This is a genomic window from Gordonia sp. GONU, assembly GCF_024733855.1.
In the GTDB taxonomy this organism is placed as follows: domain Bacteria; phylum Actinomycetota; class Actinomycetes; order Mycobacteriales; family Mycobacteriaceae; genus Gordonia; species Gordonia amicalis.
In genome coordinates this window covers 1-373,377 of sequence record NZ_JANRHB010000002.1, presented here as the reverse complement: position 1 = coordinate 373,377, position 373,377 = coordinate 1, and the positions used below count along the sequence as shown (strand labels likewise).

General features: G+C 67.7%; 320 protein-coding genes, 1 tRNA gene, 1 pseudogene and 1 riboswitch. Of the genes and pseudogenes, 195 read left to right on the top strand and 127 right to left on the bottom strand.

Features of this window, described 5'->3' with window-relative positions:
• Window positions 1-443: 443 nt before the first annotated feature.
• Genes NWF34_RS03635 through NWF34_RS03625 form a run of 3 tightly spaced genes read right to left on the bottom strand, consistent with a single transcriptional unit; the run spans window position 444 to window position 3,469 of the window.
• Window positions 444-1,583, bottom strand: a complete 1,140-nt coding sequence (locus tag NWF34_RS03635) for a CoA transferase (protein WP_024499677.1) — start codon at window positions 1,581-1,583, stop codon at window positions 444-446.
• A gap of 31 nt (window positions 1,584-1,614) precedes the next feature.
• Window positions 1,615-2,634: a MaoC family dehydratase gene (locus NWF34_RS03630; RefSeq protein ID WP_024499678.1), complete on the bottom strand. Its 1,020-nt coding sequence runs from the start codon at window positions 2,632-2,634 to the stop codon at window positions 1,615-1,617.
• Window positions 2,627-3,469: a CoA ester lyase gene (locus NWF34_RS03625; RefSeq protein WP_035760770.1), complete on the bottom strand. Its 843-nt coding sequence runs from the start codon at window positions 3,467-3,469 to the stop codon at window positions 2,627-2,629. Before NWF34_RS03625 ends, NWF34_RS03630 begins: the two co-directional genes overlap by 8 nt.
• A gap of 173 nt (window positions 3,470-3,642) precedes the next feature.
• Between NWF34_RS03625 and NWF34_RS03620 the strand changes: the two genes are divergently transcribed.
• Both NWF34_RS03620 and NWF34_RS03615 read left to right on the top strand, forming a co-directional pair.
• Window positions 3,643-4,794, top strand: coding sequence for an acyl-CoA dehydrogenase family protein (locus NWF34_RS03620; protein WP_024499680.1), 1,152 nt, complete (start codon window positions 3,643-3,645; stop codon window positions 4,792-4,794).
• Window positions 4,795-4,840: 46 nt separating this feature from the next.
• Window positions 4,841-5,584 (top strand): GntR family transcriptional regulator, encoded by a 744-nt coding sequence (locus NWF34_RS03615; RefSeq protein WP_024499681.1) that lies wholly within the window; start codon window positions 4,841-4,843, stop codon window positions 5,582-5,584.
• A gap of 63 nt (window positions 5,585-5,647) precedes the next feature.
• Here the strand turns inward: NWF34_RS03615 and NWF34_RS03610 are convergent, their stop codons facing one another.
• Window positions 5,648-7,111: an MFS transporter gene (locus tag NWF34_RS03610; protein WP_024499682.1), complete on the bottom strand. Its 1,464-nt coding sequence runs from the start codon at window positions 7,109-7,111 to the stop codon at window positions 5,648-5,650.
• A 95-nt stretch (window positions 7,112-7,206) separates the two neighbouring features.
• On the opposite strand from NWF34_RS03610, the gene NWF34_RS03605 reads away from it, so the two are divergent.
• Together NWF34_RS03605 and NWF34_RS03600 are read left to right on the top strand one after the other, a co-directional pair.
• On the top strand, window positions 7,207-7,710 hold the full coding sequence (locus NWF34_RS03605) for a MarR family winged helix-turn-helix transcriptional regulator (RefSeq protein WP_024499683.1): 504 nt from the start codon (window positions 7,207-7,209) through the stop codon (window positions 7,708-7,710).
• Complete coding sequence (locus NWF34_RS03600; protein WP_024499684.1) at window positions 7,707-8,579, top strand: SDR family oxidoreductase; 873 nt, start codon at window positions 7,707-7,709, stop codon at window positions 8,577-8,579. The genes NWF34_RS03605 and NWF34_RS03600 overlap by 4 nt, the downstream gene beginning before the upstream one ends.
• Before the next feature lie 22 nt (window positions 8,580-8,601).
• Here the strand turns inward: NWF34_RS03600 and NWF34_RS03595 are convergent, their stop codons facing one another.
• Window positions 8,602-10,023, bottom strand: coding sequence for an FUSC family protein (locus NWF34_RS03595; RefSeq protein WP_024499685.1), 1,422 nt, complete (start codon window positions 10,021-10,023; stop codon window positions 8,602-8,604).
• A gap of 71 nt (window positions 10,024-10,094) precedes the next feature.
• On the opposite strand from NWF34_RS03595, the gene NWF34_RS03590 reads away from it, so the two are divergent.
• A complete protein-coding gene (locus NWF34_RS03590; RefSeq protein WP_024499686.1) occupies window positions 10,095-10,646 on the top strand; it encodes a MarR family winged helix-turn-helix transcriptional regulator in 552 nt (183 codons plus the stop codon).
• 31 nt (window positions 10,647-10,677) lie between these two features.
• Here the strand turns inward: NWF34_RS03590 and NWF34_RS03585 are convergent, their stop codons facing one another.
• Window positions 10,678-11,559 (bottom strand): siderophore-interacting protein, encoded by an 882-nt coding sequence (locus NWF34_RS03585; RefSeq protein ID WP_024499687.1) that lies wholly within the window; start codon window positions 11,557-11,559, stop codon window positions 10,678-10,680.
• 106 nt (window positions 11,560-11,665) lie between these two features.
• Here NWF34_RS03585 and NWF34_RS03580 point away from each other — a divergent pair, with 106 nt between their 5' ends.
• Together NWF34_RS03580 and NWF34_RS03575 are read left to right on the top strand one after the other, a co-directional pair.
• Complete coding sequence (locus tag NWF34_RS03580; protein WP_024499688.1) at window positions 11,666-12,739, top strand: enoyl-CoA hydratase/isomerase family protein; 1,074 nt, start codon at window positions 11,666-11,668, stop codon at window positions 12,737-12,739.
• Window positions 12,740-12,782: 43 nt separating this feature from the next.
• Window positions 12,783-13,559 (top strand): enoyl-CoA hydratase, encoded by a 777-nt coding sequence (locus NWF34_RS03575; RefSeq protein ID WP_006438037.1) that lies wholly within the window; start codon window positions 12,783-12,785, stop codon window positions 13,557-13,559.
• Window positions 13,560-13,966: 407 nt separating this feature from the next.
• Here the strand turns inward: NWF34_RS03575 and NWF34_RS03570 are convergent, their stop codons facing one another.
• Window positions 13,967-14,857, bottom strand: coding sequence for a LysR substrate-binding domain-containing protein (locus NWF34_RS03570; protein ID WP_096274696.1), 891 nt, complete (start codon window positions 14,855-14,857; stop codon window positions 13,967-13,969).
• 91 nt (window positions 14,858-14,948) lie between these two features.
• Here NWF34_RS03570 and NWF34_RS03565 point away from each other — a divergent pair, with 91 nt between their 5' ends.
• Genes NWF34_RS03565 through NWF34_RS03550 form a run of 4 tightly spaced genes read left to right on the top strand, consistent with a single transcriptional unit; the run spans window position 14,949 to window position 18,439 of the window.
• On the top strand, window positions 14,949-16,184 hold the full coding sequence (locus NWF34_RS03565) for an acetyl-CoA C-acetyltransferase (protein ID WP_096274695.1): 1,236 nt from the start codon (window positions 14,949-14,951) through the stop codon (window positions 16,182-16,184).
• Window positions 16,181-16,966, top strand: coding sequence for a 3-oxoadipate enol-lactonase (gene pcaD, locus NWF34_RS03560; protein ID WP_096274694.1), 786 nt, complete (start codon window positions 16,181-16,183; stop codon window positions 16,964-16,966). The genes NWF34_RS03565 and pcaD overlap by 4 nt, the downstream gene beginning before the upstream one ends.
• A complete protein-coding gene (locus NWF34_RS03555; RefSeq protein WP_096274693.1) occupies window positions 16,963-17,769 on the top strand; it encodes a CoA transferase subunit A in 807 nt (268 codons plus the stop codon). Before pcaD ends, NWF34_RS03555 begins: the two co-directional genes overlap by 4 nt.
• Window positions 17,770-17,785: 16 nt before the next feature.
• Window positions 17,786-18,439 (top strand): 3-oxoacid CoA-transferase subunit B, encoded by a 654-nt coding sequence (locus tag NWF34_RS03550; RefSeq protein WP_096274692.1) that lies wholly within the window; start codon window positions 17,786-17,788, stop codon window positions 18,437-18,439.
• A gap of 12 nt (window positions 18,440-18,451) precedes the next feature.
• Here the strand turns inward: NWF34_RS03550 and NWF34_RS03545 are convergent, their stop codons facing one another.
• The 4 genes from NWF34_RS03545 to benA form a co-directional block, all read right to left on the bottom strand.
• On the bottom strand, window positions 18,452-21,157 hold the full coding sequence (locus NWF34_RS03545; RefSeq protein ID WP_258324235.1) for a LuxR family transcriptional regulator: 2,706 nt from the start codon (window positions 21,155-21,157) through the stop codon (window positions 18,452-18,454).
• 72 nt (window positions 21,158-21,229) lie between these two features.
• A complete protein-coding gene (gene benC / locus NWF34_RS03540) occupies window positions 21,230-24,049 on the bottom strand; it encodes a benzoate 1,2-dioxygenase electron transfer component BenC (RefSeq protein WP_096274690.1) in 2,820 nt (939 codons plus the stop codon).
• Between the two features lie 44 nt (window positions 24,050-24,093).
• The gene (benB, locus tag NWF34_RS03535) at window positions 24,094-24,651 is read right to left on the bottom strand and encodes a benzoate 1,2-dioxygenase small subunit (protein WP_096274689.1); all 558 of its coding nucleotides are present in this window, start codon (window positions 24,649-24,651) and stop codon (window positions 24,094-24,096) included.
• A 31-nt stretch (window positions 24,652-24,682) separates the two neighbouring features.
• The gene (gene benA / locus NWF34_RS03530; RefSeq protein WP_096274688.1) at window positions 24,683-26,074 is read right to left on the bottom strand and encodes a benzoate 1,2-dioxygenase large subunit; all 1,392 of its coding nucleotides are present in this window, start codon (window positions 26,072-26,074) and stop codon (window positions 24,683-24,685) included.
• A gap of 226 nt (window positions 26,075-26,300) precedes the next feature.
• Here benA and NWF34_RS03525 point away from each other — a divergent pair, with 226 nt between their 5' ends.
• The 4 genes from NWF34_RS03525 to catC all read left to right on the top strand — a co-directional run bounded on the left by NWF34_RS03525 (window position 26,301) and on the right by catC (window position 29,543).
• On the top strand, window positions 26,301-27,233 hold the full coding sequence (locus NWF34_RS03525) for a LysR family transcriptional regulator (protein ID WP_096274687.1): 933 nt from the start codon (window positions 26,301-26,303) through the stop codon (window positions 27,231-27,233).
• Entirely contained in the window at window positions 27,230-28,333 is a 1,104-nt protein-coding gene (locus tag NWF34_RS03520) for a mandelate racemase/muconate lactonizing enzyme family protein (protein WP_096274686.1), read from the top strand. The genes NWF34_RS03525 and NWF34_RS03520 overlap by 4 nt, the downstream gene beginning before the upstream one ends.
• 62 nt (window positions 28,334-28,395) lie before the next feature.
• A complete protein-coding gene (catA, locus tag NWF34_RS03515; protein ID WP_096274685.1) occupies window positions 28,396-29,262 on the top strand; it encodes a catechol 1,2-dioxygenase in 867 nt (288 codons plus the stop codon).
• On the top strand, window positions 29,262-29,543 hold the full coding sequence (gene catC / locus NWF34_RS03510) for a muconolactone Delta-isomerase (protein ID WP_096274684.1): 282 nt from the start codon (window positions 29,262-29,264) through the stop codon (window positions 29,541-29,543). Before catA ends, catC begins: the two co-directional genes overlap by 1 nt.
• 68 nt (window positions 29,544-29,611) lie before the next feature.
• On the opposite strand, the gene NWF34_RS03505 is transcribed toward catC, so the two are convergent.
• Complete coding sequence (locus tag NWF34_RS03505; RefSeq protein WP_096274683.1) at window positions 29,612-30,487, bottom strand: alpha/beta fold hydrolase; 876 nt, start codon at window positions 30,485-30,487, stop codon at window positions 29,612-29,614.
• 23 nt (window positions 30,488-30,510) lie between these two features.
• Window positions 30,511-31,671 (bottom strand): metallophosphoesterase, encoded by a 1,161-nt coding sequence (locus NWF34_RS03500; RefSeq protein ID WP_258324234.1) that lies wholly within the window; start codon window positions 31,669-31,671, stop codon window positions 30,511-30,513.
• 32 nt (window positions 31,672-31,703) lie between these two features.
• Between NWF34_RS03500 and NWF34_RS03495 the strand changes: the two genes are divergently transcribed.
• Window positions 31,704-32,546 (top strand): sulfurtransferase, encoded by an 843-nt coding sequence (locus NWF34_RS03495; RefSeq protein WP_258324233.1) that lies wholly within the window; start codon window positions 31,704-31,706, stop codon window positions 32,544-32,546.
• 26 nt (window positions 32,547-32,572) lie between these two features.
• Here the strand turns inward: NWF34_RS03495 and NWF34_RS03490 are convergent, their stop codons facing one another.
• Genes NWF34_RS03490 through NWF34_RS03480 form a run of 3 tightly spaced genes read right to left on the bottom strand, consistent with a single transcriptional unit; the run spans window position 32,573 to window position 35,321 of the window.
• A complete protein-coding gene (locus NWF34_RS03490; RefSeq protein WP_096274680.1) occupies window positions 32,573-33,616 on the bottom strand; it encodes a spirocyclase AveC family protein in 1,044 nt (347 codons plus the stop codon).
• A 35-nt stretch (window positions 33,617-33,651) separates the two neighbouring features.
• A complete protein-coding gene (locus tag NWF34_RS03485; protein WP_096275019.1) occupies window positions 33,652-33,840 on the bottom strand; it encodes a ferredoxin in 189 nt (62 codons plus the stop codon).
• The gene (locus NWF34_RS03480) at window positions 33,837-35,321 is read right to left on the bottom strand and encodes an aldehyde dehydrogenase family protein (RefSeq protein WP_096275020.1); all 1,485 of its coding nucleotides are present in this window, start codon (window positions 35,319-35,321) and stop codon (window positions 33,837-33,839) included. Before NWF34_RS03480 ends, NWF34_RS03485 begins: the two co-directional genes overlap by 4 nt.
• A gap of 164 nt (window positions 35,322-35,485) precedes the next feature.
• On the opposite strand from NWF34_RS03480, the gene NWF34_RS03475 reads away from it, so the two are divergent.
• The 7 genes from NWF34_RS03475 (at window position 35,486) to NWF34_RS03445 (ending at window position 42,202) form a co-directional block, all read left to right on the top strand.
• Window positions 35,486-36,292, top strand: a complete 807-nt coding sequence (locus tag NWF34_RS03475; RefSeq protein ID WP_198362475.1) for a FadR/GntR family transcriptional regulator — start codon at window positions 35,486-35,488, stop codon at window positions 36,290-36,292.
• Window positions 36,293-36,425: 133 nt separating this feature from the next.
• Window positions 36,426-37,925, top strand: a complete 1,500-nt coding sequence (locus tag NWF34_RS03470) for a class I adenylate-forming enzyme family protein (protein ID WP_024499695.1) — start codon at window positions 36,426-36,428, stop codon at window positions 37,923-37,925.
• Complete coding sequence (locus NWF34_RS03465; RefSeq protein WP_024499696.1) at window positions 37,922-38,230, top strand: hypothetical protein; 309 nt, start codon at window positions 37,922-37,924, stop codon at window positions 38,228-38,230. The genes NWF34_RS03470 and NWF34_RS03465 overlap by 4 nt, the downstream gene beginning before the upstream one ends.
• A gap of 11 nt (window positions 38,231-38,241) precedes the next feature.
• Window positions 38,242-39,411 carry a thiolase family protein gene (locus NWF34_RS03460; protein ID WP_258324232.1) on the top strand — a complete coding sequence of 390 codons (1,170 nt, stop codon included), beginning with the start codon at window positions 38,242-38,244 and terminating at the stop codon, window positions 39,409-39,411.
• Between the two features lie 51 nt (window positions 39,412-39,462).
• Entirely contained in the window at window positions 39,463-40,641 is a 1,179-nt protein-coding gene (locus NWF34_RS03455) for an acyl-CoA dehydrogenase family protein (RefSeq protein ID WP_024499698.1), read from the top strand.
• The gene (locus NWF34_RS03450; protein ID WP_258324231.1) at window positions 40,638-41,414 is read left to right on the top strand and encodes an SDR family oxidoreductase; all 777 of its coding nucleotides are present in this window, start codon (window positions 40,638-40,640) and stop codon (window positions 41,412-41,414) included. The genes NWF34_RS03455 and NWF34_RS03450 overlap by 4 nt, the downstream gene beginning before the upstream one ends.
• Complete coding sequence (locus NWF34_RS03445) at window positions 41,411-42,202, top strand: crotonase/enoyl-CoA hydratase family protein (RefSeq protein WP_024499700.1); 792 nt, start codon at window positions 41,411-41,413, stop codon at window positions 42,200-42,202. Before NWF34_RS03450 ends, NWF34_RS03445 begins: the two co-directional genes overlap by 4 nt.
• Window positions 42,203-42,204: 2 nt before the next feature.
• Here the strand turns inward: NWF34_RS03445 and NWF34_RS03440 are convergent, their stop codons facing one another.
• Window positions 42,205-43,434, bottom strand: coding sequence for a CaiB/BaiF CoA-transferase family protein (locus NWF34_RS03440; RefSeq protein WP_024499701.1), 1,230 nt, complete (start codon window positions 43,432-43,434; stop codon window positions 42,205-42,207).
• 2 nt (window positions 43,435-43,436) lie between these two features.
• Entirely contained in the window at window positions 43,437-44,534 is a 1,098-nt protein-coding gene (locus NWF34_RS03435) for a hypothetical protein (RefSeq protein WP_024499702.1), read from the bottom strand.
• A gap of 193 nt (window positions 44,535-44,727) precedes the next feature.
• On the opposite strand from NWF34_RS03435, the gene NWF34_RS03430 reads away from it, so the two are divergent.
• From NWF34_RS03430 to NWF34_RS03420, 3 genes are read left to right on the top strand one after another with little or no spacing between them, the layout of a single operon-like run.
• The gene (locus tag NWF34_RS03430; protein ID WP_024499703.1) at window positions 44,728-45,882 is read left to right on the top strand and encodes an amidohydrolase family protein; all 1,155 of its coding nucleotides are present in this window, start codon (window positions 44,728-44,730) and stop codon (window positions 45,880-45,882) included.
• 4 nt (window positions 45,883-45,886) lie between these two features.
• Window positions 45,887-46,126, top strand: a complete 240-nt coding sequence (locus tag NWF34_RS03425) for a hypothetical protein (protein WP_024499704.1) — start codon at window positions 45,887-45,889, stop codon at window positions 46,124-46,126.
• Window positions 46,123-47,367: a MaoC family dehydratase N-terminal domain-containing protein gene (locus NWF34_RS03420; RefSeq protein WP_024499705.1), complete on the top strand. Its 1,245-nt coding sequence runs from the start codon at window positions 46,123-46,125 to the stop codon at window positions 47,365-47,367. Before NWF34_RS03425 ends, NWF34_RS03420 begins: the two co-directional genes overlap by 4 nt.
• A 69-nt stretch (window positions 47,368-47,436) precedes the next feature.
• Here NWF34_RS03420 and NWF34_RS03415 read toward each other — a convergent pair whose 3' ends face one another.
• From NWF34_RS03415 to NWF34_RS03390, 6 genes are all read right to left on the bottom strand, one after another.
• On the bottom strand, window positions 47,437-48,363 hold the full coding sequence (locus NWF34_RS03415) for an acyl-CoA thioesterase II (RefSeq protein ID WP_024499706.1): 927 nt from the start codon (window positions 48,361-48,363) through the stop codon (window positions 47,437-47,439).
• Window positions 48,364-48,414: 51 nt separating this feature from the next.
• On the bottom strand, window positions 48,415-49,266 hold the full coding sequence (locus NWF34_RS03410) for a mycofactocin-coupled SDR family oxidoreductase (protein ID WP_024499707.1): 852 nt from the start codon (window positions 49,264-49,266) through the stop codon (window positions 48,415-48,417).
• 112 nt (window positions 49,267-49,378) lie between these two features.
• Window positions 49,379-50,584: a thiolase family protein gene (locus tag NWF34_RS03405; protein WP_024499708.1), complete on the bottom strand. Its 1,206-nt coding sequence runs from the start codon at window positions 50,582-50,584 to the stop codon at window positions 49,379-49,381.
• The gene (locus tag NWF34_RS03400; RefSeq protein WP_024499709.1) at window positions 50,584-51,051 is read right to left on the bottom strand and encodes a Zn-ribbon domain-containing OB-fold protein; all 468 of its coding nucleotides are present in this window, start codon (window positions 51,049-51,051) and stop codon (window positions 50,584-50,586) included. The genes NWF34_RS03405 and NWF34_RS03400 overlap by 1 nt, the downstream gene beginning before the upstream one ends.
• Before the next feature lie 36 nt (window positions 51,052-51,087).
• Window positions 51,088-52,650, bottom strand: coding sequence for an AMP-binding protein (locus NWF34_RS03395; protein ID WP_024499710.1), 1,563 nt, complete (start codon window positions 52,648-52,650; stop codon window positions 51,088-51,090).
• A 74-nt stretch (window positions 52,651-52,724) separates the two neighbouring features.
• Window positions 52,725-53,519, bottom strand: coding sequence for an enoyl-CoA hydratase/isomerase family protein (locus tag NWF34_RS03390; protein WP_024499711.1), 795 nt, complete (start codon window positions 53,517-53,519; stop codon window positions 52,725-52,727).
• 166 nt (window positions 53,520-53,685) lie between these two features.
• On the opposite strand from NWF34_RS03390, the gene NWF34_RS03385 reads away from it, so the two are divergent.
• From NWF34_RS03385 to NWF34_RS03335, 11 genes are read left to right on the top strand one after another with little or no spacing between them, the layout of a single operon-like run.
• Window positions 53,686-54,588 carry an SDR family oxidoreductase gene (locus NWF34_RS03385; protein ID WP_024499712.1) on the top strand — a complete coding sequence of 301 codons (903 nt, stop codon included), beginning with the start codon at window positions 53,686-53,688 and terminating at the stop codon, window positions 54,586-54,588.
• Window position 54,589: 1 nt separating this feature from the next.
• Entirely contained in the window at window positions 54,590-55,120 is a 531-nt protein-coding gene (locus tag NWF34_RS03380) for a MaoC family dehydratase N-terminal domain-containing protein (RefSeq protein ID WP_024499713.1), read from the top strand.
• Window positions 55,117-55,593, top strand: coding sequence for a MaoC/PaaZ C-terminal domain-containing protein (locus tag NWF34_RS03375; RefSeq protein ID WP_024499714.1), 477 nt, complete (start codon window positions 55,117-55,119; stop codon window positions 55,591-55,593). The genes NWF34_RS03380 and NWF34_RS03375 overlap by 4 nt, the downstream gene beginning before the upstream one ends.
• 7 nt (window positions 55,594-55,600) lie before the next feature.
• Window positions 55,601-56,839, top strand: a complete 1,239-nt coding sequence (locus NWF34_RS03370) for a cytochrome P450 (protein WP_024499715.1) — start codon at window positions 55,601-55,603, stop codon at window positions 56,837-56,839.
• 7 nt (window positions 56,840-56,846) lie between these two features.
• A complete protein-coding gene (locus NWF34_RS03365; RefSeq protein WP_024499716.1) occupies window positions 56,847-58,154 on the top strand; it encodes a MaoC family dehydratase N-terminal domain-containing protein in 1,308 nt (435 codons plus the stop codon).
• Window positions 58,151-59,026 (top strand): enoyl-CoA hydratase/isomerase family protein, encoded by an 876-nt coding sequence (locus tag NWF34_RS03360; protein WP_193748687.1) that lies wholly within the window; start codon window positions 58,151-58,153, stop codon window positions 59,024-59,026. Before NWF34_RS03365 ends, NWF34_RS03360 begins: the two co-directional genes overlap by 4 nt.
• Window positions 59,023-60,492 carry a phosphotransferase family protein gene (locus tag NWF34_RS03355; RefSeq protein ID WP_051349654.1) on the top strand — a complete coding sequence of 490 codons (1,470 nt, stop codon included), beginning with the start codon at window positions 59,023-59,025 and terminating at the stop codon, window positions 60,490-60,492. Before NWF34_RS03360 ends, NWF34_RS03355 begins: the two co-directional genes overlap by 4 nt.
• On the top strand, window positions 60,489-62,645 hold the full coding sequence (locus NWF34_RS03350) for an acyl-CoA dehydrogenase (protein WP_024499719.1): 2,157 nt from the start codon (window positions 60,489-60,491) through the stop codon (window positions 62,643-62,645). The genes NWF34_RS03355 and NWF34_RS03350 overlap by 4 nt, the downstream gene beginning before the upstream one ends.
• A gap of 26 nt (window positions 62,646-62,671) precedes the next feature.
• Window positions 62,672-63,124 (top strand): Zn-ribbon domain-containing OB-fold protein, encoded by a 453-nt coding sequence (locus NWF34_RS03345; RefSeq protein WP_024499720.1) that lies wholly within the window; start codon window positions 62,672-62,674, stop codon window positions 63,122-63,124.
• Window positions 63,121-64,284, top strand: a complete 1,164-nt coding sequence (locus NWF34_RS03340; protein ID WP_024499721.1) for a thiolase family protein — start codon at window positions 63,121-63,123, stop codon at window positions 64,282-64,284. The genes NWF34_RS03345 and NWF34_RS03340 overlap by 4 nt, the downstream gene beginning before the upstream one ends.
• Window positions 64,285-64,316: 32 nt before the next feature.
• Window positions 64,317-65,882, top strand: coding sequence for an AMP-binding protein (locus NWF34_RS03335; protein ID WP_081712467.1), 1,566 nt, complete (start codon window positions 64,317-64,319; stop codon window positions 65,880-65,882).
• 15 nt (window positions 65,883-65,897) lie between these two features.
• Here the strand turns inward: NWF34_RS03335 and NWF34_RS03330 are convergent, their stop codons facing one another.
• Entirely contained in the window at window positions 65,898-67,424 is a 1,527-nt protein-coding gene (locus NWF34_RS03330) for an acyl-CoA synthetase (protein WP_258324230.1), read from the bottom strand.
• Window positions 67,421-68,542 carry an acyl-CoA dehydrogenase family protein gene (locus tag NWF34_RS03325; protein WP_258324229.1) on the bottom strand — a complete coding sequence of 374 codons (1,122 nt, stop codon included), beginning with the start codon at window positions 68,540-68,542 and terminating at the stop codon, window positions 67,421-67,423. The genes NWF34_RS03330 and NWF34_RS03325 overlap by 4 nt, the downstream gene beginning before the upstream one ends.
• A 97-nt stretch (window positions 68,543-68,639) precedes the next feature.
• Here NWF34_RS03325 and NWF34_RS03320 point away from each other — a divergent pair, with 97 nt between their 5' ends.
• The 10 genes from NWF34_RS03320 (at window position 68,640) to NWF34_RS03275 (ending at window position 79,491) form a co-directional block, all read left to right on the top strand.
• Entirely contained in the window at window positions 68,640-69,815 is a 1,176-nt protein-coding gene (locus NWF34_RS03320) for an acyl-CoA dehydrogenase family protein (protein WP_258324228.1), read from the top strand.
• Between the two features lie 269 nt (window positions 69,816-70,084).
• A complete protein-coding gene (locus NWF34_RS03315; RefSeq protein ID WP_258324227.1) occupies window positions 70,085-70,930 on the top strand; it encodes an ABC transporter permease in 846 nt (281 codons plus the stop codon).
• Window positions 70,930-71,799, top strand: coding sequence for an ABC transporter permease (locus tag NWF34_RS03310; RefSeq protein ID WP_035760773.1), 870 nt, complete (start codon window positions 70,930-70,932; stop codon window positions 71,797-71,799). The genes NWF34_RS03315 and NWF34_RS03310 overlap by 1 nt, the downstream gene beginning before the upstream one ends.
• Window positions 71,796-73,166 (top strand): MlaD family protein, encoded by a 1,371-nt coding sequence (locus tag NWF34_RS03305; RefSeq protein WP_258324226.1) that lies wholly within the window; start codon window positions 71,796-71,798, stop codon window positions 73,164-73,166. Before NWF34_RS03310 ends, NWF34_RS03305 begins: the two co-directional genes overlap by 4 nt.
• Window positions 73,163-74,206, top strand: a complete 1,044-nt coding sequence (locus NWF34_RS03300) for an MlaD family protein (RefSeq protein ID WP_024499728.1) — start codon at window positions 73,163-73,165, stop codon at window positions 74,204-74,206. Before NWF34_RS03305 ends, NWF34_RS03300 begins: the two co-directional genes overlap by 4 nt.
• A 20-nt stretch (window positions 74,207-74,226) precedes the next feature.
• Window positions 74,227-75,258, top strand: a complete 1,032-nt coding sequence (locus NWF34_RS03295) for an MCE family protein (RefSeq protein WP_258324225.1) — start codon at window positions 74,227-74,229, stop codon at window positions 75,256-75,258.
• Window positions 75,255-76,361 (top strand): MCE family protein, encoded by a 1,107-nt coding sequence (locus NWF34_RS03290; protein ID WP_258324224.1) that lies wholly within the window; start codon window positions 75,255-75,257, stop codon window positions 76,359-76,361. Before NWF34_RS03295 ends, NWF34_RS03290 begins: the two co-directional genes overlap by 4 nt.
• Window positions 76,358-77,476, top strand: coding sequence for an MlaD family protein (locus NWF34_RS03285; RefSeq protein ID WP_258324223.1), 1,119 nt, complete (start codon window positions 76,358-76,360; stop codon window positions 77,474-77,476). Before NWF34_RS03290 ends, NWF34_RS03285 begins: the two co-directional genes overlap by 4 nt.
• Window positions 77,473-78,732 carry an MlaD family protein gene (locus NWF34_RS03280; protein ID WP_024499732.1) on the top strand — a complete coding sequence of 420 codons (1,260 nt, stop codon included), beginning with the start codon at window positions 77,473-77,475 and terminating at the stop codon, window positions 78,730-78,732. The genes NWF34_RS03285 and NWF34_RS03280 overlap by 4 nt, the downstream gene beginning before the upstream one ends.
• A gap of 30 nt (window positions 78,733-78,762) precedes the next feature.
• The gene (locus NWF34_RS03275) at window positions 78,763-79,491 is read left to right on the top strand and encodes a hypothetical protein (RefSeq protein ID WP_024499733.1); all 729 of its coding nucleotides are present in this window, start codon (window positions 78,763-78,765) and stop codon (window positions 79,489-79,491) included.
• Between the two features lie 18 nt (window positions 79,492-79,509).
• Here NWF34_RS03275 and NWF34_RS03270 read toward each other — a convergent pair whose 3' ends face one another.
• Both NWF34_RS03270 and NWF34_RS03265 read right to left on the bottom strand, forming a co-directional pair.
• On the bottom strand, window positions 79,510-79,827 hold the full coding sequence (locus NWF34_RS03270) for a hypothetical protein (protein ID WP_024499734.1): 318 nt from the start codon (window positions 79,825-79,827) through the stop codon (window positions 79,510-79,512).
• A gap of 289 nt (window positions 79,828-80,116) precedes the next feature.
• A complete protein-coding gene (locus NWF34_RS03265; protein WP_024499735.1) occupies window positions 80,117-81,364 on the bottom strand; it encodes a DUF222 domain-containing protein in 1,248 nt (415 codons plus the stop codon).
• A gap of 264 nt (window positions 81,365-81,628) precedes the next feature.
• Between NWF34_RS03265 and NWF34_RS03260 the strand changes: the two genes are divergently transcribed.
• Entirely contained in the window at window positions 81,629-82,702 is a 1,074-nt protein-coding gene (locus NWF34_RS03260) for an ADP-ribosylglycohydrolase family protein (RefSeq protein WP_024499736.1), read from the top strand.
• On the opposite strand, the gene NWF34_RS03255 is transcribed toward NWF34_RS03260, so the two are convergent.
• A complete protein-coding gene (locus NWF34_RS03255; protein WP_238064021.1) occupies window positions 82,687-83,394 on the bottom strand; it encodes a type 1 glutamine amidotransferase in 708 nt (235 codons plus the stop codon). The genes NWF34_RS03260 and NWF34_RS03255 overlap by 16 nt on opposite strands.
• Window positions 83,395-83,668: 274 nt before the next feature.
• On the opposite strand from NWF34_RS03255, the gene NWF34_RS03250 reads away from it, so the two are divergent.
• The 3 genes from NWF34_RS03250 (at window position 83,669) to NWF34_RS03240 (ending at window position 86,419) form a co-directional block, all read left to right on the top strand.
• On the top strand, window positions 83,669-84,964 hold the full coding sequence (locus tag NWF34_RS03250) for a hypothetical protein (protein ID WP_024499738.1): 1,296 nt from the start codon (window positions 83,669-83,671) through the stop codon (window positions 84,962-84,964).
• A 79-nt stretch (window positions 84,965-85,043) separates the two neighbouring features.
• Window positions 85,044-85,823 carry a hypothetical protein gene (locus NWF34_RS03245; protein WP_024499739.1) on the top strand — a complete coding sequence of 260 codons (780 nt, stop codon included), beginning with the start codon at window positions 85,044-85,046 and terminating at the stop codon, window positions 85,821-85,823.
• A gap of 98 nt (window positions 85,824-85,921) precedes the next feature.
• A complete protein-coding gene (locus NWF34_RS03240) occupies window positions 85,922-86,419 on the top strand; it encodes an NADPH-dependent FMN reductase (RefSeq protein ID WP_024499740.1) in 498 nt (165 codons plus the stop codon).
• A gap of 78 nt (window positions 86,420-86,497) precedes the next feature.
• On the opposite strand, the gene NWF34_RS03235 is transcribed toward NWF34_RS03240, so the two are convergent.
• From NWF34_RS03235 to NWF34_RS03200, 8 genes are all read right to left on the bottom strand, one after another.
• The gene (locus tag NWF34_RS03235) at window positions 86,498-87,937 is read right to left on the bottom strand and encodes a CHAD domain-containing protein (RefSeq protein ID WP_024499741.1); all 1,440 of its coding nucleotides are present in this window, start codon (window positions 87,935-87,937) and stop codon (window positions 86,498-86,500) included.
• A gap of 159 nt (window positions 87,938-88,096) precedes the next feature.
• Entirely contained in the window at window positions 88,097-88,825 is a 729-nt protein-coding gene (locus tag NWF34_RS03230; protein ID WP_096274677.1) for a hypothetical protein, read from the bottom strand.
• A gap of 97 nt (window positions 88,826-88,922) precedes the next feature.
• Entirely contained in the window at window positions 88,923-91,163 is a 2,241-nt protein-coding gene (locus tag NWF34_RS03225) for an NADP-dependent isocitrate dehydrogenase (RefSeq protein WP_096274676.1), read from the bottom strand.
• A gap of 221 nt (window positions 91,164-91,384) precedes the next feature.
• Window positions 91,385-93,046: a SulP family inorganic anion transporter gene (locus tag NWF34_RS03220; RefSeq protein ID WP_024499744.1), complete on the bottom strand. Its 1,662-nt coding sequence runs from the start codon at window positions 93,044-93,046 to the stop codon at window positions 91,385-91,387.
• On the bottom strand, window positions 93,043-93,408 hold the full coding sequence (locus NWF34_RS03215) for a metalloregulator ArsR/SmtB family transcription factor (protein ID WP_024499745.1): 366 nt from the start codon (window positions 93,406-93,408) through the stop codon (window positions 93,043-93,045). Before NWF34_RS03215 ends, NWF34_RS03220 begins: the two co-directional genes overlap by 4 nt.
• 136 nt (window positions 93,409-93,544) lie before the next feature.
• Window positions 93,545-95,770 (bottom strand): catalase/peroxidase HPI, encoded by a 2,226-nt coding sequence (gene katG, locus NWF34_RS03210; protein WP_024499746.1) that lies wholly within the window; start codon window positions 95,768-95,770, stop codon window positions 93,545-93,547.
• 49 nt (window positions 95,771-95,819) lie between these two features.
• Window positions 95,820-96,251: a Fur family transcriptional regulator gene (locus NWF34_RS03205; protein ID WP_191834533.1), complete on the bottom strand. Its 432-nt coding sequence runs from the start codon at window positions 96,249-96,251 to the stop codon at window positions 95,820-95,822.
• Window positions 96,252-96,338: 87 nt separating this feature from the next.
• Window positions 96,339-97,400 carry an MBL fold metallo-hydrolase gene (locus NWF34_RS03200; protein WP_024499748.1) on the bottom strand — a complete coding sequence of 354 codons (1,062 nt, stop codon included), beginning with the start codon at window positions 97,398-97,400 and terminating at the stop codon, window positions 96,339-96,341.
• 154 nt (window positions 97,401-97,554) lie between these two features.
• Here NWF34_RS03200 and NWF34_RS03195 point away from each other — a divergent pair, with 154 nt between their 5' ends.
• Window positions 97,555-98,298 (top strand): alpha/beta fold hydrolase, encoded by a 744-nt coding sequence (locus NWF34_RS03195; RefSeq protein ID WP_024499749.1) that lies wholly within the window; start codon window positions 97,555-97,557, stop codon window positions 98,296-98,298.
• Window positions 98,299-98,318: 20 nt separating this feature from the next.
• Here the strand turns inward: NWF34_RS03195 and NWF34_RS03190 are convergent, their stop codons facing one another.
• A complete protein-coding gene (locus NWF34_RS03190; RefSeq protein WP_024499750.1) occupies window positions 98,319-98,783 on the bottom strand; it encodes a cupin domain-containing protein in 465 nt (154 codons plus the stop codon).
• Between the two features lie 320 nt (window positions 98,784-99,103).
• Between NWF34_RS03190 and NWF34_RS03185 the strand changes: the two genes are divergently transcribed.
• Window positions 99,104-100,180: an IS110 family transposase gene (locus NWF34_RS03185; RefSeq protein ID WP_309148623.1), complete on the top strand. Its 1,077-nt coding sequence runs from the start codon at window positions 99,104-99,106 to the stop codon at window positions 100,178-100,180.
• A gap of 213 nt (window positions 100,181-100,393) precedes the next feature.
• Here the strand turns inward: NWF34_RS03185 and NWF34_RS03180 are convergent, their stop codons facing one another.
• From NWF34_RS03180 to NWF34_RS03170, 3 genes are all read right to left on the bottom strand, one after another.
• Entirely contained in the window at window positions 100,394-101,227 is an 834-nt protein-coding gene (locus NWF34_RS03180; protein ID WP_375295615.1) for an oxygenase MpaB family protein, read from the bottom strand.
• A gap of 186 nt (window positions 101,228-101,413) precedes the next feature.
• A complete protein-coding gene (locus NWF34_RS03175) occupies window positions 101,414-102,430 on the bottom strand; it encodes a hypothetical protein (protein ID WP_024498100.1) in 1,017 nt (338 codons plus the stop codon).
• 255 nt (window positions 102,431-102,685) lie between these two features.
• Window positions 102,686-103,531 (bottom strand): 3-hydroxybutyryl-CoA dehydrogenase, encoded by an 846-nt coding sequence (locus tag NWF34_RS03170; protein WP_024498101.1) that lies wholly within the window; start codon window positions 103,529-103,531, stop codon window positions 102,686-102,688.
• Window positions 103,532-103,747: 216 nt separating this feature from the next.
• Between NWF34_RS03170 and NWF34_RS03165 the strand changes: the two genes are divergently transcribed.
• The 3 genes from NWF34_RS03165 to NWF34_RS03155 all read left to right on the top strand — a co-directional run bounded on the left by NWF34_RS03165 (window position 103,748) and on the right by NWF34_RS03155 (window position 110,718).
• A complete protein-coding gene (locus tag NWF34_RS03165) occupies window positions 103,748-104,836 on the top strand; it encodes an alpha/beta hydrolase family protein (RefSeq protein ID WP_024498102.1) in 1,089 nt (362 codons plus the stop codon).
• 148 nt (window positions 104,837-104,984) lie between these two features.
• Window positions 104,985-109,286 (top strand): non-ribosomal peptide synthetase, encoded by a 4,302-nt coding sequence (locus NWF34_RS03160; RefSeq protein ID WP_024498103.1) that lies wholly within the window; start codon window positions 104,985-104,987, stop codon window positions 109,284-109,286.
• Between the two features lies 1 nt (window position 109,287).
• The gene (locus NWF34_RS03155; protein ID WP_051349574.1) at window positions 109,288-110,718 is read left to right on the top strand and encodes a HAMP domain-containing sensor histidine kinase; all 1,431 of its coding nucleotides are present in this window, start codon (window positions 109,288-109,290) and stop codon (window positions 110,716-110,718) included.
• On the opposite strand, the gene NWF34_RS03150 is transcribed toward NWF34_RS03155, so the two are convergent.
• Genes NWF34_RS03150 through NWF34_RS03135 form a run of 4 tightly spaced genes read right to left on the bottom strand, consistent with a single transcriptional unit; the run spans window position 110,679 to window position 113,453 of the window.
• Complete coding sequence (locus NWF34_RS03150) at window positions 110,679-111,368, bottom strand: response regulator transcription factor (protein WP_024498105.1); 690 nt, start codon at window positions 111,366-111,368, stop codon at window positions 110,679-110,681. The two genes, NWF34_RS03155 and NWF34_RS03150, sit on opposite strands and share 40 nt — an antisense overlap.
• Before the next feature lie 58 nt (window positions 111,369-111,426).
• On the bottom strand, window positions 111,427-111,906 hold the full coding sequence (locus NWF34_RS03145) for a DUF2231 domain-containing protein (RefSeq protein ID WP_024498106.1): 480 nt from the start codon (window positions 111,904-111,906) through the stop codon (window positions 111,427-111,429).
• Window positions 111,907-111,957: 51 nt separating this feature from the next.
• Window positions 111,958-112,854, bottom strand: a complete 897-nt coding sequence (locus NWF34_RS03140; protein ID WP_024498107.1) for an MBL fold metallo-hydrolase — start codon at window positions 112,852-112,854, stop codon at window positions 111,958-111,960.
• Window positions 112,855-112,886: 32 nt separating this feature from the next.
• Window positions 112,887-113,453 (bottom strand): DUF6328 family protein, encoded by a 567-nt coding sequence (locus tag NWF34_RS03135; RefSeq protein WP_024498108.1) that lies wholly within the window; start codon window positions 113,451-113,453, stop codon window positions 112,887-112,889.
• Between the two features lie 109 nt (window positions 113,454-113,562).
• Between NWF34_RS03135 and NWF34_RS03130 the strand changes: the two genes are divergently transcribed.
• On the top strand, window positions 113,563-114,336 hold the full coding sequence (locus NWF34_RS03130; protein ID WP_024498109.1) for a DUF427 domain-containing protein: 774 nt from the start codon (window positions 113,563-113,565) through the stop codon (window positions 114,334-114,336).
• Window position 114,337: 1 nt separating this feature from the next.
• Here NWF34_RS03130 and NWF34_RS03125 read toward each other — a convergent pair whose 3' ends face one another.
• Entirely contained in the window at window positions 114,338-114,937 is a 600-nt protein-coding gene (locus NWF34_RS03125; RefSeq protein ID WP_024498110.1) for a hypothetical protein, read from the bottom strand.
• Window positions 114,938-114,980: 43 nt separating this feature from the next.
• Window positions 114,981-116,219, bottom strand: a complete 1,239-nt coding sequence (locus tag NWF34_RS03120; protein ID WP_191835031.1) for a cytochrome P450 — start codon at window positions 116,217-116,219, stop codon at window positions 114,981-114,983.
• Between the two features lie 116 nt (window positions 116,220-116,335).
• Here NWF34_RS03120 and NWF34_RS03115 point away from each other — a divergent pair, with 116 nt between their 5' ends.
• A complete protein-coding gene (locus NWF34_RS03115) occupies window positions 116,336-116,722 on the top strand; it encodes a DUF2784 domain-containing protein (protein WP_024498112.1) in 387 nt (128 codons plus the stop codon).
• A gap of 15 nt (window positions 116,723-116,737) precedes the next feature.
• On the opposite strand, the gene NWF34_RS03110 is transcribed toward NWF34_RS03115, so the two are convergent.
• A complete protein-coding gene (locus tag NWF34_RS03110) occupies window positions 116,738-118,018 on the bottom strand; it encodes a hypothetical protein (protein ID WP_024498113.1) in 1,281 nt (426 codons plus the stop codon).
• A gap of 178 nt (window positions 118,019-118,196) precedes the next feature.
• Between NWF34_RS03110 and NWF34_RS03105 the strand changes: the two genes are divergently transcribed.
• Together NWF34_RS03105 and clpB are read left to right on the top strand one after the other, a co-directional pair.
• Window positions 118,197-119,606 carry a wax ester/triacylglycerol synthase family O-acyltransferase gene (locus NWF34_RS03105; protein ID WP_024498114.1) on the top strand — a complete coding sequence of 470 codons (1,410 nt, stop codon included), beginning with the start codon at window positions 118,197-118,199 and terminating at the stop codon, window positions 119,604-119,606.
• Window positions 119,607-119,852: 246 nt separating this feature from the next.
• Complete coding sequence (gene clpB / locus NWF34_RS03100; RefSeq protein WP_024498116.1) at window positions 119,853-122,405, top strand: ATP-dependent chaperone ClpB; 2,553 nt, start codon at window positions 119,853-119,855, stop codon at window positions 122,403-122,405.
• A gap of 267 nt (window positions 122,406-122,672) precedes the next feature.
• On the opposite strand, the gene selB is transcribed toward clpB, so the two are convergent.
• The 4 genes from selB to NWF34_RS03080 all read right to left on the bottom strand — a co-directional run bounded on the left by selB (window position 122,673) and on the right by NWF34_RS03080 (window position 126,375).
• On the bottom strand, window positions 122,673-124,490 hold the full coding sequence (gene selB, locus NWF34_RS03095; RefSeq protein WP_035760321.1) for a selenocysteine-specific translation elongation factor: 1,818 nt from the start codon (window positions 124,488-124,490) through the stop codon (window positions 122,673-122,675).
• Window positions 124,487-125,806 carry an L-seryl-tRNA(Sec) selenium transferase gene (gene selA, locus NWF34_RS03090; protein ID WP_024498118.1) on the bottom strand — a complete coding sequence of 440 codons (1,320 nt, stop codon included), beginning with the start codon at window positions 125,804-125,806 and terminating at the stop codon, window positions 124,487-124,489. Before selA ends, selB begins: the two co-directional genes overlap by 4 nt.
• A gap of 143 nt (window positions 125,807-125,949) precedes the next feature.
• Window positions 125,950-126,044 (bottom strand) — tRNA-Sec (locus tag NWF34_RS03085).
• 40 nt (window positions 126,045-126,084) lie between these two features.
• A complete protein-coding gene (locus NWF34_RS03080) occupies window positions 126,085-126,375 on the bottom strand; it encodes a hypothetical protein (RefSeq protein WP_024498119.1) in 291 nt (96 codons plus the stop codon).
• A 66-nt stretch (window positions 126,376-126,441) separates the two neighbouring features.
• On the opposite strand from NWF34_RS03080, the gene selD reads away from it, so the two are divergent.
• Window positions 126,442-127,437 carry a selenide, water dikinase SelD gene (gene selD / locus NWF34_RS03075; protein ID WP_024498120.1) on the top strand — a complete coding sequence of 332 codons (996 nt, stop codon included), beginning with the start codon at window positions 126,442-126,444 and terminating at the stop codon, window positions 127,435-127,437.
• Here the strand turns inward: selD and nrfD are convergent.
• From nrfD to fdh, 3 genes are read right to left on the bottom strand one after another with little or no spacing between them, the layout of a single operon-like run.
• Entirely contained in the window at window positions 127,424-128,542 is a 1,119-nt protein-coding gene (nrfD, locus tag NWF34_RS03070) for an NrfD/PsrC family molybdoenzyme membrane anchor subunit (protein WP_024498121.1), read from the bottom strand. The genes selD and nrfD overlap by 14 nt on opposite strands.
• Window positions 128,539-129,858 carry a 4Fe-4S dicluster domain-containing protein gene (locus tag NWF34_RS03065; RefSeq protein WP_096274673.1) on the bottom strand — a complete coding sequence of 440 codons (1,320 nt, stop codon included), beginning with the start codon at window positions 129,856-129,858 and terminating at the stop codon, window positions 128,539-128,541. Before NWF34_RS03065 ends, nrfD begins: the two co-directional genes overlap by 4 nt.
• Window positions 129,859-133,152, bottom strand: coding sequence for a formate dehydrogenase (fdh, locus tag NWF34_RS03060; protein ID WP_258324221.1), 3,294 nt, complete (start codon window positions 133,150-133,152; stop codon window positions 129,859-129,861). It lies immediately after the preceding gene.
• A 104-nt stretch (window positions 133,153-133,256) separates the two neighbouring features.
• On the opposite strand from fdh, the gene NWF34_RS03055 reads away from it, so the two are divergent.
• Window positions 133,257-134,348, top strand: coding sequence for a GIY-YIG nuclease family protein (locus NWF34_RS03055; RefSeq protein WP_258324248.1), 1,092 nt, complete (start codon window positions 133,257-133,259; stop codon window positions 134,346-134,348).
• 3 nt (window positions 134,349-134,351) lie between these two features.
• Here NWF34_RS03055 and sigK read toward each other — a convergent pair whose 3' ends face one another.
• Window positions 134,352-134,912 (bottom strand): ECF RNA polymerase sigma factor SigK, encoded by a 561-nt coding sequence (gene sigK / locus NWF34_RS03050; RefSeq protein ID WP_258324220.1) that lies wholly within the window; start codon window positions 134,910-134,912, stop codon window positions 134,352-134,354.
• Window positions 134,913-135,137: 225 nt separating this feature from the next.
• On the opposite strand from sigK, the gene NWF34_RS03045 reads away from it, so the two are divergent.
• From NWF34_RS03045 to NWF34_RS03000, 10 genes and pseudogenes are all read left to right on the top strand, one after another.
• Window positions 135,138-135,731, top strand: a complete 594-nt coding sequence (locus NWF34_RS03045; RefSeq protein WP_096274672.1) for a DNA-3-methyladenine glycosylase I — start codon at window positions 135,138-135,140, stop codon at window positions 135,729-135,731.
• A gap of 29 nt (window positions 135,732-135,760) precedes the next feature.
• Window positions 135,761-136,506 (top strand): annotated as a pseudogene (locus NWF34_RS03040) (Asp/Glu/hydantoin racemase).
• Window positions 136,503-136,898: a PPOX class F420-dependent oxidoreductase gene (locus tag NWF34_RS03035; RefSeq protein ID WP_096274670.1), complete on the top strand. Its 396-nt coding sequence runs from the start codon at window positions 136,503-136,505 to the stop codon at window positions 136,896-136,898. The pseudogene NWF34_RS03040 and the gene NWF34_RS03035 overlap by 4 nt, the downstream one beginning before the upstream one ends.
• Before the next feature lie 243 nt (window positions 136,899-137,141).
• Complete coding sequence (locus NWF34_RS03030; protein ID WP_096274669.1) at window positions 137,142-137,240, top strand: potassium-transporting ATPase subunit F; 99 nt, start codon at window positions 137,142-137,144, stop codon at window positions 137,238-137,240.
• Window positions 137,241-137,246: 6 nt separating this feature from the next.
• Window positions 137,247-139,055, top strand: coding sequence for a potassium-transporting ATPase subunit KdpA (kdpA, locus tag NWF34_RS03025; protein WP_096274668.1), 1,809 nt, complete (start codon window positions 137,247-137,249; stop codon window positions 139,053-139,055).
• Window positions 139,052-141,193, top strand: coding sequence for a potassium-transporting ATPase subunit KdpB (gene kdpB / locus NWF34_RS03020; protein ID WP_096274667.1), 2,142 nt, complete (start codon window positions 139,052-139,054; stop codon window positions 141,191-141,193). Before kdpA ends, kdpB begins: the two co-directional genes overlap by 4 nt.
• 5 nt (window positions 141,194-141,198) lie before the next feature.
• A complete protein-coding gene (locus tag NWF34_RS03015) occupies window positions 141,199-141,834 on the top strand; it encodes a potassium-transporting ATPase subunit C (protein ID WP_096275018.1) in 636 nt (211 codons plus the stop codon).
• A gap of 19 nt (window positions 141,835-141,853) precedes the next feature.
• A complete protein-coding gene (locus NWF34_RS03010; RefSeq protein WP_232513025.1) occupies window positions 141,854-144,439 on the top strand; it encodes a sensor histidine kinase KdpD in 2,586 nt (861 codons plus the stop codon).
• On the top strand, window positions 144,436-145,134 hold the full coding sequence (locus NWF34_RS03005; RefSeq protein WP_096274666.1) for a response regulator: 699 nt from the start codon (window positions 144,436-144,438) through the stop codon (window positions 145,132-145,134). Before NWF34_RS03010 ends, NWF34_RS03005 begins: the two co-directional genes overlap by 4 nt.
• A gap of 13 nt (window positions 145,135-145,147) precedes the next feature.
• Window positions 145,148-146,083 (top strand): aminoglycoside phosphotransferase family protein, encoded by a 936-nt coding sequence (locus tag NWF34_RS03000; protein WP_096274665.1) that lies wholly within the window; start codon window positions 145,148-145,150, stop codon window positions 146,081-146,083.
• A 3-nt stretch (window positions 146,084-146,086) separates the two neighbouring features.
• On the opposite strand, the gene NWF34_RS02995 is transcribed toward NWF34_RS03000, so the two are convergent.
• Entirely contained in the window at window positions 146,087-146,812 is a 726-nt protein-coding gene (locus tag NWF34_RS02995; RefSeq protein ID WP_006438126.1) for a hypothetical protein, read from the bottom strand.
• Window positions 146,813-146,871: 59 nt separating this feature from the next.
• Here NWF34_RS02995 and NWF34_RS02990 point away from each other — a divergent pair, with 59 nt between their 5' ends.
• From NWF34_RS02990 to NWF34_RS02975, 4 genes are all read left to right on the top strand, one after another.
• Window positions 146,872-148,278, top strand: coding sequence for an amidase (locus NWF34_RS02990; RefSeq protein ID WP_006438125.1), 1,407 nt, complete (start codon window positions 146,872-146,874; stop codon window positions 148,276-148,278).
• Window positions 148,275-148,787, top strand: coding sequence for a DUF3830 family protein (locus NWF34_RS02985; RefSeq protein ID WP_006438124.1), 513 nt, complete (start codon window positions 148,275-148,277; stop codon window positions 148,785-148,787). Before NWF34_RS02990 ends, NWF34_RS02985 begins: the two co-directional genes overlap by 4 nt.
• Before the next feature lie 10 nt (window positions 148,788-148,797).
• Complete coding sequence (locus NWF34_RS02980) at window positions 148,798-149,586, top strand: GntR family transcriptional regulator (RefSeq protein WP_096274664.1); 789 nt, start codon at window positions 148,798-148,800, stop codon at window positions 149,584-149,586.
• 122 nt (window positions 149,587-149,708) lie between these two features.
• Window positions 149,709-151,094: an MFS transporter gene (locus NWF34_RS02975; RefSeq protein WP_258324219.1), complete on the top strand. Its 1,386-nt coding sequence runs from the start codon at window positions 149,709-149,711 to the stop codon at window positions 151,092-151,094.
• Between the two features lie 151 nt (window positions 151,095-151,245).
• Here the strand turns inward: NWF34_RS02975 and NWF34_RS02970 are convergent, their stop codons facing one another.
• The 6 genes from NWF34_RS02970 to NWF34_RS02945 all read right to left on the bottom strand — a co-directional run bounded on the left by NWF34_RS02970 (window position 151,246) and on the right by NWF34_RS02945 (window position 160,939).
• A complete protein-coding gene (locus tag NWF34_RS02970; RefSeq protein ID WP_258324218.1) occupies window positions 151,246-152,457 on the bottom strand; it encodes a M20 family metallopeptidase in 1,212 nt (403 codons plus the stop codon).
• On the bottom strand, window positions 152,454-153,695 hold the full coding sequence (locus tag NWF34_RS02965) for a PLP-dependent aminotransferase family protein (RefSeq protein WP_006438120.1): 1,242 nt from the start codon (window positions 153,693-153,695) through the stop codon (window positions 152,454-152,456). Before NWF34_RS02965 ends, NWF34_RS02970 begins: the two co-directional genes overlap by 4 nt.
• A gap of 107 nt (window positions 153,696-153,802) precedes the next feature.
• Complete coding sequence (locus tag NWF34_RS02960; protein ID WP_006438119.1) at window positions 153,803-154,996, bottom strand: M24 family metallopeptidase; 1,194 nt, start codon at window positions 154,994-154,996, stop codon at window positions 153,803-153,805.
• A gap of 72 nt (window positions 154,997-155,068) precedes the next feature.
• Window positions 155,069-156,574 (bottom strand): NAD-dependent succinate-semialdehyde dehydrogenase, encoded by a 1,506-nt coding sequence (locus NWF34_RS02955; RefSeq protein WP_258324217.1) that lies wholly within the window; start codon window positions 156,572-156,574, stop codon window positions 155,069-155,071.
• On the bottom strand, window positions 156,571-159,648 hold the full coding sequence (locus tag NWF34_RS02950) for an FAD-binding and (Fe-S)-binding domain-containing protein (RefSeq protein WP_258324216.1): 3,078 nt from the start codon (window positions 159,646-159,648) through the stop codon (window positions 156,571-156,573). Before NWF34_RS02950 ends, NWF34_RS02955 begins: the two co-directional genes overlap by 4 nt.
• On the bottom strand, window positions 159,632-160,939 hold the full coding sequence (locus NWF34_RS02945; protein WP_159405264.1) for an aspartate aminotransferase family protein: 1,308 nt from the start codon (window positions 160,937-160,939) through the stop codon (window positions 159,632-159,634). Before NWF34_RS02945 ends, NWF34_RS02950 begins: the two co-directional genes overlap by 17 nt.
• Before the next feature lie 616 nt (window positions 160,940-161,555).
• On the opposite strand from NWF34_RS02945, the gene NWF34_RS02940 reads away from it, so the two are divergent.
• The 4 genes from NWF34_RS02940 (at window position 161,556) to NWF34_RS02925 (ending at window position 164,896) form a co-directional block, all read left to right on the top strand.
• Window positions 161,556-162,581, top strand: a complete 1,026-nt coding sequence (locus NWF34_RS02940; protein ID WP_238064009.1) for a D-2-hydroxyacid dehydrogenase — start codon at window positions 161,556-161,558, stop codon at window positions 162,579-162,581.
• Window positions 162,582-162,618: 37 nt separating this feature from the next.
• Window positions 162,619-163,536, top strand: a complete 918-nt coding sequence (locus NWF34_RS02935; protein WP_159405262.1) for a hypothetical protein — start codon at window positions 162,619-162,621, stop codon at window positions 163,534-163,536.
• Between the two features lie 99 nt (window positions 163,537-163,635).
• Window positions 163,636-164,217, top strand: a complete 582-nt coding sequence (gene pyrE / locus NWF34_RS02930; RefSeq protein WP_238064008.1) for an orotate phosphoribosyltransferase — start codon at window positions 163,636-163,638, stop codon at window positions 164,215-164,217.
• The gene (locus tag NWF34_RS02925; RefSeq protein ID WP_238064007.1) at window positions 164,210-164,896 is read left to right on the top strand and encodes an RNA methyltransferase; all 687 of its coding nucleotides are present in this window, start codon (window positions 164,210-164,212) and stop codon (window positions 164,894-164,896) included. Before pyrE ends, NWF34_RS02925 begins: the two co-directional genes overlap by 8 nt.
• A 39-nt stretch (window positions 164,897-164,935) precedes the next feature.
• On the opposite strand, the gene NWF34_RS02920 is transcribed toward NWF34_RS02925, so the two are convergent.
• Window positions 164,936-165,667 (bottom strand): VTT domain-containing protein, encoded by a 732-nt coding sequence (locus NWF34_RS02920; RefSeq protein WP_006438111.1) that lies wholly within the window; start codon window positions 165,665-165,667, stop codon window positions 164,936-164,938.
• 169 nt (window positions 165,668-165,836) lie between these two features.
• Here NWF34_RS02920 and NWF34_RS02915 point away from each other — a divergent pair, with 169 nt between their 5' ends.
• The 3 genes from NWF34_RS02915 (at window position 165,837) to fbaA (ending at window position 169,144) form a co-directional block, all read left to right on the top strand.
• The gene (locus NWF34_RS02915; protein WP_238064006.1) at window positions 165,837-167,486 is read left to right on the top strand and encodes a GMC oxidoreductase; all 1,650 of its coding nucleotides are present in this window, start codon (window positions 165,837-165,839) and stop codon (window positions 167,484-167,486) included.
• Entirely contained in the window at window positions 167,483-167,935 is a 453-nt protein-coding gene (locus NWF34_RS02910) for a hypothetical protein (protein WP_238064005.1), read from the top strand. The genes NWF34_RS02915 and NWF34_RS02910 overlap by 4 nt, the downstream gene beginning before the upstream one ends.
• Before the next feature lie 171 nt (window positions 167,936-168,106).
• Complete coding sequence (gene fbaA / locus NWF34_RS02905; protein WP_006360991.1) at window positions 168,107-169,144, top strand: class II fructose-bisphosphate aldolase; 1,038 nt, start codon at window positions 168,107-168,109, stop codon at window positions 169,142-169,144.
• A gap of 93 nt (window positions 169,145-169,237) precedes the next feature.
• Here fbaA and NWF34_RS02900 read toward each other — a convergent pair whose 3' ends face one another.
• On the bottom strand, window positions 169,238-169,558 hold the full coding sequence (locus NWF34_RS02900) for a hypothetical protein (RefSeq protein WP_159405257.1): 321 nt from the start codon (window positions 169,556-169,558) through the stop codon (window positions 169,238-169,240).
• A complete protein-coding gene (locus tag NWF34_RS02895; protein ID WP_309148622.1) occupies window positions 169,555-171,279 on the bottom strand; it encodes a hypothetical protein in 1,725 nt (574 codons plus the stop codon). Before NWF34_RS02895 ends, NWF34_RS02900 begins: the two co-directional genes overlap by 4 nt.
• A 424-nt stretch (window positions 171,280-171,703) precedes the next feature.
• Here NWF34_RS02895 and NWF34_RS02890 point away from each other — a divergent pair, with 424 nt between their 5' ends.
• The 5 genes from NWF34_RS02890 (at window position 171,704) to NWF34_RS02870 (ending at window position 176,654) form a co-directional block, all read left to right on the top strand.
• Window positions 171,704-172,150 (top strand): DUF3151 domain-containing protein, encoded by a 447-nt coding sequence (locus NWF34_RS02890; protein ID WP_006438105.1) that lies wholly within the window; start codon window positions 171,704-171,706, stop codon window positions 172,148-172,150.
• A 19-nt stretch (window positions 172,151-172,169) separates the two neighbouring features.
• A complete protein-coding gene (locus NWF34_RS02885; protein ID WP_258324214.1) occupies window positions 172,170-173,291 on the top strand; it encodes an aromatic acid exporter family protein in 1,122 nt (373 codons plus the stop codon).
• Window positions 173,292-173,357: 66 nt separating this feature from the next.
• Entirely contained in the window at window positions 173,358-174,272 is a 915-nt protein-coding gene (locus NWF34_RS02880) for a cation diffusion facilitator family transporter (RefSeq protein WP_258324213.1), read from the top strand.
• Between the two features lie 48 nt (window positions 174,273-174,320).
• Window positions 174,321-175,148, top strand: a complete 828-nt coding sequence (locus tag NWF34_RS02875) for a polysaccharide deacetylase family protein (protein ID WP_258324212.1) — start codon at window positions 174,321-174,323, stop codon at window positions 175,146-175,148.
• Window positions 175,149-175,253: 105 nt separating this feature from the next.
• Entirely contained in the window at window positions 175,254-176,654 is a 1,401-nt protein-coding gene (locus tag NWF34_RS02870; RefSeq protein WP_258324211.1) for an MFS transporter, read from the top strand.
• A gap of 9 nt (window positions 176,655-176,663) precedes the next feature.
• Here NWF34_RS02870 and NWF34_RS02865 read toward each other — a convergent pair whose 3' ends face one another.
• Window positions 176,664-177,320, bottom strand: a complete 657-nt coding sequence (locus NWF34_RS02865) for a hypothetical protein (RefSeq protein WP_159405251.1) — start codon at window positions 177,318-177,320, stop codon at window positions 176,664-176,666.
• A 91-nt stretch (window positions 177,321-177,411) separates the two neighbouring features.
• Between NWF34_RS02865 and NWF34_RS02860 the strand changes: the two genes are divergently transcribed.
• Window positions 177,412-178,698 (top strand): adenylosuccinate synthase, encoded by a 1,287-nt coding sequence (locus NWF34_RS02860; RefSeq protein ID WP_006438099.1) that lies wholly within the window; start codon window positions 177,412-177,414, stop codon window positions 178,696-178,698.
• Window positions 178,699-178,970: 272 nt separating this feature from the next.
• Here the strand turns inward: NWF34_RS02860 and NWF34_RS02855 are convergent, their stop codons facing one another.
• Window positions 178,971-180,389, bottom strand: coding sequence for a carotenoid oxygenase family protein (locus tag NWF34_RS02855; RefSeq protein ID WP_258324210.1), 1,419 nt, complete (start codon window positions 180,387-180,389; stop codon window positions 178,971-178,973).
• A 145-nt stretch (window positions 180,390-180,534) separates the two neighbouring features.
• Between NWF34_RS02855 and NWF34_RS02850 the strand changes: the two genes are divergently transcribed.
• A complete protein-coding gene (locus tag NWF34_RS02850; RefSeq protein WP_258324209.1) occupies window positions 180,535-182,130 on the top strand; it encodes an adenylate/guanylate cyclase domain-containing protein in 1,596 nt (531 codons plus the stop codon).
• 4 nt (window positions 182,131-182,134) lie between these two features.
• Here NWF34_RS02850 and NWF34_RS02845 read toward each other — a convergent pair whose 3' ends face one another.
• The 3 genes from NWF34_RS02845 to NWF34_RS02835 all read right to left on the bottom strand — a co-directional run bounded on the left by NWF34_RS02845 (window position 182,135) and on the right by NWF34_RS02835 (window position 184,211).
• Entirely contained in the window at window positions 182,135-182,320 is a 186-nt protein-coding gene (locus NWF34_RS02845; RefSeq protein WP_258324208.1) for a hypothetical protein, read from the bottom strand.
• 9 nt (window positions 182,321-182,329) lie between these two features.
• Window positions 182,330-182,527 carry a hypothetical protein gene (locus NWF34_RS02840; protein ID WP_258324207.1) on the bottom strand — a complete coding sequence of 66 codons (198 nt, stop codon included), beginning with the start codon at window positions 182,525-182,527 and terminating at the stop codon, window positions 182,330-182,332.
• A 91-nt stretch (window positions 182,528-182,618) separates the two neighbouring features.
• Window positions 182,619-184,211, bottom strand: coding sequence for a Na+/H+ antiporter (locus tag NWF34_RS02835; RefSeq protein ID WP_258324206.1), 1,593 nt, complete (start codon window positions 184,209-184,211; stop codon window positions 182,619-182,621).
• 44 nt (window positions 184,212-184,255) lie between these two features.
• Between NWF34_RS02835 and NWF34_RS02830 the strand changes: the two genes are divergently transcribed.
• From NWF34_RS02830 to NWF34_RS02805, 6 genes are all read left to right on the top strand, one after another.
• Window positions 184,256-184,618 (top strand): UBP-type zinc finger domain-containing protein, encoded by a 363-nt coding sequence (locus tag NWF34_RS02830; protein WP_159405246.1) that lies wholly within the window; start codon window positions 184,256-184,258, stop codon window positions 184,616-184,618.
• A gap of 74 nt (window positions 184,619-184,692) precedes the next feature.
• Window positions 184,693-186,381, top strand: a complete 1,689-nt coding sequence (gene purT, locus NWF34_RS02825; RefSeq protein ID WP_258324205.1) for a formate-dependent phosphoribosylglycinamide formyltransferase — start codon at window positions 184,693-184,695, stop codon at window positions 186,379-186,381.
• A gap of 15 nt (window positions 186,382-186,396) precedes the next feature.
• Window positions 186,397-186,876 (top strand): DUF456 domain-containing protein, encoded by a 480-nt coding sequence (locus NWF34_RS02820; protein ID WP_258324204.1) that lies wholly within the window; start codon window positions 186,397-186,399, stop codon window positions 186,874-186,876.
• Between the two features lie 126 nt (window positions 186,877-187,002).
• Complete coding sequence (locus NWF34_RS02815) at window positions 187,003-188,118, top strand: ferredoxin reductase (RefSeq protein WP_258324203.1); 1,116 nt, start codon at window positions 187,003-187,005, stop codon at window positions 188,116-188,118.
• Window positions 188,119-188,126: 8 nt separating this feature from the next.
• Window positions 188,127-189,389, top strand: a complete 1,263-nt coding sequence (locus tag NWF34_RS02810; protein WP_258324202.1) for a fatty acid desaturase — start codon at window positions 188,127-188,129, stop codon at window positions 189,387-189,389.
• A 131-nt stretch (window positions 189,390-189,520) separates the two neighbouring features.
• A complete protein-coding gene (locus NWF34_RS02805) occupies window positions 189,521-190,402 on the top strand; it encodes an LLM class flavin-dependent oxidoreductase (protein ID WP_159405294.1) in 882 nt (293 codons plus the stop codon).
• Here NWF34_RS02805 and NWF34_RS02800 read toward each other — a convergent pair whose 3' ends face one another.
• A complete protein-coding gene (locus NWF34_RS02800; RefSeq protein WP_258324200.1) occupies window positions 190,403-191,950 on the bottom strand; it encodes an MFS transporter in 1,548 nt (515 codons plus the stop codon).
• A gap of 213 nt (window positions 191,951-192,163) precedes the next feature.
• Here NWF34_RS02800 and NWF34_RS02795 point away from each other — a divergent pair, with 213 nt between their 5' ends.
• Together NWF34_RS02795 and NWF34_RS02790 are read left to right on the top strand one after the other, a co-directional pair.
• Window positions 192,164-193,204 (top strand): Lrp/AsnC family transcriptional regulator, encoded by a 1,041-nt coding sequence (locus tag NWF34_RS02795; RefSeq protein ID WP_258324199.1) that lies wholly within the window; start codon window positions 192,164-192,166, stop codon window positions 193,202-193,204.
• 79 nt (window positions 193,205-193,283) lie between these two features.
• Window positions 193,284-194,600, top strand: a complete 1,317-nt coding sequence (locus NWF34_RS02790) for a ClC family H(+)/Cl(-) exchange transporter (RefSeq protein ID WP_258324198.1) — start codon at window positions 193,284-193,286, stop codon at window positions 194,598-194,600.
• Here NWF34_RS02790 and NWF34_RS02785 read toward each other — a convergent pair.
• From NWF34_RS02785 to NWF34_RS02775, 3 genes are read right to left on the bottom strand one after another with little or no spacing between them, the layout of a single operon-like run.
• The gene (locus NWF34_RS02785; protein WP_258324197.1) at window positions 194,597-195,427 is read right to left on the bottom strand and encodes an ABC transporter ATP-binding protein; all 831 of its coding nucleotides are present in this window, start codon (window positions 195,425-195,427) and stop codon (window positions 194,597-194,599) included. The two genes, NWF34_RS02790 and NWF34_RS02785, sit on opposite strands and share 4 nt — an antisense overlap.
• Window positions 195,424-196,548 carry an iron chelate uptake ABC transporter family permease subunit gene (locus NWF34_RS02780; protein WP_258324196.1) on the bottom strand — a complete coding sequence of 375 codons (1,125 nt, stop codon included), beginning with the start codon at window positions 196,546-196,548 and terminating at the stop codon, window positions 195,424-195,426. The genes NWF34_RS02785 and NWF34_RS02780 overlap by 4 nt, the downstream gene beginning before the upstream one ends.
• Window positions 196,545-197,588, bottom strand: coding sequence for an iron ABC transporter permease (locus NWF34_RS02775; protein ID WP_258324195.1), 1,044 nt, complete (start codon window positions 197,586-197,588; stop codon window positions 196,545-196,547). Before NWF34_RS02775 ends, NWF34_RS02780 begins: the two co-directional genes overlap by 4 nt.
• A 173-nt stretch (window positions 197,589-197,761) precedes the next feature.
• Between NWF34_RS02775 and NWF34_RS02770 the strand changes: the two genes are divergently transcribed.
• Window positions 197,762-198,265, top strand: coding sequence for a hypothetical protein (locus tag NWF34_RS02770; RefSeq protein WP_006437787.1), 504 nt, complete (start codon window positions 197,762-197,764; stop codon window positions 198,263-198,265).
• A 77-nt stretch (window positions 198,266-198,342) separates the two neighbouring features.
• On the opposite strand, the gene NWF34_RS02765 is transcribed toward NWF34_RS02770, so the two are convergent.
• A complete protein-coding gene (locus NWF34_RS02765; RefSeq protein WP_258324193.1) occupies window positions 198,343-199,740 on the bottom strand; it encodes an FAD-dependent oxidoreductase in 1,398 nt (465 codons plus the stop codon).
• A gap of 315 nt (window positions 199,741-200,055) precedes the next feature.
• Here NWF34_RS02765 and NWF34_RS02760 point away from each other — a divergent pair, with 315 nt between their 5' ends.
• Genes NWF34_RS02760 through NWF34_RS02750 form a run of 3 tightly spaced genes read left to right on the top strand, consistent with a single transcriptional unit; the run spans window position 200,056 to window position 202,273 of the window.
• Entirely contained in the window at window positions 200,056-200,649 is a 594-nt protein-coding gene (locus tag NWF34_RS02760; protein WP_258324192.1) for a DUF4878 domain-containing protein, read from the top strand.
• Window positions 200,646-201,059, top strand: a complete 414-nt coding sequence (locus NWF34_RS02755; protein ID WP_006437783.1) for a rhodanese-like domain-containing protein — start codon at window positions 200,646-200,648, stop codon at window positions 201,057-201,059. The genes NWF34_RS02760 and NWF34_RS02755 overlap by 4 nt, the downstream gene beginning before the upstream one ends.
• Complete coding sequence (locus tag NWF34_RS02750) at window positions 201,056-202,273, top strand: O-succinylhomoserine sulfhydrylase (RefSeq protein WP_258324191.1); 1,218 nt, start codon at window positions 201,056-201,058, stop codon at window positions 202,271-202,273. The genes NWF34_RS02755 and NWF34_RS02750 overlap by 4 nt, the downstream gene beginning before the upstream one ends.
• Window positions 202,274-202,300: 27 nt before the next feature.
• On the opposite strand, the gene NWF34_RS02745 is transcribed toward NWF34_RS02750, so the two are convergent.
• Together NWF34_RS02745 and NWF34_RS02740 are read right to left on the bottom strand one after the other, a co-directional pair.
• Window positions 202,301-203,854, bottom strand: a complete 1,554-nt coding sequence (locus NWF34_RS02745) for an MFS transporter (protein ID WP_258324190.1) — start codon at window positions 203,852-203,854, stop codon at window positions 202,301-202,303.
• Between the two features lie 100 nt (window positions 203,855-203,954).
• The gene (locus NWF34_RS02740; RefSeq protein ID WP_258324247.1) at window positions 203,955-205,034 is read right to left on the bottom strand and encodes an isochorismate synthase MenF; all 1,080 of its coding nucleotides are present in this window, start codon (window positions 205,032-205,034) and stop codon (window positions 203,955-203,957) included.
• Between the two features lie 112 nt (window positions 205,035-205,146).
• A riboswitch (SAM riboswitch) is annotated at window positions 205,147-205,261 on the top strand.
• A 17-nt stretch (window positions 205,262-205,278) separates the two neighbouring features.
• Between NWF34_RS02740 and NWF34_RS02735 the strand changes: the two genes are divergently transcribed.
• The gene (locus NWF34_RS02735) at window positions 205,279-206,622 is read left to right on the top strand and encodes an aminotransferase class V-fold PLP-dependent enzyme (protein ID WP_258324189.1); all 1,344 of its coding nucleotides are present in this window, start codon (window positions 205,279-205,281) and stop codon (window positions 206,620-206,622) included.
• Complete coding sequence (locus NWF34_RS02730) at window positions 206,619-207,071, top strand: hypothetical protein (RefSeq protein WP_258324188.1); 453 nt, start codon at window positions 206,619-206,621, stop codon at window positions 207,069-207,071. Before NWF34_RS02735 ends, NWF34_RS02730 begins: the two co-directional genes overlap by 4 nt.
• Window positions 207,072-207,149: 78 nt before the next feature.
• Here NWF34_RS02730 and NWF34_RS02725 read toward each other — a convergent pair whose 3' ends face one another.
• A complete protein-coding gene (locus NWF34_RS02725) occupies window positions 207,150-207,662 on the bottom strand; it encodes an inorganic diphosphatase (RefSeq protein WP_258324186.1) in 513 nt (170 codons plus the stop codon).
• 307 nt (window positions 207,663-207,969) lie between these two features.
• Here NWF34_RS02725 and dacB point away from each other — a divergent pair, with 307 nt between their 5' ends.
• From dacB to tilS, 3 genes are read left to right on the top strand one after another with little or no spacing between them, the layout of a single operon-like run.
• Window positions 207,970-209,295, top strand: a complete 1,326-nt coding sequence (gene dacB / locus NWF34_RS02720) for a D-alanyl-D-alanine carboxypeptidase/D-alanyl-D-alanine-endopeptidase (protein WP_258324246.1) — start codon at window positions 207,970-207,972, stop codon at window positions 209,293-209,295.
• Complete coding sequence (locus NWF34_RS02715) at window positions 209,292-210,389, top strand: zinc-dependent metalloprotease (protein WP_024499386.1); 1,098 nt, start codon at window positions 209,292-209,294, stop codon at window positions 210,387-210,389. Before dacB ends, NWF34_RS02715 begins: the two co-directional genes overlap by 4 nt.
• Window positions 210,368-211,324, top strand: coding sequence for a tRNA lysidine(34) synthetase TilS (tilS, locus tag NWF34_RS02710; protein ID WP_258324185.1), 957 nt, complete (start codon window positions 210,368-210,370; stop codon window positions 211,322-211,324). Before NWF34_RS02715 ends, tilS begins: the two co-directional genes overlap by 22 nt.
• A gap of 44 nt (window positions 211,325-211,368) precedes the next feature.
• Here tilS and NWF34_RS02705 read toward each other — a convergent pair whose 3' ends face one another.
• A complete protein-coding gene (locus tag NWF34_RS02705) occupies window positions 211,369-212,094 on the bottom strand; it encodes a glycine zipper family protein (RefSeq protein ID WP_258324245.1) in 726 nt (241 codons plus the stop codon).
• 321 nt (window positions 212,095-212,415) lie between these two features.
• On the opposite strand from NWF34_RS02705, the gene hpt reads away from it, so the two are divergent.
• From hpt to NWF34_RS02660, 9 genes are all read left to right on the top strand, one after another.
• On the top strand, window positions 212,416-212,979 hold the full coding sequence (gene hpt, locus NWF34_RS02700) for a hypoxanthine phosphoribosyltransferase (RefSeq protein ID WP_024499383.1): 564 nt from the start codon (window positions 212,416-212,418) through the stop codon (window positions 212,977-212,979).
• A 176-nt stretch (window positions 212,980-213,155) separates the two neighbouring features.
• Window positions 213,156-215,567, top strand: coding sequence for an ATP-dependent zinc metalloprotease FtsH (ftsH, locus tag NWF34_RS02695; protein WP_258324184.1), 2,412 nt, complete (start codon window positions 213,156-213,158; stop codon window positions 215,565-215,567).
• Window positions 215,568-215,577: 10 nt separating this feature from the next.
• Window positions 215,578-216,189: a GTP cyclohydrolase I FolE gene (folE, locus tag NWF34_RS02690; RefSeq protein ID WP_024499381.1), complete on the top strand. Its 612-nt coding sequence runs from the start codon at window positions 215,578-215,580 to the stop codon at window positions 216,187-216,189.
• 38 nt (window positions 216,190-216,227) lie between these two features.
• Window positions 216,228-217,136, top strand: coding sequence for a dihydropteroate synthase (gene folP, locus NWF34_RS02685; protein ID WP_006437769.1), 909 nt, complete (start codon window positions 216,228-216,230; stop codon window positions 217,134-217,136).
• Window positions 217,129-217,500 carry a dihydroneopterin aldolase gene (gene folB / locus NWF34_RS02680; RefSeq protein WP_006437768.1) on the top strand — a complete coding sequence of 124 codons (372 nt, stop codon included), beginning with the start codon at window positions 217,129-217,131 and terminating at the stop codon, window positions 217,498-217,500. Before folP ends, folB begins: the two co-directional genes overlap by 8 nt.
• Entirely contained in the window at window positions 217,497-218,030 is a 534-nt protein-coding gene (gene folK / locus NWF34_RS02675) for a 2-amino-4-hydroxy-6-hydroxymethyldihydropteridine diphosphokinase (protein ID WP_258324183.1), read from the top strand. Before folB ends, folK begins: the two co-directional genes overlap by 4 nt.
• A complete protein-coding gene (locus NWF34_RS02670) occupies window positions 218,027-218,542 on the top strand; it encodes a DUF3180 domain-containing protein (protein WP_258324182.1) in 516 nt (171 codons plus the stop codon). Before folK ends, NWF34_RS02670 begins: the two co-directional genes overlap by 4 nt.
• A gap of 142 nt (window positions 218,543-218,684) precedes the next feature.
• Window positions 218,685-219,851 (top strand): DUF6779 domain-containing protein, encoded by a 1,167-nt coding sequence (locus NWF34_RS02665; RefSeq protein WP_258324181.1) that lies wholly within the window; start codon window positions 218,685-218,687, stop codon window positions 219,849-219,851.
• Window positions 219,852-220,012: 161 nt separating this feature from the next.
• A complete protein-coding gene (locus NWF34_RS02660; protein WP_258324180.1) occupies window positions 220,013-220,789 on the top strand; it encodes a hypothetical protein in 777 nt (258 codons plus the stop codon).
• A gap of 24 nt (window positions 220,790-220,813) precedes the next feature.
• Here the strand turns inward: NWF34_RS02660 and NWF34_RS02655 are convergent, their stop codons facing one another.
• The gene (locus NWF34_RS02655; RefSeq protein ID WP_258324179.1) at window positions 220,814-222,256 is read right to left on the bottom strand and encodes a serine/threonine-protein kinase; all 1,443 of its coding nucleotides are present in this window, start codon (window positions 222,254-222,256) and stop codon (window positions 220,814-220,816) included.
• Between the two features lie 303 nt (window positions 222,257-222,559).
• On the opposite strand from NWF34_RS02655, the gene NWF34_RS02650 reads away from it, so the two are divergent.
• The 7 genes from NWF34_RS02650 (at window position 222,560) to lysS (ending at window position 229,703) form a co-directional block, all read left to right on the top strand.
• On the top strand, window positions 222,560-223,636 hold the full coding sequence (locus NWF34_RS02650) for a Rossmann-like and DUF2520 domain-containing protein (RefSeq protein WP_258324178.1): 1,077 nt from the start codon (window positions 222,560-222,562) through the stop codon (window positions 223,634-223,636).
• Between the two features lie 92 nt (window positions 223,637-223,728).
• Complete coding sequence (gene panC, locus NWF34_RS02645; RefSeq protein ID WP_375295616.1) at window positions 223,729-224,634, top strand: pantoate--beta-alanine ligase; 906 nt, start codon at window positions 223,729-223,731, stop codon at window positions 224,632-224,634.
• Between the two features lie 3 nt (window positions 224,635-224,637).
• A complete protein-coding gene (gene panD / locus NWF34_RS02640; RefSeq protein ID WP_006437760.1) occupies window positions 224,638-225,078 on the top strand; it encodes an aspartate 1-decarboxylase in 441 nt (146 codons plus the stop codon).
• Between the two features lie 26 nt (window positions 225,079-225,104).
• Complete coding sequence (locus tag NWF34_RS02635) at window positions 225,105-225,908, top strand: type III pantothenate kinase (protein ID WP_258324176.1); 804 nt, start codon at window positions 225,105-225,107, stop codon at window positions 225,906-225,908.
• A 423-nt stretch (window positions 225,909-226,331) separates the two neighbouring features.
• The gene (locus NWF34_RS02630; protein ID WP_258324175.1) at window positions 226,332-227,453 is read left to right on the top strand and encodes an FAD-dependent oxidoreductase; all 1,122 of its coding nucleotides are present in this window, start codon (window positions 226,332-226,334) and stop codon (window positions 227,451-227,453) included.
• A gap of 153 nt (window positions 227,454-227,606) precedes the next feature.
• A complete protein-coding gene (locus NWF34_RS02625; RefSeq protein ID WP_258324174.1) occupies window positions 227,607-228,062 on the top strand; it encodes a rhodanese-like domain-containing protein in 456 nt (151 codons plus the stop codon).
• A gap of 78 nt (window positions 228,063-228,140) precedes the next feature.
• Entirely contained in the window at window positions 228,141-229,703 is a 1,563-nt protein-coding gene (lysS, locus tag NWF34_RS02620; protein ID WP_258324173.1) for a lysine--tRNA ligase, read from the top strand.
• 7 nt (window positions 229,704-229,710) lie between these two features.
• On the opposite strand, the gene NWF34_RS02615 is transcribed toward lysS, so the two are convergent.
• The 6 genes from NWF34_RS02615 to NWF34_RS02590 form a co-directional block, all read right to left on the bottom strand.
• Window positions 229,711-231,198 carry an AAA family ATPase gene (locus tag NWF34_RS02615; protein ID WP_258324172.1) on the bottom strand — a complete coding sequence of 496 codons (1,488 nt, stop codon included), beginning with the start codon at window positions 231,196-231,198 and terminating at the stop codon, window positions 229,711-229,713.
• A gap of 141 nt (window positions 231,199-231,339) precedes the next feature.
• Complete coding sequence (locus NWF34_RS02610) at window positions 231,340-232,617, bottom strand: CdaR family transcriptional regulator (protein WP_006437754.1); 1,278 nt, start codon at window positions 232,615-232,617, stop codon at window positions 231,340-231,342.
• On the bottom strand, window positions 232,617-234,086 hold the full coding sequence (locus NWF34_RS02605) for an NAD(P)/FAD-dependent oxidoreductase (RefSeq protein WP_258324171.1): 1,470 nt from the start codon (window positions 234,084-234,086) through the stop codon (window positions 232,617-232,619). Before NWF34_RS02605 ends, NWF34_RS02610 begins: the two co-directional genes overlap by 1 nt.
• Window positions 234,083-235,888, bottom strand: coding sequence for a DUF3556 domain-containing protein (locus NWF34_RS02600; protein ID WP_258324170.1), 1,806 nt, complete (start codon window positions 235,886-235,888; stop codon window positions 234,083-234,085). Before NWF34_RS02600 ends, NWF34_RS02605 begins: the two co-directional genes overlap by 4 nt.
• A gap of 133 nt (window positions 235,889-236,021) precedes the next feature.
• A complete protein-coding gene (locus NWF34_RS02595; RefSeq protein ID WP_258324169.1) occupies window positions 236,022-237,491 on the bottom strand; it encodes a class I adenylate-forming enzyme family protein in 1,470 nt (489 codons plus the stop codon).
• 180 nt (window positions 237,492-237,671) lie between these two features.
• Window positions 237,672-239,255, bottom strand: coding sequence for a FadD3 family acyl-CoA ligase (locus NWF34_RS02590; RefSeq protein ID WP_258324168.1), 1,584 nt, complete (start codon window positions 239,253-239,255; stop codon window positions 237,672-237,674).
• A 42-nt stretch (window positions 239,256-239,297) separates the two neighbouring features.
• Between NWF34_RS02590 and NWF34_RS02585 the strand changes: the two genes are divergently transcribed.
• The 7 genes from NWF34_RS02585 (at window position 239,298) to NWF34_RS02555 (ending at window position 248,917) form a co-directional block, all read left to right on the top strand.
• The gene (locus tag NWF34_RS02585; RefSeq protein WP_258324167.1) at window positions 239,298-240,557 is read left to right on the top strand and encodes an acyl-CoA dehydrogenase family protein; all 1,260 of its coding nucleotides are present in this window, start codon (window positions 239,298-239,300) and stop codon (window positions 240,555-240,557) included.
• Between the two features lies 1 nt (window position 240,558).
• Window positions 240,559-241,392: an SDR family oxidoreductase gene (locus tag NWF34_RS02580; RefSeq protein ID WP_258324166.1), complete on the top strand. Its 834-nt coding sequence runs from the start codon at window positions 240,559-240,561 to the stop codon at window positions 241,390-241,392.
• A gap of 43 nt (window positions 241,393-241,435) precedes the next feature.
• Window positions 241,436-242,593 (top strand): acetyl-CoA C-acetyltransferase, encoded by a 1,158-nt coding sequence (locus NWF34_RS02575; protein ID WP_258324164.1) that lies wholly within the window; start codon window positions 241,436-241,438, stop codon window positions 242,591-242,593.
• Between the two features lie 344 nt (window positions 242,594-242,937).
• On the top strand, window positions 242,938-244,467 hold the full coding sequence (locus NWF34_RS02570; RefSeq protein ID WP_258324163.1) for an aldehyde dehydrogenase family protein: 1,530 nt from the start codon (window positions 242,938-242,940) through the stop codon (window positions 244,465-244,467).
• 102 nt (window positions 244,468-244,569) lie between these two features.
• On the top strand, window positions 244,570-245,220 hold the full coding sequence (locus NWF34_RS02565) for a TetR/AcrR family transcriptional regulator (RefSeq protein WP_309148621.1): 651 nt from the start codon (window positions 244,570-244,572) through the stop codon (window positions 245,218-245,220).
• A 59-nt stretch (window positions 245,221-245,279) separates the two neighbouring features.
• Window positions 245,280-247,184 (top strand): ABC transporter ATP-binding protein, encoded by a 1,905-nt coding sequence (locus tag NWF34_RS02560; RefSeq protein WP_258324162.1) that lies wholly within the window; start codon window positions 245,280-245,282, stop codon window positions 247,182-247,184.
• Window positions 247,181-248,917, top strand: a complete 1,737-nt coding sequence (locus NWF34_RS02555; protein ID WP_258324161.1) for an ABC transporter ATP-binding protein — start codon at window positions 247,181-247,183, stop codon at window positions 248,915-248,917. Before NWF34_RS02560 ends, NWF34_RS02555 begins: the two co-directional genes overlap by 4 nt.
• An 83-nt stretch (window positions 248,918-249,000) precedes the next feature.
• Here the strand turns inward: NWF34_RS02555 and NWF34_RS02550 are convergent, their stop codons facing one another.
• Genes NWF34_RS02550 through echA20 form a run of 4 tightly spaced genes read right to left on the bottom strand, consistent with a single transcriptional unit; the run spans window position 249,001 to window position 252,575 of the window.
• Window positions 249,001-250,089, bottom strand: coding sequence for a nitronate monooxygenase family protein (locus tag NWF34_RS02550; RefSeq protein WP_006437741.1), 1,089 nt, complete (start codon window positions 250,087-250,089; stop codon window positions 249,001-249,003).
• A complete protein-coding gene (locus NWF34_RS02545; RefSeq protein ID WP_258324160.1) occupies window positions 250,086-250,898 on the bottom strand; it encodes a CoA-transferase subunit beta in 813 nt (270 codons plus the stop codon). Before NWF34_RS02545 ends, NWF34_RS02550 begins: the two co-directional genes overlap by 4 nt.
• Complete coding sequence (locus NWF34_RS02540; protein WP_258324159.1) at window positions 250,895-251,788, bottom strand: CoA transferase subunit A; 894 nt, start codon at window positions 251,786-251,788, stop codon at window positions 250,895-250,897. Before NWF34_RS02540 ends, NWF34_RS02545 begins: the two co-directional genes overlap by 4 nt.
• A 1-nt stretch (window position 251,789) precedes the next feature.
• Window positions 251,790-252,575, bottom strand: a complete 786-nt coding sequence (gene echA20, locus NWF34_RS02535) for a (7aS)-7a-methyl-1,5-dioxo-2,3,5,6,7,7a-hexahydro-1H-indene-carboxyl-CoA hydrolase (protein ID WP_258324158.1) — start codon at window positions 252,573-252,575, stop codon at window positions 251,790-251,792.
• Between the two features lie 90 nt (window positions 252,576-252,665).
• On the opposite strand from echA20, the gene NWF34_RS02530 reads away from it, so the two are divergent.
• The 3 genes from NWF34_RS02530 to NWF34_RS02520 are packed head-to-tail and all read left to right on the top strand — an operon-like array spanning window position 252,666 to window position 254,769.
• Window positions 252,666-253,454 (top strand): SDR family oxidoreductase, encoded by a 789-nt coding sequence (locus NWF34_RS02530; protein ID WP_006437737.1) that lies wholly within the window; start codon window positions 252,666-252,668, stop codon window positions 253,452-253,454.
• Between the two features lie 44 nt (window positions 253,455-253,498).
• Window positions 253,499-254,395 (top strand): SDR family oxidoreductase, encoded by an 897-nt coding sequence (locus NWF34_RS02525; RefSeq protein ID WP_258324157.1) that lies wholly within the window; start codon window positions 253,499-253,501, stop codon window positions 254,393-254,395.
• The gene (locus tag NWF34_RS02520) at window positions 254,392-254,769 is read left to right on the top strand and encodes a hypothetical protein (protein ID WP_024499350.1); all 378 of its coding nucleotides are present in this window, start codon (window positions 254,392-254,394) and stop codon (window positions 254,767-254,769) included. The genes NWF34_RS02525 and NWF34_RS02520 overlap by 4 nt, the downstream gene beginning before the upstream one ends.
• Window positions 254,770-254,846: 77 nt before the next feature.
• Here the strand turns inward: NWF34_RS02520 and NWF34_RS02515 are convergent, their stop codons facing one another.
• Window positions 254,847-255,503: a GNAT family N-acetyltransferase gene (locus NWF34_RS02515; RefSeq protein ID WP_024499349.1), complete on the bottom strand. Its 657-nt coding sequence runs from the start codon at window positions 255,501-255,503 to the stop codon at window positions 254,847-254,849.
• A 156-nt stretch (window positions 255,504-255,659) separates the two neighbouring features.
• On the opposite strand from NWF34_RS02515, the gene fadD8 reads away from it, so the two are divergent.
• Entirely contained in the window at window positions 255,660-257,306 is a 1,647-nt protein-coding gene (gene fadD8 / locus NWF34_RS02510; RefSeq protein ID WP_024499348.1) for a fatty-acid--CoA ligase FadD8, read from the top strand.
• Window positions 257,307-257,423: 117 nt separating this feature from the next.
• Here fadD8 and NWF34_RS02505 read toward each other — a convergent pair whose 3' ends face one another.
• A complete protein-coding gene (locus NWF34_RS02505; protein ID WP_024499347.1) occupies window positions 257,424-258,365 on the bottom strand; it encodes a YafY family protein in 942 nt (313 codons plus the stop codon).
• An 88-nt stretch (window positions 258,366-258,453) separates the two neighbouring features.
• Here NWF34_RS02505 and NWF34_RS02500 point away from each other — a divergent pair, with 88 nt between their 5' ends.
• Complete coding sequence (locus NWF34_RS02500; protein WP_024499346.1) at window positions 258,454-259,059, top strand: TIGR03086 family metal-binding protein; 606 nt, start codon at window positions 258,454-258,456, stop codon at window positions 259,057-259,059.
• A gap of 15 nt (window positions 259,060-259,074) precedes the next feature.
• On the opposite strand, the gene NWF34_RS02495 is transcribed toward NWF34_RS02500, so the two are convergent.
• Entirely contained in the window at window positions 259,075-260,319 is a 1,245-nt protein-coding gene (locus NWF34_RS02495) for a cytochrome P450 (RefSeq protein ID WP_024499345.1), read from the bottom strand.
• Window positions 260,320-260,452: 133 nt separating this feature from the next.
• Here NWF34_RS02495 and NWF34_RS02490 point away from each other — a divergent pair, with 133 nt between their 5' ends.
• Window positions 260,453-261,073, top strand: a complete 621-nt coding sequence (locus NWF34_RS02490) for a TetR/AcrR family transcriptional regulator (RefSeq protein WP_024499344.1) — start codon at window positions 260,453-260,455, stop codon at window positions 261,071-261,073.
• A gap of 141 nt (window positions 261,074-261,214) precedes the next feature.
• Here the strand turns inward: NWF34_RS02490 and NWF34_RS02485 are convergent, their stop codons facing one another.
• Window positions 261,215-261,646, bottom strand: coding sequence for a MarR family winged helix-turn-helix transcriptional regulator (locus tag NWF34_RS02485; protein ID WP_024499343.1), 432 nt, complete (start codon window positions 261,644-261,646; stop codon window positions 261,215-261,217).
• Between the two features lie 144 nt (window positions 261,647-261,790).
• On the opposite strand from NWF34_RS02485, the gene NWF34_RS02480 reads away from it, so the two are divergent.
• Window positions 261,791-262,420 (top strand): carbonic anhydrase, encoded by a 630-nt coding sequence (locus NWF34_RS02480; protein ID WP_081712460.1) that lies wholly within the window; start codon window positions 261,791-261,793, stop codon window positions 262,418-262,420.
• The gene (locus tag NWF34_RS02475) at window positions 262,420-262,851 is read left to right on the top strand and encodes a hypothetical protein (protein WP_024499341.1); all 432 of its coding nucleotides are present in this window, start codon (window positions 262,420-262,422) and stop codon (window positions 262,849-262,851) included. The genes NWF34_RS02480 and NWF34_RS02475 overlap by 1 nt, the downstream gene beginning before the upstream one ends.
• Window positions 262,852-262,958: 107 nt before the next feature.
• On the opposite strand, the gene NWF34_RS02470 is transcribed toward NWF34_RS02475, so the two are convergent.
• A complete protein-coding gene (locus NWF34_RS02470) occupies window positions 262,959-263,681 on the bottom strand; it encodes a metalloregulator ArsR/SmtB family transcription factor (RefSeq protein ID WP_024499340.1) in 723 nt (240 codons plus the stop codon).
• Window positions 263,682-263,761: 80 nt separating this feature from the next.
• On the opposite strand from NWF34_RS02470, the gene NWF34_RS02465 reads away from it, so the two are divergent.
• Both NWF34_RS02465 and folE (NWF34_RS02460) read left to right on the top strand, forming a co-directional pair.
• Complete coding sequence (locus NWF34_RS02465; protein WP_024499339.1) at window positions 263,762-264,199, top strand: DoxX family membrane protein; 438 nt, start codon at window positions 263,762-263,764, stop codon at window positions 264,197-264,199.
• 53 nt (window positions 264,200-264,252) lie between these two features.
• On the top strand, window positions 264,253-264,828 hold the full coding sequence (folE, locus tag NWF34_RS02460; protein WP_035760632.1) for a GTP cyclohydrolase I FolE: 576 nt from the start codon (window positions 264,253-264,255) through the stop codon (window positions 264,826-264,828).
• Window positions 264,829-265,421: 593 nt separating this feature from the next.
• Here folE (NWF34_RS02460) and NWF34_RS02455 read toward each other — a convergent pair.
• Window positions 265,422-265,919, bottom strand: coding sequence for a nitroreductase family deazaflavin-dependent oxidoreductase (locus NWF34_RS02455; protein WP_258324156.1), 498 nt, complete (start codon window positions 265,917-265,919; stop codon window positions 265,422-265,424).
• Window positions 265,920-265,927: 8 nt separating this feature from the next.
• Entirely contained in the window at window positions 265,928-267,091 is a 1,164-nt protein-coding gene (locus tag NWF34_RS02450) for a steroid 3-ketoacyl-CoA thiolase (protein ID WP_024499336.1), read from the bottom strand.
• A gap of 344 nt (window positions 267,092-267,435) precedes the next feature.
• On the opposite strand from NWF34_RS02450, the gene NWF34_RS02445 reads away from it, so the two are divergent.
• From NWF34_RS02445 to NWF34_RS02425, 5 genes are all read left to right on the top strand, one after another.
• Window positions 267,436-268,755, top strand: coding sequence for a cytochrome P450 (locus NWF34_RS02445; RefSeq protein WP_309148620.1), 1,320 nt, complete (start codon window positions 267,436-267,438; stop codon window positions 268,753-268,755).
• A complete protein-coding gene (locus NWF34_RS02440; RefSeq protein WP_024499334.1) occupies window positions 268,752-269,201 on the top strand; it encodes a nuclear transport factor 2 family protein in 450 nt (149 codons plus the stop codon). Before NWF34_RS02445 ends, NWF34_RS02440 begins: the two co-directional genes overlap by 4 nt.
• Before the next feature lie 180 nt (window positions 269,202-269,381).
• Entirely contained in the window at window positions 269,382-269,861 is a 480-nt protein-coding gene (locus NWF34_RS02435; protein WP_024499333.1) for an RNA polymerase sigma factor, read from the top strand.
• Window positions 269,858-270,499 carry a hypothetical protein gene (locus NWF34_RS02430; protein WP_024499332.1) on the top strand — a complete coding sequence of 214 codons (642 nt, stop codon included), beginning with the start codon at window positions 269,858-269,860 and terminating at the stop codon, window positions 270,497-270,499. The genes NWF34_RS02435 and NWF34_RS02430 overlap by 4 nt, the downstream gene beginning before the upstream one ends.
• Window positions 270,496-271,044 carry a carboxymuconolactone decarboxylase family protein gene (locus NWF34_RS02425; RefSeq protein ID WP_024499331.1) on the top strand — a complete coding sequence of 183 codons (549 nt, stop codon included), beginning with the start codon at window positions 270,496-270,498 and terminating at the stop codon, window positions 271,042-271,044. Before NWF34_RS02430 ends, NWF34_RS02425 begins: the two co-directional genes overlap by 4 nt.
• Window positions 271,045-271,087: 43 nt before the next feature.
• Here NWF34_RS02425 and NWF34_RS02420 read toward each other — a convergent pair whose 3' ends face one another.
• Genes NWF34_RS02420 through NWF34_RS02410 form a run of 3 tightly spaced genes read right to left on the bottom strand, consistent with a single transcriptional unit; the run spans window position 271,088 to window position 274,346 of the window.
• On the bottom strand, window positions 271,088-272,266 hold the full coding sequence (locus NWF34_RS02420; protein ID WP_024499330.1) for a thiolase domain-containing protein: 1,179 nt from the start codon (window positions 272,264-272,266) through the stop codon (window positions 271,088-271,090).
• Window positions 272,266-273,315 carry a thiolase domain-containing protein gene (locus tag NWF34_RS02415; RefSeq protein ID WP_024499329.1) on the bottom strand — a complete coding sequence of 350 codons (1,050 nt, stop codon included), beginning with the start codon at window positions 273,313-273,315 and terminating at the stop codon, window positions 272,266-272,268. Before NWF34_RS02415 ends, NWF34_RS02420 begins: the two co-directional genes overlap by 1 nt.
• Window positions 273,315-274,346 carry a Zn-ribbon domain-containing OB-fold protein gene (locus tag NWF34_RS02410; RefSeq protein ID WP_258324153.1) on the bottom strand — a complete coding sequence of 344 codons (1,032 nt, stop codon included), beginning with the start codon at window positions 274,344-274,346 and terminating at the stop codon, window positions 273,315-273,317. Before NWF34_RS02410 ends, NWF34_RS02415 begins: the two co-directional genes overlap by 1 nt.
• 92 nt (window positions 274,347-274,438) lie before the next feature.
• Between NWF34_RS02410 and NWF34_RS02405 the strand changes: the two genes are divergently transcribed.
• On the top strand, window positions 274,439-275,476 hold the full coding sequence (locus tag NWF34_RS02405; RefSeq protein ID WP_024499327.1) for an LLM class F420-dependent oxidoreductase: 1,038 nt from the start codon (window positions 274,439-274,441) through the stop codon (window positions 275,474-275,476).
• 27 nt (window positions 275,477-275,503) lie between these two features.
• Here NWF34_RS02405 and NWF34_RS02400 read toward each other — a convergent pair whose 3' ends face one another.
• Together NWF34_RS02400 and NWF34_RS02395 are read right to left on the bottom strand one after the other, a co-directional pair.
• Complete coding sequence (locus NWF34_RS02400) at window positions 275,504-276,499, bottom strand: TIGR03617 family F420-dependent LLM class oxidoreductase (protein WP_024499326.1); 996 nt, start codon at window positions 276,497-276,499, stop codon at window positions 275,504-275,506.
• 16 nt (window positions 276,500-276,515) lie between these two features.
• On the bottom strand, window positions 276,516-277,337 hold the full coding sequence (locus NWF34_RS02395) for a crotonase/enoyl-CoA hydratase family protein (protein WP_024499325.1): 822 nt from the start codon (window positions 277,335-277,337) through the stop codon (window positions 276,516-276,518).
• A 62-nt stretch (window positions 277,338-277,399) separates the two neighbouring features.
• Here NWF34_RS02395 and NWF34_RS02390 point away from each other — a divergent pair, with 62 nt between their 5' ends.
• Together NWF34_RS02390 and NWF34_RS02385 are read left to right on the top strand one after the other, a co-directional pair.
• On the top strand, window positions 277,400-279,025 hold the full coding sequence (locus NWF34_RS02390) for an acyl-CoA synthetase (RefSeq protein WP_258324152.1): 1,626 nt from the start codon (window positions 277,400-277,402) through the stop codon (window positions 279,023-279,025).
• Window positions 279,026-279,076: 51 nt separating this feature from the next.
• Complete coding sequence (locus NWF34_RS02385) at window positions 279,077-280,216, top strand: nitronate monooxygenase family protein (RefSeq protein WP_258324151.1); 1,140 nt, start codon at window positions 279,077-279,079, stop codon at window positions 280,214-280,216.
• Window positions 280,217-280,297: 81 nt separating this feature from the next.
• Here NWF34_RS02385 and NWF34_RS02380 read toward each other — a convergent pair whose 3' ends face one another.
• The 3 genes from NWF34_RS02380 to NWF34_RS02370 form a co-directional block, all read right to left on the bottom strand.
• A complete protein-coding gene (locus NWF34_RS02380) occupies window positions 280,298-281,836 on the bottom strand; it encodes a long-chain-fatty-acid--CoA ligase (RefSeq protein WP_258324150.1) in 1,539 nt (512 codons plus the stop codon).
• Window positions 281,833-282,954, bottom strand: a complete 1,122-nt coding sequence (locus tag NWF34_RS02375) for an acyl-CoA dehydrogenase family protein (protein ID WP_258324149.1) — start codon at window positions 282,952-282,954, stop codon at window positions 281,833-281,835. Before NWF34_RS02375 ends, NWF34_RS02380 begins: the two co-directional genes overlap by 4 nt.
• Before the next feature lie 175 nt (window positions 282,955-283,129).
• Window positions 283,130-284,332 carry an acyl-CoA dehydrogenase family protein gene (locus tag NWF34_RS02370; RefSeq protein WP_258324148.1) on the bottom strand — a complete coding sequence of 401 codons (1,203 nt, stop codon included), beginning with the start codon at window positions 284,330-284,332 and terminating at the stop codon, window positions 283,130-283,132.
• Between the two features lie 144 nt (window positions 284,333-284,476).
• On the opposite strand from NWF34_RS02370, the gene NWF34_RS02365 reads away from it, so the two are divergent.
• The 13 genes from NWF34_RS02365 to NWF34_RS02305 all read left to right on the top strand — a co-directional run bounded on the left by NWF34_RS02365 (window position 284,477) and on the right by NWF34_RS02305 (window position 297,730).
• Window positions 284,477-284,671 (top strand): ferredoxin, encoded by a 195-nt coding sequence (locus NWF34_RS02365; RefSeq protein ID WP_005201561.1) that lies wholly within the window; start codon window positions 284,477-284,479, stop codon window positions 284,669-284,671.
• Between the two features lie 82 nt (window positions 284,672-284,753).
• Window positions 284,754-285,644 carry a 3-oxoacyl-ACP reductase gene (locus NWF34_RS02360; RefSeq protein WP_006436989.1) on the top strand — a complete coding sequence of 297 codons (891 nt, stop codon included), beginning with the start codon at window positions 284,754-284,756 and terminating at the stop codon, window positions 285,642-285,644.
• A 63-nt stretch (window positions 285,645-285,707) separates the two neighbouring features.
• Window positions 285,708-286,472 (top strand): ABC transporter permease, encoded by a 765-nt coding sequence (locus tag NWF34_RS02355; RefSeq protein WP_006436988.1) that lies wholly within the window; start codon window positions 285,708-285,710, stop codon window positions 286,470-286,472.
• 3 nt (window positions 286,473-286,475) lie between these two features.
• Window positions 286,476-287,327 carry an ABC transporter permease gene (locus NWF34_RS02350; protein ID WP_006436987.1) on the top strand — a complete coding sequence of 284 codons (852 nt, stop codon included), beginning with the start codon at window positions 286,476-286,478 and terminating at the stop codon, window positions 287,325-287,327.
• A 57-nt stretch (window positions 287,328-287,384) separates the two neighbouring features.
• Window positions 287,385-288,506: an MCE family protein gene (locus NWF34_RS02345; protein WP_040004809.1), complete on the top strand. Its 1,122-nt coding sequence runs from the start codon at window positions 287,385-287,387 to the stop codon at window positions 288,504-288,506.
• The gene (locus NWF34_RS02340; protein WP_006436985.1) at window positions 288,499-289,557 is read left to right on the top strand and encodes an MCE family protein; all 1,059 of its coding nucleotides are present in this window, start codon (window positions 288,499-288,501) and stop codon (window positions 289,555-289,557) included. Before NWF34_RS02345 ends, NWF34_RS02340 begins: the two co-directional genes overlap by 8 nt.
• The gene (locus NWF34_RS02335) at window positions 289,554-290,774 is read left to right on the top strand and encodes an MCE family protein (RefSeq protein WP_006436984.1); all 1,221 of its coding nucleotides are present in this window, start codon (window positions 289,554-289,556) and stop codon (window positions 290,772-290,774) included. Before NWF34_RS02340 ends, NWF34_RS02335 begins: the two co-directional genes overlap by 4 nt.
• A 2-nt stretch (window positions 290,775-290,776) precedes the next feature.
• The gene (locus NWF34_RS02330; RefSeq protein WP_006436983.1) at window positions 290,777-292,036 is read left to right on the top strand and encodes an MCE family protein; all 1,260 of its coding nucleotides are present in this window, start codon (window positions 290,777-290,779) and stop codon (window positions 292,034-292,036) included.
• Complete coding sequence (locus tag NWF34_RS02325; RefSeq protein WP_006436982.1) at window positions 292,033-293,328, top strand: MCE family protein; 1,296 nt, start codon at window positions 292,033-292,035, stop codon at window positions 293,326-293,328. Before NWF34_RS02330 ends, NWF34_RS02325 begins: the two co-directional genes overlap by 4 nt.
• Window positions 293,328-294,767 (top strand): MCE family protein, encoded by a 1,440-nt coding sequence (locus NWF34_RS02320; protein ID WP_006436981.1) that lies wholly within the window; start codon window positions 293,328-293,330, stop codon window positions 294,765-294,767. The genes NWF34_RS02325 and NWF34_RS02320 overlap by 1 nt, the downstream gene beginning before the upstream one ends.
• Window positions 294,764-295,654 (top strand): hypothetical protein, encoded by an 891-nt coding sequence (locus NWF34_RS02315; RefSeq protein WP_006436980.1) that lies wholly within the window; start codon window positions 294,764-294,766, stop codon window positions 295,652-295,654. The genes NWF34_RS02320 and NWF34_RS02315 overlap by 4 nt, the downstream gene beginning before the upstream one ends.
• The gene (locus NWF34_RS02310) at window positions 295,654-296,307 is read left to right on the top strand and encodes a hypothetical protein (RefSeq protein WP_258324147.1); all 654 of its coding nucleotides are present in this window, start codon (window positions 295,654-295,656) and stop codon (window positions 296,305-296,307) included. Before NWF34_RS02315 ends, NWF34_RS02310 begins: the two co-directional genes overlap by 1 nt.
• A 502-nt stretch (window positions 296,308-296,809) precedes the next feature.
• Window positions 296,810-297,730 (top strand): hypothetical protein, encoded by a 921-nt coding sequence (locus NWF34_RS02305; RefSeq protein ID WP_258324146.1) that lies wholly within the window; start codon window positions 296,810-296,812, stop codon window positions 297,728-297,730.
• 25 nt (window positions 297,731-297,755) lie between these two features.
• On the opposite strand, the gene NWF34_RS02300 is transcribed toward NWF34_RS02305, so the two are convergent.
• The 4 genes from NWF34_RS02300 to NWF34_RS02285 all read right to left on the bottom strand — a co-directional run bounded on the left by NWF34_RS02300 (window position 297,756) and on the right by NWF34_RS02285 (window position 301,469).
• Window positions 297,756-298,451 (bottom strand): FABP family protein, encoded by a 696-nt coding sequence (locus tag NWF34_RS02300; RefSeq protein ID WP_375295613.1) that lies wholly within the window; start codon window positions 298,449-298,451, stop codon window positions 297,756-297,758.
• A gap of 601 nt (window positions 298,452-299,052) precedes the next feature.
• Entirely contained in the window at window positions 299,053-299,358 is a 306-nt protein-coding gene (locus tag NWF34_RS02295) for a DUF1416 domain-containing protein (protein ID WP_006436976.1), read from the bottom strand.
• Window positions 299,359-299,363: 5 nt separating this feature from the next.
• Window positions 299,364-300,203, bottom strand: a complete 840-nt coding sequence (locus NWF34_RS02290) for a sulfurtransferase (protein WP_006436975.1) — start codon at window positions 300,201-300,203, stop codon at window positions 299,364-299,366.
• A 408-nt stretch (window positions 300,204-300,611) separates the two neighbouring features.
• On the bottom strand, window positions 300,612-301,469 hold the full coding sequence (locus NWF34_RS02285) for a DUF2993 domain-containing protein (protein WP_258324145.1): 858 nt from the start codon (window positions 301,467-301,469) through the stop codon (window positions 300,612-300,614).
• 211 nt (window positions 301,470-301,680) lie between these two features.
• Between NWF34_RS02285 and NWF34_RS02280 the strand changes: the two genes are divergently transcribed.
• The 6 genes from NWF34_RS02280 to pstB all read left to right on the top strand — a co-directional run bounded on the left by NWF34_RS02280 (window position 301,681) and on the right by pstB (window position 307,646).
• A complete protein-coding gene (locus NWF34_RS02280) occupies window positions 301,681-302,484 on the top strand; it encodes a response regulator transcription factor (RefSeq protein WP_258324144.1) in 804 nt (267 codons plus the stop codon).
• Window positions 302,453-303,370 (top strand): mycothiol synthase, encoded by a 918-nt coding sequence (gene mshD / locus NWF34_RS02275; protein ID WP_375295612.1) that lies wholly within the window; start codon window positions 302,453-302,455, stop codon window positions 303,368-303,370. The genes NWF34_RS02280 and mshD overlap by 32 nt, the downstream gene beginning before the upstream one ends.
• A gap of 268 nt (window positions 303,371-303,638) precedes the next feature.
• The gene (pstS, locus tag NWF34_RS02270; RefSeq protein WP_258324142.1) at window positions 303,639-304,712 is read left to right on the top strand and encodes a phosphate ABC transporter substrate-binding protein PstS; all 1,074 of its coding nucleotides are present in this window, start codon (window positions 303,639-303,641) and stop codon (window positions 304,710-304,712) included.
• Window positions 304,713-304,868: 156 nt separating this feature from the next.
• Entirely contained in the window at window positions 304,869-305,900 is a 1,032-nt protein-coding gene (pstC, locus tag NWF34_RS02265) for a phosphate ABC transporter permease subunit PstC (protein WP_258324242.1), read from the top strand.
• A 2-nt stretch (window positions 305,901-305,902) separates the two neighbouring features.
• A complete protein-coding gene (gene pstA / locus NWF34_RS02260; protein ID WP_258324141.1) occupies window positions 305,903-306,802 on the top strand; it encodes a phosphate ABC transporter permease PstA in 900 nt (299 codons plus the stop codon).
• 67 nt (window positions 306,803-306,869) lie between these two features.
• The gene (gene pstB, locus NWF34_RS02255) at window positions 306,870-307,646 is read left to right on the top strand and encodes a phosphate ABC transporter ATP-binding protein PstB (RefSeq protein WP_096274626.1); all 777 of its coding nucleotides are present in this window, start codon (window positions 306,870-306,872) and stop codon (window positions 307,644-307,646) included.
• 65 nt (window positions 307,647-307,711) lie between these two features.
• On the opposite strand, the gene NWF34_RS02250 is transcribed toward pstB, so the two are convergent.
• The 6 genes from NWF34_RS02250 to NWF34_RS02225 form a co-directional block, all read right to left on the bottom strand.
• Window positions 307,712-307,861 (bottom strand): hypothetical protein, encoded by a 150-nt coding sequence (locus tag NWF34_RS02250; protein WP_227026271.1) that lies wholly within the window; start codon window positions 307,859-307,861, stop codon window positions 307,712-307,714.
• A 166-nt stretch (window positions 307,862-308,027) separates the two neighbouring features.
• A complete protein-coding gene (gene phoU / locus NWF34_RS02245) occupies window positions 308,028-308,690 on the bottom strand; it encodes a phosphate signaling complex protein PhoU (protein WP_006436966.1) in 663 nt (220 codons plus the stop codon).
• A gap of 105 nt (window positions 308,691-308,795) precedes the next feature.
• A complete protein-coding gene (locus tag NWF34_RS02240) occupies window positions 308,796-311,060 on the bottom strand; it encodes an LCP family protein (protein ID WP_258324241.1) in 2,265 nt (754 codons plus the stop codon).
• Between the two features lie 176 nt (window positions 311,061-311,236).
• A complete protein-coding gene (gene dusB, locus NWF34_RS02235; RefSeq protein WP_258324240.1) occupies window positions 311,237-312,364 on the bottom strand; it encodes a tRNA dihydrouridine synthase DusB in 1,128 nt (375 codons plus the stop codon).
• 74 nt (window positions 312,365-312,438) lie between these two features.
• Entirely contained in the window at window positions 312,439-313,431 is a 993-nt protein-coding gene (locus tag NWF34_RS02230) for an acyl-ACP desaturase (protein WP_006436963.1), read from the bottom strand.
• A gap of 335 nt (window positions 313,432-313,766) precedes the next feature.
• Window positions 313,767-314,321: a nuclear transport factor 2 family protein gene (locus NWF34_RS02225; RefSeq protein ID WP_006436962.1), complete on the bottom strand. Its 555-nt coding sequence runs from the start codon at window positions 314,319-314,321 to the stop codon at window positions 313,767-313,769.
• A 119-nt stretch (window positions 314,322-314,440) separates the two neighbouring features.
• Between NWF34_RS02225 and NWF34_RS02220 the strand changes: the two genes are divergently transcribed.
• From NWF34_RS02220 to NWF34_RS02210, 3 genes are all read left to right on the top strand, one after another.
• Window positions 314,441-316,333, top strand: coding sequence for a serine/threonine-protein kinase (locus NWF34_RS02220; protein WP_096275013.1), 1,893 nt, complete (start codon window positions 314,441-314,443; stop codon window positions 316,331-316,333).
• On the top strand, window positions 316,333-317,169 hold the full coding sequence (locus tag NWF34_RS02215; RefSeq protein ID WP_096274622.1) for a fibronectin type III domain-containing protein: 837 nt from the start codon (window positions 316,333-316,335) through the stop codon (window positions 317,167-317,169). Before NWF34_RS02220 ends, NWF34_RS02215 begins: the two co-directional genes overlap by 1 nt.
• A gap of 124 nt (window positions 317,170-317,293) precedes the next feature.
• A complete protein-coding gene (locus NWF34_RS02210; RefSeq protein WP_258324140.1) occupies window positions 317,294-318,694 on the top strand; it encodes a wax ester/triacylglycerol synthase family O-acyltransferase in 1,401 nt (466 codons plus the stop codon).
• 31 nt (window positions 318,695-318,725) lie between these two features.
• Here NWF34_RS02210 and NWF34_RS02205 read toward each other — a convergent pair whose 3' ends face one another.
• From NWF34_RS02205 to NWF34_RS02190, 4 genes are read right to left on the bottom strand one after another with little or no spacing between them, the layout of a single operon-like run.
• Window positions 318,726-320,762, bottom strand: coding sequence for an NAD(+) synthase (locus NWF34_RS02205; protein WP_258324139.1), 2,037 nt, complete (start codon window positions 320,760-320,762; stop codon window positions 318,726-318,728).
• Between the two features lie 48 nt (window positions 320,763-320,810).
• On the bottom strand, window positions 320,811-321,635 hold the full coding sequence (gene nadE / locus NWF34_RS02200; protein ID WP_258324137.1) for an ammonia-dependent NAD(+) synthetase: 825 nt from the start codon (window positions 321,633-321,635) through the stop codon (window positions 320,811-320,813).
• A 43-nt stretch (window positions 321,636-321,678) separates the two neighbouring features.
• Window positions 321,679-322,173, bottom strand: a complete 495-nt coding sequence (locus tag NWF34_RS02195; RefSeq protein WP_258324136.1) for a histidine phosphatase family protein — start codon at window positions 322,171-322,173, stop codon at window positions 321,679-321,681.
• Window positions 322,170-322,457: a hypothetical protein gene (locus tag NWF34_RS02190; protein ID WP_258324134.1), complete on the bottom strand. Its 288-nt coding sequence runs from the start codon at window positions 322,455-322,457 to the stop codon at window positions 322,170-322,172. Before NWF34_RS02190 ends, NWF34_RS02195 begins: the two co-directional genes overlap by 4 nt.
• Before the next feature lie 115 nt (window positions 322,458-322,572).
• Between NWF34_RS02190 and NWF34_RS02185 the strand changes: the two genes are divergently transcribed.
• Window positions 322,573-323,445, top strand: coding sequence for a DMT family transporter (locus NWF34_RS02185; RefSeq protein WP_258324133.1), 873 nt, complete (start codon window positions 322,573-322,575; stop codon window positions 323,443-323,445).
• Window positions 323,446-323,474: 29 nt separating this feature from the next.
• Here NWF34_RS02185 and NWF34_RS02180 read toward each other — a convergent pair whose 3' ends face one another.
• Entirely contained in the window at window positions 323,475-323,918 is a 444-nt protein-coding gene (locus NWF34_RS02180; RefSeq protein WP_006436953.1) for a flavodoxin domain-containing protein, read from the bottom strand.
• Window positions 323,919-324,188: 270 nt separating this feature from the next.
• Between NWF34_RS02180 and NWF34_RS02175 the strand changes: the two genes are divergently transcribed.
• Genes NWF34_RS02175 through mmsB form a run of 3 tightly spaced genes read left to right on the top strand, consistent with a single transcriptional unit; the run spans window position 324,189 to window position 327,836 of the window.
• Window positions 324,189-325,721: a CoA-acylating methylmalonate-semialdehyde dehydrogenase gene (locus tag NWF34_RS02175; protein WP_258324132.1), complete on the top strand. Its 1,533-nt coding sequence runs from the start codon at window positions 324,189-324,191 to the stop codon at window positions 325,719-325,721.
• Between the two features lie 11 nt (window positions 325,722-325,732).
• Window positions 325,733-326,908: an acyl-CoA dehydrogenase family protein gene (locus NWF34_RS02170; protein WP_258324131.1), complete on the top strand. Its 1,176-nt coding sequence runs from the start codon at window positions 325,733-325,735 to the stop codon at window positions 326,906-326,908.
• Between the two features lie 58 nt (window positions 326,909-326,966).
• Window positions 326,967-327,836 carry a 3-hydroxyisobutyrate dehydrogenase gene (mmsB, locus tag NWF34_RS02165; protein ID WP_006436950.1) on the top strand — a complete coding sequence of 290 codons (870 nt, stop codon included), beginning with the start codon at window positions 326,967-326,969 and terminating at the stop codon, window positions 327,834-327,836.
• 66 nt (window positions 327,837-327,902) lie between these two features.
• On the opposite strand, the gene NWF34_RS02160 is transcribed toward mmsB, so the two are convergent.
• Together NWF34_RS02160 and NWF34_RS02155 are read right to left on the bottom strand one after the other, a co-directional pair.
• The gene (locus NWF34_RS02160) at window positions 327,903-328,772 is read right to left on the bottom strand and encodes a type IV toxin-antitoxin system AbiEi family antitoxin domain-containing protein (RefSeq protein WP_258324239.1); all 870 of its coding nucleotides are present in this window, start codon (window positions 328,770-328,772) and stop codon (window positions 327,903-327,905) included.
• Between the two features lie 112 nt (window positions 328,773-328,884).
• Window positions 328,885-329,388: a MarR family transcriptional regulator gene (locus NWF34_RS02155; protein WP_258324130.1), complete on the bottom strand. Its 504-nt coding sequence runs from the start codon at window positions 329,386-329,388 to the stop codon at window positions 328,885-328,887.
• Window positions 329,389-330,332: 944 nt separating this feature from the next.
• Here NWF34_RS02155 and NWF34_RS02145 point away from each other — a divergent pair.
• Together NWF34_RS02145 and NWF34_RS02140 are read left to right on the top strand one after the other, a co-directional pair.
• Window positions 330,333-348,701, top strand: coding sequence for an amino acid adenylation domain-containing protein (locus NWF34_RS02145; RefSeq protein WP_258324129.1), 18,369 nt, complete (start codon window positions 330,333-330,335; stop codon window positions 348,699-348,701).
• 96 nt (window positions 348,702-348,797) lie between these two features.
• A complete protein-coding gene (locus NWF34_RS02140) occupies window positions 348,798-349,781 on the top strand; it encodes a hypothetical protein (RefSeq protein ID WP_024499773.1) in 984 nt (327 codons plus the stop codon).
• Window positions 349,782-349,822: 41 nt separating this feature from the next.
• On the opposite strand, the gene NWF34_RS02135 is transcribed toward NWF34_RS02140, so the two are convergent.
• Window positions 349,823-350,464: a TetR/AcrR family transcriptional regulator gene (locus NWF34_RS02135; RefSeq protein WP_258324128.1), complete on the bottom strand. Its 642-nt coding sequence runs from the start codon at window positions 350,462-350,464 to the stop codon at window positions 349,823-349,825.
• Window positions 350,465-350,683: 219 nt separating this feature from the next.
• Here NWF34_RS02135 and NWF34_RS02130 point away from each other — a divergent pair, with 219 nt between their 5' ends.
• From NWF34_RS02130 to NWF34_RS02090, 9 genes are all read left to right on the top strand, one after another.
• A complete protein-coding gene (locus NWF34_RS02130) occupies window positions 350,684-352,231 on the top strand; it encodes an amino acid permease (protein WP_258324127.1) in 1,548 nt (515 codons plus the stop codon).
• A 22-nt stretch (window positions 352,232-352,253) separates the two neighbouring features.
• Window positions 352,254-353,105 (top strand): urea amidolyase associated protein UAAP1, encoded by an 852-nt coding sequence (locus NWF34_RS02125; protein WP_258324126.1) that lies wholly within the window; start codon window positions 352,254-352,256, stop codon window positions 353,103-353,105.
• A 28-nt stretch (window positions 353,106-353,133) separates the two neighbouring features.
• Entirely contained in the window at window positions 353,134-353,802 is a 669-nt protein-coding gene (locus NWF34_RS02120; protein ID WP_258324125.1) for an urea amidolyase associated protein UAAP2, read from the top strand.
• 54 nt (window positions 353,803-353,856) lie between these two features.
• The gene (locus NWF34_RS02115) at window positions 353,857-355,926 is read left to right on the top strand and encodes a 5-oxoprolinase/urea amidolyase family protein (RefSeq protein ID WP_258324124.1); all 2,070 of its coding nucleotides are present in this window, start codon (window positions 353,857-353,859) and stop codon (window positions 355,924-355,926) included.
• Window positions 355,923-357,593, top strand: a complete 1,671-nt coding sequence (gene atzF / locus NWF34_RS02110; RefSeq protein ID WP_258324123.1) for an allophanate hydrolase — start codon at window positions 355,923-355,925, stop codon at window positions 357,591-357,593. The genes NWF34_RS02115 and atzF overlap by 4 nt, the downstream gene beginning before the upstream one ends.
• A gap of 174 nt (window positions 357,594-357,767) precedes the next feature.
• Window positions 357,768-359,534 carry a hypothetical protein gene (locus NWF34_RS02105; RefSeq protein WP_258324238.1) on the top strand — a complete coding sequence of 589 codons (1,767 nt, stop codon included), beginning with the start codon at window positions 357,768-357,770 and terminating at the stop codon, window positions 359,532-359,534.
• Between the two features lie 171 nt (window positions 359,535-359,705).
• A complete protein-coding gene (locus NWF34_RS02100; RefSeq protein ID WP_258324122.1) occupies window positions 359,706-359,900 on the top strand; it encodes a hypothetical protein in 195 nt (64 codons plus the stop codon).
• A gap of 185 nt (window positions 359,901-360,085) precedes the next feature.
• Window positions 360,086-360,970: a DUF3558 family protein gene (locus NWF34_RS02095; protein ID WP_258324237.1), complete on the top strand. Its 885-nt coding sequence runs from the start codon at window positions 360,086-360,088 to the stop codon at window positions 360,968-360,970.
• Window positions 360,967-361,518 carry a DUF3558 domain-containing protein gene (locus NWF34_RS02090; RefSeq protein WP_006436935.1) on the top strand — a complete coding sequence of 184 codons (552 nt, stop codon included), beginning with the start codon at window positions 360,967-360,969 and terminating at the stop codon, window positions 361,516-361,518. Before NWF34_RS02095 ends, NWF34_RS02090 begins: the two co-directional genes overlap by 4 nt.
• A 54-nt stretch (window positions 361,519-361,572) precedes the next feature.
• Here the strand turns inward: NWF34_RS02090 and NWF34_RS02085 are convergent, their stop codons facing one another.
• Window positions 361,573-362,400: an acyl-[acyl-carrier-protein] thioesterase gene (locus tag NWF34_RS02085; protein ID WP_258324121.1), complete on the bottom strand. Its 828-nt coding sequence runs from the start codon at window positions 362,398-362,400 to the stop codon at window positions 361,573-361,575.
• Between the two features lie 100 nt (window positions 362,401-362,500).
• Between NWF34_RS02085 and NWF34_RS02080 the strand changes: the two genes are divergently transcribed.
• The 5 genes from NWF34_RS02080 (at window position 362,501) to NWF34_RS02060 (ending at window position 368,200) form a co-directional block, all read left to right on the top strand.
• Window positions 362,501-364,177 (top strand): FAD-dependent oxidoreductase, encoded by a 1,677-nt coding sequence (locus NWF34_RS02080; protein WP_258324120.1) that lies wholly within the window; start codon window positions 362,501-362,503, stop codon window positions 364,175-364,177.
• A 2-nt stretch (window positions 364,178-364,179) separates the two neighbouring features.
• Window positions 364,180-365,457 carry a glycosyltransferase family 4 protein gene (locus NWF34_RS02075; RefSeq protein ID WP_258324119.1) on the top strand — a complete coding sequence of 426 codons (1,278 nt, stop codon included), beginning with the start codon at window positions 364,180-364,182 and terminating at the stop codon, window positions 365,455-365,457.
• On the top strand, window positions 365,444-366,172 hold the full coding sequence (locus NWF34_RS02070) for a class I SAM-dependent methyltransferase (RefSeq protein ID WP_258324118.1): 729 nt from the start codon (window positions 365,444-365,446) through the stop codon (window positions 366,170-366,172). The genes NWF34_RS02075 and NWF34_RS02070 overlap by 14 nt, the downstream gene beginning before the upstream one ends.
• Window positions 366,169-367,221: a prenyltransferase gene (locus NWF34_RS02065; RefSeq protein ID WP_258324117.1), complete on the top strand. Its 1,053-nt coding sequence runs from the start codon at window positions 366,169-366,171 to the stop codon at window positions 367,219-367,221. Before NWF34_RS02070 ends, NWF34_RS02065 begins: the two co-directional genes overlap by 4 nt.
• A gap of 121 nt (window positions 367,222-367,342) precedes the next feature.
• Complete coding sequence (locus NWF34_RS02060) at window positions 367,343-368,200, top strand: LLM class F420-dependent oxidoreductase (protein WP_258324116.1); 858 nt, start codon at window positions 367,343-367,345, stop codon at window positions 368,198-368,200.
• A gap of 7 nt (window positions 368,201-368,207) precedes the next feature.
• On the opposite strand, the gene NWF34_RS02055 is transcribed toward NWF34_RS02060, so the two are convergent.
• A complete protein-coding gene (locus NWF34_RS02055) occupies window positions 368,208-368,810 on the bottom strand; it encodes a TetR/AcrR family transcriptional regulator (RefSeq protein WP_258324115.1) in 603 nt (200 codons plus the stop codon).
• A gap of 188 nt (window positions 368,811-368,998) precedes the next feature.
• On the opposite strand from NWF34_RS02055, the gene NWF34_RS02050 reads away from it, so the two are divergent.
• The 4 genes from NWF34_RS02050 (at window position 368,999) to NWF34_RS02035 (ending at window position 372,472) form a co-directional block, all read left to right on the top strand.
• Window positions 368,999-370,390: an NAD(P)/FAD-dependent oxidoreductase gene (locus tag NWF34_RS02050; RefSeq protein ID WP_258324114.1), complete on the top strand. Its 1,392-nt coding sequence runs from the start codon at window positions 368,999-369,001 to the stop codon at window positions 370,388-370,390.
• On the top strand, window positions 370,387-371,328 hold the full coding sequence (locus tag NWF34_RS02045) for an alpha/beta hydrolase (RefSeq protein ID WP_258324113.1): 942 nt from the start codon (window positions 370,387-370,389) through the stop codon (window positions 371,326-371,328). Before NWF34_RS02050 ends, NWF34_RS02045 begins: the two co-directional genes overlap by 4 nt.
• Entirely contained in the window at window positions 371,325-372,101 is a 777-nt protein-coding gene (locus tag NWF34_RS02040; RefSeq protein ID WP_258324112.1) for an SDR family NAD(P)-dependent oxidoreductase, read from the top strand. The genes NWF34_RS02045 and NWF34_RS02040 overlap by 4 nt, the downstream gene beginning before the upstream one ends.
• 167 nt (window positions 372,102-372,268) lie before the next feature.
• Window positions 372,269-372,472: a hypothetical protein gene (locus NWF34_RS02035; protein ID WP_258324249.1), complete on the top strand. Its 204-nt coding sequence runs from the start codon at window positions 372,269-372,271 to the stop codon at window positions 372,470-372,472.
• A 1-nt stretch (window position 372,473) separates the two neighbouring features.
• Here the strand turns inward: NWF34_RS02035 and NWF34_RS02030 are convergent, their stop codons facing one another.
• On the bottom strand, window positions 372,474-372,635 hold the full coding sequence (locus NWF34_RS02030) for a hypothetical protein (protein WP_258324111.1): 162 nt from the start codon (window positions 372,633-372,635) through the stop codon (window positions 372,474-372,476).
• 177 nt (window positions 372,636-372,812) lie between these two features.
• On the opposite strand from NWF34_RS02030, the gene NWF34_RS02025 reads away from it, so the two are divergent.
• A partial coding sequence (locus NWF34_RS02025) for a 13E12 repeat family protein (protein WP_258324110.1) occupies window positions 372,813-373,377 on the top strand: 565 nt, incomplete at its 3' end.

The window sequence follows — 373,377 nt, the reverse complement described above, 5'->3', positions numbered from 1 at the left end:
TTTCTTCGTGCCTGAATGTGTTCCTTAGACAAGTCCCATTCTTGCACTGCAGCAAGGCATCTCGCTTCTCAACACCCCATCAAACACCAGAAACCTCACCCCAAATCGGTGCATCCAGGCTGAGGTGTGAGGAGCCGCCTATCGCTGCCTGAGGTGTGAGGAGCGTAAGCGACGAGCCTCGAAGGCCTGGTGAGTGAATCTCGCTGAGGGCCTTCGTGGCTCGCTTCGCTCGCACCTCAGGCAGCGGAAGGGATGCTCGCTCGCACCTCAGGCAGCGGAAGGGATGCTCGCTCGCACCTCAGGCAGCGAGATTTCTCCGCTCCCTGAGTAGGCCCGGAGCTTGCGGAGGGATGTTTCCGCTCCCTGAGTAGGCCCGGAGCTTGCGGAGGGATGTTTCCGCTCCCTGAGTAGGCCCGGAGCTTGCGGAGGGCCGTATCGAAGGGTCAGAAACCCGTCGAGGATCCCAACTCCGGGGCGGGGCCGGTGAAGTAGTGCTCACCGTCGAACCGGGCCGGGAGACCGCCCGCGAGGTATCTGCCGATACCCGGCTGGTCCAGTTCCGTGAACAGCGGATTCTTCTGTAGAACGCCGGATTCCACCACCTCGTCGAAGGTGCGGTAGCGCTCCGACAGCACCGAACTCTTCGCCAGGGCGGCCTCCACCTCGGCGGTGGAGTGGCGGGCGAACCACGCGGCGAACAGCGGGGTGAGGATTCCGCGGTGGGTGTAGCGGTCTGCTTCCGCGGTGAAGTCCGCACCGAGCGCCTTCTCGACCGCTGCCACCGCATCCCCGGTCTCGGTCATCGCGACCAGGTCCCGGAAGTGGCGCGGGGTGAGGGCGACGAGCATGAAGCGGCCACCGTCGGAGGCGACGAAATCCGTTCCGTACGTGCCGTAGACGTCGTTGCCGGTCGCGGGCCGGCTACCGCCGCCGAGTTGCGGCTCGGTGAGGTAACCGAGCGTTCCCGCGATCGCCAGGGCGGTGTCCTCCAGCGGCAACGTGATCTGAGCGCCGGCACCGGTCTGGTCGCGGCGTCGTACCGCCGCGGTGATCGCGAGGGCGGCGTACAGACCACAGGCCACGTCCCACGCGGGCAGGGCGTGGTTGACCACACCGGCGTAGTCGGTTGGGCCGGTGATCGCCGGGAAACCCAGTGCCGCATTGACGGTGTAGTCGACACCGGGTGTCCCGTCCGTGCGTCCGAGCAGTTCTAGGGTGATGACGTCGGAGCGCTTCGCGGACAGGGTCTCGTGACTCATCCATGCACGACCGCCGGCGTTGGTGACGAGGATGCCGCCACCGGGCCCGCTCTCGGTGACGAGATCCTGGATCAGCTTCTGGCCCTCGGGTTCCCGGAAGTTCGCGGTCACCGACTTCTTGCCGCGGTTGAGGCCGGTCCAGTAGATGGAGTTGCCGTCGGCGGTGACCGGCCACCGGTTGGTGTCGGCGGCGCCGCCGAGGGGGTCGACGCGGATCACCTCGGCGCCGAGCTGGGACAGCGTCAGACCGCACAACGGTGACGCGACGAAGCTCGACACCTCCACGATGCGCAGGCCCTCGAGCGGGCGGGGTGTGGTGCTCATGCGAAAGATCCTCCGAGAAAGGGTGTTCGGGTCAGGCCATCAGGACGTGGTAGCGCCAGTCGAGGACATCGCGGTCCTCCCCTGCTTGGTCGTCACGGTCGCCGTGGGCGACGACCTTCGATCGGAGGCGCAGGATTCCACCCCCGCCGTCGAGCGGGGTGGCGTCCTCGACGTGGATCTCCGAGCTGAGCGTGTCGCCCTCGCGGACGGGCCCGGTGTGGTCGCACGAGTCCCACGCCACCACGGTGACGAGGTTCGGCAGGGCCCGATTGGCTTGCGACAGAGCGAGTCCGATGGTGTGTCCGCCGTAGACGAGCCGTCCGCCGGCCGCCTTGCCGGCCACTCGCTCGTCGTGGTGGGTGGCGGCGATGTTCAGCGACAGACGCGCGAGTTCCGGTGCGCTGGAGACCACATCGGCGCTCGAGCGGTAGACGCGTCCGGCCAGCTCGGGGGAGAAATGTTGTCCGCGGACCGATGACCGGTAGGTGGCCAGGTCCCAGTCGGGCAGTGCCGGTTCGGCATCCGCGCCGGGGCCGATGGTGCTCAGGTCGTCGGCGTGCACGGTGCGTCCCGGGTCGGGGGCCGGGGACAGCGGCAGCATCGCGCAGCGGTAGAAGTCGAGAACCGTGGCGCCGTTCTGGTCGGTGGTGACCATGTGCAGGGCGGCCAGACCGGTCGGGGCGCGACCGGGCTTGGACTTGTTCTCCCGCAGCCCGACCACCTCGGTCACGGTGGTGAGGGTGTCGCCGATCTTCGGACAGCTGAGGAAACGCAGCCCACGGTAGAAGAGGTTGGCCTTCACGTGGTGGGTGGCCAGCGTCGACTGCCCGATCGCGACGTCGGTCACCAGTCCGGGATGGGCGAGCGTGCCCTCGCCCAGCACGCGGCCCGCCAGATGTGCATCCAGGGACAGGCGTAGCCGGTCACCCAGGATCGTCTGATGCGACGCGGCGAGCCCGGAGGTCAGCGTCAGCGACGGTGCGTCGTCGAACACCTGCCCGTGCGTCAGCTCGTCGAAGTACGGCCCGCCGACCGCGATCGGCTCACTCATCGACCGCTCCCTTCGCGAGGACTCGGCGCGCGGAGACGGCGAGGGCCTCGTCGAGCATCCGGCCGTCGAGCTCGGCGGCACCGGCGCCTGCGGCGGCTGCTTTCTCCAGTGCCTCGAGTACGCGTCGCGCGTCCTCGATGGCATCCGCGTCCGGAGTGAATATCTCGATCGCACTTGCCAATTGGGCCGGGTGGATCACCCAGGTACCGTCGAAGCCGAGGTCGCGGACCCAGCGCTTGGCGTCACGGAACGCGTCGTCGTCGGCGATGGTGAGGTGGGGGCCGTCGATCACGTCCACCCCGGCGGCGCGTGCGGCGAGCAGGACCGAGTCCTGTACGACGTGCCAGGTCCGCATCGGCAGTCCTGACGCCCGGCCGAGCGACGCGCCGAGATCGGCATAACCGATCAGAACGGCGTCGAGACGGTCGGTGGCCGCGCAGATCGTTCCGGCGTCGCGAATCCCACGAGGGGTCTCGAGCAGTGCCTGGAGACGAACGGCGGAATCGCCGAGCTGCTTGTCGGCCTCCTGGAGATCACCGGGGGTGTCGGCCTTGGGGAGCACCACCGACGTCAGGTTCGGCATCTGGGCGCAGGCGGCCAGATCGTCCGATGCCCACGGGGTGTCGATGGCGTTGATGCGCAGGGAGACAGCGCGATCAGCCCCGAACTCGGCGACGAGTTCGGCGGCGGCGGTGCGCGCCGAGTCCTTGTTGGCCGGGGTGACCGCGTCCTCGAGGTCGAGGACCACCTCGTCGGCGATGGAGGCCAGCGCCTTGCGTGCCTTGCGGTCGTCGGAGGCCGGCGCCACCAGGACGCCTCGTCTTCTCTGCACCATTGCTCCCAGTGATCGTGTCAACCCGGATGTCGGGTTCAAATGTGCGGCCAAAGTCGTGCCTTCACGGTTCTATCAGACCTCGATGTCCGATGGGAAGGTTGACATAGGTACGGCCTATCGACAAAATGGCCGTACAAATCAGCCCTCCTCGAAGAACACAGGTGAGCCCCTTCATGAGCACGCTGTCAGCGGAAGAATCCTTTCTCGTCGAGACCGTCCGGTCGTTCATCGACCGCGAGGTCAAGCCGACCGTGCAGGAGGTCGAGCACGCCAACGAATATCCCGAGAAGTGGATCGAGCAGATGAAGCAGATCGGCATCTACGGTCTGGCCGTGCCCGAGGAGTACGGCGGCTCGCCGGTCTCGATGCCCTGCTACGCGCAGGTCACCCAGGAACTCGCACGCGGCTGGATGAGCCTGGCCGGCGCGATGGGCGGTCACACCGTCGTCGCCAAGCTGCTCACCCTGTTCGGCACCGAGGAGCAGAAGCAGAACTACCTGCCGCGGATGGCCACCGGCGAGATGCGCGCAACCATGGCGCTGACCGAGCCGGGCGGTGGTTCCGACCTGCAGGCGATGTCGACCGTGGCCAAGGAAGACGGCGACGAGCTGGTCATCAGCGGGGCGAAGACCTGGATCAGCAATGCCCGACGCTCCGGGCTGATCGCCCTGCTGTGCAAGACCGACCCGGCCGCACAGCCGCGGCACAGGGGCATCTCGATCGTCCTCGTCGAACACGGTCCCGGACTGACCGTCTCGCGCGACCTGCCCAAGCTCGGTTACAAGGGAGTCGAGAGCTGCGAGCTCTCCTTCGACGGGTACCGCGCACCGAAGTCGGCGATCCTCGGCGCCGTACCCGGCAAGGGCTTCGGCCAGATGATGAAGGGGCTGGAAACCGGCCGCATCCAGGTTGCCTGTCGCGCACTGGGTGTCGCGACCGCAGCACTCGAGGACTCGCTGGCCTATGCGCAGCAGCGCGAGTCCTTCGGGCAGCCCATCTGGAAGCACCAGTCGATCGGCAACTACCTGGCCGACATGGCGACCAAGCTGACCGCGGCCCGGCAGCTCACCTGGCACGCCGCCGAGCAGTACGACCGGGGCGAGCGGTGCGACATGGAAGCCGGCATGGCCAAGCTCTACGCCTCCGAGGTCGCGATGGAGATCGCCCTCAATGCCGTCCGCATCCACGGCGGCTACGGTTACTCCACCGAGTTCGACGTCGAACGGTACTTCCGCGACGCACCGCTGATGATCGTCGGTGAGGGCACCAACGAGATCCAGCGCAACGTGATCGCCGCGCAGCTCGTGGCACGGGGCGGTATCTGACGGCGTCGACTCGTCAGGAGCAGCCGTACTCGAACAGGGGAGTGGGATGAGCGAGGTCGGGCAGTCCGAGCCGGCGTACAAGGTGCTGGCCGCCGAACTGCGATCGCACATCGCCCAAGGCCGCTACAAGGGGGGTGTACGGCTCCCCACCGAGTCCGAACTGTCACAGGAGTACGGCCTGAGCAGGCAGACGGTACGCCGCGCCTTTCTCGAGCTGGTCACCGAGGGCTCGGTGTATCGCGTACCCGGCCGTGGGACCTTCGCGACCGAGAACGCCGGTCAGTACCTGCGGCAACTGGGCTCGATCGACGACCTGATGAACCTCTCGACCGACACCGAGATGCAGGTCCTCGAATCACCCTCGCGCCGAGTCGATCTCGAGGCTGCCGGACGCCTGCGGCTCGACACCGACGTCGTCTACCGGATCGTGTTCCAGCGATTCCACGACGGGGTGCCGTTCGTGGTCACGACCGTGTCATGGCCGGAGTCGGTGGCTCGGCTCGTGATCGGTGCGCCCGAGGTGAAGGCCGGTGCGACGAGCGAGCACACGATGATCGGTCTGCTCGAACCGCACCTGCAGTATCCGATCGAGGAATGCGCGCAATCGATCACGGCCACCACCGCCGATGCCGAGACCGCAAGGCGGCTCGGCTGTCCGGTGGGTCACGCCGTGTTGCGCGTCGACCGGCTCTACACCGATTCACGCGGGCGGGCCGTCGAACTCGCGATCAGCTACTTCCTGCCCGAGCACTACACGTACCGCGTGACGCTGCGACGTAGCGGCATGTGAAGCAGACGCGAAGCGGCCCGGTGATCACGAGGACCACCGGGCCGCTTGGCATCTCGGGGAGGGTCAGTGACGGGCGCGTACCGGTTGCTCCTCGACGATGCCCGATGTTCTTCCCTTGGAGGGGATGAGCAGGGTGATCGCCACGCCGACGAAGGCGGCGGCGGCCGCGATCAGGAAGCACCAGGTGAACGTCGACTCGTCGGGGACCTCGGTGCCGCCCAGCGAGATGGTCGCGCTGGCCAGGATGAGGGCCATGACGGCGGAGGCGACGGTGGTGCCCAGCGAGCGCATCAGGCCGTTCAGTCCGACCGCGGCGCCGGCTTCGGTGGCCGGCACCGAACCCATGATCAGGGTCGGCATGGCGGCGTATCCGACGCCCACGCCGATGGCGCAGATGATCGAGGCCAGCATCAGCTTCCACGCCGCGTCCATGAGGAAGAAGGCGAAGAGGTAGCCGCAGCCGAGGATGCCGGCGCCGATGGCGAGGGTGTACTTCGCGCCGATCTTGTTGATCAGCAGGCCCGACAGCGGTGCGAAGAACATCATCATCAGACCGCCGGGCGCCATCCACAGACCCGCAGCCAAAATCGACTGGCCCAGGCCGTAACCGGTCGCCTCGGGCAGCCGCAGCAGCATCGGCAGGATGATCGACTGCGCCATCATGCCGAAACCGATGGCGGCCGCGGCGATGTTCGTCAGCAGGACGGCCGGCCGGGCCGTCGTCCGAAGATCGACCAGGGGCTCCTTCTGGCGGAGCTCGAAGATTCCCCAGACGACGAGGACGGCGATGCCGCCGAGGCCCAGGCCGAGGGTCTTGCCCGAGGTCCAGCCCCAGTCATTGGCCTTCGACACCGCGATCAGGAAGGCCGAGAGGCCGATGGCCAAACCGACGGCACCGGGGATGTCGAGGCGGCCGCCGGCGGAGGTGTTGACCCGCGGGACGAGGAGCAGGACCGCGGCGATGATGAGCACACCGAGGCCGGTCGCGACGTAGAACAGGGCATGCCAGTCCCACGTCTCGACGATCCACGCCGACAGGGGCAGACCGATCGCACCGCCGACGCCGAGCGTCGCACTCATCGCGGCGACGGCCATCGACGTGATGTGGGGCGGGGTGATCTCGCGGATCAAGCTCATGCCGACCGGAATGAAACCCATCGCGAGGCCCTGGACGCCACGACCGATGATCAGCGGAACGAGTGAGTCGCCCACTGCGCACAGCAGCGATCCGAGGGTCAGCAGGACGGCGCTGGCGAGTAGGACGCGCTGCTTGCCGAACATGTCGCCGAGGCGGCCGGCGATGGGCATGGCGACCGCCGCGGCGAGCAGGGTGGCGGTGATGATCCACGACGCATTGCCGATCGAGGTTCCGAGCAGACGCGGAAGATCCGGCTGGATCGGGATGATCAAGGTCTGCATCAGTGACGCGACGAGTCCGCCGAAGCAGAGCGCCACGACGCTGCCGACGGCGCCGGCGGGGGCCTGTTCGGTTCCCTCCTGGGGTAACTGGCCTTGTGTTTCGCTCATATGCGAGACCTCCTTCGAGGTATGCAGCATACATATGTAACGTACATAGGCAAACCGGACAGTAGATTTGTCCTGGTCGATGCGATGGAGGGGCAATGTCCGAGGACCACGAGCCGTGGCAATCGCCGGTACACCGAGACCTGGTGGCCGAGTTGCTGCGTATGTCCCGGCGCAAGGGGCTGCTCCCGCCGTCGGTCGGGCTGGAGAAGTCCGCCTTCGCCATCCTGTGGGTTCTGTCCGACGGTCGGCCGCGCACGCTTCGCCAGCTGACCGAAGAACTCGAACTCGAGCAGTCGACCGTCAATCGGCAGGTCAATGCCGCGATCAAACACGGTTACCTCGAGCGTTTCGAGGTCGAGGACTCGCTCTCCAAGCTGATCCGTCCCACCGATGCGGGACGCGAGGCCTTCCGGCGGGACGGATTGCTTCGTGCCGAGCGACTCGAGCAGGTCTTTGCCGATCTCGCACCGGGCAGCCCGGAGGCGTTGCTCCACGAGTTGCGGGCGTTCAACGACGCCTATGAACGGACGCAGGACCGGCACGGCGCCGGCCAGCGTGACAGCAAGAGCGATCAGAGATTCAAGAGAGGGATGGTATGACCACTGGAGGCGGCACGTACGCGGTGACCGGGTCGGCGTCGGGGATGGGCGCGGCTGTGGCCGAATCCCTACGCGCGGAAGGGCACACGGTGATCGGCGTCGATCTGCGCGATGCCGACGTCGTCGCCGACCTGTCGACCGCGCACGGTCGGCAGAAGGCCGCCGAGGAGGTCCTCGCCAAGGCCGGCGGCACGCTCGACGGGGCGGTCCTCGCCGCCGGGATGGGGCCGAGCAAGGGGCGCGAGCGGATGATCACCGAGGTCAACGTCCTCGGCGTCACCGATCTGCTGACTGCCTGGCGCCCGGCCCTCGCTGCTGCGGACAAGGCGAAAGTGGTTGTCTTCGGCTCCAATTCGACGACCGTGACACCGCTGGTGCCGCGCGGTGCCATCCGGCGGCTCATCAACGGCGACACCGCCGGGGCGACCCGGCAGATCCTGCGACGTCGCGGCGTCACCGCGCCGGTCGCGTACGCGGCATCGAAGATCGCGGTCACCCAGTGGTCACGCTGGCAGGGCACCAAGCCGGAGTGGGCCGGGGAGGGCATCCGGATCAACGTGATCGCGCCCGGCCCGGTGATGACGCCCCTGCTGCGATCCCAGCTCGACAGCCCGCAGGCCAAGAGCGTGAAGTCGTTCCCGGTTCCGGTGCGCGAGTACGGAACCCCGGAGCAGCTCGCCGCGTGGGTGATGATCATGCTGTCGCCGGCCGCCGACTTCATGGCCGGCGCCGTCATCACCGTCGACGGCGGGACCGAGGCTCTGATGCGCACGCGGGACTGGCCGAAGCCGCTGCCGGTACGCGGGATTCCGAAGCTGGTGTGGAAGATGTACCGCGCACCCAAGGACGGGCAGGTCGCACGGTACTAGACCCGCAGTTGTCCGGGGAGCATCACGTGGTGTCGAGGTGGTGCCGGTCGTCGAGGCGGATCGTGACGGCCGCGACCACGACACCGATCATCACGCCCAGGAGGGTGTCGAACACCCGGGTCGCGCCGATGTCGGCACCCACCGGGTTGCCGATGCTGGTGACCAGCAACGCCATTGCCGTGATGGGAACCGAGGCGAGGGCGTAATTGCGGGTCACGACCATCTCGGCGGCACCCTGGCATACGACGATCACCACGACGAGCGGCCAGTATCCGAGTCCGGCGGCGATGATGATCGCCGCGAGTACCGCGCCACCGACATTGCCGACGAGGCGCTGGATGGCTCGCTGAACCGTGTGTCGATAGTTGACTCCCTGCAGCGCGGCGAGCGCACCGATCGACGCCCAAAGCGGGTGGGTGAGACCGGCCGCGGTGGCGAGCCCACCGGCCAGCAGGGACGCGGTGGTCACCCGGGCGACGTTCACTCCGATCTCCCGGTCGGACAATCCCCGGAGTGATTCGCGCAGAGTGTTCTTCGGCGCGGTTCCGGGCATGGTCACGTCGGTGCGCTCGCGCGGGGGAGTGAGGTTCGGCCGCACCTTGCGCAGTTCCGCTTCGAGGTGGGAGAAGTCCTCGCGCCGAGCGGTCAGGGAGTCGTGAGAACCGCTGTCGAGCACCGACTCCGCGGCGTCGAGGAATGAGATCAATTCGGCGACATGGGCGTCGACGCGTCGTGCCGGGGTCCGGGCGATCACCTCGCGTGCCTGCCCGATCGACGCTCGAGCCGCGGCCACCGAGCCCGGACCGTAGTGCTCGATCCCCGACACGGCGGCGAGTGCCCGGGCGACGGCCACCCGCGACGGGCCGTGCGGATGGGACAGTGCGGGCGCCATGGCCACGAGCCAGCCCACGAGCCCGCCGAATGCCGCCGCGACCGTGGCCGTCACGGCGTCGGCTGCGGTGTGGGCGAATCCGGCGGCGCCGGCGGCGGCGAAGATCATGATGGCCGGGCCCGGTCCGGTGATGCGGAACGCCGCGCACAACCAGAAGGCGAGTCCGGCGCCCCCGGAGACGAGCAGGATCTGCGCCCAGATCGACACGCCCAGCACGCCCAGGAGGGCACCCAGAGCGGTGTAGGCGACTATCAGCGACGCCACCCCGGCCAGCCTGCCCGCCATGCGCGGATACGGCTCGTAACGGAGATAGGCCGACGACAGGGTCCCCAGAGCGGCGAAGCCCGCGACCTCGGTATGGCCGATGAGTCCTCCGACGACGAGCGCGATGGCACCGGCGAGGCCGACGCGGAAGCCGATCGCGATCGTCGGGTCCGCCCGCCGGATCTCGAGCGTGCTGCGCCATGCGGACGGCGACACCGAATGGGCGAGCGCCCTCCTCGAGTGCTGCAGGCGACTGCGGCGGGTGGTGCCGCTGAAGGTGGATGGCATTCGACCACCATAATAGTTCTCAAGTAAAATATCTATAAAACAGTTGGAAATGATCGAGTACGATGTGTCACGTGCCAACTCCTTCCGCTGCATCCGGACCCGGTGACCAAGTCCTCCCGGACGCCGTCGACCGGGCCCGCACGGAGTGGGAGGCCCGGTATCCCGAGGTCGACGGCAGGCCCATCGACGTCATCGGTCGCATCACGCGGATCAGTGCCCTCGCGCTGGCGCGTTTCGAGCGCGAACTCGACCCGCGTGGGGTCACCCGCGTCGAATACGACGTCCTGAGTGCGATCGCGCGCGCCGATCACCCGTTGCGCGCCAGCGAGGTCACCTCGGTCACCGGGATCTCCGGGGCGTCGACGACGAAGAACGTGGAGCGCCTGGTCAAGATGGGTTTGGTCGAACGCGAGCGGCTCGAACGTGACGGGCGGGTGGTCCTGCTGTCACTCACCCCCGAAGGACGGGAGCTGGTGGAAGAGCAGTTCCCGCGTCGTCTCGAGTCGGAACGGCAGATGCTCGACGGCCTCGACGACGAGGAGATCGAAACCCTCATCGAGCTGTTGCGGCGGATCACCCGCAACGTGGAGCGCGGTCCCCGAACTCGGGCAGACCGGACCTGAGCAGTGCCGGTTGCGCGGTCCGGATCGTCGGTTACAGGCCGACGCGCTCGAGCGCCTCGTCGAACTCCTCGGACGCCTCTTTCTCGGTCTTGCCGTCGGCGAGCGCCTGCCGGTACACCGCGAACAGTTCGGTGCTGCGCTCGGTATAGCGTCGGGTCCAGCGTTCGCTGTCCGCTCGCCAGTAGCCGATCACGTCGTAGGAATCACGGCCCCATCGCAGCTCGCTGCGCAGATGCTTACGGACGGAACGTGACTCGGCGGCCTCGCCGGCGAACCAGCAGTACGCGGAGGTGTCAGTTGGTGCCGGAAGGTCGAGTTCGGCGACCGTCTGCGCGAGCCGGCTCGGCGTCCGTCCATTGCCGCCGACCAGCGTGATCGTCTCGACCTCCCGCTCGGGTAGGTAGGCGAGGTCGGTCGGCGCCGGCACCTCGACCACCACCGTCACGCCGACGGTCGACGAGAGTTCCTCGAGAATCCGGGCGAGGGCGGGGAGTCCGGCGAGGTCGGCGGCCAGGACGAGTCGGCTCGTACCGGCCGGTGGCGTGAACCAACTACGCGCGTGCGTCAGAACCACCTCATGACCCGGCTCGGCCCGCTGGGCCCACGTGGTCGCCGGTCCCGCGGCGTGGATGACGAAATCGACGACGACGGTGCCGGCCGTGGGGTCGGCTGCGCGGATCGAGTAGTTGCGCCCGGCCGGCGCGGGGTCGGTGTCGTAGTAGGCCCAGGTCCCGTCCCGGCACTCCATGTCCGGGGTCGAGCGGTGCGACTCGAAGGGGAAGTAGATGCCCACCGCCTCGTCGGCGACGCCGGGCAGTCCCAGGCCGGTCAGGTCATCGACGTCGAACGTCAGGCGGCGCAGGTTGGGCGTCAGGTCGTCGACCCCGCGGACGCGTGCTCTCGAGTAGCCCATGAGGCCACCCTAACCTCGTAATGGAGGGGCACCCGGGGTCTGGCCTCTGTTACTAGGATATGCAACCATCTGTGGAGGCCTGTCGGTGTGGAGAGGAGTTTCGGTCGTGTCGGAACAATCAGTGCTGGTCCCGTCTGTCCTGACGGAGGAGAACGGGTCGGCGCGGTCGCTGATCCTCAACCGTCCGAAGTCGATCAACGCGATCGACCACGAGATGGTCACCGAGATCGCGGAACGCCTCGACGCCTGGTCCGGTGACGACGCCGTCGAGGCCGTCGTTCTCTACGGTGCCGGCGAGCGCGGCCTGTGTGCGGGTGGCGACATCGTCGCGATCCATCGCGACGCCTCCGCTCTCAGCGGGAACCCGGACTCGACCGATGTCGACGCGGAGAACTCGCCGTCGGCGAAGTTCTGGTTCGACGAGTACCGGCTCAACGCCGCGATCTCCCGCTACCCGAAGAGCTACGTCGCGATCATGGACGGCATCGTCATGGGCGGCGGCGTCGGCGTCTCCGCACACGGCAACATCCGCATCGTGACCGACCGCACCCGCCTCGCCATGCCCGAGGTCGGCATCGGATTCGTCCCCGATGTCGGTGGCACACACCTGCTCTCGCGTGTTCCCGACGGGCTCGGCCTCTACGCCGGCCTCACCGCGGCTCACCTCCGCGGCGCCGACGCGCTGGCCATGGGTCTCGCCGACCACTTCGTCCCCTCGGACTCGCTGCCCGCGTTCATCGAGGCCATCGGGACCTCCGGGGTCGACGCGGCGATCGAGCAGTACGCCACCGACGCTCCCGCGTCGGAGCTCGCCGCGCAGCGTGACTGGATCGCCGAAGCCTTTGCTGCCGAAACGATCTCGGAGATCATCGACCGTTGCCGCGCAGTCGGCACCGAGGCGGCGGCCAAGACTGCCGACACCATCGCGGCCAAGAGCCCCACCGCACTCGCGGTCACGCTGCGCTCGCTGCGCGAGGCCGCGGCCGACGCGACCCTGGAGGACACATTGGTGCGCGAATACCGCGTATCCCTCCGGTGCCTCCTGCATCCCGACATGGCCGAGGGCATCCGCGCACAGGTCATCGACAAGGACCGCAACCCGAGTTGGGCAGAATTCTCGGAGGCGGGCGTCGACGCGTTCTTCGCGCCGCTGCCGCACGACCTGACGTTCCCTGCCTGACGTCACTGCCTGACCGACCACCACAACCGGAAGAAGGAATCACGTGACCGAATACCAGACCATCCTCGTCGAACGCCGCGGCCGCGTCGGCATCATCACCCTCAACCGCCCGAAGGCGCTCAACGCCCTCAACTCCGAGCTCATGAACGAAGTCGTCGGCGTCGTGAAGGAACTCGACGTCGACCAGGGCATCGGTGCCATCGTGATCACCGGCTCGGAGAAGGCCTTCGCTGCCGGCGCCGACATCAAGGAGATGTCCTCCAAGACCTACGCCGACGTCGTCAACGAGCAGTTCTTCGGCGCCTGGGACGAGCTGGCGCGTGCGCGCACCCCGATCATCGCCGCGGTCACCGGCTACGCGCTCGGCGGCGGCTGTGAGCTCGCGATGCTGTGCGACACCATCATCGCCGGCGACAACGCCGTCTTCGGTCAGCCGGAGATCAACCTCGGTGTCATCCCCGGCATCGGCGGCTCGCAGCGCCTGACCCGCGCCGTCGGCAAGGCCAAGGCGATGGACATGGTCCTGACCGGTCGTCAGATGAAGGTCGACGAGGCCGAGCGTGCGGGCCTGGTCTCGCGTGTCGTGCCCAAGGAGGACGCCCTGGCCACCGCGATCGAGGTGGCCGAGGTCATCGCCTCCAAGTCGCTCATCGCCTCCGCGCTCGCCAAGGACGCGGTCAACCGCGCCTTCGAGTCGAGCCTGGCCGAGGGTGTCCACGCAGAGCGGGTCCTGTTCTACTCGACCTTCGCCACGGACGATCAGACCGAGGGCATGGCCGCCTTCGTCGAGAAGCGGGACCCGAACTTCACGCACCGCTGATAGTTCGCGAACATCGCTGCGTCGCAACCGATCTCTCGCTCCCTGAGGTGCGAGGAGCGATAGCGACGAGCCTCGAAGGGCATGGTGAGAGATTCTCGCCAGGCCCTTCGAGACGCTCGCAAGCTCGCTCCTCAGGGAGCGGGGGTTGCGCTCGCAAGCTCGCTCCTCAGGGAGCACGGGGCGGACGCTCGCAAGCTCGCTCCTCAGGGAGCGCGGGGCGGACGCTCGCAAGCTCGCTCCTCAGGGAGCACGGGGCGGACGCTCGCAAGCTCGCTCCTCAGGGAGCACGGGGCGGACGCTCGCAAGCTCGCTCCTCAGGGAGCACGGGGCGGACGCTCGCAAGCTCGCTCCTCAGGGAGTGGGGGTTGCGCTGCGCTGGCTCGCTCGGCAGCGGCTAGGTGCGGCGTTCAGGAGAGGCTGCGCAGGACCGCCACGGCCCGGTCGACCAGCGGGGTGCGCCGCGCGGCCGCATATGCCGCCACCAGGTCGACGTGGGCGATCGGTGCGGCCAACGGCCGGTAGACGACGCCGGCCACCCCGAGTGCGGAGGTCGGCTCGGGCACGATGGCCACTCCGAGCCCGGCCGCGACCAGCGTCACCAGCGTCGACGTCTCCTCGACCTCGTGACGGATTCGCGGCACGAAGCCGGCGCGCTCCGCTGCAGCGGCGAGAACCGCGCTGAGGACCGATCTTCCGCCGCCCACATGGGAGATGAAGTCCTCGCTGCGAAGTGCGGCGAGTTCCACGAACTGCTCCTCGGGGGTATCGGCGAGCGGATGATCGGCGGGGAGTGCGACGATCAGCCGGTCCTTCCGGATCGATTCGACGATGAGACCGCGTGTCTCCACGGGCATGCGCAGCAACGCCAGATCGATGTCGCCCGACGCCAGCGCGCCGATCTGTTCGGGTGCCAGCATCTCGCCGCGGACGCTCACGTCCACGTCGGGCAACTCGTCGCGCAGCGCGCGCACGAAACGGGGCAGCAGTGAGTAGGTCGCCGACCCCACGCAGCCGATCGCCAGGTTGCCCTGCCGGCCGTCGGCGATGCGCTGTGCACGACGGGCCGCGGCGTCCACGGAGTCGAGGATCGCCTCGACCTGACGCAGATAGTCCTCACCCGCGGCGGTCAGCTCGACGCGCCGCGTCGACCGGACCAGCAGGGGGACCCCGAGTTCGTCCTCGAGTTGCCGGATCTGCTGGGACAGCGGCGGCTGGGCGATGTGGAGCCGTTGGGCCGCACGGCCGAAGTGCAGTTCCTCGGCGACCGCGCGGAAGTACCGCAGGTGGCGCAGTTCCATGCACCCCACTCTACCGATTGATATGTGTGACATATCAAAAGCCAGCAAATGGATACTTCTCCATATCGCTGCAGCTCACTACCCTTGTGGCATGGCATCCTCTGGCACCTCGGACTCCGACATCGTGATCTGTTCGCCGCTGCGTACGCCCGTCGGCCGCATGGGCGGGGCGCTGTCCACCGTGCCGGTGACCCGATTGGCGACCGATCTGCTGCGGGAACTGACCGCGCGCACCGGGCTGGGTGAGGGAGACATCGACGACGTGATCCTCGGGCAGGGTTACGCGAGCGGGGAGTCGCCGGCGATCGGCCGGATCGCCGCTCTCGACGCCGGGCTCGGTGTCGGCGTCCCGGGCATGCAGGTCGACCGCCGGTGCGGATCGGGTCTGCAGGCCGTCCTCACCGCCGCGTCCTCGGTGGCGACCGGCGGAGCGCGACTCGTGGTCGCCGGCGGCGCCGAATCGATGTCGACGGTCGAACACTACGCACTCGGACTCCGCTCGGGGATCAAGCAGGGCGGCGTCGAGTTGATGGACCGGCTCGACCGCGGTCGTCTCACCGCCGGTGGGGAATCCCACCCCGTCCCCGGCGGGATGATCGAGACCGCCGAGAACCTGCGCGCGAAGTACGGAATCTCCCGTGCCGACCAGGACGAATACGCCGCACGGTCGCACCACCGTGCCGTCGCCGCCCATGAGGAAGGCCGCTTCGCCGACGAACTCGTCGCGGTCACGATTCCCGGACGCCGCGGAAAGCCTGACACCGTCGTCGACCGCGACGAGCATCCGCGCGCCGATGCCACCGCGGACTCGCTCGGGAAGCTGCGTCCCATCCGGCTCAAGGTCGACGCGGAGTCCACGGTCACCGCCGGCAATGCCTCCGGCCAGAACGACGGCGCGGCCATGTGCGTGGTGACCACCCGCTCCCAGGCGCGTCGCCGTGGACTGGAACCCCTTCTCGCACTGCGCTCCTGGGCGGTCACCGGGTGCGCGCCGGAGACCATGGGTCTCGGCCCGGTCGGCGCCACGGCCGCCGCACTCGGCCGCGCCGGGCTCACCCTCGACGAGATCGACCTGATCGAACTCAACGAGGCCTTTGCCGCGCAGGTCCTCGCCTGCCTGGACGAGTGGAAGATCGACGCGAGCGATGAACGCGTGAACCCCAACGGTTCCGGCATCTCCCTGGGTCATCCGATCGGCGCGACTGGCGGCCGCATTCTCGCCACGGCTGCGTACGAGGCCCGACGCCGGGAGGCGCGCTACGTCCTCGAGACCATGTGCATCGGCGGCGGCCAGGGACTCGCCGCGATCTTCGAGGCGACCCGATGAGCGGGCGCGAGACCGGGGCGGTCGAGGTGCACGCCGTCGTCACCGGTCGCGAGAACGGCCCCGCGGTGATCCTCTCGAATTCGCTGGGTTCGACGTACCGGATGTGGGACGCGCAGCTCGCCGCACTCGAGGAACGTTTCCGCGTCGTCCGGTACGACACCCGCGGGCACGGCGAATCCCCGGTTCCCCAGGGGCCGTACACGATCGACGATCTGGCCGACGACGTGATCGCCCTCCTCGATCGACTCGAGATAACGCAGGCACATCTCGTCGGCCTCTCGCTCGGCGGAATGACCATGATGCGGGTCGCCGCACGCAATCCCGAACGGGTACGGCGTCTCGCCGTCCTCTGCACCGGCGCGCAACTCCCCCCGGCCCAGGCCTGGATCGACCGGGCCGCGACGGTCCGGGCACAAGGCACCGGGGCAGTTGCCGAAGCCGTCGTGCAGCGCTGGTTCACCGACGAGTACCGGAGCACATACGAGGCGTCGAGGAAGTATCACGAGGACATGGTGGCCTCGACCCCCGCCGAGGGATACGCCGCGTGCTGCGAGGTGATCGCGGCCATGGATCTGCGGGGTGACCTGCCGTCCATCGTCGCGCCGACTCTTGCCATCGCCGGCGCCGACGACCCGGCCACCCCACCGGCGAAACTCGAGGAGATCGCCGACAACGTGCAGCAGGGCCGTCTGCTCGTGGTGCCGGCCTCGGCGCACCTGGCCAACGCTCAGCGGCCCGACATCATCAACCCCGCACTGATCGAACACCTGGAGCAGCCATGACCATCGACAAGACCGCCGCCACCGGTGCGGTGAGCAAACTGGCCGCGTCGCCGGCGGATGCGGTCGCCGACATCCCCGATGGCGCGAGCCTCGCAGTCGGCGGTTTCGGCCTGGCCGGCATCCCCGGGTTCCTGATCGACGCCCTCCTCGAGCAGGGTGCGAAGAACCTGACGATCGTCTCCAACAACTGCGGTGTCGACGGCGCCGGCCTCGGTCTGCTGCTCGAGGCCCGGCGGATCGACAAGGTGATCGCCTCCTACATCGGCGAGAACAAGGAATTCGGCCGCCAGTTCCTCGCGGGCGAGGTCACCGTGGAACTCACCCCGCAGGGCACTCTGGCCGAGCGTATGCGCGCCGGCGGCAGCGGAATCGGTGCGTTCTTCACCCCGACCGGGGTGGGCACCCTCGTCGAAGAGGGTGGTCTGCCGTGGCGGTACAACCCCGACGGTTCGGTGGCCGAAGCGTCCCCGCCCAAGGAGGTCCGCACCTTCAACGGGGTGGATATGGTCCTCGAGGAGGCCATCGTCACCGACTACGCCCTGATCCGCGCGGCGGTCGTCGACACCGCCGGCAACTGCCGATTCCACGCGGCCGCACGCAACTTCAACCCGCCCGCGGCGATGTCGGGCCGGATCACGATCGTCGAGGCGGAACGGGTCGTCGAGGTCGGCGAGCTCGGTCCCGACGAGATCCACCTGCCGGGGATCTTCGTGAAGCGGATCGTCGAGCTGACCCCCGAACAGGCCGCTCGCAAGGGCATCGAGAAGCGCACCGTCCGCGAGCGTCCCGTCGCGGCGCACTGAGCCAGGAGAATTTCAGATGACTTGGACCCGTACCGAGATGGCCGCCCGCGCGGCCCGGGAACTGACCCGCGGTGACTACGTCAACCTGGGGATCGGTCTGCCGACGATGATCCCCGACCAGATGCCGGACGACTCGGGGATCTACCTGCACGCCGAGAACGGCATCCTCGGCGTCGGGCCTTTCCCGTACGACGACGAGGTCGATCCCGATCTGATCAACGCGGGCAAGCAGACCGTGTCGGTGTTGCCGGGGGCGTCGTACTTCGACTCGGCGACCAGCTTCGCGATGATCCGCGGCGGGCACGTGGACGTCGCCGTCCTCGGCGGCATGCAGGTTGCGATGAACGGCGACCTCGCGAACTGGATGGTTCCCGGCGCACTCGTCAAGGGGATCGGCGGTGCCATGGACCTCGTCAACGGCGCGGGCAAGGTCATCGTCCTGATGGAGCACGTCACCAAGAAGGGTGAGCCCAAGCTCCTCGAGGCGTGCTCGTTACCTCTCACCGGTCGTGGCGTGGTGAGCCGGGTGATCACCGATCTCGGTGTATTCGATGTCGCGGGAACAGGTTTCGAGGTCGTGGAGTTTGCTCCCGGTGTCGATCTCTCGATCGTCGAGGCCAAGACCGGTGCGCCGGTCACCGATCGCACCGCGGTGCACGCCGCGGTCTGAGACGGCGGCCTCTCAACGGCGCGAGGCCGCCAGCTCCGACCGCGACCGCAGTCCGAGTTTCGCGTAGATCCGGGTCAGGTGGTACTGCACGGTCTTCGGCGAGATGAACAGCTCCGCCGCCACCTCGCGGTTGGACAGCCCGCGCGCCACCAGTGCGGTGACGGCCTCCTCCTGCGGGGTGAGTTCGCCGGCGTCTCTCGACGAGCCCCGGTTCTCGGTTCGCGTCCCGGCCAGTCCGCCTGCCTTGAGTTCACGGTCGCAACGGTCGACGTAACTGGCCGCTCCGAGCGAGAGGTAAAGGTCCCGCGCGGTACCGATGACGGCATCGGCGGCGCGGCGTTTACCCGCGCGTCGGAGTGTCTGTCCGTAGGCGAAGTTCACCCGTGCCTGGTCGTAACGCAACCCCAGTCCGTCGAGGAGTTCGAGTCCTTCCTCGAACGTCCTCTTGGCCCCGTGGATGTCTCCGGTGGCACCGAGATGGCGGCCCCGCGCGTACTTCATCCGGGCGACCGACGACCGGTGGCCGCGTTCGGCGGAACGGGATTCGTAGGTGCGCAGCAACCGGTCGGCATCGTCGAACTGACCCTCGAGAACCTGGGCGTTGGCCAGGACGTCGACCCACGGCCACAGTCCGGGTTCGGAGAGGGCGGGGACGGATTCGGCCATCGTCACCAGCGGTGTGAGAATTCGACGCACCTTGCCGTAATCGGCTGCGGCCTCGGCGAGTTGCGCACGCGCCAGTAAGTCCGGTATCCGCATGATCTCGTAGTCACCGATCGACGTGGCCGATGCGGCGATGCTGCGGTGCGCCTCCTCCCAGTCGCCGCGAAGCGAATGAATCTGCGTCGCAGTCCAGTTCAGCAGCGGTGTGGTGAGTGCGATTCCGCTGCTACGGGCGAGCGCCCGGCCGGCCTCGACGCTGCGCATCGCATCGTCCCAGTCCCCGGTGAGGAACTGCACGCGCGCCAGCCAGGCCAGCGCCCACAACGAGATCCGCGTCGAACCGCCCAGCTGCGCCATCGAGACCGCGGCCTCGAGATTCGTACGCGCGGCGTCGATCTCGTCGAGCCCGAGCTGTAACCAGCCGCGACCCATGACGGCTCGCTGTGCCTGCGCGCCGTAGCGGATGGTCGCCGAGACCGACTCGTACTCGGCGCGTGCGGCCTCCGGCTGACCCGACCACGCCAGGCCGAGACCACGGATGACGGCCGCCTCGACCCGTGCCGCCGATTGGCTCCCGGCCATCTCCATCGCACGATCTGCCCAGGCGACGAGCTCGGATCCCTGGCAGCGCACCAGATTGTGCAGCACGTGGCGTTGCGCGATGAGGGCCGCGACGTCGGGTTCTCGTTCGACGTTGACGATTCCCCAGGCACGGTCGAGGCGGAGCTGTGCCTCCGCGGAACGCCCGCGCAGGATCGCCAGGTAGGCGAGGGTTGCGTTGCGCAGCGGTGTCTCCCGCAGGCTCTCGACGGTCGGGACCAGTGCACCGGCGCCTGTGCAATCGCCTGCGGCCAGAAGCGAATCCACCGCGAGTGTCACCCGCGTGTCGCGTTCGAGCGGGTCGGGGGTCAGCCGACCGGACTGGCGGTAGAGGCCGGCCGCCTCGGCCCAGGCCCCGTCGGCGCCGCGGGCGCGCGCGAGTTCGGCGAGGTCGTCGGCGAGTGCGGCATCGGCGGTCGGCGTCGCGGCAACTCGATGGTGGAGTCGTCGGGCGGGGTCGGCGACGATCTGCGCGGCACGACGATGGGCCTCGCCGACCGCTCCCATCCCGAGGACCTCGAGCACTGCCGCACGGACGAGGGGCGTGACGATCCGAGGTCGTGCCTCGGCCGGTGTCAGCGCCCCGTCACAGGTGACGAGTCCGGTGCGTCGCGCCTCGTCGATGGCGTCGAGCGGGTCGGTGATCCCGGCGAGTTCCACTGCGGTGGAGAGCGGTTCGGCGTCGTCGAGGATGGCGAGCGCCTCGATGAGCGAGCGCGCGGGTACGCCGATGTCGGGCAACCGGTCGCGGACCTGCGCGACGACGTATCGGGGGGCCGGTAGCTGGGCGCCGCTGCGCGACCACGTCCCGGCGGGCACCTCGTCGAGGAGAGCGACGATGTCGCGCGGCTTGCCCGCGGTGTGGCGGGTCAGCTCCTCCCGCATCGCGGGGTGCAGCACGATGCCCCGCCGGCCCGCGATCTCGGCGGTGCCCTGTGGGTCGATGCTCTCGAGCCGCAACTCGTCGAGGGGTTGACCCACCAGACGCGCCCCGGGCCGGGATGTCGTGGCGACGACGAGGACCCGGCAGGCGCGATGGTCGCGGGTGAGCGTGAGCAATGCCTGTAGCGACACCTCGTCCGCGAGATCGGCGTCGTCGATGGCGATGAGCGACGGGGTGTCCGCGGACGGGCCGAGTGCGGCGAGCAGGCCGCCGACCAGAGTTTCGACATCGGTTGTGCCATCGGGTGAGTGATCCTGCAGCAGTTGCCGGACCAGGGCACCCGGCGTCGACGCCTGCCACGGTGACACGCGCGCCCACAGGGTCGCCCCGGTGTCGTCGGTACCGTGCGACTCGGCGCGATGTCGCGCGACCAGATGGGCGAGCAGGGTCGACTTCCCGCTCCCGGGGTCACCGGAGACGGCGAGGAACTCCGCGCCCGTCACGTGCCGCAGCCGCGACCACAGCGCATCGACCTCACGGTCCCGCCCGACGCACACGGCAGTGACCATCATCGCTCCATACTAGGACCCAGGTCACAGACCCCGGGTCGTACCGACTCGCCCTCGTCTTCCCGGCGTGGGTGGTCAGCCCTGGTCGCCGCCGGCGACCGGCAGGACGCTGCCCGTGATGTAGGCCGCCTCCTCCGAGGCGAGGAAGCAGATCGCCGCGGCCTGTTCGTCGAGCGTCCCGTACCGGTTCAGCAGCGACGACGACAACGTCTGATCGATGTGGGCCCGGAACCACCCGGCCTCCACCTCGTTGCGGGGTTCGGGGGTACCGCGGGAGATCCGACGCGGCGGGGCCTCCGTCCCACCCGGGGCGGTCGCGACCACGCGGATGCCGTCCTCGGCGTACTCCATGGCCAGCGAGGCGGTCATCGCGTTGACGGCGCCCTTGGCCGCCGAGTACGGGATGCGGTGGATGCCACGAGTCGCCGCGGAGGAGACGTTGACGATGACCCCGCCGCCGCGTTCGACCATCGACGGAAGCACCGCGCGGCACGAGTAGAGCGCCGTCATCAGTGAGCGGTCGATCTCGGCCCGGATCTGTTCGTGGGTGAACTCGATGAACGGTTTGAAGTTGATCGCCCCGCCGACGTTGTTGATGAGCACGTCCACCCGGCCGTAGGTGCCGATCGCGCGCCGGATCACCGATTCGGCGCCGTCGTAGGTCTCGAGGTCGGCGATCGCCGCCACCGCACCGGGACCGGCGGTCTCGAGGTCGCGGACGACCTCCTCCACCAGTTCCGAACGATCGGCGAGGACGACCCGACCGCCTTCCGCACTGATCCGTCGAGCCGTCTGCTCGCCGATCCCCTGTGCGGCACCGGTGATCACGACGACCTTGTTCGCGAAGCGGCCCGGGGTGACGAAACGCGGCCGGCGCGAGGCCATCTCGTCGGCCATCGCCCGGCGCATCGTCTGCTTGGACCGGTCGGCGTGAGCCGAGATGAGCGCGCGGGCGGCGTCGTGGTCGCCGGACTCGAAGGCCGAGACGATGTCGAGGTGGTCCTGCGCGCACAGCGGGTGGCACCATGTCGCGTTGCGCAGCACCTCGGTCATGCGGCCCTTCACGCCGAGGGCCTTGTAGGCCTCGAGGAGATGGTCGTTGCCGGTCTGGCTGAACAGATAGTCATGGAAGGCCGCGTTTGTCTCGGTGTACTGCGCGGCGTCGACGAAGCGGTCGCCGTCCACGTAGGGGACCGTGGCCTCGGCGAGCAGCCGATAGCCGGTGAGCTGCTGATGGGTCATCCGGCCGAAGGTGAGCTCCAGAGCGCCGAGCTCGAGCGCGGCGCGTGCCTCGAAAAGTGCGTCGGACTCGTGGATCTCGGGGTGTTCCTCGCCGATCTGATAACCCTGTGAGCCGACGACGGTGGGCAGGGGCGGTGCCTCGACGGAGTCGGGTTCGGGTGTGCTGGGCGCGCTCTCGTGGAGTTGTGAGGTGTCGCCGGGCGCGAACAGTTCCTGCCCGGCGATCGACCGTGCGGTCCCGGCGGGACGCAGGGCACCCGCGTCGACGTCGAGTCCGGCATCGCCGGTCTGTCCGTCCCACATCCGTTGCCCACCGATGCGGGCCAGCGAGTCATCTTCGCGCGGTGCGGGTCTCGAGCCGGACCAGGTGTCCAGACCGGTCGGCGGGAAGGCGATCCGGCCGGCGATGGCGCGGGCGTCGGCGACCTCGAGGATGGGGTCGTCACCGTCTCGACCGACCGGGGTCGGGGCAGCAGGAGCGGCGGCCTCGTCGCTGATCGCCTCGGTTTCGGTGACGCTGCCCGCCTCCGGTTCGGGCTCGACCGCCGGCTTCGCCGTGCGATCACGGTCAGTCGCCGGCTTCGCGGCGAGCGCGAACTTCTCGTAGTAGAAGCCGGTGGGTTCGATCCCGACCTCTGCCACGTGCTTGCGCACGGCCTCGACCATGGGCGGCGGGCCGCAGAGGTAGATGGCGACGTCGCCGTCGTAGAGGTGTTCGGGCCGGATCAGGCTCATCACATAGCCCTTGTTCGCCGCGGTGCTGGCCGGATCGGAGACGCAATGGTCCCAGGTGAAGCCCGGCAGCTTGTCGGCGAAGTACTCGATCTCGTCGGTGGCGACCAGGTCGGTATCGCTGGACACGCCGTAGATCAGGTGGACCTTGCGAAGGCTCTTGTCGGCGTGCATCTTCCGCAACATCGACAGGATCGGCGCCAGCCCGGTGCCACCGGCGAGCAGCAGTACCGGACGGGTGGCCTCCCGCAGGAAGAACGACCCGTGCGGACCGGTGAAGGAGATCTCTTCACCGCGTGTCGCACGGTCGGTGAGATAGGTCGACATCGCGCCGCCGGGGGTGAGCTTGATCAGGAAGATCAGGCGGTCCTCGTGAGGGCCGTTGGCGAACGAGTACGAGCGGCTGACCGGTTCACCGTCGCCACGATCGCTGCCGGGGATCTCGATGTTCACATACTGGCCCGGCAGGAACGCCAGCTCGCCGCGGTTCTCGATGCGGATCTCCAGGCGCATCGTCGACTCGGAGAGCCGGTCGAGCCCGACGACCGTCCCGGTGAACCTCGCCGCCTGGGTCTTCGCCACATCCGACGTGGACGCGATCTGCAGCACGAGGTCGGATTTCGGCTTCATGCAGCAGGGGAGTGCATAACCCTCCGACGACTCGGCGTCGGACAGCGCGTCCTCGATGTAGATGCCACCGTCGTAATCTCCGGACTCGCAGAACGCCTTACACGTTCCGCATGCACCATCGCGGCAGTCGAGAGGGATGTTGATGCGCTGCCGGTACGACGCGTCGGCGACGGTCTGGTCCTCGCGGCAGGTGATGAAGCGCGTGACCCCGTCCTCGAAGGACAGCGCCACCTGGTGGCTGGTGGCGGTGCCGGTGGCAGTGCCGGTGTCCGCGTCGGTGGTGACAGTCATGGAGAGGTTCCTCGAAGTGGGGTCGGGTCAGAAGTGGGCTCGGGTCAGAAGTGATACACGTCGACCACGTGGTGGATGTAGTCGTTCTTCAGCACGATCGTCTTGCGCCGGATGAGCGGCTGTCCCCCGGAGAAGTCGATCGTGTAGAACGAGGTCCCGTAGTACGGATCGACGGTGTTGTACCGGAAATACATCGTGTGCCAGTTGAACCGGACGTCCACGAGGTCGCCGCGCCGTTCGATGACCTCGACGTTGGAGATGTTGTGACTGGTCCGCGGTTCGGGTAGCGACGTCGCCGACGAGCGTTCGGTCCGGATCCGGAAGACCCGGTCCTCCAGGCCGCCCTTGTTGGCGTAGTAGATCAGCGAGATCTCTCGTTGCGGGTCCTCGGTGAGCCGGTCGGCGTCGTCCCACGACGGCATCCAGTAGACGACGTCGTCGGCATAGCAGCCGAGCCATTTCTCGAACTCGCGGTCGTCGAGGTAGCGCGCCTCGCGATAGAGGAACTGTTCGATCATGTTCTGGGTGATCAGTTTTCCGCCGTCCGCCCGGCTGCTCGCGGGTGTGCCGGTGGCGCCGGATGTGGTCTCTGAGGTGGTCATCGTGTGTTCCCCGTAATCGCTTGTGGCCGGTTCACCGTCGGCCGTTGGTCCGGGCGGCTGCTGCCTCTTCGGCGGCGACTGCGGCGCGCATGGTCTCGAGCCAGTAGCCGTGCTGGACGGGGTAGAGACCCTCGTCCTCGTTCTTCACGCCGGCCGAGATGACGCCGGTCATGCCGAGTGATTCGGCGACCTCGTCGGGACCCGTCAGCCAGTGCTGCGCACCGCGACTCATGTCGTTCCACGGTGCGGCCTGGGCCCGGAAGGTGAGCTGGCAGCTGCGGAACTCCTCGAGGTCGTCCGGCGTCGCCATCCCGGATGCGTTGAAGAAGTCCTCGTACTGGCGGATGCGGTGCGCGCGTGCGGCATCGCTCTCACCCTTGGGGGCGATGCAGTAGATGGTCACCTCGGTCTTGTCCGGGGCGATCGGCCGGAAGTGGCGGATCTGCGTCGAGAACTGGTCCATGAGATAGACATTCGGGTACAGGCAGAGGTTGCGCGAACCCTTCACCATGAACTCGCCCTTGGCGTCGCCGTGGGTCTTCTTCAGGTCGTCCATCTTGTCCCACAGCGGGCGGTCCTGCGGATTGGCCGCCCAGGTCCAGAGGCACAGGTGGCCGTTGGGGTAGGACCAGTAGCCGCCCCCGGACTTGCCCCAGCCGCCGGCGTCGAGCGCCTTGGTGTCGTTCTTGGACTCGCCGGTGCCGCGGCGGGAAGTGGTTGCGGCATAGTTCCAGTGCGTCGCGGTGACGTGGTAGCCGTCGGCACCGTTCTCGGCCTGGACCTTCCAGTTGCCGTCGTAGGTGTAGGTCGACGCACCGCGAAGGACCTCGAGGCCGTCGGGGGACTGGTCGACGAGCATGTCGATGACCAGGCGCGTGTCGCCGAGGTGATCGTCGAGCGAGGCCACGTCGTCGTTGAGGCTGCCGAACAGGAATCCGCGGTAGGAGTCGAAACGTGCGACTTTGGTCAGGTTGTGGGAACCGTCGACGTCGAAGGTGTCCGGGTATCCGGCGCCCTCGGGATCCTTGACCTTGAGCAGGGTGCCGTCGTTGCGGAACGTCCACCCGTGGAACGGGCACGTGAGCGTCATCCGGTTGTCGGTCTTGCGGCGGCAGATCATCGCGCCGCGGTGGGCGCAGGCGTTGATCAGGCAGTGCAGCTCACCGCTCTTGTCTCGGGTGATCACGACCGGCTGACGTCCGATGTAGGTGGTGAAGTAGTCACCGGGGTTCGCCACCTGGCTCTCGTGGGCGAGGTAGATCCAGTTGCCCTCGAAGATGTGCTTCATCTCCAGTTCGAAGATGTCCTCGTCGGTGAAGATCCGCCGGTTGGCCCGGTAGATGCCGGCCTCGCGGTCGTCGACGACCGCGTCGCCGAGAACCGAGTTCACGTGGTGCAGGTGTTCCGTTACGGACGCGGTCATATCGTGTTCCTCCAGATGTGGGCTGTATGTGCACTGTGGCACCACGTGGTGCCGATCACACTGGGGTAATGACCAGTCCTGACCTAGGCCCAGAGTGATAAAGAGAAGGCATTAATAGACGGAAAATGGGTCATTGTCTGTATCTATGCGAAGCCCTACCGTGGAGACGTGTTCCCGGTCACAGCACCGGGGCCGACATCCACCGAGATCGAGATAAGGCCAGGTCATGGAGCTACGGCACTTGCGCTACTTCGCCGCCGTGGCCGACACCTGTCACTTCGGTCAGGCCGCTGCGTCGCTGCACGTCGCGCAGCCGGCCCTCTCCTACGCCATCCGTCAGCTCGAGAACGAACTCGACGTCACGCTCTTCACCAGGACCACCCGCCAGGTGGCGCTGACCCCGGCCGGGGCCTACCTGAAGGGTCAGGCAGAGCGAATCCTCGCGGGCGTGGACGATGCGGTCGACGGCGTGCGTCGGATCGCTGCCGGGCGGAGCGGTCTGGTTCGGGTGGGACTGACCGGTATCGCCGCGTTCTCGCATCTGCCACGGATCGCGCGGGTGGTCAAGCGTGAGCTGCCAGACGTCGACCTGCACATCCAGTCGGACATGCTCACCCCGAGCCAGTGCGACGCGTTACGTGCCGGCGCACTCGACCTCGGCGTCCTGCGACCGCCGGCGGTCGGCGAGGACATCGAGACACGGGTCATCGACGTCGAGCCGATGGTGCTCGCCGTGTCGATCGACCACCGCCTGGCGGTCGAGCCGGTCGTCTCGGTCACCGACCTGCGCAACGAACCCTTCGTGATGTACGACAGCCGCGACTCCGCCGTCAACGACGCGGCGATGAGGACCTGCCGCGCAGCCGGTTTCGTGCCCCATCGCGCCCATTCGGCGCCGGGAACCGCGGTACTCCTCGCGCTCGTCGCGGCCGGTCTGGGTGTCTCGGTGCTGCCGGCGTCCGTGCGCTCGCTGCCGCTCGACGGACTCGTCGTCCGGGACCTGGTCGACGCCGACACCGTCGAGGTCGCACTGGCCTGGCGCGCCGGCAACGACGACCCCGTCACGGCCGCGGTGGCCGACGTCATCGCCGCCGCCTTCGCCGTCGAACCAACCCAAGCCGGCGCTCACGCGAGCGCTCGATACGGAGATGAACCATGAAGATCACTCGGGTGGAAGCGATTCCATTCGCGATTCCCTACGTGAAGCCGCTGAAGTTCGCGTCGGGTGAGGTGCAGGTCGCCAATCACGTGCTCGTGCGCGTGCACACCGACGCCGGAGCCATCGGGGTGGCCGAGGCCCCACCACGCCCGTTCACCTACGGTGAGACGCAGGACGGCATCATCGCCGTGATCAACACGATCTTCGCGCCGGCGGTCGTCGGTCTCACCTTGCTCGAACGTGAGGTCGTGGCGGCGCGCCTGGCCAAGACGATCGGCAACCCGGCCGCCAAATCCGCAGTGGACATGGCGATCTGGGATGCCTTGGGAAAGATCCAGGGACTTCCCGTCGGCGACATGCTCGGCGGCTTCACCGACCGTATGCGGGTCAGCCACATGCTCGGTTTCGCCGAACCGGCGGCGATGGTCGCCGAGGCCGAGAAGATGGTCGACACGTACGGCATCCGGACCTTCAAGGTGAAGGTCGGCCGCCATCCGGTGACCCTCGACACGGCGGTCGTGCGTGCCTTGCGGGAGCGGTTCGGCGACGAGATCGAACTGTATGTCGACGGCAACCGCGGCTGGACCGCCGCCGAGTCGGCGCGGGCCATGAAGGAGATGGCCGATCTCGATCTGCTGTTCGCCGAAGAGCTCTGCGACGCAGCGGATGTGCTCGGTCGCCGATGGCTCGTCGAGCAGCTCGACGTACCGTTCATCGCCGACGAGTCGGTGCCCACTCCCGCCGACGTGACCCGGGAGATCCTCGGCCGTTCGGCCACCGCGATCAGTATCAAGACCGCCCGAACCGGCTTCACCACCTCACGCCGGACACATCACCTCGCCGAGGGACTCGGCGTCCCGGTGGTCATGGGCAACCAGATCGACGGCCAGGTCGGCACCGCCTGCGCGCTCGCCTTCGGCAGTGCCTTCGAGCTGACGTCGCGGTACGCGGGCGAACTGTCGAACTTCCTCGACATGAGCGACGACCTGCTCGCCGAACCGCTCCAGATCCGCGACGGCCATCTGCATCGGTCGACCGCACCCGGCATCGGCTTCGAGATCGATCCGGCCAAACTCGACCGCTACCGCACCGACAACTGAAAAGGCTTTCCCGCAAAGCGTTTCGTGGCAGCCCCACGAGCAGTGAGTACAAGGAGAAAATCATGACCACCACCGAGCACCCGAACGAGGTCGCGACCGCAGCAGCCTCCGGAGCCTCCGCAACCGAACGATTCCACGCCGACAAGTCGCCCTTCGAGGCCGTCAAGGACACCCCGCCGGAGCGCGTGGCCACGCTGATCAACGAGGTCCTCGCGGGCGTGCACGCGACGATCCGCAAGCACAAGGTCACCTACGACGAGTACAACGCCCTCAAGGCGTGGCTCATCAACGTCGGTGAAGACGGTGAGTGGCCGCTGTTCCTCGACGTCTGGGTCGAGCACGTCGTCGAAGATGTGGCCACCGAGCACCGCGAGGGCAACAAGGGCAGCATCGAGGGCCCGTACTACGTGCCGAATGCGCCGGACCAGGGCTCCAAGGGTGCGGTGCCCATGCGCGAGGACGAGAAGGGCGATCCGCTGCTGTGGAACGGTCAGGTCCGTTCGTGCGACGGCACCCCGCTCGCCGGTGCCAAGGTCGAGCTGTGGCACGCCGACGACGACGGCTTCTACTCGCAGTTCGCGCCCGGTATCCCGGAGTGGAACCTGCGCGCCACCTTCACCACCGACGACGAGGGTCGCTTCGAGATCACCACGATCCGCCCGGCGCCGTACATGATTCCGACGGACGGTTCATGCGGGAAGATGATCGCCGCCGCCGGCTGGCACCCGTGGCGTCCCGCGCACCTGCACCTCAAGGTGTCGGCGCCCGGTCACGAGCAGCTGACCGCGCAACTCTACTTCCCTGGTGACCCGCACAACGACGACGACGTCGCCAGCGCGGTCAAGCCCGAGCTCGTGCTCGACCCGAAGGAAGACGGCAAGGGCGGCTTCACGGTGGCCTACGACTTCGTGCTCGATCCGGAGAAGTGATGCTGTTCCACGTTCGGATGGACGTCAACATCCCCGACGATCTCGACCCGGACGTCCGGGCCGAGACCGTCGCCCGGGAGAAGGCGTACTCGCAGGATCTCCAGCGATCCGGCAAATGGCCGCACATCTGGCGGATCGTCGGCGAATACTCCAACTACTCGATCTTCGACGTCGACTCGAACGATGAGCTGCACACGCTGCTGTCGGGTCTGCCACTGTTCCCGTACATGGACATCAAGGTGACCCCGCTCGCGACGCATCCGTCGGACGTCAACGCCTGACAACACCGCACGCCGCCCCGGAGACCGTCGTCGCCGGGGCGGTGTCGTGTCGCGTTCCCGGGTGCGGATCACCCGTCGATCAACGTGGACAGCATCGCGTCCCAGTGCCGGAACGGGAGCAGGTGCCCCTCACCGGGTAAGACGGTGAGCTCCGCGTCGGGGAGATGTCCGGCGAGCCACTCACCGGTGGCGGGTACGGCCATCGCATCGTCGGCGCCGTACCAGAGATGCACCGGTGCGGACACCGCGTCGAGCCGGAAGTCCCAGGGGCCGACGAATGCGACGTTGTCCCACGCGATCGCGTCCGGGCCCTGTCTCAGCGCCTCGGCAAAGGATTCGTGGAGGGCACGACGGACGGAGGGGTCGGTGATGACCGCGGGGTCGCTGGCACCCCACATCCACTCGATCCAGGGCGCCTCGGGATCGGCTCGCACGGACATCATGGCGTCGAGCAGCTCCCGGTTGCCGGCGAGGAAGATCTCGGCAGCCCGCGCCGGGTCTTCCGGTAGATGTGACAGCGCCTGGAGGTCGTTGTCTGTGAGTTGTTCACGCGCGCCGGGGACTTCGAGGGCGGGTCCGGCACCGCCGGACACTCCGACGCGGCGCACCCGATCGGGTAGCGCAGCCGCGGTTGCCAGTGCGAACGGTCCGCCGCCTGACCAGCCGAAGACCGCGAACCGATCCAGCCGGAGGCGATCGGCCAGTGCCTCGACATCGGCGGCGACCGCGGTGAGACCGATGGGTGCCGGATCGGACAGCCCGTAGCCGGGACGATCGAAGCTGACCACTCGGACGCCCGACCGTAGGGCGATCTCATCTCCGAACGCGAGCTCGAGTCGTGAGCCGGGTGTTCCGTGGAAGTGCACGATTGTCGGCGCGGACTCCTCGCCCACAGCCCGTGCACGGACCCGTCGTCCGCCGACATCCACCGTGAACTCGGTCATCGTGGGTGAGCCTACCCGCATGGTCACGGGGTCGTCCGCAACGTGAACATCGTGATCTCCGGCGGAGCGAGCACACGAACGGGCGGCCCCCAGGCGCCGGCGCCTTGCGTCGTGTAGAGCACGGTGTCTCCGACCCGATCCAGCCCGACGACCGACGGCTGTTGCAGCGGAACGAGATATCGGATCGGCCACATCTGCCCACCATGGGTGTGGCCCGAGAACTGCAGTTCGACGCCGAGTTCGGAGGCCTCGACGGCCTGCTTGGGTTGATGGGCGAGGAGCAGCACGAAATCGTCGGACGACGAACCCTGCAAAGCAGCAGCGAGATCCGGCTCGTACGGTTCGGGGGCGGTGGCATCGTGGACGCCCGCAAGCTGGATCGTGCCGCCGTCGACCGTCAGCGGGACCCGCGAATTCCGCAGCGTCCGCACGCCGTACTCCTCCCAGACGTCCAGCCAGCGCCCCCCGTCGTCGGAGTAGTATTCGTGATTGCCGCTGGAGCCGTACACCCCGAGCGGCGCCCGCAGATCGGCGAGCGGTTCCAGGGTGTCGCGGACATAGGGGATCGTGCCGTCGGTGAGGTCTCCGACGAGAAGCACCAGTTCGGGATTCTGCGCATTGATCTCGTCGACGATGCGACGGGTGAACGAGGCGTCCCGAGCGGGTCCGACGTGGAGGTCGGAGACCACGGCGATCCGGAGTCCGTCGAACTGCGGGGGCAGGTTGTCGAAGGTGGCGCTGACCTCGGTCACCTGTGGCCGGGACGCCTCGAACACGCCGTACCCGGTGACCCCGAGCGCCACCACGACCACGGTTGCCGTCGCGATCCGCATCCGGCGCAACCGGCGCGCGGCCGACTGCGGGGTGTCCGGTGCACCCGCGAGACGGCGTCGCGCCCACCGGATGACGCGCGCCCCGAACGAGAGCAGGCCGATGATCGTCAGGCCGAGGAACAGGTAGAAGAAGGTCGCGAGCCAGATCAGCCCGATCGTGCCGATGGGACGCGCCCACGAGGGGTCCAGTGATCGTCCGCTCTCGAACCCGACGACCGCCAGCGCCCACAGCACCACCAGCGCACCATCGGCGACGATCGACCAGGGCCGGGCAAGTGCGGTCGCGCGGACGATCCGGCGGTGTAGCCAGAAGGTGAGCAGGCCGAACAAGACCGCGGGGATGAGCGCCACCGGACCATTCTGCCGATCGGTATCCTCGCGCCATGCACGAGTACCTCATCACCCCGCTCGACCTGGCCGAACATCTTCTGAGCACGCCCCCGGTCGTCCTCGACGTGCGCTGGCGGCTCGGCGATCCCGACGGTCGCGAACACTACCGGCAGGGCCACATTCCGGGCGCGGTGTACGTCGACCTCGACACCGAGTTGGCCGCCCCGCCGTCCGGGCCGGTCGGCGGCCGGCATCCGTTCCCCGCGATCGAGGATCTGCAGGCAGCCGCTCGTCGGTGGGGGATCAACGACGGCGTGCCCGTGGTCGTCTACGACGATTCGGGCAACCTCGCGGCCGCGCGGGCATGGTGGTTGCTCCGCTGGGCGGGGCACGCCGACGTCCGCCTGCTCGACGGTGGTCTCGCCGCCTGGCGTGCCGAGGGTCTGCGCACGACGACGGGAGAGGGCGGGCGACCGCGCGCCGGCACGGTCACGCTGACCGCCGGGAACCTCCCGGTCGCCACGATCGACGACGTAGCGGACGGTGACGCGCTGCTCGTCGATGCTCGTGCGGGAGAACGGTATCGCGGTGACGTCGAGCCGGTCGATCCACGGGCCGGACACATCCCGGGCGCGGTCAACGCCCCGACGGTCGACAACATCGACGAGACGGGGCGCTTCCGTTCGGCCGACGAACTGCGGCGCCGATTCGCCGAGGTCGGCATCGTACCGGGTGACGAGCGCGAGGTGGTGGTCTACTGCGGCTCCGGGGTCAACGCGGCCCACGGGATCGCCGCCCTGGCGGTCGCCGGCATCGACGCGACCCTGTTTCCCGGGTCGTTCTCGCAGTGGTCGTCGGACCCGGATCGTCCGGTCGCGCCGGGCGTGCAGCGCTGACGGTCATCCCGTGATTCGGCGTTCGGCTACTCGAGGTGCGGACAGGGCGGGTTCTCGGCCAGTCCGCACATGTTCTGGTGCAGGTAGCTCGGTACGTCGGTGGGCGCGACGTCGGCGTGCATGTTGACCAGGTTGAAGCCGAGGAAGAAGACCGCGAGGATCACGTTCATCACCGCCGAGAACGCGAGGATGCGCACGACGGCGACGCCGCGGGTGATCTTGAGCCGTTCGATGCCGGCGTCGGTGATCAGCCGGTCACCGTCGCGGCGGAACAGGTAGAAGCACATCGACGCCACCATGACGACCGAACCGAAGACGATGCCCTCGTACAGCGGGAACTGGTTGAGCGTGCCGGTGAAGATGGACCAGGTCTCGTTCACCCGCAGGTACGACCACAGCCCTTGGCGCTGCAGGATCTGCTCGCTCATGGTGTCCAGCACGAGGAAGATCAGCAGCAGGGCCGCGATGATGCCGGCCTTGTTGAGCCGCGGCCATCGCGCACGCGCGGACGTCACAAGCTTGTCGATGCCGACAACGGCCAGCGGGAGGAACAGCATGTAGTCGGCCAGCTCGTACAGGATCGGCGCGGGGGTCTCGGGTCCCTTGCTGACCCAACCCGGGACGAACTCGCCCCATGTGCCCATGTTGAGGAAGGCCGAGTTGTAGGAGAAGACGGGTACCACCGCGTTGACGCCGACGTCCTGCCAGCAGGTGAGCAGCCAGCCCATCATGAAGACACCGATGGTCGGGAACTGTCCGTCGCGTCGTGTCCGGCGCACCAGCCAGATGATCGAGGCGATCACGCCGACGACGCAGATGACCTCCGACGCCCGGATGATGACGAGTGTGTGGGTCGGTACATCGTCGGGGCCGGTCGGAATGGGCGTGAAGGAGTCGGAGAAGATCCACCGGATGTAGACGTAGGCCTGGATGGCGACGAAGACCGCCCCCAGCCGGGCGAGCCACACGATCGGCGGTGACTCCTTGGCCACCGGTGCGGCGACCGGGTCATCCGGTGAGGTCTGCCCGACCGGACCCGAATCGGGTTTCTCCCCAAGTGAACTCGACATTGCTTATTCAGTCCTCCCGATGACCGGCAAAGGTCTCATTCGATGCGGATCGCGCTCTGCGGACAGTTGGCGACGGCCTCCTTGGCCGCTGCTTCCTGATCGGTCCCGATCACTTCGGTGATCGGAAAACTCACTCCGTCGTCGTCGAGGTCGAAGAGATCAGGTGCGACGGCGATGCAGCGACCGTGGCCGCCGCACTTGTCCTGGTCGACGACGACCCTCACCGTGCCGCCGCCCACTGGATCGTCTTGTGCTGCAGGTATTCGGACAGCCCGTGTGCGCCGAACTCGCGTCCGATGCCGCTGTGTTTGTATCCGCCGAACGGTCCGTCGGGCATCAATCCGCCGCCACCGCCGTTGACGACGACCATGCCGGTGCGGAGTTTGCGCGCAATGCCATGTGCGCGTACGGGGTCGGCCGACCAGACGCCGCCGGAGAGTCCGTAGGGACTGTCGTTGGCGATCCGGACGGCCTCGGCATCGTCCGAGAAGGGGATGACCACTCCGACTGGTCCGAAGATCTCGCTCTGGGCGATCTTCATACCGTTGTCCACACCCACGAAGAGGGTGGGCTCGACGAAGAACCCCTTGTCGAGTCCGGCGGGTCGGCCACCGCCGTAGGCGATCTGGGCGCCTTCCTGCTGGCCGACCCGGATCAGTTCCTCCACCCGGGCGCGCTGGGCCTCACGGATGAGCGGACCCATCACCACGTTGGGATCGGCCGGATCGCCCACCGGGACGTAGTCGAGCGCCATCTTGACGCGGCCGACGAGCTCGTCGTGCAGCGATTCGTGCACGAGGATGCGGGTCATCAGCGCGCATCCCTGTCCGGCATGGGTGATGAAGCCCCCGAGCACGCTCTGCATCACCTTGTCCAGATCGGTGTCCTCGAGGAGGATGTTTGCCGACTTGCCGCCGAGCTCGAGCACCACCTTCTTCAGCGACTGTGCCCCCTGCCCATACACTTTCGTGCCCACCGTGTCGCTGCCGGTGAAGCTGATGAGGTCGACGCCGGGGTGGGTGGTCAGCGCTTCGCCCGCCTCGACGTCGCCGGTGATGACGTTCAGGACGCCCGGCGGCAGTCCCGCGGCCTCGGCGATCTCGCCGACCACGAGGGCCTCGAACGGCGTGTACGGCGAGCATTTGAGAACAACCGTGCAGCCCGCGGCCAGTGCCGGCGCGACCTTGCAGAGGTTCAGGAACAGCGGGAAGTTGAACGGCGTGATCAGGGCGGCGACACCGAAGGGCTCGCGGACCACCACCCCCTGACCGATGCCGTTGCCGATCATCGGCGGCAGCGGGGTCTCGAACTCGAAGCTGGGGAGTACGCGGTCGACGAGGTCGAAGAAGTGGTCGATCGGGGTGCCGACCTGCAGGAACTCCGCCAGCGCACGGGTGGATCCCGCCTCGGCGACGGAGAGGTCCACCAGCTCGGCGCGGCGGTCGGCGAAACCCTCGGCCATCCGGCGTAACACCGCGCCACGTTCGCGCACCGACATCTGCGGCCACGGGCCCTCGTCGAATGCGGAGCGTGCTGCGGCGACCGCATCGTCGACGTCGGCGACGGTCGCCTGCGGGACCGTTCCGATCACCGCCTCGGTGGCGGGATTGATCACGGTGATCGTCTCATCGCCCCGACCGTCGACCCACTTGCCGTTGATGAAGAGTTGACCAGTACGCGTGCTCTGAGTTGATGCATCCGACATCGCGTCGGCTCCTCCCTTGCGCCCCACGGCGGATCACTAGATGAGTTATATGATTCAACCGTACAATGGGTGTGTTCATTTTCATATCGGTTTCGCCAAAACGAGGGGCCGATCAGTTCGGGTGTTAGGCTGAACCCCGCTCGGCGGTCGCCGGCGTTCGGAAGGTGTGGGAATTGGCCAACAACTCGTTCGACGAGAACGGACTGCCCCAGCGGATTCAGGTCCCGAAGACCGCTGAACTCATCGCTCAACAACTCCGCGGTCAGATCGTGCGCGGAGTGTTGAAGCCGGGTGACATGTTGCCGCCGGAAACGGTACTGGGACAACGATTCGACGTCTCGCGGCCCACGCTGCGCGAGGCGTTCCGCATCCTGGAGAACGAGTCCCTCATCGTCGTCCGCCGCGGTTCGCGCGGCGGCGTGCAGGTGGTCTCGCCCGATGTCTCGGTCGCCGCGCGCTACTTCGGCCTGTTGCTGCAGATCCAGAACACGACGCTGTCCGACCTGTACGAGGCTCGGATGGTCCTCGAACCCGCTGCGGTGCGGATGTTGGCCGCACGTCGGACCGATGACGACATCAAGGCCCTCGTCGCAGTGATCGACGAGCTCGCCGACCGCGTCGACGCCGGTGCCGAGTCCGCGGATCTCGACACCTGGTCGACGACGGCGTTCCGCTTCCACGACCTCATCCTCGAGCGCGCTGGCAACCAGACGATCGGCCTGCTTGGACATGTCCTCGCCGACGTCGTCGCCACGCACATGTCGCGTGTGGTCTCCCGGACGACGGACATCGACGAGGTCGCCACCCAGTTCAAGAAGTCGATCCGGGCGTATCGCAAACTGGTCGGCCTGGTGGAGGCCGGTGACGCCGACGCTGCCGAGGCGCATTGGCGCCGGCACATGAATCTGGTCGCGAAGAAGATGTTGTGGGGGCGGTTCGCCACCGAATCCGTGGTGGATCTCTTCAACTGAGATGCAGATGGTCGCCGTGAGCGCAACCACTTGTCCCGAATAGTGTAACTGATTGCACTGAATCATCTACGATGAGCGGTGTGCGGCTCTACGCTGCGTACCAACTGTGACCTCACGTGGATTGGCGGGAAACATGGGCGTCGGCCTTCTCCTGGACATGGTGGAATCCGGGCTCGGTGATCGTGTTGCGCTCGGTGACCGCGCATCGGGCCTCACTCATGCCGACGTGGTCGCCACCGCGCGCGGGGGGGCCTCGGTCATCTCCGGGTTCGGACCCTCCGAAGTGATCTATCTCGGCCGTAACGGTCCCGGCTATCCCCAGGTCTTCTTCGCGGCCGCGCTGGCCGGGGTGCCCTTCGTCCCGATCAACTACCGGCTGGGCGACGAGGTGCTCGGCGAACTGATCGACGACTTCGAGCGTCCGCTGATCGTCGTGGAAGAGCGGTACCGCGACCGGGTCGCCGGACGTGCGCAGGTGATCGGTCTCGACGACTTCCTCGCGGCCGCTCGGGAGTCGGAACCGTTGCCGCCCAACGATGTTCCCGATCACGCTCCTGCCGTTCTACTGCACACGAGCGGTACGACGTCGAAACCCAAGGTCGTCCCGCTCCGGCACGAGAACCTCCAGGCCTATGTCTTCGCCACCGTCGACTTCGCCGGGGCCGGCGAGGACGAGGCGGCCCTCATCACGGTGCCGCCCTATCACGTGGCGGCAGTGGGGGCGACGCTCACCAACTTTTACGGCGGGCGTCGCGTCGTGCACCTACCCGACTTCGACGCCCATGACTGGCTGGAACTCGTTGCCCGCGAATCGATCTCTTCGGCAACCGTGGTCCCCACCATGCTCGCCCGCATCGTCGATGCGCTCGGCGGTGGCCTCGCCGAGGCGCCGGCACTGCGTCTGATGTCCTACGGCGGTGCGCGACTGCCGCTCCCGGTTCTCGAACGTGCGATGCGTGCCTTCCCCGACGCCGGTTTCTGCAACGCCTACGGACTGACGGAGACGAGCTCGACGCTCGCACTGTTGGGTCCGGATGATCACGCTGCCGCCATGACCTCCGACGACCCGAGGATCCGACGACGACTCGAGAGCGTCGGTCGGCCGGTGCCCGGCATGGAGATCGAGATCCGCGACGCCGACGGGCAACCCGTCGGGCCGGGCGAGACCGGCTCGCTGTTCGTCCGCGGCGCCCAGGTCTCGGGTTCCTATCTGGGCAAGGGTTCGGTGCTCGACGACGCCGGCTGGTTCCCCACCAACGACCAGGCCTGGACCGACGACGACGGCTACCTCTTCATCGCGGGACGCGCCGACGACACAATCATCCGCGGCGGCGAGAACATCGGGCCCGCCGAGATCGAGGATGTGCTGCTGACCCACCCGGCCGTGCGCGAGACGGCGGTGATCGGTCTGCCCGACGAGGAGTGGGGCCAGCGGCTGGTGGCGGTCATCGTGCCCGATCCGGAGGCCGACCTCTCCGAGGAGGACGTGCGATCCCATGTCCGCGCCCGGCTTCGGGGCTCCCGGACACCCGACGAGGTGATCTGGGTCGATGAACTGCCACAGACCGCCACCGGGAAGGTGTTGCGCCGCAAACTGGTGGCGCAATTCGAACGAGTACAGGAGAAGTCATGACGCTGAAGCCAGGAGCCCGACTCCGCAGCCAGGTCTGCGACACCGAGATCATCGTCGTGAGCCCGCCGGCGGGCGACGTGGACCTCACGTGCGGTGGCGCACCGGTGGTCCCGATCGGATCGGACATCGAGAACTACTCGGTCACAGCGGGTCTCGACGAGGGAAACCAACTGGGGAAGCGGTACACCGCCGAGGACGCGCCGGGCCTGGAGGTGCTGGTCACCAAGGCCGGCGCGGGAACCCTCGCCATCGGTACCGTTCCCCTCGTCCTCAAGGACGCCAAGCCGCTGCCGGCCAGCGACTAGGGGAGCACGGGATGAGGTACGGCGAGACGAGTTCTCCCCGCGATGCGGTGATCGTCGAGGCGGTTCGGACACCGATCGGCAAGCGCAACGGCTCGCTCGCCGGCGTGCACGCCGCCGATCTGTCTGCGGTGGTGCTGAACGAACTGGTGTCCCGCGCCGGGATCGACCCGGCGATCGTCGACGACGTCATGTGGGGTTGCGTGACGCAGCTCGGCGATCAGTCCAGCAACATCGGCCGGTTCGCGGTGCTCGCGGCGGGCTGGCCCGATTCGGTGCCGGCGGTGACGGTCAACCGCGCGTGCGGGTCCGGGCAGCAGGCAATCGAATCGGCGGCACATGCGGTGATCGCGGGAGCACATGAGATCGTCGTGGCCGGCGGGGTCGAGACCATGTCGCGGGTGCCGCTCGGTGCGGCACGGCAGACCGGCTTCCCCTATGGGCAAACGGTTCTCGACCGCTACGAAACCGATGAACTGAATCAGGGCAAGGGTGCCGAACTGATCGCCGAGAAGTGGGGCCTTTCGCGGCAGGCGCTCGACGAATACGCGTCGCGCTCCCACGAACTCGCCGCCGCCGCGATCGACAGCGGCGCCTTCGACACCCAGGTCGTTCCGGTGCAGACCTCCGACGGGACGTTCTCCGTCGACGAAGGTCTGCGCCGCGGGACGACACCGGAGAAGCTCGCCGCGCTCAAGCCGTCGTTCCGTGAGGACGGGGTCATCCACGCGGGCAACGCCTCCCAGATCTCCGACGGTGCTGCCGGTGTGATCATCATGACGTCGGCGAAGGCAGCGGAACTCGGACTCACCCCGCTCGCCCGGATCGCGGCGGGATCGGTGGTGGGCGACGACCCGGTCCTGATGCTGACCGGACCCATCCCGGCGACGCAGAAACTGCTCAGCCGCACCGGACTGTCGATCGACGACATCGGCGCGGTCGAGATCAACGAGGCCTTCGCCCCGGTGCCCCTCGCGTGGCAGGCCGAACTCGGCGCCGACCTCGACCGGCTCAATCCACTGGGCGGGGCCATAGCGGTGGGTCATCCACTCGGCGCGTCCGGGGCCATCCTGACGACCCGCCTCATCCACCACATGCGCGACAACGGAATCCGCTACGGCCTGCAGGCGATCTGTGAGGGCGGCGGTACCGCCAACGCCACCCTCTACGAACTCGTCGACTGACACCGACCTGGCTACACCGATCTGCTGCATCGACTATTGGGGGACACCGCTGTGCCGACACACTTCTATGAGCCCGACCACGAGGCGTTCCGGGAGGTCGTGCGCGACTTCGTGGCCCGCGACGTCACCCCGAACCTCGACGATTGGGAAGAAGCGCGCGCCACCGGTCGTGAGGTGTGGAAAACCGCCGGGTCCCTCGGCATCCTGGGACTCCGTTTCCCCGAGGAATTCGGCGGCGGCGGTGTCACCGACTACCGGTTCCGGTGCGTCGTCCACGAAGAGCTAGCGAAAGTCGGTGCGGCAGCACTCGGTTCCGGATTGTCGATCAACGAGGACATCGTCGGGTCGTACCTCACCGAACTGGGTACGGAAAACCAGAAGCGCCGCTGGCTGCCGGCGATGGCGCAAGGCGAGGTCGTCGCATCGATAGCGATGTCCGAACCGGCCATCGGCAGCGATCTCCGGGGAATGAAGACCACGGCGGTCCGGGACGGTGACGAGTGGGTCATCAACGGAGCCAAGACCTTCATCACCAGCGGGTTCTCGTCCGACGTGGTACTGACCGCCGCCCGGACGGGAACCAAGGACGGACGACCGCAGCTCTCGCTGATCCTCGTACCCACCGACGTCCCGGGATTCGAGCGCGGCCGCAAACTGCGCAAACTGGGCTTGCATGCGCAGGACACCGCGGAGATCTCGTTCACCGACGTGCGGGTGCCGGCAACGAATCTGGTGGGCGAGGAGGGCAGGGGCTTCGCCCATCTCACCGCCCAGCTTCCGTTGGAGCGGTTGTCCATCGCCTGGCGGGCGCTGAGCGCCGCCGAGGCCGCACTCGAATGGACGGTGCGCTACACCAAGGAACGCAAGGCCTTCGGCCAGCGTGTCATCGACTTCCAGAACACCCGGTTCCGGCTCGCCGAGATGACCACCGAGGTCGAGATCACCCGAGCCTTCCTCGAGCAGGGGATCTTCGCGCTGAACGCCGGAGAGTTCGACGCGACACTCGGCGCCAAGGCGAAGTGGTGGACCACCGAGCTGCAGAACCGGATCATCAACAGCTGCCTGCAAATGCACGGCGGATATGGCTACATGGACGAATACCCGATCTCTCGGGCCTACGCCGACGCACGGGTGCAGACGATCGTCGGTGGCACCACCGAGATCATGAAGGAGATCATCGGCCGGGACATCGCCGGGCCGGTGCCGAGCGCTGGAGGAGCGAAACAGTGAGACTGTCCGACAACGTATTTCTCGTCACGGGCGGCGCTTCGGGGCTGGGGGAGGCGACGGCGACGGCCATCGTCGGGGCCGGTGGACGAGTCGTCATCGCCGATCTACCGTCCTCGGACGGCAAGATCGTGGCCGAACGACTCGGCAGTGCAGCCGCTTTCGTCCCGGCCGACATCACCGACGAGGACAGTCTGCGTGAGGCGTTCACGCTGAGCGCATCCCATGGACAGCTGCGCGGAGTGGTGCATTGCGCCGGCCGTGGGGGCGATCGCCTTCGCATCCTCGACAGGCAGGGCGCGGCCGCGCCGTTGCAGAGCTTCCGGGATGTCCTGGAGATCAACCTCATCGGTACCTACAACGTGCTTCGTCTCGGCGCCGAGCAGATCGCGCAGGCCGAGCCCGTGGACACGGAGTCCGGCGAGCGGGGCGCGATCGTGCTCACCGCGTCCGTGGCGGCCTTCGACGGACAGATCGGCCAGACGTCGTACACGGCGTCGAAGGCGGCGATCCACGGCATCACCCTCGTCGCCGCGCGCGACCTCGCGAGTGTCGGCATCCGGGTGAACACCATCGCCCCCGGCACCTTCGACACCCCGATGCTGGCCCGGCTGCGTTCGGACATCCGCGATGGCCTCGCCGCGTCGGTGCCCTTCCCCAAGCGTCTCGGAAACCCCGATGACTACGCCCAGATGGCGTTCACCCTGCTGCAGAACCCGTACGTGAACGGCGAGACGATCCGGCTCGACGGTGCGATCAGGATGGCACCGAGATGACCGCCGAACTCGAGGTGGCCGGACCGGCCGAGGTGCTGACCGACATCCGCGGAGGTGTCCTCGTCATCACGATCAACCGTCCGGAGCAGCGCAATGCGATGTCGAAGTCCGCGGCCGAGGCGATCGCCGCGGCACTCACCCGGCTGGATGCCGACCCCGACCTCGCGGTCGGCATCCTCACCGGCGGCACCGAGACGTTCTGCGCGGGCATGGACCTCAAGCGGTTTCAGCAACTCGGTGAGCGGCCGGTCGTGGACGGACGCGGATTCGGTGGACTTGTGGAGTCGCCACCGGCCAAGCCACTCATCGCCGCAGTCGAGGGCTGGGCTCTGGGCGGCGGTTTCGAGATGGTTCTCGCCGCCGACCTCGTGGTGGCCGGCGAGGGCGCGAAGTTCGGACTGCCCGAGGTCAAGCGAGGTCTCATCGCCCGGGCCGGCGGTGCCATCCGGATACCTCGCGTGCTGCCGCGTGCGGTTGCCCTCGAACTGCTGCTCACGGGTGAGCCGATGGCGGCGGCAACCGCGAAGCACTTCGGCCTGGTCAACCGGGTCACCGCCGACGGCGCCGCCCTGCAGGCCGCACTCGAACTCGCGTCGGTCGTCGCGGGAAACGCACCCCTCGCGGTCCGCGCGAGCAAGGCACTCGCGGACCGGTCCCGGCTGTGGCCCGACGGCGAGGCCTTCACGCGACAGGTGGAATTCACCGACCCGGTGTTCGCCTCGCAGGACGCGAAAGAGGGGCCCGCGGCCTTCGCCGAACGACGCACGCCCCGCTGGACGGGGCGCTGAGGTCAGCCCAGCACGCCCCGTTCACGGTGGTCGCTGATCTGCTGCGGATCGAGTCCGGCCTCGAGCAGGATCTCCTCGGTGTGCTGGCCGAGCCTCGGAGCCCGCCGTCGCGGCGTCGTGGGCTGGTCGTCGAAGTGATATGGAGGAGCGACCACGCGGAAACCCGCGCCGTCCTCGGTCGGTACCTCGGGCAGGAAACCGTTGTCGAGCACCTGCTTGTCGTCGTGGAGTTCGGCGACGGTCGCGGCGGCCGCCCACACACCGGAGAACTCGGCGAGGATGTGACGCCACTCGTCGAGGGTCTTCTCGGCGAACGCCTTGTCGAGTTCGGCGATGCACTCGTGACGGTTGGTGTAGCGGCCCATGTCGTCGGCGAACCGTTCGTCGACGATCAGGTCCACGCGGTCGACGAGGGCGCACAGCTCACCCCAGAAGCGTTGCGCCTGCAGGCAGACCAGGTTGATCCAGCGGTCGTCCTTGGTGCGGTACGCGTTGACGATGGGGTTGGGGGCGTCGGTGCGATCCTGGCGCGGGATCTCCCCGATGTAAGGGGCCGCGGTCAGATCGGGGCTCAGCGGCCACATGCCGGTGTTGAGTAGCGAGACGTCCACGACGCCGCCCTTGCCGGTGCGTTCGCGGCGGAACAGCGCCATCCCGACGGCACCGGCGATCGCACTGGAGCCCTGGAGGTCGTAGTAGGCCGCCGGTTGCATCGTCGGGCGGTCGGCTCCCGGCGGGGTGAGCTTGTGCATCGTGCCGCCGGCCGACCACGCTGCTGCCGCGTCGAATCCGCCGACATCGACCTTGTCGCCCTTGGAACCCCAGCCCGTTCCCCGGACATAGACCAGCTTCGGGTTGACCGCGAGGAGGTCGTCGACGTCGACGCGGAGCTTGGTCCGCTGCGCCGGGAGGTAACTGGTGAGAACGACGTCGGCCTTTTCCACCAGTTTGAGGAGGAGGTCGTGGCCGTCGTCGGTGGTGAGATCGAGTGTGATGCTCCGCTTTCCGCGGTTGGGGACCTCGAGGAAGGGGTTCGGGGCACCCTCTTTGCGGTTGAGGGCGTTCTGCAGATTGCGCTGGGGATCGCCGGACGGCGGTTCGACCTTGATCACGTCGGCACCGAGATCGGCCAGGATGGCGCCCGCCCCGGGGACGAAGGTCCAGGCGGCGATCTCGACGACCCGCACACCGTCGAAAGGAGCTGCTGCCGCTGAATTCTCGGTGGGTGTCATGCTCACGCCTCCTCCTTGTGGTTGCCGGTGGCGCGCAGGGCGTTCATCATCTTGATCCAGTGTGAACGCTTCCAGCCGTCCTGGTCCTCACCCCAGCCGATCTCACCGTCGAACTCCCAGCGCATCAGCGCATTACTGCCGAGTCCGCCCTCGCACATGTGACTCACCGAGAAACCCTCGGCGGACATGGTCCGGCCGGTGAGGTCGGTCAGGTCGACCTGCATGTGGGCGCTCCACCCGGTCTGCGGGTCGCGGAAGTTGCGCATCCGGGACTGCGTCTTGTCGAGGCGCTCGAACTTCCCGTCCCGGAGCAGCCATCCGTGATTGAGGGGTGACCAGCCCTCGGCGTCGCCGTCCTGGGGACGCACGAAGCCGAGGAATCCGGTCTCCGGACCGGAATGACCGAAGATGTACTGGATACGGCCGCGGCCGCGTTCACGTTCGATCTCGCGCCACCGCGGCCCACCGGGATGGAGCACCTTGTGTTCGCCGCGGAGGTACTCGGGCTTCTTGGACTGCATGTGGTGCCCACCGCGGGGGCCCCAGGTGCGGTCGCGGATGGAGTACGAATCGATCGGGATCGACTCGCCGCGCAGCACGAGCTCGCCCACTTGGTGACCGAGCTGGTCGAGGTGGGGGCTGTACATCGCCGGCGGCTCGCCGGGTGTGAAGCGGCGTGGAGGATGGACTGCGGTGTGTTCGAACGAGATCGAGAAGTCGTTGGCCGGGTCGGAGTAGGCGATCTGGTAGCGCGTGAGCGGCTCGATCATCTTCACCGAGAAACCGCCGTGCGGGAAGGTGATGTCGCGCAGGTCGGGGTTCTCGGGCATCGGCTTGTCGGTCGCGTTGCGGTAGTAGGCGATGCGACCGAGGTCGGCGCCGCTGGGATCCCACACGAAGACCCGCCAGGTCACCGTGCCGCGATTGACGTCGTAGCGGGCATGAAGCCAGCCGCCTATGTGCCGTGCGGGGATGTTGAACGACCACCAGTTGGTCTCCACCCAGTACGGGTCGTCGGTGGGTGGTACGTGGTACGTGTCATCCGCCGGCGCGAACGGGGTGTCGGCGGTGATCTCGCCGGCATTGTCCTCAACAGTCACACCCCGGACGCTAGCATAGAGTTAACTCATTTAGTGAGGATTCGGGAAGGAAAAGCAGATAACTCATTGATCTGATTCTCTTGTGGAGCGACGTTTCGACGTGCCACGATGGATTCGTGGCCCAGTGCGTCGTCACGCGCTGCCGGCAGTCCGATCTGCCCGGACGAACACGGGCGAAACGCGAGGAGATGCAATGCCACTGCAGGACTACATGCAACTGATCTCGACCGACGACCACTTGATCGAACACCCGAAGCTGTGGACCGATCGCCTTCCGCGGAAGTATCTGGAGGCGGGGCCGAACATCATCGAGAAGGAGCTGCGGCCGGGCCGGCCGCCGGCGCAGGTCTGGCGCTATGAGGATCGGATCTACCCCTATATCGGGCTCAACGCGGTGGCCGGGAAGAAGCCGCAGGAGTACGGCGCCGAACCCGTCCGCTACGACGACATGCTGCCCGGCTGCTACGACCCGAAGGCTCGCCTGGCGGATATGGATGTCGACGGCGTCCATGCGGCGCTGTGCTTTCCGTCGTTCCCTCGGTTCGCCGGCACGGTGTTCCTCGAGGGCGAGGACAAGGAGTTGGCGCACGCGTGTGTGCAGGCATGGAACGACTACCTGCTCGACGAGTGGTGTCCGACCGCGCCGGACCGTTACATCCCGATGGTGATCCTGCCGCTGTGGGACACCGAACTGGCGATCGCCGAGATCCATCGGACCGCCCAGAAGGGTTCGCGCGCCATCGCTTTCGTGGAGAACCCGGTGCCACTCGGGTTGCCGTCGTTCCACACCGATCACTGGGACGGGGTCTTCTCGGCCTGTGAGGAGACGGGACAGGTTCTGTCGATCCACTTCGGCACGTCGGGCAAGCCGCCGATCACAGCACCCGAGGCACCGATGGCGGTGATGATCGCACTGTTCGGCTGCAACTCGATGTATGCGACGGCGGATCTGCTCTTCTCGCCGGTGTTCCACAAGCATCCGAAGCTCAAGTTCGCGCTGTCCGAGGGCGGCATCGGCTGGGTGCCCTACATGCTCGAGCGGATCGACCTGACCTGGGAGAAGCATCGCTACTACCAGAACATCAATCAGACGGTCCGACCGTCGGATCTGTTCCGCGAGCACATCTTCGGATGCTTCATCGAAGACCAGCACGGCATCGACAACCGGCATGCGGTCGGCATCGACAACATCACCTGGGAATGCGACTACCCGCATTCCGACTCCAACTGGCCGAACAGCCGCAAGGTGGTGGCCGAGTCGATGCGCAACGTGCCCGACGAGGAGGTCCACAAGATGGTGGAACTCAACGCCCGCAAGCTGTTCGACTTCCCGCGGGCCGAGGGCTGAGGCCGTGGGAGACCGGCAGAGCCCGGAACCCGTCGAGCAGATCCCGGCGGCGGACTGGACCGACCAGGACCTCCTCACCCGCGACGGTGCCGGCCTGCTCCTCGACGAGGAGATCGAGGCCGAGCGTGCGCGCGTCGAGTCGGCGAAGGATGCCGGCGACGACGCCGCGACCACCGAGGGCGAACGAAGGCTCAACCGGCTCATCGAGATCCGGCGATCGTTGACAGAGCGGAGTGATTCATGACGGTGACCGACAGCGGTTTCGGTGTGCTGACCGACGAGAAGATCGAACGCAGCCGACTGCGAAACGGTGTGCCCGAACGTATTCCGCATGCGCCGCACAACTATGAAGTGACCTGGGACGGAGTGCGACACTTCGCCCAGGCCTACGGCGACGACAACCCGCTGTTCTGCGACCGCGAGTACGGCGCGACGACCCGCTGGGGCGGATTGATCGCTCCGCCGGCCTTCCACTACACGATGGGTGAGGATGCCGCGCCGAAGCCGGATGCGGAGACCAAGGCGTTGTTCCGCGGCGATCCCTTCGCTGGCCTTGGGTCGTATCAGGCGGTCATGGAATTCGAGTGGTGGCGACCGCTCCACATCGGGGACCGGTTGAACTGCCTGCGTTCCCAGGTCGGTGTGGTCCCCAAGACGAGCAGCTTCGGCGGCCGGTCGGCGCACGTGACCCGGGCTTTCATCTACGACAACGCACGCGGTGAGCCCTGCGTGATCCGACGCGGAACCTGGATCAACGCCGAGCGTACGGCGTCGAAGAAGCGTAAGAAGGAGACCCTCGAACCGGAGCCGTACACGCCCGAACAGCTCGCCGAGATCGACGCGGCGTACGAGGCCGAGGAGCGTCGGGGTGCGGTGCCGCGGTACTGGGAGGACGTCGAGGTCGGTGATCCGCTGCCGACGAAGGTCAAGGGCCCGCTGGTCACGACGGACGTCGTCGTGTGGCACGTCGGCTGGGGTATGCAGCTGACCCCGAACGGAGCGTTCGGGCACGCGTACAAGATCCGGAAGAAGGCTCCCGGTCTGTATCCCCCGAACTCGCTGAACATCCCGGACACTGTGCAACGCCTGCACTGGGAACCCGAACGCGCACGCGAACTGGGGATCCCGACGTCGTATGACTACGGCGCCATGCGCGAGACCTGGCTGACGCACCTGCTGAGTGACTGGGTCGGCGACGACGGCTGGTTGTGGAAGCTGTCGGTGCAGCACCGGGGTTTCAACTACATGGGCGACACCACGTGGCTCAAGGGGCAGGTCGTCGACAAGCGTCAGGTCGACGGTCGCAACGAGGTCGACATCGAGCTCTGGTGCGAGAACCAGCGCGGTGCCATCACCTCGCCGGCAACCGCGACCGTCCTGTTGCCCACCCGGTCGGCGCCGGTCGAGCTGCCCGACCCGCCCGCCGACACTCGCGACGGCATCCTGCGGTACGAGATGGACCGGATCGCCGCCTCCGCTCCCTGAGCAGCTTCTACACAAAGTGCGGGATGAGTGTCGGAAATCGGCACTCATCCCGCACTCTGTTGTGATGCTCTAGCTGGCGTGGCCGTTGCGGCCGGCGGTGTGAGAACCGTTGCGCTTCTCGCGGTTACGGAACAGCGACTCCTGCGCGAGGCTTGCGAGCAATACTTCGTCCTCGTTGTAGATGCGGCCGGTGTACATGCCGCGGCCGCTCGAGGTCGACTCAGGTGCGAGGTCCATCAGCATCCACTGGTTGGGGTCGCACGGACGGTGGACCCAGACGGTGTGGTCGATACTGGGCAGGATGCCGACGTGCTTGACCATGGGCGCCTTGGAGAGTCCGGTGCACATGTCGGAGATGAAGACCAGGCCGCACGCCCGGAGGTTCGGGTCCGGGTTGTTCGGGTCCGTGTCGAGGGGTTCGGTGATGCGGATCCACAGACGCGTCGGCCACCGGTGGTATTGGTCGCCGTCGTCGGGGATGCGGACGTCGAGGTCGAGCATCCGGGGGTCCTGGGGGACCGAGGTCAGCTCAGTGGGAGCAACCGTGGCCGGCATGTCCTGCGCCTGGTAGTCGGCGCCCGGTTGCTCCCGCTGGAAGGAAGCGGCGAGATGGAGGATGTCCACGCCGTCCTGGCTGGCGACGACGCGCCGCACCGAGTACCGGCCGCCGTCACGTTCGCGGGTGACGGTGAAGGTGATCGGTTTGGTCGCATCACCCGGGACCAGGAAGTAGCAGTGCATCGAGTGGGCGAGCCGGTTGTCCGGCAGGGTGAGTGAGGCGGCGCGCAGGGATTGGGCGGTCAGACGACCCCCGTAGAGGCCACGCGGATCGTCGGCACTGGCGGGCCCTGCGATGAACACGTCGTTACCGACGTCGGCGAGCGAGAGGGCCCCGGAGACGGTCGAGGCGACCTCCCCGTTGTGGAATCCCGGTGGTGTCCCGTTGACCGAATCGACGGCCACGTCGTCGGCCTCGCTCGTGTTGCGTGCTGTCATGTTCCCTCGCTCCCGTGCTTCCCCACCTCACTGTTCCCGCGCTGCGGGAGGTCAGAGGGGAACCGCCTTGGCGATCGCGCCGGCGTCCACCTTCAGTTGCGAGCCGGTGACGTATCGGGACTCATCCGACGCCAGGTACACGACGGCGTTACTGACGTCGAGCGGGTCGACCCACGGCACCGGGATCGCGTTCATCACCGGGAAGGACAGGGACGCATCGTCCTTCGTCGGGGATTCGAGGTCGGGCCGGAACATCCGGTACATAGCGTCGTTCTGCAACATGTCGGTGTCGCAGTTGCCGGGATGGACGGCGTTCACGCGGATGCCACGCGGTGCGACGAGGATCGAGAAGTCGTGCACGAGTTGGGCGATGGCCCGCTTGGAGTAGCCGTAACCGGCGCCGCCGGGGCCGGTGGCCGGGTTGTCGACGGCGCCCGGGGTGAGTCCGGCGACCGAGCCGATGCCGATCAGTGACGCCCCATCGCCCAGATGGGGGTACGCGGCGTTGAAGGTGTTGATCAGGCCCACCAGGTTGACGTCGATGACGTCGAGGAAGGTGTTCGGCGGTGTCTGGCCCAGGGGGCAGACACCGGCGTTGGCGACGACGATGTCGAGATGACCGAAGGCCTCGACGCCGGCGGCGACCGCCTCGTCGAGGGCGCTGCGATCGCGGACATCCGCCGCCCGCGTGATGATCGACCGTCCGGTCTTCTCGACCAGCCGCACGGTCTCGTCGAGGTCTTCCTGCGACGCCAGCGGATAGGTCATGTTCTCCACCGGACGGGGGAGATCGACGCCGATGATGTCGGCTCCCTCCTCGGCGAGGCGCAGTGCATGGCTTCGGCCCTGGCCTCGTGCCACGCCGGTGACGAACGCTACTTTTCCTGCTAGTCGAGCTGACATGGTGGCTCCTTGCGTAAACAGACAAACAAGTTAACTCTTTTAGTTATTAGACACCATGCCAGCCGACCGCAGTGGTGTTTCGGCCCGCAGGGGTTCTTCGACGATGTCCGACTCAGGCGACGGACCGCTCCAGGACGTGGATCCCGCAGGCCGAACCGAGCCCGATGACGTGGGCCAAACCGACTCGCGCACCCTCGATCTGGCGATCACCGGCCTCACCGCGAAGGTGGTGGCAGACCTCCCAGACGTTGGCGATACCGGTGGCCGAGATCGGGTGTCCCTTTGATTCCAGGCCGCCGGAGACATTGACCGGCGTCGTGCCGGTGCGCCACGTGGCACCGCTCTCGAAGAAGTCGACCGCATTGCCGGGCTCGCACAGACCGAGGTTGTCGTAGTGGACGAGTTCGGCGGTGGCGAAACAGTCGTGCAGTTCGACCAGATCCAGATCCGACGGTCCGATGCCGGCCAGCTCGTAGGCCTTCTGCGCCGCGTTGCGGGTGAGGGTGTTGACGTCGGGCAGCACCTGGCAGGCTTCCTGCCACGGGTCGGAGGTGAGGACCGAGGCCGAGATCTTGACCGCGCGTCGACGCTGCTCGAGCGAGAGCTTCGACAGTTCGCTGTCGCTGACCAGGACCGCCGCAGCCGCGCCGTCGCAGTTCGCCGAACACATGGACCGGGTGTTCGGGTAGGCGATCATGACGTCGTTCTTGATCTGCTCGGCCGACATGGATTTCGTGTAGGCCGCAAGCGGATTGAGCGTCGAATGCTCGTGGTTCTTCTCGGCGATGCGGGCGAACAGGTCGAGCGGGACGCCGGAGTAGTCGGCCTCGTGGAGGTATTCCATGCCGACCTGGGCGAACACGCCCGGCATCGCCTCGGTGCCGACGCGTCCGTCGAGTCCGGTCACGGCACCGAACCGGCCCTGCGGTGTCCACTCGTTGCCGGCCGAGGGCTTCGCCCGCCCGCCCAGGAGTCCGGCGCCGGCCAGCTTTTCGACGCCGACGGCGAGAGCGTAGCGGGCCTCACCGGCCTTGATGGCCATCACCGCGGTGCGCAGCGCGGTGGCGCCGGTGGCGCACGCGTTGCTCACGTTGTAGACGGGAATGCCGGTCTGGCCGATCTGCTTCTGCAGGGCCTGACCGAATCCCGGCGGTGCCATGATGTTCCCGGCGGCCAGCACGTCGATGTCCGACATGGTGATCCCGGCGTCGGCGATCGCGGCCAGAGAGGCCTCGGCGCCCAGGTCGACCACGTCGCGATCGAGGTGCTTGCCGAACTTGGTCATGTAGATACCCAGAATCCACACGTTCTCCGACATCAGACTGCCTCCCCATTTCCGGATGTATCCGGTTCGAATCCGAAACCGATTGCCTCGACGCCGTTGTCATCGGTCCCGACCACATAGGTCGCCAGGCGCAGCGGCATGCCCAGGGTGATGTTCTCGGGAGTCGGGTCGGTGTTGATGACGTTCCCGCGGACATGGGTTCCGTCGCAATCGATCACGCCGGCGACGAAGGGTACCGGGACGCCGGGGGCCGCGAAGGACACGATCGTGTAGGTGCGTAACGTCCCGGTGGTCGGGACGTCGACATCGGTGAACTCGGTACCGAAGCACGATGCGCACGCGTTCCGGTGGTCGAAGTACCGCGCCGAACACTTGGTGCACTCGTGCGCGATGAGGTGAGGTTGATCGCCGAGGACGAGGTAGTCGACGATGGGCACCGCACCGGGCTGGGTGTCCGCCGAATCCGGCGGTGCCGCGGTGGATGTGGACGTGTCGGTCATGTGGAGTCGTTCCCTTTCGTGTGCGGGTATGTGCCGTCAGACGTGCCGGCCGCTGGCGGTCCAGAACTCGTCGCGAAGAGTGCGTTTCAGGAGCTTCCCGGTCTCGGTGCGCGGCAGCGTCTCCCGGAACTCGACGCTGCGCGGGCACTTGTAGCGGGCGAGCCGTTCTTTGCTCCAGGCGATGAGCTCGTCGGCGAGGCCGTCGGTGTCGGTCGCCGAATCTGCGGTCACCACCAGGGCTTTGACCTGTTCGCCCCATTCGGGATCGGGGATTCCGATGACCGCGACGTCGGCGACGGCGGGATGCGCCGACAGGACACCCTCGATCTCCGCCGGGTATATGTTCACGCCGCCGCTGATGATCATGTCCTTGGCGCGGTCGCAGATGAACAGATAACCGTCGTCGTCGAGGTATCCGATGTCGCCGATGGTGAACGACCGTCCGCGGAAAGCCGACCTGGTGGTCTCGGGGTCGCCGCGGTACTCGAAGGTCGAGGTCGCCGACTCCAGGTAGACATTGCCGATCTCGCCGGCCGGCAGTTCGTTACCGTCGTCATCGAGGATGCGCACCGCCATACCCGCAACAGCACGGCCGACGGTGCCCGGCTTCTCCAGCCAGCGGTGGGGTTTCGCGATCGTCGCGGCCCCCTCCATCCCGCCGTAGGTCTCCCAGATCACCGGACCCCACCAGTCGAACATCTGCTTCTTGACCTCGAGCGGGCACGGCGCCGCAGAGTGGGCGACGACCTTCAGGCTCGAGTGGTCGTAGCGGTTGCGGACCTCCTCGGGGAGTCGGAGCAGGCGGACGAACTGGGTCGGCACCATGTAGGCGGTCGTCACCCGATGCTCGTCGATCATCCGCAGCGTGTCCTCGGGGTCGAACTTCCCGCCGATGGCGAGTGCCTGGCCGACGTTCAGGGCGCCGAGGTAGAAGCCTTGACAGCCACCATGATTCATTCCTGTCGAAACGAGGTGGACGCCGTCGAAGGGCAGGAACTGGAAGGCGCGACCGAAGGTGGACATGGCATTTGCCGCAGCCGACGGTTCGAGCGCGGGGAGCGGACGCATGACGCCCTTCGGCTTGCCGGTGGTGCCCGACGAGTAGGAGATCGCACCGCCGAGGACCCGATTCTCCGGAAGGGTGTCGGGATGCGAGGCGATCAGTTCCTCGTACGGCAGGAAGCCCGGGATGTCACCGCCGACGGCCACCGCGAGTTTCAGCGTGTCCGTGTTGCCGACGTCGCTCATCCGGTCGGCGAAGTCGGGGTGGACCGCCACGGCCACCGCACCCGAGTGTTCGAGGATGTCGATGAACTCGGCCGCTGACAGCGCGGGATTCAATGCGAGATAACGGATTCCCATCTCCGCGCAGGCGAGCTGCCAGATCACCGGATAGACGTCGTTGGGCAGCGCGTAGGCGACGATGTCGCCGGCACCGAGGCCCTGTGCGCGCAATGCGTGTACAAGTCGATGCGCGCTGCCGGTCAGCTCGTCGTACGTCATCGTGCGTCCGCTCGGGGAGGCGACGATCGCCGGTCGGTCGGGATGATCCTCGGCGATCCACCAGACGCCGAGTCGACGGTCCCAGGGGTGTTTCACGTCTACCTCCGTCAGTCTCCGCCGCACGGCGGAGGCCAAATAGTTGTATCAGTTATCTGTTTCCCGAGCCAGGGTCATCGGTAGGTGGGCGGATCGTTCCGTCGCGGCTGCGCCCGCCGGACCTCGGCGGGCTGGTTGCCGATGTGGGTGTAGGCCATGCCGTTCTGCAGCGCGGCGCTGCGGGTCATGTCGAGGGATTCCCAGATGGCGCGCACTGTGCCCTGCACCGCGACCGGGTTGCGGGCGGCGATCGACGCGGCGATCTCGTGGGCACGCGACCGCAGGTTCTCGCGCTCCACCACCTCGGTGACCAGGCCCAGGCGCAGTGCGGTGTCGGCGGTGATCCGCTCCTCGGTGCCCATCAGTGCCCAGCGCAGGACGTCACCCAGGGGCACGCCGCGGTTGAGCATCCCGATCGGTTCGAGGGCCGAGACGATGCCGCCGTTGGCGTGCGGGTCGAAGAACTCCGCATCGGCCGAGGCGATGATGATGTCGGATTCGTTGAGGAAGTACTGGGCGCCGCCGGCGGCCATGCCGTGCACGGCGGCGACCACCGGCTTCCACACGCGGTGATGGATCTTCGGCGACAGCGTGACGCCGGGATCGAAGGTGTTCCAGACGTTGTCCTTGGCGAACCAGGACGTACCACCCTTGATGTCGGCGCCGGTGGAGAAGGCTCGGTCGCCGTTCGCCTGGATGACCACGGCGTGGACGTCGGCGTCCTCGCGGATGGTCGTCCATGCCCACTCCATCTCCGCCGCCATCGTGTCGTCGAAGGAGTTCAGGGCCTCCGGACGGTCGAGCGTGATGGTCGCGACGTGGTCGTCGGAGACCTCGTATTCGATGGTCGTGAGGGTGTCGGCGGTGATCGAGGAGGGGGCCTCGGAGTGCTTCTCGTCAGTGAGTTCCGTAGTCACAGAACAACTCCCGGGGTGTCGACGGCGCTCTTGGCCGAAACTGTGAATGTGGTGACAATCATGCAAATCAGTGTACTATTACAACCTGGATCGAGAAGCCGATTACTGGGAGCGATGCATGGGGAGTCTGGACGGCCGCGTGGCCATCATCACCGGGGCTGGGCGCGGAATCGGACGGGAGCATGCGCTGCTGTTCGCCCGCGAGGGAGCGGAGGTCGTGGTCAACGATCTCGGGGGCTCGCGTGACGGCAGCGGTGCCGACGCCTCTGCCGCGGAGCAGGTGGTCGAGGAGATCAAGGCCCTCGGCGGCAAGGCCGTCGCCAACCACGACGACGTCGCCTCCTGGGAGGGGGCGCAGTCGCTGATCAACACCGCGGTCGAGTCCTTCGGGGACCTTCACGTGCTGGTCAACAATGCCGGCATCCTTCGCGACCGGACCGTCGTCAACATGTCCGAGGACGAATGGGACGCGGTCATCAAGGTTCATCTCAAGGGGCACTTCGCGCCGCTGCAGAACGCTGCGGCGTACTGGCGCGAACGGTCCAAGATCGAGCCCGGCGTCAAGCGCGCGGTCATCAACACCAGCTCCACCTCGGGTCTCTTCGGCCAGCCCGGTCAGGTCAACTACGGTGCGGCCAAGATGGGCATCGCCGCGATGACCATGATCGCCGCCGGCGAGCTGGCCCGGTACGACGTCCGGGTCAACGCCATCGCGCCCGCTGCGTTGACACGCCTGACCGCCGGGCTGCCCGGCGTGCCGGACCCGGAGAAGGGTGAGCAGGCCGGGCCGATGGACCCGGCGAACGTCTCCCCGTTCGTCGGTTACCTGGGGACGGAGAACTGCCCGATCACCGGTCGGGTCTTCTTCGTCATGGGCAACAAGGTCAAGCTGTTCCAGCCGTGGGCGATCATCGACTCCATCGAGAAGCCCGGCGACGAGCGCTGGACGATCGCCGAGCTCGAGACCGAGGCCGCACGTCTGGCAACCGTTCCCTTCGACCTCGGCAACTGGCGGGACTGACATGGCCGTTCGGCGATTCCCGATCGAGTCCGGCCACGTTCAGCAGTTCGCTCGTGCGATCGGGGACACCGCCGAGGTGTACTCCGATGCGACCGCCGACGCCGGCGGGCTCGACGGCGCGGTCATCCCGCCGACGTTTCTGCAGGCGAGTGCCCAGTTCGATGCGGACTATCAGCTGCGCCCGAAACCAGGGAAGGCGTGGATCGGGTCCGGGGCCGACCCCACCGGCGCCGGAGCACCGCGGACAGGAGCACAGAACGCGACGCCTCGCGACGCCGCATCGCCCGACGCGAAGCACACCAGCAATGTGCTGCACGCCGAACAACGCTTTCACTTCGTTCGACCGGTGCGGGTGGGTGAGATCCTGCGCACGTCGGTGCGGACCGGTGACACCTGGGAGAAGAAGGGGCGCAAAGGGGGAGCGATGGTCTTCACCGAATCCGTCACCGACTACCTCGACGAGTCCGGCGAGGTGGTGGCGACCGCCACCGCCGTCGCCGTGAGCACCGCCCCCGCGGAGAAGACGTCATGAGCGTGGACACGTCCACGCCGACCGCCCAGCCCGTCGTCGGCGACACCCGCGAGGCCATCCTCGTCGAGGACCTCTCCCGGACCCAGATCGTGCAGTACGCGGGTGCGTCCGGCGACTACAACCCGCTGCACACCGACGAGCTGTTCGCGCGCGAGGTCGCGGGGGTACCAACGGTTTTCGCGCACGGGATGTTGACGATGGGGATGACCGGCCGGCTGGTGACCGACTGGTTCGGTGCCGCCGCGGTCGAGGACTACTCGGCGCGGTTCGTCGCGCAGGTGTGGCCCGGCGACACCCTCGTGGGACGCGCCACCGTCACCGAGGTCGAGGCGATCGAGCGAACCGAGACCACGCGGGTGCAACTGGTGCTCGAGACAACCAATCAGCGCGACGAGACCGTCCTGAAGGGCACGGCGACCGTGTTGCTCGACCGTGAGGTCGATCTGATGCCAACCGATGGCAACGAAAGGTGAACCTCCCATGACCAGCGTCGCAACCCCGACCATGTCGGTGACCAACCTGGCCGATCCGGTGATGTACTACAACCCGTATCCGCGGTACGCCTACCTCCGCGAGAATGAACCCGTCTCCCGCCTGAAGGCCCCGATGATGGTGCGCGGCACCGGATATATGGTGACCCGGCACGCCGATGTCCAGGCACTGCACACCGACGAACGCTTCTCCACCGACTCCATGCGCTACGGCGGTGCGGCGCGATTCAACTGGATGCTCCCGCAGACCATCAAGCTGCTCAGCGAGACGATGGTGTTCAAAGACGACCCGGAACACAAGCGTCTTCGTACCCTGGTGCACAAGGCGTTCACCCCGAAACTGATTGCGGGGATGAGCGATCAGGTCACCGACATCGCCAACGAACTGGTCGACGAGTTGGCCCGCAAGAAGGACGTCGACCTGGTCAACGACTACGCGGTCGAGCTCCCGCTCCGGGTGATCTCCTCGATGCTCGGCGTCAACGACGCCGACCGCGCGGAGTTCCACCACCTGGTCAACAAGATGACCGAGGACTCCGGCGCCGGTCCGATCGGCATGGTCCGCCGGATGCCCGTCGCGAACAAACTGCTCAAGTTCATCCAGCATCTCGCCGACGAGGCCCGCGCGCATCCGGACGAGAACCTGATCTCGGCGATCGTCGAGGCCCGCGAGGACGGCGACCGTCTGACCGATCGCGAAGTGCTCGGCATGATCTTTCTGTTGCTGCTCGCCGGCCACGACACGACGTCGAACCTGATCGGCAGCAGCACATTGGCTTTGGTGCGCAACCCCGAACAACTGCAGGCGCTCCGCGAGGACGAGGCGCTGTGGCCCACCGCCATCGAGGAGTTGCTGCGGTACACGACCCCGGTGGCGTGTGCGGCCCCGCGTATCGCCATCGAGGATGTCGAGTTCGCCGGCACCCACATCCCGCAGGGCAGCCAGGTGGTCGGCATGATCATCTCCGCCAACCGCGACAAGGAGGTGTACGACGATCCGGAGTCACTGGACCTGGCGCGCTTCCCGAACAAGCACATGTCCTTCGCGTTCGGCGCGCACTACTGCCTCGGCCATCACCTGGCCCGCCTCGAAGGCCGTGTCGCGTTGCGCACCCTGATCGAGCGGTTCCCCTCCCTCGAGGTGAGAGTGCCCGACACCGACCTGCGATACAAGGCGACCCTGTCGCTGCGCGGTCTGAAGTCGTTGCCGATGCGCGTCGGTGGGTGACACGACCATGAGCCAGACCTCCACGAAGAACGACTCTTCGGCAGATGCCGACTTCGATCACCCGATCAGAGATGAGGACATCGAGAAGGCCAAACTCCTCCTCGGCCTCGAGGCGCCCAAGAGCATCGACGAGTTCTATTCCGTCGCAACACCTGACGCGCTGCGAAACTTCACCCGCGCCTATGGTGACGACAACCCGCTGTTCACCGATCCCGCGTACGGCGCACGGACACGGTGGGGAAGCCAGATCGCGCCGCCGATGATGCCGATCGCGCTGTCGCGCAAGATGCTCGGCGACCCGATCCCCGAGGACATCCGCCAGGCCACCAAACGTCTCTTCTCCGGCGTACACCTGTTCGTGTCCGGGCAGACCAGCGAGTGGTTTCGTCCGGTGCTGCCGGGTGACGAGCTCTACGGCTTCGGCGGACTCGAGTCGATCGAGGAGAAGACCAGCGAGTTCGCCGGTCGCTCGGTGATCCGTGTGCTCCGGACGGTTCGGGTCAACCAACGGGCCGAGGTCGTCTCCATCGACCGTGTCATCCTCATCGCCACCGAACGCAAGAAGTCACGCGAGCGCGGCAAGAACATGAGCATCGAAGCCGCGTCGTACACCGACGATCAGATCGCCGAGATCGACGAGATCTACGCGGCGGAGGGTCCTCGCGGTGCGCAGAAGCGCTGGTTCGAGGACGTCGAGATCGGGGAGAAGCTGCGGCCGATGGCCAAGGGTCCGCTCACTCTGACCGACATCATCTGTTTCCACTCGGGCGGTTACGGTTTCGCGCCCTACGGGATCGCCCACGGGCGTCTCGGTTACGAGAACCGGCAACGAAAGCCCAAGTTCTACATCAAGAACCAGGCCGGTATCCCCGATGTGGCGCAGCGTCTGCACTGGGAGAACGAGTGGTCGCAGTCCATCGGCAACCCGATGGCCTACGACTACGGCGTGACCCGCGAATGCTGGCTGACCCACTTCGTCACCGACTGGATGGGCGACGACGCCTGGCTCGTCCGCCAGCACGACGAGATGCGCAAGTTCAACTACATCGGCGACACCCAGATCATCACCGGCGAGGTCGTCGGCAAGCGGGTCGTCGACGGTGTCGGCCACGTCGACCTCGAGTTCCGCGCCACCAACCAGCGGGGTGAGGTCACCGCGCCGGCGACCGCGACCGTCGCGCTGCCGAGCCGCGAACACGGACCGGTGCTGCTGCCGAAACCCGCGGAGGAGTTGGAGCGCACCGCGATCGAGATGATGGGGCGCCATCGGGAACTCCTCTACAGCGCCGGTTCGGAGCGGAAGGCAGGCAGGTGACCGCATCGGTGAACGGCACCGTGGGGATCGCCGAACTCGCCGCACGACGCGGCGGCTCGGTGATCGACACCGGCACCGACGTCGTCGCGGCCTCGGTCGTCGACCGCGTGGGCCTCGTGGTCCTCAACCGTCCGGAGCGGCGAAACGCGCTGCACCCGGGTATGTACGAGGCGGTACCGCGTCTGCTGATGGAGTTCGCCGCAGATCCCGAGATCGGGTCCGTGCTGATCACCGGGGCCGGCACCACGTTCTGCGCCGGCGGGGACGTGCGCCGCAAGGTGGAGAACGCCGGCGGCAGCATCGAGGAGCGGGCCGCCGGCCTCACCCACAACGCACGGATCTCCACGCTCCTGCACGACATGCCCAAGGTGACGATCGCGGCTCTTCCCGGCGCCGCTGTGGGTGCGGGTCTGTCCATTGCGCTCGCGACGGATCTGCGGATCGCCGCGTCGTCGGCGAAGCTGGTCGCCGGCTGGGGCGACCTCGGATTCTCCGGTGACTTCGGCGGGACCTGGTTCCTCACCCGGCTGCTCGGTCCGTCGCGGGCGATGGAGTTCCTGGTGTCCGGCGAGCCGATGTCGGCGCCGCAGGCCCAGGACTGGGGTCTGGTCAACCGGGTGGTCTCCGACGCAGAGCTCGCCGAGGCAGCCCTCGACTGGGCCACCGCCGTCGCGGCCGGTCCGCGCCAGGCCTGGGCGGCGACGAAGGGCAACGTGCTGCGCGCTGCCGAGATGAGTTTGTCCGAAGCGCTCCCGCTGGAGAGCGAACAGATGGTGAGATCGGGTATGACCGACGAGCACAAGGCTGCCGTCCGCGCCTGGATGGAACGCGCGCAGATGGACCGGGCGGCGCGCAGCCGGGAGGGCCGATGACGGCAGCCGAGGTGACCGACAAGAAGTCCACCGGTCCGGCGAGGCGGGCTCCGAAGGGCCTGCCCGACGAATTGCGGTCCTGGATCGTCGACGTGACCGGTGCAGAGGACGTCACGGCTCGGCAGGTGCCGGGTGGTGCGAGCCGTCAGGCATGGTTCGTCGACGCCCACGGTGGCCGGGCCGGCAGCGGCGAGCTGTTCCTCCGCTATGATCCGCGGGAACCGAAGCCGGGCAGTGCGTTTCATCCGCTGTCGGTGGAGGCCGAGATCATGGCGGCGCTCAACCGGGCCGGTGCCTGCATACCACGCGTCGTCGCCGCTCACCCGACGCTGCAGGCGGTGCTGCTCGAGCGCGTCGGCGGCGAGACGTGGTTCTACCTCATCAAGGACCCGGACGAGCAGGTCACCGTCGCCCGCGACTTCATCGGCAAACTGGCCGCGATCCACCGCATCGACCCACGTGAACTCGACATCGCCTCACTCGGCCCGGTGAAGACGGTGCCGGAACACCTCGACGACGAACTCGCCGGCATCCGTGCACGAATGGGACGGAAGTCGGCGCCGGCGCCGCTGCTCGCGTTCTGCGTCGACTGGCTCGAACGCAACAAGCCCGACTACGACGGTCCGCCGGTCCTCGTCCAGGGCGACACCGGTCCCGGCAACTTCATGTACGCCGACGGTGAGGTCACCGCGATCGTCGACTGGGAACTGGCACACCTCGGGGACCCGATGGACGACATCGCGTGGCTCTCCCTACGCAGTGCGCAGGACCCGTTCACGCACTTCCCCGATCGTCTCGCCGACTACGAGCAGCTCACCGGGAACCGCATCGACGTCCAGCGAGTCTGGTACTACCGGCTTCTCGCCGAAGCGAAGATGTCGACGTTCCACGATGGCGTCGATGACCGACGCGGCGCCCTCGTCGTCGGTTCTCCCGACGCCGGGAACAGCATGATCTACGGGATGCTGCACCGCAGGCTACAGATCGAGGCGCTCGGACATGCTGCGGGACTGGACATGTCACGACTCGACTTCGCACCCGAACCAGGAGATGACGCGAATCAGCATGTCTTCGAGGCCACGCTCGAGGTGTTGCGCGCCGCCGCCCGCACGGCCGGTGACCCACTCGCTGCACGCTGGACCAAGGGGGCGGCGAGACTGGTGAAGTACCTCAAGGAATGCGACCGGGTCGGCGACGACCTCGACGCCGACGAACGTGCCGAACTCGCCGCGCTCCTCGGGGAGGAGCCATCGAGTATCGAGACCGGTCGCGCCGAACTCGCGCGTCGCACCATCGAGGGGACGATCGACGTCGGTGACTACGTCGCGCAGATGTGGCGATCGGTCCAGCGCGACGACTACCTGATGCGGACCGCCTCCGGTGCGCTCTACGAACGCACCTGGCCTCCGCTCACCGACGACCATCCACATCCAGACCCCCAGAAGACCTCCCGGGAGCAGCAATGAGCATCGCCCTGACCGAAGACCACGTCGAACTGGGTTCGGTGGTCCGAGACTTCACCATCGAGCGCAAGGTGCGCGCCGAGGCCCGTGCACTTCTCGACGCCTCCGAGGAGCAGCGGCCCACGTTCTGGAAAGAACTGGCCGAGGTCGGTTGGCTCGGACTGCACGTCGCCGACGAGTACGGCGGTTCGGGATACGGCATCGCCGAACTCGTCGTCGTCGTGGAGGAACTGGGCCGCGCCGTCGCTCCGGGTCCGTTCCTGCCCACCGTCATCGCCTCATCTGTCCTCGGTCACGCCGACGAGGAGCTGCGCGGTCGATGGCTCCCCGAATTGGTCGACGGATCGCTCACCGCCGGTGTCGGACTCGCGTCGTCTCTGGAGGCCTCCGGCGATGCCGTCTCCGGCAAGGTCGGCGCGGTGCTCGGTGCGCCTCTCGCCGACATCCTGATGCTCATCGACGGCGATGACGTGCTGATCGTCGAGTCCTCCGCGAACGGGCTGAGCGTCGAGACGAAGGCCGATCTCGACCCGACCCGCCGTTCCGGCAAGGTCACGCTGACCGACACGCCGGTCACCCGGATCTCCGGGATCGGCTCGACCGCATTGGCTCTCACGAGAACACTGGTCGCCGCGGAAGCCGTGGGTGGTGCGCAGGACACGCTCGAGTCGGCCGTGGCGTATGCGAAGGTGCGCGAACAGTTCGGCCGGACCATCGGATCGTTCCAGGCGGTCAAACATCATTGTGCGAACATGCTCGTCGGTGCCGAGGCCGCGACCGCGGCCGTGTGGGATGCCGCCCGCGCCGCCGACGAAGGGGTCGAGGCCTTCGGTCTCACCGCCGCCTCGGCCGCCACGCTGGCGCTGCCCGCGTATTCGACCAACGCGGAACTGAACATCCAGGTCCACGGCGGAATCGGCTTCACCTGGGAACACGATGCGCACCTCCACCTGCGCCGGGCGACGGTGCTCAAGGGATTGTTCGGCGGGCAGGAACCGGCCCGGGACGTGTTCACGTTCGCGGCGTCGGGGATCGCCCGCGCCAACAGCCTCGATCTGCCGCCCGAGGCGGAGGAACTACGGGTCCGCGTGCGGGCCGACATCGCCGACATCGCCGCTGCCGAAGGTGAGGCGGCGCAACGCGAGAAGCTCATCGAGACCGGGTACGTGATGCCGCACTGGCCCAAGCCGTGGGGCCGTGCCGCCGACGCCGTCGAGCAGCTCGTGATCGAGGAGGAGTTGGCCGCGGCGGGTGTGAAGCGTCCCGAGTACAGCATCACCGGCTGGGTCATCCTCACCCTCATCCAGCACGGAACCCAGGATCAGATCGACCGGTTCGTGAAGCCGGCCCTGCTCGGCGACGAGATCTGGTGCCAGCTGTTCTCCGAGCCCGACGCCGGCTCTGACGCGGCCGCGGTGAAGACCCGGGCGACGCGCGTCGACGGTGGCTGGCGGATCAACGGACAGAAGGTGTGGACCAGCGGGGCGCATCTCTGTAAACGGGGCCTGGCCACGGTCCGGACCGATCCGGAAGCACCGAAGCACAAGGGCATCACCGCCGTGCTCATCGACATGTCCGCGCGGGGCGTCGAGGTGCGGCCGCTGCGTCAGATCACCGGTGGCGCCGAGTTCAACGAGGTGTTCTTCACCGACGTCTTCGTGCCCGACGCCGACGTCGTGGGTGAACCCAACGACGGGTGGACGGTGGCCCGGGCGACACTGGGCAACGAACGCGTGAGCATCGGCGGCGGCACCGCCGGCAGCGAGGGTGCCGCGACCTACATGCTCAAGCTCGCCGAGCGCTATGCCGACGGGCTCGAGGGATCGAGGGTGAAGATCGGCGAGTTCCTCGCGGTCGAGGATGCGCTCCGCCTCCTCAACCTGCGTCGTGTTGCCCGTTCGGTCGCGGACGCGGGGCCGGGGCCGGAGGGCAATGTCACCAAATTGCTTCTCGCCGAGCACATCAGCGACCGCGCACGGCTGTCGGCCGAACTCATCGGCCCCGACGTCGCGTTCCTCTCGGGAGCGGGCAAGATGGCCGGTCTGCTGGTGCTCGCGGCGCGCGGTATGTCGATCGCCGGCGGTACCTCGGAGATCACCCGGAATCAGATCGCCGAGCGGATCCTCGGCCTGCCCCGCGATCCGCTCAACCGGTGACGGCGGACTTGGGGGATGGTCGGAGAGTGCGCAACATCCCGTCGGTCGTCGACAACGACTACACGTATTGGACCTCGGGTTGGGACGACGTATTGCGCCTTCCGTTCTGCGAGGCATGTGACCGATGGTTCTTCCCGCCGGCCGACACGTGTCCGCAGTGTTCCGGTCTGGTCGGATTCCGGGACACCACCGGGACCGGAACGGTGTTCACCTACACGGTGAACGTCCAGCGCTACAACCCCGATCTGCCGACGCCGTATGTGATTGCCCTGATCGAGCTCGACGACCAGGCCGGCCTCCGGATTCCCGGGAACGTCGTCGGCTGCGAACCCGACGACGTGAAGATCGGCATGCGCGTGGGGGTGGCGTTCGAACCGGCGACGTCGCGCGACGAACCGAATGGTGAGCTGTTCGTCCCGGTGTTCTTCCCGACCGACAGCGGGACCGGTGCGGACCCGGACGGAGGTGATCGTCGATGAGCTCCTACCCGGAACAGGACGCCATCATCTCGGGCATCGGTATCTCCGACATCGGTCGCAAGACCGGCACGCCGGGAATCGATCTGACGATGCAGAGCGTGAGAGCGGCGATCGCCGATGCCGGGCTCGAGCCCACGGACATCGACGCGATCCTCACCCTCGGTGACACTCCGGCCGACGAGACCGCGCAGCAGCTGGGCATCGAACCCGGGAAACTCGGCGGCCCGTACGGCGATGCGGGGCTGTTGGCTCCCGTGCAACAGGCAGCGGTGGCCGTCGGGGAGAAGCGTGCCCGCCACGTCCTGGTGTATCGAACGGTCCAGATGATGGGCGGTACCGTCGACCGGCCGAAGCGGCCGGGGGAGAAGCCCCGGCCGCGGCGCGATCCCCGGCCGGTGATGAGTGATGTTCCGTACCTCCTGGCGGCCGACGCGTATTCGGCGGCCAACTGGCTGGCAATGCACTGTCGTCGGCATATGTACGAATACGGCACCACGCGTGAGCAACTGGGTGCGATCGCGCTCAACGCCCGCGCGAACGCGGCGCTCAACCCCGCGGCCGTCTTCCGCGACGCGATGACGATGGACGACTATCTGGGCGCCCGCACGGTGTCGACGCCCTTCGGTCTGTTGGATTGCGATGTCCCGGTGGATGGTTCGATCGCGGTCGTGGTCTCTCACCGTGACCACGAGTCGTCGGCGCCGAATCCGGCGATACGATTCGCCGCCATCGGCGGCGCGAGCGGGGTCGGAGGCTGGACGCAGCGTCCCGACTATCCGAAGATGGCTGCGACCGAGGCTGCGTCGACGCTGTGGAGCCGGACCGATCTGACCCCGGCGGACGTCGACATCGCCGAACTCTACGACGGTTTCACGTTCCTCACGCTCGCCTGGCTGGAAGCGCTGGGCTTCTGCGGTGATGGTGAGGGCGGGCCGTTCGTCGAAGGCGGCATCCGGATCGGACGTGACGGCGAGTTGCCGCTCAACACCTATGGCGGACAACTGTCGGCAGGACGGATGCACGGCTACTGGGTGCTGCACGAAGCGTGCCTCCAGTTGCGGCGGGAGGCCGGTGATCGTCAGGTCGCGAAACCGCTCGATGTCGCCGCGGTGTCCGTCGGAGGCGGACCCATCGCCGGCTGTCTGCTGTTGACCCGCTGACTTCTTGTGAGCGCTGACCAGAGATGAGGGACATGTCCACGCTGCCCGAGGAGATCCGTACGACCGCCCGCGATCACGGCGCCACCGAGGTCGTGTTCCACAGTGCGGTGCGGCCGGTCGAGACGGCGACCCTGGCCGACCTCTACGAGCAGGCCGCCGCGGTGGCCGCAGGGCTGCGTGCCCGCGGTGTCGGCGCCGGGGATGTGGTGGCGATCCAGCTGCCGAACTGGCGCGAGTGCGTGGTCGCGCATTCGGCGGCCTGGCTTCTCGGCACCACGGTGCTGCCGATCGTGTCGATCTACGGGCCGTCCGAACTGTCGTTCATCCTGCGCCAGTCCGCGGCCAAGATCTACATCGGACCGCGCACCTGGCGCGGACGCGATTGTTTGCCGCTGTTCGACGCGGCGTCGGAGATCCCGACGATGCAGCATCTGTTCGTGGTCGATGCGTCGGGCGAGGCTTCGGCGGATCAGCGGACGGAGTTTCGTGAACTCCTCGACCACGACGCCGCGGGATTCGAGCCGTACACACCGGCCTCGCCCGCCGAACGCGCACTGCTGGTGTACACCTCGGGTACCACCGCCGACCCGAAAGGCGTGCAGCACAGCCACACCACCCTGATCGCCGAGGTGCGCTCGATGGAGGAGCATCGCGGCACCGGGGACGAGGTCAGCAGCCTGGCGGCGTTCCCGTCCGGGCACATCGCCGGCGTGCTGGGCATCCTGCGCCTGTTGGGCCGCGGCGCGACCACCGTCCTCATGGACGCCTGGGATCCCGCGGTGGCGGCAGAACTGGTCTCCTCCTATCGCATCGAATCGTCGGCCGGAGCACCGATCCATCTCGCCGGAATCCTGGAGGCCGCGGACCGCGCCGGCCTCGATGTGTCCTCCCTGACCGAGTACACGACGGGCGCGGCCAACGTCGCCGCCGAGTTGATCCGGCGTGCAGACGGATTCGGGGTCCACGCCTTTCGCTGTTACGGCTCCACCGAGCATCCGACGATCTCGTCGGGGTCGACCGACGATCCGCTCGACAAGCGCGCCAACACCGACGGTCGCATCACCCCGGGCACCGAGGTGCTGATCGTCGATGACAACGACCGCCCCGTCGAACCCGGTGTGGACGGTGAGATCCTCTGCCGCGGACCCGAACAGTTCCTCGGCTACACCGACGCGACGCTGGACACCACGAGCTTCGCCGGCGGATGGTTCCGTACCGGCGACGTCGGAAACCTCGACGCCGACGGCTATCTCACGATCACCGACCGCAAGAAGGACATCATCGTCCGCGGCGGCGAGAACATCTCGTCGAAAGAGGTCGAGGACACTCTGCTGTCGCATCCGGCCGTCGCCGAAGCCGCCGCGGTCGGCATGCCCGACGAAAGGTACGGCGAGAAGGTGTGCGTGTTCGTCGTTCTTCGGAACGGAGGGCACCTCGACCTGGACGGCATCCGCGACCACTTCACCGGCGCCGGGCTGGCGCGGCAGAAGATGCCGGAGCGGCTCGAGGTGGTGGACGTCCTGCCCCGGACGGCGAGTGGCAAGGTCCGCAAACCCGAACTGCGGGCGCAGATCCGGGAGTTGCTCGCGCAGGCGTGACCCTTCGGGGGCGTCTCAGTGCGCGGTCGGCTGCGCCTCGCGGAGTCTGCGCCGCAACAGTTTTCCCGATGGCGTCCGCGGCACCTCGTCGACGAACGCCATCGACCGCGGCTGTTTGAAGCCGGCGAGGTGGATTCGGCAGTGCGCCACCAGTTCGTCGGTGACCGCGTCGCCGGGCTCCACGCCTTGGGCGAGTTCGATCACCGCGTGGACCCGTTCTCCCATCTCGTCGTCGGGGACGCCGATGACGGCGACGTCGGCGACCGCGGGATGGATGACGAGTGCGGACTCGATCTCTTGTGGGTAGATGTTGACGCCGCCGGAGAGGATGAGGTCGCTGCGCCGGTCGGACAGGTAGAGGTAGCCGTCGGCGTCGAGATGACCGAGGTCGCCGATGGTCTGCCAACCGCGCGCGTTGCGGGCATCCTGGGTCTTGGCGGGATCGTTGAGGTAGCGGAACTCTCGTGTCCCGGCGAAGTACACCGAACCGATCTCGCCGGTGGGGAGTTCGTCGCCCGCGTCGTCGACGATGTGGATCTCGCCGTACACGGCACGGCCCACCGAGCCGGGATGCTCCAACCACTCGGGCGAGGTGATCGCAGTCATGCCGTTGCCCTCGCTGCCGGAGTAGTACTCGAACAACACCGGACCGAACCACTCGATCATCTGCTGCTTCACCGGGACCGGGCACGGCGCGCCCGCATGGACCACCAGGCGCAAAGACGACACGTCGAAGGACGAACGGACCTCGGGGTCGAGTTTCAGCATCCGGACGAACATCGTCGGCACGAACTGGGCGTGCGTGACGTGGTGTGTCTCGATCGCACTGAGGCATTCGCGGGCGTCGAACGACGGCATGAGCACCACGGTGGCGCCCTGCCGCTGCATTGCGAGCGACCAGCCCAGTGGCGCAGCGTGATACAGCGGAGCCGGACACAGGTAGACCGTCGACGAGCTGACCCCGTACGCCGGCATCATCGAGTCGAGCGGGAGGCCGGTGCCGAACGGAGGGAAGTCGTGGGTGGGCTCGATTCCTTTGGGGCGTCCGGTGGTTCCCGACGAATAGAAGAAGTAGTAGCCCTCGATGGGCTCGTGCGTAATGGTCGAGGTGGGGGTGCCGGCGACGATGGATTCGTAGTCGAGGTGCCCGTCGATCGGACCACCCACGCCGATCGCCGTCTCGACGCCCGCGGCACCCGTGAGGATCTCGGCGGCCAGCTCACCGGCCCCGACGCCGGAGATGAGTATCCGTGCACCGCAGTCGTTCACGACATACTCGGCCTCGGCGGCGGTGAGGTGCCAGTTGACCGGGGTGTACATCAGGCCGCAGCGCTGGGCGGCCCACGCGACCTCGAGGAACTCGGGCCGGTTCTCCATCACGATGGCGATGTGATCGCCCTTCGACAGTCCCTGTGCGGCGAAGAAGTCGGCCAGACGTCGCGAACGACGATCGAGGTCGGCGAAGGTGACGCGAGCCGAACCGTCGGCGAGGACGATCGCATCGTTGTCCGGACGGGCTGCGGCGATCTCGCTGAGGTTCATCGCGCCTCCAGGAGAGCGCACAGCGCTTCGTGATGATGGTCGGCATCGCCGTACAGTGCGGCGTTCGCGCGAGCCCGGCGGATGTAGAGGTGCAGATCGTGTTCCCAGGTGAAGCCGATACCGCCATGCACCTGGAGTGCCTCGCCGGCGGTCTTGCAGATCGAGTCGGACACAAAGGCCTTCGCGACACTGACCGCTCTCGCGGTCTCGAGCGATGAGCCCGCTTCGTCGGCGTCGAGTGACATCGCCGCGTGCAACGTGGCGGCGCGGGAGGCCTGCACCCACATGCGCATGTCGGCGCACTTGTGCTTGACCGCCTGGAAACTGCCGATCGGCACGCCGAACTGTTCCCGGGCCTTCGCGTAGTCGACCGAGGTCTCCAGCAGGTACTCGCCGACACCGACGAGTTCGGCGCAGGCCAGGACGGTCATCAGGCGCAGGGTCCGCTCGATGGCCGCGCGGGCGGTGTCCGGGGAGCCGAGTAGCGCCTCCTGACCCACGTGGACGGCGTCGAGCGTGATGTCGTCGAGTTCGCGGGTGATGTCGAGCGATTCGATCCGGCGGATCTTCACCCCCGAGGCGTCGCGGGGGACGAGGAAACGGGCGGGGTTGCCTTCGAGGACGGCGTCGACCAGCAGGACATCGGCCGTCGACGCATCGGCGACGGTCACCTTCTCGCCGGTGATCCGATACCCGGAATCGGCGGCCACGGCGGTGGTCTGCAGCGCGTCGACGGTCGGTGACCGATGGGGTTCGGTGAACGCCCAGGCGGCCGAGGACTCGCCGCTGGCGAGAGCGTCGATCAGCGCGGCGTGGTCGTCGCCGGCCCGCAGCAGAGCGTCGAGTACCGCGACCGTCGGCATGAACGGCGAGGCCGTGACGAACCGGCCGTGTTCGACGGCGACGACGGCCAGGTCGACCACGCCTTGCCCGAGGCCGCCGACGTCTTCCGGTGCGGCCAGTGCAGACCAGCCGAGTTCTGTTCCCTGGCGCCATAATCCGGCGTCGAATCCGGACGGTGAATCCGCGACGGCGCGCGCAGCACCGGGATGACTCTGCAACAGCGATCGCGTCGAATCCCGGATCGCACGTTGTTCGTCTGTCAGCTCGAAATCCATCAATCCTCCGTGCCAGGTGGCAACGTACCGATACAGTTCACTGATTGAGACACGTCACAGTGTAGACAGAACAACATCTCCCCGGGAAGGTTTCACCGTGAGACTCGGTCAGGATCCCGAACTCGACGATCTCCGCCGGCGCGTACGCGAGCTGTGCACCGACAGCGCGCCCCGACGGCCGCACAAAGCAGGGGTGAGGGCGCCCGAGGCGTCGGAGATCCCGGCGCTGCGGAAGTGGACGGCCGAACTCTACGGCCGCCAACTGCTGGGGGTGAACTGGCCGGTCGAGTACGGCGGACTGCCCGATCCGCACCCGCGTCATGAGGCGGTGGTCTCCGAGGAGTTGGCGAAGGCGGGTGCGCCGATGCCGGTGGGTGGCGGACTCCTGGCGGCCTCCGCGATCATCGACTTCGGTACCGAGGAGCAGAAGACTTTCTATCTGCCGCGGATTCGGTCCGGCGAACACATCTGGTGCCAGCTGTTCAGCGAACCCGGCGCGGGCAGTGACCTTGCCGGTCTGCACACACGCGCCCGTCGGGAGGGCGACCACTACGTCGTCGACGGTCAGAAGGTGTGGACGACGAACGGGCACCACGCCGACTGGGGCTACCTGCTGGCCCGGACCGATGCCGACGCCCCGAAACACAAGGGAATCACGGCATTCGCCATCGACATGAAGAGTCCGGGAGTGCAGGTGAGGCCGCTGCGCGAGATCACCGGGACCGCGGACTTCAACGAGATCTTCCTCGACGGCGTGAAGGTGCCGGTGGAGAACGTGATCGGCGAGGAGAACAAGGGCTGGATGGTGACCACGTCCAGCCTCGCGAGGGAACGGTCGAGTGCCGGCGGCGGCGTCACCTTGTTCCGCGCGCTCGACGACCTCGTCGACCTCGTCTCGTCGACGACGCGCGACGACGCACGGCTCATCGACCGAGGCGAGGTACGCCGCGAGGTCGGTCGGCTGACGGCTGCCGTACAGGTCAACGCCCTGCTGTCGGCGTATGGCGAGTCGCGGGCGGTCGCCGGGACGGGTGACGCCGCGGATGCCGCGCTGTCCAAGATCTTCTTCGGCGAGATCAATCTGGCTCTCGCCGAATACGGCATGTCGGTCCAAGCGGGCGATTCGATCCGCGTCGAAGGCGATCCCGCCGCCCATGCCGACGGGTGGTGGCAGGACGCGTTCCTGTACGCCCGTGCCTTCACGATCGCGGGCGGGACCAACGAGGTGCTGCGCAATCTGGTGGCCGAGCGGGGTCTGGGACTGCCCCGTTGACCTCGATACCGCCCTCGGGCAGCCCCTCGGGCCTACTCGGCCGGCGGAGTGGCGGTCTGTGACGGGCGGATCGAACGGTCGACCGAGCCGATTCGCCAATGTGACTTGCCTCTCACGGCAGAGCTGATACCGTGCAATGAGTTAGATGGATTACCCGATTGAGATAGCTAATCGGGTGACCACGGGTCATGATCGGAGCTGAGTTGACCGGGGGAGACGACAGCATCGCGACAGGCCGGGCCGCACCGCGGCCCGGGGCGCCGCCACCCATGGCGGATGTTCAAACAGAAAGTGCTGCAACGGAAATAGCCGAGTGGTCGACGGGTTACGTGCGCCGTCACCCCGGCCAGTCGTTCATCACGGTCGGTGAGCAGATCAAGCTCGGGATCGAGTCGTTCCGCTATCTCTTCTCCGACCTCGTTCGCGGCAAGTTCCCGCTCGAGGCGTTCATCCGCGAGGCGGTGTTCATGGCGAACACCGCACTGGTGCCGACCTTCTTCGTCGCGATTCCGATCGGCGTGACGCTTGCGATCCAGTTCAGTCTCCTCGCCGGCCAGGTCGGCGCAACCTCACTGGCCGGTGCGGCCAGCGGACTCGCGGTGATCCGCCAGGGTGCCCCGCTCGTCACGGCGCTGATGATGGCCGCGGCGGTCGGATCGGCGATCTGTGCCGACCTCGGTTCCCGCACGATCCGCGAGGAGATCGACGCGATGCGCGTGATGGGTGTGTCCCCCATCCGGCGACTCGTTGTGCCGCGCCTGGCCGCGGCGATGCTCGTCGGCACCGCTCTCACCGGCATCGTCACGTTCGTCGGATTCCTCGCCGGCTATCTGTTCAACGTCTACGTCCAGGAAGGGGCGCCGGGCAGCTTCGTCGCGACCTTCGCGTCCTTCGCCACGGTCGGCGACATGGTCCTCACGCTCGTCAAGGCGCTGGTGTTCGGCATGATCGTGGCCATCGTCGCCTGCCAGAAGGGGTTGGCCACCAGTGGTGGTCCAGCGGCCGTCGCCAACTCGGTCAACTCCACCGTGGTCGGGTCGATCATGCTGCTGATGCTGGTCAACGTGCTCTTCACCCAGATGTACGTGATGGTGTTCCCGAGGGCGTCCTTCTGATGAGCGCGTTGAAGGCGGCCGCCCCGTACTACCCGCCCGGCGTGCGGCCTCTGGCCTCCGTCTATGCCTCGGTGACGAGACCGATCCGTCTCCTCGGGCACATGCTGTCGTTCCTCGCACGCGCCATCGTGGGAATTCCGGCCATGTTCCGGCACTACACGAAAGAGTTCCTGCGCATCCTCTCCGACGTGACGTGGGGTAACGGCTCGCTGGTCGTCGGCGGCGGCACGGCGGGCGTCATCCTCGTCCTCGGGGCCAGCGCCGGCGCCATCGTCGGGATCGAGGGGTACAACGCGCTGCGCATGCTCGGTCTCGGTCAGGCGACGGGACTGATCTCGGCCTCGGCGTCGACCCGGGAACTCGCGCCGATCATGGCGGCCCTGGCGTTCGCCTCGCAGGCGGGATGCCGCTTCACCGCCCAACTCGGCGCCATGCGGATCACCGAGGAGATCGACGCGATGGAGACCCTCGCCATCCGCTCGATCCCCTACCTGGTCACCACGCGACTGGTCGCGTCGGTGATCGCCGTCATCCCGCTGTTCGTGATGTGCCTCGTCCTGAGCTATGTGGTGGTCCAGGGGGTCGTCGCACTCGCCGGAGGCGTGTCGATCGGCACCTACCAGCACTACTTCCATCTCGTCATGGCCGGACCCGACATCATCTACTCGGTGATCAAAGCCGTTGTCTTCGTGTCCATCACGACGACGATCCAGTGTTACTACGGCTACTACGCGCGCGGCGGACCCCAGGGCGTCGGCGTCGCGGTGGGACGCGCGATGCGCCTGGGTATCAGCTCCATGATCGTCGTCAATCTCCTTCTGACACTCGCATTCTGGGGAGTCAGTTCCGGATCGAGGCTCGGAGGGTGAGCGTGCGGACGATCTCCCTCGAATCCGAGGCGGGGGGGCCCACGGACCGGATGTTGCTGGTCCGCGGGCTGATCGGTATCGCGGTGATCGCCGCCGTCGTCGCCGCACTGCTCCTCAAGTCGACCGGGGCGCTCGACGACCGGGTGACCATCACCGCTCTGCTGACCGACGTCGGCGACGGCATCCCCGCCAAGTCCGACGTGAAGTTCCGCGGCAGTCTCGTCGGCATCGTCACCGGCGTCGAACCCGGCTCCGACGGTGAACCGAATCGGGTGGCGATCTCACTCGATCCCGCCAGCGCACAGGGCATCCCGGACACCGTGACCGCTCGCGTGGTCCCCAGCAACGTGTTCGCGGTGTCGTCGGTGCAGCTGCTCGACCATCCCGATCAGGCGGGTCGCCCGGTGCAGGACGGGGACACCGTCGAGGCCGACACGAGTCGGGAGACCATCGAACTCCAGACCGTGCTGACCAAGTTGCGTGACATCGTCGACGCCATGGGCCGCGACCGGCGCGACGACACCGTCGGCGTGCTCGCCGCACTCGCCACCGCCACCCGCAGTCAGGGCTCCGAGATCCGCACCGCCGGTGGGCAGCTCGTCACCATCATGACCGAGCTGAACCGCGCCATCGACGACGGTGAGACCCGCTCCCGCCTGAGTGAGCTGGCCACCGCGATGGGGGGACTGCAGCGATCGGCGCCGGATCTGCTCGACGCCGTCCACCACGCCATCGTGCCGATGCAGACCGTCGCCGAGAAACAGGCTGCGCTCACCGATCTGCTGAGCGCCGGGCAGCACACGCTCGGTACCTCGGAAACCGCGCTCGGCAACAACACCGACCGGATGATCACCATCACGAGTTCGTTCGCACCCGTCCTCGACGTCTTCGCCGACGGCGGTCCCGCCCTGGCGCCGATCACCGTCAAGATCGCGAACCTGTCCGAGACGTTCATGACGGAGTTCTGGGATCCGAAGAAGCAGCGCGGGACCGGCCACTTCGTGTGGGCACTAACGCCGCACCGGATGTACTCGCGCGCGGACTGCCCGCGGTACGGCGACCTGGTGGGCAACTCGTGTCAGTGGGCACCGGCCACGGTCGGGCGCCCGACACTGCCTCAGGTGTTGCAACCCAAGAACTACAGGCCTCCTGCCGGACTCATGGGCGGCAACGTCGGACCGGTGGGCAGTCGGGCGGAGATCGAGGCGCTCCGAAAGCTGTTGGGCCCGGGTGCCAACGAGGTGACCGCGCTCCTCCTGGGGCCACTGCTGCGCGGGAGTGACATCAAGGTCGAGAAGCCGGGACAGAAGCCCGATCAGAAGCCGGGGCGCGCACCGGGCGAGCGGGCGACGGAGGGAGGGCGATGAGTTACCGCAGGTCGATCATCTGGCTGTCGTTGTTCCTCGTCGTCGCGATCATGCTGACGTGGACGATCATCAACACCCTGCGTCGCGATGTCTCCGGCCCGACGTCGGCGTACTCGGCCGTGTTCACCGATGTGTCCGGGCTCCGCACCGGCGACGACGTCCGGATGGCCGGTGTGCGCGTGGGGCGTATCGACTCGATCGAGCTCGACGGCAACCTCGCCCGCGTCCACTTCCGCGTCGACGCCCGGCAGGATCTCAGCGGCAACACCAAGGCCGCGGTCACGTACCAGAACATCATCGGCCAGCGGTATCTCGGATTGTCGTTGGGGCAGTTCGATTCTCCTGCCCCACTGGAGCCCGGCGGCGAGATCCCGGTGGATCACACCGAGCCGTCGTTCGACATCTCCGCGCTGCTGAACGGATTCGAGCCGTTGTTCAGTGTTCTCGATCCGGATAAGGTGAACGATCTGTCGAGTTCGCTCGTCGGCGCGCTGCAGGGTGAGACCGGAGCGATCACCCGTTTGCTGGCGCAGACCTCGTCGCTGGCCGAATCCTTCGCGGGCCCGGACGCCTTGCTCGGCGACGTCATCACCGACCTCGGCAAGGTGCTGGCCGGACTGTCCCGGCAGACCGGTGGCATCCAGGAGGTCATCGGACGCGCCCAGGAGATCTTCGAGGCGTTCGCGGCGCACCGTGAGGATCTCGTCGGAACCGCCGACGTCATGACAGAAGTCGGTGGACGCCTCGCGGAGATCGCCTCCGACACCGCACCGTCGTTCGACGCCTTCCTCACCCGTCAGCCGGGCTTCCTCGCGCACTTCGCCGAGAAGAAATCCGAGTTCGAGTACCTGGGAGCCAACGTCCCGCTGCTACTGAAGGGCATGGCCCGCGTGAGTCAGGAGGGCAGTTTCCTCAGCGCCTACGTCTGTGACCTCAACCCCGCCGACTTCGTCCCCTTCCTCACGCCGCTGACCCCGGCGATCGTCGCTGCGGCGACGCCCGGCGGGAAGCCGAAGTACTCACCGATCTGCCAGCCATGAAGACGTCAGGGAACCGCCGCATGACCGAACGATCGCCCCGGAAGCCGATCGCCGAACGGAACTCGCTCTACCTCGGCCTCGGAGGTGTGGGCGCACTCGTCCTCGTCGTGGCGCTCGTCGTCGGCATCAGTGCGATCGACGTCGGGCGCAAGAACATCGAGGCCGAGTTCGCGCAGGCCGGGGAAATCCGGAACGGCGATCAGGTGACCCTCGCCGGCGTGCCGGTGGGGGAGGTCAAGGGTTCGCGTCTCGACGGGAACCGGGTCATCATCTCGATGAACATCGACCGCGGAGTGCGTCTCGGCAACGACACCAAGGCAGCGATCAAACTGACCACCATCCTCGGGTCGCGCTACATCGCGATCACCCCGCAGGGATCGGGATCGCTGGAAGGCGACCGGATTCCGTTGGGAAACACGCAGGTTCCCTACGACCTGCAGGACACGATCGAGGACGCCACCACCAACTTCGAGAAGGTCGACGCCGGTGGACTCGCCGACGCCATGACCACGCTGTCGACGCAGCTGGAGGGCGCGCCGGACGTGGTCCCGGAGGCCATCTCCACCGCGCACACCCTCTCGGAGATCATCGCGACCCGGCGTACTCAGCTCGGCGAGCTGATCACCGGCGCCGAACGTGTCACCACGGTCATCCGGAACCAGGAGAGCAACATCGGGTCGCTGATGGTGCAGAGCCGAAACCTGATGGTCGAGTTGACCCGCCGCCGTGACGCCGTCACCGGGATGTTCAACGCCACCACCGCTCTCGTCGCACAGTTGCACCGCATCACCGTCGTGAACCGTCCGGCGATCGATGCTCTGATCGAGGACCTGAACGGGATGCTCGGCGCGCTCGCCCGCCACGACGACCTGCTGCGCAACACCCTGCAGGCTCTGCCGCTGCCGGTGCGCAACTTCACCAACGCGACCGGCGCCGGCAACTATGTCGACTTCACCGGACCCGCAGGCTTTCTCATCGACTCGTGGATGTGCGCGCTGAGTGGTCGAGCCGAACAGGTCGGACGCGCACCGTATTTCGAGGACTGCCGATGAGACGACCACGTATGCGCACGCTGGTGGTGGTGACGGCGATCGCCGTCGCGGTTGCGGCCACGGTCGCCGCGATCTGGAACCCGTCCACCGGTGCCCACCGGATCGTCGCTCAGTTCGACAGTGCCGCAGGTCTGTACGAGGGCAACAAGGTGTCGGTGCTGGGGATCACCGTCGGCCACATCGCCGACATCAGCCCACGGGGCACCGTCGTCGACGTCACCATGGAGGTCGACGATGAGATCGCACTGCCCATCGACGTGGAGGCGGTGGCGGTGTCGTCGTCGGTGCTCACCGACCGGCACATCGAACTCACGCCCGCCTACTCGGGCGGACCGAAGCTGTTGGGTGATGCATTCCTGCCCCTCGACCGAACCCACACACCGATCGAATTCGACCGGTTGCTGACGATGACCGACAACCTGGCCGGCGAACTCGGTGGAGACGGCAGGGGTGGGGGACCGATCGCGGACATGCTGTCGGTGACCTCGGAGTCCCTGGACGGCAACGGTCCGGCGCTACGCGACGCACTCGGGCAGCTGTCGAAGGCCCTGCGCACCGGAGCCGATCCGAGTGCCACCCGGGAGGCGATCGTGAAACTCGTCGACAACCTCGACGTCCTCACCGAGGCCGCGGCGAACAACGACAAGACGATCCGCGAGTTCGGCGGAAGCCTCCGTGCGATGAGTCAGGTCATCGCGGATCAGCAACTGGGCCAAGGCAACACCGGCGCGAAACTCAATGAGATCCTCGCCAGGACCTCGGAACTGCTCAAGGAGAACCGGATTCCGCTGCGGAACGCGGCACGCGATGCGACGACCGTCACGCGGACGCTGTCCGACTACGAACGCGAGCTTTCCGAGTTCCTGAATCTGACGCCGATGCTGATGAACAACGCGTACAACGCGATCGACCAGCCGAACGGCACCATTCGGGTGCACACCTTCGCCGACCGGATCCTCTTCGACCAGCAGGTCCTCAAGGAGGTCTGCAATCTGGCGAACCTGAAGGACCTCGGGTGCAACACCGGTAAGCCGCAGGATTTCGGGCCGGACTTCGGGGTGACGGCCATGCTGGCAGCGATGGCGGGGGTCGGGCAGAAATGAGCGTCGTACAGCGAATCCGCACCGGGGCCGTCCCTGCCGTGGTGTTCCTGCTGGCCTGCGTCCTCACCGGGTGTTCGGTGGGCCTGGGACAGATCCCGCTTCCGTCCCCGGGCACGAGCGGGGACGGCTTCGAGCTGAAGGCGCAGTTCGACAACGCGCTGAACCTGCCCGCCAAGGCGAAGGTCCGGCTCCTTGGCGCCGACGTGGGATTCGTGGAGTCGATGGAGGTCGACGACTATCTCGCCGACGTCGGCATGCGAATCGCCGACGGTACCCGTCTACCGGACGGAACCCGTGCCGAATTGCGTTCGGCCACGCCTCTCGGCGACGTGTTCGTCGCCCTCGAACCGCCCGCCGAACCGGAGCCGGGCGCCGCCCTCCTCGGTGACGGCGACGTCATCCCGCAGGATCACACCTCGGCGGGTGCGACGGTCGAGGAAGTGCTGTCGACGGCCGCCATGCTGGTCAACGGCGGTGCCATCCGCAACCTCACCGACATCGTCAACGGTCTGGGCGAATCGCTCGGCGACGACGGGCACCAACTCGGCACGCTCGTCCGCCAGTCCACGGTGCTCGTCTCCTCGCTGTCGGAGCGCACCGGCGAGATCGAGGCCGTCCTCGGCGCGGCCGGCCGGTTGGCGTCGACGGTGTCGGCGCGGCAGCAGACCATCGACTCCGCCCTCGCGGCTGCCGGACCCGCACTGTGGACCGTGGCCGACAACACGCAGTCGATCCTGGCGACCGTCGAACAGGTCGACCGGATCATCCGGCAACTCGGCGCGTTCCCCTCGGTGAAGGGGACCGCAGCAGGCGGAATGATGGACGACATCAACCGGATCGCCGCGTCGCTGAACGCCGCGGCGACGGTTCCCGGGGCGAGTCTCGACGCGGTCAACCGCATCCTCGGCCCGATCGTCAAACTGACCAACGCGACTTCGGGGCACACGGATGTGGCGATCTCCCAGTTCGCGATCGGTGCCTTCGACGATCCGAATCACCGAGGTGATCCGGGGTCGCGACTTCCGGACATGCGTGACTGGGAGCAGTTCGTCGGATCGCTGTCGCTCACGCTGATGCGATTGCGTCAGCACGTGGAGCCGGGGGCGCCGCGATGAGCGCGCGGCCCGACCTCGTGGAAACCGGCGCCCGCGGCATCGTCGCCGCGGTGCGATGGGGGCGTCGTCGTCGAAACTGGTTGTCGGTGTTGGGTCTACTGACGATTCTTGTCGTCGGTGTGGCGTACCTGATGCTCGACACCCTGCAGCGCGATCCGACCGCGTCGAACATCCGCGTCGAGGTCGAACTCGCGCAATCCGGTGGGCTGCTTCCGAATCAGGATGTGACACTGCGCGGCGTGCCGGTCGGTCGTGTCGACGCGGTACGGATCGACGGCGAGGGTGTGCGTGTGGTCGCCACCATCGACGCCGGCATCAGGATCCCGGCCGACGGAGAAGTCCGGGTGTCGAGTCTGTCGCCGGCCGGTGAACAGTTCCTCGACTTCCAGCCGGCCAGCGATTCGGCGCCGTTCCTCACCGACGGGACCGTCGTCGAGGAGAAGCGCACCACCACTCCGGTGCCGATGGCCACCCTGTTGGAGAGCATGGATCCGGCTCTCGCCCAGATCGACACGGAACAGCTGAAGCTCATCATGAACGAGCTCGGTACCGGCGACGAGGGTGCGCAGAAGCTCCGCGACATCGTGCGGGGTGGTACGTTCCTGGTGTCGACTCTGGATTCGGTGCTGCCGCAGACCGTGAACGTCATCCGGACCAGCAAGGTCGTGCTCACCACACTCGCGGACACGGCTCCGGGGTTGCGGGCGACTGCGGGCAACCTCGAATCCTCGCTTGCCGGTGTGGGTTCCATGGACGCCGGATTACGCCGGATGCTCGATCAGACGCCGGCCACACTGCGCGACGTCGATCAGCTGTTCACCGACAACTCGCCGACGATGGTGCAGCTGCTCGGCAACCTGGTCACGGTGTCGCAGATGGCATACCTGCGCGTCCCGGCGCTGCGGGAGTTCTTCTTCCCGACGCAGCGCTCGGGGTCGACACTCGACGCGATCAGCACGGCCTTCCGCGACGGCGGGCTGTGGGGCAGTGTCGACGTCTTCCCGCGCGTCCCATGTGATTACGGACTGCCCCGGGCGGCGCCGTCGCGCCCGGACTTCCCGGAACCGTTCCTCAACACGCACTGCAAGAACACCGAACTCCTTCCGCGCGGCGCGGGTGCGGCGCCACGACCGCCGGGGGACGACACGAACCTGCCGAGGCCGGGCAGCGATCCCCATGCCCGGACCGACCCGACTCCACGTGGCCCGCAGACCATTCCGACACCGTTCGGCGGGCCGGACATCCACTTCAACTAGACCACCCGCATCCGATCGAGAGGTGACACCGTGAGCACTGCCACGACGAACAAGACGACCGGCACCAAGGCGCCACGGGGCAAGGACGTCGTCAAGAAGTCGCCCGTGCGCGGGGGCAAGTCCCGACGACCCCGTGAAGAAACGGTCGTCGACGACGTCTCGACCGAGACCGCCGCCGAGACCACCGAGATCGAGGTCGGCGACGCCGAGGCGTCGGACACACCCGAGGTCGCCGGAAAGGGGACGCGTCGTCGTCCCGTGATCCGGGCGGGACGGCTGGCCGGTCTCCTGCGGCCGCGCCGTGTCGTTGCGGTCCTCGCGATCCTCGCGCTGCTCGCCGGTGGGGGATATGCGGGTTGGAAGCTCTACGAGAACCATGCGGTCGACCACGCCGAGCAGCAGGCGGTGGCCACCGCCAAGGACTACGCGGTGACGTTGACCAGCATCGACTCCGGCAGCATCGACCAGAACTTCACCGAGGTCCTCGGCGGCGCGACCGGCGAGTTCAAGGACATGTACTCGCGGTCCAGCAACCAGCTCAAGCAGATGCTCGTCGACAACAAAGCCACCAGCAAGGGTGTCGTCATCGACGCGGGCGTGAAGTCGGCGACGACCGATCGCGTCGTGGTGATGCTGTTCGTCGACCAGTCGATCACCAACACCGCGAGCCCGGAACCGCGCGTCGACCGTAGCCGTGTGCTGATGACCATGGACAAGATCGACGGTCGCTGGCTGGCGAGCAAGGTGGATCTGCCCTGACCATCGGATGCGGACGACTCAGCGTCGCGGCGCCGGCGGGTCCCCAGCCGGGCGCAGCGCCCAGGACGGCACCCAGTGCGTCACCTTCTCCTGCCGGTCCTTGGCGGTGATCGTGTAGGTCACCTTGCCGTACCAGGCGCCCCATTCGTCACGTCCCCACTCGGTCAGAACGCCCAGGTGGACGGACCGTATCTGCAGGCCGTCGGGGTTGTATTCGCCGGTGAAGTGGGGTGCGTTGGGGTAGAGGGCACCCAGGTCGATGAGCACCGCCTTGTGGCCGACCCGCACGAATGCCGGCCGGTGTGGTTGGCCGTTGTCCCCGCCAATCCACTTCATGCTCACGACAGAAGTATCGCACGTGTGTTCGAATCATGGCAGCGGTGGTGGCTGGTCATCTCGCGGGCTACGCGGGCGCAGGGCGGCCCGGCGGAAAGGTGTGTGTGTTGGTTCGCTCCCACCCGTTCCTGCTCACGCCGGATGCGTGAGCAGGAACGAGCGGCTGCGCCGGCGATCGATCAACACTGTGGAGTTGTCAAGTATCAAATGCGGTCCCGCAGGGCCGCGAGTTGGTCGGGGCAGATTGATCCGATGTGTGGCGCAAACTGCCCCAGATCTGGGTGGTCGGTCAGGCGGCGTCGTCGAGTCGCATGGTGCGCCGGTTGTAGGCCGGTTGCGGGCGGCGTTGGGGGTCGATGTGGGCGGGCGGGATGAGCCAGGGGTGGCGGTCGAAGCCGATCATGATGGCCCAGCCGTGGTGGTGAACCTGGGAGTGGCAGCGCTGGCAGAGCAGGCAGCCGTTGTCGAGTTCTGTTTCACCGTCGTCGGACCAGTGCTCGATGTGGTGCACCTGAGTATGTGACGGTGGCGCACCGCATTTGATGCACGACTGGTCTCGGAGGACGATCGCCTTGCGTAGGTGCGGTGGGAACAGTCGTCGTTCGCGACCCATCTGCAGCGGCACGGTTTCGCCGTCGATGATGACCTCGGTCAGGGTGCCGTCGCAGGACAACCGTTTCGCGGTCGCCTGGGTGACCGGTCCGGTCCAGGGCAGGAACGCGGGATCGCCGCCGTCGGCGGGAATGGTCAGCACCACTTGGGTTCGTGGTGTGCCGATCGTGTCGAGGGCGGCTCCGATCGCAGCCTGATCCAACAACAACTCGAGAGCATCGACGCGCCGCCGGCCGACCGAGCGTCGGTCCTCGGCGCCGTCGGGTTCGGGACGCGGCACGGACCGTTCGTCGATCATGGCGATGAACTTCTCACCCACACTCTGGGTCACGTCGGCGTGGATCTCCACCCGATTGTCGTCGGTCATGTGGTGCGACAACGTGTCCAGGGCGCGGTCGTCGCACGCGGGAATGCCGCCCTCCTCGTCGGCGATGGTGTTGCCGATGGACGAAGCGTGCTTGCCGATCTCGGCGGGTGTCGCGCCAGACAAAGCCTGAGCGAGGAGATCGATCTCGTATGCGTCCCGATCGTCGTCGGAAAGCATTGTGGGTGAGCGCTTCTCGATAGCGGCGATGCCGCGCACGATGGCGTCGACGACCTCGCCCGAGAGGCGGCCGTCGGCGGCGCAGGCCTCGACCTTGCTCAAGGTGCCCATCGCTTCGGCGATGCGGGTGGCGCGCGTCGACACCGCGGGTGCGAATCCCATCTCGATCAGTAGCTTCTTAGTGGTCGAGCCCGCCTTCTCTGCGACGCGCAGAGCGTCGAGTGCCGCTGCGTGAGAAACGATCTGGTGATCTACGGTGTTGCGGATCAGGCGCAGGAGATTGAGCTGTTCGAACGTTGCTCGACCGGTGGGGTCATCGGCGGGCGGGGTGATCTCGCCGAGTCGGTCGAGGACGGCGCCGAGCGAAGTGGTGTCGATCATGACGGCAGCTTCCCCTCATGGGAGTGTCGATGCGGTTGGTGAGGCCCGTCGGTGACTGCTGCTCCGTCGTCAATTTCTGTGTCTTCGGTTCTACCTCGGGGGTCTGACAAGAACTGCGGACCGGCTGCCCCGGCCGATGTGATCGACGAAGCGGTCACACTCACAGCACGACGAGGCGTAGGCCTCGATCGAACTGTCGTCGTGCGAATGTCGTCCCTGCATGTGAACATGGTTGGAACACCGTGGAAAGTGCAGGTGACACCGATGAAGGATCAGTTTGTTGGTTGCCTGATCGGGGGTGCGGTCGGGGACGCGCTCGGGGGATCGGTCGAGTTCATGTCACGATCGGCGATCGTCGATCGATTCGGTCCGGCCGGGATCACCTCCTATGCCCCCGCGTACGGCGGGATCGGCACCATCACCGACGACACCCAGATGACGCTGTTCACTGCCGAGGGACTGCTGCGCGCGTGGGTGCGGGACTGCGACGGCGGCATCTCGTGCTTCGCCGCGACGACGGCCCTCGCCTACCTTCGCTGGTTCATCACGCAGGGTGAACACCCGCGTCACGGCGTGCTGCCGATGACCGAACGAGCCACCTGGTTGATGAGCCACCGGGAACTCCATGACCAGCGCGCACCCGGCACCACTTGCCTGAGTGCTCTGCGCGCGACGACACGACCGGGTGCGCCGGCATCCAACAACAGCAAGGGCTGCGGCGGCGTCATGCGAGTCGCCCCCGTCGGGTTGTTCGCATCGCGCGCCGAATGGTCGGCGGTCGGAACCTTCGACCTCGCAACCTCGCTCGCGGCACTGACGCACGGTCATCCGTCGGGCTCATTGAGCGGAGGCGTACTCGCAGTGATGATCCGTGACCTCGTCGAAGGTGCGACGCTCGATGAGTCGCTCGCCGGCGCGAAGGACATCCTGCGAACCAAACCGGAGCACGACGAGACCCTCGCCGCCGTCGAACTCGCCGAGCAGGTCGCTGCCGAGAACGTTGCGCCGGAGGAAGCCATCGCCCGTCTCGGCGAGGGGTGGGTGGCCGAAGAGGCGCTCGCGATCTCGATCTACTGCGCGCTCGTCGCGCGCGACTTCGAACACGGGGTGATGATCGCGGTCAATCACGACGGCGACTCGGATTCGACCGGGGCGATCACCGGGAACCTTCTCGGCGCGCGTGACGGCATCGGGGTGATCGGCGAGCAGTGGCTCGAACCGCTCGAACTCCGCGACGTCATCACCGAGATGGCAACGGACCTCTACGAATTCACCGACTGGGAACTCGACGCCCCGGGCGTCGCCGAGAAGTACGTCGGACTTCAGCCGACGGGATGACCGATCCCGGCGTGCTCGAGGAAGCCTTCGACGAGCCGGTCGCAGCGGGCCGCGGCGTCGACTGCGGCAGCGTCGATCTCAGCGGCGAGTGCCCGGGTGTCGACCTTTCCGTCGTCGCTGCCGGATCGTGCGCTCGTGAAACCCTCGCGCCAGCCGGAGAAGCAGTCCGACGTGATCTCCGGGTGGAACTGCACGCCCAGGTGAGGTCCGGAGACGTACGCCTGCACACCCGCATCGTTGACCGCGATCACCTCGGCGACGTCGGTCACGGTGATGGTGTCGCGGTGGAACTGCATCCAGGGACCCGCTTCGACCAGATCGGGGCGGGTGGTGCTGACGGTGGTGAAGCCGTGCTCGGGACGCGTGCTCGGTGCCACCGAACCACCGAGAGCCCTCGCGAGGATCTGGGCGCCGAAGCAGACACCGAGGACCGGCACCTGCTGGGTGATCGTCGCCGAGAGGTACTCCAGTTCAGGGCCGATCCACGGCAGCGTCGTGTCGAAAGCCGAATCCGGGGAGCCGGTCACGCACACCAGGTCGAACCCGCTCGCGTCGGGCAGTGATCCGTCTACGACGTCACGGATGACGGCATCGAAGCCGCGGTCGGTGAAGGCGGGGAGCAACGAACCGAGTACCGATTCGCGCCACTCCGGCCGCACTCCGTGAACAAGTGCGAGAACACTGCCGCCCACCCGAACTCCTCTCGATCCGCTGTGACCAGCCAGGGTAGTCGTCGGTGGGTCTCCCAACCGGGTCAGGGCATGGCGACAATCGGCGTGGTTCGGGTCACGTCCGCCATCCGGGCAGGTCAGGGTGTTGCCGGTGAAGGGCCGAGGTGCGCAATACGGGCGCCACGGTCAGGTTGCCGATCGGTTACAGCCGTCGGATTGAGTACTCCTGCACGGTGATGCCGACGGTGCCGTCCGGCGCCTTCACGGCCACCGGTGGCATGAGGAGGCACGACATATGACAGTGAAGGTCGCGGCGGGCACAGGTGACGCCGGAACCCGGTTGCTCGCAGGAGCATCGGGTGTGGGTTTCATCCTCGCGGTCTGCGGCTCGAACGCGATGACGCCGCTGCTGCCCGGCTACATGGACCGCCACGGTTTCGGTCCGGCCGCGGCCGCGGTGTTGTTCGCCACCTACTTCGTCGCGCTCATCGTCATCCTGCTGATCTCCGCACGCGGCCCGCTCATCCGGCACACGCGCAAGGTGCTGCCGATTGCGTTCCTCACGGCCATCGTCGGCGACCTGGTGGAGATCGTCGGCGCCTGGTATCCGCTGGTGCTGTTCCCCGGGCGGTTGATGACAGGCGCGTCGGTGGCGCTCAGCACCGGTGCGGCGGCGGCGATGATGGTGGCGGCCCGCGGCGAGAAGGGTCGTGCGTTCATGGCGACGGGTTCTCTCATCGGTGCCGGGTCCGGACTCATCGCCGCGATCCTGATCGCGGTGTACCTGCCCTGGCAGCTGGTGACGGTCTACGCCATCCACGCGGTCGCGATGACGATCTGTCTCGGCTTCCTGTTCGCGGGACTCCGGGCCGCCCCGGATCTCCTTGCGCCAGGACGTGATCCGGTGCCGGTCGGTGAGCCGGAGATCGCGGACGTACCCTCGGCGCACACCGGAGATCTCGACGTGGTGGTCGACTCGTCCCGGTCCCGCGACCCGGGTGCGTTCCTCGTCGGGGCGCTGGCCTGGGCGATCGGCGCGCTCGCGGTGGGAGCCATGCCGAATGCGATTCTCGCGACGGGCATCAGCGAGTCGTTGCTCGTCGCGCAGTGTGTCGGCGGCGCATGCCTGATCGTCTCGATGCTGGCGAACTTCGCCGGCGTGGGTCTCCGCGTCGTCACCACGCTGCCGTCGGTGGGATTGCTCCTGGCGTTCGGCTGGTCGATCGCGATCGCGGGTCTCGCGGTGGGCCGACTTGAGGTGATCCTGTTGGGTACCGTCATCGGCGGCATCGGCCAAGCCGGTGGCTACCGGGTCGCGCTGGCGTACATCACCGTCGGGCTCACGCCCATCCAACAGGGCCGGGTGGCGGCCACGTTCTCGGCCTTCGCCTACAGCGGGGCCGGGGTGATGGTGGTGCTCGACGGCATCGCCGGGCAGCTGGCCGGGACAATCGGTGGGGCCGTCGCGATCGGTGTGATCTATGCGGTCATCTCGGCGATCGCGATCGCGCTGGTGCTCCGGCGTACACGGGTGGCGACACCGACCGTTCCCCGGGCGGTGGATCGCCAGACGGCGGACACGACTTCGTGACTGCTGCCGGCCGTCGGTGATGTTGCAGTTCAGCGGTTTCCACATGGTCGGAGTCGAACCTGTGCCTACGGTGGGAGCCATGGCATCTGTCGCACGCGTCTCCGGTCCGATCACCTGGCTCGCGGTGATTCTCGCAGTGGCGCAGGTGGTGGCGCCCGTTGTGCCGTTCTCGGGGATCGGTGCCTCACCCGATGAGTCGACGACCGATCTGCTCATCACGCCGGCCGGCTGGACGTTCTCCATCTGGAGCCTGATCTACCTGCTGTCGCTCGTCGTCGCACTCGCGGTGGTCTGGAAGGGATCGACAGGGACCGCCGATCCACGTCGCCTGCTCATCGACCTCGAGATCGCGTTCGCCGGTGCGGCCGTCTGGATTCTGGTGTCCGCCGCGGAATGGACGTGGATCACCCCGATCGTGCTGACCGTCATGGCGGTGGTGCTGCTCGACGCAGCACGGATCGCAGCGCGCCCCGCCGACGACGCGGCACCCGGCTGGTTGCGAGTGCTCACCCGCGTCCTGGTCGGCATCTACGCCGCCTGGGCCACGGCCGCGGTCTTCCAGAACTGGGCGGCCGCCATCGGCGCCGACCTCGCCGACCCGCAGTCCCTCGGCTGGCAGCTGACGGTCCTGATCCTGTGCGCCCTGTTCGGGCTCGCCGTGACCGCGGTGGTCGGCTCCGTGCTGGTCGCCTATCCGCTCACTCTGGTCTGGGCCTTCCTCGGAATCCTGGCCACGGCGCAGGGCGAGACGACCGCCGTCGTCGGAGTCGCGATCGGCACGATCGTCGCCCTGGTGGTCACGACGGGCGTCGTGTTCGTGGTGCGGCGTCGTGGTGGTGCGGTTCTGGCGTCGGGGTGACGTCAGAACCGGCGTGATCGGTATCCCCGTTGGGTGGTGCGCCCGCGACGGCGCCCGGATAGCATCCAGCACGGTTCATTCCGACGAGAGGCACCGCCATGACCACCACCGTCGTCGCAGGCAACCCGAAACCCGGCTCGCGGACGCTCGACGCGGCCAACCGGCTCGCCGAGGCGCTGACCGGATCTGCACCCGACCACGTGGTCGACGTCATCGAACTCGGCCCTGGTCTCCTCGGCTGGGGCGACGAGAAGGTCAAGGCGGCCGTCGAGACCGTTGCGTCGTCGGATCTCGTCATCGTCGCGAGCCCGACGTTCAAGTCGACCTACACCGGTGTGCTGAAGCTCTTCCTCGACCAGTTCGCGACCGGTGACGGTCTGCGTGGCGTCACCGCGGTGCCGCTCATGTTGGGGGCGGGTCCGGCGCACGCCATGGCACCCGACCTGCTGCTCAAGCCGGTGCTCGTGGAACTCGGCGCCGTGTGCCCGTTGCCCGGTCTCTACCTGATCGACTCCACCTACACCACCGACACCCGCATCGCCGACTACACCGATCGGTGGGCATCGGCGTTGCAGCCCAAGGTTTCCGACGCCTGATCCGACAGGGGACCGTGTGTCCGACAGGTCATCACGTTCTTGCGGGTCACGTCCGACCGGAGAGAGGCCGTCACGGCCTCACTTCCCGCGGTTGAACGCTCTTGTCCTCGCGGACGCCGCGGCGTCGAGTTCCCGCTGGTACAGGATGCCGTAGGTGAATCCGTTCTCCCCGTCGCGGGTGCCTGCGCTCGCGCCCAGTTCGCGAAGGGTCCGAGCTGCCACGACGGCATCCTGATGCTCGCCGAGAATGGTCTGGATCTTCTTGTAGCGCTTGGCCTGACCGCGACCCACGCTCTTGTCCACGGCGGGTGCCGCGAGTTCGCCTGCGTAGCGGGCGCGTTTCGCGGCTTTGCGTGCACGATGAAGATCCTCGTCGTGCCCGGTCGACATGGCGCGGGCCAGGCGTCTGTCGGCCTTCCGGGACGAGCGTGTGGCGATGCGTCGAAGTTGTTGTCGTCGAATTCGGCTGTCGGCCAGCGGGATCGATGCAGTCCACGCCGACAGGGTCGTCAGTAGCTGTCGGTACCGGTCAGATGTCATCGTCTCGGTGACGCCCTGGCGGTGACGTCGTTGCCGTGCCGAGAGCTCTTCCTCGATGCGGGCGGCCACCGGGCCGAGGACCAGCTCATCGGGTAGGTCCGCCACGGCTGCGGCGAACCGCGCCCGGAGAACCTCGAGATCGCGGACCTCTCCGAGTATGCCTGCAAGCCAGCGGAGCTCGTCATCGAAGGTCGACAACCCAGGTGCGTCGAACAGTGCGGCACAGGTGCGCAACGTGCTGCGGAGGCGGCGGATCGCCACGCGCACGGGATGGACGGGGTTCTCCCCGCGACGCAGCGCCACGTCACCGGCGAAGATCGCCCGAATCTGTTCGTGCACATAGCCGACGACGGCTGAGGTTGCCGGCGACGCCGAGTCGTTCCGGCGCGGCGCGGCGTATCCGACGGCGCGTTCGAAGGTCGACGACGCCGAAGCGGGTCGCGCGCCCGCACCGACGAGTCGTTTGCGCACGTCCTTGGGGACTCTGGATGAGCGGGGGCCAGGTGTCACGCCGACCTCGCGCCACCTCGTGGCCGTCGCGACCGGTCCGGTGACCGTCGCCGACACGGAATCGTCGATGACCTCGTACATGAGTTCGCGTGCGGAATCGTGATACCGATGGCGGGTACGCCGGGTGTGGATGATGGCCGCCACGGTCAGGTCGTTGCCGAGACGCAGTCCCCACAGCGTGTCGGCCACCTCGGTGGGTACCGATGTCGACGGTGCGTCGATCTCTCGCGTCGCGTGTCCCTCGGGCAGTGGCACCGTCACATGCCACGCGGATCGGCGGTCATCGCTTTTGGCGTAGACCACGGTCGCGTGATGGGACAGCAGGTCACGGTTCTCGGTGTCGTAGTACGTATCGGTGAACTCGGTCGACGTCACCTCGACGAACTCGGCGGCATCGCCACCGAGCTCGGGGATCGCGGTATCCAGTTCGAAGTCCCAGGTGTTCTCGCCTGTGGTGTCGGTGTGCACGGCGACTCCTCTGGTCGGTTCGGCATGACGGACGCCGACGTCTCCGGCGTCGACGGCCGCATATTGACCTCTGGAGGGTGTCCGGATCGCAGATCGGATAAACGTTGCTGTCGACGTGAACGAGTGACCGGTGCTATTCGAAAGCTGTCTGCCGGCCGATCACTTCTGGGTCCGGCGGCTGCCGCCGTGCCAGTCCTCCTGCTCACCCGCCTCGGCGTCGGTCACGCCGAAGGCCCGGAGCTGTGGCTTCTCGCGCAGGCTGCGCTTGAGTTCGGCGAAACCGGGGAAACTCGCCAGCCCGATCACGTGATCCCACAACGTGAGCGCGTCCTCGTCACTCGGCAAGCGACTGATGACGGGGCCGAAGAACGCCACGCCCTCCGGCGGCCGGAAGTGGATGATCGGTGTCCCGACGTCGCGGCCGGTCAGCACGAGCGCCTCGTCGGTCTCGGCCTGGATCTCCGCGTCGATATCGGTGTTCTCCAGCGCGTCGACGTGGTGGGCGGGAAGTCCGAGTTCTTCCAGTACCGGCTCGAGGAAGCCGACGGTACCTCGATAGTCGGTGTTGTCGACCGTGTAGGTGCCGGTGTGTTCCTCGAAGATCCGGGTGCCGAGAGCGGTGTAGAGCGGAGCGATCGCGTCGCGGCCGTGTTCCCGACGGACGCTCGCGGCCACGCGCAGCAGCCGGAGTCCGGCGGTGTGTCCGGCCTCGTACTCGGGTGGGAAGTGCGCGGCGTAGTCGATGTGCGCGTTCAACAGGCGCAGCGAGATGAACCGCCAGTCGACGCGGTAGTCGCGCTGCGCCTGGACCTTTCGCACCCATTTGCTCGTCATCCAGGCGAACGGGCACACGGGATCGAAGTAGAAGTCGATGTCGACGTCGGCCATGACGTCGACGGTAGTCCCCAGCGCGCGATACCTGCGAGCACGAAAAACGCCCCGGGTGATCAGATCACCCGGGGCGCCTCGATCCGTGACGCGTGGATCAGAACTCGACGGAAGCGAGAGCCTCGTTGAAGGTCTTGCTCGGACGCATCACCGCAGCGGTCCGGTCCCAGTCCGGGTAGTAGTAGCCGCCGAGGTCGACCTGCTGACCCTGAGCCGAGTTCAGCTCCTCGACGATCTTCTCCTCGTTCTCGGCGAGGGTCTCGGCCAGCGGCGCGAACTGCTTGGCCAGGTCGGTGTCCTCGGTCTGACCGGCCAGTTCCTGGGCCCAGTACAGGGCGAGGTAGAACTGGCTGCCGCGGTTGTCGAGCTCGCCGGTCTTGCGCGACGGACCCTTGTCGTTCTCGAGCAGCTTGCCGGTCGCCGCGTCGAGTGCCTTGGCCAGGATCACCGCGCGCTGGTCGTCGAACTTCTTGCCCACGTCCTCGAGGCTGGCCCCGAGGGCCAGGAACTCACCCAGCGAATCCCAGCGGAGATGGTTCTCCTCGATGAGCTGCTTGACGTGCTTGGGCGCCGAACCGCCGGCACCCGTCTCGTACAGGCCGCCACCGGCCATCAGCGGCACGATCGACAGCATCTTCGCGCTGGTGCCGAGCTCCAGGATGGGGAAGAGGTCGGTGAGGTAGTCGCGCAGGATATTGCCGGTCGCCGAGATGGTGTCGAGACCGCGGACGACGCGTTCGAGGGTGTACCGCATGGCACGGACCTGCGACATGATCTGGATGTCCAGACCCTCGGTGTCGTGCTCGGGAAGGTACTTGTGGACCTTCTTGATCAGCTCGTTCTCGTGCGGACGGTACGGGTCGAGCCAGAAGAGAACGGGCATACCCGAGTCGCGGCAGCGGTTCACGGCCAGCTTGATCCAGTCCTGGATCGGGGCGTCCTTGACGATGCACAGACGCCAGATGTCGCCCTCTTCGACGGTCTGGGTCAGCAGGACCTCACCGGTCTCGATGTCGGTGATGTTGGCGGTGCCGCCGACCGGGACCTCGAAGGTCTTGTCGTGCGAGCCGTACTCCTCGGCCTTCTGCGCCATCAGGCCGACGTTGGGGACGGTGCCCATCGTGGTGGGATCGAACTGCCCGTTGGTCTTACAGAAGTTGATCATCTCCTGGTAGATGCGGGAGAAGGTCGACTCCGGGTTGACCGCCTTGGTGTCCTTGAGGCGTCCGTCGGCGCCGTACATCTTGCCGCCGGCACGGATCATCGCGGGCATCGAGGCGTCGACGATGACGTCGCTGGGGGAGTGGAAGTTGGTGATGCCGCGGGCCGAGTCGACCATGGCCAGCTCGGGACGGTGCTCGTGGCACTTGTGCAGGTCGTCGACGATCTCCTCACGCTGGGCGCTCGGCAGCGACTCGATCTTGCTGTAGAGATCCGACAGGCCGTTGTTCACGTTGACGCCGAGCTCGTCGAACAGGTCGCCGTGCTTCTCGAAGGCGTCGCGGTAGAAGACCTTGACGGCGTGGCCGAAGACGATCGGATGCGAGACGCGCATCATCGTCGCCTTGACGTGGAGCGAGAACATGACGCCGGTCTTGTAGGCGTCCTCGATCTGCTCTTCGTAGAACTTGATGAGCGCCTTCTTGCTCATGAACATGCTGTCGATGACGTCGCCGTCGGTGAGCTCGATCTCGGGCTTGAGGACCAGGGTCTCGCTGCCGTCGTCGGGGATGAGTTCCATCTTGACCTTGCGGTCGCCGTCGACGGTCATCGACTTCTCGCCGTGGTAGAAGTCGCCTTCGCGCATGTGCGCGACGTGGGTGCGCGATGCCATCGACCACTCGCCCATGCTGTGCGGGTGCTTGCGCGCGTACTCTTTGACGGCCTTCGGGGCACGACGATCGGAGTTGCCCTCACGCAGGATCGGGTTGACCGCGCTGCCGAGGCACTTGGTGTACCGGTCGCGGATCGCCTGCTCTTCCTCGTTCTTCGGACTGCCCGGGAAATCGGGAAGGTCGTAGCCCTTCTCCTGGAGTTCCTTGATGGCGGCGTGGAGCTGCGGGACCGACGCGCTGATGTTGGGCAGCTTGATGATGTTGGTGTCGGGCTCCTGGGTGAGCTTGCCCAGTTCGCCGAGGTTGTCCGGAACCTTCTGGTCTTCGGGCAGGAGATCGGAGAACTCGGCGAGGATTCGCGCCGCGACCGAGATGTCGCTGGTTTCGACTTCGATGCCGGCCGCGCCGGCGAACGTACGCACCACCGGCAGAAACGCGTGGGTGGCGAGCATGGGAGCTTCGTCGGTCAACGTGTAGATGATGGTCGGCTTTTGGGTGCTCATGCCTGATGTTCTCGATTCTGTCTGTATTAACCGGTGTCGCCGGCGACCTTGTGAGTCAGGCTTCACCGATACCACGCTTGCGGTGTGCTCGTGTGACAACTACCCCCCGATTCTGCCCCCTGTGATCAGCCTCGCGTTCAGGGGCCTCGGGTCTTGTGGTTCGATGCCGCCGGAGGCGGGGCGGCGCGATACCTCGGGGGGTCGGCGTCGATGCAGGTAGTTCATATTCTCTCGCGTTCGACGTGACTCCGCGCGTGGGCGATGGCCTCGTCGAGGGTGTCGACGAGGTGGTTGTCATGACGCAGGGAGTCGAAGACCCCGACGCCCTCGAGGAGTTCGAGGTGGTCGGGCTGCACGCCCTTGATGATGACGGTGATCCCGCGGTTCTCGAGTTCGGTGACGATCTCGGCCAGCGAGTGCGCGCCCGTCGCGTCGAGCATGCCGAGCCGCGACATCCGGATGATGACGACCGACACCGATTCGTCGGGGTGGTCGGCGATCGTGGTCGAGATCCGCTCGGCCGCGCCGAAGAACATCGCACCGTCGAGGCGGAGCAGCGCGATCCGCTCGTCGCCGGGTCGAGGGTCGCCGGGCAGCGGCTCGCGGGTCACGCTGGACCGTTGCGCCACCTGGCGCAGGGCGAAGAACGCGGCCACGACGATGCCGATCTGGACGGCCTCGATGAGGTCCAGCGTGACGGTGATGATCGCGGTGACGACGAAGATCAGCGCGTCCGACCGGGTGGATTTGAGGATCGCGCGGACGGTACCGACGGACACCATGCGGAACGAGGTCACCATCAGTACCCCGGCCAGCGCGGCAAGGGGGATCGCCGAGACCGGACCGGTCGCCAGGTAGACGACCCCGAGCAGCAGTAGTGAGTGCACTATCGCGGCGACGCGTGTACGTGCGCCGGAACGCACGTTGACCGCGGTACGGGCGATGGCCCCGGTCGCCGGCATACCGCCGAACATTCCCGACGCGACCGAGGCCAGACCCTGACCGGCGAGCTCGCGGTCGGGGTCATAGGGGCCCGTCGGCGACATGGTGGCCGCGACGCGCGCCGACAGCAGCGACTCGATCGCGGCGAGGGCCGCGATGGCGACCGCGGCGCCGAGAACCGACTTCACCATCGCCGGGTCTACGTGCGGGATCGACGGGGCGGGCAGCGAGGACGGCAGCTCACCGATGCTGGCGACGTCGAAGAGGCCGGTGAAGTGGACGATCAGGGTGACGACGATGACGGCGGTGAGTGACTCGGGAATGCTGCGGTGGATGCGCGGTAACACGAGCATGATCACGGCGACCATCGCGACGACGGCCAGCGCGGGCCAGGCGGTCGACCAGTCGGCGTTCACGACGACGTCGACGGCTGCGTTGAGGGTGCGTGCGCCGGACGGTGCGACGGTGCCGAACGCGGCCGGCACCTGCTGCAGGAAGATGATCGCCGCGATGCCGAGGGTGAAACCCTCGATGACCGGCCAGGGGATGAAGGTGACGGCGCGGCCGAGACCGAGGACACCGGCCACCAGCACCAGGACGCCGGCCAGGACGGTGACGACCGCGATGCTGCTCAGACCATGCTCGGCGACGATCGGCGCGAGGATGACGGCCATCGCGCCGGTGGGCCCGGACACCTGGACGTGTGAGCCACCGAAGATCGCGGCGACGAGCCCGGCGACGACGGCGGTGATCAGGCCGGCGGCGGCGCCGACACCCGAGCTGATGCCGAACGCCAGCGCCAACGGAAGCGCGACGACGCCGACGGTGATGCCTGCGACGACATCGGCGCGCCAGCTGCGTCGGAGCCCCGCGTAGTCGCTGCGGCGGGGGACGAATCTGGCCGTTCGAGAGAGGACACCGGTGAGGACGTTGGTGCTCATCGGGGTGTCACCGGTGGTAGCGACGAGATGGCATCGAACTGTTCGCGCTGTGCGCCGAGGGTGTCGATCAAGAAGGTCCGGGCGATGACCAAGAGGTCGGAGATCTTCGGGTGCGCGAGTTCGTAGAATACGGCGTTGCCGGTGCGGTTGCCGGTGACGACATGGTGACGCTTGAGTACGCCGAGATGCTGGGACAGCAGCGTCGGCTCGAGTTCGGTCGCCGTTAGCAGCTCGCTCACCGCAGTCGGTTCACCGTTGGCGCTCAGGATCTCGAGGACGCGGATGCGCGCCGGGTGGGCGAGCGCCTTGAACAGGTTGGCCTTGATCTCGTACAGCGGCTGCTCGGGGCTGGGATCGGGCACGGGTCACTCCAGGGGAAAGCACTAGTTGACGGATTGATGGATTGAAGGATTGCTCAATCCATACTATAGCGCGTGCCGACACGAAAGCACCCCGCGGCCCTGGTCCGCGGGGTGCCTCCCGATCGACGAGCCGAAATCAGCTCACATCGAAACGATCATTGTTCGACACCTTCACCCACGCCTTGACGAAGTCGTTGACGAATCGCTCGGCCGAATCATCCTGGGCATAGACCTCGGAGAGTGCGCGGAGCTGCGAGTGCGAGCCGAACACCAGGTCGGCCGTGGTCGCCGTCCACTTGGTCTCGCCGGACGCACGGTCGACGACCTCGTAGGCGTTCTCCTCCGAACCCGACTTCCACTCGAAGCCCATGTCGACCACGTTGCGGAAGAAGTCGGTCGACAGGACTCCCGGACGGTCGGTGAACACGCCGTGCTTCGAGCCGCCGTGGTTGACGTCGAGGACGCGGAGACCGCCGACCAGCACCGTCAACTCAGGAGCGGTGAGATCGAGCATGTAAGCGCGCTCGAGGAGCAGCTCCTCCAGTGGCGCCTTCTCTCCGCCGCGGCTGTAGTTGCGGAAACCGTCCGCGCGGGGTTCGAGCACCTCGAACGAGTCGACGTCGGTGCTCTCCTGCGAGGCATCGGTGCGTCCCGGTGTGAACGGCACGGTGACCGGGAATCCCGCTGCCTCCGCGGCCTTTTCCACCGCGGCGGCACCGCCGAGGATGATGAGGTCCGCCAAGGACACCTTCTTGCCGCCGGACGCCGAGTCGTTGAAGTCCTTCTGGACCTGCTCGTACACCGGCAGCACCTTGGCGAGCTCACCGGGCTCGTTGATCTCCCAGTTCTTCTGGGGCTCGAGACGGATGCGTGCGCCGTTGGCACCACCGCGCTTGTCGGTGCTGCGGAAGCTGGCCGCCGACGCCCACGAGGTCTTGATCAGCTGCGTCGGCGAAAGTGCTTCGAGCAGTTTGCCCTTCAGAGACGCGATGTCGGCGTCGTCGATCAGCTCGTGGTCAACGGCGGGCACCGGGTCCTGCCAGATCTGCGGCTCGGGAACCCACGGGCCGAGGTAGCGGCTGACCGGACCGAGGTCGCGGTGGAGCAGCTTGTACCAGGCCTTGGCGAAGGCCTCCTCGAGCTCCTCGGGATGGTCGAGCCAGCGGCGGGTGATGTCGGCATAGATCGGCGACTCCCGCATCGAGACGTCGGTGACCAGCATGGTGGGCGCGCGTCCCGGGCCGCCGAAGGGATCGGGAATGGTGCCTGCGCCCGCACCGTCCTTGGCGACGTACTGCCACGCACCGGCGGGGCTCTTCTGCAGCTCCCACTCGTAGCCGTAGAGGATCTCGAGGAAGCTGTTGTCCCACTGCGTCGGCGTGTTGGTCCAGACCACCTCGAGGCCGGAGGTGATGGCGTCCTCTGCCTTGCCGCTGCCGTAGCTGGACTTCCAGCCCAGGCCCTGCTGCTCGATCGGTGCAGCCTCGGGCTCGGGACCGACGAGGCCCGCGTCCCCGGCGCCGTGGGTCTTGCCGAAGGTGTGGCCACCGATGATGAGGGCCGCGGTCTCCTCGTCGTTCATGGCCATCCGGGCGAAGGTCTCTTGGATGTCGTAGGCCGCGGCGACCGGATCCGGCTTGCCCTCGGGGCCTTCCGGATTGACGTAGATGAGACCCATCGTGGTGGCGCCCAGCGGCTTGGCGAGGTCACGCTCACCGGAGTACCGCTTGTCGGTGCCGCCCCACGTGTCCTCGGGACCCCAGTACACCTCTTCGGGCTCCCAGATGTCCTCGCGACCGAAACCGAAGCCAAACGTCTTGAATCCCATGGACTCCAGGGCGACGTTGCCGGCGAAGACCAGCAGGTCGGCCCAGGACAGCTTGGTGCCGTACTTCTGCTTCACCGGCCACAGCAGACGACGTGCCTTGTCCAGGTTTGCGTTGTCGGGCCAGCTGTTCAGCGGGGCGAAGCGCTGTGCGCCCTGCCCGCCGCCGCCGCGGCCGTCGTAGATGCGGTAGGTGCCGGCCGCGTGCCAGCTCATGCGGATGAACAGGCCTCCGTAGTGGCCGTAGTCGGCGGGCCACCAGTCCTGTGACTGGGTCATGATCGAGACGAGGTCGGCCTTGAGTGCCTCGACGTCGAGTTTCGCGAATTCCTTCTTGTAGTCGAAGTCCTCGCCGAGCGGGTTGGACAGCGAAGAATGCGCGTGCAGCCTGGACAGGTCGATCTGCTCGGGCCACCAGTCCTTGTTGGTCAGCGGCGCATGCGCTTTCGGCTCCGGCGAGGGGATGGCCGGATTCTCGCTCTCGCTGGTGCTGCGAGTCTCTTCGGCGGGATTGGGTGGGCGGCTGTCGGAGGTCACGACATTCCTTTCGATGGTGGAACCGGTTGGGCTGCGATCACGGATGTGATCAGGTCGGGGTTGGGCTGACGCAGTCCGGGCAGAGTCCCCAGTAGATGACCTCGGCCTCGTCGAGAACGAAACCGTGGTCGTGGGATGCGGTGAGGCACGGTGCCTCGCCGATTGCGCAATCGACGTCCGCCACGGTTCCGCACGCGCGGCAGACGACGTGGTGATGGTTGTCGCCGGTGCGGAATTCGTAGAGCGACACCGAACCCGACGGCTGGAACCGCCGGATGAGACCGGTTTCGGTCAGTGCCCGGAGGACGTCGTAGACGGCTTGACGGGACACATTCGGCAGCATCTGTCGGACGATGCCGTAGATGGTGTCGGTGTCGGTGTGGGGGTGTTCGTCGACGGCACGCATGACCGCCACCCGTGGTTGGGTGACTCTGAGGTCTGCGGCCCGGAGTTGCTGGGCATAGTCAGATGTCGATGCCACGTGACCCACCATAGGCACGTTCCCTACGGTTGCACGGCGTTTTTCTGGATCTGATCAAAACTCCGCGAGAACACCGGGTTGGGCGTATCAGCGCAGCTCGAGCGTCACGCGGTCGGGGCGCAGGTAGTCCTGCGGGTCGCGGAGATAGCGCACCTCGGGCCGGGCGTCGATGGTTGCCAGCGCGTCGAAGAACGCTCGTTCGCGGTTGACGGCGGGGGTTGCGATCACCGGGAACCAGTCGTCGTGATGGTTGGGCACAAAGACTTTCGGACGGAGTGCGTCGATGTAGCGCAGCGGATCGCCCAGGCCGTTGGTGATCTCGTTGAAGCCCTGGATGGACCCGACGTGGAGGTCGACCGGGCCGAGGTCGCGAAGCGTCGCGAGGATGGCCCGCCCGCCGGGTACCTGGCTCACCGGGCCGACCGAGTCGTTCCACACGATTCGCCGTCCACCGACCTCGAACGCATAGAGGACGGCGCCGCCCTCCGGATCGTCGAGGTGCCCGGCGAGCCGGCCGAGTTCGTCCGCGTGCGGCGGGTTGGTGACCAGGCGGTCGCTCGGCGGAATGGGCAGCAGCGGAGGATGTTCGCCCTCAGGTGCTTTCAGCGTCGAATGGATGTTGCTCATCGCGGTGACCGCGATCCCGGGAATGCCCCGGTAGGGCCGGGTGCTACCCGGACGGGCACCGGCGGCAGCCACCACGTCGCAGGCGACGCGCGGCGCGGACCGGTGGAAGAACGCGCAGTGGCTCGCCGAGCCGACGAGGCGCGCACCGGAGGCGCGGGCGATGTCGACGGCGTCGGCCGCGTGGTCGAAATGCCCGTGCCCGATCAGGATGTGCGAGGGTTTGATCGCGGCGATCTGAGCCCGGGTCGTCGGGACGTGGCCGCGGTAGGCGTTGGGCACCCAGGCGTCGGTGAGAAAGACCTTGCCCGCCATGGCGACCGCGAAGCTCGAGACGCCGAACCAGGAGAAGAGAACGCGGTCGTCGCGCACCGCGCCCGTGGTCTGGTCGACGTTGTCGGCGCCGAACACCGCGGAACGGGCCGCGACGAGCGCGGAATCCGCTCGAGCAGTACTGGCTTGGGGCACGGCGAGACCCGCGACCACAAGCAGCACGGACAGGGTCAGCACGACGCGGCGGCACATGAACCGGCAGTCTACGACCGAACGCGTCAGGGATGGTCGAGGTGTACCGACCGCGGAACGTCCGGGCGTCGTGCCGGGGTGCTCCACACGGGAGACGCAGGATCGTGTCCAAATGGGGACAGGGGCTGTCCTAGAGGCCTGACAGCATCGAGACGTGACGACGAACGCGAACAACTCACCCATCATCCTGATCGCCGGGCATTGGCTGGGGGCGTGGGCATGGGACGAGGTGTGCGAACACCTGACCGCCGACGGCCGGCGGGCCATTCCGATGACGCTTCCCGGCCTCGATGAACGGGACTCCGGGCGTGCCTCCAGGACGCTCGACGACCAGGCGACGGCGATCAGACAGACCATCATCGGAGCTGGGGCTTCCGAGGCCGAGCCGGTGGTCATCGTGGCGCACAGCGGGGCCAACGCGCCGGTGAGTCTGGTGCTCGACCAGCGACCCGAACTCGTTCGCCACGTGGTGTGGGTCGACAGCGGGCCCGTCGCGTCCGGGAGTGTCTTCGCCCCGGATGCACCCGAGGATCTGGACGAGCTCCCTCTGCCGCCCTTCGACGTACTCGGGGAGCAGGCCAGTCTCGAGAGCCTGAACACCGAGACGCTCCAGCGTTTTCGGGCCAGGGCCGTTCCGGAACCCGGTCCCGTGCTCCGGCAGCGGGTGGAGCTCACGAACGATGCGCGACGTGCCGTCCCGACCACTCTGGTGTGCTGCTCGATTCCGAGTGCGCAGATAACCGAGCTGGCCGACGCGGGTCACCCCATGTTCGCCGAGGTGTCACGCCTCGACCATGTCGACCTCGTCGACCTCCCGACCGGGCATTGGCCGATGTGGAGCCGCCCCGGCGACCTAGCGCACATCATCGACGAAGCGGCCACGACGCCGGTCGGCTGAAAGCCGGAGCGCCGGTACATCTACGACTGCGCACAGGCTGGTGCGACGGCATCCTCCGACAACGGCTTGCCGGGCGGCATCAGGTAGAGGACGTCGAGGATCACCGGGACGGTGCCGAGATTGGTGCCCTCGTGGGTGTTGACCTTCCCGGCGGGTTCCTCGATGACCTCGCCGGCCCGGTAGACGACCGGTTTGCAGTCCGCGCCCGGGTGGGTGAGCGTGCCCTGCCGGACGAAGGCGTAGATCTGGGCGTCGTGGAAGTGCCAGCCGGTGGTGCCGCCGGGTGCGATGGTGATCTCGCGGACCTCCACGTGCACGCCCTGCGGAACGAACGGCAGCAGTCCGGCGGGGATGTCGGTCTCGGCGAGGGTCACTGCCGAGACCCCTGAGGAGGGAGTCGCATTCGCGGTGACCGGGCCCAGGAGAGCGGGCGTGAGGAGTGCGGCTGCGGCGATGGCGGTGATGGCCGTGGTGCGGAAGGTCATCGGGCGACATTACGTCGGCACGACGCCGGAGAGCTGCGGTTTCGGCGATCCGGTTACGGGCCCTTCGAGGCAGTGAGAATGGGTTGGGTGGTCGACCGGGTCTGGGTCTGACTTACTTCGAGGCTGACGGTTGCTGTCATGAGCGAGATGTGTCGGCCCGGAACCTCCGGTCGGCTACCCGCGCCATGAGACCTGAGGGCCGGGGCGGGTGTGACTTGATTAGGACCCTGTCTGGCTGGTGGGCCGTGACTCTTCACTGTCCTGTCCACCCGCCCCGGTGAGGTCATCCAGCACACGAGTGTGAAGGAGACATCACCACGATGACCCCAACCATGATCGATACGCAAGTGGTGGTGCTGGGCGTGGATACCCATCAACGCACCCACCATGCCGCCATTGTCGCCGCCGACGGCCGTCCGCTGGCCGATCGGGAGTTCCCGACCACCGCTGCCGGCTACACCGAGATGTGGCAGTGGGCCTGTGGTTTCGGCCGGATCGAGTACGCCGCGGTGGAGTCGAGCGCCTCCTACGGAGCCGGATTGACCCGCATGCTCACCGATCAGGGGGTCGCGGTGATCGAGGTCAACGCCCCCGACCTACCGCGCCGTTACGCCCACGGGAAGACCGATCAACTCGACGCTTATGCCGCGGCGATGGCGGTCATCACCGGCCGCGCCACCGCGGTCGCCAAAGACACCCGCGGCACGGTCGAATCGGTCCGAATGCTCACCGTGACACGGACTTCGGCGGTGGAAGAGGCCACCCGGATCGGTAACCAGATCCGCGACCTGTGCACCACCGCACCAGTGGAGTTCGCCGACCAGGCCCGCCAGGCACGCACCATCACTGCGCGGGCAGCGTTCATCGCGGGTCTACCGGTGCCGGCTGACCAGGATGATCTGTCCGGGCCGGCCGCGGCGTTCGTGCGTGCCGCGCGTTCACTGCTCGAGCGTCACCGACTCGCCCAACGCGAGGTCTGTTCGTTGACCCGCGAACTCGAGAGGCTGTTGGCCACGGTGGTGCCGACCCTGTTGTCCCGACCGCAGATCGGACCGGTCACCGCCGCACGACTGGTGATCACCGCTGGTGACAACGTTGAGCGGATGCGCACCGAGGCGACGTTTGCCAAACTCGTCGGTGCCGCACCGCTACCGGCATCCTCGGGCAAGACCAGCCGTCACCGACTCAATCGGGGTGGAGACAGGCAAGCCAACAGTGCTCTGCACATGATCGCGGTCGGCCGGATGAAATCCCACGCACCCACCCGCGCCTACGTCGAGCGGCGTTCCGCGGAACACAAAACGAAAAAAGACATCATCCGCTGTCTCAAGCGCTACATCGCCCGCGAAGTGTTCCGCGACCTCACCACCGACCTCGGAACCCTTGACAAGCTATAGGACCGTCTCGTCGCTTTCGCTCCTCGCACCTCAGGGAGCGAGGAGGTTCGTCGCTTTCGCTCCTCGCACCTCAGGGAGCGAGGAGGCTCGTCGCTATCGCTCCTCGCACCTCAGGGAGCCAGGAGGCTCGTCGCTATCGCTCCTCACACCTCAGGGAGCGAGGAGGCTCGTCGCTATCGCTCCTCGCACACCGCACGCGTGTGTCGGACGGCGTCAGACGAGCGGACGGCCGAGCCGGCAACGCAGGCGGACGTCGCGCAGGAGAATGTGAAAAGCGATCTGCGACAACCAGAGTGGCTTTTTGCGCTCGGCCTCGACCAGTTTGCCGACGTACTCGTCGAACCACTTCTGGTCCTCGTCGGTCCAGTCCACCCGAAGGGCCTTCCGGAACGGTTCGGGGAGGTAGCCGATCGTCCGCCGGAGCTTGACCGGACCGTAACGGTCCTGGATCGCCTTGGGTGCGTAGCCGAAGTTGGCGATGTCGAGGAGGAAGTCCCGGATCTCGTCGCTGATCTCGATGCGGGCGACCTGCGAGTCCCAGTACTCGTCGAAGGCATCGCGGCTCTCCGGCCAGGCCTCGGCGGGCATCTGCAACGTTGTACCGCACACCTTGCCCTGCTGGTAGAACTCCTCACGTTCGGCGCCGTGCAGTGGGCCGTGCACGCGCTCGTAGATGTCCTCCCACCCGAAGTAGAGGCAGGCGGCGACCCAGAGCTGGAGGTCGGGGTTCATCGCGTTGTACTCCACCGGGCTGTCGGCGTCCGAGCGCACCTGGGCGTGCTGTCCGTTGACCGCCTGTCGGTAGCGCCGTCGGTCGTCGGCGTTGCCCATCGCGGCGACCGCCAGGTACGACGCGGTGGTGCGGGCACGTTTCACCGGATGCTTGTCGAGGCGCCCGTTCTCGACCTTGCTGCGTGCGACGCCGTAGCCTACGGCGGGGTTGGCGAGCTGCATGATCACGTTTGTCGTACTCATGGTCTGCCCCATCGACAACAGTGATCGCGCGAAGAAACTGCTGTCGATGTTGTCCATCTCGACTCGCGTCATCGTGCGTTTCTGCTGAGACATCTGACCCCCGGATCGGCTCGGCCCGCGTCCTGATGTGACAACGGGTGTGATCAAAAATGTCAGAACCGTGGGTTCGTGTCAACGGCCCCGGCGTACCGGTGACAGCATGCGACGACGGCCGCCATCCGCTGGGATGGCGGCCGTCGTGTTGGCCGGTAGGGCCGATCAGCTGTCGATGCCGACCAGTTCCTTGGCGAGTTCGGCGAATCGGATCTCGATGGCCGAGACGACCCGCTGACGGTTCTTGTGGGTCTCCTCGTAGGCGAGGGTCACGCGGAGTTCGGCCGGTGCCGTCAGTTCCTTGACGGCGGCGACGGCATCGCCGACGTTGAGGTCGGCGTAACCATCGATCGGCAGATCCGCGGAGTCGACGGTGCCGGTGAACTCGCGGAGCTGGTGGAGCGCGTCCGCTGCGCCGACGGCGCCGCTGTCGCGCGCACTGTCCTCGACTGCCTCCAGGGCTGCGTCGCGGCCGGCGGCCACCGTCTTCGAGACCGCGGTACCGGCGTTCTCGATCGCGTCACCGGCACGCGAGGCGGCGTCGGCCGCGTCATCGACGGCGCTCGCGAAACGGCTGCGCACCACGGCGATCGGGTCCGGGATCTGGCGCGCGAAGTCAGCGGTCCGGTCAATGGCCCACGATGCGCCGTTCGCCGGTGCGGTGAGCGCGCGTGCCGCGAGTCCGCTCGCCCACTGGGTCGGTCCCCGGCGCAGTGCCGTAGGTCCGCCCAGCGCCTCTTCGGCGAGGACCGTGGTCAGCCAGTTGACCGTCGCGGTGTGGGCCACGACCAGCCGTTCGGCCAGGTCGACGAGCTCCGTGTCCTCCTGGCCGGTCGCGAGGGCCTTGAGATACGTCGAGCGTGCGAGGAGTCGCTGCTCCAGGGCGAGGTCGTCGAGGAGTGCCTCGTCGAGCGGTTGGGCCTGCTCCACAAGGGTCTTGGCCATCGCGCCGACGCGACCGAGAACGGGTCGGACGACATCGACGAGTCCGCCGCGGTCGCGAAGAGCGGCCTCGATCGCCTCGGCACGCTTTCGCGCCTTCTCGGCGTTCTCGGAGAGTTCCTTGCGGATCGCGTCGGTCCGGGCCTGGGCCTGGCGCGTCTCGGCGATCTGGATCTCGGTGTGGGTCATCGCGAGGATTGCACGAAGTTGCTGGTGGATGGTGGTGGTGGAAACTGTCATTGGTCTCGCTCCCTTCTCATCCGCTATGGGATGCGTACACCCCGAGTGTTGCCACCGGGTCCTCGTCTGTAACCCGTGATCGTGAATCGACGGTCGCCGGGCTCACGGATTCGTTGCGCGACAACAGGTCTCGGGCCAAGTGAGGTGAGTCACACCCCTGGTTCACGATCCGGCGAACCTCGTCATGACGACAAAACGCCCCCGGTGACGCGGTGGCGTCGTCGGGGGCGTTCAGCCGGATTCGTCGGAAAGGGTTCAGTAGTTGTAGAAGCCACGTCCGGACTTGCGTCCCAGGTGACCGGCGTCGACCATGCGCCGCAGCAGTGCCGGAGGCGCGAAGTGCGGTTCGGCGAACTCGTCGTACAACGACTCGGCGGCCGCGAGGGTGATGTCGAGGCCGATGGTGTCGACGAGCGTCAGCGGTCCCATCGGATAGCCGCAGCCGCCCTTCATGGCGGTGTCGATGTCCTCGGCCGAGGCGTAGCCGGAGTCGTACATCCGGATCGCCTGGCAGAGGTAGGGGATGAGCAGGGCGTTGACGATGAAGCCCGAACGGTCACCGGCATTGACCGGATTCTTGCCGAGGACGTCCTTGACGTAGGCGCTGACGGCGTCGGCGGTCTCCGGGGTGGTGACCAGGGTCGAGATGATCTCGACCAGTGGCATCACCGGCACCGGGTTGAAGAAGTGGACGCCCACGACGCGCTCGGGACGCTTGGTGGCGGTCGCGACCTTGATGATCGGGATCGACGACGTGTTGGTGGCGAGGATGGTGTTCTCGCCGACGGCCTCGTCGAGGCGTGCGAAGATGTCGCGCTTGAGCTGCTCGTTCTCGGGTGCGGCCTCGATGACCAGATCGCGGTCGGCGAGGTCGGCGTAGTCGAGGCTGACGCGCAGCCGGCCGAGAGCGGCGTCGGCATCTTCCTGGCTGAGCTTGCTCTTGCTGACGGCGCGGGCCAGGGACTTCTCGACACGCGCACGTGCGGCGTCGGCGAATTCCTGCTTGACCTCGATGATCACGACATCGCTGCCGGACTTCGCGCACACCTCCGCGATGCCCGCTCCCATGGTGCCGCCGCCGATGACGCCGATGTTCTTCACAGTGAAACCTCCGAGTCCGAATATCACCACACACGGTAGTACGCGGTCCGATCCCCGGTGACGGGGCGGGTGTGGAGCGGCGACGCATCGTCGACCGCGTGAGCAGGGCGAACCGGGACGACTGACCAACATGTCCCCGGGGTCCGGTCCGGGGGTGGCTACGATGGCGAAGCACGGAGCTCGCGCTCCGGCACACGCCGACACGGGAGCATTCGCATGAACCGCAGGTCACCGGCCGGATTCGCCGGCATCGTCTCGATCTCCGCAGTGATCGCACTGGTCGTCGGACTACTCGCCTCCGGCGCCGGTGCGGCGGACGCCCGAACACTGGACGGGGTGCGGTACGCGCATGCGTCCCCGGGGGCGCCCTACCGTCAGACCTGGACATCACCACGCAACTTCGTGGCGTCGGTGTGGTCGCCCTCCATGCAGACCCAGGTCCCGCTCCTCGTGCAGACGCCGGCCAACCGCAACCAGAGCGCGCCGGTGATGTACCTGCTCAACGGATCGTCTGGCGGGGAGGAGAACGACGACTGGACGCATGCCACCGATGCGAACGCCTTCTACGCGAACAAGAACGTCTGGACCGTCACTCCGATCGGCGGCGCCGCCAGCTACTACGCCAACTGGCGACGCGTGGATCCGGCGGCCAACTTCCGGTACCAGGTGAAGACGTCTCGACCGTTGCGCTGGGAGACGTTCCTGACCTCGGAACTGCCCTCCACCTTCGAAGGGGCACACGGCGGGTACAGCCGCGGGCGGGCCCGCGGTATCGCCGGGATCTCGATGTCGGGAAACTCGGTGATCCGTCTCGCGGAGAACCATCCCGGTCTGTACCGCGCGGTCGGCGCCCACTCGGGCTGTGCCGACACCGTGACGCCGACGGGGCAGCTCATGCTGAGGAATGTCGCATTCGTCCCGTACGGGGCCGATGCGACGAACATGTACGGGCTGCCCGGGGATCCTGAATGGGCTGCGCAGGACCCGGTCGTCAACGCGTACAAGCTCGCTCGTCGTACGCCGGCGCTGTGGATCAGCGCGGCCACCGGTGTGCCGGGCGGGCATGACAACCCGGCCGACCGTTCCGTCCGCGGGGACGTGGGCAGACTCGCCGCCCAGGTGACCGTCGGCGGGATCAGCGAGGCAGCGGCCCGGACCTGTACGGTCACCCTGGCCCAGCGTCTCGCGGCTCTCCGCATCCCCGCCAACGTGCGTTTCCCGGCGGTGGGCACCCACTCCTGGGGTTACTGGCAGGACCAGATGCACGAGTCCTGGCCCATGTTCGCCAGAGCACTCGGGGCGTGATCGGTTCGTCGCAGCCTTGCCGGAAATGTCGGTGTACCTGGTACTTCAGCCGACCTTCAACTCGGCGCGGCTACGTTCGGAGTGTGGACTCGGTTGAGAAACGCTGCCGACGATCGCCCGACGGGAACCCGTTCGAGGACGATCGTCGATGACGGCGACGCGCCGCGCGCTGTGGATGTCCCAGATGTTGCAGCCGGGCGTTTCGCACGTCGTCGCATTCGGGCTCACCCTCCGTGGTCCCCTCGATGGTCCGCGTCTGCTGGATGCGACGCGTGGGGTGCTCGATCACGTCGGGTGGAATGACGTACACATTCCGGCCGGACACTCGCCGGCCGAGCTGACACCATCGGATGGTGTCGCTGCAGAACCGATCCGGCGTGCCGGCTCCTCGATCGAGCCCGTTGTCCGAGTCGATCTCTCGCGATTCCCCGATCCGGAAGCCGAGAGTGACCACCGCGCGCAGCAGTTCGTCGATGCTGGCGACGGTGCAGACCTCACCATGCCGCTGTTTCGCAGCGAGTTGCACCGTCTGGCCGGCGATCATCACCGGTGGGTGGTGCGTGTGCACCACGTCCTGACCGACGGCGCCGGGGTCTTGCGTGTCATGGGACATGTCGCCGACGTGTACGGCGGCATCGCCGCTCCGGACGATCTGCCCGTCGCGGGCGCCGATCAACTGGCGGCCGACGAGAAGCGGTACGCCGACTCGCCCCGTCGGGAATCCGATGCGCGGCACTGGAAAACCGTTCTCGACGAGCACGAACCGTCACTGCTGTCGGGTGCGGCCCCGCGGATGACGTCGGAGATCACCCGGGTGACACGACGATTGACGAGCCCGCGGACCGCCGGGTCGGAGGAGCTCGTCGCCGCGTTGGCGGGTCTGTGCGCTCGCCTGCTCGACACTCCCGACGTGGGACTCGCGCTGCCGGTCGCCGCCCGCACCTCGGCGGTGCGTCGACGCGCCGTGCAACCGTTGTCGAACGTCGTGCCGCTGACGCTGAACGGGATCGGAGACCTCGCGGCGGCGGGAGCGGTCGAGTCCGTGTCGTCGGCGGTGATCGACGCGTTGCGACACCAGCTCTACCCGCGCGAGGACATGTTGCGTGGTCGCCGGGGAACCACCGCCTTCGGTGTGGTGGTCAACCTGTTGCCCACCTTCTCGCCGCCGGTCGTCGACGGTCTCCACTGGTGCCTGGAGGTGATGCGCACCGGCCCCGTCGGCGATGTCGCAGTGACGATGCACCCTGCCGATCAGTTCGGTGAGCGGGCGGTCACCTGGGAGGCACCGGCGGCGGCCTTCGACGCCGGCGCGCTGGATACGCTGGCCGCGCGATACGACACCTACCTGACGGCGTTTGTTCGCGAGATCGACGACGGGGTGGCCATCCCGGACGATGCGGTCTTCGTGGAAGGCGAGTGGGACCGCTTCCGGCGACGCAGCGGCCCGCCCGCGCCACCGTTCGTCCCCACCGTCGGCCTGTTCGCCGAGTACTGCACGGCGGATCCGTCGGCCGCCGCGCTCGTCGACGGCGAGGTCGAGTGGTCCCGTGCAAAGCTCGCGGAGCGGGTGAGTCATTGTGTGAGGCGGCTCCAGGCCGAGGGTGTGCAGGCCGGTGATCCGGTGGCGGTGGCCGTCGGGAGATCGGCGGCGTCGGTGGTGGCGTTCTGGTCGGTACTCATGGTCGGCGGCGTCTGGGTGCCTCTGGGCGACCCGGCCGCTCCTGAGGCGAGAACGCAAGCGCTCCTTGCCCGTTGCGGTGCGCGGATCGGACTGTGTGGTCCGGGCGCCGCCGTCGAGGACGGCATCCGCTGGCTGGTGCTCGACGATGGAAATGATTGCGCCGCAACAACGTTCGACGAGGTGGCCCAACGGCGGCCGGCGGGATACGACCGCGGCCCCGACGACGCTGCATACATCCTCTTCACCTCGGGTTCCACCGGCCGTCCGAAGGGTGTGGTGATACCGCACCGCGGGTTCCCCGCGCTCGTTGCCGAGATCCGGGCGTCGTATGCGCTGACGTCTCGGTCACGCCTGCTGCATGTCTCGTCCCCGACCTTCGACACCGGGATCGTCGAGATGCTGTCCGCCGTGGCGACCGGGGCGACGCTGGTCATCGCGCCCGCATCCACCCAGGGAGGTGACCCGCTCGCCGATCTCATCCGCAGGCACGGCGTCACCCACATCATCATGACGCCGTCGGTGCTCGAGACCTTACCGGTCGACCTCGCGGACGGGTTCACCCAGGTGATCGTCGGCGGTGAGCCGCCGCAGGCTTGTCTCGTGGACAAGTGGAGCGCACGTGTACCGGTGCGAAATGCATATGGGCCCACCGAAACCCGATGCAGCATCAACATCTCCGGACCTCTCTCGACGCACGGGGAGATCACCGTGGGTCCGCCGATGGTCGGGGTGACCGAGTCCGTATTGGACCGGCGCGGCCGTCCCCAGCCACCAGGCGCCCTCGGTACCGTGCATTGTGCGGGACCGCAAGTGGCGGACGGTTATCTCGACGACCCCGAACAGACCGATGAGGCCTTCGTCGACTGCACCATCTCCGACGATCCGGTCATGTACCGGACCGGTGACGTCGCCACGTGGACCGAAAGCGGGGATCTGCGGATACTCGGCCGGCGGGACGGGCAGGTCAAGTTGCGCGGCCTGCGCATCGAACTCGGTGAGATCGATGCCGCACTGATGCGGTGTGACGGGGTCCGGCGCTGCGCGACGACACTCCGTGACCTGCAGTCAGGGCGCGCCGGGATCGTGTCCTTCGTGGTCCCCGAAGACATCTCCCGTCCACCCGGCCGACGAGCGATTCGTCGGGAACTGGCTCGGATGCTGCCGTCGTACATGGTGCCGGCGCTGGTCGTCATCCTCGACGAGATGCCGCGTGCCGTCAGCGGGAAACTGAGTCTCGCTGCATTGCAGCATCTTCCGTTGCCGGTGAACGATCCGACCCGCGGGGCGGTCGGCCCCCACGAGGCACTGCTGCTACGCGTGGTCGGCGAGGTCCTGGGTGTCGAATCGATCGATCCGATGATGGGGTTCGTGGAGCAGGGCGGCGACTCGCTGGCGGTCATGCGGGTCGCTCAGGGACTCGCCGAGGCAGGTTATCCGGAGATCGGACCGAACGACGTGCTGACCTCGCCCGACCTCGCGTCTCTCGCCGAGCAGATGGCGCAGCGGACACCGCGGGTGCGTGACGAGCGAGACGAGCCTGCCGGAGACGGCGACGCCGCCGAACGCCCCCTGACGCCTGCTGAGCGAACTGTGGTGCGCGAGCCGGGCCACCCTGTCGCGCAATTGATCTGCGTCGCCTGGGTCCCCTCGTCGTGGGACCGCCCGGGGGTGGCGGAGACATCGGCGCTCATCGGTGCCCTCCTCGAACGGCACCGGTCACTTCGGTCCACGTTCCCCGACACCCCGACGGGGCCGATCCGGCGAACAGCGCGCGACGTACCGCTCGATGCGGTCGTGTCCCGGATCGAGGTGGTGGACATCCCGGATCGGGAACGCCTACGAGCGGAAGCGAAGGAGATGGCGGCAACCCTGGACGTGCGGGTGGCGCCACCGCTGGCAGTGCGTCTCCTCGAGGGGCCGGACGGCCTCGTCATGGGTGCGGTCGCGGTGATGCACCACATCGCGGTGGACGGGCGTTCGCTGGGGGTGCTCGCCCGCGACGCCGAAGCGCTGATGACGGGCGGGGCCCTGACTCCGGAGGGGCCGTCTGCGGAGTTGGATCCGGCGAGTACGGCAGGCGACGACGAAGGCTTCGAACTGCACAACTTCTGGAAAGAGTTGCTCGTACAGCAGAGCGATTCGGCTTTCGAACTGGGCGGCGTCGACCCGGCGACGTGGCCGATCGATGGCGCGATCCGTCGTCGCGGGTTGGTCGATGCGGACACCTACATGCGTTTCCGAAGCCGAGCGGCAGCGGAACACATGACGCCGTTCGAGGCCTTCGGAGACGTGGTGGCCAGGGCGCTGGCGGACATGACCGGACAACCCGGTGTCCTGGCCGCCACGACGGTGTCCAAGCGTCCCCCGGGTGCGGAGGGCGTCGTCGAAAACCACGTGCTCGCGGTGATCACCCCGCTGTCGGTGGGCGAGGATCGAGATACTTCGGTCGCCTTGCGTCGCAGGTGCATTCGCGCCGCATCGGCGCCCATGGAGGAAGTGCTCGACCTCGCGGGCCGGACCGTCGACGACGACCATCTGTTCCCCGTACCCGTCTTGCTCGGCTGGTCGCCGGTGATCTCACCGCCGTCATCCGGTGGAATCCTCTACGCGTTCCCGCCGCGTCGCACACGCTGGCTGCTTCAGGTCGAGGGGTGTCCGACGCCGACGGGTGAACTCGAGGTCGGTGTCACGGGTGCGACCCAGGCGCTGGGGATCGAGCGGACCGAGCGCGTTCTGGCGGAGGTGAGCCGGTGCCTGCGTCGGTGGTGAGATGAGTTCTGTCAGAGCACCACACATCTGGTCCGGCAGATTCGGATGGCGGAGTGTCCGCGTCCGGCTGACGGTCATCGGTGTGGCGACCCTGTTCGCGGCCCTGGCAATCGCCGGCGGGCTGGTGCTGATCGTGGTCTACCGTTCGCTCACCGACGCCGCCGACACGGCGACGTCGACACGGAGTCAAGACATCGCCGACGCCCTGGCGCAGGGTGGGCTCGCGGCGGTGGCGACGACCGAGCTGGAGCCGACCGACTCGATCGGCATCGTGCAGATCGTCGGCCGAGATGGGTCCGTGCTCGCGGCGAGCCACGAGCGGCAACGGGTCCGGCCACTGGTGGCCCCGGTGGATGCCGGGGTACGGCATACCGCGGTGGACGCGACATTCCCCGGAGAGGACGACGAGTTCCGCGTCGTGGTTCGGGGCGTGACGGCGCCGGACGGGCAGGTGTTCAGCGTTGTCGTCGGAGCCGGTGAAGCACACATCCACGCGACCGTGCTGACGGTTTTCGGCGTCCTCTGCGTGGTGTTCCCGATCATCCTCATCGTCGCGGCGGCGACGACCTATGAGCTCGTCGGCCGAACACTGCGACCAGTGGAGGCCATCCGAACCGAGGTTGCGGAGATTTCGAGATCCGGTGTGGCGCGACGGGTTCCGGTCGCCGACACGGACGACGAGATCGCCACGCTCGCGGTGACGATGAACGAGATGCTCGATGCGCTGGCCTTCGCCCGCGAACAGCAGATCAGGTTCGTCGGCGATTCCTCACACGAACTGCGAAGCCCGCTCGTCACCATCCTGGGATTGCTGGAGCTCGCCGTCCGGACAGGTGAACCGATCGATTCCGCGACGGTGTCCACACTCCTGCTGCCCGAGGCCCACCGCTTGCGCGACCTCGTCGACGACCTTCTTCTCCTGGCCCGTGCCGACGAGTACGGACTGCGGCCCTCATTCGAGGAAGTGGATCTCGACGACATCGTCAACGACGAGGTCACCCGGCTCGATCTCACCACCGACCTCGAGATCTCGGCGACCGTGCTGCCGGTTCGTGCACTCGGCGACCGCGACCAGCTCGGCCGCGTGGTACGGAATCTGTGCGACAACGCCGTTCGGCATGCCCGTTCCGCAGTGACGGTGACCATGGCCGTCGACCCGGAATGGGTGACGATCAGTGTGGCCGATGACGGGCCGGGTATTCCTGTCGACGATCGTGCACGCGTCTTCGACCGCTTTGTGCGGCTCGACGATTCGCGAGATCGCCGGGGCGGCACCGGACTCGGCCTCTCGATCGTCGACGAGATCGTTCGTGCACATCACGGCACCGTCACCGTGCTCGACACCGACGGCGGAGGCTGCACCATCGGGGTGTCGTTACCGCTGCGGGCCGATCAGGTCGAGGGGTCACCGCCATTGTCGGCGAGCCGATAGCCGGCGCCGCGGACGGTTTCGATCGCGCGAACCCCGAAAGGGGTGTCGATGTGTCGGCGGAGGTAGCCGACGTACACCTCGACGATGTTGTCGTCGCCACGGTAGTGCTCGTCCCACACCGCCCGCAGGATGTCGGTCTTGCTGACCACGTTGCCCTTGTGACGTATCAGGTATTCGAGAACCGCGAATTCTCGGGCGGTGAGGCGGATCGGTGTCTCCCCACGCCGGACCTCTCGTCGCGCCGGGTCCAGCGAGAGCGATCCGGCCTGCAGGATGGTCGGTCGTTCCGGGGCGCCGCGCCGTGCGAGTGCGCGTAATCGCGCGGACAGCACGACCAAGGAAAACGGTTTGACCATGTAGTCGTCGGCGCCGAGATCGAATGCGTCCGCCTCGTCGTACTCCCCGTCCTTGGCGGTGAGCATGAGTACCGGGGTCCACACACCGCGGTGCCGCAGCTCTCGGACGAGTTCGTAGCCGTTGAGTCGCGGCATCATGATGTCGCTGACGATGACGTCGTAACTTCTGGCACAGGCGGATTCGACACCCGCGACGCCGTCGGCGGCGGTGTCGACGGCCCAGCCCTCGGCCCGCAGGGTCCGCCGCAGGGTCTCGGTGGCCCGCGGATCGTCCTCGACGACCAGTACGCGCATGTGCTCCAGTATCTGCCCGGACTCGGTCTGCCCGACGTGATTCACGTGTTCGTGCGTGTCATGACCAGGCGGCGCGGGAGCCGGAATCGCCGGTTCGGTAGACGATGTACAGCGACCCCACGGCCACCACGATCAGCGCGACCCCCAGGACGAGTGCAGTCACCCGCTGCGAGAGTTTCGCCGATGCCGGGATTCTCGTGTGGATGGTGGCCATCACCCGCTCGTCGTGAACCGCCCACCAGAGGACGGCGAGTGCGAACAGCGGACCGACCCAGTAAATGACCTGTTCCCCGAACCCGGCGTGGTGTTCGATCGCGGGATTCGGACCCACGCGCTCTTCCAGCGATTCTCCGGCAGTCGTGGTGAGTGGAACGGAGATCAACGCGGCCAGAGCGACCAGGGGAGTGAGGATTCCGAGGCGGGCCCGTGCCGCCGGCCAGCACACCCCGATGATCGCCATCAGGGCGGTGAGTGGGACCAGCACCACGACGACGTGTACGAGGAGCGGGTGAATGGGCAGGCCGTTGATTGTGTTCACGCTGCGACGGTAGCCCGGCGATGTTGAAGGGTAGCTGAAATGCCGAACATGTCACATCCGGTGATACGACCCGTCGTTCGTGCGTGCGACCTGCCCGTGTCGGATGAGCCGTTCGAGGTGCAGTCCGGCCGTGCGGCGCTCGACGGCATCGACGAAGGGCATCTGTACGTGAGGTCGGTATACGAGCCGGTGCCCGACGATCTCGTCGAGTCGCCGGGGCCGGTCCAGGAATTCCAGCAACCGTTCCTCGCGCCGGTGGATGACGCCCTCGTACGCTTTCAGGTGTTCTCGAAAAACTCTCGCGCCCTCCACGACTCCCTTCTGGTGGAAGGTGCCGTACCACCGGGCCTCGACCTCGCGGACGCGCGCGATGGAGGCGAGGTAGTCGTCGACGCTGCTGCCGACGTCGCCGTACATCGGGCCGAAGCGAGTGAGGTCGATGTCGGCGATGTAGAAGAAACCGGTCGGTTCGACGAGGACGCCGCAGTGTCCACGGGTGTGGCCGGGGAGGTGGACGACCGTCGCGGTGATGTCCCCGAGATCGAAGACGTGCCCGTCGCCGACGCCGCGCGCGTCCGGAAAGCCGGGCGTGAGTGCGAAGGTGTCACCGATCTGGGCGTCGACCGCGGCGCGTTCCTCGGGCGTGAGTCCGTAGCCGTCGAGAAGGACCTGGAGTGAACGAACTCCGCCGACTTCGTCGTGATGCGCATACTTCGCGGTGTCGAAGTGGCGCAGGCCGGCGATGTGGTCCTCGTGCGCGTGGCTGATCATGACGGCATCGGCACCGACGGGGTCGTGGTCGACGTCGAGGGAGGGATCGAGGACCAGCGTCGCCTCGGAACCGTGCACGACGACGGTGTTTCCGTACGGGAACGTTCCACCGTGCGTGGATGCGAGCACGGTCACCTGGTCGAAGCGGGTTTCGGTGAAGCGCGACGCCGTGGTCATCTGGTCTGCCTACCCGCGCGGAGAGCGAGATGTCAATGACCGCGCTCGCGCGGGGTCGCATCGTCGTCGGGAGGGTCGGTCATGCCACGTGCGGTCAGAGGCAGGACGATCCACGCCATCGAGAACACGACGAACGTGCAGCACCCCGCCACGACTGCCGGTACCGGACCGGCGGTCGCACCGAACACCACGGTGATCGCGCCGGACAGCGCCAGCCCGAGGAGTGTCAGCCCGGCGAAGGCCATGTAATGCGCGAGGGCGACGATGAGCGCGAGTTGGTGCCGGCGGAACAGCGCGCGGTGCAGTGCGACCGGTGCGGCGAGCAGGATGGCGGCGCCGACCGCGAAGGACACGGTGATCAGGTAGACGACGCGCAGGCCACCACCGAGGTCCTCGAAGCGGCTCTGGAACGGCATGGTCAGCAGAAACCCGGTCAGGATCTGCACGCCGGTCTGCACGACGCGCAGCTCTTGTAGCAGGGAATTCCAGTTGCGGTCGAGGCGCTGGGTCTCGGTTTCGTCGCGTTCAGCGCGGTTCCACGCGGCATCGTCGGCGCCGGGATGTCCGGTGGGAGGTTCGGTGTCCGTTGGATGGGCCACTGTCTCATCCTCGCATCAGCGGGGACGAGAACCGAGTCGGTTGAGCTGCAGTGCCGATTACTTGCCGTGATCCCTGGCAAAAGGCCACGAGGCGGAGGACCATCGGTCCATGGCCACGTCCCTGGATGAAGTCACGAAGTCTCAGGTGGGTTTGCTGCGGTGGACCGACATGCACCGACGGGTCCGCGCGTTTGTCGACGGTCAGGTGGTCGTCGACTCGGCCGAACCGATCCAGGTCTGGGAGCCGTATCGGGTGGTCGGGTGCTACGCGGTGGGAACCGCGGACATCGCCGTCCCACTCGAGCATCACGTACCGACGATGCCGGGCGCTGATCACCCCCCGATCCTGACGCCGGCGCATCCGTTTTCGATGCACACCGCGCCCGGCGCGGCCTACGACATCGGGGCCGACACGCGGACGCTGGTCGGAGCTGGGTTTCGGCTCGACGACCCTGATCTCGCCGACTATGTACTCCTTGACTGGGACGCGTTCGACGAATGGCGCGAGGAAGAACAGATCGCGATGGGTCATGCGCACGACCCGTACAAACGAATCGACTGCCTCGCCACCAGCAGGCACATCGTCGTGCGCATCGGGGACACCGTGCTGGCGGAGAGTCACAACCCGACGCTCCTGCTGGAAACACACCTCCCGGCGCGGCACTACATCCCGCGCGAGGACGTCCGGATGGATGTCCTGCAACGCTCCGACACCGTCACCGTGTGTGCGTACAAAGGTCAGGCGACGTACTGGTCGGCGGTGGTCGGCGACGAGGTCGTTCCCGACGTCGCCTGGACCTACACCGATCCGCTGCCCGACGCCGAACCGGTGCGGGATCTGATCTGCTTCTACGACGAGCGGGTCGACGTGCAGATCGACTGACTCACGCGGTGAAGGTCGGCGGATCGGCCGGCCGTTTCATCTGCGCGAACGTCGTGCCGGCGATGGCGACGAGCGAGGTGTACAGGGTCTCGGCCTCATCGCCGGTCGGGATGTCGGCGAGCACCGGTCCGAAGAAGTAGGTGCCGTCGATGCCGAGGATGGGGCTGCCGCCGTCCTCGCCGAGCGATTCTTGGCTGCGTTCGTGGGACGCGCGCACCGCGTCGTCGAAGGTGGCGTCGTCCATGGCGTCGGCCAGCTCGGCCGGGAGTCCTGCCTCGGCCAGCGCCTCGGCGACGACCGTCGTGGTCACCTCGTCGCCCGCGAAGTGGATACGTCTGCCGAGCGCGGAGTAGAGCGGCTCGATGACGTCGGCGCCGGCCTTGTCGGTGGCGGCCGCGACGACGCGTCCCAGCCGGAGTGCCGTGTCGAGCCGGCGGCGCTGTTCGTCGGAATCCGGCTCCTCGTCCTCGTTCAGGATCGCGAGACTCATGAGGTGCCAGTCGACATCCGCATCGTGGGCGTTTGCGCGGTCGAGGAGCCAACGCGACGCGGCCCAGGCGAAGGGGCATACCGGATCGAAGTAGAAGTCGAAGTGGGTCATGGGGGCGGCGTACCCAATTCGGCCGGGTTCGATACGTGAGGTGTCAGCGGATCGAGTACCGGATCGGCAGGTGCTTGAGCCCGCCGACGAACACCGTCGCGGCCAGTTCGGGTTCGCCGGCCAGCTCGATCGAATCCAGTCGCGGGATCAGTGCGCTGAACAGACTTCGCATCTCCATCCGCGCCAGCGCTGCGCCCAGGCAGAAGTGCACGCCGTAACCGAACGCGAGGTGCTTGTTCGGGAAGCGTCCGACGTCGAAGGTGAACGGGTCGTCGAAGATCTCTTCGTCCCGGTTTCCGGAAGTGTAAGCGAGATAGACGGATTCGCCCTTGGCGATCGGTACGCCACGCACCGAGGTGTCCGCGGCGGCCGTGCGCATGAATTCCTTGACCGGCGTGGTCCAGCGGATCATCTCCTCCACCGCGGTGTCGATGAGTTCGGGGTCGTGGCGGAGGCGGTCGAGTTCGTGGGGGTTCTCGATGAGTGCGCGCAGGCCTCCGGAGATCGCGTCCTTGGTGGTGTCGTGGCCGGCGCTGGCGACGATCACGTAGTAGGAGGCGGTGTCGACGTCGGAGAGGGGCTCGCCGTCGATCCGGCCGTTGGCGATTGCCGATGCCAGGTCGCCGGTGGGATTCGCGCGCCGGGAGGCGGTCAGTTTGCTGAAGTAGTCGAAGAAGTCCAACAGCGTCGCCATCCGCTCCTCGAGCGTGGTGCCGCGCTGGTACTCCTCGTCGTCGGCGCCGAACATCTCCTGGGTCAGCTGGTGCATCCGGGGGAAGTCCTCTTCGGGTAACCCCAGTAACGACAGGATGACGTACAGCGGGAAGTGGATGGCGATGTCCTCGACGAAGTCGCATTCCGGACCGATCTCGGCCATCTTGTCGACGTAGCGTTTCGCCAGTGCGTCCACCTGGACTTGTAGCTCGCGCAACGCCTTCGGCCGGAACCAGTCCTGGCCGATCGCCCGCACCTTCTTGTGGTGGGGGTCGTCCATGTGGATCAGGGTGCGCAACCCCGCTCCGGACTCGAGCTGCGACTTGGCGAAGTCGTCGGCCACTGCGGTCACCAGCACCGGGCGGGGCTCGCTGAGCCAGAGGTTGTTGTCGCGCTCGATGTCCATGATGTCGGCGTGTCTGGTGATCGCGTAGAACGGCCGGTAGGGGGCTTTGTCGACGTAGGCGACCGGGTTGTGCGCCCGGAGGTGGGCCATCGCCGCGTGGAGTCGCGGCTCGTCGGCGTAGGCCGTCGGATCGGCGAATACGTTGGCGGCCTCGTCGGTCATGCTCGTGCTCACCGATCGCGTCCTTCCGTCGAACGGGTGCTTCTCGCTTCGAGTGTCCGATATCGCCGTGTTCCAGATCGGCAGATTGGTGAACCCGACCGATTTACGCTGGACACATGCCCTATCGGGTTCTGGCCGACGGCATAGCGGTCCTGCATCTGCTGTTCCTGCTGTATCTGACGTTCGGCGGGTTCATCGCCTGGCGGTGGCCACGCACCGTCGTGCTCCACCTCGCGGCCGTGGGGTGGGGACTCGCCTCGGTGGGCTTGGGGCTGTGGTGCCCGCTCACCGATGCCGAGAACTGGGCGCGGCATCGTGCCGGCGAAGCGGGGCTGCCCTCGACCGGGTTCATAGACCACTACCTGACCGGGGTGATCTACCCCGATTCTGCCCTCGGCCTGGTGCGCGGGTTGGTCGCTGCCGTGGTCGTTGCGTCGTGGGTGGGGCTGTGGTGGCGGGTCCGGACCCGTCCGCGCCGCCGCAGAGTCGCTGGTTCGCGGTAGAGGAGCCACCTGCAGCTAGCGCGTGTTCGGGCGAGGTGGCGATTCCGGGGGACTCGAGCCCGGCGGTAGCGCACGGCGAGGTCTCAGCAGGGGGAGCATCCACTCGTAGACGGTGTCGTCGTTGAGCAAGGTGAAGTGGTGGGCGCCGCCGATGTGGAACCCGTCGTCGACCTCGAATCCGAGGTGCCGCTTCCGATCTCGGCCACCGCCGCTGTTCGTCATCACCAATCCGTCGCCGACGATACAGCCGAATGGGTGATCGGGTCGTCGGGTCACGGTCGCCGTGACGTAGAGATGCCGCGCGCCCTTCATGAGCGGTGGGTAATCGACCGCGGGCTGTAGAAAGGCCTCCGGGTCGGTGTCGCGCCACTGCTCTTCGGTGACCGTCCCGTGGAACAGGTCGCGGACTCCGGCACTGCGCCGAGCGAGCAGCGCGCCGAATGGACGGCTGGTCGGCCACAGGCGCAGGGCCGCCGTCGCCCAGTGAACCCCTCGTGCCAGGGGCGCGCCGAGGTGCGGCGTACCGAGGCACACCGTCTGTCGAACCAGGTGGGGCCAATACGTATCGACGGCGGCGGCCTGATGGCACGCACTCCGGATCACCAGTCCGCCCATCGAGTGGCCGATGAGGGTCAGGTCGGTGACCGGCACCGGCCACGACAACAGCAGGTCGGCGAGCAACTGTGCGAGATCGCGGCCGTTGTCACTGATGTGTCGTCCCGAGTTGTACCGGATCATGACCTCGGTGCTGCCGAGGTCATCGGCCAGGCGTGCGCCGTAGGTGGGTCTGCCGCCGAGCTCCCACGCGAACTCGGTCTCCATGAGGCCGTGCAGGAACACCGTCAGGTGCCCGGTGGCCCGGGGGAAGGCGCCCGCCAGGTCCTCCGGGGTGATCGGAACGATCGCGCCGTCGACACGGACGGCGGTCTCCGGAGCCAGGGGTGACTGCTCGGCGGTCAGCTGATCCCCGATCAAACCGTCGAGGATGCCGATCGCCACGGCGCCGCGCTTGGTCTCGGACGGCACCCCACCGTGGCGGTCGGCGAGCGACTCGGCCAGGTCGCCGACCACATCGACGGACGAGACGATAGCGGAATAGGTGGACGTGCTGATGGCGTCGTGCATCATCTGGGCGGGACGGACCCGGGGACCCCAAGCGGCGCGCAGGCCGCCGAAGACGGTGTCGGCAATGGATGCGTGCACGGTTGCGATTCCTGTGACAGCTCTGCCCAGCTCGGTTCGGCCCAGGGCCGCGAGTGCGGGCATCTCGCGATCGCGAGGGTGATCTGCCGACATGAGTTCAGTGTACGTTTGTAAACTGATTCCGGGTGCAACGCGTACAGACGGAAGACGCAGTGGACGAAACCGGTTCGTTTCTCGGGGATCGTGCCTATCATCAGCGGGACGATCGACGGTCACGGCCCGGCGTGGCGCCGTTTCCTCGGTGTCGCCTGGCCACGGCGGGAGCACCGGTATGCAGTTGATGGACCCGATGGAGGCGGCCTTGATGAGCGCCGAGACGCTCGTCAACCCGATCCACGTCGCTGCGCTGATGATCTTCTCTCCGCCCGATGATGCGGGGCCGGGCTTTGTCGACGATCTCTATACGCAGGGACTCATCGCCACCGACGCGGTTGATCCGCGGCTGGCACGCCGCCCGCACATCGGCGTCGACACGCTGGGGCTGTGGACGTGGGAACAGGTCGAGGTCAATGTTGTCGATCATGTTCGGCGCCTACACCTCCCGCCTGGAGGCGACGATGCCGAACTGTGGCGTCTGATCGGCGATCTGCACGCGCAGGGGTTGTCACGATCCCGGCCGCTGTGGCAGGCGTACTTGATCGGTGGCCTGTCCGGCGGGCGGTTCGCGTTCTACATCAAGATCCATCACGCGCTGGTCGACGGGGTGGCCGGCATGCAGATGATCGCCGACTCCTTGAGTGGGGACCCGGACAGGCGCGACCTGAAACCCTTCTACGCCGCCAGCGTCCATTCTCCGCGGGTCGCGTCGCCGGCGAAACCGTCATCCGGGCCGCACCCGCTCACGGCCGTCCGGTCGGCCGCGGGTCTCGCGAAGTCGTCGCTGGGGTTTGCCCGAAGCGTCGTCGGTGGGCAGCGCGATCTGCTGGTCGGGGCGCTGCAAGGTAGGGTCGGCCTGCCGTTGAGTGCACCGTTCGTCCGGTTCAACGGCCGAGTGGGCCCGGACCGGGCGGTCGTCGGCGCCACCTTCGAGCTCAGTCGGGTACGGGCGATCCGCGTGGCAGCCGACGTCACCGTCAACGATGTGCTGACCGCGGTCATCTCCGGGGTGTTACGCGATTTGCTCGCCGAGCGGGGCGAACTCCCGAGGCGCTCGCTCGTCGGTCTGTGCCCGATCTCGGTGCGGGTGCTCGACGATCCGGGACAAACCGCGCGCAGCAACGCCTTCGGATTGGAAACATGCTCCCTGGCAACCGATGTCGACGATCCGGTGGAGCGGCTCGCGACGATCCACCGGGCCATGGACTTTGCGAAGAAACAGGTCGCAGCCCACGGCGGGGCTGCATCGCTGGCCTTGGTGGTGCCGAATGTCGCGCAGAGCGTCGTGACCGCGTTGCTGCCTTTCGGTCCCAAGCGGCGCACCGGATACAACCTGCCGATATCCACCCTCCGAGGTCCCGCTGAAGAGATGTACTACAACGGCGCCCGCCTGGACTCGCTGTTCCCGATCTCGACGGTGTTCGCCGGTCTGGGTCTCAACATCACCGTCTACTCGCACGGGGACAAGGTGTCGTTCGGCTGTGTCGCCGGCCGCGAGATGCTGCCAGACGTAGAACCGCTCATCCCGCTGGCGGAGCGTGTGCTGGCCGAACTCGAGACCGCTTACGGGCTCGCGTCGGGCTAGGTGCGGAATCGCGCGATGGTCCATTCCGTGATGGTGGCGCGGGCTTCGCCGCTTCTCGCGATCTTCGCAGGATCCCTGGCCGAAGACCCGGAAGCCGCCTACCAGGCTGCGCAGAGAGCGGGTCCCGATATGACGCAGTTCACATCTATATCGAAGCTGAGCGGAATGTACTCAACTTTGTTGGCGTTGCATCCTCCGTATGGCTCATACTTGAGCCTGTTGGACTAAAGAGAAAGGTGCACGCGAGTGGACAGCTTCACCCCCACCACGAAGACACAGCAGGCATTGAGCGCTGCTGTGCAGGCGGCGGCCAGTGCTGGCAACCCCGATGTGCGACCGGCCCACATCCTGGTGGCGTTGCTCGATCAGTCCGACGGCATCGCGTCGCCACTGCTCAAGGCAGTGGGCGTGGACCCGTCGAGCGTTCGTGCGCAGGCCCAGGGACTGGTCGATCGCATGCCGACGGTGGCCCAGGCCAGTGCGACGCCCCAGCTTTCCCGCGAATCGATCGCGGCCATCAGTGCAGCTCAGCAGCTGGCCGGTGAACTCGACGACGAGTACGTCTCGACCGAGCACGTCGTCGTCGGTCTGGCGACCGGTGACTCCGACGTCGCCAAGTTGCTGCACAACGCCGGCGCGACCCCGCAGGAGTTGCGGGACGCGTTCGTCGCCGTACGCGGCAGCGCCCGGGTCACCTCCGAGGACCCGGAGTCGACCTACCAGGCACTCGAGAAGTACTCGACCGACCTGACCGCGGCGGCCCGCGAAGGCAAGCTCGACCCGGTCATCGGGCGCGACACCGAGATCCGGCGTGTCGTGCAGGTGCTCAGCCGGCGGACCAAGAACAACCCGGTCCTCATCGGTGAGCCCGGCGTCGGCAAGACGGCGATCGTCGAGGGCCTGGCCCAGCGCATCGTCGCCGGCGACGTGCCGGAATCGCTGCGCGGCAAGACCGTCATCTCCCTCGACATGGGTTCGATGGTCGCCGGTGCCAAGTACCGCGGCGAATTCGAGGAGCGGCTCAAGGCCGTGCTCGACGAGATCAAGGGATCGGCCGGACAGGTCATCACCTTCATCGACGAGCTGCACACCATCGTCGGGGCCGGTGCGACCGGCGATTCCGCGATGGACGCCGGCAACATGATCAAGCCGATGCTCGCCCGTGGTGAGCTGCGGCTGGTCGGTGCCACGACCCTCGAGGAGTACCGCAAGTACATCGAGAAGGACGCCGCACTCGAGCGTCGCTTCCAGCAGGTGTACGTCGGCGAACCGTCGGTCGAGGACGCCATCGGTATCCTCCGCGGCCTCAAGGACCGGTATGAGGTGCACCACGGCGTGCGCATCACCGACTCCGCATTGGTCGCTGCGGCAACACTTTCCGACCGCTACATCACCTCGCGATTCCTCCCCGACAAGGCCATCGACCTCGTCGACGAGGCGGCGTCGCGGTTACGGATGGAGATCGACTCGCGCCCCGTCGAGATCGACGAGGTCGAGCGCATCGTCCGCCGGCTGGAGGTCGAAGAGGTTGCGCTGCAGAAGGAAACCGACGCGGCGTCGAAGGAGCGGCTCGAGAAGCTACGCGCCGAACTGGCCGACCAGAAGGAGAAGCTCAACGAGCTCTCCGCGCGGTGGCAGTCGGAGAAGACCGCGATCGACGCGGTACGCGACCTCAAGGAGGAGCTGGATCGTCTTCGCGGCGAGGCCGATCGCGCCGAGCGCGACGGTGACCTCGGGCGCGCGGCCGAGCTGCGGTACGGCCGAATCCCGGGCCTGGAGAAGGAACTCGAGGCCGCACTGGAGAAGACCGGCACCGATCCCGGCCAGGACGTGATGCTGCAGGAGGAGGTCGGACCCGACGACGTGGCGCAGGTCGTGTCGTCGTGGACCGGAATCCCGGCCGGACGCATGCTCGAAGGTGAGACCGCCAAGCTGCTGCGCATGGAAGACGAACTGGGGCAACGCGTCATCGGTCAGAAGGCCGCTGTCGAAGCCGTCTCCGACGCGGTGCGTCGTGCACGCGCCGGTGTCGCCGACCCGAACCGGCCGCTCGGCTCGTTCATGTTCCTCGGCCCCACCGGTGTCGGCAAGACCGAGCTGGCCAAGGCGCTCGCGGAGTTCCTGTTCGACGACGAGCGGGCGATGGTCCGCATCGACATGAGCGAGTACGGCGAGAAGCACAGCGTCGCAAGGCTCGTCGGTGCTCCCCCCGGCTATGTCGGGTACGAGGCCGGAGGTCAGCTGACCGAGGCCGTGCGTCGTCGCCCGTACACGGTGGTCCTGTTCGACGAGATCGAGAAGGCCCACCCGGACGTGTTCGACGTGCTGCTGCAGGTGCTCGACGAAGGCCGACTCACCGACGGCCAGGGACGGACGGTGGACTTCCGCAACACCATCCTGATCCTGACCTCGAACCTCGGCGCGGGTGGCGACAAGGATCAGGTCATGGCGGCGGTGCGCTCGGCGTTCAAGCCCGAGTTCATCAACCGGCTCGACGACGTGGTGATCTTCGATGCTCTCAGCCCCGAGGAGCTGGTGGCGATCGTCGACATCCAACTCGGACAGCTCAAGAAGCGGCTGGCCCAGCGTCGCCTCGACCTCGAGGTGTCGCCGAAGGCCAAGGAATGGCTCGGCGCACGTGGATTCGATCCGCTGTACGGTGCTCGTCCGCTGCGCCGGCTGGTGCAGCAGGCCATCGGTGACCAGCTCGCCAGGCAGTTGCTGAAGGGAGACATCCGCGACGGCGACATCGTTCCGGTGAACGTCAGTGCCGACGGGGAGTCGTTGGTGCTCGGCTGAGTTCAGATCTAGAGAGGGACCCACCCTTCGGGGTGGGTCCCTTTGTCGTGGTTCCAGTCGACGACTCCGATTACCTGGGCTTCGACGCGGCGCCTCGCTGCGCTCGGTGCCGGCTCAGCCGGCGGTGGGGCGCACGACCGCTCGGTGCCGGCTCAGCCGGCGGTGTGGGCGCACGACCGCTCGGTGCCGGCTCAGCCGGCGGTGGGGGGCACGACCGCTCGGTGCCGGCTCAGCCGGCGGTGTGGCGCACGACCGCTCGGTGCCGGCTCAGCCGGCGGTGGGGCGCACGACCTCTCGGTGCCCGGCGTCGAGGCGGCGGGTCCAACCCCGGGCGTCGAGGTGTTCGAGCAGTGGGATCATCACGCGTCTCGTCGTGGAGAGCGCCTGGCGGGCCTCGCTGGTCGTGAACGGCTGGTCGAGTGCGGCGAGGGTCCGCATGGCCAGCGCCGGCGCGGTCGGCAACAGCACCACGCCGTCGCGCAAGCGGAGGATGCGGCCGGTGCGCTCGGCAGCCGCGAGCTCCCTGGTCCCCAGGCCGAGCGCGGAGAGATCGTCCGCCTCGGGAGCGCGGAACGGCTGCTCGGCCAGACGGCGCTCGAGAGCGTTCATCGCTTCGTCGGCGTCACCGAGATCCGGGACATGGCCCGGGATCGAGAGATGGCCGTCGGACGACGTGAGTCCGGCGTCGGCGATCACCGTCGGCAACAGTGCTCCGTCAGGGAGATTCAGCAACGAAGGAACCCCTGACGTCGACAGGCCGGCGGACATGGGCTCACGCTCATGAACTCCGACGACCGCGTCGTGCAGGCGCCGGGCCCATGCCGCGCAGGTGGATTCGTCGACCCACCACTCGTCGATGACACGAACCCCCGGCGGTGGCGTCTCACCGTCGTGGACGAGGCCGAGCCGATGCAGATCCGGAACGCGCACGGCGCCACGTCGGGCAACCTCTTCCGCGGCGCCGCCGTCTTCACTCATCCCGGCCAGGACGGCGGTCCGGCGAGCTGAGTCGCCGCGGCGACGGAGCCCGGGCGGATCGGGGTGCAGGACGATCCCGCCACCGACGATGCGCTGACCGGGATTTCGCAACACGAGACGATCATCCCGGGACAGTGGCACGGCACGTGCGAATGTCAGGCGTGCGTGGTCGGAGTCGAAGCGGCGCAGGCGGGCTGTCAGTGCAGCGGTTCCGATGTGGACGACGAGGTGCTCGGGAGCATCGTCGAACGGGACGCCACCGACGCGGCGGATGTCTGCCTCGACCGACGAATGCCAGGCTCCCGGAGTGACGAGAGCGTCTCCACGCGCGAGGGTCTCGACGCCGACACCACGGAGATTGACGGCGACTCGGCTGACCGGCGCCGCGGTCGTGAGAGATGTTCCCTCGCTCTGCAATCCGCGGACATCGACCGACCGGTGCCCGTCGGGGCCCACCAGCTCCATGGTGTCACCGACCCCGATCGTGCCCGAAGGCAGCGTGCCGGTGACCACCGTGCCCGCCCCGGTGCGGGTGAAAACGCGGTCGATCCAGAGGCGGACGCGCCCCGACGTCGAAGGAGATGGCGTCTGCGCGAGGACCGTGTCGAGGGTGCGGCGCAGTTCATCGAGGCCACGCCCGGTGGGAGCGGAGGTCACGACCGCCGGCGCCTCGGCCAGTCCGGTCCGGGCCAACTCGGCACGGGCGGTGGCGATCACGTCATCGATGTGATTCTCCTCCGCGCGATCCGCACGCGAGATCACCAACAGCCCGTAGTCGACACCGAGCGCGGCGAGCGCGTCCCGGTGATCGTCGGACTGGGCACTCCAGCCCTCGTCGGCGGCGACGACGAACAGTACGACCGGCGCGGGACCGAGTCCGGCCAGCATGTTGGGGATGAACCGCTCGTGACCGGGGACATCGACGAAGGCGACATCTGCGCCCGATGGCAGTGTCGTCCAGGCGAATCCGAGGTCGATCGTCAGACCGCGGCGTCGTTCCTCCTCCCAGCGGTCCGGCTCGATACCGGTGAGTGCACGCACCAGCGTCGACTTGCCGTGGTCGACGTGCCCCGCGGTGGCCACCACGTACTTCGCGTGAGACCTCACTGATCGGCCAGCGCCTGCTTGATCGCGGCGAGGACCCTCGCATCGTCGGCCTCGGGGATGCAACGCAGGTCGACGAGGCAGGCGGACTCGTGTACGCGCGGCAGGACGGCGGGGTCGCCGAGCCGCAGCCGCTGCGCGGCGCCCACCGGAAGACGCACCGCCCACCCGGGTAGAGGTACACCCGGCGCGCCCCCGCCGCCGACCCGTCCGTCGTGTTCGACGACCGGGAAACCGGTTGCGGCGCCCAGACTCTCTGCTCGAACGCGGAGGCGGTCGGCGTCGGCATGGAGATACTCGTGGACCGGCGGCCGCGGACCGCCGACCGTCGCCTCCATCGCCGCAAGTGCCAGCTTGTCGGCGCGCACAGCGCGAGCCAGCGGGTGTTTGGCCAACCGCTGCACGAGTGCGGCGTCGCCGAGCAGGAGACCGGCCTGCGGTCCGCCGAGGAGTTTGTCGCCGCTGGCGATGACCAGGTCGGCGCCGGCGGTCAGCGCGGTGGTGGCATCCGGCTCGTCGGGGAGGAGGGGATCGGGCTGCAGGAGTCCGCTACCGATGTCGGCGATCACCGGCACGTCGTGGGCCCGGCCCAGGTCGCGCAGTTCGGTCAGCGAGGTCTCGCTGGTGAAACCCTCGACGCGGAAGTTGCTCGGATGCACCTTCAGGATGGCGCCGACGTCGTCCCCGGCAACCGCCTCGGCATAGTCGCGGAGATGGGTGCGATTGGTGGTGCCGACCTCGTGCAGGCGCGCGCCGGTGGACGCGATGAGCTCCGTGAGCCGGAATCCCGCGCCGATCTCGATCATCTCGCCACGACTGATGACCACTGCGCGTCCGGCGGCCAGCGCCGTCGTGGCGAGGACCAGAGCTGCCGCACCGTTGTTGACCATCAGGGCGTCGCCGGCCGCGGGACAGGCCTGCCACAGCGCGGCGCGGGTGGCCGCACCACGTTTGGATCGTTGACCGGTGTGCAGGTCGAGTTCCACGTCGACGTAGCCCGATGCGGCGACGACCGCTTCGAGTGCCGCTGCCGACAACGGGGCACGGCCGAGGTTGGTGTGAACCACCACGCCGGTGGCGTTGAGGACCGGCCGAGCCGACGAGACCCGGTGGGCGGTCAGTGCCTCGACGACGCGTCGCTCGACGTCGTTGGGCGGGATCACGCCCCGGCGTGCCGCCTCCTGCGCATCCCGGACGACCTCACGAACAGCTGTGTCACCCAGACGCTTTCGTGCCTCGGATACCGCCGGGAGGGCCAGCAGCGCGTCGGTGCGCGGGATGTGTCGGCGTGGGTCGGCGGCTTCGGGGGGCTTCGACACGGCTCCTCGCTACGCTCGGTGCCGGCTCAGCCGGCGGGTTTTCGCTTCGCTCGTTCGGTGCCGGCTCGGCCGGCGGGTTTCGCTTCGCTCGTTCGGTGCCGGCTCGGCCGGCGGTTTTTCACTACGGCCCGGTCGGCGGTTTCTGGCGGAGGCGGACGGGAATCGAACCCGCCAGGCCGAGATACTCGACCTCCTCGGTTTTGAAGACCGGGGGGCCCACCAGGACCCGTACGCCTCCGTGCGTCTTACAACCTATCGTGTGGGGTGTCCGGGCGCTGTCAGTCCTGCTGGTGCGGCCAGTTGCCCTCGGTGATCAGCTCTTCGAAATGACGGATGAGCTTCGGATTGAGATCGTCTTCGACGGCGCGTCGGAAGTTGTTGTCCCACTTGGCCAGCCATTCCTCATCGCGTTTCATCAGGAAGATCGGCCAGCCGTGGGTGATGTCGAGCTCGTCGAGGTACAGATCGGTCGACCCGTCCTCCCGCATGTACCAGTAGTCGTGGCCCGATTCCCAGAACGCCTGCAGCTCGCCGGCCGTGACGTAGTACTCGCCGTCTGCTTGCCTCATGTGCCCGATGGTAGCGACCGTCGGGCCCGGCACACGGAGAATCGGATCGGCGCTAGTGTCGGCAGGGTGACTGTCAGCAACGATGCCCCTGTCCGACTGACCGGTTACGCCCACGGTGGCGGTTGTGCGTGCAAGATCCCGCCGGGTGAACTCGAGGAGGCGGTCGCCGGGCTGACCGGCCAGGTCGGTGACGACATCATCGTCGGGCTCGACGACGGTGACGACGCCGCGGCGGTCCGTATCCGCGACGACCTCGCCGTGCTGTCCACCGCCGACTTCTTCACCCCGGTCGTCGACGACCCCTTCGAATGGGGCCGTATCGCCGCGGCCAACGCCCTCTCGGACATCTACGCGATGGGCGGGACGCCGGTGGTCGCGATCAACCTCGTCGGCTGGCCACGCGGTGTGCTGCCGATGGACCTGATGACCGAGGTGCTGAGGGGTGGTCTCGCCATCGGCGCCGAGGCCGGGTGCCCGGTCATCGGCGGGCACACCATCGACGACCCCGAACCCAAGTACGGCATGGCCGTCACCGGCGTCGCGGCACCGGAGAAGCTGCTGCGCAACGACGCCGCCGAACCCGGACTGCCCATCACCCTCACCAAACCGATCGGCGTCGGGCTCCTCAACAACCGGCACAAGCAGACCGGAGAGGTGTTCGACGAGGCGATCACGCTCATGACCACGCTGAACCGGAAGGCATCGGCAGCTGCCGTCGACGCCGGGGTCCGCGCGGCCACCGACGTCACCGGCTTCGGTTTGCTCGGTCATCTGCACAAGATGTGCCGTGCGTCGGGTGTCGGCGCGGTGCTCGACCGCAGCGCGGTCCCGGCGGTGAGCGGTGCCCGCGAGGCGCTCCGCGACGGCTACGTCTCGGGCGGCACCCGCCGGAACCTCGACTGGGTGCAGCCGTATCTGAGCGCCGACGACGGCGTCTCCGAGGACGACCTGCTGTTCCTCGCCGACGCGCAGACCTCCGGAGGGCTGCTGGTCGTCGGGGAGGTGCCGGGATATCCCGTGATCGGGGAGACCGTCGCCGGGTCGGGGATCAGGATTCGGTGACGGGTGGACCGGTGGTGATCGAGTCGCCGGTGATGCCGGCCGCGCGTCGTGCGGCAAGCCGACGCTTCTGGGGTTCGATGGTGTAGCGCGGGTTCTTCGCGGACTCGATGCCCGCGTCGAAGATGCCGAACCTCGTACACGCCGATGCGGCGAGCAACGCGAGGCCCGATGCGACGGCGACCGGTCGGGAACGTCCGCCGGCCAGGGCGCCGATGCCGCCCGCGAGGGCGAGCCGTTCGCTCCACCGCAGGAGCTTGCCCGCTGTCCCGTCGTGCAGGGGTTCGGCGGTCACCGGGTCCATCCGGTGCTCCATGATCCGCATCGCGGTGAGGTCTCCGACGACCCCGAGTGCGGCCAGCGTGCGGGCGGGTCCGGCCTCCGATGTCCGGGTGGTGACCAGTGCCAGACCGCTCGCCGCCAGACTCGCGGAGCTGACGAAGACGAACGGCAGGTCGCGGTGCATGGCGTTCCAGGTCGGCACCGCGGTGTCGGACAGCAGCACCGCGGTGTACACGGCGAGCGGTGGCCCGGCGACGGCGGCGGCCAGCCCGGCCGGTGCCTCGACCGCGCGCAACACCGGGCGCAGCACGCCGAGCGGTAGGCGGGAACGGGTCATCCGGTCGATCTCGCCGACCGCGGCCACACCGAGGGCGCCGCTGAACGCCGAGAGAATCCAGGAGCCGACGCTCATCGGCGAGGTCACCTTGAAGGTGCGCAGCATGTTGTAGAAGCGGTCGGGACGCCCGAGATCGGCCACGAGGGCGATCGCACCGAGGCCCACCGCGCCGAGTCCGCCGAGCCTCGCGTTCCGGCGCAACTCGTCCCGGCCGGTGAGTTGGGCGCCGGCCGCCAGCACCCCCGAACCGCCGGCGACGCCGCCGAGGAACAGGTAGGCGGCCACCTTCTCGTCCCACGGTGGCGGCTTGACGACGGGATGGCCGTAGTACGAGGAGAATTCGGCGTCGGGCACCATCGACATCTCGCGGTTGCCCTCACCCTGGCCGAAGCCGCTGCGCTGCTTGCGCTTTCCGCCACGTCCACGTCCGCGTCCGCGGCGCCGCGGCGGCTCCGGAGGCCGGAAGGAATCGAACTCCGACGACGTCACCGGCCACCTCTCAGGAACGACACCGCGGCCGCGGCCAGCATGCCCACCGCGGCGACGCCGGCCCGTTTGTACATCGACGGGAGATCGGCGGTGCACACGCGCGGATCCGGTGGCAGGCCGTAGACCTCGGGTTCGTCGAGGAGCAGGAACACCGAACCGGTGCCGCCGACACCGTCGTTGGGGTTGGCGCCGTAGAGACGCGCCTCGGTCATGCCCTGCTCGTGGAGTTGGGCGACGCGGCGGTGAGCGTCGGCGACGAGGTCGTCGTGGTCGCCGTATTTGATCGAGGTGGTCGGGCAGGTCTGCGCACAGGCGGGTGTCTCGTCGTCGAGGAGCCGGTCGTAACAGAGCGTGCACTTCTGCGCGACACCACGTTTCGGCACCTCGGGTTGCTCACCCTTGCGTTCGCCGGAACGGGTCGTCGGCGCGGCGGTGCCGTCGGCGCGACGCTCGACGACCCCGAAAGGGCAACCGGCGACACATGTTCCGCACCCGTTGCAGACGTCGTCCTGGATGACCACGGTCCCGAACTCGGTGCGGAACAGTGCTCCGGTGGGGCACACGTCGAGGCAGCCGGCGTGGGTGCAGTGTTTGCAGACGTCCGAGGACATGAGCCAGCGGAACTCGGGGGTGTCCGGTGGCGTGGCTTCGACGGGGCGCCTCGCTGCGCTCGGTGCCGGCTCAGCCGGCAGAGGTGGCGGTGGCGTGGCTTCGACGCGGCGCCTCGCTGCGCTCGGTGCCGGCTCAGCCGGCAGAGGTGGCGGTGGGGTGGCTTCGACGCGGCGCCTCGCTGCGCTCGGTGCCGGCTCAGCCGGCAGAGGTGGCGGTGGGGTGGCTTCGACGCGGCGCCTCGCTGCGCTCGGTGCCGGCTCAGCCGGCGGAGGTGGCGGTGGGGTGGCTTCGACGCGGCGCCTCGCTGCGCTCGGTGCCGGCTCAGCCGGCGGTAGGGAGTGCGGGTCGGCCGGCAGAGATGGCGGTGGGGAGTGCGGCTCGGCCGGCGGGAGCGGCATGGACGGCATGCCGAGTCCGACGAGAGCACGCCCCGACTCACGGGCCTCGGCGATGCGGTCGGCGCTCTGTTCGATGAACGCGACGTGGCGCCATGTGCTGGCGCCCAGCGCGACGGTGTTGTCATACGACATGCCGGTCAGTTCGAGGTCGCCGTCGCGGGGATTGGAATTCCATTCCTTGCACGCGACCTCACAGGCCTTGCAGCCGATGCAGATCGAGGTGTCGGTGAAGAACCCTTTGCGGGTCTCGTGCGTGTGCCACCCCACGTCGGAGGTCGGATCGGTCGGTCCGGACAGCTGCCCCATCTACTCCTCCGCCTTTCCGGTGATGTGCTGGTTGTCGGTCTCGATGGTCACCCCGGCACGCTCCTGGTACGCACGTACCAGGTCGATCAGGGCGGCCCCCTGGGGCCGGCGGCCGGCGATCACGTCGCACGAACCGACCTTCGACTCCTGGATCTGCACGTTGGGGTCCAGTGTGACCCCGATGAGGTCGTTGGCGGCGTCGCCGCTGACCACGGCGTCGGAGCCGACGCCCCAGTGGTACGGAAGGCCCACCTGGTGCACCTGGCGGCCGTTGATGGTCAACGGTCTCATCCGGTCGGTCACCAGGACCCGGGCCTCGATGGCGCCGCGCGGTGAGATGATCGTGGCCCATCCCTCGTTGCTCAGTCCGCGTTCGGCGGCGAGTTGCGGGGAGATCTCGCAGAACATCTCCGGTTGCAGCTCCGACAGATACGGCGTCCATCGACTCATGCCGCCGGCGGTGTGGTGTTCGGTCAGCCGGTAGGTGGTGAACACGAACGGGTACACGTCGGCGCCGGGCATCTCTCCACTCGGGGCGTCGAGGTTGTCCGCACGCGGGAAGAGCACGCGCGCCGGCGACTGCTGCTGCGGATACAGCGCGTTGACGACCGGGGATTCCTGCGGTTCGTAATGGGTCGGCAGCGGGCCGTCGACGAGTCCGCGCGGCGCGAAGAGCCAGCCCTTGCCGTCGGCCTGCATGATGAACGGGTCGTCGCCGCACAGCGCGTCGACACCCCCGAGTGTCGGGTCGGGTTGTGCGTCGGGCGGGAGATCGACCGGGAAGTCCGGCACGTCGGGGCCCACCCAGCGGCCCATGTCGGCGTCCCATTCCATGTATCGCTTGCGTTCGCTCCACGGTCTGCCGTCGGGATCGGCGGACGCGCGGTTGTAGAGGATTCGACGATCCGCGGGCCACACCCAGCCCCACTCGTGCTGGGTGATGCCGCCGCCGCCCTGGGGTACGCGTCGGGCCGCCATGTTGTGGGCATCCGCGTACACGCCGGTGTAGATCCAGCAACCGCCGGCGGTCGAGCCGTCACGCGCCATCTCGGTGTACGACGTCAGGTTCTTGCCGGCATCGGGTCCGGAAACGTGGTAGCCGTTGATCTCCGACAGGACCGCCTCGGGTTCGGGATTGCCGTGTTCGTCGAGCGGATAGTCCCAGGTGAGATCGAGCAGTGGACGGTCGCGTTCGTCGGTCGAGCCGGCGAGGCGTTCCCGGATGCGTCTTCCGAGCTCGAAGAAGAAGTCCATCTCGCTCTGGCACTGGCCGGGCGGCTCGACGGCCTGGTGGCGCCACTGCACCATTCGCTGGGTCTGGGTGAACGAGCCGGCCTTCTCCACGTGGGTGGCGGCGGGCAGGAAGAACACCTCGGTGGCGATGTCCTCGGTGCGCAACTCACCCGAGTCGATCTCCGGCCCCTCTTTCCACCACGTTGCCGACTCGATCATGTTGAGGTCGCGGACGACGAGCCACTTCAGGTGGGACATCGCCATCCGTGCCTGACGGCCGTTGGCCGAGCCGACGGCTGGGTTCTGGCCCAGGACGAAGTAGCCGTCGACCTTGTCGGCGAGCATGTCGACCGTCGTCTGGTAGGTGCCGGCGGGACCCGTCAGGCGAGGCAGATGGTCGTAGCACCAGTCGTTCTCCGGGGTCGCGGCGTCGCCGAACCACGCTTTGAGGAGACTCACCATGTAGTCCTCGGCGTTGGCCCAGTAGCCCTTCTCGTTCTTCGACGTGATCGCCGCGATGTAGTCGTCGAAGGTGTCGTGTTTGCCCGCCGACGGCATCGGGAGATAGCCGGGCAGCAGGTTGAACAAGGTGGGGATGTCGGTCGAGCCCTGGATGCTGGCGTGACCGCGCAGTGCCATGATGCCGCCACCCGGACGCCCGACGTTGCCGAGCAGGAGCTGTAACACCGAGGCGGCGCGGATGAACTGGGCGCCGAAGGTGTGCTGGGTCCAGCCGGTCGCGTAGCCGAAGCACGTCGTGCGGTCGCGCCCGGAGTTGTCGGTGACCGACCGCGCGAGGTACTCGAAGTCGGCGAGGGAGATGCCGCACATGTCGCGCACCATCTCCGGGGTGTAGCGCGAGTAGTGCCGTTTGACGATCTGGAACACGCTACGCGGATGTTCCAGCGACTGGTCGCGAACAGTGGCGCCGTGTTCGAGGGGCGGCCCGCCGGAGCCGTGTTCGTGGCCGACCGCGCGGTCCTTGGTGCGCGGACCCTCGTCCGCTCCACCGGGCGAGTCCACCGTGCTGTCCTCGGAGCTCGGCTGCGGTTCCTCGTACGCCCACGAACTGGCGTCGTATTGCCCTGTCTCCGAGTCGAACCCGGAGAACAGGCCGGCGAGGTCCTCGGTGTCGCGGAAGTCCGCCGAGACCAGCGTCGCGGCGTTGGTGTAGGCGACGACGTACTCGCGGAAGTACTTCTCGTGGGTGATCGCGTAGTTGATCAGCGCACCGAGCAGGACGACGTCGGAGCCGGCGCGAATGGAGATGTGCCGGTCGGCCACCGCCGAGGTCCGCGTGAACCGGGGGTCGACATGGATGACCCGCGCACCCCTGGCCTTGGCCTCAGAGACCCACTGGAAACCCACCGGGTGTGCCTCGGCCATGTTGCCACCCATGAGGATGATGCAATCGGCGTTGGCCATGTCCTGCAGTGATTGCGTTGCGCCGCCGCGTCCGAACGAGGTCCCCAGACCGGGAACCGTTGCGGAGTGTCATATGCGTGCCTGGTTCTCGATCTGTATCGCGCCCGCTGCGGTGAAGAGCTTCTTGATCAGGTAGTTCTCTTCGTTGTCGAGCGTGGCGCCACCGAGCGAGGCGATACCCATCGTGCGTCGCAGCGGACGACCCTCGTCGTCGTGATCCTGCCAGCCGCGACGCCTCGCCTCCAGGAAACGATCGGCGATCATGTCGATGGCCGTGTCGCGGTCGAGGTCCTGCCATTCGGTCGCGTACGGGGCCCGGTAACGAATCGTGGTCTGGCGCAGCGGGTTGTTGACGAGTTGTTCGCTCGACGCGCCCTTGGGGCACAATCGTCCGCGCGAGATGGGGGAGTCCGGGTCGCCTTCGATCTGGACGACGCGCTCGTCCTTCACGTACACCTTCTGGCCGCACCCGACGGCGCAGAACGGGCACACACTCTGCACCACACGGTCGGCAGTGGCCGTACGCGGCTCGATGGCGCGTGTCTTCGCCGACGTGACGGCGGGCCCGCGTCCGAAGACGTCACCCGACCGCAGCTGGCGGAACACCGGCCATTCGAGGGGACTGAAGGCTGGCACGGAACCGAGTCTAACCACCCCACGGGTGAGCGTGCTGGCATCATCGCCACCATGAACCGAAAGCCACCCACTCTCCATGTCGTAGGCGGCGTGCGATGAGCAGGATGGACGCCGTCGAACTGCCGGTCGGCGCGCTCGGCGAGTTCCTGGAGTCGACGGCCTTCGCCGAGATGCTCGACCCGGAGGACGAGCTCTCCGCGTCACGCGACACGCGGGCGCGCAGGGCCGAGGTCGTCGACGTCGTGTGCGCGATCGATGCCAACGCTGGTCGACGTTTCGTCGACCGGGAGCGGGCCGGAGAAGTGATCATCGGTGGCCTGCGCGGCGGCGGACTCGGGGTGCGGCCCACGGTGGTCGACGCGGTTCTGAATCTCCTGCGGCCGGTCGGAGTGGCTGCGCCGGGCGCGCCGGAACCCGTTCCCCTCGAGGTGCAGTCGGTGCTCGGCGTGTACGTCTTCGCGCTGGTCGACCCCCGTGACGCATCGGTGTTCTATGTGGGGGCGGGACGAGGAAATCGGGTGCACCACCACGCTCGTGCGGCGCTCGCCGGCGTCACGCCGGACGCGGGGGAGGTGGTGGGGGACGCCGATTCACCGGCCGTCCGGTCCGCGGCCGAGGAGCGTATCCGAGACATCGACGCCGACGGATTCGGTGTCGAGCACTGGATTCTCCGGCACGGCGACGACGTCGTCGACTCGCCCGAGGAGCTGGCGTCGTACGTGCAGCAGTTCACGGTCGAGTTCGCCGACCTGGCGCGACTCCCGCTGACGAACAGTGCGCCGAGCGGCGCGATCTCGCTGGAAGAGATGGTGTTACGCCATGCGGCGCCGCTCGCACCGCCGCTGCCCGAGCCGTGTGTGCTGGTGAAGGTCGACGATTCGGCTCGTCCCGGTGCGGGCGCCGAACAGATCTACGAGTGGGCGCGGAGCGGATGGCGTGCCGGGCCCCATCGCACGGTGCCCGACCTCCCGGTGCTCGTCTTCGCCGACGACATCGTCCGCGCGGTGCATCGCGTCGACTACTGGGAGGCCAACCGGGACGCCGACGGCAACCTTGACCCGAAGCGGTGGGTGTACACCGGCGCACCGGACCCCGAGTTGGAAGAGCGGTATGTGGGTACGAGCCTGCGGGAAGTGCGGGAGCGCCGAGGCGGCAAGTGGAACCACAACGGCTGGCACCCCTACGGCCAGGTGTGAGCGTCAGCCGACGGCGGCCAGGCCCGGCACCGCCTGGCGCAGACGGATGAGACCGTCGCGGATGCGGGACTTGACCGTGGGCAGCGCGACCCCGAGATGCTCGGACACCTCGCGGTAGGTGAGTCCGTGGAAGTAGGCCAGCTCGATGGCCTGCCGCTGCAGAGGCGTGAGGTTCTCGAGACCGGTGTGGATCAGGCGAGCGATCTCCCGACGCTCCACCGACTCGCTGACCTCGTCGATCTCGCGGCCGGTGTCGGCGATGCCGTAGGCGACGGTGCGCCGGGTCGCGGCAGACTCCGACCGCACCCGGTCGACGGCCCGACGATGCGCCAGCGTCAGAATCCAGGACAGTGCCGAACCCGACCGGGGATCGTAGCTGTCGGCGTTACGCCACACGGCCAGATACGTCTCCTGGGTAGCTTCCTCGCTGTAACCGGGATCGCGCAGTACCCGCAGTGTCATGCCGTACACACGGTCACACGTCGCGTCGTAGAACTGGGCGAAGGCGTCTGAGTCCCCGGTTGCCACGCGGGCAAGGAGACTGTTCAGGTCGGATTCATGCATCACGAGACTCCTTGCCGCAGATGTATTTTCGCGCTTCCGGAGCGGGGATCTACGACGGTGTCGGAGCGCTCTCGGTGTGCGATGTGTACAACGCTAGGCGGGCGGCGGCGAGAAGTGACTATCGCGAGACACAACGGGATGCTTTCGCAACCTTTGGTAACGGAATGATAACGGCGGCAATCTGTCGTGACCGTGCCGTAGCCTGCTCGCCACGAGAGGAGACTCATGTCCGAGGACACAATAGAAGGCCCAGACGGTCGGCGGCGCTGCTTGTGGGCGGGCCGGGAGCCGGAGACCACCTATCACGACACCGAGTGGGGATTCCCGACCACCGACGATACGTCGCTGTTCGAGCGTGTCTGTCTCGAGGGTTTCCAGTCCGGCCTCAGCTGGCGCACGATCCTCCTCAAACGCGAGAACTTCCGGGCCGCGTTCGCCGGCTTCGAGGTCGAGAAGGTGGCGCGCTACACCGATGCCGAAGTCACGCGACTGCTCGGCGATGCGGGAATCATCCGGCATCGCGGCAAGATCGAGGCGGCGATCAACAACGCGCAGCGGGCGGCCGACCTCATCGACGAACACGGTTCGCTCGAGTCGTACTTCTGGGGATACGCCCCGTCGGGCGAGCACGTCCCGGGGTCGATGACGACCTCGCCGGAATCGATCGCGATGTCGAAGGACCTCAAGAAGCGGGGCTGGCGTTTCGTCGGTCCGACCACGATGTTCGCGCTCATGCAGGCCACCGGGATCGTCAACGACCACGCCTACGAGTGCGTCATTCGGGACGAGGTGGATGCCGCCCTGCGGCAGCGATTGTAGACAATCCAACAATGTGCCATCATCCCTGCATGGACGCCCAGATCGGCATCGGGATGGTGTGCCCGTTCGACATGGCCTCGACCGCGAGCTGTGGCGCTGGATGCCGGAATCGGTCTCGCTCTACTTCACGCGGACCGGCTACATCGACGCGCCCGTCGACGTCGAGCTGTGCCGCGATCTCAACAATCACGCGGAGATCTCGGCGGCGGTGAGAGCCGTCTCGTCGGTCGCGCCCCGGGCGTTCGGATACGCGTGCGCCTCCGGCAGCTTCGTCTACGGGATGGCGGGCGCGATGGAGATCTCCAACTGCATGCTCGCCGCCGGAGCCGAGCGGGCGGTCACGACCTCGGAGGCGCTGATCCGGGCGCTGAACACCATGAACGTCGGGACATTGGCGGTCGCGACGCCGTATACCGCGGCGCTCACCGGACTGCTGTGCGACTTCCTCGCCGAATCCGGGAGAAACGTCGTCGCCCAGGCGGGTCTCGGCCGCGATCACGAGATCTGGGCCATCCCGTACCACGTGACGGCGGACCTCATCCGCGCCGCGAACCATCCCGACGCCGACGCCGTCTTCGTCTCCTGTACCAACCTGTGGACCTATGACATCCTCGCCGACCTGGAGTCCGAGCTCGGCAAGCCGGTCCTCTCCGCCAACCAGGTGACCGCCTGGGCGACGCTCTGCGACGCAGGTGTGCTCGGCGGTGAGACCACCCCCGCCGACTGGCCGACAACCCATGCACAATCGCTGTTCGCCCGTAGCATTGCCGCATGACATCACAGGATTCGACGGCGTTCGGCGAAGCGGGTACCGCGAAGTACGTGCAGCTGACCACCTATCGCAAGGACGGCACACCGGTGTCGTCGCCGGTCTGGGCGGTTCTCGACGGCGATCGGCTGCTCGTATGGTCGGAAACCGAAGCGTGGAAGGTCAAGCGTCTCAAGCGGAATCCGAAGGTAGTGGTCCAGGCGACCGATGCGCGCGGAAAGAAACTCTCCGGCGAACCGGTGTCCGGCACCGGGGTGGTGCTCGACGCCGAGGGCACCAGGCACGTCCGCAAGAAGCTCGCCGAGAAGTACGGACTCCTGGCGCGGGTGCTGCTGTTCAGCAGCAAGATCCGGCGGGGAGAGAGCGGGACCATCGGGATTGCGATCACCGCGGCGTAGCGGGGCGGGTCCGACCGGCGACAACGAGCCGTCAATAACGGCCGGCCTTCCGTAAGAAAGGCGTTAAGAACTCTCCGGTGCCGCTCGCGGCGCGTGATCCTTCGGTGTGCCCACCACACGGTGGGCCATCGGTGCGATCAGAGAGTGAGTCATCGTGGCGGATCTGCTGTTCCTGCTGCTTGCCATCTCCGGGTTCGGCTTGTGCATACTGGCCGTTCGCGGCCTCGACCTGCGGATCAAGTCGTGACCGCCGACGGGGTGATCAACGTCGCGCTGCTGGCGCTCGCGGCGATCACGGTGCTGCTCCTTCTCCTGGCTCTCGTGTACCCGGAGAGGTTCTGAGAAGCGATGAGCACAACTGTTGCCGGGCTCCTGCAGGTCGGGACGCTCGTCGTGATCCTGGCCGCCGTCTACGTGCCGCTGGGCGATCACATGGCGCGCGTGTACACCGGCGAACGAGACCTCGGCGTCGAGCGTCTCCTCTATCGACTTGCCCGCGTCGATCCGCGTAAGCAACAGTCCTGGGTGGGCTATGTCCTTGCCGTACTGGGATTCTCGGCGGTCTGCTTCGTGGTCCTCTACGCGATCCAGAGGATGCAGGGAGCGCTTCCGCTGTCCGACGGCAAGTCCGGTGTGTCTCCGGCGATGGCGTTCAACACTGCGATCTCCTTCGTCACCAACACCAACTGGCAGTCGTACTCACCCGAGATCGTGATGACCAACCTGACCCAGATGGCGGGACTGGCGGTACAGAACTTCGTCTCCGCCGCGGTCGGGATGGCCGTTGCCGTCGCGCTCGTCCGCGGGATCGTCAACCGCCGGGCCACCGGTGAGATCGGGAACTTCTGGGTGGATCTCGTACGCGGGGTGATCCGGATCCTGTTGCCGCTGAGCATCATCGTGGCGACGTTGCTGCTGAGTCAGGGGGTTGTGCAGTCCTGGCACAGCGGATTCGTGTGGACGACGACGGATGGTGCAGAGGTGCGCAGTGTCATCGGCCCGTTCGCTTCCCAGGAGGCGATCAAAGAACTCGGTACCAACGGCGGCGGGACATTGTCGGCGAACTCGGCGCACCCGTTCTCCAATCCCACGCCGTTCTCGAATCTGGTCGAGATCTTCGCGCTGCTGGTGATCCCGGTCTGTCTCACCCGGACCTACGGAACCCTCGTCCGGGACCGGCGCCAGGGACTGACCCTTCTCGGTGTGATGGCAGGGATCTGGACGATCATGCTCACCGCCGTATGGATCTTCGAGAGTCACCCGTCCGGGGCGGCGTCCCACGCGGCGGGCGCCATGATGGAAGGCAAAGAGGTGCGCTTCGGGATTCCGGGTTCGGCGCTGTTCGCGGTGTCGACGACCGGGACCTCGACCGGTGCCGTCAACTCCGCGCACGACAGTTTCTCCGCGGGCGGTGGAGGCGCGGTCCTGTGGAACATGCTCCTCGGCGAGGTCGCGCCCGGTGGGGTCGGATCGGGACTGTACGGAATCCTGGTGATGGCGATGATCACCGTCTTCATCGGTGGACTTCTGGTCGGCCGGTCGCCGACGTTCCTCGGAAAGCGGATCGGTCAGCCCGAGATGACAACGACGGCGCTCTATGTCCTCGTCATGCCGGCACTCGTGCTCGCGGGTACGGCGATCTCGGTGATCCTGACGGCGACGGGGGAGGCGCAAGGGAACAGCGGCGAGCCGGGAACACCCGGTGCGATCCACGGTTTCAGCGAGGTTCTCTACGCCTACGCGTCGGCGGCCAACAACAACGGCAGTGCCTTCGGCGGGCTCACGGTGACCGATGACTGGTTCCAGGCCTCCCTGGGCGTGACGATGCTGCTGGGTCGGTTCGTGCCGATCGTGCTCGTGCTCGCCCTCGCGGGCCTTCTCGCCCGGCAGCGTCCGCGCGGCCCAGTCGACGAGAGCGCAGCCGAGAGCACCGGTGTCACCGGAACCGGCCCCACCGGCGTCGCGGGACCCGGTCGCGGGCGCGCCGTGCTGGAGGCCACGTCGGCCGAACCGGTCGCACGTCCGGAGGCGCTCTCCGCCCTGCCCACGCACGGTTTCCTCTACGGGTCCCTACTCATGGCGACCATCGTGCTGGTCGCCGGACTCACCTTCTTCCCGGCCATGGCGCTGGGACCGATCGCGGAGGCGCTGCTGTGACCACACGACTGATCGACACCGACCGAGGCGCCTCCCGCGCCGAACGCGACCCGCGCCACGAACCGGAACTGGTGTCCCGCGGCGCTTTCGACCTCCGCTCACTCGTGACGTCGATGCCCCTGGCCCTGCGGAAACTGAACCCTCGTGATCAGGCACGTAACCCGGTGATGTTCGTGGTGTTCCTCGGCGCTGCCGTGACCACCGTCCTGGCGATCCTGCGCCCGTCCTGGTTCAGCTGGACCGTTGCGGCCTGGTTGTGGTTCACCGTCGTCTTCGCCGCGCTCGCCGAGGCCGTGGCCGAGGGGAGAGGGCGGGCGCAGGCCGAGAGCCTGCGAAAGATCAAGCGTGACACCGTGGCCCGTCGGTTACGAGATGGTCGGTTGGGAGACGGGGGCGTCATCGACGAGGTGCTCGGTGGTGCGTTGCGCGTCGGCGACCTCATCGTGGTGGAGGCCGGAGAGGTCATCGCCGGCGACGGGGATGTGGTCGACGGCATCGCGACCGTCGACGAATCGGCGATCACGGGTGAGTCGGCTCCCGTCGTCCGGGAGTCCGGAGGAGACCGGTCCGCGGTCACCGGCGGCACCGTCGTGCTCTCCGACCGGATCATCGTCAAGATCACGACGGCACCGGGCGAGACCTTCGTCGACCGCATGATCGCGCTGGTCGAAGGTGCGGACCGCAAGAAGACGCCCAACGAGATCGCACTCGACATTCTGCTGACGAGCCTGACGATCATCTTCCTGCTGGCGGTGGTGGCGGTCGGACCCATGCAGCAGTACGCGGGTCGGTCGCCGGACCCGGTCGGACTGATCGCGCTGCTGGTCTGCCTAATCCCGACCACCATCGGCGCGCTGCTCAGCTCGATCGGCATCGCGGGGATGGATCGGCTCGTCCAGCGCAACGTGCTCGCGATGTCGGGCCGGGCGGTCGAGGCCGCCGGGGACATCGACACCTTGCTGATGGACAAGACGGGGACCATCACCTACGGCAACCGCCGAGCCACCGCGCTGCACCCGGCCCCGGGCGTGCCCGTCGACGAACTGGCGCGGGTGGCCTCGGAGTGCAGTCTTGCCGACGACACTCCCGAGGGGCGGAGCATCGTCGAGTTGTGCCGGACCTCGTACGGGGTGGAACCGGTCGCGGAGGCCCCGACCGTCGGCGCGACGCGCCGCGAGGTGGTCGCCTTCACCGCCCAGACCCGCATGAGCGGCGTGGACCTGCACGACGCCGAGGCGACGGTGGTGTACCGCAAGGGAGCGGCCGACGCACTCGGACGCTGGGTCGCCGACTCGGCGGGAACAGTGGAACCGGCGGTCCTCGCGGACGTGGAGCGCATCTCCACCGACGGCGGTACTCCGCTCCTGGTCGGGGTGCACGAGGCGGGCCACCCCGCCCGCGTGCTCGGAGTGATCGCGTTGTCCGACGTGGTGAAGCCGGGGATGACCGCGCGATTCGCCCAGTTGCGCTCGATGGGCATCCGTACGGTCATGGTCACCGGCGACAACCCGCTCACCGCGCGCGCCATCGCGGCCGTGGCCGGGGTCGACGACTTCGTCGCCGAGGCCACCCCCGAGGACAAACTCGCCCTCATCCGTTCCGAGCAGCAGGCCGGACGCCTCGTCGCGATGACCGGAGACGGAACCAATGACGCACCCGCGCTCGCACAGGCCGACGTCGGGCTGGCGATGAACACGGGAACCTCGGCTGCAAAGGAGGCCGGCAACATGGTCGACCTCGACTCCGACCCCACCAAGCTCATCGAGGTGGTCGCGATCGGCAAGCAACTGCTCATCACCCGCGGGGCTCTCACCACCTTCTCGCTCGCCAACGACCTCGCGAAATACTTCGCGATCCTCCCGGCGATGTTCACCGCCGTCCACCCGCAGCTCGACGCCCTCAACATCATGCGTCTGCACTCGGCGGAGTCGGCGATGGTCTCGGCGGTGATCTTCAATGCGCTGATCATCGTCGCGCTCATCCCCCTCTCGTTACGGGGAGTGCGATATCGCCCGTCGTCGGCCTCGAAGCTGCTGGGGCGCAATCTGCTCGTGTACGGCCTGGGTGGCGTGCTCGCCCCCTTCGTCGGCATCTGGCTGATAGATCACGTAGTCCGTTTCCTTCCCGGGATGGGGTGAGCAAGATGAAGATGATCGTGACCGGTCTGCTCCGGCAAAGCGTCGCAGCACTGGGGATGCTCCTCGGGCTCACACTCATCCTCGGATTCGCCTATCCCGCCGCGGTGTGGGCGATCTCGCGGGTCGACTCGTCGAGTGCCGAGGGTTCCCGTCTCGTCGATGCCTCCGGATGTGTGGTGGGCTCGTCGCTCATCGGACTCGATCCACAGGTGCCGGCGGGCGGGCCGGACCCATATCTCCACGCGCGTGTCCTCGGTGCCGAGGGCGCGCCGATGGTCACCGGGGATCCCTCCGCGTCGGCGGCGAGCAATCAGGGTCCGAACAGCGTGATCCTCCTCGACAACATCGAGGATCGACGGGCGTTCATCGCCGACCGGGAGGGGGTGGCGCCGCAGGCGGTTCCGGCCGACGCCGTCACCGGATCGGGGTCAGGGCTCGACCCCCACATCAGTCCGGCATATGCCGAACTACAGGTGCCGCGACTGGCACGCGAGAATCGCCTCTCGCCGGAGGTGATCCGCTCGCTCATCGCCGCCCACACACAGGGCAGACAGTGGGGGTTCCTCGGGGAGCCCAGTGTCGACGTCCCGTCGGTGAATCTGGCGCTCGGTCACGGGCCGGCCACGTGTCACACCCGTTGACCGGCGATAGAATCGGCAGATGACCTCAGCGGCGGGACCGGTGACTTCGCCGGTCACGACACCGCAGGCGGCTTCGCGCCGGCGCTCGGACGGGCGAGGCAAACTGCAGGTCTTCCTCGGATGCGCGCCTGGTGTCGGGAAGACCTACGAGATGCTCGCGCAGGCCCGGAACCTTAGGGACGAAGGTGCCGACGTGGTGATCGCGGTCGTCGAATCACATGGGCGGCCGGCGACCGCGGCCCTCGTGGAGGGCCTGGAGGTGATCCCCAGGATCGCCCGCCCCTATCGGGGGTCGACATTCGACGAGATGGACCTCGACGCCGTCCTGGCGCGCCATCCGCAAGTGGCGCTGGTCGACGAACTCGCCCACACCAACACTCCGGGATCTCGAAATGCCAAGCGTTGGCAGGACATCGAGGAGCTCCGTGACGCCGGTATCGACGTCTGCTCGACCGTCAACATCCAGCACCTCGCCAGCCTGAACGACGTCATCGCCCAGATCACCGGCGTCGTGCAGAGGGAGACGGTGCCCGACGACGTCGTTCGCGGCGCCGACCAGATCGAGCTCGTCGACATCGACCCGCAGGCGCTACGGCAGCGCCTGTCCGCGGGCAAGGTCTACCCGAGCAGCCGGGTCGACGGGGCACTGGGCAACTACTTCCGACAGGGAAATCTCACCGCGCTGCGCGAGCTGGCGTTGCTGTGGCTGGCCGACCAGGTCGACGACAAACTCGCCGATTATCGTGCGGCGCACTCGATCACCGACACCTGGGAAGCCCGCGAGCGAGTCGTGGTGGCGATCACCGGCGGGCCGGAGTCGCCCACCCTGCTGCGTCGTGCGAGTCGTATCGCGTCGCGATCGAGCGCGGAATTACTGGCCGTGCATGTGGTCCGGGGAGACGGCCTGAGTGATCACGGCGTCGATCTCACCGCACTCAGAGAGCTCGCCGCCGGGTTCGGTGCGCGGATCCACACGGTGGTCGGTGACGACATCCCGGCCACCCTGCTGGAGTTCGCACGCGGGGTCAACGCAACGCAATTGGTCCTGGGTACGTCCCGACGGCCGCGCTGGCAGCGGATCTTCGACGAAGGTGTCGGGGCAACGGTCGTGAGCGGCAGCGGGCGCATCGACGTGCACATGGTCACGCACGACGAGACGCCACGACGACATCGACTCGACGTCCGCGACACCAGGTTCCATCGGCCGCTGAGCTGGATCCTCGCGGTGCTCGTGCCGCTGCTGGCGACCGGTGTGTTGCGGCTGCTCGATCCGTGGCTCGGGTTCACCAGCCAGTCGGCGCTGTTCTTCGTGTCGGTCCTCGCGGTGTCGATGCTCGGAGGTATCGCGCCCGCGGCATTGTCGGCGGTGGTCTCCGGTCTGCTGTTGAACTACTTCTTCACCGATCCCCGATTCACGTTCACCATCGATCAACCGGACAACCTGATCACCATCCTGGTGATGCTGCTGATCGCGACCGCCGTGGCCGCCCTGGTCGATTCGGCGACCGTACGGCGCGCCCAGGCGCGGGACGCCACGCGCGAGGCGGAACTGCTCGCGATGTTCTCCAGCGTCGTGCTCGGCGGTGCCGATGTCCCCGGTCTGCTGGAACGGCTACGCGAGACCTACGACCAGTCGGCCGTCGCCCTGGTCCGTCGTACATCGAAAACCTCTCGGACAGTGGAGGCCTGGGTCGGCGACCGCCCGCTGAACGGTCCGGACGAGGCGGACACGACGTGTTCGGTACCGGGTGAACAGTTCGAGCTGCTGCTCCGCGGGCCGAGACTCGGCGCGCGGGACCGGCGGGTGCTGGCCGCGGTCGCCGGGCAGGCGGCAGGTGCGGTCGAGCGGCACGCGCTGGAGGTCGAGGCGGCCTCCGCCGAGGCCCTGGCCCGGACCGACGAACTCAGGCGTGCGTTGCTGTCCGCGGTCGGCCACGACCTCCGCACACCGCTCGCGGCGGCCAAGGCCGCGGTGTCCAGTCTGCGCAGCGATGACGTCACCTTCAGTCCCGACGACACCGCGGAACTGCTGGCGACGGTGGACGAGTCGGTCGACCACCTGGCGGGACTCGTCGGCAATCTGCTCGACTCCTCCCGTCTCGCCGCGGGCGCCGTACGCCCCCAGATGCAGCACACGTTCCTGCCCGAGGTCGTGCACCGCGCCGCCGCCGGGGTGCAACGGCTCAACCCGGACCTCGTACTGACGATCGACCTCGGCCAGGCATGGGCATACACCGACCCGGGTCTGCTGGAACGTGCCCTCGCAAATCTCATCGACAACGCCCACCGGCACGGCGGGCCCGACGTCGAGATCACCGTCAGCGGAACCGGTGACGACCCGCCGCGCTGCGTGATCCGCGTCGTCGATCACGGGCCGGGACTGCCCACCACCGACCGCGAGCAGGTGTTCGCGGCGTTCCACCAGGGCGGCGACACCGCGGGCGCATCGTCCGGCGTGGGGCTGGGGTTGCCCGTGGCGCACGGGTTCATCACGGCGATCGGAGGAGAGTTGTCCACCGCGGACACTCCCGGCGGCGGGGCCACACTGGTCGTGAATCTGCCTACCGTGGCGGACATTCCCAGGTCGGAGGAGGGCGCCCGGTGAACGCCGACAAGAGCCGCGTCCTCGTGGTCGACGACGAGCCGCAACTGCTGCGCGCGTTGCGGATCAATCTGAATGCGCGCGGTTTCGCGGTCTCCACGGCGGCGACCGGGGCGGCGGCCCTGTCCGCGGCTGCGCGGTTCAACCCGGACGTCGTCGTCCTGGACCTCGGTCTTCCCGACATCGACGGGTTGACGGTTCTCGAGGGTCTGCGCGGGTGGACGACCGTTCCGGTCATCGTGCTCTCGGCGCGGACCGACGCGGCGGACAAGGTGGTGGCGCTCGACTCGGGGGCCGATGACTACGTCACGAAACCCTTCGGGATGGAGGAGTTCCTGGCCCGGCTGCGTGCCGCGCTGCGTCGGGGCGCGGTATCGGGGGCGACGACGGAATCGCCGGTGGTGGACGCCGGCGCGTTTGTCGTCGACCTCGGTGCGAAACAGGTGATCCGAGAGCAGGAGCCGGTCCATCTGACACCGACGGAGTGGGGAATCCTGGAGATGCTGGTCCGCCACGAAGGAAAGCTGGTGTCCCAGAGCGACATCCTGAACTCGGTCTGGGGTCCCGGATACCTCGGGCAGAGCAACTATCTACGCGTCTACCTGGCGAGTCTCCGACGGAAACTCGAAGTGGACCCGGCACATCCGCGTCACCTGATCACCGAGGCGGGAATGGGCTACCGCTTCCTGCGTTCATGATCTGCGTGCGCTCATGATCGGTGCGGCCGACATTCCGCCGGGCCTCGCGGCGCAAGCGGCGCTGGGGCCCGCCTGGGAAGACTGGCTTCGCCGGTTGCCCGCAACGGCATCGGCGCTTCTCGACGACTGGGAACTCTGTCGTGACGGCGCCGAGCTGTGGCACGGGTCCGAGTCGCTCGTGATCCCGGTGACCGACCGGGACGGCCGTCGATCCGTTCTGAAGATCGCCTTCGACGGCGACGACGAGGGTGCCCAGGAAGCACTGGGACTGCAGCACTGGGCGGGACGGGGTGCGGTGCGCATGCTGCGTGCCGACCCGCGGCTTCGGGCGCTGCTCCTCGAACGGCTCGAGCGGACGGACCTCACCTCGATCGGCGACGACGAGGCGTGTCGCGTGGTGGCAGGGCTGTACGGCGTCCTGCACATACCGGCACCCGGTCGGATGGCGCGTCTCACCACGCGCCTGGAGCGTTCGCTCGCCGGGTTGCAGTCCATGCCGCGTGACGCGCCGGTTCCGAGACAGTTTGTGGAACAGGCGCTTTCGCTCGGAAAGGACTTTCTCTCCGACGATTCCACGGTCGGTGTCGTCGTGCACGGCGACCTTCACCACGAGAACGTGCTGGCGGCTCCGTCCGGCGCGCGCCGCTGGCTGGTGATCGATCCCAAGCCGATGTCGGGGGATCCGCACTACGAACCCGCCCCGATGCTGTGGAATCGTCTCGACCTCCGAAAAGGCGATCCGCGGTACGTGATCCGGTCGCGCTTCTACACGGTCGTCGACGTCGCCGGCCTCGACCCGGACCGGGCGCGCGACTGGGTGATCATCCGGATGATCCTGAACGCGCACTGGGCGATCGAGGACGCGGAGAAGGCGGCGCGTGCCCTCACCGCCGACGACCGCGAGTGGATCACCACCTGCATCACGGTGGCCAAGGCCGTCCTCGACTGACCCTCACCGAGCGAACAGTGTTCCCAGATCCGGTATGGCGGCGGTCATCCCGGCGAGCCGGAGGCCTTGCCAGGCGGTGACCTGGTTGGCCGTCAGGACCGGCTTCCCGAATTTCTCCTCGAGTCCGGTGATCCACATCGCGGTGTGCAGTGCGGTATCCGGGATCAGGATCGCCTCGGCGTCCGGGTGATCCGCGGCCGCGATCATGTCGAAGAGGCCGTCGCCGTCGAGGATGCCGGCCTCGGCGGCGGTCTCGATGTCGTTGGCGCGCAGGCAGACGACCTCGATGCCGCCGTCGGCGAGGAATCCGATGAAGCGTGACGCCAGGGGATCGGGATAGGTGGCGGCGATCGCAACCCGCGACAGTCCGAGGTGACGGCACGCATCGACGAAGGCCAGGGAGGTCGACGACGCGGGCCGGTCGGCAAGCGCGGCGATGTCGGCGACCTGGCGTCGGGCGCCGTCGAGACCGAAGACGAAGCTTCCGGACGTGCACGCCCACATCACCGACGCCGGCTGATCCGCCTGGGCCCGACGCACGCCCTCGGCGAGACGGTCCTGTTCGCCGACGGCGGCCATCGCGTCGACGGTGTGGTCGTCGGATTCGATCTCGGTGATGGTCACCGGCAGTCGGACCGCCACACCCGCGGCCACGAGCACCGATTCGATCAACTCGTAGTCGTCCTCGGCGGCGTGGCCGGGATACAGCATCGCGACGGTGGTTGTCACTCGCACACCTCCCAGGTAGATTGTCAACAATCTACCAATCGCGACCGACGAGGGGGCGCATGTCGGACACGGCACGCTGGCTCAGCGCGATCGAACTGGCCGAGGCCTACCGTACGGGTGAGCTGACGCCCGAGGCGGTGGCGGTCGAGTTGCTCGACGCCGTCGACGAGGTCGACCCGTCCGTCAACGCATTCTGCCTCGTCGATCGGGACTCGACCCTCGCCGCAGCTCGGGCGAGCACCGCGCGGTTTCGTGCGGGAACGCCTCTGGGGCCGCTCGACGGTGTGCCCGTCACCATCAAGGACCTGTTGCTCACCAGCGGCTGGCCGACGCTGCGCGGCTCGCTGATGATCGAGCCGGATCAGATGGTCTGGGACACCGATGCCCCCGCGGTGGCGCGACTTCGCGAGGCCGGCGCGGTGATGCTGGGCAAGGTCACCACGCCGGAGTTCGGCTGGAAGGGTGTCACCGACAGCCCACGCACCGGGATCACCCGTAACCCGTGGAACGCATCGCGGACATCCGGTGGGTCGAGCGGCGGTAGTGCCGCGGCGCTGGCGGCCGGACTGGGTCCGCTGTCGGTGGGCACCGACGGTGGGGGATCGATCCGCATACCGGCGGCCTACTGCGGGGTGGTCGGATTCAAGGCGACGCTCGGACGGGTGCCGATGTATCCGCCGAGCCCGTTCGCCCCGGTCGCACACGTCGGTCCGATGACGAGGACGGTCGGGGACTGTGCGCTGCTCCTCGACGTCCTGAGCGGGCACGATCCGCGGGACTGGTCGGCACTGGCGACCCCGACCGATAGCGCCGCCGCCGCGATCGCCGACGTCCGGGATCTCTCCGATGTGCGAATCGGTTACAGTGCCGATCTCGGCTTCGGATCGAATGACCCTGGCGTGCAGGCAAATACGGACCGCGTCGTATCGGTGCTCGAACAGCTCGGCGCGACGGTGGAGAAGGTCGATCTGGAGTGGGACGATCCCGCGTGGGCATATCACATCATCTGGTACGCGGGTGCCGAGGTGGTGGTGCGGGCACTCGGGCCGGCCGCGGAGGAGAAGGTCGATCCGCTGCTACTCGAGGCGCTCGAACGTCATCGGGACCTCACGGCCGGCGACCTCGTGAGCGCGAACGCCCTGCGCATGGAGATGGGGACCAGCATGGGCCTGTTCCACGAGGAGTTCGATGTCCTTGTCGCACCGTCGATGCCCGGGGTCGCCTTCGAGGCGGGACGAACCGTGCCCGAGGGGTCGGCGTCGCCGGACTGGACGTCGTGGACGCCGTACACCTATCCGTTCAACCTCACCGGGCAGCCGGCCGTCACCGTGCCCAGTGGATTCGTCGACGGTCTGCCGACCGGAGCGCAGTTCGTCGCTGCGCGACACCGTGATACGACCGTGCTGCGGGTCGCCGCCGCCTACGAGGCGGCCGCCGGCTTCACGATGTTGGGGGATCGTCCGTGACCGAACGCGCCGACCGATTCATCACCGTGACACTCGAGAAGCGCGGAGTGACGGCGGTGGCGCGGATGCTCGACGCCGAGGCGCCGCGGACGGCAGCGGCGGTGTGGAACGCGCTACCGCTGGGTGGCCAGGTCTTCCACGGCAAGTTCGCGCGCAATGAGATCTACACGCTGCTACCGGCATTCGCGCCGGTGGAACCGGGTGCCGAGAACACTACCATCACGCCGATTCCCGGTGACCTGTGCTACTTCACGTTCGACGGTGTGCTCGACAATCCGGCCTATGGCTACGACCTCGACACCGCTCCCTCCGAACACCGGTTGCTGATCGACCTGGCCGTGTTCTACGGCCGGAACAATCTGCTGGTCAACGGCGACGTCGGGTGGGTCCCCGGCAACGTCTTCGCCACGATCACCGAAGGGCTGAGAGAATTCGCGGCTGCGTGCAACGACGTCTGGATGGGCGGCGCGCGGGGTGAAACGCTGACCTATTCGCGCCTTTCGCGGTAAGAAAGAAGGAATGACGGTGACGATCAAGGTGGATGGGGACAACCCGGGCACGGACGGCCCGGGAGGTCGACGAACCGTGTCTCACCAGGGAAAACAGCCAGGTTCGACGCGCCGTCGTGTCCTCACCCCGTTGGTACAGGAGTCGACACCGGCGATCATCGCGCGTAAGTTGCACAATGCCATTGCGAACGGTGACTTCCCGCCCGGGTCGCAGTTGACGGAGTCGGGTCTCGCCGCAGACCTGGGCGTCAGCCGCGGCCCGTTGCGTGAGGCGATGCAACGTCTCACCGCGGAGGGTCTGCTGGTCAGCCATCGCAACCGAGGCCTGTTCGTCGTCTCGATGGAGGACGACGACATCCGCGACATGTACGTCGCGCGTACGGCGGTGGAACGTGCTGCCGTGCAACAGGTCATCGCGCACCGCGAATCGGAGGCGGTGGCCGGGTTGAACGAGGCGGTGGAGGCCATGCGCGCGTTCGTAGACGAACCGAACGGCGCCGGGATGGCAGAGGCGGACATGGGATTTCACCAGACACTGGTGGAACTTGCGGAAAGCCGGCGGCTTTCGCGTCTCCACGAGACGATTCTCGTGGAGACACGAATGTGTCTGCGAGCCATGCGAGGAACATATTCATCGGGAAAGGAACGGATCGACGAACATCAGGCGTTGGTGGACGCCATCGCTGCGGGGGATTCTGCGAAGGCAGATGCACTGATGATCGAGCACATGGCCGACGGGCTGTGCCGATTGATCGGTGACGGCGACCACGCCGACGATCTCACCGCGTCCGGGAGCTGAGCGCTCGCGGTTCGAATGTCCACGGGTGGTGAAAGAGCCGCCACCGTGCACAGGGTCCACCGACACGGAGATGGCCTATCGAGGGGCGGCAGTACGGTCCCGACGACATTCAGGAAGCGCAGATGAGCGACACGACACCAGCGGATACTTATGAGCGGCTCGCCCCGGACCCGGAGTCACCCGAGGGCCGGAAACTACTCCACAAGGCCATCGGTGCCTCGGCCATCGGAAACGCCACCGAGTGGTACGACTACGGCGTCTATGCCGCGGCCTCGGTGTATCTGACCCAGGCGTTCTTCCCCGGTGATTTCGGAACCATCGGCACCATGCTGGGTTTCGCGGTCTCGTTCGTGCTGCGCCCGCTGGGCGGCATGATCTGGGGACCGATCGGCGACCGTATCGGCCGCAAATCGGTCCTCGCCATGACGATCCTGCTCATCTCGGGCGCGACTGCGCTCATCGGCCTGTTACCCACGCATGCGTCGATCGGTGCGTGGGCGCCCATCCTGTTGATCCTGCTCCGCGTGATCCAGGGCTTCTCGACCGGTGGTGAATACGGCGGGGCCGCAACATTCATGGCCGAGTATGCGCCGGACAACAAGCGCGGCAAGTACGGCTCCTTCCTCGAGTTCGGCACCCTCGCCGGTTTCTGTGGCGGCACCGCATTCGTCCTGCTTCTGCAGCTGGGGCTCACCGAGTCGCAGATGGACCAATGGGGCTGGCGCATCCCGTTCCTGTTCGCCCTGCCGATGGGCCTGATCGGCCTGTACCTGCGGTCGCAGATGGACGACACCCCGGTGTTCCAGGAACTGGAGCAGGAGAACGAGATCACGGGTACGGCGTGGACGCGCTTCAAGGATCTGATCGTCAACTATCGGCGACCGATCCTGACGATGTTCGGCATGGTCATCGCGCTCAACGTCGCCAACTACACGCTGCTGGCGTATCAGCCGACCTATCTCCAGAACACGATCAACCTGTCCGAGACCTCGGCGAGCGTCGTCAACCTGATCGGGCAGCTCGTGATGATGTTGCTCATCCCGTTCTTCGGCTGGTGGTCGGATTCGACCGGACGCAAGCCCATGTGGTGGGGATCGCTCACCGGACTGTTCGTCCTCGCCTTACCGCTGTACTGGCTCATGGGCCAGGGATTCGCCTGGGCCATAGTCGCATTCGTCATCCTGGGGGTGCTCTACATCCCACAGCTGGCCACCATCTCGGCGACCTTCCCGGCGATGTTCCCGACGCAGGTCCGGTATGCGGGCTTCGCGATCTCCTACAACGTCGCGACCGCCGCCTTCGGTGGTACGGCACCGCTGGTCAACGACGCCGTCGTCGAGAACACCGACTGGAACCTCTTCCCGGCTGCGTACATGATGGGTGCCTGCGCCATCGGCATGATCGCTCTCCTGTTCCTGAAGGAGACCGCGGGGTGCTCGATCCGCGGGACCGAGATCCCCAGCAAGGAGAACGACTTCCACGAGTTGCAGAAGTCGCCGGTGGGTTGATCGGTGATCGGGGGGCTTCGACGCGGCGCCTCGCTGCGCTCGGTGCCGGCTCAGCCGGCGGTGGTCGGCGCCTCGCTGCGCTCGGTGCCGGCTCAGCCGGCGGTGGTCGGTGCCTCGCTGCGCTCGGTGCCGGCTCAGCCGGCGGTGGGCCCTAGCCCAGCAACCTCAGCCCGGCGAGCGTGTACGCCTTTGCCGCAGTGACCAGATCTGCGATGGCGACCGACTCGTCGGGCTGATGTGCGTCGGTGTTGATGTTGCCCGGTCCCAGCACGATCGTCGGGATGCCGAGGTCGCGGCTGACGAAGCCGCCGTCGCAGGCGGCGCTCCATCCGCCGACGGAGGTCGCGGCCCCGGCATCGGTGACCGAGCCGACGGCCACGCTGACGAGCGGATGGTCGGCGGCGGTTGCGAAACCCGGCATCTCCATGGTGACGCGGACATCGACGGTGATGCCGTCGGTGTCGATCTTGCTGTCGCGGATGGTCCTTCGGAGATTCTCGGCGATGGCGAGCGGGTCCTCGTCGGGCATCAGGCGACGGTCGATGCCGAGTGAGCAGGTCGGCGCGACGACCGAGATGCCCTGGCCGCCGTGGATGGTGCCGACATTCCAGGTGCCGCAGCCGAGGAGATCGTCGAGGGTTTCGGCGAGGTGGTCGTGATCGGTGCGGATGATCTCGACGATCGCCGCCGCTGCGTCGATGGCATTGCGTCCGTCGGCCGGCCGGCCGGAGTGCGCGGCGCGCCCGGTCACCTCGATCTCGATGTACGACGCCCCCCGGCACCCGCGGACGATCTGCATGTCCGTCGGCTCGGCGACGATGCAACCGAGGAAGTCGTGATCGGCGGGTCGGCCGACGAAGTCACGCACGCCGATACCGTGCTCCTCCTCGTCGACCGTGCAGACCAGGCGTACGGGACCGGAGAGTTCGATGCCGAATTCCCGTGCCCGCGAGAGCACGGTCATGGCCGCCACGACGGATGCGATCCCGCCCTTCATGTCGGTGGTGCCGCGTCCGACGAGGCGTCCGTCACGAGTCCGCACGGTATACGGGTCGGCGGTCCAGTTGGGGCCGGCGGGCACGACGTCGGAGTGGCCGAGGAACATCAGTCCCGGTCCGTCGCCGCCGGGGAGGGTGGCGACCAGGTTGGGCCGCCCGACCGCGACCTCGTGGGTGTCGACGGCGAGCCCGAGGGCACGACACGCCTTTTCCAGGACCTCGACGGCCAAAGCCTCGGTGCCGCCCGGATTCTCACTCGGCGCCTCCACCAGCGCGGTGGTGAGCGCGGTGATCGCGGCCTCGTCGATCAGATCGACGAGCGACTGCTCGGCCGGACTCAGCTCAGGTTCGTGTTCACCGCTCACCGGGCCATCTTCTCAAGACTCGACGTGAGGCGTCGAATGCCTTCGTCGATCCGTTCCGGCGTGCTCGACGCGAAGCACAGGCGCATCGAGTTCCGGAACCGGCCGCCCGGCGACAGTGCCGGGCCCGGGATGAACGCGACACCGTCGGCCAGGGCGATCTCGAACAGCTCGCGGGTGTCGATCTCGGCGAACTCCTCGCGCAGCGTGACCCACAGGAAGAAGCCACCCTCCGGGGCGGTGGTGACCACGCGGTCGCCGAGGTGACGCTCGATGGAGTCGAGCATGGCGTCCTTGCGTTCGCGATACAGCGAGCGAATGCCGGCGAGGTGGTCCTCGAGACCGCCGCGCGCGATGTATTCGGCGACGATGTGCTGGTTGGGCACGTTGGTGCAGGTGTCCATGGCCTGCTTGCCGTTGATGAGCAGCTGCCGCAGTGACGGGTCGGCGTCGACCCAGCCGACGCGCCACCCCGGCGCCAGGATCTTGGAGAAGGTCCGGACCGAGAAGATCAGGGGATCGCCGGGGCTCAGCGTCTGGAAGGTCGGGATGTCGGTGCCGGCGAAACGCAGCAGCCCGTACGGGTCGTCGTCGATGATCACCGCACCCCAGGTGTGCGCCAGGCGCAGCAGTTCGCGGCGTCGTTCCTCCGACATCGTGACGCCAGAGGGGTTCTGGAACGTGGGGATCGTGTAGATCGCCTTGGGGGTCTTGTGGGTGTGCGCGACCAGATCTGCGAGCTGATCGACCTGCATGCCGTCGTCGTCGACGGGCACCTCGAGGAGCTGGGCTCCGTAGGAGAGGGCGGTCGCGCTGCCGTTGGTGTAGGTCGGGGATTCGACGACGACCAGGTCGCCGGGATCGACGAAGAGCTTGCAGGCCAGGTCGAGGCCCTGCATGCCGCCGGTGGTGATCACCAGACGATCGTGTGTCGACGGGTCGGGTGTGGTCGCGAGGTAGTCGACGAGCAGCTGCAGCAGCCGAGGCTCGCCCTCGGTGGCGCCATAGGTGAACGACGTGTGATCCAGGATCTCGCCGGCGATCTGCCGGAACTCGTCGGCGGGAACGGCCTCATCGGCCGGGGACCCCATCGCGAAGCGCACGATGTCGTGGGACTGTGCGGCCAGCAGTGAGGTCGACGAGTCGATCATCGACCCGACCAGATCCTTCGTCCGCCCGGCAAGAGGGAGCGTGGGACCGGAATGACGCACGTCGTTCACGGTTTCGGTCGTTGTGGTCATGTCATGCACCTCGTCTCACCAGGCCTTCGTGGCTCGTCGCTTGCGCTTCTCGCACCTCAGGCAGCGGTTGGGTTGTCGTGTGTTCCTTGTTCGTCAGGTGGCGGTGGTCATTTCTGGATCAGTTCCCGCGGGAACGACGTGAAGCACTCGACGCCGGTGGGGCTGACCCGGACCGACTCGGAGAGCTCGAAACCGTAGTTGTCCATCCACATTCCGCAGACGATGTGGAAGGTCATGTTGGTCTCGAGGACGGTCTCGTCCTCGGTGCGGATGCTGATGGTGCGCTCACCCCAGTCCGGCGGATACCCGATGCCGATCGAATAGCCCAGACGTGAGGGCTTCTCGAGGCCGTACTTGGCGAGGGTCCAGTTCCAGGTGGAGGCGAGTTCGCGGGTCGCCACTCCCGGCCTGATCGCCTCGAGGACGTTGTTCAGGCCTTCGGCGGTCGCCTTTGCGACGTAGTCGAGTTCCTTGTGCGGCTTACCCAGCGACACGGTCCGCGCGAGCGGGCAGTGGTATCGGTTGTGCGCGCCGGTCAGTTCGATGACCACCGCTTCGTCCTCGACGAAGGTGCCCTGATGCCAGGTCAGATGGGGGGTGTCGGCTGCTGCACCGGTCGGCATCATCGGCACGATCGCCGGATAGTCACCACCATAATCCGGTGTCCCGGTGATCTGTGCCTGCGAGATCGCCGCGGCCGCATCGCATTGCCGCACACCGATCTCGATGGTGTCGATGGCCGCACGCATGGCCTCCGAACACACCATCCCGGCCTGTCGCATCAACTGGACCTCGGCTTCGGACTTCACCGATCGCACCCAGTTGACGAGTTCGAAGTTGTCGACGAGCTTCCACTCCGGGATCGCGTTGTGCAGCGCCCGATATGCCTTGGGGGAGAAGAAGTGCGAATCCATCTCCAGGCCGACCGAACCCCCGCGCGACGCAGGGGCGATGGCGTGGCGTTGCCGGAGCGACCACGCCACCCAGTCGAAGGGATGAACGTGCGGGCGGTGCACGTAGCTCTCCGGGTACCCGACGATCTGGTCGTCCGCCAACCACGTCGTGCGGTGTGCGCCACGGGCATCCATCTCCCGGGCGTAGAAGACCATCTCGCCCTCGATCGGGACGAACAGCATCTGCGGGGTGTAGAACGACCACGCGTTGTACCCGATCAGATAGAAGATATTGGCCGGATCGGTGACGATGATCGCCGACAACCCCTGACGGTCCATGAGTTCGCGGACCCGTGTCAGGCGCTGGTCGTACTCGCTGTCGGTGAACAGCTGAGTCCCGAGGTACATGGGCTTGCTGCTCCTTGCTCACACGTCGGTGGTCGGGTGCCGGACGGTCGTTCCGGGCAATGGATCTCCGGATCAGCGACGGATCGGGGTCGCCGTGTACTTCATGTCGAGGAACTCCTCGATGCCCACGCGGCCACCCTCACGGCCGAGGCCGGATTCCTTGACACCACCGAACGGAGCGGCCGGATTCGACACGATGCCGGTGTTCACCCCGACCATACCGGCTTCGAGCGCAGCCGACAGCCGAGCGCAGCGGTCGACGTCCTGGCTGAAGAAGTACGCGACGAGGCCCCACGCGGTATCGTTGGCGAGTGAGATCACCTCGTCGTCCGCGGCCGGGTCGAGGGGATTGTCGGCGTCGCCGAACGGGATGATCGCCGCGACCGGGCCGAAGATCTCGTTGCGCACCAGGTCGGCGTCGAGTCCGACCCCGGTCAGCACCGTGGGCGGGTAGAAGTAGCCGGGACCTTCGATGGCCTGCCCACCGCACGCGACCGTGGCGCCCTTGGACACCGCGTCGTCGACCAGCGAGGAGACCTTCGCAACGGCCTTCGGCTCGACGAGAGGCCCGACCTGCGTGCCCTCGGCTGCGCCGTCGCCGACCTTCAGGGCGGCCATCTTCGCCGTGAACGCCTCGGTGAACTCGTCGATCACGCTGCGATGCACGAAGACCCGGTTCGCCGCGGTGCACGCCTGACCGGTGTTGCGCATCTTGGCCAGCATGAGACCGTCGACGGCACGGGCGATGTCGGCGTCGGCGCACACGATGAACGGGGCATTGCCGCCGAGCTCCATCGAGGTGCGCATGACGGTCCCGGCGGCCTGCCGCAGCAACGTCTTCCCGACCTCGGTCGATCCGGTGAAGCTGACCTTGCGGGCGACTCCGCTGTCCATCCATTCGGTGACCACCGTCGACGGATTCGTGGTGGTCACGACGTTGAGCACGCCAGCGGGCAGACCCGCCTCGACGAGGATGTCCGCCAGCAGGAGGGTGGTCAGCGGGGTGAGCTCGGCGGGCTTGAGGACCATCGTGCAGCCGGCGGCGACGGCAGGCCCGATCTTGCGGGTCCCCATGGCCAGCGGGAAGTTCCACGGTGTGATCAGGATGCACGGACCGACGGGCTGCCTGCTCACCACGATGCGGTGGCCGCCGTCGCCGGTGGTGGTGTGGTCGCCGCCGATCCGGACGGCCTCCTCGGCGAACCACCGGAAGAACTCGGCGCCGTAGGCGACCTCGCCCTTGGCCTCCGCCAGCGGCTTGCCCATCTCGGCGGTCATCACGGAGGCGATCTCGTCTGCCCGGTCCATGATGAGTTGGTATGCACGGTAGAGGATCTCGCTGCGACCGCGCGGTGAGGTGGCCGCCCACTCGGCCTGATGCGCGGCTGCGGTCTCGAGTGCGCGGCGGGCGTCGGAGGCGTCGGCGTCGGCGACCCGGGCGAGCACCTCGCCGGTCGCCGGGTTGAGCACGTCGAACCGGTCGCCCGCGGCGGCCGGAATCCATTCACCGTCGATGAACAGGTCGGTGTGGATGGACGAGATGGCGTCGGGGACCTGGTGGGTGGCGATGGCCGTCATGGTCGGGCTCTCCTCGGTTCTCGGGTGGTCTGTCGGGGTTCTGATGCGGCGGTGAGAAGTTCGGCGAGGTGGACACCGCGGACCTCCCGTGCGCCGGCGAGTCCGTCGTCGACCGTGGCGAGGTGTTCCACCGCCATCGCGCAACTGAATCCGTCGGTGATGACGGGCCGGTGCGGGTCGTCGCGCAGCGCCGGGGCGAGCCCGTTCTCCGCGACGGCCATGCTGACCTCGTAGTGACCCTTCTCGAAACCGAAGTTACCTGCCACACCACAGCATCCGTCGGCGGAGTGCACGGCGACACCGAGCGCTTCGAGAGCGGCGGTGCCGGTGCGGGCGCCGAAGACCGCGTACTCGTGGCAGTGCGTCTGGAGGGTGACCTCCTCGGGTAGCGCCGGCGGTCGCCATCCCGCGTCGAGCAGGGTCGGCAGGTATGCGGCGAAACTCCGGACCCGCGCCGCCACGCGACGAGCGCTGTCGGTGGGGACGAGTTCGGGCAGGTCCTTGGCCAGTGCGGCAGCACAACTCGGTTCCGGCACCACGATGGGACGGTCGGTGCCGTCGTCGAGAGTCGCAGCGGTGCGTCGAAGTGTCCGGCGGGCCTTGTCCAGCTGGCCGGTGGAGATCCAGGTGAGCCCGCAGCAGTTGTCGGCCGAACACCCCACCCGGTCACCCGTCGCGCCGAGAACCTCGGTGACCGCCGAAGCGACCTGGGGGCGGAAGGCGCGGGTGAAGGAGTCGACGAACAGGATGACCTGCGAGGTCGGGGACACCGGCGCGAGTGCGTCGAGATGGGTCCTGCGGGCGCGTCGGGTCGAGAACGACGGCATCGTCCGGCGCGGATCGATGCCGCCCGCGCGTGCGGCGAGACGGCTGATCTTGGACGACAGCGCGCGATTGACCAGTGGTGCCGCGATCCCCGCCGCCGACAGCCAGGCCGGCATCCAGCCCAGCGAGTAATGCGACAGCGGGCGGATGCGGCGACGGTAGTGATGGTGGAGGAACTCCGACTTGTAGGTCGCCATGTCGACGCCGGTCGGGCAGTCCGTCGAACATGCCTTGCAGGACAGGCACAATTCGAGGGCTTCGGCGACCTCGGGGAATCGCCATCCGTCGTCGACCGACGGCGCGGTGCGCACCATGTCCTGCAGGACACGGGCGCGACCCCGCGTGGAGTCCTTCTCGTCCCGGGTCGCGCGATAGCTCGGGCACATGACACCGGTGGTGTCGGCCCGGCACCGGCCGACGCCGATACAGCCCTGAACTGCATGGACGAAGGGGTCCAGTAGCGGCAGCTCGGTAGAACCACCCCGGAGATGCGCCCCTGAGGGAGTCGTCGAGGACGTGGTGTCGTCGACGCCGCTGCTGAGGGCGAATTTCGGGGGCGTATCTCGGGAACCGTGGCCGAGGTGGAACGCGGTGGGCCAGGCCCGGCGCGGGACATCGGCGAGAGCGAGGTCGGCGGTGATCGACGGTGGGTCGATGATGCTGCCCGGGTTGAGGGTCCCGGCCGGGTCCCAGATCGACTTGAACCGCGCGAAGGCCGCCATCATCGCGGGTGAGTACATGATCGGGAGCAGCGCCGAGCGGGCGCGTCCGTCGCCGTGCTCCCCGGACAGCGAACCGCCATGACGGACAACCAGTTCGGCGGCCGCGGTGCAGAAGTGCTCCATCACGGCGCGTCCCTCGGGCGTGCGCAGGTCGAACGTGATGCGCACGTGCATGCACCCGGCGCCGAAGTGGCCGTACATCACGCCGGTCAGGCGGTGATGGTCGAGCAGTTCGGCGAAGTCGTCGAGGTAGTCGGCCAGGCGCTCGGGGGCGACCGCCGCGTCCTCCCAGCCGGGCCAGGATTCGTAGTTCCCGCCGATGCTCTCGTCGTCGGGGTCGGCCAGTCGGGACGACAGTCCGGCGCCGTCCTCACGGACGCGCCACAGGGCCTTGCGCCGCACCGGGTCGTCGACGACGGTGGCGCCGATCATCCGGCCCTGCCCACGCAGGTGGTCGAGGAGGCGCTTCGCGGTCGCGGGGACGTCGTCTTCCCCCTGCGCCGCAGCGCTTTCGGAGTCGACGTCGATGAACAACCAGGCCGAACCCTCGGGGAGTCCGGCGACGGTGTCCCGGCCGCGGCGCGCGGCCATCGTCGCGACGATCTTCCGGTCGATGCCCTCGATGGCCGATGGCGAGAACGGGAGGATCGCGGGTACGTCGCGAGCGGCGTCCGACGGGGAGTCATAGCCGACGCAGAGCAGGAGCTGGGAGGTCGCGACCGGAACGAGCCGCACCTTGGCCGACACCACGATCGCGCATGTCCCCTCGCTGCCGACGAGTGCACGCGCGACGTCGAAACCGTTCTCCGGCAACAGTCGTGCGAGGTGGTAACCCGAGACCTGACGCGGGATGGTCCCGAGTTCCGTGCGCAGGATCGCCAGATTGGCGGCGGCGAGATCACCGAGGGAGGCACTGATCTCGGTTGCGCGGGCGACCGCGGCGGCGTCGCCGGGGTCGGTGGCGTACAACCCGTCCCGGGTCGCGGTGAGCAGGACACCGTCCGCGGTAACGAGGTGGAGCTCGATGACGTGGTCACTGGTACGTCCGTACCGGACTGAGTGGTTACCGCAGGCGTCGTTCCCGATCGCGCCGCCGAGTGTCGCCCGCGACGCCGACGAGGGGTCGGGCGCGAAGGTGAGCCGGCCGCCGGTCGCTGCACGGGCACGTGCCGCCAGCGTGGTCAGCACGATGCCCGAACCGGCCACCGCGCTGGAGGTCTCGGCGTCGATCGACAGCACACGGTCGAGGTGACGGGACAGGTCGATGACGACGCCATCGCCGATGGCGTTGCCCGCCATCGATGTACCGCCACCGCGCACGACGACCGGGACTCCCAGATCGTGACAGCGGGCCACGATGATGGCGACCTCACGCGCGGACCGCGGGAATGTCACGGCCAGCGGCGGGATGCGGTAATTCGAGGCGTCGTAGGAGTATTCGGCCAGGCGCCGGGGCGACGCGTCGGCATCGATGCCGAGGTCGGTGAGTTCGACCGCGATGTCCACCGGCCTAACCCAGTGCGGCATGCAACGCTGCGCCGAACCGTGCGACGCCGAGGTCGATCTCGTCGGCGGTCACGACGAGTGCCGGGATGAGTCGGACGACGTTGGCCGAGGGGCCGCAGGTCAGCGTCAACAGACCCTGGGCCGTGGTGGCCTGCTGCACCGCGACGGCGGCAGCGGCGTCGGGCACGGTGTTGCCGGCCGCGTCGGTGGTGATGAACTCGATGCCGGCCATCAGACCGAGGCCGCGGACGTCGCCGACGCCCGGGAATCGTGCACACACCTCACGCAGGCCGGCGAGCATCTGCTCGCCGCGCACGCGGGCGTTCTCCACGAGTCCCTCGGCCTCGATGACCTCGAGGGTCGCGATGGCAGCCGCCGCGGCCACGGCATTGCCGCCGTATGTACCGCCCTGCGAGCCCGGCCACGCCTTGCTCATCAGCTCGGTCGGCGCGGCGATCGCCGAGATCGGGAAACCGGAGGCCAGGCCCTTTGCGGTGATGATGATGTCGGGAGTCAATCCCTCGGCGTGCTGGTGGCCCCAGAACCTGCCCGTGCGACCGAAGCCGGCCTGCACCTCGTCGAGGATGAGCAGGATGCCGTGCCGGTCGGCGCGTTCGCGCAGCCCCTGGAGGAAGCGAGGCGGAGTCGGCAGGTAACCGCCGTCGCCGAGGACGGGTTCGATGAGGAACGCGGCGGTGTCGTTGGGGGCGACGCGCGACTGCAGGAGGTAGTCGAGCTCGCGCAGCGCGAAGTCGACGGCGGTGTCGGTGTCCCAGCCGTAGCGGAAGGCATAGGGGAACGGCGCCATGTGGACGCCGCTCATCAACGGGGAGAAGCCGGCCGAGAATCGCGTCCCCGCCGTGGTCAGGCTCGCCGCGGCCACCGTGCGGCCGTGGAATCCGCCCTGGAAGACGATGATGTTCGGCTTGGCGGTCGCCATCCGGGCGAGACGAATCGCGGCTTCGACAGCTTCCGAACCGGAGTTGGCGTAGAAGACAGAGTCCAGGCCTGCCGGGAGGACCGCACCCAGACGTTCGGTCAGCTCCAGCAGCGGCGGATGCAGAACCGTCGTGTACTGGGCGTGGATCACCTTGGCGCACTGGGCCTGTGCGGCCGCGACCACATGCGGGTGGCAGTGACCGGTGCTGGTGACCCCGATGCCGGTGGTGAAGTCGAGGTAGTCGCGGCCGTCGGTGCCGTGAATCCAGGACCCCAGGGCATGGTCGACGACGACGGGCGTCGCCTGTTTGAGCGCAGGACTGAGCGAGGCGGTCTGATGGGTGCGGGTGGGGGAGTCAACGCCGGCAGTCATGGGTACACCGTGACGGGAGATCGTACGATTGTCAACAATGTGACAGTCAGCGGTGGTGGGGGTCCTTTCGATACGGCTCCTCGCTGCGCTCGTCGCCTACTCAAGGAGCGGGAGGGCTCCGTTGTCAACCGGAGGTCCGGCTTGGAGGTTGAGCCGGTAGCGAGCGGAGCGAGCCACCGCGTCGAAACCTCGCGCCACGCTGGTTGAGCCGGTAGCGAGCGGAGCGAGCCACCGCGTCGAAACCTCGCGCCACGTTGGTTGAGCCGGTAGCGAGCGGAGCGAGCCACCGCGTCGAAACCTTGAGCCGGTCGGTGGGGTGTGGTGGCGGGCGGGTTTCGACGCGACGCCTCGCTTCGCTCGGTGTCGGCTCAACCGGCATTGGGGTTGCTCGGTGTGTAAGTTTCGGCGCGTCGCCTCGCTTCGCTCGGTGTCGGCTCAACCGGCATTGGGGTTGATCGGTGTGTAAGTTTCGACGCCTCGCTTCGCTCGGTGTCGGCTCAACCGGCGGGGGGTTGCTCGGTGTGGCAGTTTGGTGTCTCGGCTCGTGCCTACTCAAGGAGCGGGGAGTGCGTCGTCCACTCGACGAGTGCAGGGGGATCGGGGTTACGGTGGCCGTATGAGCACCCGACGACCGGTCCTCGCGCTCCTCGGTGCCCCAGGTGTCGCGCCGCCGCCGAACCTCGACCAACTCGCCGACCTCGCCGAGATACGCCATTGCGTCGCAGACGATCTCGCGCAAGTCCTACCTGGTGCGGACGTGTTGGTGTTGTGGGACTTCTTCTCTCGCGCGCTCGCCGACAACTGGGGTGACGCGACGTCGGCGCTGCGCTGGGTGCACGTCTGCGCGGCCGGGGTCGACTCGTTGCTCTTCGACGAGTTGACCGCCTCTGACGTGGTGGTGACCAACGCGCACGGGGTCTTCGACCGTCCCATCGCGGAGTTCGTTCTTGCCTCGATCCTCGCGCGCGACAAGCGTTTACACGAGTCGATGGCCCTGCAGCGCGATCATGTCTGGAAGCATCGCGAGACCGTCGGCACGTCTCGGGGTTCGGTCCTCGTGATCGGCACCGGCGGGATCGGTCGTGCCACCGCGCAACTACTCCGTGCGGTGGGGATGCGGGTCGTCGGTGGAGGGCGGACCGCGCGGGAGTCCGACCCCGACTTCGGTCGGGTCATCCCCACCGCCGAGCTCGCCGATCACGTCGGCGACTTCGACAACGTCGTCACCATCGCGCCGCTGACCTCGCAGACCGCTGGGATGATCGACGCTCGAGTGCTCGCGGCGATGAAGCCGGGAGCGCACCTGATCAACGTCGGACGCGGGGAGCTCGTCGACGAGCCGGCGCTCGTCGAGGCGTTGCGCGCGGGGCACCTCGGGGCGGCCTCGCTCGACGTGTTCGCCACCGAACCGTTGCCCGCCGACAGTGAGCTGTGGGATCTTCCCGGTGTCGCGATCTCGGCGCACATGAGCGGCGATGCCCTCGGCTGGCGCGAGGCGCTGGCCGAACAGATCCTCGACAACCTGCGCAGATATGTCGGCCTGGAGGCTCCTGCGGACGGTGCCGCGCTCGCCGAGACGCTGGTCAACGTCGTCGACAAAGAACGCGGCTACGTAACGGCCACACTTCGACAGGGCGGATGACGTCGCCGCGGCCCTGCCGATAGTAGGCTGTAGCGCGATGACCACCGTCTATTTCCTGATCGCCGCCGTGGCACTCGCGGGTGCGGGCGTCCTGTTGTGGCTCGACCGGCAGCGGTCGAGCGTCGCGCGACACCAGCGTGCGGTCTGGGGGGACGAGCACGAGTTCAAGTTCCGCGAGACGGACACCAAGCTGCGCAAGGTGTTTCGCAGGGCGACGATGAATGTCCCCGATCATGTCGAGGTCCGCGACGTCGCGTATGGCCGCTACGGCGGCGTGGAGACCGTCGTCTTCGATCTCGCCGAGACCGCGACCGTGATCGCGGTCCGCCGCTCGTCGCCCTCGCCCGTCGTCGTGGACCTGCGTCACGAGGATGTGCTGGCGCCGGCCGAGGAGGACGTCGAACTCCTCGGTGCGATGGGGCCGCGAGTCATGTTCTCCAACAACCTCGACGTCGCGCGCCGTGTCTGCGACCGGCGGATGGTCGCGCTGGCCAACAAAGCCCCGGCGTTCGTCGAGGTGCTGTGGAACGAGGGCAACTGGGCGCTCGGTTCGCTGCCGTTGACCAACGACCCCGCGACACTCAACACCGGCCTCGAGGTGGTTCGTCGTTTCGCCGACCTGCTGCGTGTTCTCCCGCCGGTGCGCGAACCCGAGGACTCGCCGGACCCTCGCGATCCACACGGACCCACGCGCGCCGAACTCGCCGACGAGAAGACCGAGTCGATGCGCGACAAGCGTCGTCGCCAGGCTGCGGCGGCTCCCGCTACGGAGGCTTCTGCGGCAGCCAGGCCGAGCGCGCCGCCGGTCCGCAAACCGCCGGCGACAGGTGCAGCGCAGACGACGACCGGCCGGGGCATGGCCCCTATGCCCGTCCGCGGTTCCGGCTCGCGGAAGCCGGAGGATTCGCGTCGCCCAGACGACACGGGCGATCGCTCCAACCGTCACCGCAGCTGATCCGACAGGGCTGATCTGACGGTGTCGCGGACACCGTAGGGTAATCGTCATCCAGTGCACACCGGCCCACGGCCGGCGAGTTCGAGAGTGAGTAGTCGCATGTCCTCGTCAATCCCGGTTTCCGACGACACGCCACCCCAGGTCGACTCGGCGGGCCGGGCACGACTCGCCGAACTGGTCCGCGAACTCGCCGTCGTGCACGGCAAGGTGACGCTCTCCTCCGGTAAGGAGGCCGACTACTACGTCGACCTGCGCCGCGCCACCCTGCATCACGAGGCCTCTCGGCTGATCGGCCGGCTGATGCGCGAGCTCACGGCCGACTGGGATTACGTCGCCGTGGGTGGATTGACGCTCGGCGCCGACCCGGTCGCGACCTCGATCATGCACACCGACGGCCGCGACATCGACGCCTTCGTCGTGCGCAAGGCCGCCAAGGCCCACGGTATGCAGCGTCGGATCGAAGGACCCGACATCGTCGGCCGCAACGTGCTCGTCGTCGAAGACACCAGCACCACGGGTGCCTCACCGTCGACCGCGGTGGAGGCCGTGCGCGAGATCGGCGGCAACGTCGTCGGTGTCGCCACCGTCGTCGACCGTGCGACCGGTGCGGACGCCGTCATCACCGGGCTGGGCGTGCCCTACCGCTCGCTGCTCGGGCTGAGCGATCTCGGCCTTGCCTGACGCGCTCGACCCAGACACCAGCGTCGCCGGTCCCACCGAGTGGGTCACCGGACCGCCGGTGGGTGTGGGCGCGTGGTCCGTCGAACATCCCGACGAGCCTATCCCGGACGACGAGCGCCTCGACCCCGAACTGCTGGCGAACGGGGACACCCGCAACGTCGTCGACGCGTACCGGTACTGGAAGCGCGAGGCGATCGTCGCCGACATCGACTCGCGTCGCCACCCACTACACGTGGCGATCGAGAACTTCGCCCACGACGCCAACATCGGCACTGTGGTGCGCACCGCGAACGCCTTCGCCGTCGCAGCGGTCCACATCGTCGGGCGTCGTCGATGGAACCGTCGTGGTGCGATGGTCACCGACCGCTACCAGCACCTCATGCACCACGACACGGTCGGGGACCTGATCGACTGGGCTCGGCGCGAGGGGCTGGCCGTGGTGGCGGTGGACAACACCCCTGGATCACGGCCGCTGGAGACCGTGGAACTCCCGCGCGAGTGTGTGCTGCTGTTCGGCCAGGAAGGTCCGGGCGTGAGCGACGACGCGCAGCGGCAGGCGGACATGACGGTGTCGATCGCCCAGTTCGGATCGACCCGCAGCATCAATGCGGGTGTCGCGGCCGGGATCGCGATGCATGCGTGGGTACGCCAGCACGCCGACCTCGGTGACGCCTGGTAGCGGACCTCGATACCGGTTCGCGCCTCCGCGGTTCGGGGCCTACTCGGCCGGCGGGGTGGTGGCCGGGTCCTTCGACGGGGCCAGCGGCTCCTCCTCGACGACACCCTTGCGCGACCGCAGGATGCGCTTGACGATCTCCGAGATGATCGGCAGCACCGACACCAGCACGATGATGATGAAGATGTAGTCGACGTTGTCGCGGATGAACTCGATCTGCCCGAGGAAGTATCCGAGCAGTGTCACACCCACGCCCCAGGCCACCGCGCCGACGATGTTGTAGGTCAGGAAGACGGCGTACCGCATGCGGGCAGCGCCGGCGACCAGCGGTGCATAGGTCCGGACGATCGGGACGAAGCGGGCCAGGATGATCGTGACCGGGCCGTGCTTCTCGAAGAACTCGTGGGCCTCGTCGATGTAGGCCTGTTTGAGGACCTTCGCGTTCGGTGTGAACAAGGTGTAGCCGAGTTTCTTGCCGATCCAATACCCCACCTGGTCGCCCAGGAACGCAGCGATCGGGATGGTGACCAGCAGCACCCACAGCGGCGCGAAGGGCTCGATCTCCGCCGACTTCGCCGCGACGATCAGGCCTGCGGTGAAGAGCAGGGAATCGCCCGGGAGCAGCGGGAACAGGAGCCCCGACTCGATGAACACCACCAGCAGCAGACCCGCCAGCATCCAGGTGCCGAACGAGTTGAGCAGGTTGACCGGATCCAGGAATCCCGGCAGAAGAGCCAGGTTGGTGGTCGTGGTGGCAAGTGCTGAGTCGATCACGGGATCCCAGAGTACCCACGAATGCGACCTGGGCAGAATCTCGCGAAATCGACGACGACGAATCGCGCCGGGATCGGGAGCGGGGCGTGCGACCGGTTCGGCGGCACGAGACGACTTCACCGGATGGTCCCGCCCCGCCATCCCGACCGGTCCGAACTAAGCTCCTCGCATGATGTCCGGTTCGTCGAACGACCCCTCCCAGCACCCCTCCGCAGACCCCGACGACACCGCGGACGTGATCGTGGTGGGCAGCGGGTTCGGTGGCGCCGTCTCGGCATTGCGGCTGGCCGAGCAGGGTCGGCGCGTGCTGGTGCTCGAACAGGGTCGTCGGCACTCGCCCGAGGATCTCCTCGCCGCCCGCACCGACCCGCGCAAGTACCTGTGGATGCCGGAGCTGGGGCTGAAGGGCTTCTTCTGGCAGCGGGTGCTGCGACACGTCGGCATCATCGGCGGCGCCGGTGTGGGAGGCGGCAGCATCGTGTGGGCCGGCGTACTCCTGGAACCCAAAGAGGAGTTCTTCACCGACCCCGCCTGGCCCGAGGTGGTCGACGGATGGCGCGCCCAGCTGACCGCGCACTACCGCACCGCCGCCCGCATGCTCGGACGCGAGACGACGCGGTTCGTCGGCGAGATGGACCGCCACCTCGAGACCACCGCGGAGAAGATGGGCGCAGGACAGACATACGGCCCCACGCCCATGGCGATCTGGTTCGGTGCGCCCGGTGAGGAGGGCGTCACCGTCCCCGACCCGTTCTTCGACGGCGAAGGCCCGGATCGCACCGGGTGCCGGCTCTGCGGAGCCTGCCTGATCGGCTGCCCGTACGGCAGCAAGAACACCCTGGACCTGAACTATCTGTGGCTCGCCGAGCGCCGGGGAGTCCGGATCAGCCCGGACACCCGCGTCGAGACCGTGGCCGCGATGCCGGAGGGCGGATACGAGGTCCGCACCGCCGACGGTGAGGTCCTGCGCGCGGCCGAGGTGGTGCTGGCCGCGGGCGTGCTGGGCACGGTCGAGTTGCTGTTCCGCTCCCGCGAGCAGGGGCTGCTGCCGCACGTCTCGCCCCGATTGGGTCACGGGGTGCGCACCAACTCGGAGGCCATCACCGCGGTTCTCGCCGACGATCCGGACGCCGATCTCACCCGAGGCCCGACCATCTCCAGCGAGTTCTATCCGGACGAGGCCACGCACGTCACCCAGAACCGGTACGTCGGCGGTTGGCACATGCGTCTGCAGCTCGGCCCGCTGATCGACGGTGAGGTCCCTTCCCGGCGACGGCGCGCGGCGCTGGCGGAGCTCGGCCGCCACCCGTTCCGGCAGCTCCGGCTGATGACCGCGCGCAACTTCATCGAGCGCCTGAGCGTGTTCACGGTGATGCAGAACGTGGAGAACGAGATCCGCCTGGTGATGGACCGCTCCCCGGTCACCCCGTGGCGCCGCGTCCTGCGGTCTCGAACCGGTGGGGCCGCCCCGGCCCCGAGCTACCTGCCGCAGGCCAATGAGGTGGCCCGGAGATTCGCCGAATCGGTGGGCGGCCGGCCGCTCAACCTGCTGCTGGAGAGCGTGGGCGGCAAGTCCATCACCGCACACGTCCTCGGCGGGGCCGCGATGGGGACCGACGCCTCCGACGGCGTGATCGACACCGACCACCAGGTGTTCGGCCATCCCGGCCTGTACGTGGTGGACGGCTCGTCGATCCCGGCGAACGTAGGTGTCAACCCCAGCCTGACCATCACCGCCATGGCCGAGCGGTTCGCCGCCCGCTACCGTGCCCGCCGGACCTCGTCACCCGACCACACCTCGAGCATCGGAGCACAGTGACCACCACCCTGCCCACGTCCCTGGGGCGCCTACGCACCCTGTTCTCGGAGACGTCGCCCCCGACCACGCTGCCCGCCCCCGGCGACTACCTCATCACCTTCGTGGGACCGGCCCCTCTGAAGGCGATGGCGCCGCGGGCGATCGCGCTCGGCGGGATGCGGGGCTGGCGCGGGAAGCGGTTCGCCGCCGATGGTGACGCCGTCAACCTGGTCGACGACGCCGACGGCTCCCTCCGCGAGCTGATGCCCATGCAGGTGACGCTCGAGCCCTCATGGCTCGACGGCCGGCCGGTCATCGTGTGTTCATACGGGCAGGACGGACCGATGCCGTGGCGGTGGGTCCGTGACGAGTTCCGGGCACTCGACGACCGCCGGCTGCTCGGGCTGACCTTCGCCGGCGGCCGGTGGTCCGCACCGCTGGCCGCGCCGTTGTTGCTCACCCGCTCCTGAGCCGAGGACGGTGCAGGTCCGGGGCCTCAATGGTGGGCGCACCCGCCGGTGTGGCACCTGCCATACTGAGGGAAGTCCGGCCGCGGGAAGTCCGGCTGCTCGCCACGGAGAACAACCGACGGCGAGAGAACCCGAACACCAGAGCACATCAACACCCTGGAGGATTCGTCGATGCCCATTGCAACCCCGGAGCAGTACGCCGAGATGTTCGACAAGGCGAAGAAGGGTGGTTACGCATTCCCCGCGATCAACTGCACCTCGTCGTCGACCATCAACGCCGCGATCAAGGGCTTCGCCGACGCCGGCAGTGACGGCATCATCCAGTTCTCGACCGGCGGTGCCGAGTTCGGTTCGGGCCAGGGCGTCAAGGACATGGTGACCGGCGCCGTCGCACTGGCCGAGTTCGCGCACGTCGTCGCCGCCAAGTACGACGTCCTCATCGGCCTGCACACCGACCACTGCCCCAAGGACAAGCTGGACACCTACGTGCGCCCGCTGCTCCAGATCTCGCAGGAGCGCGTCGACGCCGGCCGCAACCCGCTGTTCCAGTCGCACATGTGGGACGGCAGCGCCGTGCCGCTCGACGAGAACCTCGAGATCGCCAAGGAACTCCTCGCCAAGGCGGGCGCCGCCAACATCATCCTGGAGATCGAGATCGGCGTGGTCGGCGGTGAAGAGGACGGCGTCGAGAACGAGATCAACGACAAGCTGTTCACCACCCCCGAGGACTTCGAGAAGACCATCGAGGCCCTCGGTGCCAGCGACTCGGGCAACCGCTACCTGCTCGCCGCGACCTTCGGCAACGTTCACGGCGTCTACAAGCCGGGCAACGTCAAGCTGCGTCCCGACGTGCTGAACACCGGCCAGGAGGTCGCCGCCAAGAAGCTGGGTCTGGCCGACGGCGCGAAGCCCTTCGACTTCGTCTTCCACGGCGGCTCGGGCTCGCTGAAGAGCGAGATCGACGAGGCGCTGAGCTACGGCGTGGTGAAGATGAACGTCGACACCGACACCCAGTACGCCTACACCCGTCCGGTCGCCGGCCACATGTTCGGCAACTACGACGGCGTCCTCAAGGTCGACGGCGACGTGGGCAACAAGAAGGTCTACGACCCGCGCAGCTGGTCCAAGAAGGCCGAGGCGAGCATGAGCGAGCGCGTCGTCGAGGCCTGCAACGACCTCAAGTCGAACGGCAAGTCGCTGACTGCCTGATCGTCTGACACACGATTCTGCCCGCACCCGGAAGGGTGCGGGCAGAACTGTTCTCCGGGGTCGAGGGGAGAGGTGAGGCGGCCGCAACCGGCGTCAGGAGGTCAGCAACCCGACCATCACCGCAACCGCCAGTGCGATCATCACGAGCGCGGCGACGACGACCGCCGGATCGGTGCGCGAACCTGACCCGGTGCGGGAACGCGCATCGGTGTCCCCGAGATGTGCCGGCCGGATACGCCGCGACGGGCCGCCCGAAACCGGCGGCGGCGTGGGTCGTCGAGGAGTGAAGTAGGCCGGGACGTCCGAGGACTGCTCCCCGGACTCCGGCCGGCCTTCCTGCCGGTCCGATCGCGGGGCGTGGGGCGGCGGAGGGGATGTGGTCGACGGGGGACCCCACCCCTGACCGCCGGTCACGTGGGGTTACACACCTTCCAGGCATCACCGTCGCGCTGCAGGTTCAGCGTCACCGTCTCGGGGCTGTCCGGCGCACTCGTGTGCACTGCGACGACTTCGACGACGGCCAGGTCGCCACCCTCGACCACCCGCACCGCGTTGATCGCCTGGGTCTGGACGAGCTCGTTGCGAGCCTTCTGCGCGTCGTAGGTCTTCTGATAGGCCGCGTCGTCGAAGTCCGTGTAGAAGGCGTGGAGCTCGCCACAGGTGACTGAACGCAGGGTCGCGAGGTCGCCCTCGTACAGCGCCGTCGTGTAGTCGAGCGCCACCTCGGCGGCTTCGTCGGCCGGCGGGGTCGCCGTCATGTTCTGGTAGGCGAAGATGCCGCCGATGGCCGCCACGATCACCACGAGGAGCGCGACGACGGCGATCAGCGGACCCTTGCCGCGTTTCTTGGTGGTCTTCGACGGCTTGCTGCCGGGGATGACCTGAGGCTGGTGGGTCGTGGTCGTCCACTCGCCGGTCGACGACGGGGCGACCGCGGGCTCCGGGACGGTGTCGGTGCGCTCATCCGTCGCCGGCGACTTCGTGCCCGCAGCGGTCGCACCGGCAGCCGCGGCCCCGGCGGCTGCCGCCGGGATGACCTTCGTGGCGGCGTCCGAGTCGGATTCGTCTTCGGGCACGTCCTCCGACGCGGCGCTCAACTCGTCGGTGTCCTCGGCAGTCGGCGGCAGCACGATCGCCTCGGTGGGTGCCTCGCCGGACGGCGCCTCTTCGTCGGTCTCGGTGTCGTCGGTCTCGGTGTCCTCGGCTCCGGTGCCCTCGGTTCCGGTGGCCTCGACCTCGACGGGCTCGTCCGACGCGGCCTCGTCCTGGACCTCCGTCTCGGTGGCTTCGGCGGTCTCGGTGGGCTCCGCGGTCTCGGCGGCAGCGTCTCCGGCGGGCTCGGTGGCGGCCTCGTCGGATTTGGTGTCCTCTTCTTCGATTGCCGCAGTGGAGGTTTCGGCTTCCCCGTCCGCGGCTGCGTCCACCGCTTCGGGTTCGCCGGTCTCATCCTCGACGGAGGTGTCCTCGTCGGACTCGCCGGTGCTCGCCACGGCAGCACCGGCGGCTGCTGAGCCCGCTGCGACGGCGGCGACGGTGGCGCCAGACTCACCGGCGTCGTCGGCGTCCTCTGCTTCCCGGGTCTCCGATGCACCGGACTCAGCCGACTTCTCGGTGCCCGACTCCTCTGCGCCCGACACCTCTGCGCCCGGCACGGCGGACTCGTCGTCGTCCGCTGTCGTGGCCTCCGCCTCCGCCTCCGCCGTAGACGCGCTCGCCGGGTTTTCGACTGCTTCGGTTTCGGTCTCGGGCGCCGCAGTCGCGTCGATGTCGTCGAGATCCTCGAGTTCGCTCGGGTCGGGAAGGTCCTCGCGGCGGATCACGGTGGTCTTCGAATCGCTCGGACCCAGACGGGCGGGCTTGCTCGTCGGCGCGGCCGGGGTCTCTTCACCGCTGGTGCCCGCATCATCGGCCCCGAGCGGATCGATCGTGTCCAGATCCTCGAGATCCTCGGGTGACGGGAGATTGTCCCGACTGATCACCTGGGTGGCGCCGTCGATCCCGCGTCCGCCCTTCGGCTTCGGTGCCTTCGCAGGGCGGGGCGCGTCAGTAGCGTCGGTGCCGGTGGCCGCCGCCCCGTCGGCCTTGTTTCCGTCGGCCTGGTTCTCGGCGGTGTCGTTCTGGGTGGGATCGTCCACGGTTGGCTCGTGGCCCTCTCTGCTGGTGCTCCGGTTCCCGGCGTCCTCGCCGGTCGGAACATTATCCGGGGTGGTGTCTGCGATGTCCGTGTGAGACCCGGAATCCTGGCCGGACTCCCTCTTCGGCCCGGGAGGACTCAACGGGTCGGTGCCCGGTGTGTGGCCGGTCCGCCGCGCGCGACGTTCGTCCCGGACCTGGCGCAGCGTCGAGAGTGCTTTGGTGACAGCAGTTCTCGGCCCCTCTGATCGAGCCATCGACTGATCACCCCGCATTCTTGCCCATCGCATGGTTTCGGTCCGGCCGCCGAGTGACTCGGTGACAGGACCGATTGCGTCATTCACCCTAGCGAATCGCCGGCCGGTCGAGCACTAGGGCGTTCGGTCGATACGGTCGCCTCCGCGGTCACGATGCTTGAATGGGTACATGACGTCATTCGGAGATCTCCTCGGCCCGCAACCGGTTCTGCTCACCGGCGACGACGACGCCGAGTCGGACCTGCTCAACGGGGCTGTCCCCGCCGAGGTCGCGGCCGCCCATCCCACGGCCTCCATCGCGTGGGCATACCTCGCCGAGGCGGCGCTCGAGACCTCGACGGCTGCCGGTGAGGCGGGTGACACCAGCGCGGTGATCGCGGCCTACGCCTACGCCCGGACCGGCTACCACCGCGGCCTCGACCAGCTGCGCCGTCACGGATGGAAGGGCTTCGGTCCCGTCCCGTGGAGCCACGAACCCAACCGCGGCTTCCTGCGGTGCGTCGGCGCGCTCGCGCGCGCCGCCGAATTGATCGGCGAGGAGGACGAGCATCTGCGTTGCCTCGACCTCCTCAACGACAGCGACCCCCGGGCGGCCGCCGAGCTCGGCCTGGTCTGAGCGACCCGCGACCCGTCGAATGCCGGCAGCCGCGAGCGGTTCGTATCCGCGCCGGGTCTACGACTCCCTGCCCGGGACCCTCAGACGACGCCTTCGGCGTCTGAAGATATCTCTCGTCCCGATCGTCCAGTGCGCGCTGGCCGCCGGGGTGGCGTGGTGGATCGCCATCCACGTCTTCGCACATCCGGACCCGTTCTTCGCACCCATCGCGGCTGTCATCTCGCTGGGACTCGGTCTCGGACGCCGATGGCGACGATCGGTCGAGCTCGTCGGCGGTGTCGCGATCGGCATCCTCGTCGGCGACCTGTTCATCGGGGTGGTCGGTGAGGGCGCCTGGCAGATCATGGTCGTCGTCGTCCTGGCGATGTCGCTGGCTGTCGTGCTCGACGACGGCCTGCTGATCCCCATGCAGGCGGCGTCGTCGGCCGTCCTGGTCGCGACCCTGCTGCCACCCGGCGGTGTCGCCGGGTTCCACCGCGCGATCGACGCGCTGATCGGCGGGGTTGTCGGGATAGTGGTGGCCGCGTTGTTCCCGGTCAACCCGGCCAATCGGGCGCGGGAGGACGCAGCGGGGGTATTGCTCACCATCCGAAACGCGGCGCGGTCGGTCGCCGAGGGTCTGCGCGAAGGGGATGCGGAGACGATAGCCGCGGCGCTCGAGGCCGCACGCGGGACGCAGGCGGCCATCAACAACATGCGCACCGACATGACCGGCGGCCGGGAGGTCACCCGGATCTCGCCGCTGTACTGGGGTTCGCGCGACCGTCTCGACCGGCTCGTGAGAACCGCGGACCCGATCGACAACGCGGTCCGCAACTTCCGGATCATCGCCCGTCGGTCCCTGGCCGTCACCCAGCGCGGTGAACGGGTCCAGCCGGCGATCATCGAGATCATCGAGGACGTGGGCGGAGCGTTCGAGGTTCTCCGGGAGATGATGCTGGCCGACCCCGGTGAGGACCCCGACCCGGTGGAGGCCGCGCGCGTCATCCGCTCGATCGTGCGCAAGGCGCCCACCGATCTGGCCGTGAACAGCCATCTCTCCGAAGCCGCGCTGCTCGCGGAGATCCGCTCGTTGCTCGTCGACCTGCTGATGATCGCGGGGTTGCGCCGGTCGTCGGCGCTGGCGACCCTGCGGAGCTGAGGCCGTCCGCCGGACACGGCGCACTGTTGCCACATATGCGAACTTGTGCATATATTGACCGCCATCATGGGTCATTCACATTCGCATTCCCACACCCCCGGGACCGGTGCCGCGGGGGAGCGGCGTCTGTGGCCGATGGCGCTGGCGGTGGCTCTCATCGGCGGGTTCTTCGTGGTGGAACTCGTCACCGGCATCGTGGTGAACTCCCTCGCCCTGATCGCCGACGCCGGGCACATGCTCACCGACGTGGTCGCGCTGATCATGGGGCTGATCGCGTTGCTGCTGGGCCGGCACGGCCGTACCACGGACACCCGCAGCTTCGGGTGGCATCGTGCCGAGGTGTTCACGGCCGTCGCCAATGCGGTCCTGCTCATCGGGGTCGCGGCCTTCGTCCTGTTCGAGGCCATCGAGCGCATCGGCAACGATCCCCAGGTTCCCGGCCTCACGCTGATCGTCGTGGCACTGCTGGGTCTGGCGGTGAACCTCGTCGTCATGCTCCTGCTCCGCGCAGATGCGCAGGAGTCCATTGCCGTCCGCGGCGCCTACCTCGAGGTCCTGGCCGATGCGGTCGGCAGCGTCGGGGTGCTGATCGCCGGCATCGTCGCGCTGACCACCGGGTGGGGCTACGCCGACATCGTGGTCGCGGTCCTCATCGCCCTGTGGGTGGTGCCGCGGGCACTCCGGCTCGCCATCGACGCGCTGCGCATCCTCAATCAGCAGGCGCCCGCGCACGTCGACGTGGAGGCGCTGCGTGCCGACCTGGCCGGTATCCCCATCGTCGACGACGTCCACGACCTGCATGTCTGGACCCTGACCACCGGGATGGACGTGGCCACGGTGCATCTCGGCAGCAGCCGCCCGAACGCCGAGGTGCTCCCGGCGGCGCAGGCCGTCCTGGCCCGTCACGGACTCGAACACGCCACCGTCCAGGTGGACCCGAACGACGATCAGCGACGATGTCGTGACGAGATGACGTGGTGAGCTCGCGTCGCTGAACCCAAAATGTCGGTTATGCCTTAAATTCCCGGCATGGAACGACGCGACTTCCTCGCGGTCCTCGCGGCCGGCACGGTGGGGGCCCTGACCGCGAGCACCGTGACGGGGTGCGCCTCGCCGGTCCCGGCCGCCGAGATCACCCCGTCCGGCACTCCGCTTACGCTGCCCACCTCGCCGGCCGGCCCGCCCACGCCGGCCTTGTCCCGTGCCGGACTGCTCCCGCCGGCCGTGGGAACCCGTCGCCCGCTGCCCGCCGAGCCGATCACGCGACTGCCGGGCAAGGGCAGGCACATCGCCCTCACGGTCGACGACGGCGCCAGCTCCGAGGTCATCGGGGCCTACGTGGAGTTCGCCCGTGACACCGGTGCGCGGTTCACGTTCTTCGTGACCGGATCGTTCGACGGGTGGACCGATCACCGCGCCGAGCTGGCCCCGCTCGTCGAATCCGGGCAGATCCAGCTCGGCAACCACACCTGGACCCATCCCGCTCTCACCGAACTCTCGGCCAAGGGGATCGCCGACGAACTCGGACGGACGAAGCGGTTCCTGAAGAAGAACTTCGGCGTCGACGGCACGCCGTATTACCGGCCCCCCTTCGGCTACCACAACGCGGCGGTCGACGCGGTGGCCGCCGACCTCGGCTACACCATGCCGACGCTCTGGTACGGCTCTCTCTCGGACTCCGGCCTGATCACCGAGAGGTACCTCGTGCAGTGCGCACGCAAGTACTTCCGGCCGCAGACCGTCGTGATCGGCCACGCGAACCACGACCCTGTCACCAAGGTCTATCCGGAGCTGGTCGAGATCATCCGCCACCGGAAGCTGCGCATGGTGACGCTCGACGACTATTTCGCGTCCTGACCGCCACGACAGAGGACCTCGTCGATGCAAGCCGGGCGGGGATTTGCGCTCACCCTGATTCGTAGTCGTCGACGCGAGGCGCCTCGCCGCTACCGTGAGCCGGTCATGGCCTCATCTCTGCGGACTTCCGCCTCCCCCACGGTTCACGAGACCGACGCCGAGCGCCGCAAGCGACTCCGTACGGTCGTGGCCGCGAGTCTCCTCGGCACGACGGTCGAGTGGTACGACTTCTTCCTCTACGCGACCGCCGCGAGTCTGGTGTTCAACACGCTGTTCTTTCCCGACCAGAGTTCTTTCGTCGGGACGCTGCTGTCGTTCGCGACATTCGCGGTCGGATTCGTCGTGCGACCGATCGGCGGAGTGATCTTCGGGCACATCGGCGACCGGATCGGACGCAAACGCACCCTCGCGATCACGATGGTCATGATGGGCGTCGCCACCGCGCTGATGGGTGTGCTGCCCACGGCCGCGTCGGTCGGCGTGATCGCCCCGATCCTGCTGTTGCTGCTGCGCATCGTGCAGGGTTTCGCGCTGGGCGGGGAGTGGGCCGGCGCCGTCCTGCTGTCGGTGGAGCACAGCCCGAACGGCAGAAGAGGTCTCTTCGGCAGCATCCCGCAGATCGGGCTCGCCCTCGGTCTCGCGCTGGGGACGGGCGTGTTCGCACTGCTCCAGGTGGCGCTCGACGACGACGCGTTCCTGACCTACGGCTGGCGAATCGCCTTCCTCGTGAGCATCGTGCTCGTCGTCATCGGATTCGTGGTGCGGCTGAAGGTCGACGAGACCCCGGCGTTCGCCGAGGTGGCCGAACTCGCCCAGAAGTCGACGGCACCGATCCGCGAGGTCGTGCTCCCGCCGAACACCCGCAACACCGTGCTCGGACTGCTCGCCCGCTGGGGTGAGGGGTCGGCGTTCAACACCTGGGGCGTGTTCGCTATCGCGTACGCGACGAGCGAACTCGACATGGAGAAGGTTTCGGTCCTGGTGGCCGTGACCATCGCCTCGCTGGTGATGGCCGTGCTGCTCCCGGTGTCCGGGCTCCTCACCGACCGGTACGGCGCCAAACCGGTCTACCTCGCCGGTATGACCGCCTACGGACTGTCCGTCTATCCCGTGTTCGCGCTCTTCGGCACCGAGAACCTCGTCTGGTTCACCGTCGCCCTGGTGATCGTGTTCGGCGTGGTCCACGCACTCTTCTACGGTGCCCAGGGCACGCTGTTCGCGAGTCTGTATCCGACGCAGGTCCGCTACACGGGTCTGTCGGTGGTCTACCAGTTCTCCGGTATCTACGCCTCCGGGCTGACCCCGCTGATCCTGACCGCACTCATCGGTGCGGCCTCCGGGTCGCCGTGGGCGGCCGCCGGCTACCTGGTGCTGACCGCGGTGATCAGCGTCGTGGCCTCCTCGCTGATCCGCCGCGAGGACCTGCACCTGACCACCGGGAAGGACGCCGTCGCCGAGTCCGCCGGAGATCCCACGGAGGCACCGGCCCCGGTCCCGGTCGGCTGAGCCGGCCTGTCAGGGGCGTACGAGCAGCAGATCGGTGACGTGGCGGTAGAACGTCGACCGCTTCAGTACGCGCTCGTTCACGACGCCCTCGCGTTCCACCACGATGTTGGTGCCGCCCGTCTGCACCGCCCGGCCGGCGACCCACCGTCCCGGCAGCAGCCAACGCTCGACCTGGGCGCGCAGGCCGGGAGCCTCGAGGGTGGGTTCGATGAGGACCGAACGCACCTCGCCGTCGAAGAGTCGTTCGCTGTCGACGTAGGACTCGCCGTGCAGTTTGGCGCCCTCGGCGCCGAGATGACGGGCACTGCCGAAGATGACCGTCGCGGCGTCGTCGCGGATGAGCGGCACCGGGCTCGCGGTGCCGTTCTCGGCCAGCTGACGGGCGGCCGGACCGTGTGGGAGGCGGTACCGGCGCGTCGCCGGGGTGCCTTCTGCCGAGACGTATGCGACTTCCACGTCGAGACGTTCGGTGGCCATGAGGGCGGCCACGACCTGCCCGAGGAAGGTGTCGTTCTCCTCGGCGACGGTGGGTGCGAACCGTTCGGCGACACGGGGTTCGACGATGAGGCGGGTGACGGCCGCATCGGACAGGGCGTCGGTCACGGCGGCACGGATCGTCTTCTTGTCGTCGGCGCGACCGGCTTGGGTGATCAGGGCGAAAGGCACGCGGATAGGGTATCGGGGGCCTCGACACAGTAGTGTTGGTGAGGTTTGTTCTGATCAGTTCAAGCGCGCCACACGAAGGAGTACCTGAATCATGGCCGCGATCGTGCTTATCGGCGCCCAGTGGGGCGACGAGGGCAAAGGGAAGGCCACCGACCTGCTCGGCGGCCAGATCAACTGGGTTGTCCGGTATCAGGGCGGCAACAACGCCGGCCACACCGTCGTACTCCCGTCAGGTGAGACCTTCGCCTTGCACCTCATCCCGTCGGGCATCCTGACCCCCGGCGTGCAGAACGTGATCGGCAACGGCGTCGTCGTCGACCCGGGTGTGTTGCTCACCGAGCTGGGCGGACTCGAGGACCGCGATGTCGACACCTCCGGCCTGCTGATCTCGGCCGACGCGCACCTGTTGATGCCGTATCACGTGGCCATCGACAAGGTCACCGAGCGATTCCTCGGCAACAAGAAGATCGGCACCACCGGCCGCGGCATCGGTCCCTGCTATCAGGACAAGATCGCCCGCGTGGGTGTCCGGGTCGCCGACGTCCTCGACGAGAAGATCCTCGCCCAGAAGGTCGAGGCCGCGCTCGAACTGAAGAACCAGATCCTGGTCAAGATCTACAACCGCAAGGCCCTCGATCCGGCGCAGGTCGTCGACGAGGTCCTCGGTCAGGCCGAAGGATTCAAGCACCGGATCGCCGACACCCGGCTGCTGCTCAACCAGGCGCTCGAACGCAACGAGACGGTGCTCCTCGAAGGATCGCAGGGCACGCTGCTCGACGTCGATCACGGCACCTATCCGTATGTGACCTCGTCGAATCCGACTGCGGGCGGCGCCGCCGTCGGTGCGGGTATCGGCCCCAACAAGATCACCACCGTCCTGGGCATCCTGAAGGCGTACACCACGCGCGTCGGCTCGGGCCCGTTCCCGACCGAACTGTTCGACGAGCACGGTGCCTACCTGGCCAAGACCGGTGGCGAGGTGGGCGTGACCACCGGCCGCGCCCGACGCTGCGGCTGGTTCGACGCCGTGATCGCGCGATATGCGACCCGAGTCAACGGCATCACCGACTACTTCCTCACCAAGCTCGATGTGCTGTCGAGCCTGGACACCGTGCCGATCTGTGTGGCCTACGAGGTCGACGGCGAGCGCGTCGAGGACATGCCGATGACGCAGACCGGATTCCACCACGCCAAGCCGATCTACGAAGAGATGCCCGGCTGGTGGGAGGACATCTCCCAGTGCAAGACCTTCGAGGATCTGCCCCAGAACGCGCAGAACTACATCCTGCGGCTCGAAGAGCTGTCCGGTGCGCACGTGTCGTGCATCGGTGTCGGACCGGGCCGCGACCAGACGATCGTTCGTCGCGCCATCGTCTGACCGGGAGCGAGCGTCCGCATCGAAACCACGCGCCACGCTGGTTGAGCCGGTAGCGAGCGGAGCGAGCCACCGTGAGGTTCTGCCGGTTGAGCCGGTAGCGAGCGGAGCGAGCCACCGTGTCGAAACCTCGCGCCATGCTGGTTGGGTCGGTCGGTGGGTGTGGCAACCGGGTTTCGACGCGACGCCTCGCGTTGCTCGGTGTCGGCTCAACCGGCGTGGGGTTGTTTGGCGACCGGGTTTCGACGCGACGCCTCGCGTTGCTCGGTGTCGGCTCAACCGGCGTGGGGCGAAGGATCTGCCAGCCACGCCCCGTGAAGTCCGGCGGGAACGCGGATCGGTAAGTCCACAATGGCGATCGGGCCGTCCTCGGGCGCGTCCACGGTGAGCAGGTAGAACCGAGACGTCATGTCGGTGGGGTCCGTGCCGATCGCACCCCAGTAGTCGCGTTCGGCACCCGGGATGTAGATCGGTTCGCCGATCGCGGCACCCGGCGTCCAGACCTTTTCGGTCCCGGCGACGAGGTCGTGGAACCACAGGCTGTCGAGGTCGCCGCTGTCCCTCGGTCCCTTGGCGACGCTGGCGATGCGGTGATGCTCCCGCGTCAGCATCCGGTCGTCCACGCGGGGGAACTCCATGTCCGGCTCGGTGCTGTTCAGGACGGTCTTGGTGATCCCGGCATCGGGTCGGATGACCGCGCGCGTCAGCGACGACGACGCTCGTGTCGGCTGGTCGGCGAAGCCACCCGGATAGGTCCATTCCACATAGTCGACGGTCACCGATCCATCGGGATTGTCGAAGGCGTTGGCGAAATGCCAGACCCAGAACGGGTCGGCGTCGACCCAGCGCACCGCGGTGCCGTCCCGCGGGATCAACGCGATGCGCGTGCCCCGCTGCGGTTGCCAGGACAACAATGACCCGCCGCTCATCACGGATTCGATGTCGAAGACGAGTGGGCACACGAACAAGACGATGTACCGGCTGGTCAACGCCATGTCGTGGATCATGATCGGCGCATCGAGGCCGTCGACCGGCGTTGGCTCGCGGGTTGCCCGCCCGTCCGGACCGACCACCGCCCAGGTCAGGTAGGGCGCCTCGAGGACGTAGTTGAACAACACCAGTTCACCGGTGGACGGATCGATCTTGGGGTGAGCGGTGCTGCCGACGAACATCGCGCCGTCGCAGTCGGTGCGGGCCAGGGTGGCGAGATCCGCGGGTGCGAGCTGATACGGCCGGTCCGCCTCGGCCATCGCCAGCAACCGCCCACCGTGCCGCACGATGTTGATGTCGGGGAGTTCGCGCACGGTCCCGGCCAGCTTGTCCCCGACCTCGGCTGCAGACGGGGTGTAGCCGTCGGTGATACCCGACCAGATAGCATGTCCCGCAGCCTCTTCCGCCAGCACCATCGGGGTGCGGACGAACCGGTTGCGATACGACGCCCGTCCGCCGTCGAAGCCGATGCGGTGCACCATCGCGTCGCCGTCGATCGGGTAGACGTACGAGCCGATCGGGTCGAAGCGCAGGTTGGGTCCGTTGCGCAGGTAGCTGCCCCGCAGGTCGGCCGGGATCTCACCGCTGACCGGCAGGTCGGTGGCGTCCATCTCGTCGCGCTGGGGGGCGAACACGCCGGTGAGGAACGGGTTGCGGGACATGTCGACCGGCGCGGGGCGGGTCGGGACATCGGATGCGGTCATGGCGCTGCTTTCGGCGAGCCGAGGGAGACGATGATGCGTCCAGGTTAGGGTGTTCACCCAGGTCGTGGCGGCCAGTTCCCCTGCTCGTCCCGAATCCGAGGGCCGCACACGGGCGATGACGGCGGTCGTCGTGATTAGCTTGGGCATGCTTGCGAGACGGGGGAGCCGCGACTACGGGTCGATCCTGCTCGGCTCTGCCGACGAGAGCGGTTTCGCGCAGCGGGTCCGGATCCAGACGTTGCTGACCACCTCGATCGTCGTGGCGAACCTGGTCGGCGCGATCGTTGCGGCCGCGCTCGCCGCGGTCGGCATCCCGGAGCCGACCGTCTTCACCGCCGAACTGTGGTGGGTGAACTTCATCGTGGTCCCGGTGTACATCCTCGCCGCGTTCGTGATCGGCATCGGATGGGGAACGGTTCTCGGCGTTCATGTTCTGCGGTGGGTCATCCGCGACGAGGTTCCGACCAAACGAGACGCGCGCCGGACGATGCGGCTGCCGTGGCGGCTGTCGCTCGTGCAGGGTCTCCTCTGGTCGGGTGCCGCGGTGATGTTGACGATCATGTACGGCATCGTCGATCCGCAGCTGATCCCCAAGACACTGTTCGTCGTCGGACTGAGCGGTGTCGTCGTGGTGGCGATCTCCTACCTGTTCATCGATTTCACCCTGCGGCCCGTTGTGGCCGACCTGATCTCGGCCGGATTCCACCGCCGGAAGCGAACGGGCGTGAAGTCCCGCGCGGTGGTGTCGTGGATGGTCGGCTCGGCGATCCCGATCATCGGCATCCTGCTGGTCGTGGCGTTCGGGGTTGCACGCGACGAGACGTCCAAACTCGATCTCTTCGTCGGGGTGACGGTCCTGGGACTCACCGCTCTGTTCACCGGTCTGCTGCTGACCCTGTTGTCGTCGATGAGCATCACCGGGCCGATCCGTAGCGTACGGGCCGGGATGAACCGCGTTCGCGCGGGCGATCTGGACAACGCGGACCTCGTGGTCTACGACGGCACCGAACTCGGTGACCTCCAGGTGGGCTTCAACTCGATGGTCACGGGTCTGCGGGAACGGGAGCGAATGCGCGACCTGTTCGGCCGGCACGTGGGCCACGAGGTCGCCGAGGCGGCGTTGTCGTCGGACCCCGAGCTCGGCGGTACGGAACGCGTGGCCGCCGCGCTGTTCGTCGACGTGATCGGGTCGACGACCCTTGCGGCGCAACGCCGTCCGACCGAGGTCGTGGAGATCCTCAACAAGTTCTTCGCGGTCATCGTCCGGGCTGTCGAGGACAAGCACGGCCTGGTCAACAAGTTCGAGGGGGACGCGGTCCTCGCGATCTTCGGCGCGCCCATCGAACTCGACGACCCGGCCGGTGCGGCGCTGGCGGCTGCGCGACGCATCGTCGCCGACCTCGCGGTCGAGGTCCCGGAACTGTCCGCGGGCGTGGGGGTGAGTTACGGGTCGGTCGTCGCCGGAAACGTCGGTGCCATCGAACGTTTCGAGTACACGGTGATCGGCGACCCGGTGAACGAGAGTGCCCGGCTGTCCGAACTCGCCAAGCGGGATCCGGCGAGTCCGCTCGCCGCGGGCCGTGCGGTCGACGCCGCGGACCCGGCGGAGGCCCGGCGCTGGCGGCGGCAGGAGACCCTGTCACTGCGCGGCCGGACCGCCGAGACGATCGTGTACGCGGCCGCCGTCGGGGCGGAGACGACGACCGCGCACACGACGCCGGGGGAGACGGCGGCCGGGTGAGAACTCAGATGGCGTCTTCGGAACTGATCAGGATGCCGTCCGGCCCGACGATGCTGAGGCCGAGCCCCTCGAACACGGAGTACTTGTACCCGTTGTTGTAGGCGACGAAGTAGTAACGGCCGCTGCCGTTCTCCTGCTCGTGAACCTCCGCCACCGGAATGCACAGGGTGTTACCGGTGCTGCGTGCCACGCCCCGGTATTAGAGGCTGCCGTCGCCCCACTCGCAGATGGTTGCGGCCGACTTCGCGGTGACGACCGAGGTGACGGTGTGCTGGCCGGCGTCGCACGACGGCGCGATCGGGGTCGCGGCGGCCGACGAGGTGCCGGTGACCAGAGCGCCGGCGGCCAGGACGAAGGAGGCGCCGGCGGTGGCCAGGCGGATGTGGGTTGTCTTCATGAGAACCGAAGCTAGAGCAGAATTGTCGCCTGCGACATGGGCAGAACTCCCCGCCATCGGTCGGATGGATGACCCTTCGATACGCCTGGGGTCACGCGTCGCGGTCGTCCTGTCCCTCGGCGAAATCCAGGCGGCGGAGCGCGACCCGGAGGACCTCGTCGTCGATGCGCCCGGCGTTGCGTTCCTCGATGAAAACCTTGCGCTGCAGGTGCAGGAGTTCGGTGCGTATCCGGGAGCCCGCAGCGGTGGGGCTCTCGCCGATCGCCTCCGGGCCGCGGCCGAGTTCCTCCCATGCCACGTTGCGCTGCGAGGTGATCCACTTGTGCATCAGGACCACCTGCATGCGTCGGGGGTCGTCGTCGGCCAGGCCGGCCGCGATCTCCTCGAGTCGCTGCTCGGCCTCGCGCGCGGCACGGTCCTGAGCGGCGGCGTAGGCGAGACGGTCCTGTGCGCGTTCGTCGCCGGTGACGCCGAGCGCCCGCACCACCCAGGGCAGCGTGGTGCCCTGGATCAGGAGCGTGCCGACCACGACGACGAACGTCAGGAGCAGGATCTCGGCACGTGCCGGGAACGGCTCGTCGGCCTCGGTCATCAGCGGGATACCGAACGCGGCGGCGAGCGAGACGACCCCGCGCATACCGGCCCACGACACGATGAACACCGAGGACGGGGGTGGGAAGGGTTCGCGTTCGCGGATACGGCGGACGAACACGCGCGGCAGGTACGCGGCCGGATAGATCCAGATGAACCGGATCAGGATCGTGGCGGTGAGGACCGCTGCGGCGTCGATGCCCACCTGGACCCAGGACTCGCCTTCGACGCCCTCGATGATGAACGGCATCTGCAGACCGATGAGGAAGAAGACGAAGGCCTCCAGGATGACGTCGATCGACTTGCGGACCGCCTCGTCCTGCAAGCGGGTCGCGTAGCCGACGCGCACCGAGCGCTGACCGAGGAACAACCCTGCCGTGACCACGCCGATGACGCCGGAACAGTGCAGTTGCTCGGCGACGAAGTACGTGGCGAACGGGACCAGCATCCCGATCGCGGTCTCCATCGGCGGATCGGTCAGCCAGATACGCACCCACGACACCGCGATACCGACGACGAGGCCGACCACGAGACCGCCGAGCGCCGCGACGGCGAACGTCAGAAGACCCTCACCCAGCGAGGTCGTGACACCTATCGCGGCGGCCAGCGCGATTCGGAACGCGGTGAGGGCCGTGGCGTCGTTGAGCAGACTCTCGCCGCCGAGGAGCGTCATGACGCGGCGGGGCAGGCCGAGGCGCCGGCCGATCGCCTGCGCGGACACCGCATCCGGCGGGGCGACGACGGCGCCGAGGACGAGCGCCGCGGAGAGCGGCAGGTTGGGCACGGTGAGGTGGGCGACGACCCCGACCACGAAGGTCGTGGCCAGCGGCAGACCGACCGCGAGCATCCCGATCGCACGCCAGTTGGCGCGGATCGCCTGATAGGAGCTCTCCTGCGCGGCCGAGTAGAGCAGGGGAGGCAGGATCAGGAAGAGCACGAGTTCCGGGTCTAGCTCGGGTGCCGGCATGTTCGGAATCCAGCCGGCCGCCAGGCCGAGGGTCACCAGGACCAGAGGCGAGGACAGCCCGTAGCGACGGCACAGTGCAGCAACCGCCACCGCGACGACCGCGACGAGCAGAAGCGATGCACTCATCCGAGCGACTGTAATCGCCGGATGCGCCGTTGATAATGGTGAACATGCAGATCTTTCGCCGGTCCTCGACCCGCGGCGGCCATCGGTCGGGTCCGGCATCCGACGCCGACGACTCGTCGAACCCGTCGGCGCGCTGCCCCGAGCTCGCCGCGGTCGCGGACGGGTCGATCCCGGTGCCGGAGCCTGCTTCGGGTGAAAAGCTCTGCTGCGAGGGATGTGTGGCGATCGGCGAGGACCACTGGGCGCATCTGCGAATGTGCCTGCGGTGCGGGTACATCGGCTGCTGCGACTCCAGTCCGCGGCGGCACGCGACCGCACACTTCCACGAGACCGGCCATCCGGTCATGCGGTCCGCCGAACCCGGCGAGAGCTGGCGGTGGTGTTACGTACACGAGGTCATCGGCTGAGAGCCGCACCACGACACCGCCCGACCAGGTGTCACCGTGGAAGAAGATGTACTGACGACAAGTAGGATTTGGGAATGACGTCGAACAGCGAGAGCGCGACCAGCGCGGATCAGCCGGCGCCGACGATCGGTCCGCCGGACGTTATCGGCACGCCGCTGAGTCCGACGGCGACCAAGGTGATGGTGCTCGGTGCGGGCGAACTCGGCAAAGAGGTCGTGATCGCGTTCCAGCGTCTCGGCGTCGAGGTCGTTGCCGTGGACCGGTACGCCAACGCGCCCGGCCAGCAGGTCGCCCATCATGCCGAGGTCATCGACATGACCGACCCGGACGCGCTGCTCGCCGTCATCGACAAGCACCGGCCCGCCTACGTGGTGCCGGAGATCGAGGCCATCGCCACCGCGGCGCTCGTCGACGTCGCCGAACGTGGCATCGCCGAGGTCATCCCGACCGCGAGTGCCGTGGTCGCGACGATGAACCGCGAAGGCATCCGCCGCCTCGCCGACGAGGAGCTGGGTCTGCCGACGTCGCCGTACCTCTTCGCCGACACCCTCGAGGAACTGACGGTCGCCGCCCGGCAGATCGGATTCCCGTGCGTCGTGAAGCCGGTGATGTCCTCCTCCGGCAAGGGACAGTCGGTGCTGCGCGGACCCGACGACGTCGCGTCGGCGTGGGAGACCGCGAACACCGCCGGCCGCGTGCAGGGCAGCCGGGTCATCGTCGAGGGATTCATCGAATTCGACTACGAGATCACACTTCTCACAGTTCGTGCCATCGATCCCCGGACCGGCGTCCTCACCTCGCACTTCTGCGCGCCGATCGGTCACCGCCAGATCAACGGCGACTACGTGGAGAGCTGGCAGCCGCATGAGATGAGTGCGGACGCGCACGCCTCGGCGACATCGATCGCGGCGCGCATCGCCACCGCTCTGGGCGACGGAAAGCTCGCCGGCCGTGGCGTTTTCGGAGTCGAGCTGTTCGTCAAGGGGGACGACGTCTACTTCTCCGAGGTCAGTCCACGTCCACACGACACCGGTCTGGTCACCATGGCGACCCAGCGGTTGTCGGAGTTCGAGATGCACGCCCGCGCGATCCTCGGCCTGCCCGTCGACGTCACGCTGGCGTCGCCCGGCGCTTCGGCCGTCATCTACGGGCAACTCGACGAGCCCGCCATCGGATTCGAGAACGTCGCGGCGGCACTCGCGGTGCCCGAGACCGACATCCGCCTGTTCGGCAAGCCCGAGAGCTTCCATCGCCGGCGTATGGGTGTGGTCACGGCGACCGCCGACGACGTCCCGGCCGCCCGGGAGCGCGCCGTGCGTGCGGCGTCGCTCGTCTCGCCGGTTCCCGGTCGGGCCGCCGTCCGGAAGGCGACGGTCCTGCCGCCGCCTCCGCCCGCGCCGCCGCGTCGTCCGGGTCCTCCGCCCGGACACTCGGGACCTCCGCCGGGACCCTCGGCACCGCCGCCGGGAGCCGCGGGACCTCCGCCCGGGCCGATCGGTCCGCCGCCCGGCCGCCCCGTCCCGCCGCCCGGCCGCCCCGTCCCGCCGCCCGGCCGTCCCGTTCCGCCACCCGGACCGCGTCCGGCGCCTCGTCCTCTCGGCGGTCCCGGTGGCCAGCGTCCGATTGCTCCCCCCGGGGCGCCCCGTCCGGCCGGTCCGCCGCGCTCGGCATCCCCGGGTCAGTCCCCGGTCATGACGTCCCTGGTGAAGACCGGGGATTCCGCCGACGGGGCGGCCCCCGGGTCGTCCGTCGCCGGCGAGTGACCGGGCGACGGACAGGTGCCGCTCTGGGGTGAGCTGCTCGTTGCGGCCGTCATCGTCGTCGGTCTGATCGGGATCGTCGTCCCGATTCTGCCGGGAACGCTGCTGATCGTGTGCGCGCTGTTCGTCTGGGCGCTCGTCGTGGGCGGCTGGGCCTGGTCCGTGTTCGCCGCGGCGATCCTGGTGGTTGCGGTCGGCGAGGCCATCAAGTATCTCGTCGCGGGAAAGTCGTTGCGCACCGACGGAATCCCGAACCGAACCGTCGTCATCGGCGGACTCGTCGGGATCGTCGGATTCTTCGTCGTGCCGGTGATCGGGCTGTTGCTCGGATTCGTGGTGGGCGCGGTGGTCTCCGAACTCGTGCGGACCCGAGGCCTCGAGCAGGCCTGGCGGGGTGCGCTCGCGGCTCTCAAGGCGGCGGCCAAGACGATCGGTATCGAACTCCTCTTCGCGCTCGTCGCAACCAGCATCTGGACGGGCGGCGCCTTCGTCTGGTGAGGGCGCCCCTTCCGCGTGACCTCTACATACGATCGCCGGCACACCCGCGTGTGTACATTCGCGCTCGGATGGGTATGTCCGCCGATGGCACGATGCCACGTTTTGAGTCCGAGGGGAGGAGTGCGCGTGGGCCTACTCAAATGGAGCAAGCGCCCGGCGGCAGGAGTCGAGGCGCGCGCACCCGGGGTGAATGTTCTTCGCGGACTGGTCGCTCGGGCGACCACGCCGCTGCTCCCCGATGACTACCTGCATCTGATCAACCCGCTGTGGAGTGCGCGTGAGCTGCGCGGCAAGGTCCTCGACGTCACCAAGGAGACCGACGACACCGCGACGGTGACGATCCGCACGGGCTGGGGATTCCCCGAGAACTACAAGCCGGGCCAGTACGTCGGGATCGGCCTGCAGATCGACGGCCGGTGGCACTGGCGCTCGTATTCACTGACCTCGATCGGGTCGTCCGAGCAGGACAAGACCATCTCCGTCACGGTGAAGGCGAACCCCGACGGTTTCCTGTCCTCCCACCTGGTCGACGGGGTGAGTCCCGGGACCATCATCCGGCTGCAATCGCCACAAGGCGATTTTCACCTGCCGGAGCCGGTACCGGGCAAGATCCTCTTCGTCACCGCGGGCAGCGGGATCACCCCGGTCATCGCGATGCTGCGCCAGCTGAGTTCGCACGGGCAGACGCCGGACATCGTCCACATACACTCCGCCCCCACTCGCGAGGACGTGATCTTCCTCGACGAGATGGAGCAGCTCGCCGACGAGGCCGAGAAGTATGAACTCAACCTCCAATTGACAAGGGAGATGGGTAAATTCGACGTCTCGCGGATGGACGAGTGGGCGCCGGACTGGCGTGAGCGGGAATGCTGGGCCTGCGGTCCGGTGGCGTTGCTCGACGCCATGGAGGCGCACTACGAGGACGGCGGCCTGCGTGAACGGTTGCACATCGAACGGTTCACCATCGCCCGCACCGATCACGGCGGCGAGGGCGGTACCGTCCGATTCGCGATCTCCGACAAGGAGGTCGAGGTCGACGGCGCCACCACACTTCTCGAGGCCGGCGAGGATCTCGGCATCCAGATGCCCTTCGGGTGCCGGATGGGGATCTGCCAGACCTGCGTCGTCCCGCTGGCGGGTGGGTACGTGCGTGACCTGCGCACCGGCGAAGAACGTCGCGAAGGAGAACGAATCCAGACCTGCATCAGTGCAGTGTCCGGTGAATGCACCCTCGATCTGTAGGAGGCTTCATGGCCATCACCGACATCGACCAGTACGCCCACCTCACCGAGGGTGACATCGAGACCCTCGGTGCCGAACTCGACGCGATCAGGCGAGACATCGAGGACTCTCGCGGTGAACGCGACGCGCGCTACATACGACGCGCCATCACCCTCCAGCGCGGTCTCGCGGCCGGCGGGAGACTCGCACTGATGTTCAGCAACAGGAAGATCGCCTGGGCGGCGGGCACGGCCATGCTCTCGCTGGCCAAGATCATCGAGAACATGGAACTCGGGCACAACGTGATGCACGGGCAGTGGGACTGGATGAACGATCCGGAGGTCCACTCGTCGTCGTGGGAGTGGGACACCACCTGCCCGAGCGTGCAGTGGAAGCACTCCCACAACTTCGTCCACCACAAGTACACGAACGTGGTCGGGATGGATGACGATGTGGGCTACGGAATCCTGCGCGTCACCCGTGATCAGCCGTGGGAGTGGTGGAACCTGGGCAACCCGATCTACAACCTGACCCTCGGCACATTCTTCGAATACGGTGTGGCGCTGCATCATCTGGAAACGGAGAAACTCCGCAACGGTGAGAAGACCTACCGTCAGGCCGCGAAGGACCTGCGGGTGATCGGCACGAAGGTCGGCAAGCAGGCCGCCAAGGACTACCTGATCTACCCGGCCCTGGCGGGACCCAACTGGAAGACGACGATCACCGCGAACTTCACCGCCAACATCATCCGAAACTACTGGGCGTACATGGTCATCTTCTGCGGCCACTTCCCCGACGGGGCGGAGAAGTTCACCGTCGAGGAGTTCGAGAACGAGGACCAGCCGCGCTGGTACCTGCGTCAGATGCTGGGGTCGGCGAACTTCAAGGCCGGTCCGCTGATGCGGTTCATGAGCGGAAATCTCAGTCACCAGATCGAGCACCACCTCTTCCCGGATCTGCCGAGCAGTCGGTACGAGGAGATCGGGGTGCGGGTGCGGGAACTGTGCGACAAGTACGACCTGCCCTACACGACGGGTTCGATCCTGGACCAGTACGCACAGTCCTTCCGCACGATCGCCAAACTGGCACTGCCGAATTCGCTGCTGAAGGCGACCGCCGACGACGCGCCGGAGACCGCCTCGGAGCTTCGGTTCGCGATCCGCGAGGGTTTGAGCGACCACTTCGGTGCCGACCCGGCGACGGGAAAGCGTCGCGGTCTCCGAACGGCGTTGCGGGAGTTGCGGAACTCGCCGGTGCGGTCGGCGAACGTGGGTCGGGCCGCAACTGCGTAGTGTTCGAACGGAAACCGTTGCGCCACCTCGGATGTCGCGCATCGTAGCGAACCGCACGACGATACGCGACATCTGCGAAAGCGTCTCCGGGTGCGCGGAGTCCATGCCAGAATGGCGCCGTGCGCATCGGGATGACGATGCCCGTGATGGAGCCGGACCTCGACGCAGGCACGCTTCATTCGTGGGCCACCACCACCGACGACGGCCCGTTCAGCTCCCTGTGCTGGGGTGAACGCATCGCGTTCGACAACCCCGAGTGCCTGACGTTCCTGGGCGCGGCAGCCGCCTGGACCCGGCGGGTCCCGCTGGTGATGACCGTCGTCGTGCCGCAGCTCCACGACCCGGTGATGCTGGCGAAGTCACTGGCCACCGGCGACCTGCTGTCGGAGGGGCGGCTGACGGTGGCACTCGGGGTCGGTGGCCGGCATGAGGACTACCGGGCCGTCGGCGCGGACCCGTCCACCCAGACCATGCGGCAACTCGCCGACCGAGCCGCGACCATGAAGCGGGTGTGGGCCCGCGAGAAGCTCACCGAATCGGTGCTGCCGGTCGGTCCGCCGCCCCATCGCACGGGCGGCCCGACGCTGCATGTCGGCACCACCGGACCCAAGACGATCCGCAGCGCCGTCGACTGGGCCGACGGCATCGCCGGGGTCACCCTCGACCTCGACACGGAGAAACAGAACGCACTCTTCGACGTCGCACGCTCCGCGTGGGCCGAGGCCGGAAAGCCGGCACCGCATCTCGCGACGTCGTTCTGGTTCGCGATCGGCGACGGTGACGGTCCGCGTGCACAGGTGACACGGCATCTGCACCACTACATGAACTGGATTCCGTCGGAGTTCGTCGACGCCATCGCTCCCACGACGGGCTGGGCAGGTACCGAGGCCGAGCTCGCGGACATCCTCCGGCGATTCGCCGACATCGGAACCGACGAGGTGCAACTCATCCCGACGAGTTCGGACCTCGACCAGCTCCGGCGCGCCGCGGATGTGGCCGCGGCGTTCGCCTGACTAGTGGTCGGCGTCCCGGCCGGGGCGCAGCGAGAGGACGCACAGCAGGGCGGCTGCGGCCGAGAGAAGGCCCGAGAAGATCAGGCACAGGTGCATGCCGTCGAGGAACGCGTCGCCGAGGGCGTTCATGACCGTGGGCGTGTCGGCGCCGAGGTCGAGACCGGCGACCGCGCCGAGACCCTCGCCGTCCACGGCGGCGACGACGCTGTCACGCATCTCGTCGCCGATGCCGGCGTCGGTGAGCCTGCCCGGGAGCGAGTCGACGGCACCCGCCGTCAGCAACGCGCCGAGAACGGCCGGTCCGAGTGCGCCACCCACCTGCCGGAACGCATTGTTTCCGGCCGCCGCCATACCCGCGAGCCGGTAGGGCACCGCGGAGACCGCGGTCGCGGTCATCGGGGCCATCACCAGGCCCATGCCCAGGCCGAGCACGATCAGGCGCCAGCCGATCGAGACGAACGTGGTGTCGGCGTCGATGGTGAGCAGCGCGAACTGCGCGACCGCGACCATGGCGAGGCCGCCGCCGATCATGACGCGCGCCTGGACCCGGTGCATCATCTTGCCCGCGAGCGCACCCACGACCATGGAGGCGCCGTTCATCAGCGCGAGTCGCCAGCCGGCCTCGACGGTGCCGAGCTGCTGGACCATCCCGAAGTACATGCTGAGCACGAAGATGAAGCCGATCAGAGCCAGGAAGCTGATCATCGCGATAAGGGTGGTGACGGTGAAGGCGCGGCTGCGAAAGAGCGCGAGGTCGAGCATCGGGCTGTCCGAGCGGAGTTCGACGGCGACAAAGGCTGCACCCGCGACGACGGCGATCACCAGGGCGACGATCACACGGGCATCGGCGAGCCCGTTGACGCCGGCCTCGATCACGCCGAAGACCAGTGCGGTGACCGCGACGGCGGCCGTCACCTGACCGGCCCAGTCGAGGCGTCGGGTGTGCGGGGCGCGGGATTCCGGCAGGACGGCGAGTGCCACCGCGAACGCGGCGACGGCAAACGGGATGGGCAGCACGTAGATCCAGCGCCAGCCCATGCCCTCGACCACCGGGCCCGCGATCAGCGGGCCGACGGTCAGCGCCAGCATCAGCGACGACGCCCAGATGCCGATGAACTTGCCGCGTTCACGGAAGTCGGGGACCGCGTGGCTGATGAGCGCGAGGGTGGTCGGCAACAGTGCGGCGGCACCGGTGCCGGCCAGAGCCTGACCGGCCCACACGAGCTGGATGGATTGCGCCGACAGTGCGACGACGGCGCCCAGTGCGGACAGTGCGAGACCGGTGAGATAGACCTTGCGGCGGCCGTGGACGTCGCCGAACACTCCTGCCGTGAGGATGAACGCCGCCATCGGCAGAACGAAGGCGTCCTGGACCCAGGACAACTGCGCGGTCGAGGCGCCGAACGCGTTCCCGATCGCCGGCAGGCTGACGGCGACGCTCGTGATCGGAAGATAGGCCACGAAGACGCCGATGCAGGCCATCACGACGGTGGCGGTCCGGCGCTCCGGCGGAGCGGGCAGGGCGGTGGAGGTGGACGTGGTGGTCACGCACTCTCGCTTTCGATCTCGGGTGGGACTGGGCAGCGCCCGGTGGCCGGACGTGACCGCAGGTCGTCGTCTCGGGAGGACAAGGCGATGGATGCCGCGCGAAGAGGCGCAGACATCCATTGTCCGGCGGCTCGGCAGGGAAACCGCAACCAGCGCGGCGTACACGGAACATTGCGTCGACCAGACCGGTTCGACGAGTAATATTCCTCCATCATGGACGACGTCGACGGCACAATCCTCCGTGCCCTCCAGGTGTATCCGCGGGCGTCGTTCCGCCAACTCGGCGAGGTCGCGGGCATCTCGGAACAGACCGCGGCGAGGCGCTACCAGGCGCTGCGTCGTGCCGGGGTGATGCGGGTCGTGGGGATCGTGCGGCCGGCGGTGCGTGGCCATTCCGAATGGGTGGCGCGGGTGCGGTGCCGGCCGGACCGCATGGAACCGCTCGCCGCGTCGCTCGCGCGTCGTCGTGACGTCGGCTTCGCCTACGTGGTCTCCGGAGGCGCCGAGATCATCTGCATCATCCGCGCGCCGATCGGTGCGGGCGGCGACGACGTGCTGCTCAATGCACTCCCGACGCGGGCCTCGGTCATCGACGTCCGTATCGACCTCGTCCTGCACGCCTTCGACGTCGGACTCCCCGCGTCGAGATGGACCGGCTTCGGTGGTGAGCTCTCGGAGTCCGCCCGGGCACTGTTGATCTCGGGCGCAACCGCGAGCCCTCTCTCCGGCGACGACGAGGCCGGGACCGGCGGTGAGGACGTACCGGACGAACCCCGCGAGAATGTGCGCCTCGGCGACGACGACGCACCCCTCATCGACGCGCTGACCCAGGACGGCCGACTTCCACATCGCGAGCTGGCGCGCATCTGTGGCTGGACGGTCGGGCGCGTCCGGCGCCGTCTGCGCACGCTCGAACACAGCGGCGCGTTGCACTACGACGTCGAGATCCTGCCCGAGCGTCTCGGTTTCGGTCTCAGCGCGACGCTGTGGCTCACCGTGACGCCGTCGGCGATCGACGAGGTGGGTGCAGCGCTCGCCGCGCACGACGAGGTGGCGTTCGCCGCGGCGATCAGCGGCGAACACAACCTCATGGTCGCGGTGATCTGCCGGGACACCGACGACTTCTATCGATACCTGCGCACCAGGGTCGCGGCCGTGGCCGGAATTCTGGGCTACTCGGTGAGCATCCGCGTCCGGCGCCTGAAGCAGAATGCGTCACTCGTGGTGCAGGGACGCCTGATTCAGCCCGTGTGACCCCGAATCACCGGTGGACGACACGAACCTGCCGTTCGGAAGCGCCGGTCGAAGGCGGCGTGCGCGGTAACTTGCACGTGTGACCTCGCCGACGGCCGACAACCAGGGACTGGTGAGGTTGTGCGTGCTCGCCGTCTTCGCCGGGTGTGTGACCGGTGTCCTCGGCGGCGCGTTCCGGTGGTGCCTCGACCATCTGAACCGGTGGCGGTTCGAGATGCTGCAGTGGGCCGACGGACTCGGCGCACCGGGATGGTTCATCCCGGTGGCGGTGACGGCGGCCGGCGCGGCCTTCGGCGCGCTCGTCTCCCACCTCGTACCGACCGCGGCGGGCAGCGGAATCCAGCATGTGGAGGCCGTCGAACGAGGAGAAGCGGGGCCTGCGCCGCTGCGGGTGATCCCGGCGCGGTTCTTCGGTGGTCTCGCCGCGATCGGATCCGGTCTGATCCTCGGCCGTGAGGGGCCGACGGTGCACATGGGTGCGGCCGTCGGATCGGAGACCGGACGACGTGCCGGACTCGGCGAGTACGACGTCCGCATCATGCAGACCTCGCTCAGCGGAGCGGGTCTCGCGGTGGCGTTCACGGCGCCGGTGGGCGGTGCGCTCTTCGCGCTCGAGGAGGTGACCCACTCGTTCCGGATTCGAGTGGTGGTACCGACCATTCTCGCGGTCGCCGCCGCGGTGGCCTGCGGACACGTGATCCTCGGCGACCGGCCCGACTTCCGGGTCGGCGTGGTGGCCGCGCCCCCGATCACCCTGCTGCCGGTCTTCGTGGTGTTCGGCCTCCTCAGCGGTCTCGTCGGAATCGCCTACGGGCGCGCGGTTCTCGGGGCGATCAATGCGGTTCGCGGGATCACGCGCGTCCCGCCGATCGCGAAGGCCGCGGTCATCGGTGCGATCGTCGGCGGCCTGATGGCCATCGACACCGATGCGGCCGGTGGGGGAGACAATCTCGCGCAACAGATCTTCGACGGTTCGGTCGTGCTCCCGGTGGTGGCCGCGCTGTTCCTGGTCCGGTTCGTCGCCGGTCCGCTGTCGTACGCCGCGGGAACCCCGGGCGGACTGTTCGCACCGATGCTGGCGCTCGGCGCACTGTGGGGTGTCCTGTTCGCCGCGGGGCTCGACGCCGTGCTCCCGCAATCGGATTCGACGCTGCGCGACGCCATGGTGCTCGCCGGCATGGCCGCACTGTTCGGCGCGGTGGTGCGGGCGCCGCTCACCGGCATGGTCGTGGTGATGGAGATGAGCGCGACGACCACTGTGGCGGTGCCCATGCTCGCCGCGACCGCGGCGGCCGTGCTCGTCGCACACCTCTCCGGGACGCCGCCGGTCTACGACTCGCTGCGTGAGCAGATGCTCGCCAACGATGCCGCACGACAACGGGACCCGGGGTCCTAGAACGCGCGGGTGTGCGCTCCGAGCGGCACGATCAGTGGCCCACCCGAGATCGGGTCGGTCATGACATGAGCGCGCAACCCGAAGGCCTCGTCGAGCATCTCCGCGTCGATGACCTCGGCCGGTGCGCCGGTGGCGACGATGGCGCCGTTCTTCATGACGACGAGTGAATCGCTGTAGCGTGCCGCGAGATTGAGGTCGTGCAATACCATGACCACGGTTTTGCCGTGCTCGTCGCGGAGGCGTCGGACGAGGTCGAGGACGTCGATCGAGTGGGCGAGGTCGAGGTAGGTGGTCGGCTCGTCGAGCAGGATGAGGTCGGTGCCCTGCGCGAGGGTGAGCGCGATCCAGACCCGCTGGCGCTGACCGCCGGAGAGCGCGTCGAGGGTGCGGTCGGCGAGTTCGAGGGTGTCGGTCATCTCCATCGCCTCGGCCACCGCGGCCTCGTCGGCGGCCGTCGCCTGCTGATACCACCGCTGGTGCGGATGCCGGCCCCGGCCGACGAGATCGGCGACGGTCAGACCCTCGGGCGCAACGGGGTTCTGGGGCAGGATCGCCAGGGTCCGCGCGACCTGCCTGGGGCGGACATGCGAGATGTCGTCGCCGTCGAGGTAGACCGTCCCGGCCTTCGGCGGCAGCAGGCGCGCGAGGCATCGGAGCAGCGTCGACTTGCCGCAGCCGTTGGAGCCGATGATGGTCGTGACCTGGCCGTCGGGGACGTCGATGTCCAGGCCGTCGATGACCACCCGCTGGTCGTAGCCGACGGTCAGTCCGGTAGCGCGCAGGCGGGACGTCGCCGGCGATGTGTGATCGACGGGGGAGATGGTCATACGGTCGCCTTCCGGGACATCGCGATCATCAGGTAGATGAGGAACGGTCCGCCGATCGCGGCGGTCACGATTCCGACGGGCAGCCCGCCGGGTAGCACCGTGCGGCACAACAGATCTCCGCCGAGCACGAGCGCGGCGCCGATCAGGCCGGACAGCAACGGCGTCGGTACCGCTGTGCGGGCCAGCCGCAGCGCGATCTGCGGGGCCAGCAGTGCGACGAACGCGATCGGTCCGGCGGCGGACACACACAGCGCACTGACCAGGACCGCCGTCAGCAACAGGGAGGTGGACACCGCGCCGGTCCGGACGCCGAGGCCGCGCGCCAGGTCCGGACCGAGGCTGAGCATTCCGATCTGCCGGGACAGCACCACGATCACGACGACCCCGACCGCGACCCCGCCGACCACCGGCCAGACATTGGACCAGCCCACGTTGGCGACCGATCCGACCAGCCACACCTGGGCACGCCCGACGTCGTGGATGTCGGCGCGGGTGAGCAGGAAGTTGGTGAGCGCCTGCAGCATCCACGTCATGCCGACGCCGATCAGCACGAGGCGGAACGGGTTGATGCCGCTGTTGGCCTTGCGGCCGGGCCAGGCCAGCACGTAAATCACCGCGGACGTCAGGAGCGCACCGATCATCGCCGAGGCCGGGACCCCGAGGTCGCCGAACCAGCTGCCCCAGCTCGTCGTCGAGAAGGCGATGGCCGCGACCGCCGCCGCGCTCGCTCCTGCGGTGATGCCGAGGATGTCGGGGGTGGCGAGGGGGTTCTGGGAGATCAGCTGGGTGATGGACCCGGAGAACCCGAGACCCATGCCCACCAGCAGGCCGACGAGGGCTCGGGGGAGCGCGACGTCGAAGACGACGACGTTCTCGATGCGGGTGCCGCCGCCGAGCAGGATTCGCGCGACGTCGATCGGGGTGAGCGGGAAGTCGCTGACGCCGACGCCGGTCAGGAACAACACCACGGCGAGCGCCGCCGAGACGAACGCGACGATCAGCATGCGCGGACGCACGACGACCGAGACCGGCTCGATCGCGAGGCGGTAACCGCCGGGATGCGGCGCGATGCTCCGTGCACGTGTCCCGGGCGTCGGCGTCTTCACGTCGGACGTGTTCATACGGATGCCAACCTCTGCCGACGGACCATGACGATCAGGAACGGGGCGCCGACCAGCGCCAGCATGACGCCCACCTGGACCTCACCGGGGCGTGCGACAACGCGGCCGAGGATGTCACAGCCGACGAGGAGGATCCCGCCGAACAGCGCCGAGTACGGGATGATCCAGCGGTAGTCGGCGCCCACTATCCCACGAGCGATGTGCGGCACGACCAGACCGAGGAACACGATGGGCCCGCAGGCGGCGGTCGCGGCGCCGATCAAGAGCGTGATCGTCAGGATGCCGAGCGCGCGGATGAGCACCACCCGGGAGCCGAGGGCCTTGGTCATGTCGTCGCCCAGGCTCAGCACGTTGAGGAAGAAGCCGCTCGCCAGCGCGAACACCAGCCCGACGGCGATGAAGGGCAGACTCGCCCAAAAAACGTCGATCCCGCGGCCGGCGGTCGAACCGACGCTCCAGAACCGCCACTGGTCGAGCGAGTTGGTGTCGACGAGCACGATCGAGGACGTGATCGCGGTGAGCATCGCCGTGAGGCCGGTGCCGGCGAGCACCAGGGTCAGCGGACTCGAGCCGCTCAGCGCCGACAGACCGAAGACGACGGTCGCGGCGATGATCGCGCCCAGCAATCCGAAGAACATGAACGCGACGGGGCTGGTGATCCCGAGCAGGTAGATCCCGCCCACGACCGCACAGGCCGCGCCGGCGTTGACGCCGAGCATGCCGGGATCGGCGATGGGGTTGCGGGTGTGTCCCTGGGTGATGGCGCCGGCCGCGCCCACGGCCAGTCCGGCCAACAGCCCGAGCAGGGTCCGCGGGACACGGAGGTCCCAGACGATGCCGTCGACGTCGGTGTCCTTGGTGATCTGCGGAATCCGGAGGTCGACGAGGGCCGACCAGATCTCGGAGATCCCCGCGGCGAAACTCGTCCAGACCTCGTCGAGCGGGACCGGGCGGGCGCCGAAGAGCACCGAGGCGATGACCAGCCCCACCAGGGCCGCGACCAGCACCGGAATGCCGAGGACACGGAGGGAGCGGCGCACGAAGGGTTACCTTACCAATGCAGCTCGAGGGGCCTGACGGCGCGGCGCGGTGGATGTCGTTCGGATAACGAAAGACCCGCGGAACCCGAACGGAGGCCGTGTCTTCGGTAACACTGCTTTGAGTTCGAATCGATATGTTCAGTGTTTCCAGGGTTGTGAAAACAGGAGGATCGATGAAGTCACTCAAACGTGCCGTTGTCGGGGTGCTGGCTGCGGGGAGCATCGCAGCAGGCACGCTGGTGGGTGCTGCGCCCGCCCAGGCAGCCGTCCCCAACCTTCAGATGACGGGTGGGGTCTATTGCCAGTTCGGAGCACCGGGTACGCCGTGGAACCAGGCGTGGAGCATGACCCGGTTCATGCGGGTAACCGCGCGTGACGGCGAGTTCCGCAATGTCACGCTGCAGGAGATCAACGGCGCGACCAAGTTCAAGTCGCAGCTGAAGAAGAACGAATCCCTGACCATCAAGACCACCTGGTTCGGCTGCTTCCCGTCGTCGATCGCCGGTTACGCGATCTCCGACTACGCCGAGAACCTGACGGACAACGCCGGCTTCTGGTGGAACATGCGGCGCATCGACAACCCGTTCGACAGGTTCGGTGCCGGCTCGTCGGCATCGGCGGCGCTGTCCGGCGGCGGCACCGACGTCAAGGGAGTTCCCGCGATCCCCGGTCGGTAGACGGGAACCGCTGAACGAACGACGAGGGGCGACCGGTGAGAACCGGTCGCCCCTCTCGTGTGGTCTGGCGGTGTCGATCAGGCCGACGGGCGCGCCACCTTGTGGGGCTCCGACGCGGCGAGCATGTCCTCACGCTCGACGACCTTCACGCGCTCACGGCCTTCGGCGGCACCCAGGGCGCGCTCGTGCTCGTCGAGGCGGTACCAGCCGTCCCACGTGGTGAACGGGATGCTCTTCGACTCGAGCAGCTCGATGATCGCGTCCTCGCCGGGCGCGGCGGGCTCGAGCAGCTTCTCGGCCTCCATGTCCTTGAGGATGCAGTCGACGGTCTCGTTGGCGTCGCCCTTGGTGTGGCCGATGAGGCCGACCGGACCACGCTTGACCCAGCCGGTGGTGTAGACGCCGGTGAGCTGCTCACCCTCGTCGAACACACGTCCGGCCTCGTTGGGGATGACTCCCGCCTGCGAGTCGAAGGGGATCTCGGGCAGGTTGTCCGACAGGTAGCCGACCGCCCGGTACACCGCGCCGACCTCCCAGTCGGTGATCTTCCCGGTGGGCTTCACGTTGCCGGTGCCGTCGAGCTGGGTGCGCTCGGTGCGCAGGCCCACGACCTTGCCGTCCTCGCCGAGGATCTCGACCGGGCTCTCGAAGAAGTGCAGGAACAGCTTGTGGATCGCACCCTGCTTCGGTTCCCGGATCGCGTAGTTCTCGATGATCGTCGCGACCTGGTCGGTGATCTTCGAACCACGACGGGCGACGGCCGAGCCCTCGTCGTAGTCGATGTCCTCGGGGTTGACGATGACCTCGATGTTCGGCGAGTGGTCGAGTTCCTTGAGCTCGAGCGGCGTGAACTTGGCCTGTGCCGGTCCGCGGCGACCGAAGACGTGCACCTCGATGGCCTTGTTGGCCTTCAGGCCCTCGTAGACATTGGCCGGGATCTCGGTCGGCAGCAGCTCGTCGCCGGTCTTGGCGAGCACGCGCGCCACGTCGAGGGCGACGTTGCCGACACCGATGACGGCGACCTTCTCCTGCTCCAGCGGCCAGGTGCGCGGGAAGTCCGGATGACCGTCGTACCAGGCGACGAACTGCGCGGCGCCGTAGCTGCCGTCGAGGTCGATGCCCGGGATGTCGAGCGCACGGTCGTCGGTGGCGCCGGTGGAGAAGATGATCGCGTCGTAGTGCTGCTTCAGCTCGGCCAGCGTGATGTCGGTGCCGTAGTCGACGTTGCCGAGCAGACGGACCTGCGGTTTGTCGAGCACCTTGTGCAGCGCGGTGATGATGCCCTTGATGCGCGGGTGATCAGGCGCGACGCCGTAACGGATCAGACCGAACGGAGCCGGCATACGCTCGTAGAGGTCGATGCTGACGCCGCGCTCTTTGGCGGTGTCGGACTTCATCAACGCGTCGGCGGCGTAGATCCCGGCGGGACCCGCACCGACGATCGCAACCCGCAGCGGGCGGCTGTTGTCGCTCATGGAGTAGGTGTCTTCCGTTGCTCGGCGCGCCCCGACGCAGGTGCTGGATGCGAAACCCCTGATCCTACTGTCGACACGCTTGGATATGGCCTATCCCTTCTACGGTAGGCGCTCGGTGTCCCCGGCCAAAATCTCCTGTGAGGTAATCCTCACTTCTCGACGTCATCGTGACGACGCCCCCGGCCGGAGCGTTCCCGGGTGCCGGGCGGTTGCCACACGGTCGCGGGCATCGCATTCGCCTCGGGCGACGGGACGTGCGGGAGCCTGCAGAAGCCGGGCGGAGGTCACACCCGGCCGGTCTATACACTTCGCGCCATGGCCAAAGCTGCAGGCGGGGGCCCCGACAAGCCCTCCGGTAAGGGCGCCGCATCCCGGAACACCTCCCGGGGCGCCGCGTCCTCGAAGAAGCCTGCGTCCGGTGAGGCCGGATCGTCGGACGCCGACGTGAACGCCGCCGTCGTCGACGAGGCACCACCGAACTGGAAGAACGCGTGGCCGTTCTTCGTCGCCGCGGGTGTCGTCGCGCTCGTCGTGCTCGGGATCGTGCTCTCCAACATCTCCCGGCCGCCCGAGGAACGCGTCAGCGACGACGCGCTGGTCCAGTACGCCATCAACGACCTCTACACGGCCAAGAACGGCCCCGACTACGCCGAGTACCGCGCGAACACGTGCGATGCCGATCTGGACAAGCCCGGTTTCCCCGCCGAGGCGCAGTTCGTCGCGGAGAACCAGGCGTCGCTGGACCAGAACGGCCGCATCGAGATCCCCGAGATCACCGACCTGGTGGTCGACGGTGACCGGGCGACCGCGAAGGTCCATTGGCACTATAAGAACAAGTCCGAAGACAAGCAGGTCGTGGAGACGACCGTGGTGCGCGAGAACGGCGAATGGAAGGTGTGCTCCTCATGACCTATGCCGGCGACCTGACCCCGCGGGAAGCGTGGGAGAAGCTCGAGAACAATCCCGACGCGGTTCTCGTCGACTGTCGGACGCAGGCCGAGTGGTCGTTCGTCGGTGTTCCCGACCTCGAGGTGCTGGGCAAGCGGACGATCTTCGCCGAGTGGACGACGTTCCCCGAGGGTCGACGCAACGAGCAGTTCGTCGAGCAGCTGCGCAGTGCCGGGGTGACCGATGACCACGAGGTCATCTTCCTCTGCCGCTCGGGGCACCGATCGATCGGTGCGGCCGAGGCGGCGACCGCCGACGGAATCGGCAAGGCCTACAACGTGGTCGACGGGTTCGAGGGTGCCCTCGACGGGAACGACCATCGCGGCGCGTCTGGATGGCGAGCCGAAAATCTGCCGTGGAGGCAATCGTGAGTGCTGATCTGTCCGTGAGTCGTGAACTGCCGGAAGGTCTTTCGCCCGACACCATCGCCGTGCGCGGCGGCCTCGCGCGATCCGGGTTCCACGAGACCGCCGAGGCGCTGTACCTGACCAGCGGATACGTCTACGACTCCGCCGAGGCTGCCGAGCGTGCCTTCACCGGCGAGGACCAGCGGTTCGTCTACTCCCGGTACGGCAACCCGACCGTCCACATGTTCCAGGAGCGCCTGCGTCAGCTCGAAGGTGCCGAAGCCTGCTTCGCGACCGCCAGCGGAATGGCCGCGGTGTTCGTGGCCCTCGGCGCCCTGCTCAAGGCGGGCGACCGGCTCGTGGCGGCCCGCAGCCTGTTCGGCTCCTGCTTCGTCGTGTGCAACGAGATCCTGCCGCGCTGGGGCGTGGAGACCGAGTTCGTCGACGGTGAAGACCTCGAACAGTGGGAACGCGCACTGTCGAAGCCGACCGACGCCGTCTTCTTCGAGACCCCGTCCAATCCGATGCAGATGCTCGTCGACGTCGTCAAGGTGTCCGAGCTCGCGCACGCTGCGGGCGCGAAGGTGGTGCTGGACAACGTCTTCGCCACCCCGCTGCTGCAGCGCGGTCTCGATCTCGGCGCCGACGTCATCGTCTACTCGGGCACCAAGCACATCGACGGTCAGGGTCGCGTGATGGGTGGTGCCGTCCTCGGCACCAAGGACTACATCGACGGTCCGGTGCAGCAGCTGATGCGCCACACCGGTCCGGCGTTGAGCCCGTTCAACGCGTGGACGCTGGTCAAAGGCCTCGAAACGATGCGCCTGCGGGTCGACGCCTCGGTGGCCTCGGCACTGCGGATCGCCGAGTTCCTGGAAGCCGACCCACGGGTCCGCTGGGTGAAATATCCGTTCCTGCAGTCGCATCCGCAGTATGAGCTGGCCAAGAGTCAGATGACCGGCGGCGGCACCGTGGTGACCTTCGAGCTCAACGACCACGACGGCATCGACGGCAAGAAGCGCGCCTTCGAGGTCCTCAACGCGCTGCGGGTCGTGGACATCTCCAACAACCTCGGCGACTCCAAGTCGCTGATCACCCATCCGGCCACCACCACGCACCGCGCGATGGGGCCCGAGGGACGTGCCGCGATCGGTCTCAGCGACTCGGTGGTTCGCCTGTCGGTCGGGCTCGAGGGCATCGACGACCTGCTCGCCGACCTGGATCGGGCGCTCGGCTGAGCCCTCGCACGTTGGCTCTCCTGCCGGTCAGGCGTCGCGGCGGCCGTCGGCCGCCCGAGCCGGGCGCTCATGACGGAACCTGAGTACGGCGAGCGCAACCGCGATGGGCAGGACACTGACGGTCAGCATGGTGAGTCGCACGGCGTCGGAGAAGTCCGCTCCGAGGTCGAGGCCGCCCACCTGCTGCAGCAGGTTCGGGTCGTATCCGACGCCACCCGGACTCCGCGCCACCGCGCTGCGCGCGGCGTCCACGGCCTCTTGTCCCTGTGTCACCGTCAGACCCCGTTGTTCGGTGTCGGCGAGCCATTCACGATTGAAGAACGCATTCAGGAGGAGCAGGTACACGGTGGGCCCGAACGCGTAGCCCGTCATCCCGAAGGCCGTCTGCACCGAGGCCACTGTTCCGGACTGCCCACTCGGCGCATGCGAGAGCACCGTCTCCGACACGGATGTGGAACTCACCATCGACCCGAGGTTGTACAGCCATACGGCCATCACGAGCAGCCACAACGCCATGGTCGGGCTGACCGTGCCGGCCATGAGCAGCCCGGCGGCCGCCATGGTCGCGAGACCGGCGACCATCACCGGTCTCGGCGAGAACTTCTCCATCAGACTCCCGGACATGATCAGCGCGCCGGCGATCAGCAGTGAGCCGGGAAGGAACAACAGTCCGACCGTCCGCGGTGACAGCGCGAGCACCTTGCTGCCGTACTGCCCCAGGACGATGCTGAGTCCCGCGATCAGGAAGTTGAGTGTGAAGGTCGCTGCGAGCGCGACCGTGAACGTCCGGTTGCCGAACAGTGACAGATCCAGTGCCGGTTCGGGGGTGCGGCGTTCGTGGCGGACGAAGAGCACCGCGCCGAGCACACTGACGAGCAGCGGCAGCCAGGTCTGGGGCCGGAGCATACCGTTCTGCGCGGCCGCGAGTCCGATGACGAGGGTCAGGAGTGCCATCCCGATCAGGACGATGCCGATCACGTCCAGCTTCGCACGCTCCTGACGAGGCGACTCCGGGACGAACCTTGCCGTGAGCAGCATCGAGACCACGGCAAGCAGTGGTGCGACCAGGAACACGAGCCGCCAGCCGAGACCCGTCACGGCCCAGCCCGTCAGAGCGGGGAGCACCCCGCAGAGAACCATCTCGATGGCGACGAAGATGCCGATGGCCTTCGGTCGCTGCTCTTCGGTCACCGACGTCTTGAGGAGGGCCAGCGATACCCCGAGCAGCGCCGCCATGCCCAGGCCAGCCGCGACGCGCATCGCCAGGAGAAAGCCATACCCGGGCGAGAGCATGGCGAGCACATCGGCGACGGCGACCACGGCCAGACCCGACATCAGGAGTCGTCGGAGTCCGATCGAGTCGCCGAGATTTCCCGCGCCGAGGACGGACGCGGCCATGACCAGCGTCGACATTCCACCCAGCAATCCGACACCAGTGGGTGGGACGTCGAGTTCCCGGCTCACCTGCGGCAGATTCAGGCTCAGCACCAGTGGATCGATGGCCGTGATCGTGAAGGCCAGGGACAGCGCGAAGATGATCGGCAGAATGCTCGTCTGGGTTGTCGACCGCTCCGCAGGCACCCGCTACGCCTCCCTGCCCCTTCGCCCCGACGCTCATCGACTTTAGCGCCGACGTTCATGGTCGGAGGCGAGATTGCGGGAGGACGTGCTCACCGGAGGGTCAGTTCACGATGTCCGCGAGGGGGATACCGAGCGCGTTGAACACGGTCCGTAGTTTGAACTGCGTCTCGTCGAGTTCCGCCTGCGGGTCGGAGTGTTCGACGATGCCGCCGCCGGCCCATGTGCGCAGACTCCGGCCGTCGGCCGCGAGCTCGGCGCACCGGATGGCGACCATCCATTCGCCGTCGCCGGCGGCGTCGCACCAGCCGACCGTGCCCGCGTAGAAGCCACGATCGCCCTCGACCTCGCGGATGATCTGCGCGGCAACGTCACTCGGGGTTCCGCACACTGCGGGTGTGGGTCCGAGGAGTAGTGCGAGGTCGAGTGCGGTGACCGCCGGATCGCGCAGCGTCGCGCGGATCGGGGTGGCCAGATGCCACATCTCGCCGGTCGACTCGAGCTGTGGTGTCGACGGTGCGTCGACCTCGTCGCAGAGGTGCCCCAGGCGTTCGCGCAGATGGTCGACGACGAACGCGTGCTCGGCGAGATCCTTTGTCGACGCGGCCAACTCGTCGGCGGTTGCCCGGTCGACGGCCGGGTCGGCGGACCGTGGTGCCGAACCCGCGTAGGGATGGCAGGTCACGGTCGAACCCGACTTGCGCAGCAGCGCTTCGGGACTGGCGCCGAGCAGCCACGAACCCGAACCCGTCGCGGCGCCGAGGTCGACGCCGAAGGCGTTGTGCCCCGCGTTGCCGCCGGCGAGTGCGTCGAGCAACTCCACCGGCCGGATCCGCTCGTCGAGCACCAGGTCGACGCTGCGTGCGAGCACGACCTTCCCGACGTCGCCGGCGACGATGCGCTTGACCGCATGCGCGATGCGTTCGCGGTGCTCATCCCTGTCCGGGTGGCTCACGGTCGACACCGCTCGGCGCGACAGCGGCGCTCTCCCGGACAGGGGTGCCTCGCCGGTGCGGAGCCGCGCGGGAGCCACCAGCGCCGCGGGGTCGCGGACATCGAACGGGATCGCCCCGGTCAACGACCCGACCTCACCCGCCCGCAGCGCGGCGGACGCCTCGTCGACGTCGGTGAACGACCGGACCACCCCTTCGCCCCGCACGGTGCCGTGGGGGCGCGACAGCACGAAGACCTCACTCGATGACACAACAGCCAGGGTACAGGTAAGCCTGTCCTAACTTCGAATCACGGTGATCCTAAATTGACACCCTCGGGCGGGATCCGCGAACCTTGTCGCAGGTCATGAGTGCCAGTGACAAGCCCCGGCTCGCTGGTCGGCAACCCTCCTCCACGGTGGGGTGCTCCGGGTGACGACCTGGCTGCGTTCGATCCCGAACGCGGCAAGTGTGGATTCTCGAGGAGTTCTCGTCATGACTGCTGTGCTGTCGGCACCCGTCACACCCGCCCGTCCTGTCCGCGATGTACCGGTGTTCGCCGACCGCGGGCCGTTCATCCCCGCGCTCGCACCGGTCGTCGGCTCGGATGCACAGGTCCCCGTCGCCGGGCGCAGCGTCGGTTACGCCAATCTCGACTACGCAGCGAGCGCGCCGGCGCTGGCGTCGGTCGCCGCGCAGGTCGCCGGAGCCCTCGGCGAGTACGCGAGCGTGCACCGCGGTGCGGGCCACCTGTCGCAGATCACCACCCGCCGATACGAGGCCGCGCGTGAGACCGTCCGCGAGTTCGTCCGCGGCCGCGTCGACGACACGGTCGTGTTCACCCGCAACACCACCGACGCGATCAATCTCGCCGCCCACATCACTCCCGGCGACGTCGTGGTCCTCGACATCGAGCACCACGCCAACCTGCTGCCGTGGTGCGCACCGAAGAACGGCCGCAACCGGGCCCGCGTGGTCACCGCCTGCGACACGATCGAGGACACCCTCGTGGCGATCGACGCCGAACTCGCCTCGCAGCCGGCCTCGCTGCTCGCGGTGACCGCCGCGTCGAACGTCACCGGTGAGGTCCTCCCGATCGGCCGGCTGGCCTCCATCGCCCACCGCCGTGGCGCGCGCATCCTGGTCGACGCGGCGCAGCTCGTCGCGCACCGTCCCCTCTCGGTCGTCAGTCACGGCATCGACTACCTGGCCTTCTCCGGCCACAAGGCGTATGCGCCGTTCGGTGCCGGGGTCCTCATCGGCCGTTCCGACTGGTTCGACGCTGCCGACCCCTACCTCGCCGGCGGGTGCGCGACCGCCGACGTCGACCTCCCTCGCGGCGGCAACACCGCCGGCGCCACCTGGCACACCGGCGCTGCTCGTCACGAAGCCGGTTCGCCGAACGTGCTCGGTGCGGTGTCGATCGCCGAGGCGTGCACCGCGCTGGCCGAGCTGGGACCCGAGGCCATCGGCTTCCACGAACTCCGGCTCTGCGAACGGCTCGACACCAGACTGGCGCGCATCGACGGTGTGCGACCGCTGCAGATCTTCACCGACTCCACCGACCGCGTCGGCATCGCAGGGTTCACCGTCGACGGCGTCGCGCCGCGGGCCGTGGCGGAGTACCTGAGCGACGAGCACGGAATCGGCGTGCGCGACGGCAAGTTCTGTGCTCACCCGCTGCTCAAGCGGCTCGGTCATCCCGAGGGTGCCGTCCGTGCGAGCTTCGGAGCGGGCACCACCTCCGACGACATCGACCGCCTGCTCGACGCACTCGCTTCGCGCCGCGTCACCACGACCACCACCCGACCCGAACTCGACGAGGGGTACCCGGCATGACCATCGAATTCTCCACACCGCCCACCGCCGTCACCATCGGACGTCCGGGCTTCCAGGTCGCGGGCGCGGGAGATGCGGTGGCACTGACCTTCCCGATCGTCGTGCGTCGTGAGACGCTGCGGGACGCCCAGCGTGCACGCGCGCTGCTGCGGGCGGGCACCCACGACCAGGCGAACTTCGCGGTCGCCCTCGAGGTCGAGGTGGCCATCGCGCCGCACGCGGCGTCGGCTCGCGCCGCCGTCGAGCACGCCGGTACCTCCACCGACGACTCGGAGACCATCCGCTACGTCGGCACCACCCACGGTCTGATCACGCTGCTACGCGACATCTACGTCGCCGAGGTCGCCGACGCCGTGATCCTGGTCCCGATCGACGGTTCGGCCACCGACCGTCGAATCCGCGAGCAGGTGCTGCCGGTCTTCGCCGACGTTCGTCACCGCGTCGCCTGACGACGCCGGAGCGAAACGCAACGACCGCCGACGACAGCATGTGTCGTCGGCGGTCGGTGTACGACTCGTGAGGTGGCGTCAGCCTCGCGAGGGCTCGTTGGCCTCGTGGGGCTGTTCCGCGAGACGGGCGATGGCCTCCTGGGCGACCTTCTCGGCGGCCTCCCGGCCGACCCAACCGCCCGGCTGGACCTCCTTGCCGGGCTCGAGGTCCTTGTAGTGCTCGAAGAAGTGCGAGATCGGGCCCAGCTCGTACTCCGACACGTCGGAGATGTCCTTGATGTGGTCCCAGCGCACGTCACCGGCGGGCACGCACAGCAGCTTGTCGTCGCCGCCGGCCTCGTCGGTCATCGTGTACATGCCGACGATGCGGGCGCGCACGATGATGCCGGGGAACACCGACTCGGGCAGCAGGACCATCGCGTCGAGCGGGTCGCCGTCCTCGCCGAGGGTGCCGTCGATGTACCCGTAGTCGGCCGGGTAGCCCATCGAGGTGTACAGGTAGCGGTCGAGGTAGACCTTGCCCGTCTCGTGGTCGACCTCGTACTTGTTACGGCCACCTTTGGGGATCTCGATGGTCACATCGAATTCCACTGTTCCTCCTGGCAGTTGCGGATCGGGGGTGTGCTCGCCGGGCGGCCCAGATGGCCGCGCGTCGCAACAACGATACTGTTAGTCCGACGACCTCGGACTTCGTACCCCCGCAGTTCGCGGGTGCGGCGGATGTCCGGGTCGCTTACATCCGACATTTCGGCCGGGTGGTGCGCCGACCAGTGGCGTCGTCACCGTCGGTGTGCAGTTCGAGAGATCCGGAGGCTTCGTGGGCGCATCCACCAGACCCGCAGGTCGCGATGGCAGACCCCGCAGTCGCAAACTCCTCTGGTGGACGATCGCCGCAGTCGTGATCCTCGCGCTGGCGTCGACCGCGGCAGTGGTCGTTGCACTCCGGCTCGACAAGGAGGCCGAGCTGCCGCCGGGAATCCCGCCGCAGCCCGCCGCGATCTCCGTCGACCCGCGGATCGACCCGGTCGTCGCCTCCGCCCCGTCGCCGACGCCGGCCGGGGTGTCCCGAGCCATCGCACCTGCACTGCAGAATCCGGCGCTCGGCGTCCTGAGCGGCATGATCTCCGACTCGCTGACCGGCGAGATCCTGTGGTCGCGCAATCCCGACCGTCCGCGTATCCCCGCGTCGAACGACAAGGTGCTCTCGGCCGCCGCCTTCCTGGAGGCCATGCCGCACGACGCGCGGGTGACCACCACCGTCGTCGCCGGGTCCGACGGACAGGTGATCCTCAGGGGTGCCGGCGACCCCACGTTGTCGGCGCAGCCGGCCCGCGCGGACACCTTCTACAGCGAGCCCGGCCGCATCGCCGACCTCGCCGACCAGATCAAACAGGCCGGGATTCCGGTCACCTCGGTCGCGGTTGATCTCAGCGCCTTCTCGGGTCCGACGATGGACCGCACGTGGGACCGTCGAGACATCCAGGGCGGCGACATCGCCCCGATCGAGTCGCTGATGGTCGACGGCGCCCGACTCGAGCCGCTCGACGAGTACTCACCCCGCTCGGCGACGCCCGGAATCATGGCCGGGGAGGCGTTGGCCGCGGCGCTGGGTGTGGACGCACCGGTGACCGAGGCAACCGCACCCGCACCCGCCGGCGACCGCGTCATCGCGAAGGTCGAGTCCGCGCCCCTGGTGACGCGGGTCAACGACATGCTCCGCCACAGCGACAACGTGCTGGCCGAGACGCTGTCGATCGAACTCGCGGTGCATCGCGGTGGACCGGCGACCCTGGCCGCCGGAGTCGACGCCGTCGAGCAGGTCCTCTCCACCACGTTCCCCGACCAGTGGAAGGGCACCACGCTGGCCGACGCGTCGGGCATCTCTTACGCCAACCGCACCACCCCCGCGCTGCTCGACGCGGTGATGACAGCGGCCAGCGGACCCTCGCGGCCGGCGCTGCGACCAATGCTCGACGGACTGCCGATCGCCGCCGGCGCCGGCACCCTCACCGACCGTTTCCCGATCGCCACCACTCCGGGTGCCGGATGGGTGCGCGCGAAGACCGGAACACTCACCGGGGTCAGTTCGTTGACGGGCATAGTGCAAACGATCGACGGCCGCGTGCTGTCGTTCGCCCTGATGTCCGGCGGCACCTCGCCGGCGGACGCGAGACCCGCCCTCGACGCCGTGGTGGGCCAACTCAGAGAGTGCGGGTGCCGATGAGCATGCCTGGAACCGACAGCAAGACCGAGGTCGAGCCGGTGAGTGAGGACACTCGCCTGAGCATCGGGTCGCAGATCGACTGGCCGCTCGCCGCCTCGACCGCGAAGCGGCTCGTGCGGCCCGGCCCCAAGACCACGGCCTACACCTACGAGGCCGCGCAGGCCGAACTCGGCGACGCGGCGACTCGGGCGGAGGCACCGGTTCGCGAGGTCACCGGTCTCGCCGACGGACTCCGCATCCCGACGACCCGCATCCTCGACCGGCCGGGCTGGATCGACGCGGCCTCCGACTCGATGCGATCGATGCTGGGGGCCGACGCCGCCGGCACCGACGTGGGTTCGCACGGCTTCGCCGCCAAGTTCGGCGGTGTCCAGGCCGGGGGTCTGCTGGCCTTTCTCTCCACGGCCATCCTCGGCCAGTACGACCCGTTCACGCCCGATCCGGAGACCGGTGAACCCGGCGTGCTGATGGTCGTGACACCCAACATCATCAACGTCGAACGACAGCTCAAGGTCGTGCCGTCCGACTTCCGGCTGTGGGTCTGCCTCCACGAGGTGACCCACCGCGTGCAGTTCTCCGCCAATCCGTGGCTGCGTGACTACATGCAGGACAACGTCGCCGTGCTCACCTCCGAGACCGGTGAGTCGACCACCGAGATCGTCACGCGGATGACCAAGGCACTGAGGGGGTCCGAACCCCGTGAGAAGGGCATCATCGGCGCGATGCAGCTGCTGCAGAGCCCCGAGCAGTTCGAAGCCTTCCAGCGGATGATGGTCCTGGGCACGCTGCTCGAGGGTCACGCCGATCACGTGATGGACGCCGTCGGCCCGGCGCACGTCCCGTCCGTCGCCCGTATTCGCACCGCATTCGACAAGCGCCGTAAGGCCCCGCAGAACCCGGTTCAGCGCATCATCCGCGCTCTCATCGGCATGGATGCCAAGATCGCGCAGTACATCCGCGGCAAGGCCTTCGTCGACGAGGTGGTGGAAACCGTCGGCATGGACCGGTTCAACACGGTGTGGACCTCACCCGACACGATGCCGCTCCCGGACGAGATCGACACCCCGCAGGCATGGATTCGACGCGTGCTGTGACGCGGGTGGTCGCGGAATTCGCGACCACCTGGCTCGACGGGCCGCGCCCATCGGTCTGTGTCGGGCTGTCCGGCGGCGCGGACTCGCTCGCCCTGACGGCGACGGCCGTCGGCGCGGGACTCGACGTCACCGCGCTGGTCGTCGACCACGGTCTCCAGAAGGGTTCCGCCGGCGTCGCCGCCCGCGCCGCCGAGACCGCACGCGGACTCGGTGCGGACGCGCGCGTGCTCGAGGTCAGGGTCGGGACCCGCGGGGGACTCGAGGCCGCTGCCCGGGACGCACGGTACGCGGCGCTCGACGCCGCCCGAGAAGGTCGTCCGGTACTTCTCGCGCACACCGCCGACGACCAGGCCGAGACCGTACTGCTCGGACTCGCACGCGGTTCCGGGGCACGATCGATCGCCGGCATGCGGGCGTGGAAGGCGCCATGGGGGCGGCCGCTGCTGCAGGTGCGCCGGATGCAGACGCTGGCCGTGTGCACCGAACTCGGGCTGGCGATGCACCACGACCCACACAACCGCGACCCGCGGTTCACCCGGGTGCGGTTGCGGGCCGAGGTGATCCCGTTGCTCGACGACGTGCTCCGGGGCGGCGTCGTCGACGCGCTGGTCCGAACCGCGGACGGTCTGCAGGACGACAACGACGCCCTCGACGGCTGGGCGGACGCGGTGTGGGAGAAGGCCGGCACTCCCGCTGGTCTGGAGATCGCGCCGCTGCACGACCTGCCGAGGGCCGTGCGCACCAGGGTCATCCGACGCTGGCTGATCGACATCGGGGCGACCGAGCCGACGCACCGGGTCATCGGCGCGGTGGATCGGCTCGTCGTCGGGCCCGCAGCCGGGAGCGCGCAGGTGGCGATCGGCGGCGACCCGGGCGTCCGGACCGTCGTGGAACGTGTCGGCGAAACGCTGACGGTCCGCCTCACCAAGAGGTGAGACGGACCGTCGTGTCGTCGAATCAGTGCCGTCGATTCAGCGCATCACCGCTTCTTGGGCGGCGTGAACGGCGAGTTGATCGTGTTGAAGTAGTGGATCGCTGCACCGATCAGCGTGCCGCCGCCGCCGATGGCGAGACCGACGAGGCCGCCGACGGCGGCGGCCGGCGCGACTCCGGCGAGACAACCCACGACTGGCGCAGCGAGCTGCAAGACTGTGCAAGCGAATACTCCGCCGACGATCGCGCCGATGATCGTGCCGACCAATGACGAGACGCTCGTGCCCGCACTGAGCTGCTGCTGGAAGCGCGTCAGCGCCTGGTCGTCCCGCTCCTGACGGGTCTGAGGTGCGGCGACCTGGTGCCGGGCGATGCCGCGGACCTGCTCCACCTCGACGGGATTGACCGGAACCGAACGAGCCGCATCGCGCGACGGAATCAGCGTGACCCGGTTTCCGGCCTTATGTGCGTCGATCGGGAACTGGCGGTACTCCTTGCGATATGTAAGAGGCATACGGAACAGTTCCGCACCCGACAGGTTTCGAATCGACAGAACCCCGTTTTCGGTGCTCGCCGATGCATTGTGCAGTGCGAGAGTCAGTGAAGACGCATTCCACGATGCATCGTATGTGGGTGCGCCGCCCGGCTTCGGTGCGGCTTGGGCGGTCCCGGCGAGGGCTGTGATCGCAACCGTGGCAAGGGAAATGACAACGGCGACCAATGTGCGCGTGCGTGTGCGCGACAAGGCCCCGTCCTGTCGATCAGTTGACATGAAGGAAATCTTTCCGTGGAGGGGAGGTCCCCGAGTGGATGTCGGGCAACCGGGATCGATCCTATTCGCAGGGGCTGGATTACCCTGCATTACCCGGCGGTGACACACGGGCTGTTTTCACGTTCACAAACCGAGCACCGTAATAGTTCGGAAATGTTTCCGGAGTGGCCACTGTTACTGTTCGTTATCCCACTGTAATCGGATAACCCGGTGACCTGGCCCGCGATTAGTGTGAACAACTGACACTCGCGTCAGCCCGATGTCGGCCCGCAGTTCGCACCCGTCGTCCATGTGACCCGGGAAACATGACAAGCTGTGAAGGTGCAGTCCGCAGACCCCTATGCCGCTGACATCGATGCTGTTCTGATCACCGAGGAACAGATCCGGCAGCGCACCGTCGAACTCGCCCGGTCCGTCGCCTCCCGTTACGCCGAGATCGAGGACGACCTGGTCCTGATCGGTGTGCTCAAGGGTGCGGTCATGTTCATGACCGATTTCGCCCGTGCCCTGCCGATCCCGTCCCAGCTCGAGTTCATGGCGGTGTCGAGTTACGGGTCGTCGACCTCCTCGTCGGGCGTCGTGCGAATTCTCAAGGACCTCGACCGCGACATCGAGGGACGCGACGTGCTGATCGTCGAGGACATCATCGACTCCGGCCTCACGCTGTCGTGGCTGATGAAGAACCTCGCCACGCGTTCGCCCCGCAGCATCGAGGTGTGCACGTTGCTCCGCAAGCCCGAGGCCGTGCGGTCGCCGGTGCGCGTCGCCGACGTGGGCTTCGACATCCCGAACGAGTTCGTCGTCGGATACGGACTCGACTACGCCGAGCGGTACCGGGACCTGCCGTACATCGGGCGCCTCAAGCCCGCGGTCTACAGCAGCTGACCCGTCGGCGTCCACGCGACACCCGCGCGTCATGGCGGTGGATCTGCCGCGGGAACGGTTTCACCAGCGTGATCGTTGACCGGTAGCCTCAATGTGTACGTCGATGGGAAGGACATGGGAACGGAGTGGGCGCCGGGACTCGATCCCGCGCGCCGGTCGGACCCCCACCAACTGGCATGAACCGTAAGACAGTCTTCCGCAACCTCGCCATCCTGGCGCTCGTCCTGCTCGCCCTGTGGGGCTGGAGCGTGATGAGCAACTCCGACCGCGAGTACCGGGGCGTCGACACCTCCGTCGCGCTGGAGCAGCTGAACAAGAAGAACACCAAGTTCATCAGCATCGACGACCGCGAGCAGCAGCTGCGCATCGAGCTCAACTCCCCGATCAAGGTCAACGACGCCGACGCGGACAAGATCAGCACCAAGTACCCCGCGCAGGCCGGTGACCAGATCTTCGACGCGGTCCAGAAGACCGGCACGAAGTACACCACCAATGTGAACGAGCAGTCGGTGCTCTGGCAGATCCTCATCTTCGTGCTGCCGATGATCCTGCTGTTCGGTCTGTTCTTCTTCGTGATGAGCCGCATGCAGGGCGGTGGCCGCGGTGGCGTCATGGGCTTCGGCAAATCGAAGGCCAAGCAGCTGAGCAAGGACATGCCGAAGACGACCTTCGCCGATGTCGCCGGCGCCGACGAGGCCGTCGAGGAGCTCTACGAGATCAAGGACTTCCTCCAGAATCCGGCGCGCTATCAGGCGCTGGGCGCGAAGATCCCGAGGGGCGTGCTGCTGTTCGGCCCGCCCGGAACCGGCAAGACCCTGCTGGCGCGCGCGGTTGCCGGTGAGGCCGGTGTCCCGTTCTTCACGATCTCCGGTTCGGACTTCGTCGAGATGTTCGTCGGTGTCGGTGCCTCACGTGTGCGGGACCTGTTCGAGCAGGCCAAGAACAACAGTCCCTGCATCATCTTCGTCGACGAGATCGACGCCGTCGGACGCCAGCGCGGTGCAGGGCTCGGTGGTGGCCACGACGAACGCGAGCAGACACTCAACCAGCTCCTCGTGGAGATGGACGGCTTCGGTGACCGGTCCGGCGTCATCCTGATCGCGGCGACCAACCGGCCCGACATCCTCGACCCCGCGCTGCTGCGCCCCGGGCGTTTCGACCGTCAGATCCCGGTCGGCAACCCCGACATGGCCGGGCGTCGCGCGATCCTCAGGGTCCACGCCAAGGGCAAGCCCATCGATTCCGACGCCGACCTCGACGGTCTCGCCAAGCGCACGCCGGGCATGTCCGGCGCCGACCTGGCGAACGTCGTCAACGAGGCCGCGCTGCTCACCGCACGTGAGAACAAGCAGACGATCACCGCCGAGGCGCTCGAGGAAGCCGTTGACCGCGTGATCGGCGGGCCGCGTCGTAAGGGCCGGATCATCAGCGAACACGAGCGCAAGGTCGTGGCGTACCACGAGGGCGGCCACACCCTGGCGGCATGGGCGATGCCCGACCTCGACCCGATCTACAAGGTCACGATCCTCGCGCGAGGCCGCACCGGCGGCCACGCCCTGGCTGTCCCCGAGCAGGACAAGGACCTGATGACGCGGTCGGAGATGATCGCCCGCCTGGTGATGGCGATGGGTGGTCGTGCCGCCGAGGAACTCGTCTTCCACGAGCCGACCACCGGCGCGTCATCGGACATCGACCAGGCCACCAAGATCGCACGGGCGATGGTCACCGAGTACGGCATGAGCGCGAAGCTGGGTGCCGTGCGGTACGGCCAGGACCAGGGCGATCCGTTCCTGGGTCGTTCGATGGGAGCGCAGTCGGCCTACTCGGCCGAGATCGCCAGCGAGATCGACGACGAGGTCCGCCGTCTCATCGAGGCGGCGCACACCGAGGCGTGGGCCATCCTCACCGAGTACCGCGACACCCTCGACGTGCTCGCCACCGAGCTGCTCGAGAAGGAAACGCTGACCCGCAAGGATCTGGAGAAGATCTTCTCCGATGTCGTCAAGCGTCCGCGGATCACCGCCTTCAACGACTTCGGTGAGCGGACCCCGAGCGACAAGCCGCCGGTGAAGACGCCGGGCGAGCTCGCCATCGAGCGCGGCGAGCCGTGGCCTCCGCCGGAGGAGGCGAAGGTCCCCGAGCCCGTGGGTGCAGGTTATCCCGGTGGTGCGCAGGCGCCCGGTCAGGTGCCGAACTACCCGCCGCTCTATCCGGAGCCGGGTGCCCAGGGCGGGCCGGTTCCGCCGGCGCCGGGGAACCCGAACCCCCACTACCCGAATCCCCAGTACCCGAATCCCCAGTATCCGGGTCCGCAGAACCCGGGTCCCCAATATCCGAATCCGCAGTACCCGAACCCGCAGTACCCGAACCCGGGTCAGTCCACGCCCCCTCCGGGTGGCCCGTACACCGGTGGCACGCGGCCGGACTACGGTGCCCCGCGGGACTGGTCGGCGCCGGGGTGGCCACCGGAACAGTCCTCGACCGAGCGTCCCGGCTCCAACGGGACCAACGGCTGGGACCGGCGCGGCGAGAACGGGACCACCCGACCGGACAGTGCCGGTGAGGGTGAAAACGGGCGAAGCTCGTAAGGTTTGACGCATGACGATCAGCAAGGGGCACGACGCCGTGGTGGATGGGCACCGATCGGAGTTCGATCAGGCACGTGCCGAGGCCGCGGTCCGAGAGCTGCTGCTGGCCGTCGGCGAGGATCCCGACCGTGAAGGTCTGATCCGCACGCCGACGCGCGTGGCCAACGCGTACCGCGAGATGTTCGCGGGTCTGTACACCGATCCCGACGACGTTCTCGCCACCACGTTCGACGAGGACCACGACGAACTCGTGCTGGTGAAGGACATCCCGATGTACTCCACCTGTGAGCATCACCTGGTGTCCTTTCACGGCGTCGCGCACGTCGGCTACATCCCGGGTGAGTCCGGCCGGGTCACCGGCCTGTCGAAGCTCGCGCGGCTCGTCGACCTGTACGCCAAGAGGCCGCAGGTCCAGGAGCGGCTGACGAGTCAGATCGCCGACGCCGTCATGCGCAAGCTCGGGCCCCGCGGCGTCATCGTGGTGATCGAGGCAGAGCACCTGTGCATGGCGATGCGCGGCATTCGCAAGCCCGGAGCGACCACCACGACCTCGGCCGTCCGCGGAATCTTCAAGACCAGTGCGGTATCCCGCGGCGAAGCCCTCGACCTGATCACCCGGTGAGTCCGGCTGATCTCCCGATGACCCCGTCGGAAAATCGGATGACTTCGTCAAGCGCGGTCCCGGTCGGCGGTGGGAACCACCGCACGCTGGTGATGGGCGTCCTGAACGTCACGGCCGATTCCTTCTCCGACGGCGGCCGCTATCTCGACACCGATGCGGCGGTCGCGCACGGGCTCCAACTGATCGAGCAGGGTGCCGACCTCATCGACGTCGGCGGCGAATCCACGCGTCCGGGCGCCGTGCGCGTCGAACCCGCTCTCGAGGCGCAACGTGTCGCCCCGGTCATCGCCGCCCTCGCGTCGCACGGCGCCACGGTCTCGGTCGACACCATGCGGGCCGACGTCGCGTCCGCCGCCATCGAGGCCGGCGCCGCGATCATCAACGACGTCTCGGGCGGACGCGCCGACGCCGACATGGCACGGGTGGTCGCCGACGCCGGGCTGCCATGGGTCCTGATGCACTGGCGGCCCGCGGGCGAGAGTTCGGATCGCCGGTTCACCCATCGCAGCGGTGACGTCGGCGGATACCGCGACGTGGTCGCCGAGGTGAGCGGCGAGCTGCTGGCGCAGGTCGACGCCGCGGTCTCGGCGGGTGTCGACCCGGACCGCCTCATCCTCGATCCCGGACTCGGGTTCGCCAAGACCGCCGAGCACAACTGGGCGCTGCTGCATGCGCTGCCGACTTTCGTCGGACTGGGCTTCCCGGTCCTCGTCGGCGCCTCCCGTAAGCGGTTCCTCGGCACCCTGCTCGGTCGCGACGGCGTCGACCGACCGCCCGCGGGACGCGACGTCGCGACCGCGTCGATCTCGGCGCTGACCGCGGCGGCGGGGGCCTGGGGTGTCCGCGTCCACGATGTGGCGAGCAGCTACGACGCCGTCACCGTCGCCGAGGCCTGGCGTGCGGGTGGCTCACGGACCACGTTCCCGGCAGGAGGATCGCATGGCTGACCGGATCGAACTACGCGGACTGAAGGTCCGGGGCAACCACGGGGTCTTCGATCACGAACGCGCCGATGGCCAGGACTTCTTCATCGATGTCACCCTCTGGCTCGATCTGCGTGCCGCCGCGGACACCGACGATCTCGCCGAGACCGTCGACTACGGTGCACTGGCCCAGCAGGTCGCCGCGATCGTCGGGGGCGAGCCGCGCGATCTCATCGAGACGGTCGGTGCGGAGGTCGCCGAGACGATCATGGCCGACGAGCGCATCTCCGCGTGCGAGGTCACCGTGCACAAGCCGTCGGCGCCGATCCCGCTGACCTTCGACGACGTCGCGGTGGTGACCCGCCGTTCCCGGAAGGGCATGCGATGAGTCGCGCGGTGCTCTCGGCCGGCTCCAATGTCGGTGATTCGCTGGGCCATCTGCGGTCGGTGGTCGAGAGCTTCGCCGACGAACTCGTCGCGGTGTCCGCGGTGTACGCCACGCCGCCCTGGGGTGGGGTCGAACAGGACGACTTCCTCAACATCACGCTCATCGTCGACGGCCCGCTGAGCGCGCGGCAATGGCTCGACCGGGGTGCCGGTCTGGAGCAGGCCGCGGACCGAACCCGTGAGGTCCGCTGGGGACCGCGAACCCTCGATGTCGACGTCATCTCGGTGTCGGACACCGGACGCGTCGTCGTCGACGACGACCCGGTCCTGACACTTCCGCATCCGCGGGCCGCAGAGCGCGCGTTCGTGCTCATCCCGTGGCTGGAGATCGAACCGGAGGCCACGTTGTGGACACCTGACGGCGAGCGACCGGTGCGTGACCTGATCGATGCGCTCGATCCCGACGAGCGGGACGCGGTCCGTGCCGTTCACCGGCTCACCGATGGCCCGGTCGGGGGTGGCACGTCATGACCCGGCCCGACCCGCACCGCCCCGGGAAGGACGACGAGGAGACCGGCCTCGGTCCCACCCGCCTCCGCGACCTCGTCGTCATCGCCGTGGTCACCGCCGTCGCCGCGTGGATTCTGGTGCGGTACAACTACAACGACTTCCCGCCGCTGCCCCTGCTGGCCGGGATCGTGCTGTATGTGCTCGCCGCGCTCGAGGTCGTCATCGCGTTCGTCGTGCGGTCCCGGGTGGAGTCCCGCGACGTGGGTCGTGCCCGTGGACAGCTTCATCCGCTGACCGCGGCACGAGTGCTGGCCCTGGCCAAGGCATCTGCCATTCTCGGGGCGATCGCCGTCGGGGTGTGGACCGGTCTGCTGGCCTTCCTCCTCGGCCAACAGGATGTGGCGGCCGCCGACCACGATCGTCCCGGCGCGATCGTGGGCTTGATCGGCGGCGTGCTGTTGGTGTGCGCGGCGATGTGGCTCGAGTACTGCTGCCGGGCTCCCGACGATCCGCCCGCCGTCGGCGATTCGTGACATCGGCTCCGTGCGAATGGCGTGGGTCGGGAGCGGATGTCGCCGAGTGGACCGATCATGGGCGACATAACACGTCGCCGATATGAGAAACTCCGTACCCGCTTGGCCTCTGAATGTACTCACAGCGGGTAAGTTCACGATCATGACGACCTCGAACGGCCGTTCTGCCGACTCGCGACGCTCCAGTCGGTCGGCGGCGCAGTGGCTGCTCGGTCTGCTGATCGTGCTGGCTCTGGCGGCCAGCGTGCTGATGGTCTTCACCGACCGCCTGTCGATTCTCGGTTCGCTGGCGGTCATCGCGGCGCTGTGGGCGGCGGTCATCGGCGCCATCCTGGTGACCAAGTTCCGGCGTCAGGCCGAGAGCGCGGAAGCGAAGAGCCGAGACCTACGGCTGGTCTACGAACTGCAGCTCGAGCGTGAGATCGCGGCGCGACGTCAGTACGAGCTCGACGTCGAGACGACCATCCGCAAGGAGGTCACCGCCGAGTCCAACGAGGAACTCTCCGAGCTGAAGGCTCAGGTGCTTGCCCTGCGTTCGAGTCTCGAAATGCTTCTCGGAGAACCGCTTCCGGATCAGCGTGCCGCGCTGTCGAGTGAGAAGATGCGTGAGCTCGCCTCCGGATTGTCCGGGACCCACGCGGGTTCCTTCGGCGGCGTCCCGCCCTACAGCTCGGCCTACGACGACGACGGTCTGCTCGCCGCCCGCGACTTCGCGGCCACCGCGCCGACTGCCGACGACGGCCGGCACACCGAGTCGGTCGATCCGAACGAGATGACGGAGGTCATACCGGTCGTCACCGACGAGCCGATCTCCGGTCGCATCGCCACCGAGGTCCCCGTCGAGGAGGTCGACCAGCATCCCGCCGGTTCGGCGCCGTACACCGCGTACACCGACGAGGCCCCGGCAGCCGACACCTCCGTCGCCGAGGAGGTGTCCGATGCGGAGGTCGTCGACGACGCGCACGGTGCCGCCGAGTCGGGCGCCTACACCGACGAGACGCCGACCGACGAGTGGGCGACCGGTGCGAGCATCGGGCCCGAGGCCGGGTCTCGCGAGCCGACTCCGGCTCCGGCGGAGGAAGCGTCGGCGGCTTCCGACGTCGAACCTCCCGCGTTCCTCGCTGCCGGCGGTCGGCACGAGGGGAGTGCCGGACGCCCGGCCGCGGCGTACGGCGGTGGTCGACGCCGACGCGGTGCCGACGAGGACTCCGAGTCGGCTCATTCGGCCGGCCTCCCGGTCTCGGAGCTGCTCAGTCAGCTGCGGCAGCAGACCGGTTCGAGCGGCGGCCGCCGGCGCCGCGACAGCTGACGCCAGACGACGCCGATACGACGGATTTCTGCTCGTCAGAACCTGGCCGTGGCAGACGATTCACGGGATTCGTATCAGTTTCGTCATCCGGTCGGATCACTTCTGTGACATGGGTGCGAATTCGGTTCCTCGAAGTTGGACGATCGCCCTAGAATGCGGAAATGAGTGGCGCTCTGGCAGGCGGTACGCCCGGTCTGGTCGACCGGGCCGCCGCTCTTGCGCCCGTCCGCCACACCGATCGCGGCACGGCGGTCAAACGATCGCTGGTGAGTGCCTCGCTGTTCCTGCCGGTCCTCGCCTGGTGGCCGATGGTGTTGTGGCTGTTCACCTTCGACCCGCTCAACGAGACCCCGTTCCCCGAGTACTACGCGGACTACGTCGCCAACGGGCCCGCGACGAGTCTGATCCTGATCTGGGTGCTCACGGCGTTGATGCCCGTCTACATGGTCCTGGTGCTCGTGTTCTGGTCACGGAGTGTCGTCCGCGCGGCGTTCGCGGTCCCCATCGGGGCGATCGGAGCATTGGGTTTCTGGGGCGGTCAGATCCCGGTCCTGGTGAGGTCGGGAGACTACGGGATTCTCAATTTCTGTTCCGATCACATGCCGGCGTGGGTCGTGTTGCTGATCGTCGCGTGGTCGGTCGCACGTCGCCGACAGTTCTGGTGGGTGCTCGCGATTCCGGTCATCGCATTGCTCGCCGTCAACGCCTACGCGGGGTGGGCCGCGAATCCGGTGGACGCAATAGTGGACGGCACCGGCCACCTGCTGGGTGTGCCCGCGGCCAGGGTCCTCGACCCCTTCTCGCCGCGTTTCCGGTCGCCGTTCGACGATTCCGTCGACATCATCGCCGGTGTGGTGACGCTGTGGATCGTCGACGCGGTGTTCGGTGCGCTGTCGCGTCAGGGACGGCCGGAGCCGACGACGTACGACGAGCGGTGACCTCGCGTACGACGAGCGGGTTCGTCAGAATTGCAGGGCGATCGCCCGGCCGATGACGAAGCCGAGGAACGCGAGACTCAGCAGCATCCCCAGAACGGACAATGTCTGTGCCAGTCGCGCCGCCGACGAGGCACGGCCACGTCCGGCGAGATACCAGCCCGCGACGCCCACCGGAAGGCCGAAGCCGCCGACGAGGCTGAGCGGCACCGCAGCGATTCCGCAGGCCAGCGACGCCGTCGTGAGTCGCGCCGCCTCCGCCCCGGTCGGACGAGGGTCGATCACCACGAGGTCGCCGGAGGCCCGGATCATCGTCGACTCGAGGGCGGGGCCGGGGGCCGTCTGCCCCGGGAGTTCCGAATAGGCCGTCGCCGCGGGGAACCCGTGACCGTGTGAGGAGGACGAGGGCACCTGTCCGGTCTCGGCGGGGGCGGGATCCGATGGTCGAGTGATCGGTACCGCGGTGGTGCGCACCATCGCGGCCTCGGTCGGAGGCGAGGTGCCTCGGTTCCGCATCGTCTGGGTCTGCGGCGGAACCGGAGTGCTCCCTAACGTGTGGGCGCGGGACGGGATTGCTGCACCGAGGCGCCCGGCGGGGGCGGGGAAGAGGCCGGTGGTGTCGACCGCATACCGGAACTCCGCGGCGAAGGCGCCCGCCGAGGGTGGCCGGTCCGCGGGGTTCTTGGCGAGCCCGTGGCGCACCGCCTCGGACACTGCCGGCGGGAGGCCGGAACGCAGGGACGAGACGTCCGGTGGCGGTGTCGTGAGGTGATGGTGGATCATCATCATCGGCGTCCGTCCGGTGAACGGCACAGTGCCGGTGAGCAATTCGAAGATGCTGCACGCGAGCGAATAGACATCGCTGCGGGCGTCGAGCGTCTCCGCCGACAGTTGTTCCGGTGAGGAGTAGGGGAACGAACCGAGCACCAGATTGGCCGAGGTCAGCGAGGTTCCCCCGTCGGTCTGGCGTGCGATCCCGAAGTCGGCCAGTCGAATACGACGCTCCTGGGAGTCTCCGGAGTCGGATTCGGTTGCGCTGATGAGGATGTTGGCGGGTTTCACGTCGCGGTGCAGAAGGCCGTGTCGGTGCGCATGGTCGAGGGCGGCGCCGATCGAATCGCTCACCGCCGCGACGTCGTCGAGGGGGAGACCTCCGGGGGACGCCTTGACGAGAGCCGCCGCATCGGTCCCGGCCACGTACTGCATGGAGATCCACAGCCGACCGTCGACCTCACCGCGGTCGTAGACGCTCACGATGCACGGGTGGTCGAGCTGCGCGGCCAGGTCGGCTTCGCGGGTGAAGCGGGCACGGAACGTCGGGTCGTTGGACACGTGTTCGGCAAGGACCTTGATGACGTCGAGGCGCGGGAGCCGGGGGTGCTGCGCGAGGTAGACCGCGCCCATGCCGCCGGCACCGATCTTGCGCATAATCGTGTAACCGGCGAACTGAGTACCCGCTTCCAGGCTCATCTGCGGACTCCCTGAGGTCGGGCGTTGGAGCGATGACACGCCTCGGACGGCCTCAGAGTACGCCGGTTCGGGCCAGGTCACAGCGGGGTAAGTCGAGCGTCGGACGCCGGCGAGGCCGCCGCGCGACACCGGTGGAGGACCGTCATGCCGGGTGACACCTGTCACACAGCTGGCTCGGACCGCGGTGAGAGTCCTACCCTGGCTCTGCAACGTCTGGTACCCGTGCCGACGCCGCTGAGGAGTAAGGCTTCTCCCCGCGGAATCCGGCGACGACGGGACTGGAACGAACCACGGAGGACAGCGGTGACCTCACCGATCGGTGATCCCGGCGTGCCGTTCGCACGGCAGGCCGGCGGCGACGACGCTTCCGGCAGTCATGCCGGGCATTCGCTCGGCAACTCTGCCGAGGACGCTTTCGGCGATCGCCCGTATCCGGTTCACCCCGATCCTTTTCCCGGGACGTCCAATCTGCCCGCACCCGCCCGCCTCACCGTCGGCATCGTCTCCGCCGGACGCGTCGGGACCGCACTGGGCGAGGCCCTGGAGAAGGCCGGTCACGTCGTCGGCGCGGTCGTCGCCCGGTCCGCGGAGTCGCGCGCTCGAGCAGCGCAGCGCCTTCCGGACTCCGAGATCCTCGACCTCGGCGCCGTCGTCGCCCGATCGGAACTGCTGCTGGTCAGCGTGCCCGATGCCCAGTTGAGCGCGGTGATCGACGAGATCGCGGCGTCGGGTTCGCTGCGCCCCGGCACGATCGTCGCGCACACCGCCGGTGCCCAGGGGGTGGACATCCTCGCGCCGGTGACCTCGCGTGGGGCGCTCGGCCTGGCCCTGCACCCGGCGATGACCTTCGTCGGCACCGCGGAGGACACCGCGCGCCTGACCAACGCCTGCTTCGCGGTGACCGCCGCCGACCCCGTCGGGGAGGCCATCGCGTCGTCGCTCGTCCTGGAGATGGGCGGGGAACCGGTGCGGATCGCCGAAGCCGACCGCATGCTCTACCACGCGGCGCTCGCGCACGGTGCGAACCACCTGATCGCGCTGATCTCCGACGCGGTGGCCGCGCTGAACGCCGCGATCGACCATTCCGGTCGCGACGTTGCGACCGTCGACGGGAGCGGCGCGCGGCTCGCCGAACGCATCCTCACCCCGCTGGTCACCGCGTCGTTGAGCAACGTGCTCGAACTCGGACCGTCGGCGCTCACCGGTCCGGTGGCACGCGGCGACGCCGCCGCCGTTCGACGGCACCTCGCCGCGCTCCGCGCCGTCCCCGGCGGCTCCGGCGAACGCGGGATCGCCGAGGCCTACCGCACGATGGCTCGTCGCGCCGCGGCGCGCACCGACGCGCCGGCCGCACTTCTCGACCTCCTGGAGGGGCGATGATCCGCACCGAGGTCACCGACCCGACACCGCCTATCAGAGGAGATGCTGTGAGTGTCCCGCCCGATGAGACGCCGACCTACAAGGCCGGTCAGATGACCGTGCACCGTGAACCGGCGACCCTGACCCGGGTGACCAGAACGCTGCGCGCCGCGGGCAAGCGGGTGGTGCTGGTCCCGACCATGGGAGCGCTGCACGCCGGACACCTCCAGCTCGTGCGCGCGGCGAAGGCCAAGGGCAACACGATCGTCGTGGTCTCGATCTTCGTCAACCCGCTTCAGTTCGGTGCGAACGAGGACCTCGACGCGTACCCACGCACCCTCGACGCCGACCTCGCGCTGCTCGAGCCGCTCGGCGTCGAACTGGTCTTCGCGCCGAACGCTGCGTCGATGTACCCCAACGGTCAGCGGACCACGGTGCACCCCGGCGGGGCCGGTGCAATCCTCGACGGCATCTCCCGCCCGACGCACTTCGCCGGGATGCTGACAGTTGTCCTCAAGCTGCTCAACATCGTCGGACCCAATGCCGCCTACTTCGGCGAGAAGGATTATCAGCAGCTCGTGCTGATCAAGCAGATGGTCACCGACCTCGATCTCGACGTCGAGATCGTCGGGGTCCCGACGGTCCGTGAATCCGACGGGCTGGCGATGTCCTCGCGCAACCGCTACCTCAGCCCGGAGCAGCGGGAGCTGGCCACGACGTTGTCGGCCGCGCTGGTGGCCGGGGCGCATTCCGCCGAGGGCGGCCGGGACGCGATCGTCACGGCGGCGCAGGCGGTGCTCGACACCGTGCCCGAGATCGACGTCGAATACCTGGCCCTCCGCGGCCGCGCACTGGAGGACGCCCCGGAGAAGGGGGCCGCCCGGCTGCTCGTCGCCGCGCGCCTCGGACCCGCCCGCCTCATCGACAATGTCGGCGTGAACGTCGGAGGCCTCGCCGCACTCGAAGAAGAACTCTCCGGACCCGCAACCACATCCACGACCGACACAGGGGGACACTGACCCATGCTGCGCACCATGATGACCTCGAAGATCCACCGCGCCACCGTGACCCAGGCGGATCTGCACTATGTGGGGTCGGTGACGATCGACCAGGATCTGCTCGATGCCGCGGGTCTGCTCGAGGGTGAACAGGTCACCATCGTCGACATCGACAACGGTTCCCGGCTGGTGACCTACGCGATCGCCGGGGAGCGCGGCAGCGGTGTCATCGGGATCAACGGCGCCGCAGCACATCTCGTTCACCCCGGGGATCTCGTCATCATCATCGCCTACGGCATGCTGAACGAGGCCGAACTGGAGGCCTATGCGCCGCAGGTCGTCTTCGTCGACGACCACAACCGCATCCTCGAATCCGGTGACGACCCGGCTCATGCTCCGGAGGGTTCGGGTCTGCTCGACCCGCGGCAGTTCGACGGCCCGGTCTTCGCCGACTCCGCGGTCTGACACCGACGAGCGACCCGGAGCCATCGATGCTGCTCACCGTCGACGTCGGCAACACCAACATCCACCTCGGCGTCCACGCCGGAGCAGGGGATCACGCGCGATTGGTGCGCGATTGGCGTATCCACACCGACCCGAACTACACCGCCGACGAACTCGCCTGGGTCTTCCGCGGCATGCTCGGCTCGGACATCGAGCAGGTCACCGGGGTCAGTGCCCTGTCGACGGTGCCGTCGTTGCTGCGCGAGCTGCGGGTCATGCTGCCCCGTTACTTCGGCGACGGCCCGCACGTCCTGCTCGAACCCGGCGTGCGGACCGGTGTGCCGCTGCTCGTCGACAACCCGAAGGAGGTCGGCACCGACCGCGTCTCCAACTGCCTTGCCGCGCATCACGAATACGGCGGCCCCTGCATCGTCGTGGCCTTCGGGACCGCGACCGTCGTCGACGCGGTGTCGGCGAAGGGTGAATTCCTCGGCGGCGCCATCGCGCCCGGCGTGAACCTGGCGGTCGAGGCGCTCTCCGAGCACACCGTTACCGTGCGCAAGGTCGAGTTGATGCCGCCACGCAGCGTGCTCGGCAAGAACACGGTCGAGGCCCTGCAGTCGGGCATCCTCTACGGATTCGCCGGCCAGGTCGACGCGCTCGTCGATCGCGTCTGCGACACCGTGCCCGGCTTCGACGGCGACGACGTCACCGTGGTCGCCACCGGCTACCTGGCCCCGCTGATGTTCGACGAATGCCGGTCGCTCACCGACCACCACCCGCACCTCACCCTCGAGGGGTTGCGGCTGGTGCATGAGCGGTCCAAGGCCAACCCTCGTCGGGGCAAGTAGCCCGCACCCCTCGTTGCTGAGCCGAGGGAGCGCATCCCTCGCTGCCTGATCCGGAAGGACTCCACACCAGCGGTCCGTCGGGGTACTCCGGTCCGGTGCGCGCCGAAGCGATGTCGCATGCGACCTCACTTCTTTCCCGCTGACGCGGTCTCCGAGGGTGAGGTGAGCCGGCTTCGCCAAGCCGTTCATGACGTGCGGCAATCGGCTGAGGAACTCGTCCCCGTGAGCACCCACGAAGGGCATGGTGCCCTCGAAAGCCGCTGAGGTGGACGCGAAGTCACTCCCACCCGACCCACTGTGCGGCATCCACACCCACAGCCCAGTTCACGGCACCCTGATCGAGGTCGCACGCGACATCGACCAAGAAATCGCGGGCGGAGAGATGTTCGACCCGTCATTCTTCTCCGTGTGGAGAGGTCTGGGATGAAGGTCGTCATCGTCGGTGCAGGCATTGCGGGACTGTGCACTGCTGCCGGATTGTCGGAGCTGGGCGCGGAGGTCACGCTGCTCGAGCGGTCGGCGGAGGTTCGTGGGGGAGGTTCGGGACTCAGCCTGTTCGGCAACGGGCTCCGCGCGCTCGAATCGCTCGGCCTCCGGGCGGCCGTTCCCGACGCCGTCGGGGTTTCACCCACCGTGAACGGAACACGTCGCGCCGACGGACGTTGGCTCACCCGCTTCGACCCGTCGGCGATCGAGCAACTCCGGGTGGTGCGCCGCGGCGATCTCCACGAGGCGCTTCTCGGCCGGCTCGGGTCGGGCGTGGAGATCCGGACCGGAACCGCGGTGCGTGAGGTTCGTGACGGGTCGGTCCGGCTCGAGGACGGCACGTCGATCGACAGCTGTGACCTGGTCGTCGGAGCCGACGGTCTGCGGAGTCGGGTACGGCCCGCGGTCGCCGACGACCCGGGTGTGGCCTACCGCGGATATGTCGCGTGGCGAGCCGTCACCGCACGGCCCGTCCACCTCGACGGGGCGGGCGAGACGATGGGACGCGGTCAGCGGTTCGGCATAGCCCCGCTGCCGGACGGACACGTCTACTGGTTCGCGTCCGTCACCTACGGGCGGAGTGGCGAGCCGGGTGGTATCGACGAAGTGCGGCAACGGTTCTCTGGGTGGCATGCACCGATCGGGGAGATCCTCGACGCGACCGATCCGGCGGACGTCGGAGTGCTGCCCATCGAAGAACTGGCGCGTCCGTTGTCCACCTTCGTCCGGGGTCGGCGCGTGCTCGTGGGCGACGCCGCGCACGCAATGACCCCGAACCTCGGCCAGGGGGCGAACCAGGCCATGGAGGACGCGGCGACCCTGGCCGCGCTGCTCGGGCAGGGCGGAGCAGGCGTCGACGAGGCCCTGCGAACCTACGACCGTCTACGACGGCGTCGCACCCGCCGCATCGCTCGCCAGGCGTCGGCGATCGGACAGGTCGGTCAGTGGCGGTCGGGACCCGCGGTCCGCCTGCGCGAGCTGGCCCTGCGGGCGGCCCCCGATGCGGCACTCGACCGTCGGCTGCGGCGCATTCAGGATTGGCAACCACCGGTGCGGTAGTCGTCACTCGAGTCTGTTGCCACGCGCACAACTGTGGCATACTCGTCGCCGTGATCAAGAGCTGTCAGGAGTGTTGTCAGGGCTAGTACCGCATCTGCGGCTGCCCTCCTTCGCGCTCCCCGCTCGTTTTCGATCACCCGAGGACTCCCTCTCATGACCGCTTCGGTTGCTACCCCTGTTCTTTCCCGCACCACCTTCGCCGCGACCGCGCCCATCGTCGCTCCGGCGCCGGCTGCACCCCTGTCGCTGCAGGTCGGCGACTATGCGGAGGCCGTCGCCGAGGGTGCGACACCCGTGGACGTCCGCTCGCATCGCCGACGCCAGGTCGACGGTGCACTGTTCGGCGCACTCGCCATCGACGCCGTCGAGGTCCTCGACCGGCTCACCCCCGGGACCCCCGAGTCGCTGACCGCGGCGCGCACCGATTCCCGCTGGATCCTCGTCAGCGAGGACGGCCACGAGGCCGAGTGGCTGGCCTGGCACCTGCAGGCGCGGGGCATCCACGGTGCGGTGTTCGTCGTCGGCGGGCATCGCCGGATGCGCCAGGCCAAGGTCAACGGTCGCATCCGCGCAGACGAACTCGCCGTCATCTCCGCGCACGAGAGCTGAACCGCCGGGTCTGTCACCGCTGTCACAGCGGCTGCGGCGAGTTGGGAGTCGGTGACCGGCACCGATAGGGTGCGTGGGGTGAGTGACAGCCCGACCACCGCCGCTTCCGCCGCAGCCGAGAAGACCCCGGACACCGACGACCAGACTCCCGAGCAGTTGCGAATCCGCCGCGAGAAGCGCGAGCGCATTCTGTCCGAGGGCCGCGAGGCATACCCGGTCTCGATTCCGCGCACCCACTCTCTCGGCGAGATCCGCGCCGCCTACCCCGACCTCGAGGCCGGCAGCGAGACCGGCCAGCACGTCGGTGTCTCCGGGCGCGTCATCTTCCTGCGGAACAAGGGCAAGCTGTGCTTCGCGACCCTCCAGGAGGGGGACGGCACCCAACTCCAGGCGATGGTCAGCTTCAACGGCGTCGGCGAGGAATCGCTGGCCCGCTGGAAGTCCGACGTCGACCTCGGCGACATCGTCTTCATCTCCGGTGAGGTCATCAGCTCTCGCACCGGCGAGCTGTCGGTGATGGCCGATGGTTGGCAGATGGCGTCGAAGTCGTTGCGGCCGTTGCCGGTTGCCCACAAGGAGATGAACGAGGAAACCCGTGTGCGGCAGCGCTACGTCGACCTCATCATGCGTCCGGAGGCCCGTGACAACGCCCGGACCCGCATCCAGGTGATCGCCGAACTCCGTGCGGCGCTGGGGCGTCGAGGGTTCCTCGAGGTCGAGACCCCGATGCTGCAGACCCTGCACGGCGGTGCCGCGGCGCGTCCGTTCGTGACGCACTCCAATGCCTTCGACATGGACCTCTTCCTGCGGATCGCGCCGGAGCTGTTCCTCAAGCGCTGCGTCGTCGGCGGCATCGAGCGCGTCTTCGAGATCAACCGCAACTTCCGCAACGAAGGCGCCGACTCCACCCACTCGCCCGAGTTCGCGATGCTCGAGACCTATCAGGCCTACGGCACCTACGACGACTCCGCGGTCATGACCCGTGAGCTGGTGCAGGAGGTTGCGCAGGCCGCCCTGGGTACCCAGACCCCGATCATGCCCGACGGTTCGACGTACGACCTGTCCGGCGAGTGGACCTCCCTCGAGATGTACCCGTCGCTGTCGGAAGCGCTCGGCGAGGAGATCGTGCCCGCCGGTGCGCCCGGGGAGACCACCGTCGACCAACTGCTGGCGATCGCTGATCGTGTCGGCCTGGAGGTCCCCAAGGGCAAGGGCTACGGCCACGGCAAGCTCGTCGAGGAACTGTGGGAGCACATGGTCGGCGAGAAGCAGACCCGGCCGGTCTTCGTCCGCGACTTCCCGGTCGAGACCTCGCCGCTCGTCCGCGCGCACCGGTCGGTGACCGGCGTAGTGGAGAAGTGGGATCTCTACGTCCGCGGGTTCGAGCTGGCCACCGGCTACTCCGAGCTCGTCGACCCGGTGATCCAGCGCGAGCGCTTCGTCGACCAGGCACGACTCGCCGCCGCCGGTGATGACGAGGCCATGGTCCTGGACGAGGAATTCCTCACGGCGATGGAGTACGGCATGCCCCCGACCACCGGAACCGGCATGGGCGTCGACCGTCTGCTGATGGCGCTGACCGGTCTCGGAATCCGCGAGACCGTCCTGTTCCCCCTGGTCAAGCCGCTCCCTCGCGGCTGACCGGACGCTATCGGGTGCCGGCGGACCCGGGCAGGCCGAGTGCGTGCCGCACTCGATCGAGAACCCCGGCGCCGGCGTCGACGTGCACCCATTCGGCCCCTGGGGTCTCCAGCGACTGGGTCTGTCGTCGTGCCACCGACGCATCGGCATCCGACGCGTCGGCGCCGCGCGCCTCGATGCGCGCGATGCGTTCGGCCTCGTCGAGTTCGAGCCAGATGCCGGTGAACGGGACAGCAAGTGTCTCGGCGACGCCGGCGATCGCGTCGCGCTGTACGGCACGGCCGAACACCGCGTCGGCGATCACACTCATCCCGCCACCCAGCGTCTGATCAGCCAGTCGGCACAGCTCTCCATACACCCGGGAACCCATCTCGACGGTATAGCCGGCTGCCGGGAGCCGGGTGTGCTCCGGCACCCCGGCCAGGCGCTTGCGCAGCACATCGCTGCGCAGAATGCGAGTGCCCGGTGCCGGGACGAACTCCGCTCCGATGACGCGGGCCACGGTCGACTTCCCGGTGCCTGATCCACCGCCGATCGCGACCAGCCGTGCCGACGCCGGATCGACGACTGCCAGGGCGAGGTCGAGGTAGTCGTGGGCCCTGCTGACGGACCCTTCGGCGGCGGCGACATGAGCGCGCACCGTCGCACGCACCGAGAGGAAGATCGGCATCAGCGAATAGCCGTCCTCGTCCGCAGGAGAGAGGTCGAGGTAGTTGTTGACCACCACGTTGGCCTCGTGCCGCAGGTCTCGTGCCCACAGGTCCATGACGAGGAACGCGACGTCGTAGAGCACGTCGGTGGTGGCCATGTCGGCGTCGAACTCGAGACAGTCGAAAGGCAACGGTTCGCCGTCGATCACCGCGATGTTGCCCAGATGCAGGTCACCGTGACCGTGCCGGACCCGACCGGCGCGGGCCCTGGTGTCGAGCAGATCGGAGTGAGCGCTGATCATCGCGGTCAGGCGATCGGTCAGCAACCTCGCTCGCGAGGGATCGAGGATCTCCGGAAACGCCGACATGCTCCCCAGGTTTCCATCGACGACCTCCTGGATGCGCGCGGCACCGTGCGGGTCGGGGCAGATCTCCGACGCCGCGTGCAGTTCTACGGTGAGCTCCGCCAGTCGTCGCAGTAGGGCGTCGTCGAGATCGCCGCGCTCGGCCCGGGTGGACAGCAGCGCGTCGTCGTCGAAACGACGCATCTCCAGCACCCAATCGCTGTTGCCGTCTGCGTCGTCCACCTTGTGCAGTCCGAGGTAGACGCCGGGGGCGATGCGCCGGTTGAGGCGCAGTTCGGCGTCGAGTGCGTCGTGCCGGAATTCCGGGGTGGAGAAATCGAGGTAGCGATAACGCACCGGCCGCTTCATCTTCCATGCACGATCACCGTTGAGGAACACCACCGCGCCGTGCGTGACGATTCGGGTGGTCGGCAGATCGGGATCCAGAATGCCTGCCCGGGTGAGGAATTCGGTGGTCGGATCGGTGCCGATCAGGGTCATGGCCGGACCGCCGCCGGACGTGCGGACCCGACCGTGATCGTCATCGGTGCTCTGTCGTGAGTCGTCGCCACCCGTCCATCCGACCACAGCGGCTTGCCGATCGCACGGGGTGGTCAGGCAGTCATGGGACCGATCGCGCGCTCACAGCACCGCCGCACCGAGGACGTGTGCGGTGTGCAGGGCCAGTTCGGTGTCGAGGCGACGCTCGCCGATCGGGTGACCCAACTCCTCGACGACTCGTCCGAGCCGGTACTTCACGGTGTTGCGGTGCATGTTGAGGGCCTCGGCCGTCGCGACGTAGCTGTTGCCGCAGTCGAGGAACACCCGGGCGGTGTCGCGCAGTCGCTCGGCGGCCTCGGTGTCGGCGGCGAGCGGTCCGAGGACATCGCGCACCCAGCGTCGTGTGCCGGGCAGGTCGCGAGCGAGCATCGCGATGATCGACATGCCGCCCGAGCCGTGCCCCACCACTGTCATCGCCTGATTCGTCGACACCGCCGCCACATGCTTGACACTCTCGGCCTGCTGGTGACTCTCCCGGAATCCCTCGAGTCCGGGTGCCGGGGAGCCGAAGGCCATCCGTGCGCCCGGCACCACGGACAGCACCGGTCGGACCACCTCGGGATCGGCGTCGGCCACGGGGTACCAGACCCACGCGGTGCTGCGGTCCACCGAGGTGAAAAGGGGTGCTCTGGAGCCGAGAGTGGTTGCGACGTCGTGCGCCAGGGACTCCAGCAGTGCGGTGTTGTCGGTGCCCGGGTTGGCCCGGTCGATCCACAGGGTGGCCGCGAGATGGGTGCGCGTCAGCGGATAGCCGGTCCTGACGGTGAACTCGTCCGTGCTCGTGAGGTCGCCCTGCAGCGCCCGCCGCACCATCGTCGACACCACAGTCGCGTTCTGTTCGACCGAGTACCGGCGGCCCTCCTCGTGTACATCGAGAACCACACGGGTGATCCAGTCGACGTACTTGTGTAGCCAGCCGGAGAAGTGGTGCAGCACCCGCAGCCGCAGTTCGGGAGAGGTGTCGAGCTCTCTCACCTCCTCGAACACATTGGCCAGCAGGTCATCGGAACCGAAGTGGTAGGCCCGCCGCAGCGACGAGGCGGGGATGCCCCGCTGTCCCAACCGATCGGCATACTCGGTCGCTGCGGTGACCGGTGGCGCCTGATCGAGCGGGATGTTGTTGCGGATCATGTGCAGGATCGTCGCGATGTTGGCGGCGACGCTCGCTCGCAACAACTCGAGAAGGTCGGGGTCGTTGAGCTCCTCGAGGCCGTTCTCGATCGCCGTGGTCATCGACTCGCTCAGTTCATCGCTGCGCGCGGCGAGCCGCTCGCCGACGATGGTGGACAACCGGATGATCTCCGCCGCGTCGGGTGAATCGGGGGAGACCAGCCGGCGTCCGAGAGCGCCGTTGCTCATCAGGACGAACCCTGTTGGGTCGAAGCCTGTTGCGTCGACGCCTGTGGGCCGCCACCGCGTTCGAGCTTCTTCAGGGCCGAGGTAGCGGCATGGAACCCGCACAGGCCGTGTGCACCGGCCCCCGGTGGCGTCGCCGCCGAACACAGGTAGACGCCGTCGACGCCGGTCGAGTAGGGGTCGAACGCGACTCGCGGACGAAAGATCAACTGGCGCGCGGAGTTGGCGCCGGTGGTGATGTCGCCACCCACGTAATTGGCGTTGTCGGCGGCGATCGTGGCGGTTGCGCGCACATGCGATGCGCGAATGCGCCGGGTGAAGCCGGGGGCGAATCGTTCGATCTGATCGACGACGAGTTGCCTTGCGTCACCGGTGAATCCGGCAGGCACATGGGCGTAGGCATCCACCGGGACAAGGTTGCCCGCTGCGCGGTCCGGATCGGCCAGATACTGCTGCCCGACCAAGAGGAAGGGTTTCGACGGCATCCGCCCCGACCAGGTGTCGCGTTCGGCGGCCACGACTTCGGAGGAACTCCCGGCGACATGGATGGTCCCGGCCCGGCGTGCCGGTTCATAGCTCCACGGGATGCCGTCCTCGACGGCGAATGCCACCTGGAATGCCGCCGGCCCGTGCCGGTACCGGCGGTAGGCACGCGCCACGCGCTCTGGCTGCTTGCCGGAGAGGATGCCGGCCGCCGCCTGCGGGGAGGTGTCGAGGAGGACGACGTCGGGGGAGTCGAGCTGGTCGAGTGAGGTGACGGTGGTGTCGGTGACCACCGTTCCGCCCAGCGATTCCAGGAGTGCGATCATCGCACGGCTGATCGTCGCCGACCCGCCGACCGCGACGGGCCATCCGTAGCGATGTGCGGCGGTGCCCAGGGCGACGCCGATCGCCGACGACAGCGGTGTGGTGAGTGGATGGAAGGCGTGCGCCGCCACTCCCGTCCACAGTGCCGCGGCCCGCTCGTCGCGCAACCACCGGGCAACCCAGGTGGCCGGCAGAGCCGCCGGAATCCCGAACTGCGCCAGCGGGAACGGGTCCCGCGGTACGTGGAGCATGGGCTGGAGGAACTCCCCGGCGATGCGATCGAACTTGCCGGTGATCGAGCCGAAGAGCTGCCGGTACCGACGGGCGGAGTCACCGAACTGGTCGGCGGTCTCGTCCACCGAGCGATACGCCGCTGCACCGTCACCACCGTCGAGCGGGTGGGCGTACTGCATAGGCGGAGCGGCCCAGCGCAATCCGTGTGCAGCGAGGTCGAAGCGCCTGCTGAACGCGTTGTCCAGGGCGAGTGGGTGGAAGCCCGAACATTCGTCGTGCACCAGGCCGGGGACGGTGACCTCGGCCGACCTGGTTCCACCGCCGGGTACCGCCGCGGCCTCGAGGACGGTGACCTCGAAACCGGCGGCGGCGAGGGTGATGGCGGCAGCGAGTCCGTTGGGCCCGCTGCCGACCACTACTCCACGACTCATGCATTCACCCTAGACTGCTGCACGTACTGCGAACCGTCCGATGGCGCAACATATCCGGGGCGCGTCCAGGTGACGGTGTGCTTGATCGGCCCGTTGGGCAGCCACGGCAGTTCCTCGGTGGCGTCGGCGACCACATAGGTGCCGCGTTCCACCACGCCGATCGCCGCGTCGATCACCTTGTACTCGATGTAGTTGCGGTGGATCGGCTGGGACTCGGTCCAGGTCACGATCACCTCGCCAGGTGCGAAGTTGCAGCGTCGCTGCACCGCGGCGATGGTCTGCTCGTTGTGCAGGTGTGCGTCGCCGAACTGCCAGCCGATCAGGGTGGTGCACACGAACTCGGCCTCACGGATCACGTAGTTGTCGAGTTCGTCGGTGTGGCGCATCATCAGCGAGATCAGCGCTCGCCCCTGGCTGTGCATGGTGCGCCAGGCCACCGCTTTCTGCATGAAGATCTCCGCAACCTCATTGCCGAATGCCGCAGTGAGCTGGTCGATCTGGTTCAGGTTGGACTTGACGAGATGCTGGTTGAGCTTGTCCTCCACCTCACGTCCACGGAACGCCCAGGTCGCCGACGCCCAGTTGCCGGCGTACTGCCGCATCGACGGGAGGAAGGAGACGAGGTCCGGACGCAGGTTGCCGAGGATCGGGAAGAACGCGGCCATCACGATGGCGGCGATCAGCCAGCCGGTGCTCATGTCGGTGACCGCCCAGCCCTCACCGGCCGGGTGACCCCAGAAGAGGAACCACGCCGAGAAGATGAAGAAGACGTTCCACTCCAGCGGCACCGCCAGCGGGAAGGTGGAGATGATGAAGATGTGGAACCCGGTCATGCCGATCAGGGCGAGCAGCGTGAGCGTGGTGTTGGTCGAGAACAGCAGGATCAGCGGCAACGCGAGCTCGACGATGGTGCCCAGGATGTGGGCGATCGAGCTGGTGACCTTGGAGGCACGGATGTCCTCCGGGAAGTTGCGGTACAGCGATCGCTTCAGACGCCGTGAGGTGATCCACGGGGTGTTCGACACCATCGGCGCGACGACCAGGGTGAAGTGGCGGCCGAGCTTGGAGATGCCGGCACCGAACCAGCTCGCGAAGATGAAGATCTTGGCCGCGATGATCATGTCGACCACGGAACCGGCCGAGGCGAAGATCAGGAGTGCGGCGAGGTACTGCTCCGAGCGGGCGGCCAGGAAGACCGTCTTGTCGCGCAGGCCCATGAGCACGATCAGCCCGATGTAGCTGAACATCGCCCACTGCGGGGGCAGGCCGGCCTCACTGCCGGGAACGCGGTCGGTGACCTGTCCCGGGAAGCAGACCAGGAACGCCAGATTGAGCAGGATGAGGCCGTAGACCGCCACGTCCCACAGCTGACGGGTGTCACCGGCGGTGAAGGGCACCTTGCCCGGCCATGGTGGAACACGAATCGTCTTGGGGCGCAACCAGTACAGGCAACCGCCGATGAACGGCGAGAACTTGAACGCCAGCGGTCCCGACGACGAGGCGAGGCCCAGGACCTCGAACAGCGTGGTCCACGCCATCAGCTTCACGTAGACGATCGGCTCGGTCCACCACGAGCCGATCTCGCCGAAGCCGCCGAGCGCCGGGGTGGTCAGGCCGACCAGCAGCAGGCCGACAACCGTGAAGAAGATCAGTTTGTAGACGTAGAGCATGTGCAGCTTCTTGGGGCTGCCGAAGCCGTACTCGCACCAGTGGGTTGCGAGCAGGCGCATGCGTTCCATGAAGGGTAAAGATCCGAACTTCGCCGGATCGACCGGCGGCATGTCGGCGGTGTTGAAACCCATTGTCGCTCTCTTTCTTGAGGGATCGGGTGGAGGGGGCTCTTCTCGGAGGCTCGGGGGGGGGGCCTCGCGGTGGGCAGGACCTACCGGCACGCCGGCGTGGTGCGGTGCCGGGGTGCGTTGGGGGCTCGGTCGGTCAGGTCACCGCGAGGCCGCGGCGCAGCGAGGGCTTGTCGATCTTGCCGACCGGATTCTTCGGCAGCTCGTCGAGGATGGTGACCTCGGCAGGCACCTTCACCCGGGTGAGGTGACCGGCGCAGTGCGCGAGGACGTCGTCGGCGGTGAGTTGCGAGTCCGGGTACCGCACCACGTAGGCGACGGGTTCCTCTCCCAGCACCTCGTGCGGGCGACCGACCACCGCGGACTCGAGCACACCCGGCAGTTGCGCGATGGTGGACTCGATCTCCTTGGGGTACAGGTTCTCTCCGCCACGGATGATCATGTCCTTGATGCGGTCGACGATCTGTAGGTAGCCGTCGGCGTCGAGGCGCCCGATGTCGCCGGTGTGCAGCCAGCCGTCACGGATGGTTTCGGCGGTGGCCTCGGGATTGTTCAGGTAGCCCGCCATCACGGTCGGTCCCGAGATGATGACCTCGCCGGTCTCGCCGGTGGGGACGTCGTGTCCGTCGGCGTCGACGATCCGGATCCGTTGTCTAGGAAGGGCCGGCCCGACGGTGCCGAGTTTGCGCACTCCGTCCACCGGGTTGCAGGCCGACGCGCAGGTGCCCTCGGTCAGGCCGTAGCCCTCGACGAGGCGCAGACCGTAGCGGGTCTGGCATGCGTCGAGCAGTTCTCGGCTGACCGGTGCAGCGCCGCAGATCGCGAAGCGGAGCGACGAGGTGTCGGGCCGCACCTCGGGGGGCATCGCGGTCAGCACCGCGAAGATCGTCGGCACGGCCGAGAAATAGGTGGGCCGAAGGGTTTCCACGTCGTCGAAGAAGCGCGACGCCGAGAATCCGGTGCGGATGGTGAGACGGGCACCGGCGCGCAACGGGGCGAAGGTGGACACCATGAGTGCGTTCGCGTGGAACAGCGGGAGGATCAGCATGCAATGGTCGTCGGCGGTCAGGCCGAAGTGCTCGGCCATCGCCGCGCTCATCGCGTCGACGTTGGCATGGGTGATCTGCACGCCCTTGGGACGTCCGGTGGAGCCGCTGGTGTAGATCAGCAGCGCGGTGTCGGCGCCGGCGACCGGTGCGGGCGCGAGTGGGCCCTCTCCGTCGGGGAGTTCGGTGGCCAGTTCGTCGACCGCCAGGCCGGCGACGCCCGAGGTGGGGGACGAACCGTCGACGCTGATGATCAGCCGAGCACCGGAGTCGCTGACCTGATGGTCGGCTTCGGTGTCGGTGAATGCCGGGTTGATCGGCGTGGCGGCGGCGCCCAGGCGCCACGCGGCGGCGATCGCCACGACCAGCTCGACCCGGTTGGGGAGCTTGATCGCAAGCACGTCACCGCGGCCGAGTCCGAGTCCACGGAGTTGGGCGGCCAGCGCGGCGGATCGGGCGTCGAACTCGGTGAAGGAGAGCTCGGTGCGCTCGTCGGCGAGTGCGGGCGCAGAACCGTGCTGCTCGGCGAGGTGCCAGGGGAGGTACGCGAGGTCAGGCATCGATGCCCTTTCGGACGGTCGGTCGGTGTGTGATGACCGACACTAAGCCGCCCGCTGTGATCTATCCCACGTCCTCTCGCAACGAAGTTCCGACGGGGTGTTGGCCAAAATGCACAAACACGCCCGCGGCCGTTTTATAGCTCGAAGCCGCGCTCAGCGCGGTTTCGAGCCATAAAACGGCTAGGTGAGGTTGCGCTTGAGGATCTTGCCCGAAGCGTTGCGCGGGAACTGGTCGACGAAGACCACCGACCGCGGGACCTTGAAATTCGCCAGATGCTCTTTGGCGTAGTCGATGACCGTCGCCTCGTCGAGGTCGGCGCCCTCGCGAACGGTGAGGTATGCGCGCCCGACCTCGCCGAGACGCTCGTCGGGTACGCCGATCACCGCAGATTCGGTGACCCCGTCGAGCCGTGCGAGTGTCTGCTCGATCTCGGCCGGATACACGTTGAAGCCGCCGGAGATGTACATGTCCTTGAGACGGTCGGTGATCTTGAGGTTGCCGCGGGCATCGATGGTCCCGATGTCGCCGGTGTGCAGCCAGCCGTCGGCGTCGATCGTCTCGGCGGTCGCCTCGGGGTCATCGAGGTATCCGACCATCACCATCTCGCCGCGCGCGAGGACCTCGCCGGCGTCGGACAGTGTGATCTCCATGCCGGGGAAGGCTCGACCGCAGGTGTTGGCGACGGTTTCGTCATCGTCGTCGGGGGTGCACGTGGACACGAAGCCGCTGGCCTCGGTCAGCCCGTAGGCGGTGATGACTGTGTCGACGCCGATGTCGTGCTGCAGACGTTCGACGAGCACCACCGGCACGATCGCCGCGCCGGTGATGACGATGCGCAGCGACGACAGGTCGTGGTCGGAACGTTTCGGGTCGTCGAGGATCGTCTGGAAGATGGTCGGTGCGCCGGGGAAGACGGTGATGCGGTGTTCGGCCACCATCTGCATCGACTTCTCCGGCGAGTACACGGCCAGGGGCACCATCGTCACGCCGAACAGCACGCACGGCAGGATGCCGGCCTTGTACCCGAACGTGTGGAAGTACGGGTTGGCCATGAGATAACGGTCGTCGGGGGAGAGGGCCGCGTTGGCACCCCACCCGTGTGACCCGGTCATCGTCTGACGGTGAGTTGCCAACACTCCCTTGGACTTCCCGGTGGTGCCGGAGGTGAACAGGATGTCGCAGATGTCGTCTTCGGAGACGGCCGCCGCGCGACGGTCCGCCTCGTCGCGTGCATCCGGGGTCGCCCGGGACAGGAAGTCGTCCCAGTCCACGGCACCGTCGGGTACGGCTTCGCCCGCCGAGAACGGCACCCGCACCACCAGATCCGGCATCGCGTCACGGTGCTTGTCGAGCAGTTCCGTGCAGTGGTCGGCGGCGAGGAACGGTCCCGACACGACGACGCCCTTCGCGCCGGAACGTTCGATGATCTCGATCGCCTCATTCGCGGTGTAGCGCGTGTTCAACGGCACGAGTGTCGCTCCGGCGCAGTGGATGCCGAGTGCGGCGATCGGCCAGTGGAAGCTGTTCGGTGACCAGAGGGCCACGCGATCGCCGGCCTCGATGCCCGACGCCACGAGCGCCGCCGCGAAGTCGCGCGCCGCATCGCGCAGCTGTGACCAGGTCAGTTCGACGTGCGGTTGTGGCGAAAGGTGCCACTGGTCGTCGATGAGGGCGATACGGTCGGGCCAGCTGTGTGCGGCGTGTGCCAGCGCGGCCGGAGTCGTGATCGCGGAGAGTTTCCCGAGCTGGGACGTCTGCGCCATGGCCCCAACCTAGCACTTGCTTGGTGCGTTATGCTAGCTCGCATGACCTCGATCAATCTGGCCGATCGTGCCGTCGACCTGGGCGAATGGGCCAAGGCCACGCCGAACTCCGCCGAGGTGTTCGCCAAGGCGGTGCGCACCTGGCTGGAGGACAACCTCACCGGGACGTTCGACGGCCTCAAGGGGCGCGGCGGACCCGGCAGCGAGCACGAGTTCTTCGCCGAACGCCTCGAATGGGACCGTCACCTGGCTGCCGGCGGATGGACCTGCATCGGTTGGCCTCCCGAACACGGCGGTCGCGGGGCGACGCTGGAGCAGCGGATCATCTTCCACCGCGAGTACGCCCGCGCCAACGCGCCCGCCCGGGTGAACCATCTGGGCGAGGAGCTGCTCGGTCCGACGCTCATCGCGTACGGCACGGAGGAGCAGAAGAAGCGCTTCCTGCCGGGCATCGTCGACGTCACCGAGCTGTGGTCGCAGGGTTACTCCGAACCCGGCGCGGGCTCCGACCTCGCCGGGGTCTCGACGAATGCCCGTGTCGAGGACGGCAAGTGGATCATCAACGGCCAGAAGATGTGGACCTCGCTGGCGCATGTCGCGCAGTGGGTGTTCGTGATAGCGCGGACGGAGAAAGGGTCGACACGACATGCGGGTCTGAGCTTCCTCCTGGTCCCGCTCGACCAGCCCGGCGTCACCGTGCGCCCGATCCAACAGCTCACCGGCACATCGGAATTCAACGAGGTCTTCTTCGACGACGCGGTGACCGACGCGGACCTGATCGTCGGCGAACCCGGTGACGGCTGGAAGGTCGCCATGGGTCTGTTGCAGTTCGAGCGCGGTGTGTCCACTCTGGGCCAGCAGGTCGGGTTCGCGCGTGAGCTCGAGAACCTGACCGAGGTCGCGCGCACGAACGGCGCGGTCGACGACCCCGAACTCTCCTCCCGGCTCGCGCGCGCCGACATCGGGCTCAAAGTCATGCGGGCACACGCCCAACGGACCCTCGACGGCGACGTGACCAGTCAGGCCGGAGCCGCGTCGGTGTCGAAGCTGTTGTGGGCCAACTGGCATCGCGATCTCGGCGAACTCGCGATGGATGTCGTCGGGGCGCCGGCACTGATCGGTCCCGACGCGACCGCGGAAGGACAGCCCAACGACATCACCGATCCCGAACACGTCGAACTCGACGAATGGCAACGGCTCTACCTCTTCACCCGCGCCGACACCATCTACGGCGGCTCGAACGAGGTGCAGCGCAACATCATCGCCGAGCGTGTGCTCGGCCTTCCCCGAGAGGCACGCTGACATGACCCAGACTGATGTGACGGAGCACGGTGCACGGGCGATCTCGCCGCTGGCCGTCCCGCCCGCCGAGACCCCCGGTCACAATCTGCTGCTCGGTAAGAAGGTCGTGATCACCGCAGCTGCCGGCACCGGAATCGGATTCGCATCGGCCCGTCGGGCACTCCTCGAAGGTGCGGACGTCCTCGTCAGCGACTGGCACGAACGCCGCCTCGGTGAGGCCGCCGAGAAGCTCGCGGTCGAATTCCCCGAACGGACGGTTGCCCAGCGCACCTGCAACGTCCAGGTCACCGCCGAGGTCGACGCCCTGATCGCCGACGCCGCAACCGAACTCGGTCGCATCGACGTACTGGTCAACAACGCCGGACTCGGCGGGGAGACGCCGGTCGCCGACATGACCGACGAAGAGTGGGATCGTGTCCTCGACATCACGCTCACCGGCACCTTCCGCGCCACCCGAGCCGCGCTCCGTTACTTCGGCTCAGTCGAGCACAACGGCGTCATCGTCAACAACGCCTCGGTCCTCGGCTGGCGTGCCCAGCGCGGACAGGCGCACTACGCCGCGGCGAAGGCCGGCGTCATGGCGTTGACCCGGTGTTCGGCACTCGAAGCCGCCGACGTGGGGGTGCGGATCAATGCGATCGCGCCGTCGATCGCCAAGCACCCGTTCCTCGCGAAGGTCACCAGCGACGACCTTCTCGACGAACTGGCCTCGAAGGAGGCCTACGGCCGTGCCGCCGAGGTATGGGAGGTCGCCGCGACCGTCGCCATGCTCGCCAGCGACTACACCACATACCTCACCGGCGAGGTCATCTCGATCTCCAGCCAGCGAGCCTGAACCGGTTGCCCTCCAGCACCGCCCACCCAAAGGAGTACCGCCCATGACCACGCCGCAGGCCTACATCGTCGACGCCATCCGCACCCCCGTCGGCAGACGCAACGGCTCGCTCGCCAAGGTCCACCCCGCCGACCTCGGCGCGCACATCATCTCCGCACTCGTCGAGCGGACCGGCATCGACCCCAACGTCGTCGACGACGTCGTGTTCGGCTGCGTCGACGCCATCGGCCCCCAGGCCGGCAACATCGCACGCACCGCATGGCTGGCCGCAGGTCTGCCGCTCGACATCCCCGGCACGACCGTCGACCGGCAATGTGGATCGAGCCAGCAGGCCATCCACTTCGCCGCGCAGGGCGTCATGAGCGGCACCCAGGACGTCGTCGTCGCCGGCGGCGTGCAGAACATGAGCGCGATCCCGATCTCCCAGGCCATGATCGCCGGCCAGGAGTTCGGATTCACCACGCCCACCGCAGAATCCGCGGGATGGCGGGAGCGCTTCGGCGACACCGAGATCTCGCAGTTCGTCGGCGCGGGAATGATGGCCGAGAAGTGGGACATCAGCCGCGAGGACATGGAGCACTGGGCCCTGCAGTCCCACGGGCGCGCCCGCGCGGCCATCGCCGCCGGCCGGTTCGACAACGAGAACGTCCCGCTCGGCGACTGCGTCGTCGACGAGTGCCCGCGTGAGACCTCGCTGGAGAAGATGGCCGGACTGCAGCCGCTCGCCGAGGGCTCGCGCCTGACCGCGGCCGTCGCCTCGCAGATCTGCGACGGCTCGTCGGCCACCCTCGTCGTCTCCGAACGCGCGCTCAAAGAGCACAACCTCACCCCGCGCGCCCGCATCCACCACATGTCCGTCCGCGGCGACGACCCGGTGATGATGCTGTCCGCGCCCATCCCCGCCACCAAGTACGCACTCGGCAAGGCCGGCCTGTCCATCGACGACATCGACGTCGTCGAGATCAACGAGGCCTTCGCGCCGGTCGTGCTCGCCTGGCTGAAGGAGACCGGCGCCGACCCCGCGAAGGTCAACCCCAACGGCGGTGCCATCGCACTCGGACACCCGCTCGGTGCCACCGGCGCCAAGCTGTTCGCCACCCTCCTCAACGAACTCGAACGCACCGGCGGCCGCTACGGCCTCCAGACGATGTGTGAGGGCGGCGGGACCGCCAACGTCACGATCATCGAAAGGCTCAGCTGAGTAGGGCCGGTCAGCCGCGGGTGTGAGGGCGGCGGGACCGCCAACGTCACGATCATCGAAAGGCTCAGCTGAGTAGGGGCGGTCAGCCGCGGGTGTGAGGGCGGCGGGACCGCCAACGTCACGATCATCGAGCGCCTGAGCTGACCACCCGCAAAGTCGAGACCTCCCCGAAGATCCCCCGGGTGAGGTCTCGACCTTTCGGCGTGCCGGTCGTACCATTCTGACAACGGGTGTACCCACATCCTGGTGTGATCTGGCGCATACTATGGTGTGGGACAAGCGGACTCTTTTGTTCCAAACGCCGCACGTCCGACCTGCAGCACGAACTACCTGAGGGGATCTCGATGACCAAGCCTGCTGAGCACACCAGCACCGGGGCGACGACCGCGAAGCGTGGCGTCTCCTCGGAAGAGCACACACTGACCGAGCTGGTCGAGATCCAGCGGGCCGCGTTTCTGCGTGACGGCATCCCCGACGCCGACACCCGCATCGACCGCATCACCCGACTGGCCGCGCTGCTGCTCGACCACTCCGACGAGATCGCTGCCGCGCTGACCGAGGACTACGGCTCACGTCCGCGCGAGCTGTCGCTGGCCGCCGACGTCGCGGGCTGCATGATCGACCTCACGCACCAGCGTCGTGGCGTCAAGGAGTGGATGGGTGAGACCAAGTACGCCAAGGTCCAGGGGCTGCTGGGCTACAAGCAGAGCGTGCGCCACGACCCGCTCGGCGTCGTCGGCATCATGGGACCCTGGAACTTCCCGCTGCAGCTGACGATCGTTCCGGCCGGCTCGGCGTTCGCCGCGGGTAACCGCGTGCTGATGCGCCCGTCGTCGATCACCGCGAAGACCACGGACGTTCTCGCCAAGTACGCACCCGACTACTTCTCCATCGAAGAGCTGGCCATCGTCACCTCGAAGCACGGGTCGGGCTCGGACTTCGCGAAGCTCAAGGTCGATCACATGTTCTTCACCGGCTCGCCCGAGGTCGGCGCCTCGGTGGCCCAGGAGGCCGCCAAGAACCTGATCCCGGTCACCCTGGAGCTGGGCGGCAAGAACCCGGCCGTCGTCGACCTCGACGCCGACATCGACAAGGCCGCCAACATGCTCGCCGACGCCCGCCTGGTCAACGGCGGCCAGGTGTGCCTGTGCCCCGACTACGTGTTCGTCCCGGAGGCCAAGCTCGGCGAGTTCACCGACAAGGTGGTCGCGCGCTGGACCGAGCACTTCCCGACGATCTACGACAACGACCAGTACACCGCGACGATCAACCAGAAGAACTTCGACCGCATCGTGGGCCTCATCGACGACGCCGTCGCGCTCGGTGCCACCAAGCGCCAGGTCATCCCCGGCGGTGAGCCGCTGCCGAACGCCGAGCGTCGCAAGATCCCGCCGACGCTCCTGACCGGCGTCAAGGCCGGCATGAAGATCGAGGAGGACGAGGTCTTCGGTCCGGTACTGACCGTGTACCCGTACCGCGAGCTGTCCGAGGTCATCAGCCACGTCTCGTCGCATCCGCATCCGCTGACCATGTACTGGTGCGGCGATCGCAACGACCGCTTCGAGGAGCTGGCCGACAACACCCGCAGCGGCTCGATCAATGGCAACGACTTCGCCATCCACCTGTTCAGCGGCGAGCTGCCGTTCGGTGGCGTCGGTCGCTCCGGCATGGGCGGCTACCACGGCCGGACCGGCTTCGAGACCTTCAGCCACGCCCGCGCGGTCGCGTTCTCGACGCTGCCGCTGACGGTGGCCGAGATGATGTCGCCGCCGTTCCTGTCCAAGGACACGAAGATGACCGATCAGCAGCTCAAGCTGTTCAAGTTCTTCAACACCCGTGCCATGAAGAAGGTGCGCAAGCGCCTCGGCGCCTGACACGGGCGCGCATGATCTGCGCGTAGGACGCTTGGCCGGGTTCGTCGGATGACGTACCCGGCCAAGCGCTTGCTAGGGTGATGGCAGACTCCAGGAGGATGCGTGTCACCACGTGGTCAGACCAAGGCCAATGAAAAAGGCGGGACCGACGTAAAAGCCGGCGCCGATACCGTCGTCCGTTCGTCGCGCCGTGACGAGTTGCTCGCCACCGCCGGGCGGATGTTCGCCGAGAACGGCCTACGTTCGACGACGGTGCGCGACATCGCCGACGCCGCGGGAATCCTGTCGGGAAGCCTCTACCATCACTTCGACTCCAAGGAGTCGATGGTCGACGAGATCCTGCGCCGGTTCCTCGACGACCTGTTCGCCCGGTACCGCCACATCGCCTCGGCGGGACTTTCGGCAACCGAGACGCTCCGCGGGCTCGTCGTGGCCTCCTTCGAGTCGATCGACGCCGAACGGAATGCGGTCGCGATCTACCAAGACGAGGCCAAGCGGCTGTCGGGGCAGGAGCGGTTCGGCTACATCTCGGAGCTGAACGTCGAGTTCCGCCAACTGTGGCACGCGGTGCTACAGCGGGGCGTCGACGACGGTGAATTCCGTCCGGATCTCGATGTCGAACTGGTGTACCGCTTCATGCGCGACACCGTGTGGGTGGCCGTGCGCTGGTACCGGCCGGGCGGCGCGATGACGGTCGAGGCGATCGCCGATCAGTACCTGTCGATCGTGCTCGACGGCATTCTGCCCCGCTGAGACCGGCGAGAAGTTAGGGTACCTTTCCTTAACTCCTCGGCGGCCGCTAAGGTTCGCCTATGACAACTGGCGGAACCGAAGTGGCCGCACCTGCACCGACCCGGGTGCCGGAGGAGACGCCCGACGACCCGCAGGCTGCCCGGACCAGGGCTCGGGCGGAGGCCAAGGCCAAGTCGGCGGCTCTCGCCGACGTGCTGGCACCGGTGAAGACGCGGACCGTCCTCGCCCAATTCGTCCAGATCTTCGCCTCGGCCGCGACCGTGGTGCCGTTCATCGGCATCGTCGAGCTCGGGCGCACTCTTCTGGCGCCGGGACCGACCGACACCGGCCGGGTCTGGCTGGTGGTGTGGCTCGTCGTGGGCGGTCTCGCGGCGCGCGCCCTGTTCGCCTTCCTGGCGCTGGCGATCACCCACTTCGCCGACCTCGACCTCCAGGCACAACTCCGAATCCGTATCGCCGACAAGCTCGGTCGGCTCCCACTCGGCTGGTTCAGTCGTACCAGTTCGGGTGCGGTGCGCAAGTCGGTGCAGAACGACGTCGCCGACCTGCACTATCTGGTCGCCCACGCCCAGGTGGAGGCGACCGCCGCGGTGCTGTCGCCGATCTTCGCGCTGATCTACTGCTTCGTCCTCGACTGGCGCCTCGGTCTGCTGGCCATCGCCACGGTGCCGTTGTATGCGCTCACGTACTCGTACATGGCGCGTGATCTGACCGCCGAGATGGAGAAGATGGACTCCGGCGTCGCGCGCATCAGCGCGACCATCGTCGAGTTCATCGCCGGTGTCGCCGTGGTCAAGACGTTCGGGCAGACCGGAAAAGCCCACCGCCGCTTCATCGATGCCGCCGACGAGTTCAACGACGACTTCGCCGGTTACATGGGCCCGATGCTCCGCGTCCAGGCCATCACCACGGTCCTGATCTCCGCCCCGCTGATCCTGCTGGTCAACCTCGGCGTCGGATACTGGTTCGTCGACCAGGGCTGGGTGTCGCCGATCGAACTCGTCGGTTCGACGCTGATCGCGATGGTGCTGCCGACGGCGCTCCTGACGGTGTCCACCGCGGTCCACACCCGCCAGCAGGCGTCGGCCGCGGCGCTGCGCATCGCGGATCTGCTCGCCGAACCCGAGCTGACGGTCCCCGAGAACCCGCGGGTTCCCGTCGGCCACGACGTGCGAATCGAGAACGTGCACTTCACCTATCCGCCGCGACTGGGCGTGCCCGCCGGGGTCAGGGCACTCGACGGCGTCAGCGTCGAACTCGCCGAGGGCACCGTGACCGCGCTGGTCGGACCGTCGGGAAGCGGAAAGTCGACCCTGGCGACACTGTTGCCGCGATTCGGCGATCCCGACTCCGGGTCGGTGCGCATCGGCGGGGTCGACGTCCGCGACATCGCCCCGACCGAGCTCTATCGGCACGTCGGATTCGTGCTGCAGGACGTGCAGCTGCTGACGATGTCGGTGCGGGACAACATCCGTCTCGGCCGGCCCGGCGCCTCCGAGGAGCAGGTCCACGACGCCGCGCGTGCGGCCCGGATCCACGAGCGCATCCTGGAACTGCCCGACGGATACGACACCGTCGTCGGCGACGGAGCACATTTCTCCGGTGGTGAGGCGCAACGGGTCTCGATCGCCCGCGCCCTGCTCGCGGACACCCCGATCCTCGTGCTCGACGAGGCGACCGCCTTCGCCGACCCGGAATCGGAAGCCCAGATCCAGCAGGCCATCGGCGCGCTGATGGTCGGTCGGACGGTTCTCGTCATCGCGCACCGTCTCGGTTCGATCACCCACGCGGACAACATCGTCGTGCTCGATCGCGGCCGCGTCGTCGAGCAGGGACGTCAGGACGAACTGGTCGCCAACGGTGGTCTGTACGCGTCGATGTGGGCCAGCTACGAGGCCGGCACCACCCGGCAGGACGAGAAGATCGCGCTCGGCGCGGTCGAGAGTGGCGAGGTGGCACGATGATCCGCGGTTTCTACACGATCTTGGGTTCCGAGCGTGCCCGCATGGTCGTCTTCCTGAGCTGGGTCGTCCTGTACGGCGTCGCCCAGGGCCTCGCAATGCTCACACTCGTCCCGATCACCGAGAACCTGCTGACCGGTGACCTCTCCGGCGCGGCGAAGTGGTTGTGGCCGTTGGCCGTCCTGGTGCTGATCTGTGGGGTGAGTGCGTACGTCCAATCGCTCAAGGGCATGACGATGGCCCTGTACGCGATGCGCATGCTGCACCACCGTCTCGGCGACCACATGGTCACCCTGCCCCTCGGCTGGTTCACCCGCGAACGCATCGGCGACGTCTCGCAGATCGCCGTCAAGGGAACGATGTTCGTGGGCAGCACCGGCGCGCACTACATCACGCCGGTCGTCGTGAACACGGTCAGCTCGGTGGTCGTCGTGTTGGGAATCTGCTTCTTCGACTGGCGGATCGGCCTGCTGATGGTCGCCGGGACGCTGGTCCTCATGTACGTCGGCAAGCTGTCCAGCCGGTTCCTGGCGAAGGCCGAGCGCCGCAAGCGCGCCGAGGCCGTGAAGGTCAACAACCGGGTACTGGAGTACGCGCGCTGCCAGGCCGTGTTGCGTGCCTTCGGCGCTGCCGACTCCGCACACGCACCGCTGGCCGAAGCGCTCGGCCAGCAAGCGCGGGTGGGCAAGTCGATGCTCTGGCGCTCCATCCTGGGCATCCTGCTCAACGGGCTCTCGGTCCAGGTCGTGTTCAGCGCGGTCCTCGCCCTCGGCGCCTGGCTCGCGGTGTCCGGTCACATCGAGCCGGCCCTGCTCGTCGCGGTGTTCGGTCTCGCGGCACGCTTCTTCGGCCCGATCGGCGAACTCGCCGAACTCGGTTCGACGCTGCGCATGTCGACCGACGAGATCAACCGCATCACCGGTGTCCTCGACACCGACCGGATGCCCGCCCCGGACCAACCGCAACCGATCACCGAGCCGGGTTCGGTCGAACTGTCGCAGGTCGCTTTCGGTTACGAGAACGGCACCCCGGTGCTGCGAGATGTGTCGTTGCGCGCGCAGCCCGGCACGATGACCGCGCTCGTCGGCCCGTCGGGCTCGGGCAAGTCGACGATCTTCCGTCTGATCGCCCGGTTCTACGACGTCGACGGCGGTTCGGTGAAGGTCGGCGGTGTCGACGTCCGCGACCAGGAGACCGGCGCGCTGATGGGCCAGCTGTCGCAGGTCTTCCAGGACGTCTATCTGTTCGACGACACACTGTGGGAGAACATCAAACTCGGCCGCCCCGATGCCTCCGACGCCGAGATCCGCGCGGCCGCCGAGACCGCCGGTGTCACGTCCATCGTCGAGCGTCTGTCCGACGGGTGGGACACCGTCGTCGGCGAAGGCGGATCTGCGCTCTCCGGGGGTGAGCGGCAACGTGTTTCGATCGCTCGCGCGCTCCTCAAGGACGCCCCGATCGTGCTCTTCGACGAGGCGACCTCCGCTCTCGACCCGGAGAACGAATCGCACGTCGCCGAATCCATCCGTCGCCTCGCCGACCGCAGCACCGTGCTCGTCATCGCGCACAAGTTGTCGACCGTGATCGCCGCCGACCAGATCGTCGTCCTCGACGACCGGGGCGGCGTCGACGACATCGGTACGCATGACGAACTGCTCAGCCGCGGTGGCCGTTACACCGAGTTCTGGAACCAGCGCACCGCAGCCGCGGGCTGGACGCTCACGCCATCGTCGTGACAACCTCTGCTGCCTGAGATGCGAGGAGCGGCGGGGTCCCCCATCTGCTCCCTGAGGAGCGAGCTTGCGAGCGTCTCGAAGGGTCAGCCCAGCGAACCGAGCGTCTTCAGCCGTTCGTGGGCCTGGTGCATGATCGACTGGATCAGCTCGTCGCAGCTCGGCAGGTCATCGATCATGCCGACGACCTGTCCCGACGCGAGAACACCGGCGCGGGTGTCACCCTCGACGAGTCCGGCCTTCAGCAGCATCGGGGTGTTGCCGGCCATGATGACCTGCTGCCAGGTCCGCTCACCCGACTTCTTCATCGTGCGACCGTCTTTGAGCATGGTGGTCCAGCGCATGCCGGTCATCTGTTTGAACTCGTTGGCATTTCGGGCCGCGGCGAACAGCGCCCGCACCGGACTGCCGCTTTCCAGTGCCTCGACGAGCGGGGTACGCAGCACGCGGTGGGGCATGCCGTCGACCTTCACCGACACGACGGTGTCGTTGAGGCCGCGCTGCAGGTACTCCTGCTTGACCGAGTCGGGGACCGCGCTGTCGGAGGTCAGCAGGAACCGGGTTCCCATCGCGACGCCCTGGGCGCCGTAGGCGAGCGCCGCGGCGAGTCCGCGACCGTCGAAGAAGCCACCCGCAGCGACCACCGGCATGTCGATGTTCTTCGCGGACAGCGCATCCAGGACGGACGGCAGCAGCAGGGTGGTGGCGACCGGACCGGTGTGACCGCCGCCCTCGCCACCCTGAACGATGACCGCATCGGCGCCCCAGGAGGCGACCTTCACCGCGTGTTTCGCTGCGCCGATCGACGGGATCACGACGATGCCGTGGTCCTTGAGCTTCGCGATCAGCTCGGGCTTCGGCGCGAGCGCGAACGACGCGACCTTGACGCCCTCGCGGATCAGCAGATCGATCCGTTCCGGGGCGTCGGTGGCGTCGGCGCGCATGTTCACGCCGAACGGCTTGGTGGTCAACGACTTCGTCTTGGCGATCGCGGCCTCGAGTTCGGCGAAGGTCATCGTCGCCGACGCCAGGATGCCGAGACCGCCGGCATTCGACGTCGCCGAGGTCAGCGACGGCCCGGAAACCCAGCCCATTCCCGTCTGCACGATCGGGTACTCGACCCCGACCAGCTCGGTGAACGACGTGGACAGGCCGGCCGCCCGCGCCGGACTCATCGGACTTCCTTGTTGCGAACACCCTTGGGATCGAGGACGTCTCGGATCAGGCCGAGTTCCTCGGCGGTGGGCTGCCGGGTCTCCGGAGCGTCGGCGAGACCCTCGATCTCGAAGCCGGTGTTCTCCGCGACCTCGTCGGCGGTGACCCCCGGATGCAGCGACAGTGCCCGCATCGTGTGACCCGCCCCGCCGAAGTCGAAGACACCGAGGTTGGTGACGACTCGATGGATGTTCAGGTCGTCGTATGCCGGGTTGTCCGGGTCGACCTTGTCGTATCCGATGCCGGACACGATGTCGACGGTCTCCCCGAAGACGCGTGCCGTGTGACGCGGCACCCAGTAGCTCGTCGGGTGGTTGATGGTGTTGCCGGGTGCGCCGCGGACACCGAACATCTGCCGCGTCGGGTGCTGCAGCGGGCCGAGCGCCGACAGGTTCTGGTTCCCGTGACGATCGATCTGGTTGGCGCCCATGACCACATGACGACGGCCCGACGCCACGACGTCGAACACCTTGCGGAACGGCATCCAGCCCTCGATGGGGCCGGTCTTGCCGATCGGCGGTGTGTCGGCGAGGATCAGCGCCTCGCCGTCGGTGATCAGCAGGTCGGGTTCGGTGGTGAGGCGTGCCAGGCGAGCGCCCAGCAGGGGGACGGGCGCCATCGGCGACGCCATGATCTCGCCGGCACCGGCGAAGATGCCGGCGCATGAGATGACGCAGTACTCGGCGCGCGTGACTTCGACAGGCTCAGCCAGCGGGGAGGAAGGCTCAGCCGGCGGGATATTCGTTGCCTGTGTCTCTGCGGTGCTCACTGTGCGTTCTCCTCCTGCTCGGCCTGCCATGCGGTCACCTCTCGCTGGTAGGTCGCCTCGTCGACCTGAAGGAATCGGCGCGAGAACGCTTCCCAGGTGTCGGGTTCCTTGGCGCTGGCGACGTAGAACTGCTGGAACTTCTCGTCCCGCCCGTACTCGCCGGCAAAGGTGAAGTGCGCGCCGTTGGGGGCGTGCACCACGCGGTCGACGTTCATCCGGTTCAGCAGGAGTCGCTGATGCGGAACGGTTTTCACCAGTACCTCGTTCGAGACGAGCTGATCGGTCTCCAGGTAGCGGCGCTCGGCGGCCGCGCAGTAGAGGTCGTCGAAGTACGGGTCCACGCCGGTGTAGGCGGCGTTGCCGTGGGCGTCGGCCAGATCCAGGTGGACGAAAGCGGCGTCGAGCTTGAGCGCCGGCATCGCGACCAGCGTCTGGGTCCGTCCGTCGGCGTCCGGATACGGGGATTCGACGGTTTTCAGTTCGCCCTCCCAGAAGTTCAGGACGTCGGAACCGAGTCCGGCGCGGATCGGGAGGAACGGCAGCCGTGCGGCCGCGGCCTCCAGGCCGCACTTGACCATGCCCTCGTCCATCTCGCGCACCCCGATCTCGCCGTTGGTGCGCGCCTTCGCGAACCACGGGTCGTAGAACGGGGCGGAGTCGAGCGACACGAAGCCGTAGTATGCGCGACGCACCTTGCCTGCGGCGCAGAGCAACCCGAGGTCGGGGCCGCCGTAGGTCACGACGGTGAGGTCCTTGACGTCCGAGCGGGCGATCGCGCGCACGAGCGCCATCGGCTTGCGGCGCGAACCCCAGCCGCCGATCCCGATGGTCATCCCGTCGCGGAGCTCCGCGACGACGTCGTCGAGAGTGCTTGTCTTGTCGGTCGGCATCTCAGGCGTGTCCTCCGTTGTGAGAAGCGTTCGAGGCGAGCGGTTTACCGGTCGAGACGAAGGCGTCGCGGTGCTCGTCGGCGACGCCGGCCAGGTTCAGCTCGAAGGTGTAGCCCTGTTCCAGGCGGTAACTGGCCTTCACGTCCACCGGATCGATGTTGTTGATGGCCTCTTTGGCCGCGCGGATCACCCGGGTGTCCTTGGCCGCGATGGCCTCGGCGACCTCGAGTGCGGCGTCGAGCAGGTCCTCGCGGGGGACGACCCGGTACACCGAACCGAAGTGCTCGAGTTGCTGGGCGGTGACGTTCTCCGCGGTGAAGTAGAGGGTGCGCATCATGTGCTGCGGCACCAGGCGCGCGAGATGTGTTGCCGCACCGAGGGCGCCGCGGTCGACCTCGGGAAGCCCGAAGACCGCGTCGTCGGAGGCGACGATGACATCGGCGTTGCCGACCAGACCGATTCCGCCGCCCACGCAGAAGCCGTTGACCGCGACGACCACCGGCACCGCGCAGTCGTAGACCGCGCCGAAGGCGGCCGCGCATCCCCGGTTGGCGCCGATCAGGGCGTCGAAGCCCTCGGTGGCCTGCATCTCCTTGATGTCGACGCCGGCGTTGAAGCCTCGTCCTTCGGCGCGTAACACCACGACGTGTGTGGCCGGATCGTTGCCGGCCGCCGTGATGGCGTCGGCGAGTTCGAACCACGCTGCCGATGGCAGCGCGTTGACCGGCGGGTAGTCGACCGTGATGGTCACGATGCCGGACTCGGTACGTGTCGTGGTGATCGGCACGCGTGCTCCTCTCGTGGCTGCGTTGGCAACCTCGTGGGCTGCGCAAGCATGAACCAAGCAAGTGCTTGGTTGTTTGGTAGGGTAGCACCCATGCAGACGCAGTCACAGGCCGAGCTGGGCCTGGTCGGGAAGGTTGTCCTGGTCACCGGTGGTGCACGCGGAGTCGGTGCGGGTATCACGCGGGTGTTGTCGACCCTCGGTGCCCGGCCGGTCATCTGCGGCCGGAGTGCGGACAGTCTCGCCGACGACCTTCGCGAGATCGACTTCGTCTCGTGCGACGTCCGCGACGCCGCGGCCGTCGAGGCGATGATCGACGACATCGTCGACCGCGCCGGACGCATCGACGGGGTGGTCAACAACGCCGGTGGGTCGCCCTTCGCGCTGGCCGCCGACGCATCGGTCCGGTTCGCGAGCAAGATCGTCGACCTCAACCTCCTGGCCCCGCTGGCGGTGGCGAAGGCGGCGAACGCGGTCATGCAGACGCAGCCGGACGGTGGGGCGATCGTCAACGTGTCGAGCGTGAGCGGACACCGGCCGTCGCCCGGGACGTCGGCGTATGGAGCCGCCAAGGCGGGCCTCGACAACCTGATGACTTCGCTCGCCGTCGAATGGGCCCCGAAGGTGAGGGTCAACTCGGTCGTCGCCGGACCCGTGGAGACCGAGCAGTCGCATCTCCACTACGGGGACGACGCCGGAGTCGCTGCCGTGGGCGCCACCATCCCGCTGGGCCGGATGGCAACCCCCGTCGACGTCGGCAACGCCGTTGCCTTCCTGCTGTCACCGCTGGCGGGATACATCAGCGGCTCGACGCTCACCGTGCACGGCGGGGGCGAGAAGCCGGCCTTCCTCGACGCCGCGACCGCCGGCAACGCCGTCTGACCCACCGCACAAGCACAGTCTTCGCAGTTCAGAAAGGAAACACCTTGAGTAGCAAGTTGAATGAGGGCCGCGTCGTCATCGTGACCGGTGCCGGACAGGGCATCGGACGAGCCCACGCGCTCGCGTTCGCCGCCGACGGGGCGAAGGTCGTGGTCAACGACTATGCGGAGGATCTCGCTGCCGGGGTCGTGGACGAGATCGTCGCGGCCGGCGGCGAAGCCGTCGTCTCGGTGGGCGACGTGGCCGACTGGAAGAGTGGCGAGGCCATGGTCGCCACCGCCCTCGACGCCTTCGACCGGCTCGACGTGCTCGTCAACAACGCGGGATTCGTCCGCGACCGCATGCTGGTGTCGCTGTCGGAGGACGAGTGGGATGCCGTCATTCGCGTGCACCTCAAGGGTCACTTCGTCGGCTTGCGTCATGCCGCGGCCCACTGGCGGGCCGAGGCCAAGGCGGGTCGTACGCCGCAGGCGCGGATCATCAACACGAGTTCCGGTGCCGGACTGTACGGTTCGATCGGCCAGGGCAACTATGTCGCGGCCAAGGCGGGTATCGCGGCGCTCACCGTCCAGGCGGCCGCCGAACTGGGGGGCTACGGCGTCACGGTCAATGCGATCGCGCCCGCGGCCCGTACCCAGATGACGATGGGTGCCGGTGACGAGATGGCCGCGCAGATGGCCGCCCCCGCGGACGGCTCGTTCGACGCGATGGATCCGGCGAACATCTCGCCGCTCGTGGTCTGGCTCGGCTCGCCCGAGTCGGCGTCGGTGAGCGGTCGGGTCTTCGAGGTCGAGGGCGGCAAGATCTCGGTGACCGACGGCTGGCAGCGAAGCGTCGAGCGGGACAAGGGGTCTCGCTGGGACGTTGCCGAACTCGGTCCGGTGGTGGAGGAGATCCTGGCGAAGGCACCGGTCCCCATGCCGGTCTACGGCGCGCGGTGACCTCGGCGGACAGAGACCGGCAGCGGGTCGCGGCGGCCCGCGCATATGTCGACGCCCTGGTCAGCCGCGACCCGTCGGCGGTGTCGCTGCATCCCGACTGCACCCGCGTGGAATTCGGTCTGCGGACCGGACGCAACGGCCCCCACATCGCACGAAGCCTGGCGCGGGGTCCGCAGTTCCGGCTGATACACCGGGTCTCGGACTTCACCGCGACGGTCGACGGTCACAGTGTCACCACGCGGTATGTGGTGCATGTCCGCCCCCTGGCCCTGCGACTCGGTGCTCCGGTGTCGGAGACCTTCGTCGTCGACGAGGAGAACCGGATTCGCGCGATCGTCGCGCGGTTCGGGCTACCGCGCCGTCAGCCGGCCTGACCGGTTTCCGCAAACCCACCACAAAAGCAGATACACACCACCCCGAAAGGTGGTGTGTATCTGCATAAGTGGTGGATCTATGCGCCGGGTGCGCGCACGACCATCGGCACCCCGGGGAAGTACGCCGCCATCTCCGAGCGCGACTTGCGCAGGGCTGCGGTGCCGTAGCCGGACTTACGGTACTGCGGGTGGATCCAGATCCGCAGGTCCACCTCGCCGTCCTTCAGTTCGCCGAAGACGAAGCCCACCTTGGATTCTCCCTCGACGGCGACGAGCCACACGGCCTCTTCGGCGTCGACGCGGTCGGTGGCGGCGCTGATCTCGGCGGCGACGTCACCGGCCGGAGCGCCGGAACCGTCGCCGGCGGTGCCGACTTCGTCGGTGCGGGCCGCGAACAGTTCGGCATCGGCCTCGGCGTCGAACGGGCGCAGGTCGAGGGTGTCCCCGCTGCTGGCCGGACGCTCGGCGAGTGTGAAGGTGAGAGCGCTGTTGAGGTCGTCGAGCTCGGCTTGGTTCTTGCGGCGCTCGTCCTTGGTCAGCTGGTTGAGTTTCATGTCCAGGATCGCCTTGGCGCCCAGCTGCGACTTGCCGAGCAGTTCGACGATCGCCGTGACGGCTTCATCGTGATTCTCCGCCTCGACGATGGCGTCGAGAACCTCGTGGCGTCGTTCCAGCGCGGTCAGCAAGGCGTCGGCGATGTCGCGGCGAGTGGTGGCCAGGTCGAGATCAGTCATACTTCGATCGTAGGGCAACCCGCTTGATCCGTGGCGGGAGTCGCGGATGCGTGAGGGTTCCCAAGAGACCGCAACCTAGAACGTGTTCTACGGTCGATAACCGCGATTTTGGTGGACCTTCTTTCCTGAAGCTGTAACACGTCCTAGTCTTGTGGCATGACGAACGAGGGTACGACGACCGCACCGACCGACTTCGATCACCTCCGCGGGGGCACACACATGGGCGACCTGATGGTCGCCGCGCTGCGGCGCCATGCCGATCGCACGGTGTTGTCCCTGGGGGACACCGAGATGACCGGCGGCGAGATGGCCGCCGCGATCAGCCGCTACATCCAGGCGTTCGAGGGCCTGGGCGCGGGCACGGGCACCGCGGTCGGCCTGCTGGCACTGAACCGGCCCGAGGTGCTCTTCGTCATCGGGGCCGGCCAGACGCAGGGGTGGCGACGGACCGCGCTGCACCCGCTCGGCTCGCTCGACGACCACGCCTACGTCCTGTCCGACGCCGGTGTCTCGACACTCATCATCGACCCCGTGCCGATGTTCGTCGAGCGTGCGGCGGCGCTGCTGGAACGTGTGCCCGGACTGAAGCAGGTGCTGACCCTTGGCCCGGTGCCCGAGCGGTTGTCGGCCCAGGCTCGTGACGTCATCGCCGAGGCGGACAACTTCGAGCCGAAACCGCTTGTGGCCGAATACCTGTCGCCCGAACACGTCGTCTCGATCACCTACACCGGCGGCACCACCGGAAAACCCAAGGGCGTCATCGGAACCGCGCGCGCGATGGCGACGATGACCCAGATCCAGCTCGCCGAATGGGAGTGGCCGGAGCATCCCCGGTTCCTGCTCTGTACGCCGCTGTCGCATGCGGGTGCGGCCTTCTTCATACCCACCCTCATGAAGGGTGGGTCGATGGTGGTGCTGTCGAAGTTCGATCCGGCCGAGGTCCTCAAGACCATCGAGGAACAGAAGATCACCGCGACGATGCTCGTGCCGTCCATGCTGTACGCGCTGATGGATCATCCGGATTCGCGGACGCGTGACCTGTCGTCGCTGGAAACGGTGTATTACGGTGCGTCGCCGATCAATCCGGTCCGGCTCGCGGAGGCGATCGAACGATTCGGCCCGATCTTCGCCCAATACTACGGCCAGTCCGAGGCGCCGATGGTGATCAGCTACCTCGCCAAGGGGGACCATCCGGGGCCGGGGGAGGACCAGCGTCGCCTGAGCAGTTGCGGCCGGCCGTCGGCCTTCCTGCGCACCGCACTCCTCGGCCCCGACGACAAGCCCGTCCCGCAGGGCGAGCCGGGTGAGATCTGCGTTGCCGGACCACTTCTCGCCGGCGGATACCTCGGACTCCCGGAGCAGACCGCCGAGACCTTCCGCGACGGATGGCTGCGTACCGGCGATGTCGCACGTGAAGACGAGGACGGATTCTGGTTCATCGTCGACCGCACCAAGGACATGATCGTCACCGGTGGCTTCAACGTGTTCCCGCGCGAGGTCGAGGACGTGGTGGCAGAGCATCCTGCGGTGGGCCAGGTCGGCGTGATCGGTGTGCCCGACGAGAAGTGGGGTGAAGCGGTCACGGCGATCGTCGTGCTTCGTCCCGACGCGGACGCCGACGACGCAGCCAAGGAGCGCATCACCGCCGAGATCCAGCAGACCGTCAAGGATCGCAAGGGTGCCGTGCAGTCACCGAAGCGGGTGATCTTCGCCGACGCACTGCCGTTGACCGCGCTGGGCAAGCCGGACAAGAAGGCACTGCGGGCGCAGTACTGGGCCGACGCGGAGCGCGGGGTCGGCTAGGCGTCCCGCCCCTGGAAACCGCCCCTGGGAACCGCCCCTGGGAACCGCGCTGAGCAGGCGAAATGCCGACATACTGTCGTCGAGCCGCCTGTGGAGGGCGGATTTCGGGGGCGCATTTCAGGGGCGGGCGAGGACCGCTCGCGCCCGGTCGGCCAACGACTCCCGGACCCACTGCGGTTCGAGGACCGCGATGTCGAGGTCGAACATCGCCGCCCACAACGCGCCGGCGGCATGCCGGCGGTCGGCGAACCGGAGTTCGACGCGTCGACGATCTGCGGCGTCACCCCTCGTCCCCGAGGAGAGCGCGATCGCGCGGACCCGATCGACATCGTCGGGGGCGCACTCGACGACGACGTCGACCGGATCGAACGAGGAACGAAAGGCCGTACGACGCCGCTGCCAGATCTCTTCCAGGTCCACGTCTGCGTCGCGCACCGCCGGTTCGTCCAGGATCTCCACCTCGCTCATCCGCGACAACCGGTACATCCGTTCCTCGGTCCGGTCACCCGCACCGTGTGCGACGAGGTACCAGGTGTCACCCGCGATGATCAGCCCGATCGGATCGAGAATCCGCTCCCGTGCCTCGCCCACCCCACGCGGGCGGTACCGGGTGCGGATGCGCCTGCCCGCGAAGACCGCGAACTGCACGGGATCGAGTGCATCGAGATCCTCCGGCGTGCGTACGAAGCCCTCGGGGCGGACCAGAACTCGCTGTGCGGCCCGTACCGCGGAACCCCGGTAGGCCTCGGGCAGTGCCGCGGTCACCTTGCGCATCGCACTGGCGAAGGCCGGCGAATCGAGCCGCCCCGTGCCGGCGAGCAACGCGGTCGCCTCCTCGACGGTCAGTCCGGTGAGGTCGGTGCGATAGCCGGGAACAAGCGAGAAGCCGCCATGCCGGCCGCGCTCGGCATATACCGGGACTCCGGACAGCGACAGCGCCTCGATGTCGCGCAGCACGGTTCGCTCCGACACCCCGAGTTCGACGGCGATCGTCGACGCGGTCACCCGATCGTGCTTCTTGAGCAGCATCAGGACCGCGATGAGGCGTTCGGCGCGCATGCCGAGGATCATCTCGCACAAACATGACAGAAGATGTCAGGTTTCGCGGTTTGACTGGACTCGTCAGACACCGAGGAAAGGAAAGACCATGAACGCACAGACCACACCGCCGGATCCGCGCCCGGTCTTCGCGACCGCCACCACCTGGGTCACCGAACTGCTCTCCGCGGTGACGGCCGACCAGTTCGACGCCCCGACGCCGTGCGACGACTTCGACGTCCGCACTCTCGGGGCCCATCTGCTTGCGACGGCGCAGCGCGCGGCCGCCCTGCCCAAGGGAGTCGACGTGCGGTCGATGCCGTTCATCGCCGACCGTTTCGACGCGCAGGAGTATGCGGCGGTCGTGGCTCGTGCCCTCGAACTCTGGTCCGACGACGCAACGCTCACCGCGCCGGTGCAGGTCCCGTGGGGTGAGGTTCCCGGCGCCGGTGCGTTGTGGGGTTATGTCAACGAAAGTCTGGTGCACGGTTGGGATCTCGCGGTGGCGACCGGACAGCCGTCCGAAGCCGTCCCGGAAGCCGCCGCCGCGACGCTCGCGATCGCGCGTCAGTTCATCCCCGCCGAGATCCGCGAGGACCCGAACGTTCCCTTCGGCGTCGTCGTCGAGCCGCGGGCCGGCGCCGGGCCGACCGAGACGCTGGCCAACTGGTCCGGACGCCGTTCCGCCGCATGGATTCCGGCCGCGACGCGGTGAACCGGTCCGGCTGGCTCAGTTCCGGTAGGAGACGTCGAGCTGTTTGACCCCGTTCAGCCAGCCCGATCGCACACGACGCAGTTCGCCGAGCCGGGCGATGTCGGGCAGGGTGTCGGCGATCGCGTTGAAGATCAGGTTGAGTTCGAGTCGGGCGAGGTTGGCGCCGATGCAGAAGTGGGCGCCGTTGCCGCCGAAGGACAGGTGCGGGTTGGGATCTCGCGTGATGTCGAAGGTGAACGGGTCGTCGAAGACCTCTTCATCGAAGTTCGCGGAGCTGTAGAACAACCCGACGCGCTGGCCGGCTGTGATATCGACGTCGCCGATTCGGGTGTCGGTCAGGGCGGTTCGCTGGAATCCATGGACCGGGGTGGACCACCGCAGGATCTCCTCGATGGCCGTTGCGGGGCGTTCGCGCTTGTAGAGCTCCCACATCTCCGGATGGTCGAGGAAGGCGTTTATCCCGTGCGACGTCGCGTTGCGGGTTGTCTCGTTGCCGGCGGTGATGAGCAGGACGACGAAGAAGCCGAACTCGATCTCGGTCATGCCCTCGCCGTCGATGTCGGCCTCGATGAGGGTGGTGATGAGGTCGTCGGTCGGGTTCTTGCGACGTTCCTCCGCCATCGCATATGCGTAGGCGAGTACCTCGGCGTTCGCGGTCGCCGGGTCGATGGTCTCGTCGGGGTCGTCGTTGTTGATCATCGCGTCGACGAGCACGTGCAGCCGCTCGCGATCGGTCTGCGGGACACCGATGAGGTCGAGGATCGACTGCAGGGGTAGATGCACCGCGATGTCGTCGACGAAATTGCCGCTGCCCTTGGCGGCGGCGGTCTCGACGATCTCGTGAGCCGAGGCCGCGAGTTGGTCCTTGAGCAGTGCTACCGCCCGCGGAGTGAACATGCGCGACACGATCTTTCGCAGTCGAGTGTGCTCCGGCGGGTCGTGGTTGATGAGCAACGCCTTGGTGAGCTCGATCTGGTCCGGGGTGACGAAATCGGGGAGGCGCAGGATCGCGCCGTTCGCGTTCGTGGACCACAACTGGTGATTCTTCGAGATCTCGCGGATGTGCGCGTGCTTGGAGATCACCCAGAAACCACCGTCGGTGAACCCCGATGTACCTACCGGCTGCGCATTCCACCAGACGGGTGCGGTGCGGCGGAGCTCGGCGAACTCCTTGACCGGCATGCCGTGCTGCTGGAGTAGATCGGGATCGGTGAAGTCGAAACCGTCGCGGAACGGATTGACCTTCGTCGGTGTCGTCATCTCGAACCTCCGGGTGGACGAGCACGCATGTACGCGATGTGTGCTACATCACCACACCATACATCATCGGCTCATGCGTATGATCTGCTCGAGACGCGGGCAAACGGACTGGTGACGGTAGGCTCATGAGCTGATGCGCACACATGGTTGGAGCGGTCGGGTACCCGTCAACGACGCCGAGGCGGTCGCGCGCATCCTGGCGGCGACCCGCACGACCATCGACCGGCGTGGCACGGCCACCAGCATCGCCGACGTGGCACGTGAACTCGGGGTCACCCGGCAGACGGTGTACCGCTATTTCTCCGGCACCGAGGAATTGTTGTCGGCGACCGCCCTCGACGCCGTCGAAGGACTGCTCGAACGGGTGATGACACGACTGGCCGGTATCGCCGAACCCGACGCGGCCCTCGTCGAGGGCATCGCCGCCGTACTCGAGGAGCTCGCCGAAGACGACTACGTCGGGCTACTCCTGCGGGCCGACAAGCTGAGCGTGCCGGTGGTCGGCGGATTCACCTCCGACGACGCACGACGATTCGCCCGGACGATGGTCGACCGGCTCGAGGTGAGCTGGGCCGATCACGGCTACGACGATGCCGCGCGGGACTTCATCGCCGAGATCGTCCTGCGCACACTGCAATCCATGGTCCTCGACGCCGAGTCGCACCGGACCGGCGCCGAACTCCGGGCTTTTCTCGACGCCTGGACCGGTGCCGCGGTTCGGGAGCTCGCGCGACAGGGCCCGGTCGTTCCCTGAGGTGCGAGCCGGCGCCTGTACTCGCTCCCTGAGGCGCCATCGACGCACTGCTACAGCCCGCGACGACGCGCGCACGTCACCGCGCGGTGACGTTTGCTTGCGCGTTTCTGCTGGCACAACGCATGTTGTTGCCACACAGCACTAGTCGTAGGTGTCGTCGATCGGGCGGGCCGGTGGGTTGAGCAGGGGCAGCAGTTCCTGCAGCTCGTTGCGATGCATGGCGCTCAGGCGCGACATCAGGTCCCAGCCTGCGGTGGTGATTTGCACGCGGACCCGCCGCGCGTCCTCGGGGTCGCGACTGCGCCGCACCAGGCCACGCTCCTGCGCCCGGTCGACGAGTTCCACCGCGCTGTGGTGACGTACCAGTAGCCGATCTGCGAGTTCCTGGATCGTGGCCCATTCGCGTCCTGGCTCGCCCAGTAGGGCGAGTAGCAGCTGGTACTGCTGCGGGGTGAGGCCATGGGAACGCACGGTTCGTTCGCTGAACCGTAAGTAGCGGCGGATCCCGAAGCGGAACCGAGCTAACTCAACGAAGTCGTCCTTCGACAGCGGAGCCGGCGTGGGATCGGTCACGACATCACCTCCGTTGCACTCCAGTCGGTGTCACACTGCTCCGTCCACCCGACACAAGCGAAACATATCGTGATGCGATACTAATGCTCGAGTTCCACAGTTCACACATCGCAGTGTTCGACGAGGAGGGCCGTGAAGTTGCAGATATCTCCCACCCAGGCATGGCGTGACCTTCGCGAGGGCAACCGCCGTTTTGTCAATGGATCTGTCCGACATCCAGACCAGGGTGCCGACGCGCGGCGACGTCTGGCCCAGGGTCAGAACCCGAAGGTCGTTGTCTTTGGCTGCTCTGACTCCCGGGTGGCCGCCGAGATCATTTTCGACCAGGGCCTCGGCGACATGTTCGTCGTCCGTACCGCCGGCCACGTCCTCGATGCATCGGTCCTGGGATCGATCGAGTTCGCTGTGGGCGTGCTCGATGTGCCCTTGATCATCGTGCTCGGGCATGACAGTTGTGGTGGTGTAGGCGCCACCGTGTCGGCTCTGGACGACCTGTCGCTGCCGGACGGGCACATCCGCGATGTGGTTGAACGCATCACGCCCAGCATTCTGATCGGTCGCAGCGAGGGCCTCACCACCGTCGACGAGTTCGTGGCGCGCCACGTGCAGGAGACCGCGCGCATGCTCACCGAGCGCAGCGGGATCGTCGCTTCGAAGGTGCAGAGCGGAGAGGTCGGAATCCTCGGCCTGACCTACCGACTGGGCGAGGGGCAGGTCAACGTATGCAGCAGTCTCGGCGACCTCGAGGTCGATCCGCCGCGTAGCAGGTCGTGATGAGTGCTGCTGCCCTGACTGCGATCGCGGTGATCTTCGTCTGGCTCGGCATGGTCATCGCGATCTCGTTCATCGAGGCGCCGGTGAAGTTCCGGGCCCCGGGGGTCGATGTTCGGATCGGGCTCGGTATCGGCCGCCTGGTTTTTCGTGCCCTGAACACGGCTGAGGCGGCGCTGGCCGTGGTGTTACTGGTGACCGTGGTCGTCGGGGGCTGGCCGACCGATGCGCTCGTCGCGGCAGTGGTCGCGGTGGTGTTGCTCGTTGCCCAGCTCGCGGGCATCCGACCGGCTCTCACCCGCCGGTCCGATCGAATTCTCGCTGGGCACGATGAACCCCGATCGAAGGCGCACTACGCCTACATTGCGGCCGAGAGCGCCAAGGTGATCGCTCTGCTGGTTGCCGGAATCCTGCTACTCGGCGCGGTCGGTTAGCGGCCGAACGCACCACCGTGCTGCTGTTGGACCGACTCGCACCCCAGCGCTCACGGAGTCGAAGAGGGCGCTAGCGCCCGGATTCGCGCGGTGTGACATCGCCTCCGTCAACTCTCTGATCGCTCTTGCTGGTCGGCCGGTCGAAACCGGACGCAGCAATACTCGGCCATCGGCTCGAGGTTGGCAACAAGCCCGGTGACCTCGAGGCCGTCCAGCACACCGTCGAGGAGGTGGAGGTTCATGCCACACACCAGCTCGGTGTGTTGCTGTGCAAGCCGGTGGAACGGACAGTTGCGCAGCAGGATCTCTCCGGCAGTCAACACGGGCTCGAACCCGTACTTGTCGAGCGTAGACATGAGCGTTGTCTGAGGGCCGCCCGCGACGGAATCGTCGCGGACCGCGTTGCCGAGATCTCGTCCCCACTCGGCGGCCCGCCGTTCGAGTACCGCGCGTGGTGAGTCCCCTGACTCGGCGGCTTCTTCGATGCTTGCGGCAAAGAGTTGGCCGGCGAACTCGTAGCGACGTTGCGGCAGGGACAGATCGATCTGCTGGTTCGATCTTTGGTACAGCTTCGTGGGGCGCCCGGCGCCGGGACCGCTACGCCCGGTCCGGCGTTCGTGCGTCACCGCCAAGAGACCCTCGTCGGCGAGTCGCTCGAGATGAAAGGCGGCGGTGTTGCGGGGGATGTCGAGTGCCTGCGCCGCATCGTCGCGGCTCACCGGCTCGGTTCGTCTGGCGACGTAGTCGTACAACCGTCGTCGGGTCGGTTCATCGAGCGCAGCGACCGCGGAGATCGTGCTCTCCCGGGTATCGGCGTCGTCGGTTGACATTCTAAAACCCATCTCTATTGACGTAACAGTCTCGCCGGTTCTAACGTTAACAAATCCTGTCGATAGAGGAGGGCGTGAAAATGAGCACCAAGACTTCCGAGCATCCGGCGGCCGGACCGGGACTTCGGGGAGACCCGGCTTACCAGGCGTTTCTATTGTTGCGGACGGTGTTTACCGTCGCACCTATCTTGTTCGGGCTGGACAAGTTCTTCAACGTGCTCGTCGACTGGCCGATGTACCTGGCGCCGTGGGTTAACGACATCGTGCCCGGCTCGGGCCAGCAGGCGATGTACGTGGTCGGCGTCGTAGAGATCTTCGCAGGACTCGTCGTGGCGGTGATACCGCGATATGGCGCGCTGCTGGTCGCGGCGTGGCTTGCCGGCATCATCATCAACCTGCTGACCGTCCCCGGCTTCTACGATGTGGCGTTACGAGACTTCGGACTCTTTGTCGGCGCCTTGGCGTTGGCGCGCCTGGCGGTCGCTTACAGCCCGGCGCGGCCGAGGCGTCGAGCATGACACCCGCCGCGAAGCCGGCGCTTGGTCCGTCCGGTGTCGGCGCCCGTCGAGGTATGCGGGTCGTCCACGAGGGCAATGACTTCGACCTCGATGCGGCACAGCAAGCGGTGGCCGATCTGCTGGTGGCGTTGGGACAGGACCCGACATCGGAGCACCTGGTTGATACACCGAAACGGGTGGCGCAGTCGTTCGCCGAGATGCTCTCGCCCCGACAGTTCGACCTGACGACCTTCCCCAACGAGGAGGGATACGACGAACTAGTCGTGGCCAAGTCGATCCCAGTGCAGTCGTTGTGCCAGCATCACCTGCTGCCGTTCCACGGGATCGCGCATGTCGGGTACCTGCCGGGTGACCGTATCCTCGGGCTCTCCAAACTAGCCCGCGTGGTCGAGTTGTTCGCCCGCGACCTGCAGGTGCAGGAACGCCTCACCCAGCAGATAGCCAACTGGGTACAGAATCACCTCGCGCCCAAGGGGGTGGGCGTGGTGATCGAAGCCGAGCACATGTGCATGTCACTACGCGGGGTGCGGGTGAGCGGCTCGCGCACCGTCACCTCCGCTATGCAAGGTCTGTTACGGGAAGATGCCCGATCGCGTCAGGAGTTCTTAGCTCTCGCGGGAGTCGTCTGAGGTCTGAAGACGTGGCGTGGCGCAGGTAGGCCCATACGACTTGGTGAGGCGCGGCCCTCGTCGAGGGTCGCTCCGGCGGCCCCGTGGGCTACCCAAGGTTCCAGCGCAGGCGTGACGCTGGTCGTGACCGTCGCCGTGTGCAGGGCGGAGCATGAGTCCAGGCCCGAGTCGGGAGGTGCCGTCATACAAACCAGCGCAAAACATGGCCGACGTCTCGATCACATCGGTGTGGTTGGATCGAGCGAATGCAGTGGTCGTCGGTCCTCCTTTTCACCGTTCCACCAATCTAGCTAGTCGTGCGGGGCACGGTGATGTTCCTCGTCGTTTTCGTCCTGATGCGGATCGTGGGCCAGCGGGAAGCCGGCGGACTCGGATTCACTGACATCTTGCTGATCGTGCTGGTGTCCGAGGCCGCAGGCGTGGGCTTTCAGACCAGCGAAACCTCGTCGGTTGCTGACGGGGCCGTTCTGGTGGCAGGCGACCGGAGAACCGGTCCCTGTGAGCATCGATGTAATCGACGATCACCGCAGTCGGCGGTCGAACTGCTGGTGTGTCGCGTTCTCTCCGATCAGGCACCAGAGGTGTCGCGCTCCTCAGGCGGCAGCGGCCGGCTCGCAGATCACCACCGGGATCGTCCGGTCCGTCCAGGCGACGTAGGTGTCGAAGTCCGCGTAGACCTTGACCAGCTCCGGCCACAGCTCCGCTCGCTCCGCCTCGGTGGCGGTACGGGCCACGTGGTCGAACTTCTCCTTGCCGAGCTGGATGGTGACGCTCGGGTTGTCGCGCAGATTCAGGTACCACGCAGGATGTTTCGCCGAACCGCCCTGGGAGGCGACGACGACGAACCGGTCACCGCGTCGGAGGTAGACCAGGGGCACCGTTCGGGGCTCGCCCGACTTACGGCCGATGGTGGTCAGCAGGCACACCGGCGCGGGCTTCTTGAGTCCCGCGCCGACGCGCCACGTGCCGCCGATCCGGCCGCCGGTCGCCTTGTACAGCCGGGTGTTCACCCGCGACCCGACCTTGATGAGTGTGCTGACGATCGGCGAATCGAGCTGTGCCGGCTTCTTGTCCGGGTCGAGGAAGGGCATCCGCCTGCTCAGATGCGTTCAAGGATGGTGCCGGTGGCCATCGCGCCACCCGCGCACATCGTGACGAGGGCGGTCTGTCCGTCGCGGCGCTCGAGTTCGTGCAGCGCTGTGGTGATCAGGCGAGACCCGGTGCTGCCCACGGGGTGGCCGAGAGCGATGGCGCCGCCGTTGACGTTGACGCGATCCATGTCGGCGTTGTGGACCTGGGCCCAGCTGAGCACCACCGATGCGAAGGCCTCGTTGATCTCGACGATGTCGATGTCGGACAACGACATTCCCGACTTCGCCAGGACGCGTTCGGTGGCCTGGACCGGGCCGTCGAGGTGGAAGTGCGGTTCCGAGCCGACGAGCGCCTGAGCCTTGATGCGGGCGCGCGGGGTCAGGCCGAGGGCACGGGCCTTCGCCTCGTCCATGATCAGCACGGCCGCGGCGCCGTCGGAGATCTGCGACGACGTGCCCGCCGTATGGATGCCGCCCTCGATGACCGGCTTGAGTGCGGCGAGGGATTCGAGAGTGGTCTCCCGCAGGCCCTGGTCGCGGCTGACGTCGATGATGTTGCCCGTCAGCTCGCCGTCCTTGGTCCGCTCGGGCGCCTTGAACGTGAGCACCTCACGGTCGAAGCGTCCTTCGTCCCAGGCCTGGCGGGCGAGGCGCTGGCTTCGTTCGCCGAGTGCGTCGACGTCGGCACGCGTGATGCCGCGTCGCTTGGCGATCCGCTCCGCTGCCTCGAATTGATTCGGCAGGTCCACATTCCACGAGTCCGCGTGGTACGGGCCGGCATTGGTGCCGACGTTCGCGCCGAGCGGCACGGCGGTCATGGTCTCCACGCCGCAGGCGATGCCGACCTCGATGGCGTCCGACGCGATGAGCCCGGCGATGAGGTGATTGGCCTGCTGGGCGGATCCGCACTGGGCGTCGATCGTCGTGGCGCCGGTGTGCTCGGGGAGTCCGGCCGCAAGCCAGGCCTTGCGGGTGACGTTGCCCGCCTGCGAGCCTGCCTGCGTGACGCAGCCGCCGATGGCCTGCTCGACGAGGGCCGGGTCGATTCCGGCCTTCTCGATGAGACCGCGCTGCATGATGCCCAGCAACTCCTCTGCGTGGAGGCCCGACAACCACCCGGCGCGCTTGCCGATCGGCGTGCGTGCTGCTTCCACGATGACCGGAACGCCCATCTTCACTCCTTCGTTCACCCGGCGGACCTCGTCCGTCGTCTGCGGGTCGACGGCACTTCGACGGAGGTGTCGAGGCCGTGCAATCAAGCTAGAACATGTTCTATGTTTGCGTCCATGGGCAGCATCGGAAGGCCGGTCTGGGCGGGGTCGAAGCACGTTCCGCCGGACTTCGGGTGCGTACCGGGATGCATGGGATGTTACGTCCCCGACGGCCGAACTCCGCAGGTGGGGCGGGTGGGCGAACCAGAAACTAGAACAAGTTCTCATCCAGGGCTGTCGCGTGTGTCACAATGTGGTCTAATGAGATTGAAACAGGTTCTAAATCTCCAGCGAGGTGGTGTGACGTGACCCAGGCCCAGAGTGCCCCGATCGGCAGTGAGCCGACCACGGCGGATTCTGCGCGCACGAGCCCTTCCGACGTAGTCGCGAAGTGTGCGTTCATGGAGCAGGAGGGTTGGGACTTCACCAACCCCGACCTGCTCGAGCAGGGAATCCCGGTGGCGGAGTTCGCGCAGCTCCGTAAGACCGCGCCGGTCTGGTGGAACGCCCAGGCGCCCGGCAAGGGTGGAGGTTTCCACGACGGCGGTTACTGGGTGATCTCGAAGCACGCCCACGTCCGCGAGATCTCCAAGAACAACGATGACTGGGAGACCAACGCCAACGGCGTCATCATGCGTTTCGACGACGAGATGACCGCCGAGCAGATCGAGATCACCAAGGCGCTGCTGATCAACCACGATCCGCCGGAGCACACCCGTCTGCGCAAGCTGGTCTCCAAGCTGTTCACCCCTCGTGCGGTGCATTCGCTGGAGGAGAAGCTCGACGACGCCGCCCGCGAGATCGTCACGCGCGCTTTGCAGAAGGGCAGCGGCAACTTCGTCAAGGATGTCGCCGTGGACCTGCCGCTGCTGGCCATCGCCGACCTCCTCGGTGTCCCGGAGCAGGATCGCGAGAAGCTGTTCGACTGGTCGAACTCGATGATGAACGCCGACGACCCGGACTACAACACCGATCCGCAGCAGGCCAACGCCGAAATCCTCGGCTACGGCTACACGATGGCGGAGGAGAAGCGGCGGAACCCGGGTGACGACATCGTCACCACTCTGGTGAACGCCGACATCGACGGGCAGCACCTCGACGAGACCGAGTTCGGCTTCTTCTTCATCCTGTTGACCGTGGCCGGCAACGAGACCACGCGTAACGCCATCAGCCACGGCATGAACGCCTTCCTGGACAACCCCGACCAGTGGGAACTGTTCAAGAAGGAGCGCCCCGCGACGGCCGTCGACGAGATCGTCCGCTGGGCGACCCCGGTCAACTGCTTCCAGCGGACCGCGAAGCGCGACACTCAGATCGGTGGCATCGACATCAAGAAGGGCGAGCGCGTCGGCATGTTCTACGGCTCGGCCAACTATGACGAGGACGTGTTCGACGATCCGTTCTCGTTCAACATCCTTCGCGACCCGAACCCGCACGTCGGCTTCGGTGGCAATGGTGCGCACTTCTGCATCGGCGCCAACCTGGCGCGCATGGAGATCAACCTGATGTTCAACGCACTGGCCGATCTCGTCCCGGACATCACCAAGGTCGCCGCGCCGCGTCGTCTGCGTCACGGCTGGATCAACGGCGTCAAGGAACTCCGCGTCGACTACGGGACGAAGTGACCGCGACAGACCCGAAGCCGGCCTACCTGGACATCGACCGCGAGAACCATCCCGCGGTCGTGGCGGGTCGTCGTTCACGAGAATTCGTGGAGTCCCGCGACAAGCAGGCGTGGATCGACAACTTCGCGCCGGACGCGATCGTCCAGGATCCGGTCGGTCCCTCGATGTTCGATCCGGAGGGTGTCGGATTCCGGGGGTACGAGCGCATCTCGGAGTTCTGGGACAAGTCGATCGCGACCACCGAGAGCATCGAGTTCCGCTTCGACGAGGAGATCATCTGCGGGAACGAGGTCGCCTACATCGGCAGCATCGTCACCCACATCGCAGGTCACGTCTCCGAGGCGCGGGGTGTGTTCACCTATCACGCCGACGCCGAAGGCCGGCTTTCCGCGCTGAGGGCCTACTGGGAGGTCGAGAAGACGATCAACTCGGTCCGCAAGGCCTGACCGACGCACGACAACCGCCGCGGGCGGGACCGGTGAAGACCTCACCTGTCCCACCCGCGGCGATTTTTCTCGAACCGGCCGTTACGCCCGCAGCATCGCGACGGAAGATGTGTCGAGGAGAAACGACGACACGAAAGGTGTGAGGACTCGGAGTCCGGCGCGATCGACCAGTTCGACGCGGTGTACCGCGAACACGTTGCGGGGGTGTGGCGCTACGTGCGTACGCGCGTGCCCGGAAACGCCGATGCCGATGATGTGACCGCGGAGGTGTTCGCCAAGGCGATCCGCTCCTGGGACGGCTTCGACGATCGGCGCGGCTCGGTCGGCGCGTGGCTCATCGGGATCGCTCGGCATGTCGTCGCCGACTGGTGGGCGCGCAGCGCACGAGAGGTACCCGTGGCCGAGGTGAGTGCCGACACCGATCGACCCGAAGCGGCGTCGGATGATCCGGAGACGGCGATGTTGCGGGCCGCCGACGTCGACGACGTGCGCAGCCGGTTGTGGGTACTCACCCCACGTGAACGCGAGGCGGTCACGCTGCGATTCGCCACCGAGCTGACCTCGGAGGAGATCGGGGCCACTATGGGTATCTCGGCGACCGCCGCCCGGATGCTCGTCTACCGGGGCGTGGCGAAGCTGAGGGAGGTGATGCCACAGTGACGTCGCATGATCCGTACGACCACGATCCGTACGACACCGGTTCGCCCTTCGATCCCGCGGAGGTCGCGGCCGCCGAACGTCTCGACGACGACATCGCCGCGGTCCTGGCCGGCACCGCCCGACCGGGTGCGGTCGACCCCGACCTGGTGTTGGTGGCGAACGCCTTCCGTCGTCAGCCCTCCGCGTCGACCTATGCCGCCGTCGAAGCACGGATCGCCTATTCGAGACCACGAGCGACCGGTCGGTGGCGGTGGTCGATCGCGCAGGTTGCTGCGGCGGTGCTCGGCCTCGTGCTCGTCGTCCACGGGGTGGTCAACATGGTTGCCGGCGAATGGATCTCGACCTCGCTCGGCGAGCCGCACAACCAGCACGCGATGATCGACGGCGGTCTGGCGTTCATGGCGATCGGTGCCGCGATCGCGGTGGCCTCGACGCGACGTCGCTGGTTGCCGGTCGCGGTGATCGTCGGGGTGCCGCTCGGGTTGATCATGGGCGGCCGCGGCGTGCACGAGATCGGGGTCTTCGCCTGGGGAGCGGTCGCGCACGGATCGGTGGGGCTGGCGGCCATTGTGCTGCTCGTCACATACTTGGTCGCATGGCGTTACAGCCGCCGACGCCGACCGGAAGGACGGATATGAGAGCACTACATCGAATCCGAAACTTCATCCGCGCATTCGGGCAGGCGAAACGGCACCGCACCGACCTCATCCGGCACATCGGACGCCGTCCGCTGCTGGCCGGGGCGACGGTCGGGGTGGAGACCGCGATGCTGCTGTCGAACAAGATGGACCCGAAACTCAAAGACCTGGCCGAGCTGAAGGCGGCGGGCATGGTGAGTTGCGAGTTCTGTCTCGACATCGGTTCGGTGCTGGCGACGAGTTCGGGCGTCACCGAACAGCAGATCCGCGACCTCCCGCGGTACCGGGACTCGGCGGCCTACAGCGAGGTCGAGAAACTCGTCATCGCCTACGCCGAGGCGATGACGCTGACTCCGGCGGTGGGCGAGGATCTCGCCGACCTGCGTCGACGCCTCGCCGAACACCTCACCGAGACGCAGATCGTCGAACTGGCGATGACCGTCGCCTGGGAGAACCAGCGGGCTCGTCTCAATCAGTCGTTGGGTGTCCGGCCGACCGGGATGTCCGACGGCGCGGCATGCGCTCTGCCCGAACGGATTGCGTAGCATTCGTGCGCTGATGACGCGCACGAATGCCACTACAAGCTGGTCAGTGCAGGGGCTTGTCGGCCCCGACGAGCCACATCGAGAAGTACTGTGAGCCACCGCCGTAGGCGTGACCCAGGGCCTTGCGAGCACCGTCGACCTGATGGTCGCCGGCCTTGCCCATGACCTGGATCGCGGCCTCCGCGAAGCGGATCATGCCCGACGCGCCGATCGGGTTCGACGACAGCACGCCACCGGAGGCGTTGAGCGGGATACGACCACCGATCTCGGTGTCGCCGGACTCGGTCAGCTTCCAGCCCTCGCCTTCGGCGGCGAACCCGAGGTTCTCCAGCCACATCGGTTCGAACCACGAGAACGGCACGTAGATCTCCGCGACATCGATCTCGTCGAGCGGGTTGCTGATGCCACCCGACTTCCACAGGGCGGCAGCGGCATCCCGGCCGGCCTGCGGACTGACCACGTTGCGGTGCGCGAAGGACAGCGGCTCGGTTCGCATCGCGGTGGCGTGGATCCAGGCCACCGGGTTGCCGGCGGCGACCGCGTCGTCGGCGACCTGCTCGTCACCGATCACGACCGCACACGCACCGTCCGACGACGGACACGTCTCGTCGTACCGGATGGGGTCCCAGAGCATCTGCGAGCTCATGACCTTCTCGACGCTCTGATCCGGCTGATGCAGGTGTGCCAGGGGATTGAGTGCGCCGTTGCGACGATCCTTCGCCGCGACCATCGCGCCGATGTGCTCGGGCGCGCCCGACTGGCGGATGTAGGAGCGCACGTGCGGCGCGAAGAAGCCGCCCGCGCCGGCGCCGACCGGCTTGGTGAACGGGACGGGGATCGACAGCGCCCACATGGCATTGGACTCGGACTGCTTCTCCCACGCGACGGCGAGCACGCGCTTGTGGACACCCGCGAAGACCAGGGATGCGGCCACGTTCGCCGTCGAACCGCCGACCGAGCCGGCGGTGTGCACGCGGATCAGGCGCTTGCCGACCGCGCCGATGGCCTCGGCCATCGCGAGTTCGGGCATCATCGACCCCTCGAAGAGGTCGGGAGCCTTGCCGATGACGATCGCGTCGATGTCGTCGAGGGAGACCTTGGAATCGATCAGTGCCCCGTCGATGGCCTCGCGGACCATGCCGGCCATCGTGACGTCGGATCGCTTGGCGACGTAGCGGGTCTGGCCGGTGCCGAGGACCGCCGCACGGTTCTTGTGCCCCATCAGTTTTCGCCTCCCGCGTTGTTCTGGTCGCTCAGGGTGACCACCATGTTCTGCTGCAGCAGCGGACCGCTCGACGCGTGGGCGACGGCGGTTCCGGCGTTGCCGCTGAGGATCTCGTGGGCCGCGTACCCGATGCGCTGGAGTCCGGCCGAGAACAGCGAGTTGCCGGCGAGTGCCCCGCCGGACGGGTTGATCCGGACCGAATCGGGGAGGCCCAGGGCGTTGCGCACGATGATCTCCTGATGTGAGTACGGCGCGTGGATCTCGGCGACGTCGACGGCGCGGTTCGCGTCGCCGAATGCGGTGTCGCCGGCGAGCTTTGTCGACGGCGAGACGGTGAGGTCGCGAGCCCCGAAGTTCGGTGTGTCGATGCGATGGTCCCAACCGGTGACGAACGCCGGGTTCGCCACCAGCTCACGGGCTTTGCGCTCGCTGGCGATGACGACCGCGGCGGCCGCGTCGGTGTAGGGCGCGATGTCGTGGCGGCGCAGCGGATTCGCGACGTAGTCGCTCGTCAGCAGGTCGTCGACCGATCCGCCGGAGGTGCGGGCCCCGATGGCCGCCATGTCGGCCTCGGTCCAGGTCCCGGCGTCGATGCCGGCGCGTGCCTGCAGCGCGGCCAGCGAACGGGCATCGGGATGCAGCGGCGCGACCGTGTAGGGGTCGGTCTGCAGGGCGAGGGTCTGATCGGTGTTGCCCGCCGAGGCCTTGCCGAAGCCGTAGGCGAGTGCCAGATCGACCTCGCCCGTGGCGATCTTCACCCACGCCTCGTACAAGGCCCACGCGCCGTCCATTTCGACGTGGGACTCGTTGATCGGTGGCATCGCGCCGATCGAGTCGATCGCGGAGATGAACGAGAAGGCGCGTCCGGCAAGGTAATCCGACGAGCCGCTGCACCAGAACTCGATGTCGGTGCGGGCGATACCCAGTTCGGCGTAGAGCTTGTCGAAGCACGGGATGAGCATCTCGACACCGTTGGTGGTGCCATGTGTGCCCACGACGTTGGGGCTGTGGGCGAACCCGATGATCGCAATCGGTGGCAGTGTCATCAGAGGTGATCCTTGTAGGTCTCGTATTCGGCGTCGGGTTCGCCGGTGGGTGCGAAGTGGCTGATGTTGCCGATCGAGTACTCCCACTCGTCCTCGGGGAGCCAGACGGCCTTGACCCGCATGCCCATTCGCACGTCTGCGGCCTCGCAGTCGAGGATCAGGTGCAGGAACGGGATGTCGGCGCCGTCGAGCAGTACGTAGGCCGCGACGTACGGCGGTTTGATCCGCTGGCCCTGGAACGGCACGTTGACGATGCAGAACGTCGTGACGATGCCGGTGTGCGCGAGTTCGACGCGTTCGACGGCAGGCGACCCGTCGGCGGGGCTGACCCCGCGGGGCGGGAAGTACACGCGCCCCGCGTCGACTCCCGATCCGATCCGGGTGCCGATCAGCTTGCCCGCCTTCAGTCCTTCGAGGTACACGGACTCCTCCTCGTTGGCGGAGTGCGTGATCTCGGTGGTGACGGGGGTCGGGATGACGACGAGTCCGGTGTCGGCGCCCTTCGGGGCATCGGCGGTGTTCTCCGGTGCGGCGTCGGTGTTCTCGCCCGGCGCGAAGTAGGCGATGTCGTCGATGCGGCCGATCCGTGCGGCGGAGAAGACCGCGTGCACGCGCCGGCCGGTCGAGATCTCTGACGGAGAGTCGACCGAAACCGCGTGCAGCAGTGCGGTGTCCGCGCCGTCGAGTTTGATCAGCGCCCAGGCGAACGGCTTGTCGAGCGGCTGTCCGGGCACCGGGTCGTCGTGCCAGGTCCAGCTGGTGACGGTGCCGACGGTCGAGACCTCCACGATCTCCGTCGACTGTTGTCCGGTGACGGGATCGAATTCGACCGGCGGCACAGACACTTTGCCGTCGCTGCCCTTCGACCCCACGATCCGGCCGTCGCGCAGTGCGAGAGCGAACTGGCTCAGCACCGGGCCCAGCGACCGGGTGTAGTCGAAGGAGTTGATCAGGGGAGCGGTCAGGATCGGGGACTTCGGCTCGGGCACCGTGGCGATGGGACTGCCGGCAACCGGAGACGTTACGCTCATGCTCACATCTCGAGTAGAACACGTTCTAGTATTGGGCACAAGACGCATGTCAGGCTGTGAGAATCTCCGCGGCCGGCGAAAGGGGAATGCGAGTGAAGCTCGGTCTGCAACTCGGATATTGGGGTGCCGATCCGATCCCGAACGCGCCGGAGCTGATCGCGGTCGCGGAGGAATGCGGATTCGACGCGGTGTTCACCGCGGAGTCCTGGGGATCGGACGCCTACACGCCGCTGGCGTGGTGGGGTGCGGCGACGTCGCGCATCCGGTTGGGCACCGCGGTGGCCCAGCTGTCGGCGCGGCCGCCGACTTCGCTGGCGATGCACGCGCTGACCCTCGATCACCTGTCGAACGGCCGGCACATCGTCGGCCTCGGTGTCTCCGGGCCGCAGGTGGTGGAGGGCTGGTATGGCGAACCCTTCGGAAAACCGTTGGCGCGCACCCGTGAGTACGTTCAGGTGGTTCGTGACGTCCTCGCCCGCGCCGACAAGGTGACGAGTGCCGGACCGCACTATCCGCTGCCGTACCCGGCCGACGCGCCCGGCGCCACCGGCCTCGGCAAGTCGCTCAAACCGATCACACATCCGCTGCGCGCCGACCTCCCGATCTGGCTGGGCGCCGAGGGGCCGAAGAACGTCGCGCAGACCGCCGAGATCGCCGACGGCTGGCTTGCCATCTTCTTCAGCCTCGGGCTCGCCGATCAGTACAACTCCTGGCTCGACGAGGGATTCGCACGTCCCGGAGCACGCCGAAGTCGTGAGGACTTCGAGGTCGCGGCCACGGTGCAGGTCGTCATCACCGACGACGTGGCGTCGGCGATCGAGCGGTACCGGCCGTCGACCGCGCTGTATGTCGGCGGAATGGGCGCCAAGGAGAAGAACTTTCACGCTGAGCTCTACAAGCGCATGGGTTACGGCGACGTGGTCGACGAGATCGTGAGTCTGTTCCTGAGCGGCAAGAAGGCCGAGGCGATGGCCGCGGTCCCCGACGAGATGGTCCGCGAGACGATGCTCGTCGGTACCGCCGACGAGGTCCGCGCGCAGATCAAGGAATGGGAGGGCGCGGGTGTGACGATGCTGATGGTCACCGCGCGCGACACCGAGACGATCCGGCAGTTGGCGACGCTGGTGTAGTCGCCTCATCGCTCGGGCAGCAAGGGGTCAGAGGCTGTCGATGATCTCCGCGAGCGTCTCGTCGGCGAGCGGGAACGGTTGGTAGATCGCGACATCCGTGGCGATGTCGTGCGACCGTGCGCGGATCGTCGCGGCCACATCGCGTGGACTGCCGTGTGCGGCGATGAGTTCGAGGAGTTCGTCGTCGACGAGACCGGCCATCTCCGCCCAGCGGCTCTGCTTCGACAGCAGGTTCAGCTCGGTCTGGAGGTCCCCGTAGCCGTGCATCTCCAGCACCGGTCGATAGGCGGGCGTCGACCCGTAGAAGGACAGGAGACGGCGGGCCGCGTCGACCGAGGTGTCGAACTCCTCCGCGGTGCGACCGGTGGCGACGATGATCTCCGGGACCACCGCGAAGTCCGCGCGGGTACGTCCGGACGCGTCCAGGCCGGCGTCGACGCGCGGCAGGATCGATTCGCGGACGAATCGATCGGTGGTGAACGGCATGACGAGCAGGCCGTCGGCATGTTCGGCGACGGCGCGGGTGAGTCGGGGTCCCAGGGCGCCGACGTAGATCGGTGGCATGCCGTGTGGGTTGGGTCCCGGGTTGAACATCGGGGTCATGAGGCGGTGCCGATAGAACTCGCCGTCGAAGTCCAGCCGGGTGCCGTTCTGCCAGCAGTCGAAGATCGCCCGCAGTGCGGAGACGAACTCGACCATCCGGTCGACCGGCCGCTCGAACGGCACCCCGAACCGCTTCTCGATCTGCGGTCGGATCTGCGTGCCGAGTCCGAGGGTGAACCTGCCGCCGCTGAGCAGCTGGAGGTCGTTGGTCTGATGGGCGACCGTGATCGGATTTCGCGGGAACGCGATGGCGACGTTGGTCATCAGCGCGACGCCGTCGACGCCGGCCGCGCCGAACAGCGGGCTGAAGACGTCATGCGGGCCGTCGAAGGTGAAGATCCCGTCGATCCCGGCGTCTCGCAGTGCCCGGGCGCGTTCGGCCGCCTGCTGCGGACCGAAGAGTGCGGTGTGGATTCTCACCGGTGCTCGGTGGTCCTCACTCGCCGGTGAACTCCGGGGTGCGCTTCTCGGCGAATGCGCGGGGCCCGACCTTGGCGTCCTTCGACTTGAAGACCTTGATGCCGATCTCGGCGTCGATCGCGAAGGCGTCGAGTTCGTGGAGGCCCTCGGTCTCGCGGATGGTCTTGAGGATGCCCTGGACCGCGAGTGGTCCGTTGGCGGCGATCTTCTCGGCCAGCTCCAGAGCCTTGTCCAGTGCCTTGCCGTCGTCGACGACGTGCCCGATGAGGCCGTACTCGAGCGCCTCGCGCGCGGTGATGTGCCGGCCGGTCAGGAGGATGTCACAGGCGACGGTGTACGGGATCTGCCGGACCAGGCGCACGGCGCTGCCGCCCATCGGGTAGAGACCCCACCGTGCTTCGGACACGCCGAACTTCGCGCTCTCGCCGGCGATTCGGATGTCGGTGCCCTGCAGGATCTCGGTTCCGCCGGCGATGGCCGGGCCCTCGACCGCGGCGATGAGCGGCTTGGTCAGGCGACGGCCCTTGAGCAGGGCGGGCAACGACGCGGGGTTCCACGCGCCGGAGTCGACGGTGTCGCCAGGGGCCTGCTTGTTCATGCTCTTCAGGTCGGCGCCCGCGCAGAAGTAACCGCCCGCGCCGGTGAGGATCGCGACCCGGATGTCGGGATCGGAGTCGACCTGGTCCCACGCCTCGGTCATGATCCGCATCATCTCGGTCGAGAGTGCATTGCGCGCCTCCGGACGGTTCATCGTCACGATGAGGATGTGCCCGCGCTTCTCGACGAGGCACTCGGGAGCCTTGTCGGTGACGGACTCGGTGGGGGTGGCTGTGGTCATCGCTGTCTCCCGGTCATATTCCGCACTTGCCCAGAACGATAACACGTTCTAATTTTGAGGCCATGGCCTATACGATCGCCGATCTCATCGAGCATGCCGTCGACCTGGTTCCGGAGCGCGTCGCCCTGGAATCCGGCGATCACGGCCGGACCTACGCCGAACTCGAGGCGCGCTCCAACGCGCTCGCCCACAAGCTCCGCGAACTGGGCGTGCAGCCCGGCGATCGGGTGGGCCTGTACAGCAGAAACACCCTCGAGTCCGTCGAGTCGATGATCGCCGTCTTCAAGGCGCGAGCGGTCATGGTGAACGTCAACTACCGCTACGTCGAGGCCGAGCTCGAGCACATCTTCACCGACTCCGGGATGAAGGTCCTGATCCACGAGCGACGGTACTCGCAACGGGTGTGCAACACGTTACCGAAATCACCGGCGATCGAGCACCGCATCGTGATCGAGGACGGGACGTCGGAAGACCTGTGCTGCGAGGGGCACGACGACGCGATCCGGTACGAGGAGGCCATCGCCGGGGCGCCGTCGGAACGCAACTTCGAGGACCGCTCCAACGACGACCTGTACATGCTCTACACCGGCGGCACGACCGGAAAACCCAAGGGCGTCGTGTGGCGCCAGGAGGATGTGTGGCGCGTACTCGGCGGCGGAATCGACTGGTACACCAGCGAACCCGTGCCCGACGAGTGGCACCTCGCGAAGACCGGTGCCGACGGTGGACAGCTCGTGCGCTACCCGATCCCGCCGTTCATCCACGGCGGCTCACAGTGGGCGATCTTCCAGTCGCTGTTCGCCGGCGGAAAAGCCGTGGTGTACCCCGAGTTCAGCGGTCCGACGGCCTGGGAGATCGTCGAGCGACACAAGGTCAACGTCGTGTTCATCACCGGTGATGCCATGGGGCGCCCGATGGTCGAGGCCCTCGGGCAGGGCAAGGAGTACGACCTGTCGAGCGTCGTCTCGATCGCCTCGTCGGCCTGCCTGTTCTCGCCGAGCGTGAAAGAGCAGTTCCTGGAACGCTTCCCGAACGCCGTCATCGTCGACGCGATCGGCTCGTCGGAGACCGGTTTCGGTGGTCTGGGCATCGTCGCGAAGGGCACACCGCACACCGGGGGCCCACGCGTGAACGCCGACAGCGAGACCCACGTCCTCCGTGAGGACGGTACGCCGGTGGAACCGGGCAGCGGCGAGATCGGGGTGCTCGCACGGTCGGGCCATGTGCCGCTGCGCTATCACAACGACCCGGAGAAGTCGGCGAAGACGTTCAAGGTCTTCGACGGCGTGCGCTACTCGCTGCCGGGCGACCACGCGGTTCTCGAGGCCGACGGCAGCATCACCATGCTCGGCCGCGGATCGGTGTCGATCAACACCGGCGGCGAGAAGGTCTTCCCCGAGGAGGTCGAGGGTGCGCTCAAGGCCCATCCCGATGTGTTCGACACCGTTGTGGTGGGCGTCGCCGACGACCGCTGGGGTCAGCGCGTCGCCGCGGTGATCGCCGCCCGTGACGGGGCACGTCCCTCGCTGGAGAGTCTCAACGACGTCGTGCGCAAGGAGCTCGCGGGCTACAAATGCCCACGCAGCGTCTGGTTCGTCGACGAGATCAAGCGTTCGCCCGCAGGTAAACCCGACTATCGCTGGGGGGCGTCGGTCACCGCCGAGCGTCCCGCCGACGAAGCGCTGTAGCGCCGGAAATGTGACAGAGGCGCTGTAGAGCGCCGGAAACGAGTGAGAGCAATGCGTACAGAACTGGCCGACAGGTTCGGCATCGAGTACCCGATCTTCGGGTTCACCCCGAGCCAGGATGTCGCGGCGGCGATCAGCCGTGCCGGCGGATTGGGTGTGCTCGGATGCGTGCGGTTCAACGAGGCCGAGGAACTCGACGAGGTCCTCGAGTGGATGCACGAGAACACCGACGGCAAGCCGTTCGGCGTCGACGTGGTGATGCCTGCCAAGATCCCGACCGAGGGATCCAAGGTCGACCTGGATTCGATGATCCCGCCGGAGCATCGGGCGTTCGTGGAACGCACGCTCGACGATCTCGGTGTCCCGCCGTTGCCGGGTGGTGATCGCGTGAATGCGGGTGTGCTGGGCTGGCTGCACTCGGTGGCCCGCTCGCATGTCGACGTCGCGATGGAGCATCGTCGTAAGTACGGGCAGATCAAACTCATCGCCAACGCGCTCGGATCGCCGCCGTCGGATGTCATCCAGACCGCGCACGACAACGGGGTGCTGGTCGCCGCCCTCGCGGGCGCGAAAGATCATGCGCTGCACCATGTCGAGGCCGGCGTCGACATCGTCATCGCCCAGGGCTACGAGGGGGGCGGCCACACCGGCGAGGTCACCTCGATGATCCTGTGGCCCGAACTCGTCGACGCGGTCGGCGATACCGCACCCGTGCTCGCAGCAGGCGGCGTCGGCAGCGGACGGCAGATCGCCGCGGCCATCGCGCTCGGTGCGCAGGGCGTGTGGATGGGCACGTACTGGCTGACCGCCGCCGAGTACAAGCTCGGTGTGCCGGAGGGGTCGGACAAGCCGTCGACGGTACAGCAGGCGCTGCTCAAGGCGACGTCGCGCGACACGGTGCGTCGTCGTATCTACTCGGGAAAGCCCGCACGTCTGCTGAAGACGGCGTGGACCGACGCCTGGGACGCCGAGAACGCTCCCGAACCGCTGCCGATGCCGCTGCAGAACCTGCTCGTCGCCGAGGCGCACGCGCGCATCTCGGCGGCCGACGATCCCGACGTCGTCGCGATGCCGGCCGGCCAGATCGTCGGACGCTGCAACGCGATCACCCCGGTCGCCGACCTCATCGCCGACCTCGTCAGCGAGTACGAGGAGGCGGTCGGGCGGATGAACAAGACGCTCGGCGGCTGACTCACCCCGCACACCCACCCCTTTTCGGCAAACCCAGCACCCGCGCGGGTGGTGGAAACGCCGACAAGGGGTGGGTGTGCGTCAGGGGCGGTAGGTGCGACCCTCGCGTCGCCAGGTGGGCGGGCCGGGATCGGATGCCAGGAGGCGCTTCACCGTCTTGAATGTGGCGGTCTCGGGCAGCGAGTCGACGATCCGCACCCGGTGTGGCCATTGCTTCGGGCCGAGATCGTCCTGCGCGGACAGGAACTCGGTGAGTTCCTCGGGGTCCAGGTCACCGTCCGCGACGATCACCGCCTCGATCTCGTCCCCGATCTCCACCGGTATCCCGTGTACCGCGACCTGTCGGATCGTGGGATGCCGCAGCAGGATTCGTTCGATGGGTCCGGTGCCGAGGTTCTCCCCGTCGACGCGCAACCAGTCGCCGAGGCGGCCTGCGAAGTGCAGGTAGCCGCCGTCGTCCACCCAGGCGAGATCGCCGGTGTGGTAGACGCCGCCGCGCATGCGTTCGGCCGTCGCGTCGGGGTCGTTGTGGTAGCCGGCGAACAACCCCGGCCCCGAGGAGTTCACGATCTCACCGATCACGCCGGGCGGTACGGGTTCACCGGTCTCGACGTCGACGACGGCCGTCGGTGCACGAAGCGGACCCAGCGCATCGTGCGGGGTGTCCGGGGTCCGGGTGATCGCGACACCGCCCTCGGTGGAACCGAATCCGTCGACGACGCGGCAGCCGAAGCGGTCGGCGAAGCGTTGCCGATCGGCCGCCGACGCCTCGTTGCCGTACATGATGCGCAATGAGCTCGACGCGTCGTCGGGATGTGGGTCGGTGGCGAGGATGTAGTTGAGCGGCTTACCGACGTAGTTGGCGTAGGTCACGCCGTAGCGGTGGAGGTCGGCGACGAAGCCGCGTGCGGAGAAGTTGCGACGCAACGCGATCGACGCACCACCCGCGACGGCCACGCTCCATCCCGCGATCATCGCGTTCGAGTGGAACATCGGCATCGACAGATAGATGACATCGTCGGCACCGATTCCGAACCGGTCCGCGAGCATCGGTCCGCTGACCGCGAAGGTCCGATGCGTGCAGCGCACGGCCTTCGGATCGCCGGTGGTTCCCGACGTGAAGATCAGCATCAGCAGGTCGTCGGGCGTCGCTTCGACCAGCGGTGCCGCGCCACCCGATTCGATCACCGACGACCACTCCGGACCATCGACGTCGACGACGCGGACGTCACCGAGGTCGACGTCGGCAAGCAGGTCGCGGGTATCGCTGCCACACAGCACGATCTGGCAGTCGGCGCGCGCGACGTCGGCGGCGAGCGCGGCGCCGCGTCGGGTCGTGTTGAGTCCGACGAGGACGAATCCGTGCCGCGCCGCGGCCGCGAACAGGGCGCTGAACTCCGGTGTGTTGGTGAGCAGTACACCGACATGGGGTGGCCGGTCGGGTGACAACCACTCGAGCAGGACGTCCGCCCGGACCGCAGCGCCCTCCAGATGGCGTGCCCACGAGGTGAACTCCTCCTCGAAGTACACGCCGCGGTCGGTGACCTCGCTCAACGGGGCGAGCAGGTCGCCGACCGTCGACACCACCGACCCCGCCGACACCCGGCCCGGCGCGCTCACGCCGGGGTGGCGGCCAACTCGGCGCCGATCGCGCGCACCGACGCCGTCGCCGATCCGTAGGCGAACTCGTTGTGCTTGGCGCGCAGGAAGTATCGATGAACCGGATGGCTGGTGTCGAGGCCGACGCCACCGTGCACGTGGACCGTGGTGTGCGCTACCCGATGCCCGGCCTCCGCGGCCCAGAACTTGGCAGTGGCGATCGCGTTGTGCACCTCGGTGGCGTTGTCCGAGTTCGCCAGCAGCCAAGCGGCCTGGGTGGTCGTCAGCGCGAGACCCTGAGCGTCGATGTAACCGTCGGCGAGACGCTGGGCGACGGCCTGGAAAGAACCGATCGCCCGGCCGAACTGCTCACGCTCACGGGCATATTCGGCGGTCAGCTCGAGCGCGCGTTGCACGACACCCGACTGTTCGGCGCAACAGGCCAGCGTCACCCGTGCCCACAGGGCGCGCGCCACGCCGGAACCCTCGAGCACGGCGTCGGGATCCACCGGCACGTCGTCGAACTCGACCTGCGCGGTCGGTATCAGTCCGGTCGACGGCGCGGCCGTGACCCGGACCCCGGTCGAGTCGGTGCGCACGGCGACCACCACGACGCCATCGGGCCCGACCGCGTCGACGAGCAGCAGATCAGCGGCCTCGGCATAGGGCACGTTGACCTTGACGCCGGACAGTCGCGAACCGTCGGACGAGAGGGAGGTGGTGGGGGAGTCGGTGGGCGAGCCCAGGTCCTCCTCGACGGCCACCGAGACGACGAGACCACCCGAGGCCCCCGAAGCCAACACCTGCTCACGAAGAGCCGTCGACCCGTGCGCGGCGATGACCGGCAGTGCGGCGATCGCATGCGGTCCGAACGGCACCCGCGCGAGAGTCCGGCCGAGTTCGGCTGCGGCGAGTGTGTTCTCGATGATGCCGAGATCGCCGCCGGCATCGCCCGCGTCCTCCGATGTCAACTCGAGCCCCAGCAACCCCGCATTGCCGAGTTGTTGCCAGAGTTCGGCGTCGATCGGTGCGCGTGCGGATTCGAGTTCGGCGACGCGTTCGGGCGTGCTGACGGCGGTGGCGATGTCACGAGCCAGGCCGCTGACGTCGTCACCGGATTCGGGAAGGGAGAAATCCATGGTGTGTGTCTTCCGTGTCGGTCTCGGGGGGGTGATTTCGATACGCCGCGTGGTTTCGATACGCCGCGTGCTCGCTGCGCTCGCTCGGGGCTACTCAACCGGCGGGGGCGGCTCGCTCGGGGCTACTCAACCGGCGGGGGCGGCTCGCTCGTGGCTACTCAACCGGCGGGTGGGATCAGCGACGCTGGTGGGGAAGACCGAGGGCGAGCATGGCGATGATGTCGCGCTGGACCTCGTTGGTGCCGCCGCCGAAGGTGAGGATCAGCGAGGTGCGCTGGAAGCGTTCGAGCCGACCGTTGAGGTGGGCGCCGGGGCTTCCCGCGCGCAGCGTCGCCGCCGGTCCGACGACCTCCATCAGCAACCGGTAGGCCTCGGTGGCGAACTCGGTGCCGTACACCTTGGTCGCCGAGGCGTCGGCGGGGCTCGGCGCCTCGCCCGAACCGGCGATCGAGGCGATCTTCCAGTTGATCAACTTGAGGAATTCGACCTTCGCATGCACCCGGGCGAGATTCTGCTGAACCCACTGGGCGTCGATGAGTCGCTGTCCGTCGCCGGTCTTGGTGTGCTGTGCCCAGGCGATCGTCTCGCGCAGAGCGGTCTGGATCGGTGCCGCGCTGCACAGGGCGACACGCTCGTTGTTGAGCTGGTTGGTCACCAGCGGCCACCCGCCGCCCTCGTCGCCGACGATCGCCGACGTCGGTACCCGCACGTCCTGGTAGTACGTGGCGCTGGTGTCGACCCCCGACATCGTGTGCACCGGGGTGTAATCGAAACCCTCGGCGGTCGTCGGCACGATGAGCACCGAGATGCCCTTGTGCTTCTTGCCGCCTTCCTGCAGCGTCGACGGATCGGTGCGACAGGCGAGCCAGATGTAGTCGGCGTAGGGGACCAGGCTCGTCCACATCTTCTGGCCGTTGATCACGTAGTCGTCGCCGTCGCGGACCGCGGTGGTGCGCAGCGCGGCGAGGTCGGTGCCGGCGCCCGGCTCGGAATAGCCGATGGAGAAGTGCAGCTTGCCTGCCGCGATGCGTGGCAGGAAGAAGGCCTTCTGTTCCTCCGTGCCGTAGTGCATGATCGTCGGCGCCACCGAGTTGATGGTGAGGAAGGGAACCGGGGCACCTGCGATGGCGGCCTCGTCGGTGAAGATGAGCTGATCCATCATCGAGCGGTTCTGGCCGCCGAACTCGGTGGGCCACCCGAGGGCGAGCCAGCCGTCGGCGCCCATCTGCGCAACGACGTCGCGGTAGGCGTCGCCCTCGCCGAGTTCGCCGTCGCCGCCGGACAGCGCCGCGCGGCGCTCCTCGGTCATCAGGGACGAGAAGTAGCCACGCAGCTCCCGCCGGAGCTCGGACTGTTGATCGGTATAGGCGATTCGCATCGAAACTCCATGGGTGGGTGGCTAGCGTCCGAACCCCGCTTGTGGTCAAGTTATGGGGGAAGGCTCGTCTAGTTTCTGAAACACGTTCTAACCTGTTCTGGCAGCCCCGTCAACAGGCGACGAGCCGGTGAGGAGGAGGTTCTGATGCGTATCAAGGCAGATTTCGACCTGTGCGAGTCCAACGCCATCTGTGTGGGGATGGCACCGGACTTCTTCGACCTGGATGATGACGATTACCTGGTCATTCTCCAAGAGGAGATCCCCGCGGACCGCGTCGAGGAACTGCGGCAGGTGGCGGCCAACTGCCCGAAGTCCGCACTCTCGGTCGTCGAGGACTGACAGAGCTGGAACTCCCGTTCGGTTCCATCTGATCGGGAATCATGCTAGAACAGGTTCTAGTTTCAGCTCAGGAGGATGTCGGGTGGGTTACTCGTTGGACGGTCGCGTCGCGGTCGTCACCGGTGCAGGTGCAGGTCTCGGTCGGGCGGAGGCCATCGGTCTCGCCGCAGAAGGGGCCGCGGTCGTCGTGAACGACCTTCCGGCAGCGCTCGATTCGAGCGATGTCATCGACACGATCACCGCGACCGGTGGTCGAGCGATCGCCGTGCCCGGCGACATCAGCGACTCGTCCACCGCGACTGCCATCATGACCGCGGCGACCGAGCAGCTCGGTTCGCTCGACATCGTCGTGAACAACGCGGGCGTGGTTCGCGACAAGATGCTGTTCAACATGACCGACGACGAGTGGGACCTGGTCATCCGCGTGCACCTGCGCGGCCACTTCCTGCTCAATCGCAATGCGGCGTCGCACTGGCGTGCGGCGTCGAAGGCTGCTGGTGGTCCGGTCTACGGCCGGATCATCAACACCTCTTCGGAGGCCGGTCTACTCGGTCCCGAGGGGCAGGCCAACTACGGTGCCGCCAAGGCCGGCATCACCGCGCTCACGCTGTCCGCGTCGCGTGCACTCAAGCGTTACGGCGTTCGCGCCAACGCCATCTGCCCGCGCGCGCGGACCGCGATGACCGCGGACGTCTTCGGAGAGGCGCCCAGCGATGGCGTGGATCCGCTCGATCCAGCACATGTGGTCCGTCTCGTGACCTACCTCGCCGGCCCCGAAGCCGACGGCGTCACCGGACAGGTGTTCGTCGTATACGGCCCCAAGGTCACCCTCATGGCGGCACCCACGATCGACGAGGTGTTCACCGCCGACGGCGATGCGTGGGACTCGGAGGACCTGGCCAAGACTCTCACCGGCTACTTCGCCGACCGAGATCCGGGACGTACGTTCTCGGCAAGCGCTCTGGTCAACTGACTTAATCGCCGGGATTCTGCGTGATAGGTTTCGCGATGGTGCGAGGGTGAAGGGGGTCCGCTGGTGCTGAACAAACTGGCAACACCCCTCGGGGGGATCGGGGATTTCGTCGCGCTCGGCGTCGATTCGGCGCGTGAGCTCTTCCGTCGTCCGTTCCAGTGGCGGGAGACAGTCGAACAGTCGTGGGCCATCGCCCGGGTGTCGATGGTGCCGACCTTGCTCGTCGCAATCCCGTTCACGGTGCTCGTGAGCTTCACCTTGAACATCCTGCTGCGCGAGATCGGTGCGCAGGATCTGTCCGGTGCGGGCGCGGCCCTGGGCACCATCACCCAGATCGGCCCGATCGTCACCGTGCTGATCGTCGCAGGTGCGGGTGCCACGGCCATCTGCGCCGACCTCGGCGCCCGCACCATCCGCGAAGAGATCGACGCGATGAAGGTGCTCGGCATCAACCCGATCCACCGTCTCGTCGTCCCGCGCATCGTGGCGTCGACGGGCGTCGCCCTCCTGCTGAACAGCCTGGTCTGCACCATTGGCATCGGTGGCGGTTTCGTCTTCTCCGTATACCTCCAGGACGTGAACCCGGGCGCCTTCGTGGCCAATCTGACCCTGCTCACCGGCTTTGGCGAGCTGATGATCTCCATGGTCAAGGCCGCCTTGTTCGGCCTCTTCGCCGGCATGGTCGGCTGTTACCAGGGACTCAACGTCAAGGGAGGCGCGAAGGGTGTCGGCGATGCCGTCAACGAGACCGTCGTGTACTCGTTCATGGCACTGTTCGTCGTCAACGTCGTCGTCACCGCCGTCGGACTCAAAGCAACGGCGGGCTGAGCGATGGTACTTCCGTTCACCACCCGCTTCCGGACCGCGCGCGTCGCGGTGAAACGAGCCGGCGAGGACTGGGACCAGATCGGCGATCAGGCACTGTTCTACTGGGACAGCATCGTGTCGATCCCCCGTGCGCTCAAGCAGTACAAAAAGGAGACCCTCCGGCTCATCGCCGAGATCTCCATGGGCACAGGGGCACTCGCCATGATCGGCGGCACCGTCGTGGTCGTCGGCTTCCTGACGCTGTTCACCGGTGGCACCATCGCCGTCCAGGGCTACAGCTCGCTGGCCAACATCGGCGTCGAGGCCCTCACGGGCTTCTTCTCCGCGTTCATCAACGTGCGTATCGCGGTGCCGGTGATCTCCGGGATCGCGCTGGCCGCGACCATCGGCGCCGGCGCGACCGCGCAGCTCGGCGCCATGCGGGTGTCGGAGGAGATCGACGCCCTCGAGACGATGGCCATCTCCTCGATCCCGTATCTGGTCAGCACCCGCATCGTCGCCGGTCTGATCGCGATCATCCCGCTGTACGCGTTGGCGTCCCTGGCATCGTTTCTCGCGAGCCGCTCGGCGACGGTGTTCCTCTACGGACAGTCGCCGGGTGTGTACGACCACTACTTCGACACCTTCCTGATCCCGTCGGACATCCTGTGGTCGTTCGTGCAGGCCATCTGTATGGCCGTGGCGGTCATGCTCATCCACACCTATTACGGGTACAACGCCTCCGGCGGTCCGGTCGGCGTGGGCGTCGCGGTCGGCAACGCCGTTCGTGCCTCGCTGGTCGTGGTCGTCGTCATCACCCTGCTCACCTCCCTCGCCATCTACGGCGCGGACGGCAAGTTCAACCTGGCGGGCTGAGCGATGAGCAAGAGACAAGAACGGACACGGACCACCCGTCGCCTGGCGGCAGTCGTCATGGTCTCGGCGCTGCTGGCCCTGATCATCGGCGCCAGCGCGTCGTTCCTCGGCGCGTTCAAGGGAACCCAACAGGTCACGCTCGTCGCACCGCGCGCCGGCCTGGTGATGAATCCCGACGCCAAGGTCAAACTGCGCGGGGTCGAGGTGGGGCGGGTCGGCGAGATCACCGAACGCGGCGGCGACGCGATCCTCACCCTGGACATCGCCGACAGCGAGATGTCGAAGATCCCGGGTAACGTGGTCGCCGACATCAAGTCCAACACCATCTTCGGCGCCAAGGCCGTCAACTTCGTCGTCCCCGGCGAGGCCGAGGGAGAACTCACCGCGGGCGCGGTCATCCCCGCCGACCGCGTGGTCGTCGAACTCAACACCGTCTTCCAGCAACTCGTCTCGGTGCTCGCCGACCTGCAGCCCGAGAAACTCAACGCCACCCTCGGTGCGGTCGACACCGCGTTGTCGGGTCAGGGTGAGGACATCGGTGTGGCCCTGGAGCAGCTGACCACGCTGCTGGGCAAGACCAATCCGCACCTGCCGGCGCTGAACCGGTTGTTCCGAGAGGGGGCGACCGTCACCAACGTCTACGCGGACTCGATGCCGGACCTGATGCGCACCGTCGACAACTTCACCGTCGTCGGAAACACATTGGTGGACAACACCTCCAACCTCGACGCGCTGCTGATCAACGCCACCGGGATGGCCAACACCATCGACGGTGTCATCGCGCCGACCAAGAAGACGCTCATCGGCGCGCTGTCGGATCTCAATCCCATTGCTGCGCTGCTCGGTTACAACTCGCCGGGCATCAAGTGCTTCCTCACCGCGGGGGCCATCGCCTCGGAGGTCGCCAAACCGTTCATGGGTGGCCGCAACGGCATGCTGATGCTCGACGCCGGACTGTTCCCCGGCAAGGACCCCTACGCCTACCCGTATGACCTGCCCAAGGTCGGGGTCGAGGCACCGCCCACCTGCGCCGGTGGTCTCTCCGACCCGGGCAGTACCGAACACGCCCCGTTCTTCGTGGGCGACAACGCTCCTCAGCCCTACGAGCCCAGGACCAAGCCGAAGGTGAACTCGAAGAAGCTGTTCCAGATCCTGTTCGAAGAGCCGCCCCGTGGATAACCGCGCACGCGCGTTCCGCGCGACCCTCATCAAACTCGGCGCGTTCACCGTCGTGATGATCCTGGTGTTCGTCGCGCTGGTCGTGGTTTTCAGCCGGTACCGCTCCGGGGCGTCGAACGAGTTCTCCGCGGTCTTCACCAGCGCATCGGCGATGAAGTCGGGCAGCAAGGTCAAGATCGCCGGCGTCGAGGTCGGTTCCGTGGGCGGTGTGGAACTGAACCGGGCAAACGAGGCCGTGGTCACCTTCTCCGTCGACGAGCAGTACCCGCTCCCGAAATCCGTTCGGGCACTGATCCGGTACGAGAACCTCACCGGCGACCGGTATCTCGAACTCCAGCAGGGGACCGGTGACACCTCGAGCTTCCTCGGCGACGGTGCGCAGATCCCGATCACCCAGACCGAACCGGCACTCGACCTCGACAAACTCGTCGGTGGTTTCAAACCGCTGTTCCGGACCCTCAACGCCGACGACGTCAATGCGCTCACCAGCTCGCTGATCGCGGTCTTCCAGGGCCAGGGCGGGGCGCTGAACACCCTGCTGGCCAACACCGCGTCGTTCACCGATGCACTCGCCGACCGCGACCAGTTGATCGACAGCGTCATCAACAACCTGAACACGACACTCGCGACCCTCGACGGCGACCGCGCGGGACTCGACACCAGCGTGGACCTGCTGCAGCAGTTGGTGACCGGCCTCGCCGAGCAGAAGGGCACGATCGGCAATGCCCTCACCCAGACGTCGCGGGTCACGAACGGTCTCGCCGATCTGCTCTCGACAACCCGTCCCACGCTGCAGTCGATGGTCGCCAACACCGGTCGGGTGTCGGAGGAGCTGCTGGCCGCCGAGCCATTCGTCCGCAATCTGCTGACGCGCCTGCCGGAGGATTACAAGACCTTGTCGAACCTGGGTTCCTACGGTGCCTGGCTGCAGATCTACTTCTGCCGCATCCGACTACTGCTCCCCGCGCCGGGCGGACAGACGATCATCTACACCTCGAACAACGTCATGGGCGACACCACCCGCGCGGGCGGAAGGTGTGACGGCTCATGAGTCTTCCCTTCGGCGGCATGTTCTCCAGCCGCAGAACCGAATCCGACGAGGCCGACATCGCGCGCGAGCAGAAGCGCGGCGGACGCACCCGGGCGCAGGTGGGTGTCATCGGCATCGTGGTGATCGCGCTCGTCGTCATCACCGCCATGCAGATGGACAAGCTGCCGTACCTGGCACCCATCAGCACCTACAGCGCCTACTTCGACGACGCCGGCGGACTCGCCAAGGGCGACATCGTGGTGGTGTCGGGCGTGCAGGTGGGCACGGTGGAGGGCATCGAACTCGCCGGCACCGACCAGGGCACCAAGGTCAAGGTCTCGTTCCGGATGAACGACGAGGTCGAGATGGGCGACGAGACGCAGGCCGCCATCCGCACCGAGTCCGTGCTGGGCCGGCGCAACCTCACGGTCATCCCGCACGGCGGCGAACGGATCAAGCCGGGGGGATCGATCACCCTCGGCAACACCATCGCGCCGTATTCGTTGCAGGACGCACTCGAAGGCGCTACCGACACGATCTCGGGGACGAAGACCGACCAGTTGAACACCGCGCTGAACACGCTGTCGGTGACTTTCTCCGAGACACCCGACCAGGTGCAGGGCGCGGTCGACGGCGTCGCCCGGCTGTCGAAGGCCGTGGCCGACCGCGACCAGGAACTCCGTGCCCTGCTGGCCAAGGCCAATCAGGTCAGCAAGATCGTCGGAGACCGCAACGACCAGATCAACCGGCTGCTCATCGACGCCAACGCCCTGGTCGGCGAGATCGAGATGCGGAGATACGCGCTCAACCAGCTGATCAAGGGCATCGGCGACGTGACCGCTCAGTTGCGTGGCTTCATCGCCGAGAACAACGCACAGCTGACGCCGGTGCTCGAGAAGTTCGACCGGGTGGCGACGATCCTGACCGACAACGAGAAGAACCTGAAGGAGACGATCGATCGGCTCGGGCCTTTCGCCAACACCCTGGGCGAGGCGGTGGCGTCCGGTCCGAACTTCGACTCCCTGGTGGGCCTCAACAGCTTCGGCGACTACACCGCGACCTTCCTGAACGCGCTGCGCGGACGCTACCCGCAGGTCTGGCAGTCGCTGATGTATACCGGCTTCCCGTTGATCCCGGACTACTACAAGCTCGGTCCCCCCGACGGCACGGACTCGCCACGCGGCCCGCTGCCATCCCCGACCTATCCCACGCCGGCGCCGACCACGAGAGGGCGGTGAACATGACCATCGGACGCAAGGTGCTGCTCGGTGTGCTCGCCGTGGTACTCGTGATCGCCCTGGTCGTCGTCGGCTGGACGGTCTTCCTCCGGTCCACGACGAACACCTTCACCGCCTACTTCGGATCGGTCGCGAGCCTCTACGAGGGTGATCCCGTGCGGGTCCTGGGTGTGAACGTCGGCCGGGTCTCGAAGATCACGCCCCGCGAGAACGACGTGAAAGTCGAACTGCGCGTGGACAAGAGCGTCGACATCCCGGAGGACGCGAAGGCGGTCATCGTTGCGCAGAGCCTGGTGTCGGGGCGTTTCGTCCAGCTGACCCCGGTCTACTCGGGCGGCCCGGTGATGTCCGACGGCTACGACATCCCGATGGATCGCACGGCGGTCCCGATGGAATGGGATGACATCAAGGCCCAGCTCACGAAGCTGACCGAGGCGATCGGTCCGGAGGGTCCCGACCAGGGCTCGGCGGCCAGGGCGGTCAACGTCTTCGACGAGAATCTCGAGGGCAACGGCGCCGCGATCAACAAGTCGATCCGCGAGGTCTCCGACGTCATCGGCACCCTCGCCGCCGGCCGGGGAGATCTGTTCTCGACGATCCAGAGTCTGCAGAAGCTGACCGACGCGCTGTCGGGCAGCCACGAGCAGCTCGTGCAGTTCAACGGCCGGCTCGCCTCGGTGAGTTCGGTTCTCGCCGACAACACCACCGAGCTCGACGAGGCGCTCAAGGGCCTGGACTCGGCGATGACCGACGTGCAGGGCTTCATCGACACCAACAAGGACGCACTGGCCTCGTCGGTGGAACGGCTGCAGGCGACCACCAAGATCGTCGCCGACAAGAACGAGCAGGTCGAGGGCGTGCTGCACTCCGCGCCCAACCAGCTCGCGAACTTCTACAACATCTACAACCCGCTCTCCGGCTCGCTGTCGGGCGTCTTCGGCCTGGGCAACGGCACCAACCTGATCACGCTGCTGTGTGGTTCGATGGATGCCACCAACCGTCCGGGAACGTCGATGCAGGACATCGACAAATGCGTCGAGATCCTCGCGCCGGTGCTGTCGTCGATCTCGATGAACTACCCGCCCTTCCTCACCAACCCGGTGCAAGGAACCAATGCGCTGCCGAGTCAGCTGCAGTACCAGAATGCGAACGTGAAGGCGCGGGCGCAGGCCGGCGTGCGGCGCATCGACAACGAGACGCGGCGGGACAACGCCGGTTCGCCGCTCGGAAACCTCCTGGTGCCGTTCGGGGGTGACCGATGACCTCGGCACGCCTACGCGGCGGACTGGCCGCAGGCGCGGTGGCGCTCACCGCGCTCCTCGCCGGATGTTCTTTCGACGGACCGAATTCGCTGCCCGTGCCGGGTGCGGAGGGGACCGGCGGCGGCTCCTACCAGATCACCGCCCTCATCCCGTCCGCCGCCGGACTGGTGAACAACGCCCCGGTCCTCATCGACGATGCGAACGTCGGCAGCGTCGGCGACATCGCGGTGAAGGACTGGAACGCACAGGTGACGATCCGTCTGAACGACGGCGTCATCGTCCCGCGCGGTTCGCATGTGATGGTCGGGATGACCAGTGTGTTGGGCTCGACGCACCTGGAGATAGTCCAGCCCGCCGAACCGGAGGGCGGACGCCTCGAAGCGGGCGACGAGATCCCGCTGACCAAGTGTCCCGAACAGTCCAACATCGTCACCGATCCCAAGGTGCCGACGGTGCCCGACATCAATGCCGCGCAACAGGTCGCGGCGTGCACCTACCCGAGCACCGAGCAGGTGCTGAGCTCGCTGTCGGTGGTCCTCAACGGCGGCGGGCTGTCGCAGGTGGGCGACATCGTGCACGAGATGAGCCAGGTGTTCGGCGGACGTGAGACGCAGATCAAGAAACTCATCCCGCGGCTGACCACCCTGGTTGCGGATCTGAATGCCCAGAAGGACAACATCATCCGCGCCACCGAGGGGCTTGATCGCCTGTCCCGCACGATGAACGAGCAGAAGGACACGATCGAACGAGCGCTGGACGCGAGCCCGCAGATCCTGCAGCTGCTCGTCGACCAGCGTCAGCAGTTCCTCGACACCCTCGCCTCGGTGTCGAAACTGTCGAAGACCGCCAACGACATCCTCGGCGCCAACTCCGAGGACATCGTCACGATCGTCAAGGGAATCGAACCCGCCCTCGATCAGCTGCAGGCCTCGGGACCGGCGATGACGCAGTCGCTGAACATCCTGCTGACCTTCCCGTTCTACGAGCCGACCATCCGCCAAATCGTCAAGGGCGACTTCGTGAACTCGGATCTGACCCTCGACCTCACGGTGGACCGGCTGAGCGAGACGATGTTCGCCGGCCTGGGCGTCACCGGCCCAGAAGGCGTGTTCGGCCGCCCGGCCGGTGCGGCCGCTCGCGGACTCAACCCCTTCACCGCGCCGTTGATCCCGGGTGGTGAGAAGCTTCCCGACACCGCGGAACCGGTTCCGGCCAATCTCATTCCACCGGTGCAGGTGCCGTCGCCCACGGCGCCGCCGACGGTGCCCTCGTATGCGGGAGGTGGGCGCTGATGAAGATCACTCGATTCGTCCGGATCCAGCTGATCATCTTCTCGATCGTCACCGTGATCGCGATGGTCGCGATGGCGCTGTTCTACATCCGGATCCCGTCGATGTTCGGCGTGGGCAGCTATCGGGTGCAGCTGAACATGGAGACCAGCGGCGGCCTGTACCAGAACGCCAACGTCAGCTATCGCGGCGTCTATGTCGGCAAGGTCGACTCGGTCAAGCTCACCGACGACGGCGTCGCGGCGACGCTCGTCATCGACAACGGCACCGACATCCCGGCGTCGGCGGTGGCATCGGTGCGCAGCGTCTCGGCGATCGGTGAGCAGTTCGTCGAGTTCACCCCGAACAAGAACCCGCCGGCCGACGCTCCGACCGGGTACCTCCACGACGGCACCGAGGTCACCGTCTCCGAGGTCCCCGTGGAGATCTCGACCATGCTCGACCAGGCCGACGCGATGCTGCAGGAGATCGGCGACACCAAACTCCGGTCGCTGGTCGACGAATCCTTCGTCGCCTTCAACGGCACCGGTGAAGCGCTGCAGCGGCTCCTCGACTCGATGACCCTGTTCATCGGCGAGGCCAACAACAACACCGACACCACCATCGCACTCGTCGAGCAGGGGGCTCCGCTGCTGGCGACGCAGTCCCGCACGGCCGACGACATCCGGGCGTGGACCCGTGACGTCACCGCGTTCACCGACCAGCTGCGGGCCGATCGTCCCGAGATCGGCGACATCCTCCGCAAGGGGCCGTCGACGACGTCGAAGGCACAGAAACTGTTCGAATCGCTCGGCGGTTCGTACCCGTTGCTGGTGTCGAATCTGGGCACGATCGCCCAGACCCAGGCGATCTACCTGCCGAACTGGAAGCAGATCCTGGTGCTCTATCCGCGTCTGATGAACTCACTGATCACCGCCCTGAACACCGGCACCAACAACTACGGGCCGAATGTGAACTTCTCGCTGGGCTTCCAGGACCGGCCGGTGTGCAACATCGGCTTCCTGCCCAAGGAGGAGTGGCGGTGGCCGTCGGCGCAGACCGCGCGCGAGCTGCCGCCGGGAATGCTCTGCCGGGTGCCGCAGAACTCCAACGTCGCCGTGCGCGGCGCCCGCAACTACCCGTGTGCGGAGTTCCCGGGCCGCCGCGCGACGACGCCGGCCGAGTGCCGCACGGGCTACAAACCGCTGCCGGGATCGGTCGATCCGTTCCAGAGCGGTCTTCCGTTCGGCTTGAAATGGCAGCCGGCGTCCTCCGGTACCGTGACACCGGGCACACCGAAGGACTTCACCCCGGAGCCCGCGGTGTACGCCACGACATACGATCCGGAGTCGGGCAACTTCATCGGACCCGACGGCAAGACGTACAACGCCGGCACGGGGAGTGAAGGGCAGGGACAGAGCAGTACATGGCAGACGATGATCAGCAGGACGGTCAGTCCGTGACGCCTGACGGCACCACGTCGACCCCGGTCACCACGAGCCCGGCCGGCACGGCACCGAGTCGCACCGCCCAGACCGACCGTCGGAAGCCGACGAGGCCGGTCCGGTCGGCGCCGATCCGACGTGGCCGCCCGGCCGGAAAGAAGCCCGCGGAGCAGACCCCGGTTACCGAGACCCCCGTTGCCGAGACCGCCGCCGCCGAGACCCCGGTCGAGTCGGCCGAGGAGACGACGACCCCCGCAGTGCCACTCGCCGAGCCGGACGCCGGGTCGGAGATCGCTCCCGATCCCTCCGAGGTCGAGAAGACGGTCAGCTACCGCGAGCGACGTCGGGCACGTCTGGCGTCGAAGTCCCCGGAGAAGGCCGGCAAGGGCAAGGTTCGCTACCGCGGGTCGGGCCGGCGATCGCCGCGGGCCGTGGTCGGCGTCGTCGTCGCGATCGTGGTCATCGTCGTCTGCGCGGTGGCCTCGGTGGTGTTCGCGCTGGGCATCGCCCGGCAGAACGAGCAGAACGATCTGCGGGCGGAGTACTCGGCGTTCGCCTCGCAGGTGCTGATCAACCTGACGAGCATGAATCCCGACACCGTCGACCAGACGCTGAGGTCGGTGCAGGACGACACCAGCGGCAAGGTCAAGCAGGAAGTGCAGAACAACATCCAGCAGGTCGCCTCGCTCGTGCGGGACGGCAAGCTCGAGACCAAGTCGATCATCCTCAGTTCGGCGGTCACCAAGGCCGAACCCGACGAGGGTTCGGTGATCATGGTGTTCGGCTGGCATCAGCAGTCGCTCGACGGCCAGACCCCCGCCCAGGACAAGGTGTTCCGCTGGCGTGTGGACATGACCCGGATCAACGGCGACCTGAAGATGACGGATTTCGAGTGGGTGGCGTGATGGCAGGCAAGACATCCGGGCTCAGCAAGGCGCGCCTGGGATTGATCGTGCTGGCCGTCCTCGTGGTGGCGACCGTCGCGGCCACCGCGTTCCTCGGCTACCGGTACACCCAGGGCCGTGCGGAGGAGGAAGCGCGCGAATCCTCGCTCGCCACCGCCCGCGACTACGCGAACACCATGTTCGGGTACAACGCCGGGAACGTCAGCGATCACATCGACCAGTCGATGAGCGTGCTCACCGGCCCGGCCAAACCCGAGTACACCAAGCTGATCACCGAGAACAACCTGGCCGCGGAGGTTCGCAAGCAGCAGGTCGTCTCGGAGGTCACCATCCAGGACGCCGGCGTGGTCACCAACACCGCGGACACCTCGCAGGTGCTGATCTTCATGAACCAGTCGGTCACCCGTGGCCAGAAAGAACTCGTCAGCATCAACCCGTCGCGGCTGACCTTCGACATGGAACGCCAGGGCGGGCGCTGGATGATCAACCACATCGAGGTCATCACCGACGACACCTTCCGCTCCAAGCTCGAGGTCGTCGAGTCCCTGCCGCCTGATGCCAAGCCGGTGCCCGGACAGTCGCCGGCGCCCTCCCCGGCCCCGGCAGCGCCGCCGGCCCCGGGACCGGGCGCACCCGCAGTACCCGTGCCCTGATCCACGCCGTCCGCCCCTGCTGATCGAGCCGCGTGCCCCGATCGAACCGGTGTCGAGCGCAGGGCGGAGCCGTGTCGAAAATCCCGTTGCGGGACGCCGAGAGCGGGCGTAGTTTCGCGGTTACACAGGGAAGGAGGTGGTCTGATAGTGATTTCTCATCGGACATGTGAGGTGACCATCCGTTAGCAGCTGACCGTGTGGCATTCGTGTCGCCGGAGGTGGGTCACCACCTCATCAGCGCCAACGAATACCAGGTGGTCACCCGGCCCCCGCATCCCGACCCGGTCCGGTCGGCACGAGGCTCGTTCGAGCGATGTGGGGGCCGTTCCGTGTCTCGGGCCCTCTTGTCCGGCCACCACTCGTTCCCGGCACCACGGCCATCGGTGATCCGCGTAGCGCACTACTCGTGAGGCCCGGCTCCAGTGGGAGTGAACTGGAGCAGTCCACCGTTGTACGTGCCACGAATACCTGCCAGAGGGACACCGGCCAGAGGGAGAGAACGATGGTCACCACGAACGCTGTCCGTGAAGACCCGATCGAACCCGGTCTCGACGGCCCTGACACCAATGAAGCGGCCGACCGCGACAGCCATTGGGAAGACGGCTACTGGGGCCCGGGCGACACGGATTTCGGAACCGCGACACCACCGCGTTTCGCCTTCGCCGATCCCCACGCCGCCGGGCTCTTCCACGCGGAGGGCGAGCACGTCACGATCCACAACCGGGGTGGCGACTCCGCGGCCGCCGTCCTCTTCCTCGACGGCCGCGTCGAACTCCGTCCGCTCGGCCCCGGCGAGGCGATCACCTTGCCCGGCGAGGACTCGTTCACCTATGTACAGGCACCCCGTAGAGCCGACGGTCGTCCGGTGATCTACGGAGGGGTGTGGGTCCACCAGGGTCGCGCGATGCCGGTGACCATCCCGATCCCGTCGGAGCGGGAGTTCCTCGCCCAGCGCTACCTCACCCCGTGGAGCGCCGACTGGGTCGGCGGCCTCGCCGGCTGTCGGCTCCGGGATCCCGCGGAGGACCACATCTCCTACCAATACCGTTCGGGGGGAACGACATTCACGGTCCGTAATGCCGGTGACGCCTGGATCGCGGTTGTGCATCGGACCGGGACGGAGTACAGCGTCGTCGAGTGCGGTCCGCATGAGCGGGTGGACTTCCCGGTCTCCCCGCACTCCGCCTGCAGTGACGTGTTCTCGGTCGTGGGACTGCGACTCGACGGCTCACCCGGACGCGGTCCGTACATGTCGGCGTCCGGGACGGTTCATCCCGGGTGGGCGGGACGGCCGGGGGTGGCCACGGCCTACGGATCGGTCGTCATCATGCTGGGGGCCCTGGTCTACAGCGCTCTACCGAAGCGGAATCTGTATCTGGCCTTCTCGGATCGCCGGCGCGGTTGCGGACGGGTGCACCGCTGAGAGGACGGCGACGGGAGATGTCCGGTCAGCCGACGTGGCGGCGGAGCTTGGCCGAGAGCCGGGGGATGAGGTCGCCGTCGGTGTCGACGCGCTCCTCGACGTAGGCCAGGTCGCCGTCGGGGACCAGACCATAGAGGCGCTTCGCCCCGCCGGCGCGGCGGCCGGACTGGGACTTGATGACGACGTCGGTCGCCAGCTCCCACGAGGTCTGGTTGAGGGGAGTGCCGTAGAAGAGCTCGACCGAACCCTCGGCGTGGGCGAGCAGCAACTCGATGGTGTCGTCCTCGCCGATACGCCAGAAACCGGATTCGCGGAGGTCTGGTCGGACGAAGACGGCGTCGTCGTCGATAACCCACGAGCGCGACTCCCAGGTGAGGAAGTTCTGGCCGTCATGCGAGACGACGATCTGCTGCGCGAAGTGGTAGTCGGTGTCGGTGTCCGCGTCGTGGCCTTCGCCCTCGCCGCGCCAGACACCGACCAGCGGCAGAAGCGCCAGCAGACCGGGATGGAGATCGGCGCCCAGACGAAGGTTCGCGGTGTCGGCGGGCAGCGGGAGGTCGTCCCAGGTGGGGACGTTGCGCTCGCGGCTGCCGGACTCGACGGCCCGTGCCTCGGCCTGGCTTATCGCCTCATCGCCGGAGCGATGAGCGACACCGTCGCCCATGGGCACGGAGCCGGCAGGCTCGTCCGCGGCTCCACCGGTTCCCGGGTGGGACGTCACGACTCGTCGGTGACCAGGCGGTAGAGGGTGTAGACACCGAACCAGGTGATCAGCACGGCGGCCAGGATCAGCAGGATTTCGAAGAAGAGGACCACGAAGCAAATTCTAACCCGGGCTCCTGCGGAGGGTTCAGCGGGTGCCCTTCGAGACGCTTCGCTCCTCAGGGAACGGATCGGTGCTCCGGCAGGCGCTCCTCAGGGAACGGATCGGTGCTCCGGCCGGCGCTCCTCAGGGAACGGATCGGTGCTCCGGCAGGCGCTCCTCAGGGAACGGATCGGTGCTCCGGCAGGCGCTCCTCAGGGAGCGGATCGGTGCTCCGGCAGGCGCTCCTCAGGGAGCGGATCGGTGCTCCGGCAGGCGCTCCTCAGGGAGCGGATCGGTGCTCCGGCAGGCGCTCCTCAGGGAACGGATCGATGCTCCGGCAGGCGCTCCTCAGGGAACGGATCGGTGCTCCGGCAGGCGCTTCTCAGGGAGCGGATCGGTGCTCCGGCAGGCGCTTCTCAGGGAGCGGAAGAGGTCCCGGAAACGACGAAACCCGGTCACCGCAGTGCGGTGACCGGGCGGCGTCGTGAGGTCTCGGACACCCACGACGAGGAGTGCATCACTTGGAGACGGTGATGTCCTGCTCGTGGATGCCGGGGCCCTCGGGGCTGATCGACGCATCGCCGTTGCCGACGGACGAGAGGGCGCGAAGCGTCCAGGTGCCGGGGGCGGCGAAGAATCGGAAGTCGCCGGTCGGCGAGGCGACGACCTCGGCGGTGAACTCACCGGTCGAGTCGAGCAGACGCACGAAGGCGCCGGCGACCGGGTTGCCCGAGCCGTCGGTGACCTGCCCGGTGAGGACGGTCTCCTTCTCCACGTCGACGCCGGCAGGCAGCTTCTGTCCCTGCTTGGGTGCAGCACACATAGTTGTTACTTTCCTTCTCCGAGTTCGATCGGCGCGCCGACCAGCGAGCCGTATTCGACCCAGCTTCCGTCGTAGTTCTTGACGTTCTTCTTGCCGAGCAGCTCGGTCAGCACGAACCAGGTGTGGCTCGAGCGCTCGCCGATGCGGCAGTACGCGATGGTCTCGCGGCTGTCGTCGAATCCCTTGCCCGCGTAGAGAGCGGTGAGCTCTTCGTCGGACTTGAAGGTGCCGTCTTCGTTCGCCGTGGTCGACCACGGGATGTTGATGGCGCCGGGGACGTGGCCGCGCTGCTGTGCCTGCTCCTGCGGGAGGTGCGCCGGCGCGAGGATCTTGCCGGAGAACTCGTCAGGGCTGCGCACGTCGACCAGGTTCTTGGTGCCGATGGCGTCGATGACCTCGTCGCGGAACGCGCGGATGCTCAGGTCGGGCGAGGAGGCCTTGTACTCGGTGGCCGGGCGGGTGACCGCATCCGAGGACAGCGGACGGCCGTCGAGCTCCCACTTCTTGCGGCCGCCGTCGATCAGCTTGACGTCGTTGTGGCCGTACAGCTTGAAGTACCAGTAGGCGTAGGCCGCGAACCAGTTGTTGTTGCCGCCGTACAGGATCACCGTGTCGTCGTTGGCGACGCCACGCTCGGACAGCAGCTTCGAGAAGCGATCGGCGTCGACGAAGTCGCGGCGGATTCCGTCCTGCAGGTCCTGCTTCCAGTCGAGCTTGATGGCGCCCGGGATGTGGCCGCCGTCGTAGGCCGAGGTGTCCTCGTCGACCTCGATGAAGACGGTCTTGTCGGCATTGAGGTTCTGCTCAGCCCATTCGGCGCTGACCAGGACGTCGGAGCGTGCCATGTCTGGTTCCTTTCGGATGGATATCTGGTGGTGGATGGATCTGTGTGGCGAAACAGCGGCGAGGCGCGGACGGACGCCCGCGGGCTCTGATCTGTGATGAGCGAGGAGGCGTGTGAAGAGAGGACTCAGGCCTCGGTGAAGACGCACCCCGTCGTCATCGGCGGTGCGCAAGATGCGGCTGCAGGGCAGCGCATGTAGGGCACACCGTCAGCGGTGCGTGCGACAGCAACAATCGGCGACACGACAGAAGTCGATCGCCCGGCGGCGTGTGAGCAAGTACTCACGGCGCTGTTGCATGCCCACGAGGGTACAACAGTGCCGATCGGAGTCCGAACCCCCGGGTGGACTGCGCTCTGACCAGCGCGGAAAGGCCCCGGGTGGAGCGGTGTGCGCTGGGTCCGGCGGGTGTCAGAACCGGCCGGGCCGGAGGCCGGCCGGGCCGGAGTCGGCGACGAGTTGCACGTCGCCGCCGAAGCTCTCCGCGCGTTGGGCCACGAGTCCCCAGGCCATCGGGAGCGGGGGGAGCACCATGCTGAAACGGTCGAGTACAGCCGCGCGCATCTCCTCGGGGACGTCGGCGTCCACGTGTCGTTCGGGTCCGGTGTAGAAGTCGGTGGCCCGGATCTCCAGTGCGCCGTCGGTGACCGAGAGGTCGACCGCGACGCTGACCCGAACCTTCGGCCCGGTGAACGAGGACGCCGACGGGGGATCATCGGCGGCGAGACCGGCGTCCGGCGGCAGGGCGACCGTGCCGGTGAAAACGACACCCTCCGAACGGGAGACGACGCCGTCCTGGGGGCCGCCGCCCCCGGCCTTGCCGTCTGGGGCGGGCGTGCTGACCGTCAGATCGGTGATACGCAGATAACGCGCGAGGGTGACCGCGTCGAGGCGGGTGTAGACCGAGATCGACGAGGTGTGCAGAACATCACTCCCGGTGAAATCCCCTCGTTCCGGGCCCTGGAAACGGCCGAGTGTGGCGCCGAGTTCGCCTCGGCAGATGCCGCGGGCGGGTTCGCAACCGGGTAGTTCGACACCGCGAGCGGCGATCGTCGCCCCGGAGTAGTCACCCTTCGACGCCTGGGTGAGGAACGGGAACCCGGCGAGTGTCACCTCGGGATCGAATGGGACGCGCGGTGATTCGGCGAGGGCACGGGCGAGTCGGTGCTCGCTGCGAATGGCCGCGCCGATGTCGACGAGCAGTACCGATGCGGCGGCGACAACCGCCACGGTGACCGCGATGACGAGGACTTTCCGGATGCCCGACATGCTCGGACGACCATCCTCTCCGTCGTGTCCACCGATCGCCCCGACTCGACTTGTTAACAGCGAAGTGCGCGGATGGCGCTATTCTGTCACCTATCTCGCACACGTTGGTAAGCCAGAGTAAACAATCTTCGGTGGCGTGTGCGGAGGCGTTCACAGCGTGGTGGGCGGATTGGATGGTCTGGGACGGGGACGAACGAGATCGGAGTGCTAGGTGGATCTCTTGTTGTTGACGGCCGATCCCAATCCGGAGTCGGTCCTGCCGTCGCTGTCGCTGCTCGCTCACAACGTGCGTGTCGCCCCGACGGAGGTTTCCTCACTCATGGAGGCGGGCAACGCGGACGTGGCCCTGGTCGACGCACGCGCGGATCTGGCGGCGGCACGAGGGCTGTGCCGGCTGCTGGGTAGCACCGGCTCCTCGGTGCCGGTGGCGGCCGTGCTGACCGAGGGCGGATTGGTTGCGGTCAATGCGGATTGGGGCATCGACGAGTTCCTGCTCCCGGGTACGGGACCGGCGGAACTCGACGCGCGGTTGCGCCTGCTGGTGGTGCGCACCCGCGGAGTGGCCGCCGAGGAGACGTCGGGGAAGGTCACGCTCGGGGAGCTGGTCATCGACGAGGGGACGTATACCGCGCGACTGCGTGGACGTCCCCTCGATCTGACTTACAAGGAATTCGAACTCCTGAAGTACTTGGCGCAGAACGCAGGTCGTGTGTTCACGCGCGCTCAGCTGCTGCAGGAGGTGTGGGGGTACGACTTCTTCGGCGGTACGCGCACGGTCGATGTGCACGTGCGCCGTCTCCGCGCCAAGCTCGGCAGCGAACACGAATCGCTGATCGGCACGGTCCGCAACGTCGGATACAAGGCGGTGCGGCCCACGCGCGGTCGGGCGGCCCAGGCCGAGGTCGAGGATGTGCCGGAAGGCGTTGCGCCGGAAGCTGATCCGGGCGAGTTCGACGACACCCTCCACGGTCCGGAGACCTTCGATGAGGAGTTCAGTGCCAGCGCCGGAAACTGACCGAATACAGGTACGACGAGGCGCCGCCCCCGCGGAGGTCGTCGCCGAGGCACACCGCATGGTGCGTGCGGCGACCTCTGCCGACGGCGTCGCTCCGCTCTCGGACGAGGCGGTCAAAGCGATTGACACCGGCGCGGATTCGCCGGTCATCCACGTGTGGTCCACAGGTGCCTACGCCAACGTCGTGCCCGGTCGGGACGGCGAGCCGTCGATGATCGAGGCAGTCGTCGACCCCGAGCGGCGGCGCGAGGGACTGGGGCGCTCGCTGCTCGACGCCGCTTTCGCCGCGGCGAAGCAGGAAGGGCTCCCGGCCCGGGTGTGGGCGCACGGCGATCTGCCCGGTGCAGTCGCGCTCGCATCGGCGATGGGACTGCAGAAGCGGCGCGAACTCCTGCAACTACGGCGCCCGGTCGGTGAGGGACACGAGCTCCCCGAACTCGTCGTCGATCCGGGTCTCACACTCCGGACGTATGCCGGGTCGGACGACGATGCAGAGATCCTGCGCGTCAACAACGCCGCCTTCGACTGGCATCCCGAACAGGGCGGCTGGGAGCTCGATCAGATCGCCGAGCGGGTCGCGGCCGACTGGTTCGACCCGGAAGGTCTGTTCCTCGCCTTCGACGCCGAGGATCCGGCACAGCTCCTGGGTTTCCACTGGACCAAACAGCACGATGCCGATCTCGGCGAGGTGTACATCGTCGGTGTCGATCCGCAGTCGCAGGGGCGCGGGCTCGGGAGGCTGCTGACGCTTGCCGGACTCCACCACCTCGCACGGCGCGGTGTCGCCGAGATCAACCTCTACGTGGAAGGCGACAACACGGCGGCCGTGCGCACGTATGAACGCCTGGGCTTCACCAGGTATGCCGTCGATGTCGCCTACGGGTGAAAGCCGCGGCTCAGCGCGGTCCGCATCGCCCCGACGATGTCGCCGGTGTGTGGCTCCCGCTGAGTAACGACACCTGCGTTGCGTAGATCACTTCCCCCCCGTGCCGCAGGTCGCGGCACGCCATTCGCACCTGACCGCCTTGGGTGGTTCACCTTCCGTTCACCTTCTGTCGGGGATTCGGCCACCCGGCGCGCATAGCTTTCCTTTTCGGACACTCCGGACACCCGGGCCTCGGGACGGAGCACGATAAGGAAAGGCAACACCTGCGGTGAGAATCAAGCGGAACGGCGCTCTGGCGGCGGTGTCGGCGATCGCGGCATTGACCCTGGTGACGGCGTGTGGTGGGGGAGACACTCAGACGGTGAGTGGCGAGGGATCCACCGCCCAGCAGAAGGCCATGGAGCACTTCAGTCAGATCCTCTCGGACGACAGCGACATCGTCCTCGACTACACCGGCAGCGGCTCCGGTGACGGCATCAAGAAGTTCATCGCCGGCGACGTCGACTTCGCGGGTTCGGACTCGGCCCTGAAGGGCGACGAGATCACCAAGGCCAAGGAGCGCTGCAACGGCAACGACGCCTGGCATCTGCCGATGGTCGTCGGACCGGTTGCGGTCGCCTACAACCTCGAGGGCGTCGACAACCTCAAGCTCAATCCCGCAGTCATCGCCAAGATCTTCAACGGCAAGATCACCAAGTGGAACGATCCGGCGATCGCCGCACTCAACCCGGGTGCGCAGCTGCCGGGCGGCAACATCGTCCCGGTCTACCGCTCCGACAGCTCGGGCACGACCGACAACTTCCAGCGGTTCCTGCAGAACTCGGCGCCGAACGACTGGCCGTATGAGCACAGCAAGGAATTCGCTCCCAAGAACGTCGGTTCGGGCGCGTCGAAGTCGACCGGTGTCGGTGACACGGTCAAGAAGACCCCCGGCTCGATCAGCTACGTCGAGTGGGGCTTCGCCACCGAGAACAAGCTCGGTGTCGCCGACATCGACTTCGGAGCGGGTCCGGTCGAGCTGAACGCGGAGAGTGCCGGCAAGGCCCTCGACGCGCTGGAGTTCAAGAACCCGGCCAGCAAGGACCTCGTCGTCGACACCGACGCGCTGTTCGCGTCGAAGGCCCCGGGTGCCTACCCGCTGTTGCTGACGCCCTACAGCATCGTCTGTTCGGCCGGTTACTCCGACGAGGCGACCAGTGCCACCCTGAAGGATGCGTTCACGAAGATCCTCGGCGACGGCCAGACCGGTCTCGCGGAGATCGGCTACGTGCCGGTGCCGCAGAACTTCAAGGCCAAGCTGCAGGGCAGCATCGACGCGCTTGCCGGCAGCGGCAACGCCTGACGTGACACAACGGAACAGTGCATGCGGGGCCGCCAGGAATTGCGGCCCCGCATGTGCGGTTGACACACTGACACGACTCTTCGCGTGTCGCACGGACTGTGAGCAGTGGACCGGGAAGTGGCCCCAATGACCAGAGCGGAAGCACAAGAGGGACGCATGACGTCGCTGAGCAAAGAAAGTGGTGCGATCCCGCCGGATTCGGATGGGACGAGCCTCCCCGGGTCGTCGCCCGACGGCGCCACACCCAGCAACCTGCACTCGGCGGCGCGTCACCGTGTGGCCGACCAGGTGTTCCGCAACCTGGCGGTCGGTTCGGGCTTCGTCGTCTCGCTCGTCATCGGGCTCATCGCGCTGTTCCTCCTGGCGCAGGCCATCCCGTCGCTGGCCAAGAACGAGGAGAACTTCTTCACCTACACCGGTGACTGGATCACCAGCGGCAACCAGCTCGCGTTCGGCATCCCACAGCTGTTCTACGCGACGGTCGTCGTCTCCGTCATCGCCCTGCTCATCGCGATGCCGGTCGCGCTCGGGATCTCGATCTTCCTCACCGAGTACGCCCCCAAGCGCCTCGTCGGACCGATCACCTACACCGTTGACCTGCTCGCCGCGGTTCCCTCGATCGTGTACGGCCTGTGGGGCATCCTCGTCCTGGGCCCCGCGCTGGTGCCGGTGAACGAGTGGCTCGTCGGCCACCTCGGTTTCCTGCCGTTCTTCCAGCAGCCCACCCAGGTCGCGAACATGTCCACCGGTGGCACGCTGCTCACCGCGGGCATCGTGCTCGCGGTTATGATCCTGCCGATCATCACCGCGGTCACCCGTGAGGTCTTCATGCAGACGCCCAAGGGGCACCGTGAGGCCGCTCTCGCCCTGGGCGCGACGAAGTTCGAGGTCGTCAAGCTGGCGGTGCTGCCCTTCGGCTTCTCCGGCTACATCTCCGGTTCGATGCTCGGCCTCGGTCGCGCGCTCGGAGAGACGATGGCACTGCTGCTGATCATCTCCACCGCCGGCCCGATGAACTTCAACCTCATGGAGAGCGGCGAGACCTTCGCGACCAAGATCGCCAACAACGCCGCCGAGTTCGACTCACCGGCCAAGACCGGCGCCTACATCTCCGCCGGACTCACCCTCTTCGTCCTGACCTTCATCGTCAACGCCGCCGCCCGCGCGGTCGTCGCCGGAAAGAAGTGACCATGACCGTCACAACGCCCTCTCGATCGGCCGACCCGGTCAAGAAGCCGACCGGCTTCGCCCCGCTCGCGAAGCGTCGGCGCCTGACCGATCACATCGTCCGGACCTCGGTCATCGCCGCACTCGTCATCGCCTTGGTCCCGCTCGTGTGGCTGGTCGCCACGCTGGTCATCCGCGGCATCGAACCACTGCTCGACATCGACTGGTGGACCCTGCCCGAGCGCAAGGGCGGCGCGGCGAACGCCATCGTCGGAACGCTGATGCAGACCGCACTGGCCGCCGTGATCTCGATCCCGCTCGGCATCTTCGTGGCCATCTACCTCGTCGAGTACGCCACCAAGAAGTCGCTGCTCGCCCGGGTCACCACCTTCATGGTCGACATCCTCTCCGGAGTCCCGTCGATCGTCGCGGCCCTGTTCGTCTATGCGGTGTGGCGCACCAGCCTCGGACTGCCCCGCTCGGGGTTCGTGGTGGCCATCGCGCTGGTGCTGCTCATGGTGCCGCTCGTGGTCCGTGCCACCGAGGAGATGCTCAAGATCGTCCCACAGGATCTGCGCGAGGCGTCGTATGCGCTGGGTATCCCGAAGTGGAAGACCATCGCGAAGATCGTGCTGCCGACGGCCCTCTCGGGCATCGTGACCGGCGTGATGCTGGCCATCGCACGCGTGATGGGGGAATCGGCACCCGTGCTCATCCTCGTCGGCTCGACGCGCGCGATGAACTGGAATCCCTTCGAGGGCAACCAGGAATCACTGCCGCTGATGATGGTTCAGCAGTACAACAACGGGCCCGGTGCCTTCGACAAGGTCTGGGGCGCGGCCCTGTGCCTGGTCATCCTCGTGGCCATCGTCTACTTCGGGGCCAAGGTCGTGTCGAAGATCTTCGCACCCAAGACATCCTGAGTCTCTGCGACTCTGAGACCACCCCCGGCCCGGTGAACGGGTCGACACTGTAGAAACGGACAACGTCATGGCAAAGCGCCTCGACATCAAAGACCTGAACATCTACTACGGCGACTTCCATGCGGTGAAGGACGTGACCCTCGAGGTGCCGCCGCGCTGCATCACCGCCTTCATCGGCCCGTCGGGCTGCGGCAAGTCGACGGTCCTGCGCACCCTGAACCGGATGCACGAGGTCACCCCCGGCGCCTACGCCGAGGGCAGCGTGCTGCTCGACGGCGAGGACATCTACGGCCGCAACGTCGATCCGGTGAGCGTGCGCGCCACGATCGGCATGGTGTTCCAGCGACCCAACCCGTTCCCGACGATGTCCATTCGCGACAACGTCGTCGCCGGCCTGCGCCTCCAGGGCGTGCGCAACAGGGCCGAGCTCGACGAGGTCGCCGAGCGCAGTCTGCGCGGCGCGAACCTCTGGGAAGAGGTCAAAGACCGTCTCGACAAGCCCGGCGGCGGGCTCTCCGGCGGCCAGCAGCAGCGGCTCTGTATCGCGCGGGCCATCGCGGTCTCCCCGGACGTGCTGCTGATGGACGAGCCGTGCTCGGCGCTCGACCCGATCTCGACGCTGGCGATCGAGGATCTGATGGGTGAGCTCAAGAAGGAGTACACGATTGTCATCGTGACCCACAACATGCAGCAGGCCGCCCGCGTCAGCGACCAGACCGCATTCTTCAATCTCGAAGGTGTCGGTCAGCCCGGACAGCTGGTCGAGATCAGCGACACCGAGACGATGTTCTCGAATCCGACGAAGAAGGAGACCGAGGACTACATCTCGGGACGCTTCGGCTGACGCACGCACCAACCCTACGAACAGGGCTCTTCCCGGTGACGGGAGGGGCCCTGTCTGTTTGCTGCTCACATGTTGATCAGGAGAATGACCAGCAGAGCGGTGAGCGATGCGATGACGCCGAGGTAGGTGATGATCTGCCGTCGGTGGGCGGCGGCCGCGGCGTCCTCGTCGGTCATCGCATTGAAATCGGGTTCGATCGGCTGATGCTGGCCCATGTCCGCCACCATAACGGGGACATGTGCAGCTGTGAAATCGTTCCCGGGCGTAAATCGCGCCAGATGTTCACTGACATGAAGAGAGGCCGAGTTCAGTTCATCCAACTGAATCCTCGGCCTCTCGAAATGTGTGCCCTCGCTCCCCGGGAAGGGTGAGCGAGGAAGATCACCCGATGTTCTGGAACTGTTCGGGGGTCTTGCCGGTGGCGGTGAACACCACCCGGCGACCGATCAGCACGGCATGATCTGCGAAGCGTTCGTAGTAGCGACCGAGCAGGGTCACATCCACCGCCGCGGCGACGCCGTGCTGCCATTCGCGGTCCATCAGGACGGTGAACAGGTGGCGGTGGAGATCGTCCATCGCGTCGTCGTCTTCCTGCAAGCGCAGCGCAGCCTGCGGGTCGCGGGTCACCAAGACCTCATGCGCATTCTTGGCGAGGGTCACCGCGAGCCGGCCCATCTCCGCGAAGTAGCCGTTGACCTCCTCGGGGAGGGCCTTTGCCGGGTGGCGACGACGGGCGACCTTGGCCACGTGGAGGGCGAGGGCACCCATCCGGTCGGCGTCGGCGACGATCTGGAAACCACTGACGACTCCGCGGAGGTCGCCGGCGACCGGGGCCTGGAGAGCGAGGAGCGCGAAGGACTGTTCCTCCGCGCGGGCCGACAACTGTGCCATCCGTTCGCTGTCGCCGATGACCTCTTCGGCAACGGCGAGGTCGGCCTGCAGGAGCGCCTGGGTGGCACGCGACATCGCGGTACCCGCGAGTTCACACATTTCACCCAGGACGTTGGTCAGCTCCTCGAGTTGCTCTTGGTAGGCAGTACGCATGTACCCAGGGTACGTCGGGGAACGGTCTTCTTCCCTCACGGTCGATGAACGCAGCGTGAACGACCGGCGCGGTGACGTCGTCGTCGTCTCATCCGGACGATCGTGCTAGGTACAGGTCGTGTCGCCCGCGTTGGTGACGGCGAGGTCGTTGGGCAGATCGCCAGTGTTCTCGGCCGGCGTGAGCTGCTCGACGTTCACCGTGGCCCCGGCGTCGGGCACCGATCCCAGCTCGCCGGTGAAGTCGGACCCGAGGATGAGTTCGACCCCCGATTTGACCGTCCGGTCGAGCTGGATCTCGGCGCCGGGGAACATGGCGGCCAGCGTGGCGGCCGCGTTCTGCTGTCCGGTGCCGTACCGCACGACGGTGTCGTCCCGATTCTCCGACGCGTCGGCCACACCGCGGACGTCGAAGCCGTACGGCTTCAACTGGTCGGAAACCTCGGCGGCGAGACCGGTGGTGCTGGTCCCGTTGAGCACGCGGATACCGATGTTGCCGGGATTCTGCGCGGTGGCGTTGATCCGTCCGGGGGTCTCCGTCGAGTTCCTGGAACTCGGAGCTCGCGAGGGCGCCTTGGACGTCGGCTTCTTCTTCTCGACCTTCTCGCCGGGCAACGGCAGGTCGTCGATGATCGCGTTGAAGATCGCATCGACGTCGTCGGTGCGTGGGATCTCGTTGTTGGAACCGTCGGTGGTCGTGCCGGAGGTGGGGATGGTCAGGAACGAGACGCGACCGGCCTCGATGCCCTGCATCGACTCGGCGAGGTTGATCAGCGATTGGGTGTCGACGCCGTCGACGTAGCTGTACTCGATGAACGTGTTGACGATGCTGTTGAGCTTGTTGGGGTTCGCCAGCACGTTGCCCGACAGCGTCGAACGCAGCAACGACGACATGAACAGCTGCTGACGCTTGATGCGACCGTAGTCGCCGTTGCCCTCGGAGGCGATGTTGCGGGCGCGGACATAGTTGAGGGCCCTGCGCCCGGTGAGCTTCTGTTTGCCGGGTTTGCGGAGGATGTTGCCGAGCTCGTAGTCATAGAGTGGCACCGTCGAGCACACCTCGACACCGCCGATCGTCCGTACGACCTGCTCGAAGCCGTAGAAGTCCATGCCGATGAAGTGGTTGATGTTGAGGCCGCTCATCTGCGTCAGCACCCGGACGAGGCACTGCGGGCCGCCGTAGAAGTAGACGCTGTTCAGCTTAACGCCGCTCTGTGCCTGCATCTCCGCGCCGTACTCGCCGGTCTCGTTGTCCCACGAGTTGCATGCGGGCTGGTCCACCTGGAGGTCGCGCGGGAAGGACACCGCGACGACGCGCTCACGGTTGGCCGGGACGTTGACCAGGATGACGGTGTCGGAGCGGGCGCCCTCGGCATCGGCTGTGGTGCCCGCACCCACCTTCGCGTTTTTGCCGCCACGCGTGTCGGTGCCGACGATCAGGTAGGTCTCGTCGCCGTTCTGGGCGTCCTTGTTGCGGATGTTCTTGTCTTCGGCGTCGACGGCGGTGACATTGCGCCAGTTGCCGTTCCACGACTGCAGGTAGTTCCAGACAAAACCGGTGCCGACCAGGGCGGTCACACATGCGATGGCCACCAGGATGCGTCCGGTGGCGGTGGTCTTTCGGACGAGTGCACCGCGACGGTCGCCGCCGCGTCCCGGGTGGCGGCGGGGCGCCTGGCGGAGTTGGAGTGGACCGGTCAGGTCGGGGGTTCGTTCGAGCGGTTCACGAGGGGTCGGCGGTTCGCCCGGGGGGATCGCGGCCGGGGGTACCAGCGCGTCCTGGGCACGCGACTCCTCGAAGGCGCGCTGGGCGGTGGCGTGGTCCGACAGGTCGGGTGCGGGCTCGCCGGGTTTGTCACCGATCGTGGGGATCTTCTGGGTGACGTCGTTGTCGAAGCGGTGGATCTCGGTGGGACGATCGTCGGCCGCGGGCTGGCCCTGGTCGCTCCGTCCGAGCGGAGGACGAGGGGGCCGTACCTGATCGGGCTGCGCCGGGTCGAAGCGGCGAGATCGGCTGCGGGTCGTCGGCGGGATGTTCGCGTAAGGGCCGGCCGGGGGTGCCTGGTCGGGCGCGCCGGCGCGGGAGCGTCCGCGGCGGGGGGAGTCGGCCGGGGGCGTCCGGGGTTCCTCCGCGTTCATCTGCTCCATGAGCTCGCGGACGGTCAGTCGGGTCCGCCCGCGGACGAAGCGATCACTGGAACGCGGCTCGCGGAGACTCGGGTGCGCTCCCGGCGGCGAGGCGTCCCGGGCGCCGGGATCCACCGGCGGACGGCGGTCGTTCGCATCGTCGGGACGCCCGGCACGACGGCCACGACGAGACCGGTTGGTCTCGTCTCCCGCCTCCGGTTCGTCCGGTCCCGATGTCCGACTCAATGCACGTTCCTCTACCCCGTAGGTCTCGAATGCGCATGACCGCGCGTCGGGGCTGATCGACGCGGCGCGCACGCACGCAGGGTCCCGGGTGGCCGGGACCTTCGCGCCATATTACTGATCGCACCTGAGAATCGAACTCAGCCGGACCGTCGTTGTGACGGTTTTCGCAGAACGTGTCAGCCGCCGGAGTGCATGATCTCCGCACCGGCGGGCACGACGTCCTCGTCGGGATCGTCGAGCCAGCCGTCGGGCAAGGCGACCTTCGCCGGCGAACCCTGGCGGCCGCGCGGGCCATGACCGTCACTCGGGAACGGTGCGTCGGCAGGCAGCTCGGACAGCAGTTCGCGCAGCTCGTCGACGCTGCCGACGAGCGCCATCCGCCGACGGATCTCCGAGCCGGCCGGGAATCCCCGCAGGTACCACGCCACATGTTTGCGGATCTCGCGGCAGCCCTTCATCTCGCCGTGGTGGTCGACGAGGAGCTGGCAGTGCCGGACCATGATCTCGGCGACCTCGCCCAGGTTCGGGGGAGTGGGTGCCTCGAATCCGTTGAGTTCGGCGGCGAGTTCGGCGAACAGCCAGGGGCGTCCGAGGCAGCCGCGGCCGACGACGACTCCGTCACACCCGGTCCGGTTCATCATCGCCACCGCGTCCGCTGGTTCGAAGATGTCGCCGTTGCCCAGCACCGGCACCGAGGTGACGTGCTCCTTGAGGCGGGCGATCTCATCCCAGTCGGCTTCGCCGGAGTAGCGCTGCGACGCGGTCCGGGCGTGCAGGGCGACCGCGGCGGCACCCTCCTCGGCGGCGATGCGCCCCGCGTCGAGATGCGTGCGGTGGTCGTCGTCGATGCCGATGCGGAACTTGACCGTGACCGGGATGTCGGTGCCCTCGGTCGCACGGACGGCGGCCGCGACGATCTTGCGGAACAGCGTCCGCTTGTAGGGGATGGCCGAGCCACCGCCCTTGCGCGTCACCTTGGGTACCGGGCAGCCGAAGTTCATGTCGATGTGATCGGCGAGGTTCTCGTCGACGATCATCTTCGCCGCCTGGTACGTGTACTCCGGGTCAACGGTGTACAGCTGCATCGATCGCGGACTCTCGTCGGGTCCGAAGGTCGTCATGTGCATCGTGACCGGATGACGTTCGACGAGGGCGCGGGCGGTCACCATCTCGCAGACGTACAGACCGGAGACGGTCCCGGTGCGGGCGAGCTCGAGTTCGCGGCACAGCGTGCGGAATGCGACGTTGGTGACACCCGCCATCGGCGCGAGGACGACGGGGCTCGCCAGCTCGATGGAGCCGATGCGGAGCTTGGCCGGGGACGCAGAACCGGCGCCTTCGGAGGTCGAAGGCGCCGGGCTGCTGGAGAGGGTCGTGCTCAGGATGCCCGCTGCTCCCGCTTCTTGGCCTCGCGGGCGAGCGAACGGTCGCGCATCTCCTCGAAGCGGATGGTGTCCTTCTCGAGCTGCTCGAGGAAGGCGGCGAGCTCCTCACGGGTCTTCTCGCCCTCGGCGGTGAAGTCGTCGCGCTCGAAGACGTTCCACTTGCGCAGAACCGGCATGACGACCTCTTCGAGGTGCTGGCGAAGGTCGTAGATGCCGTGCTTGGCCATCAGGACGCCGTGGCGGCGGAAGTTCGGCATTCCGGCGCCGGGCATCTGGAAGTTGGTCACGATGTCGGTGACCGCGCGCAGCGTCTGGTCGGGGGAGATGTCGAAGCCCGCACCGCAGATGTTGCGGTAGAAGATCATGTGCAGGTTCTCGTCGGCCGCGATGCGCTGCAGCATCTTGTCCGCGATCGGGTCCTTGCAGGCCTTGCCGGTGTTGCGGTGGCTGACGCGGGTCGCGAGTTCCTGGAAGGTCACGTATGCGACCGAGTGCAGCAGGCCGAGTTCGTCGGCGTGCTCCTCGAGTTCGTCGACGCGACCGGCGGTCGCCAGCATCGGGTCGTAGCCGTTCGTCATGTGGATCATCCGCGCCTCTTCGAGGGCGACCGGATCGACACCGCGGGTGACGACGAGGTAGTCGCGCATGACGATGCCGTGGCGGTTCTCCTCGGCGGTCCAGCGACCGACCCAGTGGCCCCAGGCGGAGTCCATCGAGAAGTTGTCGGCGATGACGCGGTGGTACGATGGGAGGTTGTCCTCGGTCAGCAGGTTGGTGATCATCGCGGCCTTGGCGACCTCGTCGAGCTGCGACTGCTCGGGGTCGTAGTCGACGCCGCCGAGCGCCGCGAAGTTGCGACCCTCGTCCCACGGGACATAGTCGTGCGGGTTCCAGTCCTTGGCGGTCTTGAGGTGACGGTTGACGTTCTCCTCGGCAACCGGGGCGAGTTCCTTGAGAAGCTCGAGTTGCGTCAGCTCGCGTGCCATATAGATGTCCTCCGAAGGGTGTCCGCGTATGTCGTACGTGTGTCGTCTTTTCTTGCCTCGCGACGGTGCCGCGAGTGGGATAGCGGCGTCGTCGTGGGCGGGTCACGCCCACCCGGGCGGACCTTGGGTGGTCTCGGACGCGCGACTGCGCAGCCCTCCTCCACTGGTCAAAGCCCTAGCCTACGGCACTTGCGATCGGGTCCCAAGTCCGTCTGTGACACTGTCGTGTCCGTATGGTGCCGACGTTACGACCGTGCACGGTGGTGTCGGTCACGGTTGTCCTGGGCGATCGGTTCGGTCGCCTCGTCGCAGGTCGGCGGGGATTTTTCCCGGCGTCAGCCCTTCTTGTGGGACCGGGCGAAGAAGGCGCCGCTGGTCTCCATCCACGTGGCGGCGGGCTCATCGAGATTGCCGTGTTCGCGGGCTTTCTCACACCACCGCATCGCTGCCCGGCCGAACTCCATCGGGTTGTAGACATCCTCCTCGCGGCTCCACAGACCGTCGCCCGCATAGGTGAGGATGGTGATGTTCGTGGCGGTGATGAGGCTCTGGTCCCCCGGATCGCGCATCGGGTTGTCGACCTCGCAGATCACCCGACCGGTCGGGGCGTCGACCACGTGCCACAGCGACGGGAAGCCCGTCATGTGACTTCCGGGGAAGGCGGTCATCGTGCGCCAGGCCCAGGCGCGGATCTCCTCGCGGCCGCGCAGCGTCCCCAGCGCGTGCTCGACGAAGTCGGCGTCCTCGGTGAACATGTCGGCGTAGCGGTCCCAGTCACCGCTGACCGCGACCTCGGCGACCGTGCGCTGGAATTCGGCGAACGCCTCGTCGAGTTCGGTCGCGCTGAAGGCCCCGCCCGGGGCGTCGGGAAGTTTCTCGGTGGATTCCATCGACGCCGATCGTAGGGTTCGGACGGTGTACCCGGCCGGGGTTTGGTGACACTCGGTAGCATTCGGTGCCTATGCATCCGCCCGAAGCCGCGGGTGCACGGGGTATCGGTGAGGACGTCATGTACCAGGTAGGGGACCTGATCGCGGGGTACCGCGTCCTTGACGTGCTCGGACGCGGTGGCATGGGCGACGTCTACAAGGCGGCCCACCCGCGGCTGCCGCGGTCGGATGCACTCAAGGTCCTGCGGTCGGGACACGCCACCGATCCGGTGTTCCGCGCCCGGTTCGAGCGGGAGGCGGACATCGTCGCGCCGCTACACCACCCCAATGTCGTCACCGTCTACGACCGGGGGGTCTTCGAGGGTCAGCTCTGGATCGCGATGGAGTACGTGCCCGGTGTCGACGTCGCGCGGATGCTCGCGGCCGACGCGCCCCTCGACCCTCGGCTGGCGTGCACGATCGTCCGCGGCGTGGCCGCCGGGCTCGACGCCGCGCACCGTCGCGGGATCATGCACCGCGACATCAAACCGGCGAACATCCTCGTCACCCCGGGTCTCGGCGGCGACCGTCCCGGAAACACCGGCTCCCTCACACCCGAGGCCGTCAAGGTCACCGACTTCGGCATCGCGCAGGTGCTCGACGAGGTGACGAACCTGACCGGGACCGGCATCACGATCGGGACGATGCATTACGCGTCGCCCGAGCAGATCGAGGGCCGACGCGTCGACCCCCGTAGCGACATCTATTCGCTCGGCGCCACCGCCTTCGAACTCCTCACCGGCGCACCGCCTTTCGATGCGACGTCGCTGCACGGCCTGATGACCGCGCACATGTACCACGAGCCGCCGCCGGCGAGCAGTCGCAATGGGGCGCTCCCGGCCGCGGTCGACGCGGTCCTCGCTCGGGCGATGGCCAAGAACCCAGACGACAGGTACCCGACCGCCGGCGAGTTCGCCGACGCCCTGCACGATGCCTTCGACACCCGTCAGACCCTCGTCGGGCCGCGTATGCAGCCGGATCCCCATGCGTCTCCGGGTTCTTCGGGGTCGGCTCCGGGCATGCCTGCCGCCGGAGATCCGACTTCATCTGCGGCGTACCGTGATCGGGCGACCGATCCGACCGCCCGGGAGCGGCTGGGGCCGCCGATGGTCTCGACCGAGACCCTGCACGGATGGGAGCCCACACATGCCGCGGAACCGGCCCGGCCCGTCCGGCGTGGAGGTGGCGCCACGGTCGTCGCGATCGGGGCGGCGGTCGCGCTGATCGCCGGAATCCTCGGCGCCGGTGCCGGATTCGTGAGCACCTCGGCGGGGACACTGGAGACCCCGAACGCACCCGACGCCGAGGTGACGACGACCGCCGTCGAACTGTCCTGGGGTCACGTCGACGACGCGACCGACTACGTCGTCACCCAGAACCACGAGGTCATCTACTCCGGTCCCGATACGAAATTCACCGCACCGCGCCCGATTCCGGGTACGTACACCTACCAGGTCGCTGCGCAGGACGAGGACGGCCGGACCTCGGAGTTCTCCCGCAACTCAGAGGCTGTCGACGTCTTCATGACCTGGGGCGAACTTCAACCCATCGCCGACCTCTACCACGACCTCGTGCCGGCATCTCCGTTGAGCACCAACGGTTTCGACGGCATGCGGTGCTGGGGCGAGGACGGCGACCTCGCGTTCGAGTCCTCCAAGCGCACCGTGTGGTGCACCCGTTACCGCGACGACGAGGCGAAGAATGCGGACTACCAGGTGATCGTCGACGTGTACGACACACCCGAGGAGGCGCGGGCGGCGGCGGACGTGACCGCCTACAATCTGCGCGGCACCGGTTACACAACGGCGCAGGGTTTCACGGGGACGCTGTACCTCTCGGACAAGCAGCGTGATCAGGGGCAGGCCATCCTCGCCCATGACACCGGCGACCGCGCCAAGTCGGTCGTGTGGGTCGTGGTGCCCGGCAAACCGGCTGCCGCTGCGGCCGATCTGCTGAAGAGGCTGCCGATCTGATGGCACAACCTGTGACCACCCCACCCGCGGGCCCGCCCACCACCCCGCCGAACTCACCGACCGTGCGGCCGTGGACGATCGCGGCGATCGTCGTCGCCGCGGTGCTGCTCGCCGTCGGCTCCTTCTTCTCGGTACGTGCGCTCACCAGCGTCGACGTGCCGGATGCACCGACCGGCCTGAAACTCGACGCCGGAACCGGACGCCTCGTCGCGACCTGGGATGCGGTGCCGGGTGCGACGGGCTATCAGCTCGTCCGCGACGACGGGATAGTCGTGTACCGCGGTACGGAGACCGAGGTCGTCGACGCCTCGGTGCCCGCAGGCGAACACACCTACCGGGTGGCCGCGCTGGACGGCGACACCGTCTCGCCGCCGAGCCCGTCGCAGTCCGTACGCACGGGTGCGACCTGGGGGGTCTTCGCGCCGCTCGTGGCGCAGTTCCCCGAGCTCCTCCCACAGACCCCGGACACCGCCGCGAGATGGGGCAACGCCGAGTGCGTCCGTAGATACGCCGGCGGCCGCGACGAGGTCGGACCGTCGGAGACCGGAAATGGCAAGGTGCGCACCGTGTTCGTGGTGCGATGCGCGGCGGGGGCGGTCGACCGCCCGTTCGGTGTGTTCTGGTTCGCCTCCAAGGACGCCCTCAACGCCGAGTACTCCCGCTCGTCGGCGACCTCGCGGCCGGTGCGGTGGAAGCACGGCACCGGCCTCATCGACGAGAACGGTCGCGGCGTCTTCAAGATCACCGACGACCCGGCTCGCGAACTGGCGATGATCGTGGTGCTGGAGACCCCGGCCCAGAACGTCCTCCAGATGGTCGATTCGATGCCGATCTGAGTCCTGTCCAGGCGGTGGACGACAACCTGGTCGATCGACTGGGACGAACACGCTTCCGGAGTCTCCGGCGTGCGGCATGATGGCGTGGGGGCTTTCGGGTCCGGGGAGACGAGAGGTTGATGTCATGCAGCGGTTGAGTGGTCTGGACGCTTCGTTCCTCTACCTGGAGACCCGGAGCCAGCTGATGCACGTCATCGGTCTCGTGGAGATCGATCCGAGCACCATGCCCGGCGGGTACAACTTCGACAGGCTGCGCGAAGAGATGGAGCGGCGCGTCGCCGCGATCCCGGCCTTCCGCCGAAAGCTCGACAACTCGATCTTCAACATCGACCACCCGGTGTGGATCGAGGACGAGGACTTCGACATCCAGCGTCACGTCCATCGCGTGGCGGTGCCCGCGCCGGGCGGTGCGGGTGAGGTCGCCGAACTGTGCGGTCATCTCGCCGGCCAGACCCTCGACCGGGGCAAGCCCCTCTGGGAACTGTGGATCATCGAAGGGCTCTCCAACGGCCGCATCTGCGCGATGCTGCGTATGCACCACGCCGGCACCGACGGTGTCACCAGCGCCGAGATGCTCGCCCAGATGTGCACTCTCACGCCGGACCCACCCGAGCTCGACTCGTCGAAGGTCCACGAATCGGCGGGCCCGCCGTCGCGCGCCACGATCGCCGCGACCGGGGCGATCAACTACTTCGTCCAGCGCCCGCTGGCGATGGCGAAACTGTTGCCCCGGACGGTCAGCGTCCCGGTCGGCTGGCTGCGTCGGGCTCAACGGCAGTCAGCCATGCCCGCACCGTTCATGGCGCCCCGGACCCGGTTCAACTCGGCGATCACGCCCCACCGCAGCATCGGCCTCAGCCAACTGTCGCTCGACGACGTCAAGCGCGTGAAGAACCACTTCGGCGTGAAGCTCAACGACGTCGTGCTGGCGCTGGTCGGCGGTGCGATGCGCACCTACCTACTCGAACACGACGAGCTGCCCGACAAGCCGCTCGTCGGAATGGTGCCGGTGTCCGTGCACGGTGCCGACGAGTCCGACCTCGTGGTCGAGGGCACCAACAAGGTGACGGGAATGTTCACCCAGTTGTCCACCGACGTCGAGGATCCGGTGGAGCGACTCGAGACGCAGGCGGAGTTCAGTCGCAAGTCGAAGGAACACCACGCCGAGATCGACGCCAACATCCTGCGGTCCTGGGCCCAGTTCGCACCGGGGGTCACACTGTCGACGGCGATGAAGTTCTACGGCAACCGGAAGCTGGCCTCGGCGCATCCGCCGATCTTCAACGTCCTCGTGTCCAACGTCGCCGGCCCCGATTTCCCGCTCTACTTCCTCGGTTCACGCGTCACCGCCGTCTACCCGCTCGGGCCGATCTTCCACGGACTCGGACTGAACATCACGGTGTTCTCCGCCGACGGACACCTCAACATCGGCATCCTGGCGTGCACCGACCAGACCCCCGACCCGTGGGAGATCGCCAACGCCTTCGACGATCAGCTCAAGCAACTGCTCGCCGCCTGCGACTGAGCCGCGCCGCGCGCGGCGTGACCGGTGGGCGCTACACCCGGTCCGATCCGCCCGCGAGCTGGTCGAGCCAGACCCGCGCCGATGCATCGGACGGCGAACGCCAGTCGCCGCGCGGTGACAGCGAACCGCCCGAACCGATCTTGGGGCCGTTGGGCATGGCGGTGCGTTTGAACTGGTTGCCCATGAAGCGCTTCAGGAAGATCCCGAGCCAGTGCTCGATGGTCGCGGTGTCGTACTCGTTGCGCTTGTCCTCGACCAGCAGCTCCGACCACGGTCCGCGTGAGCGGTCACCCCAGGCCTGCCGGGCGAGGTAGGCGACCTTGGTCGGCCGATACCCGAACCGGGTCACGTAGTAGAGGAAGAAGTCGTGGAGTTCGTACGGGCCGACGGTGTCCTCGGTGGACTGGATTCTCCCGTCGTCGCCGGCCGGGACGAGTTCGGGGGAGATGACGTCGTCGAGGATCTCGGCGAGCACCTCGGTGGTCTCCGCGGAATGGTGACTGTTGCTGATCATCCACCGGATCAGGTGCTGGATGAGGGTTTTCGGCACCGAGCCGTTGACGTTGTAGTGCGACATCTGGTCGCCGACACCGTAGGTGCACCACCCGAGCGCGAGTTCGGACAGGTCGCCGGTGCCCAGGACGATGGCGCCGTGGTGGTTCGCCAGCCGGAACAGATGCGACGTGCGTTCACCGGCCTGCACGTTCTCGAAGGTGACGTCGTAGACCTTCTCGCCGCGGGAGTAGGGGTGGTCGAGGTCGGCGAGCATCTGCTCGCACGACGGCCGGATGTCGATCTCCCTGCCGGTCACACCGAGTGAGTCCATCAGGATGTGAGACCGGCGCAGCGTCGCACCGCCGGTGGCGAAACCGGGCATCGTGTAACCCAGGATGTTGGTGCGGGGCAGGCCGAGTCGGTCGAAGGTGTCGACCGCGACGAGCAGCGCGAGAGTCGAGTCGAGTCCGCCGGAGACGCCGATGACGATCTTGTCGATGCCCGTCGAGCGCAACCGCTGGGCCAGACCCTGCACCTGGATGTGCCGGACCTCGGCGCAGCGCTCGTCGAGGTCGGCGGAATCCGCCGGGACATAAGGAAATCGGGGGACGACCCGGCGCAGCACATCGTCGTCGCCGCTCAGTTCGCCGAACGCGAACCCGATGCGCCGCAACGACTTCAGTCGATCGGAGTAATCGCCGGCCTGGTCGCGCAGGCTGATCATCCGCATGCGTTCCTGCCGGAGCCGGTCGAGGTCGATGTCCGCGGAGATCACCTGATCGGTGGTCGCGAACTGTTCGCTCCGGGCCAGCAGAGAGCCGTTCTCGGTGATGAGGGCGTCACCGTCCCAGGCGAGATCGGTGGTCGACTCGCCGTAACCCGCCGCGACGTAGACGTGCGCGGAGATCGTGCGCGCGGAATGGCCTGTGCAGAGGTTCTTCCGGTAGGACTCCTTGCCGATCGTGACCGGGCTGCCGGACAGATTGGCCAGCACGGTCGCGCCGCCCAGGGCCGCCCAGGTGCTCGGCGGGATCGCCACCCAGCCGTCCTCGCAGATCTCGACATGCAGTGCGAAACCGGGCAGATCGGTCGCCTCGAAGATCAGATCGGCCCCGAACGGGACCTCTTCGCCGTCGACGGTCACGGTGGTGGGCACCGCATCGCGGGCGGCCGAGAAGAATCGCTGTTCGTAGAACTCGCGGTAGTTCGGCAGATACGACTTCGGGACGATGCCGAGCACCTCGCCGTCGTGGATGACCGCGGCGCAGTTGAACAGTCCGTCGCCGACGACCATCGGCAGACCCACCACGATCAGCGGTCGGAGACCCCTACTGGCCGTGGCGATCTCACTCAGTGCCTCGCGGCACCCGTCGATCAGCGCGTCCTGATGGAACAGGTCGTCGATGCTGTAGCCGCAGAGCCCGAGTTCGGGGAAGACCACCAGAGCTGCGCCGTCGTCGGCGGCGCGCCGCATCAGCTCGACGGTGCGTGCGGCATTCTCGGCGGGTTCGGCGATCGTGAGGACGGGCACCGCACCCGCGACCCGAACGAAGCCGTTTGCGTAGACAGACACGTCGACAACAGTAAACCGCGGAGTGCCCGAAGATCGCGCGCCGGCTCGCTAGGCCCGCCACCAGGAGTCGTCGAGTTCCACCGGAGTCGTGCGCTTGTGCCGGTTGCGGTGCCAGGCGGCCTCGATCTTCTCCGCGGCATCGATCGGGACCTCGCGGCCTTCGAGGTAGTCGTCGATGACCTCGTAGGTCAGGCCCAGTTCGTCTTCGTCGGTCTGGCCCGCCTTCTCGTCGAGCAGGTCGGCGGTCGGGATCTTCTCCCACAGTTGCTGCGGCGCACCGAGGTGACGCAGCAGCGACCGGCCCTGACGCTTGTTCAGACCCGACAGCGGCAGGATGTCCGCGGCGCCGTCGCCGTACTTGGTGAAGAAACCGGTGACGTTCTCGGCCGCGTGGTCGGCGCCGATCACCAGCAGCCCGCGGTCGCCGGCCACGGCGTACTGCGCGACCATGCGGTGTCGCGCCTTGGCATTGCCCTTGGTGAAGTCGGTGAGCGCCGCGCCCATCGCCCCCGAGATCTCGCTGTTCAGGGCATCCACTCCCGGCGCCACGTTGACGGTCAGTGTCTCGTCGGCCGCCACGAACTCGACGGCGGCGGCGGCGTCGTGCTCGTCGTGCTGCACCCGATACGGCAGACGCATGCCCACGAACACCGCGTCGGCGCCGTCGGCCCGGACACGCTCCGCCGCGATCTGGGCCAGGCGTCCGGCCAGCGTCGAGTCGACGCCGCCCGACAGGCCGAGCACGTATCCCGACGCGCCGACCGCGCGGAGGTAGTCGACGAGGAATCCCACCCGCCGCTCCACCTCATCGGCGGGATCGATGGAGGGTCGGACCCCCAGGGCTTCGATGATGGTCCGCTGGGTCTCGCGCATACGCGCTCCTATGCTCGCTCGGGGTCGGGTCGGGCAGCCGCGGTCACTCCTCGCGCGGTATCCGCACGCCGACGAGGTGAGCGTCGGGGTCCGGCGCCACACCGAGGCGATCCCATGGCTGCGACACGGTGAGTACCGCATACGCGGACGTCGGAAACCGATCGATCGGACCGGCCGGATCGAGCGTCAGCGCGGTCTGTGGCATACCGGGCTCGTGTCCGACGACGAGCAGCGTGGCCGCGTCGGCCGGCGCGTGGATGCGGATGGACTCGAGCACGTCGTCGGCGTCCCCGCCGTAGATGTCCTCGACGAAGGTGACCGGCGCCCGCACGCCGGTCCGTTCGAGGGTCTGGCGGGTCCGGGTCGACGTCGAGCACAGCACCGCGTCGATGCGCAGGCCTTCGTCGGCCATCCAGCGCCCGGCGAGGGCGGCCTGCCGGTCGCCGCGTCCGGCGAGCGGGCGGTCGTGGTCGCGCGTCGCCGGGGGATAAGCCGACTTGCCGTGACGCATCAGGATCAGTGTGCGGGTGCCGCTCATGCGGTGCCGGTCCGCCGGGACTCCGTGGGATAGGCGTCCGGATCGGCGGCGATGGTGCGCAACAGGCGAACGGTCGCGCGCCACGCGGCGGCCTCCTGGCGCAGGAAGGCGGCGTGCTCGCGCTCGTCGTGCATCTCGGCCTCGTCGGCCAGCGCATCGAACTCGAGGTGTTCGTCGACGGCACAACCGATGAGTTCGTCCAGGGTCGTGCAGTCGGCGCAGGCCCGCTCGATCGCGGCTGCGTCGAGAGTGGCCAGGCGTTCCAGATCCGACCGATACCGCATGCTCTCGAATGTACGTCGTCGGCGCTGGTTGTCGGGGTTGCGACACCGGGTGCATCCTCCGCCGCGCGGTGCCCGACTCGGGCGCGGGGTCCCCGTCGCCCTTACCCTGGGGGACGTGCACTCCTGGGTTCCCGCGCTACTGGCGGTGCTGGCGGCGTTGATGATCGCCGCCGGCACCGTGTTGCGGCAGCGTGCGTCCCGGGTCAACGGCGCGATCACCGCCGGATGGTGGGTGGGTGCCGGCATCGCGCTCTGCGGCTTCGGCCTGCAGGCGTCCGCCCTGGGGCTCGGGTCGATCCTGCTGGTGCAACCGCTCGTCGTGCTCGCGGTGTTGTTCGCGTTGCCGCTGGAGGCCTGGGCGGACCATCGGCATCCCGCGCGCGTCGAGTGGGCGTGGGGAGGGGTGCTCGTCGTCTGCGTCGCGACGTTCCTCATCGTCTCGCGACCGGAACCGTCACTCCGGCGACCGGATGCGCTGCTGCTGTGGGGCACCGTCGGGGCCGTCATCGGGATGGTCTTGGGACTGGTGATCCTCGCGCGACGCTCCAGCCCGCACTACAAGGCGCTGTTCTACGGACTCGTCGCGGGCACGATGTTCGGGGTCTCGGCGCTGCTGGTCAAAGCGGTGATCTACCAGATCACCCACGAGTTCTGGCGCACCTTCGTCCAGCCGGAGATCTACCTGTTCGTGCTGGTGGTGGTCTGTGCGGTGGTCGCGCAGCAGCTGGGTTTCGGGGCGGGCGACCTGCAGACGTCGTTCCCGTCCATGACGGTCGCCGAACCGGCGGTCGCGATGGTGCTGGGCGTGTTGCTGCTCGGCGAGAACCTCAACGTCTCGGTGCCGACCGCGATGTTCCTCGGCATCGTGCTCGCGATCATGATCCGCGCGGTGTGTGAGCTGGCGAAGCTGTCGGCTGTCCGCGGATACGAGCAGGCCGTCGCCGCAGAGACGGCAATGCCGCCGACCGTGGGACGGCCGGCGGCATGATCAGCTCGGAGTCGATCAGTCTGTTCTGATCAGCCCTCGATGAGTTCCGCGATGCCCTCGGCCCATTCTTCGGCCTGCTTCGCGGGCTTGATCGACGACGAGTTGTCGTGGCGGGCGTGCTCGCCGACCTGGACGGCCCCACGCTTCGTCAGCATCTCGGCGATGATCTCGCCGCCGCGGTTGAAGGTGTCGTAGATCGAGTCGCCGAGCCCGAACACGGCGAAGCGCAGCCCGCCGAGATCGGGGTTGACGCTCTCGAGTTCGTCGGCGAAGGGCTCGGCACCGGTGGGCAGCTCGCCCTCGCCGTAGGTCGAGCAGACGATCACCAGGAAGTCTTCCGGGGCAAGGTCCTCGACCGCGTACTCGCTCATGTCGTAGATCGAGGGATCGTGCTGGTCGAGCGCGTCCGCGATGGCGTCCGCGACGAGCTCGCCCGTTCCGGTCTCGGTTCCGTAGAGGATGACGACCGACATTTGCAGAACTCCTCTCGACGTCGGCTTTTTGCAGCGAGGGTAACCTAACCCGCTCCTCGCTGCGAAATCGCAGGTGGGAAAGGGGTTGGAAGAAATACTTGGATGTCCTACTATGTGGTGGCAGAGGCCATAACCCCGAACTCCCGGAACGGGGCGCTCGCCGCCGGCTCAGACGCCGACGAGGCAGGTCCGAAAACCCCGAACAACGCGTCAGGCCCCCGGCCGAGACCCCGACCAGGCAACCCCCGAGAAGAATCAAAGGTGATCTCCGTGTCCGCTCCCGCTGTCCCTTCCATCCCGCACTTCCTGAACGGCAAGCGCGTCACCGCCGAGGGTGGCCGCTTCGCCGACGTCTTCAACCCGAGTACCGGTGCCGTGCAGGCCCAGGTGCCGCTCGCGTCGACCGACGAGGTCGCCGCCGCCATCGCCACCGCCTCGAAGGCGCAGAAGGAATGGGCGGCGTGGAACCCGCAGCGTCGTGCCCGCGTCCTCATGCGCTTCGTGGACCTGGTCAACAAGAACGCCGACGAGCTCGCGACCACGCTGTCGCTCGAGCACGGCAAGACGCACGCCGATGCCCTCGGTGACATCCAGCGCGGAGTCGAGGTCATCGAGTTCGCCATCGGCATCCCGCATCTGCTGAAGGGCGAGTTCACCGAGGGTGCCGGCAACGGCATCGACGTCCACTCGGTCCGCCAGCCGCTCGGTGTGGTCGCGGGTATCACCCCGTTCAACTTCCCGGCGATGATCCCGCTCTGGAAGGCCGGCCCGGCACTCGCCTGCGGCAACGCCTTCATTCTCAAGCCCAGCGAGCGGGACCCGTCCGTGCCGGTCCGTCTGGCTGAATTGTTCACCGAGGCAGGGCTTCCCGACGGTGTCTTCCAGGTCGTCCACGGCGACAAGGAAGCCGTCGACGCGCTCCTGACCCACCCGGACGTCAAGGCTCTCGGCTTCGTCGGCAGCTCCGACATCGCGCAGTACATCTACTCGACCGCCGCTGCACACGGCAAGCGTTCGCAGTGCTTCGGCGGTGCCAAGAACCACGCCGTCGTCATGCCCGACGCGGACCTCGACCAGGCCGCCGACGCCATCATCGGCGCCGCCTACGGCAGTGCCGGCGAGCGTTGCATGGCCCTCTCCGTCGCCGTGCCGGTCGGTGAGGAGACCGCGAACCGGTTGCGCGAGAAGCTGCTCGAGAAGGCCAACGCACTGCGCGTGGGCCACAGCCTCGATCCCAAGGCCGACTACGGCCCGCTGGTCACGGCTGCCGCACTCGATCGTGTCCGCGGCTACATCGCCAAGGGTGTCGAGGAAGGCGCCGAGCTCGTTCTCGACGGCCGCGAGATCGGAACGCCTGAGCAGCAGTACGGCGATGACGACATCTCCAACGGCTTCTTCATCGGACCCAGCCTGTTCGACAACGTCACCAAGGACATGAGCATCTACACCGACGAGATCTTCGGTCCGGTGCTCGTCGTGGTGCGCGCGCACGACTACGAAGAAGCCCTCGCGCTGGCCTCGGATCACGAGTACGGCAACGGTGTCGCGATCTTCACCCAGGACGGCGACGCCGCCCGTGACTTCACCGCACGCGTCGAGGTCGGCATGGTCGGCGTCAACGTGCCGATCCCGGTGCCGGTGGCCTACCACACGTTCGGTGGCTGGAAGCGTTCCGGCTTCGGCGATCTCAACCAGCACGGCCCGGCGTCGATCCAGTTCTACACCAAGACAAAGACTGTCACGACGCGCTGGCCGTCGGGCATCAAGGATGGCGCCGAGTTCGTCATCCCGACGATGGACTGAGTGCGGCCGAGATGACCACACTTGCCGAGGCCGCAGTCGCGCGGCTCGACGGTGACGAACGCGTCATCGTCGAGACCGCAGCGGCTTTCGCGGCCAAAAAACTGGCGCCCCATGCGCTGGAATGGGATGCGTCCAACCACTTCCCGGTTCCCGAGCTCCGCGAGGCGGCCGAACTGGGGATGGGTGCCATCTACTGTTCCGAGGATGCCGGGGGCAGCGGACTCCGCCGTCTCGACGGCGTGCGGATCTTCGAGCAGTTGGCCTACGCCGATCCGGCGGTCGCATCGTTCCTGTCCATCCACAACATGTGTGCGTGGATGATCGATCACTACGGCACCGACGAACAGCGCAACAAGTGGGTGCCGCGACTGGCGACGATGGAGACCATCGCGAGCTACTGCCTCACCGAACCGGGTGCCGGATCGGATGCGGCGGCGCTCGCCACCCGTGCCGAGCGGGAGGGTGACGAGTACGTCCTCACCGGCGTCAAGCAGTTCATCTCCGGTGCCGGGTCGTCGGACCTGTACGTGGTGATGGCCCGCACCGGCGACGCCGGGCCCAAGGGCATCTCCACCTTCCTGGTCGAGAAGGACACTCCCGGACTGAGTTTCGGTGCGCAGGAACACAAGATGGGCTGGCATGCACAGCCCACCGCGCAGGTCATCCTCGACGAGGTGCGGGTCCCGGCGGCGAACCTGCTCGCCGAGACCGAGGGAATCGGGTTCGGCATCGCGATGAACGGCCTGAACGGTGGCCGTTTGAACATCGCGGCGTCGTCACTCGGTGGTGCCCAGGCGGCGTTCGACAAGGCGGCCGCCTACGTCTCGAGTCGTCGGGCGTTCGGCAACTCGCTGCTCGACGAGCCGACCATCCGGTTCACACTCGCCGACATGGCGACCTCGCTGGAGACCTCACGGTTGATGCTGTGGCACGCGGCGACCGCGCTCGACGACAACGCTCCCGACAAGGTGGAGCAGTGTGCGATGGCGAAACGCTTCGTCACCGACAGCTGCTACGACGTCGCCGACCAGGCGCTGCAGCTGCACGGCGGCTACGGGTATCTGTCCGAGTACGGAATCGAGAAAATCGTCCGCGACCTCCGTGTGCACCGCATCCTGGAGGGGACCAACGAGATCATGCGGGTCGTCCTCGGCCGTTCGATCGCGTCCCGTTACCGGGAGAGCTGACGCGAACTCGCTGCAACGCAATGGTTTTCGCAGGCAAACACTCTAGGGAGCAAAGACAATGACGACGATCGCTTTCCTCGGCCTCGGCAACATGGGTGGCCCGATGGCCGCCAATCTGGTCAAGGCCGGTCACACGGTGCACGGGTTCGATCCGGTTCCCGAGGCGGTCGAGACCGCCAAGGCCAACGGCATCGAGACGTTCCCCGCCGCCATCGAGGCCGTGGCCGCGGCCGAGGTCGTGATCACCATGCTGCCCAACGGCGGCATCGTGAAGAAGCTCTACGACGAGATCATTCCGGTCACCCCGACCGGTGCGCTCTTCATCGACTCGTCGACCATCTCGGTCGACGATGCGCGGGAGATCCACCGTCGCGCCGTCGACCACGGTTTCGCTCAGGTCGACGCACCGGTGTCCGGCGGGGTGAAGGGTGCCGTGGCCGGCACCCTGGCCTTCATGGTCGGCGGCGAGGACGAGGCCTTCTCCGCGGCACGTGGGACCCTCGACCCGATGGCGGGGAAGATCATCCACTGCGGTGCGGCGGGTGCCGGCCAGGCGGCGAAGGTGTGCAACAACATGTTGCTCGCCGTCCAGCAGATCGCGGTCGGCGAGGCGTTCGTCCTCGCTCAGAAGCTCGGCCTCGACGAGCAGGCGCTCTACGACGTGGTCACCGGTGCCACCGGCAACTGCTGGGCCATCGAGACCAACTGCCCGGTCCCGGGCCCGGTCCCGACCTCGCCGGCGAACAACGATTTCAAGCCGGGCTTCGCCACCGCACTGATGAACAAGGACCTCGGTCTGGCGATGGACGCCGTCGCCAGCACCGGCGCCCGCGCACCGCTCGGGACCCACGCCGCACAGCTGTACCGCGGCTTCGCCGAGCAGCACGCTGATCTCGACTTCAGCGCGATCATCACCTCGCTGCACTAGGTCCGTAGTACCTGCTGGTTCCGTATGACGTTGTGCCCGGATTCCGGGTACAACGTCATACGCGTATCAGGCGGCTGCCCTGTGCACGGCGGCCTTGATCTCCTCGACCACCTCTGCCGGCCGCTCGACGAGGTCGGCCCAGGTGAAGTTGAGTACCGTCCATCCATCCGCGGTAAGCAGGTTCCGCTTCAGTCGGTCCCGCCGAAAGGCCGCGGCGTCGCGGTGGAACGCGAACCCGTCGATCTCGACCGCCACTTTCGCAAGCGGGATCGCGAAGTCGATGACGTATCCAAGTGCGGGCATGTTCGCGACCCAACCCGACACACCGCCGGCCGACAGCAGGTCGACCGTGAGCCGTTCGGCCTCAGATCGCGCGCCATCGCCGAGCAGCCGCAGACACGACGCGACGCGCGGCGCGCCGCGCCTCTTCGGATAGCGCGCGTGCGCGGCCTCGAGCGCCTCCACCGTCACCCTCTTCGTCAGGAGTGCCGAGTCGACGACGCTGATCCCGAGATCGAGCGAGGCATCGAGGACTGTCAGTGCCGGCGCGGTGACCCGGAGCCCGTCGTGTTCGGTGATGTCCGCGTTCTGGAGCTGCCGGTATCGCGTCACGGCCGTCGCCGAAGATCGTCGTGCCTGACCCCTCGTCCCCGTGAAGACGGTGTGTTTCCGGGGCTCGACATTGTGGAGTCCGAGCCACCAGGCGGCTGCCGCGCCACCCAGCACTGCGTCGGCGTGCACCGAGAGGACCGCGATCCGGGCCTGTGCGCGCGCCGACCGGGCGTGCCCGCTGACCAAGTAGACCCCGCGCGCCACCGGCCTCCACTCGCCGGTGGCGACCTTGCGTTGGATCGTCGACGAGCTGACACCGCAGGCGCGGGCTTCCCGGGCCGAGAACACGCCGTCTCGGCGAACGGTCAGTTCGGTGAGGTCCATGTCGATTCGACGCACGCGACGCTGACCCGGTTCCGCCGGGTGGAGCTTCAGCGATGCGTATGACATCGAACCCGGAATCCGGGCACAACGTCATACGCTCCGAAAATCCCGCTCAGAAGTCCCCGTTGTGCTTCCGCAACGACTGGATCGCCCCGACCAGGCCGGCCATCTCGTCGTCGGTCATGCCGACGTCGGCGAAGACCTTCTCGTTGAGGGTCTTCGTGGCGTCCTCGACGGTGGAGCGGCCGAGGTCGGTGATCTCGACGAGGGTGGTCCGCCCGTCCGTCGGGTGCGGGACCCGTCGGACGAGGCCGCCTTCCTCGAGGCGCCGGATCGCATGGGTGACGCTCGTGACGTGGACCTGGAGACGGTCGCTGGCCTTGGTGATGGGCAGTGCGCCCTGGCGTGAGAACGCCAGCAGCCGAAGGAGTTCGAACCGGGAGAAGCTGAGATCGAACGGTCGCAACGTGGCCTCGACGCGGGCGAGCAGGATCTGGTGCGCGCGCATCACCGAGGTCACCGCGACCATGCCGTCGGCGACGTCGCCCCACCCGGCCTGGGTCCAGTTGTCCCGTGCCTCGGCGATGGGATCGAAGTCCATGCTGCGCCCTGCCATGATCACACCCTATCGGCCTGCGGCGTCACCGATCGACGGCGCGCCAACCGTCGATCACGGCGTACGTGGCCGCGACGGGGTCCGCCCCGGCGGGGTGGTGGCCGGCGAGCAGCAGCAGGGCCGGTCCGTGGACCTGAGCCCTGCGCGAGCGGGATGCCTCCGCCGGGTCTGGCGCACGCGGTCGGTGCCTGCCCGGTAGAGGCCGGTACGGCGACTGCGGCGCGAAGGTCGGCACGCGGTGAACCGAACGGGGGACAGCGTGATGACCAAAGGCACCCGCCGAGTGACAAAGGTCCTACGGAGTAGCGCGGCAATGTGGTTGCCGCAGATGTACATGCGTCTGGGTCGTTGTAGTTTCCTGGAACGACACCGTCTGAATCGAGACCTTCTGTCGCGGTTGAGAATCTGAGTGGAGATTGAATATCGAAATGGTCACGGCGTCGTTAGGCGGGTTATTCATGCCCATTAGCTACTCAATCTAATGAGATCGACGATATGCCCTCTCTGGGCGATTTGTGCCTATTAACCGTCTTCGGGTGTCGCCTGAAACCAACTCCCCGGCAGGCGGTTTCGGGACCGTACCCTCGGGTTTGTGAACCTGGATCCGAATCTGTTTCTGCGGCAGTGGAGATGCAGAAATCTGCGCGGATAACAGGCGGTCCGGGCAATGTCATCCGATCGGACCAATTGCCGAATGTCATCATTTCGAGACCTTTCCATCCTGGTTCGTTACGGGTGGTTTGTCTTCGCGGAAATCGTTGTGGCGGAAAGTTTCGCGAGAGTAGGGTCCGTTCTTGTCGAGGGGGCGACAACTATCCAGGGGGGCCACTTTGCCCGGTCTCGTGTCAGGCGCGGGATTGGCGATTTGTGGTCTGAAGATTCCGCCAGGGCTCTGCCCCCATGCCCGGCGAATGCAGTCGATGAAGACGCATGGGGAGGCCGCGTTGACCATCTCAGAGAGAAATTTCGAGTCAACCTTCGACGATGAGTCGGGTGCTCGGTCACGGGTCGGCACCCTGCCCCTGTCCGCAGCGCAGCGGGGAATCTGGTTCGCCCAGCACGTGGCAGGTGACCTGCCGATCTCGGTGGCGCAGTACGTGGAGATCGACGGCGAACTCGACACCGGTATGCTGGAGGACGCCGCGCGGACGACCGGACGAGAATTCGGTTCCGGGTATCTGCGGTTGATCGAGGTCGACGGCGAGCCGCGGCAGTACGTCGACGCGGCCCACAGCGCCCCGGTGTACACCGTCGATCTGCGTGGGGAGTCCGACCCGGTCGAGACCGCACATCGCCTGATGTCGGAGGACTACTCGCGGCCTCTGGATCTGCTCGTCGACCATCTGATGACGAGCGTCGTGTACCAGGTGGGGACGAACCACTACTTCTGGTACCTGCGCGCACACCACATCGCCCTCGACGGGTTCGGGGCGGTCACGATGGTCCGGCGCATCACCGAGCGGTACAACGCCGGCATCCGAGGCGAGGCCCCACCGCCTTGCACGGCAAGCGATCTCGCCGACATCATCGAACAGGACGCGTCATATCCCGGCTCGACCCGCTACGAGAACGACCGGAAGTACTGGAGCGAACACCTCGAGGGTGCCCCGCCGGTGGTCAGTCTCGCCGGCCGACTGGGCAAGCCCACGCTGCACCCGACCCTCGTGAGCACTCCGTTACCCGACGAGACCGCCCGACTCCTCGAGGACGCCTCGCACGACGGCGGGGTCACCCCGGTGATCGTCGCGGCCTTCGCCGCCTACCTCGCCCGGATGACCGGGAGTCCCGAGGTCCTTCTGAGTCTGCCGGTCTCGGGCCGGCATTCCGCCGTCCTCCGTCGCTCGGGTGGCATGGTGGCGAATGTCGTGCCGCTCCGGGTCCCGGTCGCCGGGCACACGCTCAGCGAGGTCGTCACCGCCGTGAAAGGCGAGTTGCTGAGCGCTCTCCGGCGGCAGCGGTACCGCCAGGAGGACATCTTCCGCGACATGGGGATCGCCCGCGACGAGGCGTCCTCGTTCGGTCCGGCCGTGAACCTGATGATGGTCGACAGCGAGGTCGTGTTCGGCGACGTGGTGGGACGCCTGCACGTGCTGACGTCCGGGCCCACCTCCGATCTGTTCGTCAACATCTATCCCGGTGCGGGGCACGACAGCACGCACATCGACTTCCAGGGAAACCCCAACGTCTACACCGCTGCCGAACTCGCCGACCATCACCGCCGGTTCCTGATGTTCCTGCACGAGTTCCTCGGCGGTCCGCCGGAGCGCCAGGTGGGCCTGCTCGACCTGCTCGACGAGCACGAACGCGGCGCGCTTCTGCCCGTTCGGGGTCCGGAAGGTGTTGCGCCGCGGCTTCTTCCGGACATCCTCGCCGAGAGCGTGGCTCGTCACGGCGACCGGCTCGCGATCTCGTCGAACGGGGTCCGGCTGACCTATCGGGAACTGGACGCCGTCGCGTCCCGGATGGCGCGCCGCCTGATCGCCCTGGGCTGCGGGCCGGACACGTCGGTCGCGATACTTCTCCGACGGTCCGCCGAGTCCGTCGCCGCCGCGTGGGCGGTTGCGAAGTCCGGGTCTGCCATCGTCCAGGTGGACCCGGACTACCCACGCAAGCGAATCGAGCACATCGTCGCCGACAGCGGCGCCGCGGTGGCCATCTCCGCCGACGAGTTCTCCGACCGGCTCCCGGAGTCGATGCCCACGGTGCTCGTCGACGGTGACGATTCCCGGGGGGACGATTCCCGAGGGGAGGGCGGTCTCGGGGAGGGGGCCGCCCTCGCCTCGGGCCCGGTGATCGGGGACGGCGACCGCATTCGCCCGCTGCGCGCGGACAACGTCGCCTACGTGACCTACACCTCGGGATCGACGGGTGTGCCGAAGGGCGTCCAGGTCACGCACAACGGACTCGCGAACCTCATCTCCGACCGCTCCGAGGCCTACGGCCTCGACCAGGAGTCGCGGGTGTCCTATGCGCTCTCGCCCAGCTTCGACGCGTCGATGGAACAGCTGCTGACCTGCTTCGCGAGCGGTTCCGCGCTGATCGTCGTGCCGCCGGACGTGATCGGCGGCGAGCGGCTCACCCGCCTGCTCGCCGACGAGGGTGTCACCCACCTGACGTTGACGCCGGCGATGCTGGCCACGGTCGAGCCCGAGGAGCTGACCGATCTGCGGGCGGTCATGGTCGGCGGCGACAAGACCGCGCCGCGCATCGTCGAACTCTGGGCGCGGCGTGCGCGGATGATCAACGAGTACGGACCGACCGAGGCGACCATCACCGCCGCAAGCGGGGTCCTCGACCCGCCCGAGGGTCTGACCGCCGGCCGGCCGGTGCGCGGCGCGTCGATGGTGATCCTCGACCCTGCGTTGCAGCCGGTCCCCGTCGGCACCGCGGGCGAGTTGTATCTGGCCGGGCCGGGTCTTGCGCGTGGCTACGTGAACCTGTTCGCACAGACCGCGGACCATTTCGTCGCGAACCCCCACGGCCGGCCCGGGGAGCGGATGTATCGCACCGGCGATCTCGCGCGGTGGGTCGGAGACGATTCTGCACTGTCGCTGGAATTGTTGGGACGCACCGACTTCCAGCTGAAGATCCGTGGGTTCCGGATCGAGCCCGGCGAGATCGACGCGGTTCTCATCGGTCACCCGGACGTCGAGGCGTCGATCACCGTGCCGGTCCGCAACAACTCCGGCGCAACCGTCCTCGCGTCCTACGTGACGCCCGTCCGCGACCACCGGATCGATGTCCCGGAGCTGGGCCGATTCGCGCGCGAATCGCTTCCGCCGCACATGGTCCCGGCGGTGATCACCACGCTGGACGCCCTGCCGCTCAACCCGTTCGGCAAGGTCGACCGGAAGGCTCTTCCCGCGCCGGTCTTCGCGTCCGCGCGCACCGGACGGCCTCCGTCGACTCCCGGGGAATACCGACTGGCACAGCTGTTCTCCGACGTCCTCGGGGTCGACGAGGTCGGCGCCGATGACAGCTTCTTCGTCCTCGGCGGCGACAGCATCTCCTCGATCGAGCTCGTCGCCCGCGCCAAGGCCGCCGGACTGGCGTTCTCGACCCAGGACGTGTTCGAGTGCAAGACCGTCGCGGCCCTGGCGGTGCGGGCCACCGACTCAGCCGCCGACGACGCCCTGCAGGAACTCCCCGGGGCAGGCGTCGGATCGTTCCCGCTGGCGCCGATCATGCACGCGATGCTCGACCGGGGGCACATTTCCCGTTTCGCCCAGGCCGCCCTCGTCGAACTCCCGGACGACCTCGACCGCGCCGACCTCGTTCGTGCACTGGGCGCCCTCGTCGACCGTCACGACATCCTGCGCGCGGTACTGCGCGACGTCCACTCGGGCGAGAGGTTCGTCGAGGTGCGGGAACCGGGCTCGGTCGACGTCGACTCCACGATCGCTGAGGTGTGGCTCGACCGTCGCGACGCCGATGAGATCGACCAGCACCTGCAGGCCGCGGCCGATCTGCTCGACCCGACGGCCGGATTGCTGACGCGTTTCGTGTGGATGCGGGACCGTGCCGGTGCGAAGCCGGATCTGTTGTGGCTCGTCATCCACCACCTTGCCGTCGACGGGGTGTCGTGGCGAATCCTCCTGGGCGACCTCGCGATCGCCCACGGTCAGATCGCGGCGGGCGCCGACCCGCAGCTCAGCCCGCGGACGACCTCCGTGCGGCGCTGGGTCCACGGCCTGGTCGAACGGTCCTCCGGCCGTACCGCCGCCGAACTCGACCTGTGGTCGGGCATCCTCGCGGCCGGTGACCGTCCGCTGGGTACCCGCGCGCTGGACCCCGGTCGCGACGTCACCGCCACCGCGGAACGCGTGCGTGTGCGCCTACCTGCCGACGTCACCGAGTCGGTCATCACCACCATCCCCGGCCGGTTCCACGGCAGCCCCAACGACTCGCTGCTCGCCGCCCTGGCACTCGCGCTGGCACGTTGGCGGTCTCTGCGCGGTGAGGCATCGGGTGGCGAACTGATCGCGCTCGAGGGGCACGGTCGTGAGGAGTCCGCGGTACCCGGTGCCGACCTGACCGCGACCGTCGGTTGGTTCACCTCTCGCTTCCCCGTCCGGCTGGACCTGGTCGGCATCGATCTCGACGACGCCTTCGCCGGCGGGGCAACCGCCGGCGCGGCGATCAAGCAGGTGAAGGAACAACTGCGCGCGGTGCCCGACAACGGCATCGGCTACGGCATGGTCCGGCACCTGGACCCGGTGGGCCGCAACGAACTCCAGAACCGTCCCGAACCGCAGATCAGCTTCAACTACCTGGGCCGCGCGGGCACCCGGGATCTCGTGGGACCGTGGACGCCGTCACGCGAGTTCGACGCGCTGGCCGCAACGGCCGACCCGTCGATGGCGTTGCCGGCCATCCTGGACATCAACGCGATCGCCGAGCCGGGCCCGGACGGACTCGAACTCGACGCCGTGTTCGAATTCGCCTCGCTGGTGCTCGATCGCGCCGAGGCCGAAGAACTGCTGCAGCTGTGGGTGCAGGCTCTCGAGGCCTTCGCCCGACTCGCGCAGGCCGACCACGTGGGCGGTCACACCCCGTCGGACTTCCCGCTCGTCGAGACCACCCAGGAGGAGATCGACGGCTGGCTGCGCGACCACCCGTCGATGGTCGACGTCTGGCCCTTGACCGCCCTGCAGGCCGGACTCCTGTTCCACGCCACCTTCGACGGCATCGACGCCAAGAACAGCGCCGGAGGCATGAGCGGCGCCGATGGCTACGTCGTGCAGGCCGAGGTCACCCTCGGCGGGTCGGTGCGGCCGGAACGGATGCGTCAGGCGGCGCAGGCGCTCATCGACCGCCACGACAGCCTCCGGGTCGCCTTCGTCGAGACCCGCTCCGGTCCACGCCAGATCCTGCTGCGCGACGTGCCCGTCGACTGGACCGATTCCGACCTCACCGGCATCGTCGACGCCGAGGAGCGGCATCGTGAGCTGCGCCGGCTGATCACCGAGTCGGCGACCCCCTTCGACCTGTCGCAGCCGCCGCTGGTGCGGTTCCACCTCATCCGCGTCGACGACGACGAGTTCCTGCTCCTGCTGACGAACCACCACATCGTGCTCGACGGCTGGTCGATGCCGCTGCTCGTCCACGACCTGCTCGCGCTGTACATCGCCGACTCGGCGGACGGCGGAGCGGCCGGGCTGCCCGCACCGCGGTCCTTCCGGGACTACCTGCAGTGGTTGGATTCTCAGGACCATGAGGCGACGACGGCCGCGTGGGAGGAGATGCTGGCCGACATCGAGAGCCCGACGCGACTCACCGGCAACCCGGACCGGGTCGCCGCGGACGACGTCGCGCAGGTCGACCTCGACCTCGACGTGGCCACCACCGACGCGGTTCTCGGACTCGGCCGCGCCCACGGCGTCACCCCGAACACCGCCATCCAGGTGGCGTGGGCACTGCTGCTCTCCGCCATGACGGGCCGGTCGGATGTGGTGTTCGGCAACACGGTCTCCGATCGGCCGGCGCACATCGCGGGCATCGAGCGGATGATCGGCCTGTTCATCAACACCCTGCCGGTGCGGGTCCGGCTCGATCCCGACGAGACCGTCACGGAGTTGCTCACCCGGGCGCAGGCCCAGCAGGCCACCATGCTCGAGCACCGCAACATCGGGCTCGCCGAACTCCAGCGCGCCGCGGGGATGGCCGACATCTTCGACACCGCCACGGTTCTGGAGTCCTATCCCATCGACGCCGAGGGTGTCGCGGGCGCCCTGGCGGATGCCGGGTTGCGGTGGAAGGGCATCGTGGCGCACGACGCCACCCCGTATCCGGTCAGCCTGCAGGTCACCCCGCCCCGACCGGTGACCGCCGGACGGGGGGCGGGCGATCCGGGTCGCTACGAGCTGATCCTGAAGTACTCCGCCGATCGTCTCGACGCGCAGAGCGCGTCACTCCTGCTCGAACGTTTCGCGATGCTGCTGGGGCAGATCGCGGCGGACCCGGGCCGGAAGGTCGCGGCGGTCTCCCCATGCTGGGACACCGAACGGGCCGCGCTGTCCCGCGTCGAGGGTCCGCCGGCCATGACGCCGCGGACGCTCCGGGGCATCCTGTCGGACACCGCGCGCCGCCACCCCGACATGCCGGCCGTGCGTTCGGGAGAGGGCACGCTGACCTACCGGGAGCTCGACCGACGGGCCGATCGTGTCGCCCGTGAACTCGTGCACCGCGGCGCCGGACCCGAGGGCTTCGTCGCGCTGGCGCTCCCGCGGTCGGTCGAACTCATCGTCGCCATGTGGGCGGTGGCCAAGTCGGGCGCGGCCTTCGTCGCCCTCGATCCCGGCAACCCCGCATACCGCCTGGCCGAGTTGCTGGCCGACTCGCACTGCACGCTCGGCATCACGGTCGAGGAGGTCACGAACAACCTACCGGATTCCGTCGACTGGCTCGTTCTCGACGCCGCCGGCCAGGCGGATGACGAAGGGGCGGAGGCGGACTGGTCGACGACCACGGTGGAGGCCGACAGCAGTGCGTACCTGATCTTCACTTCCGGATCGACGGGACGGCCGAAGGCGGTCCACATCGATCACCGGGGCCTGCGAGACCGGGTCACCGCACTGGGCGACTACTTCGGCGTGCAACCGGGTTCGGCAGTGCTGCAGGTGTCGTCTCCGGGCTTCGACGCCTGCGTCTCCGAGGTCCTGCTCGCGCACGGCAACGGGGCGTGCCTGGTGGTGGCGCCCCAGGACGTCTACGGCGGAGCCGATCTCGAGGAACTGGTGCGGGCCGAGGAGATCTCGTGCGCGATCATCACCCCGACGGCCCTCAACACCATGGACCCCGCACGCGTGCCGTCGCTCACGACGATCGCCGTCGTCGGCGAGGCGACCGGCCTGGACATCGTGAACCGCTGGGCGCCGGGCCGTCGGCTGATGAACCACTACGGTCCCACCGAGTGCACGATCTGGGCCACCGCGGCCGACGACCTGCAGCCCGGACAGCCGGTGACCATCGGCGGGCCGGTCCGCGGGGTGTCCGCGGTGGTGCTCGACGCCTGGCTGCGGCCCGTTCCGGTCGGCGTGTCCGGCGAACTGTACCTGGGCGGACCGGGTCTGGCCCGCGGGTACTTCGACCGTCCCGGCCTCACCGCGTCCCGGTTCGTCGCCGATCCCCGGTCGGCGACCGGCGAGCGCATCTACCGCACCGGTGACCAGGTGCGGTGGATCCGAGGGCGCGACGGACTCGAACTGGACTATCTGGGACGCAACGACCAGCAGGTCAAGATCCACGGTCTGCGTATCGAGACCGGCGAGATCGACGCACATCTCGCACGGCACGACGCGGTCGCGCAGGCCGTCACCCTGGTCCAGCCGGGACCGGCGGGCCGGCCGGTCATCGTGTCCTATGTGGTCGGCACGCCAGGGGAGCAGCTCGACGTGACCGCGCTGCGCTCGGACCTCGCGGAATCCCTGCCGCGCTACATGGTGCCGACCGTCATCCTCGAGTTGCCGGCGATGCCGGTCACCCGCACCGGCAAGGTTGATCAAAAGGCCCTCCCCGCGTGGGACTTCCGCGCCGAGAGCGCCGGCGGCCGAGAGCCGTCGACCCCCACCGAGAAGCTCATCGCCCGACTGTTCGCCGAGGTCCTGGACGTCGACACGGTGACCGCCGATGACAATTTCTTCGCCCTCGGCGGCGACAGCATCGTCTCGATGCAGCTTGTGGCACTGGCGAAGTCGGTCGGACTGACGATCACCGGCCGCCAGGTCTTCGAGGCGAAGACGGTTGCCGCGCTGGCGGCCCTCGCCGACCTCGACGGCCCCGAGTCCGGCGACCCCGCCCGAGCAGTCGAGACCGACGTCGCGCCTCTGGAGAACCGCGATGCGCTCTCCGACAACGACTTCGGGGATGTGTGCGACTCCGATGCGGAGCTCCTCCACCATCGCTACCCGGATCTGGCCGAGATCTGGCCGCTGTCGCCCACGCAGGCCGGCATCCATTTCCATTCCACGCTCGATCCCGACGCTTCGGACAACTACACCGTGCAGTCGACGATCCGGCTGTCGGGGTACCTCGACGGGGCGCGGTTGCGTCGTGCCGCACAGGCGCTCGTCGACCGTCACGACATCCTGCGCGCCGGTTTCGTCGAGACCTCCCGGGGCCCACGCCAGGTCGTGGTCGGGCACACCGACGTCGCCTTCCGCGAGATCGACCTCACCGGCCGGTCCGCCGACCGCGCCCGGGAGGAAGCCGAACGCATCGCCGCCGAGGACGCCGCGGCGGGGTTCGACCTGAGCATCCCGTCGCTCATCCGGTTCACCCTGGTCCGTCTCGAGGCCGAGGCGTTCGCGCTGCACATCACCAATCACCACGTGATCCTCGACGGCTGGTCGATGCCGCTGCTCATCGGTGAACTCCTCGAGTTCTACGGTGAGCCGGAGCGGATCGACACGGCCGGCTCGGCCCCCTCCTACCGCGATTACCTGCGCTGGCTGGCCGAGCAGAGCCACGACGCGTCCATCGCGGCGTGGACACGGGCCTACGCCGACGTCGACGCGGCGACCCGCGTCAGCCGGAACGGTGCCGCGATGTCGGGAGACCGGGCCGGCGAGGTCGGCGCGGAGTTGCCCGCACAGGAGTTCCTGCGTTTGCGCTCGGTGGCCGCCGATTCCGCGGTGACCGTCGGTACCGCGGTGTCCACGGCATGGGCACTCGTCCTGCGTGTGCTGACCGGTGAGACCGACGTGATCCTCGGTTCGGCGGTCGCCGGACGCCCGCCGGAACTGCCGGGTGTCGGCCAGGCCCTCGGGATGTTCCTGAACACCGTCCCGGTCCGGGTCCGACTCGATCCCTCGTCGTCGTTGCGGGAGTTGCTGGTCGAGGCGCAGGACCACAACGCCGAACTGCTCGACCACCACTACGTGGGCCTTCCCGCCATCCACCGCGCGGTGGGGCTCGCCGACATGTTCGACACCGCGCTCGCCTTCCAGTCCTTCCCCCTGCGCGAGTCGAGCCTGCAGGAGCTCGTCTCGTCGGCGGGTCTCCGAGTCGACGGGCTCACCGGCGTCGACGCCACCCCGTACCCCCTGAGTCTCGTCGTGGCACCGAAAAACGATGCCGGGGAGGGCGAACCGGGCCTGTCCATCACCCTTCGCTTTCGCCGCGACGATTTCGACCCCACCCGGGCGCGGGAGATCGTCGACCTCTTCGTCGAGTGCCTGTCCCGGATCGCCGACGACCCCGACGCCCGCCTGGGCATGCTCGCGCATGTCGGCGGCGAGCTGGATCGGCCGGCGCCGCTGCGGGGTCACCACCCGGAGACGTTGCCCGACATCCTCGCCGCATCCGTCGCGCGCCACCCCGACGCGATCGCGGTGACGTGTGGCGCGTCGGTGTCGTACCGCTGGCTCGACGAGCGGTCGAACCGAATGGCCAGATTCCTGTTGCGCCAAGGAGTCCGGTCGCACGACGTGGTCGCCTGTGTGTTGCCGAGATCGCTCGACGCGGTCGTCGCCCTCTGGGCGGTGGCCAAGACGGGTGCGGCATTCCTGCCGGTGGACCCGACCCTGCCTGCTGAACGGATCGGATACCTGCTCTCCGATGCCGATGTCAGGCTGGGTCTCACGCACGCCGGGACCGCTACCCTGGACGGTCCCGGCGTGCCCCCCGGCGTCGAGTGGCTCGAACTCGACGACGAACGGCACCTGTGCATGCTCGACGCCGAAGCCGCCGAGCCGATCAGCGATGTGGAGCGGGGCGGTCCGATCCGGATCGGACAGACCGCCTACGTGATCTACACCTCCGGCTCGACCGGCACGCCGAAGGGCGTGCTGGTCAGCCACCGCGGCCTGGCGCGGCTCGTCGACGCACAGCGTCGCATCCTCGACTGCGATGCCACGTCGAGCGTTCTGCAGGTGGCCTCACCGAGCTTCGACGCCTCGGTCTTCGAGATGCTGATGGCGCACGGTTCCGGTGGGCGCCTGGTCGTCTCGCCGCCGGATGTCTACGGCGGCCCCGAACTCGCCGAGCTGATCCGTCTGGAACATGTCTCCCATGCGGTGGTGACGCCCTCGGCTCTGGCGACCGTGCCCGATGCGGGACTCGACACGCTGCGTGTCCTCGCGACCGCCGGCGAGGCCGTCGGCCCCGAGCTGATCGCGCGATGGGCGCCGGGACGCGCCATGATCAACCTCTACGGCCCCACCGAGTCCACCATCTGGGCCACGGCCAGCGAGCCGCTCGAACCGGGTGGCCGGGTGACGATCGGCCGTGCGGTCGGTCCGGTCGCCGCAGCCGTGCTCGACACCTGGATGCGCCCGGTGCCCCAGGGCGTCGTCGGGGAGCTCTACCTGTTCGGACCCGGACTGGCCGACGGCTATGTCGGGAACGCGACGACGACCGCGGCCCGGTTCGTCGCGTGCCCGTTCGGTGACACCGGCGACCGGATGTACCGGACCGGCGACCTGGTCCGGCGTACCGTCGACAACCAGCTGGAGTTTTTGGGACGCAACGATTTCCAGGTCAAGATCCGCGGCACCCGGATCGAGGTCGGGGAAATCGACGCGCTCCTCGGCGGCCGCTCGGACGTGGCGTACGCCGCCACCATCGCCCGCAGTGACAACGGGATGCCGCAGATGCTGGTGTCCTACGTCGTGCCGGCACCGGGTGCGGAGTGCTCCGGCGACGACCTGCGGGAGTCGCTGTCGCAGCGGCTGCCCGCATACATGGTCCCGGCCGCGGTCGTCGTGCTCGACGAGGTCCCGCGCACACAGACCGGCAAGCTGGACCGGAGCCGGTTGCCCGCACCGGTGTTCGCCGCAACGGAGTTCCGGGCGCCGTCGAATCCCGCGGAGTCCGCGGTGGCCACCGCCTTCGAGGAAGTCCTGGACATCGCTCGGGTCGGTGCCGACGACGACTTCTTCGCCCTCGGCGGCGATTCGCTGAGCGCGTCGGTGGTCGCCGCGCGAGTGGGTTCGGCGTTGGGCGTCCGTGTCCCGGTGCGCGCCCTGTTCGAAGCGCCCACCGTGTCGAGCCTGGCCGCGCTCGCCGGATCGCTGCACGAAGGACAGCGGGCACCGCTGATCCCGGGCCCGCGACCCGAGCGCCTCCCGCTGTCGCTGGCGCAGCAGCGCATGTGGTTCCTGAACCGGATGGAGCCGGAATCACCCGCGTACAACATCCCGGTGATCCTGAAGCTGGCCGGACACCTCGACATCGCGGCGCTGGAGGATGCGCTCGCCGATGTGATCGGCCGGCACGAGGTGTTGCGGACGATCTACCCGGACGACGCCGGTGAGCCGCACCAGCTGGTGCTCGACCACGTGGCAGCAGCGGTGGAGATCCGGTACGTGCCCGAGAGCGCCGTCGAAGACGTGGTGGGCGAGTTCGTACGTCGCGGCTTCGACGTGACCACGAGGGTACCGATCCGCGTGGGACTCCTGCGCATCGACGAGCCCGGCACTGGGGTCGACGGTCCCTTCCTGGACCAGTCCGGAGAGTTCCTGCTGATCCTGGTCGTGCACCACATCGCAGGTGACGGACAGTCCATGGCGCCGCTGGCGCGGGATGTGATGTCCGCCTACGCCGCCCGGCTCGCCGGACAGGAACCGGCCTGGGAACCGCTCGAGGTCCAGTACGCCGACTACGCGCTCTGGCAGCGTCGGGTGCTCGGTGAGCCCGACGATCCGCAGTCCCTCATGCACGCGCAGCTGGACTACTGGCGGTCGACGCTGGCCGAGATCCCGGATGTGCTGGATCTCCCCACCGACCGTCCGCGACCTGCGGTGGCGAGTCTGTCCGGCGGCCACGTCCCGGTGGAGATCGACGCCCGGCTCCACGGCCGGCTGCTGGAACTGGCGCGGTCGCGGAACGCGTCGCTGTTCATGGTCCTGCACGCCGCGCTGGCCACGCTTCTCGGCCGCTTGAGCGGTGGCGACGACATCGTCGTCGGCACCCCCGTCGCCGGCCGCGGCGAGCCGGGACTCGAACCGCTCGTCGGCATGTTCGTGAACACGCTCGCGCTGCGCACATCCCTCGACCGTGATCAGTCCTTCGCCGGACTTCTCGGCGAGGTCAGGGACACCGACCTGCATGCCTACGAGCACGGCGACGTCCCGTTCGAGCGGATCGTCGAGGAGCTGAACCCGCAACGCTCGACCGCACACCACCCGTTGTTCCAGGTGGCGCTCGCCTTCCAGAACCTTTCCAAGGTCGACGTGCAACTGCCCGAGGTGACCGTGTCGCGGGTGCAGGCCGACACCGGTGTCTGCCAGTTCGACCTACAGCTCGTGGTCGCCGACGCCTACGGCGAGAACGGTGCGGCGAAGGGCATCTCGGGCGCGATGATGTTCGCGCACGACCTCTTCGACCCGGAGACGGTCCAGGGCTTCGTCAAGCGTCTGTGCCGGATACTGGAAGCGATCGTCGACGATCCGGAGACACCCGTCGGCGAGATCGACTGGCTCGACTCCGCGGAACGTACCGATCTGCTGTCCCGTGTCGGACGGCCGCGGCTCGCCGGTGACCAGGCGCCGCCCTCATCGGTACTCCTGCCGGAGGTCTTCGCCGCTGCGGTTCGGCGGAACCCGCACGGGCCGGCGGTGGTCGCCGGTGGCGTCGAGCTGTCCTACACCGAACTCGACCGACGTTCGAATCGATTGGCACGTCACCTCATCCGACGGGGTGCGGCACCCGAACGGCCGGTCGCCGTCGCGGTAGAGAGGTCCCTGGACTCCGTCATCGCCTGGTGGGCCGTGGTCAAGTCCGGCGCCGCCTACGTGCCGGTCGATCCGCACTACCCGACCGCCCGGATCGGTCAGATGGTCACCGATTCCGGTGCGACGCTGGGTATCACGACGCTCGCCGCACGCGCCGGTCTACCCGGGACGATCGACTGGGTCGTCGCGGACGATCCCACCGACGTCGCGCGCATCGACGCGCTGGACGACGGCGAGGTCGGACAGGCCGAACGGATCCGACCGGTGCGCGCAGCGAACACGGCCTGGGTCGTGTTCACGTCCGGATCGACCGGGGTGCCCAAGGGCGTCGCGGTCACCCACGCCGGGGTCGCCGACTATCTGTCCTCTCTGTTCGTCGATCCCGCGAGCGGACCCGCCTCCCGGGTCCTGCATTTCGCCTCGCCGTCCTTCGACGCCTCCCTGCTCGAGATCCTGCTGGCGATCAGTTCGTCGTCGGCACTCGTGGTGGCGCCGACCGACGTACGCGGCGGCAGCGAACTCGGCGACTTCCTCCGCGGCCGACGCGTCACCCACGCGTTCGTGACCCCCGCGGCGCTGGCGTCGGTCGATCCCGCGGGTCTCGACGACCTGCGAGAGGTGATGTCCGGCGGCGACGAGGTGCCGACGGATCTGATCACCCGGTGGGTGGGCGACGATCCGGCCCGCGCACGCCGATTCCGAGTGCTGTACGGCCCCACCGAGGCCACGATCGTCGCCACTGCGACCGAGCCGCTGAAGGCGGGGGAACGGTCGACGATCGGTACCCCGATGGCCGGAATGCAGGCCCTGGTCCTGGACGCGCGGATGCAGCCCGTCCCGGTCGGTGTGGCAGGCGAACTGTATCTGGCCGGTCCGGCGCTGGCTCGTGGCTATCTGAACCGGCCGGGCGTCTCGGCATCGCGTTACGTGGCCCATCCCCACGGTCGGCCCGGGGAGCGGATGTACCGCACCGGTGACGTCGTCCGCTGGAATGCCGCCGGGTCGTTGGAGTTCTTGGGACGCAACGATTTCCAGGTGAAGATCCACGGCTTCCGGGTGGAGCTCGGCGAGATCGACGCCACGCTGGGGGAGCACCCCGGGGTGTCGTTCGCGGTGACGGTGCCGCGCCGCGACAGCGGGGTCGGCATGCGGCTGGTCTCCTATGTGGTGCCCGCTCCCGGTGAGGTGGTCTCGGGCGAGAAACTGCGTGCCCTCCTCCTGGACTCGCTGCCGCCGTACATGGTCCCGGCCGCGGTCATGGTTCTGGACGAGATCCCGTTGACGCCGAGCGGGAAACTCGACCGCAAGGCCCTTCCCGCACCGCTGATCACCACCCGGCGATTCCGCGCCCCGGCGTCCCCGGTGGAGGAGATCGTGGCGGGGGTCTTCGCCGAAGTCCTCGGGATCGTGGGCGGGGTCGGTGCCGACGACGACTTCTTCGACCTCGGCGGCAACAGTCTCGCCGCGACCCGTGTCGTGTCGCGGATCGGCGCGGCCCTGGGCACCAACGTCGGCGTGTCGATGATCTTCGAGGCGTCGACGGTGTCGAAGCTGGCGGCACGGGCCGAATCCCACACGGCCATCGGCCGGATCCCGTTGGGATCGCTGGAACGACCCGCACGCATCCCGCTCTCGTACGCGCAGCAGCGGATGTGGTTCCTCAGCCGGATCGAACCCGATTCGCCGGCGTACAGCATCCCGATCGTCGTACGGCTGTCCGGACACCTCGACGTCGACGCCCTCCGGTCGGCCGTCGGGGACGTCGTCGACCGTCACGAGATCCTGCGCACCGTCTACCCCTACGTGGATTCCGAACCCACGCAGGTGATCCTGCCGCCCACCGCCGACCGTGTCCCGGTGGTCGTCACGTCGGTTCCCGAATCGGAGATGCCGCAGGCGATGTCCCGGCTGCTGGCCAGGCCCTTCGACGTGACGTCGGAGGTCCCGGTGCGGATCAGCCTGTTCTCGCTCGGCGACGACGAGTGGGTGCTCGCGGTCGTCATCCATCACATCGGTGCCGACGGTTCGTCGTTGACCCCGCTCGCGCGCGATCTGATGAACGCGTATGCGGCCCGCACGACCGGTGGGGAACCCGGTTGGGAACCGCTGCCGGTGCAGTACGCGGACTACGCGCTCTGGCAGCGGGTGGTCCTCGGTGCCGCCGACGACCCAGACTCGCTCCTGCACGCGCAGATCGACTACTGGACCAGGCAACTGGCCGACGCACCTGCGCTGCTCGAACTGCCCGCCGACCGCACGCGGCCGCCGACACAGTCCTACACCGGCGGTAACGTGCCGCTGAGCGTCGACGCCGATCTGCACGCCGCGCTGCAGCAGGTCGCGCGTGCCCACAACACCACGCTGTTCATGGTGTTCCACGCGGCGCTGGCGGCACTCCTGGCCCGGCTCGCGGCGACCGACGACGTGTCGATCGGCACCCCGTACGCCGGGCGAGGGGAGCGTGAACTCGACGATCTGATCGGCATGTTCGTCAACACCCTGGTCCTCCGCACACAGCTGCGGCCGGGCATGTCGTTGCGGGAACTGATCGACGACGTGCGAGACACCGATCTGGCGGCCTTCGGACACTCGGACGTCCCCTTCGAACGACTCGTCCAGGAGCTCAACCCGGTCCGGTCCGACGCCTACAACCCGCTGTTCCAGGTGATGCTCGCGTTCCAGAACACCGCCTCGGCAGACATCGAACTACCGGAGCTGTCGGCGTCCGCAGTCGAGCCGGACACCGGGATGTCGTTGTTCGACCTGCAGGTGACGGTGTCGGACACCTACGACGCGAGCGGCGCGCCGGCCGGTCTCCGGGGCGGGATCACCTTCGCCACCGACCTCTTCGACGCATCGACGGTCGCCGGCTTCGGCGAACGCCTGGTGCGGATGCTCACCGCGCTCGCCGAGGATCCCGCGCGAGGGGTGCACGAGGTCGACCTGCTCGACGACTCGGAACGGGACGCGGTCCTGGTGGGGTGCAACGAGACCGCCCACCCGATCGATCCGACGGCAACGCTGGCGTCGCTCTTCGCCGATTCCGCGGTCCGGTTCGCCGACAGCCCGGCGATCACCGCCGGCGAGACCGTCCTGACCTACGCGGAGTTCGCCGGCCGCGTCAACCGGCTGGCCCGGTGGCTCGTCTCCCGCGGGGTCGGCCCGGATTCACTGGTGGCCCTGCGGATGCGACGCTCGCTGGACCAGGTGACCGCGATGTACGCGGTGCACGCCGCCGGTGGCGCGTACGTCCCGGTCGATCCCGATCACCCGGCCGAGCGGATCGACTACATGCTGGAATGCGCCGATCCGGTCGTGGTCCTGACATCGCTCGACGGCGTCGAACTCGACGCCTTCGACGATGCGCCGCTGACCGACGATGACCGGCTCGGTCGGCTGACACCGGACAATCTCGCTTACGTCCTGTTCACCTCCGGTTCCACCGGAAGGCCGAAGGGCGTCGCCGTGTCCCACCGTTCGGTGGTGAACCAGGTTCTCTGGATCAGCGACGAGTACGAGCTGAACGTCACCGACGTCGTCCTCCAGAAGACGCCGGCCACGTTCGACGTCTCGGTGTGGGAGCTGTTCGCCACCCTCGCGGTGGGAGCGCGCCTGGTGATCGCGCGGTCGGACGGACACACCGACACCGACTACCTCGCCGACACGATCGCCCGGGAGCGCGTGACCATCACCTCGTTCGTGCCCTCGATGCTGGCGGTGTTCGCGGGCGCCGCGACCACCGGCTCGTTGGATTCGCTGCGGGCGCTCCTCGTGGCGGGCGAGGCCTTCGGCCCGGACGTGGTCGCCGCGGCGCGGCGGATGCTGCCCGGGGTGGAGCTGCACAATCTCTACGGTCCGACGGAGTTCACGGTGCACGCCACCGCGTATGCCGCGCATCCCGACGACACCGGGGCCGTGCCGATGGGCAAGCCGGTGTGGAATGCCCGTGCCTACGTCCTCGATTCGCGGTTGCAGCCCGTACCGGTAGGCGTCACCGGCGATCTGTATCTGTCCGGGACCCAGGTGGCTCGTGGCTATCACGGACGAGCCGGCCTGACTGCGGAACGCTTCATACCCGACCCGTTCGCGCCGGGGGAGCGGATGTACCGCACCGGCGACCTCGTGCGCCGCCGGCCGAGCGGGGATCTGGAGTACCTGGGCCGCAGCGACTTCCAGGTGAAGCTGCGTGGCCTGCGAATCGAGCTCGGGGAGATCGAGGCGGTGTTCGCCGAACACCCGAAGGTCGCCCGCGCGGTCGCCACGGTCACCTCGACCGACACCGTCGAGTTCCTCGCGGTCTACCTGGTGCCCGCGACCTCTGGCATCGGCTCCCCGGACGCCGCCGACTTCGACACCGACGAGGTGACGGCCTACGCGTCGACGGAACTGCCGGGGTACATGATGCCCACCGCGGTGCTGGTGCTGGACACGATGCCGCTGACCGCGTCGGGCAAGCTCGACCGCAAGCGCCTGCCGAAGCCGGCGCTGAACAGCGCGGAGTTCCGTGAGCCCTCGACCTGGCTGGAAGGTGAGATCGTCCGAACCTTCGAACACGTCCTGGGGGTGCCGCGGGTGGGGGTCGACGACGACTTCTACGAACTCGGCGGCAACTCGCTGCGGTCGGTCCAGGTGGTCAACGACCTGAAGAGCGAACTGCACATGGACATCCCCGTCCGGTGGATGCTGTCGGCGTCGAGTCCGGCCGACCTGGCCCGGCGGATCGAGGACTGGATGGGCAACGGCGAAGGCACCGGCGAGTCCATGGAATTCGATGCGCTGCCACCGCTGGGGTTCGACGTCCTGCTGCCGATCCGGCCGGGCGGTGAGAGGCCGCCGCTGTTCTGCGTCCATCCCGCGTCCGGGCTCTCGTGGGTCTATCACACCCTCGGCCGGCACCTCGCGTCCGGACGACCGGTGTACGGCCTGCAGGCACCACAGATCGGTGGCGAGAAGGACGGTCCCACAACCGTGGCCGGGCTCGCCCGCCGCTACTTCGACGAGATCCGCACCGTGCAGCCGCACGGGCCGTACCACCTGATGGGGTGGTCGCTGGGCGGCACGATCGCGCACGCGGTCGCCGCGGAGATGCGGGCAGCAGGGGAACAGGTCGCGCTGCTCGCGATGCTCGACACCGAGGCCGACGCGGTCGACACCGAGGCGATCACCACCATCACGGCCGGTGAACTCATCAGCAACCTCGGACCGGTCCTCGGCATCGACTTCGTCAGCGCCGACGCGACCGCGGAGGAGGCGGCCGAACAGATCGCCGCGCGTCTCGGCGGCGGACTCGGCATCGACGCCGAATCCATCGAGAACCTCACCGAGGCATACAACATGCTGATCCGGGCGACCGGGGACTGGCAGCCACCCGTCGTCGACGTCGACCTGCGGTACTTCACCGCGGTCCGCGACCGGCGCGCAGATGCGGTGGGCCACGACGGATGGGCACCGTATGTGCGCGGGAACATCTCGAACGTCGACGTCGACGTGCACCACCTCGGGATGACCGAGAACGAGGCGATCATCCGGATCGCCGCGATTCTCGATGAATACATGACTCGCGAAAACGGCCACGAGGACGGCCGTTCCGGGTCTAGCGTTTTTCAACAATGGGAGATTCACCATCCAGAAATGAGGTAGTCCATGAGCAGGTCAGGGACTTCGACCGAGCTACGCCGAATGCGCTTCCAGGGCTTGCGCGTTCGACGCCCAGCGGTCGTACTGTTGGGATGTGCGATGGCCGCGTCGTTCGCGGTGACCGCACCTGCCGACGCAGCCACTCCAGGGGCCGGGCCGCCGACACCGGACCTCGCCTCGGCGGGGATTCCCGCCGGGGCCCCGCCGATCGGGACGTTGCCGGGCCTTCGTCCGGTGTCCCAGGTGGTGGTGTCGAACACCGTTGGCGGGAACCAGGAATCGGTCGTGACGTCGACCTGGCCGCGGGTGCTGCCGGGTGATGTGTCGGTGCATCCGACGCCGTTGGGGCCCGCCCGTCGGGTCGCCGATCGGGCGGCCGGAACCGGTGACGTCGTGCGTATCGGCAATCTCGAGCTACGTCGCCCCAGCGTCGTGTCCCGGCAGTTGGCCTCGGACATCAGTGCCGGCTCGGGTGAACTCGTGGCGGGTATCTCCGACGTCCTGCGCAGCAACGGGGTTTCGGCGGCTCGTGCGGACAAGGTCGCCGAACAGATGGTCGGCGACGCCGCGGTCGGTGGTGTGATCGGCGCCGGTGTCGCGGCTCCGCTTGCCGTGGCAGTCGGCGGCGTGGTCGGTGGCGGACTGGGACTGCTCTTCGGAATTCCGTTCCTGCCAACAGGTCTCGTCGTGGGACCGCTCGTCGGGACCGCGCTGGTCGCCACTCTGGTCGCGCTGCCGGCGGTGACGGCCGGTGTCGCCATCGGCGCGGCGCACGGTTACGACAAGGGGTGGAAGGTGCCGCTCAACCGGAAGCCGGCCACGCGGCCACAGCCGACGTCGGTCTCGCTCGACCGGGCCCCGGCCCAGGTGGCCCCGCCGGTACCGGCGACCGCCATCCGGCGGCTGACCCCGGTGCCCGCCGTCAAGCAGGTTGCCCCTTCGCCCGCGGTGAAGCGCGTGACACCGACACCGGCGGTCAAACAGGTCGCGCCGTCACAGCCGGCCCGTCGTGACGCGGTGCCGTGCACGTGGGCACGGATGGCCGAGGTCGCACTGCAGGGAGGTGCCGTCGGCAGCTGCTGAGCGCAACCGAAGGATCGGCCCTGGCGCAGTCGCGGACTGTGTCAGGGCCGATGTTCGGTCAGCATCCGGATCGCGCCGACGATCGTGCCGACGAGACCCTCGGCGCTGTGGCTGCCGAGCTCGCCGCGCTGTTCGTCGGCGCGCATCATGATGACCGACTCCACGAGGCGGAACGGCAGCAGACAGCGCTTGTCCGCCGGATCGCCCAGCGCCGCGGACGTCAGTGCCGCATAGGCTGCGGCGAGTTCTTGTCGCGCCGAGCGGAATTCGACGAATCGGGGTTCGCCCACCTCGGGTAGCAGATAGAGCGCGCCGAGGTTCCAGCGTGCGCGGGCGAGCTGTTCCACGTCGAACCGGGCCAGGATGAGCAGCCGGTCCAACGCCGGTCCCTCGGTGTCGAGCAGAGCGCGGGCCTGCTCGACCGAGGCGAACACGGTCGTCTCCAGCAGGTTCGCGAGGATGTCGTCCTTGGTGCCGAAGTAGTGGTACATCGACGCCTGACGGATTCCCACGGCCTCGGCGATCATCCGCGTCGATGTCCCGGTGTAGCCGTGGCGCGTGAAGAGCTCGGCGGCGGCGTCGAGGATCTCGTCGCGGGCGGTCTCGCCCCGACGTCTCGACGGCACCAGGCGTGGGCGCCCGGGACCGCCGGATGTGGTGGCCGAGCGCGTGCCGGTCGCCATGATTCCTCCTGCGTCGGTGGATGTTCTCGACCCAGTGGACCATGTGTGAGCGACTCCAGAGGCCGTTGCGATACCTCGACCTGCATCGATTAACGCACTCGTTACGCCCGTTTTCGCAGTCGGAACAAAACTGTCAACCGCAAGAAATGTGCGTTCGCTTATCTATCAACTGACAGATTCGCGCTCGACGAGGAGCTCCTCGACAAGAAAGAACGCACCATGACCTCAACCCCGGAAACGGCTGTCGCGCCACCGGCCACCGCGCCGGCCGGCGACCTCGACGCCGACGACCTCTCCGAATTCGGTTACGAGCAGCAGCTGCACCGCTCGCTCGGCAAATTCGCCTCCTTCGCCGCAGGCTTCTCGTTCGTCTCCATCCTGACCACGATCTTCCAGCTCTTCGGACTCGGCTTCGGATTCGGCGGACCGGCGTTCTTCTGGACCTGGCCGATCGTCTACGCAGGCCAGTTCCTGGTGGCCCTGTGCTTCGCGGAAATCGCTGCGCGGTACCCGATCTCGGGTGCCATCTACCAGTGGTCCCGGCGCCTGGGCGGTGAGGTCATCGGCTGGTTCGGTGGATGGTTCATGATGATCGCGCAGATCGTCACCGCCGCCGCCGCGGCCATCGCGCTGCAGGTGGTCCTGCCTGCGGTGTGGACGGGCTTCCAGATCGTCGGTGACGACCCGACGCTGACCAGTACCAGCGGTGCGGCGAATGCGGTGCTGCTCGGCTCGATCCTCCTGGTGATCGTCACCGCGATCAACTGTGTCGGCGTCACCTGGATGAGCCGCGTCAACAGCATCGGCGTCATCTGCGAACTCGTCGGCGTCACCGCGGTGATCCTCGCGCTGTTCACCCACGCCCGCCGCGGTCCCGACGTCGTCTTCGACACCGGCGTCCCCGGGCAGCAACCCGGCTACATCTGGGCGTTCATCGTGTCCGGCCTGATGGCCGCATATGTGATGGTCGGCTTCGGTTCCGCAGGCGAACTCGCCGAGGAGACCCGGGACCCGCGACGGGTCGCACCGCGCACCATCCGGATGGCCCTGACCGTCTCCGCCGTCGGCGGTGGACTGATGCTGCTCGGTGCACTCATGGCAGCGCCGACGCTCGGTGAGGAACTCGCGATCGGCGGACTGCCCTACGTCCTGGATTCGGTGCTGGGCAGCTTCTGGGGCAAGGTCCTGCTGTGTGACGTCGCGGTGGCGATCTTCATCTGCACCCTCGCCATCCAGACCGCGTGCTCGCGGCTGATGTTCTCGATGGCCCGCGACGGCCGGCTCCCGTTCTCGGCGCAGCTGTCCCACGTCAACCGCCGTACCGGTACCCCGATCGCGCCGTCGATCCTGATCGGTGTGCTCTGCATCGGCATCCTGCTGGTCAACGTGGGCAACTCCGCGATCTTCGCGACCCTCGCCAGCGTCTGCATCATCCTGATCTACCTGGCCTACCTCGCGGTCACCGGTCCGATGCTCTACCGCCGGTTCCAGGGCTGGCCGCACCGGGGCGGCGTCGACGCCGGCGGCAAGAAGCTGTTCAGCCTGGGTCGCCTCGGGATCGTCGTCAACGCTCTCGCGGTGCTCTACGGAGCGCTCATGGTGATCAACCTGGCCTGGCCACGCGCAGAGGTCTTCGATCCCGCGGGTGAGATGCCGATCCTGCGCTGGGCCGGACCGATCTGCATCGCCGTCACCGTCCTCGTCGGGATCGCGTGTTTCCCACGCGGCAAGGAACATCCGAAGCCCGTCACCTTCCCCGCTTCCTGAACAACTCCGAGGAGTCACCAGAATGACCACCATCACCAACACCGCCACCGGGACCACCGCGGGAGCCCGCGAGCACGCCCGGTCGCAGGCCGGCCGTATCACCGACAGCATGCCGGTCGTCCCGGCGTCGAACTGGCCGAACCCGCCCGCCGGCATCGAGCCCGCATCCCTGACCTGGGCCGAGACCGTGCCCGGTGGGCGCTACACCAGCAAGGTCCTGGCCCGCGGTACGCGCCTGCGCCTGCACGACGTCGCCGGTTCGGCCTGCGCCCACATCCTGATGTGGCGCGCCGACGCGCCGTGGGAGCGGCTCAATGTCGCCGACACGGTGAAGGTCCCGTGGCAGGCCTATCTCGGCGCCGGACATCCGTTGCTGAGTGATCAGGGACGCGTCCTGGCGACCGTCGTCGCCGACGAGTCCGGCCACCACGACGCCCTCTGCGGCACGACCACTCTCGCCGGAAACATCGCGAAATACGGCGACGGACAGGTACATTCGGCAACCGCGGCGGGACGCGAGATGTTCATCCTCGCCGCCGCCAAGCACGGCCTGACGCCGTCCGACGTCGCACCCTCGGTGTCGTTCTTCCACGGGGTGAAGGTCGAGGACGACGGCTCGTTGCGCTCCACCGGTTCCGCCGGTGCCGACAAGTCGGTCGACCTCATCCTGCACCTGCCGTGCGTCGTGGCGATCGTGAACACCGCACACCCCGTCGACCCGTCGCCGACCTTCGACACCACCCCGCTCGAGGTGCTCGCGTGGAAGGCCCGGGCCGAACTCGATGCGCTGCTGGCCGGCGTCGCCGACACCGATCCTGAATACCAACGGGCCGTCGACAACTCCGAAGACGCTTGGGCCGCAGCCCGTTTCTGAGCTCCCATCCCGAGAGGACCGAACACTCATGACCGCCACCATCGATCTCGCCGCGGCACCCGCCGCCGATCTCGCCCTCGTCACCGGCACGGTCGTCCACGACGACACCGTAGGTGAACGCGGCCCCTGGTCGGGTGTCGTCGCAGCCGGCGACGTGCTCACCATCGTGGACCTACACGGCAACCAGGCCGTGGACACCCTCTTCTACGGGGCCGACGACCACACAAAGCGCTACTCGGCGCAGGCCACGATCGCCGCGCAGGGCAACATCTTCCTGACCACCGGCACCGTCATCCGCGACCAGGAGGGCGACCCGCTGATGACGATCGTCGCCGACGAGGTCGGCAACCACGACACCGTCGGTGGTGCGTGCTCGCAGGAGTCCAACACCCTCCGCTACGGCCACCACACCAAGCATCAGCACGCGTGTGTCGAGAACTTCCTGATCGAGGGCAGCCGGCACGGACTGGGCAAGGCCGACCTGGTCGGCAACGTCAACTTCTTCATGTACGTGCCGGTCGACCCCGACGGGTCTCTCGGCATCGTCGACGGACTGTCGGCCCCCGGAAAGCGCCTCGCGCTGCGCGCCGAGACCGACACCCTGGTGCTGATCTCCAACTGCCCGCAGATCAACAACCCGTGCAACGGATTCGACCCGACCGCGGTCCGGGTCATCGTGACCCGACCGGCCGTCTGACACCTCCACCGCGTCGAATCCGTACAGCTCACCGACTCACCGAGGGACCACACCATGTCTGCCTCCACCGGGGCCCCCACGCCGGCCCCCGTCACCGTCCTACGGTCCGGCCCGCTCACCACCATCCAGGACTGGCCTGGTCGTACCGGGTACTGGAAGGTCGGGGTACCGCCCTCCGGGCCGATGGACGACCTGTCGTTCCGGCTCGCCAACCTCGCGGTCGGCAACCCCGAGGCGGCGGCCGGCCTCGAAATCACCCTCATGGGTCCGGCATTGCGTTTCGAGGCCGAGTCCGTCGTGGCGGTCACCGGTGCGCCGGTCGCCGTGACGCTCAACGGACGCCCAGTGCCGCAATGGGTTCCGTTGTCGGTGGGTGCGGGTGACGTCCTCGACGTGGGTACCGTCGGGTCGCTGGGAATGCGGGCATACATCGCGGTGTCGGGCGGATTCGACGCGGAGGATTATCTCGGAAGCCGTTCGACCTTCACGATGGGGCGTTTCGGTGGACTCGACGGCCGGCCACTCGCGGCGGGCGATCAGCTCGCACTGCTGGGCGGTCCGACCGGTCCGGCGCGGCGCATTCTCGGCGACGAACAACCCGCCCTGACCAACACCTGGCAACTGGCGGTGACCGCCGGTCCGCACGGCGCACCCGAGTTCTTCACCGAGGCCGACATCGCCGACCTGTTCGCCACCGACTACGAGGTGCACTTCAACTCCGACCGCACGGGCATCCGGCTGATCGGTCCCAAGCCGCGATGGGCGCGCAATGACGGCGGCGAAGCCGGACTGCATCCGTCGAACATCCACGACAACGCGTACTCCGTTGGTGCCCTGGACTTCACCGGTGACACGCCGATCCTTCTCGGACCCGACGGGCCGAGCCTCGGCGGATTCGTGTGCCCGGTGACGGTCGTGACCGCCCAGCGGTGGAAGCTCGGTCAGCTCAAGCCCGGTGACACGATCCGCTTCGTGGCCGTGCGCAGTGCGGAGACCGCCTCGCCCAAGGAGACCGGCCTCGGCCGGCGCGCCAGTTTCGTCGACGTGCTGTCCTCGGGCGGCGACGCCGACAACGGCATCCTCGGCTCGACGACGACCGCCGACGGGTCGACGTCGGTGACGTACCGCCGCTCCGGAGACGACAACATCCTCGTCGAATACGGCGACATGCAACTCGATCTCGCGCTCCGGGCACGTGTGCACGCGCTGAGTGAGCGCATCGCCGCCGAAGAGCCCCGGGGTCTGATCGATCTCACGCCCGGCATCCGGTCGCTGCAGGTGAAGGCCGACCCGGATGTGTGGTCACAGGCGCAGATGCTCGAATGGCTCACCGAATGCGAGAGCCAACTTCCCGCCGCCGAGGATCTCGTGGTGCCCAGCCGTACGGTCCACCTACCGCTGTCGTGGGACGACCCGGCCACCCGGGAGGCCATCGAGCGCTACATGCTCGGCGTTCGGTCCGATGCTCCCTGGTGCCCGTGGAACATCGAGTTCATCCGCCGCATGAACGGCCTCGACTCCGTCGACGACGTCTATCGCACCGTGTTCGACGCCAGCTATCTGGTGCTCGGCCTGGGCGACGTGTATCTCGGTGCGCCGGTGGCGGTTCCGCTGGACCCCCGCCATCGGCTCGTCACGACGAAGTACAACCCGGCGCGGACCTGGACGCCGGAGAACGCGGTCGGTATCGGCGGTGCCTACCTGTGCATCTACGGCATGGAGGGTCCCGGCGGCTATCAGTTCGTCGGACGCACCACGCAGGTGTGGAACCATCGGCACCCGCAACCGGCGCCCGGTTTCGACCCCGAACACCCATGGTTGCTGCGCTTCTTCGACCGTATCCACTGGTACCCGGTGAGTGCCGAGGAACTCCTCGACATGCGCGCCGACGTCGCTGCCGGACGCGGGGACAGCACCAGGATCGTCGACGGTGTCTTCTCGCTGGCAGAACACCAGCAGTACCTCGAAGACAATGCCGTCGACATCGCCTCTCGGCGGGAGAAGATGGAGATCGCCCGGGCCGAGGAGCGTCAGAGATGGTCGGCGCAGGGTGAATTCGCCGACGACAGCAACGGCGCCGAGACGGCAGTGGTCGGCGTGGGGAACGAGGAGCGAGTGGCATGAGCAAGGTCGACGAGGTCTACACGCGGATCGCCGAGGCGGACCGTCCCGAGGTGTTCATCACGTTGCGTCCGCAGGCGGACGTCGCGGCCGAGTTCGATGCGGCACTCGCGTCCGGCGGGCCGCTGGCCGGCATGATCCTCGCCGTCAAGGACAACGTCGACGTCGCCGGCCTGCCGACCACCGCAGCCTGCCCGGGCTACGCCTCCACGCCGACCGCAGATGCACCCGCGGTCGCGGCACTGCGCGCCGCCGGTGCCGTGGTGATCGGGAAGACGAACCTCGACCAGTTCGCGACCGGACTGGTGGGAACGCGCAGTCCTCATGGCGCCGTGCGTGATTCGCGACGGCCTGATCGCATCTCGGGCGGTTCGAGTTCGGGATCTGCGGTGGCGGTTGCGCTCGGATTCGCGGACATCGCGATCGGCACCGACACCGCCGGATCGGGCCGCGTACCCGCGGGCCTCCAAGGGCTCGTCGGCGTCAAGCCGACGGTCGGGGCGATCTCGACCGACGGCGTCGTGCCGGCGTGTGCAAGCTATGACACGGTCACGATCTTCGCCGCCGACCTCCCGCTGGCGAACCGCGCCATGTCGGCGATGGCTGCAGCGCAGGGCCCGAGGCCGTTCGGCTCGTCGGCGCCGCTGGCCGCACCGGAACGTCCCGTGGTCGCCGTGCCCGCCGACCTGTCTGAACTCGACGAGGCCTGGCGCGCGGCGTTCGCCGAGGCGGTGCTGCGGGCCGAGGCCGCCGGACTCGTGATCAAGACCGTCGACCTGTCGCCCTTTCTGGCGGCCGCGAAACTTCTGTATGAGGACGCGCTCGTCGCCGAACGGCACGACGCGGTCGGTGACTTCCTGGATTCGGCGGACCCGGTCGACGCCGGGATCGACCCCACCGTCGCCGGGATCATCGGTGCCGCAGCCCGATTCACTGCCGTGGACCTCCTCCGCGCGCGCCGCCGCCTTGCCGAACTCCGGGCGGAGGCCATGGGGGAGTGGGGTGACGCCACCGTGCTGATGGTCCCGACCGCGCCGGCGCACCCGACGATCGCCGAGGTCGCCGACGATCCGGTCGGCGTCAACTCCCGGATGGGCACGTACACCAACTTCTGCAATCTGTTCGATCTCTGCGGCCTCGCCGTCCCGAGCGGCGTCGTATCCGAAACCGACGGGACCGAGGCGCAATTCGGCGTCACCTTCCTGGGTATGGCACACGAGGATGCGGTCCTCGTCGACGTGGCGGGACGATTCCTCGGTGACGCCGACATCCGGGCGTCGTGGGTGGAGACCACGGAGTCGATCGAGCTCGCGGTCTTCGGGGCGCACATGCGGGGCGGACCGCTCACCCACGAGCTCAGCGAGCGTGGCGCCCGATGGGCGGGCGAGATCACCACGACCCCGACCTACCGACTCGTAGCGCTCGACACCACCCCGCCGAAACCGGGCCTGATACGCGATCCTGGTGCCGGACGGGCCATTCGGGGCGAGATCTGGCGGTTGTCGCCGGCCGCGCTCGGCGAGTTCCTCGCCGCTCTGCCGGAACCGATGATGCTGGGCAAGGTCGAGGTGGCCGCCGGCGAGACGGGACCGGCGCGGTGGATCGTCGGTTTCGGCTGCGCCGCCGACGCCGGTGCTGCCGGGACGGAACTCGACCGCGACCGCTGGTAGGCCGCCCATCCGGAACCGAACGCTCCACGGGAGACGCGCACCGCCCGACCTGGTCGTCTGTCCAGCGCGCGGGTTTCGTGCCGTCTCGTCGGGTCGGCTACCAATTTTCGATCCCCGATGCTGAACTTCACTCAGCGCAAGGGGTGGGAGAAGAAAGTTGGACGAGTGACCAGCATGGGGCGGAACGGAATTCAGCGTTCGGAGAAGGTCGCGCGCCGCGCGGACCGCAAGCAGAAGCGCCAGCACCGCGTCGTGGCGGGCGCCGCCGCGCTCGCCACGGTCGCCGCGATCGGCGCCGGACAGGCGATGGAACCGGCGGCGGCAGAGGCATTGTCGTTGTGGCCGACCCCCACGACCGGCTCCGGTCTGGCGAACCAGATCAAGGTCCTGAAGAACGAGTACGGTACGAATCCGCTGGGCGACCTCTTCGCCGACATCAACAACGAGGCCCTGGCCGAGCTCGTCGAGGCGTGGCGGATCGAGCTCTGCGCATCGGGCGGTGGCAATGGGGGAGCGGACTGCTCCGATTCTTCCACCGACCTCGGTGGATTCGGCGTCGCGGTCGTGCTGCCCGACAGCCTCGAGCTGGTCCCGGTCGGCGTGTACGGCTCGTTCAAGGAGCTCTACGACGGTATTCCGCAGTGGATCAAGGATGCCGCGAACGTCATTCTCGTGCCGATCTTCCAGACGGAGCTGCCCTCCGAGATCACACCCGAACCCGACACCACCGGCTCGGCGACGGTCAAGGGCAACGGCTTCCAGTTTGCCCTCGCATACCGCGACGGTGATGCCACCGCCGTCTCCTACCTGCCGCTGAGCATCGCGACCGCCGGGGCGAGCGACGGCCGGTCGGCGTTCGCCTTCGCGGTGATCGGTTCGGCCCACGCGTGGAACACCGGCGACCTCGACGTGACCGTTCTCGGCAAACCCCTGACCACCATCCCGGGGGTCACGGGCGTCGGTTGCTATGGCGGACTCACCGCCGGCTACGCCGACGGCGTCGGCGCGTGTGCGAATGTCGCCGGAACCTTCGACTTCCGCTACCAGCAGCCCAACGGCGAGGTGCAGTTCGCGCTCACCGACCCGACTGCGCTCATGGCGGACCCGACCGGCGTACTGGGCGGCGCGGGTCTCGAGATCCTGTCCGGCCTGGCGTCGGCGCTGCTCGGCGGCGAGGGTGTCGACTTCGACGGAGACTGGTTCTCCCTCTCCAAGGACTTCGCCCGGCTCAGTGTCGGAGGCGACCACGGCCTGCTCAGTGGCAACTTCCTCCGCCTCACCAGCGATTACGGCTTCACCGGGCCGATCACCGTCGACTGGCTCGGCTCCACGGTCACCTTCCGTCCCCTGGTCGAGGTGAACGGCGAACTCCGGCCCAATCGTCTGGGCCGCCCGGTCATCTCCTTCGGTCAGCTCGACACCGGCGAGATCGTCCCGGTGATCCACATACCGAGCTACGAGTTCCCCTTCGGTATCCCGGCGACCGACGATGCCGTGATCCCGCGGCAGAACACCGTCGCCCGGGTCGCGGCCTCCGCTCCCACCGAGTTCGCGGCGACGACCTTCGCGGACACCGAGGAGGTCGCCGAGGACGACTCGGGCAGCGACGTCGTCGAGGAATACGTCGGCAAGCATCGCGCCACCTACGAGGGCAAGCACCGCGCCCCCGAAACCGCGGTCGACGCCGAGGGCACCGATGCCGGCTCGGACAACGGTTCGGGCAACGACAACAGTGCGGGCAACGACAACGGTTCGGGCAACGACGACGGTTCTGGCAACGACGACGGCGGTGAATCGGGCAGCGGCTCCGACAGCGGTTCCGGTTCGGACAGTGGCAGCGACGCCGGTTCGGAAAGCGGCGGCGACGCGGGTTCGGACACCGGCTCCGGCAGCGCACCGGACTCGGACTCGTCGAGCAGCTCCGGCGCAGAAGCGGCCTGACACCGGCCGCCCCCAGACCGGCGCCCCGGCATTGGACTCGATCCGTGCCGGGGCGTCGACCATTTTCCGGCCTCTCGCGGGCTCACTGTCGGTCGTCGGATCGATGCGCGGCCGTGGTGGGCAGGGAATGACTACGCTGGACGAAAAGCCGAGCCGAGCAGGGAGGCCGTGATGGCGATCGATCGCGACAGAAGCAGAGCGGTGTCGGAGGTCGTCCGAGAGCATCCGGTGATGAGCCTGGTCGCGGTCTCGCCGGGCATCGCCGTGTTCGTGGTCCTGTTGCTGCTCGACCAGACGTTTCTGGCGATCCTGTTCGCCATCCTCGCCGTCGGCGGCGGAGGGTATCTGTTGACCCGCAAACGGTGAGCACGTCGCCCGCGCGGTGAAACCCCGACTCGACGGCGGGCGCGGCTACAGTGGTGGCCACTGAGCTCGACCGCGACGCCGTGCGCGTCGGCGGCGGGCACATGCGGGTGAAGGGAGTGCGGGCACATGATCGACTATTCGGGTCGTCACCACGGCCCGGCGGCCGGGCGGCCGGGTCGCTGACCATGTCCACGCGCGTCGATGCCTACATCTGGGCGATTCGTCTCACCAAGACCCGATCCGCGGCGGGTGCGGCCTGCCGGGGTGGCCATGTGCGGGTCAACGGTGTCACCGCGAAACCCGCTCAGCCCGTGGTTCCGGGCGACGAGATCCGTGTCCGTCTGGCCGGGCGCGAACGCATCGTCGAGGTGACCAAGACGATCAACAAGCGGGTGTCCGCGCCGATGGCCGCCGAGTGTTTCGTCGACCGGTCCCCACCACCTCCGCCCAAGGAGATCCTCGCGAGCCAGCCCCGTCGTGACCGCGGCGCCGGGAGGCCCACCAAACGTGAACGGCGACAACTCGATCGGCTCCGCGACTCGAGCTTCCTCGTCGCTGTCCTCGCCGTCGTCGTGCTGCTGGTCGGCGGTTGTTCGGACGACGAGCCGGTCGACCCGAACAAGCCCAACACCCCGGAGGCCCCCGCCCAGGCGGGCTCCGGACCGTTCTTCGGCAAGTGTGGCGGCGTGACGCTGGAAGAGGTCACCCGGATCACCGGTTTCGGCGGACTCACCGAGACCGTCAACAACACGTCGGTGTGCGAATGGGACACCACCGGCTCGCGCACGGGCGCGGTCGCCTCGTTCAACTGGTACCGGGGTTCGCCCATCGGCCGGGAAGAGGCCAACGTCAAGTTGTCGCGCGATGTCACGAACAAACTCGAGATCGACGGTCATCAGGGGTTCATCGGCTACACCCAGTCCGGTCAGATCTGTGAGGTCGGTATCGGTTTCGGGGCGGACTTCTTCGAATGGTCCATCCGCGGCGATGCGCAGCAGGCCCGTCCGATCGAGCAGATCTGCGACGCCGCGCGGGAGCTGGCGACATTGTCCATCGAGCGTGCGTCATGAGGCGGCCGCTGGCGGTTCTCATCGCCCTTCTCCTCGGCCTGACCGCGCTCGCCGGGTGTGCACGAACGGTCGACGGTGAGCCGGTGCCGGTCGGCGCCGCCGGACAGTCCGGCAGCAGTGACATCGACACCGATCAGTTCGACAAGCTGCTCCTCGAATGCGACGTGCTCCCCGACGCCATGATCGCCGACGTCGTGGCCGGCGGTGGATTCGCCGAGCGATCCTTCAGCGGTGCCATCTGCCGGTGGCTCGTGTCCGGTGCCACCGACGTCGTCAGCGTGACGTTCAACTGGTTCGAATGGGGCAACGTCAACCTCGAGAAGGAGACGGCGAAGAAGCTCGGATTCCAGACCGAGAACATCAAGGTCGCCAGCCAGTCCGCCTTCACCCAGCGCAGTCCCGACCGTCCGGGAGTCTGCGGGGTCACCGCGCGGGCACCCAGCCGCGGGATCTTCACCTGGTTCGTCGAACCCCGCAGCGCGCCCCAGGGGGACCCGTGCGCAGCCCCGATCAAGCTGATGGAACTGCTCCTCCAGGGCGGTCAGTAGCTCCCCATCGCTCCCTGAGGAGGCCCGGAGCTTGCGGAGGGCCGTCACGAAGGGTCAGGCCGGTAGCGGCCCCACCACCACACTCGCGGCAACGACCAGCTCGTCGCCGGACCCTGGTACCAGCAGCCACACCGTCAGCTGGTCGCCCTCGCGGACGCGACGAAGGGTGAGGCGCGTCCCGGGGACGATGGGCCGCAGGTACTCGATGACCACCCGGTGCGGCATGTCGACGAGATCGGGGTGTTCGACCAGCTCGTCCTCGATGGCCTCGAGGTAGGCGGCGTTGTTGAGGTGCTTGAACGGATCGAAGTCGGTGATGCGCAGGACGTGCTCGCGATCGGGGAACGGGATGTCCTCGGCGGCCGGAGCCTTCTCCGGGTTCATCGACTTCCACCGCAGACGGTGTTCGTCGGTCATCGACGACAGCATCTCGAAGGCCTCGTCCGACAGCCGCGAGGGCACGCCCTTGTCGTTGACGTTGATCCAGAACGCCTCGGTCTCGATCAGGCCCTCGGGACGCGGGTCTGGATTGAACCGGTTGGTCTCGTGATCGGAGGTGAGACGCACCCGCATGTTGGTCCACCGCGTCGACAGGGCCCCGCACCAGCGCTGGGCGGTCACCGTCCCGGGCCAGGAAATCGGCCGGACGACGTCGATGATGGTTCGCCGGACGATCCAGAACGGTTCGGTCTTGCCGAACTCCGTGGCCTCGAGGTTGTCGTTGGCTATGTCTTGCAGGTATCGAGCGACGGCGTCGAGCCGCACCCGCATGTCCTGATCGACATCACCGGTCCGGATCCGGTACTGCGCCTGGTAGAACCGGGCGCCGTCCTTGCGGGCCGGTAACGATCCCGGTTCTACACCTGAAGTAACCTGGCTCACTCGAGTCCCTTCAATGGGTCGCAGGTATCTTTGCAGTTAAGATACAGTCAAGGCCGAAACTAGAACACGTTCTACGTGTTGGATTACGAGGAAACAGCAGATGGCGCATGTGATTACCCGGCCATGTTGCAACGACGCGAGTTGCGTGAGCGTGTGTCCGGTGAACTGTATTCACCCGACGCCCGACGAGCCGGAATTCCTGACGGCCGAGGCGCTCTACATCGACCCGGAGACCTGCATCGACTGCGGCGCGTGCATCGACGAGTGCCCGGTCGAGGCGATCCTCCCCGACGATCAGCTCACCGAGCGCGACGAGCCGTATCTGCAGATCAACGCGGACTATTACAAGGACCACGACGTCGAGGGCGGGCTCGTCCCGCCGCGCAAGTCGCCGCAGCTGCCCGACAAGGAGCTGCACGTGGCGATCATCGGCGCCGGGCCGGCCGCCTTCTACGCCGCCGAGGAACTCGTGCGCAAGCAGAGCATCAAGGTCGACATGTTCGATCGCCTGCCCACGCCCTACGGCCTGGTCCGCGCGGGCGTCGCCCCGGACCACGCCGCCACCAAGGGCGTCGAGAAGACCTTCGCGTCCGTCGCCGCCAAGAAGAACTTCGACTACTACCTCAACGTCGAGGTCGGCAAGCACATCAGCCACGACGAACTCGTCGCCCGCTACCACGCGGTCATCTACGCGGTGGGTGCCGCGACCGACAAGCGGCTGGGCATCGAGGGGGAGGACCTGCGCAACTCGGTCGCGGCCACCCAGTTCGTCGCCTGGTACAACGGCCACCCGGACTTCGCCGACCTCGATGTCGACCTGTCCTCGGAGCGCGCGGTGGTGGTCGGAAACGGCAACGTGGCGCTCGACGTGGCACGCATCCTCGTGACCGATCCCGACGAGCTGGCCAAGACCGACATCGCCGACCACGCCCTGGCGAACCTGCGTGAGTCGAACATCAAGGAGGTCGTGCTGCTCGGCCGGCGAGGCGTCGCCCAGGCCGCCTACACCAACAGTGAGTTCCTGGCCCTCGGCGACGTCGAGGGGGTCGACGTGGTCATCGATCCCGAGGACCTCGCCCTCGACCCGGCCACCGAGGCGGCGCTGGCCGACGACACGCTCGACTCCACCATCGCGACCAAGATCCGGCTGGCCCGCGAGTTCACCGAACGGCCGCAGACGCCCGGCAACAAGCGCATCGTGTTCCGCTTTCTGACGTCTCCGGTGGAGATCGCCGGTGACGGAGAGGCGACCGCGCTGACGTGCGTGCGCAATGCCTACACCGACGCCTCCGGACGAGTGGCCGTGATGCCGACCGATGAGCGGTTCGACCTCGAGACGGGCCTGGTGCTGCGAGCCATCGGCTACCGGGGCGTCCCGGTCACCGACCTCCCCTTCGACGAGGGACGCGGCGTCGTCCCGAATGCCGGGGGGCGCGTCCAGGTTGCCGCTGACGGCGAGGTCATGCCGGGCCTGTACGTCACCGGGTGGATCAAGCGCGGGGCCACCGGCGGGATCGGCATGAATCGGCTGTGTGGTCAGGAGACGGCGCGCGCCGTGATCGACGACTTCGTCGCCGGCGCCATCGCCGATCCGTCGACCCCGCGTGACGATGTCGCCGCGCTCGTCGCCGATCGCGGTGCCAACCGCATCGACCTCGCCGGGTGGAAGGCCATCGACGCCGCCGAGAAGTCGGCGGGCAAGGCGGCCGGCCGTGCGCGTGCGAAGTTCGTGAGCATCTCCGAGTTCGAGGCGGCTGCCACCGCCGGGGCGCAGTAACCGTGCGGATTGCACTGCTGTCCTACCGCAGCAAACCTCATTGCGGTGGGCAGGGGGTGTACGTGCGTCATCTGTCCCGTGAACTCGCACTTCTCGGGCACAGCGTCGAGATCTTCTCGGGACAGCCGTACCCGGAACTGGACCAGTCGGCCATCGACGCCGGTGTCACGATCACCAAGGTGCCGAGCCTCGGGCTCTACGACGAGCCGGACCCTTTCCGTACCCCGGGACTGAGCGAGTACCGAGACTGGATCGACCTGCTCGAGGTCGGATCGATGTGGACGGCGAGCTTCGGCGAGCCGCTCACCTTCAGCCTCCGGGTCGCCCGGTTGCTGAAGGAGCGGCGCGACGACTTCGACATCGTGCACGACAACCAGTGTCTCGGTTACGGATTGCTCGACATCCAGAAAGCGGGCTTCCCGCTGATCGCGACGATCCACCACCCGATCACGCGGGACCGCACCCTCGCGGTCCGCGCGGCCAAGGGCTGGCGCAAGATCACCGCGTGGCGGTGGCATTCCTTCCTGCGTATGCAGGGACGCGTGTCGCGCCGGATCCCGGAACTGCTCACCGTCTCCCGCAGCAGCGAGGTCGACATCCGCAAGGCCTTCGACATCCCGTCGGGCCGTATCACGACGATTCCGCTCGGCGTCGACACCGAGATCTTCACGCCCGGAACTGAACGCGTACCGGGGCGCATCGTCAGCATCGCCAGTGCAGACGCACCTCTCAAGGGTGTGTCGTACCTGCTCGAGGCGGTGGCGAAGCTCGCCGCCGAACGGGACGACGTCAATCTGGTACTGGTGTCCAAATTGGACCCGAATGGACCGTCTGCCAAGCTGATCGAGGATCTCGCGATCGCCGATCGGGTGTCGGTGGTCTCGGGACTCGAGGACTCCGAGATCGCGGAACTGCTGGCCTCGGCCGAGGTTGCGTGCGTGCCGTCCCTGTACGAGGGCTTCTCGTTGCCGGCGGTCGAGGCGATGAGTTGCGGCACACCGCTCGTGGCCACTCGCGCCGGCGCGATCCCGGAGGTCGTCGGCACGGGCGAGGAAGCCGCGCTGCTGGTTCCGCCGCGGGACTCCGGGCGTCTGGCGCAGGCGATCGGTCGACTCTTCGACGACGCCGAGCTGCGGGCTCGTCTGGGCTCGGGCGGACGGCGCCGGGCCGAGGAGAACTACAGCTGGGCGGCGGTGGCCGCGAAGACGGCGGCCCATTACGAAACCGTGCTGGCCGGACACCGGCGAGCAACAGAAGGGACATCGAGTGCTGACAGTTGATTTCGACCGTCTGGGCGTGGGCCCGGGCACCAAGGCGATCGACATCGGGGCGGGTCAGGGACGACACTCCTTCGAGATGTTCCGGCGAGGAGCGGACGTCATCGCCTTCGACATGTCGGAGAGCGACATGGCCGATGTCGCGGAGATGTTCGACGCCATGACGGCCGAAGGGCATGTGCCCGCTTCGGCCAAGGCGCGCGCCGAGGTCGGTGACGCACTGCGTCTCCCGTACGCGGACAGCAGCTTCGACGTGGTGCTGATGTCGGAGATCCTGGAGCACATCCCGGGAGACGAGGGCGCGATCAGTGAGATGGTTCGCGTTCTCAAGCCCGGTGGGGTGGCCGCGGTGACGGTGCCGCGGTACTGGCCGGAGAAGGTCTGCTGGGCCCTGTCGGACGAATACCACGAGGTAGAAGGCGGACACGTCCGCATCTACAAGGCCTCCGAACTCGCCGGCAAGCTGCGCACTGCGGGTCTCGAGGTCACCGGAACCGATCACGCTCACGCTCTTCACGCACCGTACTGGTGGCTGAAATGTGCTGTCGGCGTGGAGAACAACGACAATCCGCTGGTCAAGGGCTACCATCAGCTGCTCGTCTGGGACATGATGAGCAAGCCGTGGCTGACCCGTGTGGGTGAGCAGGTGCTCAACCCGATCATCGGCAAGTCCGTGGCCCTGTATCTCCGTAAGCCCGAGACTGCTGCGTCTTCATGACGGCCGCTCCGGCTGTCCCTGGAGTGGTCACCGCCGAGCAGATGCGCGCCACCGGCGCGGCGATCGTCGGCATGCAGGAGGAATCCGGCGCACTGCCGTGGTTCCCCGGCGGGCAGACCGATCCCTGGGATCACATCGAATCGGCGATGGCGTTGTCGGTGACCGGCTTTCATTCCGAAGCCGAAGCGGCATACGAGTGGTCGCGGCGTAAGCAGCGGTCCGACGGCTCCTGGCCGATCCGCACCGTGTGCGGCAAGGTCGAGGATGCCGGGACCGACAGCAACTTCTGCGCCTACATCGCGGTCGGGGTGTGGCACCACTACCTGATCACCGGGGATGATGCCTTCCTGCAACGGATGTGGCCGGTGGTCTGGTCGGCGATCGACTGCGTCCTCCGATTCCAGCGCGAGGACGGCGCGTTCCGCTGGGGCGGCGACCACCGCACCGGCGCGATGTTCGGTGAAGCCCTGATCACGGGCAACTCCAGCATCTTTCAGGCTCTGGATTGTGCGATCCGGATCGCCGGTCAGATGGATCAGCCCGACGAGGACTGGATCGTCGCCCACACCATGCTCGGGGATGCGATCCGCGCCGACATCGTGCGGGACGAGTGGGAGATCTTCACGCCCCCGTCCGAACACTCGATGGACTGGTACTACCCGATCCTCGGTGGTGCGGTGCGCGGCCAGGAGGGGCAGGAACTGATCGCCCGTCGCTGGGACCAGTTCGTCGTCCCCGGCAAGGGGGTGAGGTGCGTCGACCACCGTCCATGGGTCACCGGCGCCGAAACCTGCGAGCTGGCACTGGCTCTCGACTCGCTGGGCGACACTGCTGATGCGATCGAACTGATCGCCTCCATTCAGCACCTGCGCGATCCCGACGGATCATATTGGACGGGACTGGTTTTCGCGGACGGCAAGCGCTGGCCGGTGGAGAAGAGTTGCTGGACATCGGCGGCCGTCGTGTTGGCGGCCGACGCCGTGAGCCGCACCAGCGTCGCCAACGGGATCTTCCGAGACGTCCGGCAGCGCCTAGCCGTCGCGCCCTAGTTCCTCTTCTGGGTAGCTGGTCTGAACCCCTGGTCTCTGTGGCGCCCATCACCTAGACTGGTGTCCAGTCAACCGTCCGATTCTGATGAGGGCGGCAGCAACGGCGCCCGGGGAGGCCCTCATGGATTTCGGAATCGTACAGTTCACCAGCGATCGCGGACTCAAGCCGCACATCCTGGCGCCGCTGATCGAGAACGCCGGCTTCGCGTCGTACTACGTCCCCGAGCACGGACACATCCCCACTCGTCGCGACGCCGCGCATCCGCAGACCGGTGACGAGACCCTGCCCGACGATCGGTACATGCGAACCCTCGACCCGTGGACGTCACTCGCCGCCGCAGCCGCGGTGACCGAGCGGATTCGACTGGGCACCGCGGTGGCTCTTCCCGTGCAGTCCGATCCCATCACCCTCGCCAAGACCATTGCGACGCTCGACCACCTCTCTGACGGCCGAGTGACCCTGGGCGTCGGATTCGGATGGAACCTCGACGAGCTCGAAGACCACCACGTGCCACCGAAGCGTCGCCGGACCATGCTGCGCGAGTATCTCGAGGCCATGCGAGCGCTGTGGACGCAGGAAGAAGCCGAATTCGACGGCGAATTCGTCAGGTTCGGTCCCAGTTGGGCGTGGCCGAAGTCGACGCAGGCGCACATTCCGGTGCAGGTCGGCGGCGCCGGCACGGAAAAGAACTTCAAGTGGATCGCCCGCAGCGCCGACGGCTGGATCACCACGCCGGGCGAAGACGACATCGAGGGTTCGGTGGCGCTGCTCAAGCAGATCTGGGCCGACGCCGGCCGGGACGGCGACCCGCAGGTCGTCGTCCTCGACTTCAAGCCGGTGGCCGAGAAGCTCGAGAAGTGGCGTGAGATCGGTGTCACGACCGTGCTGTACGGCCTTCCCGACGACTCGGTCGAGCGCGCCAGCGGATACCTGGCCAAGCTGGCCGGCAAGCTCGAGCTCGCACCGGCGGTCGTCTAGCGGTCCGTCAGGCGCCGGGGTCGGTGCGCAGGCCGGGCATCACGAAACGGTCGAGGTGGCGCCGGACCTGTCCGGCGTCGTCGATGTCGATGGTCTCGCTCGGCGTGGTTCCGAGGCTGATCAACACGCGCGCAACCCATTCGGCGACCTCGTGCAGATCGTGCGCGGGATGGATCTCGCCGCGGGCGGCGGCCGCCTCGACGTAGGGGAACCAGAAGCCCGCGAGGTCGGGGACCAGTTTCACGACGCCGACGCCCGCGCATTCGGCGAACTCTGTCGGTTCCTCGGTACGCAGCCGCATCAGGAGGGTGCCGGGGTCGTCGTAGGCGCCGCGGCCGATCCGCACACCGGCGGTCAGCTGACCGGCGAGATCGCCGATGTCGTCGAGCGCGGTCCGTGCGTCCCGCCAGAACGATTCCGTCAGTCGCACGATGGTGGCGCCGATCATGGACGGTTTGTCCGGGTAGTGCCGGTACAGCCAGGCTCGGGAGACCCCGGCCGACTCGGCGACCTGTTGCATCGTGGTGGCGCGAATACCTTTGTCCGCCAGCAACTTCTCGGTGGCGTCGAGCAGGCGGTCGTGAACCGACGGGTTGGTTGTCTCGGTCACGGGTTCTCCTGCGTTGCTCTGCGGTCTGCGTTGCTCGTTCCGGCGTGTGTGCTCCGGCGAAGACTAACAAGGCCGTAGACAGTTCGGCGGAATCTGTGTACGCGGACCCGACCATCGTGTAGACACAAACCAGATTGTGTCTACACCCGATGTTTGTCCAGAAATGATGTCTGTCCAGAGGAGGAAGCGTGCGCTTACCGACCACCGCGATCATCGGCGCCGGGATCAGCGGTCTGACCGCAGGCAAGATGCTCACCGACTACGGCGTCCCGTACACGTGTTTCGAGAGTTCCGACCGCATCGGCGGCAACTGGGCGTTCGGCAATCCGAACGGTCACAGCAGTGCCTACCGGTCGCTGCACATCGACACCTCCAAGCACCAGCTGTCCTTCCGCGACTTCCCGATGCCGGCCGAGTATCCCGACTTCCCGCACCACACGCAGATCAAGGCCTACCTCGACGCCTATGCAGAGGCCTTCGACCTCATCCCCTCGATCGAGTTCACCAATGGCGTCGAACACGCACGCCGGCTCGACGGCGGCGGCTGGGAGCTGGAGACCCAACACGGTGAACGACGCCGGTTCGACCTCCTCATCGTCGCCAACGGACATCACTGGGACCCGCGTTTCCCGAACTTCCCGGGCGAGTTCGACGGCATCGAGATGCACGCGCATCACTACATCGATCCGCGGACGCCACATGACTTCTCGGGGAAACGCATTCTCGTGGTGGGCCTGGGTAACAGCGCCGCCGACATCGCGGTCGAACTGTCGTCGAAGGCGCTGGACAACAAGCTGACGCTGTCCACCCGGTCCGGGGCCTGGATCGTGCCGAAGTACTTCGGCGGCAAGCCCGCCGACAAGTACTACAAGACCTCCCCCCACATCCCGATGTCGTGGCAGCGGAAGTTCGTCCAGATGATGCAGCCGGTCACCGCCGGACGCCCCGAGGACTATGGTCTGCCGACGCCGAATCACAAGTTCTTCGAGGCACACCCGACGCAATCGGTGGAGCTGCCGCTGCGACTCGGCTCCGGTGATGTCATCGCGAAGCCGAATGTCAGTCGCCTCGACGGGTCGACGGTCCACTTCGACGACGGCACCTCCGACGACTTCGACATCATCATTTACGCAACGGGTTACAACATCACCTTCCCGTTCTTCGACCCCGACTTCATCAGCGCGCCGGACAACCGGATCGACTTGTACAAGCGGATGTTCTACCCGGGTATCGACGACCTCGTCTTCGCCGGATTCGCCCAGGCGGTCCCGACACTGTTCCCGTTCGTCGAATGCCAGGCGCGCCTCATCGGCGCGTACGCGACCGGGCACTATCGCCCACCATCGGTGGCGGAGATGCGGGAGACGATAGCCGCGGACACGCAGTTCTTCACCGGCCACATGGTGCAGAGCGCACGCCACACCCAGCAGCTCGACCATTACCTCTACGAACACAACATGCGTACCAAGGAGATCCCCAACGGCCGACGCCGCGCGCAGGAACAGGGGCCGATGACCTGGGCGGGAGTGGCGGACAACGCTCCTGTCGCAAGCGTCTCGGGAACGGAGGCCACCGCATGACCACACCGTCCGGAGCGCAGACCGTCCGTTTCCCGTCGGCGGGCACCGAATGCGATGCCTGGTTCTTCGCCGGTTCGTCGGGCTCGCCTTTCCAGATCGACGGCAAACGCCCCGTCGTCGTGATGGCGCATGGTTTCGCGGGCACCAAGGATTCGGGTCTCGCACCGTTCGCACAGCGATTCTCGGAGGCCGGACTCGCCGTCTTCGCCTTCGACTACCGTGGTTTCGGTCTCTCGGATGGGCAACCGCGGCAGCAGATCTCGCTGGAACGCCAGGCCGACGACTACCGGGCCGCGATCGTGGCCGCCAAGAAGCAACCCGGTGTGGACCCGAATCGGGTGATCCTCTGGGGTGTTTCGCAATCGGGCGGTCATGCGCTGACGGTCGCGAGCGGTCGTCTCGACGTCGCCGCGGTGATCTCGGTGATCCCGCTCGTCAACGGTCTGGCCGCCGGTCGCGTGGCCTACGACCAGGTCGGAGGTGCGGCCATCGCGCGCTCCACCGCGTCGGCCGTGGCGAGTGCCGTGTCGTCGAAGCTGGGGCGCGGCCCGAAGATGATGCGCGTGGTCGGCGAGCCGGGTGACCGCGATGCGGCACTGACCGCCCCCGGATTCCTGGAGAGCTACCTGGCCATTGCCGGACCGTCGTGGCGCAACGAGGTCGACGCGTCGGTCGGTCTGGAGGTCGGCGGGTTCCGGGCCGACAAGCATGTCGGCGACCTCAATGCCCCGGTGCTCGTCCAGATCGCCGACTACGACTCGGCTGCGCCGCCGCAGGCGGCGGCCAAGACGGCTTTCAAGGCGCGCGCCGAGGTCAGGCACTATCCGTGTGACCACTTCGACGTCTTCGAGGGCAACGACTGGTTCGAACCGTGTGTCGGACATGCGGTCTCGTTCCTCACCCGCCACCTCGCGGACAAGGCCGTGAGCGCCCGGTGAAGCGCGCGATCGTCATCGGCGGGGCGTCGGGTATCGGGCTGGCGACGGTCGACGCGCTGACGGCCGACGGAGTGGAGGTCGTCGTCGCCGATGTCGACGCCGAGCGTGCCGAGAGAGTCGCCGCCGAGCGAAGTGACACGGTCCGTGCGCTGGGTCTCGACGTCACCGACGAAGACTCGGTGGTCGCCGCTTTCGACGCGGTCGGGGAGTTCGACACGGTCGTGAACTGTGCGGGCCTGTCGGATCCGGGTGCCCTGACCGAACTCGAATTGAGCGCCTGGCGTCACACCGTCGACGTCTGCCTCACCGGCACGTTCCTGGTGATCAAACACGCCGGCCGTCGGATCGCCGACGGCGGCTCGATCACCTGTATCGCCTCGCTCAACGGTCGGCAGCCAGGCGCCGGGATGGGGTCGTACTGCGCGTCGAAGGCGGGGGTCCTGATGCTCGTCGAGGTCGCTGCCCTGGAACTGGCGGACCGGGGGATACGGGTCAATGCCGTGTCGCCGGGTCTGGTGTCGACGCCGCTGACCGAGGGCATCGGATTCGTCCCCGGACTCACCGAGGAGTACATCGAGAACACCCCGCTCGGACGCAGCGGCGAACCAGCCGAGATCGCCGACACCGTCGTCTTTCTCGCCTCCGACAAGGCGCGGTGGATCACCGGGGCTGCCTTCGACGTCAACGGTGGCGCACACCTGAAGCGGTATCCCGACGTCCTCGGCAAGGCGCGGGCGATGCTGGAGCAGGCGCCTCCGGTGCTCCCGGAGTAGCGAGCGTACGAGCGACGCCCTGCTGTCGAACGGTTCCACGACGTCCGTACCAGACGCCTCTGACATCGTCACTGCTCCATCTGGTTACGAGAAAGCTCTGCAGCCCAGTCGAACACGCCCAAGCCCTCGGGGTCGAGACGATCACCGGCAAGTCCTCGAGTCGACCGATGCGACCCCGGCGTGACGGGTTGAACGCGGGCCTGTTGTCCCAGACACTGTTTCGGTACCTGGACAAACAACCGTTGGCCGACACCCTGTCCGAGCTGCAAGCCCAGGTCGATGCGTTCGACCACCTGGTCCGAACTATCAGCACCTCGGGCACCGTCAGCGTCAACGCAGTCACCTACATGGTGATGTGGACCATGCCTTAGATCAGGTCTCGTCGCCGTCGACGACCCGGTCATTATCGCCAACACCGCCGGGGAGGTCCTTGTCGAACACCCACGGCCCGCTGCCGGAATCAGCTACTCGGCAACCGCCAACCCCGCGGTTCACGTCCCACCAAACCAGACCGTCACCGAGGTCCTGATACACCGAGTGTCTCCGATGCCTTGATACAGAACTGTCACCGATGACCCGACGCCATACCTCCTACACCATCCCACCGACAAGCTGCGTGTCATCGTGTGTTCCTCATTAGCGTTGCAGCACAGCGGAATAGCGGGTACTGTCGAACATACATTCGCACTATCGGTTCGGAGGGTGACCGTCATGGCAGACGCAAGACCAAGCGCCGCCGTGCTGGTCGATCAGCTCCACTCCCTCATCGACGAGCTGCAGACCGTCGACCTGACGCAATGCTCGGATGCCGAACTGGTCGATGTCGCTGCAGAGACCGAACGTGCCGTCGCGCGACTGAGTTTCGCCGGGGACCGTCAGGTCGTCGAAGCCACCGAACGTGACCTACCCCGTAAGACCGGCCATCGCAGCGTCATCCAGTTCATGACCCACCGCCTCCGGATCGCCGAACCCATGCGGCGCCGCGACCAGATGTCGGCCACCGCAACCTTTCCCAGCCCTACCGGTGAACCACTCCCACCCCAGCACCCCACCCTGGCCGACGCCTTCGCCGACGGACATGTCGGCCCCGCGCATGTGCGTGCGGTCATCGACGTGCTCGACCAGATCCCGCACGCCGTCGACCACGACGTGAAACTCGCCGCCGAACGACAGATGACCGAAATCGCCGTCGACCACACCCCCGCCGACATCACCGCCCTCGGCGCCCGCCTGTTGGCCCACCTCGACCCCGACGGAACACTCGCCGACGACACCG

What these genes read in the sequence shown, in the direction of transcription:
- NWF34_RS03545 (WP_258324235.1), bottom strand. Translation starts at nt 21,157, where the DNA reads ATGATGGTCACTGCCGTGTGCGTCGGGCGGGACCGTGAGGTCGATGCG.
- NWF34_RS02935 (WP_159405262.1), top strand. Translation starts at nt 162,619, where the DNA reads ATGACCACCGTCTATTTCCTGATCGCCGCCGTGGCACTCGCGGGTGCG.
- NWF34_RS02585 (WP_258324167.1), top strand. Translation starts at nt 239,298, where the DNA reads ATGACCTCGATCAATCTGGCCGATCGTGCCGTCGACCTGGGCGAATGG.
- NWF34_RS02220 (WP_096275013.1), top strand. Translation starts at nt 314,441, where the DNA reads ATGTACCAGGTAGGGGACCTGATCGCGGGGTACCGCGTCCTTGACGTG.
- NWF34_RS02555 (WP_258324161.1), top strand. Translation starts at nt 247,181, where the DNA reads ATGATCCGCGGTTTCTACACGATCTTGGGTTCCGAGCGTGCCCGCATG.
- NWF34_RS02945 (WP_159405264.1), bottom strand. Translation starts at nt 160,939, where the DNA reads ATGACTGCCGGCGTTGACTCCCCCACCCGCACCCATCAGACCGCCTCG.
- NWF34_RS02980 (WP_096274664.1), top strand. Translation starts at nt 148,798, where the DNA reads ATGACGGTGACGATCAAGGTGGATGGGGACAACCCGGGCACGGACGGC.
- NWF34_RS02170 (WP_258324131.1), top strand. Translation starts at nt 325,733, where the DNA reads ATGACCACACTTGCCGAGGCCGCAGTCGCGCGGCTCGACGGTGACGAA.
- NWF34_RS03000 (WP_096274665.1), top strand. Translation starts at nt 145,148, where the DNA reads ATGATCGGTGCGGCCGACATTCCGCCGGGCCTCGCGGCGCAAGCGGCG.
- NWF34_RS02560 (WP_258324162.1), top strand. Translation starts at nt 245,280, where the DNA reads ATGACAACTGGCGGAACCGAAGTGGCCGCACCTGCACCGACCCGGGTG.
- NWF34_RS02785 (WP_258324197.1), bottom strand. Translation starts at nt 195,427, where the DNA reads ATGACCATCTCCCCCGTCGATCACACATCGCCGGCGACGTCCCGCCTG.
- NWF34_RS02335 (WP_006436984.1), top strand. Translation starts at nt 289,554, where the DNA reads ATGAGTCTTCCCTTCGGCGGCATGTTCTCCAGCCGCAGAACCGAATCC.
- NWF34_RS03295 (WP_258324225.1), top strand. Translation starts at nt 74,227, where the DNA reads ATGACCGAACGATCGCCCCGGAAGCCGATCGCCGAACGGAACTCGCTC.
- NWF34_RS03565 (WP_096274695.1), top strand. Translation starts at nt 14,949, where the DNA reads ATGGCATCCTCTGGCACCTCGGACTCCGACATCGTGATCTGTTCGCCG.
- NWF34_RS02420 (WP_024499330.1), bottom strand. Translation starts at nt 272,266, where the DNA reads ATGGGGCACAAGAACCGTGCGGCGGTCCTCGGCACCGGCCAGACCCGC.
- NWF34_RS03325 (WP_258324229.1), bottom strand. Translation starts at nt 68,542, where the DNA reads ATGGATTTCGAGCTGACAGACGAACAACGTGCGATCCGGGATTCGACG.
- NWF34_RS02285 (WP_258324145.1), bottom strand. Translation starts at nt 301,469, where the DNA reads ATGTCGGGCATCCGGAAAGTCCTCGTCATCGCGGTCACCGTGGCGGTT.
- NWF34_RS03340 (WP_024499721.1), top strand. Translation starts at nt 63,121, where the DNA reads ATGAGCTCCTACCCGGAACAGGACGCCATCATCTCGGGCATCGGTATC.
- NWF34_RS02330 (WP_006436983.1), top strand. Translation starts at nt 290,777, where the DNA reads ATGACCATCGGACGCAAGGTGCTGCTCGGTGTGCTCGCCGTGGTACTC.
- NWF34_RS02715 (WP_024499386.1), top strand. Translation starts at nt 209,292, where the DNA reads ATGAGCATGCCTGGAACCGACAGCAAGACCGAGGTCGAGCCGGTGAGT.
- NWF34_RS02180 (WP_006436953.1), bottom strand. Translation starts at nt 323,918, where the DNA reads ATGTCGGTCGTCATCCTCTACGGAACCGAGACCGGAACGGGCGAGCTC.
- NWF34_RS03405 (WP_024499708.1), bottom strand. Translation starts at nt 50,584, where the DNA reads ATGTCGGAGAACGTGTGGATTCTGGGTATCTACATGACCAAGTTCGGC.
- NWF34_RS03495 (WP_258324233.1), top strand. Translation starts at nt 31,704, where the DNA reads ATGCACGAGTACCTCATCACCCCGCTCGACCTGGCCGAACATCTTCTG.
- NWF34_RS02125 (WP_258324126.1), top strand. Translation starts at nt 352,254, where the DNA reads ATGACCACCATCACCAACACCGCCACCGGGACCACCGCGGGAGCCCGC.
- NWF34_RS02875 (WP_258324212.1), top strand. Translation starts at nt 174,321, where the DNA reads ATGGAACGACGCGACTTCCTCGCGGTCCTCGCGGCCGGCACGGTGGGG.
- NWF34_RS02410 (WP_258324153.1), bottom strand. Translation starts at nt 274,346, where the DNA reads ATGAGCGTAACGTCTCCGGTTGCCGGCAGTCCCATCGCCACGGTGCCC.
- folK (WP_258324183.1), top strand. Translation starts at nt 217,497, where the DNA reads ATGAGTCGCGCGGTGCTCTCGGCCGGCTCCAATGTCGGTGATTCGCTG.
- NWF34_RS03010 (WP_232513025.1), top strand. Translation starts at nt 141,854, where the DNA reads ATGACCTCAGCGGCGGGACCGGTGACTTCGCCGGTCACGACACCGCAG.
- NWF34_RS03385 (WP_024499712.1), top strand. Translation starts at nt 53,686, where the DNA reads ATGGGGAGTCTGGACGGCCGCGTGGCCATCATCACCGGGGCTGGGCGC.
- NWF34_RS02350 (WP_006436987.1), top strand. Translation starts at nt 286,476, where the DNA reads ATGGTACTTCCGTTCACCACCCGCTTCCGGACCGCGCGCGTCGCGGTG.
- catA (WP_096274685.1), top strand. Translation starts at nt 28,396, where the DNA reads ATGACCACCACCGAGCACCCGAACGAGGTCGCGACCGCAGCAGCCTCC.
- NWF34_RS02385 (WP_258324151.1), top strand. Translation starts at nt 279,077, where the DNA reads ATGCGTACAGAACTGGCCGACAGGTTCGGCATCGAGTACCCGATCTTC.
- fadD8 (WP_024499348.1), top strand. Translation starts at nt 255,660, where the DNA reads ATGACGAACGAGGGTACGACGACCGCACCGACCGACTTCGATCACCTC.
- NWF34_RS02890 (WP_006438105.1), top strand. Translation starts at nt 171,704, where the DNA reads ATGACGTCATTCGGAGATCTCCTCGGCCCGCAACCGGTTCTGCTCACC.
- NWF34_RS03355 (WP_051349654.1), top strand. Translation starts at nt 59,023, where the DNA reads ATGACGGCAGCCGAGGTGACCGACAAGAAGTCCACCGGTCCGGCGAGG.
- NWF34_RS02580 (WP_258324166.1), top strand. Translation starts at nt 240,559, where the DNA reads ATGACCCAGACTGATGTGACGGAGCACGGTGCACGGGCGATCTCGCCG.
- NWF34_RS02060 (WP_258324116.1), top strand. Translation starts at nt 367,343, where the DNA reads ATGGATTTCGGAATCGTACAGTTCACCAGCGATCGCGGACTCAAGCCG.
- NWF34_RS02830 (WP_159405246.1), top strand. Translation starts at nt 184,256, where the DNA reads ATGCAGATCTTTCGCCGGTCCTCGACCCGCGGCGGCCATCGGTCGGGT.
- NWF34_RS02550 (WP_006437741.1), bottom strand. Translation starts at nt 250,089, where the DNA reads ATGAGTCCGGCGCGGGCGGCCGGCCTGTCCACGTCGTTCACCGAGCTG.
- NWF34_RS03120 (WP_191835031.1), bottom strand. Translation starts at nt 116,219, where the DNA reads ATGACCGACGAGGCCGCCAACGTATTCGCCGATCCGACGGCCTACGCC.
- tilS (WP_258324185.1), top strand. Translation starts at nt 210,368, where the DNA reads ATGGATTCGACGCGTGCTGTGACGCGGGTGGTCGCGGAATTCGCGACC.
- NWF34_RS03460 (WP_258324232.1), top strand. Translation starts at nt 38,242, where the DNA reads ATGAGGTACGGCGAGACGAGTTCTCCCCGCGATGCGGTGATCGTCGAG.
- NWF34_RS02230 (WP_006436963.1), bottom strand. Translation starts at nt 313,431, where the DNA reads ATGGCACGCGAGCTGACGCAACTCGAGCTTCTCAAGGAACTCGCCCCG.
- NWF34_RS03550 (WP_096274692.1), top strand. Translation starts at nt 17,786, where the DNA reads ATGACTTGGACCCGTACCGAGATGGCCGCCCGCGCGGCCCGGGAACTG.
- NWF34_RS03260 (WP_024499736.1), top strand. Translation starts at nt 81,629, where the DNA reads ATGAAGGATCAGTTTGTTGGTTGCCTGATCGGGGGTGCGGTCGGGGAC.
- NWF34_RS02600 (WP_258324170.1), bottom strand. Translation starts at nt 235,888, where the DNA reads ATGGGTTTCAACACCGCCGACATGCCGCCGGTCGATCCGGCGAAGTTC.
- NWF34_RS03110 (WP_024498113.1), bottom strand. Translation starts at nt 118,018, where the DNA reads ATGTCGGCAGATCACCCTCGCGATCGCGAGATGCCCGCACTCGCGGCC.
- NWF34_RS02735 (WP_258324189.1), top strand. Translation starts at nt 205,279, where the DNA reads ATGACTGCTGTGCTGTCGGCACCCGTCACACCCGCCCGTCCTGTCCGC.
- NWF34_RS02605 (WP_258324171.1), bottom strand. Translation starts at nt 234,086, where the DNA reads ATGAGTCGTGGAGTAGTGGTCGGCAGCGGGCCCAACGGACTCGCTGCC.
- NWF34_RS02850 (WP_258324209.1), top strand. Translation starts at nt 180,535, where the DNA reads ATGCTTGCGAGACGGGGGAGCCGCGACTACGGGTCGATCCTGCTCGGC.
- kdpA (WP_096274668.1), top strand. Translation starts at nt 137,247, where the DNA reads ATGAGCACAACTGTTGCCGGGCTCCTGCAGGTCGGGACGCTCGTCGTG.
- benC (WP_096274690.1), bottom strand. Translation starts at nt 24,049, where the DNA reads ATGACTGTCACCACCGACGCGGACACCGGCACTGCCACCGGCACCGCC.
- NWF34_RS02880 (WP_258324213.1), top strand. Translation starts at nt 173,358, where the DNA reads ATGGGTCATTCACATTCGCATTCCCACACCCCCGGGACCGGTGCCGCG.
- NWF34_RS03080 (WP_024498119.1), bottom strand. Translation starts at nt 126,375, where the DNA reads ATGAGGCAAGCAGACGGCGAGTACTACGTCACGGCCGGCGAGCTGCAG.
- benA (WP_096274688.1), bottom strand. Translation starts at nt 26,074, where the DNA reads ATGACCGCGTCCGTAACGGAACACCTGCACCACGTGAACTCGGTTCTC.
- NWF34_RS02770 (WP_006437787.1), top strand. Translation starts at nt 197,762, where the DNA reads ATGAAGTCACTCAAACGTGCCGTTGTCGGGGTGCTGGCTGCGGGGAGC.
- NWF34_RS02115 (WP_258324124.1), top strand. Translation starts at nt 353,857, where the DNA reads ATGTCTGCCTCCACCGGGGCCCCCACGCCGGCCCCCGTCACCGTCCTA.
- NWF34_RS03220 (WP_024499744.1), bottom strand. Translation starts at nt 93,046, where the DNA reads ATGAGCACCAACGTCCTCACCGGTGTCCTCTCTCGAACGGCCAGATTC.
- NWF34_RS03350 (WP_024499719.1), top strand. Translation starts at nt 60,489, where the DNA reads ATGAGCATCGCCCTGACCGAAGACCACGTCGAACTGGGTTCGGTGGTC.
- NWF34_RS03115 (WP_024498112.1), top strand. Translation starts at nt 116,336, where the DNA reads ATGCCCTATCGGGTTCTGGCCGACGGCATAGCGGTCCTGCATCTGCTG.
- NWF34_RS02635 (WP_258324176.1), top strand. Translation starts at nt 225,105, where the DNA reads ATGCTGCTCACCGTCGACGTCGGCAACACCAACATCCACCTCGGCGTC.
- NWF34_RS02450 (WP_024499336.1), bottom strand. Translation starts at nt 267,091, where the DNA reads ATGGGCGTTCCGGTCATCGTGGAAGCAGCACGCACGCCGATCGGCAAG.
- NWF34_RS02415 (WP_024499329.1), bottom strand. Translation starts at nt 273,315, where the DNA reads ATGACACTGCCACCGATTGCGATCATCGGGTTCGCCCACAGCCCCAAC.
- NWF34_RS02225 (WP_006436962.1), bottom strand. Translation starts at nt 314,321, where the DNA reads ATGGAATCCACCGAGAAACTTCCCGACGCCCCGGGCGGGGCCTTCAGC.
- NWF34_RS03625 (WP_035760770.1), bottom strand. Translation starts at nt 3,469, where the DNA reads ATGGTGCAGAGAAGACGAGGCGTCCTGGTGGCGCCGGCCTCCGACGAC.
- NWF34_RS02035 (WP_258324249.1), top strand. Translation starts at nt 372,269, where the DNA reads ATGCGACCCCGGCGTGACGGGTTGAACGCGGGCCTGTTGTCCCAGACA.
- NWF34_RS03370 (WP_024499715.1), top strand. Translation starts at nt 55,601, where the DNA reads ATGACCAGCGTCGCAACCCCGACCATGTCGGTGACCAACCTGGCCGAT.
- NWF34_RS03335 (WP_081712467.1), top strand. Translation starts at nt 64,317, where the DNA reads ATGTCCACGCTGCCCGAGGAGATCCGTACGACCGCCCGCGATCACGGC.
- NWF34_RS03035 (WP_096274670.1), top strand. Translation starts at nt 136,503, where the DNA reads ATGACATCACAGGATTCGACGGCGTTCGGCGAAGCGGGTACCGCGAAG.
- NWF34_RS02655 (WP_258324179.1), bottom strand. Translation starts at nt 222,256, where the DNA reads ATGAGCCTGGAAGCGGGTACTCAGTTCGCCGGTTACACGATTATGCGC.
- NWF34_RS02915 (WP_238064006.1), top strand. Translation starts at nt 165,837, where the DNA reads ATGATGTCCGGTTCGTCGAACGACCCCTCCCAGCACCCCTCCGCAGAC.
- NWF34_RS03595 (WP_024499685.1), bottom strand. Translation starts at nt 10,023, where the DNA reads ATGCCATCCACCTTCAGCGGCACCACCCGCCGCAGTCGCCTGCAGCAC.
- NWF34_RS02630 (WP_258324175.1), top strand. Translation starts at nt 226,332, where the DNA reads ATGAAGGTCGTCATCGTCGGTGCAGGCATTGCGGGACTGTGCACTGCT.
- NWF34_RS02590 (WP_258324168.1), bottom strand. Translation starts at nt 239,255, where the DNA reads ATGGCGCAGACGTCCCAGCTCGGGAAACTCTCCGCGATCACGACTCCG.
- NWF34_RS02625 (WP_258324174.1), top strand. Translation starts at nt 227,607, where the DNA reads ATGACCGCTTCGGTTGCTACCCCTGTTCTTTCCCGCACCACCTTCGCC.
- NWF34_RS02325 (WP_006436982.1), top strand. Translation starts at nt 292,033, where the DNA reads ATGACCTCGGCACGCCTACGCGGCGGACTGGCCGCAGGCGCGGTGGCG.
- NWF34_RS03620 (WP_024499680.1), top strand. Translation starts at nt 3,643, where the DNA reads ATGAGCACGCTGTCAGCGGAAGAATCCTTTCTCGTCGAGACCGTCCGG.
- NWF34_RS02860 (WP_006438099.1), top strand. Translation starts at nt 177,412, where the DNA reads ATGGCCGCGATCGTGCTTATCGGCGCCCAGTGGGGCGACGAGGGCAAA.
- NWF34_RS03445 (WP_024499700.1), top strand. Translation starts at nt 41,411, where the DNA reads ATGACCGCCGAACTCGAGGTGGCCGGACCGGCCGAGGTGCTGACCGAC.
- NWF34_RS02500 (WP_024499346.1), top strand. Translation starts at nt 258,454, where the DNA reads ATGAACGCACAGACCACACCGCCGGATCCGCGCCCGGTCTTCGCGACC.
- NWF34_RS02670 (WP_258324182.1), top strand. Translation starts at nt 218,027, where the DNA reads ATGACCCGGCCCGACCCGCACCGCCCCGGGAAGGACGACGAGGAGACC.
- NWF34_RS02195 (WP_258324136.1), bottom strand. Translation starts at nt 322,173, where the DNA reads ATGAGCGGCACCCGCACACTGATCCTGATGCGTCACGGCAAGTCGGCT.
- NWF34_RS02780 (WP_258324196.1), bottom strand. Translation starts at nt 196,548, where the DNA reads ATGAACACGTCCGACGTGAAGACGCCGACGCCCGGGACACGTGCACGG.
- NWF34_RS02455 (WP_258324156.1), bottom strand. Translation starts at nt 265,919, where the DNA reads ATGCCCTTCCTCGACCCGGACAAGAAGCCGGCACAGCTCGATTCGCCG.
- NWF34_RS02215 (WP_096274622.1), top strand. Translation starts at nt 316,333, where the DNA reads ATGGCACAACCTGTGACCACCCCACCCGCGGGCCCGCCCACCACCCCG.
- NWF34_RS03225 (WP_096274676.1), bottom strand. Translation starts at nt 91,163, where the DNA reads ATGAGCACCCAAAAGCCGACCATCATCTACACGTTGACCGACGAAGCT.
- NWF34_RS03250 (WP_024499738.1), top strand. Translation starts at nt 83,669, where the DNA reads ATGACAGTGAAGGTCGCGGCGGGCACAGGTGACGCCGGAACCCGGTTG.
- NWF34_RS02540 (WP_258324159.1), bottom strand. Translation starts at nt 251,788, where the DNA reads ATGCCGACCGACAAGACAAGCACTCTCGACGACGTCGTCGCGGAGCTC.
- NWF34_RS02375 (WP_258324149.1), bottom strand. Translation starts at nt 282,954, where the DNA reads ATGGATTTCTCCCTTCCCGAATCCGGTGACGACGTCAGCGGCCTGGCT.
- NWF34_RS02610 (WP_006437754.1), bottom strand. Translation starts at nt 232,617, where the DNA reads ATGAGCAACGGCGCTCTCGGACGCCGGCTGGTCTCCCCCGATTCACCC.
- NWF34_RS03045 (WP_096274672.1), top strand. Translation starts at nt 135,138, where the DNA reads ATGTCCGAGGACACAATAGAAGGCCCAGACGGTCGGCGGCGCTGCTTG.
- NWF34_RS03310 (WP_035760773.1), top strand. Translation starts at nt 70,930, where the DNA reads ATGAGCGCGTTGAAGGCGGCCGCCCCGTACTACCCGCCCGGCGTGCGG.
- NWF34_RS02515 (WP_024499349.1), bottom strand. Translation starts at nt 255,503, where the DNA reads ATGACTGATCTCGACCTGGCCACCACTCGCCGCGACATCGCCGACGCC.
- NWF34_RS03285 (WP_258324223.1), top strand. Translation starts at nt 76,358, where the DNA reads ATGAGCGTCGTACAGCGAATCCGCACCGGGGCCGTCCCTGCCGTGGTG.
- NWF34_RS03615 (WP_024499681.1), top strand. Translation starts at nt 4,841, where the DNA reads ATGAGCGAGGTCGGGCAGTCCGAGCCGGCGTACAAGGTGCTGGCCGCC.
- NWF34_RS03155 (WP_051349574.1), top strand. Translation starts at nt 109,288, where the DNA reads ATGAGTTCTGTCAGAGCACCACACATCTGGTCCGGCAGATTCGGATGG.
- NWF34_RS03180 (WP_375295615.1), bottom strand. Translation starts at nt 101,227, where the DNA reads ATGACGCGAGTCGAGATGGACAACATCGACAGCAGTTTCTTCGCGCGA.
- NWF34_RS02505 (WP_024499347.1), bottom strand. Translation starts at nt 258,365, where the DNA reads ATGCGCGCCGAACGCCTCATCGCGGTCCTGATGCTGCTCAAGAAGCAC.
- NWF34_RS02835 (WP_258324206.1), bottom strand. Translation starts at nt 184,211, where the DNA reads ATGAGTGCATCGCTTCTGCTCGTCGCGGTCGTCGCGGTGGCGGTTGCT.
- NWF34_RS03065 (WP_096274673.1), bottom strand. Translation starts at nt 129,858, where the DNA reads ATGGGGCAGCTGTCCGGACCGACCGATCCGACCTCCGACGTGGGGTGG.
- NWF34_RS03330 (WP_258324230.1), bottom strand. Translation starts at nt 67,424, where the DNA reads ATGAACCTCAGCGAGATCGCCGCAGCCCGTCCGGACAACGATGCGATC.
- NWF34_RS02665 (WP_258324181.1), top strand. Translation starts at nt 218,685, where the DNA reads ATGACGACCTCGAACGGCCGTTCTGCCGACTCGCGACGCTCCAGTCGG.
- NWF34_RS03130 (WP_024498109.1), top strand. Translation starts at nt 113,563, where the DNA reads ATGGCCACGTCCCTGGATGAAGTCACGAAGTCTCAGGTGGGTTTGCTG.
- folP (WP_006437769.1), top strand. Translation starts at nt 216,228, where the DNA reads ATGACTTCGTCAAGCGCGGTCCCGGTCGGCGGTGGGAACCACCGCACG.
- NWF34_RS03585 (WP_024499687.1), bottom strand. Translation starts at nt 11,559, where the DNA reads ATGGGCTACTCGAGAGCACGCGTCCGCGGGGTCGACGACCTGACGCCC.
- atzF (WP_258324123.1), top strand. Translation starts at nt 355,923, where the DNA reads ATGAGCAAGGTCGACGAGGTCTACACGCGGATCGCCGAGGCGGACCGT.
- NWF34_RS02120 (WP_258324125.1), top strand. Translation starts at nt 353,134, where the DNA reads ATGACCGCCACCATCGATCTCGCCGCGGCACCCGCCGCCGATCTCGCC.
- purT (WP_258324205.1), top strand. Translation starts at nt 184,693, where the DNA reads ATGACGTCGAACAGCGAGAGCGCGACCAGCGCGGATCAGCCGGCGCCG.
- NWF34_RS02795 (WP_258324199.1), top strand. Translation starts at nt 192,164, where the DNA reads ATGGACGACGTCGACGGCACAATCCTCCGTGCCCTCCAGGTGTATCCG.
- pstB (WP_096274626.1), top strand. Translation starts at nt 306,870, where the DNA reads ATGGCAAAGCGCCTCGACATCAAAGACCTGAACATCTACTACGGCGAC.
- NWF34_RS03555 (WP_096274693.1), top strand. Translation starts at nt 16,963, where the DNA reads ATGACCATCGACAAGACCGCCGCCACCGGTGCGGTGAGCAAACTGGCC.
- NWF34_RS02105 (WP_258324238.1), top strand. Translation starts at nt 357,768, where the DNA reads ATGGGGCGGAACGGAATTCAGCGTTCGGAGAAGGTCGCGCGCCGCGCG.
- folB (WP_006437768.1), top strand. Translation starts at nt 217,129, where the DNA reads ATGGCTGACCGGATCGAACTACGCGGACTGAAGGTCCGGGGCAACCAC.
- NWF34_RS03055 (WP_258324248.1), top strand. Translation starts at nt 133,257, where the DNA reads ATGGACGCCGTCGAACTGCCGGTCGGCGCGCTCGGCGAGTTCCTGGAG.
- NWF34_RS02475 (WP_024499341.1), top strand. Translation starts at nt 262,420, where the DNA reads ATGAGTGCTGCTGCCCTGACTGCGATCGCGGTGATCTTCGTCTGGCTC.
- catC (WP_096274684.1), top strand. Translation starts at nt 29,262, where the DNA reads ATGCTGTTCCACGTTCGGATGGACGTCAACATCCCCGACGATCTCGAC.
- NWF34_RS03315 (WP_258324227.1), top strand. Translation starts at nt 70,085, where the DNA reads ATGGCGGATGTTCAAACAGAAAGTGCTGCAACGGAAATAGCCGAGTGG.
- NWF34_RS03150 (WP_024498105.1), bottom strand. Translation starts at nt 111,368, where the DNA reads ATGCGCGTACTGGTCGTCGAGGACGATCCGCGGGCCACCGAGACCCTG.
- NWF34_RS03140 (WP_024498107.1), bottom strand. Translation starts at nt 112,854, where the DNA reads ATGACCACGGCGTCGCGCTTCACCGAAACCCGCTTCGACCAGGTGACC.
- NWF34_RS03290 (WP_258324224.1), top strand. Translation starts at nt 75,255, where the DNA reads ATGAGACGACCACGTATGCGCACGCTGGTGGTGGTGACGGCGATCGCC.
- NWF34_RS03375 (WP_024499714.1), top strand. Translation starts at nt 55,117, where the DNA reads ATGAGCGTGGACACGTCCACGCCGACCGCCCAGCCCGTCGTCGGCGAC.
- NWF34_RS03520 (WP_096274686.1), top strand. Translation starts at nt 27,230, where the DNA reads ATGAAGATCACTCGGGTGGAAGCGATTCCATTCGCGATTCCCTACGTG.
- pstA (WP_258324141.1), top strand. Translation starts at nt 305,903, where the DNA reads ATGACCGTCACAACGCCCTCTCGATCGGCCGACCCGGTCAAGAAGCCG.
- NWF34_RS03610 (WP_024499682.1), bottom strand. Translation starts at nt 7,111, where the DNA reads ATGAGCGAAACACAAGGCCAGTTACCCCAGGAGGGAACCGAACAGGCC.
- NWF34_RS02530 (WP_006437737.1), top strand. Translation starts at nt 252,666, where the DNA reads ATGCAGACGCAGTCACAGGCCGAGCTGGGCCTGGTCGGGAAGGTTGTC.
- NWF34_RS03165 (WP_024498102.1), top strand. Translation starts at nt 103,748, where the DNA reads ATGAACCGCAGGTCACCGGCCGGATTCGCCGGCATCGTCTCGATCTCC.
- NWF34_RS03365 (WP_024499716.1), top strand. Translation starts at nt 56,847, where the DNA reads ATGAGCCAGACCTCCACGAAGAACGACTCTTCGGCAGATGCCGACTTC.
- NWF34_RS02940 (WP_238064009.1), top strand. Translation starts at nt 161,556, where the DNA reads ATGAGCACCCGACGACCGGTCCTCGCGCTCCTCGGTGCCCCAGGTGTC.
- NWF34_RS03125 (WP_024498110.1), bottom strand. Translation starts at nt 114,937, where the DNA reads ATGACCCACTTCGACTTCTACTTCGATCCGGTATGCCCCTTCGCCTGG.
- NWF34_RS02140 (WP_024499773.1), top strand. Translation starts at nt 348,798, where the DNA reads ATGGCCGCGTCGTTCGCGGTGACCGCACCTGCCGACGCAGCCACTCCA.
- NWF34_RS02885 (WP_258324214.1), top strand. Translation starts at nt 172,170, where the DNA reads ATGCCGGCAGCCGCGAGCGGTTCGTATCCGCGCCGGGTCTACGACTCC.
- NWF34_RS03635 (WP_024499677.1), bottom strand. Translation starts at nt 1,583, where the DNA reads ATGAGCACCACACCCCGCCCGCTCGAGGGCCTGCGCATCGTGGAGGTG.
- NWF34_RS03605 (WP_024499683.1), top strand. Translation starts at nt 7,207, where the DNA reads ATGTCCGAGGACCACGAGCCGTGGCAATCGCCGGTACACCGAGACCTG.
- NWF34_RS02310 (WP_258324147.1), top strand. Translation starts at nt 295,654, where the DNA reads ATGGCAGGCAAGACATCCGGGCTCAGCAAGGCGCGCCTGGGATTGATC.
- pstC (WP_258324242.1), top strand. Translation starts at nt 304,869, where the DNA reads ATGACGTCGCTGAGCAAAGAAAGTGGTGCGATCCCGCCGGATTCGGAT.
- fbaA (WP_006360991.1), top strand. Translation starts at nt 168,107, where the DNA reads ATGCCCATTGCAACCCCGGAGCAGTACGCCGAGATGTTCGACAAGGCG.
- NWF34_RS02470 (WP_024499340.1), bottom strand. Translation starts at nt 263,681, where the DNA reads ATGTCAACCGACGACGCCGATACCCGGGAGAGCACGATCTCCGCGGTC.
- NWF34_RS03015 (WP_096275018.1), top strand. Translation starts at nt 141,199, where the DNA reads ATGAAGATGATCGTGACCGGTCTGCTCCGGCAAAGCGTCGCAGCACTG.
- NWF34_RS02390 (WP_258324152.1), top strand. Translation starts at nt 277,400, where the DNA reads ATGGCCTATACGATCGCCGATCTCATCGAGCATGCCGTCGACCTGGTT.
- NWF34_RS02130 (WP_258324127.1), top strand. Translation starts at nt 350,684, where the DNA reads ATGACCTCAACCCCGGAAACGGCTGTCGCGCCACCGGCCACCGCGCCG.
- NWF34_RS03175 (WP_024498100.1), bottom strand. Translation starts at nt 102,430, where the DNA reads ATGACAGTTTCCACCACCACCATCCACCAGCAACTTCGTGCAATCCTC.
- NWF34_RS03300 (WP_024499728.1), top strand. Translation starts at nt 73,163, where the DNA reads ATGAGTTACCGCAGGTCGATCATCTGGCTGTCGTTGTTCCTCGTCGTC.
- NWF34_RS02990 (WP_006438125.1), top strand. Translation starts at nt 146,872, where the DNA reads ATGTCGGACACGGCACGCTGGCTCAGCGCGATCGAACTGGCCGAGGCC.
- NWF34_RS03480 (WP_096275020.1), bottom strand. Translation starts at nt 35,321, where the DNA reads ATGTCGGATGCATCAACTCAGAGCACGCGTACTGGTCAACTCTTCATC.
- NWF34_RS02960 (WP_006438119.1), bottom strand. Translation starts at nt 154,996, where the DNA reads ATGTACCTCGGGACTCAGCTGTTCACCGACAGCGAGTACGACCAGCGC.
- sigK (WP_258324220.1), bottom strand. Translation starts at nt 134,912, where the DNA reads ATGCATGAATCCGACCTGAACAGTCTCCTTGCCCGCGTGGCAACCGGG.
- NWF34_RS02950 (WP_258324216.1), bottom strand. Translation starts at nt 159,648, where the DNA reads ATGCCGCACTGGGTTAGGCCGGTGGACATCGCGGTCGAACTCACCGAC.
- NWF34_RS02965 (WP_006438120.1), bottom strand. Translation starts at nt 153,695, where the DNA reads ATGACCACAACGACCGAAACCGTGAACGACGTGCGTCATTCCGGTCCC.
- NWF34_RS02290 (WP_006436975.1), bottom strand. Translation starts at nt 300,203, where the DNA reads ATGGCACGCTCCGACGTCCTGGTCAGCGCCGAATGGGCTGAGCAGAAC.
- NWF34_RS03505 (WP_096274683.1), bottom strand. Translation starts at nt 30,487, where the DNA reads ATGACCGAGTTCACGGTGGATGTCGGCGGACGACGGGTCCGTGCACGG.
- mmsB (WP_006436950.1), top strand. Translation starts at nt 326,967, where the DNA reads ATGACGACGATCGCTTTCCTCGGCCTCGGCAACATGGGTGGCCCGATG.
- NWF34_RS02595 (WP_258324169.1), bottom strand. Translation starts at nt 237,491, where the DNA reads ATGCCTGACCTCGCGTACCTCCCCTGGCACCTCGCCGAGCAGCACGGT.
- NWF34_RS03420 (WP_024499705.1), top strand. Translation starts at nt 46,123, where the DNA reads ATGACGGTGACCGACAGCGGTTTCGGTGTGCTGACCGACGAGAAGATC.
- NWF34_RS02100 (WP_258324122.1), top strand. Translation starts at nt 359,706, where the DNA reads ATGGCGATCGATCGCGACAGAAGCAGAGCGGTGTCGGAGGTCGTCCGA.
- NWF34_RS03400 (WP_024499709.1), bottom strand. Translation starts at nt 51,051, where the DNA reads ATGACCGACACGTCCACATCCACCGCGGCACCGCCGGATTCGGCGGAC.
- NWF34_RS03440 (WP_024499701.1), bottom strand. Translation starts at nt 43,434, where the DNA reads ATGACACCCACCGAGAATTCAGCGGCAGCAGCTCCTTTCGACGGTGTG.
- NWF34_RS02755 (WP_006437783.1), top strand. Translation starts at nt 200,646, where the DNA reads ATGACCTATGCCGGCGACCTGACCCCGCGGGAAGCGTGGGAGAAGCTC.
- NWF34_RS03490 (WP_096274680.1), bottom strand. Translation starts at nt 33,616, where the DNA reads ATGTCGAGTTCACTTGGGGAGAAACCCGATTCGGGTCCGGTCGGGCAG.
- NWF34_RS02305 (WP_258324146.1), top strand. Translation starts at nt 296,810, where the DNA reads ATGGTCACCACGAACGCTGTCCGTGAAGACCCGATCGAACCCGGTCTC.
- NWF34_RS03230 (WP_096274677.1), bottom strand. Translation starts at nt 88,825, where the DNA reads ATGGCCGACGTCGACATCGACTTCTACTTCGATCCCGTGTGCCCGTTC.
- NWF34_RS03160 (WP_024498103.1), top strand. Translation starts at nt 104,985, where the DNA reads ATGACGGCGACGCGCCGCGCGCTGTGGATGTCCCAGATGTTGCAGCCG.
- NWF34_RS03200 (WP_024499748.1), bottom strand. Translation starts at nt 97,400, where the DNA reads ATGTGCCGCCGCGTCGTGCTGACCCTGTCCGTGCTGCTTGTGGTCGCG.
- folE (WP_024499381.1), top strand. Translation starts at nt 215,578, where the DNA reads ATGACGATCAGCAAGGGGCACGACGCCGTGGTGGATGGGCACCGATCG.
- NWF34_RS02570 (WP_258324163.1), top strand. Translation starts at nt 242,938, where the DNA reads ATGACCAAGCCTGCTGAGCACACCAGCACCGGGGCGACGACCGCGAAG.
- NWF34_RS02080 (WP_258324120.1), top strand. Translation starts at nt 362,501, where the DNA reads ATGGCGCATGTGATTACCCGGCCATGTTGCAACGACGCGAGTTGCGTG.
- NWF34_RS02810 (WP_258324202.1), top strand. Translation starts at nt 188,127, where the DNA reads ATGGCCATCACCGACATCGACCAGTACGCCCACCTCACCGAGGGTGAC.
- NWF34_RS02395 (WP_024499325.1), bottom strand. Translation starts at nt 277,337, where the DNA reads ATGACCACAGCCACCCCCACCGAGTCCGTCACCGACAAGGCTCCCGAG.
- NWF34_RS03280 (WP_024499732.1), top strand. Translation starts at nt 77,473, where the DNA reads ATGAGCGCGCGGCCCGACCTCGTGGAAACCGGCGCCCGCGGCATCGTC.
- pcaD (WP_096274694.1), top strand. Translation starts at nt 16,181, where the DNA reads ATGAGCGGGCGCGAGACCGGGGCGGTCGAGGTGCACGCCGTCGTCACC.
- NWF34_RS02320 (WP_006436981.1), top strand. Translation starts at nt 293,328, where the DNA reads ATGAAGATCACTCGATTCGTCCGGATCCAGCTGATCATCTTCTCGATC.
- NWF34_RS02090 (WP_006436935.1), top strand. Translation starts at nt 360,967, where the DNA reads ATGAGGCGGCCGCTGGCGGTTCTCATCGCCCTTCTCCTCGGCCTGACC.
- NWF34_RS02955 (WP_258324217.1), bottom strand. Translation starts at nt 156,574, where the DNA reads ATGACGGCCATCGCCACCCACCAGGTCCCCGACGCCATCTCGTCCATC.
- NWF34_RS03270 (WP_024499734.1), bottom strand. Translation starts at nt 79,827, where the DNA reads ATGAAGTGGATTGGCGGGGACAACGGCCAACCACACCGGCCGGCATTC.
- NWF34_RS03415 (WP_024499706.1), bottom strand. Translation starts at nt 48,363, where the DNA reads ATGACAGCACGCAACACGAGCGAGGCCGACGACGTGGCCGTCGATTCG.
- NWF34_RS02705 (WP_258324245.1), bottom strand. Translation starts at nt 212,094, where the DNA reads ATGTCAACTGATCGACAGGACGGGGCCTTGTCGCGCACACGCACGCGC.
- NWF34_RS02370 (WP_258324148.1), bottom strand. Translation starts at nt 284,332, where the DNA reads ATGCGAATCGCCTATACCGATCAACAGTCCGAGCTCCGGCGGGAGCTG.
- NWF34_RS02805 (WP_159405294.1), top strand. Translation starts at nt 189,521, where the DNA reads ATGACGATGCCCGTGATGGAGCCGGACCTCGACGCAGGCACGCTTCAT.
- NWF34_RS02495 (WP_024499345.1), bottom strand. Translation starts at nt 260,319, where the DNA reads ATGACGACACCGACGAAGGTCAATCCGTTCCGCGACGGTTTCGACTTC.
- NWF34_RS02095 (WP_258324237.1), top strand. Translation starts at nt 360,086, where the DNA reads ATGTCCACGCGCGTCGATGCCTACATCTGGGCGATTCGTCTCACCAAG.
- NWF34_RS03600 (WP_024499684.1), top strand. Translation starts at nt 7,707, where the DNA reads ATGACCACTGGAGGCGGCACGTACGCGGTGACCGGGTCGGCGTCGGGG.
- NWF34_RS02730 (WP_258324188.1), top strand. Translation starts at nt 206,619, where the DNA reads ATGACCATCGAATTCTCCACACCGCCCACCGCCGTCACCATCGGACGT.
- NWF34_RS02465 (WP_024499339.1), top strand. Translation starts at nt 263,762, where the DNA reads ATGAGCACCAAGACTTCCGAGCATCCGGCGGCCGGACCGGGACTTCGG.
- NWF34_RS02250 (WP_227026271.1), bottom strand. Translation starts at nt 307,861, where the DNA reads ATGGGCCAGCATCAGCCGATCGAACCCGATTTCAATGCGATGACCGAC.
- ftsH (WP_258324184.1), top strand. Translation starts at nt 213,156, where the DNA reads ATGAACCGTAAGACAGTCTTCCGCAACCTCGCCATCCTGGCGCTCGTC.
- NWF34_RS03630 (WP_024499678.1), bottom strand. Translation starts at nt 2,634, where the DNA reads ATGAGTGAGCCGATCGCGGTCGGCGGGCCGTACTTCGACGAGCTGACG.
- NWF34_RS03240 (WP_024499740.1), top strand. Translation starts at nt 85,922, where the DNA reads ATGACCACCACCGTCGTCGCAGGCAACCCGAAACCCGGCTCGCGGACG.
- NWF34_RS02295 (WP_006436976.1), bottom strand. Translation starts at nt 299,358, where the DNA reads ATGTGTGCTGCACCCAAGCAGGGACAGAAGCTGCCTGCCGGCGTCGAC.
- panD (WP_006437760.1), top strand. Translation starts at nt 224,638, where the DNA reads ATGCTGCGCACCATGATGACCTCGAAGATCCACCGCGCCACCGTGACC.
- NWF34_RS02870 (WP_258324211.1), top strand. Translation starts at nt 175,254, where the DNA reads ATGGCCTCATCTCTGCGGACTTCCGCCTCCCCCACGGTTCACGAGACC.
- folE (WP_035760632.1), top strand. Translation starts at nt 264,253, where the DNA reads ATGCGGGTCGTCCACGAGGGCAATGACTTCGACCTCGATGCGGCACAG.
- NWF34_RS02425 (WP_024499331.1), top strand. Translation starts at nt 270,496, where the DNA reads ATGAGAGCACTACATCGAATCCGAAACTTCATCCGCGCATTCGGGCAG.
- NWF34_RS02575 (WP_258324164.1), top strand. Translation starts at nt 241,436, where the DNA reads ATGACCACGCCGCAGGCCTACATCGTCGACGCCATCCGCACCCCCGTC.
- pyrE (WP_238064008.1), top strand. Translation starts at nt 163,636, where the DNA reads ATGTCCTCGTCAATCCCGGTTTCCGACGACACGCCACCCCAGGTCGAC.
- NWF34_RS02365 (WP_005201561.1), top strand. Translation starts at nt 284,477, where the DNA reads ATGCGTATCAAGGCAGATTTCGACCTGTGCGAGTCCAACGCCATCTGT.
- NWF34_RS03465 (WP_024499696.1), top strand. Translation starts at nt 37,922, where the DNA reads ATGACGCTGAAGCCAGGAGCCCGACTCCGCAGCCAGGTCTGCGACACC.
- nadE (WP_258324137.1), bottom strand. Translation starts at nt 321,635, where the DNA reads ATGCGCGAGACCCAGCGGACCATCATCGAAGCCCTGGGGGTCCGACCC.
- NWF34_RS03525 (WP_096274687.1), top strand. Translation starts at nt 26,301, where the DNA reads ATGGAGCTACGGCACTTGCGCTACTTCGCCGCCGTGGCCGACACCTGT.
- NWF34_RS02065 (WP_258324117.1), top strand. Translation starts at nt 366,169, where the DNA reads ATGACGGCCGCTCCGGCTGTCCCTGGAGTGGTCACCGCCGAGCAGATG.
- NWF34_RS03265 (WP_024499735.1), bottom strand. Translation starts at nt 81,364, where the DNA reads ATGATCGACACCACTTCGCTCGGCGCCGTCCTCGACCGACTCGGCGAG.
- NWF34_RS03470 (WP_024499695.1), top strand. Translation starts at nt 36,426, where the DNA reads ATGGGCGTCGGCCTTCTCCTGGACATGGTGGAATCCGGGCTCGGTGAT.
- NWF34_RS02045 (WP_258324113.1), top strand. Translation starts at nt 370,387, where the DNA reads ATGACCACACCGTCCGGAGCGCAGACCGTCCGTTTCCCGTCGGCGGGC.
- phoU (WP_006436966.1), bottom strand. Translation starts at nt 308,690, where the DNA reads ATGCGTACTGCCTACCAAGAGCAACTCGAGGAGCTGACCAACGTCCTG.
- NWF34_RS02345 (WP_040004809.1), top strand. Translation starts at nt 287,385, where the DNA reads ATGGTCTCGGCGCTGCTGGCCCTGATCATCGGCGCCAGCGCGTCGTTC.
- NWF34_RS02160 (WP_258324239.1), bottom strand. Translation starts at nt 328,772, where the DNA reads ATGGACCTCACCGAACTGACCGTTCGCCGAGACGGCGTGTTCTCGGCC.
- NWF34_RS02975 (WP_258324219.1), top strand. Translation starts at nt 149,709, where the DNA reads ATGAGCGACACGACACCAGCGGATACTTATGAGCGGCTCGCCCCGGAC.
- NWF34_RS03245 (WP_024499739.1), top strand. Translation starts at nt 85,044, where the DNA reads ATGGCATCTGTCGCACGCGTCTCCGGTCCGATCACCTGGCTCGCGGTG.
- NWF34_RS03380 (WP_024499713.1), top strand. Translation starts at nt 54,590, where the DNA reads ATGGCCGTTCGGCGATTCCCGATCGAGTCCGGCCACGTTCAGCAGTTC.
- NWF34_RS03570 (WP_096274696.1), bottom strand. Translation starts at nt 14,857, where the DNA reads ATGGAACTGCGCCACCTGCGGTACTTCCGCGCGGTCGCCGAGGAACTG.
- NWF34_RS03410 (WP_024499707.1), bottom strand. Translation starts at nt 49,266, where the DNA reads ATGTCAGCTCGACTAGCAGGAAAAGTAGCGTTCGTCACCGGCGTGGCA.
- NWF34_RS02660 (WP_258324180.1), top strand. Translation starts at nt 220,013, where the DNA reads ATGAGTGGCGCTCTGGCAGGCGGTACGCCCGGTCTGGTCGACCGGGCC.
- NWF34_RS02765 (WP_258324193.1), bottom strand. Translation starts at nt 199,740, where the DNA reads ATGAGCGACAACAGCCGCCCGCTGCGGGTTGCGATCGTCGGTGCGGGT.
- NWF34_RS03185 (WP_309148623.1), top strand. Translation starts at nt 99,104, where the DNA reads ATGACCCCAACCATGATCGATACGCAAGTGGTGGTGCTGGGCGTGGAT.
- NWF34_RS02760 (WP_258324192.1), top strand. Translation starts at nt 200,056, where the DNA reads ATGGCCAAAGCTGCAGGCGGGGGCCCCGACAAGCCCTCCGGTAAGGGC.
- NWF34_RS03430 (WP_024499703.1), top strand. Translation starts at nt 44,728, where the DNA reads ATGCCACTGCAGGACTACATGCAACTGATCTCGACCGACGACCACTTG.
- NWF34_RS02135 (WP_258324128.1), bottom strand. Translation starts at nt 350,464, where the DNA reads ATGGCGACCGGCACGCGCTCGGCCACCACATCCGGCGGTCCCGGGCGC.
- NWF34_RS02210 (WP_258324140.1), top strand. Translation starts at nt 317,294, where the DNA reads ATGCAGCGGTTGAGTGGTCTGGACGCTTCGTTCCTCTACCTGGAGACC.
- benB (WP_096274689.1), bottom strand. Translation starts at nt 24,651, where the DNA reads ATGACCACCTCAGAGACCACATCCGGCGCCACCGGCACACCCGCGAGC.
- mshD (WP_375295612.1), top strand. Translation starts at nt 302,453, where the DNA reads ATGAGGAGTTCAGTGCCAGCGCCGGAAACTGACCGAATACAGGTACGA.
- NWF34_RS02840 (WP_258324207.1), bottom strand. Translation starts at nt 182,527, where the DNA reads ATGAAGACAACCCACATCCGCCTGGCCACCGCCGGCGCCTCCTTCGTC.
- NWF34_RS02855 (WP_258324210.1), bottom strand. Translation starts at nt 180,389, where the DNA reads ATGACCGCATCCGATGTCCCGACCCGCCCCGCGCCGGTCGACATGTCC.
- NWF34_RS02490 (WP_024499344.1), top strand. Translation starts at nt 260,453, where the DNA reads ATGCGCACACATGGTTGGAGCGGTCGGGTACCCGTCAACGACGCCGAG.
- NWF34_RS02190 (WP_258324134.1), bottom strand. Translation starts at nt 322,457, where the DNA reads ATGCGGTATCGGTCGGATCTGGAACGCCTGGCCACTCTCGACGCAGCC.
- panC (WP_375295616.1), top strand. Translation starts at nt 223,729, where the DNA reads ATGACCGTGCACCGTGAACCGGCGACCCTGACCCGGGTGACCAGAACG.
- NWF34_RS02615 (WP_258324172.1), bottom strand. Translation starts at nt 231,198, where the DNA reads ATGACCCTGATCGGCACCGATCCGACCACCGAATTCCTCACCCGGGCA.
- NWF34_RS02155 (WP_258324130.1), bottom strand. Translation starts at nt 329,388, where the DNA reads ATGGCAGGGCGCAGCATGGACTTCGATCCCATCGCCGAGGCACGGGAC.
- NWF34_RS03190 (WP_024499750.1), bottom strand. Translation starts at nt 98,783, where the DNA reads ATGACCTTCCGCACCACGGCCATCACCGCCATCGCCGCAGCCGCACTC.
- NWF34_RS03105 (WP_024498114.1), top strand. Translation starts at nt 118,197, where the DNA reads ATGCAGTTGATGGACCCGATGGAGGCGGCCTTGATGAGCGCCGAGACG.